The organism is Streptomyces sp. NBC_00019, from assembly GCF_045041015.1.
In the GTDB taxonomy this organism is placed as follows: domain Bacteria; phylum Actinomycetota; class Actinomycetes; order Streptomycetales; family Streptomycetaceae; genus Streptomyces.
The window spans coordinates 5849839-6303046 of the sequence record NZ_CP108302.1 but is presented as its reverse complement, the minus strand read 5'-3'; the positions used below and the strand labels follow the sequence as shown (position 1 = coordinate 6303046).

Annotated in this window: 424 protein-coding genes, 4 tRNA genes, 3 rRNA genes, 16 pseudogenes and 1 riboswitch (2 of these 448 running past the window's edge); of the genes and pseudogenes, 181 read left to right on the top strand and 266 right to left on the bottom strand. The window is 69.3% G+C overall.

Annotation, left to right across the window (positions count from 1 at the left end):
* From OHU89_RS29865 to OHU89_RS29850, 4 genes are all read right to left on the bottom strand, one after another.
* Positions 1–2486: the 5' portion of a DUF6531 domain-containing protein gene (locus OHU89_RS29865; RefSeq protein ID WP_405647379.1), read on the bottom strand. It extends 2116 nt beyond the left edge of the window; 2486 of the gene's 4602 nt are visible here — the first part of the coding sequence; it begins with the start codon at positions 2484–2486; its stop codon lies beyond the left edge, outside the window.
* 98 nt (positions 2487–2584) lie between these two features.
* A complete protein-coding gene (locus tag OHU89_RS29860; protein ID WP_405654700.1) occupies positions 2585–3748 on the bottom strand; it encodes an acyltransferase family protein in 1164 nt (387 codons plus the stop codon).
* A 221-nt stretch (positions 3749–3969) separates the two neighbouring features.
* Positions 3970–4599 (bottom strand): hypothetical protein, encoded by a 630-nt coding sequence (locus OHU89_RS29855; RefSeq protein WP_405647377.1) that lies wholly within the window; start codon positions 4597–4599, stop codon positions 3970–3972.
* A 23-nt stretch (positions 4600–4622) separates the two neighbouring features.
* Positions 4623–4838: a hypothetical protein gene (locus OHU89_RS29850; protein WP_266888965.1), complete on the bottom strand. Its 216-nt coding sequence runs from the start codon at positions 4836–4838 to the stop codon at positions 4623–4625.
* A gap of 156 nt (positions 4839–4994) precedes the next feature.
* On the opposite strand from OHU89_RS29850, the gene OHU89_RS29845 reads away from it, so the two are divergent.
* Complete coding sequence (locus OHU89_RS29845; RefSeq protein ID WP_405647375.1) at positions 4995–5966, top strand: hypothetical protein; 972 nt, start codon at positions 4995–4997, stop codon at positions 5964–5966.
* A 45-nt stretch (positions 5967–6011) separates the two neighbouring features.
* The gene (locus OHU89_RS29840; RefSeq protein ID WP_266888967.1) at positions 6012–6389 is read left to right on the top strand and encodes a phage holin family protein; all 378 of its coding nucleotides are present in this window, start codon (positions 6012–6014) and stop codon (positions 6387–6389) included.
* An 86-nt stretch (positions 6390–6475) separates the two neighbouring features.
* On the opposite strand, the gene tuf is transcribed toward OHU89_RS29840, so the two are convergent.
* From tuf to rpsL, 4 genes are all read right to left on the bottom strand, one after another.
* Positions 6476–7669, bottom strand: coding sequence for an elongation factor Tu (tuf, locus tag OHU89_RS29835; protein ID WP_046262552.1), 1194 nt, complete (start codon positions 7667–7669; stop codon positions 6476–6478).
* 143 nt (positions 7670–7812) lie between these two features.
* Entirely contained in the window at positions 7813–9942 is a 2130-nt protein-coding gene (fusA, locus tag OHU89_RS29830; protein WP_266888968.1) for an elongation factor G, read from the bottom strand.
* A 39-nt stretch (positions 9943–9981) separates the two neighbouring features.
* Entirely contained in the window at positions 9982–10452 is a 471-nt protein-coding gene (gene rpsG, locus OHU89_RS29825; protein WP_003992340.1) for a 30S ribosomal protein S7, read from the bottom strand.
* 3 nt (positions 10453–10455) lie between these two features.
* Positions 10456–10827, bottom strand: coding sequence for a 30S ribosomal protein S12 (gene rpsL / locus OHU89_RS29820; RefSeq protein ID WP_003948652.1), 372 nt, complete (start codon positions 10825–10827; stop codon positions 10456–10458).
* A 414-nt stretch (positions 10828–11241) separates the two neighbouring features.
* On the opposite strand from rpsL, the gene OHU89_RS29815 reads away from it, so the two are divergent.
* From OHU89_RS29815 to OHU89_RS29790, 6 genes are all read left to right on the top strand, one after another.
* Complete coding sequence (locus OHU89_RS29815) at positions 11242–11997, top strand: Crp/Fnr family transcriptional regulator (protein WP_405647372.1); 756 nt, start codon at positions 11242–11244, stop codon at positions 11995–11997.
* A gap of 304 nt (positions 11998–12301) precedes the next feature.
* The gene (locus OHU89_RS29810; protein ID WP_405647370.1) at positions 12302–13150 is read left to right on the top strand and encodes a hypothetical protein; all 849 of its coding nucleotides are present in this window, start codon (positions 12302–12304) and stop codon (positions 13148–13150) included.
* Positions 13147–15402: a hypothetical protein gene (locus tag OHU89_RS29805; RefSeq protein ID WP_405647368.1), complete on the top strand. Its 2256-nt coding sequence runs from the start codon at positions 13147–13149 to the stop codon at positions 15400–15402. The genes OHU89_RS29810 and OHU89_RS29805 overlap by 4 nt, the downstream gene beginning before the upstream one ends.
* Positions 15403–15439: 37 nt before the next feature.
* A complete protein-coding gene (locus OHU89_RS29800; protein WP_405647366.1) occupies positions 15440–17188 on the top strand; it encodes a hypothetical protein in 1749 nt (582 codons plus the stop codon).
* Entirely contained in the window at positions 17185–17727 is a 543-nt protein-coding gene (locus OHU89_RS29795) for a Pycsar system effector family protein (RefSeq protein WP_405647363.1), read from the top strand. The genes OHU89_RS29800 and OHU89_RS29795 overlap by 4 nt, the downstream gene beginning before the upstream one ends.
* Positions 17728–17767: 40 nt before the next feature.
* Positions 17768–18937 carry a M48 family metalloprotease gene (locus OHU89_RS29790; protein WP_405647360.1) on the top strand — a complete coding sequence of 390 codons (1170 nt, stop codon included), beginning with the start codon at positions 17768–17770 and terminating at the stop codon, positions 18935–18937.
* 90 nt (positions 18938–19027) lie between these two features.
* On the opposite strand, the gene OHU89_RS29785 is transcribed toward OHU89_RS29790, so the two are convergent.
* From OHU89_RS29785 to OHU89_RS29730, 12 genes are all read right to left on the bottom strand, one after another.
* Positions 19028–19558 carry a DUF1707 and DUF4190 domain-containing protein gene (locus OHU89_RS29785; protein ID WP_405647357.1) on the bottom strand — a complete coding sequence of 177 codons (531 nt, stop codon included), beginning with the start codon at positions 19556–19558 and terminating at the stop codon, positions 19028–19030.
* A 147-nt stretch (positions 19559–19705) separates the two neighbouring features.
* The gene (locus OHU89_RS29780) at positions 19706–23605 is read right to left on the bottom strand and encodes a DNA-directed RNA polymerase subunit beta' (RefSeq protein ID WP_365409134.1); all 3900 of its coding nucleotides are present in this window, start codon (positions 23603–23605) and stop codon (positions 19706–19708) included.
* 94 nt (positions 23606–23699) lie between these two features.
* Entirely contained in the window at positions 23700–27185 is a 3486-nt protein-coding gene (gene rpoB / locus OHU89_RS29775; RefSeq protein ID WP_266888978.1) for a DNA-directed RNA polymerase subunit beta, read from the bottom strand.
* Positions 27186–27809: 624 nt separating this feature from the next.
* Positions 27810–28193, bottom strand: a complete 384-nt coding sequence (rplL, locus tag OHU89_RS29770; protein WP_365409131.1) for a 50S ribosomal protein L7/L12 — start codon at positions 28191–28193, stop codon at positions 27810–27812.
* Between the two features lie 110 nt (positions 28194–28303).
* Entirely contained in the window at positions 28304–28834 is a 531-nt protein-coding gene (gene rplJ / locus OHU89_RS29765) for a 50S ribosomal protein L10 (protein WP_361481110.1), read from the bottom strand.
* 286 nt (positions 28835–29120) lie between these two features.
* Positions 29121–30062 carry a hypothetical protein gene (locus OHU89_RS29760; RefSeq protein WP_405647352.1) on the bottom strand — a complete coding sequence of 314 codons (942 nt, stop codon included), beginning with the start codon at positions 30060–30062 and terminating at the stop codon, positions 29121–29123.
* A 93-nt stretch (positions 30063–30155) separates the two neighbouring features.
* Positions 30156–31073, bottom strand: coding sequence for a hypothetical protein (locus tag OHU89_RS29755; protein WP_405647349.1), 918 nt, complete (start codon positions 31071–31073; stop codon positions 30156–30158).
* A gap of 144 nt (positions 31074–31217) precedes the next feature.
* Positions 31218–31943, bottom strand: a complete 726-nt coding sequence (gene rplA / locus OHU89_RS29750) for a 50S ribosomal protein L1 (protein WP_266823267.1) — start codon at positions 31941–31943, stop codon at positions 31218–31220.
* Positions 31944–32028: 85 nt separating this feature from the next.
* Entirely contained in the window at positions 32029–32463 is a 435-nt protein-coding gene (gene rplK, locus OHU89_RS29745; RefSeq protein WP_020132675.1) for a 50S ribosomal protein L11, read from the bottom strand.
* A 169-nt stretch (positions 32464–32632) separates the two neighbouring features.
* A complete protein-coding gene (nusG, locus tag OHU89_RS29740; RefSeq protein WP_405647347.1) occupies positions 32633–33502 on the bottom strand; it encodes a transcription termination/antitermination protein NusG in 870 nt (289 codons plus the stop codon).
* Between the two features lie 81 nt (positions 33503–33583).
* Complete coding sequence (secE, locus tag OHU89_RS29735) at positions 33584–33868, bottom strand: preprotein translocase subunit SecE (RefSeq protein ID WP_046262539.1); 285 nt, start codon at positions 33866–33868, stop codon at positions 33584–33586.
* A 106-nt stretch (positions 33869–33974) separates the two neighbouring features.
* Positions 33975–34047, bottom strand: a tRNA-Trp gene (locus OHU89_RS29730).
* A 273-nt stretch (positions 34048–34320) separates the two neighbouring features.
* Between OHU89_RS29730 and OHU89_RS29725 the strand changes: the two genes are divergently transcribed.
* Together OHU89_RS29725 and OHU89_RS29720 are read left to right on the top strand one after the other, a co-directional pair.
* The gene (locus OHU89_RS29725; protein ID WP_405647343.1) at positions 34321–35547 is read left to right on the top strand and encodes a pyridoxal phosphate-dependent aminotransferase; all 1227 of its coding nucleotides are present in this window, start codon (positions 34321–34323) and stop codon (positions 35545–35547) included.
* Between the two features lie 112 nt (positions 35548–35659).
* Positions 35660–36700, top strand: a complete 1041-nt coding sequence (locus OHU89_RS29720; RefSeq protein ID WP_405647341.1) for an adenosine deaminase — start codon at positions 35660–35662, stop codon at positions 36698–36700.
* Here the strand turns inward: OHU89_RS29720 and OHU89_RS29715 are convergent.
* The 9 genes and pseudogenes from OHU89_RS29715 to OHU89_RS29675 form a co-directional block, all read right to left on the bottom strand.
* Positions 36645–37352, bottom strand: coding sequence for a hypothetical protein (locus tag OHU89_RS29715; RefSeq protein ID WP_405647339.1), 708 nt, complete (start codon positions 37350–37352; stop codon positions 36645–36647). The genes OHU89_RS29720 and OHU89_RS29715 overlap by 56 nt on opposite strands.
* 76 nt (positions 37353–37428) lie before the next feature.
* Positions 37429–38502 (bottom strand): annotated as a pseudogene (locus OHU89_RS29710) (UDP-N-acetylmuramate dehydrogenase); the annotation flags it as partial.
* Positions 38503–39125: 623 nt separating this feature from the next.
* On the bottom strand, positions 39126–40577 hold the full coding sequence (locus OHU89_RS29705) for a DHA2 family efflux MFS transporter permease subunit (protein ID WP_405647338.1): 1452 nt from the start codon (positions 40575–40577) through the stop codon (positions 39126–39128).
* An 82-nt stretch (positions 40578–40659) separates the two neighbouring features.
* Positions 40660–41229 (bottom strand): TetR/AcrR family transcriptional regulator, encoded by a 570-nt coding sequence (locus OHU89_RS29700; protein ID WP_405647336.1) that lies wholly within the window; start codon positions 41227–41229, stop codon positions 40660–40662.
* A 104-nt stretch (positions 41230–41333) separates the two neighbouring features.
* Positions 41334–41762 carry a MaoC family dehydratase gene (locus OHU89_RS29695; protein WP_405654698.1) on the bottom strand — a complete coding sequence of 143 codons (429 nt, stop codon included), beginning with the start codon at positions 41760–41762 and terminating at the stop codon, positions 41334–41336.
* 5 nt (positions 41763–41767) lie between these two features.
* Positions 41768–42220 carry a MaoC family dehydratase N-terminal domain-containing protein gene (locus OHU89_RS29690; protein ID WP_405647333.1) on the bottom strand — a complete coding sequence of 151 codons (453 nt, stop codon included), beginning with the start codon at positions 42218–42220 and terminating at the stop codon, positions 41768–41770.
* A gap of 105 nt (positions 42221–42325) precedes the next feature.
* Positions 42326–42490 (bottom strand): 50S ribosomal protein L33, encoded by a 165-nt coding sequence (gene rpmG / locus OHU89_RS29685; RefSeq protein WP_003948671.1) that lies wholly within the window; start codon positions 42488–42490, stop codon positions 42326–42328.
* Positions 42491–42578: 88 nt separating this feature from the next.
* Positions 42579–42651: transfer RNA gene (locus OHU89_RS29680), tRNA-Met, on the bottom strand.
* A gap of 46 nt (positions 42652–42697) precedes the next feature.
* A tRNA-Thr gene (locus OHU89_RS29675) sits at positions 42698–42770 on the bottom strand.
* A 293-nt stretch (positions 42771–43063) separates the two neighbouring features.
* Here OHU89_RS29675 and OHU89_RS29670 point away from each other — a divergent pair.
* The 3 genes from OHU89_RS29670 (at position 43064) to OHU89_RS29660 (ending at position 45503) form a co-directional block, all read left to right on the top strand.
* Complete coding sequence (locus tag OHU89_RS29670) at positions 43064–44320, top strand: amidohydrolase family protein (RefSeq protein ID WP_405647330.1); 1257 nt, start codon at positions 43064–43066, stop codon at positions 44318–44320.
* Between the two features lie 140 nt (positions 44321–44460).
* Positions 44461–45120 (top strand): NAD(P)H-binding protein, encoded by a 660-nt coding sequence (locus OHU89_RS29665; RefSeq protein WP_405647327.1) that lies wholly within the window; start codon positions 44461–44463, stop codon positions 45118–45120.
* A 17-nt stretch (positions 45121–45137) separates the two neighbouring features.
* Positions 45138–45503, top strand: a complete 366-nt coding sequence (locus OHU89_RS29660) for a nuclear transport factor 2 family protein (RefSeq protein WP_405647324.1) — start codon at positions 45138–45140, stop codon at positions 45501–45503.
* Positions 45504–45538: 35 nt separating this feature from the next.
* On the opposite strand, the gene OHU89_RS29655 is transcribed toward OHU89_RS29660, so the two are convergent.
* Entirely contained in the window at positions 45539–45751 is a 213-nt protein-coding gene (locus tag OHU89_RS29655) for a hypothetical protein (protein WP_405647321.1), read from the bottom strand.
* 130 nt (positions 45752–45881) lie between these two features.
* On the opposite strand from OHU89_RS29655, the gene OHU89_RS29650 reads away from it, so the two are divergent.
* Positions 45882–46655: a class I SAM-dependent methyltransferase gene (locus tag OHU89_RS29650; RefSeq protein ID WP_405647319.1), complete on the top strand. Its 774-nt coding sequence runs from the start codon at positions 45882–45884 to the stop codon at positions 46653–46655.
* 401 nt (positions 46656–47056) lie between these two features.
* Positions 47057–47317, top strand: coding sequence for a hypothetical protein (locus OHU89_RS29645; protein WP_405647316.1), 261 nt, complete (start codon positions 47057–47059; stop codon positions 47315–47317).
* Between the two features lie 197 nt (positions 47318–47514).
* Here OHU89_RS29645 and OHU89_RS29640 read toward each other — a convergent pair whose 3' ends face one another.
* Together OHU89_RS29640 and OHU89_RS29635 are read right to left on the bottom strand one after the other, a co-directional pair.
* Entirely contained in the window at positions 47515–47739 is a 225-nt protein-coding gene (locus tag OHU89_RS29640) for a hypothetical protein (protein ID WP_405647314.1), read from the bottom strand.
* Between the two features lie 44 nt (positions 47740–47783).
* On the bottom strand, positions 47784–48017 hold the full coding sequence (locus OHU89_RS29635; protein WP_405647313.1) for a hypothetical protein: 234 nt from the start codon (positions 48015–48017) through the stop codon (positions 47784–47786).
* Between the two features lie 1361 nt (positions 48018–49378).
* On the opposite strand from OHU89_RS29635, the gene OHU89_RS29630 reads away from it, so the two are divergent.
* Entirely contained in the window at positions 49379–49837 is a 459-nt protein-coding gene (locus OHU89_RS29630; RefSeq protein WP_405647310.1) for a GntR family transcriptional regulator, read from the top strand.
* Between the two features lies 1 nt (position 49838).
* Entirely contained in the window at positions 49839–50405 is a 567-nt protein-coding gene (locus tag OHU89_RS29625) for an HD domain-containing protein (RefSeq protein WP_405647308.1), read from the top strand.
* On the opposite strand, the gene OHU89_RS29620 is transcribed toward OHU89_RS29625, so the two are convergent.
* On the bottom strand, positions 50393–50866 hold the full coding sequence (locus tag OHU89_RS29620) for an NUDIX domain-containing protein (protein ID WP_405647305.1): 474 nt from the start codon (positions 50864–50866) through the stop codon (positions 50393–50395). The two genes, OHU89_RS29625 and OHU89_RS29620, sit on opposite strands and share 13 nt — an antisense overlap.
* Positions 50867–50869: 3 nt before the next feature.
* Positions 50870–51583, bottom strand: a complete 714-nt coding sequence (locus tag OHU89_RS29615; protein WP_405647303.1) for an XRE family transcriptional regulator — start codon at positions 51581–51583, stop codon at positions 50870–50872.
* A 746-nt stretch (positions 51584–52329) separates the two neighbouring features.
* Between OHU89_RS29615 and OHU89_RS29610 the strand changes: the two genes are divergently transcribed.
* The 16 genes from OHU89_RS29610 to OHU89_RS29535 all read left to right on the top strand — a co-directional run bounded on the left by OHU89_RS29610 (position 52330) and on the right by OHU89_RS29535 (position 63864).
* Positions 52330–53127 carry a DUF4097 family beta strand repeat-containing protein gene (locus OHU89_RS29610; RefSeq protein ID WP_405647301.1) on the top strand — a complete coding sequence of 266 codons (798 nt, stop codon included), beginning with the start codon at positions 52330–52332 and terminating at the stop codon, positions 53125–53127.
* Positions 53128–53226: 99 nt separating this feature from the next.
* Positions 53227–53457, top strand: coding sequence for a hypothetical protein (locus OHU89_RS29605; RefSeq protein ID WP_405647299.1), 231 nt, complete (start codon positions 53227–53229; stop codon positions 53455–53457).
* Between the two features lie 5 nt (positions 53458–53462).
* On the top strand, positions 53463–53912 hold the full coding sequence (locus OHU89_RS29600) for a transcriptional regulator (protein ID WP_405647297.1): 450 nt from the start codon (positions 53463–53465) through the stop codon (positions 53910–53912).
* Between the two features lie 98 nt (positions 53913–54010).
* Positions 54011–54301: a hypothetical protein gene (locus tag OHU89_RS29595; protein WP_405647295.1), complete on the top strand. Its 291-nt coding sequence runs from the start codon at positions 54011–54013 to the stop codon at positions 54299–54301.
* A complete protein-coding gene (locus tag OHU89_RS29590) occupies positions 54298–55173 on the top strand; it encodes a protein spdB (protein WP_405647293.1) in 876 nt (291 codons plus the stop codon). Before OHU89_RS29595 ends, OHU89_RS29590 begins: the two co-directional genes overlap by 4 nt.
* Positions 55173–55580 (top strand): RRQRL motif-containing zinc-binding protein, encoded by a 408-nt coding sequence (locus OHU89_RS29585; RefSeq protein WP_405647291.1) that lies wholly within the window; start codon positions 55173–55175, stop codon positions 55578–55580. The genes OHU89_RS29590 and OHU89_RS29585 overlap by 1 nt, the downstream gene beginning before the upstream one ends.
* A gap of 2 nt (positions 55581–55582) precedes the next feature.
* Complete coding sequence (locus tag OHU89_RS29580) at positions 55583–55900, top strand: hypothetical protein (protein ID WP_405647290.1); 318 nt, start codon at positions 55583–55585, stop codon at positions 55898–55900.
* 2 nt (positions 55901–55902) lie between these two features.
* Positions 55903–56073 carry a pRL2-8 gene (locus OHU89_RS29575; RefSeq protein ID WP_405647288.1) on the top strand — a complete coding sequence of 57 codons (171 nt, stop codon included), beginning with the start codon at positions 55903–55905 and terminating at the stop codon, positions 56071–56073.
* On the top strand, positions 56070–56375 hold the full coding sequence (locus OHU89_RS29570; protein WP_405647286.1) for a hypothetical protein: 306 nt from the start codon (positions 56070–56072) through the stop codon (positions 56373–56375). The genes OHU89_RS29575 and OHU89_RS29570 overlap by 4 nt, the downstream gene beginning before the upstream one ends.
* A gap of 97 nt (positions 56376–56472) precedes the next feature.
* Positions 56473–58596 (top strand): FtsK/SpoIIIE domain-containing protein, encoded by a 2124-nt coding sequence (locus OHU89_RS29565; RefSeq protein ID WP_405647284.1) that lies wholly within the window; start codon positions 56473–56475, stop codon positions 58594–58596.
* A gap of 204 nt (positions 58597–58800) precedes the next feature.
* A complete protein-coding gene (locus tag OHU89_RS29560) occupies positions 58801–59277 on the top strand; it encodes a hypothetical protein (RefSeq protein WP_405647282.1) in 477 nt (158 codons plus the stop codon).
* A gap of 95 nt (positions 59278–59372) precedes the next feature.
* Entirely contained in the window at positions 59373–60284 is a 912-nt protein-coding gene (locus tag OHU89_RS29555; protein WP_405647280.1) for a bifunctional DNA primase/polymerase, read from the top strand.
* On the top strand, positions 60281–60685 hold the full coding sequence (locus OHU89_RS29550) for a hypothetical protein (protein WP_405647277.1): 405 nt from the start codon (positions 60281–60283) through the stop codon (positions 60683–60685). The genes OHU89_RS29555 and OHU89_RS29550 overlap by 4 nt, the downstream gene beginning before the upstream one ends.
* On the top strand, positions 60682–62121 hold the full coding sequence (locus OHU89_RS29545) for a phage/plasmid primase, P4 family (RefSeq protein WP_405647275.1): 1440 nt from the start codon (positions 60682–60684) through the stop codon (positions 62119–62121). Before OHU89_RS29550 ends, OHU89_RS29545 begins: the two co-directional genes overlap by 4 nt.
* Positions 62122–62199: 78 nt before the next feature.
* Positions 62200–62388, top strand: coding sequence for a helix-turn-helix transcriptional regulator (locus OHU89_RS29540; protein WP_405647272.1), 189 nt, complete (start codon positions 62200–62202; stop codon positions 62386–62388).
* A 63-nt stretch (positions 62389–62451) separates the two neighbouring features.
* Positions 62452–63864: a tyrosine-type recombinase/integrase gene (locus OHU89_RS29535; protein WP_405647270.1), complete on the top strand. Its 1413-nt coding sequence runs from the start codon at positions 62452–62454 to the stop codon at positions 63862–63864.
* A 134-nt stretch (positions 63865–63998) separates the two neighbouring features.
* Here the strand turns inward: OHU89_RS29535 and OHU89_RS29530 are convergent.
* A tRNA-Tyr gene (locus OHU89_RS29530) sits at positions 63999–64080 on the bottom strand.
* A 224-nt stretch (positions 64081–64304) separates the two neighbouring features.
* Between OHU89_RS29530 and OHU89_RS29525 the strand changes: the two genes are divergently transcribed.
* Positions 64305–64793, top strand: a complete 489-nt coding sequence (locus tag OHU89_RS29525; protein WP_266888997.1) for a YajQ family cyclic di-GMP-binding protein — start codon at positions 64305–64307, stop codon at positions 64791–64793.
* Positions 64794–64911: 118 nt separating this feature from the next.
* On the opposite strand, the gene OHU89_RS29520 is transcribed toward OHU89_RS29525, so the two are convergent.
* Positions 64912–65178 carry a GlsB/YeaQ/YmgE family stress response membrane protein gene (locus OHU89_RS29520; protein ID WP_046262857.1) on the bottom strand — a complete coding sequence of 89 codons (267 nt, stop codon included), beginning with the start codon at positions 65176–65178 and terminating at the stop codon, positions 64912–64914.
* A 190-nt stretch (positions 65179–65368) separates the two neighbouring features.
* Between OHU89_RS29520 and OHU89_RS29515 the strand changes: the two genes are divergently transcribed.
* Positions 65369–66619: an APC family permease gene (locus tag OHU89_RS29515; protein WP_405647268.1), complete on the top strand. Its 1251-nt coding sequence runs from the start codon at positions 65369–65371 to the stop codon at positions 66617–66619.
* Positions 66620–66694: 75 nt separating this feature from the next.
* On the opposite strand, the gene OHU89_RS29510 is transcribed toward OHU89_RS29515, so the two are convergent.
* From OHU89_RS29510 to OHU89_RS29450, 13 genes are all read right to left on the bottom strand, one after another.
* On the bottom strand, positions 66695–66859 hold the full coding sequence (locus OHU89_RS29510) for a hypothetical protein (protein WP_405647265.1): 165 nt from the start codon (positions 66857–66859) through the stop codon (positions 66695–66697).
* A 91-nt stretch (positions 66860–66950) separates the two neighbouring features.
* Positions 66951–67346: a YccF domain-containing protein gene (locus tag OHU89_RS29505; protein ID WP_266823342.1), complete on the bottom strand. Its 396-nt coding sequence runs from the start codon at positions 67344–67346 to the stop codon at positions 66951–66953.
* Positions 67343–68206 (bottom strand): zinc metalloprotease HtpX, encoded by an 864-nt coding sequence (gene htpX / locus OHU89_RS29500; RefSeq protein WP_365412124.1) that lies wholly within the window; start codon positions 68204–68206, stop codon positions 67343–67345. Before htpX ends, OHU89_RS29505 begins: the two co-directional genes overlap by 4 nt.
* Positions 68207–68391: 185 nt before the next feature.
* Entirely contained in the window at positions 68392–69924 is a 1533-nt protein-coding gene (locus OHU89_RS29495; RefSeq protein ID WP_405647263.1) for an NADH-quinone oxidoreductase subunit N, read from the bottom strand.
* Complete coding sequence (locus OHU89_RS29490) at positions 69921–71495, bottom strand: NADH-quinone oxidoreductase subunit M (protein WP_405647262.1); 1575 nt, start codon at positions 71493–71495, stop codon at positions 69921–69923. The genes OHU89_RS29495 and OHU89_RS29490 overlap by 4 nt, the downstream gene beginning before the upstream one ends.
* Before the next feature lie 6 nt (positions 71496–71501).
* Entirely contained in the window at positions 71502–73496 is a 1995-nt protein-coding gene (locus OHU89_RS29485; RefSeq protein ID WP_405647260.1) for an NADH-quinone oxidoreductase subunit L, read from the bottom strand.
* Positions 73493–73876, bottom strand: a complete 384-nt coding sequence (nuoK, locus tag OHU89_RS29480) for an NADH-quinone oxidoreductase subunit NuoK (RefSeq protein ID WP_046262863.1) — start codon at positions 73874–73876, stop codon at positions 73493–73495. Before nuoK (OHU89_RS29480) ends, OHU89_RS29485 begins: the two co-directional genes overlap by 4 nt.
* Complete coding sequence (locus OHU89_RS29475) at positions 73876–74676, bottom strand: NADH-quinone oxidoreductase subunit J (protein ID WP_405647258.1); 801 nt, start codon at positions 74674–74676, stop codon at positions 73876–73878. The genes nuoK (OHU89_RS29480) and OHU89_RS29475 overlap by 1 nt, the downstream gene beginning before the upstream one ends.
* A complete protein-coding gene (locus OHU89_RS29470) occupies positions 74673–75290 on the bottom strand; it encodes a NuoI/complex I 23 kDa subunit family protein (protein WP_405647256.1) in 618 nt (205 codons plus the stop codon). The genes OHU89_RS29475 and OHU89_RS29470 overlap by 4 nt, the downstream gene beginning before the upstream one ends.
* Complete coding sequence (locus OHU89_RS29465) at positions 75290–76258, bottom strand: NADH-quinone oxidoreductase subunit H (protein WP_405647254.1); 969 nt, start codon at positions 76256–76258, stop codon at positions 75290–75292. The genes OHU89_RS29470 and OHU89_RS29465 overlap by 1 nt, the downstream gene beginning before the upstream one ends.
* Positions 76255–77820, bottom strand: a complete 1566-nt coding sequence (locus OHU89_RS29460; protein ID WP_405647252.1) for an NADH-quinone oxidoreductase subunit C — start codon at positions 77818–77820, stop codon at positions 76255–76257. Before OHU89_RS29460 ends, OHU89_RS29465 begins: the two co-directional genes overlap by 4 nt.
* Positions 77817–78539: an NADH-quinone oxidoreductase subunit B gene (locus tag OHU89_RS29455; protein WP_405647250.1), complete on the bottom strand. Its 723-nt coding sequence runs from the start codon at positions 78537–78539 to the stop codon at positions 77817–77819. Before OHU89_RS29455 ends, OHU89_RS29460 begins: the two co-directional genes overlap by 4 nt.
* Complete coding sequence (locus OHU89_RS29450; protein WP_266889009.1) at positions 78530–78937, bottom strand: NADH-quinone oxidoreductase subunit A; 408 nt, start codon at positions 78935–78937, stop codon at positions 78530–78532. The genes OHU89_RS29455 and OHU89_RS29450 overlap by 10 nt, the downstream gene beginning before the upstream one ends.
* Positions 78938–79141: 204 nt before the next feature.
* On the opposite strand from OHU89_RS29450, the gene OHU89_RS29445 reads away from it, so the two are divergent.
* The 5 genes from OHU89_RS29445 to OHU89_RS29425 all read left to right on the top strand — a co-directional run bounded on the left by OHU89_RS29445 (position 79142) and on the right by OHU89_RS29425 (position 86220).
* The gene (locus tag OHU89_RS29445; RefSeq protein WP_266889010.1) at positions 79142–80347 is read left to right on the top strand and encodes a sensor histidine kinase; all 1206 of its coding nucleotides are present in this window, start codon (positions 79142–79144) and stop codon (positions 80345–80347) included.
* Between the two features lie 149 nt (positions 80348–80496).
* Positions 80497–81843, top strand: coding sequence for a sensor histidine kinase (locus OHU89_RS29440; protein ID WP_266889011.1), 1347 nt, complete (start codon positions 80497–80499; stop codon positions 81841–81843).
* Positions 81844–82304: 461 nt separating this feature from the next.
* Positions 82305–82964, top strand: coding sequence for a response regulator transcription factor (locus OHU89_RS29435; RefSeq protein WP_323185212.1), 660 nt, complete (start codon positions 82305–82307; stop codon positions 82962–82964).
* A 255-nt stretch (positions 82965–83219) separates the two neighbouring features.
* Positions 83220–85148: a 2-oxoacid:acceptor oxidoreductase subunit alpha gene (locus OHU89_RS29430; RefSeq protein ID WP_405647247.1), complete on the top strand. Its 1929-nt coding sequence runs from the start codon at positions 83220–83222 to the stop codon at positions 85146–85148.
* The gene (locus OHU89_RS29425; RefSeq protein WP_405647245.1) at positions 85141–86220 is read left to right on the top strand and encodes a 2-oxoacid:ferredoxin oxidoreductase subunit beta; all 1080 of its coding nucleotides are present in this window, start codon (positions 85141–85143) and stop codon (positions 86218–86220) included. Before OHU89_RS29430 ends, OHU89_RS29425 begins: the two co-directional genes overlap by 8 nt.
* A gap of 55 nt (positions 86221–86275) precedes the next feature.
* Here the strand turns inward: OHU89_RS29425 and OHU89_RS29420 are convergent, their stop codons facing one another.
* From OHU89_RS29420 to OHU89_RS29410, 3 genes are all read right to left on the bottom strand, one after another.
* Positions 86276–86464: a hypothetical protein gene (locus OHU89_RS29420; protein WP_405647243.1), complete on the bottom strand. Its 189-nt coding sequence runs from the start codon at positions 86462–86464 to the stop codon at positions 86276–86278.
* A gap of 156 nt (positions 86465–86620) precedes the next feature.
* Positions 86621–87166, bottom strand: coding sequence for a DUF6082 family protein (locus OHU89_RS29415; RefSeq protein WP_405647241.1), 546 nt, complete (start codon positions 87164–87166; stop codon positions 86621–86623).
* 204 nt (positions 87167–87370) lie between these two features.
* On the bottom strand, positions 87371–87769 hold the full coding sequence (locus OHU89_RS29410) for a winged helix-turn-helix transcriptional regulator (RefSeq protein WP_405647239.1): 399 nt from the start codon (positions 87767–87769) through the stop codon (positions 87371–87373).
* Positions 87770–87860: 91 nt separating this feature from the next.
* Here OHU89_RS29410 and OHU89_RS29405 point away from each other — a divergent pair, with 91 nt between their 5' ends.
* Together OHU89_RS29405 and rarD are read left to right on the top strand one after the other, a co-directional pair.
* Positions 87861–88715: an SDR family oxidoreductase gene (locus tag OHU89_RS29405; RefSeq protein WP_405647236.1), complete on the top strand. Its 855-nt coding sequence runs from the start codon at positions 87861–87863 to the stop codon at positions 88713–88715.
* Between the two features lie 129 nt (positions 88716–88844).
* Entirely contained in the window at positions 88845–89846 is a 1002-nt protein-coding gene (rarD, locus tag OHU89_RS29400) for an EamA family transporter RarD (RefSeq protein WP_323187201.1), read from the top strand.
* Between the two features lie 80 nt (positions 89847–89926).
* On the opposite strand, the pseudogene OHU89_RS29395 reads toward rarD, so the two are convergent.
* Positions 89927–91006, bottom strand: a pseudogene (locus tag OHU89_RS29395) (MFS transporter); the annotation flags it as partial.
* A gap of 165 nt (positions 91007–91171) precedes the next feature.
* On the opposite strand from OHU89_RS29395, the gene OHU89_RS29390 reads away from it, so the two are divergent.
* The 3 genes from OHU89_RS29390 (at position 91172) to OHU89_RS29380 (ending at position 93233) form a co-directional block, all read left to right on the top strand.
* Positions 91172–91606, top strand: coding sequence for a helix-turn-helix domain-containing protein (locus OHU89_RS29390; RefSeq protein WP_266889025.1), 435 nt, complete (start codon positions 91172–91174; stop codon positions 91604–91606).
* Between the two features lie 49 nt (positions 91607–91655).
* On the top strand, positions 91656–92108 hold the full coding sequence (locus OHU89_RS29385; protein WP_405647234.1) for a VOC family protein: 453 nt from the start codon (positions 91656–91658) through the stop codon (positions 92106–92108).
* A 174-nt stretch (positions 92109–92282) separates the two neighbouring features.
* Positions 92283–93233 carry a M28 family metallopeptidase gene (locus OHU89_RS29380; RefSeq protein ID WP_405647232.1) on the top strand — a complete coding sequence of 317 codons (951 nt, stop codon included), beginning with the start codon at positions 92283–92285 and terminating at the stop codon, positions 93231–93233.
* Here the strand turns inward: OHU89_RS29380 and OHU89_RS29375 are convergent.
* A complete protein-coding gene (locus OHU89_RS29375) occupies positions 93230–95110 on the bottom strand; it encodes a hypothetical protein (RefSeq protein WP_405647230.1) in 1881 nt (626 codons plus the stop codon). The two genes, OHU89_RS29380 and OHU89_RS29375, sit on opposite strands and share 4 nt — an antisense overlap.
* A 218-nt stretch (positions 95111–95328) precedes the next feature.
* Between OHU89_RS29375 and OHU89_RS29370 the strand changes: the two genes are divergently transcribed.
* Both OHU89_RS29370 and OHU89_RS29365 read left to right on the top strand, forming a co-directional pair.
* Positions 95329–95826, top strand: coding sequence for a DUF6668 family protein (locus tag OHU89_RS29370; protein WP_405647228.1), 498 nt, complete (start codon positions 95329–95331; stop codon positions 95824–95826).
* A gap of 83 nt (positions 95827–95909) precedes the next feature.
* Positions 95910–96494, top strand: a complete 585-nt coding sequence (locus OHU89_RS29365) for a flavodoxin family protein (protein WP_405647226.1) — start codon at positions 95910–95912, stop codon at positions 96492–96494.
* 7 nt (positions 96495–96501) lie between these two features.
* Here OHU89_RS29365 and OHU89_RS29360 read toward each other — a convergent pair whose 3' ends face one another.
* The 5 genes from OHU89_RS29360 to OHU89_RS29340 form a co-directional block, all read right to left on the bottom strand.
* Positions 96502–97371, bottom strand: a complete 870-nt coding sequence (locus tag OHU89_RS29360; protein WP_405647224.1) for an ABC transporter permease — start codon at positions 97369–97371, stop codon at positions 96502–96504.
* On the bottom strand, positions 97358–98350 hold the full coding sequence (locus OHU89_RS29355; protein WP_266889033.1) for an ABC transporter ATP-binding protein: 993 nt from the start codon (positions 98348–98350) through the stop codon (positions 97358–97360). Before OHU89_RS29355 ends, OHU89_RS29360 begins: the two co-directional genes overlap by 14 nt.
* Positions 98351–98383: 33 nt before the next feature.
* Positions 98384–99622, bottom strand: a complete 1239-nt coding sequence (locus OHU89_RS29350; protein WP_405647221.1) for a LolA family protein — start codon at positions 99620–99622, stop codon at positions 98384–98386.
* A 249-nt stretch (positions 99623–99871) separates the two neighbouring features.
* Positions 99872–100873 (bottom strand): CHRD domain-containing protein, encoded by a 1002-nt coding sequence (locus OHU89_RS29345; RefSeq protein ID WP_405647220.1) that lies wholly within the window; start codon positions 100871–100873, stop codon positions 99872–99874.
* Positions 100874–101007: 134 nt separating this feature from the next.
* Positions 101008–102018: a polyprenyl synthetase family protein gene (locus OHU89_RS29340; protein ID WP_405647218.1), complete on the bottom strand. Its 1011-nt coding sequence runs from the start codon at positions 102016–102018 to the stop codon at positions 101008–101010.
* Between the two features lie 33 nt (positions 102019–102051).
* Between OHU89_RS29340 and OHU89_RS29335 the strand changes: the two are divergent.
* A pseudogene (locus OHU89_RS29335) lies at positions 102052–102645 on the top strand (hypothetical protein); the annotation flags it as partial.
* An 86-nt stretch (positions 102646–102731) separates the two neighbouring features.
* Here the strand turns inward: OHU89_RS29335 and OHU89_RS29330 are convergent.
* Positions 102732–103688, bottom strand: a pseudogene (locus tag OHU89_RS29330) (RNA-guided endonuclease InsQ/TnpB family protein); the annotation flags it as partial.
* Here OHU89_RS29330 and OHU89_RS29325 point away from each other — a divergent pair.
* Both OHU89_RS29325 and OHU89_RS29320 read left to right on the top strand, forming a co-directional pair.
* Positions 103685–104220 (top strand): annotated as a pseudogene (locus OHU89_RS29325) (CocE/NonD family hydrolase C-terminal non-catalytic domain-containing protein); the annotation flags it as partial. The pseudogenes OHU89_RS29330 and OHU89_RS29325 sit on opposite strands and share 4 nt — an antisense overlap.
* A gap of 263 nt (positions 104221–104483) precedes the next feature.
* Positions 104484–104644, top strand: a riboswitch (cyclic di-AMP (ydaO/yuaA leader).
* Between the two features lies 1 nt (position 104645).
* On the top strand, positions 104646–105128 hold the full coding sequence (locus OHU89_RS29320) for a transglycosylase SLT domain-containing protein (RefSeq protein WP_266889039.1): 483 nt from the start codon (positions 104646–104648) through the stop codon (positions 105126–105128).
* Between the two features lie 6 nt (positions 105129–105134).
* On the opposite strand, the gene OHU89_RS29315 is transcribed toward OHU89_RS29320, so the two are convergent.
* From OHU89_RS29315 to OHU89_RS29300, 4 genes and pseudogenes are all read right to left on the bottom strand, one after another.
* Positions 105135–105971 (bottom strand): HAD family hydrolase, encoded by an 837-nt coding sequence (locus tag OHU89_RS29315; RefSeq protein WP_405647215.1) that lies wholly within the window; start codon positions 105969–105971, stop codon positions 105135–105137.
* Positions 105972–106174: 203 nt separating this feature from the next.
* Positions 106175–107026, bottom strand: a complete 852-nt coding sequence (locus OHU89_RS29310) for a carbohydrate ABC transporter permease (protein ID WP_405654696.1) — start codon at positions 107024–107026, stop codon at positions 106175–106177.
* Positions 107023–107253 (bottom strand): annotated as a pseudogene (locus OHU89_RS29305) (sugar ABC transporter permease); the annotation flags it as partial. The pseudogene OHU89_RS29305 and the gene OHU89_RS29310, both read right to left, overlap by 4 nt.
* Before the next feature lie 52 nt (positions 107254–107305).
* Positions 107306–107623, bottom strand: a pseudogene (locus OHU89_RS29300) (sugar ABC transporter substrate-binding protein); the annotation flags it as partial.
* A gap of 14 nt (positions 107624–107637) precedes the next feature.
* On the opposite strand from OHU89_RS29300, the gene OHU89_RS29295 reads away from it, so the two are divergent.
* The 4 genes from OHU89_RS29295 to OHU89_RS29280 all read left to right on the top strand — a co-directional run bounded on the left by OHU89_RS29295 (position 107638) and on the right by OHU89_RS29280 (position 112612).
* On the top strand, positions 107638–109569 hold the full coding sequence (locus OHU89_RS29295; protein WP_405654694.1) for a beta-galactosidase: 1932 nt from the start codon (positions 107638–107640) through the stop codon (positions 109567–109569).
* 43 nt (positions 109570–109612) lie between these two features.
* Positions 109613–110761, top strand: coding sequence for an arabinogalactan endo-beta-1,4-galactanase (locus OHU89_RS29290; RefSeq protein ID WP_405647213.1), 1149 nt, complete (start codon positions 109613–109615; stop codon positions 110759–110761).
* Between the two features lie 111 nt (positions 110762–110872).
* Complete coding sequence (locus OHU89_RS29285) at positions 110873–112003, top strand: arabinogalactan endo-beta-1,4-galactanase (RefSeq protein ID WP_405647211.1); 1131 nt, start codon at positions 110873–110875, stop codon at positions 112001–112003.
* 12 nt (positions 112004–112015) lie between these two features.
* Entirely contained in the window at positions 112016–112612 is a 597-nt protein-coding gene (locus OHU89_RS29280) for a hypothetical protein (RefSeq protein WP_405647209.1), read from the top strand.
* Here OHU89_RS29280 and OHU89_RS29275 read toward each other — a convergent pair.
* The gene (locus OHU89_RS29275; protein WP_405647207.1) at positions 112609–113796 is read right to left on the bottom strand and encodes an FAD-dependent oxidoreductase; all 1188 of its coding nucleotides are present in this window, start codon (positions 113794–113796) and stop codon (positions 112609–112611) included. The two genes, OHU89_RS29280 and OHU89_RS29275, sit on opposite strands and share 4 nt — an antisense overlap.
* Positions 113797–113839: 43 nt before the next feature.
* Positions 113840–115075: an ATP-grasp domain-containing protein gene (locus OHU89_RS29270; RefSeq protein WP_405647205.1), complete on the bottom strand. Its 1236-nt coding sequence runs from the start codon at positions 115073–115075 to the stop codon at positions 113840–113842.
* Positions 115076–115300: 225 nt separating this feature from the next.
* On the opposite strand from OHU89_RS29270, the gene fahA reads away from it, so the two are divergent.
* Both fahA and OHU89_RS29260 read left to right on the top strand, forming a co-directional pair.
* Positions 115301–116518: a fumarylacetoacetase gene (gene fahA, locus OHU89_RS29265; RefSeq protein ID WP_405647202.1), complete on the top strand. Its 1218-nt coding sequence runs from the start codon at positions 115301–115303 to the stop codon at positions 116516–116518.
* 157 nt (positions 116519–116675) lie between these two features.
* Positions 116676–117617, top strand: a complete 942-nt coding sequence (locus OHU89_RS29260) for a M56 family metallopeptidase (RefSeq protein WP_405647200.1) — start codon at positions 116676–116678, stop codon at positions 117615–117617.
* Between the two features lie 38 nt (positions 117618–117655).
* Here OHU89_RS29260 and OHU89_RS29255 read toward each other — a convergent pair whose 3' ends face one another.
* The 3 genes and pseudogenes from OHU89_RS29255 to recQ all read right to left on the bottom strand — a co-directional run bounded on the left by OHU89_RS29255 (position 117656) and on the right by recQ (position 120892).
* Positions 117656–117802, bottom strand: a complete 147-nt coding sequence (locus tag OHU89_RS29255; RefSeq protein ID WP_405655114.1) for a hypothetical protein — start codon at positions 117800–117802, stop codon at positions 117656–117658.
* Positions 117803–118407: 605 nt separating this feature from the next.
* Positions 118408–118488 (bottom strand): annotated as a pseudogene (locus OHU89_RS29250) (helix-turn-helix domain-containing protein); the annotation flags it as partial.
* 400 nt (positions 118489–118888) lie between these two features.
* Positions 118889–120892 carry a DNA helicase RecQ gene (gene recQ / locus OHU89_RS29245; RefSeq protein ID WP_405654692.1) on the bottom strand — a complete coding sequence of 668 codons (2004 nt, stop codon included), beginning with the start codon at positions 120890–120892 and terminating at the stop codon, positions 118889–118891.
* A gap of 243 nt (positions 120893–121135) precedes the next feature.
* On the opposite strand from recQ, the gene OHU89_RS29240 reads away from it, so the two are divergent.
* Positions 121136–121726: a hypothetical protein gene (locus OHU89_RS29240; RefSeq protein ID WP_405647199.1), complete on the top strand. Its 591-nt coding sequence runs from the start codon at positions 121136–121138 to the stop codon at positions 121724–121726.
* 77 nt (positions 121727–121803) lie between these two features.
* Here the strand turns inward: OHU89_RS29240 and nuoN are convergent, their stop codons facing one another.
* Genes nuoN through OHU89_RS29170 form a run of 14 tightly spaced genes read right to left on the bottom strand, consistent with a single transcriptional unit; the run spans position 121804 to position 137761 of the window.
* Positions 121804–123453 carry an NADH-quinone oxidoreductase subunit NuoN gene (gene nuoN, locus OHU89_RS29235; RefSeq protein ID WP_405647197.1) on the bottom strand — a complete coding sequence of 550 codons (1650 nt, stop codon included), beginning with the start codon at positions 123451–123453 and terminating at the stop codon, positions 121804–121806.
* Positions 123450–125021, bottom strand: coding sequence for an NADH-quinone oxidoreductase subunit M (locus tag OHU89_RS29230; RefSeq protein WP_405647194.1), 1572 nt, complete (start codon positions 125019–125021; stop codon positions 123450–123452). The genes nuoN and OHU89_RS29230 overlap by 4 nt, the downstream gene beginning before the upstream one ends.
* A gap of 5 nt (positions 125022–125026) precedes the next feature.
* Complete coding sequence (gene nuoL / locus OHU89_RS29225; RefSeq protein WP_405647192.1) at positions 125027–126940, bottom strand: NADH-quinone oxidoreductase subunit L; 1914 nt, start codon at positions 126938–126940, stop codon at positions 125027–125029.
* A gap of 14 nt (positions 126941–126954) precedes the next feature.
* Entirely contained in the window at positions 126955–127254 is a 300-nt protein-coding gene (nuoK, locus tag OHU89_RS29220) for an NADH-quinone oxidoreductase subunit NuoK (protein ID WP_003974374.1), read from the bottom strand.
* The gene (locus OHU89_RS29215; RefSeq protein ID WP_365394053.1) at positions 127251–128108 is read right to left on the bottom strand and encodes an NADH-quinone oxidoreductase subunit J; all 858 of its coding nucleotides are present in this window, start codon (positions 128106–128108) and stop codon (positions 127251–127253) included. Before OHU89_RS29215 ends, nuoK (OHU89_RS29220) begins: the two co-directional genes overlap by 4 nt.
* Complete coding sequence (gene nuoI, locus OHU89_RS29210; protein ID WP_405647191.1) at positions 128105–128707, bottom strand: NADH-quinone oxidoreductase subunit NuoI; 603 nt, start codon at positions 128705–128707, stop codon at positions 128105–128107. Before nuoI ends, OHU89_RS29215 begins: the two co-directional genes overlap by 4 nt.
* Positions 128700–130055 (bottom strand): NADH-quinone oxidoreductase subunit NuoH, encoded by a 1356-nt coding sequence (gene nuoH / locus OHU89_RS29205; protein WP_405647188.1) that lies wholly within the window; start codon positions 130053–130055, stop codon positions 128700–128702. The genes nuoI and nuoH overlap by 8 nt, the downstream gene beginning before the upstream one ends.
* On the bottom strand, positions 130052–132556 hold the full coding sequence (locus OHU89_RS29200; RefSeq protein ID WP_405647186.1) for an NADH-quinone oxidoreductase subunit G: 2505 nt from the start codon (positions 132554–132556) through the stop codon (positions 130052–130054). The genes nuoH and OHU89_RS29200 overlap by 4 nt, the downstream gene beginning before the upstream one ends.
* Complete coding sequence (gene nuoF, locus OHU89_RS29195; protein ID WP_046261002.1) at positions 132553–133902, bottom strand: NADH-quinone oxidoreductase subunit NuoF; 1350 nt, start codon at positions 133900–133902, stop codon at positions 132553–132555. Before nuoF ends, OHU89_RS29200 begins: the two co-directional genes overlap by 4 nt.
* Positions 133902–134774: an NADH-quinone oxidoreductase subunit NuoE gene (gene nuoE, locus OHU89_RS29190; RefSeq protein ID WP_405647184.1), complete on the bottom strand. Its 873-nt coding sequence runs from the start codon at positions 134772–134774 to the stop codon at positions 133902–133904. Before nuoE ends, nuoF begins: the two co-directional genes overlap by 1 nt.
* Entirely contained in the window at positions 134771–136093 is a 1323-nt protein-coding gene (locus OHU89_RS29185; protein WP_266889067.1) for an NADH-quinone oxidoreductase subunit D, read from the bottom strand. Before OHU89_RS29185 ends, nuoE begins: the two co-directional genes overlap by 4 nt.
* Complete coding sequence (locus OHU89_RS29180; protein WP_266889068.1) at positions 136090–136836, bottom strand: NADH-quinone oxidoreductase subunit C; 747 nt, start codon at positions 136834–136836, stop codon at positions 136090–136092. Before OHU89_RS29180 ends, OHU89_RS29185 begins: the two co-directional genes overlap by 4 nt.
* Entirely contained in the window at positions 136833–137387 is a 555-nt protein-coding gene (locus OHU89_RS29175; protein WP_266889069.1) for an NADH-quinone oxidoreductase subunit B family protein, read from the bottom strand. Before OHU89_RS29175 ends, OHU89_RS29180 begins: the two co-directional genes overlap by 4 nt.
* Before the next feature lie 14 nt (positions 137388–137401).
* The gene (locus OHU89_RS29170; protein ID WP_046261007.1) at positions 137402–137761 is read right to left on the bottom strand and encodes an NADH-quinone oxidoreductase subunit A; all 360 of its coding nucleotides are present in this window, start codon (positions 137759–137761) and stop codon (positions 137402–137404) included.
* Between the two features lie 714 nt (positions 137762–138475).
* On the opposite strand from OHU89_RS29170, the gene OHU89_RS29165 reads away from it, so the two are divergent.
* The gene (locus OHU89_RS29165) at positions 138476–139303 is read left to right on the top strand and encodes a C40 family peptidase (protein WP_405647180.1); all 828 of its coding nucleotides are present in this window, start codon (positions 138476–138478) and stop codon (positions 139301–139303) included.
* Positions 139304–139385: 82 nt separating this feature from the next.
* Here the strand turns inward: OHU89_RS29165 and OHU89_RS29160 are convergent, their stop codons facing one another.
* Positions 139386–141188, bottom strand: coding sequence for an FAD-dependent oxidoreductase (locus OHU89_RS29160; protein ID WP_405647178.1), 1803 nt, complete (start codon positions 141186–141188; stop codon positions 139386–139388).
* An 83-nt stretch (positions 141189–141271) separates the two neighbouring features.
* Between OHU89_RS29160 and def the strand changes: the two genes are divergently transcribed.
* Positions 141272–141898 carry a peptide deformylase gene (gene def, locus OHU89_RS29155; RefSeq protein WP_405647177.1) on the top strand — a complete coding sequence of 209 codons (627 nt, stop codon included), beginning with the start codon at positions 141272–141274 and terminating at the stop codon, positions 141896–141898.
* 1 nt (position 141899) lies between these two features.
* On the opposite strand, the gene OHU89_RS29150 is transcribed toward def, so the two are convergent.
* Positions 141900–143198: a geranylgeranyl reductase family protein gene (locus tag OHU89_RS29150; protein WP_046261010.1), complete on the bottom strand. Its 1299-nt coding sequence runs from the start codon at positions 143196–143198 to the stop codon at positions 141900–141902.
* Between the two features lie 97 nt (positions 143199–143295).
* On the opposite strand from OHU89_RS29150, the gene OHU89_RS29145 reads away from it, so the two are divergent.
* Together OHU89_RS29145 and OHU89_RS29140 are read left to right on the top strand one after the other, a co-directional pair.
* Positions 143296–143802 carry a GNAT family N-acetyltransferase gene (locus tag OHU89_RS29145; RefSeq protein WP_266889073.1) on the top strand — a complete coding sequence of 169 codons (507 nt, stop codon included), beginning with the start codon at positions 143296–143298 and terminating at the stop codon, positions 143800–143802.
* Positions 143803–143922: 120 nt separating this feature from the next.
* Positions 143923–144237: a PASTA domain-containing protein gene (locus OHU89_RS29140; RefSeq protein ID WP_266889074.1), complete on the top strand. Its 315-nt coding sequence runs from the start codon at positions 143923–143925 to the stop codon at positions 144235–144237.
* Positions 144238–144241: 4 nt separating this feature from the next.
* On the opposite strand, the gene OHU89_RS29135 is transcribed toward OHU89_RS29140, so the two are convergent.
* Genes OHU89_RS29135 through OHU89_RS29120 form a run of 4 tightly spaced genes read right to left on the bottom strand, consistent with a single transcriptional unit; the run spans position 144242 to position 148928 of the window.
* The gene (locus OHU89_RS29135) at positions 144242–144937 is read right to left on the bottom strand and encodes a demethylmenaquinone methyltransferase (protein ID WP_405647175.1); all 696 of its coding nucleotides are present in this window, start codon (positions 144935–144937) and stop codon (positions 144242–144244) included.
* Positions 144938–144983: 46 nt separating this feature from the next.
* Positions 144984–146252 (bottom strand): acyltransferase, encoded by a 1269-nt coding sequence (locus tag OHU89_RS29130; RefSeq protein ID WP_405647173.1) that lies wholly within the window; start codon positions 146250–146252, stop codon positions 144984–144986.
* A complete protein-coding gene (locus OHU89_RS29125; RefSeq protein WP_405647171.1) occupies positions 146252–148519 on the bottom strand; it encodes a bifunctional polysaccharide deacetylase/glycosyltransferase family 2 protein in 2268 nt (755 codons plus the stop codon). Before OHU89_RS29125 ends, OHU89_RS29130 begins: the two co-directional genes overlap by 1 nt.
* A 19-nt stretch (positions 148520–148538) precedes the next feature.
* The gene (locus OHU89_RS29120; RefSeq protein WP_405647169.1) at positions 148539–148928 is read right to left on the bottom strand and encodes a hypothetical protein; all 390 of its coding nucleotides are present in this window, start codon (positions 148926–148928) and stop codon (positions 148539–148541) included.
* Between the two features lie 307 nt (positions 148929–149235).
* Between OHU89_RS29120 and OHU89_RS29115 the strand changes: the two genes are divergently transcribed.
* Positions 149236–150240 (top strand): hydrolase, encoded by a 1005-nt coding sequence (locus tag OHU89_RS29115; protein ID WP_405647167.1) that lies wholly within the window; start codon positions 149236–149238, stop codon positions 150238–150240.
* Between the two features lie 93 nt (positions 150241–150333).
* On the opposite strand, the gene OHU89_RS29110 is transcribed toward OHU89_RS29115, so the two are convergent.
* The 4 genes from OHU89_RS29110 to OHU89_RS29095 form a co-directional block, all read right to left on the bottom strand.
* Positions 150334–150780 carry an imidazolonepropionase-like domain-containing protein gene (locus tag OHU89_RS29110; RefSeq protein ID WP_405647165.1) on the bottom strand — a complete coding sequence of 149 codons (447 nt, stop codon included), beginning with the start codon at positions 150778–150780 and terminating at the stop codon, positions 150334–150336.
* Positions 150781–150787: 7 nt separating this feature from the next.
* The gene (gene mqnC, locus OHU89_RS29105) at positions 150788–151987 is read right to left on the bottom strand and encodes a cyclic dehypoxanthinyl futalosine synthase (RefSeq protein WP_405647163.1); all 1200 of its coding nucleotides are present in this window, start codon (positions 151985–151987) and stop codon (positions 150788–150790) included.
* A gap of 140 nt (positions 151988–152127) precedes the next feature.
* A complete protein-coding gene (locus OHU89_RS29100; protein ID WP_405647161.1) occupies positions 152128–152859 on the bottom strand; it encodes a prepilin peptidase in 732 nt (243 codons plus the stop codon).
* Complete coding sequence (locus tag OHU89_RS29095; protein WP_267015153.1) at positions 152856–155843, bottom strand: BTAD domain-containing putative transcriptional regulator; 2988 nt, start codon at positions 155841–155843, stop codon at positions 152856–152858. The genes OHU89_RS29100 and OHU89_RS29095 overlap by 4 nt, the downstream gene beginning before the upstream one ends.
* A 317-nt stretch (positions 155844–156160) precedes the next feature.
* On the opposite strand from OHU89_RS29095, the gene OHU89_RS29090 reads away from it, so the two are divergent.
* The 3 genes from OHU89_RS29090 (at position 156161) to OHU89_RS29080 (ending at position 159106) form a co-directional block, all read left to right on the top strand.
* Positions 156161–156823 (top strand): hypothetical protein, encoded by a 663-nt coding sequence (locus tag OHU89_RS29090; protein ID WP_405647159.1) that lies wholly within the window; start codon positions 156161–156163, stop codon positions 156821–156823.
* Positions 156811–157878, top strand: a complete 1068-nt coding sequence (locus OHU89_RS29085; protein ID WP_405647157.1) for a hypothetical protein — start codon at positions 156811–156813, stop codon at positions 157876–157878. Before OHU89_RS29090 ends, OHU89_RS29085 begins: the two co-directional genes overlap by 13 nt.
* Before the next feature lie 202 nt (positions 157879–158080).
* Entirely contained in the window at positions 158081–159106 is a 1026-nt protein-coding gene (locus OHU89_RS29080) for a hypothetical protein (protein WP_405647155.1), read from the top strand.
* Here OHU89_RS29080 and OHU89_RS29075 read toward each other — a convergent pair.
* From OHU89_RS29075 to OHU89_RS29050, 6 genes are all read right to left on the bottom strand, one after another.
* Positions 159069–159614 (bottom strand): barstar family protein, encoded by a 546-nt coding sequence (locus tag OHU89_RS29075; RefSeq protein WP_405647153.1) that lies wholly within the window; start codon positions 159612–159614, stop codon positions 159069–159071. The genes OHU89_RS29080 and OHU89_RS29075 overlap by 38 nt on opposite strands.
* A complete protein-coding gene (locus OHU89_RS29070; RefSeq protein WP_405647151.1) occupies positions 159611–160480 on the bottom strand; it encodes an SUKH-3 domain-containing protein in 870 nt (289 codons plus the stop codon). Before OHU89_RS29070 ends, OHU89_RS29075 begins: the two co-directional genes overlap by 4 nt.
* A 197-nt stretch (positions 160481–160677) precedes the next feature.
* The gene (locus OHU89_RS29065) at positions 160678–161148 is read right to left on the bottom strand and encodes a hypothetical protein (protein WP_405647149.1); all 471 of its coding nucleotides are present in this window, start codon (positions 161146–161148) and stop codon (positions 160678–160680) included.
* A gap of 27 nt (positions 161149–161175) precedes the next feature.
* Entirely contained in the window at positions 161176–164676 is a 3501-nt protein-coding gene (locus OHU89_RS29060) for an RHS repeat-associated core domain-containing protein (protein WP_405647147.1), read from the bottom strand.
* A 30-nt stretch (positions 164677–164706) separates the two neighbouring features.
* Positions 164707–165576, bottom strand: a complete 870-nt coding sequence (locus OHU89_RS29055) for a hypothetical protein (RefSeq protein ID WP_405647146.1) — start codon at positions 165574–165576, stop codon at positions 164707–164709.
* Positions 165577–165609: 33 nt separating this feature from the next.
* Positions 165610–166017, bottom strand: a complete 408-nt coding sequence (locus tag OHU89_RS29050; protein ID WP_405647145.1) for an ATP-binding protein — start codon at positions 166015–166017, stop codon at positions 165610–165612.
* A 230-nt stretch (positions 166018–166247) separates the two neighbouring features.
* On the opposite strand from OHU89_RS29050, the gene OHU89_RS29045 reads away from it, so the two are divergent.
* From OHU89_RS29045 to OHU89_RS29030, 4 genes and pseudogenes are all read left to right on the top strand, one after another.
* Entirely contained in the window at positions 166248–167093 is an 846-nt protein-coding gene (locus OHU89_RS29045) for a helix-turn-helix transcriptional regulator (RefSeq protein ID WP_405647144.1), read from the top strand.
* Between the two features lie 8 nt (positions 167094–167101).
* Positions 167102–167296 (top strand): DUF397 domain-containing protein, encoded by a 195-nt coding sequence (locus OHU89_RS29040; protein ID WP_405647142.1) that lies wholly within the window; start codon positions 167102–167104, stop codon positions 167294–167296.
* On the top strand, positions 167293–167568 hold the full coding sequence (locus OHU89_RS29035) for a hypothetical protein (RefSeq protein WP_405647140.1): 276 nt from the start codon (positions 167293–167295) through the stop codon (positions 167566–167568). Before OHU89_RS29040 ends, OHU89_RS29035 begins: the two co-directional genes overlap by 4 nt.
* 32 nt (positions 167569–167600) lie before the next feature.
* Positions 167601–167756 (top strand): annotated as a pseudogene (locus OHU89_RS29030) (DUF397 domain-containing protein); the annotation flags it as partial.
* A gap of 16 nt (positions 167757–167772) precedes the next feature.
* Here OHU89_RS29030 and OHU89_RS29025 read toward each other — a convergent pair.
* From OHU89_RS29025 to OHU89_RS29000, 6 genes are all read right to left on the bottom strand, one after another.
* A complete protein-coding gene (locus OHU89_RS29025) occupies positions 167773–168018 on the bottom strand; it encodes a contact-dependent growth inhibition system immunity protein (protein ID WP_405647138.1) in 246 nt (81 codons plus the stop codon).
* Positions 168019–168086: 68 nt separating this feature from the next.
* The gene (locus OHU89_RS29020) at positions 168087–168578 is read right to left on the bottom strand and encodes a hypothetical protein (RefSeq protein WP_405647136.1); all 492 of its coding nucleotides are present in this window, start codon (positions 168576–168578) and stop codon (positions 168087–168089) included.
* A gap of 47 nt (positions 168579–168625) precedes the next feature.
* Entirely contained in the window at positions 168626–173155 is a 4530-nt protein-coding gene (locus tag OHU89_RS29015; protein ID WP_405647134.1) for a DUF6531 domain-containing protein, read from the bottom strand.
* Between the two features lie 84 nt (positions 173156–173239).
* Positions 173240–173722, bottom strand: coding sequence for a hypothetical protein (locus OHU89_RS29010; protein WP_405647132.1), 483 nt, complete (start codon positions 173720–173722; stop codon positions 173240–173242).
* A gap of 22 nt (positions 173723–173744) precedes the next feature.
* A complete protein-coding gene (locus OHU89_RS29005; RefSeq protein WP_405647130.1) occupies positions 173745–174215 on the bottom strand; it encodes a contact-dependent growth inhibition system immunity protein in 471 nt (156 codons plus the stop codon).
* A gap of 208 nt (positions 174216–174423) precedes the next feature.
* Positions 174424–175071: a hypothetical protein gene (locus tag OHU89_RS29000; protein ID WP_405647129.1), complete on the bottom strand. Its 648-nt coding sequence runs from the start codon at positions 175069–175071 to the stop codon at positions 174424–174426.
* Positions 175072–175166: 95 nt separating this feature from the next.
* Between OHU89_RS29000 and OHU89_RS28995 the strand changes: the two genes are divergently transcribed.
* Complete coding sequence (locus tag OHU89_RS28995) at positions 175167–175499, top strand: hypothetical protein (protein WP_405647127.1); 333 nt, start codon at positions 175167–175169, stop codon at positions 175497–175499.
* A gap of 48 nt (positions 175500–175547) precedes the next feature.
* Here OHU89_RS28995 and OHU89_RS28990 read toward each other — a convergent pair whose 3' ends face one another.
* Entirely contained in the window at positions 175548–177245 is a 1698-nt protein-coding gene (locus OHU89_RS28990) for a sigma factor (protein ID WP_405647125.1), read from the bottom strand.
* Positions 177246–177435: 190 nt separating this feature from the next.
* On the opposite strand from OHU89_RS28990, the gene OHU89_RS28985 reads away from it, so the two are divergent.
* Entirely contained in the window at positions 177436–177849 is a 414-nt protein-coding gene (locus OHU89_RS28985) for an SsgA family sporulation/cell division regulator (RefSeq protein ID WP_405647123.1), read from the top strand.
* Positions 177850–178013: 164 nt separating this feature from the next.
* On the opposite strand, the gene OHU89_RS28980 is transcribed toward OHU89_RS28985, so the two are convergent.
* From OHU89_RS28980 to OHU89_RS28935, 10 genes are all read right to left on the bottom strand, one after another.
* The gene (locus tag OHU89_RS28980) at positions 178014–178322 is read right to left on the bottom strand and encodes a hypothetical protein (RefSeq protein WP_405647121.1); all 309 of its coding nucleotides are present in this window, start codon (positions 178320–178322) and stop codon (positions 178014–178016) included.
* 156 nt (positions 178323–178478) lie between these two features.
* The gene (locus OHU89_RS28975; RefSeq protein ID WP_266889095.1) at positions 178479–178955 is read right to left on the bottom strand and encodes a TadE/TadG family type IV pilus assembly protein; all 477 of its coding nucleotides are present in this window, start codon (positions 178953–178955) and stop codon (positions 178479–178481) included.
* Positions 178952–179371, bottom strand: a complete 420-nt coding sequence (locus tag OHU89_RS28970) for a TadE/TadG family type IV pilus assembly protein (RefSeq protein ID WP_405647119.1) — start codon at positions 179369–179371, stop codon at positions 178952–178954. Before OHU89_RS28970 ends, OHU89_RS28975 begins: the two co-directional genes overlap by 4 nt.
* Positions 179372–179809: a TadE family protein gene (locus OHU89_RS28965; RefSeq protein ID WP_365394019.1), complete on the bottom strand. Its 438-nt coding sequence runs from the start codon at positions 179807–179809 to the stop codon at positions 179372–179374.
* Between the two features lie 41 nt (positions 179810–179850).
* Entirely contained in the window at positions 179851–180102 is a 252-nt protein-coding gene (locus OHU89_RS28960; RefSeq protein ID WP_046263660.1) for a hypothetical protein, read from the bottom strand.
* A gap of 42 nt (positions 180103–180144) precedes the next feature.
* Entirely contained in the window at positions 180145–181068 is a 924-nt protein-coding gene (locus OHU89_RS28955; protein WP_405647116.1) for a type II secretion system F family protein, read from the bottom strand.
* Positions 181065–182015 carry a type II secretion system F family protein gene (locus OHU89_RS28950; protein ID WP_266899388.1) on the bottom strand — a complete coding sequence of 317 codons (951 nt, stop codon included), beginning with the start codon at positions 182013–182015 and terminating at the stop codon, positions 181065–181067. Before OHU89_RS28950 ends, OHU89_RS28955 begins: the two co-directional genes overlap by 4 nt.
* 44 nt (positions 182016–182059) lie before the next feature.
* Positions 182060–183367, bottom strand: coding sequence for a CpaF family protein (locus OHU89_RS28945; protein WP_405647114.1), 1308 nt, complete (start codon positions 183365–183367; stop codon positions 182060–182062).
* Positions 183364–184233: a hypothetical protein gene (locus tag OHU89_RS28940; protein ID WP_266889100.1), complete on the bottom strand. Its 870-nt coding sequence runs from the start codon at positions 184231–184233 to the stop codon at positions 183364–183366. The genes OHU89_RS28945 and OHU89_RS28940 overlap by 4 nt, the downstream gene beginning before the upstream one ends.
* A 17-nt stretch (positions 184234–184250) precedes the next feature.
* Positions 184251–184973: a hypothetical protein gene (locus OHU89_RS28935; protein WP_405647112.1), complete on the bottom strand. Its 723-nt coding sequence runs from the start codon at positions 184971–184973 to the stop codon at positions 184251–184253.
* Between the two features lie 414 nt (positions 184974–185387).
* Between OHU89_RS28935 and OHU89_RS28930 the strand changes: the two genes are divergently transcribed.
* The 4 genes from OHU89_RS28930 (at position 185388) to OHU89_RS28915 (ending at position 192325) form a co-directional block, all read left to right on the top strand.
* Positions 185388–186116 carry a hypothetical protein gene (locus OHU89_RS28930; protein ID WP_405647110.1) on the top strand — a complete coding sequence of 243 codons (729 nt, stop codon included), beginning with the start codon at positions 185388–185390 and terminating at the stop codon, positions 186114–186116.
* A 75-nt stretch (positions 186117–186191) separates the two neighbouring features.
* Positions 186192–187070: a hypothetical protein gene (locus OHU89_RS28925; RefSeq protein WP_405647108.1), complete on the top strand. Its 879-nt coding sequence runs from the start codon at positions 186192–186194 to the stop codon at positions 187068–187070.
* A 361-nt stretch (positions 187071–187431) separates the two neighbouring features.
* Positions 187432–189528 (top strand): hypothetical protein, encoded by a 2097-nt coding sequence (locus tag OHU89_RS28920; RefSeq protein ID WP_405647106.1) that lies wholly within the window; start codon positions 187432–187434, stop codon positions 189526–189528.
* A gap of 406 nt (positions 189529–189934) precedes the next feature.
* Positions 189935–192325: a lamin tail domain-containing protein gene (locus OHU89_RS28915; protein WP_405654690.1), complete on the top strand. Its 2391-nt coding sequence runs from the start codon at positions 189935–189937 to the stop codon at positions 192323–192325.
* Positions 192326–192447: 122 nt separating this feature from the next.
* On the opposite strand, the gene OHU89_RS28910 is transcribed toward OHU89_RS28915, so the two are convergent.
* From OHU89_RS28910 to OHU89_RS28900, 3 genes are all read right to left on the bottom strand, one after another.
* The gene (locus tag OHU89_RS28910) at positions 192448–192840 is read right to left on the bottom strand and encodes a hypothetical protein (RefSeq protein ID WP_405647104.1); all 393 of its coding nucleotides are present in this window, start codon (positions 192838–192840) and stop codon (positions 192448–192450) included.
* Positions 192837–193118, bottom strand: coding sequence for an Arc family DNA-binding protein (locus OHU89_RS28905; RefSeq protein ID WP_405647102.1), 282 nt, complete (start codon positions 193116–193118; stop codon positions 192837–192839). The genes OHU89_RS28910 and OHU89_RS28905 overlap by 4 nt, the downstream gene beginning before the upstream one ends.
* Before the next feature lie 285 nt (positions 193119–193403).
* The gene (locus OHU89_RS28900; RefSeq protein WP_405654688.1) at positions 193404–193943 is read right to left on the bottom strand and encodes a Uma2 family endonuclease; all 540 of its coding nucleotides are present in this window, start codon (positions 193941–193943) and stop codon (positions 193404–193406) included.
* Between the two features lie 111 nt (positions 193944–194054).
* Here OHU89_RS28900 and OHU89_RS28895 point away from each other — a divergent pair, with 111 nt between their 5' ends.
* Complete coding sequence (locus OHU89_RS28895) at positions 194055–194345, top strand: helix-turn-helix domain-containing protein (protein ID WP_405647100.1); 291 nt, start codon at positions 194055–194057, stop codon at positions 194343–194345.
* Positions 194346–194352: 7 nt separating this feature from the next.
* On the opposite strand, the gene OHU89_RS28890 is transcribed toward OHU89_RS28895, so the two are convergent.
* Positions 194353–194637 carry a GntR family transcriptional regulator gene (locus OHU89_RS28890; protein WP_405647097.1) on the bottom strand — a complete coding sequence of 95 codons (285 nt, stop codon included), beginning with the start codon at positions 194635–194637 and terminating at the stop codon, positions 194353–194355.
* A gap of 428 nt (positions 194638–195065) precedes the next feature.
* Here OHU89_RS28890 and OHU89_RS28885 point away from each other — a divergent pair, with 428 nt between their 5' ends.
* From OHU89_RS28885 to OHU89_RS28835, 11 genes and pseudogenes are all read left to right on the top strand, one after another.
* Positions 195066–195410: a hypothetical protein gene (locus tag OHU89_RS28885; protein ID WP_405647096.1), complete on the top strand. Its 345-nt coding sequence runs from the start codon at positions 195066–195068 to the stop codon at positions 195408–195410.
* A 225-nt stretch (positions 195411–195635) separates the two neighbouring features.
* Positions 195636–196313, top strand: a complete 678-nt coding sequence (locus OHU89_RS28880; protein WP_405647094.1) for a hypothetical protein — start codon at positions 195636–195638, stop codon at positions 196311–196313.
* Positions 196310–197389: a hypothetical protein gene (locus OHU89_RS28875; protein ID WP_405647093.1), complete on the top strand. Its 1080-nt coding sequence runs from the start codon at positions 196310–196312 to the stop codon at positions 197387–197389. The genes OHU89_RS28880 and OHU89_RS28875 overlap by 4 nt, the downstream gene beginning before the upstream one ends.
* Before the next feature lie 56 nt (positions 197390–197445).
* Positions 197446–197751 carry a hypothetical protein gene (locus OHU89_RS28870; protein ID WP_405647091.1) on the top strand — a complete coding sequence of 102 codons (306 nt, stop codon included), beginning with the start codon at positions 197446–197448 and terminating at the stop codon, positions 197749–197751.
* Entirely contained in the window at positions 197748–198635 is an 888-nt protein-coding gene (locus OHU89_RS28865) for a putative T7SS-secreted protein (RefSeq protein ID WP_405647089.1), read from the top strand. Before OHU89_RS28870 ends, OHU89_RS28865 begins: the two co-directional genes overlap by 4 nt.
* A gap of 41 nt (positions 198636–198676) precedes the next feature.
* Positions 198677–199774: pseudogene (locus OHU89_RS28860) on the top strand (IS701 family transposase); the annotation flags it as partial.
* 402 nt (positions 199775–200176) lie between these two features.
* The gene (locus OHU89_RS28855; RefSeq protein WP_405647087.1) at positions 200177–200551 is read left to right on the top strand and encodes a hypothetical protein; all 375 of its coding nucleotides are present in this window, start codon (positions 200177–200179) and stop codon (positions 200549–200551) included.
* A 46-nt stretch (positions 200552–200597) separates the two neighbouring features.
* Positions 200598–201254, top strand: a complete 657-nt coding sequence (locus tag OHU89_RS28850) for a hypothetical protein (RefSeq protein WP_405647085.1) — start codon at positions 200598–200600, stop codon at positions 201252–201254.
* A complete protein-coding gene (locus OHU89_RS28845; RefSeq protein WP_405647083.1) occupies positions 201251–201892 on the top strand; it encodes a hypothetical protein in 642 nt (213 codons plus the stop codon). The genes OHU89_RS28850 and OHU89_RS28845 overlap by 4 nt, the downstream gene beginning before the upstream one ends.
* 438 nt (positions 201893–202330) lie before the next feature.
* Positions 202331–203305 carry a hypothetical protein gene (locus OHU89_RS28840; protein ID WP_405647081.1) on the top strand — a complete coding sequence of 325 codons (975 nt, stop codon included), beginning with the start codon at positions 202331–202333 and terminating at the stop codon, positions 203303–203305.
* Between the two features lie 25 nt (positions 203306–203330).
* Positions 203331–203909, top strand: coding sequence for a hypothetical protein (locus OHU89_RS28835; RefSeq protein ID WP_405647079.1), 579 nt, complete (start codon positions 203331–203333; stop codon positions 203907–203909).
* A gap of 25 nt (positions 203910–203934) precedes the next feature.
* On the opposite strand, the gene OHU89_RS28830 is transcribed toward OHU89_RS28835, so the two are convergent.
* From OHU89_RS28830 to OHU89_RS28805, 6 genes are all read right to left on the bottom strand, one after another.
* A complete protein-coding gene (locus OHU89_RS28830; protein WP_405647077.1) occupies positions 203935–204450 on the bottom strand; it encodes a hypothetical protein in 516 nt (171 codons plus the stop codon).
* Positions 204451–204497: 47 nt separating this feature from the next.
* Positions 204498–205109 carry a hypothetical protein gene (locus OHU89_RS28825; RefSeq protein WP_405647075.1) on the bottom strand — a complete coding sequence of 204 codons (612 nt, stop codon included), beginning with the start codon at positions 205107–205109 and terminating at the stop codon, positions 204498–204500.
* A complete protein-coding gene (locus OHU89_RS28820; RefSeq protein WP_405647073.1) occupies positions 205106–205756 on the bottom strand; it encodes a hypothetical protein in 651 nt (216 codons plus the stop codon). The genes OHU89_RS28825 and OHU89_RS28820 overlap by 4 nt, the downstream gene beginning before the upstream one ends.
* Before the next feature lie 45 nt (positions 205757–205801).
* Entirely contained in the window at positions 205802–207196 is a 1395-nt protein-coding gene (locus tag OHU89_RS28815; protein WP_405647071.1) for a hypothetical protein, read from the bottom strand.
* A gap of 3 nt (positions 207197–207199) precedes the next feature.
* Entirely contained in the window at positions 207200–207514 is a 315-nt protein-coding gene (locus OHU89_RS28810) for a hypothetical protein (RefSeq protein ID WP_046261397.1), read from the bottom strand.
* Between the two features lie 127 nt (positions 207515–207641).
* Complete coding sequence (locus tag OHU89_RS28805; protein WP_095046767.1) at positions 207642–207941, bottom strand: WXG100 family type VII secretion target; 300 nt, start codon at positions 207939–207941, stop codon at positions 207642–207644.
* 307 nt (positions 207942–208248) lie between these two features.
* Here OHU89_RS28805 and OHU89_RS28800 point away from each other — a divergent pair, with 307 nt between their 5' ends.
* Positions 208249–212850: an FtsK/SpoIIIE domain-containing protein gene (locus OHU89_RS28800; RefSeq protein WP_405647068.1), complete on the top strand. Its 4602-nt coding sequence runs from the start codon at positions 208249–208251 to the stop codon at positions 212848–212850.
* 74 nt (positions 212851–212924) lie between these two features.
* Here OHU89_RS28800 and OHU89_RS28795 read toward each other — a convergent pair whose 3' ends face one another.
* The 3 genes from OHU89_RS28795 to OHU89_RS28785 form a co-directional block, all read right to left on the bottom strand.
* A complete protein-coding gene (locus OHU89_RS28795) occupies positions 212925–215216 on the bottom strand; it encodes a protein kinase domain-containing protein (protein WP_405647066.1) in 2292 nt (763 codons plus the stop codon).
* Positions 215217–215393: 177 nt separating this feature from the next.
* The gene (locus tag OHU89_RS28790) at positions 215394–215822 is read right to left on the bottom strand and encodes a hypothetical protein (RefSeq protein ID WP_405647064.1); all 429 of its coding nucleotides are present in this window, start codon (positions 215820–215822) and stop codon (positions 215394–215396) included.
* A gap of 84 nt (positions 215823–215906) precedes the next feature.
* Positions 215907–216755, bottom strand: a complete 849-nt coding sequence (locus tag OHU89_RS28785; protein ID WP_405647062.1) for a menaquinone biosynthetic enzyme MqnA/MqnD family protein — start codon at positions 216753–216755, stop codon at positions 215907–215909.
* 285 nt (positions 216756–217040) lie between these two features.
* On the opposite strand from OHU89_RS28785, the gene OHU89_RS28780 reads away from it, so the two are divergent.
* Positions 217041–217244, top strand: a complete 204-nt coding sequence (locus OHU89_RS28780) for a cold-shock protein (RefSeq protein ID WP_003992177.1) — start codon at positions 217041–217043, stop codon at positions 217242–217244.
* 102 nt (positions 217245–217346) lie between these two features.
* On the opposite strand, the gene OHU89_RS28775 is transcribed toward OHU89_RS28780, so the two are convergent.
* Positions 217347–217916 carry a helix-turn-helix domain-containing protein gene (locus OHU89_RS28775; RefSeq protein ID WP_405647060.1) on the bottom strand — a complete coding sequence of 190 codons (570 nt, stop codon included), beginning with the start codon at positions 217914–217916 and terminating at the stop codon, positions 217347–217349.
* 68 nt (positions 217917–217984) lie between these two features.
* Between OHU89_RS28775 and OHU89_RS28770 the strand changes: the two genes are divergently transcribed.
* The 4 genes from OHU89_RS28770 to OHU89_RS28755 all read left to right on the top strand — a co-directional run bounded on the left by OHU89_RS28770 (position 217985) and on the right by OHU89_RS28755 (position 219973).
* Positions 217985–218674: an AzlC family ABC transporter permease gene (locus tag OHU89_RS28770; protein ID WP_405647058.1), complete on the top strand. Its 690-nt coding sequence runs from the start codon at positions 217985–217987 to the stop codon at positions 218672–218674.
* Positions 218671–219021, top strand: coding sequence for an AzlD domain-containing protein (locus OHU89_RS28765; RefSeq protein ID WP_266889133.1), 351 nt, complete (start codon positions 218671–218673; stop codon positions 219019–219021). The genes OHU89_RS28770 and OHU89_RS28765 overlap by 4 nt, the downstream gene beginning before the upstream one ends.
* 21 nt (positions 219022–219042) lie before the next feature.
* Entirely contained in the window at positions 219043–219261 is a 219-nt protein-coding gene (locus OHU89_RS28760; protein ID WP_405647056.1) for a hypothetical protein, read from the top strand.
* A gap of 67 nt (positions 219262–219328) precedes the next feature.
* Positions 219329–219973: a class I SAM-dependent DNA methyltransferase gene (locus OHU89_RS28755; protein WP_405647054.1), complete on the top strand. Its 645-nt coding sequence runs from the start codon at positions 219329–219331 to the stop codon at positions 219971–219973.
* Here the strand turns inward: OHU89_RS28755 and kstD are convergent.
* The gene (kstD, locus tag OHU89_RS28750; RefSeq protein ID WP_405647052.1) at positions 219970–221724 is read right to left on the bottom strand and encodes a 3-oxosteroid 1-dehydrogenase; all 1755 of its coding nucleotides are present in this window, start codon (positions 221722–221724) and stop codon (positions 219970–219972) included. The two genes, OHU89_RS28755 and kstD, sit on opposite strands and share 4 nt — an antisense overlap.
* 74 nt (positions 221725–221798) lie before the next feature.
* Positions 221799–222362, bottom strand: a complete 564-nt coding sequence (locus OHU89_RS28745) for a DUF6817 domain-containing protein (protein ID WP_405647051.1) — start codon at positions 222360–222362, stop codon at positions 221799–221801.
* A gap of 153 nt (positions 222363–222515) precedes the next feature.
* On the opposite strand from OHU89_RS28745, the pseudogene OHU89_RS28740 reads away from it, so the two are divergent.
* A pseudogene (locus OHU89_RS28740) lies at positions 222516–223060 on the top strand (LysR family transcriptional regulator).
* A gap of 76 nt (positions 223061–223136) precedes the next feature.
* Here the strand turns inward: OHU89_RS28740 and OHU89_RS28735 are convergent.
* Complete coding sequence (locus tag OHU89_RS28735; RefSeq protein ID WP_405647049.1) at positions 223137–224510, bottom strand: FG-GAP and VCBS repeat-containing protein; 1374 nt, start codon at positions 224508–224510, stop codon at positions 223137–223139.
* A gap of 21 nt (positions 224511–224531) precedes the next feature.
* Positions 224532–224993, bottom strand: a complete 462-nt coding sequence (locus tag OHU89_RS28730) for an ATP-binding protein (RefSeq protein WP_405647047.1) — start codon at positions 224991–224993, stop codon at positions 224532–224534.
* Positions 224994–225110: 117 nt separating this feature from the next.
* Here OHU89_RS28730 and OHU89_RS28725 point away from each other — a divergent pair, with 117 nt between their 5' ends.
* Positions 225111–225965 carry a helix-turn-helix transcriptional regulator gene (locus OHU89_RS28725; protein WP_267015181.1) on the top strand — a complete coding sequence of 285 codons (855 nt, stop codon included), beginning with the start codon at positions 225111–225113 and terminating at the stop codon, positions 225963–225965.
* Positions 225962–226147, top strand: coding sequence for a DUF397 domain-containing protein (locus OHU89_RS28720; protein WP_405647045.1), 186 nt, complete (start codon positions 225962–225964; stop codon positions 226145–226147). The genes OHU89_RS28725 and OHU89_RS28720 overlap by 4 nt, the downstream gene beginning before the upstream one ends.
* Here OHU89_RS28720 and OHU89_RS28715 read toward each other — a convergent pair.
* The 3 genes from OHU89_RS28715 to OHU89_RS28705 all read right to left on the bottom strand — a co-directional run bounded on the left by OHU89_RS28715 (position 226127) and on the right by OHU89_RS28705 (position 233026).
* Positions 226127–229480, bottom strand: coding sequence for a HEAT repeat domain-containing protein (locus tag OHU89_RS28715; RefSeq protein ID WP_405647043.1), 3354 nt, complete (start codon positions 229478–229480; stop codon positions 226127–226129). The genes OHU89_RS28720 and OHU89_RS28715 overlap by 21 nt on opposite strands.
* A gap of 40 nt (positions 229481–229520) precedes the next feature.
* Complete coding sequence (locus OHU89_RS28710) at positions 229521–231440, bottom strand: AMP-dependent synthetase/ligase (protein WP_405647041.1); 1920 nt, start codon at positions 231438–231440, stop codon at positions 229521–229523.
* A 314-nt stretch (positions 231441–231754) separates the two neighbouring features.
* Positions 231755–233026, bottom strand: coding sequence for an acetyl-CoA C-acetyltransferase (locus OHU89_RS28705; RefSeq protein ID WP_405647039.1), 1272 nt, complete (start codon positions 233024–233026; stop codon positions 231755–231757).
* 98 nt (positions 233027–233124) lie between these two features.
* Between OHU89_RS28705 and OHU89_RS28700 the strand changes: the two genes are divergently transcribed.
* Entirely contained in the window at positions 233125–234393 is a 1269-nt protein-coding gene (locus tag OHU89_RS28700) for a 3-oxoacyl-ACP reductase (RefSeq protein WP_405647038.1), read from the top strand.
* The gene (locus tag OHU89_RS28695; protein ID WP_405647036.1) at positions 234393–235235 is read left to right on the top strand and encodes a MaoC family dehydratase; all 843 of its coding nucleotides are present in this window, start codon (positions 234393–234395) and stop codon (positions 235233–235235) included. The genes OHU89_RS28700 and OHU89_RS28695 overlap by 1 nt, the downstream gene beginning before the upstream one ends.
* Here the strand turns inward: OHU89_RS28695 and OHU89_RS28690 are convergent.
* From OHU89_RS28690 to OHU89_RS28660, 7 genes and pseudogenes are all read right to left on the bottom strand, one after another.
* A complete protein-coding gene (locus OHU89_RS28690) occupies positions 235217–235867 on the bottom strand; it encodes a TetR/AcrR family transcriptional regulator (RefSeq protein ID WP_365393972.1) in 651 nt (216 codons plus the stop codon). The genes OHU89_RS28695 and OHU89_RS28690 overlap by 19 nt on opposite strands.
* Positions 235868–235877: 10 nt before the next feature.
* Complete coding sequence (locus OHU89_RS28685) at positions 235878–236177, bottom strand: DUF4229 domain-containing protein (RefSeq protein WP_405647034.1); 300 nt, start codon at positions 236175–236177, stop codon at positions 235878–235880.
* 86 nt (positions 236178–236263) lie between these two features.
* Positions 236264–236785 carry a GNAT family N-acetyltransferase gene (locus OHU89_RS28680; protein ID WP_405647032.1) on the bottom strand — a complete coding sequence of 174 codons (522 nt, stop codon included), beginning with the start codon at positions 236783–236785 and terminating at the stop codon, positions 236264–236266.
* Between the two features lie 27 nt (positions 236786–236812).
* Positions 236813–237460: pseudogene (locus OHU89_RS28675) on the bottom strand (UdgX family uracil-DNA binding protein).
* Between the two features lie 156 nt (positions 237461–237616).
* On the bottom strand, positions 237617–238780 hold the full coding sequence (gene mqnE, locus OHU89_RS28670) for an aminofutalosine synthase MqnE (protein ID WP_266889153.1): 1164 nt from the start codon (positions 238778–238780) through the stop codon (positions 237617–237619).
* A 38-nt stretch (positions 238781–238818) separates the two neighbouring features.
* Positions 238819–239274, bottom strand: coding sequence for an Lrp/AsnC family transcriptional regulator (locus OHU89_RS28665; protein ID WP_266889154.1), 456 nt, complete (start codon positions 239272–239274; stop codon positions 238819–238821).
* A gap of 79 nt (positions 239275–239353) precedes the next feature.
* The gene (locus OHU89_RS28660; RefSeq protein WP_405647029.1) at positions 239354–240043 is read right to left on the bottom strand and encodes a UbiX family flavin prenyltransferase; all 690 of its coding nucleotides are present in this window, start codon (positions 240041–240043) and stop codon (positions 239354–239356) included.
* Between the two features lie 81 nt (positions 240044–240124).
* Between OHU89_RS28660 and OHU89_RS28655 the strand changes: the two genes are divergently transcribed.
* Positions 240125–240727 carry a rhomboid family intramembrane serine protease gene (locus tag OHU89_RS28655; RefSeq protein ID WP_405647027.1) on the top strand — a complete coding sequence of 201 codons (603 nt, stop codon included), beginning with the start codon at positions 240125–240127 and terminating at the stop codon, positions 240725–240727.
* Positions 240728–240796: 69 nt separating this feature from the next.
* On the opposite strand, the gene OHU89_RS28650 is transcribed toward OHU89_RS28655, so the two are convergent.
* From OHU89_RS28650 to OHU89_RS28640, 3 genes are all read right to left on the bottom strand, one after another.
* Entirely contained in the window at positions 240797–241060 is a 264-nt protein-coding gene (locus OHU89_RS28650; RefSeq protein ID WP_405647025.1) for a hypothetical protein, read from the bottom strand.
* A gap of 121 nt (positions 241061–241181) precedes the next feature.
* Entirely contained in the window at positions 241182–242084 is a 903-nt protein-coding gene (gene mqnP / locus OHU89_RS28645; RefSeq protein ID WP_405647022.1) for a menaquinone biosynthesis prenyltransferase MqnP, read from the bottom strand.
* An 84-nt stretch (positions 242085–242168) separates the two neighbouring features.
* Positions 242169–242336 carry an Arc family DNA-binding protein gene (locus OHU89_RS28640; protein ID WP_405647019.1) on the bottom strand — a complete coding sequence of 56 codons (168 nt, stop codon included), beginning with the start codon at positions 242334–242336 and terminating at the stop codon, positions 242169–242171.
* A gap of 20 nt (positions 242337–242356) precedes the next feature.
* Here OHU89_RS28640 and OHU89_RS28635 point away from each other — a divergent pair, with 20 nt between their 5' ends.
* The gene (locus tag OHU89_RS28635) at positions 242357–243559 is read left to right on the top strand and encodes an RNA-guided endonuclease InsQ/TnpB family protein (RefSeq protein WP_405647017.1); all 1203 of its coding nucleotides are present in this window, start codon (positions 242357–242359) and stop codon (positions 243557–243559) included.
* 35 nt (positions 243560–243594) lie between these two features.
* Here the strand turns inward: OHU89_RS28635 and OHU89_RS28630 are convergent, their stop codons facing one another.
* Positions 243595–245052, bottom strand: coding sequence for a menaquinone biosynthesis decarboxylase (locus tag OHU89_RS28630; RefSeq protein WP_405647015.1), 1458 nt, complete (start codon positions 245050–245052; stop codon positions 243595–243597).
* A gap of 87 nt (positions 245053–245139) precedes the next feature.
* Between OHU89_RS28630 and OHU89_RS28625 the strand changes: the two genes are divergently transcribed.
* A complete protein-coding gene (locus tag OHU89_RS28625) occupies positions 245140–245460 on the top strand; it encodes a PLD nuclease N-terminal domain-containing protein (RefSeq protein ID WP_266889159.1) in 321 nt (106 codons plus the stop codon).
* Positions 245460–246359, top strand: coding sequence for a LysR family transcriptional regulator (locus OHU89_RS28620; protein WP_405647012.1), 900 nt, complete (start codon positions 245460–245462; stop codon positions 246357–246359). The genes OHU89_RS28625 and OHU89_RS28620 overlap by 1 nt, the downstream gene beginning before the upstream one ends.
* On the opposite strand, the gene OHU89_RS28615 is transcribed toward OHU89_RS28620, so the two are convergent.
* On the bottom strand, positions 246313–247245 hold the full coding sequence (locus OHU89_RS28615) for a DMT family transporter (RefSeq protein WP_405647010.1): 933 nt from the start codon (positions 247243–247245) through the stop codon (positions 246313–246315). The two genes, OHU89_RS28620 and OHU89_RS28615, sit on opposite strands and share 47 nt — an antisense overlap.
* A gap of 169 nt (positions 247246–247414) precedes the next feature.
* Here OHU89_RS28615 and OHU89_RS28610 point away from each other — a divergent pair, with 169 nt between their 5' ends.
* Positions 247415–248812 (top strand): purine-cytosine permease family protein, encoded by a 1398-nt coding sequence (locus tag OHU89_RS28610; RefSeq protein WP_405647008.1) that lies wholly within the window; start codon positions 247415–247417, stop codon positions 248810–248812.
* On the opposite strand, the gene OHU89_RS28605 is transcribed toward OHU89_RS28610, so the two are convergent.
* Positions 248794–249420: a hypothetical protein gene (locus OHU89_RS28605; protein ID WP_405647007.1), complete on the bottom strand. Its 627-nt coding sequence runs from the start codon at positions 249418–249420 to the stop codon at positions 248794–248796. The genes OHU89_RS28610 and OHU89_RS28605 overlap by 19 nt on opposite strands.
* 41 nt (positions 249421–249461) lie before the next feature.
* The gene (locus OHU89_RS28600; protein WP_405647005.1) at positions 249462–249803 is read right to left on the bottom strand and encodes an ArsR/SmtB family transcription factor; all 342 of its coding nucleotides are present in this window, start codon (positions 249801–249803) and stop codon (positions 249462–249464) included.
* Positions 249804–249898: 95 nt separating this feature from the next.
* On the opposite strand from OHU89_RS28600, the gene OHU89_RS28595 reads away from it, so the two are divergent.
* On the top strand, positions 249899–250873 hold the full coding sequence (locus tag OHU89_RS28595; RefSeq protein WP_405647003.1) for a zinc-binding alcohol dehydrogenase family protein: 975 nt from the start codon (positions 249899–249901) through the stop codon (positions 250871–250873).
* A gap of 208 nt (positions 250874–251081) precedes the next feature.
* Here OHU89_RS28595 and OHU89_RS28590 read toward each other — a convergent pair whose 3' ends face one another.
* On the bottom strand, positions 251082–252368 hold the full coding sequence (locus tag OHU89_RS28590; RefSeq protein WP_405647001.1) for an RNA-guided endonuclease InsQ/TnpB family protein: 1287 nt from the start codon (positions 252366–252368) through the stop codon (positions 251082–251084).
* Here OHU89_RS28590 and OHU89_RS28585 point away from each other — a divergent pair.
* Both OHU89_RS28585 and argG read left to right on the top strand, forming a co-directional pair.
* Positions 252322–252549, top strand: a complete 228-nt coding sequence (locus tag OHU89_RS28585; RefSeq protein WP_405646999.1) for an Arc family DNA-binding protein — start codon at positions 252322–252324, stop codon at positions 252547–252549. The genes OHU89_RS28590 and OHU89_RS28585 overlap by 47 nt on opposite strands.
* A gap of 223 nt (positions 252550–252772) precedes the next feature.
* The gene (gene argG / locus OHU89_RS28580) at positions 252773–254227 is read left to right on the top strand and encodes an argininosuccinate synthase (protein WP_266889170.1); all 1455 of its coding nucleotides are present in this window, start codon (positions 252773–252775) and stop codon (positions 254225–254227) included.
* Positions 254228–254409: 182 nt separating this feature from the next.
* Here argG and OHU89_RS28575 read toward each other — a convergent pair whose 3' ends face one another.
* The gene (locus OHU89_RS28575) at positions 254410–255177 is read right to left on the bottom strand and encodes a CDP-alcohol phosphatidyltransferase family protein (protein WP_405646997.1); all 768 of its coding nucleotides are present in this window, start codon (positions 255175–255177) and stop codon (positions 254410–254412) included.
* 133 nt (positions 255178–255310) lie between these two features.
* On the opposite strand from OHU89_RS28575, the gene OHU89_RS28570 reads away from it, so the two are divergent.
* Positions 255311–256222 (top strand): transglutaminase-like domain-containing protein, encoded by a 912-nt coding sequence (locus OHU89_RS28570; protein ID WP_405646995.1) that lies wholly within the window; start codon positions 255311–255313, stop codon positions 256220–256222.
* On the opposite strand, the gene OHU89_RS28565 is transcribed toward OHU89_RS28570, so the two are convergent.
* Entirely contained in the window at positions 256219–257535 is a 1317-nt protein-coding gene (locus OHU89_RS28565) for a PucR family transcriptional regulator (protein ID WP_405646993.1), read from the bottom strand. The genes OHU89_RS28570 and OHU89_RS28565 overlap by 4 nt on opposite strands.
* Before the next feature lie 112 nt (positions 257536–257647).
* Here OHU89_RS28565 and OHU89_RS28560 point away from each other — a divergent pair, with 112 nt between their 5' ends.
* Both OHU89_RS28560 and OHU89_RS28555 read left to right on the top strand, forming a co-directional pair.
* Complete coding sequence (locus OHU89_RS28560) at positions 257648–258097, top strand: nucleoside deaminase (RefSeq protein WP_405646992.1); 450 nt, start codon at positions 257648–257650, stop codon at positions 258095–258097.
* Positions 258078–259058: an isopenicillin N synthase family dioxygenase gene (locus OHU89_RS28555; protein ID WP_405646989.1), complete on the top strand. Its 981-nt coding sequence runs from the start codon at positions 258078–258080 to the stop codon at positions 259056–259058. The genes OHU89_RS28560 and OHU89_RS28555 overlap by 20 nt, the downstream gene beginning before the upstream one ends.
* Here the strand turns inward: OHU89_RS28555 and OHU89_RS28550 are convergent.
* From OHU89_RS28550 to hemL, 10 genes are all read right to left on the bottom strand, one after another.
* Complete coding sequence (locus OHU89_RS28550; protein ID WP_405646987.1) at positions 259055–259462, bottom strand: hypothetical protein; 408 nt, start codon at positions 259460–259462, stop codon at positions 259055–259057. The two genes, OHU89_RS28555 and OHU89_RS28550, sit on opposite strands and share 4 nt — an antisense overlap.
* A gap of 39 nt (positions 259463–259501) precedes the next feature.
* The gene (locus OHU89_RS28545; protein ID WP_405646985.1) at positions 259502–260452 is read right to left on the bottom strand and encodes a CU044_5270 family protein; all 951 of its coding nucleotides are present in this window, start codon (positions 260450–260452) and stop codon (positions 259502–259504) included.
* Positions 260449–261054: an RNA polymerase sigma factor gene (locus OHU89_RS28540; RefSeq protein WP_405646983.1), complete on the bottom strand. Its 606-nt coding sequence runs from the start codon at positions 261052–261054 to the stop codon at positions 260449–260451. The genes OHU89_RS28545 and OHU89_RS28540 overlap by 4 nt, the downstream gene beginning before the upstream one ends.
* A gap of 102 nt (positions 261055–261156) precedes the next feature.
* Positions 261157–262257, bottom strand: coding sequence for a c-type cytochrome biogenesis protein CcsB (gene ccsB, locus OHU89_RS28535; protein WP_405646981.1), 1101 nt, complete (start codon positions 262255–262257; stop codon positions 261157–261159).
* Positions 262254–264074, bottom strand: coding sequence for a cytochrome c biogenesis protein ResB (locus OHU89_RS28530; protein WP_405646979.1), 1821 nt, complete (start codon positions 264072–264074; stop codon positions 262254–262256). Before OHU89_RS28530 ends, ccsB begins: the two co-directional genes overlap by 4 nt.
* A gap of 3 nt (positions 264075–264077) precedes the next feature.
* On the bottom strand, positions 264078–264848 hold the full coding sequence (locus OHU89_RS28525; RefSeq protein WP_405646977.1) for a cytochrome c biogenesis CcdA family protein: 771 nt from the start codon (positions 264846–264848) through the stop codon (positions 264078–264080).
* 1 nt (position 264849) lies between these two features.
* Entirely contained in the window at positions 264850–265452 is a 603-nt protein-coding gene (locus OHU89_RS28520; protein WP_405646975.1) for a TlpA family protein disulfide reductase, read from the bottom strand.
* A 66-nt stretch (positions 265453–265518) separates the two neighbouring features.
* Positions 265519–266799 (bottom strand): hypothetical protein, encoded by a 1281-nt coding sequence (locus OHU89_RS28515; protein ID WP_405646973.1) that lies wholly within the window; start codon positions 266797–266799, stop codon positions 265519–265521.
* 131 nt (positions 266800–266930) lie between these two features.
* Complete coding sequence (locus tag OHU89_RS28510; RefSeq protein WP_266899394.1) at positions 266931–267578, bottom strand: histidine phosphatase family protein; 648 nt, start codon at positions 267576–267578, stop codon at positions 266931–266933.
* Between the two features lie 38 nt (positions 267579–267616).
* Complete coding sequence (gene hemL, locus OHU89_RS28505; protein ID WP_405646970.1) at positions 267617–268933, bottom strand: glutamate-1-semialdehyde 2,1-aminomutase; 1317 nt, start codon at positions 268931–268933, stop codon at positions 267617–267619.
* 483 nt (positions 268934–269416) lie between these two features.
* On the opposite strand from hemL, the gene OHU89_RS28500 reads away from it, so the two are divergent.
* Entirely contained in the window at positions 269417–269854 is a 438-nt protein-coding gene (locus tag OHU89_RS28500; RefSeq protein ID WP_003974483.1) for a hypothetical protein, read from the top strand.
* Between the two features lie 67 nt (positions 269855–269921).
* Here OHU89_RS28500 and OHU89_RS28495 read toward each other — a convergent pair.
* Positions 269922–270611 (bottom strand): annotated as a pseudogene (locus tag OHU89_RS28495) (tyrosine-type recombinase/integrase); the annotation flags it as partial.
* Between the two features lie 83 nt (positions 270612–270694).
* Between OHU89_RS28495 and OHU89_RS28490 the strand changes: the two are divergent.
* Both OHU89_RS28490 and OHU89_RS28485 read left to right on the top strand, forming a co-directional pair.
* The gene (locus OHU89_RS28490; RefSeq protein ID WP_405646968.1) at positions 270695–271792 is read left to right on the top strand and encodes a glycosyltransferase family 4 protein; all 1098 of its coding nucleotides are present in this window, start codon (positions 270695–270697) and stop codon (positions 271790–271792) included.
* Between the two features lie 92 nt (positions 271793–271884).
* Complete coding sequence (locus OHU89_RS28485) at positions 271885–272937, top strand: serine hydrolase domain-containing protein (protein WP_405646966.1); 1053 nt, start codon at positions 271885–271887, stop codon at positions 272935–272937.
* 12 nt (positions 272938–272949) lie between these two features.
* On the opposite strand, the pseudogene OHU89_RS28480 reads toward OHU89_RS28485, so the two are convergent.
* Positions 272950–273547 (bottom strand): annotated as a pseudogene (locus OHU89_RS28480) (YdcF family protein).
* A gap of 204 nt (positions 273548–273751) precedes the next feature.
* Positions 273752–274747, bottom strand: a complete 996-nt coding sequence (locus OHU89_RS28475; protein WP_322724147.1) for an AsnC family transcriptional regulator — start codon at positions 274745–274747, stop codon at positions 273752–273754.
* Between the two features lie 125 nt (positions 274748–274872).
* On the opposite strand from OHU89_RS28475, the gene OHU89_RS28470 reads away from it, so the two are divergent.
* From OHU89_RS28470 to fxsT, 7 genes are all read left to right on the top strand, one after another.
* Positions 274873–275091, top strand: a complete 219-nt coding sequence (locus OHU89_RS28470; protein WP_306500877.1) for a hypothetical protein — start codon at positions 274873–274875, stop codon at positions 275089–275091.
* 124 nt (positions 275092–275215) lie between these two features.
* Entirely contained in the window at positions 275216–276535 is a 1320-nt protein-coding gene (locus OHU89_RS28465; RefSeq protein ID WP_405646963.1) for a glycine cleavage T C-terminal barrel domain-containing protein, read from the top strand.
* A 161-nt stretch (positions 276536–276696) separates the two neighbouring features.
* Positions 276697–278343: an MFS transporter gene (locus tag OHU89_RS28460; RefSeq protein ID WP_405646961.1), complete on the top strand. Its 1647-nt coding sequence runs from the start codon at positions 276697–276699 to the stop codon at positions 278341–278343.
* Positions 278344–279312: 969 nt separating this feature from the next.
* A complete protein-coding gene (locus OHU89_RS28455) occupies positions 279313–280269 on the top strand; it encodes an effector-associated domain 2-containing protein (protein ID WP_405646959.1) in 957 nt (318 codons plus the stop codon).
* Entirely contained in the window at positions 280266–281816 is a 1551-nt protein-coding gene (locus OHU89_RS28450) for an effector-associated domain 2-containing protein (RefSeq protein WP_405646957.1), read from the top strand. The genes OHU89_RS28455 and OHU89_RS28450 overlap by 4 nt, the downstream gene beginning before the upstream one ends.
* Positions 281817–281947: 131 nt before the next feature.
* The gene (locus tag OHU89_RS28445; RefSeq protein WP_405646955.1) at positions 281948–283063 is read left to right on the top strand and encodes an AAA family ATPase; all 1116 of its coding nucleotides are present in this window, start codon (positions 281948–281950) and stop codon (positions 283061–283063) included.
* Positions 283064–283137: 74 nt separating this feature from the next.
* Entirely contained in the window at positions 283138–287658 is a 4521-nt protein-coding gene (gene fxsT / locus OHU89_RS28440) for an FxSxx-COOH system tetratricopeptide repeat protein (protein ID WP_405646953.1), read from the top strand.
* On the opposite strand, the gene OHU89_RS28435 is transcribed toward fxsT, so the two are convergent.
* Positions 287655–289517, bottom strand: coding sequence for an aKG-HExxH-type peptide beta-hydroxylase (locus tag OHU89_RS28435; RefSeq protein ID WP_405646951.1), 1863 nt, complete (start codon positions 289515–289517; stop codon positions 287655–287657). The two genes, fxsT and OHU89_RS28435, sit on opposite strands and share 4 nt — an antisense overlap.
* Before the next feature lie 355 nt (positions 289518–289872).
* On the opposite strand from OHU89_RS28435, the gene OHU89_RS28430 reads away from it, so the two are divergent.
* A complete protein-coding gene (locus OHU89_RS28430) occupies positions 289873–290205 on the top strand; it encodes a CU044_2847 family protein (protein ID WP_405646949.1) in 333 nt (110 codons plus the stop codon).
* Positions 290206–290365: 160 nt separating this feature from the next.
* On the opposite strand, the gene OHU89_RS28425 is transcribed toward OHU89_RS28430, so the two are convergent.
* From OHU89_RS28425 to OHU89_RS28415, 3 genes are all read right to left on the bottom strand, one after another.
* Positions 290366–290731, bottom strand: coding sequence for an SCO4225 family membrane protein (locus tag OHU89_RS28425; RefSeq protein ID WP_266889191.1), 366 nt, complete (start codon positions 290729–290731; stop codon positions 290366–290368).
* Between the two features lie 66 nt (positions 290732–290797).
* Positions 290798–291160: an SCO4225 family membrane protein gene (locus tag OHU89_RS28420; protein WP_405646946.1), complete on the bottom strand. Its 363-nt coding sequence runs from the start codon at positions 291158–291160 to the stop codon at positions 290798–290800.
* 122 nt (positions 291161–291282) lie between these two features.
* Positions 291283–291954 (bottom strand): hypothetical protein, encoded by a 672-nt coding sequence (locus tag OHU89_RS28415; protein ID WP_405646944.1) that lies wholly within the window; start codon positions 291952–291954, stop codon positions 291283–291285.
* Positions 291955–292282: 328 nt separating this feature from the next.
* Here OHU89_RS28415 and OHU89_RS28410 point away from each other — a divergent pair, with 328 nt between their 5' ends.
* The gene (locus tag OHU89_RS28410) at positions 292283–292909 is read left to right on the top strand and encodes a hypothetical protein (protein WP_405646942.1); all 627 of its coding nucleotides are present in this window, start codon (positions 292283–292285) and stop codon (positions 292907–292909) included.
* Here the strand turns inward: OHU89_RS28410 and OHU89_RS28405 are convergent.
* The 6 genes from OHU89_RS28405 to OHU89_RS28380 form a co-directional block, all read right to left on the bottom strand.
* Positions 292899–293300: a hypothetical protein gene (locus OHU89_RS28405; protein ID WP_405646940.1), complete on the bottom strand. Its 402-nt coding sequence runs from the start codon at positions 293298–293300 to the stop codon at positions 292899–292901. The genes OHU89_RS28410 and OHU89_RS28405 overlap by 11 nt on opposite strands.
* Positions 293301–293371: 71 nt before the next feature.
* Positions 293372–294634, bottom strand: coding sequence for an ArgE/DapE family deacylase (locus OHU89_RS28400; RefSeq protein ID WP_405646938.1), 1263 nt, complete (start codon positions 294632–294634; stop codon positions 293372–293374).
* A 71-nt stretch (positions 294635–294705) separates the two neighbouring features.
* Entirely contained in the window at positions 294706–296118 is a 1413-nt protein-coding gene (locus tag OHU89_RS28395; protein ID WP_405646936.1) for an ATP-binding protein, read from the bottom strand.
* The gene (locus tag OHU89_RS28390) at positions 296119–296835 is read right to left on the bottom strand and encodes a response regulator transcription factor (RefSeq protein ID WP_365393939.1); all 717 of its coding nucleotides are present in this window, start codon (positions 296833–296835) and stop codon (positions 296119–296121) included. It abuts the gene before it with no gap.
* A gap of 156 nt (positions 296836–296991) precedes the next feature.
* The gene (locus tag OHU89_RS28385; protein ID WP_405646934.1) at positions 296992–297621 is read right to left on the bottom strand and encodes a CE1759 family FMN reductase; all 630 of its coding nucleotides are present in this window, start codon (positions 297619–297621) and stop codon (positions 296992–296994) included.
* Positions 297618–298706, bottom strand: a complete 1089-nt coding sequence (locus OHU89_RS28380) for an LLM class flavin-dependent oxidoreductase (protein ID WP_266889200.1) — start codon at positions 298704–298706, stop codon at positions 297618–297620. Before OHU89_RS28380 ends, OHU89_RS28385 begins: the two co-directional genes overlap by 4 nt.
* 109 nt (positions 298707–298815) lie before the next feature.
* Between OHU89_RS28380 and OHU89_RS28375 the strand changes: the two genes are divergently transcribed.
* A complete protein-coding gene (locus OHU89_RS28375) occupies positions 298816–300246 on the top strand; it encodes an MFS transporter (protein WP_405646932.1) in 1431 nt (476 codons plus the stop codon).
* A 79-nt stretch (positions 300247–300325) separates the two neighbouring features.
* On the opposite strand, the gene OHU89_RS28370 is transcribed toward OHU89_RS28375, so the two are convergent.
* On the bottom strand, positions 300326–301222 hold the full coding sequence (locus OHU89_RS28370) for an NADP-dependent oxidoreductase (protein WP_405646930.1): 897 nt from the start codon (positions 301220–301222) through the stop codon (positions 300326–300328).
* 140 nt (positions 301223–301362) lie between these two features.
* Between OHU89_RS28370 and OHU89_RS28365 the strand changes: the two genes are divergently transcribed.
* Positions 301363–301761 carry a winged helix-turn-helix transcriptional regulator gene (locus OHU89_RS28365; protein WP_405646928.1) on the top strand — a complete coding sequence of 133 codons (399 nt, stop codon included), beginning with the start codon at positions 301363–301365 and terminating at the stop codon, positions 301759–301761.
* Positions 301762–301821: 60 nt separating this feature from the next.
* On the opposite strand, the gene OHU89_RS28360 is transcribed toward OHU89_RS28365, so the two are convergent.
* Entirely contained in the window at positions 301822–302307 is a 486-nt protein-coding gene (locus tag OHU89_RS28360; RefSeq protein WP_266889204.1) for a MarR family winged helix-turn-helix transcriptional regulator, read from the bottom strand.
* Between the two features lie 70 nt (positions 302308–302377).
* On the bottom strand, positions 302378–302854 hold the full coding sequence (locus tag OHU89_RS28355; RefSeq protein ID WP_405646926.1) for a hypothetical protein: 477 nt from the start codon (positions 302852–302854) through the stop codon (positions 302378–302380).
* Between the two features lie 131 nt (positions 302855–302985).
* On the opposite strand from OHU89_RS28355, the gene OHU89_RS28350 reads away from it, so the two are divergent.
* Positions 302986–303321: a YnfA family protein gene (locus OHU89_RS28350; RefSeq protein ID WP_266899396.1), complete on the top strand. Its 336-nt coding sequence runs from the start codon at positions 302986–302988 to the stop codon at positions 303319–303321.
* Positions 303322–303351: 30 nt separating this feature from the next.
* Here the strand turns inward: OHU89_RS28350 and OHU89_RS28345 are convergent, their stop codons facing one another.
* Positions 303352–303786 carry an ester cyclase gene (locus OHU89_RS28345; RefSeq protein WP_405646923.1) on the bottom strand — a complete coding sequence of 145 codons (435 nt, stop codon included), beginning with the start codon at positions 303784–303786 and terminating at the stop codon, positions 303352–303354.
* 332 nt (positions 303787–304118) lie between these two features.
* Here OHU89_RS28345 and OHU89_RS28340 point away from each other — a divergent pair, with 332 nt between their 5' ends.
* The 4 genes from OHU89_RS28340 (at position 304119) to OHU89_RS28325 (ending at position 307363) form a co-directional block, all read left to right on the top strand.
* Entirely contained in the window at positions 304119–304895 is a 777-nt protein-coding gene (locus tag OHU89_RS28340) for an SDR family NAD(P)-dependent oxidoreductase (protein WP_046262138.1), read from the top strand.
* Positions 304896–305084, top strand: coding sequence for a hypothetical protein (locus tag OHU89_RS28335; protein ID WP_405646921.1), 189 nt, complete (start codon positions 304896–304898; stop codon positions 305082–305084).
* A 42-nt stretch (positions 305085–305126) separates the two neighbouring features.
* Positions 305127–306392: a GNAT family N-acetyltransferase gene (locus OHU89_RS28330; protein WP_405646919.1), complete on the top strand. Its 1266-nt coding sequence runs from the start codon at positions 305127–305129 to the stop codon at positions 306390–306392.
* 176 nt (positions 306393–306568) lie between these two features.
* Entirely contained in the window at positions 306569–307363 is a 795-nt protein-coding gene (locus OHU89_RS28325; protein WP_405646917.1) for an LAGLIDADG family homing endonuclease, read from the top strand.
* Between the two features lie 43 nt (positions 307364–307406).
* On the opposite strand, the gene OHU89_RS28320 is transcribed toward OHU89_RS28325, so the two are convergent.
* Positions 307407–308600: an RtcB family protein gene (locus OHU89_RS28320; RefSeq protein WP_405646915.1), complete on the bottom strand. Its 1194-nt coding sequence runs from the start codon at positions 308598–308600 to the stop codon at positions 307407–307409.
* Positions 308601–308784: 184 nt separating this feature from the next.
* On the opposite strand from OHU89_RS28320, the gene OHU89_RS28315 reads away from it, so the two are divergent.
* From OHU89_RS28315 to OHU89_RS28305, 3 genes are all read left to right on the top strand, one after another.
* Positions 308785–309618 carry a DUF3558 domain-containing protein gene (locus tag OHU89_RS28315; protein WP_405646913.1) on the top strand — a complete coding sequence of 278 codons (834 nt, stop codon included), beginning with the start codon at positions 308785–308787 and terminating at the stop codon, positions 309616–309618.
* A 109-nt stretch (positions 309619–309727) separates the two neighbouring features.
* Positions 309728–310618 carry a DUF3558 family protein gene (locus OHU89_RS28310; protein WP_405646911.1) on the top strand — a complete coding sequence of 297 codons (891 nt, stop codon included), beginning with the start codon at positions 309728–309730 and terminating at the stop codon, positions 310616–310618.
* 92 nt (positions 310619–310710) lie between these two features.
* On the top strand, positions 310711–311967 hold the full coding sequence (locus tag OHU89_RS28305; protein ID WP_266889211.1) for a DUF2637 domain-containing protein: 1257 nt from the start codon (positions 310711–310713) through the stop codon (positions 311965–311967).
* Positions 311968–312036: 69 nt separating this feature from the next.
* Here the strand turns inward: OHU89_RS28305 and lysS are convergent, their stop codons facing one another.
* Positions 312037–313779 carry a lysine--tRNA ligase gene (gene lysS, locus OHU89_RS28300; RefSeq protein ID WP_405646910.1) on the bottom strand — a complete coding sequence of 581 codons (1743 nt, stop codon included), beginning with the start codon at positions 313777–313779 and terminating at the stop codon, positions 312037–312039.
* 356 nt (positions 313780–314135) lie between these two features.
* Here lysS and argS point away from each other — a divergent pair, with 356 nt between their 5' ends.
* The 3 genes from argS (at position 314136) to OHU89_RS28285 (ending at position 319815) form a co-directional block, all read left to right on the top strand.
* Entirely contained in the window at positions 314136–315902 is a 1767-nt protein-coding gene (gene argS / locus OHU89_RS28295; protein WP_405654686.1) for an arginine--tRNA ligase, read from the top strand.
* A gap of 497 nt (positions 315903–316399) precedes the next feature.
* On the top strand, positions 316400–318373 hold the full coding sequence (locus OHU89_RS28290) for a choice-of-anchor P family protein (RefSeq protein ID WP_405646908.1): 1974 nt from the start codon (positions 316400–316402) through the stop codon (positions 318371–318373).
* A gap of 17 nt (positions 318374–318390) precedes the next feature.
* A complete protein-coding gene (locus tag OHU89_RS28285; protein ID WP_405646906.1) occupies positions 318391–319815 on the top strand; it encodes a choice-of-anchor P family protein in 1425 nt (474 codons plus the stop codon).
* Positions 319816–319822: 7 nt separating this feature from the next.
* Here OHU89_RS28285 and OHU89_RS28280 read toward each other — a convergent pair whose 3' ends face one another.
* A complete protein-coding gene (locus tag OHU89_RS28280; protein WP_405646904.1) occupies positions 319823–320245 on the bottom strand; it encodes an ATP-binding protein in 423 nt (140 codons plus the stop codon).
* Positions 320246–320358: 113 nt separating this feature from the next.
* Between OHU89_RS28280 and OHU89_RS28275 the strand changes: the two genes are divergently transcribed.
* Positions 320359–321186, top strand: a complete 828-nt coding sequence (locus OHU89_RS28275) for a Scr1 family TA system antitoxin-like transcriptional regulator (RefSeq protein ID WP_405646902.1) — start codon at positions 320359–320361, stop codon at positions 321184–321186.
* Positions 321183–321413, top strand: coding sequence for a DUF397 domain-containing protein (locus OHU89_RS28270; RefSeq protein ID WP_405646900.1), 231 nt, complete (start codon positions 321183–321185; stop codon positions 321411–321413). Before OHU89_RS28275 ends, OHU89_RS28270 begins: the two co-directional genes overlap by 4 nt.
* On the opposite strand, the gene OHU89_RS28265 is transcribed toward OHU89_RS28270, so the two are convergent.
* Both OHU89_RS28265 and OHU89_RS28260 read right to left on the bottom strand, forming a co-directional pair.
* A complete protein-coding gene (locus tag OHU89_RS28265) occupies positions 321410–322381 on the bottom strand; it encodes a hypothetical protein (RefSeq protein WP_405646899.1) in 972 nt (323 codons plus the stop codon). The two genes, OHU89_RS28270 and OHU89_RS28265, sit on opposite strands and share 4 nt — an antisense overlap.
* A complete protein-coding gene (locus OHU89_RS28260) occupies positions 322381–322989 on the bottom strand; it encodes an RNA polymerase sigma factor (protein ID WP_266889226.1) in 609 nt (202 codons plus the stop codon). The genes OHU89_RS28265 and OHU89_RS28260 overlap by 1 nt, the downstream gene beginning before the upstream one ends.
* Positions 322990–323284: 295 nt before the next feature.
* Between OHU89_RS28260 and OHU89_RS28255 the strand changes: the two are divergent.
* A pseudogene (locus OHU89_RS28255) lies at positions 323285–323699 on the top strand (DUF4253 domain-containing protein).
* On the opposite strand, the gene OHU89_RS28250 reads toward OHU89_RS28255, so the two are convergent.
* The 4 genes from OHU89_RS28250 to hemB form a co-directional block, all read right to left on the bottom strand.
* A complete protein-coding gene (locus OHU89_RS28250; protein WP_405646896.1) occupies positions 323669–324511 on the bottom strand; it encodes an arylamine N-acetyltransferase in 843 nt (280 codons plus the stop codon). The pseudogene OHU89_RS28255 and the gene OHU89_RS28250 sit on opposite strands and share 31 nt — an antisense overlap.
* Before the next feature lie 108 nt (positions 324512–324619).
* Positions 324620–325819, bottom strand: a complete 1200-nt coding sequence (locus OHU89_RS28245) for a PLP-dependent aminotransferase family protein (protein WP_405646894.1) — start codon at positions 325817–325819, stop codon at positions 324620–324622.
* 56 nt (positions 325820–325875) lie between these two features.
* The gene (locus OHU89_RS28240; protein ID WP_405646891.1) at positions 325876–326679 is read right to left on the bottom strand and encodes an SAM-dependent methyltransferase; all 804 of its coding nucleotides are present in this window, start codon (positions 326677–326679) and stop codon (positions 325876–325878) included.
* A 364-nt stretch (positions 326680–327043) separates the two neighbouring features.
* Positions 327044–328042 (bottom strand): porphobilinogen synthase, encoded by a 999-nt coding sequence (hemB, locus tag OHU89_RS28235; protein WP_405646889.1) that lies wholly within the window; start codon positions 328040–328042, stop codon positions 327044–327046.
* Between the two features lie 180 nt (positions 328043–328222).
* Here hemB and OHU89_RS28230 point away from each other — a divergent pair, with 180 nt between their 5' ends.
* Positions 328223–329596, top strand: coding sequence for an FAD-binding oxidoreductase (locus OHU89_RS28230; protein ID WP_405646887.1), 1374 nt, complete (start codon positions 328223–328225; stop codon positions 329594–329596).
* 42 nt (positions 329597–329638) lie between these two features.
* Here the strand turns inward: OHU89_RS28230 and OHU89_RS28225 are convergent, their stop codons facing one another.
* The 5 genes from OHU89_RS28225 to OHU89_RS28205 form a co-directional block, all read right to left on the bottom strand.
* The gene (locus tag OHU89_RS28225; protein WP_405646885.1) at positions 329639–331348 is read right to left on the bottom strand and encodes a uroporphyrinogen-III synthase; all 1710 of its coding nucleotides are present in this window, start codon (positions 331346–331348) and stop codon (positions 329639–329641) included.
* Positions 331345–332304, bottom strand: coding sequence for a hydroxymethylbilane synthase (gene hemC, locus OHU89_RS28220; protein ID WP_405646883.1), 960 nt, complete (start codon positions 332302–332304; stop codon positions 331345–331347). Before hemC ends, OHU89_RS28225 begins: the two co-directional genes overlap by 4 nt.
* Positions 332301–334028, bottom strand: coding sequence for a glutamyl-tRNA reductase (locus OHU89_RS28215; RefSeq protein WP_405646881.1), 1728 nt, complete (start codon positions 334026–334028; stop codon positions 332301–332303). Before OHU89_RS28215 ends, hemC begins: the two co-directional genes overlap by 4 nt.
* Entirely contained in the window at positions 334025–334789 is a 765-nt protein-coding gene (locus OHU89_RS28210; RefSeq protein ID WP_266889236.1) for a redox-sensing transcriptional repressor Rex, read from the bottom strand. Before OHU89_RS28210 ends, OHU89_RS28215 begins: the two co-directional genes overlap by 4 nt.
* Positions 334790–335024: 235 nt before the next feature.
* Complete coding sequence (locus OHU89_RS28205; RefSeq protein ID WP_405646879.1) at positions 335025–335312, bottom strand: glutaredoxin family protein; 288 nt, start codon at positions 335310–335312, stop codon at positions 335025–335027.
* 117 nt (positions 335313–335429) lie between these two features.
* On the opposite strand from OHU89_RS28205, the gene OHU89_RS28200 reads away from it, so the two are divergent.
* The 3 genes from OHU89_RS28200 (at position 335430) to OHU89_RS28190 (ending at position 338918) form a co-directional block, all read left to right on the top strand.
* Positions 335430–336356 (top strand): HAD family phosphatase, encoded by a 927-nt coding sequence (locus OHU89_RS28200; RefSeq protein ID WP_266889238.1) that lies wholly within the window; start codon positions 335430–335432, stop codon positions 336354–336356.
* Positions 336357–336672: 316 nt separating this feature from the next.
* Entirely contained in the window at positions 336673–337446 is a 774-nt protein-coding gene (locus OHU89_RS28195; protein ID WP_046262116.1) for an ECF subfamily RNA polymerase sigma factor, BldN family, read from the top strand.
* Between the two features lie 233 nt (positions 337447–337679).
* Positions 337680–338918 (top strand): DUF5667 domain-containing protein, encoded by a 1239-nt coding sequence (locus OHU89_RS28190; protein ID WP_405646876.1) that lies wholly within the window; start codon positions 337680–337682, stop codon positions 338916–338918.
* 60 nt (positions 338919–338978) lie between these two features.
* On the opposite strand, the gene OHU89_RS28185 is transcribed toward OHU89_RS28190, so the two are convergent.
* The 12 genes from OHU89_RS28185 to OHU89_RS28130 form a co-directional block, all read right to left on the bottom strand.
* Complete coding sequence (locus OHU89_RS28185; protein ID WP_405646874.1) at positions 338979–340031, bottom strand: lysophospholipid acyltransferase family protein; 1053 nt, start codon at positions 340029–340031, stop codon at positions 338979–338981.
* Positions 340032–340045: 14 nt separating this feature from the next.
* Positions 340046–341107 (bottom strand): NAD-dependent epimerase/dehydratase family protein, encoded by a 1062-nt coding sequence (locus OHU89_RS28180; protein WP_405646872.1) that lies wholly within the window; start codon positions 341105–341107, stop codon positions 340046–340048.
* 258 nt (positions 341108–341365) lie between these two features.
* A complete protein-coding gene (locus tag OHU89_RS28175) occupies positions 341366–341464 on the bottom strand; it encodes a 30S ribosomal protein bS22 (protein WP_003948845.1) in 99 nt (32 codons plus the stop codon).
* Between the two features lie 156 nt (positions 341465–341620).
* A complete protein-coding gene (locus OHU89_RS28170; RefSeq protein WP_004984898.1) occupies positions 341621–341833 on the bottom strand; it encodes a helix-turn-helix domain-containing protein in 213 nt (70 codons plus the stop codon).
* A gap of 129 nt (positions 341834–341962) precedes the next feature.
* The gene (locus OHU89_RS28165) at positions 341963–342778 is read right to left on the bottom strand and encodes a phosphatase (protein ID WP_266889242.1); all 816 of its coding nucleotides are present in this window, start codon (positions 342776–342778) and stop codon (positions 341963–341965) included.
* Between the two features lie 82 nt (positions 342779–342860).
* Positions 342861–344033 carry an acetoin utilization protein AcuC gene (locus OHU89_RS28160; RefSeq protein ID WP_405646868.1) on the bottom strand — a complete coding sequence of 391 codons (1173 nt, stop codon included), beginning with the start codon at positions 344031–344033 and terminating at the stop codon, positions 342861–342863.
* Positions 343984–345198 (bottom strand): MFS transporter, encoded by a 1215-nt coding sequence (locus OHU89_RS28155; RefSeq protein WP_405646866.1) that lies wholly within the window; start codon positions 345196–345198, stop codon positions 343984–343986. The genes OHU89_RS28160 and OHU89_RS28155 overlap by 50 nt, the downstream gene beginning before the upstream one ends.
* A gap of 91 nt (positions 345199–345289) precedes the next feature.
* The gene (locus OHU89_RS28150; protein WP_405646865.1) at positions 345290–345982 is read right to left on the bottom strand and encodes a VC0807 family protein; all 693 of its coding nucleotides are present in this window, start codon (positions 345980–345982) and stop codon (positions 345290–345292) included.
* A gap of 81 nt (positions 345983–346063) precedes the next feature.
* Positions 346064–346708, bottom strand: coding sequence for an HAD family hydrolase (locus OHU89_RS28145; RefSeq protein WP_405646863.1), 645 nt, complete (start codon positions 346706–346708; stop codon positions 346064–346066).
* A gap of 60 nt (positions 346709–346768) precedes the next feature.
* Positions 346769–346885: ribosomal RNA gene (gene rrf / locus OHU89_RS28140) — 5S ribosomal RNA — on the bottom strand.
* Positions 346886–346981: 96 nt separating this feature from the next.
* Positions 346982–350105 (bottom strand): 23S ribosomal RNA (locus tag OHU89_RS28135).
* Between the two features lie 310 nt (positions 350106–350415).
* Positions 350416–351941, bottom strand: a 16S ribosomal RNA gene (locus OHU89_RS28130).
* Together the 16S, 23S and 5S rRNA genes form the textbook arrangement of a ribosomal RNA operon.
* Positions 351942–352784: 843 nt before the next feature.
* Between OHU89_RS28130 and trpS the strand changes: the two genes are divergently transcribed.
* On the top strand, positions 352785–353804 hold the full coding sequence (gene trpS / locus OHU89_RS28125) for a tryptophan--tRNA ligase (protein WP_405646861.1): 1020 nt from the start codon (positions 352785–352787) through the stop codon (positions 353802–353804).
* 58 nt (positions 353805–353862) lie between these two features.
* Here trpS and proC read toward each other — a convergent pair whose 3' ends face one another.
* The 3 genes from proC to OHU89_RS28110 all read right to left on the bottom strand — a co-directional run bounded on the left by proC (position 353863) and on the right by OHU89_RS28110 (position 356372).
* Positions 353863–354675 (bottom strand): pyrroline-5-carboxylate reductase, encoded by an 813-nt coding sequence (gene proC, locus OHU89_RS28120; RefSeq protein ID WP_266889249.1) that lies wholly within the window; start codon positions 354673–354675, stop codon positions 353863–353865.
* A gap of 99 nt (positions 354676–354774) precedes the next feature.
* On the bottom strand, positions 354775–355563 hold the full coding sequence (locus tag OHU89_RS28115) for an ABC transporter permease (protein ID WP_405646859.1): 789 nt from the start codon (positions 355561–355563) through the stop codon (positions 354775–354777).
* A complete protein-coding gene (locus OHU89_RS28110; protein ID WP_405646858.1) occupies positions 355560–356372 on the bottom strand; it encodes an ABC transporter ATP-binding protein in 813 nt (270 codons plus the stop codon). Before OHU89_RS28110 ends, OHU89_RS28115 begins: the two co-directional genes overlap by 4 nt.
* A gap of 281 nt (positions 356373–356653) precedes the next feature.
* Here OHU89_RS28110 and OHU89_RS28105 point away from each other — a divergent pair, with 281 nt between their 5' ends.
* Positions 356654–358105, top strand: coding sequence for a SulP family inorganic anion transporter (locus OHU89_RS28105; protein ID WP_405646856.1), 1452 nt, complete (start codon positions 356654–356656; stop codon positions 358103–358105).
* A 28-nt stretch (positions 358106–358133) separates the two neighbouring features.
* Here the strand turns inward: OHU89_RS28105 and OHU89_RS28100 are convergent, their stop codons facing one another.
* The 6 genes from OHU89_RS28100 to OHU89_RS28075 all read right to left on the bottom strand — a co-directional run bounded on the left by OHU89_RS28100 (position 358134) and on the right by OHU89_RS28075 (position 360996).
* Positions 358134–358895 carry a class I SAM-dependent methyltransferase gene (locus OHU89_RS28100; protein WP_405646854.1) on the bottom strand — a complete coding sequence of 254 codons (762 nt, stop codon included), beginning with the start codon at positions 358893–358895 and terminating at the stop codon, positions 358134–358136.
* Between the two features lie 63 nt (positions 358896–358958).
* On the bottom strand, positions 358959–359465 hold the full coding sequence (locus OHU89_RS28095) for an EamA/RhaT family transporter (RefSeq protein WP_405646852.1): 507 nt from the start codon (positions 359463–359465) through the stop codon (positions 358959–358961).
* Positions 359466–359521: 56 nt separating this feature from the next.
* Positions 359522–359842 carry a hypothetical protein gene (locus OHU89_RS28090; RefSeq protein ID WP_405646850.1) on the bottom strand — a complete coding sequence of 107 codons (321 nt, stop codon included), beginning with the start codon at positions 359840–359842 and terminating at the stop codon, positions 359522–359524.
* Positions 359843–359939: 97 nt separating this feature from the next.
* Positions 359940–360215: an SH3 domain-containing protein gene (locus tag OHU89_RS28085; RefSeq protein ID WP_405654684.1), complete on the bottom strand. Its 276-nt coding sequence runs from the start codon at positions 360213–360215 to the stop codon at positions 359940–359942.
* A gap of 89 nt (positions 360216–360304) precedes the next feature.
* Positions 360305–360586, bottom strand: coding sequence for a peptidase (locus OHU89_RS28080; protein ID WP_405654682.1), 282 nt, complete (start codon positions 360584–360586; stop codon positions 360305–360307).
* 86 nt (positions 360587–360672) lie between these two features.
* Positions 360673–360996, bottom strand: a complete 324-nt coding sequence (locus OHU89_RS28075) for an SH3 domain-containing protein (RefSeq protein WP_405646848.1) — start codon at positions 360994–360996, stop codon at positions 360673–360675.
* 179 nt (positions 360997–361175) lie between these two features.
* Here OHU89_RS28075 and OHU89_RS28070 point away from each other — a divergent pair, with 179 nt between their 5' ends.
* A complete protein-coding gene (locus OHU89_RS28070) occupies positions 361176–363269 on the top strand; it encodes a serine/threonine-protein kinase (RefSeq protein ID WP_405646846.1) in 2094 nt (697 codons plus the stop codon).
* A gap of 52 nt (positions 363270–363321) precedes the next feature.
* Here the strand turns inward: OHU89_RS28070 and ilvD are convergent, their stop codons facing one another.
* From ilvD to OHU89_RS28050, 4 genes are all read right to left on the bottom strand, one after another.
* A complete protein-coding gene (gene ilvD, locus OHU89_RS28065; protein WP_405646843.1) occupies positions 363322–365175 on the bottom strand; it encodes a dihydroxy-acid dehydratase in 1854 nt (617 codons plus the stop codon).
* Positions 365176–365285: 110 nt separating this feature from the next.
* Positions 365286–365891: a TetR family transcriptional regulator gene (locus tag OHU89_RS28060; protein ID WP_266889261.1), complete on the bottom strand. Its 606-nt coding sequence runs from the start codon at positions 365889–365891 to the stop codon at positions 365286–365288.
* Entirely contained in the window at positions 365888–366712 is an 825-nt protein-coding gene (locus OHU89_RS28055; protein WP_266889262.1) for a sugar phosphate isomerase/epimerase, read from the bottom strand. The genes OHU89_RS28060 and OHU89_RS28055 overlap by 4 nt, the downstream gene beginning before the upstream one ends.
* A gap of 102 nt (positions 366713–366814) precedes the next feature.
* On the bottom strand, positions 366815–367756 hold the full coding sequence (locus OHU89_RS28050) for a Ppx/GppA phosphatase family protein (RefSeq protein ID WP_266889263.1): 942 nt from the start codon (positions 367754–367756) through the stop codon (positions 366815–366817).
* A 71-nt stretch (positions 367757–367827) separates the two neighbouring features.
* Between OHU89_RS28050 and OHU89_RS28045 the strand changes: the two genes are divergently transcribed.
* Positions 367828–368679 (top strand): hypothetical protein, encoded by an 852-nt coding sequence (locus OHU89_RS28045; RefSeq protein ID WP_405646839.1) that lies wholly within the window; start codon positions 367828–367830, stop codon positions 368677–368679.
* 8 nt (positions 368680–368687) lie between these two features.
* Here the strand turns inward: OHU89_RS28045 and OHU89_RS28040 are convergent, their stop codons facing one another.
* Complete coding sequence (locus OHU89_RS28040) at positions 368688–370370, bottom strand: BACON domain-containing protein (protein WP_405646837.1); 1683 nt, start codon at positions 370368–370370, stop codon at positions 368688–368690.
* 198 nt (positions 370371–370568) lie between these two features.
* On the opposite strand from OHU89_RS28040, the gene radA reads away from it, so the two are divergent.
* Both radA and disA read left to right on the top strand, forming a co-directional pair.
* Positions 370569–371978, top strand: a complete 1410-nt coding sequence (gene radA, locus OHU89_RS28035; RefSeq protein WP_266889267.1) for a DNA repair protein RadA — start codon at positions 370569–370571, stop codon at positions 371976–371978.
* Between the two features lie 81 nt (positions 371979–372059).
* On the top strand, positions 372060–373184 hold the full coding sequence (gene disA, locus OHU89_RS28030) for a DNA integrity scanning diadenylate cyclase DisA (RefSeq protein ID WP_046263317.1): 1125 nt from the start codon (positions 372060–372062) through the stop codon (positions 373182–373184).
* Positions 373185–373285: 101 nt separating this feature from the next.
* On the opposite strand, the gene OHU89_RS28025 is transcribed toward disA, so the two are convergent.
* Positions 373286–374113, bottom strand: a complete 828-nt coding sequence (locus OHU89_RS28025) for a hypothetical protein (RefSeq protein ID WP_405646835.1) — start codon at positions 374111–374113, stop codon at positions 373286–373288.
* A gap of 355 nt (positions 374114–374468) precedes the next feature.
* On the opposite strand from OHU89_RS28025, the gene OHU89_RS28020 reads away from it, so the two are divergent.
* From OHU89_RS28020 to cseC, 5 genes are all read left to right on the top strand, one after another.
* The gene (locus OHU89_RS28020; protein ID WP_405646832.1) at positions 374469–375404 is read left to right on the top strand and encodes an A/G-specific adenine glycosylase; all 936 of its coding nucleotides are present in this window, start codon (positions 374469–374471) and stop codon (positions 375402–375404) included.
* Between the two features lie 236 nt (positions 375405–375640).
* Positions 375641–376183 (top strand): SigE family RNA polymerase sigma factor, encoded by a 543-nt coding sequence (locus tag OHU89_RS28015; RefSeq protein WP_046263315.1) that lies wholly within the window; start codon positions 375641–375643, stop codon positions 376181–376183.
* Positions 376168–376887, top strand: a complete 720-nt coding sequence (locus tag OHU89_RS28010; RefSeq protein ID WP_405646829.1) for a hypothetical protein — start codon at positions 376168–376170, stop codon at positions 376885–376887. Before OHU89_RS28015 ends, OHU89_RS28010 begins: the two co-directional genes overlap by 16 nt.
* Positions 376888–376999: 112 nt before the next feature.
* On the top strand, positions 377000–377704 hold the full coding sequence (gene cseB / locus OHU89_RS28005; RefSeq protein WP_046263313.1) for a two-component system response regulator CseB: 705 nt from the start codon (positions 377000–377002) through the stop codon (positions 377702–377704).
* 11 nt (positions 377705–377715) lie between these two features.
* The gene (gene cseC / locus OHU89_RS28000; protein WP_405646827.1) at positions 377716–379059 is read left to right on the top strand and encodes a two-component system sensor histidine kinase CseC; all 1344 of its coding nucleotides are present in this window, start codon (positions 377716–377718) and stop codon (positions 379057–379059) included.
* Positions 379060–379424: 365 nt separating this feature from the next.
* Here cseC and OHU89_RS27995 read toward each other — a convergent pair whose 3' ends face one another.
* Positions 379425–380999 (bottom strand): MDR family MFS transporter, encoded by a 1575-nt coding sequence (locus OHU89_RS27995; protein WP_266889273.1) that lies wholly within the window; start codon positions 380997–380999, stop codon positions 379425–379427.
* Positions 381000–381129: 130 nt separating this feature from the next.
* On the opposite strand from OHU89_RS27995, the gene OHU89_RS27990 reads away from it, so the two are divergent.
* On the top strand, positions 381130–381729 hold the full coding sequence (locus tag OHU89_RS27990; RefSeq protein ID WP_266889274.1) for a TetR/AcrR family transcriptional regulator: 600 nt from the start codon (positions 381130–381132) through the stop codon (positions 381727–381729).
* A gap of 6 nt (positions 381730–381735) precedes the next feature.
* Here the strand turns inward: OHU89_RS27990 and OHU89_RS27985 are convergent, their stop codons facing one another.
* Entirely contained in the window at positions 381736–382290 is a 555-nt protein-coding gene (locus OHU89_RS27985) for a M23 family metallopeptidase (RefSeq protein ID WP_365404512.1), read from the bottom strand.
* Positions 382291–382740: 450 nt separating this feature from the next.
* On the opposite strand from OHU89_RS27985, the gene OHU89_RS27980 reads away from it, so the two are divergent.
* Together OHU89_RS27980 and OHU89_RS27975 are read left to right on the top strand one after the other, a co-directional pair.
* A complete protein-coding gene (locus tag OHU89_RS27980) occupies positions 382741–383337 on the top strand; it encodes an HAD family acid phosphatase (protein ID WP_405646824.1) in 597 nt (198 codons plus the stop codon).
* Positions 383338–383398: 61 nt separating this feature from the next.
* The gene (locus tag OHU89_RS27975) at positions 383399–386440 is read left to right on the top strand and encodes an NACHT domain-containing protein (protein WP_405654680.1); all 3042 of its coding nucleotides are present in this window, start codon (positions 383399–383401) and stop codon (positions 386438–386440) included.
* 92 nt (positions 386441–386532) lie between these two features.
* On the opposite strand, the gene OHU89_RS27970 is transcribed toward OHU89_RS27975, so the two are convergent.
* Positions 386533–389061: an ATP-dependent Clp protease ATP-binding subunit gene (locus OHU89_RS27970; protein ID WP_266889277.1), complete on the bottom strand. Its 2529-nt coding sequence runs from the start codon at positions 389059–389061 to the stop codon at positions 386533–386535.
* Positions 389062–389491: 430 nt separating this feature from the next.
* Between OHU89_RS27970 and OHU89_RS27965 the strand changes: the two genes are divergently transcribed.
* Positions 389492–390217 (top strand): SCO3374 family protein, encoded by a 726-nt coding sequence (locus OHU89_RS27965; protein ID WP_405646820.1) that lies wholly within the window; start codon positions 389492–389494, stop codon positions 390215–390217.
* Positions 390218–390226: 9 nt separating this feature from the next.
* Here OHU89_RS27965 and OHU89_RS27960 read toward each other — a convergent pair whose 3' ends face one another.
* The 10 genes from OHU89_RS27960 to OHU89_RS27915 form a co-directional block, all read right to left on the bottom strand.
* Positions 390227–390562, bottom strand: coding sequence for an Lsr2 family protein (locus OHU89_RS27960; protein ID WP_266889279.1), 336 nt, complete (start codon positions 390560–390562; stop codon positions 390227–390229).
* A gap of 225 nt (positions 390563–390787) precedes the next feature.
* The gene (locus OHU89_RS27955) at positions 390788–391336 is read right to left on the bottom strand and encodes an amino-acid N-acetyltransferase (protein ID WP_046263302.1); all 549 of its coding nucleotides are present in this window, start codon (positions 391334–391336) and stop codon (positions 390788–390790) included.
* A 9-nt stretch (positions 391337–391345) separates the two neighbouring features.
* On the bottom strand, positions 391346–391789 hold the full coding sequence (locus tag OHU89_RS27950) for a BlaI/MecI/CopY family transcriptional regulator (protein ID WP_266889280.1): 444 nt from the start codon (positions 391787–391789) through the stop codon (positions 391346–391348).
* A gap of 135 nt (positions 391790–391924) precedes the next feature.
* The gene (locus OHU89_RS27945) at positions 391925–392104 is read right to left on the bottom strand and encodes a hypothetical protein (RefSeq protein ID WP_405646817.1); all 180 of its coding nucleotides are present in this window, start codon (positions 392102–392104) and stop codon (positions 391925–391927) included.
* Positions 392105–392180: 76 nt separating this feature from the next.
* Positions 392181–392825 (bottom strand): hypothetical protein, encoded by a 645-nt coding sequence (locus OHU89_RS27940; RefSeq protein WP_405654678.1) that lies wholly within the window; start codon positions 392823–392825, stop codon positions 392181–392183.
* Between the two features lie 122 nt (positions 392826–392947).
* On the bottom strand, positions 392948–393745 hold the full coding sequence (locus OHU89_RS27935; protein ID WP_046260399.1) for a type III pantothenate kinase: 798 nt from the start codon (positions 393743–393745) through the stop codon (positions 392948–392950).
* A gap of 5 nt (positions 393746–393750) precedes the next feature.
* The gene (nadC, locus tag OHU89_RS27930; protein ID WP_267015246.1) at positions 393751–394728 is read right to left on the bottom strand and encodes a carboxylating nicotinate-nucleotide diphosphorylase; all 978 of its coding nucleotides are present in this window, start codon (positions 394726–394728) and stop codon (positions 393751–393753) included.
* A 5-nt stretch (positions 394729–394733) separates the two neighbouring features.
* Positions 394734–396449 (bottom strand): L-aspartate oxidase, encoded by a 1716-nt coding sequence (locus tag OHU89_RS27925; RefSeq protein ID WP_405646814.1) that lies wholly within the window; start codon positions 396447–396449, stop codon positions 394734–394736.
* Entirely contained in the window at positions 396446–397447 is a 1002-nt protein-coding gene (panC, locus tag OHU89_RS27920) for a pantoate--beta-alanine ligase (RefSeq protein WP_405646812.1), read from the bottom strand. Before panC ends, OHU89_RS27925 begins: the two co-directional genes overlap by 4 nt.
* On the bottom strand, positions 397444–398373 hold the full coding sequence (locus OHU89_RS27915; RefSeq protein ID WP_405646810.1) for a Rossmann-like and DUF2520 domain-containing protein: 930 nt from the start codon (positions 398371–398373) through the stop codon (positions 397444–397446). The genes panC and OHU89_RS27915 overlap by 4 nt, the downstream gene beginning before the upstream one ends.
* 172 nt (positions 398374–398545) lie before the next feature.
* Here OHU89_RS27915 and OHU89_RS27910 point away from each other — a divergent pair, with 172 nt between their 5' ends.
* Positions 398546–399712, top strand: coding sequence for a threonine aldolase family protein (locus OHU89_RS27910; protein WP_405646808.1), 1167 nt, complete (start codon positions 398546–398548; stop codon positions 399710–399712).
* Here OHU89_RS27910 and OHU89_RS27905 read toward each other — a convergent pair.
* Positions 399702–399917, bottom strand: coding sequence for a hypothetical protein (locus tag OHU89_RS27905; protein WP_405646806.1), 216 nt, complete (start codon positions 399915–399917; stop codon positions 399702–399704). The genes OHU89_RS27910 and OHU89_RS27905 overlap by 11 nt on opposite strands.
* A gap of 154 nt (positions 399918–400071) precedes the next feature.
* Here OHU89_RS27905 and OHU89_RS27900 point away from each other — a divergent pair, with 154 nt between their 5' ends.
* On the top strand, positions 400072–401175 hold the full coding sequence (locus tag OHU89_RS27900; RefSeq protein ID WP_405646804.1) for a DUF5937 family protein: 1104 nt from the start codon (positions 400072–400074) through the stop codon (positions 401173–401175).
* A 4-nt stretch (positions 401176–401179) separates the two neighbouring features.
* Here the strand turns inward: OHU89_RS27900 and OHU89_RS27895 are convergent, their stop codons facing one another.
* The 3 genes from OHU89_RS27895 to OHU89_RS27885 form a co-directional block, all read right to left on the bottom strand.
* On the bottom strand, positions 401180–401812 hold the full coding sequence (locus OHU89_RS27895; RefSeq protein ID WP_405646802.1) for an AAA family ATPase: 633 nt from the start codon (positions 401810–401812) through the stop codon (positions 401180–401182).
* A gap of 49 nt (positions 401813–401861) precedes the next feature.
* Positions 401862–402533 carry a response regulator gene (locus tag OHU89_RS27890; protein WP_405646800.1) on the bottom strand — a complete coding sequence of 224 codons (672 nt, stop codon included), beginning with the start codon at positions 402531–402533 and terminating at the stop codon, positions 401862–401864.
* A 93-nt stretch (positions 402534–402626) separates the two neighbouring features.
* Positions 402627–403826, bottom strand: a complete 1200-nt coding sequence (locus OHU89_RS27885) for a sensor histidine kinase (RefSeq protein WP_405646798.1) — start codon at positions 403824–403826, stop codon at positions 402627–402629.
* A 118-nt stretch (positions 403827–403944) separates the two neighbouring features.
* On the opposite strand from OHU89_RS27885, the gene OHU89_RS27880 reads away from it, so the two are divergent.
* Positions 403945–404982 (top strand): SAM-dependent methyltransferase, encoded by a 1038-nt coding sequence (locus tag OHU89_RS27880; protein WP_405646795.1) that lies wholly within the window; start codon positions 403945–403947, stop codon positions 404980–404982.
* On the opposite strand, the gene OHU89_RS27875 is transcribed toward OHU89_RS27880, so the two are convergent.
* Positions 404947–406098 carry an NADH-quinone oxidoreductase subunit D gene (locus OHU89_RS27875; RefSeq protein WP_405646793.1) on the bottom strand — a complete coding sequence of 384 codons (1152 nt, stop codon included), beginning with the start codon at positions 406096–406098 and terminating at the stop codon, positions 404947–404949. The two genes, OHU89_RS27880 and OHU89_RS27875, sit on opposite strands and share 36 nt — an antisense overlap.
* Positions 406099–406129: 31 nt before the next feature.
* Here OHU89_RS27875 and OHU89_RS27870 point away from each other — a divergent pair, with 31 nt between their 5' ends.
* Positions 406130–406633, top strand: a complete 504-nt coding sequence (locus OHU89_RS27870) for a PH domain-containing protein (RefSeq protein ID WP_405646791.1) — start codon at positions 406130–406132, stop codon at positions 406631–406633.
* Entirely contained in the window at positions 406630–407964 is a 1335-nt protein-coding gene (locus OHU89_RS27865) for a PH domain-containing protein (RefSeq protein WP_405646789.1), read from the top strand. The genes OHU89_RS27870 and OHU89_RS27865 overlap by 4 nt, the downstream gene beginning before the upstream one ends.
* 92 nt (positions 407965–408056) lie before the next feature.
* On the opposite strand, the gene OHU89_RS27860 is transcribed toward OHU89_RS27865, so the two are convergent.
* Positions 408057–409388, bottom strand: a complete 1332-nt coding sequence (locus OHU89_RS27860) for a hypothetical protein (protein WP_405646787.1) — start codon at positions 409386–409388, stop codon at positions 408057–408059.
* 161 nt (positions 409389–409549) lie between these two features.
* A complete protein-coding gene (locus OHU89_RS27855) occupies positions 409550–410677 on the bottom strand; it encodes an alpha/beta hydrolase (protein WP_405646784.1) in 1128 nt (375 codons plus the stop codon).
* 232 nt (positions 410678–410909) lie between these two features.
* Between OHU89_RS27855 and OHU89_RS27850 the strand changes: the two genes are divergently transcribed.
* The 6 genes from OHU89_RS27850 to OHU89_RS27825 all read left to right on the top strand — a co-directional run bounded on the left by OHU89_RS27850 (position 410910) and on the right by OHU89_RS27825 (position 416101).
* Complete coding sequence (locus tag OHU89_RS27850) at positions 410910–412721, top strand: phosphatidylglycerol lysyltransferase domain-containing protein (RefSeq protein WP_405646782.1); 1812 nt, start codon at positions 410910–410912, stop codon at positions 412719–412721.
* 81 nt (positions 412722–412802) lie between these two features.
* Positions 412803–413843 carry a dihydropteroate synthase gene (folP, locus tag OHU89_RS27845; protein ID WP_405646780.1) on the top strand — a complete coding sequence of 347 codons (1041 nt, stop codon included), beginning with the start codon at positions 412803–412805 and terminating at the stop codon, positions 413841–413843.
* Positions 413840–414343, top strand: a complete 504-nt coding sequence (locus tag OHU89_RS27840; RefSeq protein WP_405646778.1) for a nuclear transport factor 2 family protein — start codon at positions 413840–413842, stop codon at positions 414341–414343. The genes folP and OHU89_RS27840 overlap by 4 nt, the downstream gene beginning before the upstream one ends.
* A gap of 247 nt (positions 414344–414590) precedes the next feature.
* Positions 414591–414950 (top strand): dihydroneopterin aldolase, encoded by a 360-nt coding sequence (folB, locus tag OHU89_RS27835; protein WP_266823871.1) that lies wholly within the window; start codon positions 414591–414593, stop codon positions 414948–414950.
* Positions 414947–415558, top strand: coding sequence for a 2-amino-4-hydroxy-6-hydroxymethyldihydropteridine diphosphokinase (gene folK, locus OHU89_RS27830; RefSeq protein WP_405646776.1), 612 nt, complete (start codon positions 414947–414949; stop codon positions 415556–415558). The genes folB and folK overlap by 4 nt, the downstream gene beginning before the upstream one ends.
* A gap of 57 nt (positions 415559–415615) precedes the next feature.
* Positions 415616–416101, top strand: a complete 486-nt coding sequence (locus OHU89_RS27825) for a DUF3180 domain-containing protein (protein WP_266823875.1) — start codon at positions 415616–415618, stop codon at positions 416099–416101.
* Positions 416102–416173: 72 nt separating this feature from the next.
* On the opposite strand, the gene folE is transcribed toward OHU89_RS27825, so the two are convergent.
* The 6 genes from folE to dacB all read right to left on the bottom strand — a co-directional run bounded on the left by folE (position 416174) and on the right by dacB (position 423789).
* Positions 416174–416779 carry a GTP cyclohydrolase I FolE gene (gene folE, locus OHU89_RS27820; protein WP_405646774.1) on the bottom strand — a complete coding sequence of 202 codons (606 nt, stop codon included), beginning with the start codon at positions 416777–416779 and terminating at the stop codon, positions 416174–416176.
* Between the two features lie 120 nt (positions 416780–416899).
* Positions 416900–418939 (bottom strand): ATP-dependent zinc metalloprotease FtsH, encoded by a 2040-nt coding sequence (ftsH, locus tag OHU89_RS27815; protein ID WP_405646772.1) that lies wholly within the window; start codon positions 418937–418939, stop codon positions 416900–416902.
* Positions 418940–419122: 183 nt separating this feature from the next.
* A complete protein-coding gene (gene hpt, locus OHU89_RS27810) occupies positions 419123–419683 on the bottom strand; it encodes a hypoxanthine phosphoribosyltransferase (protein WP_046260375.1) in 561 nt (186 codons plus the stop codon).
* Between the two features lie 51 nt (positions 419684–419734).
* Positions 419735–420760 carry a tRNA lysidine(34) synthetase TilS gene (gene tilS, locus OHU89_RS27805; protein ID WP_405646770.1) on the bottom strand — a complete coding sequence of 342 codons (1026 nt, stop codon included), beginning with the start codon at positions 420758–420760 and terminating at the stop codon, positions 419735–419737.
* Positions 420761–420952: 192 nt separating this feature from the next.
* Positions 420953–422077: a zinc-dependent metalloprotease gene (locus tag OHU89_RS27800; protein ID WP_405646769.1), complete on the bottom strand. Its 1125-nt coding sequence runs from the start codon at positions 422075–422077 to the stop codon at positions 420953–420955.
* A gap of 131 nt (positions 422078–422208) precedes the next feature.
* A complete protein-coding gene (gene dacB, locus OHU89_RS27795; protein ID WP_405646767.1) occupies positions 422209–423789 on the bottom strand; it encodes a D-alanyl-D-alanine carboxypeptidase/D-alanyl-D-alanine-endopeptidase in 1581 nt (526 codons plus the stop codon).
* Positions 423790–423868: 79 nt separating this feature from the next.
* Between dacB and OHU89_RS27790 the strand changes: the two genes are divergently transcribed.
* Both OHU89_RS27790 and OHU89_RS27785 read left to right on the top strand, forming a co-directional pair.
* Positions 423869–424360, top strand: a complete 492-nt coding sequence (locus tag OHU89_RS27790) for an inorganic diphosphatase (RefSeq protein ID WP_046260371.1) — start codon at positions 423869–423871, stop codon at positions 424358–424360.
* Between the two features lie 100 nt (positions 424361–424460).
* A complete protein-coding gene (locus OHU89_RS27785; RefSeq protein ID WP_405646764.1) occupies positions 424461–426125 on the top strand; it encodes a threonine/serine exporter ThrE family protein in 1665 nt (554 codons plus the stop codon).
* Between the two features lie 38 nt (positions 426126–426163).
* Here OHU89_RS27785 and OHU89_RS27780 read toward each other — a convergent pair whose 3' ends face one another.
* Positions 426164–427099 carry a DedA family protein gene (locus tag OHU89_RS27780; protein WP_405646762.1) on the bottom strand — a complete coding sequence of 312 codons (936 nt, stop codon included), beginning with the start codon at positions 427097–427099 and terminating at the stop codon, positions 426164–426166.
* A gap of 133 nt (positions 427100–427232) precedes the next feature.
* Here OHU89_RS27780 and OHU89_RS27775 point away from each other — a divergent pair, with 133 nt between their 5' ends.
* Positions 427233–427598 (top strand): YbjQ family protein, encoded by a 366-nt coding sequence (locus OHU89_RS27775; protein WP_266889314.1) that lies wholly within the window; start codon positions 427233–427235, stop codon positions 427596–427598.
* 24 nt (positions 427599–427622) lie between these two features.
* On the opposite strand, the gene OHU89_RS27770 is transcribed toward OHU89_RS27775, so the two are convergent.
* Positions 427623–428384: a MerR family transcriptional regulator gene (locus OHU89_RS27770; protein WP_405646760.1), complete on the bottom strand. Its 762-nt coding sequence runs from the start codon at positions 428382–428384 to the stop codon at positions 427623–427625.
* 133 nt (positions 428385–428517) lie between these two features.
* Here OHU89_RS27770 and OHU89_RS27765 point away from each other — a divergent pair.
* Both OHU89_RS27765 and OHU89_RS27760 read left to right on the top strand, forming a co-directional pair.
* Positions 428518–429781: pseudogene (locus tag OHU89_RS27765) on the top strand (ion channel protein).
* A 24-nt stretch (positions 429782–429805) separates the two neighbouring features.
* Positions 429806–431206: a glutamate decarboxylase gene (locus OHU89_RS27760; RefSeq protein WP_405646758.1), complete on the top strand. Its 1401-nt coding sequence runs from the start codon at positions 429806–429808 to the stop codon at positions 431204–431206.
* Between the two features lie 5 nt (positions 431207–431211).
* Here OHU89_RS27760 and OHU89_RS27755 read toward each other — a convergent pair whose 3' ends face one another.
* The 5 genes from OHU89_RS27755 to OHU89_RS27735 all read right to left on the bottom strand — a co-directional run bounded on the left by OHU89_RS27755 (position 431212) and on the right by OHU89_RS27735 (position 435482).
* Complete coding sequence (locus OHU89_RS27755) at positions 431212–432372, bottom strand: WD40/YVTN/BNR-like repeat-containing protein (protein WP_405646756.1); 1161 nt, start codon at positions 432370–432372, stop codon at positions 431212–431214.
* A 113-nt stretch (positions 432373–432485) separates the two neighbouring features.
* Entirely contained in the window at positions 432486–433247 is a 762-nt protein-coding gene (locus tag OHU89_RS27750) for an ABC transporter permease (RefSeq protein ID WP_266889320.1), read from the bottom strand.
* The gene (locus OHU89_RS27745; RefSeq protein ID WP_405646754.1) at positions 433244–434212 is read right to left on the bottom strand and encodes an ATP-binding cassette domain-containing protein; all 969 of its coding nucleotides are present in this window, start codon (positions 434210–434212) and stop codon (positions 433244–433246) included. Before OHU89_RS27745 ends, OHU89_RS27750 begins: the two co-directional genes overlap by 4 nt.
* A 73-nt stretch (positions 434213–434285) precedes the next feature.
* Entirely contained in the window at positions 434286–434927 is a 642-nt protein-coding gene (locus OHU89_RS27740; RefSeq protein ID WP_405646752.1) for a PadR family transcriptional regulator, read from the bottom strand.
* Positions 434928–434945: 18 nt separating this feature from the next.
* Positions 434946–435482, bottom strand: a complete 537-nt coding sequence (locus OHU89_RS27735; protein WP_267015260.1) for a DinB family protein — start codon at positions 435480–435482, stop codon at positions 434946–434948.
* Between the two features lie 217 nt (positions 435483–435699).
* Here OHU89_RS27735 and OHU89_RS27730 point away from each other — a divergent pair, with 217 nt between their 5' ends.
* Positions 435700–436281 carry a hypothetical protein gene (locus tag OHU89_RS27730; protein WP_405646749.1) on the top strand — a complete coding sequence of 194 codons (582 nt, stop codon included), beginning with the start codon at positions 435700–435702 and terminating at the stop codon, positions 436279–436281.
* A gap of 245 nt (positions 436282–436526) precedes the next feature.
* On the opposite strand, the gene OHU89_RS27725 is transcribed toward OHU89_RS27730, so the two are convergent.
* Together OHU89_RS27725 and OHU89_RS27720 are read right to left on the bottom strand one after the other, a co-directional pair.
* A complete protein-coding gene (locus OHU89_RS27725; RefSeq protein ID WP_405646747.1) occupies positions 436527–437987 on the bottom strand; it encodes an aldehyde dehydrogenase family protein in 1461 nt (486 codons plus the stop codon).
* A 142-nt stretch (positions 437988–438129) separates the two neighbouring features.
* Complete coding sequence (locus OHU89_RS27720; RefSeq protein ID WP_266899414.1) at positions 438130–438954, bottom strand: helix-turn-helix transcriptional regulator; 825 nt, start codon at positions 438952–438954, stop codon at positions 438130–438132.
* Positions 438955–439287: 333 nt separating this feature from the next.
* Between OHU89_RS27720 and OHU89_RS27715 the strand changes: the two genes are divergently transcribed.
* Positions 439288–439785, top strand: a complete 498-nt coding sequence (locus tag OHU89_RS27715) for an ATP-binding protein (RefSeq protein ID WP_405646746.1) — start codon at positions 439288–439290, stop codon at positions 439783–439785.
* Between the two features lie 106 nt (positions 439786–439891).
* Here the strand turns inward: OHU89_RS27715 and OHU89_RS27710 are convergent, their stop codons facing one another.
* The 5 genes from OHU89_RS27710 to rpmG (OHU89_RS27690) all read right to left on the bottom strand — a co-directional run bounded on the left by OHU89_RS27710 (position 439892) and on the right by rpmG (OHU89_RS27690) (position 442303).
* A complete protein-coding gene (locus OHU89_RS27710) occupies positions 439892–440146 on the bottom strand; it encodes a DUF397 domain-containing protein (RefSeq protein ID WP_266823915.1) in 255 nt (84 codons plus the stop codon).
* A gap of 315 nt (positions 440147–440461) precedes the next feature.
* Entirely contained in the window at positions 440462–440695 is a 234-nt protein-coding gene (gene rpsR / locus OHU89_RS27705; protein WP_046260355.1) for a 30S ribosomal protein S18, read from the bottom strand.
* Between the two features lie 5 nt (positions 440696–440700).
* Positions 440701–441882 (bottom strand): CobW family GTP-binding protein, encoded by a 1182-nt coding sequence (locus OHU89_RS27700; RefSeq protein ID WP_405646743.1) that lies wholly within the window; start codon positions 441880–441882, stop codon positions 440701–440703.
* The gene (locus tag OHU89_RS27695) at positions 441882–442130 is read right to left on the bottom strand and encodes a type B 50S ribosomal protein L31 (protein WP_405646741.1); all 249 of its coding nucleotides are present in this window, start codon (positions 442128–442130) and stop codon (positions 441882–441884) included. The genes OHU89_RS27700 and OHU89_RS27695 overlap by 1 nt, the downstream gene beginning before the upstream one ends.
* A gap of 8 nt (positions 442131–442138) precedes the next feature.
* The gene (gene rpmG, locus OHU89_RS27690; RefSeq protein ID WP_307027713.1) at positions 442139–442303 is read right to left on the bottom strand and encodes a 50S ribosomal protein L33; all 165 of its coding nucleotides are present in this window, start codon (positions 442301–442303) and stop codon (positions 442139–442141) included.
* A gap of 62 nt (positions 442304–442365) precedes the next feature.
* Between rpmG (OHU89_RS27690) and rpmB the strand changes: the two genes are divergently transcribed.
* The 4 genes from rpmB (at position 442366) to OHU89_RS27670 (ending at position 444104) form a co-directional block, all read left to right on the top strand.
* The gene (gene rpmB / locus OHU89_RS27685) at positions 442366–442602 is read left to right on the top strand and encodes a 50S ribosomal protein L28 (protein WP_046260351.1); all 237 of its coding nucleotides are present in this window, start codon (positions 442366–442368) and stop codon (positions 442600–442602) included.
* Positions 442603–442615: 13 nt separating this feature from the next.
* The gene (rpsN, locus tag OHU89_RS27680; RefSeq protein ID WP_405646739.1) at positions 442616–442921 is read left to right on the top strand and encodes a 30S ribosomal protein S14; all 306 of its coding nucleotides are present in this window, start codon (positions 442616–442618) and stop codon (positions 442919–442921) included.
* 44 nt (positions 442922–442965) lie between these two features.
* Positions 442966–443499, top strand: coding sequence for a hypothetical protein (locus OHU89_RS27675; protein ID WP_405646738.1), 534 nt, complete (start codon positions 442966–442968; stop codon positions 443497–443499).
* 80 nt (positions 443500–443579) lie between these two features.
* Positions 443580–444104 carry a DUF4232 domain-containing protein gene (locus OHU89_RS27670; RefSeq protein ID WP_405646736.1) on the top strand — a complete coding sequence of 175 codons (525 nt, stop codon included), beginning with the start codon at positions 443580–443582 and terminating at the stop codon, positions 444102–444104.
* Positions 444105–444107: 3 nt separating this feature from the next.
* Here the strand turns inward: OHU89_RS27670 and OHU89_RS27665 are convergent, their stop codons facing one another.
* Positions 444108–445217 carry a DUF2786 domain-containing protein gene (locus OHU89_RS27665; RefSeq protein WP_405646735.1) on the bottom strand — a complete coding sequence of 370 codons (1110 nt, stop codon included), beginning with the start codon at positions 445215–445217 and terminating at the stop codon, positions 444108–444110.
* 65 nt (positions 445218–445282) lie between these two features.
* Between OHU89_RS27665 and OHU89_RS27660 the strand changes: the two genes are divergently transcribed.
* The 3 genes from OHU89_RS27660 to OHU89_RS27650 all read left to right on the top strand — a co-directional run bounded on the left by OHU89_RS27660 (position 445283) and on the right by OHU89_RS27650 (position 448474).
* Positions 445283–445909 (top strand): LysE family translocator, encoded by a 627-nt coding sequence (locus OHU89_RS27660; protein WP_405646733.1) that lies wholly within the window; start codon positions 445283–445285, stop codon positions 445907–445909.
* Positions 445910–445984: 75 nt separating this feature from the next.
* Positions 445985–446710: a Clp protease N-terminal domain-containing protein gene (locus tag OHU89_RS27655; RefSeq protein ID WP_405646731.1), complete on the top strand. Its 726-nt coding sequence runs from the start codon at positions 445985–445987 to the stop codon at positions 446708–446710.
* Positions 446711–446785: 75 nt separating this feature from the next.
* Positions 446786–448474, top strand: a complete 1689-nt coding sequence (locus OHU89_RS27650) for a bifunctional 3'-5' exonuclease/DNA polymerase (protein ID WP_405646729.1) — start codon at positions 446786–446788, stop codon at positions 448472–448474.
* 27 nt (positions 448475–448501) lie between these two features.
* On the opposite strand, the gene OHU89_RS27645 is transcribed toward OHU89_RS27650, so the two are convergent.
* From OHU89_RS27645 to OHU89_RS27635, 3 genes are all read right to left on the bottom strand, one after another.
* Positions 448502–451570: a BTAD domain-containing putative transcriptional regulator gene (locus OHU89_RS27645; protein WP_405654676.1), complete on the bottom strand. Its 3069-nt coding sequence runs from the start codon at positions 451568–451570 to the stop codon at positions 448502–448504.
* A gap of 439 nt (positions 451571–452009) precedes the next feature.
* Positions 452010–452906 (bottom strand): glycosyltransferase family 2 protein, encoded by an 897-nt coding sequence (locus OHU89_RS27640; protein ID WP_405646727.1) that lies wholly within the window; start codon positions 452904–452906, stop codon positions 452010–452012.
* Positions 452907–452969: 63 nt separating this feature from the next.
* Positions 452970–453208: the 3' portion of a DUF3052 domain-containing protein gene (locus OHU89_RS27635; protein WP_405646725.1), read on the bottom strand. The gene runs 199 nt beyond the window's last position; the window shows 239 of its 438 coding nt (coding positions 200–438); its start codon lies beyond the right edge, outside the window; its stop codon occupies positions 452970–452972.

Below are 453208 nucleotides of genomic sequence, written 5' to 3'. Positions count from 1 at the left end.
TCCCACTCCCAGCTCTCCCGGCTGCCGTCGGCGGTGATACGCCACGCCGGCGCTCCCTCGACGGTCCAGCCCATGTGCTCCACGCCGCCCGCGGCGTTGACGACCCTCATGATGCGGCCGAACGCATCGCGCTCGGCGGTGGTCGTGTGACCGAGGGCATCGGTCTCCCCGACCGAGAGCCCCGCCGCGTTGCACTCGGTGCGGGTCACGTGGCCGAGGGCGTCGGTCACGGCCGTGGGGCGCCCCTGCTCGTCGTAGCTGTAGTGGCGTGGGTTACCCGCCGGGTCGACGATCCTCAGGCGGTTGCCCCGTTCGTCGAACGTCTGCTGCCAGACGGCTCCATCGGCCTCGATCACCCGGGTCGGCAGATCGAGTTCGTCGTACTCCGCCGTGGTCCGGTGTCCGTCGGGACGGACGATGGTGACGAGGTTGCCGCGTGCGTCGTACTCGAACGTGGTGGTGCGGCCCAACGCATCAGTGCGGGAGGCCAGTTGGTTGTGCCGATTCCATTCGGTACGGATCGTGCGGCCCAGCGCGTCGATGAATTCTGTGCGCTGGAGCAGGTCGTTGTAACGGTGGAGCGTGCTGTGACCGAGCGAGTTGGTGTACCGCGTCTCGCGAGCGTCCGTGTCGTACGTGATGCTGCAGCTGAGGAAGCCGTCGGCTCCTTCGCCTCGTATGCAACGGTCGTGCTCGTCGTAGGCGTAGCGGTACCAGGACCCGTTGCGATCCGTCCACGAGGTGATGCGTTCCCGGTCGTCGTAGGTCAGCCGGTACGGCAGATCGCTTGAGTTGTAGATCTCCGAGAGATTGCCGTCGGGGCTGTAGCCGAAGCGGACGAGAGTGACGCCCTCGGGGCCCGCGTCGGGATCGCGCAGGCGCAGTCGCGTGATGCGCTCGCCTTCGGTGTCGACGTGTACGTGATATCCGCCGGAGTGGCGTACGCCGGTGGGGGCGCCGTGCGCATCCCGGTCGATCACGATGTGGTGGCCGTTGCGGTCGGACAGAGCGACGAGAGGCAGCGTGAAGGCCTCCGCGCCGACGGGCTGCTCCTGCGGTGCCGCGAAGTGTCGCGTCCACCCCGTGACGGGATCCGTGATCCGCAGCGGTGCGCCCGGCCCGCCGTCCCAGTCGAGGGGGCGGCGCGGCCCCTCGAGAGGCATGACCGAGGTGCCCGGTGCCGGGACGGAGTAGACGAGCACCATCCCGTCCTCCGCGGCGAAGAGAACCCCCTCACCGTCGAGTTCCAGGCGTTCGTCCAACGTCGACGCCCAAGAGGGGCCGAACCATTGTCCCGAGGCGTAGGTCGACACATGGGTACGCCGCAGAATCAACGGAAGCAGGCCGGGCAGCTCGACATCGGTGTGCTCCATGAGCATCTCGCCGGAGACCATGTCGATGGGATCGCCGTTCTTGCAACGGCCCTCCGTGGGCTTGCTCTTGGACAGAGCGTCGTCGGCCTCCCGGCGCAGACCGTTCCTGAGCCCCTTGCCCATACCCTTGAGCCCGGCTTTGCCCAGCGACTTCGCGCCCTTGGCGAGCCGACCGAGTGTGGTGATGCCCTTGCCGCCCGGTATGCAGTCCAGCGCGGCGAAGGCGACGTCCATCAAGCCGGCTTGGCCCTTGGAGTATTTGTAGAGCGTGTCGGCGAGCACCACGAGCGCCGCGATCAGCAGGATCGCGCCCAGGATCGGGCCACCGATGATCATCGCGACGATGCCGACGACCGCGACGACGACTTTGCAGACGGTGACGATGTTGTCCCAGTTGTCGGTGAACCAGTCCCCGACCTCTTCCCACCAGGACCGGTTCTGGATCCCGGCGTCGGAAGCCTCGTCGATCTTCGTCTTGGCCTCGCGGGCGGCGTCCTCACGCATCTTGCGGGCATCGGCGGCCATCTTCTTCGCCGCGTCCAGGGCGTCCTGGGCATCGTTGACGTCCGACTGGGCGCTGGTCTGCGCGGACTTGGCGTGCTGGGCATCCCTGGTGGCGGCCCGGACCTTGGTCTCGTCCGGCTTGTCGGCACTCGACTTGCTGCCGGTGGGATCGTCCTTGTACTTGTCGGCTTCCTTGTTCGCCCGGGTCACCCACGAATCAGCCGAGGAAAGACGGGAGTTGGCGGAGGACAGATTCGCCTGCGCCTCACGCGCCTTGGCGAGAGCCTTGTCGGCGAGAGCCTGGGCACGCTCCAGCTTCGGCCAGAAATCCGCGAGCGCGTTCCCGCACAACTCATAGGACTTCTTCAGCTTCTTCAGATTCTTCGGAACCCCGCCGAACTCGTCCTTGAAGACCTCCGCCGACTTGCCCGCCCATTCCAGCAGGCTGTCCTCGTCCGACATCCCCTTCACAAGACGCAGCGCATCGGAGACATCATCGGCAAAGTCATGCAGCGTCCTGGCCAGACTCCGAACCCGGTCCGGATCACCCGGCGTCGGATCCTTGTCCAGGTCGAGGACATGCCAGTCCGCCGGCCGATGCCCCGCCATACCGCAACCCCCGTCACCTGCGCACCGTCAACAACCGTATGCACACGTGAACTTACCCGGTACGGCCGTTCGAGAAGAAGCCCAGCCGGTGAACGGACTCAGCCCGCCTGCCCCGCATTCCGCAACCGCGCGAACGACGTGTCCAACCCCCGCTTCAACACCCCCGCCACCGGCCGCTCCACCAACCGATGGACCACCCAACTCAGCAGCACAAACCCGCCGATCACCACCACGACCAGCACCCGGGCGTCCATGACATCCCGCAGCCGATTGATCACCGTCGTCCCGGCGACGTAGTGCATGAGATAGAGCGGATACGTCACCGCCCCCGCCGTCACCAGCCACTTCCCCCGCACCCGATCAGCCGCCCCGAGCGCGATCGCGACCATCACCAGCAGGAACGCGGTGAAGATCAGCACACTCCCCCGCCACCCGGAGACGTGCTCGACCTCGTCGATCCGCTGCCCCAGCTCCGACTGCCCCATCAGCCAGGCCATTCCGAGGATGCCCCACAGCAGCAGGTCCTGGCCGAAGCGGTGCATGAGGTACAGGGCCAGGCCCGCGATGAAGTACCAGGCGCCCTCCGGGTTGGCGAGCAGCTGGAGCAGGGGGAGGCCGGCGACCGGCGTCAGCATCGCCGCGGCGCCCCACACACAGCAGAAGACGACGACCTTGCGGTACGTCAGACCGGTCGCGACCACGACCAGGAAGAGCAGGTAGAAGCGGAGCTCGGACCAGAGCGTCCAGTACACGCGGTCGACGTTCTCCACGCCCGAACCGGCTTGCAGCATCGTGAAGTTGAGCAGGACCTCGCGCCACGGCTGACGCGGCCACACACCGGGCAGGGCCGCCAGGACGCCCGTGGTGAAGACGATGGCGAACCAGTACGCCGGGTAGAGCCGGATCACGCGCGAGACGAAGAACTGCCTCGGGGTGCGCCCCCAGCACGACATGCAGATCACGAAGCCGCTGATCACGAAGAAGATCTCGACGCCGATCCAGCCGTAGGAGGCGAACCGGAACACCGTCGGCATGATCTCCGACACCGGCCGGCCCCAGATCGCGTTGCCCGGCTGGTTCACGCGGTACGTACCGGCGTAGTGGTGCACGACCACCATCAGGGCGGCGACGAGGCGGAGACCGTCGATGGCGTGGAGGCGGCGGCCGGGACGTTTCCGGGCCCTGGGGGCGGGTCTCTGCGGCGCCTCGGTCACGACGAGCGGCGGGAGCGGCTGCTGCACCCCGCGCACCGCCGTACGCATCGGAATCGTCGGTCGGCTGTCCGCGCCGCGCATCCGCACTCTGCCCATCGTCGTCGGGGAACCCGCCCCGGGGGCGGCCGAAGGACGGCTCACGCTACGGCGTCACAACCGCCCCACAGCGCACAGACAAGAACATTCCTCCCCACCCGGACACGGAGTTGCCCGAACCCTCGCCGACGCGCCTCACGGCGTTGGTCCGGCCTTCACGGAACCCCCATCGGTCACACGCCCCCGAGGAGCAGCTCCTCGATCGCCTCGTCGTACACCCGGAACCCGGACTTCAGGTACGCCGGCGTGGCGGAGCGCGGGGCGAGGATCTGCGGCAGATGCGCGACCCGCCACATCCGGAAGACCTGTACCGGGGCGGTGCCGCCCGTCGCGTCCGCGAGGTCGCACGCGGTCGCGAGCACGTCGACGATCCGTGCCGCGCTCTGCCCGGCCTCCGTCTCGGTCTCCGTCTCCGCCCGGACGGCGACGCCGATCAAGGCTTCCAGGAACTCCGTCAGCTGCAGATCCGCCGCCATACGGCACATACGCCGGACGACGGGCGGCTCGCCGAGCCGGTCCAGGAACTCCGGGTCGGCCGCGAGGTTCCCCGAGTACAGCGCCAGATGCGCCGCGGCCACCTCGTAGTCCCGGAACCAGCCCAGCTCATCGGCGATGGCCATGGCCTCGTCGTCGAATCGGCAGACCGACCGGATCCCGTCCATGAGCCGCTCGAAGTCGTCTCGCCGCCGCGCCAGGAACTCCCCCGGCGAGACTCCGGCGAGCTCCCATGTACCCGTGGCGTTCACCGCCCCGGCCACCACGACTCCGCCGAGCGGCCCGAAGACCCATCGTGCGCGTTCCATGCGGCCACCCTAGACAGGCAGGCTCACGGTTCCCCCACCCCCGAGGCCCCCTCCACGACCTGCCCCACGACGTCCAGGATCCCCCGGCCGAACGCCGTGGGAGCGATGAGCACCCCGAACACCAGCACAAGGGCCACGGTCAGTCTCTCGTCGGCCCGGCTCCGGGCCTGGGTGCGCCGACGCAGCCGCAGGACGATGACGACGGCCAGCAGAACCGCCACGTTGATCGTCAGGATCATCGAGCGAGTCCTTTCCTCTCCCCTCCGGGCAGCCCGGCCCGGATCCACAGGCATGAGCGACTTGTACGGTACGCACCCCGCCTCGGGTCCGACTCGACCGGCGACCACCGACAACTCCCCTGCTCCCGGGCGCTGTTCGGCCCTAACCTCAGCCTCATGACCCGCACCACCCCGCCCCGCCCCCTCGACGTGACGGCCGCCTTCCCCGAGCTGGCCCCCCTGGCCCGTACGACCGTCCGCCTGCACCCCCGCGCCGGTACGCCCGCCACCACCGACAGCTCCATCGGCGGCCCCCTGCTCTGGCCGGCGGACGAGCCCTGGCCCACCTGCCCCGAACACGACGGCCCCGCCCACCTCGGCCACGTCCCCGACGACCTCCGCCTGCGCCGCCGCATCCTCGCCGAGGCCCACAGCCGGCCACGTGCCGAGGGCGCCGACTTCCTCACCCTTGAGGAGCGGACCGTCGTCGACCGGACCACGACCCCGCACCGGATCCCGCAGGACGGCCCCGTCCCCCTGATCCCCGTCGCCCAGCTCTACGCCCACGAGGTCCCCGGACTCCCCCGCCCGCCCGGCACGGACCTCCTGCAACTCCTGTGGTGCCCCTTCGACCACGAGGGCTGGATGCCCCGCCCGGAACTGCGCTGGCGGACGACCGCCGATGTCATCGACCCCCTGGCCGAAGGAGCGGCCCCGCACCCGTCGGTGATCGGCAAGGACCACTACCTCCCCGAGCCCTGCGTCCTGCACCCGGAACCCGTCACCGAATACCCGGCCCCGCACGAGCTGCCCGAGGAGCTGGCGGACCGGGTCGAGGAGTGGGCGGAGGAGCACGGCGCGGTCTACCAGTACGACCTCGCCGTCGCCCCGGGCTGCAAGGTCGGCGGTCACGCCCCCTGGAGCTACACCGACCCCTTCCCGATGGCCTGCGAGGAGTGCGGCTCGGCAGTGCGCCCCCTGCTCACCATCGACGGCTGGGAGTGCGACGGCGGCAGCCGCGGCTGGTTCCCGCTCGGCGACACGGGCTCGGCCCGGCCCACCCACCTGAACATCGGCCGGGACCACGCCCTCCAGCTCTACGTCTGCGAGATGTCGTACGACCATCCACCGCTGCGCAACATCCAGTGATCCAGCCCTTGTCACCGGCCGCGGGGCACCCGGAAGATCACGCCCATGTACAAGCGAAGACGCATACTCGGCACCTATCTCGGCGTGGGCCTCGCCGCCGCCCTGCTCCCCGGGATCTCTCCGGTCGCCGACGGCCCGTTCTGGCAGACGATGCTGGCGAGCATCGTCTTCCTCATCGTCAACCAGCTGATCCACACCTATCCCAGCGCCATCCGCACCGCGCCCCCGGTCATGCTGCTGATCCTCGCCGCGATCGGCATCGTCCAGGACACCCTCGTATGGCTGCTCGTCTCCTGGCTCAGCGGGCAGATGGACTCCGGCCTTCATGTCGACGGTTTCCTGACCGCCCTGCTCGGCGGGGTCATCACCCGCGCCGTCACCCTCGCCGCCATGGCCCTCGGCCCGCAGCCCGAGCCCGCGTAGGGGAACGCGAAGGGGCCCGCACGACCGAAGTCGTACGGGCCCCTTCAGGAGCTCTATGAGCTACCAGGCGTTCAAGCCAACAAGACTTACTTGTTGATCTTGGTGACCTGGCCGGCGCCCACGGTCCGGCCACCCTCACGGATGGCGAACTTCAGGCCCTCTTCCATGGCGACGGGCTGGATCAGCGAGACAACCATCTCGGTGTTGTCGCCCGGCATGACCATCTCGGTGCCCTCGGGGAGGGTCACCACGCCAGTCACGTCCGTCGTGCGGAAGTAGAACTGGGGACGGTAGTTGTTGAAGAACGGCGTGTGACGGCCACCCTCGTCCTTGGACAGGATGTACGCCTGGGCCTCGAACTCCGTGTGCGGGGTGACCGAGCCGGGCTTGATGATGACCTGGCCGCGCTCGACGTCCTCGCGCTTGATGCCACGAAGCAGCAGACCGACGTTCTCACCGGCCTGGCCCTCGTCGAGCAGCTTGCGGAACATCTCGATGCCGGTGACCGTGGTGGTGGTCTTCTCCTGCTTGATGCCGATGATGTCAACGGTCTCGTTGACCTTCAGGACACCACGCTCGATACGGCCGGTGACGACCGTACCGCGACCGGTGATCGTGAAGACGTCCTCGACGGGCATGAGGAACGGCTTGTCGACGTCACGCTCGGGGGTCGGGATCGACTCGTCGACGGCGGCCATCAGGTCCAGGACCGTCTGGCCCCACTCCTTGTCGCCCTCGAGAGCCTTGAGCGCCGAGACCTTGACGACCGGCAGGTCGTCGCCCGGGAACTCGTACTCGGAGAGGAGCTCACGGACCTCGAGCTCGACGAGCTCCAGGATCTCCTCGTCGTCCACCATGTCGGCCTTGTTCAGGGCGACGACGATGTACGGAACGCCGACCTGGCGGGCCAGGAGCACGTGCTCCTTGGTCTGCGGCATCGGGCCGTCGGTCGCGGCGACAACGAGGATGGCGCCGTCCATCTGCGCCGCACCCGTGATCATGTTCTTGATGTAGTCCGCGTGACCGGGGCAGTCGACGTGGGCGTAGTGACGCGTCTCCGTCTGGTACTCGACGTGCGCGATGGAGATCGTGATACCGCGCTGGCGCTCCTCAGGAGCCTTGTCGATCTGGTCGAAGGCCGAGGCCTCGTTCAGGTCCGGGTACGCGTCGTGCAGCACCTTGGTAATGGCGGCCGTGAGGGTCGTCTTACCGTGGTCGATGTGACCGATGGTGCCGATGTTGACGTGCGGCTTAGTCCGCTCGAACTTCGCCTTCGCCACTGGGTCCTCCTGTGGAGTGGTTCTGGTACGCCTTGCTCATCGGCGCCAGGGTGATCTTTGCTGGGATGCCGCCCGCCGGGATTTCCGTTTCCGGGTGAATCCCGGCGGTCGGTGTCAAGCCTAAAGCGTGTGAACGGGGTGTGTTACTCGCCCTTGGCCTTCGCGATGATCTCCTCGGCGACGTTCCGGGGAACCTCGGCGTAGGAGTCGAACTGCATCGAGTAGCTTGCGCGACCCGAGGTCTTGCTGCGGAGGTCTCCGACGTAGCCGAACATCTCCGAAAGGGGCACGAGGCCCTTCACGACGCGGGCGCCGCTGCGCTCCTCCATGGCCTGGATCTGGCCACGGCGGGAGTTGAGGTCGCCGATGACATCGCCCATCGACTCCTCGGGCGTGGTGACCTCGACGGCCATCATCGGCTCGAGCAGCACGGGGCTGGCCTTGCGCGCGGCCTCCTTGAAGGCCTGCGAACCGGCGATCTTGAACGCCAGTTCGGAGGAGTCGACCTCGTGGTAGGCACCGTCGAGAAGCGTGACGCGGACGCCCGTCATCTCGTAGCCCGCGAGGATGCCGAACTGCATGGCCTCCTGCGCACCGGCGTCCACCGACGGGATGTACTCCCGCGGGATACGGCCACCGGTGACCTTGTTCACGAACTCGTACGCCGGACCGTCGGTCTCGGTGATGGGCTCGATCGCGATCTGCACCTTGGCGAACTGACCGGTACCACCGGTCTGCTTCTTGTGGGTGTAGTCCACGCGCTCGACGACCTTGCGGATCGTCTCACGGTACGCGACCTGCGGCTTGCCGACGTTGGCCTCGACCTTGAACTCACGGCGCATACGGTCGACCAGCACCTCGAGGTGCAGCTCGCCCATACCACCGATGATGGTCTGGCCGGTCTCCTCGTCCGAGTGAACCTGGAAGGAGGGGTCCTCCTCCGCGAGACGCTGGATGGCGACACCCAGCTTCTCCTGGTCACCCTTGGACTTGGGCTCGATGGCGACCTGGATGACCGGCGCCGGGAAGTCCATGGACTCCAGGATGACCGGGTTCTTGTCGTCCGAAAGCGTCTCACCGGTGGTGGTCTGCTTCAGGCCCATCACGGCGACGATGTCGCCGGCGCCCACCGACTCGATCTCCTCACGCTTGTTCGCGTGCATACGGTAGATCTTGCCGATGCGCTCCTTCTTGCCCTTGACGGAGTTCAGCACAGCGGTGCCGGACTCCAGGCGGCCCGAGTAAACCCGGACGAAGGTGAGCTTGCCGAGGTGCGGGTCGCTCATGATCTTGAACGCGAGGGCGGACAGCGGCTCGTCGTCGGACGGCTTGCGCTTGACGACGACCTCGGGGTCCTTCACGTCGTGGCCCTCGATGGCCTCGACGTCAAGCGGGGTCGGCAGGTAGCGCACGACCGCGTCGAGCAGGGGCTGGACGCCCTTGTTCTTGAACGCGGTGCCACAGAACACCGGGGTGACCGTGATGCCGTCGGACTTGCCGGACGCGATGGTGACACGACGGATCGCGGCGTACAGCTGCTCCTCGGTGGGCTCCTGGCCCTCCAGGAACAGCTCCATGATCTCGTCGTCGTTCTCCGCGACGGTCTCGACCAGCTTGCCGCGGTACTCCTCGGCAGCCTCGACGTGCGTGGCGGGGATGTCGACGACGTCGTACATCTCGCCCTTCGCCGCCTCGGCCGACCACACGAGCGCCTTCATGCGGACCAGGTCCACAACGCCCTTGAAGTCCATCTCGGCACCGATCGGCAGCTGCATGATGATCGGAACGGCACCGAGCCGGTCCTTGATCATGTCCACGCAGCGGTGGAACTCGGCGCCGGTACGGTCCAGCTTGTTCACGAAGCAGATGCGCGGCACGCCGTAACGGTCGGCCTGACGCCACACCGTCTCGGACTGCGGCTCGACACCGGCGACACCGTCGAACACCGTGACGGCACCGTCGAGGACGCGGAGCGAACGCTCCACCTCGACCGTGAAGTCGACGTGCCCCGGGGTGTCGATGATGTTGATCGTGTAGTCGTTGTCCTCGAGCGGCCAGTGACAGGTGGTGGCAGCAGAGGTGATCGTGATGCCACGCTCCTGCTCCTGCTCCATCCAGTCCATGGTGGCAGCGCCGTCGTGGACCTCACCGATCTTGTAGCTGACGCCGGTGTAGAAGAGGATCCGCTCGGTGGTGGTCGTCTTGCCCGCGTCGATGTGGGCCATGATCCCGATGTTTCGGACCCTGGCCAGGTCAAGTGAAGTGGTAGCCATAAGGCTTTCGTCTTCTCTCGGTCTCGATGTGGGTAGCGACTACCAGCGGTAGTGCGCGAAGGCCTTGTTGGACTCGGCCATCTTGTGGGTGTCCTCGCGCTTCTTCACAGCGGCACCGAGGCCGTTGGAGGCGTCGAGAAGCTCGTTGAGCAGACGCTCGGTCATGGTCTTCTCGCGACGGGCGCGGGAGTAACCGACCAGCCAGCGCAGCGCGAGCGTGTTGGCACGACCGGGCTTGACCTCGATCGGAACCTGGTACGTCGCACCACCGACACGGCGGGACTTGACCTCGAGGGTCGGCTTGATGTTCTCAAGCGCGCGCTTCAGCGTGATGATCGGGTCGTTGCCCGTCTTCTCACGCAGACCCTCCATGGCGCCGTAGACGATGCGCTCGGCGGTGGAGCGCTTGCCGTTCAGCAGCACCTTGTTGATGAGGGACGTGACAAGAGGAGAACCGTAGACCGGGTCGATGATGACCGGGCGCTTCGGGGCGGGGCCCTTACGAGGCATTTTCTACTTCTCCTTCTTGGCGCCGTAGCGGCTGCGGGCCTGCTTGCGGTTCTTCACACCCTGGGTGTCAAGGGAACCGCGGATGATCTTGTAGCGAACACCCGGCAGGTCCTTCACACGGCCACCACGCACGAGCACGATGGAGTGCTCCTGCAGGTTGTGTCCCTCACCCGGAATGTAAGCGGTGACCTCGATCCCGCTGGTCAGACGCACACGCGCGACCTTACGCAGGGCCGAGTTCGGCTTCTTCGGGGTGGTCGTGAACACACGCGTGCAGACGCCGCGACGCTGGGGCGAACCCTCGAGTGCGGGCGTCTTGTTCTTCTCGACCTTGTCCTGCCGGCCCTTCCGGACCAGCTGCTGGATCGTAGGCACTACTTCTCCGGTTTCTGTGTGCCGAATGGTGAAGCTAACCTGGAACAACTCCGACCCACGCGGTCGGGTGTGTCGGATCCCGCAGACTTCCACCCGAAGGCGAGAAGGGCGCGGATTCACGGTGGCCGATGGAGGCTCGCGATGCGGTTGATGGCACGCACGAGAGCCAGGGCACACCCCAGGCACAAGGTCTGAGCGTACCTACCTCAAGGACTTCGGTCAAAACAAATGGAGCGGGCCCCGACACGCCGGGCTTTTGACTGTCAAGGGGTGCGGCCGGCGCCAGTGGCCGATTCGCGCTCTTCCGCCCCACTCGATCTTGGGCGTTCAGTACGTTGACCCGTCCGCTGCACGGGATCGGCGGCAGGTTCCGATTCGGGTACGGGATTCGCCGGGGGATTCGGGGGATGAGGCATGACGACGTGGACGCCGGCGTACTCGCCGGACGACGGGGGACTGGACGACCGGGTGCCGTTCCTGGCGCGGCTGGAGAACGAGGACCGCTCGACGCTGCTGGCGCTCGGCCGCAACCTGGACTTCCCGCCGCGCACGGTCCTGCTCCGCCAGGAGGAGCCGTCCGCGCACGTCCTGTTCCTCGTCCACGGCTGGACCAAGGTCACCGCGTCCGCCGCCAGCGGCTACGAGGCCCTGCTCGCCCTGCGCGGCCCCGGTGACGTCGTCGGCGAGTCGGCGGCGCTCACGGGCCGACCGCGAGGAGCGACGGTGACCGCGTTGGAGCAGGTCAGGGCGGTGGCCGTCGACCGGGAGCGCTTCCGGGGCTTCCTGCACCGCTCCCCCGCGGCCTCCTTCGCCCTGCTCGGCCTCACCGTGGACCGCACCCGCGCGGCCGACCGGCGCCGGCTGGAGTTCGCGTCGATGAGCGTGCGGGAGCGCTTCGCCGTCCTGCTCCTGGACCTGGCCCGCACCCACGGCCGCCGCACCCCGGAGGGCATCGAACTCGCCGTCCCCCTGAGCAAGCAGGAACTGGCGGGCTCGGTGGGCGCGTCGCGGGAAATGGTCCAGCGCCTCCTGAAGGAACTCCGCGACAAGAACGTGGTCGCCACGGGCAGGCGCGCGATGCTGATCATGCGCCCGGACGTACTGCGCCGAATAGCGGCGACAGGCCCGGCGACGGGAATCCCCTCCCCACAACAGCCACGCGAGGACTGATCCCCGGGCTCACGCGCCCCTGAAGGCGGCGCAGCCCGCCTTCAGAGGCGCAGGAGCGCGGGCCTGAGGCGGCGCAGCCCGCCTTCAGGGGCGCAGGGCTGTGTCGATATGCGGCTCCGCCGCGTGGGCGCGACCAGCCACGACTCACCCGCACACGGCAACGAGACACGAGGCGGCACCCCCTACCCCGCCGCCCCTTCTGTGCACACGGTCACATTTCAACTGCGTCATCCGCCCTCCAGGTCCCACCCCTCCCTCCCGCACGCTTCTCGTCTGCACGCCCCACCCCCCTCGAGAGGCGACCATGAGCGACCCCGTGACCCGGACGATCCTGCTGGTGGACATCGAGAGGTACAGCGACCGGGACGACGTCGAGCAGGCCTATCTGCGGCGCATGCTCTACGACATCACCGACCGCACCCTGCAGCGTGCCGGCATCGACGAGACCCTCCGGCTACGAGCCGACCGCGGAGACTCGGTCATGGAGCTCATCGACGCGAACGCCCCGGTCACAGCCCTGCTGCGAGCGCTGCTCAGCGAGGTCCCGGCCCAGCTGAGGGCGGTCAACCGGATGGCCTCCCGCTCGGCCCAGATCCGGCTGCGAGCCGTCGTCGCCACCGGCTACGTCGCCGTCGACGCGCACGACGGCTGGGTCGGCTCCGACCTGAACCACGCCTGCCGTCTGCTGGACGCCGACATCCTGCGCGCCGCTCTGCGCGAGCGCGCCGACGACTTCGCGCTGTGCGTCTCGGACCCGCTGTACGGCGGAGTCGTACGGCACGACCACCCGGGAATCCCCTCCGACGGCTTCCACGAGGTCACCGTGGACAGCAAGAACGGCCCGCTGACGGCGTGGCTGCACGGACCGGTGCCCGGGGCGGCGACCGGCCAGGACCACCGTGAGAAGGGGGAGGCGCCGGGCGGATCGGGGGACCGCCCGGCGCCGCGGGTGCCCGAACAGGGCGGCCCCCACGAGGACGGCCCGGCGCCGGACGGAAGCAGGGGAGCCCCGGCGCCGGGCTCCGCCGTGAACGTGCACGGGGGCACGTTCAACGGCGGTGTCTTCGGCGGCACCCAGCACGGCGGCATCAGCGGCGGCAACTTCCACGGCAACGTCACCTTGGGCGGCGCCGAGCGGGGTGAGGGCGCGTGAGCACCCCGGAGGCGCCGGCCCCCGAACGCCCGGGCGCCGCGAACGCCGTACCGCAGCAACCCGGCGGCGACACCGAGACCGCGGACGGCGCACGGCCCGGGGCGGAGGGTGAGCCGGAGGAGCGGGACCAGCCGCAGAACGCCTGGTCGGCCCGGCGCGACCTGGTCGACCACAGCCCGCGGATCATGAACGTGGGCGCGCGGGCCGCCTTCAACGGCGGATTGCACGGCGGCACCCAGCACGGCGGCATCAGCGGCGGGAACTTCTCCGGCGACGTCTACCTGGGCAGCAGGACGGAGGTCTTCCAGCTCAACTTCCCGTCCTTCGCCTCCCCCGCGTCCCCCGCGTCCCCCGCGTCGGGAGAGGTCCCGAGCGCCACGCTGGATGAGCTCGCCACGCACTTCGCCGCCGACGAGGAGCTCATGGCCCGCCTGGCGGAGCGGTTACGGCAGGAGCGGGTCCTGGTGCTGTCCGGCGGCCGCTTCACCGGCAGACGCACGGCGGCCCTGATGCTGCTGCACCGGCTCGGCGTCACCCCCGTACGCGTACTGGACCGCGACACGCGACCGGGCGAACTGGCCGACAAGTTCCCCGGCGACAAGGCGGCGGACGAAGCCGGAGACAATTCCGAGGAGCCGCCCCGCGCCTGCGGCTACGTCCTCCTCGACCTCACCACCCGCCGCGACAACCCGCTGCGCGAGCACCATCTCCTGACCGTCCGCGACCGGCTCGCCGCGCAGGACGCCTATCTGGTCGTCACCGTCGGACCCACCACCCCCGTCGAGGACGTCACCCCCGAGGAGTGGCCGCCCCCGGCGGCGGCCGACGTCCTCGCCGCCCATCTGCGCACCCTCACCGACCCGGGGACCGCCGCCGGCCTGCTCGCCCGCACGCAGGTCACCGACTTCCTGGGCCGCAGCCACCAGCCCCGCGAGGTGGCCCGCTTCGCCGAGCTGCTCGCCCGGTACGCGGCCGGGGAGGCGGACGAGCGGACGGTGGCCGACTTCTCGGGGGTGGCGCTGGAGAACCAGGTGCAGGAGTGGTTCGCGGAGGACGAGACCTCCCTGCACCTGCGCGACAAGGCCTTCCTCCTCGCCCTCGCCGCGTTCGACGGCGGCCCCTACCCGCTCACCGCCGAACTGAGCGACCTCCTCTACCGGTTCCTCCAGGAGACCGAGAACCCGGCCCGCGTCCCCGAGGTCCCCGTCTTCGGCACCCACGTCCGCAAACGTCTCCAAGTCGCCCGCGCGAAGGCCTATTTGGCGGAGGAACACACGGAATGGGGGCCGGTGACACAGAAGAAGGCCGAGTTCCTGGACGAACGGGCCTCCGGAGTACTGCTCCGCGAGGTCTGGACGGGCCACCCCTCCGCCCGCCCGGCGCTGATCCGCTGGCTGCGCCGCCTCGCCGACGACGGCCGCCCCCTGGTACGCACCCGCGCCGCGTCCACCGCGGCCGTCCTGGCCCGGACCGACCTGCCGTCGGCGATGGCACTGGTCATCCAGCCCTGGGGCATGTCCAAGTGGTTCAAGCACCGGCTCGTGGCCGTCAACGCGCTCACCCTCGCCCACTTCATCGCCACCCCCAACATCCCCCGCATCCTCGACGCCTGGTGCTCGGGCGACGACCCGCGGCTGCGCTGGGTGGCGGTCCGGGCGTACGGGCTGCTCGGACCGGAACGCCCGGAGCAGGCCCTCGCCGCGCTGCGCGGTGCCGTACGACGGCTCTACGCCGACGCGCCCGACAGCACCGACGACGAACTGGTCGTGGAACTCGCCCAGTCCGTCGGCCTGTTGCTGCTGTCCTCGGCGAGCGACCAGGTCCTCGCCGAACTGCGCGCCCACATCGACGACGACCGGGCGGTACGCGACCTCACCCTCGGCGGCTTCGTGTCGGCCTGCGCCCGCAAGGAGGACGACGAGCCCTACGGCACCCCCCTGGTCCTCAGCTGGTACGCCCGAGCCGCCGGCGAGAGCGGCCCGGCGGCCCAGGGCGTGCCGTTCCTGTGGCGGACCGCGCTCGCCGACCCGCGCACCACCCGGGACGCCCTCGACGTGCTCCGCGGCTGGGTCCTGATCGCCGACCGGTCCACCGCCGTGGAGTGGGCGCTCGCCGCCCTCCTCCCCGCCCTCGTCACCACGTCCACCGAGCACCAGCGCCTGAGCCACCTGCTCCGCACCATGTCCGGCGAGGACGGCAACCCACCGCCCCCGGTCGCGGCCCGCCTGCTGACCACGCTGCCCAACCGCTGACCCGCACCGGACCGGTACCTCCGAGGAGACACGCCGCATGCCCACCTTCCGCCAGCCCGAGTGGCAGCAGAACGCCGACCGGCACACCGAGCTGATCGACCCGGTCCTGACCGTGCGTCAGCTGTCGCGCTTCGAGTTCAACCTCAAGTCGTACGTCCGTATCGACCACGCCCTGGTCTTCGCCACGGCGAAGGGCGGCTACGAGGCCTATCTGCCCCCGCGCAGGCCGACCCGCGGCGAGATTGCCACCAACCGGTACACGGCCGTGTACGAGGTGGACATGGGCGTGCATCCGCACACCGCCGAACTGCCGTTGCCCAGCGACAACGACGCGTTCGAGTTCACGGCCCAGGTCGATCTGTCCTGGCAGGTGCTGGACCCGGCCCGCTTCGTGGCCTCCGGCCACCGGGACGTACCGGGGCTGCTCCTCGGTGAACTCCAGCAGGCGGCCCGTCCGGTGACCCGCCGCTTCGCGATCGCCGACAGCGCGGCCGCCGAGCGGGAGATGCTGGACGCGATGAGCCTGCTGGGCCCGCTGGGTGCCCCGGCGGGCCTCCAGGTCACCTGGACCGTCCGGCTCCGCCGCGACCAGGAGAACATCGACCACCAGCGCCGGCTCCAGGCCATCGACCACTCCGCCGAGGAACAGATCCGGGTGGCGCAGCGCGGCAGGGACATCGACGTCGAGGCGGACCGCCGGGGCCGCCAACAGGACGCGCTCCAGCTGGACCGGGCCATGGCCTACGGCGTCCAGCAGCAGGAACTCCTGCTCCAGCAGCAGCGCTGGCAGCACGAACAGGCGATGCTGCAGGGCCGCCAGATGGTGGAGCTGCAGCAGATCGAGGCCGAGAAGATCGCCTTCTACCAGTGGCACCTCCAGCAGGGCGGCGTCCACGCCTGGGCCCTCCACCTCGCCCAGCACCCCGAGGACTCCCGCCTGGTCATGCAGAGCATGCGCGACGACCAACTCCGCATGATCCAGGCCCAGATGGACCTGGTGAAACAACTCCTCAGCAGCGAGGCCGCGGAGAACTGGGAACTGGAGGGCCCGAAACAGCTCGCCCTGCGCACGGTCCACGACATCCTCAACCAACGCATGCCGGGCGTGGCACAACAGGAACTGCCGGAGGGTGACGGGTATCCAGGGACGCCGGGGGCTGTCCCTGGACAAGGGATGCCGGGAACTGTCGAGGGTCAGGTGGTACCGGGACAGCCGTACGCCGGGCCCGTCGGCGTGCCGGGCCAGCCGTACCCGGGGACTGAGGCGGCGGAGCCCGGTGCGCCCTCAGGCCAGACAGGGCCGTTCCCCGAGCCCGGCCGGCCCGTCTCCGGGCCGATGGCACCGACCGTCCCTCTCCCTCCCGGACCGCCATCCCCATACCCCGGATCACCCATGCCCGCCCCCACTCCCCCGCCCGGCGCCCCCTACAGCCCGCCCGGCCCGTACAGCACCCAGGGCGCCGCCTGGCAGCCCCCGACGCCCCACGCGCCGCCCCCGGGCGCGCAGACCCCCTATCCCGGCGCGCCCACCCCCTACCCGAGCCCCCAGCCCCCGCCACCGGCCACCCCGGGCACCCCGCCCTGGCAACCCCCGCAGGCACCGGCATCCGGCCCCACTCCCCCACCCGCCCCGACACCGACAGCCACCGCGCCCTGGCAACCCCCGGCCGGCTACGGCCGTACACCCACCCTGCCCGCCACGGACGTACCGGACAGCGCCCCCTCCACCGATGCCGACACCGGCACCGGCACTCGGCCCAACGGCCCGGAGGCAAGCGGCACATGACAACGCTCGACCCGACACCGCCACCGGCGCCCGCACCCGCACCCCCCGACGCCCTAGTCCCCCTCTGCGAGCGCCTCCTCGCCGACCTGCGCACGGAGGTCGCCCGGGCCGACACCAAGGCGTCCGTGCTGGTCGCCGCCCTCGGTATGACGGCCGGTGTCCTCAGCGGACTGCTGGTCGGCCGGGACTGGACCCCGGCCGCGCTGTCCGCCGTGGGCACCGTGCTGTGGTGGACGGGAGCGGCCGCGCTCGTCCTGTCGCTCTTCGCCCTGCTGCTGGCGGTCCTGCCCCGCTACCGCTCCCCGCACTGGTCCCCCGGCCGCCCGCTGTCCTACTTCGGCGACATCCAAGAGGCCGTCCGTCAGGGGCAGTTGGAGACGGCACTGACGGAGACCCGCCGCGCCCCCGTCGCCGCACTGACCCTCGCGCTCACCGAGATGAGCCGCATCGCCGTACGCAAACACCAGTGGATCCGAACCGGCCTGATCGCCTTCTGCGTCGGCACGGTCCTGCTCCCCACCTCACTGCTGCTCGGCTGACACCCGGCCGACCGGCCACCGCTCCCGTGAAGGACCCGACATGACCCAGCCGCCCCAATACCCCGACCAGCCGCCGCCCCGGTACCCCGAGCCGTCACCGCCGTATCCCCACCAACAGATCCCGCCGCAGTACCCCCACCAGACCCCTCCCCAAGCCCCACCGCAGTACCCCCAGACCTCCGCCCCCATACCTCCGCAGTACACCCAGCCCGCAACGCCCCCCAACACCCCACCCGCACCCACCGACCCGGCCCACCCCCACCACATCAGCACGGACCCCCGCCGGATCCACCTCTCCAACCAGCAGCGCCGCACCGACGCCACAGCCGTCGGCAATCTCCTGCTCCACCTGCCGAACTTCCTGTGCAGTCTCTTCGTCGTCGGTCTGGTCTCCGCGCTCTTCGGCGACTTGGCGCTCGTCGTGGTCCTGCTCTGGATCGCCAGCGGCGCACTCGTCTTCCACCGCCCCACCGAAAGCGCCCTCGCGCGCCATCTGCTCCGTCTGCGCTACCCCACGCCGCAAGAACGAGCCAAACTCGAACCGGTCTGGCGCGAGGTGACGGCACGCGCCGGCGTCGAGGGCCGTACCTACGAACTGTGGGTCGAGGACAGCGACAGCCTGAACGCGGTCGCCGCCGCCGGCCACATCGTCGGCGTCACCCGCTTCGCCATGAACCAGCTCCCCAACGGCGAACTCGCCGCCGTCATGGCCCATGAGCTGGGCCACCACGTCGGCGGCCACGCGTGGTCGGGTCTCCTCGGCTACTGGTACGCCCTGCCGGGCCGTATCGCCTGGCGCGTACTCAAGGCGGTCTCCACGGTCGCCTTCCACGTCTCGAAGGCCTTCGGCTGCTTCGGCGTGGCCTTCGTCGTCCTGCTCGTCGGCGGTCTGGCCTTCGCGACGGTCAGCACCCTGTACGGGCTCCCGCTGCTGATCCTCGGTGTGCCGTACGCCCTCGCCGCCGTCGGCCGCCGTTCCGAACTCCGCGCGGACGAGCACGCGGCCGCCCTCGGCTTCGCCCCGATGCTGGCCGCCGTCCTCGACAAACTGCACCGGCAGGAGCAGTACGACCAGGCCGAGGTCACCGCCCGCAACGGCGGCGTCCCCGTCGAGGAGGGCGCCCTGAGCCGGCTCCTGTCCTCGCACCCGGACCACCACACCCGGCTGCACCATCTGCAGCGGTACCTCCAGCCGCAGCAGCCGTACTGAGCCCGGAGGCCCGGACACGCCCGAGGGCGGCCGCTCCGAGAGGAGACCGCCCTACGGAACACGTCCGTGCGGAACCCGTCCGCGCAGCGTTCACCCGCTCCCGATGGCCACCGCGAGCATCAGCGTCAGGATCACGGTCCAGGCCGCGACCGACATCCACCCCAGGACCAGCCCGATCAGCGCCAGCCCGTCGCCGCCCTCCCCCGTGCGCTGGATCTCCGAGCGCGCCGCCTGTCCGAGCACTACCGCCGGAATCCCGGTGAACCCGAAGGTCGGCAGACACAGCACACCGCACACGGCGGCCCCCACGGCCTTCCCGTTGGTCCGCGGCCGGGGCAGGGCCACGAACGTCCGCGGCACGGCCATGGGCTGCGTCAAGGGCCCCTGAGGCAGATCCCCGACGAGCAGGGCCAGCTCCCCGACGGTCCGGGCCGTGTACGCCCGGGCGACCCGCTTGTCGAATTCCGCCTTCTCCAGCCGTCCCTCCCCGTACCCCGCCCTGAGCACGTCCACGGCCCGCTCCCGGTCGGCGTGGGAGGCGAGCATGGGCGACGGAACGGAATAGGGCTGCCAGGGCTGTGGGACGCCGCCCTGCCCGGGCTGCCACGAAGGATTCGACACGGAGTACCTCCCCAACCCCCCGAGCTCACTCCATGATGCGCCGAACCGGCATTCCGGGACAGACGGCGTAGCCATTCCGGACATGCCGAAGGGCGGCCACCCCGTACGAAACGGGGTGACCGCCCTTCAGTGCTTCAGAGCCGACGCCTACTGGTTGTACGGACCGTAGTCGTAGTCCTCCAGCGGAACGGCCTGGCCGGAGCCGGTGCCGAACGGCGAGTAGTCGATGTCGTCGTAACCGACGGCCGAGTACATCGCGGCCTTGGCCTCCTCGGTCGGCTCCACCCGGATGTTGCGGTAGCGGGACAGACCCGTACCGGCCGGGATGAGCTTACCGATGATGACGTTCTCCTTGAGGCCGATGAGGCTGTCGGACTTGGCGTTGATCGCCGCGTCCGTCAGAACTCGGGTCGTCTCCTGGAAGGAGGCGGCCGACAGCCAGGATTCCGTCGCCAGCGAGGCCTTGGTGATACCCATCAGCTGCGGACGACCGGAGGCCGGGTGACCGCCCTCCTGGACCACACGACGGTTCTCGGTCTCGAACTTCGAACGCTCGACCAGCTCACCGGGCAGCAGCTCGGCGTCGCCGGACTCGATGATCGTCACACGGCGGAGCATCTGCCGGATGATGATCTCGATGTGCTTGTCGTGGATCGACACACCCTGCGAGTTGTAGACCTTCTGGACCTCGCCGACCAGGTGGACCTGGACGGCACGCTGACCCAGGATGCGCAGCACGTCGTGCGGGTTGGTGGCACCCACGGTGAGCTTCTGGCCCACCTCGACGTGCTCGCCCTCGCTGACCAGAAGACGGGCACGCTTCGAGATCGGGAACGCCGTCTCGTCGCTGCCGTCGTCCGGGGTGACGACGATCTTCTTGGTCTTCTCGGTCTCCTCGATCCGCACACGGCCCTGGGCCTCGGAGATCGGGGCGACACCCTTCGGCGTACGAGCCTCGAAGAGCTCGACGACACGGGGCAGACCCTGGGTGATGTCGTCACCGGCCACACCACCGGTGTGGAAGGTACGCATCGTCAGCTGGGTACCGGGCTCACCGATGGACTGGGCGGCGATGATGCCGACCGCCTCACCGATGTCGACCAGCTTGCCGGTGGCCAGCGAACGGCCGTAGCACATCGCGCAGGTGCCGACCTGGGACTCGCACGTAAGGATCGAGCGGGTCTTGACCTCCTCGACACCGTGGTGCACGAGCTGGTCGATCAGCACGTCGCCGAGGTCCACGTTGGCCGGCGCGATCACCTTGCCGTCGATGACGACGTCCTCGGCGAGCATGCGGGCGTAGACGCTGGTCTCGACGTCGTCCGCCTTGATCAGCACACCGGCGGCGTTCTTCGAGGCGATCCGCAGCTTCAGACCGCGCTCGGTGCCACAGTCCTCCTCGCGGATGATGACGTCCTGCGAGACGTCCACCAGACGACGGGTCAGGTAACCCGAGTCGGCGGTACGCAGGGCGGTGTCCGCCAGACCCTTACGGGCACCGTGCGTGGAGATGAAGTACTCCAGCACGGACAGGCCCTCACGGAAGGACGCCTTGATGGGACGAGGAATCGTCTCGTTCTTGGCGTTCGACACCAGACCACGCATACCGGCGATCTGCCGCATCTGCATCATGTTTCCTCGGGCACCCGAGTCAACCATCATGAAGATGGGGTTCGTCTTGGGGAAGTTCGCGTTCATCGCCTCGGCAACCTCGTTGGTCGCCTTGGTCCAGATCGCGATGAGCTCCTGAGTGCGCTCTTCCTTGGTGATCAGACCGCGCTCGTACTGCTTCTGGACCTTCTCGTCCTGTGCCTCGTAGCCCTTGACGATCTCCTTCTTCGCCTCGGGAACGACGACGTCGGAGATGGCCACGGTGACACCGGAACGGGTCGCCCAGAAGAAGCCGGACGCCTTCAGGTTGTCGAGCGTCGCCGCCACGATGACCTTGGGGTAGCGCTCGGCCAGGTCGTTGACGATCTCGGAGAGCTGCTTCTTGCCCACCGAGTAGTCGACGAACGGGTAGTCCTCGGGCAGCAGCTCGTTGAAGAGCGCGCGGCCCAGGGTGGTGTTCAGACGGAACGAGTCACCGTTCTGCCACTCCGGCTCACCCTCCTCGCGCACCGGCGGGGTCCAGCCGCGCGGCGGGATGGTGCCCACCGGGAAGCGGATGTCGACCTGCGACTGGAGCGCGAGCTCGCCGGCGTCGAACGCCATGATCGCCTCGGCCGTGGAGCCGAAGGACCGGCCCTCGCCCTTGGTGTCACGCAGCTCGCCGTCGGTGGTGAGGAAGAACAGACCGAGGACCATGTCCTGGGTCGGCATCGTCACCGGACGGCCGTCGGCGGGCTTGAGGATGTTGTTCGAGGACAGCATCAGGATGCGGGCCTCGGCCTGCGCCTCCGCGGAGAGCGGCAGGTGGACGGCCATCTGGTCACCGTCGAAGTCCGCGTTGAACGCGGTGCAGACGAGCGGGTGGATCTGGATGGCCTTGCCCTCGACCAGCTGCGGCTCGAAGGCCTGGATGCCGAGGCGGTGCAGGGTGGGAGCACGGTTCAGCAGAACCGGGTGCTCGGCGATGACCTCTTCGAGGACGTCGTACACGACCGTGCGGCCGCGCTCCACCATGCGCTTGGCGCTCTTGATGTTCTGCGCGTGGTTCAGGTCGACCAGGCGCTTCATCACGAACGGCTTGAAGAGCTCCAGCGCCATCGCCTTCGGCAGACCGCACTGGTGCAGCTTCAGCTGCGGACCGACGACGATCACGGAACGCGCGGAGTAGTCCACACGCTTGCCGAGCAGGTTCTGGCGGAATCGACCCTGCTTGCCCTTCAGCATGTCGCTGAGGGACTTCAGCGGGCGGTTACCGGGACCGGTGACCGGACGGCCACGACGACCGTTGTCGAACAGCGCGTCAACGGCCTCCTGAAGCATGCGCTTCTCGTTGTTCACGATGATCTCGGGAGCGCCGAGGTCGAGAAGCCGCTTCAGACGGTTGTTGCGGTTGATCACACGGCGGTACAGGTCGTTCAGGTCGGAGGTCGCGAAGCGGCCACCGTCCAGCTGCACCATCGGGCGAAGGTCCGGCGGGATGACCGGGACGCAGTCGAGGACCATGCCCTTGGGGCTGTTGGAGGTCTGCAGGAACGCAGACACGACCTTCAGCCGCTTCAGCGCACGGGTCTTCTTCTGGCCCTTGCCGGTGCGGATGATCTCGCGGAGGCGCTCGGCCTCCTCGTCGAGGTCGAAGGTCTCCAGGCGCTTCTGCAGCGCCGCGGCACCCATCGAACCGTCGAAGTACGTGCCGAAGCGGTCGCGCAGCTCGCGGTAGAGCAGCTCGTCGCCCTCGAGGTCCTGGACCTTGAGGTTCTTGAACCGGGTCCACACCTCGTCGAGACGGTCGATCTCGCGCTGCGAACGGTCACGCAGCTGCTTCATCTCACGCTCGGCACCCTCGCGCACCTTGCGGCGCACATCGGCCTTGGCACCCTCGGCCTCGAGCTCGGCCAGGTCGGTCTCGAGCTTCTTGGCGCGGGCCTCGAGGTCGGCGTCGCGACGGTTCTCGACCTGCTGACGCTCCACGGAGACGTGCGCCTCCAGGGAGGGCAGGTCGCGGGTGCGGCGCTCCTCGTCGACGTACGTGATCATGTACGCCGCGAAGTAGATGACCTTCTCGAGGTCCTTCGGGGCCAGGTCGAGCAGGTAGCCCAGACGCGACGGGACACCCTTGAAGTACCAGATGTGCGTGACGGGCGCGGCGAGCTCGATGTGGCCCATCCGCTCACGACGCACCTTGGCGCGAGTGACCTCGACGCCGCAGCGCTCACAGATGATGCCCTTGAACCGGACACGCTTGTACTTGCCGCAGTAGCACTCCCAGTCCCGGGTCGGACCGAAGATCTTCTCGCAGAAGAGTCCGTCCTTTTCGGGCTTGAGCGTGCGGTAGTTGATCGTCTCGGGCTTCTTGACCTCGCCGTGGCTCCACTGACGGATGTCGTCAGCGGTGGCCAGACCGATCCGGAGCTCGTCGAAGAAGTTGACGTCGAGCACTATGCGTCAATCCCTCTCAGGGTTGTAAGTCATGGGGTCTGATACGGGGGTCCTGGGGCCGGAGGCCTTCATGGTGAAGGCCTCCGAACTCCCGTCAGACCTCTTCGACGCTGCTCGGCTCGCGCCGGGACAGGTCGATGCCAAGCTCCTCCGCAGCGCGGAAGACATCCTCGTCGGTGTCGCGCATCTCGATGGACATGCCGTCCGAGGACAGCACCTCCACGTTGAGGCACAGGGACTGCATCTCCTTGATGAGCACCTTGAAGGACTCGGGGATGCCGGGCTCGGGGATGTTCTCGCCCTTGACGATGGCCTCGTAGACCTTCACGCGGCCGGTGACGTCGTCGGACTTGATGGTCAGCAGCTCCTGGAGGGCGTACGCGGCGCCATAAGCCTCCAGCGCCCACACCTCCATCTCACCGAAGCGCTGGCCACCGAACTGGGCCTTACCACCCAGCGGCTGCTGGGTGATCATCGAGTACGGACCGGTCGAACGGGCGTGCAGCTTGTCGTCGACCAGGTGGTGGAGCTTGAGGATGTACATGTAACCGATGGAGATCGGGTCCGGGAACGGCTCACCGGAGCGGCCGTCGAACATCCTCGCCTTGCCGGTCGGCTGCACCATGCGCTCGCCGTCGCGGTTCGGGATGGTGTGGTTCAGCAGACCCGCGAGCTCGTCCTCACGCGCACCGTCGAACACCGGGGTGGCGACGTTGGTGCCCGGCGCGACCTGGTCGGCGCCGATGACCTGCAGGCGCTGCGCCCAGTCCTCACCGAGACCGGAGACGTCCCAGCCGCGGCTGGCGAGCCAGCCGAGGTGGATCTCCAGAACCTGTCCCGGGTTCATTCGGGACGGCACACCCAGCGGGTTGAGGATGATGTCGACCGGAGTTCCGTCCTCGAGGAACGGCATGTCCTCGATGGGAAGGATCTTCGAGATAACACCCTTGTTGCCGTGACGGCCGGCGAGCTTGTCACCGTCGGTGATCTTGCGCTTCTGCGCCACGTACACGCGCACCAGCTGGTTCACACCGGGGGGAAGCTCGTCGCCCTCCTCGCGGTCGAAGACGCGGACGCCGATGACCTTGCCGATCTCGCCGTGCGGGACCTTCAGCGAGGTGTCACGGACCTCACGGGCCTTCTCACCGAAGATCGCGCGCAGCAGGCGCTCCTCCGGGGTCAGCTCGGTCTCGCCCTTGGGCGTGACCTTGCCGACGAGGATGTCGCCGGCGACGACCTCGGCACCGATACGGATGATGCCGCGCTCGTCGAGGTCGGCGAGGACCTCCTCGGAGACGTTCGGGATGTCCCGGGTGATCTCCTCGGGGCCGAGCTTGGTGTCACGGGCGTCGACCTCGTGCTCCTCGATGTGGATCGAGGAGAGGACGTCGTCCTGCACGAGGCGCTGCGACAGGATGATCGCGTCCTCGTAGTTGTGACCCTCCCACGGCATGAACGCCACGAGCAGGTTCTTGCCCAGGGCCATCTCGCCGTTCTCGGTGGCCGGACCATCGGCGAGCACCTGACCCGTGATGATGCGGTCGCCCTCGTTGACGATGACCTTCTGGTTGACCGAGGTGCCCTGGTTGGAGCGGGCGAACTTGGCCAGGCGGTACGTGATGTACGTGCCGTCGTCGTTGGCGGTGGTGATGTAGTCCGCGGAGACCTCCTGGACCACACCGTCCTTCTCGGCCTTGACCACGTCACCGGCGTCGACCGCGGAGCGGTACTCCATGCCGGTGCCGACGAGCGGGGCCTCGCTCTTGATGAGCGGCACGGCCTGACGCATCATGTTCGCGCCCATGAGGGCACGGTTGGCGTCGTCGTGCTCGAGGAACGGGATCATGGCCGTCGCGACCGACACCATCTGGCGCGGCGAGACGTCCATGTAGTCCACGTCGTCACCGGGGACGTAGTCGACCTCGCCGCCACGACGGCGGACCAGGACGCGGTTCTCGGTGAAACGCATGTTGTCGTCGAGCGTGGCGTTGGCCTGCGCGATGACGAATCGGTCCTCTTCGTCGGCCGTGAGGTAGTCGACCTCGTCGGTGACGACGTCGCCGTCGACCTTGCGGTACGGCGTCTCCACGAAACCGAACGCGTTGACGCGGCCGTAGGAGGCGAGCGAACCGATCAGACCGATGTTCGGGCCTTCGGGCGTCTCGATCGGGCACATACGGCCGTAGTGAGACGGGTGCACGTCACGGACCTCGAAGCCGGCCCGCTCACGGGACAGACCACCGGGACCCAGCGCCGAGAGACGACGCTTGTGGGTGAGACCCGACAGCGGGTTGTTCTGGTCCATGAACTGCGACAGCTGGCTGGTGCCGAAGAACTCCTTGATGGAGGCGACGACCGGCCGGATGTTGATCAGGGTCTGCGGCGTGATCGCCTCGACGTCCTGGGTCGTCATGCGCTCACGCACGACGCGCTCCATACGAGCCAGACCCGTACGGACCTGGTTCTGGATGAGCTCGCCGACGCTGCGCAGACGACGGTTACCGAAGTGGTCGATGTCGTCGGTCTCGACGACGATGCTCGTACCCCGGTCTCCGACCGTCTCGGTCTCGCCCGCGTGCAGCTTCACCAGGTACTTGATCGTCGAGATGATGTCCTCGACGGTCAGGATGCCGGCGTCGAGCGGAGCGTCCGCGCCCAGCTTCTTGTTGACCTTGTAACGGCCGACCTTGGCGAGGTCGTAGCGCTTCGGGTTGAAGTACAGGTTCTCCAGAAGCGTCTGCGCGGCCTCGCGCGTGGGCGGCTCGCCCGGACGCAGCTTGCGGTAGATGTCGAGCAGCGCGTCGTCCTGGCCCTGGGTGTGGTCCTTCTCCAGGGTGGCGCGCATGGACTCGTACTCGCCGAACTCCTCGAGGATCTGCTCGGTGGTCCAACCGAGAGCCTTGAGGAGGACGGTCACGGACTGCTTGCGCTTGCGGTCGATGCGCACACCGACCATGTCGCGCTTGTCGATCTCCATCTCCAGCCAGGCACCCCGGGACGGGATGATCTTGGCCGAGAAGATGTCCTTGTCGGACGTCTTGTCGATGGAGGAGTCGAAGTAGACACCCGGCGAACGGACCAGCTGCGACACCACGACACGCTCGGTGCCGTTGATGACGAAGGTGCCCTTGTGGGTCATGAGCGGGAAATCGCCCATGAAGACCGTCTGGGACTTGATCTCGCCGGTCTCGTTGTTGGTGAACTCTGCCGTCACGAAGAGCGGGGCCGCGTACGTGAAGTCGCGGTCCTTGCACTCATCGATGCTGTTCTTCGGCGGCTCGAAGCGGTGGTCGCGGAACGTCAGCGACATCGACCCGGAGAAGTCCTCGATCGGAGAGATCTCCTCGAAGATCTCCTCCAGACCGGACTTGGTGGGGACGTCCTGACCTGACTCCAGAGCCTCCTCGACCCGACTCTGCCAGGCGGTGTTCCCGAGCAGCCAGTCAAAGCTCTCGGTCTGCAGCGCGAGCAGGTTGGGAACCTCAAGAGGCTCCTTGATCTTTGCAAAAGAGATGCGCAGCGGGGCAGTGCTGGCGCCATTGTTCGTATTCGCGTTCGAGGCAGTGCGCGAGGCGGCCAAGAGGGGGTCCTTCCGAGGGCTCGGACTCACTACGCGCGTACCGGTCCCACTCCTGCACACGAAGACAGGTACCCCCTGATCTGGCCTTATTCGGCCAGGTCAGAGAAGTTCTGATCATCGATGCTGAGGCGAGGGCAGACCCCTGGTGACGGGCAGGGGACAGCTAACAGGCAGCGCAAAGGGTCAGTGTAGCCACATGGCGCACTGATGTCCAGCCCCGATTTTCTGTGACCCTCGTTGTCCTCAACGCCTTCGGCACGCTCGCCCTCAACGCACGTTGATACTGCCCTCTTCGTCGCCGATCCATGCCTCGGATTCGGACCGTTCTGGCGACGCGTCCTGAGAATTGCGCGCCGCGTGCGGTTCGTCAAGGCCTGTCTTGCCCAAACCGGGTGCTGCGCTCGTCACTTGCGGTCTGCCTCCGGCCTGCCACCAGGGGCGCTCAAGGGGCACGACGAAGATCACCATACTCCCCACGACCACGGTCGCAAGGCAGCCGCCACGACGCCCTCGGGAACGCCGAAGAGCGACCACCCGGATGGATGATCGCTCTTCGGTGCGTCAGCGTTACAGCCCTCTTACGAGGCCCGTAGCTCGCGCGAGTCCGTGCGGACCCGTGAGGTGTTACTTGACCTCGACGGACGCGCCGGCGCCCTTGAGCGCCTCGGCGGCCTTCTCAGCGGCCTCCTTGGCGACCTTCTCGACGACGGGCTTCGGGGCGCCGTCCACGAGGTCCTTGGCTTCCTTCAGGCCCAGGGAGGTCAGCTCACGCACGACCTTGATGACCTGGATCTTCTTGTCACCGGCGCCGGTGAGGATGACGTCGAACTCGTCCTGCTCCTCCGGGGCGTCGGCAACGGCGGCGGGGCCGGCCGGGGCAGCGGCGACCGCGGCGGCAGCGGTGACGTCGAACTTCTCCTCGAACGCCTTCACGAACTCGGAGAGCTCGATGAGGGTGAGGGACTCGAACTGCTCGAGCAGCTCTTCCTGGGACAGCTTCGTCGCCATGTGGGCGATCCTTCCACTAATTCGGCTGGTGCCGGATGTACATGTGAGGCGGGCGTACGTTCGGCCCGCTGCGACCGTCGCCTCAGGCGGCGGTCAATGCGCGAGCCGAATTACTCGGCACCGCCCTGCTCGGCCTTCTTGGCACGAAGCGCTTCCGCGGTGCGGACGAACTTCGAGGGGAGCGCCTGGAAGAGCGAGGCAGCCTGGGACTGCTTGCCCTTGAACGCACCAGCCAGCTTGCTGAGCAGAACCTCGCGGGACTCGAGGTCCGCGAGCTTCTTGATCTCATCGGCGGACAGCGCCTTACCGTCAAGGACACCGCCCTTGATGATGAGGTTCGGGTTGTCCTTGGCGAAGTCACGAAGACCCTTCGCCGACGTCACCGGGTCACCGGAGATGAAGGCAACCGCCGTCGGACCGTTGAACAGGTCGTCGAGCGTGGAGATCCCGGCCTCGTTGGCCGCGATCTTGGTCAGCGTGTTCTTCACCACGGCGTACTGGGCGTCGTCACCGAGCGAACGACGCAGCGTCTTGAGCTGCGCCACGGTGAGACCCCGGTACTCGGTCAGCACAGCGGCGTTCGAGCTACGGAACTGGTCCGCGAGCTCGGCTACCGCGGCAGCCTTGTCGGGCCTTGCCATAAGCGTGGCCTCCTTCCGGGTGATGAGGACCGCTCAGAAGGGGCTACAGAAAACGAAACGCCCCGGCGCAGGCGCACGGGGCGTAGCTCGACCGGGAATCGCACGCTGTCTTGCAGCGAACGCCGGGAGCACATCCACAGTCACCTGCGCGGGTCGTCCGCGATTTTCAGCGGATCCTTCGGCCACCGAACCCTCTTGCGAGAGCACGGCAACGACCAGCGGTCTTTGGCTTCTGTAGGAGAGTACGTGACCCCGTCGCCGTCAAGCAAATCGGGTCCTACGGTGCTCAGCTCCCGCTGAGATCGCCGCTCTCCGCGAGCTCCTTGAACATCTCCATCAGGTCGAAGGTCTCGTCGGCCGGCGGCAGCTCGACCTCGGCCTTCGCACCGTAGTCGGAGAGCTTCATGCTCATCTCGACGGTGCCCTCCGGGCTGCTGATGCCGACGTCCATGCGGACCGGGAGGTCGTCCTCGTTGACCCAGACCTCGGTGTCGTAGCCCTTGATGCCGGCCTTCTTCATGCCGGCCAGGAGCTCCTTGCGCTCCTTGGGCTCCAGGACGTCCAGCGACTTGTTGGTCGCCATCATCTCCTCGACGGTGAGGGTGCCCTTGTAGTGCTCGGTGTCGGCCCCGTCGATCTTCTCGCTGCCCACGTGCTTGAGGTTGGGCGAGTCCAGGAGCATCGCCAGCTGCTGGGCGGGGTCCTGGTTCATGTCCTCCAGGCCGCCAGTCAGCTCCTTGGTGAGCTCCTTGTCCCCGGACTTCTCGGCCTGCTCGGCCACGGCCCCGAGGTCGAGCTTCATCCAGCGCTTGCCGTCCATCTCCTTGGCGGCGGCCGCGCCCGCGTCGACGTACACGACGTCGTTCTGCCAGATGATGCGGGCGTTCTTGGGCATGTCCGCGTCCGCGGCGAGCCCGGAGCCCTTCATCGTCATGTCCATGAGGGTCGGGTCCCAGCCCATGATCCCGCTCATGGTCATCCTGCCGCCGTCCGCGCCCGGCACCGACATGGTCATGTTGACCCGGGCAGACTTAGCCTCGGCCGTCTTCTTGTACGCCGCGGTGATGACCTGCGTGACGGAACGTTTCTTGCCCGTCTTCGCGCCCGTGTCGGTGGCGTCGTTCTTCTCTCCCCCGCCGCTGCAGGCCACGGCGCCCGCCAGCAGCATGGCCGCCGCGGCGGCCCCCGCACCTCTACGGCGTACCGAGCCGCGTATGGACATGCTCATGAGTCCCCCCTGGACCGAGTGATGCCTGTGGAAAGTTCGACCAGGACCATATCCCCCGTAGGACTCCCCCGTCCCCCGGGTTTCCGGCCCCTCTCAGGACGTGGTGCCGGCGACGGTGCCGCCCTGCTTCTCCAGCAGTTCCTTGAAGTCCTGGGTGTCGCTCGCCGCGGGCTCCTCGGCGGAGATCTTCACGCCGTAGTCGCTGTAGTAGGCGGTCTGGGTCAGGTCTCCGGTGGCCATCCGGCCCTTCTCGACCTTCTTGACCAGCAGATCCTGGTCGTCGACCCAGATGTCGACCTGCTCCGTGGTCACGCCCGCCTGCTCGAGCTGCTTCTTGAGGTCGGCGAGCTGGCTCGCGCTGAGGCTGGAGTTCTTGCCGGCGAGGTCGGCGACGTCGACGGTGCCCGAGTAGTGCGTGGTCTCCTGGCCGCGGACCTTCTCCGCGCCGACCTTCTTCACGTCCCCCGAGGCCAGCAGCAGCTTCAACGACTGGTTGGGCGTGGTGTTCTGCATCTGGTCCCTGAGGTAGGCACCGGAGCTGCCACCGAGGTCCGCGAGGTCGTCGTAGTCGTACCGGATCCAGTGCTTACCGCCGGCCTGCTCGGCGAACTTGTCGCCCATCTTCGCGTAGTAGGCGTCGGGCAGATAGCGGGCCTCCATCGACGTGGTGCCCAGCTGGCGCATGGTGTCGGCCATGGTGCCGCCGGTGTACTCGATGGTCATGGTGCCGGTGATGCCGTCATCCCAGCCGAGGGCTCCATCGGCGGTCATGGACATCATCGTGCCCATGGTGGTCGTGGACTCGACCCTGGCGGAGTCGGCTGCGTCGGTCGACTTCTCGGCGGAGCGCAGGGCCGCTACGGGGCTGAGGTTGCTCGTGTCCTTGCCGGACGCCTTGTCGTCCTTGCCGGAGCTTGCCGAGTCACCCGAGGACGTACAGGCAGCCAGGCCGGTCAGCGCGGTCGCTGTCGCGATCGCCAAGGCCGTCCGGCGCATGGTCGTGCTCTTCATTCGTCCCACCCCAATGCGGTTGCTGTGTCCGCACGTTAGCGCGGAGCACTGACACACGTACCCGGAAAAGAGACGGGCCCCGCACCTCGAAAGGTTGCGGGGCCCGCGTCAAGAACGCGTATCGCGACGCGACTGCCGTCAGGATCAGACGGCGGCCGGGTCCTCCTCGACGAGGAGGTTGCGGGTGCGGTTCGGGTCGACCGGGATGCCGGGACCAATGGTGGTGGAGACCGCGGCCTTCTTGATGTAACGACCCTTGGCGGCGGACGGCTTCAGACGGAGGATCTCCTCCAGCGCGGCGCCGTAGTTCTCCACCAGCTTCTCGTCCTCGAAGGACGTCTTGCCGATGATGAAGTGCAGGTTCGAGTGCTTGTCGACGCGGAACTCGATCTTGCCGCCCTTGATCTCGGTGACGGCCTTGGTCACGTCCGGGGTCACGGTGCCGGTCTTCGGGTTCGGCATCAGACCACGCGGACCGAGCACGCGGCCGAGGCGGCCGACCTTGCCCATGAGGTCCGGGGTGGCGACGACGGCGTCGAAGTCCAGGCGGCCCTTCGAAACCTCGTCGATGAGCTCGTCGGCGCCGACGATGTCGGCGCCCGCGGCACGCGCGGCCTCGGCACGGTCGCCGGTCGCGAAGACCAGGACCCGGGCGGTCTTACCGGTGCCGTGCGGAAGGTTCACGGTGCCACGGACCATCTGGTCGGCCTTACGCGGGTCGACACCCAGACGGAAGGCGACCTCGACGGTGCCGTCGAACTTGGTCGTGGAGGTCTCCTTGGCGAGACGGACGGCCTCGAGCGGGGCGTAGAGCTTTTCCCGGTCGATCTTGGCGTCCGCAGCGCGGAGGGACTTGCTGCGCTTGCTCACTACTGCTCCAGTGTGTCTTGAGGAGTCGTGGTATGGGCCGAGCAGGCCCTGCCACGGTGCTACGAAGGTGCTACGAGGCTGGGGTTCAGCCCTCGACCGTGATGCCCATGGAGCGGGCGGTGCCGGCGATGATCTTCGACGCGGCGTCCAGGTCGTTGGCGTTCAGGTCGGGAAGCTTGGTCGTGGCGATCTCGCGGACCTGCGCCTCGGTGATCTTGGCGACCTTGGTCTTGTGCGGCTCGCCAGAGCCCTTCTCGACACCCGCGGCCTTGAGGATCATCTTCGCGGCCGGCGGCGTCTTGGTGATGAAGGTGAAGGAGCGGTCCTCGTAGACCGTGATCTCCACCGGGATCACCCAGCCACGCTGCGACTCGGTCGCGGCGTTGTAGGCCTTGCAGAACTCCATGATGTTGACGCCGTGCTGGCCGAGCGCGGGGCCGACCGGCGGCGCGGGGTTGGCCGCACCGGCGTTGATCTGGAGCTTGATGAGCCCCGTGACCTTCTTCTTCTTGGGAGGCATTGCTCTCTCCGGGTCCTAGTGAGAGTTTTCAGCCGTCCGGTCCGGATGATCCGGATGGAGGCATACCGCACAACGATAACGGGTATCTCTGCGCGGCCAAAAACCGAGCAGGTCAGACCGGCTGCGAAAGCCTGTCTGACCTGATCGGAGGCTTGTGCTCCAGACGAAGCTAGTTCTTCTGGATCTGGTCGAAGGAGAGCTCGACCGGCGTCTCGCGGCCGAAGATCTCGACGAGACCCTTGACCTTCTTCGAGTCGGCGTTGATCTCGTTGATCGTGGCCTGCAGCGTGGCGAACGGGCCGTCGGTGACGGTGACCGAGTCGCCGACCTCGAAGTCCAGCACCTGGACCTCGACCTTGCGCTGCGGAGCCGGCTTGCCCTCGGCCTCGGCGGCCTCGCGGGCGGCCTTCTCCTCGGCCTCCGGGGCGAGCATCTTGACGATCTCGTCCAGGGTCAGCGGGTACGGGTCGTAGGCGTTGCCCACGAAGCCGGTGACGCCGGGGGTGTTGCGGACGACGCCCCAGGACTCGTTCGTCAGGTCCATGCGCACCAGCACGTAGCCGGGGAGCTTGTTCTGACGGATCGTCTTGCGGTCGCCGTTCTTGATCTGGACGACCTCTTCTTGGGGCACCTCGGCCGCGAAGATGTAGTCCTCGACGTTCAGCGAGACGGCGCGCTGCTCCAGGTTGGTCTTCACGCGGTTCTCGTACCCGGCGTAGGTGTGGATGACGTACCACTCGCCGGGGAGGGTGCGCAGTTCCTCGCGCAGGGCGACGACGGGGTCGACCGGCTCGGCCGGCTCTTCCTCGACGTCCTCTTCCTCGTCCTCGACGGCCTCGACGTCGCCGCCGGACTCGGCCTCGGCGTCTTCGTCGGACTCGTCCTCGACGTGGAGAGCGGCTTCCTCGGCGGGCTCGCCCGCCTCGGCGTCGGCAGCCTCGACCTCGTCCAGGTCCTCGTCCGCGCCCTCGAGGATGTCGAGCTCGTCTTCCACGGACTCGTCCGGCTCGATGGCGTCGTTCAGGTTCTGGTCAGACACGGTGGCTGCTTCTTCCTGGATACATAGGGGTGGAACATGCGAAAGGGGCGCCGGTAACCGCGGCGCCCTTCGCAACGTTGCTCAGCCGAAAACGTACTTGGCGGCGTGGTCGAGTCCATAGTCAATCACGGTGACCAGGCCGATCATGACGATCACGAAGACGATCACCACGGTCGTGTAGGTGGTCAGCTGGCTCCGCGAAGGCCAGACGACCTTGCGAAGCTCCGCGACGATCTGCCGGTAGAAGAGGGCAAGACGCTTCAGCGGGCCCTTCTTGGCACGCTTACCGCCCTTGCGGGTCTTCTTCGACTCTGACGCCTCATCCTGGGCATCAGGCGTGTCGATGGAGCCCACGGCGTCCGCCATTCGTCCTCACCTGTTCCCGGGTCGTGGCCGTGCCGCGCCCGGTCTGAGCCGCACGGCGGTGCATTACCTGTACGTACATGCGTACACATCCTGGCGGTGTGTGTAGCAGGGCCGGAGGGACTTGAACCCCCAACCGCCGGTTTTGGAGACCGGTGCTCTACCAATTGAGCTACGACCCTTTGTGGTTCTCCCCAAACGTACCGCATCCGCCCGGGTGCTCGGTGTGCACCGGATGAGTGCGGCCGTTGTGAGGCCAACGAGGTGAGAGTGTACGTGTTCCGGAGGCCCCCGTCGAACAGAAAGCGCCCGTAGGGGCTTTGGCGACGGAAGATCGTCAGCACGGCGGCCGAAGATCACCCAGGCCACCGCGCGAAACCGGACGGTTGTTCAGCACGTGTTCAGTCTGTGAAACCCGTGTGCCACTGGCGTTTCCGGTCTGGAACGATGGGCCCATGAGCGCTGCAACCCCTCCCACCGCGCGCCGGGTCTCCGCCCGAGTCGGCGCGATCTCCGAGTCCGCCACCCTCGCCGTGGACGCCAAGGCCAAGGCCCTCAAGGCCGCCGGGCGTCCGGTGATCGGCTTCGGCGCCGGTGAGCCCGACTTCCCGACCCCGGACTACATCGTCCAGGCCGCCATCGAGGCCTGCTCGAACCCGAAGTACCACCGCTACACGCCGGCCGGCGGCCTGCCCGAGCTGAAGGCCGCGATCGCCGCGAAGACGCTGCGCGACTCCGGCTACGAGGTCGACGCCTCCCAGGTCCTGGTGACCAACGGCGGCAAGCAGGCCATCTACGAAGCCTTCGCCGCGATCCTCGACCCGGGCGACGAGGTCATCGTCCCGGCCCCGTACTGGACGACGTATCCGGAGTCGATCCGCCTCGCGGGCGGTGTCCCGGTCGAGGTCGTCGCGGACGAGACGACCGGCTACCGCGTCTCCGTGGAGCAGCTGGAGGCGGCCCGTACGGAGAACACGAAGGTCCTGCTCTTCGTCTCCCCCTCCAACCCGACCGGCGCCGTCTACACCCGCGCGCAGGTCGAGGAGATCGGCCGCTGGGCCGCCGAGAAGGGCCTGTGGGTCCTGACCGACGAGATCTACGAGCACCTGGTCTACGGCGACGCGGAGTTCCACTCCCTGCCGGTGGTCGTGCCGGAGCTGGCCGACAAGACGATCGTGGTCAACGGTGTCGCGAAGACGTACGCGATGACCGGTTGGCGCGTGGGCTGGGTCATCGGCCCGAAGGACGTGGTCAAGGCCGCGACGAACCTCCAGTCGCACGCCACGTCGAACGTCTCCAACGTCGCCCAGGTGGCGGCCCTGGCCGCGGTCTCCGGCGACCTGTCGGCCGTCGAGAAGATGAAGGAGGCCTTCGACCGGCGGCGCAAGACGATCGTGCGGATGCTCAACGAGATCGACGGCGTGCTCTGCCCGGAGCCCGAGGGCGCCTTCTACGCCTACCCGTCGGTCAAGGGTCTGCTCGGCAAGGAGATCCGCGGCAAGCGCCCGCAGGACACGGTCGAGCTGGCCGCGCTGATCCTGGAGGAGTCCGAGGTCGCGGTCGTTCCGGGCGAGGCCTTCGGTACGCCGGGCTATCTGCGGCTGTCGTACGCCCTGGGTGACGAGGATCTCGTCGAGGGTGTCTCGCGGATCCAGAAGCTGCTGGCGGAGGCGCAGGACTGAGCCCGCCGTGAAAAGGCACCCCCTCACGTGAGGGGGTGCTTTTTTGTGCGAGCAAGACCACTAAAGGGGAAAGCGGTACCGGGACACCGGTGACGTACGGCAGGATCCTCGAATGGAGCGTGTACGTGATGTCTCTGAGCTGCCGAAAGCCCATCTGCACCTGCACTTCACCGGGTCGATGCGCCCGGCGACGGTTCTGGAACTGGCCGACAAGTACGGAGTACGGCTGCCCGAGGCGCTGACCGAAGCACTGACCAGCGGGGAACCGCCGAAGCTGCGGGCGACGGACGAGCGGGGCTGGTTCCGTTTCCAGCGGCTGTACGACGCGGCCCGCTCGTGTCTGCGCGAGCCCGAGGACATCCGGCGGCTGGTGCGGGAGGCCGCGGAGGAGGATGTGCGCGACGGCTCGGGGTGGCTGGAGATCCAGGTCGACCCGACGTCGTACGCGCCCCGGCTCGGCGGGCTGATCCCGGCGCTGGAGATCATCCTGGACGCGGTGGAGACGACCTCGCGCGAGACCGGGCTCGGGATGCGGGTGCTGGTCGCCGCGAACCGGATGAAGCATCCGCTGGACGCCCGCACGCTGGCCCGGCTGGCGGTGCGGTACGCGGACAAGGGCGTGGTCGGCTTCGGCCTCTCGAACGACGAACGCCGGGGCATGGCACGGGACTTCGACCGGGCCTTCAACATCGCGCGCGAGGGCGGGCTGCTGTCGGCGCCGCACGGTGGCGAGCTGGCCGGACCGTCGTCGGTACGGGACTGTCTCGACGACCTGGACGCGAACCGGATCGGGCACGGGGTGCGCGCGGCGGACGACCCGCGGCTGCTGAAGCGGCTCGCCGACCGGGGCGTGACGTGCGAGGTCTGCCCCGCCTCCAACGTGGCGCTGGGCGTCTACGAGAAGCCCGAGGACGTGCCACTGCGGACGCTGTTCGAGGCGGGGGTTCCGATGGCGCTCGGCGCCGACGACCCGCTGCTCTTCGGGTCGCGGCTGGCCGCCCAGTACGAGATCGCACGGCAGCACCACGGCTTCACGGACCAGGAGTTGGCGGAGCTGGCCCGGCAGTCGGTCCGGGCCTCCGCGGCGCCCGAGGGCGTCAAGGCGACGATGCTGGCCGGGGTGGACGAGTGGCTGGCTCGCCCGGCCGCCTGAAGTGGGCGTAGGGCGGATACGGCTTGTGGCAGATCAGCACCTCGACGGGATGCCCTCCGCCGGGTGGATCGACCAGCTCGGGCAGGGCCGCCATCAGCGACATGTGTCCCTTGGCCGACCTCTTCTCGCGCGGCCCCCAGCCGGCCGCGAAGGCGAAGTCCGTGGCGGCCTGGGCGAAGACGTCCCTGCTGCCGAAGAGGAAGAACGTCCGGGCGTGGGTGGCGTGCCGCAGGTCCTCGCGGAAGTCCGTACGCCCACTCCGCGCCCGCCAGGACTCCGCGTCCCGCGCGGTGCGTGCCTCGTCGGTGCGGGCGGTCAGCGCGACGCCGTTCTTGAGCTTGCGGCGCAGTTCGGGCCAGTCCCCGGCGCGCAGTCCGAGGCTGTGGTGGGCCATCACGAGGTCGACCAGCTCCCCTTGGCCCTCGTCCGGCGGCACTCCGTCGCGCAGCGGCACGTGGACGATCGTGTGCCGGGAGTAGGCGGCGAAGGAGAACAGCCCGGAGAGTCGGTTCAGCCCGTCATGGTCGCCCAGCAGCAGGCCGATCGGGTCGGGGGCGCGCAGTGACGTGTGGCGCAGGGGCTGCCGGGGCTGGACGACACGGTGCTCCTGCGGCCCGGTCCTGGGCCTGAACTGGCGCAGCCTCAGCTGCATACGGGGTCCCTCATGGGCCCAGGGTCGGGGGTGGGCGGGGTGCTCCGCAACGGAGATTCCCGGAGGGGCGGACCGACTACAGGTTGACGCCGACCGTCACCGGCTCGTTGACCAGCGTGATGCCGAAGGTCTTGTGGACGCCGGCGACGACCTCGCGGGCCAGGGTGAGGAGGTCCTCCGTGGTGGCCTCGCCGCGGTTGGTGAGGGCGAGGGTGTGCTTCGTGGAGATGCGGGCGGGGCCGCTGCCGTAGCCCTTGGTGAAGCCCGCCTTGTCGATGAGCCAGGCCGCGGAGGTCTTGGTGTGACCCTCCCCGGCCGGGTAGGCGGGCGGCTCGGCGGTGTCGCCGAGGTGGGTCTTCACGCGCGCGTGGAACGCGGTGAACTGCTCGTCGGTGAGGATCGGGTTGGTGAAGAAGGAGCCCGCCGACCAGGTGTCGTGGTCCTCCGGGTCCAGCACCATGCCCTTGCCCGCGCGCAGCTTCAGTACGGTCTCGCGGGCGGCGGTGAGGGGGACGCGGTCGCCGGGTTCCACGCCGAGGGCGCGGGCGGTCTCGGCGTACTTGATCGGCGCCGAGAGGCCGTCGGCGTCCTCCAGCTCGAAGGCGACGCGCAGGACGACGTATCGCTCGGGGTCGGCCTTGAAGCGGCTGTGGCGGTAGGAGAAGCCGCAGCCGGCGTTGCTGACGGTGACCGCTTCGCGGGTCCGGCGGTCGTAGGCGATCACCTCGGTGATCGTGGCGGAGACCTCCTGGCCGTAGGCACCGACGTTCTGGATCGGGGTCGCGCCCGCGGATCCGGGGATGCCGGCGAGGCACTCGATGCCGGCGAGTCCTGCCTCCACGGTGCGGGCGACGGCGTCGGTCCAGACCTCGCCGGCGGCGAGTTCGAGGCGGGTGCCGGTGAGCTCGAAGCCCTTGGTCGCGATGACCAGGGCGGTGCCGTCGAAGCCCTTGTCGCCGATGACGAGGTTCGATCCGCCGCCGATGAGCAGGAGCGGCGTACCGCTCTCGTCGGCCTCGCGCACGGCCGCGATCACCTCGGCGTCGGTGGTCGCCGTGATCAGCCGAGCGGCGGGCCCGCCCAGGCGGAAGGTGGTCAGCGGGGCGAGGGGGGCGTGGTGTCGTTCCTGCACGGGCTCAAGAGTACGAGACGCCTCTGACGGCGAGTGGTCGGATGCCTGCGGCGGCCCGTGCGGGTTCGGTGGGGGCGTGCGTCGCGCACTACTCGCCGTCGTGGGGTCGGTGCCGCACCGGGGGGTGTCCGTCCTCGGTCGGGCGGTGCTGTGTGCTGGGGCTGTGCCGTTGGTCGGTCGCCCGACGCTGCGGGCGGACACCCCCGGTACGTCCCCTTCTCGCCGTTGCGCCGGTGCGGGTGGTGCCCCGCCTGGGGTCGCAGGAAGCGGCTCTACGGCGGTCCGTGCGGCGCGGGCCGACCGGTCCGGTGCAGAGGGCGGGGCTCACCATCTTGCAGCCCGTCCAACGTTCGAGGACGAGGGCCTGCCATCCCGATCCCCCACCCACCCGTAGGCGGCTCCGCCTCCCAACGCCAGCCGGCATCTTTCAGCCCGTCCGGCGTTTGAGGACGAGGCCCATTAAGGGCCGACGGGGGTCTGGGGGCGCAGCCCGCAGGAACCGGGGTCGAAGGGGCAGCGCCCCTGGAGGATGGGACGGGTAAGGGCGGCGGGGGCGAAAGACGTCCCAGGCGCGCCACCGCGATGGGGCACACGCGAGACGGCCCCGCCCCGCAGGGCAGAGCCGTCTCGTGGTGTCGAGGTCAGCCGGCGACGCTCTCCAGGACCGGCGCCCGCTCCTCCGTCGCCGTACCCACCGCAACCCGCACGGACCGCCTCGACGGGATCAGCAGAGCCGCGACACCCGCGAGCCCCACCACCGCCGCCCCCGTCACCAGCGCGGGTCGCAGGCCGTCCACGAAGGTCTGGCCCGTCTCGTAGCCACCCTGGGCGGAGAAGATCGACCCCATGATCGCGATACCGAGGGCCCCACCGACCTCGCGAAGAGCGTTGTTCGCACCGGACGCGACACCCTGTTCGGACCCACGCACGCTGGACATGACCAGGTTGGAGGCGGGAGCGAAGAAGAGAGCCATGCCGATGCCGCTGATGATCAGGCCGGGCAGCTGGATCGAGTAGGAGGCGTCCACCGTGATGACGTATGCCAGGTAGGCGAGGCCCGCCGCCTGGAGGAAGAGGCCGGTGGCGACGACCGGCCGGCCGCCTATGCGGTCGGAGAGGATGCCCGCGATCGGCGCGACCAGCATCGGCATACCGGTCCAGGGCAGCATCCGCAGCCCCGCCTCGGTGGGCGAGTACCCGAGAACACCCTGCATGTACTGACTGAGCAGGAAGATCGACCCGAACATGCCGAGGAACATCAGAAGGCTGGCCGCGTTGATGCCGGCGAAGGCCCGGGAGCGGAACAGCCGCATCGGCAGCATGGGGTTCTTGGCACGGGCGCTGTAGAGGACGAAGCCGACGAGGAGCGCCGCACCGGCGAACAGGGACGTCAGGACCAGGTTGTCCGTCCAGCCGTCCGCGGGGCCGCGCACCAGGCCGTAGACGATGCCGAAGAGGCCGCCGCTGGCGAGAAGGGTGCCGGGGATGTCGAGGGGCGCGCCGGTGCCGTAGGACTCCGCGAGGCGCAGACGGGCGAGGGGCAGCAGGGCCACGCCCAGCGGAACGTTCAGCCAGAAGATCCACTGCCAGGAGATGTGTTCGGTCAGGCTGCCGCCGATGAGAGGGCCGGAGGCCACCGCCAGTCCGTTGACGGCGCCCCAGATGCCGTACGCCATCCCGCGCTTCGCCGCCGGCACGGCCGCCGTCAGGAGGGTGAGGGTCAGCGGCATCATGACGGCCGCGCCCACACCCTGGACCGCGCGGGCCACGATGAGGCTGTCGATGCCGGGGGCCAGCGCCGCAGCGGCGGACGCCCCGGTGAAGACCGTCAGTCCGGCGAGGAAGAGCCGACGCCGGCCGAAGCGGTCGCCCAGGGCCGCGCCGAACATCAGCAGAACGGCGAAGGTGAGGGTGTAGGCGCTCACCGTCCACTCCAGGTCGTGCAGTCCGCCGCCGAGGTCCTCGCGGATGGAGGGCAGGGCGGTGGTGACGACGAGGTTGTCGAGGGCCGCCATGAACCCGGCGACGCTGGTGATGACGAGAGCCCAGACGGCTCCCCCACGTGGTGTCTTCTGTACGGCTGACTGTGACATCGCTCCCCCAGAGCTTTCTGGATAGTTATTGATTACTAACTTTCGCGCTCAAGAAAAAAGGCGTCGATGACGCCCGTACCGCTCAGTGCTCCAGCCGGCCCTTGATCCGCGCCGACGGATAGAGCCCTTCCCACACCCGGTGCCCGGGCGGAAACCCCATGGCGACCAGACAGTTGACGAGCATGCCGTACGCCAGGAAAGTCGTCGTGTCGTCGATGTCGGCACCCAGCGGCGGGTGGACCGTGTCCCACAGCCGCATCCAGCCGTCGCGCACCACCGTGCCGAACTCGGGGTCGCCCTCCTGCTCGGCGGCCGCCACCGCGACGTACGTCTGCATCTGCATCATCAGCAGCTCCGGCTGCTCCGCGATGACCTTGGTGTACGCGTTCGCCATGGAATGCAGGGCCTCTTCGCCCTCCAGGCCCTCGGCCGCCTCGGCGAACGTCTGGATCGTGTCCTCCATGCACCGCTGGGCGGCCGCCAGGAAGATCGCCTTCTTGCCGGGGAAGAGCCGGAAGAGGTACGGCTGCGAGACCCCGACCCGCTTGGCGATCACCTCGGTCGACGTGCCGTGGTAACCACCGCGGGCGAACTCGATCGTCGCCGCGCGGATCACGCTCTCGCGCCTCTCCTCTGCGCTCATCCTGACCATGTCCAGTAAGTTAGTACTCAATTACTAACTACGTCAAGAGGGTGCGCCGGAGAACGAGTAAGGGGCGCCCCGCCATGGAGAGCGCCCCTTACTTCACCCGCAGGTCAGGCCAGTCGTACGACCGCCCGGGACATCCCCAGCACCTTCTGCCCGGCGCTGGTCGCCGTGAGGTCCACGCGGACCGTGTTGTCGTCGAGCTTGGCCGCGACCTTGCCGCTGACCTCGATGACGGCACCCTGGTCGTCGTTGGGGACGACGACGGGCTTGGTGAAGCGGACGCCGTACTCGGCGACGGCGGCCGGGTCGCCGACCCAGTCCGTCACCACGCGGATCGCCTCGGCCATGGTGAACATGCCGTGCGCGATGACGTCCGGCAGCCCGACCTCCTTGGCGAACTTCTCGTTCCAGTGGATCGGATTGAAGTCACCGGAGGCGCCCGCGTACTGGACGAGAGTGGCGCGACTCACGGGAAAGGCCTGGGCGGGCAGTTCGGTGCCGACCTCAATGTCGTCGTATGCGATCTTCGCCGTCATCTTCGTCACGCCCCCTCTGCCGCGCGCGCGACCAGCTTCGTCCAGGCCGTCACGACGTGCTCGCCGGCCTCGTCGTGAACCTCGCCACGGATGTCCACGATGTCGTTGCCCGCCATGGACTTGATCGCCTCGATGATCGAGGTGACCGACAGACGGTCACCGGCGCGGACCGGGCGGGTGTAGGCGAACTTCTGGTCGCCGTGCACGACGCGGCTGTAGTCCAGACCCAGTTGCGGGTCCGCCACGACCTGTCCGGCGGCCTTGAACGTGATAGCGAACACAAAAGTCGGCGGGGCGATCACATCGGGGTGGCCGAACGCCTTGGCGGCGTCCGGGTCGGTGTACGCCGGGTTGGCGTCCCCCACGGCCTCCGCGAACTCGCGGATCTTCTCCCGGCCCACCTCATAGGGGTCGGTGGGCGGGTAGCTCCGCCCCACGAAGGACTGGTCGAGCGCCATGGGCTCGGCACCTCCTGGTGTCGATAACGAACGTTCGCTGAAGTGACGAAACGACGCGAGGCCGCCCCCTGGAGTACAGGGGACGGCCTCGCGTACGAGCCTGATTTATCGCGTTTCGCGGTGCGCGGTGTGCGCGTTGCAACGCGGGCAGTGCTTCTTCATCTCCAGTCGGTCCGGGTTGTTACGCCGGTTCTTCTTGGTGATGTAGTTCCGCTCCTTGCACTCCACGCAGGCCAGCGTGATCTTCGGGCGGACGTCGGTGGCAGCCACAGGAGTGCTCCTTGACGAACGGATGGGACGATTAACGCATGAAAGAGTAGCCGATCGAAGGACCGACCCCGCAATCGGCTACTGTCAGTAGCGGTGACCGGACTTGAACCGGTGACACAGCGATTATGAGCCGCTTGCTCTACCGACTGAGCTACACCGCTGTGATGCGATCGGCTCCCACCTTGCGGCGGGAACCTCTCACACCAGAGCCCCAATACGGAATCGAACCGTAGACCTTCTCCTTACCATGGAGACGCTCTACCGACTGAGCTATTGGGGCGAGCGATGAAGACATTACACGCTCGGCCGCCGTTCACCCAAATCCGTTTCCGGCCCTCGTCCATGGCCCGTCCGCGGCCCGTCCGGAGGGCTGTCCGGCCGCCTGTCGGGCGGCTTGTCCAGGGGCCCTCCCACCGGCCCCTGAGGCCTCTCCCGTACGACGAACCACACCGGTACGACTATTGCGCTCCTCCCCGCCGCGAGCGGATCACCGCCCTAGGCTCGACTCACTCTGCGTGATCTTGCGTCCCCGTCCGCAGCCCCGAGCCACGAGCCTTGAGCCCCTGGAGCGCGATGCCCGACAGCCAGCCGCAGCCGCCCCACTCCTCGTCCCCGTCGGACCCGGCCGACACCACCTCACTCCTGCTGTGCGGGGCACGGCTGACCGACGGCCGGACCGTGGACGTACGGCTGGGCGGCGGACGCATCGAGGCGGTCGGCACGGCGGGCAGCCTGGCGGCGGACGGCACGCGCGCGTGCGGTGCGCAGGTGGACCTCAGCGGCTATCTGCTGCTCCCGGCTCCGGTCGAGCCGCACACCCATGGCGACACGGCCCTGTCGGCCGACGAGGGCGGCCCGGTCTCCTACGACCCCCAGGACGTCCAGCGCCGGGTCACCGAGGCGGCCCTGCTGCAGCTGGGACACGGGGCGACCGCGCTGCGGGCACACGTGCGCGTGGGCGACGTCCAGGGGCTGGGCGCGCTGGCCGCCGTACTGCAGGCGCGGCGTTCGCTGCGCGGGCTCACCGAGCTGACCGCGGTGGCGATGCCGCGGGTGCTGACCGGGGTGGCCGGGGCGGAGGGGCTCGCGATGCTGCGGGACGCGGTGAAGATGGGCGCCTCGGTGGTGGGCGGCTGCCCGGACCTCGATCCCGATCCGACGGGGTATGTGCAGGCGGTGCTGGATGTCGCCTCCGAGCAGGGCTGTCCCGTCGATCTGCACACCGACGGCACCGAGCCGGCCCGCCTCGCCCGCCTCGCGGCGATGGCCGGCGGACTGCGTCCCGGGGTGACCATCGGCCCGTGCGGCTTCCTGGGCCGGCTGCCCTCCGAGATCGCCTCCCGCACCGCCGACCAGCTCGCCGCGGCCGGGGTGACCGTGGTGTGCCTGCCGCAGGGCGGCTGCGGGGGCGTGGAGCGGCGCGGTACGGCACCGGTACGGCTGCTGCGGGCGGCCGGGGTACGGGTGGCGGCCGGCAGCGGCGCGCTGCGGGACGTGTCGAACCCGGTGGGCCGCGGGGACCCGCTGGAGGCGGCCTATCTGCTGGCCTCGCGCTACGGCCTGCGTCCCGAGGACGCCTACGACGCGGTGAGCACCTCCGCCCGGGCCGTGCTGGGGCTGCCCGAGGTGCGCGTGGAGGCGGGCTTTCCGGCCGAGTTGCTGGCGGTGCGCGGGGATCGGCTCGCGGGGGCGCTGTCGCTGGCGTACAGCCGGATCGTCGTGCATCGAGGGCGCGTGGTGGCGCGGACGAGCGCGGTGCGGGAGTTCTGCGACTCGGCGGTGGCGGTGGAGTTGGGGCTGCCGCGGCAGGGGCGGGGGGAGTTGCCGTAGGCGGGGGCGGGTTGGGTGGGGGCGGGTGCTGCCCGAACCCACCCAGGGGCGCGAGGAACTGCGCGACCAGCCACCACGGCACCTCACTCGCCCAACAACCGAACCCGGCAATCACAACCGTTCCGGCGTACGGTCGAGGCATGCGCATTGTCATCGCTGGTGGTCATGGTCAGATCGCGCTGCGGCTGGAGCGGCTGCTCGCCGCGCGCGGGAACAACGAGGTCGCGGGAATCATCCGAAAGGCCGAGCAGGGCGACGACCTGCGGGAGGCCGGTGCGGAACCGGTGCTCCTGGATCTGGAGTCGGCCTCGGTCGAGGAGGTCGCGGCCCATCTGCAGGGCGCGGACGCGGCGGTCTTCGCGGCGGGCGCGGGCCCGGGCAGCGGCGTGGCCCGCAAGGACACGGTGGACAAGGGTGCGGCGGTGCTGTTCGCGGACGCGGCGGTCCGGGCCGGCGTACGGCGTCATGTGGTCGTGTCGTCGATGGGCGCCGACGCGAAGCACGAGGGCGACGACGTCTTCGACGTCTATCAGCGCGCCAAGGGCGAGGCCGACGACCACGTCCGCGGGCTCGACGCCCTGGACTGGACGATCCTGCGCCCCGGTGCGCTGACGAACGACGCCGGTACGGGCCTCGTGCGCCTCGAGGCGCGCACGGGTCGCGGCCCGGTCACGCGCGACGATGTGGCCGCCGTGGTGGCGGAGTTGCTGGAAACCCCGGCGACGGCCGGTCTGACCCTGGAGCTGGTCGGCGGGTCGACGCCGGTGTCGGTGGCGGTGAAGGCCGTGGCCGGGAACTGAGGGTGGCCGCGGAGGGGGTGCCGGCTACGCAGGAGGAGCTGCTGCGGCGGATGTACGAGGTCTTCTCGACCGACGGGCGCGACGCCTTCGTACCGCACTGTCTGGCCCCGGACGTCGACTGGCCGAACGTCCTGGACGGGGTCCGGTTGCACGGGCGTGCGGCGGTACGGGCTTACTGGGCACGGCAGTTCGCGGCCGGGCATCCCCTCGTACGGCTGGAAGGGCTGCGGCTCGACAGGGACGGCGCGTCGGTCGTCGCGAACGTGCGGCAGGGGATGCGGGACGCGGGCGGGGATCACTGGGCGGACGGGACGGTCGAGCACGTGTACCGGTTCGACGGGGACGGGCTGGTGGCTCGTATGGATGTGCGAGCAGGGTCGTAAGAACCGTCCCTCAGAAGAGTCGTGGGAACCGGTCGTCAGAACAGGGACATCTGGCCCGGGATGTCGGGGATCACGTAGCCGTCCAACGACGGTTGGGCGGCGCCCAGTTGGGCTTGGCGGCGGGAGCCCGGGCAGGAGGTGAGCGCGCCGTTCTCGCGGGCGCCGGGCGGGTCGTGTCGCGCGAAGCGACCGGCGACGACGGCGATCTCGCGGCGGCATTCGGGGCAGTTCCTACGGCGGCTGGACATGTGATCAGTGTGCCCCGCGCGGGCTGGTGTTGTGCGTGCCAGACGGGTGGCAGCCGGGGTCCTCGGCGGTGAGGGCGACGACGTCGGATCCGGCCGCCTGCCTGGGCCACCTGACAACATACGGAGACCCATGGACGAGGACCACGGCACGGATTTCGACGGACTCGCCGAGGCGTACGAACGTATGGCCACGGCTTTACCGCTGCGCGAGTACGTCGAGGCCCACACCTTGTTCGGGCTGCTGGGCGACGTCGAGGGCAAGGCCGTCCTGGACCTGGGCTGCGGCAGCGGCCTCTACGCGCGCCGACTGCGCGAGCTCGGCGCCTCGGCCGTGACCGGGATCGACAGCACCGAGGGCATGCTCGACTTCGCCCGGCGCCGCGCAGCCGCCGCGGGACTCGACATCACGTACCTGGAGCGTGCGGCCACGGACCCGCCCGCCGCGGGCGATCCCGAGCTCGACGGCCGCTTCGACCTGGTGTTCTCGGTCTATGTGCTCTGCTACGCGCCCACCCGCGAGGCCCTGACCGGCTTCTGCCGCACCGCGCGCCGGTCCCTGCGTCCGGAGGGCGGCCGGTTCGTCTTCGCCACGCTCAACCCCGACCTCGCCGTCGAGCCCGGCTGGTACACGCACTACGGCATCGACTTCACCATCGCCCCGGCCACCCGGGACGGCGAAGAGGCCCCGGCGGTGATGAGGGTGCCCGGCTTCGACGAGTTCCCTCTCCTCCCCTACCGGTGGTCGCGGCGGACGTACGAGGAGGCACTCCGGGAGGCGGGGTTCCGCAGCGTCGACTGGGTGTGGCCACGGGTCTCGGACGAGGGGGTCGCGGTGCATGGCGAGGGGCACTGGGCCAACTACCTTGAGGTTCCTCATGCGTTGTACGTCGAGTGCGCGACGTGAGGCGGGGCGCCCAGGACCGTCGGGCTTACCCCGTTCCCCGCCGAACTGCCGGGTGGTTTACCCCGCAGGGTGGCCCTGCCGTCCACGACGTGATCTCGCGGACCTATCGGCTCGGCATGAAATGGATACCCGGACGGAAGTAGCTCGCCAGACGTAAGGCCCTCCGCAACGGCCTGCGTTCGTCTCAATTTCCGTCTTGTTCGGCCCCGTTCACGACCGTTCAGGCGAGACCCGAAGCCGCCCGAGCGCCGTCAGCCGATCGCTCTTGAACGCAGGTGAACGCCCCTCCACTCAACCGAAGTCCCTACCAACACAGTTGGAAAGCGTTCGCCCCCGGTGCCTGACGATCCCTGAGTACGCGATCCTTGGGCATGGCCCCTGAACCCAGCGCTGCTCCGTCGATGACCACTCACGTGAGTGCGGTAACCGATGGGGTCACCCGAGTCTTCACGTGGGAGGAAGGCGCGCGCATCGAGGTCCGCAACCTGGGCGGAGAGATCGCCATCGAGGCGAACGCTGCCGGGCTGAAGACCCTGGCCGGCCACCTCCCCAGACTCGCCCGGGACGGCACACCGGATGGCGCTCATCTCCGCTTGGAGGAGAACAACGGACTCGAAGAAGGCTCAGTAGCCCTGGCCTTGGAGAGGTGCGACGACGAATGACTCGGGCCAGATCGTGGGGGGCACCACAGGGAACAGTGGGAACCCCTTGATCGTCCACCAGGCGCCTGCGACCCCCCGTCGCAGGTCAGGCCCGAAACAAGCCCCTAGATGCGCTGAGCTTCCCAAGCTGAGGGCGTGGCGAATCGCTACGCACCGAACGGCCGCACAGCTCTCCCAGGCGCCTTGCCTTCAACGTGTCAGCTGCTCGACTCCGGCCCCCAGCGCTCGGGCCCCACTCCGCGCCAGTCGATCCACGGCGACTCCGCCACCTCCGCCGGGTCGATCTCCAGCCCGGCTCGACGAAGGAACTCCGCGACATCGACCACATTGTGGGCCAACCCGAGAATCTCGCCGTCCACGCGCACCCGCCGACCACCTGTGGACGACGGCGGATGCACGGTTACGCGAATCGGTCCGGACACGCCTTCAGGATCATCCGGGACATGCGGCCCCGCACCCCAGCGTGTCATTGAGGGAGCCGCTCACTCGCGTTCCTGTCTGGCCACCCCAGACTGCGCAGCTCCCACCACGCTGCGGGACCTGGACGCCGATCCTGCCAATAGGGATGGAAGAACAGCTGAGTCGACAGCCGGTACAGACGCCGGCGCAACTCGGTACGACCGGGCCGCTCCGCGAGCTGCTGGTAGGTGGCGCTCCACTCCTGCTGCGCCTGGGCGAGATCGTCAGGGAACGGTCGCATGACCAAATTCAATCATGTGTTCGATTTTCTAGGCCACCGAAGCCACTCGCGTCTCACCCGGCAGGTACGACCGGCGCCGGCCGAAGGGCCATCAATGCGTCGGGCTCAGGAGGTTGTCCCTCGATGACGAGACCCTCGACGCCGAACGCAGCACCACACCCACGAAGTTGGTCCGCGCCTGGTCCGGGAATCCTGATCAGCCGCGGGATCCACGCGTCGCAGCGTGAGACAAGTCACCCTGTTTCGATTCGGCTCGAAGATCGTCCCGGAACATGAAGAGACCCCCTCCTCGCTGCGTTTCCGCAGTTCGGAGGGGGTCTACCTTCATGTGGCGGCGCCAGGATTCGAACCTGGGAAGGCTGAGCCGGCAGATTTACAGCGGGCCGATGATCCGTCCCGCGAGCAGGGCTTTCCTAAGCACCGGTCGCCCCCGGGGGACGCCTGGGGGAAACCGCCTCCTCTGCGGCCCGTCCGCCGCACCTACGGAGGAGCAGAGACGGGGCACCCCAAGGCGCACTCCATCAGTTCACCCCAAACAACCGGAACAGACCACGCGCCGACCCCAATCGAGTATCTTGCGACGCATTGTGACTATTTGACCCTTAATGTCCCCACCTCACTCCTACGAGTGGGCAGCCGCTTACGCATAGTCCGTTCGGGCCATTCAAGATTGGACTCTAATGGGGTGTTGCACTCTGCCTGCCTTCTACAGACTCAGAGTCACTTCGGCGCACAGCACGCGGTCCTCCCGGGAGCCCACGAACGCTGGGCCCGATAGGAGGTCCCGATGGCTGACCCTGAGGGGTGCGACCGGAAGGACCCCCGCGAACCCGCCAGGAAGGCAGTGAAAGCTGCACGTCAATGGGGGCCACTGGTGATCCAGGCACTTAGGGTGCTGTGGGATCTGCTGGCCGCCTGACCTGGCAACGGCCCCGCCCATAGGGGGGCGGGGCCGTCGCGGGTGGCTGGAGGCTCCGCCTGGCGCTCGCGACGGCGGGCGGAGTTCTCCGCAACGGCATCATTCATCAGCAGACACCATCCTGGCCATGCCGCAGAAGGGTCATATCTACCGGCCTCTTCACCGGCGAGCATGTACCCCAATCGGGTGAAGGCCTCCGCATGGTTATACGGGTTGCTGCAAAGTGACACGGTGCGCCTTCCGCGCAATCCGCGCACCTCGCCAACGGACTCCCTTCACCGCCTGCGACCTGCCGTTTCTCCGGAACACGTCACGGTCGGGCCGCCTGGGGAAACAGCCTCGCCCTTCCCACCGCTTTACGGCCTGAGGCAAGACCTATGGCACCACCAGCCGACGTGCCACGATTGAGCAGAAGCGCAAGGATCAATCAAGGGGAGGCCACGTGCCGCAGGCCAGTCCGCGAGATACGTACTTGCAGGTCGCGGAAGTGGTGAAGGCCCAGATCAAGTCGAACCCGCAGATGACGCACCTTCCACCCGCCGCTGACCTCATGCGCGACCACGATGTCTCACGTGGGGTGGCACTTCGCGCGTTCAAGGTGTTGCAGAAAGACGGTATCGCCGAGCCGGTACGTGGTGGCCGGTGGCGTGTCGTACGTGAAGGTGAGCCCGTTGATCAACGGGCGTTGGACGAGCGCATCGCCGACCTCATCCCCGCGGAGGGTTTCGAGGTAGGGGCAGCCTTCCTAAGCGCGTCGGACCTGATGGGCAGGTTCGGAGTCTCCCGACCCACCGTGACCAAGGCACTGGACAGGTTGGAGGCCGCCGGCGTGCTGGCGAGTGCAGGACAGGGCAAGGTGCGGACGGTCCGCGCCGTGCCGAATCGAGAGGAGCGTTCCTAGCTTGTCGGAGCTGACGGAGTGGGCCTACCCCCTCGCTGAATCCCTGCTCGCCGAGCCGCTGCCGAGGCGGTGGCAGCACTCATTGGGCGTCGCCGAACGGGCGCGGACCGTCGCGCTGGTCCTCGGGGAGGATGCCGAGTTGCTGGAGGCTGCGGCCGTCCTGCATGACATCGGCTACTCGCCGGATCTCGCAAAGACGGGGTTTCACCCGCTCGATGGTGCCCGGTACCTCCGTGACGTGGCGCAGGCTAACGAACGCGTCGTGAACCTGGTGGCTCACCATTCTTGTGCGTGGATGGAAGCAGAGGCCCGGGGCCTGCGTGAGGAGCTGGAGGGCGAGTTCCCGCGCGAGAGCGCGCACCTGAACGATGCTCTTTGCTACTGCGACATGAACACGACGCCGGACGGTACGCCGACGAACCCTGTGGACCGCGTCAACGAGATCGCCGGACGCTACGGGCCGGACAGTCTGATCGGAACGTTCATCCGCCGCGCTGAGCCTGAGATTCTCGCGTGCACCTCACGCGTGCTCGAACGGGTCGCCGCCGCCAAGCTTCAGCCGATGTAGGGAGTCGGCCGCTTCCGGTCCATGGCGTGCTCAATCCGGAGCCGCATCGTGGGGTGGACGTCCAGCTTCGCCAGGTCCGCTGGGTCAACCCAGCGGACCTGTGTTGTCTCGCTGCTCGTACGCATCTCACCGCCGACCGGCCGCGCGCGGAAGCAGATACTGAACTGCTGCCGGATCTCGCCGTCGTCGTACTGCATCACGTGACCAGGGTCGGTGTAGATCCCGGACATGTCGACGACTTCGGCCTTGATACCAGTCTCTTCCCAGACTTCGCGCACCACGGTGTCGCTGATGGACTCCCCCACGTCGTGCCCGCCGCCGGGCAGTGCCCAGCGCCCATTGTCGGACCGCTGGATCATCAGCACATGTCCCGCGTCGTTCTGCACAAACGCGACGACGGAAGGCACGACCGAGTTGGCCGGCGGGGCGTCGGGATCGTGCAGGTAGTCGATGCGTCCCATGCCTCATGCTCCTGTGATGTCGTTTTCAGTCACCGGCCTCGCACCTTCCCAGGTCTGGTGAACGCTGTTGGCGAAGGTGTCGAAAAGCCCGCTCCCGGGGAGCCGCCGCAGGTGAAATACCGGAGCCATGTAGGCACCGATGCCGTACACATGCGTGTTGACGAGCATCTCGTCATCCGCACGGTAGATCGAGTTGTAGAGCACGGTGTCGTGCAGGCGGAACGCGATCTCAGGGTGGCTGGTGAACAGAGGACGGTAGTTGCCCAGAGCGTTGCGGATCTTTCCGTCCATGATGCGGTGGCCTTCGTCGATACCGCGTTGGCTGACGGCCTCGCACGCAGGATCGCCCATCAGGACACGGATCGCGAAGCTCTTTGACTTCGCCTTGAGGACCGACAGGAAGCGTGGGTCTTCCGCAAGACCGATGCCCGCGTAGACGAGTATGTCGATGCGCTCCTCGGCGCGTTCGCACATCTCTCGCCACAGGTCGGTCGGTACGACGTGCCGATGCGGGTAGACCGTGACGATCTCCGCTTTGCTCAGGTCAGTTGCGGACTCCTGAGTTCGGGAGTCATTCCACAGCAGCGTCACGTCGACTTGGAGTGCTGCTGCCGTTGCGTACTGGTGGCGCCGGTACGGCACCTTGCCTTGCGTGACCCAGCGCTCGATGGTCTTGGGGATCACCCCGATCTCACTGGCCAAGTCCTGGATCGTCATGCCGCGAGCTAACAGGGCAGCCCTCAACCGTTCGTTGGACACCGTCACCCCCGCGTGGACTTCTAGGGACTTCTTGACGATAGCCAGATGGTTCAGAGCTGTCCATGTACGGGGTGACCAACTCCCCTGACCTGGGGCGATTCTGATTGTGCGCCAAGAAGTCCCGGCGCAAAACCAAGAGGTTCCGTCGCCGTACTTGACGGACCCCTGTGCAGTACCTGTAAAACAGGTACTGCATCTGCTGAGCGCAACACCTCAGCGAAAGCGGCTCAGGCCGCATGTGCTTGAAAACTGAACAGCGATCGTGCGGGGCTGACGCGAGAGCGGCGGTCACGGCAGGTGCCTAGGGCGAGGGTCCGGGGGCAAACCGCCGCGATGGACGAAGCTCTCCCCCTACGCGCCTGGCAGGCGCCACCCGATCTCGGGTGTGGGGAAGTGCAGCGGGGCCCCAACGCATGTGGCGGCAAGAGTGAGACCGCCCCCGCGACGACCGGGTGAAGTCGTCGGCGGCACGCCATCCTGCATCGATTCGTGCAGGCCGCCTGCTGGCGTCAGAGCAGTGACGATGACGCACCCGATTACCGGCTCGGGACCGGTGCTCCGTGGCAACGGCGCACCGGCGAAGCCCGGTCCTACCTCTGGCTTCACGGCGCACCGCGCTGCGGCCTGCGGGGCGGTCGCCTCTCGCCAAGGACCTGCGACCGCCCCGGTACTTCGCACGTCCCGTCGACTTCCTGGAGTTCGCCATGACCGAACGCACGATCCCCGTGGACACCTTCGGCCCGATCGCCCTGGACCTGACGATGAACACCGGCACGATTCGCGTCGTCGTCGACCCGATGCTGAAGCAAGCGCACATGGTGCTGAAGACGGACGCCACGTCGGGCCCGTCGGCGGACGCGATCCGCGACACCGCCGTCAGCCTCCGCGGGCACAACCTGAAGGTCCGCGTCCCCGACGTCGCCGGCACCACGATCAGCGTGGGCGGCAACACCATGACGTTCTCCGGCGGCAGCGGCGTGCAGATCATCAACGGCAACGTGCACGTCACCGGCCACGGTGACGGCAAGGTCTTCATCAACGGCCGTGAGGTCACCGCCACCGGCCCGACCGGCGACGTGGTGACGCCGATCACCGCCGAAATCCACCTACCCGCCGGGTCCATGACGCTGATCAGCACGCGCACCGCACAGACCATCGTCACGGGTGAGTTGGCGCGGCTGGAGTACGACGGCACCTCCGGCGCCCTGACCGCTGAGCGCGTTGGCGACCTGGACGCCACGGTCACCAGCGGCAGCGTCATCATCGGCGACGTGACCGGCTCGCTGGACGTGAACCTCACCTCCGGAAACCTCGGCATCGGCGCCTACAGCGGCACCGACGCGCGACTGAACGTCACCTCCGGCAACGTCCGGATGGCCGCGACCCCGCAGGCCACCGGCCGTCTCACGGTCGGCGCCACCTCGGGCAACGTGCGCGTCACCGGTGCAGCGCACCTGAACGTCCGCCGCCGGGTGACCAGCGGCTACGTCCAGACCAGCTAGCCCCCGCCCCGCACCTCTCGCCTCTTCCCGGGGTGGTCGTCTCTCGCCAAGGACCGCGACCGCCCCGCCGTCATGCCCTTCGACAGCAGGAGTAGATCCGTGAATCAGCACGACCTCGACTACATCGCCCACCGCATCGCCTCCGCCGCCGCCCAGTACGCCCCCGCCCACCGGCCGACCGCCGCTCAGGTGGCCGACGCCGCCTCGGTCCTGCGGGACATGCTCCAGGCGGCCCAGACCCACGGCGTGACGTTCGCGCACCTCGACAGCGTCGCCGACTTCCCGCGCCTGGCCATCCAGCTCGTGCAGTCCCGCGACGAGAACCGGTGACCGCCATGACCGCCGGAACCTTCGCCGCCGTGTTCGTGGCCCTGTACGTCGCCCACAGCGTGGGCGACCACTGGGTGCAGACGTCTCACCAGTCCGCGCACAAGGGCCGCCCCGGCTGGGTCGGCCGTCTCGCCGACGCCCGGCACGTCGCCACCCTCACCGCCACCAAGCTGATCGTCCTGCTCCCGGTTGTCTGGCTGCTGGACCTGCACGTGTCCGTGCCCGGCGTCGTCGCCGGTCTCGGCATCGACGCGGTCACGCACTGGTGGGCCGACCGCCGCACCACCCTGGCATGGCTGGCCAAAGTGACCGGCAAGGGCGAGTTCTACCACCTCGGTTCCCCGCGCGCCGACCGCGACGACAACCCGCACATCGGCACCGGCGCCTACGCCCTTGACCAGTCCTTCCACCACCTGTGGCTGCTCATCGCCGCGCTCATCACCGCCACCGTCTGACCCCCGGTTCTTCACGGGGCGGCCGCCTCTCGCCAAAGACCGCGACCGCCCCGGTCCCTTCACCAAATTCCTGACAGGAGAGATCCACCATGCGTTCCATGCGTACCTTCGTCGCTGGTCACGAGGCCTACGACGAGACGGAGTTCGCGGAACTGGCGCTCGGCATCGACATCGAGCTGTTCCGTGGCCCTCTGGAGTTCGAGACGAACCACGAGCGTGCAGCCCGCGAGGACGCGGCCCGCGACGTCCTGCAGGACCTGCGCGAGCAGGCCTGGAACGGCGACGAGATCGCCGCCTGGGACTCCCTGTACGCCGACGCCCTCACCCGCACCGTGCCGTTCCTGCGCGCCGCTCGCGACCTCCAGGCGGGAACGGGGGCGGCGGCATGAGCACCAAGTCCACCAAGACCGTGCTGCCCGCCGTCGCGATGACGGCGGTGTCCATGGTGCTCACCCTGGCCGTGGTCATCATGTGGCTCGGCACCGCCGTGCCCTGGCTGGTCGCCGTGGTCGTCGGTCTGGGCATCGACGGCGGATGGCTGGCCACCCTCGCCTACGAACGCCGCCTCGCCGCCCAGGGCGACCACAACCGCGTGGTCACCGCCGTGGGCTGGTTCTTCGGGCTGGTCGCCTCTGGCGTCCTGGTCGCGCACGCACTGACCGCTGAGACATCCGCCGGCGCGTGGCTGGCCGTGGCCTGGCTGCCGATCGCAGCCAAGGCCCTGTGGTTGGTGCACGGGCTGTGGGAGCGCACCGCACTGACCCCGATGGCCCTGGACACGATCCGGGGCATCCAGCAGGAAGCCCGCGACGAAGCCGCCGTGGCCCGCGCCCGACTCCGGTCGGAGGCCACCAGCGAGGAGACCCGGCTGACCGCCGTGACGGCGGCCGGCGCCCGCGTCGCACGGGTGCAGGCCAAGACTGCCAAGACCCTTGCGGGGGCGTGGTCGACGCTGGAGGAGGCGCGGCAGGGCGAGGACACATCCAGGGCACTGACCAGCGTGACGAGCCGCGTCACACCCGGCGTCACACCCTGGGAGCTCCCCGTCTGGGGCCCCACAGAGCCGGTAACCGCGCTCACCCTGGAAGCGGCACCCGCGCTCAGTGACGCGGCCCTTGACGCGCTGGTCGAGGAGATCCGCACCAGTGAAACGCCTGCCCTGTCCTACCGCGAGATGGCCAAGCGTTTCCGCGCGGCCGGGCACTCGGCATCGGAAGTCCGCCTGCGGGCGGCGTGGAACCGCGTGACGGCGGTGGCCTGATGGCCACCGCCTACAGCAAGTGCTACGACCCGACCGGCGCCCGCTACGGGATACCGACCTACCCATGGCGCTACGCCCCGGACGGACTCGCCACCCGCCGGCAGTTACGGGCCAAGGGGCTGCGTCCGGGCGGTCAGCCGGTCTGCGCTCAGCTGATGCTGCGCCACCGCGGCCGCAAGTCCGGCGCCATGGTCGCCTACCTCTACCGCGAGGACCTCGCCAAGCCCGTCCGCCCGATGACGTCGCGCAAGTGGGGCGCCCTCGCGCTGGCGATGCTCGCCCGCCGCACCTGCCCCATCTGCCAGGTCACCTACAGCTACTGCATGCCGACCTCGCTCGGCTGCTGCGTGCTGTGCGCCTATCCCGACACCACATCCGCCAACTGCGGTTCCCCGAGGAGGGGTTGACCATGGGCAAGCCCAACACGCGCCGCCTGGACAAAGAGATCGAGCACACGCGGCGGAAGATCGAAGCGGTCCACAACGATGAGTGGTGGCCGCTGACCGCCGCCGAACGCCGCCAGGTGACCGGCGCCCTGGTGGGCGGCTCGTACCGGGCGGCGCGCGGCAAGGGCACCGACCGCGCCGAACGGCGGCTGGAGTCGGCCAGGCAGTCGGTGCTGACCCGGCTCACCGCCGAACTGACTGCGTTGCAGAGCGAGCGGCAGCGCATCGTGACCGAGGCCGCCACCGCCAAGGCCGCGAAAAAGTCCTCGGGGTGGTGGTGACCATGGCCGTACGCGAGACGCCTCCGGGTGAGTGCCCGCAGTGCTGGCAGCACGCCAACGACCGCAGCATTCACCGCCGCCTGCGGGCGCGTGAGGACTGCAAGCCGTGCGTGGACCACATGGTCAACGGCTGCCCCTACCTCGTGCCCAAGCAGAAGGCGGGCCGTCGGTGAGCGGGGACGGCCGGTGCCCCGCCGCGCACCCGCAAGATCCCACGCCCTGTGTCGGGCCGGTCGTCGTGACCGTGCTGGACGCGGTCAACGAGGGGGCCGATGGGTGCGAGCACCACGGCGCCCGCCTGCTGGCCAGTCTCGAACCCGGATGGGTCTACGCCCTGCCCGACGCCCCGCACGGTGCCGCGATCCGCGTGTTCAAGGCCGCGGATGGCATCCGCCCGTTCTGCTGGATCGACGGCCCGCGCACCGCTCCGTCGCAGCTCAGCCGCGCCGAGAACCGCGCCCGCCACAACCGCTGACCCGCACCGGGGTGGCCCTCGTCTGCCAGGACCCGGCCACCCCGGCTACTCCCTCTCAACTCCCGCCCCGAGTGGGGCAGTCAGGAGCAGTTCCAGCATGTCTGAGAACGTCGTTCACCTCTACAAGGACCCCACCCCCGAACCCGAGGGCCACGGCACACCCCCGATCCCGCTGACCATGGTCGCCGACGCACCGGTCGTGCCGCTGTGGGTGCGCTCCGGCCGTGCCATACGCCGACTGGCCACTGACGAGCGCACCACGACCGTCGCACGCGCGGTGGCCCGGCACAGTCTCTACACGGTCAACGGGGGCCGGATCGTGGCCCGCCGGACCTGGGACAGCCGTACCGGTGCCCGCCACGAACGCATGATGCGCGCCGCCGAAGCTGCCGGGAACTACGAGTTGGCTGAGGAGTGGGAAGAGCGCTTGCAGCGCTTCCGCGACGCTCGCCACCGCCGCCGGATGGACCTGCTCCACTCGCCCCTGGACGCGGCCAAGGGAGTTGCTGTCGGCACCGGGATGAGCATCGGGGTGCTGGTCGGGCTCGGCATCGTGATGGCGCTGAACACGAAGGACGTCGGTGACGTCATCACGCCGTTGAGGGCGACCATCGAGTTCATCGCCACGCTGATCCGGATCGTGCAGATCATCTGGCCCACCGCGGTCGTCGTCGGCCCGCTGCTGGCGCTGCTGGCGATGTGGACGGTCGGCAGCAAGCAGCAAGCCGCACCCCAGTGGGCCCTGCCCGCCAACGTGCGCTCCGGTGAGGGCGAGCCGATCACCCCGTCCATCGTCGTCAAAGCCCTGCGCGACCTCGGAGTGCCCGCACTGCGCAACGCCATCAAGGAAATGGGCGACGCCGGCGCCTCCATGCTCGGACCGATCCGGATCGCCGGATGCGGCGTGGAAGTCGACGTCACCCTGCCCTCGGGGGTGTCGACGAACGAGGTGCAGCAGCGCCGCCGCAAGCTCGCAGAGAACCTCACCCGGCACGAACACGAAGTGTTCATCACCATCCCCGAGGCCGCCCGCACGGTGCGGCTGTGGGTCGCTGACTCCGGCGCCCTGGACGAGCCGATCGGCCCGTCTCCGCTGGTCACCGACGAGACGATGACCGCCAACTACAAGACGGGTAAGGCCCCGTGGGGTCAGGATCTGCGCGGGGATGGCGCCGAGCTGAGCGTGTATCAGCGTCACCTGCTGGTCACTGGACGCTCCAACCAGGGCAAGACCGCCTCCCTGCGCTCGCTGGCCCTGTGGCTGGCCCTGGACCGGTCGGTGCAGTTCTGGGTGGGCGACCTGAAGGGCATCGGCGACTGGAAGATGTTCGACGGCATCGCCGACGTCCTGATCCAGGGCCCGACCGATGACCACGTCATCCAGGTAACCGAGATGGCGGAAGCGGCCGTGGACGAGATGAACCGCCGCATGGAGGTGCGCCGCACCAACCCGGACGCAGTCTTCCAGCCGCTCATCGTCATCGTGGATGAGGCGCAGGTGGCGTTCATGTGCCCGGTCAAGGACGACGACAAGCGCCCCTACGGCGGCTCGTCGTCCACCTCGAGGTACTTCATGGCGTCCCGCAAGCTGCACAACCAGGGGCGTGCGGTCGATGTGCTGCTGTGGCAGGGCACCCAGGACCCCACCGACCAGAACCTGCCCAAGCTGGTCCGCGAAGGCGCGCACACCCGCGCCTCCCTCGTGGTCGGCACCGAATCGCAGTCCCGCATGGCCCTGGGGGACAAGGCCGTCGACGACGGCGCCGCCCCGCACCTGCTCCGGCAGGGTCTGGACAAGGGCACCCTGGTCGTCGCCTCCGATGGCATCGACATGCCCAAGGGCCAGTCGTCCATCACGGTGCGCACGCACTTCATCGGCGACGACGACGCCGAGGCGATTGCCACCCGCGCCAAGGCCCTGCGCAACGGGGTCGCCACCGTGCACGTCATCGAGCGGAGCGAGGAGCGTGATGCGCTCGCCGACATCCTCACCGTGCTCGGCACCGATGCCCGGGTACGCACCCAAGACGTCCTCAAGCGGCTCGCCGCGCTGAACGAGGACGCCTACGGCGACTGGTCGTTCCTGGACCTCAAGCGCGTCCTGGACGACGCCGGCGCCGACCCCTACAAGTCCGATGGCCGCATGGTCGTCGCCCGCGACCGCGTCACCGCCGCCCTCGCCAACCGCGACGACGAGGGTTCCGCTTCCGCCTCCGAGTGACAGGGAGGCAACCCCTCTCGGGTCAGGGAGGCAGGGAGAACTCCCTGAACGCCTCCCTGACCCGCCTCCCTGGCCCTGACCTGCACGAATGATCGTTCAGGGAGGCAGGGAGGCGCGCAGGTCAGACCCCTTGAAACCCCCTCCACAGCGCCCCCTCAAGGGGGTGTCCCTGCCTCCCTGACTCATGTTCGGAAGGGATTCCGCATGCACCCCGACACCACCCCTCAACCGGCTCCCACAGACGCCGGGTTGAGTGCGGCGCAGGCTGAGACCGAGGCGCGCCGGATCATCGACGACGTCTACCGGCCCACCGCCTACCGCGACACCACTCCGCTCCCCGCCCGCGGCGATGCCCCGCCCGTCGTGCAGCCCGGACGGGCCCCGATGAGTCAGGGCGCCACCGACGCAAGCGTGCTCATGCTCGCGGGCGGCACCGCCACCGCCATGGTCGGCGGTACCGCGGCGGTGCTCATGTACGTGTCCCAGTTCGCCGACCCGATCGTGTGCGGTCTCGTCTTCGGCGCCCCCACCGCGCTCGTGCTCGCCCTTGCTCGGCTCGCGCAGCGCGCACGGCCCGCCCCGGAGGTCCACCAGCACTACACCGGGACCGTCCACCAGGACCAGCGCAACGTCCACACCACGACCCGGGGCGTGTGGGCCAAGACCAACAACCGCCAGTGAACTGCTCTGAGAAACAGATGGGGCGGTCGCCTCTCGCCAAAGACCGCGACCGCCCCGGTTCTCCGTCCCTTCGACAGAAACAGGAGACCTCCAGCATGACACCTGACGCCCGTTCCGTGCTGCTCCGCGCAGCGCTGGACGCCGCCGCACGCGGCTGGCACGTCTTCCCTCTCCGCCCCCACACCAAGCGGCCCGCCCTGCACGGCGAAGCATCCTGCCCCCGCACCGGCCCGTGCGCCGGCGGCCACCTGAAGTGGGAACAGCGCGCCACCACCGACCCCGACCACATCCGCGCCGCATGGACCCGCGGCCCGTTCAATGTCGGCATCGCCACCGGCCCCTCACAGCTGGTCGTCATCGATCTCGACAAGCCCAAGACCACAAGCCTCAAGGGCAGTTCGGACGCGCCTGACGGCGCGACAATCTTCGGGGCGCTCTGCGAGCGCGCCGGGCACGCCGTCCCCGACACCTACCGGGTGCGGACCGCGAGCGGCGGGACCCACCTGTACTTCACCGCCCCGGACGGTGTCCGGCTGACCAATACCGCAGGAACCATCGGCGAGTTGGTCGACACCCGCGCGTGGGGCGGCTACGTCGTCGCGGCGGGCAGCATCACGGACGCCGGAGCGTACGAAGCCCTGAGCGACTCTGTGACGGTCCCGCTGCCCGAATGGCTACAAACCATCCTGAAACCTGCTCCCGCGCGCCCTACGGGGCCACTGAGGCTCCCTGCGGTCGACGGGAGCCGGGCGGCCCTGTCCGCGCTGGAAGCCGAGTGCGCCGTCGTGTCCACGGCGCCGGACAAGCAGCGCAACACCACGCTCAACCGGTGCGCCTTCAAGGTGGGGCGCTTCGTCGCGTGGGGCGACATCCCCCGGCACGTGGTGGAAGAGGCCTTCCAAGGGGCGGGGCAAGCGCGGGGACTCACCGCTGCCGAGTGCCGCGCCACGATCCGCAGCGCCCTGGACAGCTCCATCCGCACCGCCCGATCCCGGGAGGCGGCATGAACACCCCCGCTCCTCTCCCTTGGAAGGCCAACCGTCCGCGAGCAGTAGGGCCAGTCGCCGAACTCGCCCCGCCCGCACGGCGCGTGGGCGACCCGAAGGGCGTCGCCGAAGGCGTCCGAACTGCCCTTCGCCCTGACAGTCAGCCCAGCGACGCCGGCAACCCGACACCGGACCGGCCCGGCATCCGCATCTACGCCCCGCCCGTCTACCGCCACCACTACGACGGCGCCCGCTGGACCAAGCGCTACAGCGACACCCCCACCGCCGCCTACGCCTGCCCCTGCGGACAGACCGACACCGCCACCGGCCGCGACAACGTGGCCGACCTGGTCGCCGACTACGACTACCACCGCACCACCTGCCCGCACCTGAACCCCCAGGAAGGGAGGCGAGCCGCATGACCGACCACCTCGAAGAACTGCCCGCACCCTCCAACCCGCTGGCCGTCGCCCGCCGCCTCCTGCCCGACTGGCAGACCGAGGACGGACGCCTGGTGTGCCGACGCTGGCGCGCCTCCTGGATGCACTGGACCGGCACCTCATGGCGCGAGCTGGACGAAGCCCAGATGCGCGCGAGCATGTACACCCGTCTGGAGCACGCGGTCTACACGACCTTGGGCAAGGACAACAAGCCCGAGGTGCACGACTGGGCCCCCACGAAGCAGAAGATCAGCAACCTTCTCGACGCGCTCGGGGCCATCACCCTGCTGCCCACCGAAACCGACGCCCCCACCTGGATCGAGGGCGGGGACGCGGCGGACGACGGGCCGATCGTGGCGTGTGAGAACGGGCTGTTGCGCATCCGGGACCGCGCGCTGCTGCCGCACGGGCCCGGGTTCTTCAACCTCGTCTCCGTTCCCTTCGCCTACGACCCGACCGCGACCGCGCCGACGTGGGAAGGCTTCCTGGCGCAGATCTGGCCCGAGGACCCCGATGCCGTCGCCGCTCTTCAGGAGTGGTTCGGCTACGTCCTGTCGGGTCGGACCGACCAGCAGAAGATCCTGCTCATCGTCGGCCCGTCCCGCTCCGGCAAGGGCACCATCGCCCGCGTGCTCAAAGAGCTGGTCGGAAAGGAGAACCTCGCCGGGCCCACCCTCGCCGGACTCGGCACCAACTTCGGACTGTCCACCCTGATCGGCAAGCCGCTCGCGGTCATCTCCGACGCCCGACTGTCCGGCAACGACAACAGCCAGGTCGTAGAGCGGCTGTTGACGATCTCCGGTGAGGACACCATCGACATCGACCGCAAGTACCGCGCGGTGTGGACCGGCAAGCTGCCCACCCGGCTGGTGATCCTCTCCAACGAACTGCCGCACTTCGGCGACTCATCCGGCGTCATCGCCCGCCGCTTCGTCCTGCTCAACATGCGGGTGTCCTGGCTCGGCAAGGAAGACCCCACCCTCTTCGACCGGCTCACCACGGAGATGCCCGGCATCCTCAACTGGGCCCTGGAAGGACTCGCCCGCCTCCAGCGCACCGGACGGATCACCGAACCGTCCTCCAGCCGCGAAGCGGTCACCACCATGCAGGACACCGCCTCCCCCACGTCCGCGTTCATCCGGGAACGCTGCACCACCGGCCCCACGTGCAGCGTGCCCGTGGACGCCCTGTGGACGGTCTGGCGCGAGTGGGCCGAGGACAACGGCGTACGCCCCGGCACCAAGCAGGTGTTCGGCCGCAACCTGCTCTCCGTGGTCCCCCAGCTCAACCGCTCCCGCCCCCGCGACGCGTACGGCCAGCAGGTGCTCACCTACACCGGGATCACGCTGAACGTGTCCGAACCACATTTGCCTGAGTCGCGACTCATCGCGTCTCAAAGCCCCTCTGAGTGCCGCTGAGTGCCGCTGAGTCGCTACTCAGAGGAATGTGAATCCAACTTCCCTGTCCTTCCCGACACTTCCCCGAGGAGCCAAGGAATGGCCCGCCCCGACATGCTCAAGCTTCCCGAAGTGCTCACCGAGATCAAGATGAGCCGCGCTGCCTTCTACCGCATGCGCGCCCGCGGCCAAGCTCCCCGCATCCGCAAGCTCCCCAACGGCCAAGTACGCGTCAGCCGCACCGACCTTGACGCCTGGTGGGAGCGCTGCGGAGAACGCGTCGCCTGACGAGTCCACCTTCACCTCAAGCCCGCCCCGTTCGGGGCGGGCTCTTTTACTGCTCGGAGAGCCATGCCCGTCACCTATGACGTCCGGATCTACAGCATCGAAACCCGCCGCGACCGCCCCAAGCCTTACCGCGTCCGGTGGCTGGTAGGCCCCCAGAAGCATTCCAAGAGCTACACAGTCAAAGCCCAGGCTGACGGCCGTCGCTCGGAGCTGATGACCGCCCTGCGCAAGGGCGAGCAGTTCGACGTGGAAACGGGCCTGCCTGCCTCCGAACTCCGCGCGCTGAACGGCTCCGTGACCTGGTACGAGCACACGCGCGCGTACATCGACCGCAGGTGGGACAAGCTCCCCGCCAAGTCGCGCCGCAACGACGCCGACGCCCTGGCCACCATCACCCCCGCACTCGTGAAGACAACCGTCGGGCAACCCTCTCCCCGCGTACTCCGCACCGCCCTGTACGGCTGGGCATACAACAAGAGCCGCTGGTCCCAGGAACACCCCAGCGACGTCACGAACGCGCTCCGCTGGCTGGAGAAGAACTCCCTCCCCATAGCCGCTCTGGAAGACCCCGCCACGCTCCGACTGGCGCTGGACGCCCTCTCGACACTGCTCAACGGCTCCCCCGCCGGCGCGCGCACGGCACGGCGAAAAAGGGCGTGCCTCAGCGACGTCTTGGGGCTCGCGGTCGAACGGCGTTACTTCAGCGTTCCGGTCAACCCGCTGTCCACCGTGAAGTGGTCGGCGCCGAAGTCGACCGAAGAGGTCGACCCCGCGAGCGTCGCCAACCCTCGCCAGGTGCGTGCTCTGCTTGAGGGCGTACGAGGGCAGGGCGAACGGGGCGCTCACCTTGAAGCGTTCTTCGGGTGCCTGTACTACGCCGCCATGCGCCCCGCCGAAGCGGTTGGACTGACCGCGTCCCAGTGCCACTTGCCGAAGAGAGGATGGGGCAAGCTCATCCTTCGCGGCGGCATCGTCCACGCCGGCCGCGACTGGACGGACGACGGCCGGGCCCACCAAGACCGCCACCTCAAGGCACGCGCGCAACGAGACTCGCGCGTGGTGCCCATCCCTCCCCATTTCGTCGCCATGCTCCGCTGGCACATCGAGCGCTACGGTACGGCTCCGGACGGCCGCCTGTTCCGCACGAACCGTGGCGGTGTGATTCAAGACACGGGATACGGCGAAGTGTGGGCAAGCGCACGAGGCAACGCGTTGACGCCGGAACAAGCGGCATCGCCGCTCGCACGGCGGCCGTACGACCTCCGGTGCGCCGGAGTCTCGTTCTGGCTCTACAGCGGAGTCGACCCGATGGAAGTCGCTCGACGAGCCGGACACTCAGTCGCCGTGCTGCTGCGCGTCTACGCCAAGGTTCTGGCGCAAGCTCAAGAGCGGGCGAACCTTCAGATTGAGGCTGGCCTGCGGGAATGGGACGGGAACGGCCAGTCCCCCGGGGGACGCCTGGGGGACACGCGCTGATCAGGCTTGGGTCACACCCGAGACCAGGTGAGACAAGCCACGCATTTCGACCCTCGTTCGCATGGCGCCGTTCGAATACGAAGAGACCCCCTCCATACTGCGTTTCCGCAGTTCGGAGGGGGTCTACCTTCATGTGGCGGCGCCAGGATTCGAACCTGGGAAGGCTGAGCCGGCAGATTTACAGTCTGCTCCCTTTGGCCGCTCGGGCACACCGCCGGGGTTTGCTGCCCTTCGAACCGTCTTTCGGCGGTGCTCCGTGGCAACGACGTAAACAATACCCGATGTGGAGGGGTGCTTCGCCACCCGATTGATCAGCGCTCCGGGGGCCTGGGGTGACTAGGCTTGTCCGGATGCGGCCCGGGGACTGTACCGGGCTCGGCGGCTGCCCCACTACGCCGATACGCACCCGATACGCCCCCCGATACAAGGAGCCACAGGACATGGCCGACTCCAGTTTCGACATCGTCTCGAAGGTCGAGCGGCAGGAGGTCGACAACGCCCTCAACCAGACCGCCAAGGAGATCTCCCAGCGCTACGACTTCAAGGGCGTGGGCGCCTCGATCTCGTGGTCCGGCGAAAAGATCCTCATGGAGGCGAACTCCGAGGACCGGGTGAACGCTGTCCTCGACGTCTTCCAGTCCAAGCTGATCAAGCGCGGGATCTCGCTGAAGGCGCTGGACGCCGGTGAGCCGCAGCTGTCCGGCAAGGAGTACAAGATCTTCGCGTCGATCGAGGAGGGCATCTCCCAGGAGAACGCGAAGAAGGTGGCGAAGATCATCCGTGACGAGGGTCCGAAGGGTGTGAAGGCCCAGGTCCAGGGCGACGAGCTGCGTGTCAGCTCGAAGAGCCGTGACGACCTGCAGACCATCATCTCCCTGCTGAAGGGCAAGGACCTCGACTTCGCCGTCCAGTTCGTGAACTACCGGTGAGCAACGCCTGATTCGGTCGCGCAAGGAAGCGCGCGGAAGTACGCGGCACTACGAGGAAGGGTGGGCACCTGGCCGGTGCCCACCCTTCTCGCCTGCTGGCTGCGGTTCGGGGGTGTGCTCAGTTGCGCGAGTTGCCGAACAGGATGCGGTAGCCGATCAGGAGGACGAGTGAGCCTCCGATCGCGGCCGCCCAGGTGGTGCCGTCGTAGAAGTTCTTGGTGACCGGGTGGTCCAGCCAGCGGGCCGATATCCAGCCGCCGATGAACGCACCCGTGATGCCGATGAGGGTCGTACCGATGAAGCCGCCCGGGTCGCGGCCCGGCAGCAGGAACTTGGCGATGGCCCCGGCCAGAAGTCCCAGGATGATCCAACCGATGATGCTCATGCCCTGAATCTGCCCTTTCGCGCTGTGCCCGCACTGTCCCGGCCCTGTGATTCTCGTCCCGGCCGACTGTGCGCTCACGGGTTGTGCGTGGTGCGTTCATCGCCTGGCGGCGGCACTTGTTCGTGCCGGGTTACTCAAGAGGACGTCACGGATGCACCCGGTGGTTGCACTGATCAGTAGGGTGCGGCGCATGACACCCTCTGGTTCCCCCTCCGAGCTGCGACGCACCCTGGGCGTGGGAGACGCCGTGGTCATCGGGCTCGGCTCCATGGTCGGGGCCGGCATCTTCGCCGCCCTGGCACCCGCGGCCCGCGCGGCCGGGTCCGGGCTGCTGCTCGGGCTCGCGGTCGCCGCCGTGGTCGCCTACTGCAACGCCACCTCGTCGGCACGGCTGGCCGCTCTCTATCCCGCCTCCGGCGGCACGTATGTGTACGGGCGCGAGCGGCTCGGTCCGTTCTGGGGTTATCTGGCGGGCTGGTCGTTCGTGGTCGGGAAGACGGCCTCCTGTGCGGCGATGGCGCTCACCGTGGGCGCGTACGTCTGGCCGGAGCAGGCGCACGCCGTGGCGGTCGCGGCCGTAGTGGCGCTGACCGCGGTGAACTACGGCGGGGTCCAGAAGTCCGCCTGGCTGACGCGGGGAATCGTGGCAGTCGTACTCGCTGTCCTCGCCTCCGTGGTGGTCGTGTGTCTGGGATCCGGGACGTCCGAGGCCGGGCGGCTGGGCAGCGGGGCCTCAGGTGGCCTGGGCGGGGTGCTTCAGGCCGCCGGTCTATTGTTCTTCGCGTTCGCCGGGTACGCCCGGATCGCGACCCTCGGGGAAGAGGTACGGGATCCCGCGCGCACCATCCCGCGTGCGATCCCGCTGGCTCTGGGCATCGCATTGGGCGTGTACGCGTGTGTGGCGGTGGCCGTCCTTTCTGTGCTTGGAGCGGAGGAGCTGGGTCAGGCGGGCGCGCCGCTGGCCGATGCGGTGCGGGCAGCAGGCGTGCCGGGGTTGGTGCCGGTTGTGCGGGTGGGTGCTGCCGTGGCTGCGCTGGGCTCGTTGCTCGCCCTGATCCTGGGTGTCTCTCGGACGACACTGGCCATGGCCCGTGACCGTCATCTGCCCGGCGCGCTGGCGGCCGTGCATCCGCGATTCCAGGTGCCGCACCGGGCGGAGCTGGCCGTGGGCGCGGTGGTCGCGGTTCTTGCCGCCACGGTGGATGTGCGGGGCGCGATCGGGTTCTCCTCCTTCGGTGTGCTGGCGTACTACGCGGTGGCCAACGCCTCGGCCTGGACGCTCGGTTCCGCTCCGACGGCGCGGGTAGTGCCGGCGGTGGGGCTGCTCGGGTGTGTGGTGCTGGCGTTCGCGCTGCCGGGGGTTTCGGTCGCCGTGGGCGCGGGTGTGCTGGTGGTGGGTGTGGTGGCGTACGGCGTACGGCGGTGGATGGCGGCGCGGTGAAGCGGCGTACGCCGACGGATGAGGCGGTGGCCCTCGCCGAGGCAGCACTTGGCGCCCGCCTACGCCAAGTCCCCGTCAGGCCGCGTGTATACGGATGCCGGAACCCGCGAGCTGCTGGACGGACATGTCCGCACGGCGAAGGCCGGTGCCGTCATGGGACTCGGGGGAAGTGCGGGCCCACGGGCGGGTGCTACGAATCCCGGCATTCCCCTGTGCCCGCAACTGCTCGTTCGCGGTCATGAGTTCATGATGCGGGCCGGCACTGACAATCGGGCGGGCCTGTGGACAACTGTCGGGCTGTGGAAAACCCTGTGCCGTACCGGCGCTCCGCCTACCAGCGCGAGGAGAACGGCTGGTCGGTCGACACGATCTCGCGACCCAGCGGAAGCAGCGAGACCGGGATCAGCTTGAAGTTGGCGATGCCGAACGGGATGCCGATGATCGTGACGCACAGAGCGATGCCGGTGACGATGTGGGCCAGGGCCAGCCACCAGCCCGCGAGGACCAGCCACAGGACGTTGCCGACGCAGGAGGGGGCGCCGGCGTCACGGCGTTCGACCGTCGTGTACCCGAAGGGCCACAGGGCGTAGACGCCGATTCGGAAAGCAGCAATGCCGAATGGGATGCCGATGATCGTGATGCACAGCAGCACACCGGCGAGCAGATAGCCGAGGAACAGCCAGAAGCCGCTCAGGACGAGCCATATGACGTTCAGGATGGTTTTCACTGGTGGCGACCTGCCATCTTTTCGAGGCGAGCAATGCGGTCCGCCATCGGCGGGTGCGTGGAGAACATCTTCGAGAATCCCTGGCCCGGGCGGAAGGGGTTCGCGATCATCATGTGGCTCGCGGTCTCGATACGCGGCTCCGGGGGCAGCGGAAGCTGCTTGGTGCCCATCTCGAGCTTGTGCAGCGCGCTGGCCAGGGCCAGGGGGTCGCCGGTCAGCTGGGCGCCGGACGCGTCGGCCTCGTACTCCCGGGAGCGGCTGACGGCCAGTTGGATGAGGGTCGCGGCGAGCGGGCCCAGGATCATGATGAGCAGCATGCCGAGGATGCCGGGGCCGTCGTCGTCGTTGGAGCGGCCGATGGGAATCAGCCAGGCGAAGTTGACCAGGAACATGATCACGGAGGCGAGGGCTCCGGCGACGGACGAGATCAGGATGTCGCGGTTGTAGACATGGCTGAGCTCGTGGCCGATCACGCCGCGCAGTTCGCGCTCGTCGAGGATGCGCAGGATGCCTTCTGTGCAGCAGACGGCGGCGTTGCGCGGATTGCGGCCCGTCGCGAAGGCGTTCGGGGCCTCCGTCGGGGAGATGTACAGGCGCGGCATGGGTTGGCGGGCCTGGGTGGAGAGTTCGCGGACCATGCGGTAGAGCGCAGGGGCCTCGAACTCGCTGACCGGGCGGGCGCGCATCGCGCGTAGCGCCAACTTGTCGCTGTTCCAGTACGCGTACGCGTTGGTCCCCAGGGCGATCAGGACCGCGACCACGAGCCCCATACGGCCGAAAAAGCTGCCGATGACGATGATGAGTGCGGACAGTCCCCCGAGGAGTACTGCGGTCCTGAGCCCGTTGTGCCGGCGGTGCACGGTACGCCCTCCAAATCGTGCAGCAGGGGAACCCTTTGCTTGCTGAACAGCGGTCCTTCTGGTGTCACCACCAGTGGACCCTCCTGTTCTGGTCAACGCCAGGCGAGAGCAGCTAGTTCCCTTGTGCGTGCGGAGGCGGGCGTGGGCCGTCCGGGTGAGGGCTCGGAAGTTGTCCGGCCGTGGGCTCAGAAGAGTCCGGTGTTGGTGAAGCGCAGGATCAGCTGGGGCGCGCCCGACAGGGCGATTCCGAGAACGCCGGTGAGGGCGATCGCCGCGGTGAGCGGGGCCGGGATCCGGTGCCGTACGGGTTCGCCTTCGGGAGCGCGGAACAGCAGGGCCGTCCACTGGAGGTAGTAGAACAGCGCGATCACGACGTTGGCGGCCATGACCACGGCGAGCCAGCCGAGGCCCGCGTCGACGGCCGCGGAGAAGACGGTGACCTTCGCGAAGAGGCCGATGATGCCCGGCGGCAGTCCGGCGAGGCAGAGCAGGAAGAAGGCCAGGAGGAGGGCGGCCAGGGGGTTCGAGGCGTACAGGCCGCGGTAGTCGGTGAGACGGTTGAGGGCTCTCGTACGGCCCACCAGGGCGGCCACCGCGAAGGCGCCGAGGTTCACGGCGGCGTACATGAGGGCGTAGGCGACGGTGGACCCGATGGAGCGCTCGGCGTCGTCGGAGTACGCGGCGGCGGCGATCGGCACGAGGAGGTAGCCGGCCTGGCCGACGGAGGACCAGGCGAGCAGCCGTACGGCGCTGTACGCACGCGTGGGCTGCTGTCGGAGGGCGCCGACATTGCCCACGGTCATCGTGAGAGCGGCCAGTGCCGCAAGTGCCGGGCCCCAGACGTCGGCGTACGACGGGAGGGCGACGACCGTGACGAGGATCAGGCCTGAGAAGCCGACCGCCTTGCCGACGACCGACAAGTAGGCGGCGATCGGGAGCGGCGCCCCTACGTAGGTGTCCGGGACCCAGAAGTGGAAGGGGACGGCGGCCGTCTTGAAGGCGAAGCCGACGAGGGTGAGGACGACGCCGGCCTGGGCGAGGGTGTGGAGTTGGCTGTCGACGTTCTGGATGCGGTCGGCGATCTGGGTGAGGTAGAGGGTGCCTGTGGAGGCGTACACGAAGCTGATGCCCATGAGGCTGACCGCGGTCGCGGTGACCGAGGACAGGAAGAACTTCAGAGCCGCTTCGGAGGACTTGCGGTCGCCGTGGCGCAGGCCGACGAGGGCGAAGGCCGGCAGGGAGGCGACCTCCAGGGCGACGATCAGGGTCGCCAGGTCCCGCGAGGCGGGCAGGAGGGCGGCGCCGGCGGCGGAGGAGAGCAGCAGGAACCAGTACTCCCCTTCGGGGAGTCCCTTGTCGGCGTCCTTGAGGGCGGTGACGGACAGGAGGGCTGTCAGCAACGCTCCCCCGAGCACCAGGAGCTGGAGGACGAGGGTGAAACGGTCCGCGGTGTAGCTGCAGACGTCGGGGGTGCCGGTCAGGCAGAAGGTGGCGCGGTCGCCGTCCAGGAGGGGCAGCAGCATCGCCGTGGAGGCAGCCAGACCCGCGACGGACAGCCAGCCGAGCAGCGCCTTCTTGTGGTCGCCTACGAAGAGGTCCGCGACGAGCACGACGAGGCCGACCACCGCCGCGATGGTGGGCGGTGCGATGGCGAGCCAGTCGACGGACTGGACGAGGTTCGCGGCCATCGGCTGGGCCATGGAGGCCAGGGAGCTCATCGGGTGCCTCCTGCGAGGAGCTGCTGTACGGCCGGGTCGGTCAGGCCGAGGAGGGCCTTCGGCCACAGGCCGGCCACGACGGTGAGGACGACGAGCGGTGTCCAGGCCGCGAACTCGTACGTGTGGACGTCGGCGAGCTTTGGGGCGTCCTGCGGCACGGCGCCCATGCAGACGCGGCGGACCACGACGAGGAGGTAGGCGGCTGTGAGGAGGGTGCCGAAGGCCGCGATCGCCATGAACGTGAGGAACGCCGGGCGGCTGAGGCCGTCTGCGGGGTCGAACGCGCCGAACAGCGCCAGCATCTCGCCCCAGAACCCGGCGAGGCCCGGCAGTCCGAGGGAGGCGACCGCGGCGAACGCGAGCAGGCCGCCGAGGCGCGGAGCCTTGCCGTACAGGGCGGCGCCGGTCTGTTCGGCGAGGGTGTCGAGGTCGGTGCTGCCCGTACGGTCCTTCAGCGCGCCGACCAGGAAGAACAGGAGGCCGGTGATGAGGCCGTGGGCGATGTTGGCGAACAGGGCGCCGTTCACACCGGTCGGGGTCATCGTGGCGATGCCGAGCAGGACGAAGCCCATGTGACCGACGGACGAGTAGGCGATGAGGCGCTTGAGGTCGCCCTTCGCGCCCTGCTTGGCGAGGGCGAGGCAGGCCAGGGATCCGTAGATGATGCCGACGACGCCGAAGGCGGCGAGGTAGGGCGCGAAGTCGCGGAAGCCGTCCGGCGCGATGGGGAGGAGGATCCGGACGAACCCGTACGTACCCATCTTCAGCATGACGCCGGCCAACAGGACCGAGCCGACGGTCGGCGCGGCGGTGTGGGCGTCGGGCAGCCAGCTGTGCAGCGGCCACATCGGGGTCTTCACCGCGAGCCCGATCCCGATCGCCAGAACCGCGATGACCTGCACAGATGAGGTGAGGAACCGGCCGTTGTCAGTGGCGAGTGCCACCATGTCGAATGTGCCCGCCTTGATCCCGATCAGGAGCAGGCCGAGCAGCATGACGACCGAACCGAGCAGCGTGTAGAGGATGAACCGCCAGGCGGCCTGGGTCCTGCCCTCACCGCCCCAGCGGGCGATGAGGAAGTACATCGGGATGAGGACCATCTCGAACGCGAGGAAGAACAGCAGCAGATCGAGGACGGCGAAGGTCGTGAGAGTGCCGGACTCGAGGACGAGCAACAGCGCGACGAATGCCTTCGGGGTCGGGCCCGCAGGCATCTTGAAGTACGAGTAGAGCGCGCAGAGGAAGGTCAGCAGCGCGGTCAGGACCAGAAGGGGGAGGGAAATGCCGTCGATGCCGAGGTGGATCCGCACGTCGAGTGCCGGGATCCAGCTGATGTCCGTCGTGGCCTGCATCTTCGACGGGTGGTCGTGGTCGAAGCCGAGCGCGAGGACGATCGCGGCGATGAGAACCACGCCGGTCACGGTCACGCCGTGCCGCAGCACCGCCTGCTCGGGCGACTTCCCCTTCAGTCCCGGCGGGGCCGGCAGGAGAGCGGCGACAGCGCCGAGGAGCGGGCCGACGACGACGAACGCCAGAAGGAACTGCATCACGGACTCGTTGATATCGATCACGCCTGCTCACGCTCCCGTGGCGACGAGGACGGCGGCGACCACCAGGACGACGGTGCCGGCGAGCAGCGCGCTCACATAGGTCTGCACATTTCCGGTCTGGGCACGCCGTACGGCCGTGCCCAGCAGTCGGGGTAGAGCGCCCGCGCCACGTACGTAGGTCTCGACGACCTCGCGGTCGAGGAATCGGACGAGGGTGGCGCCGGCCTGGACCGGGCGGACGAAGAGGGCCGAGTACACGGCGTCGAGGTGGAAGCCGACGGCCGCGTGCCGGTGCAGCGGGCCGAGCAGCAGTCGGCCCGGGTCAGCCGGGTCGGGTGCGTGGGCCACGTCTCCGTACACGGGCTCGTGGCTGGCGATGGCCTCGGCCTCGACGAGTCCGGCGTCGCCCTCCGGGTGGGCCGCGACCGCACCCATCGGGACGCGGGCGGCGAGCGCGGTGGTGTGCCGCCAGGCGGCGTAGGTGACGATGCCGCCGACCAGGGCGACGCCGGTGCCGACGACGGACGTGGTGAGGGTCGGGGCGAGGTCGTTGCCGTCGAACCAGTCCGGGAGCGCTCGGTAGGCGAGTCCGCCGACGGCGAGGGACGGGATCGCGAGAACCCACAGGACTGTGGTCATGGTGAGCGGCTGGCGGCCGTGGTCGGGAGCCTCTACACCCTGGCCGCGGAAGGCCAGCAGCCACAGGCGGGTCGCGTACGCCGCGGTGAGCAGCGCGGTGACCAGGCCGGCGACGAGGACGACCCAGCCGGCGGCGCCGGGGGCGTGCTCGGTGTGGCCGGTGGCGACGTGCTCGGCGGCGCCGAGGACGGACTCCTTGGAGAAGAAGCCGCTGAAGGGCGGGATCGCGGCGAGCGCGAGGAGCGCCACGGTCATCGTCCAGAAGGCGTCCGGCACGCGGTCGCGGAGGTGGCCCATGCGGGACATGGCGGCCAGCGAGTTGGTGCCGGCAGCGTGGATGATCACCCCGGCCGCGAGGAACAGCAGCGCCTTGAAGGCGCCGTGCGACAGGAGGTGGAAGACGGCGGCACCACGGTCGCCGACAGCGAGAGCGCCGGTCATGTAGCCGAGCTGGCCGATCGTCGAGTAGGCGAGGACGCGCTTGATGTCGTCCTGGGCGAGTGCGGCGAGCGCCGAGCCCGCCATCGTGACGGCGGCCATCACGGCGAGGACCACCATCGCGGCCTGCGAGGCCTCGAAGACCGGGAGGAGACGGGCGACGAAGTAGACACCGGCGGCGACCATGGTCGCGGCGTGGATGAGCGCGGAGACGGGCGTCGGGCCCGCCATCGCGTCCGGGAGCCAGGTGTGCAGCGGGAACTGCGCCGACTTGCCGGCCACGCCCGCCAGGAGCAGCAGGGCGATCAGGGTCGGGTGGTCGAGCCCGCCGTGCGCGACGGCGCCGAGGACCTTCGTGATGCGGAAGGAGCCGGCGTCGGTGGCGAGCGCGAACAGTCCGATCAGGAACGGGACATCGCCGAGCTTGGTGACCAGGAAGGCCTTGATGGAGGCGGCTCGGGCCTCCGGGGTCTCCCAGTAGTGGCCGACCAGGAAGTACGAGCAGATGCCCATGATCTCCCAGCCCACCAGCAGCACCATCAGGTCGCCGGAGTAGACGACGAGGAGCATCGCGGCGGTGAAGAGGGAGACGAGGGCGGCGTAGGAGGGGTAGCGCGGGTCGTCGCGCAGGTAGCCCGTCGAGTAGATCTGCACGCAGGTGGCGACGAGCCCGACGAGTACGGCGACCAGGGCGGCGAAGCCGTCGATGTGCAGGGCGAGTTCGATGGGGACCGAGCCGGTGGGCGTGAGCTCGGTGGCGGCGTTCAGGGCCTCGTCGCCGCCCTGGCGTACGGCGACCACAGCGGCCAGTACGAGGGAGGTGAGCGTCGGCAGGACGGCGAGCGGGCGGACGAAGCCGGGTGCCGTGCGGCCCAGGAGCAGGCCGACGGCTGCGCCCAGGAACGGAAGGAGGGGGACGAGGACGGCGAGGGTGGTGGTGGTCACGCGGTGGCCTCAGCCTTCTCGGCCGCGGGGGCGTCGGAGTCGTCGGCGTGGTCGGGCTCGTGGCCCTCGGCGGTGTCGCGGAGTCTGTCGATGTCCGAGGTTCCGCGGTTGCGGTGGACGGCGAGGACGATCGCCAGACCGATGCCGATCTCGGCGGCGGCGATGGCGATGGTGAACAGGGTCAGCGCCTGACCGGAGTGGAGGGTCTCCTCGGCGGTCCTGCTGAGCCAGACGTCGAAGGCGACCAGGTTGAGGTTGACGGCGTTGAGCATCAGCTCGACCGACATCAGGACCAGGATCGCGTTGCGGCGCGCGAGGACGCCGTACAGGCCGGTGCAGAACAGGAGGGCGGAGAGTACGGCGGGATAGGCGAGGTGCATCAGCGGGCGCCTTCCTGCTCGGCCGGGGTGCCGGGCTCGGCCGGGGTGGTGCGCTCGGCGGGGGCGCTGGGCTCGACCGGTTCGGTTCGCTCGACCGACCTGTTTCGCCCGATCGGGTGATTACGGGAATTCGGGGCGGATGGGGAACTACCGGTCGCGGGCCGGGAGTTCACAGGGGGAGAGCTCGACTCCGCGTTCGCCTTGCGGGACAGGACGATCGCGCCGACCAGTGCGGCGAGGAGAAGGACGGAGAGGGCCTCGAAGGGGAGGACCCAGTTCTGGAAGAGGCTCGCTCCGGTGGCCTCGGTGGAGCCGGCGGCGGGGCCGTCCAGGTCGATCCAGGTCGCGCGGAAAGCGTCGACGACGACCCACACCAGGGCGGCGGCCGAGGCGACGGCGACCGTGAGGGCTGCCCAGCGGTTGCCGGAGTCGGCGTCCGGGGAGCGGCCGATGGGTGCCCTGGTGAGCATCAGACCGAAGAGGAGGAGAACGACGACGGAACCCACGTAGATGAGGACCTGCACCCAGGCGATGAACTCCGCGGTGAGCAGGAGGTACTCGACGGCGAGACCGCCGAGGGTCACCACCAGCCACAGGGCGGCGTGCACCAGCTGCCGGGTGGTGACGGTGACGATGGCGGCGCCGAAGGTGACCAGGCCGACGAGGAGGAAGGCGATCTCGACGCCGGTCGGCGAGAGGAAGCCGTGGGTTTCGGTGGCGGCGGCGATGACGGTGTCGTGAGCCTGGGTCAGCGTGGCGTGCGCAGTGGTGGCCGTGGCGGTGGCTGCGGCGAAGGTCATGACGCACCTCCCTCGGGTGCCGTCGGCCCGGTCGACTGCCCGGACCGGGGCTCGGTCGGTTCGGCCTGGGCCGCTGCCAGTTTCTCGGCGGTCTTGCGGGCGGCCGCGATCTCCTTCGGCTCCTCGGCCGCGGGGTCGAGGGCCGGCGGGGCCGGGACGGTCCACATCCACTCGCGGAGCTTGTCGCGTTCGTGGGTGAGTTCGCGGATGTCGGTCTCGGCGTACTCGAACTCCGGGGACCAGAACAGGGCGTCGAAAGGACAGACCTCGATGCAGATACCGCAGTACATGCACAGGGAGAAGTCGATGGCGAAGCGGTCGAGGACGTTGCGGCTGCGCTCACGGCCGCCGGGGGCGGCCGCCGGCACCGTCTCCTTGTGGGAGTCGATGTAGATGCACCAGTCCGGGCACTCCCGGGCGCACAGCATGCAGACCGTGCAGTTCTCCTCGAACAGGCCGATGACACCGCGGGTGCGGGGCGGGAGGTCGGGCTGAACGTCGGGGTACTGCTCGGTGACGGTCTTCTTCGTCATCGTCCGGAGGGTGACGGCCAGGCCCTTGGCGAGGCCGGCGCCGGGAAACCGGGACCGGGTGGGCGGGAGCGACTCAGCCATCAGGAGATCACCACCTTGACGATGCCGGTGAGGGCGATCTGAGCGAGGGAGAGGGGGATGAGGAGGGTCCAGGCGAGCTTCTGGAGCTGGTCCTCGCGCAGGCGGGGATAGGTCACACGCAGCCAGATGACGAGGAAGGCGAGGATCGCGGCCTTCAGCAGGGTCCAGACCCAGCCGAGGCCGTCGGCACCCCAAGGGCCGTGCCAGCCGCCCAGGAAGAGGACCGTGGTCAGGCCGCACAGGACGACGATGCCGGCGTACTCGGCGAGCAGGAACAGAGCGAAGCGGAGACCGGTGTACTCGGTGTACGCGCCGAAGATGATCTCCGAGTCGGCGACCGGCATGTCGAAGGGCGGGCGCTGGAGTTCGGCGAGGCCGGCGACGAAGAAGACGATCGCGCCGACGATCTGCCAGGGCAGCCACCACCACTCGAAGGCGTCGACGATGCCGGGGAGGGAGACCGTGCCGGCCGCCATCGCGACGGAGGCGGCGGTCAGGAGCATCGGGAGTTCGTAGGCGAGGAGTTGGGCGGCGGTGCGGAGACCGCCGAGGAGGGAGAACTTGTTGGCGCTGGCCCAGCCGGCCATGAGTGAACCGAGGACGCCCACGCCCATGACGGCCAGGACGAAGAAGACACCGGCGTCGATGACCTCGCCGACGGCACCCTCGCCGGGGCCGATGGGGATGGCGAGGAGGACCAGGAGGTAGGGCAGGAGGGCGACTGCGGGGGCGAGTTGGAAGATACGGCGGTCCGCGCCCGCGGGTACGACGTCTTCCTTCTGCACGAACTTCACGCCGTCCGCGACGAGTTGGGCCCAGCCGTGGAAGCCGCCGGCGTACATGGGGCCGAGGCGGCCCTGCATGTGAGCCATGACCTTGTGTTCGGTCTGGCCGACGATCAGGGGGAAGGTGAGGAAGACGACGAAGACGATCAGGAGTCGCAGGGCGACGTCGAGAGCGTCGTTCACTGCGGGCCTCCTGCGGGGTTCTCGGGAGTTGCGGGGTCTTCGGGCGCTTCAGGGTCTTCGGGCTTTACGGAGGTTCCCGGGGGTTCTTCGGGGGTGGGGGCGGAGTCGGCCTCGGGGGCTGGAGCGGGAACGGGGGTGGGGGCCACGGTGGGCGGGGCCTCCGGCTCAGCCATCGACTCCGGGCGGGGCTTCGGCTCCGGTTCCGGCTCCGGCTCCGGCTCCGGGCGCGGTTTGGCCTCGGGCTTTCGGTCGGTTGGCGGCTCGTCGAAGGCCGGGCGGGCGTGGTGCCAAGGGGCGTCGGGGCTGCGGGGTGGCGTGGCGGGCTTCGGGGGTGTGGCCTCGGCGTTCGAGGTGTCCTCGGTCGGGGCGGGCGATGACGGGGCGTCGGGCGTGGCCAGTTGGCTCGCCGATCCGTCTGAGGCGCTGCGGGACCGGCGTGGGCCGGAGGGGGCGGTGCCCGGTCCGGGGTGCTGGGACGCTGAACCCTCGCTCGCGCTTCGCGCACGACGGGGTCCGGCTGGCGTGCCGGTGCCCGACGGAGCGTCGTCGGTGTCCGGGGCAGGGGGCTCGGGGGTGGCGGCGGTCTGGCCGGCGGATCCCTCCGCAGCGGTACGAGCGCGGCGCGGCCCGGCCGCCGTACCCGAAGGCGCGGGTGTCTCCGTCTGGCTTGCCGAGCCCTCAGCTGCCGTTGCCCCGCCCTGGCTCGCCGGGTCCTCCGCCGCCGTACCAGCGCCAGGTGGCCCAGTCGTCGGCGCACCCGACGACGAGGGTGTCTCCGTCTGGCTCGCTGAGCCCTCCGCCGCAGTGCGGGAACGGCTCGGCGCGGCAGCCGGAGGCGCGGCCCCCTCCGCCTGACTCGCCGAACCCGCTGCCGCGGTGCGAGCTCGACGTACCGGACGTTCGCCGGCCGCTCGGGCGGGACGTTCTCCCGCTGCCCCGGTTCCCGCCGCTCGGGCTCCGGCGGCTCGGGCGGGGCGGGTCGGGGCTGGGGGGAGTTGGCCTTTCAGGGGGCCCCATTCGTTCGGGTCGGGGACGCCTGGGGGGAGCATCTGGCGGCGTTTGGGGCCGCCGTGTTCGGACTCGCCCGGTTCCTTGGCGCCGGGCCAGGCCTTGGCGACCCGGGCTGCCAGGACGAAGTCCTTGCGCAGGGGGTGGCCCTCGAAGTTCTCGGGGAGGAGGAGGTGGTCCAGGGCGGGGTGGCCCTCGAAGACGACGCCGAACATTTCGTGCGTCTCGCGTTCGTGCCAGGCCGCGCCCGCGAACACGTCCACGGCGCTGGGCAGGGTCGGGGACTCGTGCGGGACGGTGGTGCGCAGCAGCAGGCGGCGTACCGGCGACAGCGCCGCGACGTGTACGGCGACGCGGAAGCCCGTGCCCGGCTCGTCGACCGCGCTCAGCCAGTCGAAGTAGGTGCAACCCAGTTCGTCGCGTGCCGTCTCCAGCGCCGTGATCCAGGACGCCGGCGGCACGTCCACGGTCAGGACCTCGTACGACTCCTCGGCCGTGGCCTCCGCGCCGAAGAGTTCCTCGGCGGGGGCGGGCAGCCAGCCGACCGCGGTCATCGTTCCTCCCGGGAGGCCGGACCGTCGGACGAATCGGAAGCCGAGCCCGAGGCGGGGCCGGACGTCGCGCCCGGGGCCGGATCAGAAGCCGTACCTGAAGCGGAGCCCGAATCCGACCCAGCCGCCGTCCCCGAGGCCGCCCCCGGCCCCCGTACCAACCCGCTCTGCAGCGCAGCCGTCGACGCCCGCCCCCCGGTCACCCCGTACCGCTCCCCCAGCGACTCGCGGGCGATCTTCTCCTGGAGTTTGAGGATTCCCTGGAGCAGGGCCTCGGGGCGGGGTGGGCAGCCGGGGACGTAGACGTCGACCGGGATGATCTGGTCGACGCCCTTCGTCACGGAGTACGAGTCCCAGTAAGGGCCGCCGCAGTTGGAGCAGGCGCCGAAGGAGATGACGTACTTGGGCTCCGGCATCTGCTCGTAGAGGCGTTTGACCGCCGGGGCCATCTTGTCGGTGACCGTGCCGGAGACGACCATGAGGTCCGCCTGGCGGGGGCCCGGGGCGAAGGGGATCACGCCGAGGCGGATGAAGTCGTGGCGGGCCATCGACGCGGCGATGAACTCGATCGCACAGCAGGCGAGGCCGAAGTTGAAGACCCAGAGCGAGTAGCGGCGGCCCCAGTTGAGGACCACCTTCATCGGCTCGGGGGCGAGGCGGGCCAGGGCGCCCAGCCGTTTCGGCTCGGGGAGCAGCACCGGTTCCGAGGGGGTCACGTCCATGTCAGGACGCCCTTCTTGTATGCGTACAGCAGACCCACGGCCAGGAAGCCGAGGAAGATGAACATCTCTACGAGCGTGGCCGCGCCATAGCCGGGGGCGGCGAAGACCGTGGCCCACGGGAACAGGAAGATCGAGTCGACGGCGAAGATGACGTAGAGGAAGGCGTAGACGTAGTAGCGGACCTGGGTGTGGGCCCAGCCCTCGCCGACGGGGTCGACGCCGCATTCGTACGTCAGGAGCTTCTCGGGGGTCGGGACGACGGGGCGCAGCAGGCGGCCCGCGCCGAAGGCCACGGCGACGAACAGCACGCCGACGACGGCGAGCAGTCCGACGACCGAGTACGACTGGAAGTAGTCCGACGCAACGACGACGGTCGACCCGACGGTCTGTTCCGGCACGTCCGACCCCTCGCTCCCTGTGAACACACCGAAGATCGCTGGACACCCGCTGTTCGACGATCTGTACGCACGGGAGTCTAGGGCCTGCTAAAGAGACCGTAAGCAGCCCGTCACGGCTGAACCTGCCGGGGTGGGGTTTTCCCCAGGGGATCGCGGCGGCCCGCCTCATGGCGCCGCGGCGCGTCGCGCGGCACGCTAGCCCATATGACCGAACGCCCCAGATACTCCCCGGAACGGAAAGCCGAGGCCACCGCGCCGCTTCCGCCCGTCCGGTTCGCCTACGACGCGCACACCTGGAAGGAGATCACGCATCTCCTCGTCAACCTTCCGGTGGCGTTGCTCGGGTTCGTCTATGTGACGACAGTGCTGTTCACCGGCTTCATGCTGACGGTGACCGTGATCGGGTTCCCCGTGCTCGCGGCCGGGCTGATGGGCGCGCGGAAGCTGGGTGCGATGGAGCGGGCGCGGGCCCGGAAGCTGCTCGGGGTGCGCATCGACGAGCCGAGTCCGCTGCCGTTGAAGACCAGTAACTCGGGCTTCTTCCAGCAGCTGTGGATGATGCTGAAGGACCCGGTGGGCTGGCGCACGATCCTGTACGACTTCATCCGGCTGCCCTGGGGCATCCTCACCTTCACCATCACGCTGACCTCGCTGTTCGTGCTGTGGCCGGTGCTGCCGTTCATCGCGCGGGGCCTCGCCAACGCCGACCGGGCGATGGTGCGCGGACTGCTGTCTCCCTCCGACGAGTTGGAGCGGCGGATCGCCGAACTGGAGTCGGACCGGGGGGTCGTGGTGGACGCGGCCGCGTCCGATCTGCGGCGCATCGAGCGCGATCTGCACGACGGGGCACAGGCCCGGCTGGTCAATCTGGCGATGGGGCTGGGTCTGGCGAAGGAGAAGCTGCTGGAGGATCCCGAGTACGCGGCGGCGATGGTCTCGGAGGCGCACGGCGAGGTGAAGCTCGCGCTCCAGGAGCTGCGGGACCTGGCGCGGGGCATCCATCCCGCCGTACTCACCGACCGCGGGCTCGATGCCGCCTTGTCCTCCGTCGCCTCGCGCTGCACGGTGCCGGTGAAGGTGACGGCCGATCTGAACGCCAGACCGGCCGCGGCCATCGAGGGCATCGCCTACTTCACGGTGTCCGAGCTGCTGCAGAACGTCAGCAAGCACAGCGGGGCGAGGACCGCGTCCGTCGACGTGTGGCGCACGGAGGACCGGCTGCTCATCCAGGTGTGGGACGACGGCCGCGGCGGCGCCCGCCTCGACGGCGGCACCGGTATGCAGGGCCTCGCGGAACGTCTCAACGCCGTCGACGGCCTGTTCGTCATCGACTCCCCGCCGGGCGGTCCTACGACGGTGACGGCGGAGCTGCCGTGGCGGGACCGGTCGTTCGACACCGGCCGCAGGTGACGCAGGTCAGGCCAGGGTAGGGAAAACCCCCCTCCCAAGACGCCGACGGACTCCATGGTCCGCCGACCTGCGGCCCAGCAGGGTGGAGGTACTACAGCGACACGACACTCCAGGCACCCCGGGCGGGGGACGAGAGAAGGACGACGCCGATGGCCACGGACTACGGACAGAGCTACGGGTTCCTCGACGAGGGGACGCGGCGGCGCCGGCTGCCGACGGGGCTGCGGGCGCCGTTCGAGGGGCGCGCCTGGCGGGAGTTCGGATATGTGCTGCTGGGCCTGCCGATCAGCATCGTGCTGTTCACGTACGCCGTCACGATGGTGGCGGTCGGCGCCGGGCTGCTGGTGACGTTCCTCGGGATTCCGGTCATGGCGGCGGGGCTGGCCGGGTGCCGGGGGTTCGGGGCGCTGGAGCGGGCGCGGGCGCGGGGGTTGCTGGAGCTCGATGTCGCCGATCCGGAGCCGCTCCGGATGCGGGGGAACGGGTTTCTGGCGTGGATGGGGGCCGTGCTGAAGAGCGGCACGTCCTGGCGGACGCTGCTGTACTCGGTGATCCATCTGCCGTGGGCGGTGTTCTCGTTCGTCGTCGCCGTGAACTTCTGGGCGTACGGGTGGGCGCTGCTGACGTATCCGCTGTGGTTCTGGCTCTTTCCGGTGTACGGCGGTCAGGACGGGCTTCAGCTGTACGGCGACGAGACCCACCACATCTATCTCGACAACCCGTTCGAGATCGGGGTGACCGCGCTGGTGGGGCTGCTGTTCACGCTGGCCACGCCGTGGATCGTGCGGGCGCTGACGATGGTGGACCGGGTGATGGTGCACGGGCTGCTCGGGCCGTCCCGGCTGGCCACGCGGGTGGTGGAGCTGGAGTCCGACCGGGGGGTCGTGGTGGATACGGCGGCGGCGGATCTGCGGCGCATCGAGCGCGATCTGCACGACGGGGCGCAGGCTCGGCTCGTCGCGCTGGCGATGGATCTGGGGCTGGCGAAGGAGAAGCTCACGGAGGACCCGGAGGCCGCGGCCCGGATGGTGGACGAGGCGCACGGTGAGGTGAAGACGGCGCTGCAGGAGCTGCGGGATCTGGCGCGCGGGATTCATCCGGCGGTGCTGACGGATCGCGGGCTGGATGCGGCGTTGTCATCGGTGGCGTCGCGGTGCACGGTGCCGGTGCAGGTGGAGGTGGATCTTCCGGCGCGGCCTGCGCCGGCGATCGAGGGGATCGCGTACTTCACGGTGTCGGAGCTGCTGCAGAACATCAGCAAGCATTCGCGGGCGACGTGGGCGGCCGTGGATGTGTGGCGGGTCGAGAACCGGTTGATGCTGCAGGTCGTGGACAACGGGGTGGGGGGTGCCGATACGGCTGCGGGGTCCGGGCTGGGTGGGCTGGCGGAGCGGCTGGGTGCGGTGGACGGGATTCTGGTGGTGGATTCGCCGGTGGGCGGGCCTACGCGGGTCACGGCGGAGTTGCCTTGGCGGGGGGAGCGGGCGTTGGGGTGAGCGGGCGCCCAGGTGAGGGCGGCGGGGAGCTATTTCGCCCCCGCCGCCCTCACCCGTTCCCGTCCCCAGGGGCGCTGCCCCTTCGACCCCGTCCATGGGGGCTGCGCCCCCAGACCCCCGACGGCCCTTGACGGGCCTCGTCCTCGAACGCCGGACGGGCTGAAAGACACGGACCCGCCCGTGAGCGGGTCGACGGCGTCGGGGAGGTACGCGGCGCCCTTCTCTCCTCCGGTCCCGCCCCCGTCTCGATCGCCCGCATGGGCCTTTCCCCTCGATATCGGCACCGGATGATCGACAACAGGCCTAACAGGAGGCCGAAACCCGCCGTGCCATGCACGTATTCCCATTGATTCCTGTCGCCCCGGCGCACCGGGATGGGAATGCTGGAATGCTGGGCTTCGCCCGTCGGGGAGTCGGGCGCGGAGGCGGGCTGTGGGGGGCCGAGGATCGTGGAGGACAGGGTGCGGGTGGTCATCGCCGAGGATTCGGTTCTGCTCAGGGAAGGGCTGACCCGGCTGCTGACCGACCGTGGGCACGACGTCGTCGCCGGCGTCGGCGACGGGGAGGCACTGGTCAAGACCATTACCGAGCTGGACGCACAGGGGGAGCTGCCCGACGTCGTCGTCGCCGATGTGCGGATGCCGCCGACGCACACCGACGAAGGGGTGCGGGCCGCCGTACAGCTGCGGAAGGCCCATCCCGGACTCGGGGTCCTGGTGCTGTCGCAGTACGTGGAGGAGCGGTACGCGACGGAACTGCTCGCCGGTTCCAGTCACGGCGTCGGCTATCTCCTCAAGGACCGGGTAGCCGAGGTTCGTGAGTTCGTGGACGCGGTTGTACGGGTCGCCCAGGGCGGTACGGCGCTGGACCCGGAGGTCGTCGCGCAGCTGCTGGGCCGCAGCCGCAAGCAGGACGTGCTCGCGGGCCTCACCCCGCGGGAGCGGGAGGTGCTGGGGCTGATGGCCGAGGGACGGACGAACTCGGCGATCGCGCGGCAGCTCGTGGTGAGCGACGGCGCCGTCGAGAAGCATGTCAGCAACATCTTTCTGAAGCTGGGCCTCTCCCCGAGTGACGGGGATCACCGACGTGTTCTCGCGGTCCTCACCTATCTGAACTCCTGATGCCCTGACACCGTGTCAGCCATATGGGTGACACCCGATAAGGGGGTCCAGAACCGAACGTCAGCGGGGAGCGTCTTGTAGGGAAGCGCCGGGGGGCGAGTAAATCATGACAAGTCAGGGCGGCGGACCGTCTCAAAATCGTGTCCATCATGCGAATGGCCACAGGAAGGCGACCCTTACGGACGTAGGGTTGATCCTGGGTGGGCCTGCGGGAGGGCCTGTCCCGGACAGCTGCCTCGAAGGAGGTCCAGTTCAGTGACCAGCCAGGTCAGTAGCCCAGCGGAGCAGGCCGACGAAGCCGTCGTGGGAGAGCAGCGCAAACCGGCAGGGACCAAGGACGTCCGCCGGCTGGACCGGGTGATCATTCGCTTCGCGGGCGACTCGGGTGACGGTATGCAGCTCACCGGTGACCGCTTCACCTCCGAGACAGCGACCTTCGGCAACGACCTCTCCACACTGCCGAACTTCCCCGCCGAGATCCGGGCACCCGCCGGAACCCTGCCGGGTGTGTCGAGCTTCCAACTGCACTTCGCCGATCACGACATCCTGACCCCGGGCGACGCACCGAACGTACTGGTCGCGATGAACCCGGCCGCCCTCAAAGCCAACATCGGCGACCTGCCACGCGGCGCCGAAATCATCGTCAACACCGACGAGTTCACCAAACGGGCCATGCAGAAGGTCGGATACGCGGCCTCACCGCTGGAAGACGGCTCCCTGGACGGCTACAGCCTCCACCCCGTCCCCCTGACCATGCTGACCGTCGAGGCCCTCAAGGAATTCGACCTCAGCCGCAAAGAAGCCGAACGCAGCAAGAACATGTTCGCGCTCGGCCTCCTGTCGTGGATGTACCACCGCCCCACCGCCGGCACCGAACGCTTCCTGAAGACCAAGTTCGCCAAGAAACCCGAGATCATGAAGGCGAACCTGGCCGCTTTCCACGCCGGCTGGAACTTCGGCGAGACCACCGAGGACTTCGCCGTCTCCTACGAGGTCGCACCCGCCGCCACCGCGTTCCCCACCGGCACCTACCGCAACATCTCCGGGAACCTGGCCCTGTCCTACGGACTGGTCACAGCATCCCGCCAGGCGGACCTGCCCCTGTTTCTGGGCTCCTACCCGATCACACCGGCGTCCGACATCCTGCACGAGCTGAGCAAGCACAAGAACTTCGGCGTCCGCACGTTCCAGGCCGAGGACGAGATCGCCGGCATCGGCGCCGCACTGGGCGCGGCCTTCGGCGGCAGCCTCGCCGTGACCACCACATCCGGTCCGGGTGTGGCCCTGAAGTCGGAGACCATCGGTCTGGCGGTGTCGCTGGAGCTGCCGCTGCTGGTCATCGACATCCAGCGCGGCGGACCTTCCACGGGCCTGCCGACCAAGACCGAGCAGGCCGACCTGCTCCAGGCGATGTTCGGCCGCAACGGCGAGGCGCCGGTCCCTGTGATCGCGCCGAAGACGCCGGCGGACTGTTTCGACGCGGCGGTGGAGGCGGCACGGATCGCACTGACGTACCGCACGCCGGTGATGCTGCTGTCCGACGGCTATCTGGCCAACGGCTCGGAGCCCTGGCGGATCCCGGACGTCGACGAACTGCCCGACCTGACCGTGCAGTTCGCCCAGGGACCGAACCACACCCTGGAGGACGGCAGCGAGGTCTTCTGGCCGTACAAGCGTGACCCGCAGACCCTGGCCCGCCCGTGGGCGATCCCGGGCACGCCGGGCCTGGAGCACCGCATCGGCGGGATCGAGAAGCAGGACGGCACCGGCAACATCTCCTACGACCCCGCCAACCACGACTTCATGGTCCGCACCCGCCAAGCCAAGATCGACGGCATCGACGTACCGGACCTGGAGGTCGACGACCCGCACGAGGCCCGCACGCTGGTGCTGGGCTGGGGATCGACCTACGGACCGATCACAGCGGCGGTACGGCGACTGCGAGCGGCCGGGGAGTCCATCGCGCAGGCGCATCTGCGCCACCTCAACCCGTTCCCGCGGAATCTCGGCACGGTCGTGAAGCGTTACGACAAGGTGGTGATCCCCGAGATGAACCTCGGGCAGCTCGCCACGCTGATCCGGGCGAAGTACCTGGTCGACGCCCACTCGTACAACCAGGTGAACGGCATGCCGTTCAAGGCCGAGCAGCTCGCCACGGCTCTCAAGGAGGCCATCGATGGCTGAGACGTCCACGGAAGGCGCGGGCACGATCGAGGCACTCTCGCTCGTCCCCAAGGCCGAGGGCCGGCAGTCCATGAAGGACTTCAAGTCCGATCAGGAAGTGCGCTGGTGCCCCGGCTGCGGTGACTACGCGATCCTGGCCGCCGTCCAGGGCTTCATGCCGGAACTGGGCCTGGCCAAGGAGAACATCGTCTTCGTCTCGGGCATCGGCTGCTCCTCCCGCTTCCCGTACTACATGGACACCTACGGCATGCACTCGATCCACGGCCGTGCGCCCGCGATCGCGACGGGGCTGGCGACCTCGCGGCGTGATCTGTCGGTGTGGGTGGTCACCGGTGACGGCGACGCCCTGTCCATCGGCGGCAACCACCTCATCCACGCGCTGCGCCGCAATGTGAACCTGAAGATCCTGCTGTTCAACAACCGGATCTACGGCCTGACCAAGGGCCAGTACAGCCCGACGTCGGAGGTCGGCAAGATCACGAAGTCGACGCCGATGGGGTCGCTGGACGCGCCGTTCAACCCGGTGTCGCTGGCGATCGGCGCGGAGGCGTCGTTCGTGGCGCGGACGGTGGACTCCGACCGCAAGCACCTGACCGAGGTCCTCCGCCAGGCGGCGGCCCATCCGGGCACGGCACTCGTCGAGATCTACCAGAACTGCAACATCTTCAACGACGGCGCTTTCGAGGTCCTCAAGGACAGGCAGCAGGCCGAGGAGGCGGTGATCCGGTTGGAGCACGGACAGCCGATCCGCTTCGGTGCGGACGGCTCGCGCGGCGTGGTCCGGGACGTGGCGACGGGTGACCTGAAGGTCGTCACGGTCACGCCGGAGAACGAATCCCAGGTCCTGGTCCACGACGCCCACTCCACGTCCCCGACCACCGCCTTCGCCCTCTCCCGCCTCGCCGACCCGGACACCCTCCATCACACCCCGATCGGTGTCCTCCGCTCCGTCGAACGCCCCGTCTACGACACGCAGATGGCCGACCAGCTGGATGCGGCGATCGAGCAGAACGGCAAGGGAGATCTGGCGGCGCTCCTCGCCGGCGGCGACACCTGGACGGTCGTCGGCTGACGGTCGGCGAACATGCGGAGGGCCCGGATGCGGTACGGCATCCGGGCCCTCGGCGTCAGGCGTCGGGAATGTCTCTCTTGGCGCGGAGGAGGGTGTCTCGCGTGATGACGACGATGCGTTCGTAGTCGGCGCGGGCGGCGTCCGCCGGCAGTTGCGCATCCAGTTCTTCGGTGCGATCCGTACCGATGACCGCGAAGTTGCCGTCACTCAGCTCGAAGAGATCCGGGCACGTCTCGCCCGACATAGATCCTCGTTGGCGGGGCGAGTCGCCGAGGCGGCGAGTGATGTGAACGGACCGGAACGCTTTGTTTGGCACTGACCTCTTCCTTACCAGGCCCAGCTCTGGGCCCCTCAGCCCCAAACGAAATGACGCTACCTCAAACACGGCTGATTCGTACGGTCACCCGGACGGGTCGGTATCCGGTGTTCCGACGACCCACCACTCCTCCGCGCCCTCGGCGAGTTCGTCCAGCATGAAGTCCACAGCTCGCCCCACCCGAGCCTCCAACGAATCCCGTGGCAGGCTCTTGCGATGATCGCCGGTCATCTCCCAGTACTGCTGGAAAACGCCGTTGACGCACCACACCCGCAGGTGACCGATCAGTTCGTTCCAGTCAATGGCACCGAGTTGATGGTTGAGCATGATGGCGCTGTATTGGGCGTTGACGAAGAGCACCTGCCGGCGTCTGGCCTCCGACAGGCCCTGCAGCGTACTCATCGCCTCCGCCAGCGCGGGGTCGGCGAGGGCACGCCCGGTCTGCTCCGCCATGATGCGATGCAGCTGGATCCGGTTGGCGTTGCGGATCTCCTCGGTCAGGGACGTGAGCTGCCGAAGCAGACTCTTCAGGAGTTCGTCCTGAGGCCCGTCCCCTACTGCAGAACCGATCCTGCGCTCATCCGGATTCTCTGTGGCCAAGGCGAACCCCCGAGTCAGGCGTCCGGGCACCGGTCGATGTCTCGTGGGCGGCACGAGGACCGACGCGCGGGTGGGCACAACGCCCGCCCCCAGCATGCCGGGCGGCTCAAGTCGGCGTGGGAGGCGGAAAGGGGGCGCATGGAAGGACGTACCGCTCGTGTCGACCAACGCCCTGTCATGTATGTGCCCGGCGAGCGCCGTCGGCATACGTTCGGCAGGCCCCGAGCGATTGCGTCATTCCTGCTCAGAGGCCCGTTTCCGCGCGTCGTACCCCTCCCGCGCCTCCTGCACCGCCCCCATCCGCGTCTCCGTCCACAGCGCGAGCCCCCGTACCTGCTCCGCGGCCTCGCGGCCCAGGTCGGTGAGGGAGTAGTCGACGCGCGGGGGGATGACCGGCTTGGCGTCGCGGTGGACGAAGCCGTCACGCTCCAGTGTCTGGAGGGTCTGGGTGAGCATCTTCTCGCTGACGCCGCGGCCGAAGCCGCCGATCTCGCGGCGGAGCTCGCTGAAGCGGTACGAGCGGTCCTGGAGGGCGATCAGGACCAGGACGCCCCAGCGGCTGGTGACGTGCTCCAGGACCAGGCGGTGCGGGCACATCGCCTCGGCACTCGCCTCCACGCTACTTACTGCCATGCCAGTACCTTACTTCAAAGTGGGTACTTTCCAAGAGTTAGCGCACCTCCTAGGGTTAGCGTCACCGCACCCCACAAGGAGATCGCACATCATGAGCATCGTCGTCACCGGAGCCACCGGACACCTGGGCCGCCACGTCATCGAGCAGCTGCTGGAGAAGGTGCCGGCCGACCAGGTCACCGCCGTCGTCCGCAGCGCCGAGAAGGGCGCCGACTTCGCGGCGAAGGGTGTGAAGCTCGCGATCGCGGACTACAACGCTCCCGAGACCTTCGGCAGTCTCTTCGCCTCCGGCGACAAGGTTCTGCTGATCTCCGGCAACGAGTTCGACAAGGGCCGGGTCAACCAGCACAAGGTCGTCATCGACGCCGCCAAGGCCGCCGGCGTGGCCCTGCTCGCGTACACCAGCGCCCCCGGCTCCCTCACCGCCGCGCTCGCCGACGACCACCGCGGCACCGAGGAGGCGCTCCTCGCCTCCGGCCTGCCCTACGCGCTGCTGCGCAACGGCTGGTACCACGAGAACTACACCGAGAACCTCGCCCCCGTCCTCCAGTACAGCGCCGTCACCCAGGCCGCCGGCGAGGGCCGGGTCTCCTCCGCCTCGCGCGCCGACTACGCGGCCGCCGCGGTCGCCGTGCTGACCGGCGAGGGCCACGAGAACCAGACGTACGAGCTGGGCGGCGACGAGGCGTGGAGCTTCGCCGAGTACGCGGCCGAGCTCAGCAGCCAGACCGGCAAGGAGATCGCCTACAACTCCGTCTCGACGGAGGAGTACACCGGCATCCTGGCCGGCGCCGGGCTGCCCGCGCCGCTCGCCGCGATCCTCGCGGGCGTGGACGCCTCCATAGCCAAGGGCGAGCTCGTCGTCTCCTCGGGTGACCTCTCCCGGCTGGCCGGCCGTCCGACCAACCCGCTGTCCGAGGCGATCGCGGTCGCGCTCAAGGGCTGATCGCTCCCCCCAAGGGCCCTTGAGCCTCCGACCCCCGCCTGTCATGACCGTATAGCGATACGGGCATGACAGGCGGGGGCGCTCGGCGTTACCTTCGTGCAGGCGAGGTCGACGTGAGAGGGAGGGCCCGTGAGCGGGAAGCCGAAGGGTGAGCGGCACATAGGACTGCTGAACGGCTTCGCCGCGTACGGGATGTGGGGGCTGTTCCCGCTCTACTTCCCCCTGCTGAAGCCCGCCGGATCGGCCGAGGTGCTCGCCCACCGGATGGCCTGGTCCTTCCTCGTCGTCACCCTGGCGCTGGTCGTCGTACGACGCTGGAAGTGGGCCGGCGAGCTGCTGCGGCAGCCGCGCAAGCTCGCGCTCATCTCGGTCGCCGCGGCCACCATCGCCGTCAACTGGGGCGTCTACATCTGGGCCGTGAACAACGAGCGGGTCGTCGAGGCCTCCCTCGGCTACTTCATCAACCCCCTGGTCACCATCGCGATGGGCGTGCTGCTCCTGAAGGAGCGGCTGCGGCCCGTGCAGTGGGCGGCGGTCGCCGTCGGGGCCGGCGCCGTGGTCGTGCTCACCGTCGGGTACGGGCGTCCGCCGTGGATCTCACTCGTTCTCGCCTTCTCCTTCGCCACGTACGGCCTGGTGAAGAAGAAGGTCAACCTCGGCGGACTCGAATCGCTGGCCGCCGAGACCGCGATCCAGTTCCTGCCCGCGCTCGGCTATCTGCTGTGGCTGACCGCGCACGGCGACGCCACCATCGCCACCGAGGGCCCCGGGCACGCCGCCCTGCTCGTCGGGACCGGCCTGGTCACCGCGCTCCCCCTGGTCTGCTTCGGCGCGGCGGCCATCCGCGTGCCCCTCTCCACCCTCGGGCTGCTCCAGTACCTCGCGCCGGTCTTCCAGTTCCTGCTCGGCATCACCTACTTCCACGAGGCCATGCCGCCGGAGCGCTGGGCGGGCTTCTCGCTGGTCTGGCTGGCGCTGTCGCTGCTCACCTGGGACGCGCTGCGCACGGCCCGCAGGCTCAGGGCGGAGACCAGCAGGCCCAGCACCACCATCGCGACGGGCACCACGAGCGCCGTACGGAACGCGGAGAGCGTCTCCTCGGGCCCCGACCCGGTGGAAGCCAAGCCGTAGACGGCCGTCACCGCCGAGATCCCGACCGCCGAGCCGAACTGGGTGGACGTGGTCAGCAGCCCGCCGGCCAGCCCCTGCTCGGCATCGCCCACCCCTTCGGTCGCCGCGATCGTCAGCGGCCCGTACGCCAGCGCGAAGGCGGTGCCCGCGACGAACAGCGTCGGCAGCATCGCCAGATACGGCCAGTCCATGCCGACCGGCAGGAACAGCCCGTACGCCACCACCGCCAGCACGAAGCCGACGACGATCACGCGCGCGTGCCCGAAACGCGCGACCAGCCGCGGGGTGAGGGTGGGCGCCAGCACGGCGTCGCATCCCATGATCACCAGGGCGATCGCGGTCTGGAGCGCCGACCAGCCGCGCAGTTCCTGCAGGTACAGCGTCACGACGAACTGGAAGCCGAAGAAGGCCCCTACGAAGAGCAGCATGCCGACGTTGGCGCGGGCCACCGGCCCCTCGCGCAGGATGCCGAGCCGGACGAGGGGGTTCGCGCAGCGGCGTTCGACGGCCACGAAGAGCACCGCGAGCAGGAGCGCCGCGAGGGCCGATGCCGCCGTCAACGGCCAGCCGTGCAGGCCGTGCTCCAGTCGTACGACGGTGTAGGCGGCCAGCAGCATGGCGCCGGCGACGGTGATCGTGCCGGGCAGGTCGAAGCTCCCGCGCCCGGGCCGCGGGGCCTCCTGGTGCGGAATCACCCGTACCGCCGCCACCAGCAGCGCGCCCGCCATCAGTACCGGGGCGAAGAACACCCAGCGCCAGTCGAGCGAGGTGAGCAGACCGCCGATCACCAGGCCCAGCGAGAAGCCGCCGGCGCCGGTACCGGCGTAGACGAGGAGGGCCTTGTCGCGCTGCGGGCCCGCCGGGTACGAGGTCGTGATCAGGGACAGTGCGGCCGGCGTCATGAACGCGGAGGCCACCCCGGTGACGAAACGGGCGACGATCAGCATCCAGCCCTCGGTCGCGAACCCGCCGAGGCCGGAGAAGGCGAGGAAGACCGCCAGCCAGAGCAGGAACATCCGGCGGCGGCCGAGCAGGTCGGCGGCGCGGCCGCCGAGCAGGGTGAAGCCGGCGTAGCCGAGGACATAGGCGCTCATCACCCACGCCGCGCTGTCCGTCGCGAGCCCGAGGTCGGATCTGATCGACGGGATCGCGATCGCCATCATCGCGATGTCGGCGCCCTCCAGGAAGACCGTTCCGCAGAGAACGAGTAACAGCGCCCACGCACGCGTGCCCATGGCAGTGCTCCGTAACTAGGAAGACGGTTACCCGAATGAGGGTCGGTTCCCTCTTGTAACCACCCCCAGCCTCCGGCAGCATCGACAGACATGGAAGAAGGCACTTCGAAGTCACCTGGTTACTGCGAGAGCACCGTGGACTACGGCGACGCCGACCCCTTCCAATGGGACACCCGGGAGGACTGCCAGGTAAGGCAGATCCTCGATCGGGTCGCCGACAAGTGGTCGCTTCTTGTCATCGCCCTGCTGGAGAACCGGCGGCTCCGCTTCACCCAACTGCGCCGGGAGATCGACGGCGTCAGCCAGCGCATGCTGACCGTGACACTGCGGCAGCTGGAGCGGGACGGGCTGGTGAAACGGACCGTGCATCCGGTGGTGCCGCCGCGGGTGGAGTACGAACTGACGCCGCTGGGCGGGACGTTGCACGCCACGATCCAGTCGTTGGTCACGTGGACGGAGGTGCATCAGGGGGAGATCGCGGCGGCTCGCGAGGCGTATGACCAGCGCGATGCGGAGGCGGTCTAGCGGGCCGTGATGCCGGGGTTTGTCAGTGGGCGGCGCTATAAGTGAATGCATGACTCCTGTGCACTGGAAGCTCGTCATCGATGCCGGAAACCCCCAAGCGCAGGCCGACTTCTGGGCCGCCGCGCTGCAGTACGAGGTCGAGGACAACGACGCCTTGATCCAGCGTCTGCTGGAGCTCGGCGCCCTCCCCCGCGAGGCCACCGTCGAGTTCCACGCCCGACTCGCCTTCCGCGACCTGGTCGCCGTACGGCATCCCGACGATCCGTACGACAAGGACAGCGGCACCGGCCTCGGCCGGCGGCTGCTGTTCCAGCGGGTCCCGGAGGAGAAGACGGCCAAGAACCGGCTCCATCTCGACCTGCACCCGGGCGAGGGGAAGCGGGCGTCCGAGGTGGAGCGGCTCACGGGGCTCGGCGCGAGCGTGCTGCGGGAGGTGAAGGAGGCCGGGGGCGAGTGGGTGGTGATGGCGGATCCGGAGGGGAACGAGTTCTGTGTGCAGTGAGCTCCGAGTGGGGGCGTCGGATCCCTGCACGGCCGATCACGTCGACGGGTTCCGGAATCCGAACTTCGTGTCCTGATACCGCTCTTGACGGAGAGTTAGTCACAGCTTCACCATCCAGGCACCCCATTCGCTGTGGAATCCCTGTGATTCCCGAGGAATTCGGAGCCCCCCACCATGAAGCTCTCCGTTTCCGGGCGTGCGTCGACGGCTGGTCTCGTCACGGTCGTCATGCTGTTGACCGGCGGATCCATAGCCGGCGCGGCGCCCGCGTCCGAGGTGACCGCTGCCGCCGCGCCCGACATCCCCGTGGCCAACGTCAAGGCCCACCTCACCCAACTCCAGTCCATCGCCACCGCCAACGGCGGCAACCGGGCGCACGGCCGCGCCGGTTACAAGGCCTCGCTCGACTATGTGAAGGCCAAACTGGACGCCGCCGGATACACCACGACCATCCAGCAGTTCACGTCCTCCAGCCGCGTCGGCTACAACCTGATCGCCGACTGGCCGGGCGGCGACACCAACCAGGTCGTCATGGCCGGCTCGCACCTGGACAGCGTCACGTCCGGGGCGGGCATCAACGACAACGGGTCCGGTTCGGCGGCGGTCCTGGAGACCGCGCTGGCCGTGTCGAGAGCCGGGTACCAGCCCACCAAGCATCTGCGGTTCGCCTGGTGGGGCGCGGAGGAGCTGGGGCTGGTGGGCTCCCGCTACTACGTCAACAACCTGTCCTCGACGAACCGGGCGAAGATCAGCGGGTATCTGAACTTCGACATGATCGGCTCGCCCAACCCCGGCTACTTCGTCTACGACGACGACCCGGCGATCGAGAAGACCTTCAAGGACTACTTCACCGGCCTCGGCGTCCCCACCGAGATCGAGACCGAGGGCGACGGCCGCTCGGACCATGCGCCGTTCAAGAGCGCGGGGGTGCCGGTGGGCGGGCTGTTCACGGGCGCGAGCCGTACGAAGACGGCGGCGCAGGTGGCCAAGTGGGGCGGGACGTCCGGGCAGGCGTTCGACCGGTGCTACCACTCGTCCTGCGACACGACGTCGAACATCAGCGACACGGCCCTGGACCGGAACAGTGACGCGGCGGCGTACGCCGTGTGGGAGCTGTCCTCCTAGGGGTTGAGCTTGCGGGCGCGCTCGGCGAGACGGCCCATCCGGGTCCGGGCCGACTCGAGTTGCTCGATGTCCTCGGCGGCCGCGCCGCCCTCCATGGTCAGCTCGGTCCACAGGCCGATCAGGTCGACTCCCATGCGCAGGCCCTGCTCGGGGTCGCGTACGGCACGCCAGGCGGTCGCCGCGCTCTGGATGTTGCCGTACGCGGCCTCCGTGTCCCTCCCGTGGTGGCGGGTGCGGGCCAGGTCCAGGGAGAGTCCGAAGGCACGGGTCGGGTCGCCGGCCAAGTAGGCGATGTACGCGGTGAGTTCGAGCAGCCGCAGCACCTCGGGGTGCTCCGGGCCGAGCGCGTGGGAGGCCTCGCCGACCGTCTGCTCGGCGAGCTGCGCGGCCTCCGTCACCCGGCCCGCCTTCACGGCCTCGTTGATCCGCGCCATCGGCCCTGCGAGGAACACGGTCCCGCCACCGTCGTACGCCGTCGCCGGATCGTCCCCGAGCACGGCCTCGGCCACGGCATCGAAGCCGCGGGGCGGGGTGGGCTTGGGGTCGGGTTCGTCGATCGTGGCGGCGGTGAAGCCGAGGATGGGCTTGCGGGCGGGGGTGGGGGTAGGGGTGGGCGCGGGGCCGGAGGCGGGTGCGAGGCCGGACGCGGGCGCGAGGCCGGAGGTGGGTGCGGGACCGGGCGCCGGTGCGGGACCGGAAGTAGGTGCGAGGCCGGAGGTGGGTGCTGCCCCGGGCGTCGGGGCGGGACCGGAGGTCGACGCGGGTCCGGCGCTGGGCTCAGGGCGGGTGGTCGGTGTGGGGTGTGGGGCGGTTTCCGGCCTGGCGTCAGTCGGCGGTGCGTCTGCCGGGGGTACGTCCGTCACCGGCGCGTCCATCACGGGCGGCGGCCCGAACTGGCCCGTCGGGGGTGCGACCGTACCGGGCGCCGCGTCCGCCACCCACTCGGGCACGGCCCGCAGCCGGAACGTCGGCACGGCGTCCCGGGGCTCCTGACCCTCCGGGTCCTGCAGGGCTCGGAGGGGGAAGGTCGGGGGCTCGGGGGTCTGGCGGAAGAGATGGGTGGGCTTGTCCCGAGGAGGCTGGTCGGCGGGCTCGGCAGAGCCGACCGGACCGGCGGTGGGCGGCGCGGCGGACGGGGTGGAGGCTCCACCCGACTCGGCGGCTCCCGGCACGAAGTCGGCGGGCGTGGACGGCAGCGCAGGCTGAGCGGACTCGGCAGCCCCCGGTGCAAAGGCGCGAGGCGGCATGGTCGGCGGAGTCGGTCGCGACACCTCACCCGCCTCCACCGAATACGGCGCCTGACCCTGCCCCCGCGAGTAAGGCGCCCCGCCCGGCTCTCCCCGCCGAAGAGCGTCCCGCGGCTCCCCGGAGTGCTCCCGCGAGGGCGACACCTGACCCGATTCCCCCGCGTACGACACCTGACCAGGCTCCCCCGCATACGACACCCGGCCCGAGCCCTCCGGCCCGAACGCCTCCCCCGGCTCCCCAGTGCCCGGCACCGCGTACGACGCCTGACCCTGGTTCCCCGGCTCCCGCACCGACAGCGGCCCTCCGCCCGGCACCCCCGGCGGAGTCATCGGTGCCAGCTCCGCCGTGAACTGGCTCGAGCCGTCCGCGTCGATGCGCAGGGCGAGCACGTAGCCGATGCGGTTGTCGTGGACCGTGGCGTGGACGGGGTGGCCGGTGGCGAGGGCGATGCGGTGGAGGTGGTTGAGGACGGTCTGGTGGATCTCCTCGCCGGGGATCGGCGTCACCGGTACGCCGCCCACCGACGCGCCGGCGAGGAGATCCACCAGGACGTCGATCGGTGCCGCCGCGAGCACGGCCGGCTGTGCGGTGCCCTGCTGGTCCCGCTTCTCACGGCTGAGTCGCGACATCGTTCCCTCACTCGGATCCGTCGGGGAGTGGGTGGACGGCGTGTCCGAACTCCATGGTGCCTCCATCGGCCGCCACCCTCCCGCTCCCCCGGCATCAAGAGCCGGTCGTACACGTACTGTTGAGTAGTCTCTCCGCTCGCTCACGGTTCTCACGTCACCGTGGCGTCACAGGCTCGTCCCAGCCCGGCGGAGGGACGGCCCCGGAAAGGAGACCGTACGTGCAGCAGGCACAGGGACCGGAGATCTGGATCCGTGGTCCGGTGACCGTACCGGAGGGACCTGCGGGGCCCGCGGCCGCCCATGCCACCGCCCGGCGTTTCTCCTTCGTCGGCACCCATGGCGGCGCCGGTGTCTCCACGCTCGCCGCCGTCTACGGCGGCCACGACTGCGGACGCGACTGGCCCGGCCCCGACGCTCCCCCGTCCGTGCTGCTCGTCGCCCGCACCCATGCGAGCGGACTGGCCGCCGTCCTGCACGCCCTGGACGCCTTCCGGCGCGGAGCGGCCCCGCACGGCCTCGACCTCGACGCCGTGGTGCTCGTCGCGGACGCCCCCGGTCGGCTGCCGAAGCCGCTGGCCCAGCACGTCAAGGTGATCGAGTCGCTGATCGACGTCTACCGCGTGCCGTGGGTGCCCGACTGGCGCCTCGGCGATCTCGGCGGCCATCCCCCGCGCGAGACCGCGCCCCTGGCCCGCCTCACCGGCCGGTCGCGCTGACTGCCCTCAGACACGACACCCCCTCGACAGATACTTGCATGCGCATATAATCGGCGTACGACGTCCATCACCTGGGGGATTCCATGACGCGCCGTTTCCTGTTCGTGCTCGGCAGCAGCCGCGACGACGGCAACACCGAGCTGCTGGCACGCACGGCGGCCGAGCAGCTGGCCGACGACGTCGAGCAACAGTGGATCGACCTCAACGACCACCCTCTGCCCGACTTCGAGGACCTGCGCCACGACAGCGACCATGCGCGACCGACCGAGGGGAACGTCGGGCTGCTGTTCGACGCCACCCTCGCGGCGACGGACATCGTGATCGCGTCCCCGCTGTACTGGTACTCGCTCTCCGGACAGGCCAAGCGCTACCTCGACTACTGGTCGGGCTGGCTGCGCACCCCCGGCGCCGACTTCAAGGGCACGCTCGCGGGCCGCACCCTGTGGGGTGTCACCGCGCTCGCGCACGAGGAGTTCGAGGTCGCCGACCCGCTGATCGGGACCCTGAACCACTCGGCCGCGTACATGCAGATGCGGTTCGGCGGAGTACTGCTCGGCAACGGCAGCAAGCCGGGCGACGTACGCAACGACACGGAGGCGCTGGCCCGCGCGAAGACGTTCTTCGCCCAGGAGGCACCGCTCGCGCGTTTCCCGTACGACACCCCGTGACCGGCGCTCAGGCCGTGATGTCCTTCGCCGTGAACCTCGCCCATGCCGCCGAGCCGAACACCGCCGCGTACAGGGCCTGGAGGCCGAGGTTCTTCACCAGGTCGTCCCAGTAGACGGGTTCGCGCATGAGGTCGGCGAAGGACAGCCAGTAGTGGGAGAAGAAGTACGGCTGGAGCGCGTGCAGTTGGGGGATCTGGTCGAGGATCTGGACCGTGATGAGCAGGCCCACGGTCGTCGCCATCGCGGCGATGCCGCTGCCGGTCAGCGTCGACACGAACAGGCCGAGGGCCGCCACGCCGGTCAGTGACGCGGCGACGACCAGGGCGATCAGGAAGGCCCGGCCGAGGCCTTCGCCGAAGCTGATCTGAGTGCCGGAGATGGTGGTCAGATCCCCCAGTGGGAAGAGCAGGGCGCCGACCGTGAGCGCCGAGGTCGCGACCACCAGGGTGGCCACGAGGCAGAAGGTCATCACCGTCGCGTACTTGGTGAGGAGGAGGCGGGTGCGGCCGGCCGGGGCGACCAGGAGGTAACGCAGGGTGCCGGCGTTCGACTCACCGGCTATCGCGTCGCCCGCGATGACGCCGATGGCCATGGGGAGGAAGAAGGGGAGGGTGGCGGCGAGTGCGGCGAAGACCAGGAACAGGCCGTTGTTGGTGATCTGCGAGACGAAGGCGGGGCCGCCGCCACCGCCTCCTCGGGGGCCGCCGCCGTCACCCGTCTCGATCTTCACGGCGATGCCGACGAGGATCGGTACGGCCGCGAGGACACCGAGGAGGGCGAGGGTGCGCCAGCGGCGGAAGGTGGTGATCAGCTCACTGCGGAACAACCCGAAGGTCCACAACGGACTCGGCTTGACCAGGACCTCAGCCCGCGACATCGAAGCCCTCTCCCGTCAGCGCCACGAAGGCGTCCTCCAGCGAGGCCCGTTCCACTCCGAAGGCCCGTACGCGCACGCCCGCTCCCACCAACGCGGCGTTGATGTCGGCCAGTTCGCCGTCCGGGGGATCTGCGGTCACCCGGTCCTCGGCCACCACCACATCCGCGACGCCCTGTTCCTTCAGCACCCGCGCCGCGTCCCCCGTGTCCGGAGTCGTCACCACCAGCCTTCCCCGCGCCCCCGCCGCCAGGTCGGCCACCGGGCCCTGTGTGATCAGGCGGCCCTGGGCCATCACGGCCGCGTGGGTGCAGACCTGCTCGATCTCGTCCAGCAGATGCGAGGACAGAAAGACGGTCGTGCCGTCGGAGGCCAACTCCCGGACCAGGGAGCGGATCTCACGCATCCCCTGCGGGTCGAGGCCGTTGGTCGGCTCGTCGAGGACGAGGAGCTTGCGGGGTTGGAGGAGGGCCGCCGCGAGGCCCAGGCGCTGTTTCATGCCCAGCGAGTACGCCTTGGCCTTCTTGCCGGCCGCGGCCGCCAGACCCACCCGGTCCAGTGCCGTCGCGACGCGTGCGCGCCGGGTGCGGGGGTCGGCGGTCGGGTCGGCGGCGTCGTAGCGGATGAGGTTGTCGCGGCCGGAGAGGAAGCCGTAGAGGGCCGGGCCCTCGATGAGCGCGCCCACGTGCGGCAGTACGGCGCGCGAGGAGCGCGGCATGGGGCGGTCCAGCACCCGTGCCGAGCCGGAGGTCGGTTCGATGAGGCCCATCAGCATGCGGATGGTGGTGGTCTTGCCCGAGCCGTTCGGGCCGAGGAAGCCGAAGACGCTGCCTGCCGGGACGGTCAGGTCGAGACCGTCGACGGCGAGCTGCCCGCCGCGGTAGCGCTTGGTGAGCGCGCGGGTGTGGATGACGGTGTCACCCACGTCCGCGCTGTCGCCGTCGCCCTCCGGTTGCGGCTCCGTGGCGGGCGGCTGGTCCATCGGCTCCCTCGATCCGTCGTGCGCGTGTGGTGGTTACTTGGCCTCGTTGGCCGCCTTCACCAGCGCGTCCTTGGTCACCGCACCGACGTAGACCTTGCCGTCGTCGGTGATCAGGGCGTTGATCAGCCGGGTCTTGAACACCGTGCCCTCGCCGAACTTGCCGCTCGCCTTGTCGCCGAGCGAGTCGAGGAAGCCGCCGAAGGCGCCGCCGGCCTCGGAGCCGGACGGGATGCCCTGGCCGCCGGTGTCGAAGGTGGCGATGGAGGTCCAGCCCTCGCCGATGACGTTGAGCCCGTCGGGGCCGCCCTTGGCGAAGCCCTCGTCGTCGGCGGAGCCGCCGAAGTGGCCGGAGCCGCCGGAGTGGCGCTCGGGTGCCTCGGCGGCGTCCTCCTCGGTGACCTTCGCGCCCTTGGGAGGCGTGAAGTCGAAGGTGGACGCGGCCGGCTTGGCGTAGCTGATCTGGGTGAAGCCGGCGTCGACGACCGCCGCGCCGCCGCTCGCCGGGGTCAGCGTGAACTTCAGCGGCAGCCCGGTCTTCGCGTCCACGGCCACGGTGACCTGGCCGACGGTGGACCCGGAGTCCTTGGGCTTGATGACGAGCCGGTAGGCGTCGCGGCCCGCGACGTGCGCGGTGCCCTCGACGGTCACGGAGGTCGTGTCGTCGACCGCCTTGAGGGCGTCCTCGGTGAGGTCCTTGGGCGTGGCCGGGACCTCTTCCCGCTTGCTCTTGCCGTCGCTGTCGTCGGCGGTGGCGTGGAAGACCTCGTTGGACCCGCTGTCGTAGCCCCACACGTCCTTGCCGTTGTGGATGAGGCTGTACTCGGCGGCGTTCTCCAGGAGCGAGAGCTTCTGCTTGTCCTCGCCGTCGGCCGCGACCCGCAGGGTGTGGGTGCCGGTGGCGAGTGCGGTGAGCTTGGACGTCGGATCGGCGGACGAACCGTCGCCCGAGCCCGATCCCGAACCGCCGCCGCCGCCGGTCAGGCTGTTCTCCAGCCCGCCGAAGTCCGGCAGCCCCAGATCCGTGGTGATCTTCACGGTGCCGGACAGCTGCTCCACGTCCGACGCGGCGATCTTCTCGATGAGTTGCTGTGCGCTGATCTTCGGCAGGTCGGGGTCGCCGGAATCGGCGAGCGCCGGGACCAGCCCGATGGTCGCCGCGGCCACTCCCACGACCGCGACCGGGACGACGTACCGCGCGGCCCTGCGCCGTCCGGCGCGCAGGTCGTCGGTCTCGTCCGCCGTCGTGCTGTCGTCGGATCCGTACGGTGCCATGTGTGCCCTACCTCCGTGATCGGCGGCGGCTTCCAACTGCTCCACTCGTCCACCCCGTAGCCGCCATTCTCACCCGAATCGGTGAGGAGTGGTGTTTTCCCGTGGTCCCCATCTGACCAAATCCGTCAGGGCGATACGTCAACCCTCGGGCTCAACTCCACGTACACCTGCGGTATGACACACGGAGGCGGCGCCTCCCCCGACCCGTAGGGGTCGCGAGGAAAGACGCCGCTCGTGTACGTCGGTGGATCAGCCGCGCAGGAACACGTAGTCCGCCTGGTACGGCACCCCGACGATCGCACCGGGTGTGCAGGAGCCGGTCGGGGCGACGCCGCCGACGGTGTTCAGGCGCAGGATCTCGGTGGTGTCGGCGAGCAGGCCGTGGTGCTTGCCCGACTGGGTGGCCTTCAGATCGAGCTCGGGGATGTTCCCGGCGCCGTTCGGCGTGCGGGAGATGACCGAGCCGGTGACCGCGCTGCCGTCCCGCGCGATCCATTGCGGGGTACCGGAGTTGGGCTCGACGAAGGAGTGCGCGATGTGGCCGGCGAGCACGGCGCTGACGTCCCGCTGGGCGAAGGCGTACCCGCCGCCCTCGGCCGGCTTGCACTCGTAGATCTGCTGGCCCTTGACGACGGACGCCTGGAAGTTGTGCAGCGCGTCCCGGAAGCCGAAGCCCGCGACGGTGACCTGGTGGAGCTGGCCGCGGACGGCTCCGCCGGGGAACTCGGCGGTGTGCAGGTTGGCATAGAAGGAACCGGGGTCGGTCTTCAGGGCGTCGAGCAGCGCGCCGTCCTTCACCTTCACGGTGCCGGTGACGCTGTGTCCCTTGGCCTTGTCGAGCAGCTTGGTGAAGTCGACCCTGACGCCGCCGTTGGTGCCCTTGGCGCCCTGGTGGATGTGGAGCAGGGTGGGCTTTCCGGTGCCGCGCCAGGTCACGGCTACGGACACCTTGTCGCCCTTGACCTTGATGAACTCCAGTGCGGCGCCGTCCTTGTCGTTCACGGCGGGGCCGCCCTGGACGGGCACCTCGTTGGCACCCCGGAGGCTCGCGGCGAGGATCGTGCCGCCGCTGTCGCCGAGGGCGCCGCTTCGACTGACGATGCTCTCGGCGCCCGAGTGGCCCGCGTGGTCGGCGCGGTCACCTCCGGCGGCGAAGGCGGGAATCACCGAGGCGGCGACACCACCGGCGGCGGCCACTGCGACGGCGGTGACGACGAGGCTCTTACGGCGCTTGGAGAACGTCGCGTTCATGCCCATGATTCTTTTGTCTCCCCGTATTGCAGCTGACGCCCCCTGCGTCAGCTTCTGGGCATGAATACGAAGTCGATCTTAGATTGGACTCAGTCCAGATTGGTGACGTACGTCACATTGCGACCCGGGGTCTGTCAGCCCGCCCGGTGCACCACCGCGTCGCACATCTCCATGAGCGCGGCCTTCACATCGCCCTCCGGCAGCGGAGCGAGCGCGGCCCGGGCCTCCTCCGCGAACCGCACGGTGTCCCGCCGCGCCTGCTCCAGCGCGGGATGCGCCCGCAGCGCGACCAACGCCTCGGCGTGCCGCGCGTCGTCGGTCAGGTCGGAGTCCAGCAGCTCGCACAGCGCGATGTCGTCCGCGAGGCCCAGCCGCGCCGCCCGCTCCCGCAGTCGCAGCACCGGCATGGTCGGGATGCCCTCGCGCAGATCCGTCCCCGGCGTCTTCCCGGACTCGCGGGAGTCCGAGGCGATGTCCAGGACGTCGTCCGCGAGCTGGAAGGCGACGCCCAGCCGCTCGCCGTACTGCGTCAGCACGTCGACCACCGTCTCGTCGGCGCCCGACATCATCGCGCCGAACCGGCAGGACACCGCGACCAGCGAGCCGGTCTTGCCGCCGAGCACGTCCAGGTAGTGCTCGACCGGATCGCGGCCGTCCTGCGGCCCCGCGGTCTCCAGGATCTGGCCCGTGACCAACCGCTCGAACGCCTCGGCCTGCACCCGGACCGCCTCCGGACCGAGGTCGGCCAGGATGTGGGAGGCGCGGGCGAAGAGGAAGTCGCCGGTGAGGACCGCGACCGAGTTTCCCCACCGGGTGTTCGCGCTGTCGACCCCGCGCCGCACGGACGCCTCGTCCATCACGTCGTCGTGGTACAGCGTCGCCAGGTGGGTCAGCTCCACCACCACGGCCGACGGCACGACTCCGGGGGCGTAGGGGTCGCCGAACTGGGCAGTGAGCATCACGAGCAGCGGACGGAAGCGCTTCCCGCCCGCCCGTACGAGGTGCTGCGCGGCCTCCGTGATGAAGGGGACCTCGCTCTTGGTGGCTTCGAGCAAACCCTCCTCGACGGCCGCCAATCCGGCCTGGACATCGGCTTCCAGAGCCTGGTCCCGCACGCTCAGCCCGAACGGCCCGACGACGGTCACGAGGGGTCTCCTGTCTGCTGGTGTCTACTGGCGATTACACGGTTTGTCGATAGGTCGCTGCCATCACTCAAGTCAGCGTATCCGGTCACGTTTCGATCACCACTGCCGCCCACCCGTGCAGCACGGGCGGTATCGGATCACGACCGGTATGTTTTTGATCACCTGAAAAGAACGGATATCTTCCGACTTGCACGGAAGTAGTAGAGCGTGTCTCGAACAACCGTTGACGTAGATCCCGGCAGCCACCCCCCGCCCGAGGACGACACCGCCTTCTTCGGCCAGCCCGAAGGCCTGCTCACCCTCTCCGGTCTGGAGGTCTGGGAGCGCTTCTCGTTCCTGGGCATGCAGGCCATCCTCGTCCTCTACTTCGCCGACACCGTGGCCAACGAGGGCATGGGCATGTCGGCCGGAACCGCCGCGTCCGTCTCCGCGGCCTACGGCACCCTCGTGTACCTCGTCTCGGTCGCCGGCGGCTGGCTCGCCGACCGGATGCTCGGCTCGTACCGCGCGGTCCTGTGGGGCGGCATCCTGATCGCCTGCGGCCACTACTCCATGGCCGTACCGACCTCGACCATGACCTGGGTGGGCCTGGGACTCATCAGCGCGGGCACCGGCCTGCTCAAGCCCAAACATGTGTGACTGTGTGTGTGACAACGACGTGCACTACGTGACTCCGCCCACGCGGTAACCGTGCGGGCTTCCTGCGTCGCTGACTAAGCAGCGTCACAGAGGGCCAGACCGGCCCTGTGCAGGACGTTCGAAGCACCCACCACGTCGGCGTTCTCGGTGAAGCCGCAGGAGAGGCATTCGAACTTCGCTTGGGTGACGCGGTTCCCCCTCGCGACGTGCCCGCATCCTCCAGCGGAGAGTGGGCAAGTGCGGGAGGTGTTGCGAGCATCCACCGGGATCACCAGGCGACCGGCGCTTTCAGCCTTGTTCGCCAGGATTCCGAGGAACTGTCCCCAACCCGCGTCGAGGATACTGCGGTTGAGCCCGGCCTTGGCGGCAGCGCCGTTCGGGAGGAACGCGCCGTCGTTGTCGGGGTCAGGCTTGGGTGCAGGCGCCCTGGTCATGCCCGCTGTGTTCAGTCGCTCGTGTGCGATCGTGTCGTGGTCACGGATCAGCGCGCGGGCGGCCATGTGGTGGAAGTCGAGTCGCTGGCGCCGGATCTTGGCATGCAGCTTGGCGACCTTCCGAGCAGCGGCGCGGTGCTTTTTCGTGCGCTGCCGGGTCCGCCTTGGAAACGTCGCCAGGTGCCGCTGGGCTTCGGCCAACTCCTCGGCCGCAGCATCGAGGAACTTCGGGTTCGGCTCATGCCCGCCATCCGAGGTGGTGAAGAAGTGCACGGTGCCCATATCGATGCCGACGACCGCACCGGTCGGTGGCAGCAGTTCGGCGGGGACGTCTGCGCACGCCAGGATGACGTACCAGCGCTTGCCCTCGCGCTTGATGCTGATCGTCTTCACGCGTCCCTGCACGGGCCTGTGCTGGTGCACCCGGATGTGGCCGACGCCTTGGAGGCGTACGCGGGTCCGGGCATCGTGTGGGGTGGAGTCCCAGCGGCAGCCGTCCCCATCCTTCGGGAAGACCACTGTGTCGAAGTGTCCGCCGCCCTTAAACCTGGGGTACCCGGGCGTGAGACCCGCCTTTACCCGGCGAAAGAACGCTGAACGGCATCGGGCACGCCTTCCCGCCCGGGCACCGCATCCGGCTCGCCGTCTCCTCCGCGTACTGGCCGTGGATCTGGCCGCAGGCCGACTCCGCGGCGGGGTTCGCGCTGGAACCGGCGACGAGCCCGAGCAGTCCGAGCCGCTCGGCGTCAACTTCCCCGCCACGCTGGACGAACCGCGCCCCGAGCGACTGGTCGTACGCGATGTCGCCAAGGGTGAGTGGCGTCTGGAGGTCGACCCCCGGTACGGCGGCACGCGCGTGTACCCGGATGGTCTGGAGTTCACCGAGGATGCGCTGGAGACGTACACGATCGACGAAACGGACCCGCTGTCGGCGCGCACCCGCTCGGACTGGTCGATCCGGCTGCACCGGCCGGAGCTCGCGTGGGACACGACGGTCCGTACGCGCTCGGAGATCAGCTGTGACGGGGTGGGATTCTTTCTGGCCGCCAACGAGGTGGTCTGCGCGGAGGGCGGAGAGGTGGTTTTCCACCGGACGCGGGAGAAGAGGATTCCGAGAACAGCCGGTTGAGGTTAATTGCCCGATTTGCGGCCGCATTTCATCTCAGTGACTTGAGTCACTTCCACCTGTGGGCGAGCTGTGTGATCCCGTCCGCCGATCCACCTTGCCCGAACGCCAGTTGGCGATTGGCACCCGCAAAGGATCAAGCACCCCATACGCCTCAGACCGAGGTCAATGGGCCCGTTGTGTGAATCCGGTACTTGTTCCGGACATGTGCTCTCGCATACGTTCCCGGCCGGGCGGAACGCCGAATCCTGCCGCCGCCCGGAGACCGCTCACCTACGAGAACTCACGGCAGGAGCGGGGGAACCAGGTAAGTCGCCGGACATAACGGACCGGCTTGGGGTGAAGTCGTGTCGCCGTACGGCGGCCCGGCCGGGCATCTCCCGCCCGAACCCGACAGCTCACCTCGCAGGCGCCGGAGAGGAACTGTCATGCCTGCTGCCGCTCAGCACCGTCGCACCAGAACGTCCCGCCTCGCCCGCAAGCTCGCCGTCGCCGGTACCGGCATCGCCGTGCTCGCACTCCCGGTCATCGGCGCGACCAGCGCCTCCGCGGCCACCCCGACCGTGACCACGGCGACCTCGCTGGGCTACGCCAACACCCTCGACGGCTGGATCCAGGCGTCGCTCCAGGTCATGGCCCAGAACGGCATCCCCGGGTCGTACGACAGCATCTACCGCAACATCCTCCGCGAGTCGTCCGGCAACCCCTACGCCATCAACAACTGGGACTCCAACGCGGCCGCCGGCACCCCCTCCAAGGGCCTGCTCCAGGTCATCGACCCCACCTTCCAGGCGTACCACGTGTCCGGCACCTCGTGGGACCCCTACGACCCGGTCGCCAACATCACCGCGGCCTGCAACTACGCGGCGCAGCGGTACGGGTCGATCGACAACGTGTGGGGCGCGTACTAGGCCGAGTCACCGCCGGGCCCCGTTCCCGAGCAGGTTCCCCTGGAACAGCCTCTCCAGGACGACCGCGATGCCGTCGTCCTCGTTCGAGAGGGTGATCTCGTCGGCCATCGCCTTGAGTTCGGGGTGGGCGTTGGCCATGGCTACGCCGTGGGCCGCCCAGTCGAACATGGGGATGTCGTTGGGCATGTCGCCGAAGGCGATGGTCTGTTCGGGGCCGAGGCCGAGGTGGTCGGCGGCGAGGGCGAGGCCCGTCGCCTTGGTGATGCCGCATGGCTGGAGTTCGACGGTGCCGGGGCCCGACATCGTCACCGTCGCGAGGGAACCGACGACTCCGCGGGCCGTCGCCGCCAACTCGTCGTCGGACAGGGCGGGGTGGCGGAGGAGAACCTTGCTGATGGGCTCGCACCACAGGTCGTCGCGGCGGTCGACCCGTACGGCCGGGAGGGTGGGGTGCGGCATCAGATACCCCGGTTCGATGAGCGTGAGACCGTCGACGCCGTCCTGGTCGACGGCGGCGTAGACCTGACCGAGCTCGGCCTCGATCTTGCCGAGCGCGGTCTCGGCCAACTCCCGGTCCAGGGTCACCGACCACAGCAGACGGTCCGCGCCGGCGTCGTACACCTGCGCGCCCTGCCCGCACACCGCGAGCCCCGTGCTGCCCAGGTCGTCGAGGAGCGGCCGCACTCTCGGGGCCGGCCGGCCGGTCACCACCAGATGCCGGGCCCCTGCCTCCGCCACCCGCGCGAGCGCGGCGAGCGAACGGTCGGAGAGCGTGTCGTCGCCCCGGAGCAGGGTTCCGTCCAGGTCAGTGGCGACGAGTGAATATGCGGTGGGTGCGGCCATGATCAGAGAATACGGATGGAAACCCCCATCGACTCGACGCGAACCGGACGGCTGCACCCTTCACATCCGTTGACGTCGGCTCCGGTTCGACGCTCAAGTGGAATCTCGTACCACCAGTTCCGTCCGAGCATCCCGTACTCAGCCTGCGGGCATGGCGGTTGACGACGTACCCGGTGGTTCGCGGCACCCGTTCGGGTGGGCCGTCAGGATTTGATCGAGCCGCTCAGCAGGTCCAGCGACCAGAAGCGCTGGATCACCAGGAAGAGCGCGATCAGCGGGAGGACCGCCAGCAGACAGCCGGTGATGACCAGGGTGTAGAGGGCGGGCTGTGAGGCACCTTGGGCGAGGAGCGTGTAGAGGCCGAGGGTGATCGGGAACTTCTCGTCGTCGGCCAACATGACGTACGGCAGCAGGAAGTTGTTCCAGATGCCGACGAACTGGAAGAGGAACACCGTGATCAGGCCCGGGATCATCATCGGCACCGCGACCCGGGAGAAGATCCGCCACTCGCTCGCCCCGTCCATGCGGGCCGCCTCCATCAGCTCGGCGGGCACCGACGCGGCCGCGTAGATACGGACCAGATAGACGCCGTACGGGGAGAGGATCGACGGCAGCAGCATCGACCAGTACGAGTCGGCGAGGCCCAGTTCGGAGAGCAGCAGGTACTGGGGTACGGCGAGGACGATGCCCGGGACCAGGACGCCGGCCAGGATCATCTTGAAGATCGCCTCCCGGCCGCGGAAGGCGAACCGGCCGAGCGCGTACCCGCCGGCGGCGGAGACCGCGGCGGAGAGCAGGGCGCCGAGGCCCGCGTAGAAGGCGGAGTTGAGCATCCAGCGCCAGTAGATGCCGTCGCGGTACGTGGTGAGCTCGCTGATGTTGTCGAGGAAGCCAGTGCCGGGGGCGAAGGTGAAGGTGGAGAAGAGCTCGGCCCGGTTCTTGGTCGCCGCGATGACCACCCAGGCGATGGGGACCAGGCAGTACAGGGCGCCGAGGAGCAGGACGAGGGTGGGGAGCCAGGCGGTGCGCCGGATGCGCGCCACGGGAGTTGTCATCGCTGGTCCTCCCTGGTGTAGCGGTCGGCGACGCGCAACAGCGCGAAGGAGACGACGAACGTGGCCAGGGCCAGCACGACGGCGGTGGCGGAGGCGCCGTAGATGTCGGACTGGCGGAAGGCACTGTCGTAGATGGCCATCAACGGGCTCCAGTCGGTGGGCAGTCCGTTGGTCAGGGGCCGTAGGGCCATCGGCTCGGTGAAGACCTGGAGGGTGGCGATCTGCGAACTCGGCGGCGGCCTCGGCGTGTTCGGAGTCGGTGGAGACGCCCGTGGAGGAGCCGCCCCAGCTGCCGGTGACGTCGTCGCCCGTCTTCCACTGCGGCAGCGGGGCCATGCGCCACTTGCCCTTGGTGTCGGGGGCGGAGGAGACCAGCACGCCGGGTGCCCACACGGCGGAGACCCAGCCGATGTGGGTGCCCTTGTTGAGGGCGTTGTTCCAGGCCGGGGTGTACATCGGCTGGTTGTCGATGACGCCCTCCTGGACCAGGCCGCCCCAGAACTCGGTGACCTGCCGGGTGGCGGCGTCGTCGATGCCCACGGTCCACTGACCGCCGCTGTCGACGGTCCACCACTTGGCTCCGGCCTGCTGGGACAACCCGGCGAACAGTCCTGGGTCGTTGGCGGAGAAGGGACGTACGGCTGATGCGGGAGGCCGGTGTCACGCTGGTCTCGCTCGGCGTCTTCGCCTGGGCGCGGATGGAACCCCGGCGCGGGGCGTACGACTTCGCGTGGCTGGACCGGATCATCGGCATGCTGCACGAGGCCGGGATCGGCGTGGCCCTGGCCACCCCGACCGTCGTACCGCCCGCGTGGTTCTACCGCGCGCATCCCGAGGCGCTGCCGGTGACACGGGAGGGGGTGCGGCTGGCGTTCGGGTCACGTGGGGCGATCTGCCACTCCAACCCCCACTATCGAGCGGCCGCGGAGGAGATCGCCTCGCGGCTGGGCGAGCGGTACGGGCGTCATCCGGCGGTCGCGCTGTGGCACGTCCACAACGAGTACGGCGCCCCGGTGATGAGCTGTTTCTGCGACACCTGCGCGGTGGCCTTCCGGCACTGGCTGATGGACCGCTACGGCACCCTCGGCGCCCTCAACCAGGCCTGGGGCACCGCCTTCTGGGGCCAGCAGTACGGCGACTGGGACGAGATCGGGGTGCCCCGGGCCACGCCCACCGTCACCAACCCCGCCCAGCAACTGGACTTCCGGCGCTTCGCCGACGCCCAGGCACGCGCCAACTTCACCGCCGAGCGGGACATCCTGCACCGTCTCTCCCCCGGCGTCCCGGTCACCACCAACTTCATGGTCGCTCCGAGCCAGTGCTCCTCGGTCGACTACTGGGCCTGGGCCCGCGAGGTCGACCTCGTCACCAACGACCACTATCTGATCACCGACGGCCGCCGCACCCACGTCAACCTCGCCCTCGCCGCCGACCTGACCCGCTCGCTGGCCGGTGACAACCCGTGGCTGCTCCTCGAACACTGCACCTCGGCCGTCAACTGGCAGCCCCACAACCCGGCCAAGGCGCCCGGACAGATGGCCCGCAACTCCCTCTCCCATGTGGCGCGCGGCTCCGAGGGCGCCATGTTCTTCCAGTGGCGGCAGTCCCGATGGGGCGCCGAGAAGTTCCACTCGGCGATGCTCCCGCACGGCGGGACGGCGACGCGGGTCTGGCGGGAGGTCGTCGAACTCGGCTCCCGGGTCGGCGAGTTGGCCGACCTGCGTGGCACCCGCACCCGCGCCGACGTGGCCATGGTCTGGTCGTGGGAGTCCTGGTGGGCGCAGAACCTGGAGTGGCGGCCGAGCGCGGACCTGGACGCGCGGGAGCGGCTGGACGCGTTCTACGAGGCCTTGTACGACCGGCACCTGACGGTGGACTTCTTTCCGCCGGAGGGGGTGGCCGGGCTCGATCCCGCGCGGTATCCGCTGCTCGTCGTGCCTCAGCTGTACTCGGTGCGTACGGGCATCGCCGCGGATCTCGACCGGTATGTCTCGCGCGGCGGCACCCTGCTCGTCTCGTTCTTCTCCGGCATCGCCGACGAGCACGACGCGGTGCACCCCGGGGCGCATCCCGGCGCGCTGCGGGACGTACTCGGGCTGACCGTCGAGGAGTTCGACCCCCTGCTGCCGGGCGAGCGGATCACCGTACGAACGCTGCGAGGGGAGGCGTACGAGGCCGACCTGTGGTCCGAGTACGTCGTCCCCGGCGAGGGCTGCGAGACGGTCGCCGTCTTCGCCGACGGTCGTACGACGGGACGGCCGGCGCTCACCCGGCGCGCGCTCGGCGACGGTGTGGCCTGGTACCTGGCGACCCGGCTGACCGGCGACGGGCTGGCGGCGGTCGTCGACCTGGCCCTCACGGACGCCGGCGTCACGCCCACCGCTCTGCCCCGGGACGTCGAACTCGTCTTACGCGAGGGCGCGTCGGGGACGTACCGCTTCGCCGTCAACCACACCGGCGGCGAGGTGAAGGTCGTCCTGCCGGACGGCGGTCAGGCCGCAGTGCCGGCGGGCGCGGTCGAGGTGTTCCGCGAGCCGCGCTGATTTCTTGATCACTTCGACTTCATCACTTTGAAAGGAACCGAACATGCGCAGACGCAGTGTTCTCACCGCTGCGGGAGCCGCCGCACTGGCCGTTCCCGTGCTGGGGGCGGCACCCGCGGCCGCCTCCACGGGCGGTCGCCGTGGGCTGGACATCCGGGCCATGGACATCTCCTCGCTGCCCAAGAACGAGGACCACGGCGCGGTGTACCGCACGGCCGACGGCCGCCGCGAGGACCCGATCCGCCTCCTCGCCCACGCGGGGATCACCCACGCCCGTCTGAAGGTCTGGGTGAACCCGGTCGACGGCTACAACAACAAGGCTCGTGTCCTCCCGCTCGCCCGCCGGCTGAGACGGGCCGGCATCGGCATCTGGGTCGACTTCCACTACTCCGACACGTGGGCCGACCCGGCGCACCAGACGAAGCCGGCCGCGTGGGCGGACCTGGACATCACGGGTCTGACGCGGGCCGTCTACGACCACACGGCCGACGTTCTCGGCGCCCTGAAGCGGCAGGGCACCCCGGCCGACCTCGTCCAGGTCGGCAACGAGATCAACGGCGGCATGCTCTGGCCCCAGGGCAAGAACTGGGGCAGCGACAGCGGGGGTTGGGGGAATCTGGCCGCCCTGCTGAAGTCCGGTCTGAGCGCCGCCCGCGACACTTCGCCGCGTATCCGCACGATGCTGCACATCGCCTCGGGCGGCGACAACGGCACGTCCCGCTGGTGGTTCGACACCGCGGTGTCCTACGGCCTCGACTTCGACATCATCGCCCAGTCGTACTACCCGTTCTGGCACGGCACCCTGGAGACCGCCGCCGCCAACTTCGTGGATCTCACCGCCCGTTACGGCAAGCCGGTCGTGATCGCCGAGACCGCCTACCCGTTCACGCTGGGCAGCGAGGACGACATCAACGACATCCTCAACAGCCCCTCGCAGCTGACCCCCGGCTTCCCCGCCACCCCCGAGGGCCAGGCCGCCTGGCTGCGCGCGGTCGCCGACCTCGCCGCCGCCGTCCCCGGCGGACAGGGCCTCGGCTACTGCTACTGGGAAGGCGTGTGGACCTACCGCGCGGGCAGCGGCTGGAACCCGCAGGACCCGGGATCGGGCAACGCCTGGGAGAACCTGGCGCTGTTCGACTTCGAGGACAAGGCGCTGCCGGGGCTGCGGACGCTGGGCCGCTACCGGTCGTAACTCCCCTTTGTTCGTGTTCCGTCGGCGGTCGCCGGGCCGCCGACGGGCTCTTCAGCACACGCGCGTACGTCGCTCGACTCTCCGACCATCCTCTTGGAAGAAAGCACCCGCATGCGTCGTCGTACGATCCTCAAGGCCGCCGCCGTCTCCGCGGCCACCCCCGTGGCCCTGGGCGCCGCCGCCACCCCGGCCGCCGCCGCGACCACCCTCTCGGTCCGCGGTATCGACATCTCCTCCCTGCCCAAGGCCGAGGCCTATGGCGGGCTCTACTACAACTCCGCCGGCACCAGAGTCGACCCGGTCGCCCTGCTCGCCACGGCCGGTATCTCGCACGCCCGCCTGAAGGTGTGGGTGAACCCGGCGGACGGCTACAACAACAAGGCCCGCATCCTGCCGCTGGCCAGGCGTCTGAGCGCGCAGGGCATCAAGCTGATCATCGACTTCCACTACTCGGACACCTGGGCCGACCCCGGCACCCAGACCAAGCCCGCCGCCTGGTCGTCGTACTCCGTCTCCCAGCTCTCCACGGCCGTCTACAACCACACCGCCGACGTCCTCGGCGCCCTGGTCTCCCAGGGCACCCCCGCCGACCTGGTCCAGATCGGCAACGAACTCAACGGCGGCATGCTCTGGCCGGACGGCAACTGGGAGCATCTGGACAACCTGGCGACCTTCCTCAAGTCCGGCACCAACGCCGCCCGCGCGACGACCCCCGGCGTCCGCACGATCCTGCACCTGGCCAACGGCGGTACCCAGAGCCTCTACCAGTGGTTCTTCGACAACATGCGCTCGCGGGGCGTGAGTTGGAACGTGATCGGCCTGTCCTTCTACCCGTACTGGCACGGCACGCTCTCCGCGCTCTCCGCCAACCTCGCCTTCGTCACCAACCGCTACGCCACCCCGGCGATCGTCGTCGAGACCGCCTACCCCTGGACCCTCGCCAACAAGGACTCCACCGGCAACATCGTCAACTCCGGCAGCCAGCTCACCTCCGGCTACCCGGCCACGCCCGCCGGTCAGGACGCGTGGATCAGGGCGATCGCCGACACGGTGGCCGCGGCACCCGACAACAGGGGCCTGGGGTACGTGTACTGGGAGGGCCTCTGGACGGCGGTCACCGGCAACGGCTGGGACCCGGCCAACCCGAGCTCCGGCAACGCCTGGGAGAACCAGGCCCTGTTCGACTACAACAGCAGGGCGCTGAGCGGGTTCTACACGGTGGGGTCGTACCGGCGTGGGTGAGATGCTCGCGGGGTGACGGATCTCCCGGAGACCTTTCTGAACCATCTGCGAACGGCCGCGGTCGGCGTGCTGGAGCGCATACCCGAGCAGCTGAAGCCCGAGATCTACACCCTGGCCTTCAACATCTGGCGCGTCGACTACGACTACCGGCATCCGTACGTGGACATCGGCTACAACACCGAGAGCCAGTACCGGCTGGAGCGACGGCCGGAGGACCCCGGCGAGGCCCGCTGGAACTACGCCTGCTGGATCCTGGAGGGTTTCGAGAAGCTCGGAAACGTCCCCGAGGATCCGGCCGGCCGGCCGGTGTACGAGGCGGAGGTCAAGCAGCTCGGCGCCTGGTTCGACTCCGAGGACGAGGAGGATGAGGGCGAGATCGACGCCAAGTCCGATCTCCTCCGGCTCCACTTCTACGACGCCGTCATCGACCTCGCCCGCCATCTGCACGCCGACGGGGTGATCGAGAAGACCTTCGGCCGTCCGATCCCCGTGGTCGTGTTCGACATGGACTGCCCCGGCTGGGAGCTCCACGCGACCGAGTACGCCAACCCGCCCGGGCTGATCAAGGAGTTCATGGCGTGGCAGCAGGCCCAGCTGCCCGGCTCCTAACCGTGCGCCGCCGCCAGATGCCTCGCCAGCCTCGGTGAGGCGAACTCCGTACCGCACACGAACCGCATCACCGGCCCGTACGACGAAGCCGCCGGAAGTCCGGTGAAGTAGAGCCCCGGCACCGACGACACATATCCCACGCCCAGTTTCGGCGCGCCCCGGCTCACCGCCAGTGCCGTACGGAGTTCATGGCCGAGGAAGTCCATCGCGGCGAGGTCGACGCGGTAGCCGGTCGCGGCGATGACGTGGTCGGCCGACAGACGTTCCGTGGCGCCGGTGTGGGTGAGGACCGTCAGCGTGGGACGGCCGTCGGCGGCGTCCGCGCTCAGGACGCGGCGGACCTCGCTGACCCTCACCCGGCCCTGGAAGCGGTCGCGCAGCCACCAGGCGCCGAGCGGGCCGAGGACACGGCGGACCAGGTAGTGGCGGGCCTGGGCCGGGAGGTGGCGGTAGGGGTGGGGGTAGTAGGTGAGCGCCCACAGCGACCAGGCACGGCCGAAGGGCGACTCCGGGCGGAGCCGGGGCTGGCGCCACGGGGGCTCGCCGAAGGCGACCCGGCCCCGGGAGACGACCCTGACCCGGGCGCCCGCCTCCGCCGCGAGGGCCGCCGTCTCCAGCGCGGACTGGCCGGCGCCGACGACGATCAGCTCCTTGCCGGCGTAACGGCTCAGGTCGTGGTGCTGGGAGCTGTGGGAGACCGGGCCCGTGGGGGCGGGTCCGTCACCCGTGGTCAGCTCGGGCGGCAGATGGGCCAGTCCCGCGAGTCCGGTGGCCACGACGACCGCGCGGGCGGTGAACGACTCTCCCGAGTCCAGCTTGAGTTCGAAGCCCTGGGAACCCCGGTCCACCGACACGACCCGCACCCGCTCCAGCTCGGGCACCAGCTTCTGCTGGAACCACTCGCCGTACGCGATGAAGGTCTCCACCGGGACGATGTCCTCGTCGGTCACCAGCCGCGGTATGCCCGCCGCGTCGCAGTAGTCGACGAGGGTGTGGCCCCGCTGGGGCGCGTCGAGGTCGGAGGCCGCCGGGGTCGACTTGAGGAGCATGCCGGCGGGCATGTGGTCGCGCCAGCTGACCATGGGCTCGCCGAAGACCCGGACGGGGATGCCGCGGGCCCTGAGATGGGCGGCGGTGGACAGGCCGTAGGGCCCGGCACCGATGACTGCTACCGGTCGGATCACGAAGTCCCTCCCCAGGAACGTCTCCACTTCGTGGAGCCATCTGCTACTTCGAGGCGCCGTGGCGGTTGGTCCGCCACAGCTGGTACAGATGCTTCGCGCCCGGCCGCACGAAGCGCGCGAGCATCGTGAGGAACGGCAGCGGGTCGTCGCCCGCGAGCCAGGCCAGCTCGGTCCCGCTCGCCCGGTCCGGCGCGTGCGGCGTCGTATAGCCGCTGCGGCGGTAGGCGAGGAGGGCGGCCAGGTCGATGTTCTCCACGATGTACCGGTGGCCGGCCCGCTGCTCCCCCTCCGGGACGCGGCGGCCGGTCAGGTCCAGATGCAGGGCGCGGACGACGTCCACCCCCGACTCGTTCTCGAAGAGCCGGAACTGGGCACCCATGCGCGGGTTGAAGTCGAGGAGTTTGTACAGCCCGTCGCGCCGGTCGAAGCGCAGGTCGAGGTCGATGATGCCGGTGAAGCCGATCTCCTTGATGAAACGCGCGGCGAGGTCCGCGAGTTCCGGATTGTCGACGACGTACGCGTTCGCGGTCATCCCCGCGTGCGGCGGCCAGGAACGGACCTTGACCCCGGTGAACAAGGCCAGCGGCGTGGAGTCCGCGTCGAAGTAGGCGTGCACGATCCAGTCCTCCGCCTGCTCCCTGGGCAGATACTCCTGGAGGATCACCCCGGGCCGCTCGCCCCAGTCGCGGGCGAGGGTGAGCAGGCGCTGGCGGGTGGCGATCCGGGTCGTGCCGTTCACGGCCGGCCGGGTGCGCCGCACGAACGCCTCGCGGTTCTTGGCCACCACCGGGAAGAGCGCCTTGTCGGCGAACGCGACGATGTCGTCGTAGGACCGCGGGAAGGCCGCCGTCGGGCTGGGGATGCCGTGTTCCACGCACAGCTCGTGCAGGCCCTGCTTGCTGGCGAGGCGGCGCGGCAGTCCGCGGTCGACGCGCGGGACGAGGAAACGGGTCCCGAGTTCGTCGCGGTGCTCGGCGATGAGCACCGCGGCCTCCTCGTCCGTGGGGACGAGGACCGTCGGGCGGCCGATGGCGCGACCGATCCGCAGCAGCCCCTCGACGAGCCGTCCGGGCTCCTCCGTCCCCGTCGTCGGCCAGACGAAGGCCTTCCTCAGATAGCGGGAGGCGGCCGCGGGCGTACAACGGTCCTCCGTGATCGCGTACATCGGGACGCCGAGGCGGCCCAGACTGCGGATCGCGCCGACCCCGCCGTGGTGCAGCGGATAGTCGCCGAACTTCACGATCAGGCCCGGCACCTCACGGTCGGCCTCAAAAGGCACACGTCTGTCTGCGCTCCTGGCCACGGGTCCCCCAGGTGTCCCGTCCACGGACCGGCCCCACCCCGCCCGTTGTCCCCAAAGGACGCTAAGCCGGAATTGAAGCCTCCAACATCCCCTTACCAGAACATTGCGGACTCTTTAGACCCTCCCAAGACAGGCGACTCGGCCGTAACGTGTGGCGCGACCACATGGCACACGCAGCGATTGAGAGCGAGGCAGCACCCCATGCCCCCCTTCGATCTCCCCGAGGGCGACCCCTTCGGCCCGCACAACCTTCCGTACGGCGTCTTTTCCGTGGGAGAGTCGGCCGACCGAACCGTCGGCGTCCGGCTCGGCGACCACGTACTCGACGCCGGCGCGGCGGCCCACGCACTGGGTTCGCCGTACGCCACCCTGCTCGCCCGGCCGTCCCTGAACCCGCTGCTGGCGGCGGGCCGCACCGCGTGGTCGGACGTACGGCGGGCCCTGACGGCATGGGTGACGGTGCCCTCGCACCAGTCGGCCGTCCAGGAGTTCCTGCACCCGCTCTCGTCGGTGACCCTGCACCTGCCCTTCGAGGTCGCGGACTACGTCGACTTCTACGCCTCCGAGAACCACGCCCGCAACGTCGGCCACATCTTCCGCCCCGACGCCGCGGACTCCCTGACCCCCAACTGGAAACACCTGCCGATCGGTTACCACGGCCGCTCGGGCACGGTCGTGGTGTCCGGGACGGATGTCGTACGACCGTCCGGCCAGCGCAAAGCCCCCTCGGACACGGCACCCGTCTTCGGCCCCTCGGTCCGCCTGGACATCGAGGCGGAGGTCGGCTTCGTCGTCGGCGTGCCCTCGGCCATGGGCTCGCCGGTGACGCTGGGCGACTTCCGGGAGCACGTCTTCGGGCTGTGCCTCCTCAACGACTGGTCCGCACGCGACATCCAGGCCTGGGAGTACGTCCCCCTCGGCCCGTTCCTCGGCAAGTCCTTCGCCACGTCGGTGTCGGCGTGGATCACCCCGCTGGACGCGCTGGAGGAGGCGCGGGTGACGCCACCGGAGCGGACGCACGAACTGCTGCCGTACCTCGACGACTCGGCCTCCGGGGACGGCCCGGGCGGCTACGACCTCCGTATCTCCGTGTCGATCAACGGGCACCTGGTCTCCGAGCCCCCCTTCTCCACCATGTACTGGACCGCCGCCCAGCAACTGGCCCACATGACGGTGAACGGCGCCTCGCTGCGGACCGGCGACCTCTACGGCTCCGGAACCGTCAGCGGACCCTCCGAGCACGAACGCGGATCCCTGCTGGAACTGACCTGGAACGGCCGCGACGCCCTCGAACTCCCCGACGGCAAACGGACCTTCCTGGAGGACGGGGACGTGGTGACACTGTCGGCGTGGGCACCCGGGCCGGACGGTGTGCGAGTGGGTCTGGGTGAGGTGGTGGGACAGGTGGTGTCGCGGTGACGTGGTCGACGGTGAGTTGAAGTACGGGCCAGGGGTCGTCCCGAGGTCTGCCGTGCACCGCCCGCCGCCGTCATACTGGCGGCGGGCGACACAGCGGACGAACGCGTCGGCCCACCCGTAGCCGCCTCTTCCACCGACCGGATCCGGAGCCCGTGGGATGACGTTCTGCCTGCTCCTGCTGAGCGCCGTCGCGCTGGCCGCCGCCGTGCCGGCCCCCCGTGCGCTGACCCGGGCCGCCTGGCCCGAACGGGAACCCGTGGTGGGGCTCTGGGTGTGGCAGTGTCTGGTCGCCACCGTCCTGATGTGCTGTCTGACGGCCCTGGTGCTCGGCGCCGCCGCCGTCTTCCACACGGTCCGCGACCATGTCTTCGCCCCCGCGCCACCGGCGGTGACCGCGGCCTACGGCCTGTCCGCCGCCCCCGTCTGGGCGGCCCTGCTGACCCTCCTGCTGGCCTGCGGGGCAGCCTGGACGACCGCGATGCTGGCCCGCGAGCTCGTGGAGGCGCGCCGCCACCGCGGCCTGACCAGGGCACATCTGCGCGAACGCGCCCCCGAACTGCCCGGCGACCTGGAGAAGGCCGCGCGCGGCCCCCTGTTGGTCCTGGAGGACGAATACCCCGACGCCTGGTGGATGCCGGGCAGCCCGCCCCAGCTCGTGGTGACGACCGGTGCCCTGCACCGCCTGACCGACCACCAGCTGGACGCCGTCCTCACCCATGAGCGCGACCACGCCCGCTCCCACCACGACTGGCTGCTCCACCTCTCGACCGCCCTCGCCACCGGCTTCCCCCGGGTACCCTTGTTCGCCCACTTCTGCGACGAGACCCACCGCCTGGTCGAACTGGCCGCCGACGACACGGCCTCCCGCCGCTGCGGCCACCTGACCACCGCCCTGGCCCTGATCGAGCTGAACCAGCACCGAGGCGTCCTGTCCTGCTCCTCCAGCCACCGCCTGCTGGGCGAGCGGGTCGACCGGCTGCTGGAGCCCCAGCCACGCCTGCTGCGCAGACACCGGGCACTGACGGCGACAGTGGCGGCCCTGGTCCCCCTGCTGCCCCTGCTGATCGCCTTCGGACCGGGGCTGACGGCACTGGCCTAACCTGGCAGATCTTGCTCAACGACAGCCGTTCACGCAGGTCAGCCGCGCGCCTGACACTCCGGCAGGTGGCGCAACAATGATTTTCCTACCTCTTCGCGGCGGTCCTGGGCGTGGCCACGGGCACGCTCGAACAGGCCATCGTCTTCATCACCTTCGCTGCCGCCCTCTCCCGTCTCGGTCTCCACCCGACACTCGGTGCACTGCCCGCCTGCGTGAGGAGGTGGTGCTCACGATGGGCGGCTGGCTCGCGGTCGGCATCGGCGTCTCTTGACATCCTCCCCCTCTTAGAAGGGGGGATTCCAGCCCATGCAGGCTGGGGTTCACGGACGCTCTTGGACCGCGTGGGCGGTGTCGTCCCTCCGGCACCGGCTGTTCGCCGGGGGCGGGGGATACCGCCCTGTCCTGCCGCGAAGCGCACCCAGCCGCAGCCGGGCACCTTGACCCGCGCCCAGCGCCGGTTCAGTTTGCCCACGACCACCGATCGGCCCATGACCTGCCTGCCGGTCTTCGCGTTCAGCTTCGGCGTACCATCCGGACGGTACTCGGGGACGCGATCTGTACCAATGACCCGGAAACCCTCATGCACGTGCTTCCGGCGCCACGTCGGCTCACCGAACCCGGACGTGAACCGGGCGCTCTTGGCCTTCGCGAAGTCCTTGAGCGCCTGCTGCTGCACATCCGCATTCCCGGCACCCAGCCACTCGTTCTCCCGCCGGGCCTCGGTGAGCTGACGACACTGCTCGGCTAACGCTGGCGCCGCCTTCCGGCCCGGCTGCCAGTGCGCGTGCTGCTCGACGGCCAGGTTCCACACGTACCGGGCATGCGCGCAGTGCAGCAGCATCCGCTGCTCCTGTTCGCCCGTCGGGTACATCCGAAACCGTGCCATGCCGCGAACCTAGACCGCACGTTCCCCGGCCGTGCACGCTATCGATCACCATCACCCATCCGAGTGATCACATCCCACCGACCACCCACCACCTGTCCGTGGCAGCCCTCAACATCACCGGACGACGCCGAACCGCCCTGGCGGCGATCCGGCCTGGCAGATCAGGTCCGGCGCCGCGACCGCACTTTCCGCAGCCGCCGACGTCGCCGTCCCCGCCCTGACCGACCCCACCGCCGACGTCCGCAAGGCGACGGTCCCAACCCTGACCCGGCACGCGCACACCGAGGACGGCCACCTGACCCGACCGGAGTCGGCGCCGGAACCCGTCCGGCCGTGAGCCCCACCCATGCCCAGCTCCGGTCCACGCCCAGCCCCCCGCCCATGCCTACGTCCAGTCGGGCTCCGGCTCCTCGTCCATCTCGGGCCAGTGGTCCGCACCCGGTTCCACGTCGCCCTCCGGGCTCGGCGCCCCCTCGGCCGCAGGGCTGTCGCCGAGCCCGGCCAGGACCGCCAGCACGCCCTCCCCGTATGTCACCAGCTTCTTCTCGCCGACGCCGCCGACCGTCCCGAGCTGTGCCACCGACGTCGGCCACACGGTCACGATCTCCCTGAGCGTGGCGTCGTGGAAGATGACGTACGCCGGGACGCCCTGCTCCCGCGCCTGCTCGCCCCGCCACGCCCGCAGCGCCTCGAAGGCCGGCATCAGCGACTCGGGCAGTTCCACCGCGGCGGCCTTCGCCTTGCGCTCGCCCCGCCCGGAGGAGGACCCGGCGGTCTTCGCGGAGGCCGGCTTCTTCGGTTCCTTGCGCAGCGGTACGTCGCGCTCCCGTCGCAGCACCGAGCCGCTCGCCTCGGTCAGCACCAGCGTGCCGTACTCCCCCTCGACCGCGAGCAGTCCCTGTGCCAGCAACTGACGGACGACACCGCGCCATTCGCCCTCGGAGAGGTCCTCGCCGATGCCGAACACGGACAGCTGGTCGTGGTCGAACTGGATGACCTTGCCGGTGCGCTTGCCGAGCAGGATGTCGACGATCTGCACCGCGCCGAACTTCTGACCGCGCTCGCGCTGCAGCCGCACGACCGTCGACAGCACCTTCTGCGCGGCGACCGTGCCGTCCATGGTCTCCGGCGGGGTGAGGCAGGTGTCGCAGTTGCCGCAGCCCGACGGGTCCGGCTCCTGGCCGAAGTAGTTCAGCAACTGCCCGCGCCGGCACTGGGCCGTCTCGCACAGCGCCAGCATCGCGTCCAGGTGGGAGGCGGCCCGGCGGCGGAACCCCTCGTCGCCCTCGCCGGACTGGATCAGCTTGCGCTGTTGTATGACGTCGTTGAGTCCATAGGCCATCCAGGCCGTCGACGGCAGTCCGTCGCGTCCCGCGCGGCCGGTCTCCTGGTAGTAGCCCTCGACCGACTTGGGCAGGTCGAGGTGCGCGACGAAGCGGACGTCCGGCTTGTCGATGCCCATGCCGAAGGCGATGGTCGCGCACACGACCAGGCCCTCCTCGCGCAGGAACCGCGACTGGTGCGCCGCGCGGGTGCCCGCGTCGAGCCCCGCGTGGTAGGGGACGGCCTCGATGCCGTTCTTGCTCAGGAACTCCGCCGTCTTGTCCACCGAGTTGCGCGAGAGGCAGTACACGATGCCCGCGTCGCCCTCGTGCTCCTGGCGCAGGAAGCTCAGCAGCTGCTTCTTCGGGTCGGCCTTGGGCACGATCCGGTACTGGATGTTGGGCCGGTCGAAGCTCGCCACGAAGTGCCGGGCCGTCGGCATGTTCAGCCGCTGGGTGATCTCCTGGTGGGTCGCGTCCGTGGCCGTCGCGGTCAGCGCGATCCGGGGGACGTCCGGCCAGCGCTCGCCGAGCAGGGAGAGGGACAGATAGTCGGGGCGGAAGTCGTGGCCCCACTGGGACACGCAGTGCGCCTCGTCGATCGCGAAGACCGAGATCTTGCCGCGCGAGAGGAGGTCCAGCGTGGAGTCGAGCCGCAGCCGCTCCGGTGCCAGATAGAGCAGGTCCAGCTCGCCCGCCAGGAACTCCGCCTCCACCACCCGCCGCTCGTCGAAGTCCTGCGTGGAGTTCATGAACCCGGCGTTCACGCCGAGCGCCCGCAGCGCGTCCACCTGGTCCTGCATCAGCGCGATGAGCGGCGAGACCACGATGCCCGTACCGGGTCTGACCAGGGACGGGATCTGGTAGCACAGCGACTTGCCGCCACCGGTCGGCATGAGGACCACGGCGTCGCCGCCCGCGACCACATGCTCGATGACCGCGCCCTGCTCGCCGCGGAAGGCCTCGTACCCGAAGACCCGGTGCAGCGTGGCCAGCGCCTCACTCTCGGCCGTATCTGCCACCTCGGTCACCCTTGGCATCTCGCTGATCCCACCCATCCCGCGCATAGCCCTGTCCCCCGTACGTAGTCCCTCGACCACTGCGTCCACGATAGGGGTCCGCACCGACAACGCCGGAGTTATCCACAGGTTCGCCCCGTCACTCTCCGCGCTCATGCGAATGGCCTCCGTCACATGACGCCCTCGTGGTCACCGGGACATGCTGCTCAGGCGGGCCAGGGGAGGCCCGTCTCTCTCCGGACGGCGCGCCTCACAGGAGCATGCGCGTCTTCCGCTTCAAGGAGCCCCATCATGTCCTCTCGGCCCCTCAAGGCCGCCATCACCATGGCGATAGCCGGCGCTCTCTCCCTGACCGCCGCCCCCGCGCAGGCGGTGCCCGAGCCCGACCCGTTCGTCTGGGTGGACCTGGTCCCGACGTACACGAACACCGCCCCATCCGCCTACGAGCCGCTCGCCCCGCCGGACGGCTGGGCCCGCACCGACACCTGTGTGCCCGGGATGGGCTACCGGTACGTCAACGCGGAGTACCTCGCCGACGGTGTCGTCGATGCCGGCAAGCCGGAGGTCCTGCTGTACGAAGGCGGGGCCGACACCAGCGACCGCGATCTGGTCGCGGTGGGGTGGGCCGTCAAGAACACGGGACAGGCCGCGCCGGAGCTGTTCGGCGAGACGTTCCGCAGCACCGAGGTGCCCGGCTACTACACGCTTCACGCGTGGATCTACGAGGACAATCCCGACGGATTCTTCGAACCCTTCAACCCCGCCGTGACGTGCGCCTCCGCGTCGACACCGGCGACCACGACCACGACCACGACCACGACCACGACGGCCAACGTGCCCGACTGGGTGTCCAGCCTCGACAACCTCGACTGGACTGCCTGAGCGCAACGCGGCGGCCCCGGATCCCACGAAGGGAACCGGGGCCGCCGTAAAAGCACCGCGGGCACAGGCGCCGCAGGTCAGCGCACGAACACTCCCGCCTGGTTCGCCAGGTCCAGGAAGTACTGCGGCGCCACACCGAGCACGAGCGTGACCGCCACGCCGATCCCGATCGCCGCCATCGTCAGCGGCGACGGCACGGCGACCGTCGGGCCCTCGGGCCGCGGCTCGCTGAAGAACATCAGCACGATGACGCGGATGTAGAAGAACGCCGCGATCGCCGACGAGATCACGCCGACCACTACCAGCGGCGCCGCGCCGCCTTCCGCCGCCGCCTTGAACACGGCGAACTTCCCGGCGAACCCGGAGGTCAGCGGAATGCCGGCGAAGGCCAGCAGGAACACCGCGAACACGGCGGCCACGAGGGGCGAACGGCGTCCGAGACCGGCCCACTTGGACAGGTGCGTCGCCTCACCACCGGCATCGCGTACCAGCGTCACCACGGCGAACGCGCCGATCGTGACGAAGGAGTACGCCGCCAGGTAGAAGAGGACGGACGAGACGCCGTCCGGTGTGGTCGCGATGACGCCCGCGAGGATGAAGCCCGCGTGCGCGATGGACGAGTACGCCAGGAGTCGCTTGATGTCGGTCTGGGTGATCGCGACGATCGCACCGCCGAGCATGGTGACGATCGCGACGCCCCACATGACCGGCCGCCAGTCCCAGCGCAGGCCCGGCAGCACGACGTAGAGGATCCGCAGCAGCGCGCCGAACGCGGCCACCTTGGTCGCCGCCGCCATGAACCCGGTCACCGGCGTCGGCGCGCCCTGGTACACATCCGGTGTCCACATGTGGAACGGGACCGCGCCGACCTTGAACAGCAGGCCCATCACGATCATCGCGGCGCCGATGAGCAGCAGCGCGTCGTTGCCCATGGTGTCCGCGAGGGCCGGGTCGACGTTCGCGACCGTGCCGTCGACGACCTGTGCGATCGTCGCGTACGACACCGAGCCCGCGTACCCGTACAGCAGTGCGATGCCGAACAGGGTGAACGCGGAGGCGAAGGCGCCGAGCAGGAAGTACTTGACCGCGGCCTCCTGCGACATGAGCCGCTTGCGGCGGGCCAGGGCGCACATCAGGTACAGCGGCAGCGAGAAGACTTCCAGCGCGATGAACAGCGTCAGCAGATCGTTGGCCGCCGGGAAGATCAGCATGCCGGCGACGGCGAACAGCAGCAGCGGGAACACTTCGGTGGTGGTGAAACCGGCCTTGACCGCGGCCTTCTCGCTGTCGCTGCCGGGCACGGAGGCGGCCTGTGCGGCGAAGGAGTCGACCTGTTTTCCGTGCTCCACCGGGTCCAGGCGCCGTTCGGCGAAGGTGAAGAGGCCGACCAGGCCCGCCAGCAGGATCGTGCCCTGAAGGAAGAGCGCCGGCCCGTCGACGGCGATCGCGCCCATCGCCACGATGCCTGCCTTGGTGGTGGCGTATCCGCCCTCCGCGAGCGCGACGACCGCGGCGAAGGCCGAGATCAGCGCTACTGCGGAGACGAACACCTGGGCGTAGTACCGCTGCTTGCGCGGTACCGCCGCCTCGATCAGCACTCCGATGATCGCCGCACCGACGACGATCAACGTGGGTGACAATTGTCCGTATTCGATCTTCGGCGTATCGATCTTCGAGATCGGATCGGCCGCGGTTGTCCACAGGCTGTGGACGGCTGTTGCGCTCACTTGGCCGCCTCCACCTCGGGCTGGGGGTCCTTCTTCTGTACGTCGGACATGGTCGCCTTGACCGCCGGGTTGACGATGTCCGTGACGGGCTTCGGGTAGACGCCCAGGAAGATCAGCAGTACGACCAGCGGCGCGACCACCACCAGTTCACGCACCCTGAGGTCGGGCATCGCCGCGACCTCGGGTTTCACCGGGCCCGTCATCGTCCGCTGGTAGAGGACGAGGGTGTAGAGCGCGGCGAGCACGATGCCGAAGGTGGCGATGATCCCGATCACCGGGTAGCGCGCGAACGTGCCGACCAGGACCAGGAACTCACTCACGAACGGTGCGAGACCCGGCAGCGACAGCGTCGCCAGACCGCCGATCAGGAACGTGCCGGCGAGCACCGGGGCGACCTTCTGCACCCCGCCGTAGTCGGCGATGAGCCGCGACCCGCGCCGCGAGATCAGGAACCCGGCGACCAGCATCAACGCGGCCGTGGAAATACCGTGGTTGACCATGTAGAGCGTCGCGCCGGACTGACCCTGGCTGGTCATCGCGAAGATGCCCATGATGATGAAGCCGAAGTGCGAGATCGACGCGTACGCCACCAGCCGCTTGATGTCCCGCTGGCCGACCGCGAGCAGCGCCCCGTAGATGATGCTGATCACCGCCAGGACGAGGATCGCGGGCGTCGCCCACTTGCTGGCCTCCGGGAAGAGCTGGAGGCAGAAGCGGAGCATCGCGAAGGTGCCGACCTTGTCGACGACCGCCGTGATGAGGACGGCGACCGGGGCGGTGGCCTCCCCCATCGCGTTGGGCAGCCAGGTGTGCAGCGGCCACAGCGGCGCCTTCACCGCGAAGGCGAAGAAGAAGCCGAGGAACAGCCAGCGTTCGGTGTTGGTCGCCATGTCGAGCGAGCCGTTGGCCCGCGCCTCGGCGATCTCCTGGAGGCTGAAGTTCCCGGCGACCACGTACAGGCCGATCACCGCGGCCAGCATGATCAGGCCGCCGACCAGGTTGTAGAGGAGGAACTTCACTGCGGCGTACGACCGTTGTGTCGACGCCGTCTCCTCGCCGTGCTCGTGGGCACGGTCCCCGAAGCCGCCGATGAGGAAGTACATCGGGATCAACATGGCTTCGAAGAAGATGTAGAAGAGGAAGACGTCGGTGGCCTCGAAGGAGAGGATCACCATCGCCTCGACGGCCAGGATCAGGGCGAAGAAGCCCTGCGTCGGCCGCCACCTGGTGTTGCCGGTCTCCAGCGGGTCGGCGTCGTGCCATCCCGCGAGGATGATGAACGGGATCAGCAGCGCGGTCAGCGCGACGAGCGCCACCCCGATGCCGTCCACGCCCAGCTCGTACCTGACCCCGAACTCCTTGATCCAGGAGTGGGATTCGGTGAGCTGGTAGCGGTCGCCGTCCGGGTCGAAGCGGACCAGGACGATCGCGGCGAGCACGAGTGTGGCGAGCGAGACGAGCAGCGCGAGCCATTTGGCCGCGGTGCGTTGCGCGGCCGGTACGGCGGCCGTGGCGATCGCGCCGATCGCCGGGAGCGCCGCCGTCGCTGTCAGCAGAGGAAAGGACATCGGTATCAGACCGCCCTCATCAGCAGGGTCGCGGCGATCAGCACTGCCGCACCGCCGAACATCGAGACCGCGTACGACCGCGCGTAGCCGTTCTGCAGTTTGCGGAGCCGTCCGGAGAGACCGCCCATGGAGGCCGCCGTACCGTTGACCACGCCGTCGACCAGGGTGTGGTCGACGTACACCAGGGACCGGGTGAGGTGCTCGCCGCCGCGGACCAGGACGACGTGGTTGAAGTCGTCCTGGAGCAGGTCGCGTCGGGCGGCCCGGGTGAGCATGGATCCGCGCGGGGCGACGACCGGGACCGGGCGGCGGCCGTACTGGAGGTAGGCGAAGGTGACGCCGATGACCATCACGGCGACCGTGGCGCCGGTGACCGTGGCCGCGCTGATCGGCGCGTCGCCGTGGTCGTGTCCGGTGATGGGCTCGAGCCAGTGCAGGAAGCGGTCGCCGATGCTGAAGAAGCCGCCCGCGAAGACCGACCCGAAGGCCAGCACGATCATGGGGATCGTCATGGACCTGGGCGACTCGTGCGGGTGCGGCTCGTGGCCTTCGGCGTCCGGCTGCCAGCGCTTCTCGCCGAAGAACGTCATCAGCATCACGCGCGTCATGTAGTACGCCGTGATGGCCGCGCCCAGCAGCGCGCAGCCGCCGAGGATCCAGCCCTCGGTGCCGCCCTTGGCGAAGGCCGCCTCGATGATCTTGTCCTTGGAGAAGAAGCCGGACAAACCCGGGAAGCCGATGATCGCGAGGTAGCCGAGGCCGAAGGTGATGAAGGTGACCGGCATGTACTTCCGGAGGCCGCCGTACTTCCTCATGTCGACCTCGTCGTTCATGCCGTGCATGACCGATCCGGCGCCGAGGAACAGTCCGGCCTTGAAGAAGCCGTGCGTCACCAGGTGCATGATCGCGAAGACGTAGCCGATGGGGCCGAGGCCCGCGGCCAGCACCATGTAGCCGATCTGCGACATGGTCGAGCCGGCCAGCGCCTTCTTGATGTCGTCCTTCGCGCAACCGACGATCGCACCGAACAGGAGCGTGACGGCACCGACGATGGTGACGACGAGCTGGGCGTCCGGAGCGAGGTTGAAGATGTTGGCGGAGCGGACGATCAGGTAGACGCCCGCGGTCACCATGGTCGCGGCGTGGATGAGGGCCGAGACCGGGGTCGGGCCCTCCATCGCGTCCCCGAGCCAGGACTGCAGCGGCACCTGGGCGGACTTGCCGCAGGCGGCGAGCAGCAGCATCAGGGCGATGCCGGTGAGGGTGGCCTCGCCGGCGCCGCTGACCGCGCCCGGCTCCTCGTGCGTGCCGAGGACCGGCCCGAAGGCGAAGGTCCCGAACGTCGTGAACATCAGCATGATCGCGATCGACAGGCCCATGTCGCCGACGCGGTTGACCAGGAAGGCCTTCTTCGCGGCGGTCGCGGCGCTGGGCTTGTGCTGCCAGAAGCCGATCAGCAGGTAGGAGGCGAGACCGACGCCCTCCCAGCCGACGTACAGCAGAAGGTAGTTGTCGGCGAGGACGAGCAGCAGCATCGCCGCGAGGAACAGGTTCAGATAGCCGAAGAAGCGGCGGCGCCGCTCGTCGTGCTCCATGTACCCGACGGAGTACAGGTGGATCAGCGAGCCGACGCCGGTGATCAGCAGCACGAACGTCATCGACAGCTGGTCGAGGCGGAAGGCGATGTCCGCCTGGAAGCCCTCGACCGGGACCCAGCTGAACAGGTGGCTCGTCAGGGTCCGGTGTTCGGCGTCCTTGCCGAGCAGGTCGGCGAAGAGCACGGCGCCGATCACGAAGGAGGCGGCCGCGAGGGCCGTGCCGATCCAGTGGCCGACGGCGTCGAGCCGCCGGCCACCGCACAGCAGTACGGCCGCTCCGAGCAGAGGCGCCGCCACCAGCAGCGCAATCAGGTTCTCCACGATTCAGCGACCCCTCAGAGCTTCATCAGGCTGGCGTCGTCGACCGAGGCCGAGTGGCGGGAGCGGAACAGGGACACGATGATCGCGAGCCCGACCACGACCTCCGCGGCGGCGACGACCATCGTGAAGAAGGCGATGATCTGGCCGTCGAGGTTGCCGTGCATCCGGGAGAAGGCGACGAACGCCAGGTTGCAGGCGTTGAGCATGAGCTCGATGCACATGAACACGACGATCGCGTTGCGCCTGATCAGTACGCCGGTGGCGCCGATCGTGAACAACAGCGCCGCGAGGTAGAGATAGTTGACGGGGTTCACTTCGACGCCTCCTCGGCCCGCTTGAGGTTCGCCGGTGCCGTGTCGGTCCGCTCCAGGCGCTCCTCGGCGCGCTGTTCCAGTGCGCGCAGATCGTTGAGCGCCTCGGTCGAGACGTCACGGATCTGGCCGCGCTCGCGCAGCGTCTTGTTGACGGTGAGCTCGGAGGGGGTGCCGTCGGGCAGCAGGCCCGCGATGTCCACGGCGTTGTGCCGGGCGTAGACACCGGGCGCGGGCAGCGGCGGAAGGTGCTTGCCCTCGCGGACGCGCTCTTCGGCCAGCTCCCGCTGGGTCTTGGCGCGCTCGGTGCGCTCGCGGTGGGTGAGCAGCATGGCGCCGACGGTGGCCGTGATCAGCAGGGCGCCGGTGATCTCGAAGGCGAACACGTACTTGGTGAAGATGAGGGTCGCGAGACCCTCCACGTTGCCGTTGGCGTTGGCCTGCGCCATCCCGTTGAACTCCGTCAGGGAGGCGTTGCCGATGCCGGCGACCAGCAGGATGCCGAAGCCGAGGCCGCAGAGAAGGGCCAGCCAGCGCTGGCCCTTGATGGTCTCCTTCAGGGAGTCCGCGGCCGTGACGCCGACGAGCATCACCACGAAGAGGAACAGCATCATGATCGCGCCGGTGTAGACGATGATCTGTACGACGCCCAGGAAGTAGGCGCCGTTGGCGAGGTAGAACACCGCCAGGATGATCATGGTGCCGGCGAGACAGAGCGCGCTGTGCACGGCCTTCTTCATGAAGACGGTGCACAGGGCGCCGATCACGGCGACGGTGCCGAGCACCCAGAACTGGAAGGCCTCGCCGGTGGAGGTGCCAGCAGAAAGAGTGGCTGTGGCGGCGAGCTGCATGCTCATGCGCCCACCTCCTCTTCTTCAGGCTTCTCGCCCCTGGAGACGGCGACCTGCTGCACCGTGCCGGGCGCGGCTTCCGTCACCAGGCCCCGGTAGTAGTCCTGCTCGTCCGTCCCCGGGAAGATCGAGTGGGGCGAGTCGACCATGCCCTCCTCGAGCCCGGCGAGCAGCTGCTCCTTGGTGTAGATGAGGTTGGCGCGGCTGGAGTCGGCGAGCTCGAACTCGTTGGTCATCGTCAACGCGCGCGTGGGGCACGCCTCGATGCACAGGCCGCACAGGATGCAGCGGGCGTAGTTGATCTGGTAGACGCTCCCGTACCGCTCGCCCGGCGAGTAGCGCTCCTCCTCCGTGTTGTCCGCGCCCTCGACGTAGATCGCGTCGGCGGGGCAGGCCCAGGCGCACAGCTCGCAGCCGACGCACTTCTCCAGGCCGTCCGGATGGCGGTTGAGCTGGTGCCGTCCGTGGAAACGGGGAGCGGTGGTCTTCTGCTGCTCCGGGTACTGCTCGGTCAGCCGCTTCTTGAACATGGCCTTGAAGGTCACGCCGAAGCCGGCTACCGGATTCTGGAAACCGGGATCGGTCTCCTTGGGCTCCTCAGCCATCGGACGCCTCCTTTCCATCCAGAGATCCGTCACTCTGAGTATCGGGCCCACCACTGACAATCAGCTCCCGCTCCCGGCGCGGACGGCGCCTCGGCACGGGTGGCAACTCCTGTCCGGGCAGCGGCGGTACGGGGAATCCGCCGGCCATCGGGTCGAAGGCGACGGGCGGGGCGGGCTCCTCCTTCGGCTTCCCGCGGAACATGTCCGCGACGAAGGACAGCAGCAGGAGCAGCAGGACGCCGCCGCCGACGTAGAGGGCGATGTCGGCGAAGTCGTAGTTCTCGTTGCGCAGGGTCCGCACGGTCGCGACGAGCATCAGCCACACCACGGAGACCGGGATGAGGACCTTCCAGCCGAGCTTCATCAGCTGGTCGTAGCGGACACGAGGGAGCGTGCCGCGCAGCCAGATGAAGAAGAACAGCAGCAGCTGGACCTTGATGACGAACCAGAGCATCGGCCACCAGCCGTGGTTCGCGCCCTCCCAGAAGGTACTGATGGGCCAGGGGGCCCGCCAGCCGCCGAGGAAGAGCGTCACGGACACGGCCGAGACCGTCACCATGTTCACGTACTCGGCGAGCATGAACAGCGCGAACTTGATGGACGTGTACTCGGTGTTGAAGCCGCCGACCAGGTCGCCCTCGGACTCCGGCATGTCGAACGGGGCGCGGTTGGTCTCGCCGATCATCGTGACGATGTAGATGATGAAGGAGACCGGCAGCAGGATGACGTACCAGCGGTCCTGTTGCGCCTCGACGATCGCCGAGGTCGACATCGACCCGGAGTAGAGGAACACCGAGGCGAACGCGGCGCCCATGGCGATCTCGTACGAGATCATCTGCGCGCAGGAGCGCAGTCCGCCGAGCAGCGGATAGGTGGATCCGGAACTCCAACCCGCAAGCACGATGCCGTAGATGCCGACCGAGGCGACCGCGAGGACGTAGAGCATCGCGATCGGCAGGTCGGTGAGCTGCATCGTGGTGCGCTGGCCGAAGATCGAGACCTCGTTGCCGGCCGGGCCGAAGGGGATCACCGCGATCGCCATGAAGGCCGGGACGGCCGCGATGATCGGTGCGAGGACGTAGACCACCTTGTCCGCGCGTTTGACGATGAGGTCTTCCTTCAGCATCAGCTTGACGCCGTCGGCGAGCGACTGGAGCATGCCCCAGGGTCCGTGCCGGTTGGGGCCGATGCGCAGCTGCATCCAGGCGACGACCTTGCGCTCCCACACGATGGAGAACAGCACGGTCACCATCAGGAAGGCGAAGCAGAACACCGCCTTGAGGACGACCAGCCACCAGGGGTCGGTGCCGAACAGCGAGAGGTCTTCAGCGGCGAGGTACGGGCTCATGCCTCCACCTCCTTGGGGGCTTCGGCGGCGAGCGTCGCCGGGCCGATGCGGACGAGTGAGCCGGGCACCGCACCGGCGTCGGAGGCGACTCCCCCGCCCGCGGAGTTCAGGGGGAGCCAGACCACGCGGTCGGGCATCTCGGTGATCTGCAGCGGGAGTTCGACGGCACCGGCGGGGCCGGTCACGGCGAGCACGTCGCCGTCCTTCACCCCGGCCTCGGCGGCGGTCGCGGCCGACACACGCGCGTGGGCCGCGTGCCGGGTCCCGGCGAGCGCCTCGTCACCCTCCTGGAGGCGGCCCTGGTCGAGCAGCAGCCGGTGCCCGGCCAGTACGGCCTCTCCGGCGGCCGGCCGCGGCAACTGGGCGGCGGTCTCGAGCGGTTCGGTGGCCCGGGGTCCGTCCCAGGCGCCGAGCCGGTCGATCTCGCCGCGCACGGTCCGCAGGTCCGGCAGACCCAGGTGGACGTCCATGGCGTCGGCCAGCATCTGCAGCACGCGCGCGTCGGTGGGCGCGAGACGGCGGGTCATCTGCTCGGGCTTGAGCGCGGCCTCGAAGAAGCGCACCCGGCCTTCCCAGTTGAGGAAGGTGCCGGCCTTCTCGGCGACCGCGGCGACCGGCAGGACCACGTCCGCGTGCTCGGTGACCTCGCTGGGCCGCAGCTCCAGCGAGACCAGGAAGCCGACCTCGTGAAGTGCTTCACGTGCGCGTGCCGGGTCCGGGAGGTCTGCGACTTCGACGCCGGCGACGACCAGCGCCTGGAGTTCTCCGGTGGCGGCGGCCTCGACGATCTGGCCGGTGTCGCGGCCGTAGCGGTGCGGGAGTTCGGCGACGCCCCAGGCCGCGGCGACCTCCTCACGCGCGCGTGGGTCGGTCGCCGGACGTCCGCCCGGCAGCAGCGACGGCAGCGCGCCCGCCTCGACGGCGCCGCGCTCTCCCGCCCTGCGCGGGATCCACACCAGCTGCGCGCCGGTCGCGGACGCGGCCCGTACGGCGGCGGTCAGTCCGCCCCGCACTGCGGCCAGCCGTTCACCGACGACGAGTACCGCGCCCTGGGAGCGCAGCGCCTCGGCGGCCTGAGCTCCGTCGCCCTCCAGGCCGACCTCGCCCGCGAGCGCGTCCAGCCATTCGGTCTCGGTGCCGGGAGCGGCGGGGAGCAGCGTGCCGCCGGCCTTCTCCAGACCGCGCGTGGCGTGCGTGGCCAGTGCGAACACCTTCTGCCCGTGCTTGCGCCAGGCCTTGCGCAGCCTCAGGAAGACGCCGGGCGCCTCCTCCTCGGCCTCGAACCCGACCAGCAGGACGGCGGGCGCCTTCTCCAGTGCGGTGTAGGTGACGCCCGTACCGTCGAGGTCACGGCCGCGTCCGGCGATCCGCGCGGCGAGGAAGTCGGTCTCCTCACCGCTGTGCACGCGCGCGCGGAAGTCGATGTCGTTGGTGTCGAGCGCCACGCGCGCGAACTTGCTGTACGCGTAGGCGTCCTCGATGGTGAGCCGGCCACCGGTGAGGATGCCGGTCCGGGAGCGGGCCGCGGCAAGTCCCTGAGCAGCCGCCTCCAGGGCCTCGGGCCAGGACGCGGGCTCGAGAACACCGTCGGCGTTGCGCACCAGGGGCGTCTCCAGGCGGTCGCGCTGCTGCGCGTACCGGAATCCGAACCGCCCCTTGTCGCAGATCCACTCCTCGTTGACCTCGGGGTCGTTGGCCGCGAGCTTGCGCATGACCTTGCCGCGCCGGTGGTCGGTGCGCGTGGCGCAGCCGCCGGAGCAGTGCTCGCAGACGCTCGGGGAGGACACCAGGTCGAAGGGGCGCGAGCGGAAGCGGTAGGCCGCCGAGGTGAGCGCGCCGACCGGGCAGATCTGGATGGTGTTGCCGGAGAAGTACGACTCGAAGGGGTCGCCCTCGCCGATGCCGACCTGCTGCAGCGCGCCCCGCTCGACCAGTTCGATCATCGGGTCGCCCGCGACCTGGTTGGAGAAGCGGGTGCAGCGGGCGCACAGCACGCACCGCTCGCGGTCGAGGAGTACCTGTGTGGAGATCGGCACGGGCTTCTCGTACGTCCGCTTTTTGCCTTCGAAGCGTGACTCGGCCTGGCCGTGCGACATGGCCTGGTTCTGCAGGGGGCACTCGCCGCCCTTGTCGCAGACCGGGCAGTCCAGCGGGTGGTTGATGAGGAGGAGCTCCATCACACCGTGCTGGGCCTTCTCCGCGGCCGGCGAGGTGAGGTGGGTCTTCACCACCATTCCGTCGGTGCAGGTGATGGTGCAGGACGCCATCGGCTTGCGCTGGCCCTCGACGTCGACGATGCACTGGCGGCAGGCGCCGGCCGGGTCGAGGAGGGGGTGGTCGCAGAAGCGGGGGATCTCGATGCCGAGTTGTTCGGCGGCGCGGATGACCAGGGTGCCCTTGGGCACGCTGATCTCCACGCCGTCGATGGTCAGCGAGACGAGATCTTCCGGCGGGACCGCCGCCTCTCCCCCACCGGAGGGAGCGCTCGTGGTCACCGTCATGCGTTCACCTCCGTGCGGGAGTCGGCCCAGACCGTCGACTTGGCCGGGTCGAAGGGGCAGCCGCGGCCCGTGATGTGCTGCTCGTACTCCTCGCGGAAGTACTTGAGCGAGGAGAAGATCGGCGAGGCGGCACCGTCACCGAGGGCGCAGAACGACTTGCCGTTGATGTTGTCGGCGATGTCGTTGAGCTTGTCGAGGTCGGACATGACGCCCTTGCCGGCCTCGATGTCGCGCAGCAATTGCACGAGCCAGTAGGTGCCTTCGCGGCAGGGTGTGCACTTGCCGCAGGACTCGTGGGCGTAGAACTCGGTCCAGCGGGTGACGGCGCGGACGACGCAGGTCGTCTCGTCGAAGCACTGGAGGGCTTTGGTGCCGAGCATTGAACCCGCGGCGCCCACTCCCTCGTAGTCGAGGGGGACGTCGAGGTGCTCGTCGGTGAACATCGGCGTCGAGGAGCCGCCCGGCGTCCAGAACTTCAGCCGGTGCCCGGGCCGCATTCCGCCGCTCATCTCCAGGAGTTGGCGGAGCGTGATGCCGAGCGGGGCCTCGTACTGGCCGGGGCTGGTGACATGGCCGCTGAGCGAGTAGAGCGTGAAGCCCGGGGACTTCTCGCTGCCCATCGACCTGAACCAGTCTTTTCCTTTTTGCAGGATCGCGGGAACCGACGCGATCGACTCCACGTTGTTCACCACAGTCGGGCACGCATAGAGGCCCGCGACGGCAGGGAAAGGGGGACGGAGCCGCGGTTGACCGCGGCGGCCTTCGAGCGAGTCGAGCAGTGCGGTCTCCTCACCGCAGATGTACGCGCCTGCGCCCGCGTGCACGGTGAGTTCCAGGTCGAGCCCGCTGCCCAGGATGTTCTCGCCGAGGAAGCCCGCCTCATGAGCCTCGCGCACGGCCTCGTGCAACCGCCGCAGGACTGGGACGACTTCACCGCGCAGATAGATGAAGGCATGCGACGACCTGATGGCATAACACGCGATGACAATGCCCTCGATGAGGCTGTGCGGGTTCGCGAACAGGAGCGGGATGTCCTTACAGGTTCCCGGTTCCGATTCGTCGGCGTTGACAACTAGATAGTGCGGCTTTCCATCACCCTGGGGAATGAACTGCCATTTCATTCCCGTGGGGAATCCCGCGCCGCCGCGGCCGCGCAGACCGGAGTCCTTGACGTACGCGATCAGGTCGTCCGGTGACATGGCGAGCGCCTTGCGGAGCCCCTCGTATCCTTCGTGCCTTCGGTAGACGTCCAGAGACCAGGACTTGTCCTCGTCCCAGAAGGCCGACAGCACGGGTGCGAGCAGCTTCTCGGGGCTGGTGTCTTTCAATTCGGGTGCCAAGGTCATCACTCCCCCTCCTCGGCGGTAGGCCCTGCCGGGTGGGCCGGGTCGGAGGCCGACGTGTCCTGAGGCGCGTCGTGCGAGCTCAGGTGCTGTGTCGGTGACGGGTCGTGTACGGCCCTGTCCCGCGGCTCGTCGTGCGGGCCGCCGTCGCGGGGGTGGACCACGCGCGCGGGTGCGGTCTCTCCTCTGGCCAGGCGGAGGCCCATCAGCGACGCGGGTCCCGCACCGCCGCTTGCCTCGACGGCCCCTGGCCGCTCGTCGGGGAAGCCGGCGAGGATCCGCGCGGTCTCCTTGAAGGTGCACAGCGGCGCCCCGCGCGTGGGCTCGACCGTCCGGCCCGCGCGCAGGTCGTCGACGAGGTGTTTGGCGCTGGACGGGGTCTGGTTGTCGAAGAACTCCCAGTTGACCATCACGACGGGCGCGAAGTCGCAGGCCGCGTTGCACTCGATGTGCTCCAGCGTGACCTTGCCGTCCTCGGTGGTCTCGCCGTTGCCGACGCCGAGGTGCTCCTGGAGCTCCTCGAAGATCGCGTCACCGCCCATCACCGCGCACAGGGTGTTGGTGCAGACGCCCACCTGGTAGTCACCGCTCGGCCTGCGCCGGTACATGGTGTAGAAGGTGGCGACCGCGGTGACCTCGGCGGTGGTCAGGCCCAGTACGTCCGCGCAGAACCGCATCCCGGTGCGCGTGACATGGCCCTCCTCCGACTGCACGAGATGCAGCAGCGGAAGGAGCGCGGACCGGGAGTCGGGGTAGCGGGCGATGACCTCGCGCGCGTCCGCCTCCAGCCGGGCTCGAACGTCGTCCGGGTAGACGGGCGCGGGCAGTTCGGGCATGCCCAGGCTGACGCCCTGCTCGGAAGAAGAGGTGGTCACCGGTCGACGCCTCCCATCACGGGGTCGATGGACGCGACGGCGACGATGACGTCGGCGACCTGGCCGCCCTCGCACATCGCCGCCATGGCCTGAAGGTTGGTGAAGGACGGGTCCCGGAAGTGGACCCGGAAGGGGCGGGTACCGCCGTCGGACACGGCGTGCACCCCGAGTTCGCCCTTGGGCGACTCGACGGCCGCGTACGCCTGTCCCGGCGGGACGCGGAAGCCCTCGGTCACCAGCTTGAAGTGGTGGATCAGGGCCTCCATGGAGGTGCCCATGATCTTCTTGATGTGGTCGAGGGAGTTGCCGAGCCCGTCGGGGCCCAGGGCGAGCTGGGCGGGCCAGGCGATCTTCTTGTCGGCGACCATGACCGGGCCGGGCTGGAGCCGGTCCAGGCACTGCTCGACGATCCTGAGGGACTGGCGCATCTCCTCGAGGCGGATCAGGAAGCGGCCGTAGGAGTCACAGGTGTCGGCGGTCGGGACGTCGAAGTCGTAGGTCTCGTAATCGCAGTACGGCTGCGCCTTGCGCAGGTCGAACGGCAGCCCGGTGGAGCGCAGGATCGGGCCGGTGGCGCCGAGGGCCATGCAGCCGGCCAGGTCGAGATAGCCGATGTCCTGCATACGGGCCTTGAAGATGGGGTTCCCGGTGGCGAGCTTGTCGTACTCCGGGAGGTTCTTCTTCATCTTCTTCACGAACTCGCGGATGTGATCCACCGCGCCGGGCGGCAGGTCCTGCGCGAGTCCGCCCGGGCGGATGAACGCGTGGTTCATCCGAAGGCCCGTGATGAGCTCGTAGATGTCGAGAATCATTTCACGATCACGGAATCCGTAGATCATGATCGTGGTGGCGCCGAGTTCCATACCGCCGGTGGCGATGCACACCAGGTGCGAGGAGAGCCGGTTCAGCTCCATCAGGAGCACCCGGATGATCTTGGCTCGCTCGGTGATCTGGTCCTCGACGCCGAGGAGTTTCTCGACGGCGAGGCAGTAGGCGGTCTCGTTGAAGAAGGACGTCAGGTAGTCCATGCGCGTCACGAACGTGGTGCCCTGCGTCCACGTGCGGTACTCGAGGTTCTTCTCGATGCCGGTGTGGAGGTAGCCGATGCCGCAGCGGGCCTCGGTGACCGTCTCGCCGTCGATCTCCAGGATCAGGCGGAGCACTCCGTGTGTGGACGGGTGCTGCGGGCCCATGTTGACGACGATGCGCTCGTCGTCCGCGCGGGCCGCGGACTGGACCACCTCGTCCCAGTCGCCACCGGTGACCGTGTAGACGGTGCCCTCGGTGGTCTCCCGGGCGGATGCTGACTGCGTGCTCACGAGTACGACCTCCGCTGGTCCGGAGCCGGGATCTGGGCGCCCTTGTACTCGACGGGGATGCCGCCGAGGGGGTAGTCCTTGCGCTGCGGGTGGCCCTGCCAGTCGTCCGGCATCATGATCCGCGTCAGGGCCGGGTGACCGTCGAAGACGATCCCGAAGAAGTCGTAGGTCTCGCGCTCGTGCCAGTCGTTGGTCGGATACACGGAGACCAGGGACGGGATCTTCGGATCGGCGTCCGGGGCGCTGACCTCGAGGCGGATCAGCCGGTTGTGGGTGAGCGAGCGCAGGTGGTAGACGGCGTGCAGCTCGCGGCCCTTGTCGTGCGGGTAGTGCACCCCGCTGACGCCGGTACAGAGCTCGAAGCGCAGGGCCGGGTCGTCGCGCAGGGTGCGGGCGACGCGCAGCAGGTGCTCGCGCTCGATGTGGAAGGTGAGCTCGTCGCGGTCGACGACCGTCTTCTCGATCGCGTTGTCGGGCAGGAGTCCCTGCTCCTCCAGTGCTCCCTCGAGTTCGTCGGCGACCTCGTCGAACCAGCCGCCGTAGGGGCGGGCCGCGGGTCCCGGCAGGCGGACCGAGCGCACCAGGCCGCCGTAGCCGGAGGTGTCGCCGCCGTTGTTGGCGCCGAACATGCCGCGCTGGACGCGGATCTCCTCGCCGCCCTCGCCGCGCTGGCCGGGGAGGTTGGAGGCGCTGAGGTCCTTCTCGGGGTTCGCGCCGTCGCCGGCACCGTTCGCGTCGCTCACCGCAGCAGCCCCTTCATCTCGATGGTGGGCAGGGCCTTGAGCGCCGCTTCCTCCGCCTCGCGGGCCGCCTCCTCGGCGTTCACGCCGAGCTTGGAGCCCTGGATCTTCTGGTGGAGCTTGAGGATGGCGTCCAGCAGCATCTCGGGCCGTGGCGGGCAGCCCGGGAGGTAGATGTCGACGGGGAGGATGTGGTCGACGCCCTGGACGACCGCGTAATTGTTGAACATCCCGCCCGAGGAGGCGCAGACCCCCATGGAGATGACCCACTTCGGGTTCGCCATCTGGTCGTAGACCTGCCTGACCACCGGGGCCATCTTCTGGCTGACCCGGCCGGCGACGATCATGAGGTCGGCCTGGCGGGGTGAGCCGCGGAAGACCTCCATGCCGAAGCGGGCCAGGTCGTAGCGTCCGGCGCCGGTGGTCATCATCTCGATGGCACAGCAGGCGAGGCCGAAGGTGGCCGGGAAGACGGACGCCTTGCGCACCCAGCCCGCGGCCTGCTCGACGGTGGTCAGCAGGAAGCCGCTCGGCAGCTTTTCTTCGAGTCCCATGAGTTAGAGGCCCCTCAGTCCCATTCCAGGCCGCCGCGCCGCCACACGTACGCGTACGCAACGAAGACGGTGAGCACGAAGAGCAGCATCTCCACGAGCCCGAAAACACCCAGGGCGTCGAAGGTGACGGCCCAGGGGTAGAGGAAGACGATCTCGATGTCGAAGACGATGAAGAGCATCGCCGTCAGGTAGTACTTGATGGGGAAGCGCCCGCCGCCGGCCGGCGTGGGGGTTGGCTCGACCCCGCACTCGTAGGCGTCGAGCCTGGCCCGGTTGTAACGCTTCGGACCGATCAGCGTGGCCATGACCACGGAGAAGATCGCAAAGCCTGCCCCGAGGGCTCCCAGTACGAGGATGGGCGCATACGCGTTCACCGCTCCTCGCTCCTCTCAGTCGGCACTGACTGCTGGCGATGGCGTTGAGTTCGCTTCCGCCCCACCCGTCCCGCAAGTCCCGCCCGTCCCGGCGAAGATCGCGAACATGTGAAGCAGGTCACAAGCCCAACTGACCCGCATCTTATGCCCGCCGGTCTGTGATCTGCGACACGGGGTATTGCACAAGCTTTGTGATCTCCACCACCTGACGAAGGATCATGAAGTCGGATGAGCGGTGATCTTCGTACGTGAAGCGTCCGAGCGATCACCAGAGGTGACATTTTGCCTCGTCGGCGCAGCTGGGAGCAGGCGTCTCCATATCAAGAGAGTTCCCTTGCATGCAAATTGGTGCTGGACTTCACTGCTTGATAGTGCGCCGCGTTCACACATCAGGAGGAGTCGCGGGGTGCGATGTGGACGCGTGCACACATTCACGAGCGGGTGAGGGCGGGATGCGTGCGCGTGACGCACCCGCCGCTGTAACCGTTGCGTGACCTCCGCCACATCAATGAGAGACCTCTGAGAACCGGGCTTGGCCACCTGTCCCAACCGGTGGTAGGTGCGGGGCAATTCGGACGTAAACACGAAAGTACGTGATCAAGGCCTTGTTGGGTCGCGTCCGCAATGTCCGTTACGGCGTCAATAAGGAGCGGCGGACCAGGAATTCGAGGCGCCCATTGAACAACTGTGGCGCAGCACACGTTTCTTGAAGGTATGGAGGAGCCCCTGATACCGCTTGGTCTCATGTCCCACACCGCTCACATACGAAGCCACCGGAAGCCCCGCCGCAGCGCGACGACATCCATCGCGATGCGCGCCGGAGTTGCCGGTGGCGTCCTCAGCATGGCAGCGGCGGGCGCGTCGGCTTCGGCGAGCGCCGCCGAGCCGGTGACGCAGACCCTCGAACTGCCCACCCTCACGGCCGACCTGGCCGTCCAGGTCGCCGAGTCCGCGGACGCCACGCAGCAGGCGGCCGCGAACTACGAGCTCCAGGCCGAGCGCGACGCGGCCGCCGCCGCTGCCGCCAAGGAGGCCAAGAAGGACCTCGCCGAGGCGAAGAAGAAGGCTGAGGCCAAGAAGAAGGCCGAGGAGGCCCGCAAGGCCGCCGCGGAGGCCGCCGCCTCGCGTTCCTCGGAGCGGACCACCCTTTCCGCCACCACGACCACGACCGCCTCGGCGCCCGCCAGCGGCAGCGTCGCGACCGTCATCGCCTTCCTCAAGGCACAGGTGGGCGACGCCTACGTCATGGGCGCCACCGGGCCCAACGCGTGGGACTGCTCCAGCCTGGTCCAGGCCGCGTTCAAGCAGGTCGGCGTCGAGCTGCCGCGGGTCTCGCAGGACCAGTCGATGCAGGGCACCGACATCCCGCTGTCGCAGATCCAGGTCGGCGACATCCTCTACTGGGGCGGCAAGGGTTCCGCCTACCACGTGGGCGTCTACATCGGTGACGGCCAGTACCTGGACGCGGCCAACCCCTCCAAGGGTGTCGTCATCCAGGACCTGTCCGGATACCCGGCGTCCGGCGCGGTGCGCGTACTCTGACGAGCACGCACACGCGTCACGAACGTCGGAAGGGCCGCAGCCGCTCGGGGGCAGCGGCCCTTCCGCCCTGTCCGGGTCCCGCCTAGCCGAGGTCGAAGGTGTTGGGCAGCCCCAGCCGGTGGCGTACCTCGTCGATCCGTTTCAGCGGCTCCATCTCCGGGGGCCGGTACAGCTCCTGGATCTCACACCGCTCGACGTCCGAATTGTCCGCGTCCAGCAGTGCGTTGACGGCCAGTCGCGCGGACTCGTTGGCGCCTTCCATGGTCGCCAGGTCGACGTCGGTGCGGACGTAGTCGCCCGCGAGGAAGAAGTTCGGCACCTTTGTGCGGGCCGTGGGGCGGTTGTAGAGCGTGCCCGTGGGGTGGATGAGGAGTTGCTCGCGGTTTCGCGGCTCAGGGCCGCCCAGGCCCGTCACAGCCGGGTCCATGAACCAGCCGAGCCGGTCGGTGTCCACGAGTGTCGTCTTGCCGGCGTCGTTGAGGCCGTCCTTCAACTGGGCCCAGAGTTCGGCGACGACCTCGTCCTTCGTGCACTCCTTGGCCGTCTTGCCGTACAGGATGCCGGGTTTGTCCCACTCGGAGATGATCGCCGAGAGACAGTCGTGGGTCTGTCCGTCGCCGTAGTCGCGCGGGAAGTCCCGTCCGGGCCAGAACTGCGCCTGGCCGACGGCCGTCACCGACCAGGGTGAGTCGAGGCAGTTGATGTGGCCGTGCACGACCGGCTTGGGCGTGCGGAGGTAGAACATCACGCCGGTCATCCAGTCCGCCCGCAGCGCGTCGCACCGGGAGAGCTGCGGATCCGCCGCGCGCAGGGCCGGGCCCCACGTCACGCGCGCGTGCTCGACGGGCAGCGCGCAGACGTAGTGGTCGGCGGTGACGGTGCGGTCGTCGCCGCCGTCGCGGTCCGAGACGCGGACACCGGTCACCCGGCCGCCGGCGTACAGGACGTCGTGAACCTGCGTGCCGAGGACGAACTCGACGCCGAGGGAGCGCAGATGCCGCTCCCAGGGGTCGATCCAGGCCTCGCTGGTGGGGGCGTTGAGGACCCGGTCGATGTCGGCGTCGCCGTCCATGCCGCGGCCTAGGAGGCCCCACAGGAGCAGCGCCTCGATGATGACGCGGCCGACGGTGCGGGTGGAGGCGACCTCCGCGCGGGTGGCGACCAGGTTGCGGGTCTGGCCGATGCCCAGCAGCGTCTGGTACTCGGCGCTCATCTCCTCCGCGCGGATGAAGTCCCACCACGCGACCTTCTCCCACTGGTCCTCGCGGCGGGCGTCGCAGCTGGTGAGGTGGACCAGGACGCGGTCGGCGAAGTAGGCGGCCTCGTGGGCGGGGAGGCGGGTGCCGAGGTCCAGGACGGAGAGGATCTGGTCACGGATCCAGGACGGGGTGAGGTCGCCGGGGGCGGGCGGGGTGGTGGCGCGGCGCAGGGGGAAGTGCAGGTCTGGACGGCCGCCCGAGCGGGCGAAGAGGGCCTCCGTGCCGCTGACGAGGTTGTCGTGGACGCCGTTCGCGTTGCCGGCGAAGGGGATGCGGCGCATCGTGTCCGGCAGGTTCCGGTAGAAGCCGGGGAAGAAGCGGAAGCCGTGCTCGGCGGGGAGGTCCGCGCGGCCGCCGGCCGCCGTGCCCGGGACGGGCATCGAGCGGGCCTTGCCGCCGAGGGCGTCGTAGTACTCGTAGACGGTGACGGCGTAGCCGCGTTCGGCGAGTTCGTGCGCGGCGCTGAGGCCGGAGACACCACCGCCGAGGACGGCCACCTTCCTGCCGGAAGCCGCCTTCGCGCTCCCGGCGGGCCATAACGCGAGCGCGCCGGCCACTCCCCCCGTACCGGCCAGGAACCGTCTGCGGGTGTGGCCGTCGGGCTGCTCCATGTGTTCTGTTGTCATGGGCAACGGAGGGTAGGGAGAGGCCCCGGAGGCCGGAACCCCGATGACCCACCGCCCACAGCATCCACACAACAGGGAGAAACATGCCCAGCGTGTTCGTTCAAGGCAGGCCGGCCGACTCCTACCCCCGCCTCGCGCCCGAGGCCCGGCGCGGACAGGTACGGCGCATCACCGAGGTCGGCGAAGGGGTCCTGCACAAGCCGTGCCGGGACGTGACCGAGTTCGGGCCCGATCTCGCCGCGCTCATCGACGACATGTTCCTGACGATGTACATCGCGGAGGGGGCCGGGCTCGCGGCGAACCAGGTCGGGGTGGATCTGCGGCTGTTCGTGTACGACTGCCCGGACGACGACGGGGCCCGGCACGTCGGGCACATCGTCAACCCGGTGCTGGAGCAGCTCGATCCCGCCGGCCGCAGGCTCCTCGACGACCACGAGGGCTGCCTCTCCGTACCGGGCGCCGTGATGGACGTACCGCGTCCGGACCGGGCCGTCGTGCGCGGGCTCGACAAGGACGGTGAGCCGATCACGATCGAGGGGACCGGCTACTTCGCCCGCTGCCTCGCCCATGAGACCGACCACGTCGACGGACGCGTCTACCTGGACCGGCTCTCCCAGCGCGAACGCAAGGACGCGCTACGACAGGTGGCGGACCGGCGCGAGGAGGTCTTCGCACGCCGGGCCGCCAACATCGAGGCGCTGAGCCACTAGTTCAGGCCTTCGGGGCCACCTTGCTCAGCCCGTTGATGATGCGGTCCATCGCGTCGCCGCCCGTCGGGTCGGTGAGGTTGGCCAGCATCTTCAGGGTGAACTTCATGAGCAGGGGGTGGGTGAGGCCGCGCTGGGCCGCGATCTTCATGACCTTCGGATTGCCGATGAGCTTCACGAAGGCGCGGCCCAGCGTGTAGTAGCCGCCGTAGGTGTCCTTGAGGACCTGCGGGTAGCGCTGGAGCGCGATCTCACGCTGAGCCGGTGTGGCCCGGGCGTGGGCCTGGACGATGACGTCGGCGGCGATGTTGCCGGACTCCATGGCGTAGGCGATGCCCTCGCCGTTGAAGGGGTTCACCATGCCGCCGGCGTCGCCGACCAGGAGCAGGCCCTTGGTGTAGTGGGGCTGGCGGTTGAAGGCCATCGGCAGGGCGGCGCCGCGGATCGGGCCCGTCATGTTCTCCGGCGTGTAGCCCCACTCCTCCGGCATCGACGCGCACCAGGCCTTCAGCACCTCGCGCCAGTCGAGCTCCTTGAAGGAGTCGGAGGTGTTGAGCACGCCGAGGCCCACGTTCGAGGTGCCGTCGCCCATGCCGAAGATCCAGCCGTAGCCCGGCAGCAGCCGGGGCTCGGGCCCCCGTCGGTCCCACAGCTCCAGCCAGGACTCCAGGTAGTCGTCCTCGTGGCGCGGCGATTCGAAGTACGTGCGGACGGCCACGCCCATCGGACGGTCCTCGCGGCGGTGCAGGCCCATCGCCAGGGACAGCCGGGTGGAGTTGCCGTCGGCCGCGACCACGAGCGGCGCGTGGAAGGTGACCTCCCGCTTCTCGCCGGTGTCGCCGAGCTTGGCGTGCACGCCGGTGATACGACCGGTGCGGTCGTCGATGATCGGGGCGCCGACGTTGCAGCGCTCATAGAGGCGTGCGCCCGCCTTCTGCGCCTGGCGGGCGAGTTGCTCGTCGAAGTCGTCGCGCTTGCGGACGAGGCCGTAGTCCGGGAAGGACGCGAGATCCGGCCAGTCCAACTGGAGGCGGACGCCGCCGCCGATGATGCGCAGGCCCTTGTTGCGCAGCCAGCCCGCTTCCTCGGAGATGTCGATACCCATGGCCACCAGCTGTTTGGTGGCTCGCGGGGTGAGGCCGTCGCCGCAGACCTTCTCGCGCGGGAACGCCGTCTTCTCCAGGAGAAGCACGTCGAGTCCGGCCTTGGCGAGGTAGTACGCGGTCGTGGAGCCGGCCGGCCCCGCGCCGACGACGATGACATCGGCGGTGTTTTCGGAGAGGGGCTCAGTCACGACGGTCACGGCGGGATCTCCCCAAGTTCGCAATGTGCGTGCCGACCGGCACTGGACATGGGCAGTCTATTCAGCACGATTGATCACCCGGCTGAAGGGCTGCCCCGTGAACCGAGCTCTCCCTGTAGTAAGGCTGCGCGTCCCCACCGACGAGGACGCCGTCGCCTGGCACCGGATCTTCGACGACCGGGACGTCATGGAGTTCCACGGAGGCAGGTCGGCGGAGCTGTACGTCTACGAGGAACTCACCGCCCGCCAGCGCCGGCACGACGCCGAGCGGGGGTTCTGTCTGTGGACCATGGTCGACGAGAACGGGCAGGTCATCGGGTTCACCGGCGCCCAGCCGTGGCCGCAGGACTGGGGACCCAAGGGTGAGATCGAGATCGGCTGGCGGCTCGGGCGCGCGCACTGGGGCAAGGGGTACGCCACCGCGGCCGCCCAGATGACGCTGGAACGGCTGCGGGCGGCGGGCGTCACCAACGTCGTGGCGCTGGTCAGACCCGGCAACGAACGGTCCATCGCGGTCACCCGGCGGCTCGGGATGGTGGCGGCGGAGACGTTCCCGCATCCGCGGCTGCCGGAGAACGCGCTGTGCTTCCGCCTTGATCTGTGACGCAGAGTGATAATCGGCTACAGAAAAATACTCAGCGCTTCCAGGTAGCGCCCCAGTGCGGTTACCCTGCCAATACCGCTGGGGGTGACATCTGTGCGAATAACACCCAAAACGCCCGAAGTGCGCGTCCCTCGTCTGGTCGGTCTGATGGCCGTCGACGCGCGCGAGACGGCCAAGGCACAGGGCCTGTTCATCAATGCGCCGGACCGGCAGGACTTCCACCTCGCCGTCGTCGACTACGTCGTACGCCAGTACCCGCAGCCCGGCGCCGAGGTGCCGCGGGAGTCGATGGTCTACGTGTGGTTGGACTTCGGTCCGGGCGAGGGCGGCGGAGGCATGCGCGAGCCGCGTGTGCCGAACCCGTCGGGCGGCGGGCTGCAGCGCGAGCTGGACGAACCCGGCGACCCCTGCACCGTCGGGATCGGCCCGCCCTGAACCCTCAGCTCGCCTTGAACCCGCGGTGCAGGGCCACGACCCCGCCCGTCAGGTTCCGCCACGCCACCTTCGACCAGCCCGCCTTCTGCAGGCGCTCGGCCAGCGCGGGCTGGTCGGGCCAGGCGCGGATGGACTCGGCGAGGTAGACGTACGCGTCGGGGTTGGAGGACACCGCGCGGGCCACCGGCGGCAGGGCACGCATCAGGTACTCGGTGTAGACCGTGCGGAAGGGCCCCCAGGTCGGGTGCGAGAACTCGCAGATCACGACCCGGCCGCCGGGCTTGGTCACCCGGTACATCTCACGCAGCCCGGCGTCGAAGTCCTGCACGTTGCGCAGCCCGAAGGAGATCGTGACCGCGTCGAAGGTGTCGTCCTTGAAGGGCAGCTTCGTCGCGTCGCCCGCCGTCAGCGGCAGCCACGGATGGTTCTTCTTGCCGACCTTGAGCATGCCCAGCGAGAAGTCGCAGGGGACGACGTAGGCGCCGGTCTGTGCGAAGGGCAGGGACGAGGTGGCCGTGCCGGCCGCCAGGTCAAGGATCTTCTGCGCGGGCCGGGCGTCGACCGCCTTGGCGACCTCCTTGCGCCACGCCCGGTCCTGGCCGAGCGACAGCACGTCGTTCGTCAGGTCGTACCGTTCCGCCACGTCGTCGAACATCGAGGCGACTTCGTGCGGCTGCTTGTTCAGGGAAGCGCGGGTCACGGGCCCATTCTTGCAGCCGCCCCCGAGGAAGCGGCCCAGGCCCCGCTCACGGCAGCAGCTTCGGCTTCTTCCTGGCCGCCACGTCCTCCACCCAGCCGCAGGCCAGGACGAACACCGCGATCAGCACCCACCCGATCCCGAACATGAACCACTGGCTCTCCAGCGGCAGGTACTTCTCGAAGGCCGGCACGTTCCAGAACTGGTCGATCAGCGGTACGGCGAGGATCAGGGCGATCTCATGCCAGAGGTAGATCGTCACCGCGCGCGCGTTGAAGACCGTCACGACCCGGTCGAGCCGCCTGAAGCGGGTGAGCCACGCGAAGTCGATCGCGAAGTACGCCTTGGCCCACATCAGCAGCATCACGAACCCGGCCGACCAGAAGGCCTGCGCGAGCGGGATCTCGTCGAGGTCGTACGTGCCGACCTCGCCCTGGTGGGAGAAGGCGTACCAGCCGCCGTAGCCGATCGCGACGAAGGACAGGACGACCACGAGCGCCGGTTTCATCCTCCGCAGCACGCCGTCGCGGTGCGCGAAGCCGAGGATCCAGCAGAAGAGATACGTCGAGAAGTCCCACATCTCGTTGCCGAGCCGTCCCTCCGGCCCGGACCACGCGAAGTTGAGGACCAGGATCGGCGCCAGGGACAGGACGAGCACCGGAACCGGCGCCGGCCGGAACACCTTCAGCAGAAGCGGGGACAGCAGCACGAACCACAGATACGTCCGCAGATACCAGAGGATCTCCCAGGCCTGTACGCCCCACTGGTTCCCCGGCGGATCGCCGAACGGCACGATCCAGTAGACGATCTCCCAGTGCGGCATCCAGTCGTGGATCAGCATCGCGAGGACCACGAAGAAGCCCCAGAACCAGAACGGGGGCAGCAGTCGGCGGAGCCTGCTCCTCACGACCTTCGGCGCGGGCCGCTCCAGCGACTTCGCCATCAGGGTGCCGGCCAGGCCGAACATGATCCCCATGGAGGGGAAGACCATCCCGCACCAGGCCCACCCGAAGGTGTGATAGGTGACGACCCGGATGAGGGCGACGGCCCGGAGGATGTCGAAGTAGCGGTCGCGACCGGCGGGCTTCGGCGGCGGCTTCTCCTCCACCGCCACCGGCTGCCCGTAGTCCACGTACTGCTGCTGCGGATACGTCTGTTGCGGATACGTCGGCTGTACATATTGCGGTTGTGCATATTGCGGTTGTGCATACTGCGGCTGCTCATTGCCGCCGTACCCCTGCCCGTTCCCGTTCCCGTCCCCGTCCCCGTCCCCGTAGCCGTACCCCTGCTGCTGGTACCCCTGCTGCTCCCAGCTCATCAGCTCGCCCCCGTCGGCGTCCCGACCTCGCCGGTCCGCTTCAGCTTCTGCCAGCGCAGCCGGCCGCCCGTGAGGGCCGTGATGCAGGAGTGGATGAGGACGAGGTACATCATCTGCCGGTAGGCCAGCTGCTGGAGCGGCATCATCAGCAGGTAGCGGTACTTCTCCTTGTCCAGCCGGAAGGCGTACGCGGCACAGACCAGCTGCACCGCCAGCACCGCGAGCCAGGCCAGCAGTGCCGCCTGGAAGTCGATGAAGATCATCGAGTACGCGGTGAAGACGTCGATCAGCGGGGCGAAGACCGGCGTGACGATCTGGAAGATCACCACCAGCGGCATCCCGACCCGGCCGAAGCGGCCCGAAGGACCCTTGTCGGTCAGGGACTTGCGGTGCTTCCACAGCGCCTGCATGGTGCCGTACGACCAGCGGTAGCGCTGCGACCACAGCTGCTTCAGCGAACCCGGCGCCTCCGTCCAGGCCTTGGCGTGCTCCTGGTAGACGACCCGCCGGCCCGCGCGGTGCATGGCGATGGTGATGTCGGTGTCCTCGGCGAGCGTGTCCTCGCTCATACCGCCGACCTCGAGCACCGCCTCGCGGCGGAACGCGCCGATCGCGCCGGGGATCGTCGGCATGCAGCGCAGCAGGTCGTACATACGGCGGTCGAGGTTGAAGCCCATCACGTACTCGATGTGCTGCCAGGCGCCGATGATCGTGTCGCGGTTGCCGACCTTGGCGTTGCCGGCGACCGCGCCGACCTCGGGGTCGGCGAAGGGCTGCACCAGCTGCTGCACGGCGTCCGGCTCGAAGACGGTGTCGCCGTCCATCATGATGACGATGTCGTAACTGGCGTTGCGCACCCCGTTGTTGAGGGCGGCCGGCTTGCCCGCGTTCTCCTGCCGGATGACCCGCACGTTCGTCATGCCCAGCTCGTGGGCCGCGTTGCGCGAGATCTCGGACGTACCGTCCGTCGAACCGTCGTCGACGACGATGATCTCGATCGGATGGGTGCTCTGCGCCAGCGACCTGAGCGTGTTGGCGATGCACTCCTTCTCGTTGTACGCCGGGACGATCACGCTCACCGGCCGGGTGACCGTCGGCCCCCAGCTGAAGCGGCGTTTGTTGCGTTGTTTGTAGTGGCGGCGGGCGAGGATCAGCATCATCCCGAACCGCCCCATGACGGCGACGCCGACGACCATGAGGCCGACCGACAGCGTGGGTACGGCGTACTCGGCGACGGCGACGGCCGCGAGCAAGGCCTTGCCCTCGTAGAGGGTCGCTCCGGCGGCCTCGCGGTGGGCGGCCTGGAGGTTGCCGGCACCCGTGCCTGCGCCGGGCTGCTGGCCGTTCGTGGCCGCCGGTCCACCGGCCTGCTGGCCGTTCGCCGACTGCTCCTGCTCGATGACCCCGCTGATGGTGGTGAAGGTGTACCCCTTCGCCTTCATCTTCTCGATGTACTCGGGCAGCGCCTTGATCGTCTGCGAGCGCTCACCACCGGCGTCGTGGAAGAGCACGGACGCCCCGTCGCTGTCGTCCGGCGTCGCCCACTTGACGATCTTCGAGACGCCCGGCTTCTTCCAGTCGTCGCTGTCGGTGTCGACGAAGACGCTGGTGTAGCCGTCCTCGCCGAGCTTCTCGTAGACGGGCCAGCTGTAGTTGTCGATGGCGTCCGTCTCCGAGGAGTACGGCGCCCGGAACAGCGTGGTGGTGATGCCCGCCGCGCCCGCGAGGGCCAACTGGGTCTGCTGCATCTCGCGGTTGACCCGGGCGTCGCTCTGGTAGGAGAGGTCGACGTGGGTGAAGGTGTGGATGCCCACCTCGTTGCCCTGCTCGACCATGTCCTTCACGATGCCCGGGTAGCGCGAGACCATCGAGCCGACCACGAAGAACGTGGCGGGGACGTCGTACTTCTCCAGGATCTCCAGCACCTGTGGCGTGTACGTCGGGGTGGGGCCGTCGTCGAAGGTCAGCGCGATCGTCTTGTCCGGGACGGAGACGCTCGTCGCCGAGCCGCCGCGGAAGCTGACGATCGGGCCGCCGTCGAGGATCTTGTCCGGCACCTTGCTGGAGCTGGCCCCGTCGCGGACCCGCTCGTCGCCGCCGACCTCGGCGCGCAGATAGCCGTCGAGCAGCATCACGCTGGTCAGCGCGAGCAGGAGCAGGCCGGCGAGGAGGACCCGCGGCTTCTGGAGCGCCGCGGCCTTGCCCGCCGCCCGCCCCAGGCGTGAGGGGGCGCGGCGGCGGCCGCGGGAGGGAGTCGTCGTAGTCATAAGGGTGGCTGCGCTCCGGTCAGTTGGCGGTCGCGGAGGCGGACGGCGTGGGCACGCCCGACGGCAGCGCGGGCGGAGAGCCGCTGGGCCTCACGCTGTTGCCGATGCCGCCCTGTGGCTGGGTGCCGGGTCCGTTGCCGTTCTGGGCGCCCGGACCTCCCTGGCCCTGGCCGCCCCCGAAGGGCAGCAGCGAGGACGGGTTCGAGGTGCCGATGCCCATGAAGGCGAGGCCCAGGACGACGGCGTACCCCACACACAGGACACCGACGAGAAGACCGATCCGGCGCAGCATCTTGGAGCGGCGTCCGGAGTTGTCAACGAACACGGGTCCGTCGGCGGACTCGTTGCCACGGCGTTTGCGGCGGCGACCACGTTCGGCGCGGTTTTCGATGGCAGGCTCGGAATGCATTCCCCGGACGTTAGAGAGTCTTTATGTGTCCGAAACTCAGGAATTCATGTGAGGCGCGTATGAGAAACGTCTTAACCTGTCCCTTCTCTGAGAGTTCGCTGGAACGCCTGCGCAACTCCCAGGGAAGGGAAAGGGGTTGATTGCCCGCTTCGGATGACCGAATAGCCTGTTTTATTCGCGCGTGCCCATGCACCCTCTGTGTAAATCCTGTCCTCATGAAGCTCAGCCTCGTGTGAGACATTTCCACTCGCCCAACACAGTTTGTTTCCATCCTGAGACAGAAATCACGAGAGCGGGTGCATGCCGAATGCGGCGTTTCCTGAGGCCGGCGGCAGGGCTGAGTTGCCTGTTTGCCCTGGCCACGGCGGGTTGTTCCGCGGACACCGACACCACCTCGGAAGCGACGCCGGCCCAGTCCGCCGAGGCTTCCGAAGAGACCTCGGCGAGCACGTCGTACGCCCCCTACGTCAGCGCCACGGAAGCCTCCGCCAACGACTCGGCCGGCGCTCCGACGACGTACAACCTGGCTTTCGTGATCGCGGACGGCAGCGACTGCACCCCCACGTGGAACGACTCGCACGCCATCGGCGACTCCTCGGTGGCCTCCCGGATCTCGCGGCTCAAGGAGGACGGCGCGAGTGTGCGGGTCTCCTTCGGCGGGGCGTCGGGCAAGGAGCTGGCGGAGAGTTGCGACAGTGCGACGGCGCTCGCGCAGGCCTACGGCGAGGCCCTCGACGCGGCCGGCTCCACCCAGGCCGACTTCGACATCGAGGGTGACGCGCTGACGGACTCCGCGTCGGTGGAGCTGCGGTCGGAGGCGATCGCGCTCCTGCAGAAGTCGCGCAGCGACCTCACCGTGTCCTTCACGCTGCCCGTGATGCCGTCGGGGCTCGACGACGACAGCATCGCGTTGCTGGAGTCCGCCAACAACAGTGCCGTACAGGTCTCCACGATCAACCTCATGACCATGAACTACGGCGAGTCGTACGACGAGGACATGGGCGACTACGCGATCACCTCGGCGAAGGCCGCGCATACGCAGCTGACGGATGTCTTCGGGACGTCGGACGCCGTTGCGTGGCGGGCGATCGCGCTGACGTCGATGATCGGGGTCAACGACGTCGACAACGAGACGTTCACGCTGTCGGACGCGGCCCAAGTGCGTTCCTTCGCCGAGGAGAAGGAGATCGGGTGGGTGTCGATGTGGTCGACGTTCCGGGATCAGCAGTGTGACGACGAGGGTGACGAGCTCACCAACTGCAGCGGGGTGGAGCAGAGTTCGGGTGCTTTCGCGGAGGCGTTCGCGGAGTAGTGGGTCTCGGCTGCGGGTCGGTGGGGGCTGGTCGCGCCCACGCGGCGGAGCCGCAAATCGATACAGCCCCGCGCCCCTTTCGGGGCGCTCCGGCTAACGGCGTCTGTGGACCAACCTGCCCGCGCACACCGTCGCGATGCACTCGCCGCTCTCGTCGAAGACGGCCAGATCCGCACGGCCCACTTCCCTGATCCCTGTGGACTGCACGCCGGGGAGCACGACCACGTCGTTCCGCTCGGCCGCCGCGCGGAGTTCAGGCGTGTCGGCGTACTCCTCCAGGACCGCCACCGCACCCGACTTCAGCACGGCGTGGATGCGTTCACGTGGGCTCGGGGCGTCCGGGAGCGGGCCCTCGTGGATGCGGGCAGGGCCCAGGACGCCGGGCCACCTGCGGACCCGGGCGCCGGGGAACCGCTCGCGCAGCTCTTCCAGCGTCCCCACGGCGCCGACCCGGTCCCGCCCCACCAGGACGGCACCGCCCTTGATCGGGTCCGAGGACCAGGTGTACCGGACCTCGTCGGCGGCGTGAATCGTCTCCATCTGTGGGCTAGTTGGACGCGAGGATCTTCAGCTCGGGATGTGCCGTGCCACCCTCGATCGCCGTCGACGAGATGTGGGACACGATCCGCGCGTCGACGGGGTCGTTCGCCGGGTCGTCGTGGACGACGAGGTGTTCGTACGTGGTGGAGCGCTGGGCCGGGACCCGTCCCGCCGTACGGATCATGTCGATCATTTCCTGGAGGTTGGAGCGGTGCTTGGCACCGGCCGCCGAGACGACGTTCTCCTCCAGCATGATCGAGCCGAGGTCGTCCGCGCCGTAGTGCAGGGTCAGCTGCCCCGCGTCCTGGCCGGTGGTCAGCCAGGAGCCCTGGATGTGGGCGATGTTGTCCATGAAGAGCCGGGAGATCGCGATCATCCGCAGGTACTCGAAGATCGTGGCCTGTGTGCGGCCCTTCAGGTGGTTGTTCATCGGCTGGTAGAGGTACGGAATGAAGGCCCGGAAACCACCGGTGCGGTCCTGTACGTCACGGATCATCCGCAGGTGCTCGATGCGCTCGGCGTTGGTCTCGCCGGTGCCCATGAGCATCGTCGACGTCGACTCGACGCCCATCCTGTGGGCGGTCTCCATGATCTCCAGCCAGCGCTCACCGGACTCCTTGAGGGGCGCGATGGCCTTGCGGGGGCGCTCGGGCAGCAGCTCGGCACCGGCGCCGGCGAAGGAGTCGAGACCGGCGGCGTGGATGCGCCGGATCGCCTCCTCCGCGCTCACCTTCGAGATCCGCGCCATGTGCTCGACCTCGGAGGCGCCCAGCGAGTGGATCACCAGCTGCGGGAAGGCCTGCTTGATCGCGGAGAAGTGCTCCTCGTAGTACTCGACGCCGTAGTCCGGGTGGTGGCCGCCCTGGAACATGATCTGCGTACCGCCCAGCTCGACGGTCTCCGCGCAGCGGCGCAGGATGTCCTCGAGGTCGCGCGTCCAGCCCTTGTCCTTGGCCTTCGGCGGGGCGTAGAACGCGCAGAACTTGCACGCCGTCACGCAGACATTGGTGTAGTTGATGTTCCGCTCGATGATGTACGTCGCGATGTGCTCGGTCCCGGCGTACCGACGGCGTCGTACCACGTCGGCGGCCGCGCCCAGCGCGTGCAGCGGGGCGTCGCGGTAGAGGTCGAGCGCCTCCTCCGGAGTGATCCGCCCACCGGATGCGGCGCGGTCGAGGACGGACTGAAGGTCGGCCTTCTCGGTCACCGGAGCGTCCCTTTCGTCAAGGAATCAAAAGGCGTGCGCGAAGCGCTCTGAACAAGGGTGGTGGTGGGAGACGGGTGGGCGGAACCATCCGTAATGGACGGACTGCGCCAGCCTACGCCAGCGGTTTTGCGAGGCACACGTCAGGCCGCGTACGCGCCGATCAGCAGTCCGACGAACGCCCCCATGATCAGGAACGGTCCGAAGGGGATCGCCGTCTTGCGCCCCGCCTTCCGCGCGACGACCAGCGCACCGCCGTACAGCGCCCCCAACAGGAACCCGGCGAAGGTCCCCAGCATGACCGTCGGCCAGCCGTACCAGCCCAGCACCGCCCCCATCCCGAGCGCGAGCTTCACATCGCCGAAGCCCATGCCGGCGGGGTTGATCAGGAACAGCACGAAGTAGCCGCCGCCGAGCGCGAGGGCGCCCAGGAGTGCTGTCAGCCAGTCCCCGGTGTGCTCGGGCACGAACGCCATCACGCCCAGCAGTGCGAGGGCGGCGCCCGCGAGCGGCAGGGTCAGGACGTCGGGCAGCCGCTGCACCCGCAGGTCGACCACGGCCAGCAGTACGCCGACGGGGGCGAGCAGCAGCCAGACGGCGATCTCGGGCCGGGTGCCGGTCGCGGCGGCGAGGGCGGCGCAGACGAGGGCGGTGAGGGTGGAGAGAAGGGCCACGGGCGGGCCGTAGGACTGTTCGCGCTGTTCGCACTGCTTGCAGCGCGCCCATCCGATCCACCCCCCGAGGGCGTGCTCACCCGGGCAGGTGGTCCGCCACTCCTCCCCCGACGGGACGGAGAACCGATAGGCGGCCCTCGGCAGAAACGCACCCGCCGCCGCGCCCCACAGCGCGGCGGCGATCACGAGGAAGGTGGTCATCCCACGGCCGCGACGCCGTTGCGCCACGTCGGCAGGAGCTCGTCGAGCAGTGCCTCGGTGCGCGGCGGCAGGCCGCGGGCCCCGCTGCGGTTGATGAGGTCGGCGGCGAGGGCCTGGAGCCGGTCGGTGTCGCCGGTGGCGTGGGTGGCGCGGAGCAGTTCGTGCCAGAGGCGCTCGTCGCCGGGCGCGGAGTTGAGGGCGGCGCCGAGGGCCTCGATGGCCTTCTCCGCACGGTCCTTGACCAGGTGGAACTCGGACAGCGCGAGGCCGATGTCCGCGACGAGGAGCGGGAGTTGGGCGTCGATGATCTCGTGGGTGAGCCAGCGGTAGCGCCCCTCGGGCCGGTCGGCGAGGAGCGGGCCGCGGACGAGGACGAGCGCGTCGGTGAGCAGCCGGCCGCGCACGGCACGACTGTCGACGCCGCGGCCCTGCGTGGCCTCGTGGTAGAGGGAGCGCAGTACGTCGAGGTCGGAGACGACGGTCTTGGCGAGCGTGAGCCGTCCGGTGCTGTCGGTCTTGAGGCGCGGCGAGCCGTCGGGGTCGGTGCCGAGCCAGGCCCGGAGCCGGTCGAGGAGGGCCTCGCGTACGTCGTCCGTGACGCCGCGCGGCCAGAGCGCGGAGGACAGCACGCGCGGGTGCACGCCCTCGCGGTGCAGGAGCAGCAGGGCGAGCGCCTCGTGAAGCAGGGCGCTGCGGTCGCCGTCGGGGGTGTCGAGGCCGATGATCTCGTACGGCCCGACGAGCCGCGCGTACACCGCCGGCCGTCCCTGCTCGCTGACGTCGACGAGGAACGGGGGTGCGGTGGCCGGTCCCTGCGGTTCGCGCTCCGGGTCGGACTCGACGAACAGTTCGACGACCGCGCGCTGCAGGGGTACGGGCAGGAGCTGGGCGTCGAGTTCGAGGCCGAGCAGCGGTGCGAGCAGCTTGCCCTCGCCGGTGATCTCCATCTCCCAGGCGGCGCCGGGCAGATCACCGCTCTCGGTGCCGACGAGGTAGCCGATGCCGAGCCGGCCGGCGTCCGCGGCGAGTTCGGCGAGCTTCATCGCGTCGTCGGCGGAGGGCTCGGCGGCGAGGAGGACGAGGTGCGGGGCCCAACGGGTGTGCTGGGCGGGGCCGGTGCGCCCGGTGAGGACCGAGTCGTGGCCGGCGGCCCCCAGCGCACCGCGCCGCTGGCGGGTCTCGGCCTCCATGGTCTCGACGAGGTCGTCGATCCCTTCGAGGTGCCGCAGCCGGTTGGGCGCGAGGGGCGTGAGGTCCTCGCCGAAGCCGACGAGGGTGATGGTCATGCGGTCCGACCAGCCGTTGGTGGCCAGTTCGGCGGCGACGGAGGCGAAGACGGCGGCACGGTCGGCCTCGCTGCCGCTCAGCGACACGATGCCGGGCACCGACTCCAGGTTGAGCAGCAGCCGGGAGTCGTCCAAGGTGCCGAGGCTGACGAGGCCGGGGTAGGGGGCGGCGGCGTCGACGTCCTCGTACCGCTCGGCGTCGGTGCGCGCGAGCATCCAGAACGTCTGGTCCTGGCCGAGCTGCCAGGGGGCCGGCGGGTTTCCGGACGGCTGGGCGAGCTGGAGGTGAAGGTCGCCGTTGTTGCTGAGCCAGGTCGCGTAGACGGTGGGCAGAGGGCGCGACTCGGCGCCGAGGGAGGCGGCGAGCCCGCGCAGGGAGCGGTCCAGCAGTCGTACGCCTTCGGGGTCGGCGCCCACGAGCAGGGCGTCCTGCGCGTCGGCGGCGTCCCCGGTCGGCGTGGGCGGCTCCATGCCGCGCCGGCCGCCCACGGCACCGAAGGCCGACTGCCACAGGGCCTGCCGGCGGCGACGCCCGAGGGCGCCGAGGAGACCTGCGGCGAGGAGGGGCGCGCCGACGAGGGCCTGCGGGAGGCCGAAGGCGTCGGAGGCGGCGTTCGTGGAGGTGGCGTGCTGCTGGTGCTGCTCCTGGTGGCCGGTCTGCTGGTCGTTCTGCTGGTCGGGGGCGGGGCGCTGCTCCGGGAGGGAGACATGGCCGGCGCCACCGCCTTGCTGTGCGCCGCCGCCCTGGGCGTGGTCGCCGCTCCGGCCGTAGTCGTGGATCTGCTGCTGGGCGGCGGAGCCTCCGGATGCCTCGGGCATCTCGACGAGATCCCCGCCCCGGGCGTCGCCCGGCATCTCCATGATCCAGCCAGGCCGGATGAGGCTGGCCTCGGACAGCTTGGAACCGTCCGGCTGCACCCGGTCCTTGTTGAGGTCGAAGATCTCCTTGTACCGGCGCCCGTCACCGAGGTGCCGTTCGGCGATCTCCCAGAGGGAGTCGTGGTGGCGGCCCTCGGGCGGCTGGATCCGGTAGTACTTCGTGTCGTCGGCCTTGGACGCGCTGCCCCCGGCATCGGCGTGCGCGGCGGCGCCGGCGGCCTGCTCGGCGAGGGCGGCGGCGGTACTGGCGGCCTGCTCCTGCTGCTGGGCGAAGAGGCCGCCGCCGGGGGTCTGCTGGGCGGCGGCGACGGTCCCACGCTGGTTCTCGTCGAAGCTGTGCCCGAGCTGGGACAGCCCCGGGGTGAGGCTGGCGGCGGTGGCGCCGACGAGGAGCAGGGCGGCGACGAGCTGGCGGGCGAGGAGCTGGCTCGGACCGCCGCCGGGAACGCGCCCGGGTACACCGACGCCGGAGACGGCGGCCTTTATCTCGACGAGCACGCAGGCGGTGAACTGGGCCCAGGCGAGCCAGACGATGACGGTCAGGATGTGCAGGAAGGTGCCGGTGGTGATCGGCTTCTGCAGCCAGTCGAGGCTGGGCACCCCGTTGGGCAACGGCCACCCGACGGCGACAGCCAGCGCCCCCGGCACTCCCACCACGAGAACGAGCAGCGCGACGAACGCGAAGAACGCCTTGACGAAGTCCCCGAACGAACGCCGCCGGATCCGCACGGCCTGCGGGGTCCGGTTCCTCGGGGTGCTCGGGCTGCCCGTCGAGCTTCCCGTCGAGCTTGACGAGCTGGAAGTGCGGCGTCGCGGCATGGCGGGTGTCCTGGGTGGTGTGTGGAGGGAGTGGGTGTAGGTGTCCTGGGGGGTGTACTGAGCCTACAGAGATCTTATGTACGGCGTCGAAGGTCGGGCAGGGCCCTGTGGACAACCTCTCGGATCACTTCCTCACGACCTGCCGGACATGCCCGAGTTGACGCCCCTTTGACCTCTCACCGAGTGCGCCGTTCGCAATCGCCACGCCACACCCTCACGCTCTCTACACAATCCCCCGCAGGTAGTTAAAGGCCCCTTACCTACCCCTGATAGCTTCGTTCCCCGTTGCACACGCCGACCTCCGGGGGAGATCCATCGTGGCCCGCCGCGCCCTGCCCGTCACCGCCGCCGCGTTCGCCATGACGGCGACCCTTCTGCTCACCGCGTGCGGTGGGGGTGACGGGGGGTCTCCGGATGACATCAAGGGGGCGGACAGGGAGTCGGGGGGTCCGTCGGCTTCGGCGTCGGCATCGCCCGTCGCCGACAGACCGGACGTGAGTCTCCCCGAGGACCTGGACCTGGTCTTCGACTTCGAGAGGCCGTCGGACGCGGACAACGCGGCCGCACTCGCGGACGCGGAGAACTACCTCCGCGCGCTGAACCACGGCATCACGCAGCAGGACCCCTCCGACCCCGCCTATCAGTACTACTCCGCCGGGGACGCGGCCCGGTACGCGAACACGCAGATCAAGGAGTACGTGAAGGGCGGCTGGACGCTCACCGGCAAGGACCGTTACTACCGGGCCGAGACCAGCGCGGCCGGCGACTCGAAGTCGGTGAAGCTCGTGCGCGTCGCCTTCTGCGAGGACGCCTCGAAGGTCTACGGCAAGGAAGTGAAGAGCGGGAAGGTCCTCCACACCGAGGAAAGCCCGGACGATTTCCTCAAGTTCAGCCTCGTCATGGCGTCCGCGAAGGGCTCGCCGGTGTGGCGTGCCCAGCAGATCACCGTCAAGGAGAAGGCGACGGAATGCCAGGAGTGATCTCTCCCCGGCGCGCGACGTGGGTTCTGGCCCTCACCACTGGAGCCCTCGTCTGGACCGCGGGCACCGCGTACGCCGGCAAGCCCGTGCCCGGCGGCCACGACACCACGCAGGGCGGCGCCGACGGTAAGACCCTGCTGGCCTCCGCCGGCCAGTCCCGGATCAAGGTCACCCAGGTCAGCGGTCCCACCGGCGGCAAGCGCGGTGCCGTCTCGTCCGTCGACGTCAACTGGAAGCCGCCGGCCTGCTGGTACGAGCCGGTCTTCACCCCCGCGGCACTGAAGGACTTCTCGGAGACCAACGGGGTCGGAGACGTCGGCATCCACGAGTACTGGGCCGGCAAGGGACTCTGGACGGACCACTACCGGGACGAGAAACCCACGACCAACATCTTCGAGAACGGTGCGAGCGTCGAGGGCTACAAGAACTACAACCTCGGCCAGGACGGCTACTTCTGGCGCAGCGTCGCACCGGACATCTCCGACCCGGACTCCTGGGACTGCACCCGCATCATGTTCTGGCAGCCGGCGGGCGAGATACCGAAGATCGCCCACGCGCCCACCCCGAAGACGCTCGCCGAGTACGCCTACAACAAGGTCGAGGTCCCGGACACCGAGATCGAGCTGAAGCCCACCACCAAGTCCACGGTGAACCTGCCCACTTGGGTCTGGCTGGACAAAGCCACCTTCCAGGACGTCAAGGTCCGCGCCGAGCTCCCGAACACGGGGCTGTGGGCGGAGACCACGGCCAAGCCCGTCGCCCTCCACCTCGACCCGGGCACGGAGGACGCGCAGACCTATCCCGCCTCCGGCGACTGCGAGATCAACGCCGACGGCAGCATCGGCACCCCGTACGAGAAGGGCGCCGACGGGACCCCGCCCTGCGGCATCCGCTACCTGAAGGCCACGAACGGCACGCCGTACCGCCTGTCCGCCTCGGTGACCTGGCAGATCACCTGGCAGGGCGCGAACGGTACCGGCGGTGATCTGCCCGACGGAACCTTCGAAACGACGCAGGACATGAACGTCCAGGAGATCCAGTCGATCAACCGCTGAGCCGCGGGAGACCAAGAAGGAGCACCGGGGCCGCGCGACCGCAGGGCGGCGAGTACAGGAACGGCCGACCCTCCGCTCCGACGCATGTGTCAACCACGGCGAACTGCCCAGGATCACACTTCCGAGCAGCTTCCAGCCCGCTACTCCAACATCAGCACGGCGCATCACCCACCTGAATAGCTACAAGAGAAAAGAGAGCCCGATGACGCCCCCCGCGCACCCCCTCCGCTTCCGGCCCAGCCGCCTCGTCGTGCCCCTGGTCGGCGTGGCCGCGGCGGTCAGCCTCACCGCATGCGGTGGCGGCGCGGAATCCGACGGTGCGAACGGTGAGGCGTCCGCGAGCGCCGCACCCCAGGGCGTGGTGACAGAGAAGGCCGCTGCCGCGGTGATGGACAACTACGAGAAGGTCAACAACAAGGCCAACGCGGCCCTGGACGAGAAGCTCCTGGGCACGGTCGAGGGCGGCCAGGTCCACGCGATGGACAAGGCCAACTACACCCTCGTCCCGACCTTCTCGGCGAAGGACCGAAAGGCCTACGCCAAGCCCTTCTCCTACCAGGACCGCCGATACGTGATCCCGGAGAAGGGGACCGGCGACTGGTTCGCGGTCCAAGCCAGGTCCAGCAAGGACGAGAAGAGTTCGGTGCTGCTGGTCTTCGACCAGGTGGACGGGACGTACAAGATGGTGCTGTCCCTGTGGGCCGACAGCGGAGAACCGTTCCCGAAGCTCGCCGTCGGCCAGGGCGGCCTGGCCCAGGCCGTCGACTCCGACGCGAAGGTCGGCAAGCTCGCCCCGTCCGCCGTGGCCACCGCCTACGAGGACCTGCTCGCAACCGGCGGCACGAAGGAGGGCAAGAACCTCGCCTCCACGGGGCCGGTCCAGGAAGCCCTCAAGACCTACAAGAACAGCAACACCAAGGGTGCGGCCGACGGCGCCGCCACCCTGAAGTTCTTCACCAAGACCCCGGCCGGCCCCAGCGTCTACGCGCTGCGCACCGCGGACGGCGGCGTCCTCGCCCTGTTCCCGGCCGCGCACACCCAGGAAACCCTGCTGAAGCCCGCCTACCGGTCCAACGCCGCACTCGTGCCGAGCGACGCGCAGTCCGCCCTCGGTGCCACGCGGGGTGCTGTGATCACCGACGAGTTCCAGGGCCAGGGCGTGGCCGAACTGACCCCGAAGGCTGCCCGGATCACGACGATCGACTTCCAGCACGCCGATTCCCGCTGAGCCGCGCTTGAGCGGTCACGGGCCAGTCGTCCCCGGCGAGGGTCGCCACCAGGCGACCTCGCCCATCGACACCTCCACGTCCATCCTTCCAGTCCGGGTCCGGCACCCCGTCGGCGTCGAGCTGGAGATTGGCCCGCCAGGCGGCCTGGCAGAGGACCGAGACGAAGACACCCAGAAAGTCGACGTCGAGCAGGCTGTCGGCGTGATCGATCAGCACGGCGACGTCCTGCCGGTCGTGCCGGTCGTGCCGGTCGTGCAGACAGTCCACGAGCGCGTCCCAGTTGTGGCCGAAGTAGCCGGGAAAGCCCAACTCGCGGGCGAACACCGAGAACAGGCTCTTCAGCTCCCGCAACTCCCGCCCGTCGAGCCGAAAGACGCGCCCAGCTCGTTCCAGAAGCCTGGCGGTCTCGGCGTCGCCCCAAGGGTCGTTGCGCGAGGTGAAGACGGCCCACGGCGGCCGACGCCGTGTGAGCGACGGCCCCAGGAGGGGGCCTGCGCCTCCCGTCACCTGACTCGCCGTGTGAGCCGCTGCACGGCCTCGTCGGGTGTGGGCGCCAGCAGCGCAACGGAGTCCATGCCGACGTAGACCGCGCCGTCCTCCGCGATCCCCAGGTACTGGTTCCGCCGGTCCACCATGCCGACCGGATAGAGGTACGTGCCGACCTGCTCGCTGAGGTCGTCGAAGATCTCGTCGTCCCACAGGGCCAGGAGCGGCTCCAGTCGGAACTCTCCCCACGGCATGGAGTCCCACGGCTCCCGGAACGGGACGCCCACACCACCGAACTCGGCGAGGAACCGCCGCGCGGCCTCGTGGATCTCGAACTCGCCGTGCAGGTGCAGCACGCTCTCCCAGGTCGCGGTGGGCACGGAACGACCCGGACTCCAGCCGGCCGCGCGCAGTACCCGGTCGGTCTCATCCGGCCAGCGCCGCCCCGCGTCGTCGCCTGCCCTCACCGTCCCGACACGATCCCAGAACGCCGATGCGCCCACCGGAGTCTCCGGAACCCACAGCCCGGCCATCGTGGCCTGCGACCGTACGAGCGCGTCGAGCCCCTGGTCGGCGGAGTCGCCCAGTTGCTCCAGGCCCTCCCTGGCGAGGTACAGGACCCCGTCCTCCCCCATGCCCAGGAAGCTATTCCCGTTGTCGGCGCGGCCGACGGGACACACCGGCGTTCCAGCCTTCTCACTCAGCCTGGCGAACGTCTCCTCGGCGGTGAGCGGGTCGAAGTGGACCGCCGATCGCGTCGTACGCGAGTCCACGGGCAAGCCGTAGATCACCAACCCCCCGAACTCGGCAAGGAATTGACGGGCAGCCTCGTGGACCACGAAGGCGCCACGCTCACGCAGGATCCACTCCCACGTCTCCGTCGCCACGGAACGCCCTGGTTGCCATCCCGCTTTGCGCAGCACTCGTTCGGTCTCGGCCGACCGACGCCACCTCCGGCCGTGTCCCGACGGACGGATGACTTGCCTCACCACCTCAGCGCTCTTTCCCGGGCCGATGTAGCCGACGCCGAGGAGGAGCCTCGCCACGCGTTCCGCCGGTGAACTGCGGAAGGTCTCTTCAGTGGTCACCGCTCACGACGACCGCGTACGGCATTCCAGGCGTCCTCGGCCGCATACGTGATGGTCAGTCGCCAGGTCTTCAGTTTGTCCTGCACCTTTGACGTGATCTTCCGCCACTTGAACCAGGTCGGCAGTTGCCGGAACGGCACGTGGTCCAGGGTGTCGTCGATGGCGTTCTCGGCGATGCCGTGGTGCCCCTCCGCACGCAGCGCGGCGTACAGCTCCGGTGTCAGGGTGCCGTTGAGACGGGCCGCGGTGCCGGCTGCGGTGTAGGCGAAGCCTCGCTGACCACGGTCCGGCAACCCCATCGCCTTGATGATGCGCGGCGAGGCCGCTTCCAGGGAACAGTTGAAGGCCAGTCCGATCACCGCCGTGCCGAGGTGCTCCTCACCGCGCTCGTAGGCCGCGTCCCAGTCCGCGGGGTTGTCGAGACCCAGCAGACCCTCGCCGCTTTCCCAGTTCCACTCGGACGGCATGACTGGTCGTCTTCCTTCTTTCGTCCCTCACCCGTCGCACGGAGGCGGGAGCACCTTCTGCTTCTTCTTGTTGTTGATCATCTTGAGCCTCACCAGCTTGGCCAGGACGTTTTCCTTGACGGCGCTGGAGGGGTACGAGGCCTGGACGTGGCCATGGTAGATCTCCTTGACGATCTTGCCGTTCTCGTCAGTGAAGTACTTGTGCCGGTCGAGCACCACGATCTCGTTGTTGACGTGGTCCACGCCGACGCGCCGGAAATCGTCCGCGGCGGCGGTGTCGCCGCGTGTGATGGACCGGTCCAGTGCGGCCTGACCGTTCGAGGGAGCGCGGCCGATCTCGCCCTTGGCCGACGCGGAGGAGCTCGAACCGTGCTTGTCGTACTCCGAGTCGTCGTAGATCCGGACCGGCTCGTCGCCCTCCAGGCCGAGCGGGTCGCTCCAGCGCAGCGGGTTGTCGACGTAGGCGTGGTGGTTCGGGGCGGGCTCCAGGCCCAGGGGGTCCGGGGAGAGGTAGCTCGCGTTGTCCGGGTCGTAGTAGCGGGAGAGGTTGTAGTGCAGGCCCGTCTCCGGGTCGCGGTACTGGCCCGGGAAGGACAGCGGGCACAGGTCGCCATCGTCGCCGCCCGGCAGCGGCCGTCCCCACAGGGTCGTCGCCGACCGCCAGGCGATCTCCCCGTCCTCGCCGATCAGCTCGCTCGGCGTGCCGACGAGGTCGGTGACGATCGCGTAGAACCGCCGGTTGACCGAGGCCTGGTCGTCGTCGGCGCGCCATCGGCTGCGCACCTGCGCGGCCGCCCGGTGCGTACCCGGCTCCCAGTCCCAGGTGTCCGTCTCCACCACCCCGTCCCGCAGCGTCTGCTGCTCGGCGAGGTTGGCCGCGTCCCAGGTGAAGAAGGTCTCGTCGGTGACGGAACCGTCCTCGTGCACCCGCGCCTTGGAGGTGCGGCGGCCCAGCACGTCGTAGCGGTAACGCCATACGCCATTCTCCGGCGTCGTGGCCTCGGTGAGGTGGTCGTCCGCGTCCCAGACGTAGGTCCAGACGCGCCGCAGCCCGGACAACGTGCGCCGGATCACCCGGGTCACGCGGCCCTGCGCGTCGTGCTCGTACGAGGTACGGCCCGCCGAGGTGACCTTGGTGCCGGAATGCCGCGCCGGTCCCTGGGCGTCGTCGCCGCCCGGCGCCGGGTGCTCGGCGACGGTGAGGTTGCCGAGGTCGTCGTAGGCGTAGGACTCGGTCCAGGTGTCCGCCGACACCCGGGTGACGCGGCCCACGCGGTCGAGGTCGAAGCGGCGGGTGCCGGAGAGACGGTCGGCGATCGCGGTCAGATGTCCGTCCGCTCGGTAGGCGTAAGCGCGGGCCTGGCGGACCGCGGGGCCGCCCGATGCGCTGCCGTCGCCGCTGCCGACCCCGGCGGTCGCCGCCTGGACCACCTGCTCCACCAGACGGTGGCCGGAGTCCCACGCCTGCGTCAGGGTGGCCGCCCCGCCCAGGGCCCGGGTGGTCTCCCGGCCGGCCGCGTCGTGCGCGAAGGTCAGTTCACCGGCCGCGGTGACGAGCGAGACGGGCAGACCCACGGAGTCGTACGACCACTGCGACACCGCACCCGAGGGTGTGGTCCGGCGGATGCGCCGCCCCAGCAGGTCGTAGCCACTGGTGACGGTCCGGCCGTCCACCGCCTCCGCGACGACCCGGCCCGCCCCGTCATACGCGTACGTGACCCGGCTGTCGGCGTTCACGGCCTCGGTCATCCGGCCGGATACGTCGTACCGCAGCTCGGTGACCGTGCCGCTGTCGGTCTGCGCCGTCACGACCCGGCCCGCGATGTCGCGGGTGAGCCGCACCGACTGGCCGGTGCCGTTGCTGCGCTTGATCGCGCGCCCGGCCGGGTCGTAGGCGTAGGTGAGCGTGCGGCCGTCGAAGTCCGTCTCGGAGAGCAGGTTGCCCGCGGCGTCGTAGTCGTAACGCCACTGGAAGCCCCGCGGGTTGGTCACGGCGGTGAGGCGCAGCTCGGCGTCGTGGGTGAAGACGTAGCGGGTGCCGTCCGGGTCGGTCCGGGCGCGTGGCAGGTCGAACGCGCCGTACTCGAAGACGGTGGCGGCCGGACCGCCCGGCTCCCTGTGTTCGGTGAGGTTGCCCTCCGCGTCGTAGGACCAGGACTCCCGGCCGCCGTCCGCGCGCTCGAGCCACAGCAGCAGGCCCTCGGGGTTCCAGCTCTGGCGGACGGTGCCGCCGACGGGGTCGTCGATGCGCACGACACGGCCGTACGCGTCCCGGTGCACGGTCACAACGCTGCCGCGCGGATCGACGACCCGCACCGGCATCCCGGTCCCGTCGGTGTCGTACCGGAAAGTGTTGCCGAGCGCGTCGGTCTCCGCGATCCGGTGCCCGCGCTCGTCGTACGCGTACGAGGTCACCGCGCCCAGCGGATCGGTGCTGGTGAGCAGGTTGCCCCGGTCGTCGTAGGCGCATTCCCAGCGCGACCCGTCGGGCTGGGTGACGGCGACGGGGCGGGCGTCGGCGTCGTACTCCACCTCGATGCGGGTGCCGTCGGGCCGGTCCATGCGCACCGGCTCGCCATGCGTGCCGAGGGTGAAGCGGGTCGTACGGCCCAGCTCGTCGGTGCGGGAGAGCATCCGCCCGTAGCGGTCCCACTCGGTGGAGGTGCGGTGGCCCAGGGGGTCGGTCTCGGCGGTGAGCTGGAGGAGTTCGTTGTAGTGGTACGTCGTCGTATGGCCGAGCGCGTCGGTGTACCGCGTCTCGCGGCTCTCCGTGTCGTACGTGATCGAGGAGGCGAGGCTGCCGTCCGAGCCCGTACCGCCGGTGCAGCGGTCCAGGGCGTCGTATTCGAATCGGTAGGAGTAGGCGTTGCGGTCGGTCCACGACGTGATGCGCCCGCGGGCGTCGTACGTGAGCTTCCGGGGCAGCCCGCTGGAGTTGTGGATCTCGGCGAGGTTGCCGTCGGAGTCGTAGCCGAACCGCTTGAGCGTCGTGCCGTCGGGGCCGTCCTCCGGATTGTGGAGACGGAGTGCGGTGACGCGTCCGCTGTCGTTGTCGGTGTCGACGTACACATGACGGCCCGCCGAGTCCCGTACGGCGACCGGTGTGCCGTCGTCGTCGCGGTCGAAGTCGACGCGGAGGCCGTTGCGGTCGGTGATGGCGGCGAGGGGGAGGGTGAAGGCCTCGTCGGCGGCCGTGGGACGCCGACGCGAGGCGAAGTGGCGAGTGATACCGCTGCCCTGGTCGGTGATTCGCACCGGCGCACCGGGAGCGCCGTCCCAGTCCAGCAGCAGGCGCGGGCCCTCCAGCGGCAGGACGGCGGTGCCCGGTGTGGGCACCGGGTAGAAGAGGAGCATGCCGTCCTCGGTGGCGAAGACGGCGCCCTCATCGTCCAGTTCGAGGCGTTCGTCCAGGGTGGAGGCCCAGGACTGCCCGAAGGAACGGCCGTACGGGTAGGTCGACAGGTGCGTGCGACGCAGGACGGTCGGGAGCAGGCCCGGCAGGTCGACGTCGGTCTCCTGCATGAGCATCTCGCCGGAAGATCCTGACAGTCAGCCCACTCAGTCGCGGAACAGGTCCTCCGCCTGGGTCGCGTGGACCGCACGCTGTGCCCAGACCTCGATCTGGTCCAGGTCGGAGCACGCTTCTACCCGGTTGCGGACGGAATCCGGGACCGTGATCCCGCGCCACTCAAGGATGCGCAGAATCATCTCGGCACGACCCTCGTTCCGGCCCTGTTCCCGCACCTGCTCGGCGACCTCGTGCCGGAAGAAGTAGTGAACCGGCATCATCAGCTCCTTCCAGATCTGCTTGGCCTGGGCATCAACCAGGCAGGACTCGACGAACTGCGCGAGCATCCCCGCGCTGTCGGTATCAGTGGTCTCCAATGCCGCAGCCAGCGGTCTCAGTATGGCAGCGGCTCCGGGCCCCTTACCATGCGTCATCGCCGAGAAGGCCGCGAGGAACGGGTCCCGCCGCGCCTCCTCCTCGTCCGTGATGAGCGGCACGTTCTCCGGGCTCAGTACGAGCGGCCGTACGGTGAGCGAATGCCATCCAGGGAACCCCAGCCGGATCGGCCGGGCCGCCCAACGGGCCGTGGACCTGCTCTGGGTGAGCACGATCAGTACCGGTTCCCAGCGGTACTTCGCGTACAGATAGCTGAGGTAGTAGGCCCAGCTGCTCCGCTTGTCGTCGTCCCGCGCCCCCTGCGACTCGATGACCAGCAGGTACGCCCCCTCATCCGTCTCCGCCCGTAACAGCGTGTCCACACGCCGCTCCACCGGTTCGATCTCCGTCAGATCCGCGTTCAGCACCTCGAATTCACGCGGCTCGGGGATCGGGATGTGCAGCACATGCTGAAGGGTGCGCGTGAAGCTTGCCGGGTCCTTCTGGCAGATCCGGTGCAGCCCCTCATGCGGCGAACCGACCATCAGTTCTCCTTTCCATACGACGTGATCAACGAGCTACGCCGCGGCAAGGTCACACCACACGTACTTGCCCCGATTGCCGTTCCGCGCGAGCGGCTGCCAGCCCCAGAGATCGGCGTGGGCCCGGACGAGGGCGAGCCCACGCCCCTCCTCCATCTCGACGAGCCGTTCCCACTCACCTGGCGGCTCGGGCGGTTCGGGGCTCGCGTCCCACGCCCCGATCCGCAGCACGCCGGCCGACCAACGCACCCGCAGCGCGGCAGGGCCTTTCGTATGCCGTACGGCGTTGGAGACCAGCTCCGTGGCGAGCAGCTCGGCGGTGTCGACGAGGCGGATCAGGCCGTGCATGGTGAGGATGAGGCGGAGGGTGCGGCGGCAGATGGGGACGGCTCGGGGGTCGTTGGGGATGTGGAGGGAGTACCCCCAGGGTTCGTTTTCTGGCATGGCTGAACTCCGTTCGGGGGCAGGGAGGTTGGCGGGCAGGGATCGGTGGCAGTGCCGCATCCGGAATGGCGGGACGGAGTGGTGCGCTTTCGGGACCTAGGGTTCCGCAGCGTGTGCGTGACGTCACCGACGGTAGATATAAATCTATAGATTTAGCAACCTGATCGCGTAATCTGACGCCGAACGAGTCACCCCCGCAAGCGTGTTGGACCTAGGAGCAGCCGAGAGCCTTGAGGCGAGAACCAACGGCGCGCCAGACACGTCTGGCCACTGAACTGCGCAGACTTCGCGAGGCGGCCGACCTCACCGCCCGCGAGGCGGCAACCCTGCTCGGAGTGAGCCCGGCCCAGATCACCCACATCGAGTCCGGACTCGCGGGCGTGAGCGAGAAACGGCTGCGCCTCCTGGCCGCCAACTACTCCTGCACAGACGCAGAGTTGCTCGACGTACTGGTCACCATGGCGACCGATCGGACGCGAGGCTGGTGGGAGGAGTACCGAGGATCGCTGCCCACCGCATTCCTGGACCTGGCCGAGCTGGAGCACCACGCCAGGTTCCTGCACGAGGTCCAGTTCCTGTTCATCCCGGGCCCACTTCAGACTGAGGCCTACGCCCGCGCCGTCTACGCCTATCGAGTTCCCGAACTACCCACTGAAGACATGGAGTTGCGCGTCGAGCACCGCATGCGCCGCAAGGTCATCTTCGAGCGCCCGGCCCCCACACCGTACGAGGCCGTCATCCACGAGGCGGCGCTCCGCATCATGGTCAGCGACCGGGCCACATCCCGAGCCCAGCTCTCCCGTCTCCTGGAACACAGCGATGCGGATCACATGACCGTTCGCGTCATCCCGTTCGCCCTGGAGGGCTTCGCCGGTGCTGCGAGCGCCATGACCTACGCCGGCGGCGCCGTGCCCCGGCTGGACACCGTCGTACGCGATGCGCCCCATGGCGCAGCCTTCGTAGACTCCGCAGCCCAGCTCGACGCCTTTCGAACGCTCTTCCGTAAAGTGGAGGCCGCGTCACTCGACCCCGCCCGGTCGTGCGACTTCATCCACAAGCTGACGAAAGAGCTGTGAGGCACGCGATGGACACCCCCGACAACTGGCGGAAGTCGTCCTACTCAGGCCCTGGCGACGGCGACTCCTGCGTGGAAATCGCAGACCACCGCACCCTTATAGCGATACGCGATTCCAAGGACCCGGCGCAGGGCACCCTCGCCTTCCCATCCACCGCCTTCGCCACGTTCATCGAGGCCCTCAAGTCGTCCGACCAGCGATGACTTACTTCTTCCGGCTCACTCGCGTACCTGACGCTCCTTGCCCCTCCCTCCTCTACAAAGCCGAAGTCGACGGCTCGTACGAAGTGTTCCTCGTCCTCGACGAACAGTCCCGCTCGATCCGCCCCTCGGACTCGAACGGCAACGCCATCCTCTCGGGCACCTCGGAGGAACAAGACGCGATCAGGGGTTTCACTCTGCTCGCCGCCCATCTGGCTGCCGAGTGGGAGAAGCTTGGCCGTCCGCCGCAGGAGATCCGTAAGGTCTTCGGGTGAGGCAGGCTGACGAAAGGGTTGCGAGGCACTCGATGGACACCCCCGGCATCTGGCGGAAGTCGTCCTACTCGGGCGGCGGGGAGGGCAACGACTGCGTAGCCATGGCGAACCTGCACACCCACATAGCGATACGCGACTCCAAGAACCCGACCCACGGCACCCTCGCCTTCCCACCCACCGCCTTCGCCGCGTTCCTCAAGCGCTTCAGCCGCCGGCCGCCTGGCGCGGAGCACCATCCCGGAGGATCTCCACCGCGACCGGAAGCAGCCAGGGCAGGCCGACGTCCTGACCGATCAGCCGCGCGAGCTCATGCGGCTGCAGCTCGCCGATCGGGCGGCGGCGCAGCTCGTGCACGTTCTTGACCATGGACGTCGTGTCTTCCGGCGGGTCCGGCCAGCGCTGCCCCTCGAGCTGTTCGAGGGACCGGCTGCGGTCGGCGGGCTCGGGCATTGACGGGAGCCTTTCCGGTCGGGCACGTCGGGAACCAGCGCGCTGCCGACTTTCCTTTCAGAACCAGGTCATCGCTCAGACGCCCCGAAGGACCGCACGAAGTCGTCGACGATGCCTCGGGAGAACGGATCGGTGGCAGGCTCCTCGGGCGTCACCAGGCTGACGGCGTAATACTCGGACAGCAGAAGTGCCGTGCCCTCGACGGCCTCCGCGGCTTCGGCGGAGGAAGTCCGCACGTCCGAGACCTTCGCCGCATGCAGCGGTTGCTCGTGCCGACGGTAGAAAACGGCGTACGGCCCTTGCCCCGAGGAATCGAGCGCGTAGCCGTTGTTCTCCCAGAAGTCCTCCATCTGTTGGCCGGAGGAGAACGTGACGATCCCGGAGTAGTCGTCGTCCGCCGCCTCCGGAAGGCGCCAGTCCGTCGCAGCACCGGGCGACAGCGGTTCCCCGTAAAGAAAGAGGCACGGCCAGCGCTGCTGCCCGCGCCGGACGAACCGGCGCATCGCTTCCGGGAAGGACGCGTCCACGATGAAGTCGGTCGAGTGTCCGGTGAGATCCATGGGTGTTCCTTGCGATGGTGAGGTGGTGGCCACTGCGTACGCGCAGTTCAAGCCTTCCAGCCGGACGTCGGTCCCGCGTACCTGATCGCGTCGCGGGGAATGGCCACATCGGTGTTGGAGAACCAGATGTGGTCACGACCACCCCGCAGACGTCCCGAGAACAACTTCTTCTCGGCCTCGAACTCGATCATGTACTCGCTCTTCTCCTTGGTGAGACCAAGGTAGGACTTGAAGCCGCCGGGCTTCTTCGCAATGTCGGCCGGGCTCATCGGGGAGACATACACCGCCGCCGTGTTCTTGCCCTGGGTGGTCCTGGGGACCTTCAGGGTGATGCCGTCCTTCCCTCCGCCGCCCATGATCTTGTTGAAGCCGTTCTTGTCCGTGTAATGCCGGATGACGGTCTTGCACGAAGGAGCAAGACCGAGCGGGTCGATCCAGACGAGCGGGTTGACCACGTAGTTGTGGTGGTGGGGGGCCGGTTCCAGGCCGAGCGGGTCGGGGCTGTGGTAGCGCGCCGTGCCCGGGTCGTAGTACCGGTGGTGGTTGTAGTGGAGCCCCGTTTCCGCATCGAAGTACTGTCCTGGAAAGCGCAGGGGACAGTCCGCGGAACCCGCGGACCGGCTCTGCAGCGGCAGGCCCCACAGAGTGCGGCGAGAACGCCAGGCCGTGCTGCCCGTCTCGTCGACGAGTTCGGTGGGTGTGCCGACGACATCGGTGACGATGGAGTAGAACTGCTCGTCGATCCAGGCCTCGTCCCACCGTTCCCCGACGCGCGTGCGCTGCACGACGGGACGATCCCCACCAGGTTCCCAGTCCCACGTGGTGACACGGTTTTCGCCCTCGCCGGAGGTGGTCCAGCGCCTCTCTTCCGCCAGGCGGGTGCCGTCCCACACGAATTCGGTGCGCTCGTCCACTGTTTCGCCGTCCGGCGAGAGCAGTTCCTTGGCGATGCGCCGGCCCAGCGGATCGTAGAGATAGCGCCAACGGCGCCCGTCGGGCGTGGTCACGGTACGCAGACGGTCCTCCGCGTCCCAGGTGAACAGCCAAGTACGCGACCCACCCGACAGGAGAGCCCGAGTGTGGCGTACCACTCGCCCCTGGGAGTCGTGCTCGTACCGCGACGCTCCGGCGGTCCGCACCAGAGTTCCGCTGTACGTCATCTGCCCCTGGACGCCGGTGTCGTGGCGTCCGACCGTGGCGTCCGGCTCGGAGAACACCAGGTTCCCCACGGAGTCGTAGGCGTACCTCTCCAGCCGGTCCTCAGTGTTGACGGCGGTGACCCGACCTGTCGCGTCGAGCTCGTACGTCGCCGTACCCGTGACGGAATCGGCGATGACCAGCGGCAGGCCGTCGGAGCGGTAGGTGTAACGCCGGTCGATGGCGTCGACCGCCGCTCCCGATGCCCGTACGGTCTGTGTGGTCAGGCGGTGGCCGACCGCACTCCACTCCTGCAGCAGGGAGGCCCCTGCCGGGAGGGAACGCCGAACCTCGTGTCCTGCGTTGTCGTGAGCGAATCCCACGGTCTTTCCGGAGCCCCGGAGTTCAACCGGCTGATGGTCGGCGTCGTAGAGCCACTCGCTCAGCACCCCCCCAGGGGTCCGACGTCGCACTCGGCGGCCGACACCGTCGTAACTGTTGGTCAGCACACGGCCGTTGCAGGACTCGGTCAGTACGCGGCCCTGGGCGTCGTACGTGAAGAGCAGCTCGGCATCCTGGTTGGCTGCCCTGACCAGGCCCCCGCCCTGGTCGTAGGAGAAGTGCGTGACGTTGCCGTCCGAGTCGCTCTGCTCGATCACCCGGTCGAGGAGATCGTGGTGATACCGGATGCTCTGGCCCACGCCATTGGTCCGCTCCACGATCCGCGACGCGGCGTCGTAGCGATACGTGATGGTCCGGCCGTTGAAGTCCGTCTCCCGGATGACACTCCCCAGCGGGTCGTGCTCGTACGCCCACGTCTGACCTTGAGCGTTGCGGACGCGCACCGGTCGGAGTTCTGTGTCGTACGCGAACTCGATACGGGTGCCGTCCGGTGCGATCCGGGCGGCAGTACGGTCGAACGGGGCGGGTTCGAACCGGGTGACCTCACCGCACACGTCGGTGTGCGCGAGGAGATTTCCTTCGGCGTCGTAGACCCAGTGCTCGGCGGCACCGTCGCAGAACTCTCTCCTTGCCGGGCGTCCCTCGATGGTCCAGCCGACCACCGTGGTTCCGCCGTCGGGCTCGACGACCTCACGGACGCGGCCGAACGCGTCGTAGGCGAACCGGGTAGTCGCGCCGAGGGGAGAGACCACGGTCACGGGGAGACCCGCCGCGTTGCTGCGCACCCGGCTCTCGTTGCCGAGCGCGTCCGTGACCGAAGCGACAGCGCCTCGCTCGTCGTACGAGTAAGCGGTGGTGGAACCGACCGGATCCGTGATCGCCACGACGTTTCCGCGGTCGTCGTACTCGTACTGCCAGTGCGCCCCGTCCTGTGCCGTGGCCGTGGCCAGCTCGCCGCGAGCGTCGTAGGTGTAGTGGGCACTGCTGCCGTCGGGGTGAACGACCCGGACGGTATTGCCCGCTTCGTCATACGTGTAGACCGTGGTCCGGCTGAGCGGATCGGTCAGGCTGACGAGGTTGTCGTAGCGGTCCCAGGCACGAGTCGTGGTGTGTCCGAGCGGATCCGTCTCGGCTACGAGTTGATACGCGTCGTTGAAGCGGTACGTGGTCTTGTGCCCGAGGGAGTTCGTGGCGACGGAGGTCCGGTTCTCCGTGTCGTAGACGTAGGTGTAGTCGAGGATGCCGTCGGTTCCGGTGGTACGGACGCAGCGGCCCTCCGCGTCGTAGGCGTAGCGGTACCACGTCCCGTTACGGTCGTCCCACCCGGTGATGCGGCGCTCTTCGTCGTAGGAGAGTTTCAGTGGCAGCCCGGACGAGTTGTAGATCTCTGTGAGGTTGCCGCAGGAGTCGTATCCATAACGCACGAGGGTGGGCTGCTCAGGGTCGCTGCGCAAAGCCAACGTGGTGATCCGACCGTCCTCCACGGTCACCCCGATGCGGTAGCCACCCGTGTGCACGATCTCCTGCGGCATTCCGTCGGGCCCATAAGCCACCTCGATCGCGTTGCCGTTACGGTCGAGGAGAACGGCCACGGGGAGCTCCGCCGACGACCTGCCGGGCAGCGGCCGGAACCGGAGGACCAGGCCGGAATCCGGCTGGCGCACGGTCATGGTGCCGGCTTCGGGGCCGTCCCACTCCAGCGGCCACCGGGGGCCCTCCACCGGTTGCACGGGGATGCCCTTTTCCGGCACCGGATAGGTGAGGATCATGCCGTCGGCCGTGGTGAACCGGACACCGTCAGGATCGAGAATGAGTCGCTGGTCCAGCGTGGACGCCCAGCTGGGCCCGAACCAGCGGCCGGAACGGAGACCGGAGCGGTGATGACGTTCCAGCTCCAGCGGGAAGACCCCGTCGAGCGTCATGTCGGTCTCGGACATCACCATCTGGCCGGTGGCCATGTCGATCGGGTCGCCACAGGTGAACAGCTTCTTCATCTGCCGACTGAGCGATCGGGTGCCCTTGCCGAGTCCCTTCACGCCGAGGGCCATGCCCTTGAGGCCGGTCTTGCCGAAGGCCTTGAGTCCCTTGGCAAGGCCGCCGAGCGTGGTCAGGCCCTTCATGCCGGGTATGCAGTCCAGCGCGGCCAGGCCCACATCCCATAGGGACGCCTGGCCTTTTGAGTATTTGTAGAGCGTGTCCGCGAGCACGACGAGCGCGGCGATGAGGACGATCGCGCCCAAGATCGGACCGCCGATGATCATCGCGACGATACCGACGACCGCGACGACGACCTTGCAGACGGTGACGATGTTGTCCCAGTTGTCGGTGAACCAATCCCCGACCTCTTCCCACCAGGACCGGTTCTGGATCCCGGCGTCGGAGGCCTCGTCGATCTTCGTCTTGGCCTCGCGGGCGGCGTCCTCACGCATCTTGCGGGCGTCGGCGGCCATCTTCTTCGCCGCGTCCAGGGCATCCTGTGCACTGTCGACGTCCGACTGGGCGCTGCTCTGCGCGGACTTGGCGTGCTGGGCGTCCCGGGTGGCGGCCCTGACCTTGGACTCGTCGGGCTTGTCCGCGTCGGACTTGCTGCCGGTGGGATCGTCTTTGTACTTGTCGGCTTCCTTGCTCGCCCGGGTCACCCACGAATCGGCCGAGGAAAGACGGGATTTGGCCGAGGACAGATTCGCCTGCGCCTCACGCGCCTTGGCGAGAGCCTTGTCGGCGAGAGCCTGGGCACGCTCCAGCTTCGGCCAGAAATCCGCGAGCGCGTTCCCGCACAACTCGTAGGACTTCTTCAGCTTCTTCAGGTTCTTCGGGACCCCGCCGAACTCGTCCTTGAAGACTTCCGCCGACTTGCCGGCCCACTGCAGCAGGGTGTCCTCATCCGACATGCCCTTGACGAGGCGGAGCGCGTCGGAGACGTCGTCGGCGAAGTCATGCAGCGTCCTGGCCAGACTCCGGACCCGGTCCGGATCACCCGGCGTCGGATCCTTGTCCAGGTCGAGGACATGCCAATCCGCCGGCCGATGCCCCGCCATAGTGCGACCCCCGTCACCTGCGCATCACGAACAACAGCTATGTGCACACGCGAACTTACAGGGCACTCCCGTTCGACGTGAAGCTCAGCCGGACCGAGAGCCCCGCACGGCCCGCCACGCCTCGCCGACCGCCTCCACCGGGCGGAGCCACCAGCGCAGCAACGTCTCCCGCACCGTGACGTACACCCGCCGCCGCTTCAACCACGGCGGCAGGTCCCGGAACGGCACGAACGACAGCGTGTCGTCGATCGCGTGATCGGCGGCTCCGCCGAGGCCCTCCGCGCGGAGAGCGGCGTACAGCTCCGGAGTCAGTCGGCCGTCGAGCCGGGCCAGGTGGGCGGTAGCCGTGAAGGGGAAGTCCCGCCCCGGGCCGGGCAGCAGCTCCAGTGCCCGCATGATCCGCGGTGACACCACCTCCGGCGGGCAGTTGAGGGCGAGGCCGATCACCGCCGCGCCGAGGTACCGGTCGGCACGATCGAGCGCGGCGTCCACCTCGGCGGGGTCGTCCATGCCGAGCAGGCCCTTGCCGGTCTCCCAGTTCCAGTCGGGTGTTATCGCAACCACCACTTGTCGGATTTGTTCTGCATCTTCACATCTCTTCGGGACGGGTGGAGAGAAAGGCTTCCAATTCACGCTTCACGTAGCGTGAAAGGTCGGTCAGCCCGGTTACGGTCTCCCGCAACTCACGTGCCGAAGCCGGGATGTCCACCCACGCTTCCGGCCTTCTGGTGACGACCGCATAGAGCAGATCCTCGTCGTACCAGCCGCCGGCAGCCTGACAGGGGGCGGTGTCCCGGAGGAACTCCACAGCCAGTGGAAGCAGCCAGGGCAGGCCAATGTCCTGGCCGATCAAGCGAGCGAGCTCATGCGGTTCGAGCAGGCCGACCGGACGGCGGCGCAGCTCATGAATGTTCATGACCACGGCGGTCGTGTCCGTGGGCGGGTCCGGCCAGCTATGCCCGTCGAGCTGTTCCAGGGAGCGGCTGCGGTCGATCGTCTGAGGCACGAGCGGGATCTTTTCATGCACTTGCTCACCGCCCCACTCACCAGTGATGGCCATGGTCCGACGGTCACCCACGCCTTCATCCTGGCCACAGCCTGCGCAAGCTACCGGGTCGCTCGGGGTCGGCACCCAGCAGTGCAGCCACCTTCTGAACGGCGGATACGACGAGACGGGTGCGCGGCTCAGCCCCAGGGAAGCACCGCCCACAGCGGGCCGAACACGTCGTACGCCAACCCCTTCTCGGGAACCCGCGCCACCGCCGCTGTCAGCCGCTGAACCGGAACGTCGACGTGATCGCGTCGAAGATGTCGAAGAAGGAGTCGGCCAGGTCCAGCACCTGGCTGCTCCCCGCCACCAGCGCGACCTTGCCCTGCTGCCCCGGCACGGGAATGTACGTCTGCATCAGTACGGCCCGGATGGTCCGGTTGAGCGCGTCGTCGGGTACGACGATGTCCTCGATGCCGTACGTCCGTGCCGCCGGCCCGACCCCCGGGATGTCGACGGTCGTCACCTTCCGCCAGGAGTCGCCCTCCTTCTTGGCTTGCTTGACGGCAAGCTGGCCGGCGATGACGGAGGGGTCGTTCGACAGGGGCTCGCCCCGCTCGTTGCGACCGCCGATCATCGACACCGTCACCGAGCCCGTGATCGGCGTATCGCCGCCGAAGCTCTCCGCCATGCAGCCGCAGTACAGCGCGCCCGACTTCCACGCGTCCGCCGCGGCCTTGCGGAGGAAGTCCATGTAGGTGTCGCGGTACTGGGCGAGCTCCGGGTGCTGCTGGACGCGTTCGTTCACCATGCGGCGGATCGAGTCGTCCCGGGACTCCGGTCGTACGTCGAACTCCCACCACGACTCGGGGACCTTGATACGGAAACCCCCGCGCTCGACCGTGAGCGCCTCCATGTAGCGGGCCATGTTGCCGACCGACCTTCCCCGTTTGCTCGTTCGCTCTCGCCGGAATCTTTCCGTTGTACCGTGCACGTCAGACTACGAGATCGGGGGAGTCCGGAATGGGCCAGGGCGGCAAGAGCGACCTCTCCATCCCGCTGAGCCAGCTGGAGGACTACGGCCGCCAGCTGCGGTCGATCAAGACGCGGCTCAACCACACCAAGAAGCTCTTCGAGCAGTACAGGGACGACATCGGCGACGGCAGCGTCAACAACTCCCTCGACGACTTCGAGTCCAACTGGGAGGACGGGCGCGAGGACATCACACAGCAGTTGGACGCGCTCGCGAAGATGTCGGACGCCGTCGTCCGCGAGTTCAAGAAGCTCGACGACAAGCTCGCGAAGCAGGCCGACGAGGGGATGAAGACCGAGGAGAAGGACTCCAAGAGCAGCTAGGACCATCACGGCCTGACGATCCGCGGGGCGGAGTCAGGCCGTTGGCCGCTAGCCGCCCGGCGTGGGGCCCGCGCAGTCGCCCCCGGGGGATACGGGGGCGGGGCCCGGGTCGGTCGTGGCGGGCGGGTCCGTGGGACCGGGGGTGGTCGGCACCGGGTCCTGGGCCGGCGGGGTGGCCGGGTCCTCGACGGGCGGGGTGGTCGGGGTCGGGTCGGCCGGTATGGGGCTCGGGTCCTCAACGGGCTGGGGATCCGTGGGAGTCGAGGGTTCCGGGTCCGGCGCGGGGTCGGGTGTCGGCGCGCTCGGGGTCTCGGGTTCGGGGGTGTTGTCGGCGGGGGCGCCGGGCGCGTCGGGGGTGCCCTCGGTGGGAGCTTCCGGTGCCTGAGGGGGCTCTTGGACGGGCTCTTCGACGGGCGGTGCCGGCGTGGTGGGGGGCTGCTCGGTGGGCGGTGCCGACGTCTTCGGAGGTTCCTCGGCGGGAGGCTCCGGTGTCTTGGGGGAGTCCTCGGCAGGGGGTGCCGGAGCCTCCGGGGCCTCGTCCGCCCCTCCGGTCGTCGGCGGCGCCGGATCCGTGTCCCCCGGCGTCGTGCCACCAGGCTCCTCCGGCGGCGCGGTCTCGGTGGGCGACGGCGTAGCGGCCACCGGCCCCTCCTCCGCCTCCGTCACACCGGTTACGCCCCCGCTCGCGCCCTCGGCCCGAACCCGCACACCGCGTTGGACGTCGGCCGCCCCCTCCGCCGTATCGCCGCTCTCCACCGCGTCACCCGTCGCCGGCGCCTCCGCCACCGGAATCTGCGCCACCGGCGCCTCGGCAACGGGCGCCCGCTGAGCCGGAATCGAACCGGACTCGACGGGCCCGAGGGCGAGGAACACCGCGGCGGCACCCACCACCACGGCCCCCGCGGCGGCCGCGGCCTTGGAACCCCCGACCGAGTTGTGCCGCATTCCGTCCAGCAGCCCGCCACCGGACCCGCCGAAGGCAGTCGCCGTACCCGCGAACCCCAGCAGGAACTTGCCGGTCCCGCCCACCGCGAACACCAGCAGCGCGGGCCCGACCAGTGCCGGCAGCCGGCTGTTGGCGCTCATCAGCGCCGCCAGCCGCGCCCGGCAGTCGTCGCACGCGTCCACATGCCCGAGCAGCCGCTCGGACTGCCGGGCGGTGGCGGAACCCCGTACATAGGCAGGCATACGAGCCCAGTGCACCTGGCACGCGGGATCGTCGGGCGCACCGGTCTGCGTCCGCAGAAACGCCAGCCGCATCCCTTCCCGCGCCCGATGCAGCAGTACGGCGGTGGCGCCCTCCTTGGTCCCGAGCTGCGGCCCGATCGCCGCGAGCGGCTGCCCCTCCGCCTCGGCCAACCACAGGGCCTTGACCCACCGTTCGGGCAACTGCCCCAGCACCCGCACCACCATGTCGACGGAGGACACGTGCTCGGCCGGATCGTCCCCGTGCCGCCCGGCCTCGGCCTGCTCGCCGGCCTGCGGATCCTGCGGAGTCTCCCGTACGGCACTCCCCGCGGCGCTCGCCAGATGCCGCACGGTCGTCATCAGATACGCCGGCACGTTGTCGATCCCGTGCCCCGCGGCCAGCCGCCGCCACACCCGGAAGTGCGCCTCGGCGACGAGGTCTTCGGCGGTGTGGGCGTTCCGGGTCAGGGAGCGGGCGTACGCGACGAGACGCGGCTGCTGCTCCTCGTAGATCCGGGCGTATTCGGCGGTGGAAACGGCGGTGGAAACGTCGGACATGGCGAAACGCTCCAGGGGCCTGCTCTAGTGCGGGGGAAGGATTTGTAAGCCTAGATGGCAAAAGTTTCAAACAAAGTTTCAGCCATCGTAGAAAGTGACGCACGTCACTCCCCTCACGGCGTAATCAGAGACCCCTCCAGTCGCTCGTACACACGTATCGGCCCAACCAGCCCCACATCGGAGCCCGTCCATGTACTTCGCCCTGGAACAACCCACCGGCGCGCGTCTGCTCACCGAGGACGACGAGGAGTTGGCGGTCCCCGTGACCCTCCGCTACGCCTCGGACGACCCCCTGGCCGTCCACTTCGTCTTCCCGCCCTGGATATCCCTCGACGGCGACGAGGTCACCTGGACCTTCGCTCGCAGCCTGCTGGAAGAGGGCCTCGGCTGCCCGGCCGGAGTCGGCAACGTCCACGTCCAGCCGTACGGCCCGTCCCGCACCGCCGTGGAGTTCCGTGCCCGGGAGGGCGTCGCGCTGGTCATCTTCGAGACGACGGCACTGCACCGGTTCCTGCTCCGCTCGTACGCCGTCATGGAACCGGGCGGCGAGCCCCTGGAGCCGGACCTCGAGCGTGGGTTGGCGTCTTTGCTCGGCGGGGTGTGAGTCAGGTTCACGGGATGGTCGACTGGCCGTGGCGGCGCGGCTCAACGGAGCGCTGACACCGGAGCTGTACGCCGTGCCGCGGGCAGCGGGTCTGCACGGCACCGCACGCCATCAGGGACACGCTGACGTTCGTAGGCGGACGTCGATCCTGAGCAGCGCTCTCGTCACGCTCCTTCGCCCTCCTCCCCGAACGTGACCGGGACGTAACTCTTCACGTGATCGGCGAGAAACGAGGGGGCTTCTTCCGGAAGCGTCAAGGGGGCGCCGGCGACGTATTCGGGGAGACGTTTCGAAGGGTGGTAGTCCACGACCTCGTACTCGACGTCTTCCAGCTCACTTCCGAGATCCACGGGGAGCCGATACGGAATGACCTCAGCCGGAGATCGAACGACGCCCCTCCGCGCGAGGGCCGGCAGGTCTTCCTTCCCCAAGCGGAACCAGGGACCCGTTCGCTTCACGACCATCCGCACCATGCGGGAGCCTCCGACCAGGGGTTCCGCATCAGACGGTAACCGACGACTTCCTCGCACCGGCCTGGGACGAGCGGGGCCGGGGCGCCGCAGATCTGGCAGTCACTGATGTCCGGCGTGATCATGAGCCTGTCGGTTCGCGGGGGCGGGTGGACGGCGTCAGCCGACCTGGTTCTCCGCCACCGCCTGCCCGTGGACGACCACGTCGCCGTTGTAGAACATGCCGACGAACACCGGCGAGTACGTCAACTGCACCTCGACCTCGACCTGGTCGACGTCCGCCGCCACGCAGTGGGTGGCGGCGATGTCCGCGCCGGACATGTCCATCTCGCGGGCGAAGGCCTTGACGCGGGCGTCGCAGTTCTCGTAGTTGATCGGCGCTTCGCCGCCCTCGTTCTCGTAGAGGGCGTCGGTGTCGATGTCCTGGGCGGCGTAACGGGCCGCCTGTTCGGCGATGTCCGCCGCGCGCTCCCGCTTGGAGATGGAGAGGCCGCCGTCGATCACGAAGGCCGAGAGTGAGATGAAGACGAGGGCGAAGATGATGACCGCGCCGGCGCCGGAGCCGCGGTCGTCCAGGTGGGCGCGGCGGGACTCCAGCCATGCGCGGACACCGGCAGGAACGCTCAACTTCCTCATCCCGCCTTCCTCTTGAACGGGTCGAGCGGGGCCGTGAAGGAACCCGACATCGTGGTCTTGATGTCCAGGCCGACGATGGCCAGACCCCTCACCCGGCAGCTGACCTCGACCGTGAAGAGCTCGGCGTCCTCGAAGCCGGCGCTGGTCTTGTCCACCGTCACCGGGCCGACGCAGACGTCCGTCAGATCGGCCTCGGCCGCCTTCCGCGCCTCCGCCATGGCGTTGCCGACGTCCCACTGGAGCGAGCCCGCGCGGGCGGCGTCGCGGGCGGCGCCGTCGATGGCGCCGCGCCCCTCCACCATCTGCCCGAAGGCGACCAGGACGAGGATGAACAGGATCATCACCGGGGCCAGGATCACGACCTCGATGGCGGACAGGCCCCGGTCGTCATCCAGGCGGCGCTTGAAAGAGGACATCTAGTTGCCGTCCTCCGTCACGAACCGCTCCACCGGGCCGACCGACTGCGCGTGCACGGTGAGATCCAGGCCGGGGAAGACCGACGGGACCCGTGCCGTGATCTCCACACCCACCGTGTTCTGTTCCGGCTGGAGCATCGCCACGTCCGGTGACAGCACCAGGCTCGGGCCCAGCTGGCTGATGTAGTCGTCCACCACGTCCCGCGCCTTGCCCCGCCACGCACCCGGCTCGTCGTGCGCCGTGGCACGCGCCTTGCGGGCGCCGGCCTGGGCGGCCGCCTGGGCCACGTGGTCGGCGAAGAAGTACAGCGCGAACTGCACGGTGGCGAAGATCATGAAGAACAGGACGGGGGTGAGCAGCACGAACTCGATCGCGGTCATGCCGGATTCGCCGCCCGTCGCGGCGGCTTCCCGTCGCCGGCGTACCCATGCCCGCATGCGCTGCACCAGACCCCCGTACCTTCTTCGATTCCGCTGCTTCAGCAGGTGCCGCTCTGGTTGGCGCCGTTGATGCAGTTCTCGACCTTCTCGGCGCCACCCTCCAGGGCACGGTTGATGATCGCGGCGACCACGCCGACGATCGCCACGACGACCGCGGAGATGATGACCCACTCGACGGCGGAGGCACCGCGGTCGAGCTCGCCGGAGCGGGCACGCTGCACGCGGCCCTGGAGGAAGGTGACGAGGAAGTCCACCGCCGGGATCCCCGTGCTGAAGTTCCGCTCGTTCATGGTCAGTTGTCCTTTCAGAGGCTTTCGAGGGTTGAGGCGGCGTCAGACTTGGAAGACCCGCATGGCGGCCGGGTAGATCAGGAACACCAGGAAGCCGGCGCACAGCAGCAGCTGAGCGACGAGCATCGACTGTGACTTCTCGCCCGCGCTGCCCTCGATCTCGGCCATCTCGCGGTGTCGCATGGTCTCGGCGCGGGAGGCGAGCGACTCACGGACCTTCGCGCCGTCGTCCGCCACCAGGGCGAGGGAGGCCGAGAGGTCCTTCAGCTCCTCCACGCCCAGTTCCTCACCGAGCTGGCCCAGCGCCTGCCACTGGCTGATGCCGGTGATACGGGCGTCGGCGAGGGCGTTGCGGATGCGCTGGGTGGCCCAGCCGTCCGACACCTCGGCCGCCGCCATCAGCGCCTCCGGCAGACCGCGGCCGCCGGCGAGGCTCATCGACACCAGGTCCAGATAGGCGCCGATCACCCGACGCAGGTCGCGCCGCTTGTCGGCGGCGTCCCGGCGTACCTCCAGGTCGGGGAGGAAGAAGAAGACGGCCGCGAACAGCAGCGCCAGCCAGACCGGGATGATCGGGCTGTCGGCGATGGCCAGCGTCCACACGATCGCGAACATCAGCGGGCCGAAGAACAGCCCCGCCGTGGCCAGCAGCACCTTCGTCGCCAGGAACTTCTCCCAGCTGCGGTCCAGGACCGCGAGGTCCGCCCGCAGCGAGCGCTGCTCCCAGCCCTGCTGCAGATAGAACTCGGCGACACGCTGGCCGACTTCGGCCCGCACCGAGCCGAGACGGCCCGAGTCGGAGGCGGTGCGCGCGGACTCGTACGCCGAGCCCCGGGCCCGCATCGCGTCGATCCGCGCGACCTGCGAGACCGCGCTGCGCTTCGACGGCATGAGGGCGCGGACCAGGACGTAGATGCCGAGGCCGATGATCGCGCCGACGGCGACCGGCATGGTGACGTCACTCATCGGCGTACCCCCTCTTCCTGCGACGGCTGGACCGGCTGCTGCTGGGACGGCGTACGGGGACGGACGAACTGGACCGACGCATCGTCCTTGATCAGGAAGCGTTCGGGCGTCTCGATCGTCGACAGCTTGCGCAGCCACCAGAAGCCGAGGGCGAACAGCCCGCAGACGATGGCGAGGACGACCTGGCCGATCGCCGTGCCGTACGGCTCCACGAACTCCCGGTTGAACACGGACAGTCCGAGGACGAAGGCGACCGACACCGCGACGACGATCTGCACCGAGCGTCGGGTGGAGGCCCGTTGCGCCATCACGCGATTGCGCATGTCGACCTCCTCGCGCGCCGACTTGGCGAGCGCGCCGAGCACCTGGCGCAGACCGGGGCCGCGGAGGCGGGCGTTGAGGATGAGGGCCGCGACGATGATGTCGGCGGAGGCGTCGTTGATCTCGTCGGCGAGGTGCTGGAGCGCGTCGGGCAGCGGCGTGCGGGCACGCAGCCGGTCGACGAGCGCGTCCAGGTGCGGGCGCAGCACGGGCGCCGAGGCGCGCGCGGACGCCGGGATGGCCTGCTCCAGGCCGACCGCACCCGCGATGGTGTCGCGCAGCGACTCCGTCCAGCCGGCCAGCGCCTCCACACGCTTCATCGCGGCGCGTTCCTCACCGGCACCGCCGAACAGCCGGTCCCAGAAGAAGACGAGCACACCGGCCGCGATACCGGCCACCGCCCACTGCGTGAGCAGCAGGACGACGATGCCGACGATGGCGGCGAGCGAACCGCGCTGCCCGGCGAACCGGATCAGCTCGCTCGCCCGCTCGGCGGCCTTCTGCTTCTCGTGGTCCGGCTTGGCCGGCAGCCCTCGTACGGCGATGGCGAACAGCGCGATGCCACCGCCGACGGCGACACCGGACGCGATCGAGAACAGGACCTCGGTGGAGAACAGCCCGCCCATGGAACCGAGCGAGTCGAGTGCGGCAAGAGTCTGAGTCGTCATGGTCACCCCCACGCTCCGGTGGGCCGGTAGCCCTGTGCGATCAGGTCTTCCACGCACGCGATGGGCGCGTGCGGCACGATCCGGCCGTCGTGCGCCTCGGCGAACACCTCGCTGGACAGCACCCGGCCGTCCACGCCGTTGACCTCACGGACGGAGGTGACCGAGCGCTGGAGGCGGCCGCCCGACTGGAAGTTGTTGCGCCGCTGGATGAAGACGACGAAGTTCACGGCGCCCGCGATCAGCATCTGGCTGGCCTCGATGGGCAGCCGTTCGGAGGCCTGCAACGCGTACGTGGAAATACGGTTGAAGACCTCGCTGGAGCTGTTGGCGTGGATCGTGGACAGCGAGCCGTCGTTGCCCTGCGACATCGCGTTGAGCATGGTCACGATCTCGTCGCCGAGGACCTCACCGACGATGACGCGAGAGGGGTTCATACGCAGCGAACGGCGGACGAGTTCCGCCATCGGGATCATGCCCTGGCCCTCGGAGTTGGGCAGGCGTTCCTCGAAGGCGACCACGTTGGGGTGGAGGTCGGCGAAGGTGTCGAGCCCGAGCTCCAGGGCGCGTTCGACGGTGATCAGACGCTCGTGCGGCGGGATCTCATTGGCGAGGGCCCTCAGCAGCGTGGTCTTTCCGGCGTTGGTCGCGCCCGCGATCATGATGTTCTTGCGGGCCCGGACCGCGCAGGCGAGGAAGTGCGCGACCTCCGGGCTCAGCGTGCCGTTGCCGACGAGGTCGGAGATGAAGACCTTGCCCATACGGGCGCGACGGATGGAGAGCGCCGGGCGCCTGGTGACGTCCATGACGGCCGACAGACGCGAACCGTCCGGGAGCCGGAGGTCGAGCTGGGGGTTGGCGGAGTCGAAGGGTCGGGACGACAGACCCGAGTAGGCGCCGAGCACCTGGATGAGCTCGATGAGCTCCTCGTCGGACTCGGCGACGGGGTCGCCCGTGACCTCACTGCCGTCGGAGTAGCCGACGAAGACCTGGTCGTAGCCGTTGATGTCGATGTTCTCGACGTCCGGGTTGTCGAGCAGCGGCTGGAGCCGTCCGACGCCGAAGAGCGCGGCGTGCACCGCGGCGGCGTACTGCTCCTCGGTCTCCGCGTCGAGAGGGGTCCGCCCGGCGTTGATCTCGGTGCGGGCGTGGTCCTCCAGGATCTGGGCTATGACCGCGCGGGCGTAGTGCCGCTCGTCCTCGGGGGACATCGGGGTGACGCCGGACACCTGGTCCTGGCGCCGCTGCTCCGAGATCCGGTCGCCGGCGTCCTGCCGGAACCGCTTGACCAGTTGATGGTCGACAGCGGTCATCGGCCGGCTCCGGCATGGCCGTTCATCTCGCCGTGCATCTGACCGTGCTGGGCCTGGGTGGGTACGGTCCAGGCGGCGCCGTACTGCTGGTAGAGGTCCGCGGTGACCTTGCGGGCCGAGCGGATGAGCAGCGACTTGTCGAGCCGCCCGCGCTTACGGCCGGCCAACTGGTCGGCGCCGGCGGGGTCGTCGGCGATGGTGCCGACGACGCGGGCGCCGGTCTGGGCGTGCACGAGCATGTCGTTGACCTGGCCCGCGATCTTCGCCGCGCTGTTGGTGTCGGCGATCAGCACGACCCCGATCATCGGCGTGCCCAGGCTCGCGGCACCGCGCGCCCCGCCGTGCAGCTTGTTGCCGAGGGCGGCGGCACGGTCGCGCACGCGGGCGATGGCCTCCGGCTCGGTACGGCTGATCAGCAGCACGAGGGCGGCGTGCGGGAACAGGTCCACGGCGGGGGTGTCCCCGGCGATCCGGCCGCAGTCGGCGATGACGTCGGCGGCGGCGTGCGGGGACTCGGCGAGCGAGGCGAAGGAGTGCCCGAGGGTCGGCCACAGTCCGGCGAGACCGGCGGCCTGCTCGGCGTTCCCGAGTCCGACGAGCACCTCGAGCCCGCCGCTCAACGGCTGCACGTGGTCCCAGAGTTGGTCGGGGACGAGTCCACGGCGCGCGGTGGCGGCGATGGACAGCATGCCGGTGTTCGGGTTGAGCGGCCCGCCGTGCGCGGCGGCACTGCGGTAGACGAGGTCGCCGCCCGCCGGGTCGGTCTCGGCGAGCAGCACCCGCCGCGGCCAGACCGCCGCGAGGGCGACGGCCGCGGTGGTGACGCCGGGGGAACCCTTGTCGGCGGCGAGAGCGATGAGCGCCATGGGTCGGGAGCCGCCTTCTAGTTGCTGCTGGGGACGAGGACGAGGACGACTTCGTTGTTGGCGGCGGCCTGGGCGAGGGCGGCGGCTTCGTCGGAGCCGACGGCCAGGGTGTAGGCCGAGTTGGTGCTGCCGACGAGTTCATCGTCACCCTTGTCGCCCGGTGTGGCGGTCACGACCGCCTTGCCGACGAGCAGGGAGTTGTCGCTGCCGGACGTCGAGGCGGAGCTGTTGCCGGTGGCGGAGCCGCCTTCGGTGACGCGGTAGGCGGCGACGGTGTCCCCGACCTTGATGCCGGTCGGGAACTGACCCGCCTTGAGGGAGAGACCGACGAGGGTCTTGCCGTCGGAGGCGGCGACCTTGTCACCGAACATCTCCCCGACGGCGACGGCGCCCGCCGGGATGGTGCTGACGGCCTTCAGCTTCTTCAGGTCGTCCAGCAGTGACCACTTGATGTAGTGGATGCTGCTGTCCTCGGCGACCATGACGGAGGTCACGTTGCTGTTGGTGACCGATCCGCCCGCCTGGATCTCCTCCGTGACCTTGACGACCTCGATCCGGTCCCCGGCCTGGAGCACGAGCATCGTCGCCCCCAGCGCACCGACCAGAATCAGCAGCACCGCCAGCGCCGCCAGCGCCGGTTTGCGCTCGCGAGGCGGCGTGGGAAGCCGGTCACCGACCGACGGCTGAGCAGGAGCGGCGGAACGACCCTGACCCGCCCCCGTACGCTCTTGGATCTTCACGCAACCGCTCCCCGTACACCCAAGAAAATTGTCTGCCAAATTCTCTGCAAATTAGGACACTTCACCCGCCGCTGCTCGATCTGCGCGGATAGCCATCGCTGGGGTGAGTGTCAAGCCATGGCACCGTATCAGCCACACATAAGCCCCTCAAGGCGCGTCCGGAGTCATGCACCTCACCCTGCTCCTCGTTATTCATCTGCAACTTCAGGCGCGTGTTGCCCAGTTGCGCGGGAGCCGGAGCAGGGCCCGTGAGCTGTGCGGAAGCGAATCAATGACAGGCATCTCATCCTGCACGCGCGGGGGCTTTCGTCACGGTCCGCCCATGAGGCCTGCACGATTCGCTCACGAGGGCGTGAAACCGGCATGCCATGCTCTGTGCTCGATTCACGGACACGTCACTGAGGAGTCCCTCCGATGAAGCGAGCCGCGCTGGCCGCCACCGCCGTCCTGTCCCTGGTGTCCCTCACCACGCTCACGGCGTGCGGCGGAGGTGGCGGCGGCTCGGACGCGAAGGCGACCGCCGGGCCGACGGCGACGGCCTCGCAGGCGAAGCCCGCGGTGGACCCGGTGAAGGAGCTGACGAAGCTGTTCGTCACGAAGGCGGAAGTCGCCGACTACAACGTCGAAGAACCCGCCAAGGGCGATGCCATGGCCGAGACCCAGGAGGACATGCGCGTCGACAAGCCGGCCTGTGCCCCGCTGGCGTACGCGACCAACTATCTTCCCCTCGGCGAACCGGAGGCCTCGGCGGTCCGCCTCGCCAGCGACGGAACCTTCACGTACCACTACATCACCCTCGCCACCTACGCCGAGGGCAAGGCCGAAGCCGCGATGAAGGGCCTCGCCGAGGCGGTCTCCTCCTGTACGGCGGGCTACACCGCCAAGTCCGACAAGGCCAGCACCCCCTACACCTCGGTGAAGAAGGAGACACCCTTCTCGGACGCGGCCGCCGACGAGTCGATCGCCACCGCCTCCACCGTCAGCTACAAGGGCACGCAGACCATGCGCACCCAGACCTTCCGCTTCGGCGACACGATCGTCAACTACTTCTCGATCGACAGCAGCGGCTTCATGAAGGGCCGGTCCAGCTCGGCCAAGGTCCCCACCGACCTGGTCAAGGCCCAGAACGCAAAGCTCCACTGACCCCACTTCACCCCACCGGGTGATCCAACGCCATACGCGGGATCACGGTGGACACGTCCCCCTACCGTCCACCACATGGTCAGCTCATCCCACGAGGCGATGCATCGCATCTTCCAGGAGGATCCGGGCGTCTTCGCCCGGACCTTCCGGCGTCTCGACCTCCCCTTCCCCGACCCCGTCGCCGTGTCCCTGATGCCCACGGACCTCACCGAGATCCAGCCCACGGAACGGCGCGTGGACACCCTCCTGAGGATCGACACGGCGTCGGGCGAGAGTCATCTCCTGATCGTCGAGGCGCAGGGGAAGAAGGATCCCCGCAAGCGCAGCAGCTGGGCCTACTACGTCGCGCACCTGCGCGAGAAGTACGGCATTCCGCCCGTCCTCCTCGTGACGTGCCAGGACAGGAGCACGGCCGAGTGGGCCGCGAAGCCCTACACCATCGGCCCCGCGTACTGGCCCACGCTCACTTTCCGCGCCCTGGTCCTCGGTCCGCACAACGTTCCCCTCATCACGGACCCGTCCGCCGCCGCCCGGGACATCCCGCTCGCGACACTCAGCGCCATCACGCACGCCAAGGACCCGAACGCCCCTGCCATACTGAAAGCCCTGGCTGTCGCCCTGAAGACCATCGACGAGGAGACCGCGAGGATCTTCGCCGAGCTCACCGAACTCGGCCTCGGTAAAGCCCTGGCCGCCGAGACCTGGAGGCATCTGATGGCAGTCGACCTCTCCTTCTTCCGCTCCGAGACCTCCCAGCGTCTGCGCGCGGAGGGCCGTGCCGAGGGCCGTGCCGAGGACATCCTCCTGATCCTCACCGCACGCGGCTTGGACATCCCGGAGCCCGTACACGAGCGAATCACCACCTGCACGGACCTGGACACCCTCCGCACCTGGCTCACCCGCGCCGTGACGGCCGACGCCGCCGAGGATCTGTTCGCGGAAGCAGGGGACTGATTACGTGCGCGGCAGTACAACCGAACGCCGGGACATTCAAGGGGAGTTGCCCGGCTGACCGGCAGGGCCGACGTACCGGCTCCGCTCAAGGGTGATCATCGCGCTCGCGCTCATCGCCCTCGCCGCGGTGCTCGGCAAAACGGCGTCGGCCCCAGCGCCTCCGAATCCCTCGGCGAACGGGACGAGCCCGAGAACGAGACCCAGGACTTCCCCGCACCGCGCGACGCGACTTCCGCATCGTGTTCACGGACGGCTCCTGGTACCGGCTCACCTCCCTCGACGGCGAACAGCTGTTCACCCGCCTCTCGCCGCCGCAGGACACCGTTTCGCACTAGCGAAGTCCCCCAGTAGAGTGCCGCGCGTGACTGCAGGCGGGGAACGGGGGCACGCGGCGATGACGGCGGCAGCGAAGAAGAACGGTGCGATCAGAGCTCGGCTCCTCACCCTTCTCGCCCTGCTCATCACGGCATTCGCGACCGCCACGCCCGCCGCCCGGGCCGCCACCTCCACGGACACCCAGGCCGCCTACCTCGCCGCCCAGCTCCGCACCAGCCCGGTCTACGTCACCGACCAACTCCCCCGCGAGATACCGAAGTCCACCGCCCCGGACTTCGCGAAACTCGCCCAGCGCACCGGCGTACCGACCTACGTCCTCGTCCTCCCGGCGCAGACCACCACCGGCGTGGACCTGCTCGACGCGGTCCACGACCGCCTCGGCAAGGACGGCGTGTACGTACTGATCGACGAGTCGACGGTCACGGAGGCCAAGGCGTACGGGGTACGGGCCCCGGCGGAGGACGCGGCGACCGTCGCCTTCTACGAACTCCCCTATGACGCGGGCCCGTTGCGCAGCTTCGAACGCTTCGCCGACGCCATCGCGCAGGGCGACGAGAAGGCCGCGGCCCGCGCGGAGGCGGCACGCGAGAAGTACGGCGACGGCGACGAACCGGCCGACCTGTACATCGGCCCGTCCGACCGCGAGAACCAGTCGACCCTCACGGGGGCAGCGGTCACGGGCGTACCCCTGCTGATGCTGCTGCTGGTTCCTTATGTACGGCGATGGTGGCGCCGCCGCCCCGGAGCGGCCCCCCGCAAGCAGGCCAAGCAGGCCAAGGGCAAGTCGAAGTCCTCCGGAATCTGGATCCTCGCCGCACTCGCCCTGGCCACCGCCGTGGCGATCACCCTCACCGCCCCCCTCGTCTTCGACCAGACCACGTCGAGCGCCTCACCCCCGCCCAGGGCGATCGACCTCAACGCCCGCCTCGACCGCGTCGCGAAGGGCCTGGCCGAGGACCCGGTGTACGCGGACCCGGAGAGCCCCCGGGCACTGGACACGGCCCAGCTCGCCAAACTCCACAGCCGTATCGAGAAGTTCAGCTCCTCCAAGGGCGGCGGCCCGGTCTTCGTCGCGCTCGTCCCGCAGATGTACGAGGACGAGTCCCAGGGCGACGAGGAGGCGTTCACTTCGGCGGTCCGCGACAAGCTCGGCGGCAAGGACGGCGTCTACATCGTCGCCGACCCGTTGGACGGCTACATCGACGTCTTCAACCACGGCCTGGGGCTGGACACTTACAGCGCCTTCTTCGACCTCCCGGAGTCCATCTCGTACGGGGACTCGAAGTCGGACGAGGCCGACGACCACCTCCTGGGCGAACGTCTCGACGACCTGATGGTCATCCTCGGCAAGACGGCCCGCACGGACGAGCCGACCACCCCCGGCGACCCGTACCCGGTCACGGACCCGATCGCCGAGGACGAGCTGCGCCCGCTCTACTACGGCGAGTTCTGGACGGGCCTGTTCCTGGGTGTCCTCGCCGCGCTCCTGTTCTTCGGCCTCGCGGCGGCCGCCCTGGGCATCGTCCGCGCGCTGCTGCGGCGCCGCAAGCCGGAGCCGCTCCCGACCTCGGCACTGCCCCAAGTCTCCCCGGCAGAACCGTCGTTGCCGTATCTGCGCGGCACGGCGAAGACCGAACTCCGCGCCATGACGACCGCCTTCGGCACCGGCGAGACGGCGGACGCCCGGTCCCTCGACCGCTACGAAGCGACGATGGTGCTGGTCGATGAGGCCTCCGCAGCGGGCGGCTCGGCCGAGGACCTCGACGCCCTCCGCCCCGCCGCCCTCGTCGTGATCATCGTCCTCGCCCGGGCCACCCGCGCCGCCCTGGCCCACGACGACACCACCCGCTGCTGCGGCGTGAACCCCCTGCACGGCCCGGCGAAGTCCAGCCGCCACGTACGGCTGTCGACCGAGGGCAACCGCCGCAAGATGCTCCCGCTCTGCGACCGCTGCCTCAACGACACGGCCCCGAACGACTACCCCGCCCTGCTGCTGACGCTGCCGGGCCCCGACGACGAGTCCGACCGCATCCCGTACTACGAGGACGACCTGCTCTCCGCCATCCCCGAAGGCTTCACCAAGCTCGGCCGCAAGGTGCGGGAGTGGGCAATCGTCCACTGACGCGAGACGTGCCGCCCCGCGGGCGCGCTGTCGGCGGCAAGGGTGACGAGGGCGACTTCACTCGCACCAGCGGCTGTCGTCCCGAGCCCGAAACCGACCACCGCTCACAGCAACCTCCATGTCACAGGCACCCCTCACCCACCTGTTCCCAGGATTTAACCTACGCCCTCTTGGCGCCCCCACTTCTACGCGCGTAACTTGAGCCGACTCCCCACGGTCCCCCACGCCCCCGCCACAAGTGCCGCCGACCGAAGGCGCGTTGCCGCACCCGCCGTCCGACGTCCGATCCGAGGAGACCGCCAGCGTGTCCAGCCCCGATGGAAGACCCCACGAGGAAAGCAGCTCTCGCGGGGAAAGCAGCCCGCACGCGGCAAGAGGCCCCCGTGCCCGCCGCGCCGCCTACCCGCTGATAGCCGTGGGCGCGGTGGGCGCGCTCGCCCTGACCGCCCTCCCCGCCTGGACCGCCGTCGCCGCCCCGTCGGCCACCGCGGTGATCTCGGAGGTGTACGGCGGCGGAGGCAACTCGGGAGCCACCCTGACCCGGGACTTCGTCGAGCTCGCCAACGCGGGCTCCGAGGTCTTCGACCTGTCGGCCTACAGCGTGCAGTACCTGCCGGGCACCGCCTCCGCGAGCTCGCAGTGGCAGGTCACCGCCCTCAGCGGTTCGCTCGCCGCCGGTGGCCACTACCTGGTCGGCGAAGGCACCGGCAGCGGCGGTACGACGGCCCTGCCGACCCCCGACGCCGCCAGCTCCATCGCGATGAGCGCCACCACCGGCACCATCGCCCTCGTCTCCGGCACCACCGCGCTGACCTGCAAGACCGCCGCGGACTGCACGGCCGACAGCCGGATCCTCGACGTCGTGGGCTACGGCACCGCTGTCGTCCGCGAGGGCAGCGGCCCCGCGACCGGCGCCTCCAACACGGCCTCGGTCGCCCGCGCCGACTCCCTGGCCGACACGGACGACAACGCGACCGACCTGACCGCGGGGACGCCGACGCCGGTCAACTCGGCCGGCCAGACCCCGGATTCGGGCGGCGGCGAAGGCGGTGGCGGTGGCGGTACGACGGACCCGGGCACCGTCCGCGTCCACGACATCCAGGGCACCACCCGCCTCTCGCCGTACGCCGGCAAGGCGGTCACCCGCGTCCCCGGCATCGTGACCGGCGTCCGCACGAGCGGCTCGAAGGGCTACTGGATCCAGGACCCGGAGGCGGACGCCGACGCCCGTACCAGCGAGGGCGTCTTCGTCTACACGGGTTCGACCACCCCCACGGTGGCGGTCGGCGACTCGGTCCTGGTCACCGGCCGGGTCACCGAGTACCACCCGAGCAGCACCAGCCAGTCGGTCACGGAGATCACGGGCCCGACGGCGACGGTCGTCTCGGCCGGCAACGCCCTCCCGGAGCCGGTGAAGCTGGACGGGACGACGGTCCCGGACGCGTACACGCCCGACGCGGACGGAGGCAGCATCGAAGCGCTGGCTCTCGAACCGGGGTCGTACGCCCTGGACTTCTACGAGTCCCTCGAAGGCATGCGTACGACGGTCACGGACGCGCGCGTGGTCGGCGCGAGGGACGCGTACGACGAGCTGTGGGTGACGGTGAAGCCCGACGAGCACCCGACGAAGCGCGGCGGCACCCTCTACTCCTCCTACGCCGAGCCCAACACGGGCCGGGTGAAGGTGGCGTCGCTGGACACGACGGGCCCCGTGGCGAACGTCGGCGACGAGCTGTCCGGCACGACGACCGGCCCGCTCGACTACTCCACCTACGGCGGCTACATCCTCCAGGCCACGCAGCTCGGCACGCTGGCCTCCGAGGGGCTGAAGCAGGAGGTGACCCGCCGCCAGAAGGGCGACGAGCTGGCGGTGGCGACGTACAACGTGGAGAACCTGGACGCGTTGGACGCCCAGGAGAAGTTCGACCGCCTCGCACAGGGCGTCGCGGTGAACCTCAACTCCCCTGACATCGTGGCCCTGGAGGAGATCCAGGACGACAACGGTGCGACGAACGACGGCACGTTGACGTCCGAGGCGACGCTGACGAAGTTCACCACCGCGATCCGCGCGGCCGGCGGCCCCCGCTACTCCTGGCGTTACATCGCCCCCGAGAACAACCAGGACGGCGGCGAGCCCGGCGGCAACATCCGCCAGGTGTTCCTCTTCAACCCCAAGCGGGTCTCCTTCACGGACCGCGCGGGCGGCGACGCGACGACGGCGACGAGCGTGGTGAAGACCCGCAAGGGCGCGCACCTCACGTACTCCCCCGGCCGCATCAACCCGACGAGCGACGCGTGGGACAGCAGCCGCAAGCCGCTGGTGGGCGAGTTCGTCTTCCACGGCGAACCGGTCTTCGTCATCGCCAACCACTTCACCTCCAAGGGCGGCGACCAGCCCCTCCACGGCCGCTACCAGCAGCCCGCCCGCAGCTCGGAAACCCAGCGCGCGGCACAGGCGGCGGAGGTGAACACCTTCGTCAAGTCCCTGCTGGCGGCCGACAAGGACGCCAAGGCGGTGGTCCTGGGCGACCTGAACGACTTCGAGTTCTCCCGGACGGTGACGACGCTGACGTCCGGGGGCGTCCTTCGCCCCCTGATCACGACCCTCCCGCCCGCGGAGCGCTACACCTACGTCTACGACGGCAACTCCCAGACCCTGGACCACACGCTGACGACCCCCGCGGTCACCCACTTCGACTACGACGTGGTCCACATCAACGCGGAGTTCGCGGACCAGGCGAGCGATCACGATCCGCAGATCGTGCGCATCGATGTGAGCCGGTGCCGGAGGCACTGACACCAGGCGTCTGAGGCCGTGAGGTCTACGAACGAACCGCCCCGTCCTCGGACGGAATCTCACCGTCCGGAGACGGGGCGGCACGCAGCCACAGCCGGAGTCCGGCCATTCAACGACTCAGGTCAACGATTCAGGTCCATGACGCCAACGCCAAGCCCTGCGTAAACATCCGGCGTCACAGTGGCGATCAGGGCGCCCTCCGGCAGCATCAGATTCGGACGCGCGGCGTGCACGGCAGCCGCGATGTCGAAAGCAACGCCACCACGATGCAACTCAGCGACAGTCACCGCCATCGCATAGTCGTCATCGATGACCCGGAGCACGTCGACCAGCACGCCCACATGGGCGACCACCCCGGCGCGTTCACGCTCAGCCTCAAGGAGGCAGAGCACCGGAACCCACAGCCGCACGTCATCGCTGGCCGCCGCAGCGTGGATGAGGCCGGAGACCTGCTTGTCGCCCCCCATCGCCAGCAGCGTCGGCGCATCGAGGACAAAGTGTTCGACGTGGTTCAACGTGAGTGCTCCACGTCCGCGAGAGCAGCCCGGTGGGCGGCGGTGGCTTCCCTCATCCTCCGCCGCATCTCGGCGGATTCCTCGTCCGACACGTAGTGCCCGAACCGCTCGGCAAGCAACGTGCGAACGCGTTCGGCCCGCGCCTCGATCTGCTCAGGTGTCAGCGTCTCAGCAGCTATTTCCTGCATAAGGGCACGGAGACTGGTCCCCCGTGCCTCCGCTACGGCGGCGAGCTGGTCGCGGACTTCGGCGGGTACACGGATCATCACGTCAGCCATGCAGGCAGTATACGTCCCGTATACGCTCTCCCGCTGCCGGTCGCTCACACCGACCCACACGCCAGCTCGCACGGCGAAAGCGACAGGCTCCCCCCCAGCATCCGCCCGAACAATCTCGTAGGTCACCGCTTGGGCGTCCCATCAGAGTTCAGCCCGAACCGGGCAGCCACCTCGGCGAGAGACACCCAACGTCGGCTGCTGGCCTTGCTGTCCTCTGCGGCAGCAAGGCCCCGGGCATCGTCGAGCTGTTCAGACGTGGAAGCCCGACCAGCCCCGCCCTGCGAGTCACTCGCCATCGCCACCACGCGTGGGGAACGTGCTGGTGTCGATCTTCACGCGCTCTCCGGTGGCCAGCGTGAACCCGACCGGCTGCCCGTACGGGGTCTCGACGACCCGCCCGTACCCGGAGGCGTGCGGCTCCGACATCACCGTGACCGTCTTCCTGAACGGGTCGGCGATCATGTAGAAGTCGATCCCGTAGCGTCCGTACTTCCGGACGTTCCGGACGTAGTCCTTCTCGTCCTCCGGCTCGGACGGGACCTCGACCACCGCCAGCACATCCAGGCAGGAGTAGCTGTTCTTCCGGCGCTCGGCGTCGAAGTCGACGATCGTCAGGTCGGGCGCCGCGTCGTTCTCGCCGGGGAAAGTGATGAGTACGTCGCCGAAGACACGCTCCCGGGCGATGCCCGCGGCCTTCACCGCGTCTTTCACATCGGAGACGGTCCAGTCCTGTTCCGGGCTCTGCGGCGTCATGATCACCCTGCCGTCGAAGACCTCGACCTTGTATCCCTCAGGGATGCCGCCCTGCTCGATCAGGTCACTCATGATGGACACGGAAGCTCACCTCCTACGGGCATTATGACTGGCGAAGCACGACAGAGGTCGCGTGTCGAAGTCTCACGAGCACGACGCTCACGGCAGGCACAAGGAGGGCTGATGGGCGGCGGGTACCACACCAGCTGGAAGGCCCCGCCCGACCACCGCAAGGACCCCGCGTACCGAGCTTCGGGACGCCGTATGGACTTCACCCAGGCGGTCCACGACAGGCGTTCCACCCTCGGCTGGACCACCGCGGAGCTGGCCCGTCGGGCCGATCTGCCGGAAGCCGACATCGAGGCCATCGAGGAAAGCGACGTCGACCCGACCCTCGAACTGATCGAGCGCCTGGCCACCGCCCTGGAAGCGGGCACCAGCCCCGAGTTCCGCTTCGAGGACCTTGCGGCCTGAGCGGGCACTACTCCTCGTCGACGCCGGGTTCTTCGGGTTCGGGGTAGGCGACGAAGGTGCCCTTGGCGGGGAGGGTGACCACGAGGCCGCGTTCGCGGAGCTCGCGAGTTGCCCGGCGGGCGGTCAGGTGCGCGACTCCGTACTCAGCCGCAAGATCCCGCTCACCCGGCAGCCGCGCCCCAGGCTGAAGCTCCCCCTTGGCGATCCGCTCGGCGATGTGATCGGCCATCTGCATATAGACGTACGCGATCTTGTTCGGGTCGATCGGCGACTGACCTGGATCTGGCGTCATATCGAACAATGTACGACAGTAGCCAGTTACACGTACGGGTGGAGTGTGCCCAACCGCTATACACCTCCCATGTGTACCCAGTAGCGTGCCTGCACAGAAACAGACCCCGGCGACGGAGGGAAGCCGTCCCGGGGCACGGCCAACGCTACTGAGGAGCGTCGACATGCTGGACCTTACCGTCCGGGCCCTCGCCTGGATCCTGACCCTCTGCACCCCGCACCCCCAGGGCCGTCACCGCCTCGGCACCCCGCCACCCCTGCGCTTCACCCCCGCCCCGCCGCCCCGCCGCCCCGCCGCGTCACGGAGCACGTCGAAACCGCCGAACACCGCCGCCAACGCGAACGCCGCCGAGCCGCCTACCTGGCCACCTTCGGCATCGATACCGGACCCACCCACATCCACGGCATCCGCGTCCCGGCGGCAACCCGATGACCCGCCCCGCCCTGCGCATGTGCGCCCGCTGCGAGCGCACCACCGAGGAACCGGTCCTGGTCCACGAGGTCCACGCCCCGACGGGCCCCGGCTTCAATGTGTACGCGTGTCCGGACTGCGCGGCGCACTACCCGCCCCCGACGGACGTACTCGACATCATCGACAGCAGGACCCGCCACCGCTCCCGCCTCACCCTGCGCGTCTACAAACTCGACACCGACGGCACGGTGACGGAGGACCGGGGCAAGGTGGAGATCCTGGCCGGCGGACGGGCGGAGCCACTGCCGCGCACGTCGGCGTATCCATCGTGCGCGTGCCCGAGATGCAGAACCCGGCGATAGCAAAGCGAAACGCATCGACACCCCGACGCCCTCGGACGCCCCTCCTTCAACGCGTCCGAGGGCGTCGCCCGTTCGGGCACGATCAGGACACAGGTCACATCCACAAGCGCCCCCATACGACCGGAATTGCCCCCGTTCACAGGCAAGTTCGCTCTGGCGAAACCCGGAACCCCACCGATACCGTCAGACCTCTTGACTGAACTTATTTCTCACGGGGAGTTCACTGTGAAGCGCCGCTCTTTGCCCGTTGCTGCCGCGCTGGCGGCGACGGCGGCACTGCTGTTGACGGCCTGCGGTAGCGGGGACGACGAAGCCAGCGACAACGACAAGATCGCCGGCGCCGGCCAGGGATCGGAGTCACCGAAGGCCTCGGCGTCGGCCTCGGGAGCACCGGCGGAGGACAAGCCGGACGGGGTGGATGTGTCGCTGCCCAAGGACATGGATCTGACCATGGTCTTCGACTGGGACAAGCCGAAGGACAAGAACGAGGCGGAGGCGATGGAGGATGCCGCGAACTTCCTCCGCGCCATCTATCGGGGCATCGACGAACGCACGACCAAGGACGCCGCCGTCGTCGCGTACGCCACAGGTGACGGGCTTCACTACGCGGAGACCCAGATCAACGCCTGGATCAAGGGCGGCTGGACGGCCACCGGCACGGAGCGCCACTACGACGTCAGCACGCGGTCCACCACGAACGGCCAGGCCGTGGAGGTGGCGTTCTGCGTGGACTCGAGCAAGTTCTATGGCAAAGAGATCAAGACGGGGAAGGTCCTGAAGACCGAGCCCAGTCTCGCGGACTTCGATCATTTCAAGATCATCATGTCCAAGGCGCCCACGGCCGACAGCTTGTGGCAAGCATCGAAGGTGTACGTCCAGACCAAGGCGGCGAAGTGCCAGTGAGCGGATTGCGACGCAAGCGGCTCGGTACCGCGGCCCTGTTCCTGGCTCTCGGCGCCCTCGTCCTCACGGAACCGGCCTACGCGGCAGGGCCTACAGGCAAGGACCAGGGCGCTGCCACGGAGGAGTCGGGCGGCGGCGACGGCAAAACCATCTACGCCGCCGCAAAGATCCAGTACTCCGGCTCCGTCGCCAAGGGCGGTGGCGCAGGCAACGTAACGTCCTCCGACGTCAACTGGACGCCCCCGCCCTGCTGGTACGCCCCCTACCTCGGCGCCAAGGACTTCAAGAAGAAGATGTCCGAAAACATCGAGAGCCAGATGAACACCCCCGGCATGGGCGGCCACGCAGGCGCGGCGCTCAATGATCTGCAGCGCCACTACGAGGACGACTACGGCTGGACCGACACCCCCGGCTACAAGGACTACAACGTCGACAAGGACGGCAAGGGGATGTTCTGGGCCGCGGTCGAGAACCCCGACGAGCCGGACATCCTCAAGCGGGGGTCGTGCAACGACATCCCGTTCTGGGTCGACAACGGCGAGGCCCCGCCGCCCCGGTACGAAGAGGCCATCACTCCGGAGATACTCGCCGCCCTCGCGTACCAGCACATGGAGCTCCCCGACACCGAGGTCACGCTCGCACCCGAGGCCATCACCAAGGTGAACCTGCCGACATGGGCCTGGCTCGACAAGGCCGTCTTCGACGAGGTCCAGGCGACGGCGGCCCTCAACGTCCCCGGCTTCAACGTCCAGGCCACGACCACCGCGAAGCCGGTGTCCCTGAAGCTGGAGCCGGGCACCAAGGACGCCCAGACCTACCCGGCCTCCGGTGAGTGCGCCATCAACGCCGACGATTCCATCGGCGAGCCCTACGCCAAGGGCAAGGCCGACGAGACCCCGCCCTGCGGCCTCAAGTACCTCCGCTCCTCCGGCGACGGCACCTACAAACTCCGCGCGACCATCACCTGGGACATCGCCTGGACCGGCACGGGCGGCGCCGGCGGCGACCTCCCCAACGGCACGTTCGGCAACGAACAGGCAGTCACCGTCCAGGAGATCCAGGCCGTGAACCGCTAGGCGGTGGACCGCAGGCCACCCCAGAGTCAAGGCACAGGAAGAGCTTAGGGACAGCAATGGCAAGCGACTCCGACCTCATCGTCAATGTCGATCTCCTCGTCAATTCAGAATCTCGACTCAAGGGAATCAAGAAGGAACTCGAGAATCTCGACAACCGCAAAGACGACATGCGCCCCTATTGGGGAAGTGGAAAAATAGCGGACACCATGGGCGACTTCGTTGACAATTGGGACAAGTATCGCGAAAAGATGCTTGAGGGTGTCGAAAACGTTGGCAAGCTTGTCACATCCACAATTGATGGATTCACTGGAATTGATTCCGACCTCGCCAAGGAACTCAGGAAGGCCGGGAGGAAAAGGTGAGTGCCTCCTCGACGACGCGCCCCCGGGACTGGCAGCCGCTCGCCGATTCCGATCCGATTCCGGGAGATCCAGAAGAGATTCGCGACGAGGTAAAGCACATGAGGAACGTTGCTTCCTCTCTCCGGGACCAGGCCCGAGACCTTCGCGCGATCAAAGATGACAATGAACTCAAGGGAAAGTATGCAGCCAAGCTGCGCGAAGAGTCCGAAGGACTAGAAAAGCACCTACGGGAAGTGGCTAGCCGTTACGAGCGAGTTCATGGCCACTTGTCCAATTGGGCCGATGACCTTGAACTCCATCAAGGCGAGGCCGACAAGATTCTAGCTAAAGCAAAGAAAGAGCAGGAGGAGGTTGAAGCAGAAAAGAAGAAACAAGCTTCCAGTGACGGAAGAGACAAATCCCCAGCGCCTGACGACCCCTTCGAGAGCTACCGCAAGCAGCTAGAGAGCCTGAAGGGCGACCGCGATAATCGCGCTGATTACTACGCAGGAAAAATTGGCGACGAAATCGATGACATTATCAAGGACTCATGGTGGGAAGGTGTTGTTGATTATGTGAAGGTCGCCATCGACGTTCTGAGCTGGGCCGCCACGATTATTGGCATAGTCGCCCTTTTCATCACCCCTGTGGGTTGGGTCGCCATGATCGCCACAGTGGCAACCGGCCTGGTAATGGCTGGCCATCTCCTACTTGCCGTGACCGGGGATGGATCGTGGATGGACGTGGCCATGGACGCGTTCTCACTCGTCACCATGGGCTTGGGGACCAAAGCCCTGAAGGGCCTGAAGGGTGTCCAGGCTCTCACTCGAAAAGCCTCAACAAAGGCGGCAGGGAAAGCCGCTAGGGCCAGTACTACAGCCGTGACTCGTGTCCGTGTCCGGTAGCCGTGTGATGCGTTGACCTGTCCGTGAGTACGGAGCGGGCGGTGCAGGTGTGGGCGGGCTGGTTCGATGACTTCTTCGCCTCTTTGGCGGGTGTCTTCGGGCGGGTCGAGCCGCGTCGGATGGCGATGGCCTATGTGAAGGCGCTGGTGGCGCCGGTCGAGCGCAAGAACGGGTGGCAGATCGCCGAGCATGTCGGGCACTCGAGTCCGGACCGGGTCCAGTGGTTCCTGGCCCGCTCGACTTGGTGCGCGGATCAACTCCGTGACGCCCTGCGGTCGTTCGTCGTCCAGTTCCTGGCCCGGCCGGACGGGGTGCTGGTACTGGATGAGACGGCGTTCCTGAAGAAGGGCCGGATGTCGGCCGGGGTGGCCCCGCAGTACGCCGGGATCACCGGCCAGATCGAGAACTGCCAGGTCGCGGTGTTCTGCGCGTACGCCACCGACACTGGACGCGCGTTGATCGACCGCGAGTTGTACCTGCCCGCCGCCTGGTGCGCCGACGCCGGCCGCTGCCGCACCCAGCACATTCCCCGAGCGCGCGCGAAGGCAGTGGTGACCAAACCGGAACTGGGCCGGCGCATGGTCGAGCGGTGCCGCCGGGCCAAAGTGCCCTTCGGCTGGGTAGCCGCCGACAGCGCCTACGGCCAGGACCGCAAGCTCCGTGGCGCACTGGAGCGCCGCCGCATCCCCTATGTCATGGCCGTCCCGGTGGACGAGACGGTGTCCACCCACGGCACCGGGCCTCTGCGCGTGGACAAGCTGGCCGCCGGTATCCCGCTGATCTTCGAACGCCGCTCCTGCGGCGTGGGAGCCAAGGGTCTGCGCTCCTACGACTGGGCACTGGCCGACGTCACCTGGCCCGGCGGCGCCGAAGGCGGCCCCCGACGCGGCCATGTCCACCTGCTGCTGGTGCGACGCTCGATCACCGACCCCACACAGATCGCCTACTTCGCCGTGCACGCCAAAGCCGGCACCCCGATCGGCGAGATCGTCCGCGTGATGGGCCTGCGCTGGGGAATCGAGGACTGCTTCGAGACCGCGAAGTCCGACTGCGGCCTGGACCACTATGAGGTCCGCACCTGGGACGCCTGGCACCGCCACATCACCCTTTCCATGGCCGCCCTCGCCTTCCTCACGATCACTGACACCCGCAGCCGCCACCTCCAGGAACCCGACGGACACCACCTGTTGCCCGCACCGGCCGACCCTGCCCAGGCGCCCGAAAAGGGGGCCCGTCGGGCCGCGTTGAAAAGCTGATCCGCTACACCGCCGAGGAGATCCGCCGCCTGCTCAACCGGCTCGTCTGGGCCACCACACCGCCACCACCGGCGATCGTGATCATCCAGTCACGCTGGCGCCGAACCCACCAAGCACGCGCACAACGCTGCCACTACGCCACCCGCGACAAGCGAGATCGCGAGTCACGGCTGTAGTACCAGCAAAGGGGCTGAAAACAATAACAAAATCAACGACGCCATCAGAAAGGCTGACAGGCAAGCACGCAAAAGAACAACCAGCAAGCGTAAAAGGAGGGGGGCGGAAATGGCTCGGTATGCTGCACAGAAGCAGAAAAACGCAGCACGAAATGAGGCTCGCGCCGCTGAACGCAGCAGGGAGCTACCCAACACCAATAAGCGCGATCTAGCCTCTTCTGGTGGCGACAAGGAATTTGCTCGGCACTACAGAGATATCCAACAAATGCGGGCCAGTAACCCTAATTCGCCCGAGGTCCTCAAGGCGAGCCAAGCCGCAGAGATTTACCGGGATCGGTTCCGTATGGCTTTCGGGGCAGGCCTCGGCGCCGACTTGACGGACAAAATGTTGGGAACCAGTGACATTTGGGAGGGAAAGCCCTACGTCGAAGGATACAATGAAACGAAGGAACAGTTTGTAGTGCAGCAGGGAACCGGCTGGTGACAGCCTGCATGCGGAAGCACTTTCTTTTGAATAGCTGAGGAGCACCGTGGAACCAGGCCGTCCTGATGCCACAGAAAAAGAAAAGTCTGAGAATTTCAAACAGGGCGCGGCGGTCGGATACTCCTTGATTCTTCCGCCGAACTGGAAGCGAATCCCACTTCGCCGCAAAAGCGACCGGGAAGCGGCAGTACGTGACATTGTCGAAAAAGCATGCGGTAACCTGCCGAAGAATTTTCCACGCGACTTGGTCACCCGGTATCGCCTGGAGATTGAGCGGCGCCTCAGTGTAGGAGTAAAGAACGCCCGAAAGAGCGGTGGGCTGGACTTCTACCTGCCGATGATGGAACTAGGAGGAACCCCGATCGCGGCTTCGTTCGTGGTGGGAGAAGTAACCTCCGAAGTAGATCCTGGGAAATTTATAGCGGCAATGGCTTCTGGATCTGGGTATAAGCCAGCAGAGGTGGGTGAAGCTCCAGCCATGCGACGTGAAGTGGTCGTGGGTGCCGAGCCCGAGGAAGAAGTCGAGCTGGCTTCGAGGCGAGTAGACTACGTGGCGGCTATTCCGGGCAACCGAGCAAGGTGGCTGACTATTTCCTTCTCGACCATGGGCGGTGGCGACCCTAGCGACGAACTGTCCGACGCCACGGTTTCTCTGTTTGAAGCAATCGTCAGCACTTTCCACTGGAGCACTGAAGCTGAATGAGCTGGCTGGACATTGAGTACGACCTGGACGTTTGGCTGGAGATCCCTCCAAAGTGGACGATCGGGGCAGTGGAGCCCTGGGAAGACGACGATAAACGTGCGCCGCAGGACTGGGCTTCCGAAACTGCCGAGCTTTGGTGGGACGAATCCGACGAAGATGCCGGACAGGGGGAGATCGAGCTTCTGACCAGTACTTTGCTGGCCTGCCTTGAACGATACCCAAAGATGTTCCCAGGGTTCGAAATCCTTTTGTACCTTCCTACTCCTTCAAGCATCCCACTTCCGGTTTTTGTCACACATTTCCCATCGGAAGGTGAGAAGGATTACGAGTTGAGGCGGGTGACGCTTGCAGAAGGGGAGGGAGCTATCGAGAAGCCGATCGTCGAAGACTTCACGGCAGATTCGCTCGGAAATGGACTACGCGTACTTCGATACTCGATCAATGACGAAAACAACACTGTCATCTCAAGCCTTCGGTATGCATGGCGCAATGAGGAGCACGGGCAAGACGTGGTCATCATTACAGGTTCGCCTGCGCCGGCACACGTATTGACCGCATTGGACGCGATTGACGAGTTGGCACATTCTGTCAACCTTCGCCACAATGACTATGTCCCAACCGTCTCAGACGGCGACTGATTCATAAAGTTTTTATTTGAAGGTGAAAGTATGCCTTGGATCCCTCCGGGAAACATCCCAGACAGCGCCTATAGATATTTGATGTGCGTCGGTGGATCACTCTGTCTGCTTGGTAGCGCCTGGCTTCTGACCACCACTCCACTAGGTCGCTTCACCGTGATGGGCGTTCTACTGGCCGTAGCAGGAATTGGCATCCTGCGAAACTGGTGGTTGAACCGCTAGTGCCCCTTCACCGCTTTCCGCTGGATCTGCGCTGCCTTCGCAGCTGGACGGGCCCCTATGGGCGCCTGATGCTCTCGGTCACTACTCCTCGGCCAACAGCATCGACCTGGTCCTCAAGGGACACTGCGGCGACCCAGCTCTCCTCGAAGCTTCCTGCGATGCCATCGACGACTTCGCCAGGAGCATCTGTCTCAACCCGACCCCGGAGTAATCCGCATGAACGTCGTCTGGCAACCCGACGCGGACGAGATACTCCTCGCCCGAGTCCCTGCCACCTTCGCCACAGGCGCCGCCATGCGTGTCAGAGGCAAGCGTTGGTTCCGCGATACCGAGCGGAATGACATTCAGCGCGAGCTTGACGGCTGGCCCGAGGGGCCCGACCACAAGGCTCGTTCCACTGGCGGCGCAGTGGGTTTGGGCGCTGTCAGAGGTGCGGCGCTCGCCCTGGGGGTCGCCTTCTTGGCCGTTCTCTCCTCCGCAGGTGGAAACATCTCTGGCCCTTCGTCCTCGTCGGATCCGAGAAGCTCCGCCGACCCGGCCGACGAGTGCGCTGACTTCCCGGTGATGTGGGCCGCGCCCGGCACCGTCGCCCGTACGCTGCCCTGGCAGTTGGATCCGGCTCGCCGGAATCAGAAGCAGTACCGTACGCACCTGATCGTCACCGATCGTCGGCTGCTCGTCGTGGACACCCCGTTCCATGAGTGGGACACGACGATCGTCGACGACAAAGTCCTTTGGGAGACCCCGAGATCGACCGTTCAGTCCATCGAACGGCGAGACTTCAAAGACGGGGGCGACCTCAAGGTTCTCTTCACGGACGGTTCGTGGTGCAGGCTGCACACGCGCCTGCGCGAACCTCTCCTGCGATACCTTCTCGACCGCCTCGACTTCGTACCGCAGGTGTCCCTCACCCCGGCCCAGCAGAAAGCCGTCGAGACCTTCGTCGCCGGTCAGGCCCCGGAATCCGCCCCTCTCATCGTCACCCGGAGCAAGTGCGGTTGCTATCACGTCGACCGCCTCGCGCCCAGCACCACCAGCTCGTTCTCCGGGGTCTCGGGCGAGTCCATGGTGATGGACGCGGAGGGCGTCGAAGTCGGCTTCGAGCAGCTTCACTTGGAGGATTTCTCACCCGAGACGCTGCGCAAGCTACGTTTCCACAGGCCTCCGTCAGGTCTGCCATCGCCGAACTGATCCACATCCAAGGAGACACAGCCTTATGGCAGGGTCCACCAAGCCGCGACGCCGTAAAGCATCCGCGCCCGCGCTGCGCTACGAACGGCGGTCCGGTAAACCGGGCTCCGCCGGCAAGGCTGAGAAGAAGGGTGAATGGGCTTTCGGCTGCCTGATGTTCCTCGGCTTTGCGGCGATCATCGTCCTGTTGGCCGTCCTTGACCGGCTCTGGGGCGACGGCACATGGCAGTGGGCGGCCGAGTCCTGGCCTGGCGGCGCGTACGGCTTCGCGGCCTGCGTCGGCGTGGTCGGGCCGTGTGTGCTGGCCCTTTCGTTGTTCTGCCTGAGCCGGATGCGGTGGAGGTCCTGGCGGGAGCATCCGGGGCGCACCATGCTCAGCACCGGGGCGGCCATCGTCTGCCTGGCGGCGCTCGTGCCCTACGTGGCCCTCGTCTCCAATGCCCAGGACACCGGGAAGTGGGGCAGGGGGCGTGACACACCGCCCAGTTGGGTGTTCCGCAACTTTCCCTGGCTCTGGTCCGTCGGTCTGCTCGGCACTGTCGCGGCGATGGCAGCGCTCGCCGGCGCCCTGGTCATGTACAACCGCCGACAGCGAACGCCGTAGGCCGTCGTCTCCTTGCGCGGCCGTGCTACCCCTGCCGAGCCGCCCGGCTCTTCCCCTTCCCCTTCTTACGCAGCTTCCGCAGCCGCTCCCGCTCACGAGCCTGGCGCCGCTCGGCGCGCACGCTGCCGACCCGATACACCGCGTAGCCCACAAGCGCCGCAGTGCCCAGGCAGGTGACGAGCGCGCTGCCCGTCCCCGGGATGTACTCGCAACCGTCACGGTACGAAGGGCAGTTCCTGCCGGGCAGGGAAGCGATGATGTACAACACCGCGCCGAATGCCGCGCCGACGCACACCGTGAGGCCGGCCATGCGCCCCGCACGCGCCGGCAGCGACTCACCTCGGGGTCGCTCCAAGAACCGCCAGGCGCCGAGTGAGCCGAAGACCACGAGCAGGCCGCAAGCCACGCCGAACCCCCATGATCCGCCGGGCCAGTTGAGCACCGTCGGAGCCGAGGTCCGTACGAACCACTTCCAAGCGCCCATGGTCACGACGAACACGAATCCGAGGGCGATCAGGGCCAGCGCCACTCCAGCGAACATGAACCCGTCCCGGACGCGGAACTCCGCCTCCGGCCGACTCACCCCGCTCACTTCCAGTGCAGCGTCCCCGCGACCGTGTCGAACAGCTCCACCATCTGGTCCGCGAGCTGGTCGATGGGCGTGGAGAAGTTCAGCAGCAGCCAGCGTGTGGTGGTCGGGATCGGCACGTAGTACGTGAGGGTGGTGGTCGGCAGGGTGTTGCCCAACTGCCGTGCGGGGTCGGCCACTTCGCGACGGCGTTGGCGTACCGCCTTGCCGGCGACGGCCAGGTCCACCACGCCGATCTCGCCGTTGTCGGCGCGGCTCCGGTCGGCCAGGTGCTCGGCCAGTGCCTCGGCGTCCGAGGTCTCCGGCCACTCGTCGGGGCCCGGAACGCTGATGAGCAGTGAGGACGCGAGGGGAACGGGGCCGACGGCCATCGTGGAGAGGTAGAGCTCCGTGCCGCCGACCTGGTAGGCGTCCTTCGCCTTGCGCTGGAGGTCCTCCATGAACTGCTTCTTCAGCAGCGGGGCGTTGTCCTGGCCACGGAACGTCAGCTCGGCGAGGGCGATGATGCCCCGGTCGCGCTCCTCCGGGTCGAGGGAGAGCTGGAACCAGCCGTCCGGGACGACGACGTTGTAGTCCGTGGGTGCCGAGGAGAACTGGTCGGCCGTCCTCATGCCGTACCCCCCTCGGTGGGACCCGTCGGCAGCGGGGTGATCCGCATCGTCCGGACCGCCTCGTCGGCCAGCTCGGCGATCTGCTCGGTGACGGCGATCTTCTCCCAGGTCACCGTGACGACGATGAGGCTCTGCATATCGGGCGGGAAGACGGCGTACTTGATGAACTCGGTCAGCTTCCGGCCGAAGCCGAGCATGCGCTTGGCCTGGAGCATGGCCTGGATGCGTACGGCGGGTCCGGCGGCCAGTTCGAGGTGGGTGATCTCGGGGGTGCCAGTGACCTGTGCGTTTCCCCACTCCAGAAGCAGCGGGATGACCTCGTCCGCGCCGGGACGCGGCACGCCCTCGTCGCCGTAGGAGTCGACCATGAGGTTGGCCAGGGCCTCCCCCGCCTCGGAGTAGTACGCCGCCGCGAGGGTGGGCACGTCGTCGTTGAGGTCGACGGCCCGCTCGACCATGTCATCGAAGACCGCGCTCTTCTCGATCTCCAGGCCGAGCGGGTTGAGCCGGTTCACGACCTCCGTGGCCAGCGCCTTGGCCTCGGCCTTGGTGCCTTCGCGCAGCGTCAGATCGATCCAGCCCGGCTGGAACTCAAAGGTGCACTCGAAAGTCTCGTCCAGCGGAGCCGGATCGTCCGGTGCGGTCATGCTCGGTCCTTTCGTGCGGGTGTGGACGCTCCGTCGAGCAGGGGCTCAGCCACCGATACCGACCATCTTCTGAAGGTTTCCGTCCAGGCTCAGCCCGCCCAGGGTAATACCGGCCCCGACGATGGACAGACGGCTGGCCGACTTGGAGATCTGGTTGATGGCATTGGCATCGAATTGGCTGCCCAGGGCCGCGGTTCCCATTTTGATCGATTTCAGGTCGGACGCGACACCGGGATCGGCCATGGAGAATGACTTGGGGAGTCCCTTGAGCGCGCTTCCCCCACCACGCAGGCCCAATTCATTCTTGGCCGCGGCCCAGTTTCCACCGCCGGGCTTCAGCGTCTTCAGGTTCTTCGCCCACGCAGCCTTCGAGAAAGGCTCCGTGAAGGGCTCCTTGAGCGACTTCAGGATGTCGCCCTTTCCGAGCTTCAAGTCCTTCCCGGCGGCCCGCCGCAGATTCTTGTTGGCCCGGCTGACCTGACGTGCGGTGCGCGCGACTCCGGCCTTGCCGAGCCGTCCCAGCGTCCCCTTCGCGAACTTGCCCGCGATCTTGGAGAAGCCCTTTCCGACACCCATCATCAGGAATCCGAGGGCCGCCATTCCGACATCCATCCAGTCGGCGTTGCCCTGGGCGACCTGGACGAGCGTGGCGATGAAGTTGATGAGTGTCGCGATCATGGCGATGGCGCCCAGCACACCGGCCAGGGCCTGCCCGATCACCGGGATCCAGCCGACGATCAGCGAGAGGATTCCACATACGGTGGCGACCCAGGAGGTGATCTCCGCGATGCTGTCGGTCAGGGTCTCCCAGAACCCGTCCTTCAGGGAGTCATGGTTGATGACCGCGTCCAGGGACTCACGTGCGCGCTTGGCGGCGGCGTCACGGATCCTCTTGGCCTCGTTGATCTTCTCCCGTGCGGCCTCGATCTCGTCACCGGCCGCGTCCCGCTTCGCCTCCAGGTCCTTGCGGTCCTTGTCGACGTCCTCTTTCTTGCGGTCCTTGCCGGACAGACCGTCGATGCTCTTCTGCGACGCGCTCTTGCGGTCGTCGGCGTCCTTCGCGTCCTTGAGGGCCGCGTCGGCTATCTCCTGGGCCCGGTTGAGGTCGGAGGCGTAGTTCTTCGCGCTGGCGGTCAGCTTGTCCTGGTATCCACCGCCCACTTCGTCGACCCGGCTGCCGATCGCCGTGGCGGCGGTGTCGTACCTCTTGAAAACCGCCTCGAGCTTCTTGACGTTGCCCGAGGCCTTTTCGCGGAACTCCTTGCCGGCCTTGCTGTCCCAGGCGTCGACCTCGGCGACGGCCTTCAGATTGCGGATCTGCCGTTCGACCTCGTCCGCCGTCTTGCGCAGCGTCTTGCCCAGGGAGGCCATGCGGTCGGCGTCTCCGGGTATGGGGTCACTGTCCGCGACCGGGTGCCAGTCGCGTGGGCGTCCAGCCATCGGTCAGTTCCCCTTCTTCGGATCCTGGGCATCACGAAGTGCCTGGGCCAACTGATGGTCGATGTCCTCGTACGCCTGCCCCGCGGCCTTGGCTATCTGGGCCAGCACGTCGATCTCCTCCGTCAGCCTCTTCCGGCTGAGCTTCCAGTTGTCGGCGAAGTCCCCGAACTTGTCGGCGAGATCGCCGTTCCCGAAGTCGTCCTCGTACTTGCCGCCCAGATCCTCCAGGCCGTCGAACGCCTTCTTGATATTGCCGAGCCCTTTGCCCATTTCCTTGATCACTTCAAGGTCGAGCCGCTGATCGCTCTCGCCCGCCACGGCGCCCCCATCATGTCGATCCGCCGGCCCGAGCCGGCACCCCGTTGAAAACAGCCCGGCGACAGACAGCCCGGTGCGACGGGAGCTTCATGTCCCGTCGCACCGGGGTGTGTCGCCCGTGGCAGGCTCAGCCCTTGGCGCTCTTCGCCAGCTGGTCGTCCAGGTCCTCGTACGCCTTCTTCGCGTTGGTGAGGAACTTGGACAGACCCTCCAGACCCTTGACGGTCTTCGCAGCGCCCTTGGTGAAGTCCTTGATGGACTCGTCGTAGGCGCCGGAGGCCTTCGTGGTGGTGAAGCCGTTGGCGACGAGCTCCTCGACACCCTTTTCGATGGACTTCAACATGTCTTCCATGTCGCCCATCGCCTTGATGAGGTCGTTGGCCTTCTTCTCCATCTCGGAATAAGTAAGGTCTGTGTCCTTGGCCATGACGGCTCTCCCTCCCGTTGCGGTCGCCGCAGGGCCATCCCCGTGGCTTGACTGATGCGGGCCGCGCGGTCACCACCGGCCGTCCGCATGAGCAAAGATCTTACGGGTGGGGCTGTTGGGATGACAGGGACGTCCGGCAACGGAAGCGTGAACCACTGCACATCCCGGGAGCGTCCCAGTCCTGTGAAGCCCGTGTGCAGCCCGTTGCGCAGGGGAAAGGTGCGCCGGTTAAGGTCACTCCCACTGTGTTCACTCACCTTGTGTTCAGCGTTGCGGGGGCGGCCTCAGCCCAGCGAGGAGGACGAACGTGCGCCTGAGTCTGACCGTCGTCGACCCGATCGGCGGGGCCAGCGCCGACGTGGTGCTCGACGCCGATCCGGAGTCGTCGGTCGGTGACATCACTCGGGAGCTGGCGCGGCACGTCGGTCTCGACGGTGGCGCGCAGATCATCCCCATCGGCGGACACATCGGCGGGCACGCGAACCCCGGGGGCGCACCACAGGCCTACGTCGACGGCTACCCCCTCGACCCCGACGCGAACATCGTCGGTTCCGCGCTGCGCGAGGGCGCCGTCGTCAGCCTGCACGATCCGGCCGGCTGTCTCCTCGGTGAGCCGACCGGCATCGTCGAGTTCCGGGTGGCCGGCGGCCCCGCCGCGGGCGCCGTGCACCGGCTCGGCGTGGGACGGTACGACATCGGCAGCGGTCCGGCCGCGCCCATCCGTATCGACGATCCCGAACTCGCCGCGCGCGCGGCCACCTTGTCCATCGCCATCGACGGCAAGTGCGATGTCACCCTGCACGGCGTCGACAAGAAGGACGCGTCCAAGAAGAAGGACGATGACGACGACGGCGACCGGCCCCGTCTCGACGGCGAGGACTTCGACGGCGGCTCCTGGCCCCTCGGCTCCCAACTCGCCCTCGGCAACACCCTCCTGGAGATCGACGGCTACAGCCCGCCGAACGCGGCCCTGAAGTGGTCGGAGGACGGCGCGGGGCTCGACTACAACCGGCCTCCGCGACTGCGCCCGGCGGAGCGCAAGACACAGTTCCGGCTGCCCTCTCCCCCCAGGGACTACGAGGCACGGCCGCTGCCCTGGCTGATGGCCCTGTTCCCGCTGGTCGGCGCCGTCGTCTCGGTCATGATCTTCGGTCGCTGGTACTACATGATCATGGCGCTGATGAGCCCCCTGATGCTCTTCGGCAACTACTTCATGGACAAGAAGCACGGGCGCAAGTCCCATGCGAAGCAGGTCAAGGAGTACAAGGAGACCAAGGAGCGGATCGAGAAGGACGCCGAGGACGCGCTGCGCCTGGAGCGGCTCGACCGGCGCAAGGCCATCCCCGACCCGGCCGCCGTCCTCGCCTTCGGCACCGGTCCCCGTACCCGGCTGTGGGAGCGGCGGCGCACCGACGCCGACCATCTGCTCCTGCGCGTCGGCACCGGCCGGGTCCGCTCCGAGGTCGTCCTCGACGACCCCGAGCAGGACGAGCACAAGCGTCAGGTCACCTGGAAGATCCAGGACTCGCCCGTCGCCCTGCCGCTGCGGGACCTCGGGGTCGTCGGTATCGCCGGCCCCGGTGACTCCGCCCAGGCGCTCGGGCGGTGGGTCGTCGCCCAGACCGCCGTGCTGCACAGCCCGATGGACGTGCAGTTCTATGTGCTCACCGAGAACGAGGCGCACCCGCGCTGGGACTGGGTGCGCTGGCTGCCGCACGCCCGCCCGGCGAGCGGCCAGGACGTCAACGTCCTGATCGGGACGGACGCCGAGACCGTCGGCGCACGCGTCGGCGAGCTGACCCAGCTGCTCGACGCCCGGCAGAAGGCCCTCAAGGAGAACAACAACAGCGGCGGCGGTCCCGCCTTCTCCGACCCCGACATCGTCGTCGTATGGGACGGGTCCCGGCGGCTGCGGTCGATGCCGGGTGTCGTACGGCTGCTGCGCGAAGGTCCGTCCGTGGCCATCTACGCGATCTGTCTGGACGAGGAGGAGCGGTTCCTGCCCGGCGAGTGCCAGGCGTACGTCGTCGCCGAACCGCGGCGCATCGAGGAGACCGCCGCCGCGTCGGCGATGGGCGTGCCGCAGGCCTCGGCCGGCGGCTTCCCCTCCTTCCAGGCCTGGCACCACGGCGCCCAGCAGGACCGGCAGGACACCGAGCAGGCCCTCGAACTGCGCCTGCGGGTCGAGCAGACCGGCTCCCGCCGCAGGACCGACGTCCGGCCCGACTTCGTCTCCGCCGGCTGGTGCGCGCGGCTGTCCCGGTCGCTGTCGCCGCTGCGGGACATCAGCGGCGAGACCGAGGACTCCGCGCTCCCGTCCTCCAGCCGGCTCCTCGACGTGCTCCAGCTGGAACCGCCGACGCGCGACGACATCGCCGCGCGCTGGCGCATGGGCGGGCAGTCCACCATGGCGGTCATCGGAGAGTCCTACGACGGTCCCTTCGGCATCGACCTCCGGCGCGACGGCCCGCACGGACTCATCGCCGGTACGACCGGTTCGGGCAAGTCGGAGCTGCTGCAGACGATCGTGGCCGCGCTCGCCGTCGCCAACACCCCCGAGAACATGACGTTCGTCCTCGTCGACTACAAGGGCGGATCCGCCTTCAAGGACTGCGTCAAGCTCCCGCACACCGTCGGCATGGTCACCGACCTCGACGCCCACCTCGTCGAGCGCGCCCTGGAGTCGCTGGGCGCGGAGCTGAAGCGGCGCGAGCACATCCTCGCCGCCGCCGACGCCAAGGACATCGAGGACTACCAGGACCTGGTGCGCCGGGACCCGTCCCACGCGCATGTGCCCCGACTGCTCATCGTCATCGACGAGTTCGCGTCCATGGTCCGTGACCTGCCCGACTTCGTCACCGGCCTCGTCAACATCGCCCAGCGAGGCCGTTCCCTCGGCATCCACCTCCTGCTCGCCACCCAGCGGCCCAGCGGTGTCGTGTCACCCGAGATCCGCGCCAACACCAACCTGCGGATCGCGCTGCGCGTGACCGACGCCGGTGAGTCGACCGACGTCATCGACGCGCCCGAAGCCGGTCACATCGCCAAGAGCACCCCCGGTCGCGCGTACGTCCGGCTCGGCCACGCCTCCCTCGTCCCCTTCCAGTCCGGCCGCGTCGGTGGCCGCCGCCCGGGTGCCGCCGATCCCACCGCGCTCGCGCCGTGGGCCGGTCAGCTCGCCTGGCAGGACCTGGGCCGGGCCGGGCTCAGCAAGCCCAAGTCCGAGGCCCGCGAGGACGACGAGATCACCGACCTCAAGGTGCTGGTGGACGCCGTACGGGAGGCCAACCAGGCGCTGGGCATCCCGGCCCAGCACTCCCCGTGGCTGCCCGCCCTGGACGAGATGCTGCTGCTGGACGAGATTCCCGCGGTGCAGGGCCGGGGGACGCTGCCCGCGGCGCCGTACGGCATCGAGGACCTGCCGTCCGACCAGGCCCGCCGCCCGGTCGTCGTCGACTTCTCCACCTTCGGGCACCTGCTCGTCGCCGGCGCCCCGCGCAGCGGCCGCTCGCAGGTGCTGCGCACGATCGCCGGTTCACTGGCCCGGACGCTGTCCAGCGCCGATGTCCACCTGTACGGCATCGACTGCGGCAACGGCGCCCTGAACGCGCTGACCAGCCTGCCGCACTGCGGTGCGGTGGTCAGCCGTAACCAGCAGGAGCGCGTCATCCGGCTCTTCAGCCGGCTGACCGGTGAACTCAACCGACGCCAGGAGCTGTTGGCGGAGAAGGGCTACGCCGACATCGGCGAGCAGCGTTCCTTCGCCGCCGAGGACGAGCGGCTGCCGCACATCGTGGTGCTGCTCGACCGCTGGGAGGGCTGGCTGCCCACCCTCGGCGAGTACAACCACGGTGACCTCACCGACCAGGTGATGGCGCTGATGCGGGAGGGCGCGAGCGTCGGCCTGCATCTGGTGATCACCGGTGACCGCCAGCTGCTGACGGGGCGGATCTCCTCCCTGACCGAGGACAAGTACGGTCTGCGTCTGGCGGACCGCGGCGACTTCTCGATGCTGGACATCAACGCCCGCAAGATCCCCGAGGAGATCCCGCCCGGCCGCGGGTACGCCAGCGAGACGGCCACGGAGACCCAGTTCGCGCTGCTGGCCGAGGACACCACCGGTCAGGGCCAGGCCGCGGCGCTCGTCGCGATCGGCGAGACCGCTGCCGCGCGGGATGCCGAACTGCCGCGCTCCCGCCGCCCGTTCCGCGTGGACGTGCTGCCCAGCCGGATCTCCTTCGCCGACGCCTGGGCGATGCGCGACCCGGCGACCAGCGCCTCGCCGCTCTGGTCCCTGGTGGGTGTCGGCGGCGACGAGCTCACCGCCTTCGGCCCCGATCTCTCCCAGGGTGTCCCGGCGTTCGTGATCGGCGGCCCCGCGAAGTCCGGCCGCAGCACGGTGCTGCTGAACATCGCGCGGGCCTACCTCGCCCAGGGCGTACGGCTGATCCTCGCCGCACCCCGCCCGTCCCCGCTGCGTGAACTGGAGGGACAGGAAGGTGTCCTGAAGGTCTTCACGGGCCGGGACATCGACGAGGACGAGATGGAGGAGCTCATCGGCTCGGCCAGTCCCGAGCAGCCGATCGTCACCCTGGTCGACGACGCGGAGGTGCACGACGACTGCGACGCCGAGGACATCTTCAAGCGCATCGTCGAGCGCGGCGTCGAGGAGGGCCTCGCCGTCGTCATCGCCGGTGACGAGGAGGAGATCTGTGACGGCTTCTCCGGCTGGCAGGTCGACATGAAGAAGGCCCGCCGCGGCATCCTGCTGTCCCCGCAGGACAGTTCCGCGGGCGAGCTGATCGGCATCCGCACGAACCGGAGCATGGTCGGCGGCCAGATCACGCCGGGCAAGGGCATGCTGCACCTGGGCACCGGGGAGCACATGACCGTCACGACGCCGATGTAGAGGTAGCGGACCGGAAACCGGAAACGCGAAAAGGGCCGCGGGATGCATCCCCATCTCGCGGCCCTTTCGGTTCCTCAGACAGCCGCCAGCGCGTAGAACTCCGGCCCGTTCGACACCAGCAGCCGGTTGCCGGCGAGGGCGACCTGCCACGGCTCGCCCCAGTTGTCGCTGTCGGTGTAGGTCCAGCGGAGCTTGCCGGTCCTGGCCTGGAGGGCGACGAGACCGCCGTCCAGGGAACCGGCGGCCCCGTACAGGGAGTTGCCGGCCTTCACGAACATCTTTGGGCCCGAGATCTCCAGTTCGTCGCAGAGCCAGATCCGCTTGCGCGTCCTGACGTCGACCGCCCAGACGCCACCGTCGTAGTCGCTGACGTAGAGCACCCCGCCGATGACGGTCGGGTTCTTGAAACCGCGGCGGCCGTTGGGCGACAGCGTCCAGCTCACCTCACCGGTGTCCGCGTCGACGGCCCTCAGCGTCGCGCCCGGCAGGAAGACCAGACCGTTCGCGATGGTGGGCCGCCAGCTCCAGTCGTCGCCGATCTTCTTGGTCCACAGCTGAGCACCGGTGGCGGTGGACCGCACGGTGAGGTTGTTGTTGGAGTCGGCGTAGACCAGGTACTTGCCCAGGACGGAGCCCTGGACGTCGTAGTCCTTGGTGCCCCAGTCCCGTTTCTGCAGCCACACCTTCGTACCGGTGGTGTGGTTGATGGCGGCGATGGCGGTGCGGTACTTGGTGGCGCTCCGGGAGTCGCTGTAGTCGGTCGCCGTGACGTAGACGTTCTTGTCGTCGATGGCGATGGTGTCCTCGACGGTGATCTTCTTGCCGAGCCGGCTGCGCCAGGCCTCGTCGCCGGTTTTCACGTCGTAGGCGACGAGTACGCCGTCGTAGTCGCCGTCGGCCAGGAACACCTTGCCGCCGTGGAAGAGGAGCGGGGCGCCCGGGCGGCAGATGCCGGGCTTGGTCCAACGGGCCTTGCCGGTCTTCACGTCGTACGCCACGAGCGGGTCACCGCTGACCAGCAGCAGCCCGTCATGGGTGAGCAGCGGTACGGCCGAGGACGTGCTGTCCTCGGCGACCTTCTTGCGCCACAGCGGCTGCGGTGCCACTCCGGCCGGCGGAGTCGTGAAGCTCTCCTCGACGGGCTGGGCGGACCCTCCCCCGCCCGCCGCGTCCGTCCCGGTGCCGGAGGTCTCCCCGGCCGAGCCCAGCCACCACGCGGCACCGCCGCCGACCGCGACGACGGCTGCCGCCCCGCCGAGCGCGAGGGTGAGGGCGCGGCGGCGGGACGGGGAGGAGGAGGCCGGGGCGGCGCCCAGCGGTACTGTGCCCGGCTGCGGGCCGGGCGGATATCCGTAGCCCGGCGCGGGTGTGCCGCCGGGAGGAGTGCCGTAGCCGGGCGCGGCCGGGTATCCGTAGCCCGGCGTGGGCGCACCCGCCGTCGTCGGCGCCGGTCCGAACCCGGCCGCGGCCGGCGCCTCGAGGTCCAGGATCCCCGCCGCGTGCGTGGCGATCGTCGAGGCCACCGAGGACGGGAGCCAGTCGCTGAGTACGCCCTCGACACCCTGCGGAGCGAGCGCCGCCACGATCTCGGCGGGGGCCGGCCGCTGTGCCGGATCCTTCTGCAGACAGGCGCGGATCAGGCCGAGCAGGGACGGCGGTACGTCCCTGAGGTCCGGCTCGCCATGGACGACCTGATAGAGCAGTGCCGCGTGCGAGACGGCACCGTCGCCGAAAGCCCCGCGGCCGGTCGCCGCGAAGGCCAGTACCGCGCCCAGCGAGAAGATGTCGCCCGCGGGCCCCACGTCCTTGCCCAGCGCCTGCTCCGGCGGCATGTATCCGGGGGAGCCGACCACGACTCCCGTCTGCGTCATACGGCTTCCGTCCACCGCACGCGCGATGCCGAAGTCGATGACGCGCGGGCCGTCGGCCGCGAGCAGGACGTTCGAGGGCTTGAGGTCGCGGTGGATCAGACCCGCCGCGTGGATCTCCTGAAGGGCCGCGGCGAGCCCCGCGGCCAGCGCGCGCACGGTCCGCTCGGGCAGCGCTCCGTGCGCGGCGACCACGTCCGTGAGGTCCGGGCCGAGCACGTACGACGTCGCCAGCCACGGCAGTGGCGCCTCGGGGTCGGCGTCCACGACGGGAGCGGTGTAGCGGCCGGAGACGGCCTTCGCTATCTCGACCTCATAGCGGAACCGGCTCCGGAAGTCGGCGTCCGCCGCCAGATCCGGGCGGACGACCTTCACGGCGACGGTACGGCCACCGGGCGAACGGGCGAGGTAGACCCGCCCCATGCCACCGGCCCCGAGCCGCCGCAGCATGCGGTAACTCCCCAGCTCCCGCGGGTCGTCCGGCTGCAGTGTCTCCATGGTGGGCCTTCCCCGTCGTACCGCGTGCGAGTGGGCGATGGTGTTCGCTATCGCAGACACAGTAGTAATGGCCGGTACGGGTGAGGGTGACGGGGCGGGGTGGGGAACGCCCGAGGGCAGTGGAAAACGGCCGGGCCCCGGCATCACGCCCGGGCCCGTCCTTACGCAACCCGCGCCCTAGTAGTACGAGTTGTACGCCTTACCGCTGTAACACGTCGACTGCGGGCTCGTCCCATGCACGTCCTCCACCTGGACACGCGCACTGACGATGCCGTCGTCGTGCGTGGCGGTGGTCGTCCAGGTCTTGTTGGAGCCGTTGCCGTCGTGGAGTTCGCGCCACTTGTAGGTGTAGCGGTTGCCCTCGCCGGTGGTGATGTCGAGCCGGATGCGGACCCAGTTGCTGTCCGCCTCGGTGTCGGCCAGGATCAGCGCGACATCCATGCTCTTCTTGCTGTTCCAGTCCCACTGCATGCCACCGCTGGCTCCGCCGTCCGATGTGGAGCAGCTCTTCAGCAGTGCGGCGGCCGAAGCCGAGGGCGCCCCCGCGACGCCGAGTGCGGCGGCGGTGGCTGTGGCGGCCAGGAGCGCGACGATGTGACGGCGCACGTGTTCCTCCCCGTGGTAGATCGGTCAGCGGGGACTGTATCCCAACTGACGTTCGACATACGGTTTTTGGCCACCACCGGCGATCTACGGCTGAAGCAGTTCCACCTTCACGTCCGCGGGGAAACCCGTCGTCGGCCCCACCCGTCGCGCGAACTCCGCGACCGCCTCCAACTGCGGCCCCCCGAAACGGAAGTCGAGGGTGGTGAAGTACCGCTCCAGGACCTGCTCGTCGAACTCCTCCCAGCGCGCCGCCTGTTCGGCGACCTTGCCGACCTCGTCCAGGGACAGGTTCCGGGAGGCGAGGAAGGCCTCGTGGACCTTGCGGGTGATCACCGGTTCGCGTTCCAGGTAGTCCCTGCGCGCCGCCCAGACCGCGAAGACGAACGGCAGGCCCGTCCACTCCTTCCAGAGCGCGCCGAGGTCATGGACCTCGAGGCCGTACTTCGGCCCGTCGAGCAGGTTCGCCCGCAGTGCCGCGTCGCCGATCAGGACCGCCGCCTCGGCCTCCTGCATCATCAGGCTGAGGTCGGGCGGGCAGGTGTAGTAGTCGGGGCGTACGCCGTAGCGGTCGGCCAGAAGGAGCTGGGCGAGGCGGACCGACGTACGGGAGGTCGACCCGAGGGCCACCCTCGCGCCGTCCAGCTCGTCCAGCGGGACCTGCGAGACGATCACACAGGACATCACCGGGCCGTCGCAGCCGACGGCGATGTCGGGGAACGCGACGAGGTCGTCGGCGTTGCGCAGGAACTCGACCAGGGTGATGGGACCGATGTCGAGATCTCCCCGCACCAGCTTCTCGCTGAGCTTCTCCGGGGTGTCCTTCGTCAGCTCGAAGTCGAGGAGCGTGCCCGTTCTCGCGAGCCCCCAGTAAAGGGGCAGGCAGTTCAGGAACTGGATGTGGCCGACGCGCGGCCGGGTGCGTGAATTGTCCACATCGTGAGGCTAGACCCTGTTGACTGAAGTACGATGGGCACCCCCACCGTCAACCCGACACGAGCGAGATCAAACGTCCGGGTGACGTGATCTTGGCCTCTATTGCTTTCGGCTGCCTGCATGCTAGGCTCGCCGCAAGTTGCAGTTTGGTTTCCCTTGCAGTACAGAGCCTGCGGAGCATGTGACCGCGGGCTCTAGTCGTTTTCAGACGTATGCAGTTGTGCAGCACCGTTTCACACTTGCAGGTTCTGGAGCAGGGCAACCCTTTGGGCCCAAGGAGGGCTTATGGCTACCGGAACCGTGAAGTGGTTCAACGCCGAAAAGGGCTTTGGCTTTATCGCCCAGGAGGGCGGCGGCCCGGACGTCTTCGTCCACTACTCCGCCATCAACGCGAGCGGTTTCCGTTCGCTGGAGGAGAACCAGCAGGTCTCCTTCGACGTGACCCAGGGCCCGAAGGGCCCGCAGGCGGAGAACGTCACCCCCGTCTGAGACTCCTGAGTCTCTGATCCGGACCTGAGTGCAGTACCCAAGGAGCCCCGTGCCGCAAGGCAGCGGGGCTCCTGCCTTTTCCCGTACGGCGCTCGCACGGCGCTACATGTGCTGCATGACCAGCACGAACGTCGTCCCGGGCAGCAGCGCCTCGTAGGAGTGCGCCACATCCCCGCGGTAGGCCATGTAGTCCCCGGGCTCCAGCTCGACCTCCTCGCCCCTCGGCCCCGCCTTGACCCGCCCCGTACTCACGATCAGGTGTTCGACCGAACCGGGGATGTGCGGCTCCGAATCACGGGCCGCGCCGGGCTCCGCGGTGATCCGGTAGATGTCCCGCCGCGCCCCGGGCGGGCTGGAGGACAGCAGCGCGCCCACGTAGTTCGCCTGCTCGGACGCCACCGACGGCCCCTGCCCCGCCCGGATGACCTGCACCGACGGCACCGGCGGCTCCACCAGAGCACTGAACGGCACCCCCAGCGCCACCGCCAGCGCCCACAGCGTCTCCACGCTCGGGTTCCCGCTGCCCCCCTCCAGCTGCGACAACGTCGACTTCGCGATCCCGGCCCGCTTGGCGAGCTCGGACAGCGAGAGCCCGATACGGGTGCGCTCCCGCCGCAGCGAGGCGGCGATCCACTCCAGGGGCAGTCGGGCGGGCGGCTGGCTGTCGGACATGCTGTTCGCTCCATCGGTACGATCGTTCGCCTTGACGAACGCGGCATCTACTGTCCACTGTAGAGAACATGCGTACGGCAGAGCGAACACCACGCTTCCCCTTCGCCCCGGATCTGATCCGGGACGCCTCCCTCGTCTGGCTCGCCAGCGGCATCGTCGGCGTCTCCTTCGGCGCGATCGCCGTCGCCGGCGGGCTGCCGGTGTGGGTTCCGGTGGTGATGTCCCTCGTCGTCTACGCGGGCTCCGCCCAGTTCAGCGCGGTCGGCGTGCTGCTCGCGGGCGGCGGTCCGCTCGCCGCGGCGGCCACCGGCCTGCTCCTGAACACCCGCACGGCGGCCTTCAGCCTCGCCGTGGCGGACACCCTCGGCAAGGGCCGTCTGGCACGGCTCGTCGGGGCGCACCTCGTCACCGACGAGACGGTCGCCTTCGCCCTCGCCCAGAGCGATCCGGTACGACGCCGTACGGCGTTCTGGGTCTCGGGGCTCGGCCTGTTCGCCGTGTGGAACATCGGCGTCCTGGCCGGCGCCCTCGCCGGCGACGCCCTCGGCGACACGGCCCGCTACGGTCTGGACGCGGCCTTCCCCGCCGTCCTCGTCGCCCTGGTGCTGCCCGCGCTGCGGGACGACGCGGCCGTACGACGATCCGCGGTGCTCGGCGCCTGCGTGGCGCTGGCCCTGGCTCCCGTCGCCCCGGCGGGCGTCCCCGTGCTGCTGGCCCTGGCAGGACTGCTCGCCTTCGGACGGAGGCGGTCGGCATGAGCGCGACGGTCGCGATGATCCTGGCGCTGGCGGTCGGGACGTACGCCTTCCGGCTGGTCGGCCCGGCCCTGCACGGACGCGTCGAACTCCCCGCCCGCGTGCAGGAGCTGCTCTCCGCCGGTGCCATCGTGCTGCTGACCGCCCTGCTCGCGACGGGGGCGCTGACCGAGGGCGGCGGCTTCGCCGGGTGGGCGCGGCCGATCGGGGTGCTGGTCGGGGGTGTGCTGGCCATGGGGGTCCCCCCGCTCGAGCGAAGCCGAGAGTGGGGGAGGAAGGCGCCGTTCGTCGTGGTGGTGCTGGGGGCGGCGGGAACCGCGGCGGTGCTGCGGGCGTTCGGAATGGCGTAGCGGATCTCAGGGGGACGATCAGTGCGGAAGCATGAACACGAAGAGGGCAGCGGGTCCACGGCCGAGAGCCGCTGGGCGCTCTGTATATCCGTCGGGCTCTCGCTCGGCACGGCTCTCGGCCTGCTGCTGGGGATGGACGTCTTCGACGACCTCGGACTCGGGCTGGCCCTGGGGATCGGGCTGGGTACGGCCGTGGGGGCGGGTGTCGGCGTGGGGCTGACGCGGCGGCAGAGCGAATAGGCATTCACCGGGCAACAGGCCTCCGCCGAGAAGCCGTTGTCAGTGGGGGTGGCTAGGGTCACGGAGCATGACCGACTCCGATTTCCTGACCAGTACCCGGACGTTCTACGACACCATCGCGGAGGACTACGCCGAGCGGTTCCGTGACGAGTTGACGGTGACGCCGATCGAGCGGGGGCTGATCGACGCCTTCGCCGAACTCGTGGGGAAGGGCGCCGCGGTGGCCGACCTCGGGTGTGGGCCGGGGCGGGTGACCGCGTATCTGGACTCCCTCGGGTTGTCGGTCTTCGGGCTCGACCTGTCGGCGTCGATGCTGGCGATCGCCCGGCGGGAGAATCCGGGACTGCGGTTCGAGCAGGGGTCGATGCTGGAGCTGGACGTGGCCGACGGGTCGCTCGCGGGGGTCGTGTCCTGGTACTCGTCCATCCACACCCCTGTGGACAAACTTCCCTCCCTCTTCGCCGAGTTCAGGCGGGTCCTGGCCCCGGGCGGCCATCTGCTCGTCGCCTTCCAGGTCGGCGACGAACCGAAGCGGCACGACCGGCCCTTCGGCCATGACGTGATCCTCGACTTCCAGCGGCGGCGGCCGGAGGCGATCGTGGACCTGCTGGAGGCGGCCGGGTTCGCGATGGTCTCGCGGACGGTGCGCGAACCCGGCCACGAGTGGGAGTCCACGAAGCAGGCGTTCCTGATCGCCCGCAGGCCTGCCTAGAGATCCCTGGCCGCGATGTAGCCGAAGGTCATCGCCGGGCCGATCGTCGAGCCGGCGCCGGCGTAACTGCGGCCCATGACCGCGGCGCTGGCGTTCCCGGCGGCGTACAGGCCGGAGATGACCGAGCCGTCCTCCCTCAGCACCCGCGCCCGGGCGTCCGTGCGCAGACCGCCCTTGGTGCCGAGGTCGCCGGGGACGATACGGAAGGCGTAGTAGGGAGGCAGCCAGAGGGGGGCGAGGCAGGAGTTGGGGAGGACGGAGGGGTCCGTGTAGTAGTGGTCGTAGACGCTGTCGCCGCGGTGGAAGTCGGTGTCCGTGCCTTGCCGGGCGAGGGAGTTGAAGCGGTCGACGCTCGTGCGCAGCGCCGTCGGCGGGACACCGATGGCGGTGGCGAGGGCATCGAGACTCCAGGCCTTCTTGGCGGCGCCCGAGCTGTACCAGTCGTCGGGGAGGACGAAGGTCGGCGCGACGTCCTTGAAGAGGTACCGGTTGCGGTAGTTCTGGTCGGTGATCAGCCAGGCCGGGATGTCGGGGTCGGCGGGGTTGCGCTCGTACATCGTGTGGACGACGTCGCTGTAGGGACCGGCCTCGTTGACGAAGCGACGGCCGGCGGCGTTGACGAGGAGAGTGCCCGGGAGGGTGCGTTCGGCGAGACAGAAGTACGGCTGGCCCGGGAGCGGAATGGCGGGCCCCCACCAGGCGTCGTCCATGAGCGCGACGCCCGCACCGACGCGCTGTCCCGCCCGTATCCCGTCCCCGGTGTTCTCCTTCGCGCCGACGGTCCAGTCGATGCCGATGGGCTGCTGCTGGTACTGGGTGCGCATGGCGAGGTTGTGCTCGAACCCGCCGGAACCGACGATGACGCCTCGGCGCGCTCGGTAGAGACCGCCGGGGACCACCGCCCCGGCCACGGTGCCGTTCTCGACGAAGAGGTCGGTGAGCGGGGTGTTCAGCCTGACCGGCACGCCCGCGTCCAGCAGTCCCTTGCGCAGTCCGGCGGCGAGCGACTGCCCCATGGTGAGGGGCGTCTGCCCGAGAGTGAGCGCCTTGGTGCCGCGGGCCAGACACTCGGTGGCGACGGCTAGGCCCTTGACGCTCACGGCGGAGAGGGCGAGCCACTTGTAGTCGGCGCTGGAGACGACCATGCCGTCCGGGACGGCCATGTACGGCGGGTTCAGGTGGGCGAGTTCGGCACCGAGGATGTTGCCGTCGAGGTAGTCGGGCTCGATGGAACGCCCGTTGGGCAGACCGCCCGGCAGCTCCGGGTAGTAGTCGCTGTACCCCTCCATCCAGCGGAACCGCAGCGGGCTGTTGGCCATGACGAAGGAGATCATGGCGGGACCGTTGGCGAGGAAGGCCTGCTGCCGGGCCGCGGGGATCTCGGGCCCGACGACCGCGGCGAGATAGGCTGCGGCCTTCGCGGGGGTGTCCGGTACACCGGCGGCGAGGATCACGGAGTTGTTGGGGATCCAGATCCCGGCACCGGAACGGGCCGCGGACCCGCCGAAGGTGGGCGCCTTCTCCAGGACGACACAGCTCAGCCCCCGTTTGGCGGCGGTGAGGGCGGCGGTCATGCCGGCGGCACCGGAGCCGATGACGACGACGTCGTACGTCCCGAGGAGGGGAAGGTCGGCGGCGCGGGCACTCTGCTGCACCCCGGTCGCCACCGCCAGTCCGGCGGCCGCGGTGGTACCGAGGAGCTGCCTTCGGGTGGGTCTCGGTCCTGCGGGGTCCGCGCTGGTGGTCGTCATGGTCGCTCCCGCCCGATATCGGCTCTTCTGAGGGTGTGTCAGAAATGGGAATGTGACGCGGGGACCATGTGAAGTCAAGGGCCGTGCAAGGGGGTTGGGCCGGGGAGTACGGAGAGACAGTCCGCGTACGCCGGTCGGCTCAGGAGCATGCGGAAGCGGGTGAAGAGGCCGAGCAGGTCGGGGCCGTGGCTGTCCCGGAAGGCGGGGTCCTCGGCGGCGAGATCGATTTCGTTGGCGGCGGTGAGCTCGGCGAAGTCCTGGCGGAGGGCGGGGCCGGGCAGGTATGCGCGCCCGGTGAAACGGTCGTGGAACGGTGAGCCGGGATCCGCGAGTGTCGGATACGTGGCCTTGCGGTCGCAGCTCGCGTAGAAGTACACGATCGCCTCCGCCTCCTCGCCGATCGTCGCCACGAGATCGGAACGCCGGTCGAGCGGGAGCAGCACCTGCGCGAAGCCGTCGGTGCCGTAGAAGGCGTGGCACAGGCCCGCGAGTTGGAGGGCGGGGCGGGCGTTCCAGGTGGCGAGGCGGGTGCGTACGCGATGGAGGTGGGTGAGGAGCGTACCGCCGGGGTGCGGCGTGCTCTCGGCGCCCAACTCCCGCAGGAACGAGTCGGCTTGGGCCATCGAGTCGTAGGCCATGGGATGTCCCTTCAGCCGGGTGGGTCGGCACCCGCTCCGTCCCGGGGTGGAGCGGGTTGCCGCCCGTTGGGCCCTGGGCTGATCGTGGTACACCTGCTGAGGCCAGTCAATCCTTGGGATTTGTCGCTGGACCCAAGTGTTAGCTTGGGTTTCATGACCCTCGACGACCTGCGGGTGTTCGTGGCGGTGTGCCGGGCCGGGAGCCTGAGCGCGGTGGCCCGGGAGCTGGGGTGTACGCAGTCCGCGGTGAGTCAGCATGTGAAGCGTCTGGAGCGGGAGACGGGGGTCGCGCTGCTGGAGCGGCAGCCGCGGGGCGTCTCACCGACACGGGCGGGGAGGCGGCCGCCGACCTCACGGACGTACGCCTGATCGGACTGCCACCGAACTCCGCCTCCGCCGCCCATCTGGACGCGGCCTGCGCCGAGTTGGGGCTGCGGTTCGCCTACGACACCAGCGTCGCCGACTGGGACACGGCCTTGCTGCTGGCCGAGCTGGGGGTGGGGCGGGCGGTCGTGCCGGTGCTGCCGGGGCTGGCGGCGACCGGTTCGGGTGAGCTGAGGCTGATCCCGTTGCCGGATCTGCGTCCGCTGCCGGTGGGGTGGGCCGTACGGCGGTGGGATGCGCTGAGTCCCCCGGCGCGAGCGTTCGCGGACACGGTGGTGGAGTGGCGGGGGCGGCGGGTGAGCGGGGGTTCGTGAAGCGGTCAGGGCGAGATGGCGATGGTGCTGCCCTCCGGGAGAGAGCAGCACCACGATCAGCCGTTCCTACCGGTCATCACTGCGGGAACGCGGCCACCACGTTCAGCTCCTTGGCGCCGGTACCCGTGATACCGGCTGCCGTCCCCGGAAGCAGCACACCACCGTTGTAGTAGTCGCTGGACACCAGAAGGTCCTTGTCGCCGTCGCGGTCGATGTCGCGCAGGCGGACGAGCTGGCCGAAGCAACCGAACTCGGTCGGGGTGCCGGGGACACCGGCGGTGGCCCGGGTGAACCACTGCGAGTTCTTGCCGGTGAGACCGGACGTGCCGCCGCGCAGGACGTGGACGCCGCCCGCGGTCGCCTTGGAGCTGACGGTCTCCTCCCAGACGCCGACCGCGAGGTCCGGGTAGCCGTCGCCGTTGGTGTCTCCGGCGGAGATGCTGTCGCCGAAGCCGTCGCCCTTGGTCGCGGCCGTCGCTACACCTGAAGTCGCCTGTGAAATACGGTACTTCGTCGTCGGGCCCGTGCTGCCGCCGCGCCAGACGACCACCGAACCGGCGTAGTTGTTGTACCGGGTGTCGCTGACCGCGAGGTCCCCGTAGCCGTCCTTGTTGAAGTCGGCGACGACGCCGGTGGGGCTGTAGTCGGGCTTGGAGCTGTTGACGACCGTCTGCTTGCCCGGCTTGATCGTGGAGCCGCCGCGCAGGAACCACACGTCCTGGGTCATCTTGTCGTTGTGGTAGCCCTGGCCGAGGACGAAGAGGTCCGTGGCCTTGTCCTTGGTGACCTTGCCGGCGACCAGGCCGGTGGGTTCGAGGAGATCGTCGGCGACGTGCTTGGTCACCGAGCCGGTGCTGCCGGACTTGGCGAACCCGCCGCGGTAGATGTAGACGGTGTCGACGCCATTGGTGACCGCCAGGTCGGCCTTGCCGTCGCCGTTGAAGTCGCCGGTCTCGATCTGGTCGCCGAAGCCGTAGTGGGCGTGGGCGGTGACCTTGAGGCGGACGGCGCCGGTGCCGGAGAGGCCGGTCTTCGCGCCCCACAGAATGGTGACCGCGCCCGCGCCGGTCTTGGTACCGATCTTCTCCGAGGAGTCGGCTACGGCCAGGTCGGCGTACCCGTCACGGTTGAAGTCGGCGGCGGCGAGGTCGTCGCCGAACGAGTCGGCGTAGTCGCCGGCGTCCCCGGGCGTTCCGGGGACGCCCGCGGTGGCCTGCGTGAACGTCTTGCTGGTGGTGCCGGGGCCGGTGGCGGTCCCGTACGTGACGGTGAACTCGCCACCGAGGCTCGCCGAGGCGTAGTCGCGGTAACCGTCACCGTTGAAGTCGTCGGCGTACTTCGCCGGGGTGGCGGCGGTGGCGGTGCCCACGGAGAGAGTGAGCAGCCCGCCGGTCAGGGACACGGCGGTGGCCGTGGCGAGCGCCAGCCGAAGGTTGGTGCGCGTGAACATGCGTCTCCTGCGTGATCTAAGTCAGTGGGAAGGAGACTCACGATGGCCGCTGATGGTTGTGCCCTTGTGTGACTCGGGTTCCTTGAGGGGGAGTTCCGCCCAGACCGTCTTGCCCACAACCCGTTCCGTGACGCCCCAGGTCCGGCTGAGCAGCGTCACGAGGAGCAGGCCTCGGCCTCCCTCGGCGTCCGGGTCGGTGACGTAGCGGAGTGGGCGGTCGGCTCGGGGGTCGCTGACTTCGATACGGAGCGTGGGCTCGGACTCGGGGTGGAGGAGTCCGAGGCGGAGCTCGAAGTCACGGCCGGGGATTCTGGCGTGGGTGACGGCGTTGGCGGCGAGTTCGGCGACGACCTGCTGTGCGGTGGCGTTCACGTCGCTGTCGTAGGGGTGGCCCCAGGCGTCGAGTTGCTGCGCGGTGAGACGGCGGGCGAGGCGGGCGCCGCGGGGAGTGGCGCTGAGGCGGGTGGAGATTTCGGCGTTCACATCACTGAGCGTGGTGGATTGTCCCTACCCTGACCAGGTACGACCCGGCGACGCTGGGTAGCTGTACGGGTGCGGTGAGTTGCGTGTACGGGTTGTCGGGTGGGAGGGGTGAGGCATGTGAGCGAGCGGAGGCCTGAGACGCCTGCGGAGGCGGAGGGGACGACAGGGTTGTTCGTCGCGCTGGGCAAGATGCTCAGGTTCTTGCGCGAGCGGAAAGGGCTGACGCAGACGGAGTTCGGGGAACTGGTGGGGTACGGCCCGGACGCGATCTCGGCGATGGAGCGGGGAGTGCGGAGGCTTCGACCCGAGGTCCTGATCAAGGCGGAGGAGCTGCTGGATGCCGGGGGCCTGTTCAAGGAGGTGATCCCGGAGGTCGAGGAGGCGTTGGCGAAGGCTCGGACTCGGCATCCGGAGTGGTATCGCAATTACGCCGGGTTGGAGGCGGAGGCGGTTGAGCTGCACTTCTATGCCAACCACGCGGTGCACGGGCTGCTTCAGACCGAGGATCACGCACGAGCCGTGTTCAGCAAACGGCGACCGTTCCTCGACGAGGAGACGATCGAGAGGCGGGTCACGGATCGGCTCTCCCGGCAGCAGGTCTTCGAGCGTTGGCCTGCGCCGATCGTGAGTTACATCCTCGAAGAGGTCGTACTGGACCGGCCGATCGGCGGGCGGCGCGTGCACGCGGATCAGCTTCGGCGCATGCTCCAAGTTGGACAGATGCAGAACGTCGAGATCCAGGTGATGCCCACCAGGGTGGAGGAACACCCCAGCCTGGGCAGCGCGTTCAACCTCCTGGCGCCCAAGGGGCACGGACAGGTGGCGTACACGGAAGCCCAGGGGTATCCCCGGTTGATCACCGAACTGGAAGAGGTCCGGAGGATCGCAGACCGCTATGGGATCATGCGGGCGATGGCACTCTCTCCCTCGGAGTCCCGCAAGTTGATCGAGAGCAAGCTGGAGGAGCTATGAACACCGAGCAGCTCACTTGGTTCAAGTCCAGCTACAGCGACGGCGAGGGAGGCGACTGCCTGGAGGTCGCCCTCACTCCCTCCTCCGTCCACCTCCGCGACTCCAAGCACCCCACCGGCCCGCACCTCACCCTCTCCCCCACCACCTGGTCCGCCTTCCTCTCAGGGGAGTTGCTCGGCTAGGGGCGCCAACGCCTCGGCCGCCGCCAAGGCGCGGGCGGCCTCCTCCCGTACGCTCTCGTCCTCGTCCTCCTCCGCGCGGGCCCGCAGCAACGGCATCGTCGCCGGGTCCGCGGGCCAGCCGAAGGCGAGGACCCAGAGCGCGGCGGTACGACCGTCGTGGTGCGGGTCGGTCACCGCAACGCCGCGAGCCAGCTCCGCCGCGGCCGCTTCCGGCTCGTGCAGGGCGCACCACCGCAGCGCGGAGACCCGGGCGCGGACCTCCGGATCGGTGAGCGCCCGGTCCCGGAGCAGGGCGGGGGAAGCCGGTTCCTCGATCCAGTACGTGGCGACCATGTCCAGGGCCGCGCAGCGCACCCGGACCTCGTCGTCCAGCACGGCGCGTTGCCGGAGGAAGTCCCTGGTGTCCGGGGACTCGCCCCACTGCCTGGCGAGGATCTGGAGCGCGGAGTGGCGTACGTGGGCGCTGGGGTCGTGCAGACAGCGGTCCACCACCACCTCCCGAGTTCCGGGAAGGTCGCCGCGGTGCCCGCCGAGCAGCCGTACGGCGACGGCACGGATCGATTCGTCAGGGTCGTCATCGAGGAGGCCCATGACCCGGGTCCAGGTGGCGGGGTCGTCGGCCCGGTCGCGTACGAGTTGCTGGAGACCCTGTCGGCGCAGCTGGACGTCGGCGTCCTCGGCCCGGTCCGGGTCGTCCGTGAACGACTCGTCCGGCTCGCTGGGCTCGATGGCCACGCTCTTGTCCCCCGCGTGGTGGCGCAGCAGCAGGGCCGCCGTTCTGCGCACGGCCCGGCTGGGGTCGTCGGCGGCACGTTCCCGGACCAGTTCCCATGTGCTGTCCGAACTGCCGCGGTTCACCAGCCTGCGCAGGGCGAAGTCACGGACCTGGGGGTCGGGATCGCCCACGGCGCGCTCGCGGAGCAGGGGTTCGACGGCCGTCGACTCGGCGAAGTGACCCGTCACGCTGCGCAACGCCAGCACCCGGAACTCCGGGGCGGGGTCGGCCACGGCCCGGTCGAAGGCCAGCCGCCGGGTGCCTGCCCGGCCGGGCCACAGTCGGCACAGCACTTGCAGGGCCCGGCTCCGTACCTCCTCGGCGCTGTCGTTCACCAGGCGGTCGGCGACCAGCTCCCAGAGCCCTTTGGTGCGGTCGCCGTGCTGCCCGAGCAGGTACAAGGCGGCCCGGCGGCAGCCCGCGCTGCGGTCGGCGGTGACCCGTTCCCGCAGCAGCTCCCAGGTGTCGGGCTCGCCGGCCCAGCGCGCGGCCAGCAGTTCCATGGCCTCGGCACGGGCGATCGCCGAGCGGTAGTGGACGACGACGACGCGGGTCAGCTCCCGGGTCTGGTGCAGGGAGTAGGCGAGCGCGGAGGAGGCCGCCACGCTCCAGGTGAACTGGGCCCGCAGATGGAACCAGCGCAGCAGCGGACGCCGGCCGCTCCAGTGGGCGCCGAAGCTGCCCAGGACCGGGTGCACGGTACGGAGTTCCACGGGAAAGCGGCCTTTGGGAGCGCCCTCGGAGAAGAGGGCGATCAGCTCGCCCACCACCTCCCTGCTCTGCCGCGCCAGCACTCCGATCTTGCGCACCTCGCCCAGGGCGCGCAGCGCGAGGACCAGCTGACCGGTGTCGCCGGGATCGACACGGCGGCGGTGCAGGGCGAGGAAGCGGTCGATGGCGGCACCGGCCTCGCGTTCGCCGATCTGCCCGACGAGCAGGAGCAGCACCTCGCGCCAGGCGGGCTCGGCGGCCCTCCGTACGAAGATCTGGTCGACCAACTCGTCCTGGTTCCACTCGCGTTCACGGGTGTAGCGGCGTTCGATGTCCTCCGCCGCCAGATACTCCAGGAACGCCCGGTGCACGAATCCGTACACGCCGCCGCCGTAGTGGCTCAGGATGAAGTTCCGTTCCCTGAACTGCCGGACCATCGTGCGGGCCGCCGAGACGGCCTGGGCGAGGGGCAGTTCGTACTCCTCGCGCAGGGACTCCGCGAACGTCGACAGGAGTTCGTCGCTGTGGATGTGGTTGCCGCCCAGGCCGCCCCGGCCCTCCTGCATGCGGCGGGCCACCAGTCTGAGCAGTTCGTGCCGGTCCTCGTCCCCGAGGTAGGAGAGAGCCTCCGCGTCGGCCGGAGCCCGCAGATGCTTGGCGTGCTCGTCCCAGTGGGCGACCAGGACCGCGACCGCGTGCCGGTACACCCCGTGCCGGTCACGCGGGAGTTCCCGGCGGCGGCCGATGATGGCGAGGATCGTCAACAGCAGGGGGTTGCCCGCGAGTTCGCCGACGGGGCGGGAGTGAGTGACGGCCTCCGTGAGGCGGCGGGTGAGGCGGTCGGCGCGCTCGGGGTCGTGCGGGCAGGCGACCTCGTACCACTGAGTGGCGAACTGGCGGATCTGCGGCCGGCTCAGGTCCTGGATCATGTAGTGCCCGAAACCGGCGTTCTCCAGGACGCCTCGCCGGTAGCCGATCACCCTTGAGGTGACCACGACCCGGCAGCCGGTGGACCGGTACCGGCCCGCGAAGTCCGCTATCCGATGGCCGACCTGCTCGCGCGCGGCCGGGTCGAAGAGTTCGTCGAGGCCGTCGAAGAGAACGATCGCGCGTCCCTCGGCCAGGAGCCGCTCGGTGAGCGCGCGGGGCGGCGCCATGCCCTTCACCGTGTGCAGATGGTCCAGGAAGTCCTCGAAGGTGCGCTCCCGCCACTGGCCCGCCGCGTACTCCCGCAGTTCCACAACCAGGGGCACCCGTCCCCCGAGCGGGTCGAGCCCGTCCAGGGGGGCGCCACCAGCCAGGGCCAGCGCGAGACGTCGTACCAGCGTCGACTTCCCGGCGCCCGGGTCGCCGAGCAGCACGACACGGTCCGCGTCCGGTGCCGCCAGCACCTGGAGCACATCGCGCAGCGGCCGCTCCATGTAGGCCTGCCGGATCCGCTCCAGGGTGTCCGGCTCCAGCGGCAGCTCGCCGGGCCAGTCCCCGCTGTCCACCAGCCGGTTGAGGATGTCCCGCGGCAGTTCGACCGGTGGCGGGTCCTCCCGGACCTTCGGCGGCACGAACACCTCGTTCAGCTCGACCGGCGGGTGCTCCCCCTCCTCCATGGGGATCAGCACCTCCAGGTCGAGGCGCCCGTAGCACTCGTGGACGCGCCGCGCGTACCGCCGTAAGGCCTCGTCGTCCTCCTCGGCCGAGGCTCCGGCCGGCTCGGTCGGCGCCTGCTGCACGTACTGGTTCTCGATGTACGTCGCACTGCTGCCGTCCCCGGTCACCACGGCCCTGGCATCACCTGCCGCCCCGACCGCCCGCTCCCCGTCCGCCGCGACCCGCTCCGATTCCCGCCCCATGCCAGGACGGTAGCGGTCCTGGGACAGTGGTGAGGGGTGGTCAGCGGGCGTACAACCCCTCGATCTCCGCGGTGAAGTCCCCCATCACCGTCTCCCGCCTCAGTTTCATCGACGGGGTCAAGTGGCCGTCCGTCTCCGTGAAGTCCCTCGGCAGTACCGTGAAGCGGCGGATCGACTCCGGTCTCGACACCAGCTTGTTCGCCTCGTCCACCGCGCGTTGGAGGATGGACCGCAACTCCTCGTCGTCGGCGAGGAGTTCCGCCGGGACGGGGTGTTTGCCGTTCATGCGGCGCCAGTGGGTGATGCCCTCCATGTCGAGGGTGATCAGGGCGGCGACGTAGGGGCGGCGGTCGCCGACGACCATGCACTGGGAGACCAGGGGGTGTTGGCGGAGCCAGTTCTCCAGGGGGGCCGGGGCGACCGTCTTGCCGCCCGCCGTGATCAGCAGTTCCTTCTTGCGGCCGGTGATGGTGAGGTAGCCCTCGTCGTCCAGGCTGCCGATGTCGCCGGTCGGGAACCAGCCGTCGGACGACGCCGGGGTGACGCCGCCCGCGTTCGGGTCCCAGTAGCCCCGGAATATCTGGCCGCCGGCCAGCAGGATCTCGCCGTCCGCCGCTATGCGGACCCGGGTGCCGGGCAAGGGCCAACCCACGGTTCCCAAGCGGGACTTCAGGGGTGGAGTCACTGTGGCCGCGCCGGTGGACTCGGTCAGGCCGTACCCCTCGTAGATCTCCATGCCCGCGCCCGCGAAGAACGCGTGGAGGCTGCGGCCCAGCGGTGAGCCGCCGCTGATGATGTGGCGGACCCGGCCGCCCATGGCGTTGCGGATCCGGCGGTAGACGAGGGGGTCGTAGAAGGTGCGGGCCGCCTTGAGCGCGGTGCCCGGGCCGCTGCCGGTACCCGCCTGGCGGGCCTCCGTCGCCTCGCCGTAGCGGACGGCCACGTTCACCGCGCGGTCGAAGGCCGAGACCCTGCCGCCGATCTCCGCCTTGGCCCGGGCACTGTTGAAGACCTTCTCCAGCATGTACGGGATGACCAGGAGGAAGGTGGGCTTGAAGCTGGCCAGGTCCCCCAGCAGATCCTCCGACTTCAGGCTCGGCGCGTGGCCCAGCCGGACCCGGGCCCGGATGCAGGCGATCGCCACCATGCGGCCGAAGACGTGGGACATGGGGAGGAAGAGGAGGGTCGCCAGCTCCTCGTCCGAGCGGGACCTGAACACCGGGTGGAGGATCTCGATCGCGTTGTCGACCTCCGCCAGGAAGTTGCCGTGCGAGATCGCGCAGCCCTTGGGGCGGCCGGTCGTGCCCGAGGTGTAGACGACCGTGGCCAGGGTGTCGGGGCCCAGCATGCCCCGGCGTACGTCGATCTCCGCTTCGGAGACCGGTTGGCCGAGCTCCGCCAGCCGCTCCACATGGCCCTTCTCCACGACCCACAGATGGCGCAGGTCGGGCAGGCGGTTGAGTTCGGGGCCGAGGGCCGAAGCCTGGGCGACGGTCTCCGTCACCAGTGCCACAGCGCCCGAGTCCTGGAGGATCCAGCGGGTCTGGAAGACCGAGGAGGTCGGGTAGACGGGGACCGTCACCAGGCCTGCCGCCCACGCGGCGAAGTCCAGCAGGGTCCACTCGTAGATCGTGCGGGCCATGACGGCGATACGGTCGCCCGGCTGGAGTCCCTCCGCCACCAGGCCCCTGGCCAGCGCCAGTACCTGGGCCGCGAACTCGGTCGTCGTCACATCCGACCAACTGCCCTCCTCCGCACGGCGGCTGAGCACCCGGTCCTCGGGAGCGGCGGCCGCGTTGTCGAAGGGCAGGTCGGCCAGCGAGCCGTGTGTCACGGGCGGCACGACCGGCGGTACCGACACCTCCCGGACCTCGCCGTCCAGTCGCTTGATCTCCGGCTCCACGAGCACGGGCGCGCCGTCGTAGTCGGTCGCGGAGACATAAGGGAGGGACGACGACATGGGGCAGCTCCTGAGGCGCGCAGCTGGATACCGCTCTGCTGCATAGGTACGCGCCGTGCGTACCTGGGCGTTCACCGGTGGTGGGCGGGTATGGGGGGTTACCGGCAGTTAGATCGGCGATCTTAGGAGGTGCAGGTGGCGAGTTCGTGTGGGTTCGGGGATGCTCCGGGGCCGGGTCTGTGCAACCTCTCCCGCAATATGAACCTTTGTCAGCTAAGGGCGGTTGAGCAGGTCGGCCGGCCACCGCTCACGCCAGGTCGGCCGCCCGTCACGGCCGTTCCAACACGACCGTCACGGCCGTTCCGACACCACCGTCACGGCCGTTCCAGCACCGCCGTCACCCCCTGCCCACCCGCCGCACACACCGAGATCAGGCCCCGGCCCGGCCCCCCGCGCTCCGCGAGCGACTTCGCCAGCGTCGCGACGATCCGCGCCCCGGTCGCCGCGAAGGGATGCCCCGTGGCCAGGGACGAGCCCGTCACATTGAGCCGCTCCCGGTCCACCGGGTCCAGCCCCGCCTTCTCCCACGCCTCCAGCGTGGCCAGCACCTGTGACGCGAAGGCCTCGTGGACTTCCACGAGGTCGAAGTCGGCCATGCCCAGACCGGCCCGTTCCAGCATGCGCGGCACCGCGTAGGCCGGTGCCATCAGCAGGCCGTCCTCGCCCTTCACGAAGTCGACGGCCGCCGTCTCGTACGTCGACAGGTACGCCAGCGGCTCCAGTCCGCGCGCCGCCGCCCACTCCTCCGAGGCCAGCAGCACGACCGCCGCTCCGTCGGTGAGCGGGGTCGAGTTCCCGGCGGTCATGGTCGGGTCGGGTGCGTCGAGACCGAACACCGGCTTCAGCGCGGCCAGTTTCTCCGCCGTCGAGTCCGGGCGCAGGTTCTGGTCGCGGTCCAGGCCCCGGAACGGCACCACCAGGTCCTGGAAGAAGCCGCGTTCGTACGCCGCCGCCAGCCGCTGGTGACTCGTCGCCGCCAGTTCGTCCTGGGCCTCGCGCGCGACACCCCAGGTGCGGGCAGTCACCGCCGCGTGCTCGCCCATCGACAGGCCGGTGCGGGGTTCGGCGTTGCGCGGGATGTCGGGGACCAGATGGCCCGGGCGGATGCGGGCCAGTGCCTTGAGCCGGCCGCCCGGCGACTTCGCCCTGCGCGCCGCCAGCAGGATCCGGCGCAGGCCGTCGTTCACGCCCAGCGGTGCGTCGCTCGCGGTGTCCGCGCCGCCCGCGATCGCCGACTCGGTCTGGCCGAGCGCGATCTTGTTGGCGGCGGCGATGACGGCCTGGAGGCCGGTGCCGCAGGCCTGCTGGATGTCGTACGCCGGGGTCGTCGGGGCCAGCTCGGAGCCGAGGACCGTCTCGCGGGCCAGGTTGAAGTCACGGCTGTGCTTGAGGACCGCGCCAGCGACGAACTCGCCCACCGCGCCCGGCTCCTGGAGGCCGTGGCGCTCCACCAGTCCGTCCACGACCGTCGTCAGCATCTCCTGGTTCGAGGCGGTGGCGTACGGGCCGTCCGAGCGGGCGAAGGGCACGCGGGTGCCGCCGATGATCGCGACCCGCCGGGCCACGGGCACCTGAAGGGGGCTCATCTCGACCTGCTCCTCATGCGTGACGTAGGCTTACCTGCGGTAACCTTACTCCAGAGTAAGAAGACTGATAAGAGGTGGGACCGAGTGGGGAGACGGCAATGGCCGACCGTTATCTGAGCTTCACCGGCACCGCGCCCGGCCGCTTCCTGACCCGCAGACTCGGGCTGCCGCAGCCCTCGGCGCTGCGCCGCTGGTCGCCGGAGCAGCCCGGGCTCGCAGGGGGCGAGGTCCTCCACCTCACCGCGGGCAAGCCCGCCCCCGCACCTGCCGGCAGCCCCTCCGCCGTCGTCCTCGACGCCACCGGCGTACGGGACGTCGACGGCCTCGCCGACGTCCACGCGGCCCTCCACCCCGTGGTGCGGTCGGTCGCCGCGAGCGGCCGCATCGTCGTGCTCGGTGCGCCCCTCGACCCCGCCGACCATCACCAGGCCGCCGTCCAGCAGGCTCTGGAGGGCTTCACGCGCTCGCTCGGCAAGGAGATCGGGCGGGGCAGGACCGTGAACCTCGTACGGCTCACCGACCGGGACGCCGCCGAGTCCACCCTGCGCTTCCTCCTCTCCCCCAAGTCCGCCTACGTCAGCGGTCAGGTCATCGAGGTGACGGGGACGGCTCCGGAGGTGACCGTCGACCGGGACCAGCCCCTCGCCGACCGCACCGCCCTCATCACCGGCGCCGCCCGCGGCATCGGCGCGGCGGTCGCCGAGACGCTGGCCAGGGACGGGGCCCAGGTCGTCGTACTGGACGTACCGCAGGCCGAGGAGGACGCGCGGAAGCTCGCGGAGAGGCTCGGGGGCAGGTCCCTGGCGCTCGACATCACCGCCGCCGACGCGGGTGAGCGGATCGCCGCCGAACTCCCCGACGGACTCGATGTGTTGATCCACAACGCCGGGATCACCCGGGACCGCCGCCTGGTCAACATGCCTGCGGACCGCTGGAGTTCGGTCCTCGACGTGAACCTCGCGAGTGTGCTGCGTACGACGGACGCGCTGCTGGCCGCCGGGACTTTCAAGCCCAACGGCCGGATCGTCGCCACCGCCTCCATCGCCGGGCTCGCCGGGAACGCGGGGCAGACCAACTACGGCGCAAGCAAGGCGGGAATCGTCGGTCTGGTGCGGTCGCTCGCCCCCCGCGCCCTCGCCGAGCACGGGGTGACCGTGAACGCCGTCGCGCCCGGATTCATCGAGACGAAGATGACCGCCGCCGTGCCGCTCCTCATCCGGGAGGCGGGCCGCCGGATGAACTCCCTCGCCCAGGGCGGGCTGCCCGTCGATGTCGCCGAGACGACCGCGTGGCTCGCGCATCCGGCGTCGGGTGCGGTGAACGGGCAGGTCGTACGGGTCTGCGGCCAGAGTCTGTTGGGGGCGTAGTGACCGTCGTCCTCACCCGGTCCCCCGCGCTCGCGCCCCTGTTCGCCCGCGGTGCCCTGCTCTCCGCCGTCAAGCGGCCCCGCCCAGACGCCGAGTTCCCGCGCACCCGGCTGCTCCTGCCCGCGCTGCGGGTGGACCTGGCACGGCTGGCGGCGTACGAGCGGGTGTGCGGGTTCGCCACCGGCGACGACGCGCTGCCGGTGACGTATCCGCATGTGCTCGGCTTTCCGCTGGCCATGCGGCTGATGAGCGCGCGGGACTTCCCGCTGCCGCTGCTCGGTCTCGTCCACACGTCGATCGCGATCACCCAGCACCGGGCCCTCGCCGCCACCGCGGAACACGAACTCACCGTGTACGTCGACGGGTTGGCGCCGCATCGGCGCGGCACGGAGGCGGGGGTCGTCACCGAGGTGCGGGTCGGCGACGATGTCGTATGGGGGTCGCGGAGTACATATCTGGCGCGGCACGGCTCGACGTCCGGCGGAGGTGCCGCCCCTGCCGAGAAGGGTGCTTCGCTCCCCTCGGTCGCCGAGTGGCGGCTCGCCGGGGATGTCGGCCGGCGTTACGCCTCCGCGTCCGGTGACCGCAATCCCATCCACCTCCACCCGCTCACCGCCCGCCTCTTCGGCTTCCCGCGGGCCATCGCGCACGGCATGTGGACGGTGGCCCGGTGCCTCGCCGCGCACGGTGTGCCCCAAGCGGCGTTGGTGCGGGCGGAGTTCAGGGCGCCGGTGCTGCTGCCGGGGGCGGTGACCTACGCGGCGGAGGGCGAGCGGTTCGAGCTGCGGGGTGGTGGAGACCGGCTCCACGTCACCGGAAGCGTCTATCCGCTGACGCCCTGACGGGCCCAGGGCCGGCCCTCCATCAGGTTCCCCAGCCCGGCCCACGCGAAGTTCATCAGCGTCGCCGCCGCCTGTTTGGCGGTGACGCCGGGGGTGGTGTTGGCCCACGCGGCGAGGGACTCGGCGGCGCCGACGAGGGCCTCGGCGAGCCCGGCGACCTCGCGTTCGGGCAGGTCGGGATCGCGGTGGGCCTCCCGCGCGGCGACGACGATCAGCTGCGTCACGAACGCGACGATCTCCTCGCGCATCGCGGCGACCTCGGCGGCGAAGGGTTCGCCGTGCGTACGGGCCTGGAGGTGCAGCACGGACCAGGCGTCCGGCTTCTGCCCGGTGTGCGTGAAGAACGCCAGCAGCCCGTCCCAGAGTTGGCGGTCCGCGGGCTGGTCGGTACGGACCCCGGAGCGCACCGCCTCGGTCAGCGCGAGCGCCTCCCGGCGGATGCAGGCGGTGAAGAGGTCTTCCTTGGAGTTCAGGTACAGGTAGACCAACGGCTTGGAGACACCCGCGAGTTCGGCGATCTCATCCATCGAGGCGGCCATGTACCCACGCCGCCCGAAGGTCTCCACGGCAGCGTCCAGCATCTGCTGTTCACGGACCGCGCGCGGCATCCGCTTGGTCTTCACTGCACCCATAGGGGCAAGACTAAGTCGTCTGTCCCTGCGCACGCGCCGTGTCGTCGGCTACGTCCTCCTGGTTGCGGTTGGCTTCCAGGTTCGCCTTGGCGCGGTCGACCTTCTCGACGATCTGGACGGAGGCCCGGTCGCGCTCCTTGCGGAGGGCCACGAAGCTGATGGGCGCGGAGATCACCAGGGAGAGCAGGACGATCCACATGCCGTTGGAGTCGCCGAGGCCGCGCGGGGCGACACCGGCGTAGACGAGGCCCCAGACGACCACGAGGCAGCCCACGAAGATCCCGAGGCGCATCAGTGTGTAGCGGAGCATCTCAATCCACTCTTCCGTTCCGACTGAAAGTTCCCAAAGGGTGCCTTCCAGTGAAGCACGCCCGGTACCCGATCTTGCAGGGGGTGTCAGGTCAGCGGGAGCCACATCATGATGTCGTCCCGGTAGTCGTCCGCGGACACCCGCAGCCCGCCCGGCACCCGGCCGACCTCCTTGTAACCGGCGGACGCGTAGAACCGTTCGAGACCGAGGCCGCCCCGGCAGGTCAGCTTCAGCGCCTCCAGGCCGAACCCACGGGCATGCGTCTCGACCTCCGCCAGCAGGGACCGGCCGTGGCCGCCGCCCTGGACGGCCGGGTCGATCATGACCGTGTAGAGCCAGGCGTAGTGGTTCTGCAGGCGGTGCGTGTTGAAGCCGAAGAAGGCGGTCGCCCGCAGCCGGCCCTCCGGGTCGAACCCGGCCAGAAGACGGTGGCGTCCCGCCGCGGTCGACTCGGCGTAACGCTCCACGTCCGGACGTACGTCGTCATACGTCGTCGTACCGATGAATCCGACCGCCCCACCCGTGTTGTTCACGGCCACCCACAGGTGGGTCAGCTCGTCGAGGAGGTCGGGGGTGAGGCCGGGGTCCAGGCGGTACGTGAGCTCCATGGGCCACGAGTCTAAAACGGCGCCCGATCACCCCAGAGCGCGGGCCGCCACCCGCAGATCGGAGACGAGCCCCTGGTAGGCGGCCTCACGGTCCTCGGACCGCAGGACGGAGGAGGGGTGCACGGTGGCGACCAGTCGCTCCTCGCGGCCGTGGATCTCCCGCTCCAGAACGGCCCCGCGCTCCTGCGTGACCCGGAACGACGAACCGAGCAGCGCCTTGCCCGCGGTGGCGCCGAGAGCCACGATCAACTCCGGTTCCACAAGGCTCAGTTCGGCTTCCAGCCACGGGCCGCAGGCGGTCATCTCACGGAGCGTGGGGGCCTTGTGGATACGCCGCTTGCGGGGCTCGGTCCGCGTGAACTTGAAGTGCTTCACGGCGTTGGTGACCTACGCGTCCGCCGGGTCGATACCGGCCTCCGCGAGGGCCCGGTCCAGGAGTTTCCCGGCGGGGCCGACGAAGGGCCTGCCCTGGAGATCCTCCTGGTCGCCGGGTTGTTCGCCCACGAGCATGACTCGGGCATCCGCGGTGCCCTCGCCGAAGACGACCTGGGTGGCGTCCCGGTGCAGGGGGCAGCCTTGGCAGTCGGCTGCCGCCCGGCGCAGGGCGCTGAGCATCGCCTTCTCCGGGTTCTCAGGGAGGAAGGGCTCGGCGGTGTATTTGTCCTCGGACACCATGAGGGCCGGGTACCCGTCGGGGGACGATCGGACTCATGCCGAATGCGGCCGCGCCCCTGGGGTGGGAACAGTCGAAGCTCGATCAGCTGTACCGACTCAGGGGCGCGGGGAACTGCGCGACCAGCCCCCGCGCACCCGCAGTCGAATACGGCGCCCTCACACCCGCATCGGCTGCGGCGACTCCCTGCGCGCCGGGTCCGCACCCTCGTACTCCCGGATGATCTCGTAGCGCGTGTTCCGCTCCACCGGCCGGAACCCGGCGTCCCGGATCAGGTCCAGGAGATCCTCACGCGTCAGCTTGTTCGGCGTGCCGTAGTTGTCCGCGTCGTGGGTGATCTTGTACTCGACGACCGAACCGTCCATGTCGTCCGCACCGTGCTGGAGGGCCAGCTGGGCGGTCTGGACGCCGTGCATGACCCAGAAGACCTTGACGTGCGGGACGTTGTCGAAGAGCAGACGGGAGACCGCGAAGGTCTTCAGGGCCTCCGCGCCGGTCGCCATCTGCGTGCGTGCCTGGAGGCGGTTGCGGACCTTGCCGTCCTTCACGTCGACGAAGTCGTGCTGGTAGCGCAGCGGGATGAAGACCTGGAAGCCGCCGGTCTCGTCCTGGAGCTCACGCAGACGCAGGACGTGGTCCACCCGGTGCTTCGGCTCCTCGATGTGGCCGTAGAGCATGGTGGACGGGGTCTTGAGCCCCTTCTCGTGCGCCAGGCGGTGGATGCGCGACCAGTCCTCCCAGTGTGTCCGGTGGTCCACGATGTGCTGGCGGACCTCCCAGTCGAAGATCTCCGCGCCACCGCCGGTGAGGGACTCCAGACCGGCGTCGATGAGCTCGTCCAGGATCTCCGACGCCGACAGCCCGCTGATCGTCTCGAAGTGGTGGATCTCGGTCGCCGTGAAGGCCTTCAGCGAGACGTTCGGCAGCGCGGCCTTCAGCTCCCGCAGGGACCGCGGGTAGTAGCGCCACGGCAGGTTCGGGTGCAGGCCGTTGACGATGTGGAGCTCGGTGAGGTTCTCGCCCTCCATCGCCTTGGCGAGCTTCACCGCCTCCTCGATGCGCATCGTGTACGCGTCCTTCTCGCCCGGCTTGCGCTGGAAGGAGCAGTAGGCGCAGGACGCCGTGCACACGTTGGTCATGTTGAGATGGCGGTTGACGTTGAAGTGGACGACGTCGCCGTTCTTCCGCGTCCGCACCTCGTGCGCGAGTCCGCCCAGCCAGGCCAGGTCGTCCGACTCGTAGAGCGCGATGCCGTCCTCGCGGGTCAGGCGAACGCCCGCCCGTACCTTCTCCTCCAGCTCGCGCCTGAGCCCGACGTCCATGCCACAACCTTTCTACGACGACCTGTCCAACCGTACGTCTACGCCTCTTCGGGAAGCTCTCCGACCCGGTTCTCCCACTTCGTGGAGAGCACGATGGTGGTACGGGTCCGCGAGACACCCTGCGTGCCGCTGAGCCGCCGGATGGTCTTCTCCAGGCCGTCGACATCGGCGGCCCGCACCTTGAGCATGTACGAGTCGTCGCCGGCGATGAACCAGCAGTCCTCGATCTCACCGAGGTCCTTGAGCCGCCGGGCCACGTCCTCGTGGTCGACGGCGTCGGAGAGGGAGATGCCGATCAGCGCGGTGACGCCGAGGCCGAGCGAGGCGGAGTCGACGGTGGCGCGGTAACCGGTGATGACGCCGGCCGCCTCCAGCCGGTTGATGCGGTCGGTGACGCTGGGTCCCGACAGACCGACGAGGCGCCCCAACTCCGCGTAGGAGGCCCGGCCGTTCTCCCTCAGGGCCTGGATGAGCTGCCTGTCCACCGCGTCCATGCGATCGAAGCCTTCCACTGAAGAGTTCCCGAAGTGATGAGAGGTACTACTGACCTGCTGCGACTTGCTCAGACGGCGTTCACGTCGTGTGGGTTCCGCCGCCGAGTTCGCCCTTCCAGCGGCGGTAGAGCCGGTGCTCGACGCCCGCCGCGTCGAGGACCCGTCCGGCGACGAAGTCCACCAGGTCCTGAATGTGCGTCGCCCCCGCGTAGAAGGCGGGCGAGGCAGGCACCACGGTGGCGCCCGCGTCGTCCAGGCTCACCAGGTGCCGGAGCGTCTGACCGTTCAACGGGGTCTCCCGAACGGCTACCACCAGCTTGCGCCCCTCCTTGAGGGTCACGCTCGCCGCACGCTGCAGCAGGTCCTTGGAGAGCCCGAGGGCGACACCGGCGACACAGGCGGTCGAGGCGGGCACGATCAGCATCCCTTTGACGGGATACGACCCCGAGGACGGCCCCGCGGCCAGGTCCCCGGCGGCCCAGTACCGCACCCGCTCGATGTCAGCGCCGATGGCAAAGCTGCCCGGCTTGCCATCGGCCCCCCTGGCCAGCCATTCCCGCAGGTCGTCCTGCCAGTGCGCGTCCCTGAAGGAGATCCCCGTCTCGTCCAGCAGCGTGAGCCGCGAGGCCCGGCTGACGACCAGGTCGACGCTCTCGCCGGCATCGAGGAGCGCGCGCAGCACGGACGCGGCATACGGGGTGCCGGAAGCGCCGGACACCCCTACGATCCAAGGCGTACGCCGTGTCTCTCCTGGCTTGACTGGGTTCACGCCCCCGAGCCTATCCGGCGTCGCAGGGTGGGAACCGGCCAAGGGGGTCCGGCCGTTCTCCGGAGGGGAATGGGGGTTGCCATGTCCGGTACCGGGCTGGAGCAGTCGCGAGGCGACCGAGCGCGGACCGCGGCCAAGCTGATGCTGGGCTGGGTCGCGCTGCTGTGGCTGCTGGAAGTGGTGGACGTGGTGAGCGGCCACGCGCTGGACGACTTCGGCATCGTGCCGCGCGAACCCTCGGAACTGATCGACGTGGTCCCGGCCTCGTTCATCCACTTCGGCTGGGCCCACGTGGCGGCGAACACCGTCCCGCTGCTGGTCATGGGCTTCCTCGCGGCCCTCGGCGGCATCCGCCGCTTCCTCGCGGTCTGCGCGCTGGTCATCGTGGCCGACGGGCTGGGCGTCTGGCTCATAGCCCCCGACCGCACCAACACCGCCGGCGCCTCGGGCCTGATCTTCGGCCTCTTCGGCTTCCTGCTGGTCAGCGGTTTCGTGGAGCGACGGCTGCTCGGCGTCCTGGCCGGTCTGCTGGTCGGAGCCGTGTGGGGCAGCTCGATCCTGATGGGCCTCGCGCCCACCCAGACGGGCGTCAGCTGGCAGGGACACCTGCTGGGTCTGGTCGCGGGGGTGGCGGCGGCGTTCGTGTTCCGCCGCCGGGTGGGAAGCGGAGTGGTTCAGACCTGAGGGCGGCCTTCCGGTCGATCGGGAGGCGAGCGGTGGGGATCACCAGCTTGCCGAGCGGCGAGTCGACGGTCAGATCGGGGCCGTACGGGATGGTGTCGCGGCCTCGGTCATGGTGACGGCATGGCCCTTGAGGGGGTCGAGGATCACGTAGTCGACGCTGCCTCGCGAGGCGTACCAGCGGGGCTTGACCTCGTAGTCGAAGAGGCGGCTGCCTTGGGAGACGACCTCGACGAGCCCAGGGAGCCAGGCGCTCTCGTTCTCCGGTGACTCGGTCGGGTGGCCGATCCACGTCAGCCGGCCGCCCGACCAGAACCCCGCACGAGCGGGGAGCACTTGAGCGTGAACGGATTCATGGGAATCGCCCTCGGCTCACCCCCGCTGCGGCGGGGACACGCTCCAGCAGCGTAGCGAGGCAACGCCAACGGACCCCGCGGACCGGGGTCGCCCGAGCGGGCTAAACCGTGAGCCCCCGCACCAACAGGTCGAGGAGCGCGCACACGAAGAGGCTGATGCCGATGAACCCGTTGGTCGAGAAGAACGCCCTGTTCAGGCGGGACAGATCATGTGGGCGGACGATGTTGTGCTCGTACACGAACGCCGCCGCGACGATCATCAGGCCCACCCAGAAGAAACCACCCGCGTCCGTGGCCACCGCGTACCAGACCAGGAGCCCCATCGTCAGGGCGTGGCACACCCGGGCGCCCCAGATCGCCGCTGGGATGCCGAAGCGGGCCGGGACGGACATGACGCCGACCTCGCGGTCCGTCTCGACGTCCTGGCAGGCGTAGATCAGGTCGAAGCCGCCGATCCAGATGCCGACGGCGAGGCCGAGGATGACCGCGTCCCAGGACCACTCGCCGGTGATGGCCAGCCAGCCGCCGACCGGGCCCATGGCCTGGGCGAGGCCCAGGATGGCCTGGGGGAAGTTCGTGAAGCGTTTGCCGTAGGGGTAGACCACCATCGGGATGACCGCGACGGGGGCCAGGGCCAGGCAGAGGGGGTTCAGCAACGCCGCCGAGCCCAGGAAGATCACTACCGCGACCAGCGCGCCCGCCCAGGCGTGCTTCACGGACATCGCGCCAGTCACCAGCTCACGATGCGCCGTCCGAGGGTTACGGGCATCGATCTCGCGGTCGATGATCCGGTTCACCGCCATCGCGAACGTCCGCAGACCCACCATGCAGATCGTCACCAGCAGCAGCCGCCCCCAGTGGATGTTCTTGTCCCACTGGAACATCGCGGTGAGCGCGGCGATATACGCGAAGGGCAGCGCGAAGACCGAGTGCTCGATCATCACCAGGCGCAGGAAGGCCTTCGTGCGTCCCGGCTGCGGGATCGCGGCAGATGCGGAACTCACTGAGAACCTCCGAGAATGCCCCGGCCTTCAGACCGGAGAGGAATCAGACCCCTGCGTCGCAGGGCGTGGAAAGGTGAATTGCTGTCATGGCGACTCGCCATCTGACGGGGTAGCACGGCGCTCGTCGTCCAAGCGGTACACGATCTCTGAGTTGAGGGACCGGCGGGCGGACTTGGCCTGGGCAACCAGCCAAGCGTGAAGGTCAACGGGAAGCCTGAGCGTGATACGCACTTCATCAGTCACGCTCCGCATGCTAGTGGTAGCGTGGTGTCATGACGACACCACGAGCGGTGGAAGGCGCCGGGCACGCCCGGTACGTCTACCGGCTGCGCGTTTCGTCGACCGCCCGCTCGGCGCTTCTGACCGAGTGGGACCGCTGCCGGTGGATCTGGAACGAGTGCGTCGCCCGCTCCAAGAAAGCCCACCGCGACGGGGAGAAGTGCGGCCCAGCCCGGTTGGACAAGATGCTGACCGAGGCCCGAGGCGCCGCATCGTGGTTGGCCGAGGGCAACTCGGTGCCACAGCAGCAGCTCATCCGCGACTTTGGCAAATCCCGGGCCAAGGCGCTGAAAGACATCAAGGATCGCCTGCCGCAACAACAGCGGGCCGGTATGCCGAAGCACAAGAGGAAGCGCGAGGCCGACCCCACCCTCAACCACACACGGCGCGGATTCCGCCTGAAGGACGGGCGCCTGCACCTCGCGGGCGGCATCATCCTGACCGTCGTACGGTCGCGGGACTTGCCCGCCGACCCATCGAGCGTGCGTGTATACCGGGACAGTCTCGGGCACTGGTACGCCTCGTTCGTCGTTCCCGCGGAAGTCCAACTGCTCCCTGCCACCGGCGCAGTGATTGGCGTGGACTGGGGCGTGCGCGAGACGGCGACCACGACCAGTGACGCCCACGACCTCCCGCACGCCGAGCATGGCAGGAAGGCCAAGTCGAGGCTGACCCGGTACGACCGGATGATGGCCCGCCGCAAGCCCACCAAGGGACAGTCGGCTTCGAAGGGCTATCGGGCGGCGAAGAAACTGCGGGCCAAGACGTACGAGAAGATCGCCCGCCGGCGGCAGGACGCCGCCCGTAAGTGGGCCAAACGCGTCGTGACCGACCACGACGCTATCGCTGTGGAGGACTTCCGGCCGAAGTTCCTCGCCAAGTCCACCATGGCACGCAAGGCCGCCGACGCGGCGATCGGCACTACCAAGAAGGCCCTGCTGGAGATGGGCCGTAAGCACAGGCGGGACGTCCGTCTGGTGCACCCTGCCCACACCACCATGGATTGCGCGTCGTGCGGAGCGAGAACCAAGCACGCACTTCCTCTTTCGGAACGTACCTACACCTGCACCGCGTGCGGAGCCGTATCCCCCAGGGACAAGAACTCCGCCCGTGTGATGCTCGTCCGGGCTGGTCTGAACCCGGCTGGTGTCGAGGGCATAGGACCTCCTGGAGCGCCGCTCCAGGAGGCGGCCTGAGCCAGGAATCCCCTCCCGTTCAGGGAGGGAAGCAGTCAAAGTCCGTATTCCTTCCAGCGTCGGTCGACCGTCGCCGCCGTCTCCGGGTCGGACAACACCATGTCGGGCCAGCCTCCGTCACGGGTGTAGCCCTCCTCGGGCCACTTCTTCGTCGCGTCGATCCCCGCCTTGCCGCCCCAGAACTGCTGGTAGGAGGCGTGGTCGAGATGGTCGACGGGACCCTCGACGACCGAGAGGTCGCGCGCGTAGTCCGTGTTGCCGAGCGCGCGCCACGCGACCTCGTGGAGGTCGTGGACGTCGCAGTCGGAGTCGACCACCACGATCAGCTTGGTGAGGGACATCATGTGGGCACCCCAGATCGCGTGCATCACCTTCTGGGCGTGTTTGGGGTACTTCTTGTCGATCGAGACGATCGCGCAGTTGTGGAAGCCGCCCGCCTCGGGCAGGTGGTAGTCCACGATGTCCGGGACGATGATCTTCAGCAGGGGGAGGAAGAAGCGCTCCGTCGCCTTGCCCAGCGGGCCGTCCTCCGTCGGGGGCCTGCCCACCACGATCGACTGCAGCAGCGGCCGCTTCCGCATCGTCACGCAGTCGATCTTCAGCGCCGGGAACGGCTCCTGCGGGGTGTAGAACCCCGTGTGGTCGCCGAAGGGGCCCTCGGGCAGCATCTCCCCCGGCTCCAGCCAGCCCTCGATCACGACCTCCGCCTGCGCCGGCACCTGGAGCGGCACCGTCTTGCAGTCGACCATCTCGATCCGCTTGCCCGCGAGGAAGCCGGCGAAGAGGTACTCGTCGATGTCGCCGGGGAGCGGCGCGGTGGAGGCGTACGACACGGCCGGCGGGCAGCCGAAGGCGATCGCGACCGGAAGGCGCTCGCCCCGCCTCGCCGCGACCTGGTAGTGGTTGCGGCTGTCCTTGTGGATCTGCCAGTGCATGCCGATCGTGCGCTTGTCGTGGCGCTGGAGCCGGTACAGACCGAGGTTGCGGATCCCGGACTCGGGGTCCTTGGTGTGGGTCAGGCCGAGGTTGAAGAAGGAGCCGCCGTCCTGCGGCCAGGTGAAGAGGGCGGGGAGCTGGTCGAGGTCGACGTCGTCGCCGGTGAGGACGACCTCCTGCACCGGCGCGTCCCCGGACTTCACCTTCTTCGGCGGTACATGCGTCATCGCGCCGAGCTTCCCGAAGGCCTCGCGCACCCCCACGAAGCCGTGCGGCAGCTCGGGCCGCAGCAGGCCGCCGATCTTCTCCGAGATCTCGGAGTACGACTTCAGGCCCAGCGCCTTCAGCAGCCGGCGGTCGGTCCCGAAGACGTTCATCGCGAGGGGCATCGCGGAGCCCTTCACGTTCTCGAAGAGCAGCGCCGGCCCCCCGGACTTCTGCACCCGGTCGACGATCTCCCCGACCTCCAAGTACGGATCCACCTCGGCCTTGATGCGCTTGAGGTCGCCCTCGCGCTCCAGGGCCCTGAGCAGCGAGCGAAGATCGTCGTAAGCCATGGGGTCAAGTATCCCCGAGCGGCTACCCTGGGCCTGAACCCGGGGGCCGTACCCCCGGCCCGTCGACCGTTTCGCTGGAGAGGACCCATGCTCCGGGTGCTGATGTTCCTCGTCCCACTGGCGCTGAGCGTGTACACGTTCATCGACTGCATCAGCACGAAGGAGGAGGACGTCCGCCACATGCCCAAGCCGCTGTGGGCCATCCTCGTGCTGCTGTTCCCGCTCGTCGGCTCGATCTCGTGGCTGATCGCGGGCAAGAAGCGCAGCCCGGCGGCCGAGGGCTGGTCCGGCGTGCGGGAGCGTGGCGGGCGCGGCCAGTGGGTCGCCCCCGACGACAACCCCGACTTCCTGAAGTCCCTCAACGAGGAGAAGAAGGAGCGCGGCGAGGACGGCCCCAAGGACAGCTGATGGAGCTGCGGCTGCTCGTCACCTTCGAGAAGGTCGCGACCGTCCTGAGCTTCACCCGGGCCGCGGCCGAGCTGAGTTACGCGCAGTCCAGCGTGACCAGCCAGATCCGCGCCCTGGAGGACTCCCTGGGCACCCCGCTCTTCGACCGGCTCGGCAGCCGCATCCGGCTGACGGAGGCCGGTGAGCGGCTGCTGCCGTACGCCCGGCAGATCATCGAGCTGAGCGAGGAGGCCCGCGCGGCGGTCGTCGACGCGGAGGAACCCTCGGGCACGCTCGCCGTCGGCACGATGGAGTCGCTGACCTCCTACCGGCTGCCGCCGCTCCTGGAGCTCTTCCACCACCGCCATCCGAAGGTCCGGCTCTCCCTGCGCACGACGCTGGGCGACGAGACCCGGCAGGCGCTGCGGCAGGGCACGTACGACGTGGGCTTCCTGATGGAGCCGGAGACCGAGCACGCGGGGCTGGAGAGCAGGGTGCTCGCGCCGGAGCCGCTGGTCCTGGTCGCCGCGCCCGGCCATCCCCTCGCCATGAGGACCCCCGCGCTCAAGACCGAGGACCTCACCGAGGTCCAGCTCGTCGGCACCGAACCCGGCTGCCCCTACCGCGACCTCTTCGAGTCCGAGCTCGTGCACCGCACCGGATCCCCGCCGCCTTTCATGGAGTTCGGCACGATCGAGGCGACCAAGCGGGGTGTGGCGGGCGGTCTCGGCGTCGCACTGCTGCCCCGGGTGACGGTGGGCGCGGAGCTGGCGTCCGGGGCGTTGGTCGAGCTGCCGTGGGAACCGCCGTTCCAGCTGTACACGCAGGTGGCGTGGCGGGCGGGGAAGCGCCTGCCACGCCATCTGACACTGTTCATCGAGGCTGCGGTGCGACTGGTGCGGGAGCAGACGTCGTCGTGACGACCCGGGGGTTCCGGGCCAGCGTCACCTTGAGGCTCGCCAGCACGATCAGCGGGACGCCCAGCGCCTGCACGAGGCCGATGTGGTGGCCGTACACCGCCCAGTCCATGACCATCGCGACCGCCGGGTAGACGAAGGCGAGTACGGCGATCTTCGAGACCGGCAGCTGAGCGTAGGCGGCGTACATCAGGACGTACATGACGCCCGTGTGGATGAACCCGAGCCCGACCAGCCAGCCCCAGTCCGCGCCCGTGCCGGCCATCGCGCCGAAGTCGGCGAAGGGGAGCAGCAGCGGGATGCCGACGAGGACTTGGACGAGGGCGATGAGGTGGGGGCGGACGCCGGTGATGCGCTTGGTGACCAGGGTGGACAGCCCGTAGAGGAGGGCGGCGAGCAACGCCTGTCCGACGCCGAGGAGATAGGTGCCGCCGCTGGTGAAGTCCCCTGGCGTCACGCCCGACACGAGGGTCAGACCCGCGAAGGCCAGGGCGATCCAGCCGACCTTGGCGGCCGTCAGCCGCTCACGGAAGAGCAGGGCGCCCAGCAGCACGACGTAGAACGGCTGGGTGTGGTAGACCACCGTCGCGACGGAGATCGACGTGTTCTCGTACGACTGGAAGAGGAACACCCAGTTGAAGACGATGAACACCCCTCCCAGGACGGCGAGTCCGAGGGTGCGCGGGGTGAAGCCGTGGTCGCGGAGCCAGCCGCGGGCGATGACGTAGCCGCCGAGCGCGAGGGCGCCGAACAGGACGCGGAAGAAGACGACGTTGAACGGCGAGGCGCCCGACTCGACGACGAAGACGCCGAGGGTGCCGGAGAGCACCATCGCGGTCGTCAGCTGGGCGATGCCCTTGGTCTCTGTGCCCTTGCTCTGTGAGGTCATGTCCCTGACGCTACGAGCGGGCATCCGTGCTGGTCCACGCGCCAGTGGGGCGTCCTGCCGATGCCCCCATCGGTCCCGTCGATGCGTGCAGGTTGTACGCCGGTGAGGCTCCCGAAGCGGACAGTGCGCCTCTGGGCCGCGACCGTCGGGAACCGGACACTTGGCTCGCATGACGACTGCTCCGGCCGGCTCCGCCACGGCCATCGCCCCCGCATACGGTGACAAGGTCATCGCCGTCGAGACGGCCGGCTCGGAACCGATCCCGGACTCCGAGCGCCACGGCAGCCCGCTCCAGCTGCTGTGGACGTGGGCCTCTCCGAACATCGAGTTCGCGACCGTCTACATCGGCGTGATCTCGGTCCTCTTCTTCGGCCTGAGCTTCTGGCAGGCGACCGCGGCCCTGCTCCTGGGCACGGCGCTGGGGGCGCTGACGCAGGGGATCCTGTCGTTGGACGGTCCGCGGTTCGGTGTTCCGCAGATGGCGATAGGCCGCTTCTCCTTCGGTTATCGGGGGAATCTGCTGCCGTCGGGGGTCAACGCCCTTGTCGCGGGCGTCGGTTGGTTCGCGGTGAACAGTGTGAGCGCGGCCTTCGCCCTGAACACGCTGACGGATCTGCGGCCGCTCCCCTCGCTGTTGATCGTGGTCGCGGCCGAGGTCGTGATCGGTTTCATCGGCCACAACTTCGTCCACGCCTTCGAGAAGTACGCCTTCCCGGCCCTGGCGGTGGTCTTCCTGCTGGCCGGGGTGTGGACCTTCAAGGAGGCCGACCTGGGCGGCTCCGGCGCGGGCGGCGGCATCGGCGGCTTCCTGCTGGCGTTCAGCACGGCCTGGGGTTACGCGGCGGGCTGGAACCCGGGCGCCTCGGACTACTCCCGTTATCTCCCGCGCACGGCGAACCGCTTCCGGACGGTCCTGTATCCGGCGGTCGGTCTCTTCGTGTCGATCGCGATCGTGTCGGTGATCGGCGCGGCCTCGGCGACGCTCGTCGCCCCCGAGGGCGCCACCCCCACGGCCGCCTTCACCGGCCATCTCCCGAGCTGGCTCAGCCACTTGGTGCTGCTGGCGATCATCCTGGGCGCGGTCTCCGCGAACGCCCTGAACGTCTACTCCTCGGCCATGTCGATCACCTCGCTGGGTCTGAAGCTCCCGCCGTGGCTCGGCCGCAGCGCCATCGTCGTGCTGTGCGGTCTCGCCGGCACGGCGGCGGCGTGGGCGTCGCTTTCGGACGCGGGGCACGCCTACGAGGCGTTCCTGCTGGTGATCGCGTACTGGGTGGGGCCGTGGCTCGGGGTGGTGCTGGTCGAGCGGTGGCGGCAGGCGCGGATGCCGGACGAGGTGCTGGCCGCGAGGATCACCGACCGCACCTTCGCCAACTGGCCCGGTATCGCCGCCCTGTTGACCGGCATCGTGGTGTCCGTGCCGCTCTTCTCCAACCAGGAGAAGTACGTCGGCTGGGTGCCGGAGCAGTGGCCGTCGTTCGGTGACATCACGTGCCTGGTCGGGTTCGCGGTGAGCGCGGGGCTGTACGCGGTACTGCGGCGGGCGGATCAGCCTGCGTCGGCGTGAATCTGCCCTACGTGCTCCACCTTGATGTACCGGGGGCCGAACTCCTTCTCCACGAGGGGTTCGGCCTTCTTCGGGTCGTCGACGCCCACATGCACGAACCCCCGCTCGTCGACGCCGACTTCACGCAGCTGGAAGGTGCCGTCCCAGCGGTTCATGTCCTCGCTGATCCGGTCGGCGAGGGCGTCGAGGGTCTTGCGGTCGACGTCTGCGGAGTGCAGCCGTAGCTTCACGCCCTTCTCGGCGGCGTCGCAGACGGCTGTGTCGAAGGCGCCGGAGGGGATGCGCCAGATGTCGGCGGCGTTCTTGTCCTCGTCGACACCCATGCCGGTGTAGACGGCGGAGTGCTCGCCCGCGGCCAGCTTGTCGATGCGGGCGAGGGTGCGGTCCAGCGGGGTCACCTCGGGGTCGGCGTCCGGGGGCGCCGGGCGGGTGCCGACGCACCGGTCCTCGGCGGGGGCGCTCGCCTTCCTGACCGAGGCGCTTTCCCGCGGGGCGTCCAGCAGGCCGCCGTCGGTGTGCCCGGTCTCCAGCTCGTCGATGTACAGGGCTGCCCCCACCACCACACCGGCAGTGGCGACGGCCGCCGCGATCCACCTGAGGTTCGTCATGCCACTGTGACGCCGGAGCGGGTCAAACGGTTCACAGCGGGTCAGGAAACGACATCCTCGCGCAGAACCAGCGCCAGCAGCCCCGGGAACCGGGCGTCGAACTCCTCCCGCCGCAGCCGGTTGACCCGCTTGGGCCCCTCGTCGCGCTGCTCCACGAGCCCGGCCGCGCGCAGCACCGCGAAGTGATGGCTCTTGGCCGCCTTGCCGACGGGCACGTCGAAGGTGCCGCAGCTGCGCGACCAGTCTGCGGAGGCGGCCAACTCCCGTACCAGTTGCACGCGTACGGGGTCGGCGAGCGCCGCGAGCGCGGTGAGGACGGGCACGTCGTCGGGGTGGGTGTGCTCGGGGGCGGCGCGATGACCGGTGCCGGTGCGCTGTACCACGCGGGCCTCCCTCACGGGTTGCGGAGTGTTCGATGAAAACCATACAGTCGCGAGTGTTCGCTTTTCATTGAACACCCACTGGGGCGAGGTCTGACATGCGCGCGGTAGAGATCCAGGAGTACGGCGGTCCCGAGGTCCTCAAGGCCGTCGAGGCGGAGGTCCCCGGGCCCGGCCCGGGGCAGGTGAGCATCGACGTGGCGTACGCGGGGATCAACTTCGCCGACCTCAAGGCGCGGGAGTCGGGCTACCGGGTGCCGGGGCTGCCGTTCGTCCCGGGACTGGAGGTCTCCGGGCGGGTCCGGGCGGTCGGCGAGGGCGTGAGCGACCTGACCGTCGGCCAGGAGGTGACGGCCCTGACGGCGGGCGGCGGCTACGCGGCCGTGGCCGTCGCGGACGCGGCGACCGTCTTCCCGCTCCCGGCCGGCATCGACCTGCGCACGGCCGCGACGCTCCCGACGGTCGTGCCGACGGCGTACGCGCTCATCCACGCGGTGGGCCGGCTCCAGCCCGGCGAGACGGTCCTGGTGCAGGGCGCGGCGGGCGGTATCGGCACGGTGGTGGGCCAACTGGCGAAGGCGGCCGGTGGCAGGGTGCTCGGCGTGGTGTCCAGCGCGGCGAAGGCGGCGTACGCGCGGGAGTACGGCTACGACGAGGTCTTCGTCGGCGACTTCGAGGCGCCGGTGCGGGAGGCCACCGGCGGGCGCGGGGTCGACCTCGCCCTGGACCCGGTCGGCGGCGACACCTTCCGCTCCTCCCTGGCCGCGCTCGCGGTCTACGGGCGCCTGGTCTCCTTCGGCAACGCGAGCGGGGCGGCGGCGTGGAGCGTGGGGCAGCCGGAGCTGTACCCGTCGGGTGTCTCGGTCGGCGGCTTCTCCATCCTCACCCTCGCCCAGACCGCGCCCGACGAGCTGCGGGCACTCACCGAGCGGGCCTTCGCGAAGGTCGCCGACGGGACCGTCACGCTCCCCGTCACCGCCGAGTTCGGCCTGGCCGAGGCGGCGGAGGCGCACCGGCTGATGGGGACGCGGTCGAGCACGGGCAAGCTGCTGCTGAAGGTGGACGGTCGGTAAGGCACTGCTAGTAGGGCACTTCGCCGCACCAGGTCTCCGCCCAGGCGGATGCGCCGTACTTGTTGGCCGCGCGCACGGTGACGCAGATCTGGTCGCCCGAGAACGGGCCGTTGATCGTGTAGCTGGTGTTGCCGGTGGAGTAGACGGTGTCGACGTCCTTCGCGGTGAAGTTGCTGCCCTTGTTGGTGTATTGACATCCTCCCCCTTATCAAAAGAGGGGGATTCCAGCCCAGGTGGGTTGAGGTTCACGGACGCTCGAACGGCCGATGGCCGTTGTCATCCCTCCGGCACCGGCTGTTCGCCGGGGGCGGGGAAACCCACCCTGTCCTGCCGCGACATTGGTTGCTGCGTTCTCATCGGCGTTGCAGGTGAACCCGCAGGACACGCAGACGAAGTCGGCTTGGCTCTTGCGCGACTTCTTCTCGATCCATCCGCAGGCGGAGCACCGCAGGGAGGTGAAGGGCGCGGGGACGTCCTCGACGCGGCCGGGAGCCTTGTGCCCGGTGCGCTGCCGGAGCAGGCCCCATCCCTGGGCGAGGATCGCCCGGTTGAGCCCGGCCTTCTGCGCGACCTTCTTACCGGGCTGCTCAGCCGTCCCCTTCGCGGAGGCGGTCATGTTCTTGATGTTCAGCTTCTCGAAGCGCACGAGATCGCAGGTACGGGCGAGCATCGTTGAGATCTTCTCGCACCAGTCCTTGCGCCGAGCGGCTTCGCGAGCCTTGAGCTTGGCGACCTTGGCATACTCGGCCGTCTTGCGTTCGCTGCCCTTGGGGGCGCGGGCGGCACGTCGCTGATGCTTGCGGATCTGTGCGCGTTCTTTAGTCGTGAGCTGCGGGCAGTTCAGTTTCCGGCCGTCGGACAGGGCCGCGGTGATCTTCACGCCCCGGTCGATGCCGATGACCTCGCCCACGTCGGGCGCCTCGATCGACTCGGGGATGATGGCGAAGGCGATGTGCCACTGGCCGTGGCGGAAAGTGACGCGGAACGTCTTCGCGGTCGGCAGTTCGGCACGGGTAAGGCGGAAGCGTACCCAGCCGCAGCCAGGCACCTTCACCTGAGCCCACCGGCGATTGAGCTTCTGTACCACCACCGACCGGCCCATCACCTGCTTGCCCTTGGCGTTCACCTTCGGGGAGCCGTCCGGCTCGAACTCCGGCACGCGGTCGGTGCCGATGACCCGAAAACCCTCGTGCTTGAACTTCCTGCGCCAGGTCGGCTCGCCGAAGCCGGACGCGAACTTGGCGTTCTTGGCCTTGGCGAAGTCCTTCAGCGCCTGCTGCTGCACATCCGCGTTCCCGGCCCCGAGCCATTCGTTGTCCCGCCGGGCTTCGGTGAGCTGGCGACACTGCCCCGCGAAACCGGGCGCGGACCTGCGGCCCGGTTGCCAGTGTGCGTGCTGCTCGACCGCCAGGTTCCACACGTACCGAGCGTGCGCGCAATGTTCGAGCATGACACTCGCCTGCCCGCTCGTCGGGTACATACGGAGCCTCGCCATGGGTTCACTATGGGTCTATAATGGGTGCATGGTCAACTTCAATCTTCGACTCCCCGACGACTTGCACGAAGCCATCAAGGCTGCGGCCGAGCGTGAAGGGCGCTCTCGGCACGGACAGATTCTGTGGTACTTGCGACGTGCGGTTGAAAATGGTGAACGCCGTTCCGCCCAAGAGGCGTAACGGCTGCCCTACCGCGCTTCGCGGGGGTCCGCATTCACGCCCGACCCGAAGGCCGAGGCCCCCGCAAGGAAACAAGGCGAGTGTCGCCCGGCGACGACTGTCCGGCATCGATGGCGGAAGGGCGACTGTGTCTGCGAACGGGCGACCCTGACCGCCGGAGAGTGACGGGCGCCACTCATCATGGGGGTTTGCATGACCATGCGTTCCGATGCATAATCTTCCTATGTCCAAGGTCCTCACCTCCCTGCCCGCCGGCGAGCGCGTCGGCATCGCCTTCTCGGGCGGCCTCGACACCTCCGTCGCGGTCGCGTGGATGCGTGACAAGGGCGCCGTCCCGTGCACCTACACCGCCGACATCGGCCAGTACGACGAGCCCGACATCGCCTCGGTGCCCGGCCGCGCCCAGACCTACGGCGCCGAGATCGCGCGCCTGGTCGACTGCCGCGCCGCGCTGGTCGAGGAGGGCCTGGCCGCACTCACCTGCGGCGCGTTCCACATCCGCTCCGGCGGTCGGGCGTACTTCAACACCACCCCCCTCGGCCGTGCCGTCACCGGCACGCTGCTGGTCCGGGCGATGCTCGAGGACGACGTCCAGATCTGGGGCGACGGCTCGACGTACAAGGGCAACGACATCGAGCGGTTCTACCGCTACGGTCTGCTCGCCAACCCGCACCTGCGGATCTACAAGCCCTGGCTGGACGCGGCGTTCGTGACCGAGCTCGGCGGCCGCAAGGAGATGTCCGAGTGGCTGGTCGCCCACCAGCTGCCGTACCGGGACTCCACGGAGAAGGCGTACTCCACCGACGCCAACATCTGGGGCGCCACCCACGAGGCCAAGACCCTGGAGCACCTGGACACCGGCCTCGAGACCGTCGAGCCGATCATGGGCGTCAAGTTCTGGGACCCCTCGGTCGAGATCGCCACCGAGGACGTGACGATCGGCTTCGAGCAGGGCCGCCCGGTCACGATCAACGGCAAGGAGTTCGCCTCCGCCGTGGACCTGGTCCTGGAGGCCAACGCCATCGGCGGCCGCCACGGCCTGGGCATGTCCGACCAGATCGAGAACCGGATCATCGAGGCCAAGAGCCGCGGCATCTACGAGGCGCCGGGTATGGCCCTTCTGCACGCCGCGTACGAGCGCCTCGTCAACGCGATCCACAACGAGGACACCCTCGCCCAGTACCACAACGAGGGCCGTCGCCTCGGCCGGCTCATGTACGAGGGCCGCTGGCTGGACCCGCAGGCGCTGATGATCCGCGAGTCGCTCCAGCGCTGGGTCGGCGCGGCGGTCACGGGCGAGGTCACCCTGCGCCTGCGCCGGGGCGAGGACTACTCGATCCTCGACACCACGGGCCCGGCGTTCAGCTACCACCCCGACAAGCTCTCCATGGAGCGCACCGAGGACTCGGCCTTCGGCCCCGTCGACCGCATCGGCCAGCTGACCATGCGCAACCTCGACATCGCCGACTCCCGCGCCAAGCTGGAGCAGTACGCGGTCCTCGGCCTCATCGGCACCGGCAGCCCCACCATCGGCGCCTCCCAGGCGGCGGCGACGGGCCTCATCGGCACCATGCCGGAACTCTCGGAAGGCGGCGCCGAGGTCATCGCCTCGCGCGGCGAGGTCTCCGAGGAGGACGCGCTGCTGGACAGGGCGGCGATGGAGCTGGGCACGGACTGACCAAGGCAACAAACGTAGGGAAAAGGCCGGTCGGAACATCCGACCGGCCTTTCTTGTTTCCGCCGGGTCCTGCAGCGCCCCGTTAGGGGCGCGGGGCTGTGTTGGATTTGCGGCTGCCGCCGCGCGGGCGCGACAAGCCACGACGGCGCAGCAGTCAGCCAACCACCGATGACGGCAGACGCTCAGCGCAATCGCGACGACGACAAGATCGACAACAGATGCGCCGGCACCATCACCCACGTGATGACAGCCAACGCACCCAGCACCCACCGAGTCGGCTCGATACCGCCGGTGACCTCATCCGCGACCGCGGCAACCAGCAGAACCAGCGACGCCTCGATTCCATTCGTCACCCGGTGAATCTTGAACGCGGCGGCAAGTCGCCGTACCGTCGCCACCCCCTCCGACCGCGGCCGTGTCGCCTCATCGTCCACGACACCCAGCCCCCGCCGCGCCCGGGCCACATCGACCAGATCGGTGGACGCCTTCAGCAGTACGACCCCCAACGCGGTGGCGACACCGACGGACAGCCACCCCCCGACCCCGGACTCGGCAGCCCGATACCCCGCTCCCGCCATCAGCGCCGCGTCGGCCAAGTAGGCACCCAGCCGGTCGACGTAGATCCCGCCCGCACTGTTCTGCCCCTTCCAGCGCGCGACTTCCCCGTCCACGCAGTCGAAGAGCAGGAACAACTGCATGCACACCACCGCCAGTACGGCACCGGTGAGCCCCGGAATCATCAGCGCGGCCCCCGAGGCGACCCCGAACACGACCATGGTCCAGGTCAGTTGGTCCGGCGTGACCCGCGTCCGCACCAGCTGCCGGGTGAACCGCAGCGACACGCGCCGCATGTACAGCCGCCCCGCCCAGTGCTCACCGTTGCGGCTGGCCAGCTTGGCCTGCGGCTGGACCACCTCCCGCAGCTCCTCCAGAACCGGGGCAGCGACCATGACCGTTCTTCCTTCTCCAGGGGCCCAACTGCCGCTGGAGCGGCGGTGGTCGGCACAGGCTACTTGACCTGTTGCGGAAGTTTCCCGACGGGGCCTCTGGACATTTTGTGCCGAATTTTGACACCGTCGAGCCATGCCCGAGACCAAGGAAGCCCTCGCCTTCTACGCCGCCCAGAGCACGTACTCCGACCCGGGCGCACTCGCCGGCGTCTACACCGATCTGCCGCACGACCCGGCCGAACTCGCCCGCATCTCCCGGGACTTGCTCATCCACCGCGTCGAGGGCGACCTCTTCGGCCACACCCACCCGACCGACCGCCTCCACAACGACGCCGAGTCCCGGTACATCGACGACACCCTGAACATCCTCGTCGAGCGCAACGCTGCCCCACTGTCCGTGCGACGCGAGCTCGGCGACCGTTTCGTCGGCATCTGCCGGGACTTCACGCTGCTGCACTGCTCGTTCCTGCGCCACGCGGGCATCCCGGCCCGGGTCCGGATCGGCTTCGCCGACTACTGGGGGTCGAGCTTCCACGGCGACCACGTCGTCACCGAGTACTGGGACGACGAACGCGGCTGGCTGCTCGCCGACGCCCAGCTCGCCGACCCCTTCGTCAGCGACCACTGGAAGGTGAACTTCGACCCGATGGACGTCCCCCGCGACCGCTTCCTCGTCGCGGGCGAGGCTTGGCGGGCGATCCGCGAGAAGGGTGCCGACGAGAGGACGTTCGGCCTCCATGGCCCGCAGGAGGGACCGTTCTGGGGCGAGCGGTACGTGGCCGGCAGCATCCGCCTGGACCTCGCCGCCCTCAACAAGGTCGAGACCCTGCTGTGGGACGTCTGGGGAGAGGACGAGGGCGAACCGGGAACACCACTGCCGGAGCCGGCGCGGAAGTTCTACGACGGGGTGGCCCCGGTCGTCTCCGGCGAGATCTCCTTCGAAGCGGCGCGAAAGCTGTTCACCGAGGACGACGTTCTACGCACCCCACAAACGGTGACCTCCTACGCCCCCTTCAACGGCCCGAGCGAAGTAGTCCTGCGCTAGGCCAACCCACGCAGGGGCGCGGGGAACTGCGCGACCAGCCACGACGGCACAGCAGCCAACCGACTACCTCCCACCTCGCCCGCCCCACCGGAACGCCCCCGAACAACCCGATACGCACAAGCCGCCGCCAACAGCTCCCCCAACAGATCCGGATCCCCGATCTCCAGCCCCAACAGAGACTCGATCCGCTCCAACCGCTGGTAAAGGGACTGCCGCCCGATATGCAGAAGGGCAGCCGTCCGGGTGGGCGAGCACCCGTTCCGCAGATGAACCTCCAACGTCCGCACCAGATCACTCGCATGCGCCGCCTCCCACTCCAGCAACGGCCCCAACGCATGCTGCACCAACCGCGCAAGCCGATCACGGTTCGCGTCGACGCCGCCCCGGGTCAGCTCCCGCTCCAGCGCGAGGGCCCGGGACGACGTCACCAGCGGCCCCTCGGGCGCCCCCGGCTCGGCGGCCGGGACGGTCAGGGCCAGCTCCAAGGTCGTACGGGCCGCCCGCAACGTGTCGCTCCACCGCAGCCAGCCGCTCCCGACGGCGACGGCATGCCCGACGGCCACGGTCAGGCCGGGTTCCGCGGCGGAGCGGAACGCGTCCTGGACCCCTCGTACGGGGTCACCGGACCGGGTCCCGGGCAACGCCAGCAGCGCCAGCACATCCCCCGGAAACGCCGCCCGCAGGACACTCGCCCCGCCCAGCACCCGTACCGCCCGGTCCACCACCCCCGTCTCCCGGGTCCCGTGCACGGACACCCCGATCAGTCGCGCCCCCGGCCCCGGATGGAACCCCGCGAGCGCCGCCCGCGCCTCCACCTCGGGCTGGTTCAGTGCCGCCCGGTCGGCGAGGTCGGCCAGCAGGGCCGCCGTGTGGTCGTCGCCCCAGGGCCGTACGACCGACCGACCGGACAGCCCTCGTGCCACGATCGCCCGATTGGCGGCCTCCGTGATCCGTACGAAGGGCACGACGCGGTGCATGGCCAGCAGCGGCAGCTCCAGGCGGCGGGCCTCGTCGACCACCTCGGCCGGCATGGCGGGCAGGGACCGGCCGACCTCCACCGCGAGCCCGGCCGCACCGCGCGCGGCCAGCTCCCGGACGTACCGGCGGCGGACCTCCTCGTCGGGGTCGGTGAGCCCGAAACCGTTGGTCAGCAGCAGTTCGCCGCCGTCGAGGAAGTTGGCGCCCTCGTAGACCTCGCTGGAGTGCACCCAGCGGACAGGGCGGTCCAGGGCGCCCTCCCCGGCCAGTAGCTCGGGCTCGGTGGCGCGGACGGGGTCGAGGGTGAGGACTTCGCGGAGGGTGAGGGCGGGCACGGGGTACCTCCAGGGCGCTGACAGTCCCGCTGACAGAACGTCCGGCTGTGGGATGCGGGGAGAGTACTTTCCGCACGTTGCCCTCGTGTTTCGGCCACAGGAGAGTGAAGGCATGGACCCCACGGACCCGCACACCCAGCTCGCCACCGCCGTCGCGGAGGCCCGCGCCGGTCTCGCCGAGGGCGGCATCCCGATCGGCGCCGCGCTCTACGGAGCCGACGGCGCCCTGCTGGGCCGCGGCCACAACCGGCGCGTCCAGGACGACGACCCCTCCATGCACGCGGAGACGGCGGCGTTCCGGGCGGCGGGGCGGCAGCGGTCGTACCGCGGTACGACGATGGTGACGACCCTCTCGCCCTGCTGGTACTGCTCCGGCCTGGTCCGGCAGTTCGGCATCTCCCGGGTGGTGATCGGCGAGGCGACCACCTTCCACGGCGGCCACGACTGGCTCGCCGAACACGGCGTGGAGATCGTCCTCCTGGACGACCCGGAGTGCGTCGAGCTGATGCGCGACTTCATCAAGAACAACCCGGCACTGTGGAATGAGGACATCGGTGACTGAGCAGCCGCGCATCCCCACGATCGACCTGAGGCCCTGGGTGGACGGTGACACGGACACCCGGGCCGCCATCGCCCGTACCGTCGACGAGGCCCTCCAGACCGCCGGGTTCCTGCTGGTCACCGGCCACGGTGTGGATCCGGAGCTGCGCGCCGCCATCCGGGAGGCCGCGCGGAACTTCTTCCGGATGGCCGTCGACGTCAAGGAGCCCTACACCGCGAAGGTCGGCGGGCGTGGGTGGCTCGGTCCGGGTGCGGAGGCCAACGGCTACTCGGAGGGGACGGAGACCCCGCCGGACCTGAAGGAGTCGCTGACCTTCGCGACGCACGAGCCCTTCGAGGATCCCGAGATCAACGCGGAGTGGTACGCGCCCAACGTCTGGCCGGCGGAGGTGCCGGAACTCCGGACCCTGTGCGCGGAGTACCTGGCACGGATGGGTGAGCTGGAGAACCGGCTCCTCGACCTGCTCGGTGTGGCCCTCGGGCTCGAACACGACTTCTTCTCCCGGCACATGGACCACCCCACGTACGGCTTCAACATCAACTGGTACCCCGGGACCGAGGTCATCGGCGAACCCCAGCCCGGTCAGTTCCGCATCGGCCCGCACACCGACTTCGGCACGGTGACGATCCTCGACCGGCAGGCGGGGAAGGGCGGGCTCCAGGTCTGGACGGACGAGGGCGGCTGGGAGGATGCACCCTTCGACCCGGACGCCTTCACCATCAACATCGGTGACCTGATGGCCCGTTGGACCGGCGACCGCTGGCGCTCGGGACGCCACCGGGTACTGCCCCCGCCGGCGGACGCGCCCGCCGAGGAGCTCATGTCCCTCGTCTACTTCGGTGAGTGCACACCCGGGACGCTGGTGGAGTCGGTGCCGGCGCCGGTGGGACGGGTGGCGTACGAGGCCGTGGACTCCCACGTGTACCTGCGGGAGAAGCTGGACTCGATCACGGTCGACTAAGGCTCGACCTGTTCGACCTGCTCAATCAGCTTCTCGAAGCGGGTCCGCCAGCGCGGCTCGGACTCCCCCTCACCCTGGAACTCGTGGGTGAGGCGGAGGACCGAGCCGTCGTCACCGTCGCGCTCCAGGTGGAACCTGATCCGGCCACCGCCCTCCACCGTGTACTCGGCGACCCGCTCCACGTCCCAGGCGGTGACCTGCCCGGCCCCCAGCCCGCGCAGCGCGACGGCGCCGCCGAGCCGGGGTTCGAGCACCTCGGCTTCCGTAAACCAGCCCGCGAGCCCGCCCGCCGTGGCCAGCGCCGGCCAGACCGCCTCCATGGGCCTCGGGAGTCGCACGAGGAAGTGCAGAATGTGCGTGTTCCCGTGGGTCTGGCTGGTGCCCTGCTCGATGGAACCGCTCATGACACCAGCCTGGCCCGTGGGGCGAGGTTCCGCACATGGTCAGGGGCGCTGGTCCTTCTTGTCGACGATGGCGCGCTCCAGGACCGCGGTGATGGCCACGACCGATCCGGCCTTGATCACGCCGTTGCAGCCCACGTCGAGCTTGCTCTTGACGTCCTTGAGCTGCACGAGCCGGGTGCCGATGGGAAGCCAGGTCTTGCTGTCGAAGATCAGCTCCTGTCGGTAGGTCCCTTTCCCGTGGACGAACCCGACGGCGGTGCCGTGCCGCCCGGCGGCGTCCACGGAGTCCTTCACCAGGACGACCCCGGGGATCTTGGCAACCGCCCGGTAGAGCGCGGCGCCGACCTTGGGGGGCAGGATGCTCTCCAGGGCCAGCCCGGTCGCTGTTTTGAAGGCGTAGTACGCCGGGCTGTATCCCTTGCTGGTGTTCTGCTCGTACAGCCACGCGAACATCTTGTCGGGGTCGGTGGGCAGATCCTCCCAACCGCGGTAGAAATCCTCGGAGTCCCGGGCGGGGTGGACCGGCAGGGTGCCGACCCCGGGGCTCCGCAGCAGCCCGTCACGCCGGCCGTCGACGGACGTCCAGATCTCCCTGCTCTGCAGCGGCCCAGCCGTCGCGACCTTGCAGGTGCGCTCGGAGATCCCCCACGCCTCCTTGGACTTGATGTAGGTGAACTGGTCGTCGCGCACCTTGGGCACGTCCTGGTGCTCGGCGACGAGGGCCGCGTCCTCCAGAAGCTGAGTGACACCCGGGGAGCCCTTCGCGGCGGGTGGGACGGAGGAGTCTCCGTCGGACGACGGTACGGCGAGCGTGAGGGTCACGGCGCTGACCGCCGCGACGGCTCCCGCGACCAGGGCGGGGCGCAGCCAGGGTCGGCGTACCCGTGTCTCGTTGTCCTGCTGTGTCTCCTGCCGGATCTCGGTCATCAGATGCTCCTTGAGCAGTCGGTGACGGCCCGGCGGAAGGTCCTTCTCGGGAAGCTGGTTCATCGGTTTCCCTCCCTCAGGGGCCTGACCGCGGTGGTGCGGTCATCTCTCATCTGTCCGACCGTTTGGGAGAGTTCCATGTGTTTCGCGAGTTTTGTTCTCGCGCGCGAGAGCCGGGACCGTACGGTCCCCACCGGCACCCCGAGCGCCTCGGCGGCGGCCGCGTAGTCGAGGCCCGCCCACACGCACAGCGCCAGCACCTCCCGCTCGGCCCGCCGCAGCCGCGCCAACGCGGTCCGGACGACGGCCAGTTGCGCGGTGTCGTCAAGGCGCCCCGCGACCTCGTCGGCGAAGTCCCGGACCGCCTCGTCACGCGGCACCCGGGCGACGGCGGCGGCATGACGACGGGCCGAGCGGCGGGTGTTGCGCGTGACGTTGGTGGCGATGCCCAGCAGCCAGGGCCGCAGCGAGCCGCCCTCCTCGTCGATCTTCGCCCGCAGCCGCCACGCGTCGAGGAAGGTCAGCGAGACGACGTCCTCGGCCGTCGTCCACTCCCCGGTGAGCCGGTAGGCGTGGTTGTAGACGGAGCGTGCGTACGCGTCGAAGAGGTCGCCGAAGGCGTCGTGGTCCCCCGCGCGAATCCGTTTCCGCAGATTCGTATCCACGCCCCTCTGCCTGTCCGCACGACGAAGACCGGTTCCCGTGACCGAGGTATGACTCAGGTCACAGGGAACCGGCCTTCACCGTAAGGCGGTTACGCCCTCCGCCTACACACCCGCGTAGGAGTGCTTGCCGGAGACGAAGATGTTGACGCCGTAGTAGTTGAACAGCCAGCAGCCGAACGCCAGGAGAGCGAGATACGCGGCCTTGCGGCCCTTCCAGCCGGCCGTGGCGCGGGCGTGCAGGTAGCAGGCGTAGGCGACCCAGGTGATGAACGCCCAGGTCTCCTTGGGGTCCCACCCCCAGTAGCGGCCCCACGCGTCGCCCGCCCAGATCGCGCCCGCGATGATCGTGAACGTCCACAGCGGGAAGACGGCCGCGTTCACGCGGTAGGAGAACTTGTCGAGGGACGACGAGGCGGGCAGCCGCTCCAGGAAGGAGGTGGCGAAGCTGCCGGGCTCGCCGCCGTTCGCCAGCTTGTTCTCGTACGAGTCCTTGAACAGGTAGAGGATCGTGCTGACCGCGCCCACGTAGAAGACCGCGCCGCACAGGATCGCCGTGGAGACGTGGATGTACAGCCAGTACGAGTGGAGGGCGGGAACCAACTGGTCGCTGGCGGTGTACAAGACAGTGACGGCGATGCCGAGATCGAGGAGGACCGACGTGATCAGGAACAGCCCGAGCCAGCGCACGTTCTTCCTCAGCGCGAGCAGCGTGAGGTACACACCGACGGCCACCGTGGAGAAGGTGATGTTGAACTCGTACATGTTGCCCCACGGCGCCCGCTCCACCGAGGCCGCGCGGGCGATGACCCCGGCGAGCTCGATGAGAAAGGCGAGCACGGTGAGGGACACGGCGATACGCCCGTAGAGGTCCCCCTGCTCGTCCCCACCGTGCGCCCCGGGACCGTCCGGCACATCCCGCTGACCGGCCGCGGCCCGCACCACGACCTTCGGCCGTTCCAGTACGGCGGTGGAGCCGCCCTTCTTCACCGTCACGGCTGGCGCCTTCGCCTTGCCGGCCGTCCCCTCGGTGAGCGCGGCGGCGGTACGACCGATCTTGCTGCGGCTACCGAAGATCCATTCGGTGATGTAGGCGAAGAAGGCCAGGGTGTAGACGGCCATCGCGGAGTAGATCAGCGTGTTGCTGAGATTCGCGAGGTTTTCGTTGGTGGCGGCGGCCAACTCGGTTGTGGCGGCGAGAGTCACTTCTCGGCCCCTTCGGCAGGTACGACTTGGGGGTTGGGGGTGGTGGTTTTCTCGGTGCTCGGCTCCGCGACGGGGTCGGCGACCGGGGACTTGGCGGCGCTCTCGGGATCGGCGGCCTTCGGCGCGCTCCGCGTCCCGTCGGCACCCGTGTCGTCCTCGCTGTCGGGTGCGCCCGGCGCCTGGTCGTAAAGAATCCCCGCGAGGTCGCCCAGTTCCTCCGGCACCTTCGCGGACTCGCTGCGGCCCAGGCCGGCCATCTCGACGACCGTCACACCGTCGGCGCCCCTGACCGCCCGCACCCACACCCGGCGGCGGGAGATGAACAGGGAGCCGGCGAGGCCGAAGATCGCGACGATCGAGCCGGTCAGGGCCCAGTCGCTGGCGGGCTGGCGGGTGACCTGGAAGTTGGCCCACTCCGCCGTGGAGTCGTAGGTGATCGAACCGGCGCCGTTCGGGAGCTTCATGGTCTCGCCCGGCTTGAGGTTCTCCCGCTGCTGCTTGCCCTTGGAGTCCTTGAACTCCTTCAGATGGGACTTGTCGAGCTGGTAGACGCTCTGCGGGATGCCCGCGTCGACCCCGAGGTCGCCGTAGTAGCCCGCGAGGTTCAGCACCGGGTTGTTGAGCGCCGGGAAGGTGGAGGCCGTCTCGCTGCCGGCCGTGTACGTCGGCAGGAAGAAGGCCTCGAAGCCGAGCTGCTCCCGCACACCCTTGGCGTTGCGGTAGCCGTCCATGACCTTGACGACACCCGAGGAGGTGATGTTGTTGTCGAGCGGCAGCAGCGGTACGGCGTCGCGGTAGACGACATTGCCCTTGCCGTCGCGGACCGTGATCACGGGGGCGTAGCCGTGGGCGGTGAGGTAGACCTTGGAGTCGCCGATCTCCAGGGGCTTGTTGACCTTGACGACCGTCCGCTTGCCCTTGCCGTAGGCGCCCACGCTGTAGGTGAGGTCGGCCTGGAAAGTGCGCGCGGTGCCCCGGTTGGGGCCGGCCTTCTCGTAGCTGCCCTGGAAGTCGTTGAGGGTGAAGCTGAACGGGTCCAGCTCGTCCTGGTCGAAGAGGGTGCCGGACTTGAAGTCGTCGTACTGAAGGAGGGTGTTGGAGAACCCGTCGCCCTCGACGACCAGCTTGTTGCCCTCCATCTTGAACAGCTGGCCCCAGGCGAAGGCGATCAGCATCACGATGAGCGCGATGTGGAAGGCGAGGTTGCCGACCTCGCGCAGATAGCCCTTCTCGGCGGCGACGTTGTCACCGGCGAGGTGGGCGCGGAAGCGGCGCTTCCTCAGCAGGGCGAGCGCGGCCTCGCGGACCTGCTCGGGCCCGGCCTCGGTGCGCCAGGTGGTGTAGGCGGGCAGCCGGGTCAGCCGCTTCGGGGCGCCCGGCGGGCGGCCGCGCAGCTGGCCCACGAACTGCCAGGTGCGGGGCACGATGCAGCCGATGAGGGAGACGAACAGCAGGATGTAGATCGAGGAGAACCACACCGAGCTGTAGACGTGGAAGAGACCGAGCTTGTCGTAGACGTCCCCGAGGGTGGGGTTGGCGTTACGGAAGTCGGCGACCTTCGTCTCGTCGGTGCCGGTCTGCGGGATCAGCGAGCCGGGGATCGCGCCCAGCGACAGCAGCAGGAGCAGCAGCAGCGCGACGCGCATGGAGGTCAGCTGCCGCCAGAACCAGCGGAGCCAGCCGATGACGCCCAGCGAGGGCAGGTTGGGGGCGTCCTCCACGGGGGCGGTGGAGAGCTGGGAGCCAGCCGCGCTCAGGTCCTCGTCGCCGGTGGCCGGGGTGGAGTCGGTGGGCGCGTTGGTTGTCGTCTTGCTCATCGATCAGATCCCCACAGTGAAGCCGTTGGACCAGACTTGCATCTCCTGCACGATGCGGTCCCACGCGCCCGACAGCAGCAGCACACCGGTCAGGATCATCATCGTGCCGCCGATGCGCATCACCCAGACGTAGTGGCGCTTGACCCAGGCGAAGGCGCCGAGTGCCTTGCGGAAGGCTACGGCAGCCAGCACAAAGGGGAGACCGAGGCCGAGGCAGTAGGCGACGGTGAGTATGGCGCCGCGGCCCGCGCTGCCCTCGTTGGCCGCGAGGATCGTCACCGAGGAGAGCGTGGGGCCGAGACAAGGTGTCCAGCCGATGCCGAACAGCGCGCCCAGCAGGGGGGCGCCGGCGAGCCCGGTGGCGGGCTTGGTGTGGAAGCGGAACTCGCGCTGGGTGAGCCAGGGCATCAGGCCCATGTAGAAGACGCCCATGAGGACCATCAGGACGCCGAGGATCTTCGTCAGAACGTCCTTGTTCTCCTGGAGCGTCTCGCCCCAGTAGCCGAACAGCGCCCCGCCGGAGACGAACACCACGCTGAAGCCGAGCACGAAGAGGGAGGCACCGGCGACCATCCGCCCGCGTCGGGCGTCCGCCAGATCGGTGCCGCTGACCCCGGTCACGTACGAGAGATAGCCGGGCACGAGTGGCAGAACGCACGGGGAGAAGAAGGAGACGAGGCCGCCGAGCACGGCGATGGGCAGCGCCAGCAGCAGGGCACCGTGCAGCACCGTGCCGTTGGTCGTGGCCTCGGCGAGCGTGAACGTCGCGCTCACGTCACTTCTCCGCGAGGACGGGCTTGATCATCCCGGTCAGCGTTTCCTCGCTGAGCGCCATCAGCGCCCGCGCCGCGATCTTGCCGCTCCGGTCGATGACGAGCGTGGAGGGGATCAGCTGCGGGTTGAGCGTGCCCTTCTTGAACCGGAGCATCTGCTTGCCCGTCGGGTCGTACAGGCTCGGGAAGGTGACCCCGAACTCCTTCTCGAAGTTGATCGCCGAGGTGGTGTTGGTGTCCCGGGTGTTGATGCCGACGAACTGGACGCCCTGGCCCTTGAGCTTCTCGGACACGGCCTGGAGGTTCTTCGCCTCCGCCCGGCAGGGGGTGCACCAGGAGCCCCACACATTGACGACGAGGACCTTGCCCTTGTAGTCGGCGGTGGAGAGCTGCTCGCCGTCGATGGTCTTGCCGGACAGCACCGGGGCGGCGTCCCGCTTGCCCTGGGAGGCCGTGTCGACACCGTCGTTTCCGGTGATGAAGTTGGTGTCACCGCTGCCGCCCACCTTGCCGCCGGAACTGCACGCGGTGAGGGTCAGCGCGGCTGCGGCGGCCGTGGCGGTGAACAGGACGGCTCGACGGTTGGTGCGGGTCAGGGCACTCATGTGAAAAGTTTCGCATGCCCGTTCTGGGGATCTTGCGCACCCCCCTTGCGGGCGGAAATCCGCATTTCAGGCGGCGTTCGCGGAGCTCCCCGCGGTGCTCTGCGAGCTGTCCTTCATGAACGCGTTCCAGCCACCGGCTGGTTCCTGACCGACGTCCAGCGTCCGCAGCTGGGCCAGCACCTCCGGCTTCTGTACGTCCATCCAGTCGACGAACTGCCGGAAGGAGACCAGCCGTACGTCCTCGCCCTTCTCCTTCTCCGCCGCGATGTGCTTCAGGGCTTCCTCGACGGCGTCCATGTAGATGCCGCCGTTCCACTGCTCGAAGTGGTTGCCGACGAAGAACGGGGCGCGGTTGGTCTCGTAGGCACGCTGGAAGCCGGCTATGTAGGCCCCGGCGGACTGCTCTCGCCAGGCCGGGTAGTTGTGGGCGGGCGCGTTGGTGGAGTTGATCGACTGGTTGGCGAGCATGTTGTAGTCCATCGAGAGGACCTCGAAGCTGTGCCCGGGGAACGGGATCGCCTGGAGCGGCAGGTCCCACAGCCCGTCCTTCTTCTCCGGCCAGACCTGGCGGCCGCCGGGCGAGGAGGCGTCGTAGCGCCAGCCGAGCTCCTTGGCGGTGGGCAGCAGGTTGTCCTGGCCGAGGAGGCAGGGCGTACGACCGCCGACGAGCTCCTTGTCGTAGTCGAACGGCAGGGCGGGCAGATCGGTCCACCCCGTGTTGGTCCGCCACTCCTTCACGAAGGCCTTGGCCTGGTCGATCTCGCTGCGCCACTGCTGGGGCGTCCAGTTGCCGACGGTGCCGGAGCCGGCGCAGAAGTGGCCGTTGAAGTGGGTGCCTATCTCGTGCCCTTCGAGCCAGGCGCGCCGGACGTTGGTCAGGGTGGCCTTGACGTGGTCGTCGGTGAGATAGCCGATGTCGGAGGCGCCGACCGGGTTGTTGGGCGGGTCGTAGAGCCGCTTCTTCGACTCGGGCAGCAGATAGAGCCCGGAGAGGAAGAAGGTCATGTGGACGCCGTGCTCCTTGGCGAGGTCCAGGAAGCGCGGGAAGAGTCCGTTGCCGACCTCGCCGGCGCCGTCCCAGGAGAAGACGACGAACTGCGGCGGCTTCTGGCCCGGCTCCAGCGGTTCCGGCTTGGCCGGCTGGTGGGGCTGCTTGCCCGTGTACGACGTGGAGCCGTCACCGAGGGGGCGGGCGCGGTGCGCCTGGGCACTGGGCTTGCTGCCGGTGGAACCTCCGGCATGGCTCGGCCCCTCTGACGAGGTGAGGGTGCCGCAGCCCGCGAGCCCGAGGGCGGCCGCACCACCCACACCGAGTCCGAGTGCTCCCCTACGGGTGAGAGTGCGCATTGCATCCCCGTTCGTCACGTCCTGCGAAGTGGTCACCCATTCAGAGGACGCGACGAACGAGAAGGTTCCCCTCGATCACAGCGATTCAGCAACAAATGTCACGAACACGTCTTGAGCATCACGCCTTTCGGCTATGCACCGAAGGCTTTGTCCTTGCCCTTCACCGGCTTGGCACCGGCACGCAGATGCGCGGGCACCAGATCGATCGCGGGCTCGCTGTACCCCACGGACACGATCTTGTCGCCCTGATACGTGAACGTCGTCAGCGAAGCGAGCGTGCACTGCCGCCGCCTCGGGTCGTGCCACAACCGCCGCTTCTCGACGTACGACCGCACGATCCAGATCGGCAGCTGATGACTGACCAGCACCGCCTCATGCCCGCGCGCGGCATCCTTCGCGGCGTCCAGCGCCCCCATCATGCGGACGACCTGGTCGACGTAGGCCTCACCCCACGACGGCTTGAACGGGTTGACGAGGTGCTTCCAGTTCTCGGGCCGCTTCAGGGCCCCGTCGCCGACGCCGAAGGTCTTGCCCTGGAAGACGTTGTCGGCCTCGATGAGCCGCCCGTCGGTCGCGAGGTCGAGGCCGTGCGCCTTGGCGATCGGCGTGGCCGTCTCCTGCGCGCGCTCCAGCGGGGAGGAGCAGACGTACGTGACGTCCCGCGGGGCCAGGTGCTCGGCGACCCGGTCGGCCATCTGCCGCCCCAGCTCGGACAGGTGATAGCCGGCGAGACGGCCGTAGAGGACCCCGTCGGGGTTGGCCACCTCACCGTGCCGCATGAGGTGTACGACGGTGATGTCGGGGTTGGTCGAGGTGCTCACGCGGTCGCCTCCGCTGCCGCTCGGGCCGCCGCCGGGAGGGCGTCGGCGATGCGCTGGACCGCCTGGTCGTCGTGGGCCGTGGAGACGAACCAGGACTCGAAGGAGGACGGCGGCAGATAGACGCCGTCGGCCAGCAGCGAGTGGAAGAAGGCGGTGAAGCGGAAGGACTCCTGCTTCTTGGCGTCCTCGTAGTCCCGCACCTCACGGTCCGTGAAGAAGACGGAGAACATGTTGGAGGCGTTCTGCACCCGGTGGGCGACGCCTTCCTTGGTGAGCGCCTCGGTGACGAGCGACTGGATCCGCGCGGACACGGCGTCGACCTTGTCGTACGCGGCGTCGTCGAGCAGCCGCAGCTGGGCGAGGCCCGCGGCGGTGGCGACCGGGTTCCCGGAGAGGGTGCCGGCCTGGTAGACGGGCCCGGCGGGCGCGAGGTGCGCCATGACGTCGGCGCGACCGCCGAAGGCCGCGGCCGGGAAGCCGCCGCCCATGACCTTGCCGAAGGTCATGAGGTCGGGCCTGACCCCGTCGATGCCGTACCAGCCGGCGCGGCTCGTCCGGAAGCCGGTCATGACCTCGTCGGAGATGTAGAGGGCGCCGTTCTTCGAGCACGCGTCCTTGAGGCCCTGGTTGAAGCCGGGCCGCGGCGGTACGACGCCCATGTTGCCGGGCGAGGCCTCCGTGATCACACAGGCGATCTCGCCGGGGTGCCGGTGGAAGGCCTCCTGCACGGCCTCGAGGTCGTTGTACGGCAGGACGATGGTGTCGCCGGCCTGGGCGCCGGTGACGCCTGGCGTGTCGGGAAGGGCGAAGGTGGCGACACCGGACCCGGCCGCGGCGAGGAGCGAGTCGACGTGACCGTGGTAACACCCGGCGAACTTGATGACCTTGGTCCGCCGGGTGAATCCGCGGGCGAGCCGGATGGCCGACATGGTGGCCTCGGTGCCGCTGGAGACCAGCCGCACCTGCTCCAGCGGCTCGATCCGGGCGACCATCTCCTCGGCGAGCGCGACCTCGCCTTCGCCGGGCGTACCGAACGACGTGCCGCGCGAGACGGCGTCCTGGACCGCGGCGATGACCTCGGGGTGTGCGTGCCCGAGGATCATGGGCCCCCAGGAGCAGACGAGGTCGACGTACTCACGCCCGTCGGCGTCGGTCAGATACGGGCCGGTACCGGACACCATGAACCGGGGCGTTCCGCCCACGGCGCGGAAGGCGCGCACGGGGGAGTTCACGCCGCCTGGTGTGACGGTGGCCGCACGGTCGAACAGTGCCTGTGAGGCAGGCGCATCATATGAATAGGGCGTTTCGCTCATGACCTGCGACTTCTCCGACTTCTCGGACTCCGGTTGCCGACTTTCCTCCTCAGGGTAGGCCAGCGGCCCTGACCGACAGCGGTCTGTGGTCCGACGGCATCTGCGAAACTGAGAGCTGATAGACACAGCTCGTGCGGCCCCTGGTGTTCGGGTGCTGCGAAGATCCTGCGGACAGGTGTTTCAACGCACGTTTCGGCGGGCGGCCGTGGGGGAGGTCACTGACACGATGATCGGGTTGCGCGGCGGGGGCCACGCCTCCTAGAAAAGCAGTCGGGTGGAGATATGCATCGCGGTGGCGGACTGGGCGAGGGGACTGATGACCTGGGTCCTCGACGTGCCCGGCGGGGAAGGCACCGGCGCGACGCGGAGGAAGCCGCAGAATCACGTCAAGGAGATGCGGTACCGAGTGAGTCGGAGCGGGACGACCGACGTATCGAACGTCGGATCGAGCAGCTGGGGGCGGGGAGCAGGAATGGTGGTCGGGTGGGGGTGACGTACAAGTACTTCGGCGCGCCGGACGGCGCGACCGCGGCCCGCGTCCCGATCTCGATGCGCCCCGAGGAGCTCGGCGGCGACGAGCTCGGGATGAACGGCATGTTCACCAAGATCAAGCCGGAGACCATGGCGGCGATGGTCCTCACCGGCATAGAGGGCGTCCCGCTGCACAAGGTCCCGCCGCTGGAACTGGTCGTCCTGCACCCCGACTACGCGGTCGTGAAGCTCCCCATGACGGTCGTCGACCCGCTGCGCGGCATCGGCGAGGAAGCGGTGGGCGCGGCGGCGTTCATCTGGTCGACGGTCCCGGACCGTGGCGGTCCGCGGGACGCGTTCAACGTGTACCAACTGCTGCACGAATGGCAGGACTTCAGCCATCGGTTGCATGAGGCGGGGCATCAGCCTTATTGCCTTGTTTGGCCGTGACCTGGGGTTTCGTGGGATTCGGGCGGGGTCTTCGGGCCTCGCCTTTTTCATGTCCCCAGAGGGGCCGTCAGGCGGCCAGGGCACATTGAGGGCACATTGGTTTTGCTGGGGGCACTGATGTGCCCTGGGCGGCGGGTGGGTCGCCGTTGTCTTCCGCCTCGGCTTCCGTGAGGGCGTCGTCGATCGCCTTGCGGGTGCGGGTCTCGCTGGACGGCAGCAGGTGCGTGTACGTCCGCAGCGTGAAGCCCGGGTCCGAGTGACCGAGATATTCGGAGAGCGCCTTGATGCTCTCCCCCGCGTCCAGGAGCACGGAGGCGTAGGCGTGCCGGAGGGCGTGCATGCCGTCTTCCGGAGCCGCCTGGAGGTACCTCGCACCGCGCTCGCGCGGAGGGATCACGCCGGCGGCGGCCAGGGCGAGCTTCCAGCCACCCATGTTGAAGACGCTGCGGTTGTAGGCCCGGCTCTTCTCGTCCACGAAGAGGAGGCGGAAGGTCTTCGGTTCGCCGTCCGGTTTGGCCCATGGCAGCGTGACGGCGACGGGTGGGAACTCCTTCATGTGGGCCTTGAGGGTGGCGGCAAGTTGGGCCGGCAGGGGCACTGACCGGATCTTGTTGCCCTTGGGCAGGGCGAAGACAGGCTTCGTACCGACCAGCCGCACCTGGCGATTGACGTGGATCCAGCCGCCCTTGAAGTCGATGTCCTCGACTGCGAAGCCGAACACCTCGCCCTGGCGCAGGCCGCAGCCGAAGGCGAGCTCTACCAACTGCACGGCCTCAAGTACACCGCGACCGCAGGCATCGACATCTCGCGCCTCTACGAAGAGCTAGCCGGAGGTACCACGTGAGCCCTCTGGTCGCGCCCGCCCTCGACATGCCGTTCGGCAGCGCGGGCGGAAGTGTCGAGCTCTTCCTCGACCTCTACACCGGCGAGCACCCGCTGATCCCAGCTCGTGCCTTCATGCTCGCCCCACAGACTCCTCCGCCTCGACTGCCTGCGGGGCTGGAACTGATGGCTGTGGCCGGCAGATGCCTCTCCGGACCGCCCTTCACGACGTACGTCAACGCGTTGCGCCGGGCCCTGGCGCAACGCATCGACCCGTCCAGCGTCGACGTCCTCCACCTCCAGCACCTCGCCTTCGGCGGAACCCCGGCCGTGATCCGCACATTGCCCGCCCACCCCCGCATCGCGCTTGTCCACGGCACCGACCTGCTGTTCGCCGAAGCCCACCGCGACCAACTCCGAGTCCTGCAGGAAACCGTACGCCTCGCCGATACCATCGTCGTCCCGACCGGCGCCATGGCCGACCGACTGCTCCAGCTCGCCCCCACCACCGACCGCCGGAAGATCACGAAGATCCCCTGGGGAATCCCCGACCACCTGCTCACCACCCCACCACGGCGCCCCGTCCGCCGATCAACCGGACACCTCCGGCTGCTTTACGCAGGACGCCTCACCTCCGAGAAGGGCATTGAGACACTCCTGCGCGCCATGCCCGTAGCCCGGGCCGTCGAACTGAGCATCGCGGCACCCCGCCACCAGTTCCACGGGCTGACCCCGCTCCTCCGTCTCCTTAAGGTCCACGTCCGCTACCTCGGCTGGCTCAGCCGTCCACAACTGTGGAGAACCTTCGCCGATCACGACGCCCTCCTCATGCCCTCGACCACCCTCGAAGCCATGGGTCTGGTCGCACTCGAAGCCCAAGCGTGCGGACTGCCGGTCGTCTACCAGCCCATCCCGGGCCTGAGCGACACCCTCGCCACAACCGGCCTGGCCACCGACTTCACCAACCCGGCCGCACTCGCCCAGGACCTCAACCGGCTCCACAGCACCCCCGGCCTGCTGCCCGCCCTCCAGGCCGCAGGCCGCACCAACGCCGCCCGCTACCCCCTCACCGCCACAGCAGCGGCCTTGAACGACCTCGGCAAACAGCTCGCCTGACGACCCACGCCGCAACGGGATCCGCGCCCGGCTCATCACTACGCTGAGCACCGGGGCACCCCACGGCACGGCCCACGATCGATCGGGAGACCATGGCGCTCGACCTCGACACCGACCGCATCCAGCAACTCCTCCACGACGGCGTCCGCGACAAGGTCTACCCCGGCGCCGTCTGGGCTATCGGCGACAGCCTCGGAATCACGGCCAGCGGCACCGTGGGCGTGCTGGATCCCGAGCGCCCCGGCGAACCGATGCGACGCGACACCGTCTTCGACATCGCCAGCCTGACCAAGATCCTCGCCGTGTGGTCGACCATCGGCTGCCTCGTCGAGGATGGCAAGCTCCAACTCGACACGCAGCTTGGAGACTTCTGGCCCGAGGTGAGCGGCCATCCGCTGGCCAAGGTGACTGCACGGCACCTACTGACGCACACCGCCGGCGTCCCCCTCCGGGCCAACCTCCGGAACCTCTACGGCTCCGATCCCCAGGACATCCGCGACGGCGTCCTCCGTGAAGCACTGCACCGGCCACCCGGCGAGGCCGTGGAGTACACCGACCGCGCCGCACTCATCCTCGGCTACCTCGCCGAATACCTCTCCGGTCGGAGCCACGACGCGCTGGCAGACAGCCGCGTGTGGCAACCCCTGGGCATGACACAGACCCGCTTCGGGCCACTACCCGACGGTGCAGCGGCCAGGTGCGCGCCAACCGAGCTCGATGACGACACGGGAACTCATCTCAAGGGATCCGCGCACGACTTCTCCGCCCGCTTGCTCGGCGGGGTATGCGGCATCGCGGGCGCGTTCTCCATGCTCGAAGACCTCATCACGTTCCTGCGCTACCTGCTCGCTCCGGCCCAGGTGAGCGAGTCACCCGGATTCGGCGCGGGATGGATCAAGGAATCCTTGCAGATCCACACGGGTGAACTGAGCCCGCCCCGTGGCCTCTTCTGGCACCCGGCCCCAGGCACCGCGCCCAAAACCGACGACATCTGGGTCCACTACGGCTTCACCGGCACGGGTCTGTGGATCTCCCCCGGAAAGGACCGATGGGCGACTCTGCTCACCAACAAGCTTTACTACACCCGTGACCGCGAGCCGCTCACCCTCGCCCGCAACACATTCCGCGCTCTCTCCTTCGCCTGAGCCGAGCCGGTTTCAGGCTTGGATGAGGCGACTCTCGAAGCCGGCGCGGACAAGGCGCTCGTAAGCGCTATGGACATCGCTCGGGTACGTCCTGCTCGACAGCGAAGCCGATCTTCGGGTACTCGATCACCCGTTGCAGGTCCCCGACGAGCATGTCGATGACGAGTTCCTCGTCGCCGATGGACTTGATGTAGTCGTCCAACTCCAACGACTCGGAGGCGCATACGACTTCGGCCTCGGGCCACAGCTTTCGGCAGGTCGCGTACGAGCGGCGTTCCATGTACGGCTTGGAGATCAGCAGCAGCGACTCCACCTCCACACCTGACTCGGCCAGCAGTTCTCGGGAGAGTGTGATGTTCTGGCCGGTGTTCTCCGCCTTCGACTCGACCAGGATCGTCTCGTCCGGCACACCCAGGCCCAGCGCATGCTCGCGGTAGTGGATGGCCTCGCCGCGCGGGAAGCGGGCGAGGGTCGTGGGGCTGTTGCCGCCGCTGAACACCACGACGGGGAAGAGGCCGGCGCGGTAGAGGTCGGCGGCCGTGGTGGCCACGCCCAGGCCGTGGCTGCCCAGGCCGATCGCCGCCGAGCAGGGGCGCAGCTCGTGTCCCATCTGGTGGTAGTTCCAGATCAACGTCACATCGTGGCGCTGCTCGTCGGTGATCTGTCGCTGCTGGTGCTCCCGCACTGGCCCTCCCTGGTCCTGCCTCACCCTTGCCGGCCCTTCGACCTCGATACTGCCCGCAGTTCCGCCGAACGCCGGTGAGCGGCCGTTGGTCCGGCGTGGCCGTGCCCGGTGAGCGGGAACAGTCGGCTCCTACACGGGCGTCGGATGTACGAGGCGGCCGTGGTAGATGAGTGAGGCGGCCTGTTTCAGACGGCGGACGCGGATGCTGACCTCGTAGGCGTCGATGCCGTCGATGGCGGCGACGTGGGTGGTGAGGTAGCGGTAGAAGTCCTCGGCGTCGCGGCAGATGACGCTGACCATCAGGTTGTGCCGGCCGCTGATGGCGCCGGCGAAGGCGACCTCGGCGTGCCGGGCGAGTTCCTCGCCCGCCTGTTTGAGGCGGGCGGGGGCGACGCGCAGCCAGAGGGTGGCATTGAGGGTGTGGCCCAGGCGCTCGGGCAATAGTTCTACGTCGTAGAAGAGCGTGCCGGAAGTCTCCAGGGCTTCCAGGCGACGGGCGACGCGCGCGTTGGACCAGCCGGTGAGCTCGGCGAGGCGGGTGTGGGTGGTGCGGCCGTCCTCGGCGAGGGCGTCCAGCAGCGGGGTGTCCTCGTCCGTAGGGGGCCGCGGCGGCCCCGCGGGGGTGGGTGGCCGGTCGCCGGTGAGCCGGCGCACCTGGTCGGGGGTGAGGCCGGCGCCGTAGCCGGTCCATTCACTGGTGCCGGTCTCGCCGAAGGGGTGCAGCAGCAGGTCGATGCTGACGTCGAGGACGGAGGCCGAGCGCGGCAACTGGCGCAGCAGGACGTCGTCGCGGTGAGCCTCGACGGGGGAGCGGATCATGCAGATGATTTCCGAGCCGCCGGAGGCGAGGTTGGCGTAGGCGATGTCCGGCCGCTTGGCCAGGGAGTCCGCCAGGGGCCCGACCCGATCGGGGCGGGAACGAATGCGGGCCACCCAATGGGCCTGCCCGTACACCGCAGGGTTGACCAGGCCGATCACCCGCATCACCCCGCTGCGGCGCAGAGCGTGGTAGCGGCGGGCAGCGGTCTGCTCCGACACGCCCGTCACCTCGCCGATGCGCCGGAACGGGGCGCGGGGTGCGCATTGGAGTGCGTGGAGGATTTTTCTGTCCACATCGTCGTTCACAGGGGGAGTCTGCCATCTAGCGGGACCATGGTGGAGGCTTTTGTTCATCTCGGGTTGCAAAGTTCATGTTTGGAGGCGGCGAGGCGGATGCTGGGGTGTGTCCTTAAGGAAAGGACGTGACTCCCATGAGCACGCGGTTGGCACCGGCGGTGGTCTGCCTCGGCACGTTCGTCCTGCTGATGCACCTGACCACGGCGGGTGTGGGACGACCCCACCAGGCGGCGTCGCGCACCGGTGCCTCCCGCATCCAGCGGGTTGTCGGTGACGTGGCTCCGGTGCCGGCGGCTGTGCTCACGGGCGTCTGCCGGTCGGCTGTCCGGCGGGGTGTCGCTGCCGCTCCCTGACAGGCCCGGAGTGTCCTCCTCGCATCCCCCGGGTGCTCCGGGCCATGAAGCGGCGCTGTGCCGACGAGCCGACCGCACCACGACACACGAGCAGCGCCTGATCATCAGAGAGGCATCCGTCCCCGTGCACTTCACCGTCGACGCCTTCCGCTCGACACCCCCGTTCGACATCCTCGCCAAGCTCTTCGGGCAGCCGGAGCACACCGACTGGCTCGACGAGAGTCTGTCGTGGAAGCAGACCTGCTACATCGGTGACTGGTCGTTCCTGCCGCAGAGCCGCTTCCGCGGCCCCGACGTGCTCAAGTTGTTCTCGGGGATCTCGGTCAACTCCTTCCGAACGTTCCCGGCGGGCGCCTCCAAGCACGTCGTGCAGACCAACACGCACGGCCATGTCATGAGCGAGGGCATCCTGACCCGGCTGGACGAGGAGGACTACGTCTTCCACGGGCCGGGCGGCGACTGGGCCCGGTACAACCTGGAGCAGGGCGACTTCAAGGCCACCGCCGAGGACGAGGACTGGTTCGTGTACCAGGTCTCCGGCCCCGCCTCGATCCCGCTGCTGCTGGAACTGACCGGAGACGATCGGCTGCTGGACACCCCGTACATGCATGCGCTGCCCACCACCCTCGCCGGGCACCGCGTCTGGGCTCTGCGCCAGGGCATGGCCGGCGAGGTCGGGTTCGAGCTGCAGGGCCCGCGCGAGATCGGCGGCGCCGTGTACGACGCGGTCGTTCAGGCCGGGCAGAAGTACGGCATCCGGCGCTTGGGCAACCGGGCCGCGCCCCTCAACCACCTGGAGAACGCGGTTCCCACCCGGAACCTGGACTACCTGCCTGCCCTGTACGAGCCCGAGCAGGCCGACTTCCTGGCCCACCTGCTCAGCTCGCCCTGGCACATCCCGCGGGCGTTCATCGCCGGCAGCTTCCAGGGCGAGTCGCTGCGCGACTACTACCGCGACCCGGTCGAGCTCGGCTGGACCCGGCAGATCAGCTTCGACCACACCTTCCTCGGCGATGCCGTCCTCAAGGAGCGGCTGGCCGAGCCCGCGCGGGTGCTGCGCACCCTGGTGTGGAACAGCGACGACGTCCTTGACGTGCACCGCTCACTGTACGGCGACGGCCCGCACCCCACCTTCATGGACATGCCCCGCGACCTGCGCGGCCACCTGTGGATGGACCGAGTGGAGCGCGACGGCGTCCACGTCGGCTCGGCCACCTCGCGCGGCTACAGCTACTACTCCCGCAAGATGCTCTCCCTGGCCGTACTGAACGTCGCCGACGCCGAGATCGGCACGCAGGTCGACGTCGTCTGGGGCAATCCCGGCGACCCGGTCAAGCGCATCCGGGCCACCGTCGCCAAGGCCCCCTTCAAACGCGTCCGTTCGCGCGCCGAGCTCCACGCCCACCTGGCCGCGTACCGGGCCGGGTCCGGACCGGCCGCGTAAGCCGCGGAGAACCCCACCCACCGACACCTGCGGGACGCCACCGGCAACATCCCGCAGGTCAGGGCTGCCCGCCCCCGGCACGGCAGCCCCCGTGAAACCAACCCCTGCCCCACCCAACCGACCGCGGCACACCACGCCGCACGGGAGAAAGCGGAATTTCCGTGAACGCCACCACAACGGCGATCAGGCCGACCGACCGGCGAGCGGCCACCATCGTCATGGCCTGCCTCGGCGTGTTCGTCGCCTACCTGCCGATCACCACGGTCGCCGTCAGTCTGCCCGCGATCCAGCGGGCACTGCACACCTCGACCGCCCAACTCTCCTGGGTCCAGGACGCGTTCGTCCTGCCCATGGCCGCGTTCATCATGACCGCTGGCGTCTTCGGTGACGTCCACGGCCGCAAGAAGGTCTTCCAGGCGGGCCTGTTCTTCTGCGCCGCCGGGGCGGCGGTCGCCCTGTGCGCGCAGAACATCCAGATGCTGTGGGCCGGTCAGGCCCTGGCCGGTCTGGGCTCGGCCGCGCTGCTGCCCACCACGCTGGCGCTGATCAGCCACGCGGTGCCCGACTTCCGCGAGCGCGGGAAGTTCATCGGCATGTGGGCCATGGCCATGCTCGCGGCCCTGGCCGTCGGCCCGGTCATCGCCGGCGTCATCCTCGACCACTTCTCCTGGCGCTGGATCTACCTGCTGTCCGTCCCCCTCGCGCTGGTCGCGATGGCCGTCGCCGCCCCGCTGCTCACCGACTCGCGCGCCCCGCACGGACGCAAGCTCGACTGGCCCGGCCAGATCACCGCGGCCGTCGCCGTCACCGCCCTGGTCTACGGCGTGATCGAGGGCGGCGCCGACTCCTTCACCGCCACCAAGGTGATCGCCGCCCTGGCGCTGGGCGTCGTCGCACTGATCGCGTTCGTCGTGGCGGAGAAGCGCAGCGACAGCCCGATGCTGGACCTGGCGGTGTTCCGCAGCGCGGCCTTCACCGCCACCGCCCTGGTCGCCCTGATCACCTTCCTCGGGCTGATCGGCTTCTTCTTCGTCCTCAGCCTGTACTTCGGCATGGTGCAGCAGCTCGGCACGCTGGAGGCGGGCGCGCGGCTGCTGCTGGTCCCGGTCGCCGCGATCGTGGCCGGAGCCCCGGCCGGACGGCTCATGCACCGCGTCCCGACGCGCTGGATGATCAGCGTCGGTCTGCTCCTGATCGCCGGGTCCCTGCTGGCCATGACCAACCTCGACACCGACACCTCCTACGGCTCGATCGCCTGGCGACTGATCGTGCTGGGCGTCGGCCTGGGCCTGGTCACCACGCCGATGACGGCCACCGCCGTCGCCGCCGTGCCGCACCATCTGGCGGGCATGGCCTCGGCCGCCAACAACGCCTTCCGCCAGGTCGGCGGCGCGCTCGGCCCGGCCGTCCTCGGCGCCCTGCTGTCCACCCGCGCCGTGGACTCCCTGCCCGGCCATCTCTCCGACGCCGGCGTGACCGGCACCCAGGCCCACACCATCGTCGCCACGGCGAAGGAGGGCGGCCTGGGCGCGGTCGCCGGGATGAACCTCGGCTCCACGGCCAACCAGGTCTACGGCGCCCTGGGTGACTCCCTCCTCGACGGCATGCGCCTGTGCCTCATCGTGGCAGCCGTCCTGGCCCTGATAGCCGCGGCTTGCGCGGTCGTCCTGCTGCGCCGCCCCAAGCAGCAGACCAGCACCGGCGCGGCGCGGACCGCCGACGTGGCACAGCACGGCAACCCGGACGCCTCCGCCGAGAACGCCCAGGCCGCCGGCACCGCCCAGCCCTTGGGACACCGCCGCAGCTGACCGGGCGGCAAGGGGAGGGGCATCGCCCGCGCCGGTCACACGAGTCGCGGACGGTGCCCCTCCCCTGCGGTGGGTCCGGCAGCCACGTGCCGGCAGAACCGAGGGCAGGACGATGCACATCACCAAGCAGCTGATGGGATACGCCGGATCAGCGTCTCCGGAGCCGCCCGCGCTGTCACCTCCTGGCTGCTGAAACGAATCCAGCCGTGAGTCCGGCCGGTCGAACGCGAGCCCTGCAGAACAGAGCCACACGGCACGGTCAAGTACCACCCGGCAAGGATTCGATCCCACTCCTAAAGCGGGTGTCGTAGGCGGATCCTCCGCCGAGGCACTTGAGGAAGGCCAGCGCCGGAGGCTTCGGCGCCTCCACCGGGTCAGCTCAGCCGCTCCGGCTCCCCAGCCCAGCCCACGAGTGAGCGCCCAGGGCACATCCAGGGCACATGAGCCCGGGAAACGGCGTCGACCAGTGAGAACTACCGAGAGTCGTTTCCGCAGGTCAGTCCACATGTCACCAAGAAACCCCAGGTCAGCACCCCACCCCTCCCATTCGCTGCACGAATGGCAGGACTTCAGCCACCGCCTCCACGAGGCGGGGCATCAGCCGTACTGCCTGGTCTGGCCCTGATCGGGGGCTGCTTCCTGAGGTGCGGGCGGGACTTTCGAGTCCCGCCCTTTTCATGTCCCCGGCGGGCGGTCGGGCGGCCAGGGCGTGCATGGAAGGCACCTGGGCCCGGCCGGGGAATCGACGTCGATCATGTCGCGGATCCGGTCTCACAGGACGGCAGCGCGTGCCGATGATTCACCGGTGCCGCATCCGGTAAAGCTCCGGGATACGCACAGCCCGTGTGCCGGGCGCGTGCGCTTCGTACGCTGGTTCATTCATGGAGATGTCCGTCGGCGGCTCCATGCGGGGGAGGGGACCTGTCAGTGGCCAAGGGGGATACCGCTGAGGCGGCGGCCTTAGGAAGAGTGCGCGTCCTGTCGGCGCGTGGAGTCGTGCAGGGCGCCGGCATTCTGGTGATGCCCGGTGTGGTGTTGACCTGCGCGCATGTCGTGGCGTCGGCCGTCGGGCAGGAGCAGGGGCGTCCGGGTGCGGTGCCCACGGGTGCTGTTCTGGTCGACGTGCCGGGGTGCCCGGGTGGCGCGGTCGGCGAGGCCGGTGTCGTGCCGGACGCCTGGTTTCCTGGGCCGCTCGCCGGCGGGGCCGGGGGCGACCTCGCCGTACTGCATACGGCATGGGCACCTCCCGACGGGGCTGCCGTGGCGCGGTCCGGGCCGTGCGGGGAACCGGACCGGCGTGAGGTGCAGGTGTACGGCTTCCCGGCCGGCGTGCCCGAGGGACTGTGGTCCAGAGCCAGGCTGGTGGGACGCGGGGGTCCCCACCGGGACTGGATCCAGTTGGAGGGGATCGGCGCCGCGGGCGCTCGCATCAGCCGCGGGTTCAGCGGTGCCGGTGTGTGGGACCCGGTCGCACGTCAGATCGTCGGAATGATCACCGCGGCCTACACCGACCCGCAGACCAAGGCAGCCTGGATGCTGCCGTTGGAGGCCGCGGCACGCATGTGGCCGGGACTGACCGCGGCACTGGAGCCTCCACTCCTACCCCGAGGGCCGTCGTCACCGCCCTCGGACAGGGACCAGTTCGCCCTCGCCGACGCGCTCCTGAACGTGCCACTGATCGAGGACGACGACGGAGCCACGCTGCGCGGCCTGTTGCCGCCCCGCATCCGGCGTGCCGTCCGTACCCATACCCGGCCCCGCCTGCAGCTCTTCTTCCTCGTCCAGGCCTGCGTCCAACACCCGGACGGCAGGCGGGCGCTGATCGAGTCCGTGCGGCTGCTCGACGACGAGTCCCGACCCGCCAGGGTCGTCCTGGAACTCGTCGAGAAGCTCTGGCCGACTGTCCCGGGGGGCGGATCAACGTGACGCACACTCAGGATCCATGGGGACCGCCCAAGATTCTGCTCGACGCACTTGACGCCGTTCCGTGCTTCGAGGAACCGGCGCTGCTGCACGAATGCGCGCGCCAGGTGGGCCGGGTGCTGGGGATCAGGATCGCGCTGCCCGAGACCAGCCGCCGCCGGGTTGCGCTGCTGTTCCTGCTGCGCGCGGTGATGCCGTATCCCGACGGCCTCCAAGTGGTGGGTGGCGTGGTCTCGTTGCTGGAGGGAGAGACCCGCGAGATGGCCCGCCTACGAACCGCCATCGCCCTTGCCGAGGTACCGCTCTTCCCCGCGAGCACCTGGGAACAGCTGATGAACCTCCTCGGCGGCCTGGAGGTGCTCGACATCGCCGAGGTGTTCCGCGAGGCACTGGACGACCGGCCCGACCCCCTGCCGGCGCACTGTGCGGAACCATGGTCGGCGGTGCTGCATGCCGCGACCCTCAACGCCCGCCCCGGTCGGCCACTGCCCTGCGTCCTCCTCGTCGAGCACCTCGCGCGGTACGCGAAGGGGCATCAGCAGCAGGAGTTGCGGGAGTGGGCGGCGGAGCATCGGGGGAGGCCGGAGGCGTATGCCGGCCGAGCGGTGGAGGCCGTCGGCGGGGAGAGCGTTCCTCAGCCTGGCCGGCACTCCGAGGAAGCCACCCCGCCGCGAGGTTCTGTGTCCCCCGTGCCGTTGCCCGAAATCGGTGAGGAGACCATCTGGGCTCCCTCCACGTGGCTGCTGATCCGGCTGCGTCCGCTGTTCTACTCCGAGCACAAGGGGATGCGGCAGCTGACCTACTGGTACCAGAACGGCAGCAGTTCACACTCGTTTCCGGTGAAGGGCGGTGACGTGCAGGTCGACGTGGCCGACCTGCCCGAGCACGTGAAGTCGCTGGTACAGGAGGCCGAGACCGGCTGGGCGTATGCGTGCAAGGAGGACCTCGCCCTGGAGTTCGTCCTCCCGAGAGATTTGATGGATCTGCCGGTCGAGACCTGGGCAAAGGAGGCGTTCGGGAACGCGGAGGCCACTCTCGGCAAGGACCACCCCGTGGTGCTGCGCAGTCTCGAAAGGGTGGAGGGCCGGGCAACGCATGGACGCTGGGCCAGGCGGTGGGACGCTCTGAAGCCCGGCTGTCGCGGACCGGTCCACTGGTTCCCCGACGAACACCCCGACCGTCTGCTCTCGGCCCCGCATCCGGTCATGGTCGTCCTGAGCGAGCCGCCCGGCGGCCAAAGAGGCGCTGGTCCAGGGGCCGATGAGCTGGATGCGTCGCTCCGGGCAGGCGTGCCGATCGTGGTGTGGGATCGCCGTGGGGGCATCGATCCCACTTTCCGCAGCGAATTGCTGGAACTTACCTCGTGCAAGGGCATCCACCGGTTACCTGACGAAGTCAGGTCGTTGCGTATAGCGGCCGAGGGCGGGGATGCTGCTGTGGGCGGCGCTTCTCCGCTCGGTCGCCACGCGGCATTGCTCTGGGACGACCCTTACCGCATTCCGGGCGGGCGGGGAGAGGCGGCGGAGTCTTCCGCGCAGGGGGGAGAGTAGACGAGATGCTTCCCGAGGACAGTGAAGCCGGAAGGACGCGTCCGGCAGAGGATACGCAGGGCTCACACACGCAGGACGGCACGGAGGCTCCGGAATCGGAAGGCGTCGCCGGGCCCGACGGCGACGCTCCGGTGCGGAACGGAACGGACGGCCGGTGGTGGCTCTATCGCGGCACGGGGCAGCCTCAATATGACGCCGATCTCAGCGAGTTGCTGCCGCCGCCTCCGCCGTGGCGCCATTTCACCGGCGGCCCCGTCGTGGCTCCTCCCCCGCCGGACGACGAGGAGATCGAGCGTCGGTTGGGACGGGTCAGCGCGTTATCCGGCGGCTCCGACCAGGTCCGGCGTGAAGTGGACATGGTGAACGCGGCTCTGCTGCTGCGTCGGCCGCTCCTGGTGACGGGGAGGCCCGGCACCGGGAAATCATCACTCGCGTACCGGATCAGCAGGGAACTTCGACTGGGTCGGGTGCTGCGCTGGCACATCACCAGCCGGACCACGCTCCGTGGCGGACTGTACGAGTACGACGCGATCGGACGGGTCCAGGATTCCGCGGCCTTGCAGAGCCTGAACCGGACGGACGGTGCCGGCGGTGAAGCGGGCCGGCCGGTGGCAGCCGAGGAACGTCTTCCCGGCATCGGCGACTATCTCCAACTGGGGCCGCTGGGCACTGCGTTGCTGCCGTACGAGCTGCCCCGGGTACTGCTGGTCGACGAACTGGACAAGAGTGACCAGGACCTCGCGAACGACCTGCTGAGTGTGTTCGAGGAGGGACAGTTCCAGATTCCCGAACTGATGCGGGCCCGGCGGCTGCATCGCAGCGTGACCGTCATGACCGACGACTCGGGCCGAAGCGCCGAGATCGTCGACGGCATCGTCAAGTGCCGGGCGTTCCCCATCGTGGTGATCACCTCCAACGGGGAGCGAGAGTTCCCGCCGGCCTTCCTGCGTCGCTGCCTGCGGCTGCGGATGCCGGATCCTGACCGGCCGCAGCTCGTCAACATGGTCCTGGCCCACTTGGCGGCGACCGAAGACGCATCGTCAGGATCCGCGCGGGCGGAGGAACTGATCGACGATTTCCTGCGCAACAGCCGGGAGCGGGGTGGACTGGCCATAGACCAGCTGCTGAACGCCGCTTTCGTCGCGACCTCGGGGCGTTTCTCCGGCAACGAGGAGGCACTGGAACGCCTGGTGGACTCGTTGTGGCACCGGCTCGACGGAGCGGGGGCGGAATCGAGGACCGGATGACGGCGGCGTCCAATGAACCCCCGCCCCCCTCCGCACCGCGGGAGGAGGAGCACAGTCGTGGCCCGGACCAGAACATGCCCACTTCGACCGAGCTGGCTGACGCCCTCTACCTGGCGGCCTGGCAGGACTTCATGGTGCCGAGGTTCGACGCACCGGGCCGTGACGCTCTGGAACGCCGCGAACGGCTACGCCGGGCCCGACGCCGTCGCGCCGAGCGGGCGACATCCGAGAATCGGAGCGATCCTCGCACCGGACAAGAACCCGCTGACGAGCAGAGCGGCCGAGGAGCCGTCGCCCGTGCGGCAGCCGGGGAGGATCAACCGGCAGATCTCCGCCCGGCGCCCGACCCGCCTCCGCCGTGGCAGCCACCTCCATCGCGCCCGCAGCACACACCCGCCTCCGGTCCGTGGACCGATCCCGGACAGGCCGAGTGGCCCGCCTCGCCACCGCTGGCCGATGCCCTGGCGCTCGGGAGGTCCCTGCGTCCGCTGCGCCTGACCCGGAGTTCGCTCCACGAGGTCGTACTGGACGAGGAGGCGACCGCCGAACAAGCGGCGACGGCAGGGATATGGACACCGGTGTGCCGGTCGGTGCCGGAACGCCGACTGGACCTTCTGCTGGTGGTGGACGCGAGCGATTCCATGGTCCTGTGGCCGCACGTCACACGGCAGATCGCCGCACTGATGGAGCAGACGGCGGCGTTCCGGACCGTGCGGCTGATCCGCTGGGACCCGGACACCGACGCGGGAACCGGCTTCCCGGCGAGCGAAGTCCGTTCGACCGACCAACAGTTGCTGCTGATCATCACGGACGGCGGCCACAGAGCCTGGCGCACCGGCAACGCCGCCGCGACCCTGCACCGGCTGGCCCGGCACTCCCCGGTCGCCGTGCTGAGCCTCCTCCCACAGCAGTTGTGGGACCTCACGCTGCCCACGATCACCCGCACCCGGTTACGAGCCTCGTCGCCCGCCGCCCCCAACCGGACGTACGACGCCGACTGGAAGCACCCGCACACGGACCCACCGGACCCGCGTTCGCACGCCGCCGACGAAATCGGCCGGGAGAGTGCCGCGATACCGGTGCCCGTCATCGAACTGCGGCCCGGCGCGCTGAGCCGCTGGGCCCATCTGGTGGCCGCCGCGGACGGCGAGTGGCACGCCCTGGCGACCCTGTGGACCGCCCCCGAGGGAGACCTGCGCTCCGCCGTGCTCGGCCCCACCACCGGCGAACTGGCCACCCTCGTGGCCGAACCGTACAGCGACCAGCCGGACGGCACCCTCGCCACCGAGTCCCCCGGAACACTGCGGGCGAAAAGGGCCGCAGCCGTCGTACGACGCTTCAGGGCCACGGCCTCCCCTGCCGCCTACGAACTCGCCAAGCGTCTCGCGGCGGCACCCCTCAATCTCCCCGTCATGCGGCTGCTCCAGCAGTCCCTGCCGGCGGCGGAGTGCTGGAACCTTGCCGAGATCATGATCCTGGGGCTCGTCCGCCACATGGACGAACCCGCCGACGCCGAGGACGTGCACCGCGTGTCGTTCGACTACGTCGAAGGGGTGAGGGAGGAACTTCTCGCGCTCGGCTCCCGGGCGGAAACACTCCGCGCTCTGCGTCAGGTCCAGCGACATCTCGGCCCGCGGCTGGAAGCATTGTGGGGTGAGCCCGCACGGGCGCTCGTGGCGACCGACGGCGATCACACCGATCCACCGATGACGGAGCAGACCCGTCCGTTTGTCAAGCACCTGTACACGGCGCTGTGCTCGGTGTCAGGCCCCTATCTCGAGCGCGCCAATTGCTTGGGACGGCTGCTGGAGCACAGCGCGCCCGGACGCGGCTGGCAGCTCGCCGACGGCACCCCACCCGCACCTGGACACACAGTCCAGCCACAGTATCCATCTCTGGAAATGCGGTCAAAGTTGAATATAGTCCCCAAAGACAGGTTGCATGGCACCCCTCCGCCTCAGGCACCAGAGGCTACGAACACCCGGCACCCAGAGGGGACTTCAACATCAGCGTCGGCGCCCACCCCTGATTCGCCCACTCCCCCCTCTCCGCGACAAGGAGGCATACCCGTGTCTGCCGGCCCCACCACTGCCTCCGGTCCGCGCCATCCGCATACCTCTCCGCGCATTTGGGGCAATGTTCCACAAAGGAACCGGAATTTCACGGGCCGAGAGACCTTACTCGAACGCTTGAACGATCGCCTCCGGAGCGGTGTCGCCGCGGTCCTACCCGAAGCCCTGCACGGCATGGGCGGTGTAGGAAAGTCTCAAATCGCCGTCGAGTACGTTTACCGCCACAATCGCGAATATCGGCTCGTTTGGTGGATCCCATCCGAGCAGGAAAGTCAGATCATCCAGTCCCTGGTCGAGTTGGGCGAGCAGATGGGCCTACAGGCGGGCCCCGAGATCAGCGCGGTACCGGCCGTACTGGACGCCCTGCGTCGCGGGGAACCGTACGACGAATGGCTACTGGTGTTCGATAACGCGGAAGACCCCAGAACTGTACGCAAGTACTTCCCAAGCGACGGACCAGGCAGCATCGTAGTGACGTCTCGCAACTCCCAATGGTCCAACGACCTCAGTTCCCTGGAGGTCGACGTCTTCGCTCGCGCGGAAAGCGTGGCCTTGCTGCGCCGCCGTAGCCCGGACCTCCCCGACGAGGCAGTCGACCATCTGGCGGCCGCCCTCGGCGACCTGCCCCTGGCCGTCGAGCAGGCCGCCGTCTGGCTGGCCGAGACGGGCATGCCTGTGCAGCAGTACCTCGAGGTGTACGAGCGCAACTTCACCGAGTTGATGCAGTCCGCGCCTCCCAGCGACTACAACCGGTCGGTCGCGGCCGCGTGGAACGTGTCTCTGGGGCGGTTGCGGGAGACCCGCCCGGACGCCCTGCAGCTGCTCCAGGTCTGCGCCTTCTTCGCTCCGGAGCCCATCGACTGGGACCTCTTCTCGGCAGTGCGCGGCATCTCCGTCCCGCCGGAGTTGCAGTCCGCACTGGAAGATCCGGTCAAACTGGGCCGAGCGGTGCGCGAGATCGGGCGCTATGCCCTGGCCCGGATCGACCACCGGCAGAACACGCTGCTCATGCACCGATTGGTGCAGCGGGTACTGGTCGAGCAGATGAACCCCCAGGAGCAGGCGATGATGCGGCACGCCGCACATCAGTTGCTGTCCCACGCGGATCCGCGGAATCCGGAGCGGCCCGTGTCCTGGCCGCGGTACTCGTCCCTGCTCAGCCATCTACGTGCCTCCAGGGCCGTGAAATGCGAGGACGGCTGGACCCGCCAGCTCGTCCTGAACGAGGTGCGATTCCTGCGTGCGCGCGGCGACCACGCGGCAGCACTGGAGCTGGGAGAACAAGCCGCAGCGATCTGGCGCGCGGCCCTGGGTGAGGACCACGAGGACGTCCTGGCCGTCGACCAGCAGATCGCCGAGACGCTGCGCGAGCAGGGCACCGACCTCGGCCGCGCCTACACCATGCAGTCCGGACTCGTGGAGCGCTATCGCAGGGTTGTCGGCGAGGAACACGAGGACTCGCTGCGGGCACAGAGCTACATGGCCATCCACCACCGCAACCGAGGGCACTTCGAAGAGGCCCGGGAGATGGACCAACGCGTCTATGACGCGAGCACGCGAGAGTTCGGTGAAGAAGACCCCGCCACTCTTCTCGCCGCGCACAACTACGCCGTGAGTCTGCGTCTGGCAGGCGACTCGGAGCAAGCCCTCGAACTCGACTACAACACTTGGCAGAGCCGGATCGAGATCCTGGGCGAGGACCACAGGCAGACGTTGGGAACACGCGAGGCCTATCTGCTCGACCTTCAGGAGGTCGGCCGCTACGCGGAGGCGAACGACGGGTACGCGACGCTGGCCCAAGAGGCCACCGGAAGGCTCGGCGATCAGCACCCGTTCGTGGCTCTGGTGATCCGCAACTGGTGCGTCACGCTGCGCAAGATGGGCGACCACCAGCGAGCCTATGAACTGTCGAGCACGTACCTGAAATTGATCGCCGACACCCTCGGTACCGACAGCCGCTACTACCTGCTCATCGCCGTCAGTCACGCCAATGACCTGAGGCAGGTCGGCAAGCTCCGGGAGTCCCGCGCCCTGACCGAGCAGGTGCTGGCGATGAGCCGGGAAAGGTACGGCCGGGAGCACCCTCACAGTTATGCCATCGCGATGAACCTCGCGGTGACACTACGGCTGCTGGGACAGCTCGAAGACGCGCTCGCACTGAACGAGGAATCGGTCGAGGGCCTGACTCGCGTGCTCGGTCAGGAACATCCGCGCACCGTGCTCGCCCGGATGAATCTGGCCAGCGACTACTTCGCCCTCGGTCGCTTCGAGGAGGCGCACGACCTCGACAAGGCCGTGGCAGAGGAGTCCGAGCGGCTGCGTGAGAACCATCCGGCGAACCTGGCCGTCCGCCTCAATCTGAGCTACGACCTGAAGGCGCTGCGAAGGACCGAGGAAAGCGAACGCCTGTACGTCGCGACCCTGGACCGGTACTCAGCCGTGCTGGGTCCCTCCCACCCCGCGACGCTCAACGCCGAGAAGAGGCTTCGAGCCAACGGGGACACCGACCTGCTGTCACTCTAGGCGCTGTTTCCGCCCAGCCACCGGGCGAGCTCGTCGGGGGCGGGACAGCCGCCCCCGGCCGCCGCCAGAGCCCGGAGTACGCCGACCACCGCCTCCGGGCGGTCCAGCAGCAGGGCGGCATCCGCTCTCCGGGCGGGGTCGGGAAGCGCCAGCACCGCGCCGATCCATGCCTCGGGGTCCCAAGGATCCTGCGCGGTCCACTCGGCGTACCCGAGCGCGGCTTGTTCGGCGTCGCCCGCGACCGCGGCGTACCCGGCCCGGAGCGCCGGCTCCCCGGCCTTGTCCGCCCGCCGACGCCGACGGGCGAAGGCGGTCGGCGCGGACAGGCGGAGCCTGGCCAGCGGTCCGAACGTGTCGAGCCGGATCAGATCGGGGCGTGGACGCAGGGTGGAAGGCGGCAGTGCGGGAGCAGCGGCTCCGGCCGCCCAGGCTCTGGCGAATCGATCCGCCACAGAGGTGGGGATCTCAAGGTGTCGTGCTCTCCAGACCGCCCGCCGCAGTGCGCAGTAGTGATGGGCCAGTGCGGCTGGTGCGGCGGCCACTTCATCGTCCTGCCAAGCGGCCACCAGGTGTGCGATCTCGCCGGCGAACAGCCGGCCCTGCTCGGTGAGGTCTTCGTCGGTGAGGAGCGCGGCCACCGCCTCCCGGAGCTGTTCCCTGAGTACGGCGAACTCGAGGTCAGCTCGCCGGGCCTCTGTTCCGGTCACATGCCTGCGGTGCGTCAGCCAGAAGCGCCCGACCCCTGCGAACGCGAAGACCCCGTGAAGAAGTCCTCCGACGGGCCGTGGGTCACTGCGCCACGGCGCGTAGTGGAGCCGCCGCCCGGTCGACACCCCGTCGGAGTCCACGGGAGTCCGGACCAGCTCCACCAGGCTGAGCAGTGCGTTGAGCTGCTGATGGCGGGTCTCATGAACGAGGATCGCCGCGGTCTGGGTCTCGTCGTGGGGCAGGGACAGGGTGATCACGCCGAAAGCGTCCAGCGAGGACGCGCTGGCTACCAGGCCCCGCTCCGCCTTGCTGAGCGACCGTGGCACGAGAGCCCGTACCAACGCTCTGAGCGTGGCGGCCTCCGCCGGGGACTCCCGGTCCAGCAGAGCGTACGCACCGGCAAGACGGGTCTCCCATACCTGTAATCGACCGTCGTCCGAGCGGTCGGGAGACCTGGGGTACCGCGTGAAGTCCCGGTATGGGCTCACCGTGTCGAGCCACGGCCCGAGTTCCGTCACGCCGTCTTCGTCGCGGAGCATTCGCAGGGGAAGCCACCCCGGCAGCCGAGCGGGCCGGATGCGGGGCAGCACTGACTTTCCGAGTTCCCCGTTCACGACGGCACCCGCCGCGTCCACCCGGATCTCCGCCTCGCTCCAGCGGCGCCGCGCCACCGGACCCGCCATCCCCGCACCCGGCAGCCAGACCATGCCGCGGTGTGCGGGCACCCGCAGTGCACAGGGAACCCCGGCGCGCAGCGCCGCCGCCGCGGCCAGCGCGTGAAACTGGCCGAGGTCCGCCCACAGCGGGGCGGCGGAAGGAGTCCCGGCGACGGATCCGCTCAGGCGCCTGAGCAGACGCAGGGCCCATGCCATGACGGTGGGATCGGCGAGCACGCTCTCCAGCGCCTCGGGAGCCCGCTCCTCGACCGTGCACAGCAGCTGCCACGCCGTCTGCCCCGACACACCGCCGGGGTGCCGGGTGCTCCTGGCCGTCTCGTCCACGCGGTCCAGCAGGGCACGCAACACCAGCAGGAGCTGACTGCGTTGAGCGGAACGCAGCAGCAGGAGATCGGCTTCACTCGCGCCACCCGCCGCTATGGACCGGAGCGAGTCACCGGACAGCCGGTGGACATCGAGCTTCGCAGCGGTCACGGCCCGCACTGATCCGGACGCCTGCTGCGGACGAACCTCATCCCCTCGCTGTCGCTGTCGCCCGTCAGCGTCCCGAAAGCCAGGGTCGCCATGACGTTCACCCGGCTCAACGCGCGTCGCAGTGCAGGATCGTCACTGGAGTGCAGCTCCGCCAAAGAGATCCCAGACAGATCGAGAAGGTCGGAACAGATGTCCTTCGCAGGGTCTGCCATACCGTGGTTCCCCCTGACATGGTGATTCGGCGGCTCCGGGTGCGATTCCATGGTGGCTGCTTCACCTCTGGAGCGGAAGTGGGCCGCAGGTCATACAGCCTGGACCTGCCGGACGCGCGAGGCCGAGTTCGCGAGGGGACGACATGACGCAATTCCTGCGGTTTCCGGCGGAAGACGGCGAGGGTTTCCTGGTCGTAGAGGTAACAGAGGACGAGCCAGGAGTCATCGAGGTCTCCCGGCTCGGAAACGCCGTAGCCGATGCCACCACGTCCTTCGAGGAAGGCATCGATCGCATCAGGAACGCGGCCACATCCGCTCTGCGACGCCTGCGTGACATGCCCAGTCGCCCGGACGAGGTCAGCTTGGAGTTCGGCATACGCTTCAACGCCGAGTTCGGTGCCGTCATCGCCAAGTCCCAGGGCGAGGCCCAGCTCAACGTGACGATGACGTGGCGGGCGGACGGCATCGGCGAGTAGCTTCGCGCTGAACCCGATGGCGGACATCGGAGGCAGCGGGTGCATGGAACCCCGGGGCCACACTGCGGACGCATTCGACGTCTACCAACTGCCGTACGAGTGGCAGGACTTCAGCCACCACCTCCACGCTCCACGAGGCGGCCGCCGCCCTCGGCGACGGTCAGGCCGCCGGGTGCGGCTCCCGCCCCGTCAGCCTGCGGGCGAGCAGGCCGAGCAGTACGGCGTTGAACAGCCCGCACAGGACGGTCCCCGCGGAGAAGAGCAACGGGGTCAGCCAGGCGAGCGGGGAGTCCCCGTCGGGCGCCAGCGCCATCAGGGGCATGCTGACGATCATGCTGAGCGGAGCCGTGGTCATGAGCGGCCAGATCCCGGCGAACCCGGGGTCCGGCGACAGGTACACGGCCCACAGGAAGAACCCCATCGACGCCGCGACCACCGCGAGGTAGCCCCGCGCGAGCCAGTTGTCCACGGCGGGCGCCAACAGGGCCCGGATCCTCGGGAATCGGGGGCGTGCGGAACGGGCCATGTCGGTGCCTTTCGCTTCGAGGTGACATTCGAGGTGACATTCGAGGTGAAGGGGAGAGGGGGAGCTTCACGCGTGCCGGGCGTCGGCACGGACGTCCCGGACGTGATGGGCGAGCGCACCGACCACGGCGGCGTTCACCAGAGCGCACGCGAGCAGCCAGGCACCCATGCCGACCGAGGCGGCCACGACAGCCGCCCCACCACTGCCCTCGGCGCTACCGGGCCCGAAGGGCACGATCGCACCCAGCATCGACAGAGGCTCCGTGAGCAGCATCGGAGCCATCGCGTACGCACTGTCCGGAAAGAGGAACGCCACCGGCACGGAAGCGGCGAAGACCGCCAGATACCCCCGGCCGCCCCAGTTGTCCGTGGCGAGCGCGAGCAGCCTCCGCAACCGCACAAGGCGGCCCGACCCCGAGACGTTCGACATCGCGGATCCCTTCGGTTCGTCCGTTGTCGCTGTGTGTTCCCACGGTGTCCCGACGCCCCGCGCCGAGGCATGAGTACGGGTGCTCATCTCCGTCTGGGTTTCCGCCCACGTCCCCCACCCCCTCAGCCCCGCGCGGGCCCGAGCACAGGCGGCACCTGACCGCCCCCGGCAGGCCCCGTGTCGCCGTCCTCCCAGTCGGGGTCGTAGGCGCAGGGCAGGCCGGCGCTGCCGGTGAAGTACTCGCGGTCCGGGTCCCAGTGGAAGGACATCCGCTCGTCAGGGTCGTCCTGTTGGACGCGCAGCTCCCAGTCCTGGCCCTGCCCGCCCTCGCGGTAGGACGTGACCTCCCAGCCGTCGTCCGCGAGTTGCCGGTGCAGGCGCCGCAGGCCGGGTGCGGCCTGGCTCGCGGGTACGTGGTCCAGGGCCCACCCGTGGCTCATCCGGTAGGCGCCGTCGACGGCCTTGTCGTCCATCCCCAGCAGACCGCCGTCCCAGCAGAAGTCGGTCCCGTACCCGTTCTCCGGACCGACCCCGGTGTCCGCGCCGCCCGGTTCCACGGTCCGCGCGAACCCCAGGACGTCGTACGCCTCCCGCGACCGTTCAAAGGCACGGCTCGCCATCTCCTCGGGTGCGACGCGAGGAAAGTCCGTCGAGCCCCGGGAGTCCCAGGCGACCAGGACGAACGGCAGGAGCACGACGGCGAGCAGCACGCCGACCAGCGCGAGGCAGCCACAGCCGACGGCCTGCGGTGCCGACAAAGACCCGGACTCGGCCGGTGCGGTCTCTTGGGACATGCGGGGACCGTATGGCGGCGAGGGGATACGGCGGATGGGCGTGAGCACCTGGGGGAGGGTGCGTACACGTACTCAGTTCGGTGGGCCGATCGGTGATCGACAGTTTCGTGACAGTGCGAAGCGAACTCCTGTTCCCCTGCGCGGGGTGTGCGTACGGTGATCACCGCGGCGCTAGTGGATCTTGACCGGATCCGCATCCGCTGCCGCACAGCCAGCAGGCGACCGGGGGACACCGTCGCCGCTCACGGGGGATCAGGGGGAGCAGTTCGCCATGCCGTGGAACCGGCCTCACGGCGGCCGCACAACGAGCCGTCCTGTCATTGCATGCGTGGCCTTCGCGGGACTCACCGCGGCGGTCCTGATCGGCTGGGGCGGCTTGGACACCGTCCCCGGCTGCGGGTACGTCAGCGACGCCCACCCCTCCCGGACCGCGCAGGACTGGGTCACGTACGCCGATCATGTCGTCGTCGCCACGCCCGAGCGGGAGCGGGACACCGGGCGGCGCGACTTCGCCTCGGGCCCGTTCCGGTACCGGACCGACCGCATGGTGACCTTCCGCACCGACAAGGTCCTGTGGACCTCGGCCGACCGGCCCGACCGCCCCGTGGACAAGGGCTTCGACATGGTCGCCCCCGGCTGGCGGGTGTACCGGCAGAGCGGCACCCGCATCAAACAGACCGCCCCCGACGCTCCCCGCCTGGAGACCGGCCACACCTACCTCCTCGCCCTGCGCTGGAGCTCGCAGGGCTGGACGGTTCTGGGTGAGGGCGCCGCCGTCCCCTTCGACGACGGGGTCTCCGGTCAGGGCGAGTGGTGCGGGCGGGTCCTGTCGAAGGAGGACGTCGCCCGCGGTGAACTCTTCTCCCGCAAGGACGACGGCAGTCTCGAGGAGACGATCCTCGGCCAGGACGAACAGGCGGTACGGCGTGAGCTGGACCGTGCGGTCAGGAAGTGAGCGCCGCTCGTCCGCTCGGGGTGAGATGCCCGTGGCGCCAGGCCGACAGGGCGAAGACGGACGGGAGTTGGAGGGTGAACAGCGCGAAGATCAGCATGAGGAAGGCGGAGTCGGCGGGCGGACCGTCGTAGGCCACGGCCTCGGCGGCGGTGACCAGCAGCAGGACGAGCGTGTACAGACCGGTGTCGATGCCGGCCGTGCTCCAGCGCGACAGCGGGGGCAGCAGCAGTCTCGCCTCGACCAGTACGACGATCGTGACCAGCGGGAAGGCGAGCCGGTCCGGGGTGAGGAGTTCGGGGCTCCAGAGGAAGTTGCCGACCTCCCCCACGGCCAGCGAGACGAGCGTGACGATCGCCGCGTACGACAGGGCACTGCGCCAGGATGTGAACATGGACGGCTCCTTCCCCCGCGGGCCGAGCCGGCCCACTCAAGAAGATCGTCCAACGGGCCCGCCGGTTCCCGTCACTTCGTCCCCACTGTCCGCAGCACCGTCAGCGCCAGCGTCCGCGCCACCGCCACCACCTCCCGCACGGACACCCGCTCCCGCGCACTGTGGGCGACCTGGATGTCCCCCGGCCCGAACTGCAGCGTCGGGATCCCGGCCCCGGCGTACAAGCGCAGATCGCTCCCGTACGACGCCCCGCGCTCCCTGAGCGGCCCGCCCCCGGCGTCCGCGTGCGCGCCGCGGATCACGCCGGGCAGCGGATGCCCCTCCGGCAGCCGGCCGCTCGCGAACTGCCCACCGGGCCAGGTCACGCTGACCGGATGGTCGGCCAACCAGGCGTCCCCGGCACACACTTCGGCCACACACCGCTCGAACGCGGCCCGCGCAGCCGCCGGCTCCTCCCCCAGCCGCACCCCCAACCGCCCCTCCGCGACCAGCAGATCGGGCACACTGCTCGCCCAGTCCCCGGAGCGCAGGGTCCCCACCGACAGGGCGTACGGGATCGGATACTCGGCCATCAGCGGATGCGGCTCCCGGTTCCGCTCGGCCTCCAGCCGCCCCAGCGCCCGGTGCAGCGGCAGATAGGCGTCGATCGCGCTGACCCCCTCGTCGCGTGAACTGCCGTGCGCGGACTTCCCGTTGACGGTGAGCCGGAACGTCAGCGCGCCCGCGTTGGCGGTGACCAGGGTGCCGCCGGTCGGTTCGGCGATGACACAGACGTCCCCGCCGTACCCTCGCCGCAACGTCCCGAACGCACCGAGTCCCCCGTCCTCCTCCCCCACGACGAAGTGCACGGCGACCCGCCCCCGCAGCCGCGCCCCGCTGGCCCGCACCGCCTCCAACGCGACCAGCTCCGCCACCAGCCCGGCCTTCATGTCACAGGCCCCGCGCCCGTGCACGACATCCCCGACGACCCTGGGCACAAAGGGATCCCCCTCCCAGGCACCGAGATCCCCGGGCGGTACGACGTCCACATGCCCCTGAAGGATCAGCGTGGGCCCGTCCCCGCCCTCCCCGGCCCGCCCGACGAGCCCCCACGCCTCGTCCCGGGCCGCCTCCGCACCGGGAAAGTCCGGGTGGGCACGCAACGCGTCCAGATCCATGGCCCACAGATCGACATCGAGCCCGAGCCGCTCCAGCCGCCCGGCGAGGTGATGCTGCAACTCCGACTCGGCGGCACTCCCGGTAACGCTGGGAATGGCGACGAGCTCGGCGAGCATCCGCCCGACGGAGGCTTCGTCGATGCGGTCCAGCGCGGCGGCTTCCCCGGCACCCAGCATGTACGCCCTCCCCATCCTCGACGGAGCGATACCTGCTCACCGTAGACGGCCGACAAGCCGGTGATCGGACCTCAGCCCCCACCCACCGTGAACCCGATCGCCGAGCCGCCGCCGTCCCTCCGCAGCGCGAACGGGGCTCCGCCGTGGGCCAGGGCCACCTCGCGGACGATCGACAGGCCCAGGCCCGACCCGGGAAGGGAGCGGGCGTCGGCGGCTCGGTAGAAGCGGTCGAAGATGCGGATCAGGTCCGCTTCGGCGATTCCGGGGCCCCGGTCCAGGATCTCCACCCGGACGGTGCCCGGGCGGGCGGGGCCGGTCACCCTGATCTCGATCGGGGCGCGGCCCGCGCGGTCGAACTTCGCCGCGTTCTCCACGAGGTTCGACACCGCGCGCGTCAGCATGCCCGGCCGGCCGTCGGTCGTCGTGTCCCCGCTCACCCGGACCACGACCTCGCGCCCGGTGCGGCGCCGCGCGAGCCCCGCCACGTCCTCCACGATGTCGGCGAGGTCCACCCGCTGCGGCGGCTCGGTGTCGGACTGACCGGCCGCGAGATCGACCAACTCGTTGACCAGGTCGGTCAGTTCGCGGGCCTCCTGGCCCAGGTCCGCGACCAGTTCGGCGCGGGTCTCGGGCGGCAGTTCGTCGATCCGCCGCAGCAGCGAGATGTTGGTACGCAGGGAGGTCAGCGGCGTCCGCAGCTCGTGCCCCGCGTCCTGGACGAGGCGCCGCTGGTCCTCCTCCGACTGCGCCAGCCGGCCCAGCATGCGGTCGAAGGCCCGACCGAGGCGGCCCACCTCGTCGTACCCCGTCACCGGCACCTGGATACCGAGGCGGCGGGTGCGGGCGACGTCCTCCGCGGCCGAGGTGAGGATCACCAGGCGGCGGGTGATGCGCCGGGCCAGCCACCAGCCGAACAGCCCGGCCCCGACCACCACGGCCGCCATCAGGATCAGGGTGCGTTGCTGAAGCGCCCGCAGCAGGTCCTCGGTGTCGCTGAACTCCTGCGCGACCTGCACCGCGCCCCGGCCGTCACCGAGGGAGACGGTCGCGACCCGGTAGACGTCGCTGCCGACGTCGACGTCCTTGTGCTCGGCCAGCCGCCCCGCCGGCGTGGCCGCCGCGACGAGACGGTCGGCGTCGATGACGGGCAGCCCGGGGCTGCCGGGGTCGACGACCGAGCCGTCCGGCCCCAGCACCTGCACATCGGTACGGGCCGGGCGGACCAGGTCGTGTCCGGGCTCCGACGAGGAGAAGTCCTCCGGCGTCATCCTGCGCTCCCGCACCTCGTCCCGCAGGTCCTGCACGACCTCGTCGAACACGGACTGCTGGTCCACCCGGACCAGACGGGCGGCGGCGCCGTACGACAGGATCCCGACGAGGACGGTGACGGCGGCCGTGACCGCCGCGAAGGACACCGCGAAGGTGGTCGCGAGCGAGACCAGCCCGGGCCGGCGTCTGCGCAGCAGCCGCGCGAGGCGGCCCACTCAGTCCTCCCGCAGCACGTAACCCACGCCCCGCACCGTGTGGATCAGCTGCGGGGCGCCCGGCTCGTCGAGCTTGCGGCGCAGATAGCCGACGTAGACGGCGAGGTTCTTGGAGCCCGGCCCGAAGTCGTACCCCCAGATCCGGTCGTAGATCGTGGAGTGGTCGAGGACGATCCCGCTGTTGCGCACCAGCAGTTCCAGCAGCTCGAACTCGGTACGGGTCAGCTCCAGCTCCCGCCCGTCCCGCCAGGCCCGCCGCGCCTGCGGGTCCATCTTCAGCCCGGCCGCCTCCAGGTACCGCTCGGGCACCGGCTGCTTGGGCGCCTCGACGGGGGCGACCCCGCCCGCCCCGCCGGTGCGGCGCAGCAGGGCGCGCAGCCGGGCGAAGACCTCCTCGACGTCGAAGGGCTTCAGGACGTAGTCGTCGGCGCCCGCGTCCAGGCCGGCGATCCGGTCCTGGGTCTCCACGAGCGCCGTCAGCATCAGGATCGGCGTCCGGTCGCCCTCGGCGCGCAGCACCCGGCAGACCTGGAGCCCGTCGATGCCCGGCATCATCACATCCAGCACGAGCACGTCGGGCGGGGTGCGGTGGGCCTGCGCCAGCGCCTCGACACCGTCGGCGACCGCGGTGACCCGGTAACCCTCCAGGGTCAGGGCGCGCTCCAGGGCGTGACGGATGGCGCGGTCGTCTTCGGCGAGCAGCACGGTCTGAGGCACGCCCCCATACTGCCAAGGCCGTCGCCGGTTCAGCCGGGTGAGCGGGCCGACGATCAGCCTTTTTACCGGGCTCTCACCGTCACAGAGGCAACCGGAGGGCGTACGCCCTCCGGTCTTCGCACCACCGAGCGCCCGAGCGCCCGAACGTCCGAGCCCTCAGACCGCCGGTGCGCCCGTCGGTGACAGCGCCGCCAGCTGCTCGGCGAACGGGACCACCTCGAAGGGGTCCCTGGCCTTGGCCGACGTGACCGATGTGACCGGCTCGGCCTCCGGACGGCCCTCGGGCAGCAGCGCCGCCAGCTCCCCCGCCGCCCGCTCGATCCGCCCGTCCAGCCCCTCCGCGCCCCAGTCCTCCGAGGCCGCGTACACCCCGGTCGGCACGACGACGGCCCGCAGATGGGAGAAGAGCGGCCGCAGCGCGTGGTCCAGCACCAGGGAGTGCCGCGCGCTGCCGCCGGTCGCCGCGACCAGCACCGGCTTCCCGGCCAGCGCGTCCTTGTCGAGGACGTCGAAGAACGACTTGAAGAGTCCGCTGTACGACGCCGAGAACACCGGCGTGACGACGATCAGGGCGTCCGCCCCGGCCACGGCGTCCTGCGCGGCGGCGAGAGCACGCCCGGGAAACCCGCTGGTGAGGTGGTGGGCGATCTCCACGGCGAGGTCGCGGACCTCGACGACCTGTACCTCGGCCGGCGCGAGTTGCTTCACGGCCGCCGCCAGCCGGTCGGCCAGCAGTCGCGTGGAGGACGGCACGCTCAGTCCCGCAGAGACGACGACGAGCTTCATACGACGGTCTCCTTCTTCACTTCGGCGAGCAGCGACGCGTGGGTGGGCGCCTCGGGGACATCCTTCGCGCGGCCCTTCGCGAACTCCTCGCGCAGCACTGGAACGACCTCCTCGCCCAGCATGTCGATCTGCTCCAGGACGGTCTTCAGCGGCAGCCCGGCGTGGTCCACCAGGAACAGCTGGCGCTGGTAGTCGCCGGCGTACTCGCGGAAGCTCAGCGTCTTCTCGATGACCTGCTCCGGGGAGCCCACGGTCAGCGGGGTCTGGTCGGTGAAGTCCTCCAGGGAGGGCCCGTGTCCGTAGACCGGCGCGACGTCGAAGTAGGGCCGGAACTCGCGGATCGCGTCCTGGGAGTTCTTCCGCATGAAGATCTGCCCGCCGAGTCCGACGATCGCCTGCTCGGGCGTGCCGTGGCCGTAGTGCGCGTACCGGCTCCGGTACAGCTCGACCATCCGCTTGGTGTGGTCGGCCGGCCAGAAGATGTTGTTGTGGAAGAAGCCGTCACCGTAGTACGCGGCCTGCTCGGCGATCTCGGGCGAGCGGATGGAGCCGTGCCAGACGAAGGGCGGTACGCCGTCCAGGGGGCGGGGCGTGGAGGTGAAGCCCTGGAGCGCCGTACGGAACTTCCCCTCCCAGTTCACGACGTCCTCGCGCCACAGGCGGCGCAGCAGGGCGTAGTTCTCGATGGCGAGGTTGATGCCCTCGCGGATGTCCTGTCCGAACCACGGGTAGACCGGGCCGGTGTTGCCGCGGCCCATCATCAGGTCCACCCGGCCGTCGGCCAGGTGCTGGAGCATCGCGAAGTCCTCGGCGATCTTCACCGGGTCGTTCGTGGTGATGAGGGTGGTGGAGGTCGAGAGGATGAGCCTCTCGGTCTGCGCGGCGACGTAACCGAGCATCGTGGTCGGTGACGAGGGCACGAACGGCGGGTTGTGGTGCTCACCGGTCGCGAAGACGTCGAGCCCGACCTCCTCGGCCTTCAGCGCGATGGCGACCATGGCCTTGATGCGCTCGCGTTCGGTCGGCGTCCGGCCGGTGGTGGGGTCCGGCGTGACATCGCCGACGCTGAAGATCCCGAACTGCATGGTCGCTCACCCTCCAGGTTGTTGACCGTTCAACTATACCGCTGAACGGCCACCCCCGCCCCGTTATTCCACTTGACCCGCCAACCCTCCCCGCCTCATATTCATCTGCGTGACACAGATATTGCATGACGCAGATGAAGGCCGCGAGAAACCGCCCCTCCCCGCCCGCACCCGCTGGGCGATCCTCGCCGTGATCCTCGCCGCGGACGTCCTCGACCTCCTCGACGCCACGATCACCAACATCGCCGCCCCGACGATCACCGCGGACCTCGGCGGCGGCCCCGGCCTCGTCCAGTGGCTCGGCGCCTCCTACGCACTCGCCCTCGGCGTACTGCTCGTCCCCGGCGGACGGCTCGGCGACAGATACGGCCGCCGCCGGCTCTTCCTGCTCGGGCTCGCCGGATTCGTGGTGGCCTCACTGGCCTGCGGGCTCGCTCCCGACCCGACGACGCTGGTCGTCGCCCGGCTCGCCCAGGGCGCCTTCGGGGCCCTCGTCATCCCGCAGGGCTTCGGCATCCTCGGCGCCACCTGGCCCCGCGACCAGATCGGCAAGGCGTTCAGCCTGTTCGGGCCCGCGATGGGACTGTCCGCGGTCGGCGGCCCGATCCTCGCCGGGTTCCTCGTCGACGCCGACGTCCTGGGCCTCGGCTGGCGCCCCATGTTCCTGATCAACCTGCTGCTCGGCGGCGCCGCCCTGCTCGCCGCCGCCCGCCTGCTGCCGCGCGACTCAGGCGACCGGGCCGTTTCCGTCGACGTCCGCGGGGCCGTGCTGCTCACCGGCGCACTGCTCGGCCTGCTGGGCGGGCTGATCGACGGCTCGGCGAGAGGCTGGACCAGTCGGCCACTGATCCTCCTGGCCATCGGCCTCGCCCTCTTCGCCGCCTTCTCCCACCGCCAGCGCACCGCCCCCCACCCACTCATCGAACCGACCCTGCTCCACAACCGCGGCTTCGCCGCGGGCCTGGCCCTCGGCATCGTCGCCTTCGCCGCGACCGCCGGCCTCCTCTACGTCCTCTCCCTCTTCCTCCAACAGGGCCTCGGCCGCTCCCCCACCGGCACCGCGCTCGCCCTGATCCCCCTGACCATCGGCATCGTCATCGCCTCGATCGCCTGCCACGGCCTGATCCACACCCACGGCCGCCGCCTCATCCACGCCGGCCTACTGACCCTCATCGCAGGCTGCGCCTACCTGACCCTGTTGATCCACAACTCCGGCACCCACACCGGAACTTGGCCCCTCGTCCCACCCCTGCTGATCCTCGGCATCGGCATGGGCACCTGCTTCGGCACGGTCTACGACATCACGATCGGCGACATCGCCCCGGCGGAGGCAGGTAGCGCGAGCGGCTCGCTCAACGCCGTACAGCAACTGGCCAACGCGATCGGAGCGGCGGCCGTGACCACGGTCTACTTCAGAACAACCGGCAACACCACCCACGCCACCACGGTCAGCCTCATCACGGTCACCGCAGCACTCACCCTGTGCCTGCCGCTTGTGGGCCTACTACCGCGAAGGGCGCAGGAAGACCAACACCACTGAACCCGGCCAGGGGCGCGGGGAACTGCGCGACAAGCCACGACGAACCCGCACCCGCCACACAACCGCCCCGACCACCCCACTAGGCGCCCGGCACCAACACCAACCGCCCCCGCACCCCACCCTCGGCGAGCCGCACATGCGCCTTCACCGCCTCCTCCAACGGAAACGTCTCCGCCACCCGCAACGTCAGCACCCCCTCCTCGACCAGCCCGACCAACTCACCGAGCCGCGCCCCATCCGCACCAACCTCGACGGCAGTCGTCCGCACCCCCCGCACCGACGCCGGCTGAGCCTGCGGAATGACCCCGACGTACACACCCCCGTCCCGCACCCACTCCAACGCCGCCTCCCCGAGCACCGCCGTATCCAGTACGACATCGAAGGCCCCCGCCTCGACCACACCGGACGTGAAGTCCACGGCGCCCAGGGACCGTACGAGCTCCTCGTCCCCCTCCCGCGCAAGCCCGGTCACCGAAATCCCCCGCCGGGAGGCGAGCTGGATGACGAACCCCCCGACCGCACCCGCCGCCCCGGTCACCAGCAGGGACTGCCCCTCCGTCAACTCCGCCAGATCCAGGGCCTGTACGGCGGTCAGGGCGTTCAGCGGCAACGTCGCCGCGTGTACGACGTCGACCGTCCTCGGCGCCCGCGCCACCGCGTCCGTGTCCAGGACGACGTACTCCGCGTGTGTGCCCAGCGGCGCGACCATGCCGTAGTCGAGCCCGACCACCTGATCCCCCACGCTCCACGCACTCGCGACCCCCACGGCGTCCACCGTCCCGGCGACATCCCAGCCGAGCCCGATCTGCTTGCCCGCGCCCCCGAAGACGCCCTGCCGCACCCCCGCGTCCACCGGGTTCAGCGTGGCCGCCGCCACCTTGATCCGTATCTGTCGCGCGGCGGGCTCGGGCACCTCGGTCTCCACGACCTCCACGGCCTCGGGCCCACCGAACGCGTTCACCACAACAGCACGCATGCCAAGTCTCCTGGTTTTATTGGCGTTTGCGGGGATTCCCCATTGCGCGGGGCCCCCTTCCCTGCCAACAACCCTAGGAAGAGTTACTATCTATCAGTAAGTAGTTACCTGGAAGTGCGTAAGCACCCCGGAGGTGAGCCATGCCGACCATGACCGCGGCCCAGCGGCGCGAGCAGGCCCGTGTCGAGTACGACGCGTTCATCCGCGGCTGCCCGACCAACCAGCTCCTGGACCGCCTCAGCGACAAGTGGGTCAGCCTCGTCGTCTCGGCCCTCTCCACCGGCCCGATGCGCTACAGCGACCTCACCCGCAAGATCGCCGGCGTCAGCCCCAAGATGCTCACGCAGACCCTGCGCTCACTGGAACGCGACGGCATCCTCGTCCGCACGGTCACCCCGTCCGTCCCGGTCCGCGTCGACTACGAACTCACGCCGCTCGGCCACAGCCTGGCCGTACTCCTGACCGCGGTGAAGGACTGGGCGGAGACCCACATCGAAGAGGTCCACCAGGCCCGCGAGCGCTACGACACCACGGACTGACGGACCGACCGACCGACCGGCCGACCGGTCAACTGACCAACTGGGCGTCCGTCCGGCCGCCTAGACGTCGCCGGAGCGCAACCGCTCGACCTGCTCGGCGCTGAACCGCGTCGTACGCCTCATGTGCTCGATGATCAGGGCGAGTTGGGCATCACCGAGGTCGTCGAAGAGGGCGTTGTACCCGCCCCCCAGCCGGTCCCACACCCGCGTCAGCTCCGCCAGCTTCTCCGGCACGGTGGCCACCAGCACCCGCCGCCGGTCCGCCACGTCCCGCTCCCGCACCGCGTACCCGGCCCGCTCCAGCCGGTCCACCAGCCGCGTGGCCGACCCGGTGGTCAGCCCCGTCAGCTCGGCGACCCGCCCGGTGGTCACGGGCCCCCCTTCCAGGGCCAGCAGATTCAGGCACTGCAGATCGGTCGGATGCAACCCCAGATGATCGGCGAAGGCCTGATTGAAGAGAGCGTAAGAGGCCATGTACCGCCGAGAAACGGTCCCCAGCTCCTCGAGCAACCGCTCCCGCGCCGCCCCACCCTCCACCTGCACCATGCGGAGATCGTACGACGCGGCCGACGGACAGGGAGAGAGGCCGATCGTCCCTCCAGCCGCCCACCCGCGGTCAGAAGTAGTACGTGTCGCCCGTGTCCAGGACCAGGACCCGCTGGCGGTCGTTCAGGTGGTTCCGGTCCACCACGCCGCCGCTCCACACCGTGTCGATCTCCAGCAGGGCCTCGGACGGCTCGCCCCTCAGGCGTAGCCGCAAACCGATCTGGTCGCCCAGCCCGTCCGCGTCCAGCGCGCCGACCCGGCACAGCACCACCCTCACACCCGACCGTGCGCACCCGTCCGGCAGCAGCTGTCGGTTCGCCAGCGGTTCCGACCAGCGCAGCCGAACCGTCGCGTCGGGCACCGCCGACGGCCCGTGATTCCGCGGCGTGAACCGCACGTCGACCTGGCCCGCGGCCATGGAGACGGCACCGTGATAGGCCAGATCGGCCTCGGGCCCACCCGGAAAGGCCCCCGCCCCCGCGATAGCCCCCGGCGCCACCCCGCAAACCGCCAGCACGGCCGCGACGCACACAGCAACAACCCGCATACCGGCACTCCTCACTCCAGCGTGGTCATACCGTCGGATGTATCCCACGCGGAGCGGGCGACAGGCGCCCTCCAACAGGTGACTGGACCCGTATGGCCAGGTGACGTGGACCATATGGCAGGCTGCGCGGCATGCTCGTCCTGCGCTCGGCCGCGCTCTTCGTCGTCGCGGCCCTCTTCGAGATCGGCGGTGCGTGGCTGGTCTGGCAGGGCGTACGGGAGCACCGCGGCTGGCTGTGGATGGCCGGCGGCGTGCTGGCCCTCGGCGCCTACGGTTTCGTCGCCACCTTCCAGCCCGACGCCCACTTCGGCCGCATCCTCGCCGCGTACGGCGGGATCTTCGTCGCCGGTTCGATCCTGTGGGGCGCCGTCGCGGACGGCTACCGACCCGACCGCTGGGACGTCACGGGCGCGCTGGTCTGCCTCGCGGGCATGGCAGTGATCATGTGGGCGCCGCGGGGAAACTGAACGCCGGGCGCCTCACCCGGCGCCTTCGGGTCACCCGGCCCCTTCGGGCAGCAGACCCAGCTGCCCCAGGAACTCCATCTGGTCGAAGTAGAGCCGGTAACTGACGATCCGGCCGTCCCGCACGGTCGCGCAGTCGACCCCGCGGATCCTGATCTCCTTCTGCGTCGCGGGGAGGGACTCCCCGGAGGGCAGCAGGATCGGACCGGTGTTCCGCCCGCTGAAGACCCCTTCGTCGATGGCCGTGTCGTCGACCTCATAGGCGTACAGCGTCTCGAACGTCGCATCCGGCACCGCGTCCGTCATCTGCCGCCAGTACTCGACGATGTTGTCCCGACCGTGGATCTCGCCCTCGTCCGGCGTGTACGCGACCGCGTCCTCCGCGTACAGCTCCCCGATCGCCTTCACGTCCGGGTGCGTGGTCAGCGCCTCGGTGAGCCGATCCATGACCTCTCGCGCTTCACCCATGATCCACCTCCACTACCAGAGGACCACCCACCTCGATTTTCCCACGCACCGCCCAAACCGGACCGCCGACCGAAACCGGCCCCCCGACCGACACGCGACCACAAGCCGAGCCCGAACCACAAGCTGGCACCTGACCCCTGCCCGAAACCGGACCACCAGCCGAAACCGACCCTGCCCGAGACCGCACCCCCGGCCGAGACCAAACCGCTGACCGAGACCGGCCCCCCAGCCCCCGCCCGGCACCGGACCGCTGGCTGAGACCAGAAACCCCTCCCCGCTCCACCCGCCTATCCTGGCGGCAGCCATTCGTACGCACGCCCGAGGAGCAGCCCATGGCCACCGCCGCACCGTCCGCCGCCTCCCGCATCGCCGTCGTCACCGGTGCGAGCAGCGGAATCGGCGCCGCCACGGCCCGACAGCTCGCCGCCGCGGGCTACCGCGTCGTCCTGACCGCCCGCCGCAAGGACCGCATCGAGGCCCTGGAGGCGGAGATCAACGCGTCCGGCGCCCAGGCGACGGCGTACCAGCTGGACGTCACCGACCGCGCCGCGGTCGACGAGTTCGCGTCGGCCTTCCGGACGATCGGCGTCCTGGTCAACAACGCCGGCGGCGCGCTCGGCGCCGACCCGGTCGCGACCGGCGACCCGGCCGACTGGCGTTCGATGTACGAGACGAACGTCCTCGGCACCCTGAACGTCACCCAGGCCCTCCTCCCCAAGCTGGTCGCGAGCGGCGACGGCACGGTGGTCGTCGTCTCCTCCACCGCCGGCCACGGCACCTACGAGGGCGGCGCCGGTTACGTCGCCGCCAAGCACGGCGCCCACGTCCTCGCCGAGACCCTCCGTCTGGAGATCGTCGGCCAGCCGGTCCGCGTCATCGAGATCGCGCCCGGCATGGTGAAGACGGACGAGTTCGCCGTGACCCGCTTCGGCGGCGACAAGGAGAAGGCGGAGAAGGTCTACGAGGGTGTCGCCGAGCCCCTGACGGCCGACGACGTCGCGGAGACGATCACCTGGGCCGTCACCCGCCCCCACCACGTCAACGTCGACCTCCTCGTCCTGCGCCCCCGCGCGCAGGCGTCGAACACGAAGGTCCACAGGGAGCTGTAGATGCCCGACGGCCACGACGACCCAGGCGACCACGCCGACCACGGCGACCTCGATGACGAGTCGGACCGCCGACACCTCGCGCTGGAGAAGAAGCGCGAACGCTTCGTCTGGTACTACCTCGCGTACTTCCTCTTCGGCATCCACATCGTGGCCTTCGTGATGATCTACGCGGTGACGCACGCGAAGTAAGTCCAGGTCAGGACGGGCGGCGACCGCATATGGTCGCTGCCCGTGGACAGACACGTACGCTTCGACGCCCTGCACAACGTCCGCGATCTCGGCGGCTACCAGGCCGCCGACGGCCGCAGGATCCGCCCGCGAAGGCTCTACCGCGCCGACTCCCTGGGCAAGTTGACCCGTGACACCCCGGACTGGTCCCGCTTCCTCTCCCTGGGCATCCGCACGGTGATCGACCTGCGCTACGACTGGGAGATCGACGCCAGGGGCCGCATCCCGCGAGACGACTCCTTCACCTACCACCACCTCAGCATCGAGCACCGCCCCTACGACCAGGCGGCGTTGGGCTCCGACATCGAGCCCGGCCCCTACCTCGCCGAACGCTTCATGGAAGTCGCCGAGGACGGCACGAAGGAAATCCGCCAGGCCCTGGAACTGGTAGCGGAATCAGCGCAGTCCGACACCCCCCTGGCCTTCCACTGCGCATCCGGCAAGGACCGCACGGGCGAACTGGCAGCCCTGATCCTCTCCTTGCTCGGCGTCGACGAGCGAACGATCATCGAGGACTTCAGCCTCACGGAACTGGCGACCTCGGCCCTGCTGGCGGACTGGCGGGATCGGAACGAGGGCAGATCCCCGACCTGGCCGGGCTTCGCCCGCGCCCCCGAGTCGGTGATGCGCCTGTTCCTGCAGTCCCTGAACACGCGCTACGGCTCGGTGGAGGGCTACGTCACGAAGGCCCTGGGCCTGGACGCCGAAGCCCTCTCCTCAAAGCTCCGCGAAAACCTCCTGGAACCGGCCCCCACGACCTGGCACCCCCTCACCTACCGAAAAGCGGAGCCCGCGGACGCAAAAACCCTGGTCCACCTCCGCGACTCCCTCTCCCTCTGGATGCTGGCCAGAGGAATCGACCAGTGGAAGCCCCAGGAAAAGACCGAGGCCCACTTCCTCACCCGCATGCAAGAGGGCGAAGTCTGGCTGGCCCACACGGGCGACACCCTGGCCGGCGCCTACGAACTCTGGTGGACCGACGAAGCAGCCTGGGGCCCCCGCCCCTCCGACGCCGGCTACATCCACCGCCTGATGACAACCCCCCACACGGCCCCACCCAACACCGGTCGCCAACTCCTGACCCACGCGGAATCCCGCATCACACAGTCAGCCCGCCCCTACGCCCGCCTGGACTGCCTCTCCACCAACCCCCGCCTCCGCACGTACTACGAATCCGCGGGCTACACAGTCGTAGGCGAACAGCCCACAAAGGACGGCGGGTTGGGCAGCCCGTACGCGGTGACCCTGCTGGAGAAGCGCCTCGGTTAACTCACAGGGGTGAACCTCATCGATCACCCAAACGACCCCTGAACAGGCGATCTAGGCTCGCACCACAACATCAAATCGACGGCCCTCGCCCGGGCGGCAACCCGGTCGAGGGCCTGACCAGCAAGGAAGGAATCAGCTTCCTCATGGCTGAATGCGAGCCTAACGCTCACCGGTTCATGGACCTCACGGTCCCGGAGTACGCGTACATGTTCGGCTTCTTGCAGGCGGATGGTCATCTCCAGCAAGGGGTCGGCCAGAAGGGAAAGTTGACAGTCGAGCTCAACGCCCGCGACATCGCTCTCCTACGCACGTTCCAGAAGCTGACGCCCTACTACAGCAGCGTCACGGAACGCACCCGGTCCACGAACTTCGCCGAGACACACAGCTCAGCCACCTGGAGCCTGTGTTCCCTAGAAGCCAGGACCAAGGTCAATGAACTCGGCCTGCCGTACGGCCGCAAGTCGAAGACGATCGCGCCGCCTCACAGCGACTTCTCCCGACGCGACTACCTCCGCGGGCTCATCGACGCTGACGGCTCAGTCGGTTTCACCGGGAAAGGGTTCCCTTTCGTCTCCCTCACCACAGCCAGCACGGACATCGCAACCCACCTGTGCGAGTACGCCAGGGAGGTGACTGGCGCCGTGCGAATCGTCAAGCGCAACACCCGGGACGACATCTACAACGTCTTCTACGCGATGGAGAACGCCCAACGCCTGGCAGCTGACCTGTACTACCCCGGCTGTCTCTCTCTGGAACGCAAGCGCACGGCGGCGGTCTCCCTTGCCGCCTGGGCACGTCCCCACGGCATGCGAACCGAGTACACCCAGCGCCGATGGACCGAGCAGGAAGACCGGATCCTGCTTGAACTCAACAGCCCGAAAGCAGCCGCCGAGGAACTCGGCAGGACCGCCCAGAGCTGCAACCTCCGCCTCTGGCGCCTCCGTACAGGCCAGGCCCCCCGGCCTAGCTGACAGTGGCCATGTAAGGGGCCCGGCTTCGGCCGGGCCCCTCGCGTCAGCCCTTCACGCAGACGACCTGCTTCAGCTTCGCCACGACTTCCACAAGGTCCCGCTGCTGGTCGATGACCTGCTCGATCGGCTTGTACGCACCCGGGATCTCATCCACGACGCCGGAGTCCTTACGGCACTCCACGCCCCGTGTCTGCTCCTCCAGGTCCTTCGTCGTGAAGCGACGCTTGGCCGCGTTGCGGCTCATGCGCCGACCGGCGCCATGCGACGCCGAGTTGAAGGACTTTTCGTTGCCGAGACCCTTCACGATGTACGAACCGGTGCCCATTGAGCCCGGGATGATGCCGTACTCTCCGGCCCTGGCGCTGATCGCCCCCTTACGGGTGACAAGTAGGTCCATGCCTTCGTAGCGCTCGACATTCACGTAGTTGTGATGGCAGCTGATCTCCGGTTCGAAGGTGACCTTCGCCTTCTTGAACTCACGGCGGATCACATCCTTGGAAAGCGCCATCATGAGGGCGCGGTTGTACTTCGCATACTCCTGCGCCCAGAACAGGTCATGCCGGTACGCCGCCATCTGAGGGGTGTCCGCGACGAACACCGCAAGATCCCTGTCGACCAGGCCCTGATTGTGCGGCAGCTTCTGAGCCACCCCGATGTGGTGCTCAGCCAGCTCCTTGCCGATATTCCGAGATCCGGAGTGCAACATAACCCAGACCGAATTATCCGAATCGAGGCAAAGTTCCCAGAAATGATTCCCTTGGCCAAGGGTTCCCATTTGCGTAACTGCCCGCCCCCTGCGGAACTTCACCACCTCGGCAACCTGATCGAACCGCCCCCAAAACTCATCCCACCCCGCAGCGGCAAGCCCATGGAACCGCCCAGGCTCAACGGCAGAGTCATGCATCCCCCGCCCCACCGGAATAGCCTCCTCGATCTTCGACCGCAGCCGAGACAGATCCCCCGGCAGATCATTGGCGGTCAGGGACGTCTTGACGGCCGACATCCCGCACCCGATGTCCACCCCCACCGCCGCAGGACAAACAGCCCCCTGCATGGCGATGACCGACCCGACGGTCGCGCCCTTCCCGTAATGCACGTCCGGCATCACGGCCAGTCCCTTGATCCACGGCAGTGTCGCGACGTTGCGCAGCTGCTGGAGCGCCACGTCCTCGACCGACGCCGGGTCGGTCCACATGCGGATCGGTACCTTCGCGCCCGGCAGTTCCACGTACGACATATCGTCCTCATTCCCCCGGAATTTTGTAAAAGTCTCAAATCGCAAAACCGGCGCCAAGATCAACGAATGGGACAACGGACCGGCGTCCACGGCTGTGCGTGCGATACACATGGTGCCCAGGGGTCACCCCTGCCCGGCAAGCGAATAAGCAGCGGGAACACGCACACAGCGAGAGGAGCCGACCGTGCAGCGGAAGGCCTATGTACCCGGCGTCGCGGCGCTCCTCGTGGCATTGCTGGCCGGCTGCACCAGCGGCTCGGACGACGGCGGCACCACGGACGACGCCAACCCCGGCGACGCCGGCACCGCGTCGGCCGCCGCCGAACCCGGCCGCTACCGCACTCTCCCGGAGCCCTGCGGCGCGGCCGGCCAGAGCACGCTCGACGCGCTCCTGCCCGGCATCCAGCAGATCACGGACGAGGATCAGCGCGAGAAGGCGTACGAGGGTGAGCCGTCGGTCACGTTCGACACGGACCGCAAGGTCGGCTGCCGTTGGAAGGTGGAGTCGACGGACGCGACGGACCGGCTGCTCGTGGATCTGGAGCGGGTGGTGTCGTACGACACCGTGAGCGACGACAGTGAGGCGGAGGGGGTGTTCGCGGAGAAGCAGGAGGCGGCCGACCTTCCGGAGCCCGTGATCTCCGAGTCGAGCACGTCCGACGCGAGCACCGAGAGCGCCTCCCCGAGTTCGTCCCCTTCTTCGTCTTCTTCGTCTTCTTCGTCTTCTTCGTCTTCTTCGTCTTCCTCCAGCACCTCTCCGAGCGCCACTCCCACCGATCTGCAGCCCCGTCTGCTCGACGATCTCGGCGACGAGGCGTTCCTGGACGACGCGCTCAGCAGCTCGGGTTCGACGGCTCAGCAGCGCACGGTGACTGTGGCGTTCCGCACGTCGAATGTGATCGTGACGATCGTGTACGAGGAGCAGCCGGCGACGGTCGGCGTGGTGCCGGACAGTGAGGAAATGCAGGACAGGGCAAGGGAGCTGGCCTCTCAGCTGGCGGACGCGCTGGCGGGTTGAGGGGTGTTCGGGCGCCTCGGCAAAGCAGGTGAACCAGAGCCGCACAGCTGGCTCACCGCGTACCGTGGCCCCTCGGACCCGAGCCGACCGCAGGAGCACGAGCAGCGTCATGAGTGAAGGAACCATGCAGCGAGCAGCACAGCGAGACCAGGGTGACAAGCGAGTGAGGCGCCTGAGCCGGGTACTTCTCGGCGCGGCGGCAGTCCCGGTGATGCTGGTGGCGGCCGGCTGTTCCTCGGACTCCGGCTCGGACGACGCCGGTGGCAAGGAATCCGGTGCCAGTGCCTCCGCGTCCGTGAGCGCGTCGCCGACGGTGCAGGCGGCGACGTATGCCTCGCTTCCCGACCCGTGCGACACCCTGTCCAAGGGCACGTTGGGCGATCTCGTGCCGAAGGCGCCGAAGTCCGGCAAGCAGGGCAAGTCGGATGATGTGGCGACGCGGGGCAGTTGCTCCTGGTCGAGCCTGGACAACAACGGTGTCAAGGGCTCCCAGTTCCGCTGGCTGAACGTCTCGTTGCTCCGTTTCGACTCGGACGTCACGCGTGGCGAGGGCGACAAGCTGGCGCAGGAGTACTTCGACAAGCAGGTCCAGGACGCGCAGTCGGTGGACGGCGCGAAGAACGCCAAGACGGCGCCGGTGACCGGTACGGGCGAGGCGGCGACGCTGGTGACGTACGACCTGAAGAAGAAGGAAGGCTCCTTCAAGCAGCAGACGCTGGTCACGCGCGTCGAGAACGTCGTGGTCACCGTGGACTACAACGGGGCGGGTCTTGCGGGCGAGAAGACGCCGAGTGCGGACAGCCTCGCCAAGCTGGTGAAGAAGGCGGCCAAGGAGGCGGTGGCCGCGGTGACGAAGGCGAACTCTGGTGGCGGCACGGGTACGGGGGGCGCGGCGAGCCCGTCTCCGTCCGAGTCGGCGTCCAAGTCCGCCTCCAAGTCCCCCTCGACGTCTACGTCGAAGTCCGCATCTCCGTCCAAGTCGACTGCGAAGAAGAGCTGAACAAGGGCTGACGGTCCCTACCGGCCACCCGTGCGCCGCACACATGTGCCACTCTGTTGCGCGCAACAACACGCAAGGGGAGGGGATTACGGGTGGCCGCACCAGTGCAGTTGACCCGGACGCACCGCGTTCTCATCGGCGTCGTCGTGTTCGGCGCCGTGATCATCGCCGGTATCGGCTTCGCGGGGTCGTACGCGGCCGTCCGTGAACTCGCGCTCCAAAAGGGCTTCGGGAACTTCAGTTACGTCTTCCCGATCGGCATCGACGCGGGCATCTGTGTCCTGCTGGCCCTGGATCTCCTCCTGACGTGGATCCGCATCCCGTTCCCGCTGCTGCGTCAGACGGCGTGGCTCCTGACGGCGGCGACGATCGCCTTCAACGGCGCGGCCGCCTGGCCGGATCCGCTCGGCGTCGGCATGCACGCGGTGATCCCGATCCTGTTCGTGGTCTCGGTCGAGGCCGCCCGGCACGCGATCGGCCGTATCGCCGACATCACGGCCGACAAGCACATGGAGGGTGTCCGCCTCACGCGCTGGCTGCTCTCCCCGCTGCCGACGTTCCTGCTGTGGCGGCGCATGAAGCTCTGGGAGCTGCGCTCCTACGAGCAGGTGATCAAGCTGGAGCAGGAGCGCCTGGTCTACCAGGCGAGGCTGAGGTCGCGCTTCGGCCGTGCCTGGCGGCGGAAGGCTCCGGTGGAGTCCCTGATGCCGCTGAGGCTCGCGCGTTACGGGGTCCCGCTGGCGGAGACGGCTCCGGCGGGCCTGGCGGCGGCGGGCATCGAGCCCGCGCTGCTCCCCCCGGCCCCGGTACCGATGCCGGCACCGCAGGTCGAGGCTCCGGTGCAGCAGCGGGCTGTGGAGGCCGCGCCCGTCCCGCAGCAGGCGGTGGCTCCTGCCGAGGAGCAGTACGAGCAGGTGCCGGAGGAGAGCCCCTGGTTCGCTCCGCCCCAGCAGATCGAGTACCAGGGCGACTACGACCCGGCGTACGACCCGGACCAGTACGCCCAGTGGTACGCGGAGCAGGAGCAGGCCGAGCAGTACCAGCAACAGCAGCGGCCGGTCCACGAGGAGTCCTCTTCGGAGGAGACCGGCAGCTTCCCCATCCCGGTGGGCCCCAGCCGCACGCGGGAACTCGGTGAGGGCGGCGGCAGTCCCGAGCCGGACGAGGAGTCGTACTACCAGGTCTTCAAGAAGTCGATAAGCGGCAGCGGCTACCCGACCCCGCGTGAGTTCAGCGAGAACGTCGAGGCCGAGTTCAGCCTCATGCTCCCGCCGGACGAGTCCAAGCGCATGGTCAACCGCTTCACGAACCGCTACAACGCGGAACTGGAAGAGGACCACATCGCGTAACCACGAGCGCGTACGACGATGGGGGCGCCCGGTGAACCACCGGGCGCCCCCATCGTCGTAGAACGGCCTTTACGCGCCGAGCAGGGTCCGCACCCGCTCCTGGCCCACGGCCAGCAGCAGCGTGGGCAGTCGCGGACCGGTGTCACGGCCCACCAGCAGGTGGTAGAGCAGCGCGAAGAAGGTCCGCTGTGCGGTCTTGATCTCCGCCGGCAGCTCCTTGGGCGTCGCGTCCGCGGAGAACCCGGCCTGCACCTTGGGCACGCCGTAGACGAGGTGGGTCAGCCCGTCGAGCGACCAGTGCTCGGCGAGGCCGTCGGCCAGCAGCCGCAGGGACTCCGTGGAAGCCTCGTCGAGGGACTTCAGGAGTTCGACGTCCGGCTCGTCCCGCACGATGGTCCGCTGGTCGGCGGGTACGTGCGTGTTGATCCAGGCCTCGGCCTTGTCGTACCGCGGCCGGGCCTCGTCCAGCGAGCCCAGCGGGTTCGAGGGGTCGAGCTCGGACAGGATCCGCAGCGCCTGGTCCGCGTGCCCGGCGGTGATGTCCGCGACGGACGCGAGGGTCCGGTACGGCAGCGGCCGCGCGGTGCGGGGCAGCTCGCCGCCGGCCGTGCGCACCGCACGCGCGTGTGCGGCGATGTCGGCGGGGAGGGCGGAGCCGTCCGCGACCTTGGCGTCCAGCTTGTCCCACTCGTCGTAGAGCCGCTGGATCTCCTGGTCGAAGGCGATCTTGAAGGACTGGTTGGGGCGGCGCCGGGCGTAGAGCCAGCGCAGCAGCTGCGGCTCCATGATCTGGAGCGCGTCCCCGGGCGTGGGCACGCCGCCCTTGGACGACGACATCTTCGCCATCCCGGAGATCCCCACGAAGGCGTACATGGGCCCGATCGGCTGCTTCCCGCCGAAGATCCCGACGATCTGCCCGCCGACCTGGAAGGAGGATCCCGGAGACGAGTGGTCGACACCGCTCGGCTCGAAGACGACACCCTCGTACGCCCACCGCATCGGCCAGTCGACCTTCCAGACCAGCTTGCCGCGGTTGAACTCGTTGAGCCGCACGGTCTCGGAGAAGCCGCAGACGTCGCAGGTGTACGTCAGCTCGGTGCTGTCGTCGTCGTACGCCGTGACGGTCGTCAGGTCCTTCTCGCAGTTGCCGCAGTACGGCTTGTACGGGAAGTACCCGGCGCTGCCGGAGGAGCCGTCGTCCTCGTCCGCGGCGCCGGACCCCTCCGCGGCCTCCAGCTCGGCCTCGTCGAGGGGCTTCTGCTGCTGCTTCTTCGGGGGCGCCTTCTTGGTCCGGTACTGGTCGAGGATCGCGTCGATGTCACCGCGGTGCTTCATGGCGTGCAGGATCTGCTCGCGGTACACGCCGGAGGTGTACTGCGAGGTCTGGCTGATCCCGTCGAATTCCACACCCAGCTCGCCGAGCGCCTCGACCATGGCGGCCTTGAAGTGCTCGGCCCAGTTCGGGTACGCGGATCCCTTCGGCGCGGGCACGGAGGTCAGCGGCTTGCCGATGTGCTCGGCCCAGGATTCGTCGACGCCCGCGATGCCGGCCGGCACCTTGCGGTAACGGTCGTAGTCGTCCCAGGAGATGAGGTGCCGGACCTGGAGCCCCCGGCGCCGGATCTCGTCGGCGACCAGGTGCGGGGTCATGACCTCGCGCAGGTTCCCGAGGTGAATGGGCCCGGAGGGTGACAGTCCGGACGCGACGACGACCGGTTTGCCCGGGGCCCGACGCTCCGACTCCTCGATGACCTCATCCGCGAAACGGGAGACCCAGTCGGTGGTCTCGGTGCTCTGAGCCACGGGGCACATCCTTCTTTCTCTCCTGAAGCAGCCGGTACGGTCTACGGCTGGCGCTGCCATTCTCCCAGTTCGTTCGGCAAGCGCGAAAACGCCTTTTCCTGGACGCGCCCCCAAGGCGGCGCAGCCGCCTCGTAGGGGCGCGGGGCTGTATCGATATGCGGCTCCGCCGCGTGGGCGCGACAAGCCCCCGATAGGCGGCGCAGCCGCCTTTAGGGGCGCGGGGAACTGCGCGACAAGCCCCCACCGGCCGGCACCCGGCAAAGCACCGCCCACCCCCCGGGCTCATAGCCGCAAAATCCGCTTTACCCCCCATGGGATACTGGCCACGTCTGAAACAACCCCACGAGGAGAACGGCTCCCACCCCATGACCTCGGTCACGTCGCTCACCGACCAAGTCCACCAGCGCCTCACCGACGCCCTCACTTCCGCTCTCCCGGAAACCGACGGAGTCGACCCGCTGCTGCGACGTAGCGACAGGGCCGACTACCAGGCCAACGGGATCCTCGCCCTCGCGAAGAAGGCCAAGGCGAACCCCCGCGAGCTGGCCACGCAGGTCGTCGCACAGGTCGAGTCCGGCGACGTGATCAAGGACATCGAGGTCTCCGGCCCCGGCTTCCTCAACATCACGATCTCCGACAAGGCGATCATCGAGAACCTCGCCGAGCGCTACACCGACCCCGCCCGCCTGGGCGTCCCGCCGAAGAAGAACCCCGGCATCACCGTCGTCGACTACGCCCAGCCCAACGTCGCCAAGGAAATGCACGTCGGCCACCTCCGCTCCGCGGTCATCGGCGACGCCCTCCGCGGCATGCTCGACTTCACCGGCGAGCAGACGATCGGCCGCCACCACATCGGCGACTGGGGCACCCAGTTCGGCATGCTCATCCAGTACCTGGTCGAGAACCCCGGCGAGCTGGCCCCGCCCGAGGACGTCGACGGCGAGCAGGCCATGTCGAACCTGAACCGGGTCTACAAGGCGTCGCGCGCGGTCTTCGACGCGGACGAGGAGTTCAAGGAGCGTGCCCGCAAGCGGGTCGTGGCCCTCCAGTCCGGCGACAAGGAGACCCTCGAACTGTGGCAGCAGTTCGTCGACGAGTCGAAGGTCTACTTCTACTCCGTCTTCGAGAAGCTGGACATGGAGATCCGCGACGAGGAGATCGTCGGCGAGTCCGCGTACAACGAGGGCATGCCCGAGACCGCCCGCCTCCTGGAGGAGATGGGCGTCGCGGTCCGCTCCGAGGGCGCGCTGGTGGTGTTCTTCGACGAGATCCGCGGCAAGGACGACCAGCCGGTCCCGCTGATCGTGCAGAAGGCGGACGGCGGCTTCGGCTACGCGGCCTCCGACCTGACCGCGATCCGCGACCGTGTCGTGGGCCTGGACGCGACGACGCTGCTGTACGTCGTGGACGTACGCCAGTCGCTGCACTTCAAGATGGTCTTCGAGACGGCCCGCCGCGCCGGCTGGCTCGGCGACGACGTCACCGCGCACAACATGGGCTACGGCACGGTGCTGGGCGCGGACGGCAAGCCGTTCAAGACGCGTGAGGGCGAGACGGTCAAGCTGGAGGACCTCCTCGACGAGGCCGTCGAGCGGGCCACCGCCGTCGTGCGCGAGAAGGCCGAGAAGGTGGGCCTGACCGAGGAGGAGATCGTCGAGAACGGCCGGTACGTCGGGATCGGCGCCGTGAAGTACGCGGACCTGTCGACGTCGCCGAGCCGTGACTACAAGTTCGACCTGGACCAGATGGTCTCGCTGAACGGCGACACGTCGGTCTACCTCCAGTACGCGTACGCCCGGATCAAGTCGATCCTGCGCAAGGCCGACGACAAGCGGCCGACCGCCCACCCGGAGCTGGAACTCGCCCCGGCGGAGCGGGCGTTGGGCCTGCACCTGGACGCGTTCGGCGACCTGCTCGCGGAGGCCACGGCGGAGTACGCACCGCACAAGCTGACGGCGTACCTCTACCAGCTGGCGTCGCTCTTCACGACGTTCTACGACCAGTGCCCGGTCATCAAGCCGGAGCCGCCGAAGGACATCGCGGAGAACCGCCTGTTCCTCTGCGACCTGACCGCCCGCACCCTGCACCAGGGCATGGCCCTGCTGGGCATCAGGACGCCCGAGAAGCTCTGAGCGTCCTCGAAGAAACAGCCGTTCCGGGCCCGGCCCCCATGGAGGGACCGGGCCCGGAATGTCTCCTACCGCAGTCCTCATCCGGACAAGTCCCGCCGTACCCCGTCATGTGAAGACCTCGTGCACCCGCACCCCACCAGCCCCCGCACGCCCCGAACAGGACCCGGCGCTTCACCAACCCCCCACACCACGCTTCGCACACATCAAGTCGGCGCTCCCAATCACCTCTCGCCTTTACTCGGCCGTAACGGCGTCCTGTTCGGCCACCCCTGTCGTTGACCGATGTACAACAACCCCGTCACGCTCCCCCTGGTCACTCCGAGTCGCATCGGCCCGGATGAGCCGGTGCCGCAACCACGGGGGAAGTCATCAAAAATCACCGCAGATCATCACGTTCGGTACGCGGGGCGCTGCTGGCGTTCACCGCCGCCACCACACTCACCGTCACCGCCCTGGGCAACCCAGCTCAAGCCTCAGAGGCGTCGGACACGGCCCAAGTGACCTACAAGGGCCACACGTTCTCCGTCCCCGCGACGTGGGACGTCATCGATCTCGCCAAGAACCCGGACACCTGCGTCCGCTACGACCGCCACGCCGTGTACCTCGGCAAGCCGGCGGCGGATGCCCAACAGAGCTGCCCGGCCGATGTGCTGGGCCGTACGGAGGCGCTCGTACTGGAGCCGGACAAGGGCTCCTCCGCGGAACAGGTCTCGGAGAACAGCACCTCGCGCACGTACTGGGCGACGACCGACGGCATCGCCGTCACCGCGTCCTACGGCGAGAACCGGGACGAGATCAAGAAGATCCTCGCCAGTGCCGGCCTCCCGGCCGACAAGGCGACCCCGGCCGCGACGCCGGCGGCCAGGGCAGTGGCACAGCCGTCGATCCAGGCCGTCCCCGCGGACGCCACGTCCTACCAGGGCGAGGGTTTCGACCGCTGCGCCGCACCGCCGACCGCCACGATGAACGCCTGGAAGGCGGCCTCGCCGTACGGCGCCATCGGCTTCTACATCGGCGGGGTCAACGCGGGCTGCAAGGACCAGGCCAGTGCCGAGTGGGTGCAGACGCAGTACGACAACGGCTGGCGCTTCATCCCGATCTACGTCGGCCCGCAGGCCGAGGCGGGCTCGGGCAGCTGCACGGGCGACTGTGTGGCGATCACCGACCCGGTACCGGAAGGTGCGGCATCGGCCCGGGACGCGGTCGCGCAGGCGCAGGGCTACGGCCTCCCGGCGGGCTCGGTCCTCTACTACAACATGGAGCACTACAACTCCGGCCGCGAGAAGGTCCTGGCCTTCCTCCAGTCCTGGACCAACACGATCCACGAGCTGGGCTACCGCTCGGGCGCCTACGGCAGCGCGTCCTCGCTCGCCACGGACCTGGTGGCGGCGAACGCCGACGGCTACACCCAGCCGGACGTCATCAACTTCGCCCGCTGGGACGAGGTGCCGACGACCGAGGACCGCGCGATCCCGGCCGACATGTGGGCGAACCACCAGCGGGTCAAGCAGTACGACGGCCCGACCGAGGACGACCCCAACGAGGAGACCTACGGCGGTATCACCCTCGACCTCGACAACGACTTCCTCGACGTCGGTGAGGGTTCGACCCAGCCCCCGGTCCAGAAGGACACGACCCTGGCCTACACCGGTCCGGCCACCGTCTCCAACGGCTCCCCGGCGGCCCTCTCCGCGACCCTGGCGGAGAAGGACGGCGGCGCCCCGGTCGCCGACCGCGAGGTCACCCTCGCCCTCGGCCCGACGGACGCCCTGCAGACCTGCGCGGCGAACACCGACGCCCAGGGCAAGGCGACCTGCACGATCGACAAGGTGGCTCAGCCACTCACCGGCTCAGCCACCGTGCCACTCAAGGCGACCTTCGCCGGTGACGAGGCCTACAAGGCCTCCGAGGCCACGGCCGAGCTCAAGCTCCAGTACGTCACCGGCCGCGCCTACGGCCTCTCCGCCCAGATCCCGGTCCTGGCCCTGCCGATCGGCATCGCCCCCACCCCGGACACCGGCGTGGTCCGCGCGGCGGACGCCAAGACGGTCGCCCCGCCCTGCGCGGCGCCCATCAACCTGCTGGTCCTGTCCGCCGACACCCTCTGCGCGAAGGTGGAGACGAAGATCGGCCCGAGCGGCTCCACCTCGACCGCGACGGTGGAGGACGCCAGGATCGGCCTGCCCGGCCTGCCCGTGGTGGCCCTCTCCGGCGTGACGGCGACCTCGACCAGCAGCTGCACGGCCACCACCGGCGGCACGGACCTGTCGCTGACGGTCGCGGGCACACCGGTCGAGATCGGTGACGTACCGAACTATTCGATCGACCTGGGCCCGGCCGCCAAGCTCGTGCTCAACGAGCAGGTCAGGACGGCGAACGGCCTGACGGTCAACGCGGCCCATCTGACGGCGGCGGGCGGCGTGGACGTGGTCATCGCGTCGAGCGCCACGGACGCCTACAACTGCGCGTGAATCGGGGGAAGTTCAGAATGCGCATCAAAAGACGCGGAACATTGCTCACGGGCCTGCTCACGACACTGGCCCTCGCCCTGACGGCCCCGGCGACGGGCACAGCGAGCGCGGCCGACGAGCCCGGCACGCTCGCCAAGCCCGCCTTCCTGGCCCCCTTCGAGTGCGACTCGGTCTGGACCTACTCGACCTACCCGGACCACGGAAACGTCCTGGACTTCGTCAAGGCGGAGGGCGCCAGCGCCGGCGCCCCCGTGCTCGCCTCGGCCGCGGGCACCGCCACCCGCCACAACCAGCCCGACGGCGGCGGCCAGTACATCCGGATCAACCACGCCGACGGCTGGACCACCGAGTACATGCACCTCGCCACCTACGAGGTCGCGGACGGCGCCCAGGTCGCCCAGGGCACCGTGATCGGCACGGTCGGCAGCACCGGCAACACCACCGGCCCGCACCTGCACTACGAGCAGGAACTGAACGGCGTGCACCAGGACATCGAGCTGGAGGGCGACGTCCTCTCGCCCTACCCGCCCGAGTACGGCGAGAAGTTCATCACCAGCACCAACGGCTGCGACGGCGACCCGGGCGACCCCGATCCCCCCGTCCTGAAGGACACGGCCCTGGCCTACGACGGTCCCGCCACGGTCTCCAACGGCTCCCCGGCGCCCCTGTCGGCGAAGCTCACGGAGAAGGAGGGCGGCGCCCCGGTGGCCGACCGGGAGGTCACCCTCACCCTGGGCACGGACCAGACCTGCAAGGCGAAGACCGACGCGGCGGGCAAGGCGGCCTGCACCATCGCGGCAGTGGCTCAGCCACTGACCGACTCAGCCACCGTGCCACTCAAGGCGACCTTCGCGGGCGACGAGGCGTACAAGCCCTCGGAGGACACGGCCGAGCTGAAACTCCAGCACGTCACGGGCCGGGCGTACGGTCTCTCCGCCAAGGTCCCCGTCCTGGTTCTGCCGATAGTGATCGCACCGACCCCGGACACGGGCGAGGTCCGCACGGCCGACGCCAGGACGGTGGCCCCCGCCTGCACACAGAACATCAGCGCGGTGGTCCTGACGGCCGACGCCCTGTGCGCGAACGTCACGACGACGACCGGCCCGAGCACCTCGACGGCCAAGTCCACGCTGACCAAGCTCAGTCTGGGCCTGCCCGGCCTCCCGGTCGTCGAGGCGACCGGCATCACCGCCACCTCGACGAGCACCTGCACGGCGAGCACCGGCACCACGGATCTCAAGCTCACCATCGCGGGTACGCCGGTCACCGTCCCGGACATCCCCGACTATGCGATCGACCTCGGCGCCGGAGCCAAGATCGTCGTGAACGAGCAGACGCGCACGGCGACCGGCCTCACGGTCAACGCCCTCCACATCAGCGGCCTCGGCGGCGCGGACGTGGTGGTCGCGTCGAGCACGAGCGCAGCACACAACTGCGCATAGCCAGAAGCTAGTTGCCCGGACAGACCCCGGCAGGGTGGACGAACTCGCACCACACCACCTTGCCGGGGTCCCGCTGTCCCACCCCCCACTTGTCGGCGAGCGCGGCGACGAGCAACAACCCACGCCCGCCCTCGTCGGCCTCCTCCACGACACACGGCTCACCACCCCCGCTGTCATGCACCTCCACCCGCAGTACGGCCCCGTCGTACCGCACCCGCAGCAGAAACCCCCGCCCCGGCGGCGCCCCGTGCACGAGCGCGTTGGTCGCCAACTCGCTCACACACAGCGACACATCATCGGCCCGCTCCCACGCCGAGATCCCCCAGTGGACGAGGGACCACCGCGCAAACCGCCTGGCGGCGCCCACGGACCGGCGGTCGCGCCGATAGAACTGGTCGCGCTGGAAGGCGAGTTGGCTTTGCTCATTCACGGTACGAATGTCGCGCAGAGTCACTAGCGTGGATCAGCGAGTGAACCCGTACGAAATTTTTGTACGGGCTCTCACCCGGTGACGTACGTGGGACCTGGGGGATTGAGACCAGCATGAGCGCGAAGAAGCCACCGCGGCCGAAGAACCTGACCTCGATGAAGATGCTGGGCAAGCAACTGGCCGCGGCCCGCCGCGCCGCGGGCCACACCCAGAGTGCCCTGGCCGCGCTGGTCAAGGTCGACGAGGAGACGATCGCCTCGATCGAGCAGGGCAGAAGGTCTCTGAAACCGGACCTGGCCGCCCTGTTGGACGAGATCCTCCAGACCAAGGGGATGCTGTCGGTCGGGGTGGCGAACCTGCCGGAGATCGACCAGTTCCCGATGTGGGCGGAGCTGTACATGGAGCATGAGCGGGAGGCGATCGCGCTGTCCCTCTATGCCAACCAGGTGCTGCCGGGCCTGCTTCAGACGCGGGCGTACGCGGAGACCGTGCTCCGGGAGCGCGTTCCGGCGTACGGCGAAGACGAGATCCAGACGAAGACGGCGGCGCGCGTTGAGCGCCAGGAGATCCTTCAGCGCGCGAACCCGCCGACCCTCAGCTTCGTCGTCTGGGAGCCGGTGCTGCACCTGGGCATCGGAGGGCCAGAGGTACAAGCGGAACAACTCCACCGCCTGCGGGTGTGTGCAGAACTGCCGTGCATGTCCCTCCAGTTCCTGCCGATGGCCAGCCCCTCGCATGCCGGGCTGGACGGCCCCTTCGTCCTCCTGGAAACCCCGGACCACCAGCACCTCGCCTACATCGAGGGGCAGCGCGGCAGCCAGTGGGTTTCCGACGCAGATGAGGTGTCCAGGCTCTCCCTCAAGTATGCGATGCTGCGAGCACAGGCCCTGTCGCCACTGGAATCGAAGGGCCTGCTCGACCGTCTGCTAGGAGAGCAATGAGCACCGAAGCGCTTCAGTGGTTCAAGTCGACCTACAGCGGCAGCGAGGGCGGCGAATGCCTCGAAGTCGCCTACGACTGGCGCGAGTCCAGCCACAGCAGTGACGAGTGCGTCGAGATCGCCACCTGCCCCCACACCATCCACATCCGCGACTCCAAGACCCCCACCGGCCCGACCCTCCAGGTCGCCGCCACCGCCTGGACCGCGTTCATCGCGACGACCGCCTAGACCCGAACTCCCGCCCCGGCCCTGCTCGTTCCCCTCGGCCGCCGTCCGAGTACATACACCCGGGAGTACGGCGCGGTCTCCTCGGACCTGTTCCGCAGCGCCTCGATGTCCGTGCCGGGCGGCCACCGGGTGCCCGCGTCGGACCACTGGATGCCGTTGAGCCCGGGGTCGCTCGGGTTCACGCCGGTGAGGTCCGCGTCGGTGAAGTCGTCCAGCGTGCCGTCGAGCAGCGCGGCGACGAGACCGTCCGCCGTCGGGAGGTGGAGACGGTGGCCGGCTTCGAGGGCGAGGCTCCTGGCGAGCGCGCGGGCGGCGGAGTCGATGGCACGGACGCGGTCGGGGTCCCGGGCGCGGGCGGCGGAGTCGAGGGTGTCGGTGAGGGCGTGGGCGCTGTCGCCGGGGTGGCGGGCCGCTTTGAGGTCGTGTTCGAAGGTGCGGGCGAAGACCGCGGCGAGGTTGAGGGCGGCGGCGAGGGTCAGGACGGGCGGCTCCGCCAGCGCGAACCTGCGGGCGCGGGCGTAGTCCCGGGCGAGATCGGCGAAGCGCTGGGCGTACGGGGCGGGGAAGCCCTCGCCGGTCCCCAGTCGCTTCTCCTCCCGGACGAGGTCGTCAAGCAGTTCCAGGGCCCGGACCAGGAGTTCGCCGCTGACGCAGGCGGCGATCGCGGGATCCTTGCGCGCGGCCAGCCGCTGTTCCACCGGGAGGGCGCGCAGGGCCTCGGGGACATCGGCCTCCGACATCCACGCCCGGTCCGCGGAGTCCGTCGTAGCGGAGTCCGGCGGGTCCTCGGCATGGAGGATGCTCGCCAGTCCGCCCTCGACGTCCAGCACCAGCCCCAGACCTCGGACCACGTCCTCATGTCCGCCGGCCTGCTCGCGCACCTCACTCAGCCCGGCGTCGGGGTCGAGGAACCGGGAGAGGCCCAGGCGGAACTCCTCGTGCTCACGGGAGAGCCACTCGTCGGCCATCAGTCCTCCTCCCGCCGTGCGAGGTGCTGGGCGACGGCCTTGCGCGCCTTGAACAAGTTCGACCGTACCGCCGCGCCCTCGATCCCGATCAGCTTGGCGATCTCGGCCGGTTTCCACCCGTCCAGCATGAGGGCCAGCACCTGCCGTTGGCGTGCGGGCAGGCCTCGTAACACCCGGACGATCTCCTGTTCCTGTAACCAGGACTCGGTCGCCTCGGGGCGGCGCAGCAGGGTCGTGGACTCGGGTACTTCCTCGACGGGTTCCTCCACGCGCGTGGCGTGGCGGACGAACTCCCGGTAGGCGACCGTGTAGGCCCAGCTCTTGTGCGACCTGATCTCGTGCCATGACCGGTAGGCCTTGACCATCGTGTCCTGCACGAACTCCCCGGCCCGGTCCACCGGAGCGCCCTGGTAGACGAGATACGCGGTCAGCCTGGGGACGTAGGCGCGGTAGAAGTGGCTGAACGCCTCTTCGTCCTCGGGAGACAGGCCGTACGACGGTTGGGTGACTCCTTCGGCCGGAGCGCCTTTCTCGGGGACGCCCTCCGCGGCGCCGCCGACCGGCAGCGGCTCCCTGGAGTCGTCCTCTCGCGGGCCCGGCTCCGTCACGCCGTCTCCCTCCCGTCCGGGGCGCACTGGCAACGCGCCGCCCGTTCGCGCTCCCGACGCTCGGCCCACCGTAGCCTCAACTCCTCGCGGATCAGGGTGACTACGTGAATTCCCAGCCCCGCCAGTGCGGTGACGACCGACGCCGTGCCCGGGTCCATCCGGTGCTCCCGTCCTCCGGGGCCGCGCCGACCGCGAGCCCCTTCGTGTGTAAGAGCCGCCCCACCCGCCCCGCGTGAACCGCACCCCGCAAGATCTTCAGGGGCCGTTGTCAGTGGCTGCCCCTACAGTCGTCGGCATGGCAACGCTCCCCAACCCGCTGCCGAGGCTGGCCTCCCTCGGCCTCGGCCTTCCGCCGGGCAAGCTGATCGACACGACGGACGAGGGTCCGTGGCACGAGCCGCTGCTCTGGCTGGCCGACGGCGCTCGGCTGGATGGGCGCGGTGAACCACGGCGACGACACGGCCCGTCTCAGTGCGGTGCTCCGCTCCTGGGAGGACCGCTTCGGTATACGGGTCGTAGCGCTCGGCTTCGACCACCTGCGGGTCTCCGTGGCGGCCCCGCCCACGACACTCGCCGAGGCGCAGGCGCTGGCCGCCGAACACTTCGCGTTCTGCCCGGACAACCTCTGGCAGGGCAGCGACACCGTCCTGGAGGCCTACGCCGAACGCCAGTTGCTCGATCAGCCGGTCTGGTCCTTCTGGTGGGACTGAGGGACGTCGATCCCGAACTCCTCGTCCAGCAGCCGTGGAACCTCCTCCTCGGAGATCTCCCGCTTGCTGACCGTGCCGTCGGGGGAGGTCACGGTCAACTCCCTGCCGGAGAGGAGCACATGCTGGTCCCCGCGCATCCGCTGCACATAGAGCCGCTGGGTGAACGGTGAGCGCGGGTTCGTCGCGACGAACCAGTTGAACACCTCGAAGTCGGGCCTCTCGCTGGGGTCCAGGGTGAAGGCGTACTGCCGCCGCCAGCCGCCCTCCCACGCCGGCCCCTGCTCGAAGGCCTCCAGCACCCACAGGTCCAGCGGCCCCCGGTGCGTCACCCGCACCAGCCGGTGTCGTCGCCCCGCACCCTCGAACTCCTCACCTGCCACCAGCGGCACCGGCTCCAGCAGCGCGCCGACCGCCCCGAACCCGACGTCGGCGAGGTACGGACGCGTCTCCCCCGCCACCTCCACCAGCAGCGTCATATGGGTGCGCGGGCGGCTCTCCAGCCCGTCCGCGCCCACCTGCACCCGCGCCGACAGCCGGGTCACCCCGAAGCCGAGCGCCTCAAGGGCGTGCAGCAGCAAGGTGTTCTGTTCGTAGCAGTAGCCCCCGCGCCGACCCCGGACCAGCTTGTCCAGCAGATCACCGAGTTCGAGCGAGGGAGCCGTGCCGTTCACGGCGTCGAGGTTCTCGAAGGGGATCGCCCGCGAGTGCGCGAGATGCACAGCCCGCAGGGTCGCCGCATCGGCGACCCGCTCCCCTTCCCACCCGATCCGGCCGAGATACGCGTCGAGGTCGAACTCCACTGTGTCGGACATGCCTCAACCCTAGGCACACCGCCACACGTCGTCCGCAGCCTTCAGCCCCAACCGCACCACTCCTTGAGACCTAGGACCTCCAGCCAAACCCCGCGCGCAACGAGGCACTCAAAGCCGAAGCCCGGCCCCCATCCTCCGCAGCCCTTCCCCGATCCGCTCCGGCGTCTCCGTCACGAAGCACAGCCGCAGCGTCGCCCGGTCGGCCTGTCCCGCGTGGAAGGGCGCCCCCGGCACATAGGCCACGTCATGCCGTACGACCTGGGGCAGCAGGGCGGTCGTGTCGTAGTCCGAAGGCAGCCGCGCCCAGAGGAACATGCCGCCCTCGGGCCGGTTCCAGGACGCCCCCTCCGGCAGCGCCTCGGCCAGCCCGGCCAGCATCGCGTCCCGCCGCTCCCCGTACACGGCCGCGACCCGAGCCACGTGCGCGTCGAGATCCCGCTCCTCCAGATACCGGGCCGCGGCAAGCTGGTTGACGGTCGGCGTGTGCAGATCGGCGGCCTGCTTGGCGACGACGCAGGCCCGCCGCAGCTCACTCGGCGCCCGCAGCCACCCCAGCCGCAGACCGGGAGCCATCACCTTGGAGAAGGACCCGAGCAGGACGGTCCGGTCCTCGGCCTCCGGATACGAGGCGATCCAGGGCAGCCGCTCCCCCTCGAACCGCAGCTCCCCGTACGGATCGTCCTCGACGATCCACACCCCGTACCGCCCCGCCACCTCGGCCACACCGGCCCGCCGCTCGGCCGACATGGTCCGCCCGCTGGGGTTCTGGAAAGTGGGGACGGTGTAGAACAACTTGGGCCGCTCCCGCACCACGAGCTCGGCCAGGGCATCCACATCCGGCCCCTGCGCGTCCCCCGGCACGGCGACGACCCGCGCCCCCGCCAGTCCGAAGACCTGAAGTGCCGCCAGATAGCAGGGATCCTCGACGAGGACGGTGTCACCGGGCTCGACGAGCGCGGCGGCGACCAGCGACAGCCCCTGCTGCGACCCGGTGGTGACAAGAAGCTCCTCGCCGCCGGTGGCCAGCCCCCGCACCGCCGTCCGCCGCGCCAGCAACTCCCGCAGCCGCGGCTCCCCTTCGGTCGTCGAGTACTGAAGAGCCTGCCCCGGCACCTCCTCCAGTACATGCCGGAACGCCGCCGCGACGCCCTCCCGGTCGAACAACTCGGGCGCGGGCAGCCCACCGGCGAAGTTGACGACCTCGGGCCGCGCGGTGACGGCAAGGATCTCCCGTACCGCCGACCCGCCGGTCGACCGGACGCGCGAGGCGAGCGAAGGCAGGGCGGCGAAGGTGCTCGTAAGGGTCATGCCGAGCACCCTAGAGATATAGATGCCGCCTACAAACAGCTTTCCAGGATCCGGGATCAGCCCTTACGCCCGACTCCCGCGTACACATTGATGTCCGCGTCGGTCACATCACCGATCTCGGCAGGCGCGGCCCCGTCCGGCCGCCACCGGTGAACAGGCACGACACCGGGCTCCACGACCTCCAGCCCGCTCTCGGCGAAGAACCGCTCGACCTCCCCCTTGGACCGCAGCACGAAGGAGAACCCGCGCGCGGTGTACGTCTCCTGCACGGCCCGCATGTTCGCCGCGTTGAGGTCCAGCGTGAGATGGCTGAGCACCACACGGCTCCCCGGGGGCAGCGCGTCGACGAGCTCCTTCACCACCGGATAGGCGACCTCGTCCTCGATGAAGTGCAACACGGCCACCAGGAACAACGCGACGGGCCGAGCCAGGTCCAGCGTCTCGGCGGCCCGCTCGAGAATGCGCGCGGGCTCCTCGAAGCCGGCGTCGAGATATGCGGTACGCCCCTCGGCTCGGCCGCTCAGCAGCTCCCGCGCATGCGCGAGCACGACGGGGTCGTTGTCGACGTACACGACCCGCGACTCGGGATGGATCCGCTGGGCGATCTGATGCACGTTCTCCGCGGTCGGTAACCCGGTCCCCACATCGAGGAACTGCCGTATTCCGTCCCGCTCCGCCAGCTCGGTGACGGCCCGCCGCATGAAGTCGCGGTTGTGCCGCACATCCAGATACCCGCGTGGATTGGCGGCGAGCGCCGCGGCGGCGGCCTCACGGTCTGCGGGGTAGTTGTCGGTGCCGCCGAGGAAGACGTCGTAGACGCGCGCGGGATGCGCCTTGGTGGTGTCGATCTCCATGCTCATGACGAACAAGCTAGCCCGCGACGGCCGTCGAGACGGCGGACTCCCGTTTCCCGCGTCCCGCACCACACCACCGGGACGCGACATCCCCGCAGTTCGGAGACCGTCCCGCACCCGGCCCGTCCCAGAACGCGAGGCACCTTATGGTCACCACACCCACCCAGGCACCAGGCTGAGACCCCTCCTCACAGACAACCGACAGAGAGGCCCCTGCCGATGCCCGTGTCAGCGAACGCGCACACCCGCGCACCCCGCCTCCTGGCAGCCCTGACGGTCGTACTCGCCACCCTCACCCTGACCGCGTGCGAGGACGGCGAGGGCCTCCGCGACGAAGGCCCGTCGACATCGACGACACAGACAACGACGACTAGCGAACCGCCAACATCCGCGCAGCCTCAACAGCCCAATAGGTGAGGATGTTCTGCGCCCCGGCGCGCTTGATCCCGGTCAGCGTCTCCAGAATGGCCCGCTCCCGGTCGATCCACCCCTTCTCGGCGGCGGCCTCGACCATCGAGTACTCACCGGAGATCTGATAGGCGGCAAGGGGCACATCCACCGCGTCGGCGACCCGCGCCAGGATGTCGAGATAGGGCCCGGCAGGCTTCACCATCACCATGTCGGCCCCTTCCTCCAGATCGAGGGCCAACTCCCGCAAGGACTCCCGCGCGTTGGCGGGGTCCTGCTGATAGGTCTTCCGGTCCCCCTTCAACGAGGACCCGACGGCCTCCCGGAAGGGCCCGTAGAAGGCGGACGCGTACTTCGCGGTGTACGCGAGGATGGCCACATCCTCACGCCCGATCTGGTCAAGGGCGTCGCGCACGACCCCGATCTGCCCGTCCATCATCCCGCTGGGCCCGACGACATGCGCCCCGGCATCGGCCTGCACCTGAGCCATCTCGGCGTACCGCTCCAGGGTGGCGTCGTTGTCGACCCGGCCCTGGTCGTCCAACACCCCGCAGTGGCCGTGATCCGTGGTCTCGTCGAGACACAGATCGGACATCACGAGCAGCTCGTCCCCGACCTCGGCCCGCACATCCCGCAGCGCGACCTGAAGGATCCCGTCCGGATCGGTCCCCGGCGTCCCCAGAGCGTCCTTCTTGGAGTCCTCGGGCACCCCGAACAGCATGATCCCGGAGATCCCGGCCTCGACAGCCTCGGCGGCGGCCTTCTTCAGACTGTCCCGGGTGTGCTGCACAACCCCCGGCATTGCCTCGATCGGCACCGGCTCACTCACGCCCTCCCGCACAAAGGCGGGAAGGATGAAGTCAGCGGGATGCAGCCTCGTCTCGGCGACCATCCGCCGCATGACGGGAGAGGTCCGCAGCCGCCGCGGCCGGCTGCCGGGAAAGGATCCGTACGTCGTCATGCCCCTACGCTACGCCCGCCCCACACCCCCCTTTGCCGACGCGACGTCGGCCCGAAGGCCCGTGAACCGGCAGCGCGAACCGCGACGGACCGCCACAGGCGGCCAGCCCGCATGCGCCACACAAACGACGGGTCCAAGCTGAAGGAACAGGCCCCTCCACCGACACAGGAGGAGGACACCATGCCCACTCCGGACCTGTTCGCCCTCTCAGACATCAAGGGCCCCGTCCTGCGCCCCACCGACGAGGCCTACGCCACCGAGGTGACCGGCTTCAACCTGGCCGCCCCGCACACCCCGGACGTGGTCATAGGAGCGACCGGCACCGACGACATCGTCACCGCACTCCGCTGGGCCTCGGCCACCCACACCCCCGTCGCCGTCCAGGCCACCGGCCACGGCGCCAACTTCCCGATAGACACAGGCCTGTTGATCAACACGTCCCGCATGACGGACGTACACATAGATCCCGAAACCCGCACGGCGACGATCGCCGCGGGCGCGAAGTGGCGTCACGTCATCGACGCCGCCGCCCCCCACGGCCTGGCCACCCTCAACGGCTCCTCCACGGACGTGGGCGCCGTCGGCTACACCCTCGGCGGCGGCCTCCCCGTCCTGGGCCGGGCCTACGGCTACGCCTCCGACCTCGTCCGCTCGTTCAAGGTGGTCACCCCGGACGGCACGCTCCACGAAACGACCGCGACCCAGGAACCCGACCTCTTCTGGGCCCTGCGCGGCGGCAAGGGCAACATCGGCATCGTCACGGAGATGGTCACCGAACTCCCCGCCCTGTCCCGCATCCTCGGCGGCGGCATCTACTGCGCGGGCGAGGACGCCGAACCCCTCCTGCGCGCGTGGGCGGAGTGGACCCCCACGGTCCCCGACGAGATGTGCACGGGCTTCACGCTGCTGCGCCTGCCCCCGCTCCCGGAGATCCCGGAGCCCCTGCGCGGCCGCTTCTGGTCCCGCGTGGCGGTCGCCTGGACCGGCACGGAAGACGAAGGCCAGGAACTCCTGACCCCGCTGCGCAACGCGGCCCCCGTGGTCTTCGACACGGTGACGGAGATGGACTACACGGCGGTCGACATGATCTACCAGGACCCCCACGACCCCCTCCCCGCGAGAGAGTCCTGCGGCTGCCTGGGCGAACTGACCCCCGACGCCGTGACCGCACTCCTCGACGAGGCGGGCCCGAGCGCACAGGACTACGCCCTGCTCCTGGTGGAACTCCGCCACATGGGCGGCGCCCTCTCCCGCCCCGCGACAACCGAGGACGCGATCTGCGCGAGGAACGCCGCCTACCTCCTGGAGGCGGTGGGCGTCCTGGCCGGCCCAGAGGCAGCCGCGGCCGTGGAAACGGCCACGACGGCCCTGTACGAGGCGATGAGCCCGTACGCCACCGGCTGCACGATGCCCAACCTCCACGGCCGTCCCGGCGACGCGAAGGACCGCGCCCGGGCCTGGACCCCGGAGATCTACGACCGTCTGCGCCGCACGAAGGAGACGTACGACCCACAGAACCTGCTCCGCTACGGCCACACGGTGACGGCGGCCTGACAAGAACGCCAGACCGCCGCACCCACACCCACACCCACAAGGTCAGGTGGTGCTACGCCTCCGCCGGGCCCCGGGCCGACGCTCGCTCGGCCGGGTGACCGGATCCCCGGCCTCGACCGCGGCCGCCCGCCGCTTCAGCCCGAAGTCGGCCAGCGCCTCCGCCAGCTTGTGCACGGACGGCTCGGGAGCCATCACGTCCACCCGAAGCCCATGCTCCTCGGCGGTCTTCGCGGTAGCGGGACCGATACACGCGATGACGGTCACGTTGTGCGGCTTCCCGGCGATACCCACCAGGTTCCGCACGGTGGAGGACGACGTGAAGAGAACGGCGTCGAAGCCACCCCCCTTGATCGCCTCACGGGTCTCGGCCGGCGGCGGCGACGCCCGCACGGTCCGATAGGCCGTGACGTCGTCGACCTCCCACCCGAGCTCGATGAGCCCCGCGACCAGCGTCTCGGTGGCGATGTCGGCCCGCGGCAGGAACACCCGGTCGATCGGATCGAAAACGGGGTCGTACGGCGGCCAGTCCTCGAGCAGCCCGGCAGCGGACTGCTCCCCGGAGGGCACCAGATCCGGCTTCACGCCGAAGGCGACGAGCGCCTTGGCGGTCTGCTCGCCCACCGCGGCGACCTTGATCCCGGCGAAAGCACGCGCATCGAGCCCGTACTCCTCGAACTTCTCCCGCACGGCCTTGACGGCGTTCACCGAGGTGAAAGCGATCCACTCGTAGCGGCCCGTGACGAGCCCCTTGACCGCCCGCTCCATCTGCTGAGGCGTCCGCGGCGGCTCGACGGCGATCGTCGGCACCTCGTGCGGCACGGCCCCGTAGGACCGCAGCTGGTCGGAGAGCGAAGCCGCCTGCTCCTTCGTACGCGGCACGAGCACCCGCCACCCGAAGAGCGGCTTGGACTCGAACCACGACAGCTGCTCGCGCTGAGCAGCGGCGGACCGCTCACCGACCACGGCTATCACCGGCCGCCCGCCATCCGGCGAGGGCAGCACCTTGGTCTGCTTGAGCAGCTGGGCGATGGTCCCCAGAGTCGCGGTCCACGTCCGCTGACGAGTGGTCGTACCAGCGACCGTGACCGTCAGCGGAGTGTCGGGCTTGCGCCCGGCGGCGACGAGCTCACCGGCGGCGGCGCCCACGGAGTCCAGGGTCGTCGAGACGACCACGGTCCCGTCGGACGCCCCGACCTCGGTCCAGCACCGGTCGGAAGCGGTCCGCGCATCCACGAACCGCACATCGGCGCCCTGGGCGTCCCGCAGCGGAACACCCGCGTACGCGGGCACGCCGACCGCGGCGGCGACACCGGGAACGACCTCGAAAGGCACCCCGGCGGCGGCGCACGCCAGCATCTCCTCGGCGGCGTACGCGTCGAGCCCGGGGTCCCCGGACACCGCACGTACGACCCGCCTGCCGCCCCGCGCGGCCTCCATGACAAGATGTGCGGCATCCCGCACGGCGGGGGCGGCAGCGGTTGTTGACGAACCGTCAACAACCGTTAGTTGAGGCGCGCCTGTGCCCGGATGCGGATCCGATGAGGGATCCGAATCCGTGTCCACGACGGCGACGCCTGGGCGAGCGTGGACGCGCACGACGTCGAGCACTTCATGCTCGGCGACGAGAACGTCCGCGTTCCCCAGCGCCTCGACGGCGCGCAGAGTAAGTAGTCCCGGATCCCCGGGTCCGGCACCCAGGAAGGTGACGTGCCCGTGTTCAGGTCCGGCGGCAGGAAGGGTGGTGGGGCTCACTGTGCTCGCTCCCCCATCAGACCGGCCGCGCCCTGGGCAAGCATCTCGGCAGCGAGTTCACGGCCGAGCGCCATTGCTTGGTCGTACATCTCGGGCACGGGACCGGTGGTGGACAACTGCACCATCCGCGAGCCGTCGGTCGTGCCGACGACGCCACGCAGGCGCATTTCCTTGACAATCTGCCCGTCGGCCAGCAGGTCGGCCAGCGCGCCCACAGGTGCGCTGCAACCGGCCTCCAGGGCGGCGAGCAGTGACCGCTCGGCAGTCACGGCGGCCCGCGTGAACGGGTCGTCGAGCTCGCCGAGCGCGGCGATCAGGTCCGCGTTGTCCGCGGTGCATTCGATCGCCAGTGCTCCCTGGCCGGGAGCGGGCAAAACCGTGTCGACTGAAAGAAAGTCAGTCACTTCGTCGATGCGCCCGATGCGATGCAGCCCGGCCGCGGCCAGCACCACCGCATCCAGCTCACCGTCGTGCACGTACCGGATCCGGGTGTCGACGTTCCCCCGGATCGCAACGGTCTCGATGTCCAGCCCATGGGCGCGTGCGTACGCGTTGAGCTGGGCCATCCGCCGGGGCGACCCGGTACCGATGCGCGCCCCGCGGGGCAGGTCGGTGAACTTCAGCGCGTCCCGGGCGACGATGACGTCACGCGGGTCCTCGCGCAGGGGGATCGCGGCGAGCGCGAGCTCGTCGGGCTGCCCGGTGGGCAGGTCCTTCAGCGAGTGCACCGCGAAGTCGACCTCCCCCTTGAGCAGGGCCTCCCGCAGCGCGGTCACGAACACGCCCGTGCCGCCGATCTGCGCGAGCTGTTCCCGCGACACATCGCCGTACGTGGTGATCTCGACGAGCTCCACAGGCCGTCCGGTCACCTGGCTCACGGCGTCCGCCACCTGCCCGGACTGGGCCATGGCGAGTCTGCTTCGCCTTGTCCCGAGCCTCAGTGCCTTCTCAGTCATGCCGGCCCTCGGTTCTTGCTGTTCTTCTCGGTGCTGTCCTCGGCGCGGGACACGGCATCCACCGTCTCCTGGTCGAGGTCGAACAGGGTCCGCAGCGCGTCCGCGTACCCGGCACCGCCGGGCTCGGCAGCGAGCTGCTTGACCCGTACGGTCGGCGCGTGAAGCAACTTGTCGACCACACGCTTCACGGTCTGGGTGATCTCGCTGCGGTGCTTGTCGTCGAGCCCTGGCAGCCGCCCCTCGAGCCGGGCGATCTCCCCGGCGACCACATCGGCGGCCATGGTGCGCAGCGCGACCACGGTGGGCGTGATGTGCGCGGCGCGCAGCGCGGCACCGAACGCCGCGACCTCATCGGCGACGATCCGCCGCACCTGGTCCACATCGGCCGCCATCGGGGCGTCGGCCGAAGCGTCGGCGAGCGACTCGATGTCGACGAGCCGCACCCCGGGAATCCGGTGCACGGCGGCGTCGATGTCCCGGGGCATGGCGAGATCGAGCAGAAACAGCCCGGGCGCGGGCTGCGGAGCAACCGGCTCAGGCCTACGACGCTCAGGAATCCGCCCGACGGTGGCGGCAGCGGCGGCGAGCGCCGCGATGGCGTCGGCCTCGGCGGCCGCGCTGGGGACTCGGACGATGCCGTTGTCGACCCAGGCAGCGTGCTGCTCGAGCTCGGTGGTGGCCATCCCGGCGACGGCGGCTTCCCCGAGCACGGAGAACCCGGCGGTGGCCTGGACGGCGTTGAGATCAAGCGGACAGTTCTCGTCGTCCGCGGAGCCCGCGGCAGCCGGTCCGGTCAGGCTGCGGGCATTCGTGCCGCCCAGGGCGGCTCCCGACCCGAAGCGGGACGGCACCCCGCCGACGCCGGCGGGCGAACCCACCACCGGGCCCGCGGCAACGGCCTCGGCAACCTCCGAGGCCGTGAGCACCAGCCCGGTCGCACCCGTACAGGACACCACGACATCGGCACGTGTCAGCTCGCCCGGCACCGCATCCATCGGTACCGCGCGGGCCACCACGTCCAGGTCATCGGCGTCGTTCAAGATCTCGGCCAGCCGCTCGGCCCGGTCCGACGTCCGGTTGGCGATCACGATCTCGCCGATCCCGACCCGCGCAAGCGTCGCCGCGGCGAGCGAGGACATGGACCCGGCACCGATGACGAGCGCCTTCTTGCCCGAGGCCCACGGGTCCACGGCCGTACCGGAAGCCAGCTGCTCCAGCCCGAACGTGACCAGCGACTGCCCGGCCCGGTCGATCCCGGTCTCGGAGTGCGCCCGCTTACCGACCCGCAGGGCCTGCTGGAACAGATCGTTCAACAGCCGCCCGGCGGTGTGCAGATCCTGCGCCTTGGCAAGGGAGTCCTTGATCTGTCCGAGGATCTGCCCCTCCCCGACGACCATGGAATCAAGCCCGCAGGCCACCGAGAACAGGTGATGGACGGCCCGGTCCTCGTAGTGCACGTACAGATAGGGCGTGAGCTCCTCGAGCCCCACCCCGCTGTGCTGGGCGAGCAGCGTGGACAGCTCGGCGACACCGGCGTGGAACTTGTCGACGTCGGCGTACAGCTCGATCCGGTTGCACGTGGCCAGGACCGCCGCCTCGGCAGCCGGCTCCGCGGCGACCGCGTCCTGCAACAGCTTGACCTGGGCGTCAGCACTCAGTGCCGCCCGCTCCAGCACGCTGACCGGAGCGCTGCGGTGGCTCAGCCCCACGACGAGGAGACTCATGCCGGCATCACGGCGGGTACGTCCCCGTCGGGCCCTTTGTCGGCGGAGTCACCACGACCGGCGGCGACCGCACCGGCAGCGTCGGCTGCGGCGGCCTCCTCTCCGGCCTTGCGCTGCTCGTGGAAGGCGAGGATCTGGAGCTCGATGGAGAGGTCGACCTTGCGCACGTCGACGCCGTCCGGGACGGTCAGCACGGTCGGCGCGAAGTTCAGGATGGACGTGACCCCGGCGGCCACGAGTCGGTCGCAGACCGGCTGGGCGGCACCGGCGGGGGTGGCGATGACGCCGATGGAGACCCCGTTGTCCTCGATGATCTTTTCCAGGTCATCGCTGTGCTGGACCGGAATACCCGCCACCGGCTTTCCGGCCATGCCCGGATCGGCGTCGATGAGGGCGGCGACCCGGAAGCCGCGGGAGGCGAAGCCGCCGTAGTTGGCGAGAGCGGCGCCGAGGTTACCGATACCGACGATCACAACCGGCCAGTCCTGGGTCAGGCCCAGTTCGCGGGAGATCTGGTAGACGAGATACTCGACGTCGTAGCCCACACCACGCGTCCCGTAGGACCCGAGGTAAGAGAAGTCCTTGCGCAGTTTCGCGGAGTTGACGCCCGCCGCGGCCGCGAGCTCCTCGGAGGAGACCGTGGGGACCGAGCGCTCCGACAGTGCGGTCAGCGCGCGGAGGTACAGCGGAAGCCGGGCGACGGTGGCCTCGGGAATCCCTCGGCTACGGGTCGCCGGTCGGTGAGTTCGGCCAGTTGCCACGGTGCTCCTGCGGGTAGAGCGGGGCTGCAGGCGGTCACACGTACCCAGACCGCCCCGTCGAAAGCAGGCTATGTCTTTGTGAACGCGTGCACAAAGATGGTGTCCGATTTGCCCGGCCAACGTGACCGGGGTCACGCGCGTCTCCCTCGGGGGCAAAACGGCACACTCTCCTCAACAATCCCGCCCCCAGGACCAAGTCGCCATCGATCCTAAGCGAAGGGTCGAGCGAGTTGGACTACTCGGTCAGTGCCGTCCTCAAGCGTTTCTCGTCCACGCGCCAGAACGTGTGCTGGTCCCCGTCGACCAGGACGACCGGGATCTGTTCCCAGTACTGGTCGTGGAGTTGGGGGTCCTGGGAGATGTCCTTCTGCTCCCAGGGAACCCCGAGATCCCCGCACACCCGCTCGATGACGGTCTGTGCGTCATCACACAGATGACACCCCGGCTTGCGGATGAGGGTGACGAGCCGGTCCTCGGGGGCCTTGGCCGGCTTGCGGCGGAAGATGGGACTCATGTCGGCCATTCTCGCGCGGCCGGCGAGGGACCGGGATCCCTTGTTTAACGGCACAGTCGCGGAGAGTTCACACCCTTCGAACCTCTCGGCTCCGGAAGCTCCGAACAAACTGGCTATGCTCACGTCATGGCCGCTCTCGGATGGCTCACTCCCCGTAGGCGTTCCGCCACGGCGCGGAGCGTGTTGGCAGGCGAGGCCTCGGCGGAGGCCGCGCGCAAGTCGTCACAGGAGGTCGAGGAGACCTCCGCCCCAGGTGAGGAACCGGAGTTCCCGGTACTCGGCGACGACAAGGCAGCCGCCTTCTTCGACCTCGACAACACCGTCATGCAGGGTGCGTCGCTGTTCCACTTCGGCCGGGGCCTGTACAAGCGGAAGTTCTTCGAGACCCGCGACCTCGCCCGGTTCGCCTGGCAGCAGGCGTGGTTCAGGCTGGCGGGCATCGAGGACCCCGAACACATGCAGGAGGCCCGCGACTCGGCCCTGTCGATCGTGCAGGGCCACCGCGTCTCCGAGCTGATGTCCATCGGCGAGGAGATCTACGACGAGTACATGGCCGAACGCATCTGGCCCGGCACCCGAGCCCTCGCCCAGGCCCACTTGGACGCGGGCCAGAAGGTGTGGCTCGTCACAGCGGCCCCCGTGGAGATCGCCGGCGTGATCGCCCGTCGCCTCGGCCTGACCGGCGCCCTGGGCACGGTCGCGGAGTCGGTGGACGGCGTCTATACGGGCAAGCTCGTGGGCGAACCCCTGCACGGCCCCGCGAAGGCGGAAGCGGTCCGAGCGCTGGCATCGGCGGAGGGCCTGGACCTCAACCGCTGCGCCGCCTACAGCGACAGCCACAACGACATCCCCATGCTCTCCCTGGTGGGCCACCCCTACGCGATCAACCCGGACGCCAAGCTCCGCAGGCACGCGAGGAACCTCGACTGGCGCCTGAGGGACTACCGAACGGGCCGCAAGGCGGCAAAGGTGGGCATCCCGGCAGCAGCAGGCGTAGGAGCAGTTGCGGGCGGCACAGCAGCGGCCATCGCATTGCACCGCCGCCGCCGGTAACGAGCCTCCTCGCGCCCGAATCACCTTCAATACCCCCCACCCCCTGCATCCAGTCCTCTTGTCGGCACACGGCCACAACACGCCCCGACCATGACCGGAACTCGATCTCATCTGATCAACAACCGGTCACTCTGCGGCACTTGAACGGGCGTCATTCGGTTACAGAAGCGACGTAATCGATGATTTGAGCAACTGGGTGTAGCAGTGCCTGCACGAAGCGTTATTCTCCTCAGACGCAAACCGGTACCCCTCCGTCGCTACGACGGGTGAACGGTCCCGCACTGCACGTGATGGAAGCTCTGCCTCTGGGAGTCCCGTGTACCCACACGTCGGGGTTGACGCCTCGGGCCTGGCTACGCTGCGCGCAACGGTCCAAGACCTGTTGCGCGGCTTCGTCCCCACCGCGTACGCCGTCCCCGCCCTCGCCGTAGCCACGGCGCCGATCGGCCCGTGCTACGCACTGGCCGACGGCTCCGCGGCCGTCGGCAGACGAGGGCGTTCGACCGGCACCACCACCGCGCGCCGCCCGGCCGCGGACAGCGACAGCGCCCGCATGATGGATCTCGTCGAGCGCGCCCAGGCCGGCGAGGCCGATGCCTTCGGACGCCTCTACGACCAGTACAGCGACACCGTGTATCGGTACATCTACTACCGGGTGGGAGGGAAGGCGACCGCCGAGGACCTCACCAGCGAGACGTTCCTGCGCGCGCTGCGCAGGATCGGCACCTTCACCTGGCAGGGCCGCGACTTCGGCGCCTGGCTGGTGACCATCGCCCGCAACCTGGTCGCCGACCACTTCAAGTCGAGCCGCTTCCGTCTCGAGGTGACGACCGGCGAGATGCTCGACGCCAACGAGGTCGAGCGGTCCCCGGAGGACTCCGTCCTGGAGTCCCTCTCCAACGCCGCCCTACTCGACGCCGTACGCCGCCTCAATCCACAGCAGCAGGAGTGTGTGACGCTCCGCTTCCTCCAGGGCCTCTCGGTCGCCGAGACCGCCCGGGTGATGGGCAAGAACGAGGGCGCCATCAAGACCCTGCAGTACCGGGCCGTCCGCACCCTCGCCCGGCTCCTCCCGGACGACGCCCGCTGAGAGAACACGCCCCGTAGCATCCAACTCGCTCTCAGTGAGAGTCCGTTGACTTCCCGATCCGATCATCCGCAGTCCGTAACCCAAGTGCCGCGTTGCTCGTTGTGCGGGATGCAGGCTCCCTGTGGTCACTCCCTGGCCGACTTCGATCACTCGATCGAGTGGAAGAGGTCAGGGCGTGCAACCCTCAGGACCCCCTGGGGAGTCGACCGTCATGACGAGAGGAGGTGCCGCCAGTGATCGCGAACGTATCGGCACACCGGCGGGCGAACGCCTTCGCCCAGGCCCTGGAGGAGCAGTCCGACCAGGGCCCGGCGGCCGAGCAGTCCGAAGGACCGGCGCCGGCCTCGGCAGCTGCGGAACAGACCGAGCAGGGCCGCATGCTGGCCCTTACGGAATGTCTCGACGAGCTGCCCAGGCCGAAGCTGGACCCCGCGGTCAAGGTCGTCCAGCGGGCCCAGCTGGTGGCCGCGTTCGAGGCCATGCTCCAGGCAGGCGCCGTCGGAGGCGAGGCAGCGGATCCTTCGGTGCCCGAACAGCGCTCCCATCGGGCGCGGGGTTCGCACCGGGCATCCCCGCTGGGCAAACTGCGACCGCGTTCCCGACTGACCAAGGGCCTCGCGGCCGGCGGACTCAGCGTCGGGGTCGCCGCGGGTGCCTTCGGCGGAGTCGCAGCTGCCAGCTCGGACGCCCTCCCGGGCGACTCGCTGTACGGCCTGAAGCGCGGCATCGAGGACTTCAAGCTCAACTATCTGTCCGACGGGGACGACGAGCGCGGCCAGGGCTATCTCGACCAGGCCTCCACGCGTCTCAACGAGGCCCGTCGGCTGATGGACCGCGACCGCGGCGGCCACCTCGACCACGAGTCCGTGGGCGAGATCCGTCGCGCCCTGTCCGGCGTGCAGCACGACGCCTCCGAGGGCCACCGGCTGCTCCATGAGGCGTATGAGCGCGACCCGGGCTCCCTGGGCCCCATCCAGGCCCTCGACACCTTCTCACGCTCGCACCGCGAGGTCTGGGGGGCGCTGCGCGACCGGCTGCCGGTCCAGCTCGGCGATGTCAGTCAGCAGGTGTCGTCGGTGTTCGAGGCCATAGACGAAGAAGTGGCCCCGCTGCAGTCCCTGCTGCCCCAGCCTCCGGCCACGGGCGGCGGCCCGGGTCAGCGGCAGGGCGGTTCCGGCTCGGCGTCCACCGGCACGTCCGGCTCCGGCCGCTCGGCCGCACCCAGCAGTGGCAACGGCACCTCGGACAACAGCGGCTCGAGCGGCAGCAAGAGCCCCAGCAATTCGTCCACGTCCGACGAGAGCGACGGCCTCCTCGGCGGCAACACCGGCGGCCTGCTCGACCCGACCCAGGACAGCACCAGCACGGCCTCCCCGTCCACGAGCACCCCGTCCCAACCGGACGTCACGCTCCCGCCCCTCCTCCCGGGCCTCCTGCCCGGCCTGGGCATCGACGGCGAGGACGCGAGCTAGTTCTTCCGGTACGACGGTGGGGGCGCCCTTCTCCCGAAGGGCGCCCCCACCGTCGTACCCCTAGAAAAAGACCGACCGCCGCTGCACCAGCAGCTTGTAGAGCGTGTGCTGGATCTGTTCTCTGACCTGGTCCGTCAGGTTGAACATCAGCATCGGGTCCTCGGCCGCCTCCGGCGGATAGCCGTCCGTGAGGATCGGCTCGCCGAACTGGATCGTCCACTTGGTCGGAAGCGGGATCCCGCCCAGCGGGCCCAGCCATGGGAAGGTCGGCGTGATCGGGAAGTACGGGAAGCCGAGAAGGCGGGCCAAGGTCTTCGCGTTGCCGATCATCGGATAGATCTCCTCCGCGCCGACGATCGAGCACGGGATGATCGGGGCCCCGTTGCGCAGCGCCGTGGAGACGAAGCCGCCGCGGCCGAAGCGCTGGAGCTTGTACCGCTCGCTGAAGGGCTTGCCGATGCCCTTGAAGCCCTCCGGCATCACCCCGACCAACTCACCCTGGCCGAGCAGCCGTTGGGCGTCCTCCGCGCAGGCCAGGGTGTGGCCGAGCTTGCGGGCGAGCTCGTTGACCACCGGCAGCATGAAGACCAGGTCCGCGGCGAGCAACCTGAGATGCCGTCCCGCGGGATGGTTGTCGTGGACGGCGACCTGCATCATCAGACCGTCCAGCGGGAGCGTCCCGGAGTGGTTGGCGACGATCAGCGCGCCACCCTCCGCCGGGATGTTCTCGATGCCCTTCACCTCGACCCGGAAGTACTTCTCGTACACCGGCCGCAGCAGGGACATCAGGACCTGGTCGGTCAACTCCTCGTCGTAACCGAAGTCATCGATGTCGTAGTCACCGGTGAGCCGGCGCCGCAGGAAGGAGAGCCCGCCCGCGATCCGCTGCTCGATACCGCCGTCGTTCTGCGCCTTCTGCGGCGGCTGTTCCTCACGCGTCACAGGGACATCATCCTGCGCCGGCGCCCTGCTGGGCAGGGGCTGGACCTCTCGGACCACCGCGGGCTCGGCCCCCTTGCGCCTGCTCCCCGTGCTCCGGCGCCGCGACGGCCGCTGTACGGCAGCCCCACGGGACCGGTCGTCGTCGAACGGAATGACCTTGGCGTCCGCCATCGTTGATGCGCTCCTCAGTTGGCGCTCTGCGTCGTGGGGTGGCCGCCGCCCAGGGCAGGCAGCGCGGCGATCCGGTCGACGGCCCCCGCGATGGCCTCCGGCGGCACCAGTCCGGGTCCGCGGCCGCGCGCGAAGTCCGCGAACGTCTCCGCCGTCGTGTACTTCGGCTGGAATCCGAGCGTCTCGCGCATCTGGTTCGTCGCCACGACCCGGCCATGCGTGAGCAGCCGGATCTGCTCGGGCGAGAAGTCCGTCATCCCGAGCGTACGCACCAGCGAGCCGGCCCAGGTGACCGCCGGCAGCAACAGCGGCACGGTGGGCCGCCCCAGCCTGCGCGAGCACTGCGACAGCAGCAGCACCCCGTCACCGGCGATGTTGAACGTCCCGCTGTTGAGCGTGCCCCGCTCCGGCTCGTGCGAGGCGATGCGCAGCACCTCGATCACATCGTCCTCGTGCACGAACTGCAGCCGCGGGTCGTATCCGAGAACGGTGGGCAACACGGGCAGCGAGAAGTACGAGGCGAGGGGCGTATCGGCGCTGGGCCCCAGGATGTTGGCGAACCGCAGCACACACACGGCCACATCGGGCCGCCGCCGCGCGAAGCCCCGCACATACCCCTCGACCTCGACGGTGTCCTTGGCGAAGCCGCCGCTGGGCAGCGACTTGGGAGGAGTCGTCTCGGTGAAGACGGCGGGATCGCGAGGGGCGGACCCATAGACATTGGTACTGGATTTGACGACGAGCCTTTTGACCGTCGGCGACTTCTGGCAGGCGCCGAGGAGCTGCATGGTGCCGATGACGTTGGTCTCCTTGACCGTGGTCCGGCTGCCACTGCCCAGCGCCATGGCCGTCACATCCAGGTGTACGACCGTGTCGGCGCCCGTCTCCGCGAGCACCCGCGCGATGGTGGACTGCCGGATGTCGGCCTGGATGAAATCGGCGCCGCCCAGATGATGTTCCGGCGGCACGGCGTCGACGGCGATCACCCGGTCCACCTGCGGGTCACGCTGGATCCGTCGTACGAACCGGCCCCCCAGCTGACGGGCCACTCCGGTCACGAGCACGACCTTGCCCAAGATTCAGCGCCTCTCTTCCAGCACTCGTCCCCCGCGTACCCTGCCGTGTTCCCCGTGTGCGGCCAACCTAGCGGGTCGATGTTGCGCTGTGATGACCGCCCAATGCACGAAGTGACGACTTCCACAGACGTACGACGAGACCAAGCCAGCCGGTGTCAGACGTACGCACAGATCCCGGCATCGGATTCCGGGTATGCGTGTGGCCCCCCACCGGGTGTGGTGGGGGGCCACAAATCACGCTGCTTGCGCGGCGTCGTCTTACTTCTTGTTACGACGCTGAACGCGCGTGCGCTTGAGCAGCTTGCGGTGCTTCTTCTTAGCCATCCGCTTGCGCCGCTTCTTGATAACAGAGCCCACGACTACCCTCGCTCACTTCTCATCACTCGGCGTTTGGGCGCCATGGGCCCATACGACCTACGAGGGGCTAGCCTACCCGCCTGAGCGCTGAGCTCGTAATCGAGGGGGAAAGGGGGATCCCTGTCTTGCCCTGAGGATCCCCCCGTCCCACAGCCGTCAGGCGGTTTCCACCCCCACATAGCTCTCGCGAAGGTACTCGTGAACCGCTTGCTCGGGGACGCGGAAGGACCGCCCCACCCGAATCGCGGGCAGATGACCGCTGTGCACCAACCGGTACACGGTCATCTTCGACACTCGCATCACCGAGGCGACTTCCGCCACGGTAAGGAACTGAACCTCGTTCAGAGGCCTCTCGCCAGCTGCAGCCATGACACACCTGAACCTTCCGCACTCGACGGTCACCGGCTTCCCCTTCCGGTGACTCTTCGTCGTTGCGTGCTCACTCCCCAATGTAGGGGCGTGTGATGCGAGTGGGGAAGAGGTGCACCCATCGGCGGCCTACTGTGACAGACACGCTCGATTGAGTACGTAGCGGGTAAGCGGTCGGTAGTAATCAGACCGCACAGCGTCATCAAGTGGAACGACGACGGACACGACCCCCTCGGCCTCCCCCACGAAGAGCGCGGGGTCATCGGTATCGGCGAGCCCAATGGCCTCAAACCCCAGCTGACCTGCCCCGCAGACCCACCCGTGATCCCCGATGACAAGCTCGGGAAGGACGCCGCCCTCGTCCGCGGCAGCGGCCAGGACAGTCCGAACCGGGAGGGGCGAGTGCGTGTGTGCGCCGGTCGCACGACCGGAGCTCGGCACCCCCGGTTCTCGCACGAACGCGACTCCTCGTACGTAGTCAAGGTTGTACGTGCGTAGACCGAACCGGGTCGTTATGTCGACACAGCGACCATGCGCAGGGGTGAGGACGGTACACCCCGCCGCCGACAACGCGTCCGCCAAGGCGGCGTAGAACCCGAGCAGTCGGTGCGGATGCCCGGTCCCGAGGAGCACGGTGCCGCCACGCTGGGCAACTGCCCCGATCCGCTCGGCGAAGGCATCCAGAGCGACCAGAGTCCGCTCAGGATCGATCACATCATGGCCTTGCGTCTGCCTCGGATCGCCAGAAACCCCGCATTTATCGGCCATCAAACCGATCAAATCCCGCTGCCCCCAAGTCCACTCGGGATCGATCCCGATCAGCACTCTTGGATCACGAGCAGCGAAAAGCCGATAACTCCGCAGGCTCTCCTCCCGAGAGGTAGCCACAGGCCCAGCCAGACGAGCAGCCAACAAATGGGCGCGCAGTGCGCCGGTGCTCAACACGGGAGTGATGGTGACGGACGGAAGCAAGGCACGGGAGGCGAACGAAGAAACACCGCACAGTTGGCGTAACGATGCCTCCGCCCTAGGCCAGCAGCCCCCGCAGCGGAAACACGGCCCGCCGAGCGGCCAGCACCGCCTGGTCCAACCGGTCCGCAGGGTCGTACCCCGCCTCCCAGTCGGCCCAGCTCACCGGCCACCGGCCGTCGGTCATCCGCATGGGCGCCAACTGCCGGGTACGCGCGAACACTTCCTGCCGCCAGCTTTCGGGGATCACACTCTCCGGCTCCACGGCCCGCCCCGCGGCGATCCCCACCAGATGCGTCCAGGACCGCGGCACCACATCGACCACCGCGTACCCGCCCCCGCCCAGCGCCACCCACCGCCCGTCGGCGTACTCGTGCGCCAGGTCGTGACACGCCACCTGCACAGCCCGCTGCGCATCCAGCGAAACAGCGAGATGGGCGAGCGGATCCTCGAAGTGCGTATCGGCCCCGTGCTGGGTCACCAGCACCTGCGGCCGGAAATCGGCGATCAGCTCCGGTACGACCGCATGAAACGCCCGCAGCCACCCCGCGTCCCCGGTCCCCGCCGGCAGCGCCACATTCACCGCGCTGCCCTCCGCCGAGTCCGCCCCCGTCTCCTCCGGCCACCCGGTCTGCGGAAACAGGGTCCGAGGATGCTCGTGCAAGGAGATGGTCAGAACCCGCGGATCCTCCCAGAACGCCGCCTGCACCCCGTCCCCGTGATGCACATCGACATCGATGTAGGCGACCCGCTCGGCCCCCAGCTCCAACAACCGCGCGATCGCCAGCGACGCGTCGTTGTAGATACAGAACCCCGACGCACCCCCCGGCATCGCATGGTGCAACCCGCCCGCGAAGTTCACCGCGTGCAGCGCGTCCCCACGCCACACCGCCTCGGCAGCCCCCACCGACTGCCCGGCGATCAGGGCGGACACCTCGTGCATCCCCGCGAAGGCCGGATCATCCATGGTCCCCAGCCCATACGCCCCATCAGCCGCCCCGGGCTCCACCGACGCCGCCTTCACGGCCTCGATGTAGTCCTCCCGGTGCACCAGCCGCAACGTCGACTCCCCAGCAGGCTTCGCCGATACGACGTCCACCTCCCGGTCCAGCCCGAAGGCGCTCACCAACCCCCGGGTCAGAGCCAACCGGACCGGATCCATCGGATGGTCCGGACCGAAGTCATAGCCCGTTACTGCCTCGTCCCACATCAGCTGTGCGCGGCCGCTCATGCCCGCCACCGTATCGGTCCGGTTGAGCGGCGAACGACCGGGCGTACACAAGCGTCACCAGCACCAACACCATCGGCACAAGCATCGCCCAGCGATAACTCCACGCATCGCCCAACGCCCCCACCAAGGGCGAACCGATCAGAAACCCGACATAGTTGAAGACGTTGAGCCGAGCGACAGCCGCGTCGGAAGCCCCGGGGAACAGCCGCCCGGCGGCCGCGAAGGTCTGCGGCACCAGCACACACAAGCCCAGCCCCAGCAACGTGAATCCCAGCATCCCCACCCAGGCCCCGGGCGCCGCAGCCACCACCGCGAACCCGAGCGCGGCCACCACCGCCCCCGCCCGCACCACTGTCACGGCTCCGAACCGCCGCACCCCGAAGTCCCCGAGGCCCCGCCCGATCAAGGTGGTGACCATGTAGACGTTGTACGGCACGGTCGCCATCTGCTCACTGCTCCCCAGCACGTCCTGGAGGTACTTCGCACTCCAGTTGGAGACGGTCGAGTCCCCGATGTACGCGAAGGTCATCACCAGACACAACGGCAACAGCAGCTTGAACGCGACGGTCCCGCCCTCACCGCCGGCCTTGTCCTCCACCGGCTCGGCGCCCCCGTCGACGTACCACCGACTCCCCACGAGCGCGGCCGGCAGCAGCACCAGCACGACCGGCAGATACGACACGAACAACGCGAGATCCCAGTGCGCCCCCACCCAGGCCAGGGACGCCCCCACCATCCCGCCCAGACTGAACACCGCGTGGAAGCTGAGCATGATGCTCCGCCCGTACGCCCGCTGGAGACTGACCCCGAGCATGTTCATGGACGCGTCGAGCACACCCACCGCGAGCCCAAACGCGCCCAGCGCGATCCCCAGCTCGAGCGTCGACTCACCCGCCCCGACCCCGAGCAGTGCCAGCAGTACGACGGGCTGGGCCCAGCGCAGCAGTCGGCTGGGCGGTATCCGCTTCACCAGCTTCTCGGTCGACACACTCCCCACCCCGGCGAGGATGGGCACGGCGGCCAGAAAGGCCGGCAGCAACGCGTCGGAGACCCCGTACCGGTCCTGGATCGCGGGAATCCGGGTCACCAGCAGGGCAAAAGCCACCCCTTGGGCGAAAAAGCTGAACGCCAACGAGGCCCTACCGCGCCGCAGCACATCTGTCATGGCGGCGAGCGTAGGGCCCCGGGCTACCCGTGGGTAGATCCAGCCAAAGATGAATTTCACTCAGCTTTGTTCCGGGAGGGCTCACAAGGCCTCAGGCGGCGACCGCAACCTCCGCCTTCACGGCCTCCTCGGCGACCCTCACCTCGGCGATGAGCAGCCGCGCCATGGGCTCGGCGGCGACCACCCGACTCACCACGAAGGCCAGCGCCATCGAACCGGCCAGGATGACGGACCCGAGCCAGACCATGGTGTCCACAGGCAGGGTGTAGGCCCCGCCGACCCGCACCACACACTCCGCCAGCAGTACAACGCCCCACACCACCGAGAACACCCGCTCGCCCCGAAGAAAGGCACCCGAGCCCTCCGCGGTCCCCTCGGCCAACCGCCGCCAGGCGGCCTCCCTGGCCGAGTCCCCCCGCACCAGGAAGGGCTTGAACCCCGCCGTCATTATCGGCCGCCCCAGCACCACCGACACCAGGATCCCGACCCCGATGATGCTGCTGACCCCGCTGTCCTTGGCAAGCATCAGCCGCGGATCCCCGGAAAGGAGACCGAGCAGCAGCGACACGGCATTCACGACGAGGATGAGAGCAGCCAGCCCATTGACCGTCCGCTCCCTCACCACACTCCACACGGTCCGCCCGGCCGGCACCGCACTGCTCCAGGCAAGCGCCGCGAAGGTGCTCATCCCGAAGGCGTCCTTGAAGAGGTAGTACGACCCGACAGGCACCGCCACGTCCACGATCAGCGGGCCGAAGGTGTTCTGCTTGCTCGTCTTCGTCATGCCCTCAGCTTCCCGCCCGGCCTGGGTCCCCCAGTAGAAACGATCGTCCGGAGCTCCGCATGACAAATGTCAGACCTCGGATCAGACCAGCAGGTCCACCAACTCCCCCATGTCGGAGAAGAGTTGAGTGGCACCAGCCAGCCTGTCGGCAGGCGTCATCGCGGTGAACCCGTACACGTCCATCCCGGCCGCGACAGCCGCCCGCACCCCCAACGGACTGTCCTCGACCACCACACACCGCTCCGGCGCGACCCCCATCCGCCCGGCGGCGTACAGAAACAGATCCGGCGCCGGCTTCCCCCGCCCCACATCCTGCGAACTGAAGATCCGCGCATCCTCGAACCACCGGTCGAGGCCGGTCGTCCGATGCCCCACCCGAATCCGCTCATGGCTCCCGGACGACGCCACGCAGTACGACACCCCATCCGCAGCCAGCTTCTCCAGCACCCCCACAGCACCGGCCACAGGCTTCAGCTCCCGCTCGAACGCGGCGAACACCCGCCCATGAAAGACATCGTCGAAGTCCTCGGGCAACCGCTCCCCGGTCCGCTCCTCGATCAGGTCATGGATCCGATGCATCGCGGACCCCATGTAGTCACGGATGGAGTCCTCGTACGACGTCGGATGCCCGAGCTCGGTGAGGTAGCCCGCCAGCAGCCGGTTGGAGATCGGCTCACTGTCGACCAGGACGCCGTCGTTGTCGAAGATAACCAGGTCATAGCGCATGCCATTTACCCTAAACGCAAAAAGGCCCACGCCTGATGGCGTGGGCCTTTTCTAAAGTTTGTTCGGCGGTGTCCTACTCTCCCACAGGGTCCCCCCTGCAGTACCATCGGCGCTGTAAGGCTTAGCTTCCGGGTTCGGAATGTAACCGGGCGTTTCCCTCACGCTATGACCACCGAAACACTATGAAACTGTCGAACTATGCCGCACCACACCCGGTTTACGGGTATGGGGCTGTTCGTGGTTTCAGAACCAACACAGTGGACGCGAGCAACTGAGGACAAGCCCTCGGCCTATTAGTACCGGTCACCTCCGCACGTTACCGTGCTTCCAGATCCGGCCTATCAACCCAGTCGTCTACTGGGAGCCTTAACCCCTCAAGGGGGTGGGAATACTCATCTCGAAGCAGGCTTCCCGCTTAGATGCTTTCAGCGGTTATCCCTCCCGAACGTAGCCAACCAGCCATGCCCTTGGCAGAACAACTGGCACACCAGAGGTTCGTCCGTCCCGGTCCTCTCGTACTAGGGACAGCCCTTCTCAATATTCCTGCGCGCGCAGCGGATAGGGACCGAACTGTCTCACGACGTTCTAAACCCAGCTCGCGTACCGCTTTAATGGGCGAACAGCCCAACCCTTGGGACCGACTCCAGCCCCAGGATGCGACGAGCCGACATCGAGGTGCCAAACCATCCCGTCGATATGGACTCTTGGGGAAGATCAGCCTGTTATCCCCGGGGTACCTTTTATCCGTTGAGCGACGGCGCTTCCACAAGCCACCGCCGGATCACTAGTCCCGACTTTCGTCCCTGCTCGACCCGTCGGTCTCACAGTCAAGCTCCCTTGTGCACTTACACTCAACACCTGATTGCCAACCAGGCTGAGGGAACCTTTGGGCGCCTCCGTTACTCTTTAGGAGGCAACCGCCCCAGTTAAACTACCCATCAGACACTGTCCCTGATCCGGATCACGGACCCAGGTTAGACATCCAGCACGACCAGACTGGTATTTCAACGACGACTCCCCCTGAACTGGCGTCCAGAGTTCACAGTCTCCCAGCTATCCTACACAAGCCGAACCGAACACCAATATCAAACTGTAGTAAAGGTCCCGGGGTCTTTCCGTCCTGCTGCGCGAAACGAGCATCTTTACTCGTAGTGCAATTTCACCGGGCCTATGGTTGAGACAGTCGAGAAGTCGTTACGCCATTCGTGCAGGTCGGAACTTACCCGACAAGGAATTTCGCTACCTTAGGATGGTTATAGTTACCACCGCCGTTTACTGGCGCTTAAGTTCTCAGCTTCGCCCGACCGAAGTCGGACTAACCGGTCCCCTTAACGTTCCAGCACCGGGCAGGCGTCAGTCCGTATACATCGCCTTACGGCTTCGCACGGACCTGTGTTTTTAGTAAACAGTCGCTTCTCGCTGGTCTCTGCGGCCACCCCCAGCTCACCGAGTAAATCGGATCACCAGTGATGGCCCCCCTTCTCCCGAAGTTACGGGGGCATTTTGCCGAGTTCCTTAACCATAGTTCACCCGAACGCCTCGGTATTCTCTACCTGACCACCTGAGTCGGTTTAGGGTACGGGCCGCCATGAAACTCGCTAGAGGCTTTTCTCGACAGCATAGGATCATCCACTTCACCACAATCGGCTCGGCATCAGGTCTCAGCCCTAGTGAGTGGCGGATTTGCCTACCACTCGGCCTACACCCTTACCCCGGGACAACCACCGCCCGGGCTGGACTACCTTCCTGCGTCACCCCATCACTCACCTACTACCACCTTGGTTCGGCGGCTCCACCACTTTCCTTTCCCCGAAGGGTCCGGAACGGCTTCACGGCCTTAGCATTAATGGGTTCGATGTTTGACGCTTCACAGCGGGTACCGGAATATCAACCGGTTATCCATCGACTACGCCTGTCGGCCTCGCCTTAGGTCCCGACTTACCCTGGGCAGATCAGCTTGACCCAGGAACCCTTAGTCAATCGGCGCACACGTTTCTCACGTGTGTATCGCTACTCATGCCTGCATTCTCACTCGTGAACCGTCCACCACTAGCTTCCGCTGCGGCTTCACCCGGCACACGACGCTCCCCTACCCATCACGATCCCCGTTGGGGGTATATATCGCAATGACACGACTTCGGCGGTACGCTTGAGCCCCGCTACATTGTCGGCGCGGAATCACTAGACCAGTGAGCTATTACGCACTCTTTCAAGGGTGGCTGCTTCTAAGCCAACCTCCTGGTTGTCTCTGCGACTCCACATCCTTTCCCACTTAGCGTACGCTTAGGGGCCTTAGTCGATGCTCTGGGCTGTTTCCCTCTCGACCATGGAGCTTATCCCCCACAGTCTCACTGCCGTGCTCTCACTTACCGGCATTCGGAGTTTGGCTAAGGTCAGTAACCCGGTAGGGCCCATCGCCTATCCAGTGCTCTACCTCCGGCAAGAAACACACGACGCTGCACCTAAATGCATTTCGGGGAGAACCAGCTATCACGGAGTTTGATTGGCCTTTCACCCCTAACCACAGGTCATCCCCCAGGTTTTCAACCCTGGTGGGTTCGGTCCTCCACGAAGTCTTACCTCCGCTTCAACCTGCCCATGGCTAGATCACTCCGCTTCGGGTCTTGAGCGCGCTACTATACCGCCCTATTCGGACTCGCTTTCGCTACGGCTTCCCCACACGGGTTAACCTCGCAACACACCGCAAACTCGCAGGCTCATTCTTCAAAAGGCACGCAGTCACGACGCATTGAGTAAACTCAATGCGCGACGCTCCCACGGCTTGTAGGCACACGGTTTCAGGTACTATTTCACTCCGCTCCCGCGGTACTTTTCACCATTCCCTCACGGTACTATCCGCTATCGGTCACCAGGGAATATTTAGGCTTAGCGGGTGGTCCCGCCAGATTCACACGGGATTTCTCGGGCCCCGTGCTACTTGGGTGTCTCTCAAACGAGCCGTACAGATTTCAGCTACGGGGGTCTTACCCTCTACGCCGGACCTTTCGCATGTCCTTCGCCTATCCATACGGTTTCTGACTCGTCTCACAGCCGGCAGACTGTGAAAGAGAGATCCCACAACCCCGAATGCGCAACCCCTGCCGGGTCTCACACGCATACGGTTTGGCCTCATCCGGTTTCGCTCGCCACTACTCCCGGAATCACGGTTGTTTTCTCTTCCTGCGGGTACTGAGATGTTTCACTTCCCCGCGTTCCCTCCACATACCCTATGTGTTCAGGTATGGGTGACAGCCCATGACGACTGCCGGGTTTCCCCATTCGGAAACCCCCGGATCAAAGCCTGGTTGACGGCTCCCCGGGGACTATCGTGGCCTCCCACGTCCTTCATCGGTTCCTGGTGCCAAGGCATCCACCGTGCGCCCTTAAAAACTTGGCCACAGATGCTCGCGTCCACTGTGCAGTTCTCAAACAACGACCAGCCACCCATCACCCCGAACCATCCGGTTCGAGTGCACTGGGGCCGGCACTGAAGGCAGCCGATACGGCCATACCCTCAGACACCCAACAGCGTGCCCGGCACCCTCGCCACTCGTGATCAGCTTTCCACGCTCCGAAGAGCAGTACTTGCAGCCCGAGATGACTGAGAGTGCCGAATAATCAACGTTCCACCCATGAGCAACCAGCATCAGACATTCGCCGATGTACTGGCCTCTGACCGAGCGAACCCGGTAAGAAGTGCTCCTTAGAAAGGAGGTGATCCAGCCGCACCTTCCGGTACGGCTACCTTGTTACGACTTCGTCCCAATCGCCAGTCCCACCTTCGACAGCTCCCTCCCACAAGGGGTTGGGCCACCGGCTTCGGGTGTTACCGACTTTCGTGACGTGACGGGCGGTGTGTACAAGGCCCGGGAACGTATTCACCGCAGCAATGCTGATCTGCGATTACTAGCAACTCCGACTTCATGGGGTCGAGTTGCAGACCCCAATCCGAACTGAGACAGGCTTTTTGAGATTCGCTCCACCTCACGGTATCGCAGCTCATTGTACCTGCCATTGTAGCACGTGTGCAGCCCAAGACATAAGGGGCATGATGACTTGACGTCGTCCCCACCTTCCTCCGAGTTGACCCCGGCGGTCTCCTGTGAGTCCCCATCACCCCGAAGGGCATGCTGGCAACACAGGACAAGGGTTGCGCTCGTTGCGGGACTTAACCCAACATCTCACGACACGAGCTGACGACAGCCATGCACCACCTGTACACCGACCACAAGGGGGGCACCATCTCTGATGCTTTCCGGCGTATGTCAAGCCTTGGTAAGGTTCTTCGCGTTGCGTCGAATTAAGCCACATGCTCCGCTGCTTGTGCGGGCCCCCGTCAATTCCTTTGAGTTTTAGCCTTGCGGCCGTACTCCCCAGGCGGGGAACTTAATGCGTTAGCTGCGGCACCGACGACGTGGAATGTCGCCAACACCTAGTTCCCACCGTTTACGGCGTGGACTACCAGGGTATCTAATCCTGTTCGCTCCCCACGCTTTCGCTCCTCAGCGTCAGTAATGGCCCAGAGATCCGCCTTCGCCACCGGTGTTCCTCCTGATATCTGCGCATTTCACCGCTACACCAGGAATTCCGATCTCCCCTACCACACTCTAGCTAGCCCGTATCGAATGCAGACCCGGGGTTAAGCCCCGGGCTTTCACACCCGACGTGACAAGCCGCCTACGAGCTCTTTACGCCCAATAATTCCGGACAACGCTTGCGCCCTACGTATTACCGCGGCTGCTGGCACGTAGTTAGCCGGCGCTTCTTCTGCAGGTACCGTCACTTTCGCTTCTTCCCTGCTGAAAGAGGTTTACAACCCGAAGGCCGTCATCCCTCACGCGGCGTCGCTGCATCAGGCTTTCGCCCATTGTGCAATATTCCCCACTGCTGCCTCCCGTAGGAGTCTGGGCCGTGTCTCAGTCCCAGTGTGGCCGGTCGCCCTCTCAGGCCGGCTACCCGTCGTCGCCTTGGTGAGCCATTACCTCACCAACAAGCTGATAGGCCGCGGGCTCATCCTTCACCGCCGGAGCTTTCAACCACCACAGATGCCTGCGGTAGTGGTATCCGGTATTAGACCCCGTTTCCAGGGCTTGTCCCAGAGTGAAGGGCAGATTGCCCACGTGTTACTCACCCGTTCGCCACTAATCCCCACCGAAGTGGTTCATCGTTCGACTTGCATGTGTTAAGCACGCCGCCAGCGTTCGTCCTGAGCCAGGATCAAACTCTCCGTGAATGTTTACCCGTAATCGGGTGCACACATCACGAGAGCGGAACCACCGGCGGAATAAGCCGATGGTTCACAGCGTCCTCGCTGTGTATTTCTTCAAAGGAACCTCATCTACGACCATGACGGCCGGAGACGGGGTATCAACTAATCTGGCGTTGATTTTTGGCACGCTGTTGAGTTCTCAAGGAACGGACGCTTCCTTTGTACTCACCCTCTCGGGCTTTCCTCCGGGCTTTTCCCTTCGGTCTTGCGTTTCCGACTCTATCAGATCGTTTCCGGTTCCGATTTCCTCGGTGCTTTCCAGGTTTCCGCTTCCGCGTTTCCCTTTCCGGCGGTTCCGACTCTATCAGATCCTTTCGGGCCTGACTCCCAGTCAGAGGGGTTTGCCTTCCCGGCTGTTGGGCCGTTCCGACGAGTGAGACTTTAGCGGACTCCGTGGCCCCGCGCTAATCGGGACTGCGTCCTTTCGAACGCGGATTCCTCATTTCGCAAATACGCATGCCAATAGAAAAGACAGCAGCCGGATCGACTGGAGTCGACTAGAGGTTGGTACTTGCGGAATGGCTGTCCGGGGACCGACCGGAGTCGGCGCTCACGTCGGACAACTCGGAGAACAGTACGTATCGGCGCGGGGAGTGTCAACTCACGCCCGGACGGGACCCTGGCGGCGTACTCTGGTCCGCATGACGACGCGTACGTACACCCAGCAGTGGTGGGCCGCCTGACGGCGGCCGGTCCTACGTATGCACTCAACGGCCGCCGCTTCGGCGGCCGTTCTCGTATCTCCCTCCAGAGCTCCTGAGGGCCGGCCGTCGGGGACGGCGGTCTCGACCAGGAGGTGGAGAAGAGATGACGCGAGTCTTCAGTGGGGTCAAGCCGACCGGGCATCTGACGCTGGGGAACTACCTGGGGGCCATGCGGCGGTGGGCAGCCGTCGATCAGCACCAGGCCGACGCCCTGTTCTGTGTCGTCGATCTGCACGCGCTGACCGTGGAGCACGATCCGGCGCGGGTGCGGCGGCTCAGTAGGCAGGCGGCGACGTTGCTGTTGGCGACGGGGCTGGATCCGCAGCTGTGCACCGTGTTCGTACAGAGTCATGTGGACGAGCACGCGCGACTGTCGTATCTGCTGGAGTGCGTGGCCACGGACGGCGAGATGCGGCGGATGATCCAGTACAAGGAGAAGGCCGCGCGTGAGCGGGAGCGGGGCGGGAGTGTGCGGCTTTCGCTGCTGACGTATCCCGTGCTGATGGCGGCGGACATCCTGGCGTACGGGGCCGACGAGGTGCCGGTGGGCGATGACCAGGCTCAGCATGTGGAGCTGGCGCGGGACGTCGCGGTGCGGTTCAACCAGCGGTACGGGCACACGTTCGTGGTGCCCCGGGCCACGCCTCCGAAGGTGGCCGCGCGGGTGATGAACCTGCAGGAGCCGCTCTCGAAGATGGGGAAGAGCGATGACACCGGACCCGGGATCGTCTATCTGCTCGACGAGCCCGACGTGGTGCGGAAGAAGGTCATGCGGGCCGTGACCGACAGCGGGCGGGAGGTCGTCTACGACCGGGAGGCTCGGCCGGGTCTCGCCAATCTGCTGGAGATCCTCGCGGCGTGCACGGGTGGGAACCCGGAGGCGCTGAGCGGTGTATATGAGTCGTATGGCGCCTTGAAGAAGGACACCGCGGAGGCCGTGGTCGAGGTCCTCAGGCCCGTGCAGGAGAGGCACAAGGAGTTGTGCGCGGATCCTGGCTATATGGAGGGGGTGCTGCGGGATGGTGCGCAGAAGGCTCGGGCTATGGCCCGGCCGACCGTCGATGCGGCGTATCGGGCGATCGGGCTGCTGCCGGCGGCCGCTGATATCGCCGTGACCGTCTAGGACAGCGTGTGGCGGGCCGCCGCCCCCTGAGATGGATGGAGCAGGGGGCGGCGAGTGGTCAGCTGTTGTTGCCTGAGGCCAGCTCGCGGCTGCGGTCGCGGGCGGCTTCGAGGGCGGCGATGAGGGCGGCTCGTACGCCGTGGTTCTCGAGTTCGCGGATGGCGTTGATCGTGGTGCCCGCGGGGGAGGTGACGTTCTCGCGGAGCTTGACAGGGTGTTCGCCGCTGTCGCGGAGCATCGTGGCGGCGCCGATCGCGGACTGGACGATGAGGTCGTGGGCCTTGTCGCGGGGCAGGCCGAGCAGGATGCCGGCGTCCGTCATGGCTTCGACCAGGTAGAAGAAGTACGCCGGGCCGGAGCCGGAGAGGGCGGTGCAGGCGTCCTGCTGGGACTCGGGGACGCGGAGCGTCTTGCCGACGGCGCCGAAGATCTCCTCGGCGTGGGCGAGGTGCTCGGCGGTGGCGTGGGTGCCTGCGGAGATGACGGACATGGCCTCGTCGACGAGGGCGGGGGTGTTCGTCATGACGCGGACGACCGGGGTGCCTGCCGCGAGGCGCTCCTCGAAGAAGGAGGTGGGGATGCCTGCCGCGCCGCTGATGATCAGACGGCCGGCGGGGACGTGGGGGGCGAGTTCGTCCAGGAGGGTGCCCATGTCCTGTGGCTTGACCGTGAGGATCAGGGTGTCGGCGGTCTTGGCGGCCTCGGCGTTGGTGACCGGGTTGACTCCGTAGCGCGCGCGGAGCTCTTCGGCCCGTTCCTGGCGGCGGGCTGTGACCAGGAGGTCGGCCGGAGCCCAGCCGCCTCGGATCATTCCGCTGAGCAGGGCTTCGCCGATCTTGCCGGTGCCGAGGACTGCGACTTTCTGGGTCATGGCTGCGGGTGCCCTCCGGGGGTTGCGTCGTCCGGGGTTCATCCTCGCACCGGGGATGGGTGTGCGGCTCGGCTGTCCGGTTGGCGGGACGTGCGCGGGCTATGCGGTGCGGCGTCGCAGAGTCGCCGCTCCCAGGGCGAGGACGAGCAGTGCGCAGCCGGCCACGATCAGGGCGTCGCGGACGAAGGTGGCGGTCATGTCGGTGTGCTTGAGGACCTCGTTCATGCCGTCGACGGCGTAGGACATCGGGAGGACGTCGGAGATGGTCTCCAGGACGGGGTGCATGTTGTCGCGGGGGGTGAACAGGCCGCAGAGGAGGAGCTGGGGGAAGATCACGGCCGGCATGAACTGGACGGCCTGGAATTCGGAGGCGGCGAAGGCCGAGACGAAGAGGCCGAGTGCGGTGCCGAGGAGTGCGTCGAGCAGGGCGACCAGGAGAAGCAGCCAGGGGCTGCCGGTGACGTCCAGGCCGAGGAACCAGACGGCGAGGCCGGTGGCGAGGGCGGACTGGATGATCGCGAGGGTGCCGAAGGCGAGGGCGTAGCCGGCGATGAGGTCGCCTTTGCCCAGGGGCATGGCGAGGAGGCGTTCGAGGGTGCCGGAGGTGCGTTCGCGCAGGGTGGCGATGGAGGTGACCAGGAACATCGTGATCAGCGGGAAGATCCCGAGGAGGGAGGCGCCGATGCTGTCGAAGGTGCGCGGGCTGCCGTCGAAGACGTAGCGCAGCAGGAACAGCATCACGCAGGGGATCAGGATCATCAGCGCGATGGTGCGGGGGTCGTGGCGGAGCTGGCGCAGTACCCGGGCTGCGGTGGCGAGGGTGCGGGAGACGCTGAGGGCGCTGGTGGGGGCCGGGGTGGCGGTCGTGGTGGCGGTCGTCGTGCTCATCGGGTCGTCTCCTTCTTGCGTCCGGCTGCCACGGCCTCGTCGACGAGGTGCAGGAATGCGGCTTCGACGGTCTCGGCGCGGGTGCGGATGCGCAGGGCGTCCGGGGTGTCGTCGGCGAGGATCTCGCCTTCGCGCATGAGGAGGAGGCGGTGGCAGCGCTCGGCCTCGTCCATGACGTGGGAGGAGATGAGCAGGGTCGCTCCGCGCTGGGTGGCGATGTCGTGGAAGAGGTTCCACAGGTCGCGGCGGAGGACGGGGTCGAGGCCGACGGTCGGTTCGTCCAGGACGAGCAGTTCCGGTGTGCCGAGGAGTGCCACGGCCAGTGAGACGCGGCTGCGTTGGCCGCCGGAGAGGTTTCCTGCGAGGGCGTCGGCGTGGCTGGTGAGGTCGACGTCCTCGATGACGCGGGTGACGTCGGAGTGGCGGCCGTCAGCGGCGGCGTGGCCGGGGGCGAGGATCGCGGCGAAGTAGTCGAGGTTCTGGCGGACGGTCAGGTCGTCGTAGACGGAGGGGGCTTGGGTGACGTAACCGATGCGGGTGCGCAGGGTGGGGTGGCCGGCGGGGCGGCCGAGGACGTCAAGGGTGCCGGTGACCTTGGCCTGGGTGCCGACGATGGAGCGCATGAGGGTGGATTTGCCGCATCCGGAGGGGCCGAGCAGGCCGGTGATCTGGCCGCGCGGGACGGTGAAGTCGAGGCCGCGCAGGACGGTGCGGGGGCCTCGGACGACGGTGAGGCCTTCGGCTCGGACGGCGGGGCTCTCGGTGGTCTGCGTGCCGGTGTCGGGTGGGCCGGAGGAGTAATTCATCATGTGATGAATACTGCTCTCGTGGACGGGTGCCGTCAAGCCGTGGTGTTCGGCGGCCCGGCGCGCGGCGGCGTGATCGGAAGTGCGCGGTCCGGTTCGTGTGCTCCCGGATCCCTCTGATGGCCTCGGGAAGCGGCTGCGCGATCAACTCCCCTTCTCGACAATGGATTTCAGTGCGAGGTCATATGCCGCGCGCCCAGGTTCGCCGTGCCCTCCCCCGGCACGGCGCCCACGCATCTCCCCGTATCCCGTGACCGTCGTCGATCGTCGGAGGTGCTCCTGTCATGCGCTGTGGTGTTCGCAAGGCCGATCTGTTCGCGTCCCTCGTCGTGTTTCTCGTGGCGCTGCCCCTCTGTGTGGGAGTCGCCATAGCCTCTGGTGTGCCCGCCGAGCTGGGGCTGGTGACCGGGATCGTCGGCGGGCTGGTCGCCGGGGTGCTGCCCGGCAGCAGCCTTCAGGTGAGCGGTCCGGCGGCGGGGCTGACGGTGCTCGTCCACGAGGCTGTGCTGCGGTACGGGGTCGGGGCGCTCGGGGTGCTGGTGTTCGGCGCCGGGCTGGTGCAGTTGGGACTCGGGGTGCTGCGGCTGGGGCGGTGGTTCCGGGCCGTGTCGGTGGCCGTGGTCCAGGGGATGCTCGCGGGCATCGGTCTCGTCCTGATCGCGGGTCAGGTCTACGCGATGGGCGACGCGAACGCGCCCGCCGACGGCCTGGGCAAGCTCGCCGGACTGGTGTCGCTGCCCGGTCTGCTGGACCCGGTGGCGTTGTCAGTGGGGGGTGCCACCATTGCCGTACTGCTGCTGTGGCCGCGATGGAAGCGCGGGGCTCGCCTGGTGCCCGCACCGCTGGTCGCGGTCGGCCTCGCGGCGGCGGTGACCGGGGTGTTCGGCCTGGGGGTGCGGCGGGTCGAGGTGAAGGGCCTGCTGGATGTTGTGCGGCTGCCGGAGGCTGCGGATCTCGGGCGGCTCACGGAAGTGGGCGTGCTGGGGACCGTGATCGCCTTCGCGCTGATCGCGTCCGCCGAGTCGTTGTTCAGCGCGGCGGCGGTGGACCGGCTGCACGACGGACCGCGCACCGACTACGACCGTGAGCTGATCGCCCAGGGCGCGGGCAACGCGGTGTGCGGGGTGCTGGGCGCCCTGCCGATGACCGCGGTGATCGTGCGGAGTGCGGCTGGGGGTACCCCCTTTGGGGGAGTGCAGGCGGGAGCACGGACCAAGGCGTCCCGGGTGCTGCACGGGATGTGGCTGCTGCTCTTCACGGTCGTCGTGCCCGGGGTGCTCGGGGTGATTCCGGTGGCGGCGCTGGCCGCGCTGCTGGTGCACGCCGGGTGCAAGCTCGTGCCGGTTCGGGAGGTGCGGGTGCTGTGGCGCGGGCATCGCGGGGAGGTGGTCGTGCTGGTGGTGACGGCGGCGGCGATCGTCGTCGGCAATCTCTTCGAGGGGGTGTTGGTGGGGTTGGCGCTGGCGGTGGCGAAGACCGCGTGGGACGCCAGCCATGTGCATGTGGAGACCGAGGACGGAGGCGAGGCGGGGATCGTCGTACGGGTGCTGGGGCATGCGACGTTCCTGCGGCTGCCGAAGCTGCTGGACGCGTTGGAGGCGCTGCCGCGGGACCGGGAGGTGCGGCTGGAGCTGGGCGGGCTGCGGCATCTGGACCATGCGTGCGCGGCGGCCCTGGAGGGGTGGGCCGCCGGGCGGGGCCAGTCGTTGGCGGCGAGCGGGAGGGCGACGCCGTGAGGGGGCCCTCGGCAGGGCTCGGTGGGGCTCAGGCCGTGGCGAGCAGCAGGATGACGTCGTAGACCTCTTCGACGATGCCGTCCGGGAAGGCCCGCATCAAGTGGGCGCGCTCCTCGGTGAGGAAGGCGGCGCTCTCCTCCTCGCCGCCCACCAGGAAGGTCGAGTGGCTGGCGATGTTGGCGATGTGGGTGTCGACGGAGATGCGGCGGCGCCAGCGGACCTCGCGGCGGGTGAAGTCGAGGCGTTCGGCGGGGTCGACGGCACGGGCGTTGACGTTGCGCTTCTCCTCGTAGATGTTCACCTCGAAGTGGCGTCCGATGCGTTCGGCGGCCTCCGCGAGCCAGGGCACGTCGAGGGCGTCGGTGTTCCACCACAGGGCGAGCGCGCCGCCCGGGCGCAGGACGCGGACGGCCTCCGGGATCGCGCGGTTCGGGTCGGTCCAGTGCCAGGCCTGGGCGTAGGTGAGGAAGTCGGCGGAGTCGTCGGCGAGGGGCAGGGTGTTGCCGTTGCCGCGGACGATCGGGATGTCGGGGTGGGACCGGCGGAACTGGGCGGCCATTCCGTCGCCGGGTTCGACCGCGAGCACGTCGGCGCCGCGGGCGCGCAGGAGGGCGGTCGCTATGCCGGTGCCGGCGCCGATGTCCACGACGCGGGAGCCGGTGAGGGGACGGCCGGCGAGGTCCTCGACGGCGTCGAAGAGGGCGGGCGGGTAGGAGGGGCGGTTCTCCGCGTACTGGGCTGCGGCCGCGTTGAAGGAGTGGGCGCGGGCGGTGTGCGAGGGAGCCGTCATACGGCCATGGTGGCCGGGTTCGGCGAAGAGAGCGGTGATTTTTCGGTGTGAAGCGGGGTCCGGCTAGGAGCGGCGGCGCTTCTTCGACGGGTTGCCGGTGCGGCGGGTGGTGCGCTTCTCGTGCTGCTTGCGGGCGGTGTCGTACTCCTCGCGGTGGAGCTTCTCGCCCGGGGCCTCGAAGAGGGAGCGGAAGAAGTAGGCGAGGAGCGAGCCGACGAAGCCGATGGCCAGCAGGCCGCGGAGGGAGGCCTGGCGGTCGGGGTCCGCGCGCTTGGTGAAGCCCTCCCAGGTGTGGCGGAAGGCGAGGGCGCTGCAGATCGCGAACATCACGACCATGAGGAGGGTGACGAAGCTGCCGATGTCCGCGATCTGAAGGCCCTGGAAGGCGAAGCGGAGAACGAGGCAGGAGCCGACGACGGCGGCGAGGGAGCCGATGGCGGCGCCGATGCGGCGGGCCGGGTAGCCGTTGTCGTGGTCGACCCAGGTCGTGCCGAAGAAGCGGATGGGTTCGGGGCGGGGGCCGGGTGCGGAGCCCGCGGGGGTTTCCTGGGTGCCGTTGTCGTCGCTCACGCGTCGATTATGGCTCCGGGTGGCCGCGGGCTCCGAGGGGGTTCAGCAGCCCTTGGTCACGAACCCGAACCCGAGCAGCGCCCGGTCACGTAGCCGTCGGCGCCCGTCCTCACGTAGGTGTCCGAGACATAGACGCCATCGGAGGTTTTGTCCCAGATGTTCGAGGTGCCGAGCGGTCCGGTGATCGTCTCGCCCGGCGTCTGACAGGTGATCGAGATGGTCGTGCCCGGCTTGTAGGTCTTGATGATTTGGTAGCTGGTTCCCGGGCCACTACGGGCGTTCACGTTCGAGGTGCCGACCACCGGATAGCCCGCGGCGGCGGCCTCGGAGGCGGCACCGAGGACGGTGAGGAAAGCTGCGGCAGTGCTGGTGAGCACGAGGGATCCTCGCTTCAACAATGTCACGTGGGGGTCCTTTCGAGGAGGACGGTCTGCGGGTCAGCGCTGGCCTGTCCTCTCCATTGGGGTGTGGGGGTCAGGAGCAGCGGGCCGCTACGTAGCCATCGCTACCGGTGTGGACGTAGGCGTCCGACACGTATTCGCCGTTGTCGATGTTGTCCCAGATGTTCGACGTGCCGTACGGACCCGTCACCGTCTCGCCCGGCCTCTGGCAGTAGATCGGAACCTTGGCGCCCTCGGAGAGGACACGGACGATGGTGTAGTTGGTGCCCGGACCGCTACGGACATTCAGGCGATAGCCCGGGGCTGTGTCGTAGTAGACCGCGGCCTCGGCGTGTGCGGCGCCGACCATGAGGAAGGCGCCGGCGAGGCCGGCGAGCATGACGGATCTGCGCTTCAGGGATGACATGGGGGGCCTCGGGGTGGGAGTGGGGGGTGGGTTCAGCTGCAACGGGGGCGGATATAGCCGTCGCTGCCGGTGTGCACGTACGTGTCGGAGATGTACTCGCCGTTGTCGATGTTGTCCCAGATGTTCGACGTGCCGTACGGGCCGGTGACGGTCGTGCCTGGGCTCTGGCACCAGATCGGGACCTTGGCGCCCTCGAGCAGGACCCGCACGATGGTGTAGTTGGTGCCCGGACCGCTGCGGACGTTCACCCGATAGCCCGGCGCCACGTCGTAGTAGCGCAGGGTCGCCGACTCGGCCAGGGGCGACATAGCCATGAGGAAGGCGCCGGTGGCACCCGCGAGCAGGACGGAGCGGCGTCTCAGAGATGTCACTGGTGTTCCTCGAGTGGTGGTGTTGAGGATCAGGCGCAGCGCGAGGCCACGTAGCCGTCGCTGCCGGTGTTCACGTAGGCGTCCGAGACGTACTGGCCGTCGTCGATGTTGTCCCAGATGTTCGACGTGCCGTACGGGCCGGTGATGCTCTGGCCCGGGGTCTGGCACCAGATCGGGACCTTGGCCCCCTCGGCCAGCACACGGACGACCCGGTACGAAGTGCTGGGCCCGCTGCGCACGTTGAGCCGGACCCCCGGCGCGACCGAGTAGTAGCGCAGGGTTGCAGCGGCAGCCGTGGTGACGGCCTCGCTCTCGACGCTGCCGTCTGCCTCTTCGACACGGTCAACAGACATGAAGGCCTCCCCCGTTGGACCCCATGACTCCCATGGGGTCCGTTGATTCCCTGAATCACGCCATGAAACACATGTGCGCAACTCGCGCACGGAGACTAGCAAGCCGCCTCTGACTCGTACGAGTCATCGACTAGGCTCCGTGCGTCGCGCGCGCGGACGAACAGCACGGGGGTGGTTCCATGGCGCCGCAGCACAACACCGGAGCGGGCGCGGAAGCGGAACTTCCCGAGTACGCCGGCCACTACCGTCTTGAGTCCCGCCTCGGTTCCGGCGGAATGGGCGTTGTTCATCGCGCACAGAGCGCCTCCGGAATGACGCTGGCGGTGAAGGTCGTACATGCCGAATTCGCCAAGGACCCTGAGTTCAGGGGTCGGTTCCGGCAGGAGGTCGCCGCGGCTCGGCGGGTGAGTGGTGCCTTTACCGCGCCCGTCGTCGATGCCGATCCGGAGGCCGAACGGCCCTGGATGGCCACGCTGTTCATTCCCGGGTCGACCCTCGCCGACGAGGTGAAGCGGAACGGGCCCATGCCTCCTGCCCAGTTGCGCCGTCTCATGGCCGGACTGGCCGAGGCGCTGCGCGACATTCACAGGGTCGGCGTGGTGCACCGGGATCTCAAGCCGAGCAATGTGCTGCTCGCCGAGGACGGGCCGAAGGTCATCGACTTCGGCATTTCTCGGCCAAAGGACAGCGAATTGCGCACCGAGACGGGGAAGTTGATCGGCACTCCGCCGTTCATGGCGCCCGAGCAGTTCCGCAGGCCGCGGGAGGTCGGGCCGGCCGCCGACATCTTCGCTCTGGGTTCCGTGCTGGTGCACGCGGCCACAGGCCGGGGGCCGTTCGACTCCGACAGTCCGTACGTCGTCGCCTACCAGGTCGTACACGACGAGCCCGATCTGACCGGCGTACCGGGGAATCTCGCCCCGCTCATCGATCGGTGCCTTGCCAAGGAGCCCGAAGACCGGCCCACTCCCGATGAGTTGATGCGGGAACTGCGGTCGGTGGCCGCTTCGTACGACACTCAGGCGTTCATACCGGCGCAGCGGACCGGCGACGAGCCCAGACCGGAACCGCGTGCCGACGGGCCCGTGCGACGGCCCGCCGCGCGTTTCCGCAAGCGGTCGGCCGTGCTGGTCGGAGCGGTCGGACTGGTCGCGGGAGGCGTTTTCGCCTCGATGCAGCTGCTCCCCGACGACAGTCGCCCGACGTCAAGCGCCAGCCCCACGACCTCGTCGCCCGGTTCCGGCACGTGGGAGGCAAGTCCGGTGTCAGCGGACGCCGGCGCACCCCAGTGTTCCTACGGCGACGGAAAGTTGCTCTGCGCCCAGCCCGGCGAGGTCTACGCCCTCTCACCCTCCGACGGCACCCTGCTGTGGCACCGCTCCGTCGCCAAGGCGCGCAGGATCGATCCCCCTGTCCTGTCAGGTGGACTCGTGCAGGTCACCACGGACGAGGAAAAACGAGTGGAGGCGCTCGATCCCGACTCGGGAAAGACGCGCTGGGAGCGGGACCTCCCCACGCACACCAGCATGGGGTACGCCGACGGCACGCTCCTGCTCGGCCATGCCGACGGACGCCTCACCGGCGTGGACTCCGCATCGGGGGACACCAGGTGGAGCCGTCGGATGTCGGGCCAGAAGTCCCCGTATCTCGCCTCGTTCGCGGGTGATCCGTTGATGTACGCGACGACCATGTCCGGCGACGGGTCGGGCACGCGGGTCTCCGCGGTGGATCCGGGCACGGGTGACGTGCGCTGGGCGGCACGCTTGGAGGGAGGACTCCAGCCCGTGGGCTCCGGCGACGGGTCCGTCTACTTCCTCTCCCTCGACACGGTGTACTACGACACGGACGCGGTGGTCCGCTATACCCCGGAGTCCAAGAAGTACCGCCGGGTGGCACTGCCCGTCGCACGCGAGGGCGTCCACGCCGGTGTGCACGGAGACCGTGTCTACCTCCTGGCCGCCGGTGGTTCGCTGGAGGCGTTCGACCTGGGCACGGGGAAGCGGCTGTGGCAGCTCGAGACAGCCGTGCCCCGCGGATCGACACCGGTCGCCGACGGTGACCACGTGTACGTCACCGCCCCCGACGGGCGACTGCTCGCCGTGTCCGCCGACCGGGGGACCCTGATCGGGCAGACGCCCCCGCGACTCGGCGCGAACGCGGACCGGGTGCCACCCGCACTGCCCGACCCGATCATCGCCGACACCCACATCTACGCCTCCGCCCCCGACGGCACCGTCTTCTCCGTGACCGCCCGCACCCCCTCGGCCTGGTGACACGAAAAGGGCCGCCTCCGAAGAGGCGGCCCTCGCGGCAGAACCCTGAGGCTCAGCCCAGCTTCGAGACGTCCCGCACCGCGCCCTTGTCCGCGCTCGTGGCCATCGCCGCGTAGGCCCGCAGCGCCGCCGACACCTTGCGCTCGCGGTTCTTCGGGGCGTAGACCCCGCCCAGTGCCGCCTCGCGGCGGGCCAGTTCGGTGTCGTCGACGAGGAGTTCGATGGTGCGGTTCGGGATGTCGATGCGGATGCGGTCGCCGTCCTCGACGAGCGCGATCGTGCCGCCGGCCGCCGCCTCGGGGGACGCGTGGCCGATCGACAGACCGGAGGTGCCGCCGGAGAAGCGGCCGTCGGTGACCAGGGCGCAGAGTTTTCCGAGGCCGCGGCCCTTGAGGTAGGAGGTCGGGTAGAGCATCTCCTGCATGCCGGGGCCGCCCTTGGGGCCCTCGTAGCGGATGACGACGACGTCGCCTTCCTTGACCTGCTGGGTCAGGATCTTCTGGACGGCCTCTTCCTGGGACTCGCAGACGACCGCCGGGCCCTCGAAGGTCCAGATGGACTCGTCGACGCCGGCCGTCTTCACGACGCAGCCGTCGACCGCCAGGTTGCCCTTGAGGACGGCCAGGCCGCCGTCCTTGGAGTACGCGTGCTCGGCGCTGCGGATGCAGCCGCCCTCCGCGTCCTCGTCCAGCGTGTCCCAGCGCTCCGACTGGGAGAACGCCTCGGCGGACCGGACGCAGCCCGGGGCCGCGTGCCACAGTTCCAGCGCCTCGGCGGAGGGGGAGCCGCCGCGGACGTCCCACGTCTTCAGCCAGTCCGCCAGGGACGGGCTGTGGACCGAGTGGACGTCCTCCCGCAGCAGGCCCGCGCGGTGCAGCTCGCCCAGCAGGGCCGGGATGCCGCCGGCGCGGTGCACGTCCTCCATGTAGTACGTGCGGTTCTTCGCGACGTTCGGGGCCACCTTCGCCAGGCACGGCACCCGGCGGGAGACCTCGTTGATCTCCTCCAGGCCGAAGGGGACCTCCGCCTCTTGGGCCGCCGCCAGCAGGTGCAGGATCGTGTTGGTCGAGCCGCCCATCGCGATGTCGAGGGCCATGGCGTTCTCGAAGGCGGCGATGGTGGCGATGTTGCGGGGCAGGACGGTGTCGTCGTCCTGCTCGTAGTAGCGCCGGGTGATGTCCATCACCATGCGCCCTGCGTCCTCGTACAGCGCCTTGCGGGCGGTGTGCGTGGCCAGGACCGAGCCGTTGCCGGGGAGGGAGAGGCCGATGGCCTCCGTCAGGCAGTTCATCGAGTTGGCCGTGAACATGCCGGAACAGCTGCCGCAGGTCGGGCAGGCGTTCTCCTCGATACGGAGGATGTCCTCGTCCGAGATCTTCTCGTTCACGGCCTCGGACATCGCGTCGACCAGGTCGAGCGTACGGACCGAGCCGTCGACCAGCGTGGCGCGGCCGGACTCCATCGGGCCGCCGGAGACGAAGACCGTGGGGATGTTCAGACGCAGGGCCGCGTTCAGCATGCCCGGCGTGATCTTGTCGCAGTTGGAGATGCAGATCAGGGCGTCGGCGCAGTGGGCCTCGACCATGTACTCGACCGAGTCCGCGATGAGGTCGCGGGAGGGCAGGGAGTACAGCATGCCGCCGTGGCCCATCGCGATGCCGTCGTCCACCGCGATGGTGTTGAACTCGCGCGGGATGCCGCCGGCCTCGACGATCGCCTCGCTGACGATCCGGCCGACCGGCTGGAGGTGGGTGTGACCCGGCACGAACTCGGTGAAGCTGTTGGCGACCGCGATGATCGGCTTGCGGCCGATGTCCGCACCCGGTACACCGGAGGCGCGCATAAGGGCGCGTGCGCCCGCCATGTTGCGGCCGTGGGTGACTGTGCGGGACCTCAGCTCGGGCATCGTCGCTCGCTCCTTCAGACAGGTAGGGCTGCTATCGAGCCTACGCCGGTCATCCAGGGGGCGGACACCATGTCCGCAATACGGGACGACCGTCTCACCTCACAAGGCGCTCACGGGTTCGTCAGATGCCCCTGCACCACCGGCGCCACCCGCGCGATGATCTGTTCCACGTCCGCCGAGGCGACCGGCTCGATCCTGATCACGTACCGCATCATCGCGACCCCCACCAGCTGCGCGGCCGCCAGCTCGGTGCGCAGCTCCGCGTCCGGGGCGTCGAGCTCCCCGGCGATCCGACGCATCAGTTGCGTGGAGATGAGGCGGCGGAAGACCGCGGCCGCGGCCTCGTTGTTCACCGCCGACCGGACGATCGCGAGCAGCGGCTTGCGGGTCACCGGGTTCTCCCAGAGACCGAAGATCATGCGGGTCATGCGCTCGCCGACATCGTCGAGCGGGCCCTCGAGGACCGTGTCCCGCACCTTCAGGGCCGGCGAGAAGGCGACCTCGACGGCCGCCTCGAAGACCTGTTCCTTGGTGCCGAAGTAGTGGTGGACCAGGGCCGGGTCGACGCCCGCCGCCTTGGCGATGCCGCGCACCGAGGTCTTCTCGTAGCCCCGCTCGGAGAACTCCTCGCGGGCCGCGGTCAGGATGCGGTCGCGGGTGTCGGCCGATTCCGTACCGGGCGGGCGGCCCCGTTTCCGCGAGGTGACGCCGGTCATGGCCGCGGCACCTTCACCGCGGAGGCCAGATGCAGCCGCGTGAAGGCCAGGGCCTCCGCCAGGTCGGCCTCACGTTCGGCGCTGGACATCGCCCGCCGGGTGTTGACCTCGATGACGACATGGCCGTCGAAGCCGGTCAGGGCGAGACGTTCCAACAGCTCGGCGCAGGGCTGGGTGCCGCGGCCGGGGACGAGGTGCTCGTCCTTGGCCGAGCCCCGGCCGTCGGCGAGGTGGACGTGGCCGAGGCGGTCCCCCATGCGGTCGACCAGTTGCATCGCGTCGGAACGGGAGGTGGCCGAGTGACTGAGATCGATCGTGAAGTGACGGTAGTCCTCCTTCGTCACGTCCCAGTCGGGGGCGTACGCCAGCATCTCGCGGTCGCGGTAGCGCCAGGGGTACATGTTCTCGACGGCGAAGCGGACGTCCGTCTCGTTCGCCATGCGCCAGATACCGCTCACGAAGTCGCGGGCGTACTGACGCTGCCAGCGGAACGGCGGGTGGACGACGACCGTGGACGCCCCGAGCTTCTCGGCGGCCGCCTGGGCGCGCTGGAGCTTGACCCAGGGGTCGGTGGACCACACGCGCTGGGTGATGAGCAGGCAAGGGGCGTGTACGGCGAGGATCGGGATCTGGTGGTAGTCGGAGAGGCGGCGCAGGGCTTCGATGTCCTGGCTCACCGGGTCGGTCCACACCATGACCTCGACACCGTCGTATCCGAGGCGCGCGGCGATCTCGAAGGCCGTCGCCGTGGACTCCGGGTACACGGAGGCCGTGGAGAGCGCGACCTTCGCATCCGGGATCCGTACGACTGGTTCTGCCACGGGGGTCAGCCTAAGGGTTGCGGTGGGTGGGGTGCGGGGCACCTATTCGCCGTTGTGGCGATCGCCATAGACGAGTGTGGGGGTACGGGTTCCCCGCGCCCCTCAGGTGCCCACAGCGGATCCCATGTGATCAAGTCGCCGCAGAATGACGCCTTCCCGCAAAGCCCACGGACAGACCTCCAGGTTCTCCACGCCGAACAGGTCCATCGCGCCCTCTGCCACCATCGCGCCCGCGAGCAGCTGTCCCGCACGGCCTTCCGAGACGCCGGGCAGCTCGGAGCGCTGCGCCACCGTCATCCCCGCCAGCTGTGGCACCCACGCCTCCAGGGACTCCCGCTTCAGCTCGCGCTGGACATACAGGCCGTCGGTGGAGCGGGCGGCGCCGGCGAGGCGGGCCAGCTGCTTGAAGGTCTTGGACGTGGCGACGACGTGGTCGGGGGCGCCGAAGCGGGCGAACTCGCCGACGGTGCGGGCGATCTGGGCGCGGACATGGCGTCGTAGCGCCCTTATGGCCTCGGGGTCCGGAGGGTCGCCGGGCAGCCAGCCCGCCGTCAGTCGGCCCGCGCCCAGCGGCAGCGAGACCGCCGCGTCGGGCTCCTCGTCGATGCCGTACGCGATCTCCAGGGAGCCGCCGCCGATGTCGAGGACCAGCAGCTTTCCGGCGGACCAGCCGAACCAGCGGCGGACGGCGAGGAAGGTGAGGCGGGCCTCCTCGGCGCCGGTGAGGACCTGGAGCTCGACGCCGGTCTCGGCGTGCACGCGCGCGAGGACGTCGTCGGCGTTGCTGGCCTCGCGCACCGCGGAGGTGGCGAACGGGAGCAGGTCCTCGACGCCCTTGTCCTCGGCGGCCTGAAGGGCTTCCTTGACGACACCGATGAGCTTGTCGACACCCTCGGGGCCGATCGCGCCGCCCTCGTCGAGGAGTTGGGCAAGGCGCAGTTCCACCTTGTGCGAGTGCGCGGGCAGCGGGCGCGCGCCGGGGTGGGCATCCACCACCAGCAGATGCACCGTGTTCGATCCCACGTCGAGGACACCGAGTCTCATGTACGGAACGCTACTGCCACCCGTGCGGTCGGCCGTATCCGGAGTCTTGCCAAGCGTCTTACCCTGGACGCGTGCCAAAGACGAAAAAGGCGAAGGCCGACAAATCCTCCAGCGGTTCTTCGCAGGCGAAGTCGCCGGTGAAGTCACCGAAGAAGTCGAAGCAGGCCCTGTCAGCCGACGAGAAGGGGCTCGATTTCGCGCGCGCGTGGGTGGAGTTCCCTGATCCGGCGGACGACGAGCAGATCTTCCGGTGCGATCTGACATGGCTGACCTCTCGCTGGAACTGCATCTTCGGCAGCGGTTGCCAGGGCATCCAGCCGGGCCGCGCGGCCGACGGGTGCTGCACTCTGGGTGCCCACTTCTCCGACGAGGACGACGAGAAGCGGGTCGCCGGGCATGTGGCCAGGCTCACTCCGGAGATCTGGCAGTTCCACGACGAGGGCACGGAGGGCGGCTGGATCTCGGAGGACGAGGACGGCGACCGCCAGACCCGCCCCTACAAGGGCTCGTGCATCTTCCAGAACCGGCCCGGGTTCGCCGGCGGCGCGGGCTGCTCGCTGCACATCCTGGCGCTCAAGGAGGGCCGGGAGCCGCTGGAGACCAAGCCGGACGTCTGCTGGCAGCTGCCGGTGCGACGGACCTACGAGTGGATCGACCGGCCCGACGACACCCGGGTGCTCCAGGTGTCGATCGGTGAGTACGACCGCCGCGGCTGGGGTCCGGGCGGCCACGATCTGCACTGGTGGTGCACATCGGCGACCTCGGCGCACGGCGCGGGCGACCCGGTGTACGTCTCCTACCGGCCGGAGCTGACCGAGCTGATGGGCAAGGCGGGCTACGACCGGCTGGCCGAGCTGTGCGAGGAGCGGCTGGCCTCCCAGCTGCCGCTGCTGGCGCCGCATCCGGCCGACCCTGTGGGCTAGGTCCACGGCTACGACGTGGACGGGCTCGGGTCGCCGCTGCCACTGGGCGGGGGCGCCGAGCTCGCCGGGTCGGACGGGGTGGGATCCGTCGGCGTCGGGTCCGGTTCGGACGTCGAGGGCGGCGGATCGCTGGGGGCCGGGTCCGTGGGGGCCGAGGTCGTGGGGGTCGGGCCCGGGTCCTGGGTGGACGGGGGCGGGTCGACGGGGGTGCCGGGGTCGGTCGGGGTGGGCGCGGTGCCGTAGCCCTCGATGGAGACGACGGCGCCGGCGGGTGAGACGGCCACGCGCGCGCTCCAGTAGCCGGAGGGCTCGCGCAGATGGTCGACGTACACCTTGATCGTCAACGACTCGCCGGGTTCGAGGGTTCCCGAGGACTGGCTGAGGTAGAGCCAGGCGGCGCCGGTGCTCGCGGACCAGCGGACCGGGGCGTCGCCGGTGGCGGTGAGGGTGATCAGTGTGGTGTCGCCGCTGTTGCCGGCCGCGACCTCCAGCTGTCCGGCGCCCTTCTTGCCGGCGCCCGTGACGCTGATGACCTTGACCGACACGTCGGGTTTGTCGCCCTTGGTGAAGCGGTCGGCGGGGCGGGTGCTGGCGTTTCCGGCGTTCTCGTAGCCGCCCGCGGCCTCGCCGTCCAGGCTGTCGGCGCCGTGCGCCTCACTGGCGCTGGCCGAGCGCCCCTCGGCGCCCTCGGCGGTGGGGGTGCCCCGATAAGCGGCCCACAGGGCGAGCACGGGGGCTGCCACGACGGTGGCGACGACGGTCGTCGTGACGGCACGCGCGCGGAGGCGGTCGCGGCGGGCCGCGCGGTCCTTGGGGTCCATCGGGAAGCCGCGCCGGTCGAAGCGGGGCACGGACGCACGGGAGAAGTGCGCCATGGCGACGTGCAGCGTCGCGCGCGGGGCCTGCAGGACGGGCAGCTCGGAGGGGGTGATCATCGCCCCGGGCCAGCGGCCGGCGACCGCGCGCTCGGCGGTACGGCGGCAGCGCGGGCAGTCGTCGACATGCCGTACGAGCTCGCGGCGCAGGGCCGTGCCGATCACCAGCTGGTGGTCGCCGGTGAGGCGGGCGACGCTCGGGCAGGTGCCGGTCTCCACGACGGCGAGGGCCGCGCGCGTGCGCTCGACCTCACAGGCGGCGGAGGCGAGCAGTTCACGGGCGGCGGCCAGGTCCATGCCGAGGACGGCGGCGACCTCGTGGGCGGCGAGGTGGTGGCGTACGGCGAGTTCGAGCGCCTCGCGCTGCTCCGGGGTGGTGCCGGCGGCCTCCGGCCAGGCCAGCAGGGCGAGTTCGCGCCGGCGCTCCTCCTGGGCCTCCTGGGAGACGGGCGGGACCGCCTGCTTCTCGGCGTGGTGCCGGCCCGCCGCGTGGGTGGCCTGACGTTTCTGCTTGGCCTCGGCGAGCTTGCGCAGACACGCCCAGCGGGCCAGTGCGTACAGCCAGGCCCGGCGGTCCCCGGCCGCCTCCGGACCGCGGCGGCGCTCGGCGAGCGCGAGGACGTCGCCTAGAGCGGCGGTTGCCGCGTCGTGGTCGCACAGCACGGACAGGCAGTAGGTGAACAGGCCGTCCAGATACGGTTCGTAGCGCGCCGGCGTACGCTGCGCCAGCGTGCGCGCCGCACCGCGGTCACGCGCCTCCCGTTGCGCCCGGTGCGCGCCGGTGGTGCGGGTCGAGGTCTCCGGACTGCTGCTCATCACCCGTGGACCGTAGGGCGCGGGCGATGGCCCCTTCTGCCCCCTTGAGCACTTTTACTCCGTGCGGGTGAAACGATCCCTCATAAGGGGACAGGAACCCCTGATTCCGTGGCCTGTTCCTGACGTCGGTGGCCGGATGGCATCGGGCGCTCACGGCCTCCGACGGGCTTTGTCAGTGTCGCCCGTTACGGTTCGTGCATGGCTGCCCGTACGAAGACCGCCAAGGACCGACCCGCCTACCGCTGCACGGAGTGCGGCTGGCAGACGGCGAAGTGGCTCGGCCGCTGCCCCGAATGCCAGGCGTGGGGCACCGTCGAGGAGTACGGCGCGCCCGCGGTGCGTACGACGGCACCGGGCCGTGTCACCACCTCCGCCGTGCCCATCGGCCAGGTCGACGGCCGCACGGCCACCGCCCGCTCCACCGGCGTACCCGAACTGGACCGGGTGCTCGGCGGCGGACTCGTACCCGGCGCGGTCGTCCTGCTCGCGGGCGAGCCCGGCGTGGGAAAGTCGACCCTCCTCCTCGACGTGGCGGCCAAGTCGGCGAGCGACGAGCACCGCACGCTGTACGTCACGGGTGAGGAGTCGGCCAGCCAGGTCCGGCTGCGCGCCGACCGCATCAAGGCCATCGACGACCATCTGTACCTCGCCGCGGAGACCGACCTGTCCGCGGTCCTGGGCCACTTGGACGCGGTGAAGCCGTCCCTGCTGATCCTCGACTCCGTACAGACGATCGCGTCCCCCGAGATCGACGGCGCCCCCGGCGGCATGGCCCAGGTGCGGGAGGTGGCGGGCGCGCTCATCCGCGCCTCCAAGGACCGCGGCATGTCCACCCTCCTCGTCGGCCATGTCACCAAGGACGGCGCCATCGCGGGCCCGCGCCTGCTGGAGCACCTCGTGGACGTGGTGCTCTCCTTCGAGGGCGACCGGCACGCACGCCTGCGTCTGGTCCGCGGCGTCAAGAACCGGTACGGCGCGACGGACGAGGTCGGCTGCTTCGAACTGCACGATGAGGGCATTACCGGCCTTACCGACCCGAGCGGACTTTTCCTGACCCGTCGTGACGAACCGGTCCCCGGTACCTGTCTGACGGTCACCCTGGAGGGCCGACGCCCGCTGGTCGCCGAGGTCCAGGCCCTCACCGTCGACTCACAGATCCCCTCACCCCGCCGTACGACCTCCGGCCTGGAGACCTCCCGCGTCTCGATGATGCTCGCCGTTCTGGAGCAGCGAGGCAGAATCAGTGCACTCGGCAAGAGAGACATCTACTCCGCGACGGTCGGCGGAGTGAAGCTGTCGGAGCCGGCCGCGGACCTCGCCATCGCCCTCGCGCTGGCGTCGGCGGCGAGCGACACCCCACTGCCCAAGAACCTCGTCGCGATCGGCGAAGTGGGCCTTGCGGGCGAGGTCAGACGGGTCACGGGGGTCCAGCGCCGGCTCGCCGAGGCACACCGTCTGGGCTTCACCCACGCCCTCGTACCGGGCGACCCGGGCAAGATCCCTGTCGGCATGAAGGTCCTGGAAGTCGCCGACATAGGAGAGGCCCTGAGGGTCCTTCCGCGGTCGCGTCGGCGAGACGCCCCACGGGACGAGGAGGAGCGCCGGTAGACTTTGCCCTGGTCTCGCCCGTCCGTACGAACCGAAGGTGCGAAACGGGAGCGTCCCAGAACCTGCGACCGGAGGAGTGCAGTGGCAGCCAACGACCGGGCAGCAGCTCCCGGAAAGTCCGGTGGGAGCTCCGGTGCCGATGGCCTGATGCGCGCCTCACTGAGCGCCGTGGCACCCGGCACGGCCCTGCGCGACGGCCTCGAGCGGATTCTCCGCGGCAACACGGGCGGACTCATCGTGCTCGGTTTCGACAAGACCGTCGAGCCGATGTGCACGGGCGGTTTCGTCCTGGATGTCGAGTTCACGGCCACGCGTCTGCGTGAGCTGTGCAAACTCGACGGCGGCATCGTGCTCTCCACGGACGGATCGAAGATCCTGCGGGCGGGTGTGCAACTGGTACCCGACCCGACGATCCCCACGGAGGAGACGGGCACGCGCCACCGCACGGCGGACCGTGTCTCCAAGCAGGTCGACTTCCCGGTGGTGTCGGTCTCCCAGTCCATGCGGCTGATCGCCCTCTACGTCGACGGCCAGCGCCGCGTCCTGGAGGACTCGGCGGCGATCCTGTCCCGAGCGAACCAGGCCCTGGCGACCCTTGAGCGCTACAAGCTCCGCCTGGACGAGGTCGCGGGAACGTTGTCAGCGCTGGAGATCGAGGACCTCGTGACGGTCCGGGACGTGTCGGCGGTCGCCCAGCGCCTCGAGATGGTCCGCCGCATCGCGACGGAGATCGCCGAGTACGTGCTCGAACTCGGCACCGACGGACGTCTCCTCGCCCTCCAGCTCGACGAGTTGATCGCCGGCGTGGAGCCCGAGCGCGAGCTGGTGGTCCGGGACTACGTCCCCGAGCCCACGGCCAAGCGCTCCCGCACGGTCGACGAGGCCCTGTACGAGCTCAACGCCCTCACCCACGCCGAGCTCCTCGAACTGTCGACGGTGGCACGGGCCTTGGGCTACACCGGCTCTCCGGAGGCGCTGGACTCCGCGGTCTCCCCGCGAGGCTTCCGTCTGCTGGCGAAGGTGCCGAGGCTGCCGGGCGCGATCATCGACCGTCTGGTGGAACACTTCGGCGGCCTGCAGAAGCTGCTGGCCGCGAGCGTGGACGACCTGCAGACGGTGGACGGGGTCGGCGAGGCGCGGGCGAGGAGCGTGCGCGAAGGGCTGTCGCGGCTGGCGGAGAGCTCGATCCTGGAGCGGTACGTCTAGCCACCCAAGGGGCGGGGCTGTATTGATTTGCGGCTCCGCCACGTGGGCGCGAGCAACCACAGCGCCGCCGCAGCCGACCGACAACCCCGCGCACCCCTACGTCAGTCGCTCTCCAACACGAACGACGTCTGCACCTTCGCGTACCCCGGCGCGGTCAACTCCACGAGATACGTCCCCGCACCCGCAGACCCCGCCGGCGGCGTCGCACACTGCGGAGCACTCGGCTTCCGGTCCCACTTGACGGTGTACGTGATGCTGCTCCCCGCGGGCACCCGGAACACCAGGCTCGCCGCGGTCTTCGGGCAGTCCGCGGAGGACCAGTACTCGTCGTCCTCGGCAGCCTCGGTAATCGTCAACACCGCGCTCTTCGGCCCGAGATCGACCTTGCAGTCACCGCCGGAGGAGTTCGCCGCGGTCAGCAGCAGCGCCGGCGTCTCGCCCGGCCCGTACCCGTTGCGGAAGCTGCTCACGGTCAACTTCACGGACCCGGCCGCGCAGTTGGGAACCCCGGACCCCGCCGGAAGGGTGTCGTCCTGCCCGACCCCGCTGCCCGCGCCGCCGCCACCGGCCGCACCTTCGGACCCACCGGAGCCGGACCCCGTACCGGAAGTCGAGGAACCCTCACCGGATCCGTCGCCCGACCCCGACCCCGAATCCGTTCCCCCGGAGTCCCCGCCCGGCGTCGACTCGTCGCGCCCGCCCGGCGCTTGACTGATCGCCGGCCCGGAGCTCGTCGGCCCGGGAGTGATCGAGGGCGCGGGATTCTTGCCGTTGGACCCGTCGGCACCGTTCTTGCCCCCACCGCCGCCCGAGGAGACGACCCAGGCGATCAGCAACGCCAACAGGGCCAGCACAGACAGCAGTACGGCCCTCCGCCGCCAGTAGATGGTGGAGGGAAGCGGCCCGACCGGATTGCGCAGAGATCCCACGGCGCAAACTGTACGAGAGATCGGCGCCTTCGCCGCCCCTACCCGCCGCCGGGGACCACAACTTTTCCGGATCATCATTCCGGAGAGGGCGGCTCACGCGGCCGACCTCACGAGCTCGGGCGCATCATGATCGCGGGGCGTGACCGTTTCAGCCAGTCGCCTACCCTCTGTGACATCACCGCTCTCCCCGCATGACACTCCTACGTGGGTACGGCACACCGCCGAAACGCACCACTTCCGCTCGTCAGGCGCCGTCTCTCTCCAGCACTGCCCCCACGCGCCCCTCCCCGCCGTACCCCCTGAGGGGTGGCGCGTCCCACGCGCCCCCTACCCCGCATGGCAGGATCGGAAGGCCATGACTGCGCCCACGAAGCCCCCGCACAGCAACCCCTCCGACACCCCCTCCGAGTCCCCCGGCGGAGAGCACCTGCACACCCCTGTCATCGACTGGTTCGACGAGCACGCCCGCGACCTGCCGTGGCGGCGACCGGAGGCCGGGCCGTGGGGGGTGATGGTCAGCGAGTTCATGTTGCAGCAGACGCCGGTCAGCCGCGTCCTGCCGGTGTACGAGCAGTGGCTGGCCCGCTGGCCGCGCCCCGCCGACCTCGCCGGGGAGGCCCCCGGTGAGGCCGTGCGCGCGTGGGGCCGGCTCGGCTATCCGCGCCGCGCCCTGCGCCTGCACGGGGCGGCCGTCGCGATAACCGAACGGCACGGCGGCGACGTACCCACCGACCACTCCCAGCTCCTCGCGCTGCCCGGCATCGGGGAGTACACGGCCGCGGCGGTCGCCTCCTTCGCTTACGGCCAGCGCCACGCGGTTCTCGACACCAATGTCCGCCGCGTCTTCGCGCGGGCCGTCACCGGTGTGCAGTACCCGCCGAACGCCACCACCGCCGCCGAACGCAAGCTGGCCCGCGCCCTGTTGCCCGAGGAGGAGCGGACGGCCGCCCGCTGGGCCGCCGCCTCCATGGAGCTCGGCGCACTGGTGTGCACCGCCAGGAACGAGTCCTGCCACCACTGTCCGATCGCCGCCCAGTGCGCCTGGCGGCTCGCGGGCAAGCCGGAGCACGACGGTCCGCCGCGGCGCGGACAGACGTACGCCGGTACCGACCGCCAGGTCCGCGGCAAGCTCCTCGCCGTCCTGCGCGAGGCCCACGCGCCCGTGCCGCAGACCGCGCTCGACCGGGTGTGGCACGAGCCGGTGCAGCGCGCGCGGGCGCTCGACGGACTCGTCGCGGACGGGCTTGTCGAGCCCCTGTCCGGTGGTTTGTATCGGCTGCCGTTGACGTAACAGCGCCGCCCCACACCGCCAAATCACCCTGAACCGGCGCTATTCGGTGCGCCGGTTTACCCCTTTCCTACTTCCGTTACACAACCGACGGACAGCCGAGCGCTGGCCGCGCGCTGTCCCGCACAGCTCCGTGACAACCGCTCCGTAGCTTCATTGGCGTACCGCAGGAGAGCGGCACACAGGCAATGGAGAACCGGCAGCGGGCGGGTCGGAAACGGGGATGGAGGCGGTCGATCATGGCGCAGGGCGAGGTGCTCGAGTTCGAGGAGTACGTCCGCACCCGGCAGGACGCGTTGCTGCGCAGCGCCCGTCGCCTGGTCCCGGACCCGGTCGATGCCCAGGACCTCCTGCAGACGGCGCTGGCACGGACGTACCACCGCTGGGACGGCATCGCGGACAAGCGGCTCGCGGACGCCTACCTGCGCCGGGTCATGATCAACACCCGCACCGAATGGTGGCGGGCCCGCAAGCTGGAGGAGGTGCCGACCGAGCAGCTCCCGGACGCCTCGGTCGACGACGCCACCGAGCAGCACGCGGACCGCGCCCTGCTGATGGACATCATGAAGGTGCTCGCCCCGAAGCAGCGCAGCGTGGTCGTGCTGCGACACTGGGAGCAGATGTCCACGGAGGAGACGGCCGCCGCCCTCGGCATGTCGGCCGGAACGGTCAAGAGCACGCTGCACCGGGCCCTCGCCAGGCTCCGCGAGGAGCTGGAGAGCCGCGATCTGGACGCACGCGCGCTGGAGCGTGAGGAGCGGGAGCGTTGCACGGCGGCCTGACCGACGCGGACCCCTCACCGGGCCGGGGCACTTTGCAGGCGGCGTTCACGGCGATGGCCGTGCTCGCCGCCCTCGCCCTTTTCGTCTCCGCCTGCGCCACCGGCGGCACCGGCACCCGCGACGAGGGGCCGGCTTTCGTCGAGTCCTCGTCGAGCACCGACATGGCGGCGGGGGGCGCCGCCTCGGCCTCGCCTTCCAGCGCCCCTGCCTCCGCGCCCTCTGCCTTCGCGTCCGAATCCGGCTCCGATTCCGACCCGCTGAGCCATACGGCAGCGGTCAAGTTGGTCAAGAGCGATCCGCTGGTCTCGGCGGAGGTCAAGGACGACCTCAAGCCGTGCGTCGCGGACGAGTACCCGCTCGACGTGGCCTCCGGCGATCTGACCGGAGGTTCGTCGGACGACGTCGTGGTCAACGTGCTGACCTGCGGCGACGGCGTCGGTGTCGGCTCGTACGTGTACCACGAGGAGGGCGGCGCCTACGAGAATGTGTTCAGCGCCGAGGAGTCCCCGGTCTACGCGGAGATAGACAGCAGCGGCAACCTGGTGGTGAGCAGGCAGTTGTACGAGAAGGGCGACCCGGTGTCGAGCCCGTCCGGCGAGGACGTGATCACCTACCGGTGGTCTTCGTCGGGTCACTTCGTCAAAGTGCGGTACGCGCACAATGAGCTCGGCGACCTCGGACCCACCCCGTCTCCCTCGGAGTGAACCGATCGGGGCCTACGATCCGATCACCTGTCAACGGCACCACGACTCCCCATAGACAGCGACACCCAGACAGCGACACCCAGACAGCGACACGAGGACAGAGAGCAGCGGGATGGCAGACCAGACCCACGTTCTGTTCGTCGAGGACGACGACGTCATCCGCGAGGCCACCCAACTCGCCCTGGAGCGGGACGGCTTCGCGGTCACCGCCATGCCCGACGGACTGTCGGGCCTGGAGGCGTTCCGCGCCGACCGCCCCGACATCGCCCTGCTGGACGTCATGGTCCCGGGCCTGGACGGCGTCAGCCTGTGCCGGCGCATCCGGGACGAGTCGACGGTGCCGGTGATCATGCTGTCGGCGCGCGCGGACTCCATCGACGTGGTGCTGGGCCTGGAGGCGGGCGCCGACGACTACGTCACCAAGCCGTTCGACGGTGCCGTGCTGGTCGCCCGTATCCGCGCGGTGCTGCGCCGTTTCGGGCACGCGGGCGGCGGTGACCGGTCCGAGGAGAGCGGCGCGGCGGCCGACGGCGGGGTGCTGACCTTCGGCGAACTGGAGATCGACACCGAGGGCATGGAGGTACGCCGGGCCGGGGAGCCGGTGGCCCTCACCCCGACCGAGATGCGACTGCTCCTGGAGTTCTCCTCCGCGCCGGGCACGGTCCTGTCGCGGGACAAGCTCCTGGAGCGGGTGTGGGACTACGGCTGGGGCGGTGACACCCGCGTCGTCGACGTCCATGTGCAGCGACTGCGTACGAAGATCGGCCAGGACCGGATCGAGACGGTCCGCGGTTTCGGCTACAAGTTGAAGGCCTGAGCGGGGCGGACATGCGGGGGAATCTTCGGCGCCTGGTCCCGGCGCGGCTGGAGCGTACGGGCATCCGTACGGGACTGAGGTGGAAGCTCAGCGCGGCCATCGCGCTGGTCGGCGCGCTGGTCGCGATCGCCCTGAGCCTGGTCGTGCACAACGCCGCCCGGGTCTCGATGCTGGACAACGCCCGCGACCTCGCCGACGAACGCATCCAGATCGCCCAGAACAACTACGAGAAGACCGGTCTGGCGAACTTCCCGCACGTCGAGAAGAACGACTCGTCGCTGCCGATGCCGCTGCGGCACAAGGTCGAGCAGGGACGCCGGGCGACCTATGTGACGGACGGGCCGGGCGGGGCGCCGGACATCTGGGCGGCCGTACCGGCCAAGGACGGCAATGTGCTGTCCCTGCACACCGGGTTCACCGACCGCAGCACCGACATCCTCAAGGACCTGGACCAGGCCCTGGTGATCGGCTCCATCGCGGTCGTCCTCGGCGGCAGCGCGCTCGGCGTGCTCATCGGGGGCCGACTGTCGAGCCGGCTGCGCAAGGCCGCGGCCGCCGCCAACGAGGTCGCGAGCGGTGAGACCAACGTGCGGGTGCGGGACGCGATCGGCGGGGTCGTACGGGACGAGACGGACGACCTCGCGAGCGCCGTGGACGCCATGCGGGAAGCGCTGGAGCAGCGCCTGGAGGCGGAGCGGCGGGTCACCGCGGACATCGCCCACGAGCTGCGGACCCCGGTGACCGGCCTGCTCACGGCGGCCGAGCTCCTCCCCCCTGGCCGGCCGACCGAGCTGGTCCTGGACCGGGCGAAGGCCATGCGCACCCTCGTCGAGGACGTCCTGGAGGTGGCCCGGCTGGACAGCGCGTCCGAGCGGGCGGAGCTTCAGGACATCCTGCTGGGCGAGTTCGTCGCCCGGCGGGTGACGGCGAAGGACCCGGAGATCGACGTCCGGGTGGTGCACGAGTCGATGGTCACGACGGACCCGCGGCGCCTGGAGCGGGTGCTGTTCAACCTGCTCGCCAACGCCGCCCGGCACGGCAGACCGCCCATCCAGGTCACCGTCGAGGGCCGGGTCATCCGGGTCCGCGACCACGGCCCCGGGTTCCCCGAGGACCTCCTCGCCGACGGACCGAGCCGCTTCCGCACCGGCAGCACCGACCGCGCGGGCCACGGCCACGGCCTCGGCCTGACCATCGCCGCCGGCCAGGCCCGAGTCCTCGGCGCCCGCCTCACCTTCCGCAACATCCGCCCCCCAGGCGCCCCCGAGGGAGTCCCGGCAGAGGGCGCGGTAGCCGTCCTGTGGCTACCGGAACACGCACCGACAAACACGGGAAGCTACCCGATGATGCCGTAGGTCCGGACCGCGGCCCGCCCGACGTTCGAGGCCACCAGCCCGCCCGGCGTTCGAGAACAAGGGCTGACCACCCCAACACCGGCCCGTGTCTCCCAGCCCGCCGGGCGTCCGAGAACAGGGCCTGGCCATCCCGATCCCCCACCCACCCGCGCCGCTCAGGGCCGGCCCGCATCCTCCAGCCCGTCCGGCGTTTGAGGACGAGGCCCGTCAAGGGCCGTCGGGGGTCTGGGCGCGCAGCCCCCAGGGAGCGGGGTCGAAGGGGCAGCGCCCCTGGGGATGGGGCGGGTAGGGGCGGCGGGGGCGAGGAAAAGGCGAAGACCCCCCGGGGCGGACACCAGCCGGGGGGCCTTCAGCTCAGGTTCGGATCAGACGGCCTCGACGACCTGCATCGGCGCCGCCGCCTCCTCCGCCTCGTCCTTCGGCCCCGCCCCCTTCAGCGGAACCTCCTTCACGAACACCGCAGCGACCAACGCCAGCACCGCCACCACAGCCCCCAGCAGGAACGCCGAGTGCGTACCGGACGACACCGCATGCTGATACGCCTCACGCGCCGCATCCGGCAGCTTCGCCAGACTCGCCGCATCCAGCTGCGCGGACGACTCGGTCACCTTCGCCCCGATCGCCCCACCCCGCTCGGCCATGACGTCCTGGACCCGGCTGTTGAACAGCGCGCCCATGATCGCGACACCGAAGGAGGAGCCGAGCGTACGGAAGAGAGTCGTGGACGAGGACGCGACGCCCATGTCCTTCATCTCGACGCTGTTCTGCGCGACCAGCATGGTGATCTGCATCAGACAGCCCATACCGAGCCCGACGACGGCCATGTACACCCCGGACGTGAACCGCGAGGTGTCCGTGTCCATCAGCGACAGCAGGTACAGCCCGACGACCATCAGCACACTGCCGACGACCGGGAACACCTTGTACCGCCCGGTGTTCGTGGTCACCCGCCCCGCCACCATCGATGTCACGAGCATCGCACCGAGCATCGGAAGGAGCAGCAGCCCGGAGTTGGTCGCGGACGCACCCTGCACGGACTGCTGGTACAGCGGCAGGAACAGCGTCGCACCGAACATCACGAACCCGGTGACGAAGCCGATGAGGGACATCAGCGTGAAGTTGCGGCTGCGGAAGATGTGCAGCGGCACCACCGGCTCGGCAGCCTTGGTCTGCCAGAACACGAACCCGATCAGCGCGGCGACACCGATACCGATGAGCTCCATGATCCGCGCGGAGGACCAGGCGTACTCCGTACCGCCCCACGTGGTGACCAGCACGATCGCGGTGATGCCCACGGTCAGCAGCCCGGCACCGAGGTAGTCGATGCGCGCCTTGGCCCGCTTCTTCGGCAGATGCAGCACGGCACTGATCGCGGCGAGCGCGACGACACCGAGCGGCAGGTTGATGTAGAAGGCCCAGCGCCAGCCCCAGTGGTCGGTGATGGTGCCGCCGACCAGCGGTCCGCCGATCATGGCGAGCGCCATGACGCCGGCCATCATGCCCTGGTACTTGCCCCGCTCCCGCGGCGGAATGAGGTCACCGATGATCGCCATGACACCGACCATCAGACCACCGGCGCCAAGGCCCTGAACGGCCCGGAACCCGATGAGCTGTCCCATGTCCTGGGCCATGCCGCTGAGCGCCGACCCGATCAGGAAGAGCACGATCGACGACATGAAGACGCCCTTGCGCCCGTACATGTCACCGATCTTCCCCCACAGCGGGGTGGAGGCCGCGGTCGCCAGCGTGTACGCCGTCACGACCCATGACAGATGCTCGAGCCCGCCCAGCTCACCGACGATCGTCGGCATCGCGGTGCCCACGATCATGTTGTCGAGCATCGCCAGCATCATCGTGATCATCAGAGCGAGCAGGACGACCCGCACGCTCTTCGGTTGCTTGCCGTCTTCCGGCTCGGCCGTCGTCTGTGTGTCCGCCATGATTCCCACTCCCCCAGCTACTTACTTGCCGCCCGGCAAGTTGACTACACTGGGGAACGTAGACCCGTAACTAGCCGGGCGTCAAGTAAGTTTTACTCAAAGCCAATGGCTTCACGGAGCTTCACGGAGAATGGGCGGCACCATGGACGGCACCAAGCAGCGGCGCCGCGGGGACACCCGCCAGCGCATCCAGGACGTGGCGCTCGATCTCTTCGCCGAGCAGGGCTACGAGAAGACCTCTCTGCGCGAGATCGCCGAGAGCCTGGAGGTCACCAAGGCAGCGCTCTACTACCACTTCAAGACCAAGGAGGAGATCCTGGTCAGCATCTTCGACGATCTGACCCAGCCGATCCTCGACCTGATCGAGTGGGGCAGGCAGCAGCCGCACACCCTGGAGACGAAGCAGGAGATCGTACGGCGCTACAGCGGCATCCTCGCCAACGCCACCCCCCTGTTCCGCTTCATGCAGGAGAACCAGGCGACCGTACGGGAACTGCGGGTCGGCGAGACCTTCAAGGAGCGCATGCAGGGGCTGCGCGACATCATGATCGACCCGGAGGCGGACCTGGTCGACCAGGTCCGCTACACCAGCGCGATCTTCACCCTGCACGCCGGGATGTTCTTCCTCCAGGACCTCGCGGGCGACCCCGAGGAGAAGCGCAGGGCGGTCCTGGAGGTGGCGTCGGACCTGGTGACCCAGGCCCACGAAGGCACCCGCAAGAAGCCTTAGACGGCCTTAGACGGTCACGCCCTTGGTGCGCAGGAAGGCGACGGGGTCGATCGCCGAGCCATAGTTGGCGGTCGTACGGATCTCGAAGTGCAGGTGCGGGCCGCTGGAGTTGCCCGTGTTGCCGGACAGGGCGATGCGCTGACCGGTCTTGACGACCTGGCCGACCTTCACGTCGATGCGCGAGAGGTGGGCGTACTGCGAGTAGGTCTTGTTGGCGTGCTTGATGACGATGGCATTGCCGTACGCCGATCCGTCACCGGCACCGTTGCCGCCGGCCTTGACGACGGTCCCGCCGTGCGCGGCGAAGACCTGGGTTCCGCTGGCCACGGCGAAGTCCTGCCCGCTGTGGGTGGACTGCCACAGGGCACCGGACTGCGCGAAGCTCGCGCTGAGCTTGTACTTCTTCACCGGGTCGACCCAGGAGACGGTCTTGCCGGTCTCCGCGGCCGCCGCGACCCCGGTCCCCAGCACGGCCGAGACCCCCAGACCGACGGCCACCACGGCGGCGCGCGTGCGGAGCTTGGACGTACGGGAAGAACGGGACGAAACGCGCTGGGACATCGGAACCTCATGGGGACGGGGACAGAAAAGCCACCCGGCACACAAGCCGCCGCCGGATGGGGCATCCCTTGGTAACCCCGAGGCCCCGGAAGCCCCAAACCGCCGACCTACGACGGAAGCTAGTACTTCACCCCAAAACTTCCCGCTCCTTGACAGAGCACGTATCTGGAATGAATCCACCCATGACGGCATAACTCGCCTAGGAGTTCCGGGGCGAAAGTCCCTTTTGCCCAATTCGAGCTTTCCACTATTCGCCCTAGTAACGGACAAATCGCCTGTGCGTCATGTCACCGGCCACCGAGGTCCTCGCACCCCCGGCCCCGAAATCATGTGACGCACACCTCTTGGCACTTACCCCCCAGTAACCTTACGGTTCCCCTCGCGCCACCCACGCCAACGAACATGCACCCGACAACGGCAGCGTTACTGACGTGAGAGGACCCCCCACAGATGACGAACCGACGCCCCTTGGTGCGCCGTATGGCCGTCACCGCCGTCTCCACGGCGGCCCTCGTGTCACTGGCCGCCCCGGCCGAGGCCGCGACCACCGAAGACGTCGACTACACCACCTGGCAGCAGGACTGCCGGATGGTCATGGACCAGGCGCTGCCGTACCTGAAGCAGCGGATCGCCGCCGCCAAGCCGGGCGAGAAGCAGGCCATCGTCCTCGACATCGACAACACCACCCTGGAGACCGACTTCGGCTTCAGCTACCCCCAGCCGGCCAACGAGCCGGTCCGGGACGTGGCGGAGTACGCCCAGGACCACGGCGTATCCCTCTTCTTCGTGACGGCCCGCCCCGGCATCATCTACTCGTTCACCGACTACAACCTCGATCACGTCGGCTACGACGTCTCCGGCCTCTACGTCCGCAGCTTCATCGACCTCTTCAAGGACGTCGCCGCCTACAAGACCGCCCAGCGCGTCGCCATCGAGAACAAGGGCTACACGATCATCGCGAACATCGGCAACAGCGCCACCGACCTGTCGGGCGGCCACGCCGAGAAGACGTACAAGCTCCCGGACTACGACGGTCAGCTGTCCTGAGTCTTCCCGCTCAACTCCGGGTAGCCTCACCCTCGTTCGCGTGATCACGGGGGTGGGGCGGATGGATCCGGCGGTACTCGGCAGCAAGCTCGCGTCCGGCCTGGTGGCCTCCCTCGTACGGAAACTCTTCGTGGCGGACGCCCCGGGAGCGGGCCTCGTCGACAAGCCGGTACGCCTGACCGCCCTCGTCTCCTTCCGCGGCGAGAAGCGGACGCTGGGCGAGAAGGAGGTCCGCGCCCTGGCCCGCCGGCTGGTCGGCGCGGCGACGGACTCCCCCGGCGAACCCCCGTTCCCCGCCGACGAGGAACCAGCGGTCACCGACGCCGTGACCGCCCGCCTTCTCGCCCTCGGCGACCTGGACATGGACGACGTCCAAGCCGTACGCCTGGGCCACCGCGAACTCGCCCGACACCTCCGCACCCAGGCGCCCCCACCCCTCGGCCTCTCCACCGACGCCGGCCATTTCCTCGACTCCGCCACCGAGTGGGCCTGCCTCCACATCCTGGACTTCTTCACACGCCGGTCCACGTTCGTGGCACGGACACTGGTGGAGCAGACCCGCGTCCAGTCGGAACTGATCGCCCGGCTCGACGAGTTGATCACGCGCATCCCACGCCCCGACGCCCGCGACGCCGCGTTCGAACGCCGCTACCTCCCGTACGTGGCCGAGCAGCACAACCACATCACCATCTACGGCATCGACCTGCGCGACTCCCCCGACCGCTGGCCGCTCGAAGTGGCCTACCTCAGCCTCGAAGCCACCGGCGACGAGGACCGCGCGGCCTCCGGAGCGCGGGCCGAGAGCGCGTTCAGCGTTCATCTTCCCGCCGAGGAAGCCCTCCTGGTCCACGACCGCGTCCTGCTACGTGGAGACGCGGGCTCGGGCAAGACGACCCTGGTGCAGTGGCTCGCCGTGACCGCCGCCCGCAACGGTGACCGCATCCCGTACGTCCTCCCGCTGCGCACCCTGATCCGCGCGGGCACACTCCCGTCACCGAACCGGCTCCTGGCCGCGGTGAGCTGCCCGCTGACACCCCCGGACGGCTGGGCCGAGCGGGTACTGGCCACCCGACGCGCGCTGGTCCTCGTAGACGGCCTCGACGAGATTCCCGCCGCGGACCGGCACCGCACCCGGGCCTGGCTCCTCGGCCTGATCCACGCCTACCCGGGCAACCAGTGGCTGTTGACCTCGCGCCCCACGGCCGTACGCTCCGACTGGCTCACCGCAGAGGACTTCCGCGAGCTCGTCCTCGCGCCGATGCGCCCGGCCGAGGTCACGACCTTCGTCCGCCGCTGGCACGAAGCCGCACAGGCCCGCGACTACCTCGGGCCGCTGTTGGACGCGCTGCGCACCAAACGGGACCTGGCCCGGCTCGCCACCAACCCGCTGATGTGCGGCCTGATCTGCGCCCTCCACCGCGAACGCCGCGGCTATCTGCCCATCAACCGCCCGGAGTTGTACGACGCCGCCCTGTCGATGCTGCTGGCCCGCCGGGACCGGGAGCGAGGGATGGGGACTCCCGACGGCATCGACCTCAGTCAGGGAGCCCGTTCCGAACTGCTGCGGCGCATCGCCTACGCGCTGATCCTGAGCGGTCGGACGGAGATGGAACAGGACGCGGCACAGGCCGTCGTGGAACGCGCGTTGCCCAGCATCGCGATGCCTCCCGAGCAGCAGGACGCCAGGGAGATCTTCCGCCACCTCCTGCTGCGGAGCGGCCTGCTGCGCGAACCGGCGCCGAAGATCGTGGACTTCGTGCACCGGACCTTCCAGGACTATCTGGGAGCCCTGGCCGCCGTCGAGGAGGGCCACATCGACGTGCTGGTCAGTCACGCCCACGAGCCGCAGTGGGAGGACGTGATCCGCATGGCCGTGGCGCACGCCCGGCCGCACGAGCGGGTCGACCTCCTGCGCAAGCTGCTGGCCCTCGGCCGCACCCGCACCGATCTGCTGGCCCTGGCCTGCCTGGAGGACGCGACGTCCCTGCTCCCACAGGTGCGGGCGGAGGTCGAGGAGCGGGCGGCCCTGCTGATACCGCCGCAGTCCAAGGCGGAGGCGCAGGTCCTCGCCCAGGCCGGCCCACTGATCCTGGAGCTGTTGCCCGGGCCGGAAAGGCTGACCGCGGCAGAGGCGGCCGCGGTGACGCGCACAGCGGCACTGGTGGGCACCGAGGGGGCGCTGCCCGTCCTGAAAGAGTTCCGTAACCACCCCGATCTGGCGGTGCGCGCGCAACTCGTCGGGGCCTGGAGCCAGTTCGACGCCGACGAATACGCCGACGAGGTCCTTACGCACGTGGCCGCCGCCGACCTCTTCATCACGGTGCGGGAGGAGGCCCAGCTGCGCGCGCTGCCCCGGCTCGGCCCCCGGCCCAGGGTCCGTTTCAACGGGACCCACGACCCGGTACCGCTCCTCGCGGCGCTGAGCAAGAAGACCCTCAGCCACCTGGTGATCTACGAAAACACCCTGCTGAGCGATCTGACGCCGCTGCGTTCCGCGCCCGGTCTGACCTACCTGCACCTGCACCGCTGTCCCGGGATCGGAGACCTGTCACCGCTCGCCGACACTCAGCTCACCGAGCTTCACATGTGCTGGACCGGTCGCGGCGCCCAGTTCACCGGCCTGGACCGATGCCACGGGCTCCGCCACCTGGGGCTCGACGGAGAACTCTCCTGGGGCGTCCCCCTGTCCAGGTTCCTCCCCACCACGGCTCCGCTCGAGTTCCTGTTCCTGTCCCACGGGGCGGTGGAAAGCCGAGGACTCGAGGACATCGGCCAGTGGCCCACGCTGCGGACCCTCAACCTGGGGCCGAGCCCCGGCCGTCTGTGGCGACGGGACTGGGAAGCGATCGCACGGCTGCCGCGGCTCACCCACCTGACCCTGCACAACTCGGTGCTGGACCTCCTTGACGACACTCCGCAGATGCCGGGCGTCGAGGTACTGCGGGTGACACATCTGAACGGCTGGGAGGAACTGTCCAGGCTGGCTCTGTGCTGCCCCCGCGTCCGTGAGGTGACCCTGGCCCCCGCCACGGACCGGACCATCGAGGTCGATCGGTACCGGGACGTCTTCCCGAACGCGGAGGTCACGGTCGAGTCCCTCTGACAAGGCGCCCGGGGTGACGGCCCCCGCCACGCATGCCGAAGGGGCCGGCACCTCCACGGCACCGGCCCCCTCTTCGCGCAATCCCCGAAGGGCTACGCGTCCTTGCTCAGATTCGGCCCAGCCCCACCGGCCGCCTGCTCAATAGGCGGAACATCCGGCAGCGCCGACTTCTCTTCACCACGGAACGTGAAGGTCTGGGTCTCGCCCTCGCCCTCCGTGTCCACGACCACGATGTGACCGGGACGCAGCTCACCGAAGAGGATCTTCTCGGAGAGCGTGTCCTCGATCTCGCGCTGGATGGTGCGACGCAGCGGCCGCGCACCCAGCACCGGGTCGTAACCCTTCTTGGACAGCAGCTCCTTGGCGGACTGGGAGAGCTCGATGCCCATGTCCCGGTCCTTGAGGCGCTCGTCCACCTTGCCGACCATCAGGTCGACGATCTTGAGGATGTCCTCCTGCGTCAGCTGCGGGAAGACGACCACGTCGTCGACACGGTTGAGGAACTCGGGGCGGAAGTGCTGCTTGAGCTCGTCCGAGACCTTGTTCTTCATGCGCTCGTAGTTGGACTTCTTGTCACCGGAGGCCGCGAAGCCCAGGTTGAAGCCCTTGGAGATGTCCCGGGTGCCGAGGTTGGTCGTCATGATGATGACCGTGTTCTTGAAGTCCACGACCCGGCCCTGGGAGTCGGTCAGACGACCGTCCTCCAGGATCTGCAGCAGCGAGTTGAAGATGTCCGGGTGGGCCTTCTCGACCTCGTCGAAGAGGACGACGGAGAACGGCTTGCGGCGGACCTTCTCGGTCAGCTGGCCGCCCTCTTCGTAGCCCACGTAGCCGGGAGGCGAACCGAAGAGACGCGAGACCGTGTGCTTCTCGCTGAACTCCGACATGTCGAGGGAGATCAGCGCGTCCTCGTCACCGAAGAGGAACTCGGCGAGCGCCTTGGACAGCTCGGTCTTACCGACACCGGACGGACCGGCGAAGATGAACGAACCACCGGGACGCTTCGGGTCCTTGAGGCCCGCACGCGTACGACGGATCGCCTTCGACAGCGCCTTGACGGCGTCGACCTGGCCGATGACCCGCTTGTGGAGCTCGTCCTCCATACGCAGCAGACGCGAGGACTCCTCCTCGGTCAGCTTGAAGACCGGGATGCCGGTGGCGGTCGCGAGGACCTCGGCGATCAGCTCGCCGTCGACCTCGGCGACGACGTCCATGTCGCCGGCCTTCCACTCCTTCTCCCGCTTGGCCTTCGCGGCGAGGAGCTGCTTCTCCTTGTCGCGCAGGGAGGCGGCCTTCTCGAAGTCCTGCGAGTCGATCGCGGACTCCTTGTCCCGGCGGACACCGGCGATCTTCTCGTCGAACTCGCGGAGGTCCGGCGGCGCGGTCATCCGGCGGATGCGCATCCGGGAGCCCGCCTCGTCGATCAGGTCGATCGCCTTGTCGGGGAGGAAGCGGTCCGAGATGTACCGGTCGGCCAGCGTGGCGGCCTGGACCAGCGCCTCGTCCGTGATGGAGACGCGGTGGTGGGCCTCGTACCGGTCACGCAGACCCTTGAGGATCTCGATCGTGTGCGGGAGCGAGGGCTCGGCGACCTGGATGGGCTGGAAGCGGCGCTCGAGGGCCGCGTCCTTCTCCAGGTGCTTGCGGTACTCGTCCAGCGTGGTGGCACCGATGGTCTGCAGCTCGCCGCGGGCCAGCATCGGCTTCAGGATCGAAGCCGCGTCGATGGCGCCCTCGGCGGCACCCGCACCGACCAGCGTGTGCAGCTCGTCGATGAACAGGATGATGTCGCCGCGGGTGCGGATCTCCTTGAGCACCTTCTTCAGGCGCTCCTCGAAGTCACCGCGGTAGCGGGAGCCGGCGACCAGCGCACCGAGGTCGAGGGTGTAGAGGTGCTTGTCCTTGAGGGTCTCGGGCACCTCGCCCTTGACGATGGCCTGGGCGAGGCCCTCGACGACGGCGGTCTTGCCGACGCCGGGCTCACCGATCAGGACCGGGTTGTTCTTGGTGCGGCGGGACAGCACCTGCATGACCCGCTCGATCTCCTTCTCGCGCCCGATGACCGGGTCGAGCTTGGACTCACGAGCGGCCTGGGTGAGGTTCCGGCCGAACTGGTCGAGGACCAGGGACGTCGAGGGGGTGCCCTCGGCAGGCCCGCCGCTGGCGCCGGCGGTCTCCTTGCCCTGGTAACCGGAGAGCAGCTGGATGACCTGCTGCCGCACCCGGTTGAGATCAGCGCCCAGCTTGACGAGGACCTGGGCGGCGACGCCCTCGCCCTCGCGGATCAGGCCGAGCAGGATGTGCTCCGTGCCGATGTAGTTGTGGCCCAGCTGAAGAGCCTCCCGGAGCGACAGCTCCAGGACCTTCTTGGCACGGGGGGTGAAGGGGATGTGGCCGGACGGGGCCTGCTGCCCCTGCCCGATGATCTCCTCCACCTGCTGGCGGACCGCCTCGAGCGAAATCCCGAGGCTCTCAAGGGCCTTGGCGGCGACACCCTCACCCTCGTGGATCAGGCCCAGGAGGATGTGCTCGGTGCCGATGTAGTTGTGGTTGAGCATCCGGGCTTCTTCCTGAGCCAGGACGACAACCCGCCGCGCGCGGTCGGTGAACCTCTCGAACATCGTTAATCGCTCCTCAGAGCGGTCAGGCAGTGGGGGGAACTTCCCCTCCCTGTCCTTCCGCAGCTTAGTCCCGCAAGCGGGGACCGCTCATTCCAACTGCCGACACCGTCGATGGCCTCCTGACCCCGAACGCCGACATCTGCTCCAACCCGATGGTGCGAGACGATGTTCCCGCAGGCCAGGCAGTTACCCCTACCTCCAGTACGCCGATGGCGAACGTGAGACGTCCTGTTCTGCGTGTCGCCCCCTCCCACTAGGGATGTCTTACCCGCTGGGACTGACACTCCATGCCGAGCGCACCGGTTCCCTCCGCTACGGGCGAACAACCTTGCGCCGCGCCACACCCCCGAACGCCCCTTCTTTCGGAACTCTGCGCTACTTCGGGAACACCCAGCGTAACTCGGGCGTCCTTCCGGAGGTTTCACTTGGCATGGTTGGCACAGTCCCCCCGGTCACCACGGTCCCCTTCCCCCGTCGGCCGCTCGAGTCGAGCGATCAGGTCCGCCGGTGGTACGAGAACGAACTGGGATGGCCGACGGTGCCCGGGGCCCCGGGATCCCCGCTGCGACTTTCCGTGGGCCCGCGCTTCGACGTCCTGGACGTGCCGCTCGATGCGGGCCGGGCCGGCCTGCGCCATCTGGCACCTGGCTCCCCGGTGGCCGTGCAGGGCGACCGGATGCGGCTGCTGCTGGCCGCGGGCAGCGCGGACGAGGTGCCGGGGGTGCTGGACTGGCTGGAGTGGGGCGCGCTGCCGCTCGATCTGGCGGCGATCGGCGAGGGCGGCGTGATGGACGCACCGCTGCCTCCCGGACCGGGGGCGCCCGCCGAAGTCGTACGGCCTCTTCCCGGGCAGGGATCCGCCGAATTCGTACGACGTCCTCTCGCACCGGGGTCCGGCGCCGCTCGGTGTCTTCCCGAGCCGGGCCCTACCGGACCGCGACCGCTTCCCGCCGGCCGCTCCGGTGCCTTGCAGGGGGCCGCCGTGTGGCTGCGGCCCCCCGTGCCGGGGTGCGAGGTCGAGACCTCGCTGCCGACGCTGTCGGCCTTGGGGGGCGGTGGGGGCGCCCCCGATCTCGTAAGGCTGCTGGCCACGGTGGCGACGTGCTGCCACCGTCTGCGGCTGCGCGCGTGCGCTCAGCCGCCCGCCTGTTCATAGGCGTCGCGCTCAGGCGTTGGCCTTCTCGTAGGCCTCACGGATGGACGCGGGAACACGGCCGCGGTCATTGACCTCGAGACCGTTCTCCTTCGCCCACGCGCGGATCTGCGCGGTGTCCTGGCTGCCGCCGGAAGTGGCGCGCGCCTTTCCGCGGCCTCCCGCAGCGCGGCCTCCGGTACGACGGCCGCCCTTCACGTAAGCGTCGAGAAGGCCACGGAGCTTGTCCGCATTGGCAGTCGTGAGATCGATCTCGTACGTCTTGCCGTCCAACGCGAACGTCACGGTCTCGTCCGCCTCGCCGCCGTCGAGGTCGTCGACAAGAAGGACCTGAACCTTCTGTGCCACCGGATTTCCTTTCATCGATAACTTGAGGGACTGGGGTCTGCGGCGTCCGCCGTTTCGCCGCCCCCTGTTATATGCAGTACTGCAGTACGTCGGAAAGCAAACCGCTTTTGCTGGGAAAACACAAACCCCTGGGAGAGACGGACTGGCCACCTCCGGTCCGGAAACATGCGCGTTTCGGACATAGGGAACCTGGGCAGGGCCGTCCCATGGAATAGGGCATGACGATCACAGATGCAGAAGCATCCGACTGTTGCCCAAGGTGTTCGGTTTCACTCGTTCGAGACCGAGGAACTCCGCGACACCCTCGTCATAGGAACGCAGCAGCTCCGCGTAGACATCGGTGTCGACCGGAGTCTCGCCGATCTCGACGAAGCCGTGCTTGCCGAAGAAGTCCACTTCGAAGGTCAGACAGAAAACCCGGCGAACACCGAGCCAGCGCGCGGTGTGCAGCAACTTCTCGAGCAACTGATGGCCGACACCGGCGCCCTTCAGTCCGAGCTTCACGGCGAGAGTGCGCACTTCAGCGAGGTCTTCCCACATGACGTGCAGTGCGCCGCAGCCGACCACCTCGCCGTTGTCATCGCGTTCGGCGACCCAGAACTCCTGGATGTCCTCGTAAAGCGTCACGGTGGCTTTGTCGAGCAGGATGCGGGCGCGGACGTACTCGTCGAGGAGACTGCGTACGGCCGGGACATCGCTGGTGCGGGCCCGCCGGACCGTGATGGCTTTTGCGCTGACTTCGGGACTCCGCGCGGACGAGCTCTCTGCTGACATGTGCGGACGCTATCGCCCGTCGCCCTCCGGTGCCGAGCCGGGGTTCTCACGGCCGGTTTCGGCAGCGGTATCCCGGGGGGCTTCGACGGTTTCCGGTCCTTGGACGATGTGCACGGCGTCCCGCAGCGACTGTCGCTGTTCCTCGCTCATCATGCCGAAGAACGCGACGAGAGCGGCGGCGGGGTTGTCACTCTGCGACCAGGCGTCGTTCATCAGCGCCGCGGCGTAGGCGGCCCGGGTGGAGACGGCTTCATATCGATAGGCACGTCCTTCGGCCTCCCGTCGCACCCAACCCTTCTGATGGAGATTGTCCAAAACGGTCATCACCGTGGTGTAGGCGATGGACCGTTCCTGTTGAAGGTCTTCCAGGACTTCTCGAACGGTCACCGGGCGGTTCCACTTCCACACCCGCGTCATGACCGAGTCTTCGAGTTCTCCCAATGGGCGAGGCACAGCTCAGCACAATAGTGGGAGAAACCGTCATTGGCCTGCCGGACGTGCGGTTAACCGTCAAACAGCAACAAAAAGGGCGTACGACTCGGAAATCGAGAGAGTCGTACGCCGGTGAGGGTGCGGAGGCCGGGAGGCTCAGGCTTCGCTGCGCGCGGAGGACTGCCTGGTGCCCTCCACGCGCGCGAGGGCGGCGTCGACGGCCGCGTCCTCCTTGGCCTTGTTGGCCCCGCCCTGGGTCTTCACGATCACCCTGATCACGCCGATGAAGAACACGGCCATGACGACCGGGGGCACGAGCGCGGAGACGTAGTCCATGCGTCCAGGGTAGCCACGGGCCGGACGCGGGCGGGGCCGGGGGTGCGTGCGGACCCGGGGACGGCCCGGGCGCGGCTCAGCCCGCGGCGAGCTGCTGCGGCGGGTTCGAGGGTGGCGGGGCCGGCTTGCGGCGGGGGAAGACCTCGCCGGGGGTGGGGATGGGGCGCGCGGGGGCCGGCTTGGGGGTGGCCGGTTTCTCCATGGGCTTCTTCTCCGGCTGCTCGGGCTTCTCGGCGGAATCCGCGGCAAGGTCCTCGTCGGCGCCCGGGAAGCGGTCCGAAAGACCCCCGGGAAGCGCCAGGAGGCGGGTACAGGAGGCCGGAACGGCCGGGGTGGTCCGCCGGGCCGTCCTGCGCGCGAGACGGGCGCGTACGTCCTGCTCGGCGAGGACCAGACAGCGATCGAGCAGGGCCGCCGCGACGGGGTTGCCGCGCAGGACTCTCAGGGCGGCGAGGTCGTCGACCTCCGGGCGGTACCCGGCGCTCAGCGCCTCCTCCAGGAGGGCGAGGTAGCCGGCGGCGGTACCGGGCAGGGCGGCGCGGTACCGGGCGAGGTCGGCCACCAGGAAGGCACGCAGCCGGGCGCCCTCGCGCATCGCCTCGTCGAGGGAGTCGGCTAGGCGGAGACAGTCCTGAACGTCCTCGGCCGAGGCGGTTCGGGGGTGAAGGGCAAGAGCGAGAGCGCGGCGGAGCACACGCAGCTCCTCCACACCGAACGCCATGCCGCCGCGGGATCCGTATGGCGTGGGCATGCGGCGACAGTACGCGCTAATCAGACAAACTCGACATAGGGCGAGCGGGTGTGGCGCGCGGCGCCACCCGGCCGGACGCGCTGCCCGCCCCGTCACATGCGCGACACGTTCCGCTCGTACACCAGGCGCAGCCCCACCAGCGTCAGCCACGGCTCGTGCTCGTCGATCACCGAGGACTCGCCCAGCACCATCGGGGCCAGGCCGCCCGTGGCGATGACCGTCACGTCGTCCGGGTTCTCCGCGAGCTCGCGGGCCATGCGCTCGACGACCCCGTCGACCTGCCCGGCGAACCCGTAGATGATCCCGGACTGCATCGCCTCGACGGTGTTCTTGCCGATCACGCTCCGCGGCCGGGCCACCTCGATCTTCCGCAGCTGCGCGCCCCGCACCCCGAGCGCTTCCACGGAGATCTCGATGCCGGGCGCGATGACCCCGCCGACGTACTCCCCGCGCGCGGACACCGCGTCGAACGTCGTCGCCGTACCGAAGTCGACGACGATCGCCGGACCGCCGTACAGCTCGACCGCCGCGACCGCGTTGATGATGCGGTCCGCGCCAACCTCCTTGGGGTTGTCGGTCAGGATCGGCACGCCCGTCTTGACGCCCGGCTCCACCAGCACCGCGGGCACGTCGCCGTAGTACCGCCGCGTCACCTCGCGCAGCTCGTGCAGCACCGAGGGCACCGTCGCGCAGATCGCGATGCCGTCGATGCCGTCGCCCAGTTCCTCGCCGAGCAGCGGGTGCATGCCCATGAGGCCCTGCAGCAGGACGGCCAGCTCGTCGGCCGTGCGGCGCGCGTCCGTGGAGATGCGCCAGTGCTCGACGATCTCCTCGCCGTCGAACAGGCCGAGGACGGTGTGCGTGTTTCCTACGTCGATCGTGAGCAGCATCGCGACTACTCCGCCTCACGCAGGTCGAGGCCGATGTCCAGGATCGGCGAGGAGTGGGTGAGTGCGCCCACCGCCAGGTAGTCGACGCCGGTGTCGGCATACACGCGCGCGTTGTCCAGCGTCAGCCGGCCCGACGCCTCCAGCGCCGCCCGGCCGTGCACCAGCGCCACGGCTTCCTCGCACTCCCCCGGCGTGAAGTTGTCCAGCAGGATCAGGTCCGCGCCCGCGTCCACGACCTCGCGCAGCTGGAGCAGGGTGTCGACCTCGACCTCGATCGGCACGTCCGGGAAGGTCTCGCGGACGGCCTTGAAGGCCTGCGCGACGCCGCCGGCGGCGACCACGTGGTTGTCCTTGACGAGCGCCGCGTCGGAGAGCGACATGCGGTGGTTGACCCCGCCGCCGCACCGCACCGCGAACTTCTCCAGCGACCTGAGGCCGGGCGTCGTCTTCCGCGTGTCACGCACGCGTGCCTTGGTGCCCTCCAGCGCGTCCGCCCACGCACGCGTGGCGGTCGCGATGCCGGACAGCCGGCACAGCAGGTTCAGCGCGCTGCGCTCGGCGGTGAGCAGGTCACGCGTGCGCGTGGTGACCGACAGGAGCTTCTGCCCGGCCTCCACCCGGTCGCCGTCCTCGACGTGCCGTTCGACCTCGAACTCGTCCTCGCAGACCACCGAGACGACCGCCTCGGCGACCCGGAGGCCGGCCACGACGCCCGCCTCGCGCGCGACGAAGTCGGCGGTGGCGACGGCGTCCTCGGGGATGGTCGCGACCGTCGTCACGTCCACGCCGTGGTCGAGGTCCTCCTGAATGGCCACGTTGGCGATGTCCTCGACCTCCACGGGGTCGAGCCCCGCGTCGGCCAGGAGCTGGGCGAGCGCGGGGTCGAGCCCGCACTCCAGGTACTCCTCGCCGCCGTCTGCGCCACAGGCGCAGCCGTCGCCGCAGCCGCCGGTCTCAGCGAGGGGAAGGTCGGGGGTGCTCACGTCTGTCACTGCTCCTGAAGGGGCTGCCGGGTCGGGGGGAAGTCTGCGGTATCGGTGGTGTGTACGGCGAGTGTGCGGTCCGGATTCAGCCGTACGACGATGTGACGGCGCCATGCGGTGTCGTCGCGGTCGGGCCGGTCCTCGCGCCAGTGGCAGCCGCGCGTCTCGTCACGCACGCGTGCGGCTGCGACCAGGACGCGGGCCACGCACAGGAGGTTGGTGGCCTCCCAGGTGTCGACGCCGGGCTCGGCCGTCTTGCCGTTCTCGGTGAGGGCGTCGCGGGCGTCGGTGTGCAGTTGCTGGAGCTGTTCGGCGGCCTTCTCCAGGGAGTCCGCCGAGCGCAGGACTCCGGCGCCGTTCGTCATGGCCCGCTGGATCGCGAACCTGGCCTCGGGCGACTGCAGGGGGTGCGCGGGCGTCTCGGGGCGCTCGACCGGCGCGGGCACGCGCGCGTGGAGGCCGTTGGCCGCGTGGACGGCGGCGATGTCCTCCACGATGCGCTCGGCGTAGACGAGGCCCTCCAGGAGGGAGTTGGAGGCGAGGCGGTTCGCGCCGTGCACGCCGGTGCAGGCGACCTCGCCGCACGCGTACAGGCCCGGGACGGTCGTGCGGCCCTGGGAGTCGGTGCGCACGCCGCCGGAGGCGTAGTGGGCGGCCGGGGCTATCGGGATGGGCTCGGTGACCGGGTCGATGCCGTGGGCGCGGCAGGCGGCGAGGATCGTCGGGAAACGGTGCGCCCACATGGCGGCGCCGAAGTGCCGGGCGTCGAGGAACATGTGCTCGACGTCCTGTTCCTGCATGCGGCGCATGATGCCCTTGGCGACGATGTCCCGGGGCGCGAGCTCGGCCAGCTCGTGCTGCCCGACCATGAAGCGCACGCCGCCGGCGTCGACCAGGTGGGCGCCCTCGCCGCGTACCGCCTCGGAGACGAGGGGCTGCTGGCCCTCGGCGTCCGGGCCGAGGAAGAGCACGGTGGGGTGGAACTGGACGAACTCCAGGTCGCTCACTTCCGCGCCCGCGCGCAGGGCTAGTGCCACACCGTCGCCCGTGGACACGGACGGGTTGGTGGTCGCGGAGAAGACCTGGCCCATGCCGCCGGTCGCGAGGACGACCGCGGGGGCGTGCACGGCGCCCACGCCGTCGTGCTGGCCCTCGCCCATGACGTGCAGCGAGACGCCCGCCGTACGGCCGTCGGCGTCCGTCAGGAGGTCCAGGACGAGCGCGTTCTCGATCGTGCGCAGTCCACGCGCGCGTACCGCCTCGACGAGCGCCCGCGAGATCTCCGCGCCGGTCGCGTCGCCCCCGGCGTGCGCGATGCGGCGGCGGTGGTGGCCGCCCTCGCGGGTGAGCTCCAGGCCGCCTTCCTCGGACTCGTCGAAGTGCGCGCCGGTCTCGATGAGACGGTGCACGGCGTCCGGGCCCTCGGTGACGAGGATCCGGACCGCGTCCTCGTCGCACAGGCCCGCGCCCGCGACCAGGGTGTCGTCGAGATGCTGTTCGGGGGTGTCGCCCTCGCCGAGCGCCGCGGCGATGCCGCCCTGCGCCCAGCGGGTGGAGCCGTCGTCGAGGCGGGCCTTGGTGACGACGACCGTCCGCAGGCCGGCGGCCTCGCAGCGCAGGGCCGCGGTGAGGCCCGCGACTCCGGAGCCCACGACCACGACGTCCGCGTCGATCGACCATCCGGGCGCGGGCGCGTGCAGACGTATGCCTGTGCTGGTCACGAGGCGGCTCCGAGGGTTCCGAAGGTGAGGGGGAGGTTGTCGATCAGCCGGGTGGTGCCGACCCGGGCGGCGACGGCGAGGACGGCCTCGCCGGCGAAGTCGTCGTCGACCTCCGAGAAGTCGGAGGGATCGACGAGCGCGAGGTAGTCCAGGGCGATGGGCGGGTCGAGGCGGGCGGCCTCGTCGAGGACCAGGCGCGCTGCCGCGCGGACGGCCGAGGGGGCGCCCGGCAGCGCCTTCGCGACGGCGTGCGCGTCGGCGGCCGCGCGGGACTCCCCTATGGCGCTCAGCGCCTCGGCACGCGCGTGCGTGGCGGGCACTTCGCGTGCCCTCGCGCGCAGCGCCTCCTGTGCCGCGTGCCGGTCACGGCCCGCGAACAGCGCCTGGGACAGCGCGAGCGCGGTGCGTCGCTCCTTGGCGGAGAGATAGCGGTTACGGCTGGACAGAGCCAGGCCGTCGTCCTCGCGGACGGTCGGTACGCCGACGATCTCGACGCCGAAGTTCAGGTCCCGCACCATGCGCCGGATCAGGGCGAGCTGCTGGGCGTCCTTCTGGCCGTACAGGGCGACGTCGGGCCGGGTGAGGTGCAGCAGCTTGGCGACGACGGTGAGCATGCCGTCGAAGTGCCCCGGGCGTGAGGAGCCCTCCAAGCGCTCTCCCATGGGGCCCGCGCTGACGCGGACCTGGGGCTCGCCGCCGGGGTAGACCTCGTCGGCGGAGGGCGCGAACACGGCGTCCGCGCCCGCCTGTTCGGCGATCTTGATGTCGGCGTCGAGGGTGCGCGGGTAGCGGTCGAGGTCCTCGCCCTCGCCGAACTGCAGGGGGTTCACGAAGACGGTGACGACCACCTCGCCCTCGGGGCCGGCGATCTCGCGCGCGGTGCGGATCAGGGTGGCGTGACCCTCGTGCAGGGCGCCCATGGTCATCACGACGGCACGGCGGCCGTGGCGTGCGCGCGCGTGGAGCTCGGCGGCGGTGCGCAGCAGGGTGGTGGTCATCCGGCATCTCCCTTGGTGCCGTCGGTCCCGTTGGCGAGTACCCCGAGAAGGTCCTCGGCGAGCTCGGGCTTCAGCAGCCCGTGGGCGAGCGCCCGGTCGGCGGTCGCGCGGGCCATCGCCAGGTAGCCGGCGACGGTCTGCGGGGCGTGCTTGCGCAGCTCGGCGACGTGCGCCGCGACGGTGCTGGCGTCCCCGCGCGCGACGGGGCCGGTCAGGGCCGCGTCGCCGGAGCGCAGGGCGTTGTCGAGGGCGGCGCCGAGCAGCGGGCCGAGCATCCGGTCCGGGGCCTCGACGCCCGCCTCGCGCAGCAGCTCCATGGACTGGGCCACCAGGGTGACGAGGTGGTTGGCACCGAGCGCGAGGGCCGCGTGGTAGAGCGGGCGCCGCTCCTCGGCGATCCACTCGGGCTCGCCGCCCATCTCGATGACGAGGGCCTCGGCGGCCAGTCGCAGCTGGTCGGGCGCGGTGACCCCGAAGGAGCAGCCGGCGAGGCGCTGGACGTCGACCGGGGTGCCGGTGAAGGTCATCGCGGGGTGCAGGGCCAGCGGCAGCGCGCCCGCGCGAAGGGCGGGGTCGAGGACCTTCGTGCCGTACCGCCCGGAGGTGTGCACCAGCAACTGTCCCGGCCGTACGGACCCGGTCTCGACGAGGCCCTCCACGAGGCCGGGCAGGGTGTCGTCGGGGACCGTCAGCAGTACCAGGTCGGCGCGCTCCAGGACCTCGGCGGGCGGCACGAGCGGCACGTCCGGGAGCAGCTGCGCGGCCCGCCTGCGGGAGGCGTCGGAGACCCCGGAGACGGCCACCGGGCGGTGCCCGGCGAGCTGGAGGGAAGCGGCCAGCGCGGGCCCCACCCGCCCGGCGCCGACGACACCGACGGTGAGCCGCGCGGGGCGGTCCTTGGGATCTGGCAGTTGGCTTGTACTCACGCGACGGCGGCCTTCCCGTTCCAGTCCGCTCCGGGTACCGGACGATTTCTCGTCATGTTAACGCGATTGGTTCGAGGGGCGTTCGGTTGTCTACAGGCTGTGGGTTGCCGCGGGCCGCACCCGCACGAAAAGGGTGGTGCCCCGGGAAGGGGCGCGCGGGATGATCCAGGGCATGAGCGATGCTGCGGAGCAGGTTGAAGAGCAGTCGGCGGAGGAGCAGTTGCGGGAGCGGCGCCGGGACGCCCTGCGAGCGGCGCGGCGTGTCCTGTGGCGCGGAGGACTCAGCGGCACGATCCGGCAGCGGCTCGCGTCGCTCGCGGAGGCCGCGCCCGAGGTGTACGACGTGGACGAGTCCGCGGACATCTACGGGAACGGGGTCGTGACGGCCCTGGAGGAGCGTGTCGCGACCTTGCTGGGCAAGGAGGCCGCCGCGTTCTTCCCCACGGGCACGATGGCCCAGCAGGTCGCCCTGCGCTGCTGGGCGGGCCGCACCGGCAACCAGATGGTCGCCCTGCACGCCCTGGCCCACCCCGAAGTCCACGAGCGGCATGCCTTCGCCCAGGTCAGCGGGTTGCGCCCGGTGCGCCTGACCAGCGAGTCCCGGCTGCCCACCGCCGACGAGGTGCGCGACTTCGAGGAGCCCTATGGCGCGCTGATGCTCGAGTTGCCCCTCAGGGACGCCGGATTCCTCCTGCCGACCTGGGAGGAGCTCACCGGGATCGTGGAGGCGGCGCGCGAGCGGGACGCGGTGGTGCACTTCGACGGCGCGCGCCTGTGGGAGACCACCGTCCACTTCGGCCGCCCCCTGGACGAGATCGCGGGCCTGGCGGACAGCGTCTACGTGTCGTTCTACAAGTCCCTCGACGGTTTCGCCGGCGCGGCGCTCGCCGGCCCGAAGACGCTGGTGGAGGAGGCGAAGACCTGGCGCCACCGGTACGGCGGGATGGCCTTCCAGCAGTTCCCCACCGCGCTGTCGGCGCTCGTCGGCCTGGAGCGGGAGCTGCCCAGGTTGCCGGAGTACGTCCGCCACGCGCGCGTGGTGGCGGCCGCGCTGCGGGAGGGGTTCGCCGAGGCGGGTGTGGCATGGGCGCGCGTGCACCCCGAGGAGCCGCACACCCACCAGTTCCAGGTCTGGCTGCCGTACGACGCCGATGTGCTGCTGGAGGCGGCGGTACGGCAGGCGGAGGAGACGGGGACGTATCTGTTCACCGGCTACTGGGACCGCGGCGGGCCGGGTCTGGCCCTCGCCGAGGTCACCGTCGGCGCCGCGGGCCTGGAGTGGACGGCCGAAGACGTGAAGGCCGCGGTGGCGGACTTCGTGGCCCGGCTCAGCGGCTAGGTCGCGGCCGCCGGTGCAGCCAACGGCCCAGGGCCTGCCGTATCCGCCCGTGGGCCGGCCGCTCGGCGACCACCGCCCGGAACCGCCGGTGATCGCGCAGTTCGCGCACGACCTGCCAGTCGTGCGTACCGGGCGCTGGCGGGGCGGGCTGCCCCAGGCGCTGGGCACGGTAGGTGTCGAGGAGGTACTGCTGGGTGAGGCTCATGGCGTATCGCCTTCTCGGGTCGCTGTCCGATGGGTCGGGCTCCGCGGCTGCCCCGTGATCCCAGGTTGCGCCGGTACGGCGGTGAAGTCGCGCCGATTGACGGCGGCCGTCAATCGGGGGCGGCGTTGTCAGTGGCGGGGTGCACCATGAGGTCATGAGCGTGCGCATCGACATCGCGGGGCTGCGGCCGGAGAGGGTCGCCGTCGTACCCTCGCCCCTGGCCGAGCTCGGCATGGCGCTGCACGCACTGGCCGAGCCGGGCCACCATCCGGGGCTGCAGGGCTGGGTGACGGGCGTGCTGGCCCGCCTCGACCCGCACCTGGCCGACCGGATGTGCGACGCGGACTTCCTGTGGACGACGACATTCGCGGACCTGTTCCTGCCGTACGCGGGCATCCCAGGCGGCTCCGCCCTCCCGGGAGCCACACTCGCCGAGGAACTGGACCTGCTGGACAAGCTCACGGACGAGCAGTTCGTCAACGCGGCGCTGGAGTTCAGCTGTGCGACCTGCTACGACGTAGGGAGCGGTTGGCTCGTCGACGCCGAACAGGGCCGGCGTGCCCTGGAGCTGGCCGCCGCGCGGGGGCCGCGGCAGGAGCGGTTCACCGAGCTGCTGCTGACCGACCCGCCGAAGATCCGGGCCTGGCTGCGCCAGTTCCTCCAGGACTGCGACGAGGCGTTCTTCGCGGAGACCTGGTCCCGGCTGCGCCACCAACTCGCGGCGGACGCCCGCCACAAGACCGACCTCGTGCGCCGCAAGGGCCTCGCCGAGGCGCTGGCCGCCGCGTCCCCGGCGATCACCCTCGACGAGGGCGCCGCCGAGATCACGGTCGACAAGCTGAGCGTGGGCCGTACGACCACGGGGGACGGCCCTCTCATCCTCGTACCGACCAGTCTCGGCTGGCCCCACCTGGCGGTCCTGTACCGGCCCGGCTGGCAGCCCGTGGTGCACTACCCGGTCGGCTCCCCCGAACTCGCGGCGCCGCCCTCCGTCGAGCAGCTCGCCCTGCGCATGACCGCCCTGTCCCACCCCGTCCGGATGCGGATCTGCCGCCACCTGGCCCGCAGCGCCTGGACCACGAGCGAGCTGGCGCAGGCGCACGGGATGACGGCCCCCGAGATATCCCGGCATCTGAGCGTCCTGAAGAAGGCGGGCCTGATCACCACGCGCCGTCGCGGCCGGTACGTCCAGCACCAGCTGGACATCGCGGTCGTGGCCCGGCTGGGCAGCGACTTCCTGGAGGGGATCCTCAGGTAGCCGGTCAGTCGAACCGGATGTGCTTCACCCCGACCCGTACCTGCCTCAGCCGCGTCCGCAGCGCGCCCTCGTTGTTCGGCCGCAGCCTCAGCCCGGCCAGGACGGCGATGCGGTCGGCCGTCTTCGGCACGGTCGATTCGTCCGTCCACAGATGCTCGGCGAACTCGGGCTCCCGCAGCCGCTCGAGACAGTGGTCGAGCTGCTGCACGGCCCAGGTCTCGCGTCCCAGACCGGCGTTCTTCCCGCCGACGTACTGAAGGAGGTGCCCGAAACCGCGCTCACGCAGCCGCTTGACGACGGTCTCGCGCTGCGCGAGGAGTGTGAAATGACGTACGTCGTGGCCGAGTTCGCCCAGCCGGCCCACGGTCTCCGCGAAATAGCCGGAGTCCGTGACCGTCATGGGGACGATCACCGCGCCGTCGTGCTTGGTGAGGGCGAGGTCGAGCACCTCGACGACACCCTGCCGCCAGGCCTTCAAGTCCTGGAAGTCCCCGCGCAGTTCGGGTGGCAGCATGCGGCGCAGACCGAAGCCGGCGTGCTCGGGATCGCAGACGACACTGCCGGGCAGCCGCCGCTGGATCTCGTACGCCGTCTGTGTCTTCCCGCCCCCGAAGGGGCCGTTGATCCAGAGGAGCATGCGCAGACCCTAGTGGGCGCCGGTTACGCGGGAGTCACGCTCCCGCCGCTCAGCCGTGCCCGCCGGCCCGCACCAGCCCCGTCTCGTAGGCCAGGACCACCACCTGCACCCGGTCCCGGAGGCCGAGCTTGGTGAGGATGCGGCCCACGTGGGTCTTCACCGTCGCCTCGGACAGGACGAGCCGGGCCGCGATCTCGCCGTTGGACAGACCCTGGGCGACCAGGATCATGACCTCGCGCTCGCGGTCGGTGAGCCGCTCCAGCTCCTTGTGCCGGGGCTCCTTGCCGGTGCTCGGCAGCATCGGCGCGAACCGGTCCAGGAGGCGGCGCGTGGTCGAGGGGGCCACCACCGCGTCACCGCTGTGCACCGAGCGGATGGCGGTGAGGAGCTCGCCGGGCGGCACGTCCTTGAGCATGAAGCCGGACGCGCCCGCCTTCAGCCCGGAGAAGGCGTACTCGTCGAGGTCGAAGGTGGTCAGGATCAGCACCTTCGGCGGGTTGTCCTCCTGGCAGATGCGGCGGGTGGTCTCCACGCCGTCGAGCTTCGGCATCCGGACGTCCATCAGGACCACGTCGACGGTGCTCGCGCGCAGCACCTCGAGGGCCTCGACTCCGTCGCCCGCCTCGGCGACGACCTCCATGTCCGGCTGGGCGGCAAGCACCATCCGGAACCCGGTGCGCAGCAGCACCTGGTCGTCGACGAGCATCACGCGGATCGTCATCGGGGTCCTCTTCCATCTCTTTCAGGCTCTTGTGGCTCTGCTGATTGCGGTGGCGGGGTTGTTACAGGTGTCAACACAGGGCGTGCGTCGGCGTCAATGCACCGGTTTGAGCGGGAGCAGCGCACTGATACGGAACCCTCCGCCGGGACGGGGCCCCGCGTCCAGAGTGCCGCCGACCATCCCGACCCGCTCGCGCATGCCGATCAGGCCGTGGCCCTGTCCGTCGGTGCCGCCCTCTTCGTACAGCTCGTGCGGGGCGCCCTTGCCGTCGTCCTCGACGAGCAGGCCGAGCCCGTCGTCGAAGTACACCAGGCGCACGCTGGCGCCCGCGTTCGGCCCGCCGTGCTTGCGGGTGTTGGTGAGCGCCTCCTGCACGATGCGGTACGCAGTGAGCTCGACGCCGCTCGGCAGCGGGCGTGGTGTGCCCTCCACCTTGAAGTCGACCGGCAGGCCGGAGGTGCGGCACTGCTCGACGAGGTCGTCGATCTGCTCGACGTCGGGCTGCGGGACGTACTCGCCGACCTCCTGGTGCTCGCCGGTGCGCAGCACGCCCAGCAGGCGGCGCATCTCGGCCAGCGCCTGACGGCCGGTGGAGGAGATCGTCTCCAGGGCCTTCTTCGCCTGGTCGGGCGCGGCGTCGAGGACATAGGCGGCGCCGTCGGCCTGCACCACCATCACCGAGACGTTGTGCGCGACCACATCGTGGAGCTCGCGCGCGATCCGGGCGCGTTCGGCGGCCACCGCGACCTTCGCCTGCGCCTCGCGCTCCTTCTCGAGCCGGCTCGCGCGCTCCTCGAGCTGCGCGAAATAGGCGCGCCGGGTGCGGATCGAGTCGCCGAGCACCCAGGCGAGGGCGAACGGCACCGTCAGGAAGATCGCCTTCGCGGCATTGCCCAGCGCGCTCCCGTCCAGCTGCCAGCGCATCTGCGCCATCGGCGCCGCACACAGCCCCACGGCCAGTGCGAGCCGGGAGGCCCATCGGGCGCCCGTCGCGGCCACCGTGTAGACGATCACCAGCATCGCGAAGTCGGCGGCCATCGTCTGGACGTTCAGCAGCAGCTGCGTCACACCGATCCCGACCGACAGCAGCAGCATCTTCTCCGGCATGCGCCGGCGCAGCGCGATCACCAGGCACAGCAGAAGCGTGATCGGAACGATCAGTGCCGGAGCCTCGTTGCCCCGCTCCGCCGAACTGGCGGTTCCGCTCAGCAGCGAGATCCCGAACAGGAAGGCGGCCCAGAAGGAGTCGACCCCTGTCGGGTGTCTGCGGAGGAAGTCATAGAGGCGCTGCACGTAACCCAGCGTAGGGAAGCGTGAAGCGTGCAGGGGTCAACCGGAGGACCGATCCATGCCCGGCCCGCGTACTCCCCAAGGTGGAGGCCCCGTTCCTCTGTACGCCTAATCTGGCGGCGTGACGGACGACACGGCGGGTGAATGGCGTGGCTGGCGGGCGGCCGCGGAGAGCGCCCTGTACGGACCCGGGGGCTTCTATCACCGGTCCGAGGGGCCGGCCGGTCACTTCCGTACGTCGGTGCACGCGTCGCCGCTGTTCGCCGAGGCCGTGGCACGGCTGCTGGGCCGGGTCGACGAGGCCCTGGGCCGGCCAGCGACGCTCGACTTCGTCGACATGGCCGCCGGCCGCGGCGAGCTGATCACCGGGGTGCTCGCCGCGCTGCCCGCCGACCTGGCCACCCGTACGCGCGCGTACGCCGTCGAAATCGCCGCCCGCCCGGCTGGCCTCGACCACCGGATCGAGTGGCTGACCGAGCCCCCGCGCGGGATCACCGGGCTGCTGTTCGCCAACGAGTGGCTGGACAACGTGCCCGTGGAGATCGCCGAGACGGACTCCGCGGGCGTGGCCCGACGGGTGCTCGTACGGCCCGACGGGACCGAGCGGCTCGGGGAGCCGTTCTCCGGCGCGGAGGCGCAGTGGCTCGCGCGGTGGTGGCCGCTGCCGGCCGAGGAGGGGCTGCGGGCGGAGGTGGGGCTGCCCCGGGACGAGGCGTGGGCCGCCGCGGTCGCGACGGTCGAACGGGGGTTCGCGGTCGCGGTCGACTACGCGCACGAGGTCGGCGCGCGCCCCCTCTTCGGGACGCTCACCGGTTTCCGCGCGGGACGCGAGACGGCGCCCGTACCGGACGGGTCGTGCGACGTCACGGCGCACGTCGCGCTGGACGCGTGCGCGCTGCCCGGGGGGCGCGTACTGACACAACGCGCCGCCCTGCGCGCCTTGGGGGTCACAGGCGCACGCCCCCCGCTCGCACTGGCCTCGACACAGCCCGCGGCCTACGTACGCGCCCTCGCGAGCGCCGGCGAGGCCGCCGAACTCACCGCACCCGGCGGCCTCGGCGACTTCGGCTGGCTGCTCCAGCCGGTCGCGGTCCCGGACACACCGGACACACCTCTCGGGGCCCTACTTGTCGATGTCCCCGACCACGAAGAACAGTGACCCCAGGATCGCGACCATGTCCGCGACCAGCGTGCCCGGGAGCAGCTCCGCGAGGGCCTGGATGTTGTTGTACGAGGCCGAGCGGAGCTTGAGGCGGTACGGGGTCTTCTCGCCCTTGCTGACGAGGTAGTAGCCGTTGATGCCGAGCGGGTTCTCGGTCCACGCGTACGTGTGGCCCTCGGGCGCCTTCAGGACCTTCGGGAGCCGCTGGTTGATCGGGCCGGGCGCGAGCTCGGCCAGGCGGTCGAGGCAGGCGTCGGCGAGGTCGAGGGCGTTGTGGGTCTGCTCCAGGAGGACCTCGAAGCGGGAGAGACAGTCGCCCTCCTCGCGGGTCACCACCCTCAGGGTGTCCTTGAGCTCCTCGTACGCGAGGTACGGCTCGTCCCGGCGCAGATCGAAGTCGACCCCGCAGGCGCGCGCGATCGGCCCGCTCACGCCGTACGCGTGCACGGCCTCCGGCGTGAGCACGCCCACGCCCCGCGTGCGCCCCCGGAAGATCTCGTTGCCGAGCACCAGGTCGTCGTACACGTCCATCCGCGAGCGCACAGCGGCGACTGCGGCACGCGCGCGCGTGGCCCAGCCGGCCGGCAGGTCCTCCTTGAGGCCGCCGACGCGGTTGAACATGTAGTGCATGCGTCCGCCGGAGACCTCCTCCATGACGTTCTGGAGCACCTCGCGCTCCCGGAACGCGTAGAAGACCGGCGTGATGCCGCCGAGTTCCAGCGGGTAGGAGCCCAGGAACATCAGGTGGTTGAGCACCCGGTTGAGCTCCGCGAGCAAGGTGCGCGTCCACACCGCGCGCGGGGGGACCTCCATGCCCAGCATGCGCTCCACGGCGAGGACCACGCCCAGCTCGTTGGAGAAGGCCGACAGCCAGTCGTGGCGGTTGGCGAGCATGATGATCTGGCGGTAGTCGCGCGCCTCGAAGAGCTTCTCCGCGCCCCGGTGCATATAGCCGATCACCGGCTCGGCGTGCTGGATCCGCTCACCGTCCAGGACGAGCCTGAGGCGCAGCACACCGTGCGTCGACGGGTGCTGGGGCCCGATGTTGAGCACCATGTCGGTGCTCTCCGCGGCGCCGCCGATACCGACCGTGGTCTCCGTCGTGGGAGTCATGGACACAGTCTGTCCTACGTACGCTGACCTCATGGAGACCGGGAACGGGCAGGGCACGGGGACGGCCGAGGGCGAGCCGGTGTGGATCGGCCTCCCTCCGGGGCTGCTGCGGATGCGACGGTTGTTGCTGGTGGTGTGGCTGGGGCTGCTGACCGTGGCGGTCGGTGTGCTGCTGAACCTGTTCGCGGGCCCCGCCTGGGCCGCGTTCGCGCTGCTGCCGCTCGCCCTCATGGCATGGGGCTGGGTGATGCTGGGCCGCAACTGGGCCTCCTGGCGGTACGCCGAGCGCGCCGACGACCTGCTGATCAGCCGGGGTGTGCTGTGGCGCGAGGAGACCGTCGTGCCGTACGGCCGGATGCAGCTGGTCGAGGTCACCTCCGGGCCCGTGGAACGGCACTTCGGGCTGTCCAGCGTGCAGTTGCACACGGCGGCCGCGGCGACCGACGCGACCATCCCGGGCCTGGAGCCGGCCGAGGCGGAACGGCTGCGCGACCGGCTCACCGAGCTCGGCCAGGCACGATCGGCGGGCCTGTGACGACACCGGGCATCGACGACGACGTACGGCAGAAGCCGCCCGTGACCGAGCGGCGGCTGCACCCCGTGACACCGCTCAGGCGGGCGTGGGCGCCCGTCGCGGTGCTCATCGGGTGGGCGGTGCACGACCCCGACCAGGCGCAGCGCCAGCTGACCCGGCTGACGCCCACCGTCCTGCTGATCGTCCTCGCCGCGTTCGTCCCCGCCGCCGGCCTCTACGGCTTCCTCACCTGGTGGTACACGCACTTCGCGGTGACCGAGGCCGAACTGCGCATCCGTACCGGCCTGGTGTTCCGGCGCACCGCGCACATTCGGCTGGAACGCATCCAGGCGATCGACGTCACCCAGCCGCTCCTCGCGCGCGTGGCGGGCGTCGCGAAGCTCAAACTCGACGTCATAGGCACCGACAAGAAGGACGAACTGGCCTTCCTGGGGGAACGCGAGGCGCGGGTGCTCCGCGCGGAACTCCTCGCCCGCGCCGCCGGGTTCGCACCCGAGACGGCGCACGAAGTCGGCGAGGCTCCGGCACGCGAGCTGCTGCGCACGCCCGCGCGCGACCTCGCGATCGCCCTCGTCCTGACGGGCGCCACCTGGGCCACACTGGCCGCCGCCCTCGTCGTACCGCCCGTGCTGTGGTTCGCCACCCACAGCCTGTGGACGGTCCTCGCGACCGGCGTACCGCTGCTCGGCGCGGCGGGCGCGAGCAGCGTGGGGCGGTTCGTCGGCGAGTACGACTGGACCGTGGGCGAGTCGCCCGACGGGCTGCGGATCGACCACGGGCTCCTGGACCGCACCCACGAGACGGTGCCGCCGGGGCGTGTGCAGACCGTACGGATAGTGGAGCCGCTGCTGTGGCGGCGGCGCGGCTGGGTGCGGGTCGAGCTGGACGTGGCCGGGTCGTCCAACTCCGTGCTGGTGCCCGTTGCCCCGCGCGAGGTCGCCGAGGCGATCGTCGCGCGCGTGCTGCCCGGCGTGGTCGTACCGCCCCTGTCGGCGCTGTCCCGGCCGCCGCGGCGCGCCGGGCGTTGCATGCCCGTGTGGTGGCGGGGCTACGGACTCGCCGTCACCGACGCGGTGTTCGCGGCCCGGCAAGGCCTGCTGCGCCGCAGCCTCGCCCTGGTACCGCACGCGAAGGTCCAGAGCGTACGGCTCGCCCAGGGGCCCTGGCAGCGTCTCTGGCGGCTCGCCGACATCCACGTGGACACCGGGGCCAACAAGACCGTCACAGCGCGTCTGCGGGACGTGGAGGAGGCCGCGGAGCTGCTGCGGGCGCAGGCGGAGAGGTCACGGACGGGACGGCAGGACGCCCGGCCCGACCGGTGGATGGCCTGACCGGACCGCTGGGCGCCCGACCGGGCCGCGACGGAGAAACGAGAACCGCGCGGCCCCCTCGGGAGTCCGCGCGGCTCTGGTCGACGCGTCGTTCAGGAAGCCGCGCTCCGCAGCCCCTGCACATCGATCTGCTCGGTCTCGTCGTGCGCCGTCAGGTCGATGACCTGGCCGATGCCCCGGGACTCCTCGTCCGCCGGCTTGAACTCCGCCTCGGACTCGGCCTTGTGGAGGGCGAGCGCCTCCTGGCCGACCACGTCGGCGAGGTCCTCGTTCTGCACGGACTCCAGCTCGGCGGACGCCTTCTGCATGCCGAAGAAGTCGAAGCCGCCCTCGACGGCGGCACGCCGCACGGGCGCGGCCGGCACGACGGCCACCGCGGTCGGTGCGACGAAGTGCCCGGAGGGCTGCTGCGCGGGCTGGGCCGACTTGGCCGGCGTGGTGGTGACGGCGGCCGCGCGCGTATGCCCGTCGACCGCCACGGGCTGCCCCTGCGCCTCGTCCTCCTGCGTGGCCTCCGCTCCGGAGTCACCGGAGGTGACCACCTGCGCGGCGACGGGACCGACCTGCGCCGGAACGTCCTTCGCGGGGCCCTCGCCCTTCGGACCGCCGTCGCCGTCCGGGGAGCCGTCGTCCTTGGGGGAGCCGTCGTCCTTGGACGAACTGTCCTTGGCCGAGCTGTCCTTCGTCGAGCCCTCCTTGGCCGAGGCCTCGGGAGCGTCGTCCTTCGTGGCACCCTCGCCGCCGTCGAACCGCGACAGCGCCGCCTTCGCCCGCAGGAACAGCTGGGAGCCCTCCGGCGAGAAGATCGCGGGCGCCTCCGGCTCGTCGTCGACGGCCTCGGTTCTCTCAGCGGCCTCGGCGCTCTCCACCGCCTCGTCCTCGGTCTCCACCGCTTCGTCCTCGGCCGGGGCAGCCACAGCCTCGGCCTCCTCGACGGCGACCGGCACCGGCGGCAGCGCGCGCGCCGGTGCCGCCTCTATCTCGAGCAGCCGGCGGCCCTCCAGGGCGCTCGCCCGCTCGGTCTCCGCCGTGGCGTACCGGCGCAGCAGGGCCGCGTGCTCGTTGCGCAGGCCCGCCAGTTCCGTGCGCTTGGACCGCAGCCGCTGCTCCAGCTTGCCGCGCAGTTCGCGCGACTCCTCGAGGTCGGTCTCCAGTTCGGCGACCCGTTCCTCGAATCGCCACTCGTCGCCCGCACGCGCGCGTATGAGGTCGGCGACCTGCTTACCGGCCTGCGTGTCCCAGCGGCGCATGACGGCCGCACCGACGACCGCCGTCGCCGCGGCGGCCGCGGCGACGACACGCAGCACGGCCGGCTGCGAGAACGCCCAGGGGCCGAATGCGCAGACGACGGAGACGCCTGCGATCGCCGACGGGGGAAGCAGCCTGTGCAAGGGCGGGGAATGGCGGTGACGTCCACGTGGCATGGCCAGAAACTTACCGCGCGTAGGCGAATCGTGGTGCCCCGGCCCGTAAAAACACAGCCATCCCGCAGCCTTCACACGACATCAGGAATCAGACCCGCCACCGAATTCGACAACAGCGACACGATCCACCGACTCCACCGACTCCACCGCAAGATCATTTGTCACCGATCGCTCAACCGCCCGCTGATCCACTGCAGCGTCGCCGGAATCTCCCGCCGCCAGGTGTTGAAGTTGTGCCCGCCGCTTTCGAGGATGATCGACGAGATACGCGTCCGGTTCGTCGCCTTCACGCGGTCTATGAACTTCAGCGTGTCCTTGTAGTTCGCCTCACCGATCTTGCTGCTGCTGACGAGCAGTGAAGTGTCGGGCGCGGGCATGTGCTTGAGGTACCAGAACAGGTTCGCGCGATCGCGCAGCCCCTTGTCGCCCTGGAAGAGATCGCCGGTGGTGGGGTCGCTCGGCGCGTTGTAGTACGGCGAGAGGCCCGCGCCCGCGGCGTACACCTCGGGGTGGTGCATGGCGAGCTTCAGTGCGCAATAGCCGCCCGTGGAGTCGCCGATGACGCCCCAGCTGCCCGGCTTCCTTCCCACCCTGTAGTGCGCGAGAACGGCGTCGGGCAGGTCCTTGGCGAAGAACGACTCCGCCTGGGGTCCGTCCGGAATGTCGACGCACTCCGTGTCCCGTGGCGGCGCCACCGTCGGCCGCATCATCACCAGGATCATCGGCTGCATACGGCCGTCCTTGGCGAGGTCCAAGGCCGTGCTCGGGTAGTGGAGTTTGTCGACCAGCGCCTGCGCGGTGCCCGGATATCCGGTGAGAACCACAGCGGCGGGAAACGTCCGCGCGCGGTACTGCGGCTGGAAGTACTCCGGCGGCAGGTAGACGAAGGCGGACGTGGCGATGTGCGTCGTACGGCCGACAATGGAGACCTTCTGGATCTGGCCGCCGTTCTGCGGTCGCGCGCTGCCCGCCTCCCTGACCCGCCGAATGTCCGTCACCTGGAGCGGGCCGCCCGAGCCGCCGTTCGCCGTGTGGTCGACGACCACCCCCTGCTCGTCCTCCTGCCCGAACAGGTCGGCCCAGCTGGCGTAGAACCCGAAAGCCTGGTTGGCGGCGAGCCCGACCGCCGCGAAGAGCGCCAGCTGGGTCGCGAGCAGCAGACCCACCCGCCCGCCGACGGCCCGCCAGCTCCGCCGCGACAGCCGTGGCCACAGCCACACCGTGCCGACGAACAGCAGCACCGCCGACCCGACCGCCAGCACCAGCACGTTGTTCCCCGTGAGACCCATGGTTGGTTTCCTGCCTGCGCTTTCTCCCCGTGCCGGCGCACCCCGCGGATCTTCGCGAAGGCTTGTCCGGCCCTTTTCCCGGCCTTTGAACCGGCTTTGAGGAAGCGAGTGAACCTCTCCCTCGAAGACACCGTCCTAGAGGGCGCAATGTCGCCGGACGCCCGATGCGGGCCCGGATCCAAGGTCTCTCGCAGAACTACGGGATGCGATGTCTGTCAGGACAGATGTGGAAATGTCGGGCGGGGTTCCGCACCGATCACAGTGGGCACGGCACACACTGCGTGGCCCGCGCCCCGAAGCCGTCCCCGTCCTGGTCGCCAGAGCCTGCGCGATCGTGGGCCTGCTGGACATCGCCGCGGGCGTCTTCCCGCGCTTCCGGCACAGCCGTATGCACACCATGGCCGAGGTACTCCCGGGCGCGCTCGGCCCGTTCGCCGCGGCGCTCTCCATGAGCACAGGCGTGCTGCTGCTTCTGCTCGCCCACGGCCTCAGGCGCCGCAAGCGGCGGGCCTGGCGGGCCGCCGTGGCCCTGCTGCCGGCCGGCGCGGTCGCACAGTTCACGTACCGCCACTCCCTGGTGGGCGCGCTCATCTCGCTCGCCCTGCTCGCGCCGCTGCTGATCCACCGCGACCAGTTCAGGGCGCTGCCCGACCCGCGCAGCCGGTGGCGCGCGCTCGCCAACTTCGTCCTCATGGGCGCCGGTTCGCTCGCACTCGGGCTGGTCATCGTCAGCGTCCACCCGAAGACGCTCGTCGGCGACCCGAGCCTGGCCGACCGCATCACCCACGTCCTGTACGGCCTGTTCGGCTTCGAGGGCCCCGTCGACTACCAGGGCAACACCTCCTGGACGGTCGCCTTCTCCCTCGGCGCCCTGGGCCTGCTCACGGCGATCACGACGATCTACCTGGCCTTCCGCCCCGAACACCCCGCCGCGCAGCTCACAGAGGACGACGAGGTCCGTCTCAGGGCCCTCCTGGACAAGCACGGCGGCCGCGACTCCCTCGGCCACTTCGCGCTGCGCCGCGACAAGGCCGTCGTCTTCTCCCCCAGCGGCAAGGCCGCGGTGACCTACCGCGTCGTCTCCGGCGTGATGCTCGCCAGCGGCGACCCCATCGGCGACGTCGAGGCCTGGCCGGGCGCCATCGAGCGCTTCATGGACGAGGCGAAGGTCCACTCCTGGACGCCCGCCGTCATGGGCTGCTCGGAGACCGGCGGCGAGGTCTGGACCCGCGAGACCGGCCTGGACGCCCTGGAACTGGGCGACGAGGCGGTGGTGGACGTCGCGGATTTCTCCCTCGCCGGGCGCGCGATGCGCAACGTGCGCCAGATGGTCAAGCGCATCGAGCGCGCCGGTTACGAGACTCGCGTACGGCGCGTCCGTGACCTCGGCGACGCCGAACTCGAGCGCATCCGCCGCGCCGCCGACGACTGGCGCGGCACCGACACCGAGCGCGGCTTCTCCATGGCGCTGGGCCGCATCGGCGACCCCACCGACGGGGACTGCCTGATCGCCACCGCCCACAAGGCGGACGCCGTGCCGGGCGAGTACGGCGACCTGAAGGCGATCCTGCACTTCGTCCCCTGGGGCACCGACGGTGTCTCCCTGGACCTGATGCGCCGCGACCGCTCCGCCGACCCCGGCATGAACGAACTCCTCATCGTGGCCGCGCTCCAGGCGGCTCCGAAGTTCGACATCGCGCGCGTGTCGCTGAACTTCGCCATGTTCCGCGCCGCCCTCGCACGCGGCGAGAAGATCGGCGCGGGTCCGGTGCTGCGCGCCTGGCGCGGGCTGCTGGTCTTCCTCTCCCGCTGGTTCCAGATCGAGTCCCTGTACAAGTTCAACGCGAAGTTCCAGCCCCGCTGGGAGCCCCGCTTCGTCGTCTACCGCGCATCCGGCGACCTTCCCCGCATCGGCTTCGCCGCCATGCAGGCCGAGGGCTTCGTCAACCTCGCCCTCCCTCTGCCGCGCTTCCTGCGCCGCCGCCGGACCACCGCACGCGCGTGTGCCCACGCCGTCACGGAAAGAGACGTCCGCGCGGCGTGACCTCGGGTGGCCCGGGATGCGGAGGGGGACCCCGCTCTCCGGGCCGGGCTTGCGGCTCCTCCCTGGGCCTAGGCTGAACGTATGAGCAAGCAGAGCGGACGCGGGCGCGTCGTCGGGCTGCCGGAATGGGACCGCTGCGCGGTCATGGGAGTCGTCAACGTCACCCCCGACTCCTTCTCCGACGGCGGCCGCTGGTTCGACACGACGGCCGCCGTCAAGCACGGCCTCGCCCTGGTCGAGGAGGGCGCCGACCTCGTCGACGTCGGCGGTGAGTCCACCCGCCCCGGCGCCACCCGCGTCGACGAGGCCGAGGAGCTCAAGCGCGTCATCCCCGTGGTCCGCGGCCTCGCCTCCGAGGGCGTCACCATCTCCGTGGACACCATGCGCGCCTCGGTCGCCGCACAGGCCCTCGCCGCCGGTGCCTCCCTCGTCAACGACGTCAGCGGCGGCCTCGCCGACCCCGCGATGATTCCCGTCGTCGCCGACTCCGGCGCCCCCTTCGTGGTCATGCACTGGCGCGGCTTCCTGGAGGGCGGCAACGTCAAGGGCGTCTACGCCGACGTCGTCGCGGAAGTGGTCGACGAACTCCACGCGCGCGTGGAGGCAGTCCTCGCCGGCGGCATCGCCCCCGACCGCGTCGTCGTCGACCCCGGCCTCGGCTTCTCCAAGGACGCCGAGCACGACCTCGTCCTCCTCGCCCACCTCGACCGCCTGCTCACCCTCGGCCACCCCCTCCTCGTCGCCGCCTCCCGCAAGCGCTTCCTCGGCCGCGTCCTCGCCGGCCCGGAGAGCGCCCCGCCCCCCGCCCGCGAGCGCGACGCCGCGACCGCCGCCGTCTCCGCCCTCGCGGCGCAGGCCGGCGCATGGGCGGTGCGCGTGCACGAGGTGCGCGCGACGGCGGACGCGGTACGGGTCGCACGCGCCGTGGAGGGAGCGCGCGCACCGGACCGTGCACCGGAGACAGCTCACGCGAGCGAGGCGCTCACGACCGACCACGTGCCCGGCGCGGCCACCACGGGCCAAGCGCCCACGACCGACCCCACACCCCGCGCGGACAGCACAAGCGGGGCACAGACAGCGACGCGCACGCCGGGCACCCACTCCCCCGAAGGCGACCAGTGAGCGCCCCCCACACCGACGTCGAGCAGGTGGAAGCCGCCAACACCACCTACTACGAGGCGATGGAGCGCGGCGACTTCGAAGAGCTGTCCTCCCTCTGGCTCACCCCGGCCGACCTCGGCGTCGACGAGGAGTACCACGACCCGGCCGACACCGGCGTGGTCTCCTGCGTGCACCCCGGCTGGCCCGTGCTCACCGGCCGCGGCGAGGTCCTCAGGTCGTACGCGCTGATCATGGCGAACACCGACTACATCCAGTTCTTCCTCACCGACGTACACGTCTCCGTCACCGGCGACACCGCCCTCGTCAACTGCACCGAGAACATCCTCAGCGGCGGCCCCGCCCCCGAGGGCGGCGCGGAACTCGGCCCGCTCGTCGGCCAGCTGGTGGTCGCGACCAACGTGTTCCGCCGCACCCCGTCCGGCTGGAAACTCTGGTCCCACCACGCCTCTCCCGTTCTGGCCGAAAACGACGGGGACGAACCGGACGACACACCCTCCTGAGCGGGTAGGCGCCCCACAGGGACCAAGAAGTGGTTGGAATCACGGACCCCGGGGTAGGGGCGGCTATCAACCCGTGAGCCACCGGGTTCCCCAGGGGAAACACCCGATGAAACCTCTGGCACCGGCTCGGGCCCGCGCCCCCGTGGCCCGGCCCTGTCAGTGCCCGCAGGTAGATTCGTTCGAGGCCGGTGTGGCGTCCGCACACGACATGAACCGGCCGTTACCGACGATTGCAGGAGTGATTCGCGTGGATCGTGTCGCGCTGCGCGGCCTGAAGGCCCGCGGGCACCACGGTGTGTTCCCCAGGGAGCGCGAGGAGGGCCAGACCTTCATCGTGGACCTCGTCCTGGGACTGGACACCCGGCCGGCCGCCGCCGACGACGACCTGTCGAAGACCGCGCACTACGGAATCGTGGCGGAGGAGGTCGTGGCCGTCGTCGAGGGCGAGCCCGTCAACCTCATCGAAACGCTCGCCGAGCGCATCGCGCAGGCCTGTCTGAAGCACGAAGAGGTCCAGGAGGTCGAGGTCTGCGTCCACAAACCGGACGCACCGATCACGGTCCCCTTCGACGACGTGACGATCACCATCACCCGGAGCCGAGTATGACTGCCTCGTTCACCGAGGGTCACAGCGACCCGACCGTACAGCCGGTGCCCGCCTCCGTCGTACAGCAGGTCGACGCCGCCGACACCACCCTCCACAACCCGAAGCGGGCCGTGATCTCCCTCGGCGCCAACCTCGGCAACCGCCTGGAGACCCTCCAAGGGGCCATCGACGCCCTCGAGGACACCCCGGGCGTCCGCGTGAAGGCGGTCTCCCCGGTCTACGAGACGGAGCCGTGGGGCGTCGAGCCCGGCAGCCAGCCCGCGTACTTCAACGCGGTCGTCGTGGTGAAGACGACGCTGCCCCCGTCCTCGCTCCTGGAGCGGGCCCACGCGGTCGAGGAGGCCTTCCACCGCGTACGGGACGAGCGTTGGGGCGCCCGCACACTCGACGTCGACATCGTGGCGTACGCCGACGTCGTCTCCGACGACCCGACGCTCACGCTCCCCCACCCGCGCGCCCATGAACGAGCCTTCGTCCTGGCGCCGTGGAACGACGTGGAACCGCAGGCACAGCTCCCCGGCCACGGCCCGGTGTCCGGCCTGTTGGCCACCGTCACCCGAATCGGCATCGAAGCCCGCCCGGACCTGGAACTCCGGCTGCCCGAATAGTCGTTAAGGTCAAAGCAACCACTGTTCGTGGGATCCCGGGGGAGCTGAAGGGGCACCGTGAGAGAGCTGCGCATCAGGCTGCTGGCCGGCGTCTTCGTCATCGCCGCAATCCTGTCCTGGGCGGGCGCCCGCCTGTGGAACTCGATCGGGACCCTGCCCAGCGTCCCCCTGGCCGCCCCCATCGTCCTCGCCCTGATCGCCGTGGTCCTGGTCGCCACGGCGCTCTCGATCCGGTCCCGCCTCAAGGCGCAGCGCGAACGCCGCCCCGAGGCCAAGGGCGTCGACCCCCTGATGGCGGCCCGCGCGGTCGTCTTCGGCCAGGCCAGCGCCCTCGTAGCCGCCCTGGTCGCCGGCATGTACGGCGGCACGGGTGTCTTCCTCCTGGAATCCCTCGACATCCCCGCCCGCCGCGACCAGGCCATCTACGCCGGCTTCTCGGTCCTGGCGGGCATCGCGGTCATAGTGGCCGCCATCTTCCTGGAGCGGGTCTGCAAGCTCCCGGAGGACGACGACCGGAACACGGGGGCGGCGTCGGCGGCATAGCGCCGAACAAGCCACGCGGCGCCGCGCTCCAGCGCACAGACGCCCTGCCCGGTGACGCCCTGCCCAGTGCCGTCAGCGGGCCATGATGAGGCTCATCGCCTCGTTGCGTGTCGCCGCGTCCCGCAGCTGCCCCCGTACCGCCGACGTTATGGTCTTCGCGCCCGGCTTGCGGATGCCGCGCATCGACATGCACATGTGCTCGCACTCGACGACGACGATCACACCGCGCGGCTCCAGGATCTCCATCAGGGAGTCCGCTATCTGCGTGGTGAGTCGTTCCTGCACCTGCGGCCGACGAGCGTAGACATCCACGAGACGCGCCAGCTTGGACAGGCCGGTGATCTTGCCAGTGGTGGCCGGAATGTAGCCGACGTGAGCAACACCCCGGAAGGGCACCAGGTGATGCTCACACGTCGAGTACACCTCGATGTCCTTCACGAGCACCATCTCGTCGTGCCCCAGGTCGAACGTCGTCGTCAGCACGTCCTCGGCCTTCTGCCACAGCCCCGCGAATATCTCCTGATACGCCCGAGCCACCCGCCCCGGCGTCTCCCTGAGCCCCTCCCGGTCAGGGTCCTCCCCCACCGCGATCAACAGCTCGCGCACCGCGTTCTCGGCGCGCTTCTCGTCGAACTCGCCGATCGAGCCCTCGCCGTCCAGCGTCACGGGGTCGGTCATCTCTGCCTCGTTCCTGGGTGTGCCTGCCGACGCGGCCGAAAAGCGCCGCGCCCCCCAGGCTAGATCCTGGGGGGCGCGGCATCCATTCCGGGCCCGGTGAGGTCACCGGGGCCCGGGGTGTCAGTTCTCCGGGCGGTCCTCGGTGACCGGCTCAGCCGCCGGGGCGGAGTCCGCCACAGTGGACTTGGCGGTGGTGATCGCCGGAGTCACACCGTTGGCGCCGTTCGTCAGTGCGAGCTCCTTGGGGGAGAGCACCGGCGGACGGGTGGACGGCGTGCGGCGGGAGGAGCCGGTCCAGGCCGGCCGCGGGGGACGCTTGACGATGGGAGCGAAGACCTCGGCGATCTGCTCCTTGTTCAGCGTCTCCTTCTCCAGCAGCTGGAGCACGAGCGCGTCGAGGACGTCGCGGTTCTCGACCAGGATCTCCCAGGCCTCGTTGTGCGCCGTCTCGATGAGCTTCTTGACCTCCTCGTCGACCAGCGCGGCGACCTCTTCCGAGTAGTCACGCGGGTGCGACATCTCCCGGCCGAGGAACGGCTCGGTGTTGTCGCCACCGAACTTGATGGCGCCGAGACGCTCGGTCATGCCGTACTGCGTGACCATCGCGCGGGCCGTTGCCGTGGCCTTCTCGATGTCGTTCGCGGCGCCCGTGGTCGGGTCGTGGAAGACCAGTTCCTCGGCCGCCCGGCCGCCCAGCATGTAGGCGAGCTGGTCGAGCATCTCGTTGCGCGTGGTCGAGTACTTGTCCTCGTCCGGGAGCACCATCGTGTAACCCAGGGCACGGCCGCGGGACAGGATGGTGATCTTGTGGACGGGGTCGGAGTTCGGGGAAGCCGCCGCGACCAGGGCGTGTCCGCCCTCGTGGTACGCGGTGATCTTCTTTTCCTTGTCCGACATGATCCGGGTCCGCTTCTGCGGGCCCGCCACGACGCGGTCGATGGCCTCGTCCAGCGAGTGGTTGTCGATCAGCTTCTTGTCGCTGCGCGCCGTCAGGAGCGCCGCTTCGTTCAGCACGTTCGACAGGTCCGCGCCGGTGAAGCCCGGAGTCCGGCGGGCGACCGCCGACAGGTCGACGTCCGGTGCGACCGGCTTGCCCTTCTGGTGAACCTTGAGGATCTCCAGACGGCCCTGCATGTCCGGGCGGTCGACCGCGATCTGACGGTCGAAGCGGCCGGGGCGCAGGAGAGCCGGGTCGAGGATGTCGGGCCGGTTCGTGGCGGCGATCAGGATGACGCCGCCCTTCACGTCGAAGCCGTCCATCTCGACGAGCAGCTGGTTCAGGGTCTGCTCGCGCTCGTCGTGACCACCGCCGAGGCCGGCGCCACGATGGCGGCCGACCGCGTCGATCTCGTCGACGAAGACGATCGCCGGGGCGTTCGCCTTGGCCTGCTCGAAGAGGTCACGGACTCGGGAGGCACCGACACCGACGAACATCTCGACGAAGTCGGAACCGGAGATCGAGTAGAACGGCACGCCGGCCTCGCCCGCGACAGCACGCGCGAGCAGGGTCTTACCGGTGCCGGGCGGGCCGTACAGCAGTACGCCCTTGGGAATCTTGGCGCCGACGGCCTGGAACTTCGCCGGCTCCTGGAGGAACTCCTTGATCTCGTGGAGCTCCTCGACGGCCTCGTCGGATCCGGCGACGTCGGCGAACGTCGTCTTGGGGGTGTCCTTGGTGATGAGCTTCGCCTTGGACTTCCCGAAGTTCATGACCCGGGAGCCGCCGCCCTGCATCTGATTCATCAGGAACAGGAAGACGACCACGATGAGGACGAAGGGGAGCAGGGAGAGCAGGATCCCGACGAAGGCGTTCTGCTTCGTCGGCGAGACGGTGTACCCGTCGGGGATCTGCTTCTGCTGGAACTTGCCCTGCAGGGTGTTGGCGATGTCCACACCCTGGTCGCCGATATAGCTCGCCTGGATCTTGGAGCTGCCCTCGACCTTTTCGCCGTCCTTGAGCTGGACCTTGATGGTCGACTCGTCGCCGGTGGTCAGCTTGGCTGATTCGACCTTGTTCTCATTGATCGCCTGGACGACCTGGCCAGTGTCCACCGTCTTGTAGCCGCCGGACGAGCCGACAACCTGCATCAACACGACCACGGCAAGGACGGCCAGCACGATCCACATGACCGGCCCACGGAAGTATCGCTTCACGTCCATCCATACGGAGCGGTGTCGCCCCGTCCCTCCTGCCATAGTGAGTTTGATAAGACAGTTCTTCTGACGGTACCCCAGCATTGTCGCCCGAAGACGCACAGGACGGCTGACGAACCCGTCTGCATGCTCCAACGGCGCGATGCCCGCCAGGGTTCCCGATCTTCTTACGGGGCTGGGCCCTTCGGGTCAGCCGCCGTAGACGTGGGGCGCGAGCGTACCGACGAACGGCAGGTTGCGGTACTTCTCGGCGTAGTCGAGGCCGTAGCCCACGACGAACTCGTTGGGGATGTCGAAGCCGACCCACTCGACGTCGATGGCGACCTTGGCGGCGTCCGGCTTGCGCAGCAGGGTGCACACCTTGAGCGTCTCCGGCTCGCGCGAGCCGAGGTTGGACAGCAGCCACGACAGAGTCAGGCCCGAGTCGATGATGTCCTCGACGATCAGGACGTGCTTGCCCTTGATGTCGGTGTCGAGGTCCTTGAGGATCCGGACGACACCGGAGGACTGGGTGCCCGCGCCGTACGACGACACGGCCATCCAGTCCATGGTGACGGGGGTGGACAGCGCCCGCGCGAGGTCGGCCATGACCATCACCGCGCCCTTCAGGACGCCGACGATGAGCAGGTCCTTGCCCGCGTACTCCGCGTCGATCTTCGCGGCCAGCTCTACGAGCTTGGCGTCGATCTCTTCCTTGGTGATGAGCACCTCTTTGAGGTCGGTGCCCATGTCTTTCGCGTCCACCCGCATCACTTTCGGTCGTCCCACCAGCTGTCCGGCCCCGCTGAGGGGCGTAAGGATTCAGCCTTGCCGAATCACCAGTCTGCCACCCTGACGCTGGGCGACGACCTTGCCGGGGAGATTGATGGCTCCCTGGCCGCGCCAGCCGGTGATCAGCCGGTCGACTTCCTCGATGTGGCGGGCGAAGAGCGAGCCTGCGGGAGCGCCGGCCTCGATGGCGGCGCGGCGCAGGATGCGGCGGCGCACGGCGGGCGGCAGGGCGTAGAGCTTGGCGCACTCGAGGAGGCCGGCGGCGTCGCGGACGGCGGTCTCGGCCTGGCTGGCCCAGGCGTCGAGGGCGTCGGCGTCGTCGCGGGAGAGCTGGGCCGTGCGGGCGAGTGCCTCTACGACGCCTTTGCCGAGGGCCTTCTCCAGGGCGGGCAGGCCCTCGTGGCGCAGGCGGGAACGTGTGTACGCGGGGTCCGCGTTGTGAGGGTCGTCCCAGACGGGGAGCGACTGGACCAGACAGGCCTTGCGGGCGGTCTGCCGGTCGAGCTGGAGGAAGGGGCGGCGGTAACGGCCGTCGGCCCCCGAGACCGCGGCCATTCCGGACAGGGAGCGGATGCCGGAGCCGCGGGCGAGACCGAGCAGGACGGTCTCGGCCTGGTCGTCGCGCGTGTGGCCGAGCAGGACGGCACAGGCCCCGTGGCGTGCGGAGGCGGCGTCGAGGGCGGCGTAGCGGGCGTCGCGGGCGGCTGCTTCGGGTCCGCCTTCGCGGCCGACGGTCACGGCGATGGACTCGACGGGGTCGAGACCTAGTTCGCGCAGGCGCAGGGCGACTTCGTCGGCGCGCAGATCGGAACCGGGCTGGAGGCCGTGGTCGACGGTGACGCCACCCGCGCGGATGCCGAGTTTGGGAGCCTCGAACGCGAGAGCGGAGGCGAGGGCCATGGAGTCGGCGCCGCCGGAGCACGCCACGAGCACGAGCGGCGACGACGGGCGCTCATGCGCGGTTTCCTCGGCGGAGGTCTGATGGTCGTTGAGGATGTCGTGGAGGACGCGGCGGACCGCCAGGCGTATCGCCGCGACCGCAGGATGGGGACCCATGTCCGGTTCCCTTCATGAAGTTTTCGGGGGTGAGACCCGAGTTCGGTCACTCAGAGTGTGTAGATGGTGACAGAACCGGGCCGTTCCCCGAGCATTGCACGCCTACCCAGGCCTCACGGTCCCTCGGACGGGTGATTGAAGGGGCGTTCGCCTGCCGTCGGCCGGTTTTCTTTCACGACCCTTCCGCGAGGCTCACGACTCGGTCTTGCGGTGCACCCTCGCGATCCAGTCCGCCGGTTTGGCGATCTCCGTCTTCGTCGGGAGGGTGTTGGGGGAGGTCCACACACGGTTGAAGCCGTCCATGCCGACCTCGTTGACGACAGCGCGTACGAAGCGTTCGCCGTCGCGGTACTGCCTGAGTTTGGCATCCAGACCGAGCAGCTTGCGCAGGGCCATGTCCAGGCGGGAGGCGCCCTTGGCACGACGCTGCTGGAACTTCTCGCGGATCTCCTGGACGGTCGGTACGACTTCTGGACCCACTCCGTCCATCACGAAGTCGGCGTGACCCTCCAGGAGGGACATCACGGCGGTGAGGCGACCGAGGATCTCCCGCTGGGCGGGCGTCTGCACGATCTCCACCAACGACCGTCCGCCGTCGTCCTCCTCGCCCTCGGGGCGCCCGCCGGCAAGCGACTGGGCGGCTTCCCGGATGCGTTCCAGGACGGTCATGGGGTCGACCTCGGTCTCCCCCAAGAACGACTGGATTTCGCCCTCCAGATGGTCCCGCAGCCAGGGCACGGCGGTGAACTGCGTGCGGTGCGTCTCCTCGTGCAGGGTCACCCACAGGCGGAAGTCGTGGGGCTGTACGTCGAGTTCGCGCTCCACGTGCACGATGTTCGGCGCGACCAGCAGGAGGCGGCCGCCGCCGTTGGCGCCGGCCGGGAGTTCACGGGTGGCCGGGGCGAAGGTCTCGTACTGGCCGAGGACACGGGAGGCCAGGAAGGACAGCAGCATCCCGAGTTCGACGCCGGTCACCTTGCCGCCGACGGCGCCGAGGACCGCGCCGCCCGGAGTGCTGCCGCGCCGTTCCTGCATCTTGTCCAGCAGTGGCTTCAGGAGTTCCCGGAAGCCGGCGACGTTCGCCTTGACCCAGCCCGGGCGGTCCACGACGAGGAGCGGGGTGTCATGGGTCTCCTCGGTACCCATTCGAGTGAAGCCGCGGACGTGTTCCTCCGAGGCCCTGGCGTGCTTGCGCAGCTCGGCGACGACGGCCCTGGCCTCGTCGCGGCTCACCTCCGGGCCCGGCCTCACGAGCCGGGTCGCGGTCGCCACCGCGAGATTCCAGTCGACCATCTCGGCACCACCGATGCTCGTCATGCGTCAACCGTACGTGAGCGTTCCCACTTGGGGCAGGCCACAGAGGTCGGTTGCGGCTGGCGGGCGCTGTGAGGCCGTCCGGGACGGGTGTGCCGACGGAGACGGCGGTACGGCGGTGGCGGCGCCCTCGGTCAACGGCAACCGCACGCCGCCAGCGCCGTGGCCGTGCGGTCCAGCGCAGACTGTGCCGCGTCCTTGCTCGTCGTGTTCGACGCGAGGAAGGCGAACGCCAGCAGGCGGCCGTCCTGGTCGACCACGGTTCCCGCCAGCGTGTTCACGCCGGTCAGCGTGCCCGTCTTGGCTCGCACGACGCCGGCCGCGCCGTCCGTGTAACGGGTGCTCAGGGTGCCGGTGAAGCCTGCGATCGGAAGGCCGGTGAGGACGGGGCGGAGCTCGGGGTGGGCCGGGTCGCCCGCCTTCACCAGGAGCGCTGTCAGCAGGTCCGCCGTCAGCCTGTCCTCGCGGTTCAGGCCGCTGCCGTCCTTGAAGGAGACGCCGGACACCGGGAGTTCGAGCTTCTTCAGCTGCGCCCGGATCGCCTCGCCACCGCCCTCGAAGTCGGCGCGTACCTTCGCCGCCACGGCCGTCTGGCGGGCCAGGGCCTCCGCGATGTCGTTGTCGCTGTTGGTCAGCATGCGCTCGACCAGGGCGGACAGGGGCGGGGAGGAAACCTCGGCAAGCGTCTTCGCGCGGCTCGTCGCCTTGGAGGGGCCGGGGGACGTGGTCCTGATCCCGGCCTCCTCCAGGAAGCCGGCGAACTTGCGGGCCGCGTCCTGCGCGGGGTTCTCCGCCCGGACCGCCGTGCCGCTGGTGCTGTCGTCCGTGCGGCCCTCGTCGGCCATCAGGGCGCTGACCGGGGCGAGGTTGTCGTTGTCGGCGCCGATCGGGTGGATCCCGGAGCCTGCGTACAGGGTCGTGTCGTACGAGAGCGTGACCTTCCGTACGTCGTCCTTCTTCAGCGCCTCGGCGGTCCTGGTGGCCAGGTCGCGCAGGCTCGCCGCGCCGTCGGCGTCCTCGCGGGCCGTCAGGGTGGGGTCGCCGCCGCCGACGAGGACGAGTTCCCTGGTGTCGGGTTCCAGGTCCGCGCGCGTGGTGAGGCGGTGGTCGGCGCCCATCGAGGACAGGGCGGCCACCGCGGTGGCGATCTTCGTCGTGGAGGCGGGGGTGAGGGCGGTGCCCACACCGGTGCCGTAGAGCTGCTTGCCGGTGGCGATGTCGACGACCTCGGCCGCACGGCTGCTGCCGAGCGCCGCGTCCTTCAGGAGCGGGCCCAGCACATCCGCGAGGGCCGGTCCGTTCGGCGCCGACTTCACCGTGCTGCCGGCGCCGCCGAGGCCGGTGAGGACGGAGGCGGCGCTGGGGGCGGGCTCGGGCGCCCTTTCCGTCGTACCAGAATCGCGATCGTGATCTGCGCCACCCGTGTGCTCCTGGGCGGCGGCCCGGTCCCGCTCGGCCGTACGCTGGCCGGAGGAGTCCCAGGGGCCGGCGGCCGTCACCACGACGGCGGCCAGTGCCAGTCCCGCGGTGGCGGCTCCGGCCGTGTAATGCCAGGTCGGCACCTTTGTGACCTGCACCGACATGGTTCGGCCGAGTTGCGTGACCCGTGGTTTCGCGGCGGTCGCGGCCTGTGCCAGACGGGGTCGAACGGCGTTCGCGACCCGCGCCACATGCGGTCTCGCGGCCCGCCAAAGCCTCAGTTCAGGCACGACCACCAGCCCCTTTCGCGATCACACACCTGCGTGAGGGACACTTAATCACCAGAACTATGTGTTGATCATGGAGGAGCCACCGGTGGAGTTCGACGTCACGATCGAGATTCCGAAGGGTTCGCGGAACAAGTACGAGGTGGACCACGAGACCGGTCGGATCCGCCTGGACCGTCGACTCTTCACCTCGACCGCCTACCCGACCGACTACGGATTCGTCGAGAACACCCTCGGCGAGGACGGCGACCCGCTGGACGCGCTGGTCATTCTTGACGAGCCGACGTTCCCGGGCTGCCTCATCAAGTGCCGCGCGATCGGCATGTTCCGGATGACGGACGAGGCCGGCGGCGACGACAAGCTGCTGTGCGTGCCGGCGACGGATCCGCGCCAGGAGCACCTGCGTGACATCCACCACGTCTCCGAGTTCGACCGCCTGGAGATCCAGCACTTCTTCGAGGTCTACAAGGACCTGGAGCCCGGCAAGTCCGTAGAGGGCGCCAACTGGGTCGGCCGGGTCGACGCCGAGGTCGAGATCGAGCGGTCGTACAAGCGCTTCAAGGAGTCCGGCGGCCACTGAGCCTCCTGATGTCCAGCGGGCCGCACGCACACGCGTGCGGCCCGCTGTGTGTCTGTGCGCATACTGGTGCGAACCGGAGGTGCGTACACAGGAGCTGTGAGTGACCGAAGCGGAGGACCGCAAGCCGCAGTCGGACGAGGCGAGGGGTGTCTACGACCCCGAGATCACGTCCGAGTTCGCGATCCCCCAGGGGCTCGCCGTGCCCAGAGGCGGCACGGAACCGGAGACGACGAGCGAGTTCGCCGTCCCCGACGGTCTGGACGCCCCGCAGGTGCCCTCGGCCGAGCCCGAGGGGTCGGCGTTCAACACGCCGCGCACCTACAGCGCCAAGCAGGCGCCCGCGTTCACCCCGGCGACCGGCATACCGGTGGTGAGTCTGACCAAGGACCTGCCCTGGCAGGACCGGATGCGCACGATGCTGCGGATGCCGGTGGCCGAGCGGCCCGCTCCGGAGTCGGCGCCCAAGGCCGAGGAAGAGGGGCCGGCCGTCCCGCGCGTGCTCGACATGACGCTGCGTATCGGCGAGCTGCTGCTCGCGGGCGGTGAGGGCGCGGAGGACGTGGAGGCGGCGATGTTCGCCGTCTGCCGGTCGTACGGCCTCGACCGCTGCGAGCCGAACGTCACCTTCACCCTGCTGTCGATCTCGTACCAGCCGTCGCTGGTCGACGATCCGGTCACCGCGTCCCGGACGGTACGGCGGCGCGGCACCGACTACACGCGACTCGCGGCCGTCTTCCACCTGGTGGACGACCTCAGCGACCCCGAGACAACGATCTCCCTTGAGGAGTCCTACCGGCGGCTCGCCGAGATCCGCCGCAACCGGCACCCCTACCCGGGCTGGGTGCTGACCGGGGCGAGCGGGCTGCTCGCCGGTGCGGCCTCGGTGCTCGTCGGCGGTGATCTGATCGTGTTCGTCGCGGCCGCGCTGGGCGCGATGCTCGGCGACCGGCTGGCGTGGCTGTGCGCGGGGCGTGGGCTGCCGGAGTTCTACCAGTTCACGGTGGCCGCGATGCCGCCGGCCGCCATAGGGATCGCGCTGACGCTGGCCGACATCGATGTGAAGGCCTCCGCGGTCATCACCGGTGGGCTGTTCGCGCTGCTGCCGGGGCGGGCGCTGGTGGCAGGCGTGCAGGACGGGCTGACCGGCTTCTACATCACCGCGTCGGCGCGGCTGCTGGAGGTGATGTACTTCTTCGTCGGCATCGTCGTGGGGGTGCTGATCATCCTCTACTTCGGGGTGAAGCTGGGCGCCGAGCTGAACCCCGACGTCGGCCTGATCATCGAGGAGCGGCCACTGTGGCAGATCGGGGCGGCGATGCTGCTGTCGCTGACGTTCGCGGTGCTGCTGCAGCAGGAGCGCTCGACCGTGCTGGCGGTGACGCTGAACGGTGGGGTCGCGTGGTCGGTGTACGGCGCGATGCGCTACGTCGGCGAGATCTCCCCGGTCGCCTCCACGGCGGTGGCGGCGGGGCTGGTGGGGTTGTTCGGGCAGATGCTGTCGCGGTATCGGTTCGCTTCGGCGTTGCCCTATACGACGGCCGCGATCGGGCCTCTTCTGCCGGGTTCCGCCACGTACTTCGGGCTGTTGTCCATCGCGCAGAACGATGTGGACAAGGGGTTGGTGTCGCTGGCCACGGCGGCGTCACTCGCCATGGCCATCGCCATCGGGGTCAACCTCGGGTCGGAGATCTCGCGGCTGTTTCTGCGCGTTCCGGGTGGATCCGCTTCGGGGCGCAGGGCGGCGAAGCGGACGCGTGGGTTCTGAGCGCCCGGTAGCCGGGTGTGCGCCTCTGGAGGGGCGCTTCAGTAGCCCTGGTTGGGCGGGTACTGCTGGTTCTGCCGGCCGCCGTACTGCTGCTGGTCGCCGTATCCCTGGGGGTACTGCTGGGCGTACGGCTGCTGCTGTTGCTGGGGCTGCGGGGCGTAGTACTGGTCGTAGCCGTACTGCTGTTGGCCCTGCTGGCCTTGGTGGCCCTGCTGCCCGTAGCCCTGGTCGTTCTGGTTGCCGTACTGCTGCTGGTGCTGCTCGTCGTCCGACGGGATGCGGCGGAGCTGGGTCGTCGCGTCGTCCATGGGCGGGGGCTGGTAGGCCTGGGGGGCCGGGGCCTCGGCTGCCGCCTTCTTCTTCTTGGAGCGCTCGCGGAGGTACTCGATGATGATCGGGACGACCGAGACGAAGACGATGAGGACAAGGATCGCCTCGACGTTCTTGTGGATGACGTCGATCTGACCGAGCCAGTAACCCGCGAGGGTGACGCCGGTGCCCCAGGCGACACCACCGATGACGTTGTACGTGAGGAACGTGCGGTACTTCATACGGCCGGCGCCCGCCACGATGGGGGCGAAGGTGCGCACGATCGGCACGAAGCGGGCCAGGACGATCGCCTTGGGGCCGTACTTCTCCATGAACTCGTGGGCCTTGTCCAGGTTCTCCTGCTTGAAGAGCTTGGAGTTGGGGCGGTTGAAGAGCTTCGGCCCGAAGAACTTTCCGATCATGTAGCCGACCTGGTCACCGACGACGGCCGCCACCACGATCAGGAAGCAGACCAGCCACAGCGGCTGGCTGATGTACTCGCCCTGGGCCACGAAGAGACCCGCCGTGAACAGCAGCGAGTCGCCGGGCAGGAACGCGAACAGACCCGACTCGGCGAAGACGATCAGCAGAATGCCTGGCAGGCTGAACGTCTCGATCAGATAGTTCGGACTGAGCCACTCGGGGGCGAGCGCGAGCGTGGTCACGGGTCTGTGGCTCCTGGTACTGGGAGACGGGCTGGGGCTGGCTGCCCAAAAGTATCAACGCAGCCGTCACAACCCAGGTTCCATGCGGTCTCCCAGGATGCACTGTGCGCCCGCCGGGACAAAGCTGTGGGGCATGGGTATCGAAGACTACGGCGGCGGTCAGGGACCCCAGCCGGACGTGCTGGTCGTGACCACGAACGACGCACCCGGCTACCGGGTGCAGGAGGTACTTGGTGAGGTGTTCGGGTTGACTGTCCGGTCCCGGCATCTCGGGAGCCAGATCGGGGCGGGGCTGAAGTCGATGGTCGGCGGTGAGCTCAAGGGGCTCACCAAGACGCTCGTGCAGACCCGCAACCAGGCCATGGAACGGCTCGTCGAGCAGGCACGCTCGCGTGGTGCGAACGGGGTGCTGATGTTCCGCTTCGACGTGACCGAGGCGGCGGACGTCGGCACCGAGGTGTGCGCGTACGGGACGGCTGTGATCCTGACCCGGGAGTAGCCCCCTTCCTCCCGGGCCGGGACCTCAGGAGCTGTGCCGGGCCGCGTTCGCGTCGATCGCGGCCCTCAGGTGCTCGGCGAGACCGGGGCGCATGGAGTCGTAGAACGCCTTGAAGCGCTCGTCGGACACGTACATCTCGCCCAGGGACCGGTGCATGTCGTACGGGCACTCGTAGAACCAGCCGCAGATGTGCTGCCGGTGCTCCTCGGCCATGTCCATGGCCGCCTCGGACGCCGGCGGGTCACCGGCTGCCATCAGGCCGCTGTAGCGCTCGCTCCAGTCGGCCACTTCGGCCTGCATGCGTTTCCAGTCGTCCTTGGTGTAGCCCGCGGCGCGGCGCTGTGACTCGGCGTACGCCTCCGTGCCGCCCCAGCGCTCCTCCGCCTCCTCGGCGTGCTGCTCCGGGTCCTTGTCGCCGAAGACCTCGAACCGCTCCTCGGGTGTGAGGTTGATGCCCATCTTCCGTGCCTCCATGGCCTGCTCCACGGCCGCCGCCATCTTCCGCAGCTTCTCGATCCGGGCGGTCAGCAGCTCGTGCTGGCGGCGCAGGTGGGCGCGCGGGTCCGCGGCCGGATCGTCGAGCAGGGCGGCGACCTCGTCGAGCGGGAAGCCGAGCTCCCGGTAGAACAGGATCTGCTGCAGCCGGTCGAGGTCGGCGTCGCTGTAGCGCCGGTGGCCCGCGTGGCTGCGCTCGCTGGGTGCGAGCAGTCCGATGTCGTCGTAGTGGTGCAGCGTGCGCACCGTCACTCCGGCGAAACCGGCGACCTGTCCCACGGAATAGCTCACTTCGTCCGCTCCCTTCTCGGTACGTCCTCCACGCTGAGGCCTCACGCCACGTGAGGTGCAAGCCCGTTCCGCTGCGGGTCCCGTGTCGGGCCCTTCGGATGTCGCGCCGGTTTTGTCCGTTTATCGTGAGCCCGTGGCCCAGGACACCGCGCAGCAGGCAACGGCAGCCCCGGCTCGCGCCCTGTTGCCCTTGATCCTCCCCGCTCTCGTCGTGGGCGTGGGCGCGAGTCTGCTCCTTCTCGGAGTGAGCGCCGCGGCCGAGGCGCTCCAGCACGTGCTGTGGCGGAACCTGCCCGACGCCCTGGGGGTCGGCCGGTACTCCGTGCTGTGGACGATGGTCATGCTCACCGCCACCGGTGTGGTGGTCGGCCTCGTGGTGTGGAAGGTGCCGGGGCACGCCGGCCCCGACCCGGCCACCATGGGCCTGGACGCTCCCGTCCTGCCGCCCGCCGTGCTTGCCCGGGCTGCTGCTGGCGACCGCGCTGATGCTCGCGGGCGGACCCAGCCTCGGACCCGAGAACCCGATCATCGCCGTGAACGTCGCGCTCGCCTTCTGGCTGGGCCGCCGGCTGCTCCCCCGGGTGCCGGGCGGACTGTGGGCGGCGCTGGCGGAGGCGGCGACGATCGGCGCGCTGTTCGGCACCCCGGTGGCGGCGGCGCTCCTCATCTCCGAGGCGCTGGCGGGGCGGCAGCTCAAGGGGGCGCTGTGGGACAACGTCTTCGCGCCGCTCGCCGCCGCCGCCGCGGGCGCCGTGACGACCGCCCTGGTGGCCCATCCGACCTTCGATCTGCATCTGCCCGCGCTCGGGCGGCCCGGCTGGGGCGATCTGCTGGCGGTGCTGGTGATCGCGTCCGCCGCCGCGCTGCTCGGCATGTGCGCCGCGTACGCCTTCCCGTACGTCCACGGCGCGTTCGCGCGGCCGAGGCATCCGATGGTGGCACTACCGGTGGGCGGGCACACCCCGCAACTCGGAGTCACTGGGCGGCCATCCGGCGCGCCGAGAGGTTGGACGAGGTCGGGGAGCTGGCACCGGATCCCGACAACGGGTCGGCGGGCTCCGGTGCCAGCTCCTCGCGATCACCCGGCAGGGCTGGGTGAGCGTCTCTGACCGGCCTGGCAAACCTGAGCGTTCCTCAGGGGCGGACCGGTCGCCTTCGTGCCCTGGTATTGACCGGCAAGAGCCGTCAGCCCGCGTGACACGTCCCTCCGGACACTGGTCGGCAAGGTCTCGCGACCCCACCAAGGAGGGTGCCCGACGTCGCCTGGGCGCCGGGCGTGTACGTGACACTCTGCCACAACTCGAATACATTCCGCTAATCCGACTGCCCCGGCTTGGCTGCTGGTGACCGGCCGCCCCCAGATGCAACTGCGCGCAGACGGAACCCCGGTCCGCTGAATCCCACCCCTGAGGAGTCGATCGATGCCGCTGCACCAAGGCCCCGAAACGCCCGACGAGCGCCATCTGTCCGTCAACCCCTTCTTCGGCGAGGCGAACCCGGTCGCCGGTATGACCGAGGCCCCGCCCAAGCACCGGCTCCCGGATGCTCCCCTGCCGCCCTCGACCGCGTACCAGCTCGTCCACGACGAACTGATGCTGGACGGCAACTCCCGGCTCAACCTCGCCACCTTCGTCACCACCTGGATGGAGCCGCAGGCCGGGGTCCTGATGGCCGAGTGCCGGGACAAGAACATGATCGACAAGGATGAGTACCCGCGCACCGCCGAACTGGAGCGGCGCTGTGTGGCGATGCTCGCCGACCTGTGGAACGCCCCCGATCCATCGGCCGCCGTGGGCTGTTCGACGACCGGCTCCAGCGAGGCGTGCATGCTCGCCGGGATGGCGTTCAAACGGCGGTGGAGCAAGCGGAACCCCACGCCCGATGCCCGGCCCAATCTCGTCATGGGGATCAACGTCCAGGTCTGCTGGGACAAGTTCTGCAACTTCTGGGAGGTGGAGCCCCGCCTCGTCCCCATGGAGGGCGACCGCTTCCACCTCGACCCGCAGGCCGCCGCCGCACTGTGCGACGAGAACACCATCGGGGTCGTCGGCATCCTCGGCTCCACCTTCGACGGCTCCTACGAGCCGATCGCCGAGCTCTGCGCCGTGCTCGACGAACTCCAGGAACGGACCGGCCTCGACATCCCCGTGCACGTCGACGGCGCGTCCGGCGCCATGGTCGCTCCCTTCCTCGACCCGGAACTGGCCTGGGACTTCCGGCTGCCGAGGGTCGCCTCCATCAACACCTCGGGGCACAAGTACGGGCTCGTCTACCCGGGCGTCGGCTGGGCACTGTGGCGCGACAAGGAGGCCCTGCCCGAGGAACTCATCTTCCGCGTCAACTACCTGGGCGGCGACATGCCGACCTTCGCCCTCAACTTCTCCCGGCCCGGCGCCCAGGTCGTCGCGCAGTACTACACCTTTCTGCGGCTGGGCCGCGAGGGCTACCGGGCCGTGCAGCAGTCCACTCGGGACGTGGCCCTGCGCCTCGCCGAACGGGTGGAGGCGCTCGGCGACTTCCGGCTGCTGACCCGGGGCGACCAGCTGCCGGTCTTCGCCTTCACCACCGGCCACGACGTGACGGCGTACGACGTCTTCGACGTGTCCCGGCGGCTGCGGGAGAGCGGCTGGCTGGTCCCGGCGTACACCTTCCCGCCGAGCCGGGAGGACCTGTCCGTGCTGCGGGTGGTGTGCCGCAACGGCTTCTCGGCCGATCTCGCCGAGCTGTTCGTGGAGGACCTGAGCCGGCTGCTGCCGGAGCTGCGCCGCCAGTCGCATCCGCTGACCCGGGACAAGGAGGCGGCGACCGGGTTCCACCACTGAGCCGGTCAGGTTCCGTCGCCCAGGTCGAAGGTCGTCCAGTGGACCCCGTCGGCGGATATGCGGTACCTCCCGGCGCCGAAGCTGTCGCCCCACAGATAGCCGAGCGGGGTCGTGGTCACCCAGCCCTGCGGTCCCCGGCCTCCGGAGCGGCTGAAGGAACGGCCGTCATCGGTACTGCGCCAGACGCCGTCCTCACCGTGGATCGTGAGGCTGCCGTCGCCGGCGGCGATCGGGGCGCCGAGGATCGAGCGGGGCTCGGCTCCCTTGCGGTGCTTCCAGACCTGCTCCCAGGTGTGGCCGCCGTCGGTGCTGCGGCCGATCGCGAGCAGGCCGTTCTTCACGTCGTCCTCGTCGGGCAGCTGGCCGTGGTGGGTGGCGTAGAGCACGGAGCCGTCGGTCACCACGGTCATGCTCCAGCCCTTCGGCCCGGCGGGCATCGCGGACGTACGCCAGCTCTTGCCCCGGTCCTCGCTCACGGCGAGTGCGGGGTTGCCGGAGCGCGGGTCGAGCCCGTAGGTGTAGAGCCGAGCGCCGATGTGGCCCGCCGGGATCACGACCCCCTTCAGCGGAGGCTGGTGGGCCAGAATCCGGTACTCCCCCGTGGCGGGCATCACCGCCACCAGACGGGACCGGGCGCATCCGTTGCCCTCCTCGTCGGGCCGTGAGCAGTTCTCGACCAGGGCCCCGCCCTCGGGGACCGTCGTCGTGGTGCCCGTCGGCTCGGTGGTCGCCTCTCGCCAGCTGCCCCCCGCGTCGCCGGTGAACCAAGTGCGCTCCGGCGGCGGCCACTTGCCCTCGGTGATCAGCGCGCGGCCGGGTCCGAGGACGACGAGTCCGGCGGTGATGCCGAGGTCACCCGTCACGTCCGGAAGCGGCGAGGTCCCCAGCCTCCAGGCCCTGGCGCCCTTCTCCAGCACGGCGACCCTCTGCACGCACCGGGTCTTCCCGCACTCCGCGAGCAGCGCGAACCCGCTGCCGTCCGCGGCGAACCCGACATCGACCGCGCCTCCGGGCAGTCCGGTCCCCGACGGGATACGGGCGGGCACCGCTGCCTGAGAAGAGGAGACCCGCCCGCCCGAGTCCGTCCGGGTACACGCCGCCATGACGGCCAGCAAGCCCAGCACGACGGCCACCACGACCGCCGCCCTTCCCCTGACCCACTCCATGCCGTCCCCCGATCCCGGTCCGCGATGCACCGACATCTCTGGTACACCGCTCGCCGCGCCGGGGTTCCCACTTCCTCACGACGACTTTCCGGGCGGCCCGCCGACCGCCCGGACTACTTGCTCAGCGCCCCGAACCGCCGTACCGCCAACGGAAAGAACACCGCCACCAGCGCCACCGGCCACACCACGGCCGCCCACACATGCCCCGGCTCACCGCCCGGCCCGCCGAACAACTCCCGTACCGCCGTGGCCGTCTGGGACATCGGGTTCCACTCCACGACCGTGCCCAGCCAGCCCGGCATGGACTGGGGCGTGGCGAAGGCGTTGGACAGGAAGCCCACCGGCCAGACCAGGATCTGCACGGCCTGCACCATCTCCGGCTTGCCCGCGACCATCGCCAGGTGGATGCCGATCCAGAGCATGGCGAAGCGGAACAGCAGCAGGAGACCGACGGCGCCGAGGAAGCCGGACACTCCGCCGTGCGCACGCCAGCCGAGCGCGCAGGCGACGCCGATCATCACCGCCAGGCCCAGCGCCGACTGGAGCATGTCGGCCACCGAACGCCCCACCAGCACCGCCCCGTTGGCCATGGGCATCGCGCGGAACCGGTCGATGACGCCCTTGTTGAGGTCCTGGGTGACGGAGAGCATCGTGCCCTCCAGGCCGAAGGCCATGGTGAGCGCGAGCATGCCGGGGACCAGGTAGTCGACGTAGTCACCGCTCACGCCCCGGCCGCCGCCGACCAGATACGCGAACATCAGCAGCAGCATCACGGGGAAGACCAGTCCGACCAGGACCTGCACCGGCTGCCGTGCCCAGTGGGCGAGTTCACGCCGGGTCATGGTCCAGGAATCGGTCAGCGCGTACGTACTCATGCGGCCTCCTTCGCTCGTCGGTCCCCGTCCGTGAGGTGCAGGAACACCTCGTCCAGCGTCGGCCGCCGCAGCGCCACGTCCTCCGCCTCGATCCCGGCCTCCTCCAAAGCCCGTACGACCCCGGAGAGCGCCGCCATCCGGTCGGTGACCGGGGCGCTGAGCAGCCGGCGGTCGGGGTCGACCGAGACGCCCGCCCCACGCAGTGGCAACAGGGCGACCGCCGCGCCCAGTTGGCCCTCGTCGCGCAGTACGACGTCGATGCGGTCGCCGCCCGTGAGGGCCTTCAGTTCGTCCGGCGTACCGTCGGCGATCACCCGGCCGGCATCCACGACCGAGATGCGGTCGGCGAGCTGGTCGGCCTCGTCCAGGTACTGCGTGGTCAGCAGGACCGTCGTACCGCCGCCGACGAGGGTGCGGACCGCGGACCACACCTCGGCCCGGCCGCGCGGGTCGAGGCCGGTGGTGGGTTCGTCCAGGAAGAGCACCTCCGGCTCGGTGATCAGGGAGGCCGCGAGGTCCAGGCGGCGGCGCATGCCTCCGCTGTAGGCGCGGACCGCTTTGCGGCCGGTGCCGGCCAGGTCGAAGCGCTCCAGGAGCTCGTCGGCACGCGCGCGTGCCCGGCGGGCGCCCAGGTGGTAGAGACGGCCGAACATCTCCAGGTTCTGCCGGCCGCCGAGTTCCTCGTCGAGCGCCGCGTGCTGGCCGAGCAGGCCGATGCGGAAGCGCACCTCGTGCGCCTGCCGTACGACGTCGTGGCCGGCCACCTCGATACGGCCCGCGTCCGGCCGGAGCAGGGTGGCCAGGATGCGGACCAGGGTCGTCTTGCCCGCGCCGTTCGGCCCGAGCACTCCGTGCACCGTGCCTCGCCCGACCTCAAGGTCGAGGCCGTCCAGTGCGTTCTTTGCGGTGGTGCCGCCGCCGTACTTCTTGCGTGCCCCTTCGACGGTGATCGCCGCGTCGGCCACTGAGACTCCTTCGCTAGTCAAACTTGACTACCAGCTCGAAGCTAATACCCCGACATCGATTAGTCAAACTTGATTAGCGAGCATCCTCCGGATGCCGCTCCCCCGTCGCGTACGGGTTCTCCTGGTCCTCGGCGAGCACCGCGACGAACCGCTCGCCCTCCTCCGCGAAGGTGTAGGCGCCGCCCTCGATCCGGGAGATCAGCCCCTGGGTCCACTCGGCCTCCGCGTCGGCCGTGTGCACCCAGAGGTTCATGATCTCGCCGATGTGGCCGAGCTGCCCCGGGCCCTCTTCCGGGATGTAGTGCTCGGTGACGGCCGAGCGCCACTCCTCGATCCTCCGGGTGCGCTCCTTGAGGAGGGCCACCGCCTCGGCGCGCGGGAGGTCGACCATGCAGCCGATGGCCGCCGACTTCATGTCCATCTTCTGGTCGTACGAGGTAAGCGCCTCGCGCACCAGACCGAGGTACTCCTCGGTGCCGGTCTCGGTGATCTCGTACTCCGTGCGCGGTGGTCCGCCCGCGGTGGACGGTGCGATCTCGTGCGCGTACAGCAGTCCCTGCTTGGCCATCTGCTTCAGGGCGTGGTAGATCGAGCCGGGCTTGGCGTTGGACCACTCGTGTGCGCCCCAGTACTCCAGGTCGTTGCGCACCTGGTAGCCGTGGGCCCGCCCGTGCTGGCGCACCGCGGCCAGCACGAGGAGACGGATCGTTGACATGCCGTCCAGGTTATGACTTCAGCTCCGCGCCAGTCCCACCAGCTCGAAGGCCGTCTTCCCGTCGAGGGACTCGCGGATGATGTCGGCGTGGCCCGCGTGGCGGGCAGTCTCGCGGATCAGGTGCAGAACCAGCCAGCGCATGGAGACCGACTCGTCCGGCGGGAACCAGGGGTCGTTCGGGAGCGCGAAGGTGTCGTCGAGGCTGGGCACCGCGCGGACGAACGCCTCCGTCTCGTCGGCGACCTTCTCCCAGTACGCCAGCTGCTGCTCCACGGTCTCGCCGTCGACCAGCAGGAAACACTCATGCCAGTTCGACTCGTCCCGCTTCACCGCCGGCACCTCGCCCTTGGCCCGTGCGACCCAGCCCTGTTCGACCTCGGCGACGTGCTTGAGCAGGCCCGCCAGGGACAGTTCGCTCGCGCTGGGGCTGCCGGACGCCTGTGCGTCGGTCAGTCCGAGCAGGGCCCGGCGGATGCCGCCGCGCTGTTCGGCGAGGAAGGAGAGCAGTGCGCCGCGCTCGTCGCCGTGGGCCTCGGCTCGCACGTGAGTGACCATGACCGGCCGCCTTTCGTCTTTCGTCGGGGTCAGCTGGATCTGCCTGACACCTACGAAGTTACGGACCCTTGCGGTCAGGTTCTGTCCTCAATGGAGAAGGCGTCGTCCGTGCGGCGCTCGGTAAGGATCTGCCGAGAGCCTCTCCGCTCGTGCCCGCGGTGCCTGTCCGTCCGAGGAGGATCGTCGCGGCGGACGGCCACGGTCAGGGGAGGGTGCGGTGGGCAAGGGGTCGAAGAAGAGGCGGCGCCCGCGCAAGAAGACGCCGCACCAGGGGGTGGTGGCGGGGCCTGCCCGCCCTGCGCGTCCGCGCTCTCCGCGGACCGGGAGGCTCTCCGCGGGCTTCTTCGTCGTGGTCCTCGGGCTGCTGCCGTTCCTCGGGGGCGGCTACATGCTCGCGGGGGCTCTCGGCCTCGTGGGGCAACGGGCCGTGTTCACCGCGACGAGCTGTGCGGTGGTCAGAACCGGCAAGAACCCTTACGTCGCGTGTGGGGGGAATCTGATCGTCGCGCGCCGGCCGTTGCGGTATGCCTCCGTGGACACGCGGCTGCCGTTGGGGAGGCCTACGGCCGTCCGGGTGCTCCCCGCCGGTCCGCTGGAAACGGTCGGTCCCGCCGCGGTCTCCGGCTGGTCGACCGTCACCCTGGGGGGTCTCACCGTGTTGACCGGCGGTGCGCTCGCGGTGTTCCGCGGGCGGTTGAGGTCGCCGGTCCGCGACACCGTGTTCCGGGTGGTCGGTGTGCCGGGCGGTCTGACGCTGGGTGGGCTCTTCGTGTACGTCGTCGTCCGGGTCGCTGCCTGACGCCGGGGCGGGCTGTTTTCGCCCCCGCCGCCCTTACCCGTTCCCATCCCCAGGGGCTGCCGCCCCTTCGACCCCGTCCCAGGGGGCTCCGCCCCCTGGACCCCCATCGGCCCGAAGGGCCTCGTCCTCAAACGCCGGACGGGCTGAAAGACGCAGTGGGCGGGGGAGGCGGGACGGCCAACCCACGTTCAGCGGACGTCTGCCCTCCCCGAACCGCCGAAGCCGGCGGTTCGGGGGTTGCTCCGTCAGAACGGGAACCTGCTCCGTCCGTGCTGCACCGAGATCCACTTCAGCGTGGTGAAAGCGTCCAGCATCGTCTCGCCGTTGAGGCGGCCGACGCCGGAGCTCTTCTCGCCGCCGAAGGGGACGATGGGCTCGTCGTGGACGGTGCCGTCGTTGACGTGGAACATGCCGGTGTCGATGCGCTTGGCGAAGTTGACGCCGCGCTCGATGTTCGCGGTGTGGACGGCGCCGCTGAGGCCGTACGGGGTGTCGTTGACGACGCGGACCGCCTCCTCCTCGCCGTCGACCGGGATGAGGAAGGCGACCGGGCCGAAGACCTCCTGGTGGAGGAGGGCGGAGCCGGCCGGGATGTCGGTGAGGACCGACGGCGAGACCAGGTTGTCGGTGGTCTCACCGCGCACCAGGGCCGTCGCGCCCTCGGCTATCGCCTGCTCGACGGTGCTCGCGAGGGCGTCCGCCTGGGAGGAGTTGATGACCGGGCCGATCACCGTCTCCGGGTCGCGCGGGTCGCCCACCTTGAGGCCCTTGACCTTCGCGACGAACTTCTCGGTGAACTCGTCGGCGATCGAGCGGTCCACGATCACACGGTTGGCGGCCATGCAGACCTGGCCCTGATGGACGTACCGGCTGAAGACCGCGGCGTCGACGGCGTAGTCGATGTCGGCGTCGTCGAGCACCACGATGGCGCTGTTGCCGCCGAGTTCGAGGACCGAACGCTTGAAGTGCGAGGCGGTGACGGTGGCGACGTGGCGGCCGACCTTGTCGGAGCCGGTGAAGGAGATGACCTTCGGGACGGGGTGCTCGATGAAGGCGTCGCCGATCTCCGCGATGTCGGTGACGACGACGTTGAGGAGTCCCTTGGGCAGGCCCGCGTCCTCGAAGATCTTCGCGACCAGGGTGCCGCCGGTGATCGGGGTGTTCTGGTGCGGCTTCAGTACGATGCCGTTGCCGAGCGCCAGCGCCGGGGCCACCGACTTGATCGACAGCAGGAACGGGAAGTTGAAGGGGCTGATCACGCCCACCACGCCCACCGGCACCCGGTAGACGCGGTTCTCCTTGCCGTCGATCGGCGACGGGATGATGCGGCCCTCGGGGCGCAGCGACAGGTGGATCGCCTCGCGCAGGAACTCCTTGGCGAGGTGGAGCTCGAAGCCGGCCTTGACGCGTGTGCCGCCGAGCTCGGCGATGATCACATCGGTGATCTCCTGCTCGCGCTCGTTGATCAGGCCGAGCGCCTTCTCGAAGACCTCGCGGCGGGCGTAGGGGTTGGTGTCGGCCCACTGCTTCTGGGCGCGGGCCGCCGCCTGGTACGCCTCGTCGACCTCGTCGACCGTGGCTATGGTGATCGACGCCAGCTTCTCGCCGTCGTACGGATTGAAGTCGATGATGTCCCAGGATCCGGTGCCCGGGCGCCACTCACCGTCGATGTACTGCTGGGCCAGATCAGTGAAGTACGACGACATGAGATCCCCAAATCGCTAGCAGACGCACGCGACGCGCGATCGACGTCACGGTCTGATCACGCGTCATCGTACTTGTGCGACAAGTGAGTTGGGGACGCAGAGCGATGTTCTGGGGAAAACCCTAGGAGAGTTGGCGAAGATCTCAGGAGAGTTGGAGGAGACCTCGTAGAAGGTCCCGGCTCTCGTCCGGTCCTGGGCTGTCCTGCTGGAGCTCCTTGAGTGCCTTCTCGTACTGGGTGACGTCCTCGCGCTTGTCCAGATACAGGGCGCTGGTGAGCTGCTCCAGATAGACCACGTCCGAGAGGTCGGACTCGGGAAAGCTGAGGAGGGTGAAGGCGCCGGACTCGCCGGAGTGACCGCCGAAGCCGAACGGCATGACCTGCAGCCGCACATTCGGACGCGTGGAGACCTCGATCAGATGCTGAAGCTGACCCCGCATCACCTCGCGGTCGCCGTAGGGCCGGCGCAGCGCCGCCTCGTCCAGGACGATGTGGAACTCGGGGCCGCCCACTTCGGCGAGGTACTTCTGCCGCTCCAGGCGCAGCGCCACCCGCTTCTCCACGTCGGCCTCGCTCGCACCCTTCATGCCGCGCCGCACGACCGCGCGGGCGTAGGCCTCGGTCTGCAGCAGGCCGTGCACGAACTGCACCTCGTACACCCGGATCAGGGTGGCCGCGCCCTCCAGACCGACATAGGTGGGGAACCAGCTCGGCAGGACGTCGGAGTAACTGTGCCACCAGCCCGCGACGTTGGCCTCGCGAGCGAGGGAGAGAAGTGAGGCGCGCTCCTGCTCGTCCGTGATGCCGTACAACGTCAGCAGATCCTCGACGTCCCTCGTCTTGAAGCTCACCCGGCCCAACTCCATCCGGCTGATCTTCGACTCCGAGGCGCGGATGGAGTAGCCCGCGGCCTCGCGGGTGATTCCGCGCGCCTCACGCAGTCGCCTGAGTTGCGAGCCGAGCAGCATCCGCCGCACCACCGATCCGGGCTCTCCCGCGCTCACGTTCGCCAGCCTCCCCAGCCGTCTTCAGGAGCCGAAGTCTGCCACTAAAACACTTCGAGCTGTACTCGTCCGATTACAGAGATGGAAAGAAGCCAAAGATTCCACACAGCAGGAGGGGAGGAGAAGGCAAGAGAAGTAAGGAAGTTGGCGGAAAAAATGCCCAACAAGCGGTACGGGAACGTCCAATTCGGTCACGTGCACGTGCATCTGCACCTTGCATCTGCACTCCTCATCCGAAACCATGGTCCCGCGCAACCGCTGCATCGCAACGACCGCGAACTTCCGGGAGTGCCTCGCATGGGGACGAATGGATCGACCATGCTCGAGCCGTTACGGCAGGGCCTTCCGCCGCTGGATCCCGCGGCCGTGTCCAACGCCGCCTCCTGCGCTCTGCCCGCCCGCTACGAAGCGGTGCGCGAGGCACGGCAGTTCACCCGCAGAACGCTCGACCAGTGGGACATAGGAGACCGCTTCGACGACGTCTGTCTGGTGGTCTCCGAACTGGTCACCAACGCCCTGCGACACGGCCTGCCGACGAGCAACGGACACGGACCCGAACACATTCCGCCCGTACGACTCCATCTGATGCGCTGGACGGAGCGACTGGTGTGCGCGGTGCGCGATCCCAGCCACGACAGCCCGGTCGCGCGCGACACGGACGACTTCTCGGCGGAGTCCGGGCGGGGCCTGTTCCTCGTCGACTCCTTCGCGGACGGCTGGGGTTGGCATCCGCTCGCGGGCACGCTCAACGGCAAGGTCGTCTGGGCACTGTTCCGCCTGCAGTCCGCCGAGTGAGATACCGCGGCGTTTTTCGACGCCATGGTTCTACGCGCGTCACGGGGCGTGAAGCATCGATCGCCCTGAGTCCTTCTCGCTCCGACGGGTCGCCGACCCCCGAACGTCAGCCCACTACAAGGTGGTCGAACTCGCCGTCCTTCACCCCGAGCAGCATCGCCTCTATCTCGGCGCGCGTGTAGACGAGCGCCGGACCGTCGGGGAACCGGGAGTTGCGTACGGCCACGCCTCCGTCGGGGAGCCGCGCGAACTCGACGCAGGAACCCTGCGAGTTGCTGTGCCGGCTCTTCTGCCAGGCCACCCCGTTCAGCTCCGTGGCTGCCATGCCGTTGTACACGTCGTTGTACACGTCGTGGTCCACAGGTCGCTCCCCGGTGGTGCGGTGGCCTTGGGGCCATTGATGCAGTGGTCAACGGTCCGGATCATAGCTCTGTTCACGTGCAGATGCATGAGCAGATGCACGTGCACGCGGGGTGGTCCTGTGGTTACAGATGTGACGTACGGGGCGCCGGTTACGTTCCCCCGGCACCTCGGCATCTGGGCCGAACCCCCTCGTGTATGAGGAATAGACGCGTACCGCGCCTGTTGTGTTCCAAGCTTCACCCAATCGTGCGGAGGCAAAGTTCGGCCCCGGCGTGAACCGTGTCCACGCCGGGGCCTCGGAAGGGGCGGGCGATCAGCGGTTGCCGTACGGCAACAGTGCCATCTCCCGGGCGTTCTTGATGGCGCGGGCCAGCCGGCGCTGCTGCTGGGACGTGACGCGGGTGACCCGGCGGCTGCGGATCTTGCCGCGGTCGGAGATGAACTTCCGCAGCAGATCGGTGTCCTTGTAGTCGATGTATGTGATCTTCGCCTGGTCCAGCGGGTTGGGCCGGTTCTTGGCGGGCTTGCGCTCGGGCTTGCGGGGCATGCGGGTCAGACCTCCAGGAGGGTGTCGAAGGCGGGCGGCAGCCGCTTCCAGGCGTCGCGGCCCGCGGCGTACTCGGTGTCGGTGAGCAGGCAGTGCTCCAGCAGCCGTTCGAGGCCGTCGCGGTCGAGGGCGGGCGACGTGAACACCAGGTGCTGGCAGCAGTCGCCGTGCTCGGGGTGCCAGTCCATCGCCGCGGCGGCCCGGCGCACCGGCGGGACCATCTCCCAGGCCGCGTCCGGCAGGGAGGCGAGCCAGGGGCCCACGCTCTCCACGCACAGGGCTCCGCCGGCCGCGTCCCAGTGCAACAGCACATCCGGCTTGTCGGCGAGCCAGAACCGGCCACGGCTGCGGGCGGCCGCACAGGTGATGTCCTCCAGCGCCTCGTACAGCCGCTCCGGGTGGAAGGGGCGGCACCGGTGCCAGACCAGCGTGGAGACACCGTGGGCGTCCGCCTCGGTGGGCAGGAGGGCACAGGCCGGGTGCTGGGCGGCGGCCGCGGCCTCCACGTCGAAGCCGGCGAGGGCGGCCGCCGCCAACGGCGAGCGTGCGGATGCCTGCGCATCGGCTCGCGCACCGGGCTCTACGCCCGCCGGGTCGGCGTGGCCGATCGGGACCTGGCGGGCCGTCGGATGCAGTTGCGCGAGCAGCTCGCGGTCCTCGTCGTCGGCCGCCTCCGAGTCGGCCACGGCGAGGACGGGGGCGTACTCCAGCTGGCGGGCGAAGGTGTCGGCGACCGTGCGCTGGTCGGTGGCGGCAGCGGCGAGGCCGCGGTCGGCGAGGTCGTCGCCGTTGCCCAGGTACGGCAGGACCAGCGCCGGGTCGACGGCGGTGATGACGCCGGTGACGGTGAGCCCGCCGGACGCGACGACCTCGGCCATGGCCTTGGGCTCCACCGAGTCCCACAGCTCGACGACCGCGAGCCGCGTGAGACCGTCGTCGGCCAGCCGGCGCAGCTCCGGCACCAGGTCCTCGCGCAGCGCACAGCACGCGCAGTCGTTGACCAGGGGCGCCTCCCCCGCGGCGAGGATCCCGGAGGCGTCACGGATGGTCCGTACGACCGTGCCCGCCGCGGCCGTCGCCAGGTCGTGGTGGAGGACGACGCTGCCCGGCACGTCGGCGAGCAGCCGCTCGACGGCTGCCTTGCGGGCGTCGGCGTGCAGCCCGCCGACGATCACGACGGAGAGCATCAGCCGTTCTTTCCGTACCGGCGCTCGAAGCGCTCCACGCGTCCGGCGGTGTCCAGCACGCGCGCGGTGCCGGTGTAGAAGGGGTGGCTGACGTTCGAGATCTCGACGTCGACGACCGGGTAGGTGTGGCCGTCCTCCCACTCGATGGTCTTCTCGCTCGTCATCGTCGAGCGGGTCAGGAAGGTGTAGTTCGCGGCACGGTCCCGGAAGACGACCGCGCCGTAGGAGGGGTGGATTCCGTTGCGCATGGGGGTGGTCAGCGCTCCTCTCGGAAGTCGACGTGGCGGCGGACGAGCGGGTCGTACTTGCGGAGCGTCATACGGTCCGGGTCGTTGCGGCGGTTCTTGCGGGTGACGTAGGTGAAGCCGGTCCCCGCCGTGGACCGGAGCTTGATGACCGGGCGGAGTTCGTTGCGAGCCATGCTGCTATCTTACTGAAAATGAATTCCATTTACACAACCGCTTCGAGAGAGGTGCATCACCCGTGTCCGCCCACTGCATGCTGACCGGCGCCCAGCCCGGCTTCGGCAACCGCATCTCCCACTCCCACCGGCGCACTTCGCGCCGCTTCGACCCCAACATCCAGTCCAAGCGCTACTGGCTGCCCAGCGAGGGCCGGAACGTCCGGCTGCGGCTGAGCACGAAGGGCATCAAGACCGTCGACACGATCGGTATCGAGGCAGCCGTGGCGCGGATCCGCGCGCGCGGGGTGCGGGTCTGAGGGAGAAAGCGGCATGGCGAAGAAGAGCAAGATCGCGAAGAACGAGAAGCGGCAGGAGATCGTCGCCCGGTACGCCGGGCGCCGCGCCGAGCTGAAGGAGATCATCCGGCGCCCGTCCTCCACGGATGCCGAACGGATCGCCGCCCAGCGGGAGTTGAACCGGCAGCCGCGGGACGCCAGCGCCACGCGCGTACGCAACCGGGACCAGGTGGACGGGCGGCCGCGCGGCTACTACCGCGCCTTCGGCCTCTCTCGCGTCGGCCTCCGGGTGCAGGCGCACGCCGGGTACCTTCCGGGGGTCCGCAAGTCCTCCTGGTAGCTTGCTGCGGTCGTTGCGTCGACCGCTACAGCTAGGAGCCTCCAGTGACTTCCGCGATCTTCTCGCGCACCACGTCACACCGGCGGATGCGGGTCGCGGCGGCCGCCGTGACCCTGGCGGGCGTACTCGCGCTGACCGCGTGCAGCGGGGACGGTGGCTCCGACGACGACTCGTCGCCGAGCACCGGTGCGTCGTCGACGGCGACCGCGGACACGGGGGGCGGGACCGGCGGATCGGCTTCCTCGTCGGCTTCCGCCTCCGCCTCGGACGAGCTCGCGGGCAGCTGGCTCGCCACCACGAAGGACAAGGCCGTGGTGCTGATGGTCAACGGCACGGAGGCCGGGCTCTTCGCGACCGGCGGGACCATCTGCAGCGGGACCGCGGGCGAGGAGGACGGCATGCAGATGATCCGCCTCAAGTGCACGGACGGCAGCAGGGACCGACAGACCGGAATGGTCGACTCCGTGAGCAAGACCGGCCTCAAGGTGACGTGGGAGGGCGGTCTGGGCACGGAGACGTACACGAAGTCGGAGGGCGGCCAGCTGCCGTCCGGGCTGCCGACGGCGAGCCTGGGCTGACCCTCCTCACGGACTCCCGGCTTCGTGCGTGATGATCCATGCACGCGTTCACACAGCACCTGAGCACTCAAGGACCCCTCATGCGCGCCCTCCCCCTCGCCGCCACCGTCCTCACCGCGGCCCTGACGCTGACCGCCTGCTCCGACGACGGGGACACCAAGGACAAGGCCGCCACGAGCAGCCCCAAGGGCGTCACCGCCTGTGCGGTCGGCGCGATGACGGTGCAGGTCGGGCCCGCCAACGCCGCCCCCGCCGTCGGGGACACCGGCAACGTGCCCGTCACGATCACCAACGACAGCGGCGCCAAGTGCACCCTCGACGGCCTGCCCTCCGTCACCCTCGGTACGGTCGCCGTCGAGCCGGACCCGTCCGCCAAGGCCACGAAGACGACCCTCACGAAGGGCGCCGCGACCTCCTTCACGCTCACCTACGTCATGGGCGAGGCCGGCGGCGGCAAGAGCCTCGCCGTGTCGGAGGGGAAGTTCAGCCTGCCCGGCTCCTCCGAGACGTACGACTTCAAGTGGTCGTACGGCGATGTCGCGGTGAAGAGCGACGGCAAGACCCCGGACGCCTCGGTGAGCGGGTTCCAGGTGTCCGGCGACTAGGCCCTAGCCGAGCCGCCGCCGCGACCTCACCTGCGCGCGGTCCGCCGCCTCCGAGCCCTCGACCCAGCCCGCCTCGTCGTTGACACCGCGCAGCCGGGTCGTGGTCGTCTCGGGGAACATCCGGTCGAGGCGGCCGGTGACCGCGACCTCGCGGGTGGCGAGCACCGGGAGCAGGTCGTCGCTCACCTGGGTCTCGGCCGCGGCACGCAGGCGGACTCCCACGCGGTGGGCGTAGGCCGCGAGGAAGGACTGCCGGAAGGTCTTGGTCCGCTTCCGGCCGCCCGCCCGCTGGGCCGCCTCCGCCCTGGTCATCGCCGTCGTGGCCTGGACGAGCAGGGAGGTGTAGAGCAGTTCCACGACCTCCAGATCGGGTTCGAAGCCGACGACCGTGGAGAAGGCGAGCGGTTCGTTCCACACCGCCCGGCAGTGGTTCGCCGTCGCCACCGCGTCCAGCAGCACCGCCTTGGCCTGCTCGTACGGCGGTTCGACCCCGATCCGGCAGGCGCCGGGGGTGTCGTGCGTGGGCGCCTGCGCGTCCAGGAGCGCCTCGTCGACACTGTGCCGGGTCATCAGCTCCTGCGCCTTGGCGCTGAGCGCCTCCGCCTCCTCCGGGTAGTCCGTCCCCTCCGCCTTCGCGAGCAGTGCGCGGATGCGGGTGAGCATGCGGGACTCCGGGTGCGCTGCACGGCCGGCCGGCTCGTCGAGGGACTCCAGGGAGGGAAGGCGGAGCAGCAGACGGTACAGCTCCAGGACCGCGGTGGCGCGGGAGAAACGGTCCTGTGGCGGGGCCTCGGCCGTCACCTCCTCGAGCTGGGCCCGCCAGCGGGGGCCGCGCGCACGGTCGTCGGGCGCCTGCGCGTGGATCAGCGCCGATGCCAGGCGTACGTGTACGTCGTCCAGCTCCCGTCGCACGATCCGTACGACGTCGGCGGGCTGCCAGCCCCGCCGCCAGGCCGCCGCCACGAACTCCCGGCCCCGGCGGTCGAGTTCGGCGTCGGCCGTCCTGTCGGCGGCGAGGAGGGAGGCGGCCGTGTCGAGGGCGGAGTCGGCGTCCGTGTAGAGGGCTGCCTCGAAGGCGCGGTCGACGGTGCCGGGGGCGCTGCTGCTGGTCACGGGGCGATCGTCTCACTCCCCGAAAATCGGGTGCCGCCGCCCGTGCGGGCTTCGAGCATGGCCGCATGGTGGACATGTCTCTCTACGCGGCCTTCCTCGTGGCCGCTTTCGCGCTCTGTGTGACTCCCGGCCCCGACATGATGTTCATCGTGGCGATGGGCGGACGCGGCGGCCCCGCGGCGGGGGTGATGGCGGCGTTCGGGGTGGCCTGTGCGATGTTCGTGCACACGGTGGCCGCGGCGCTCGGACTGTCGGCGCTGTTCCTGGCCCTGCCGACGCTGTACCACGTGCTGCGCTGGGCGGGCGCGGCCTATCTGCTGTACCTCGCGGTGAAGGCGTTCCGGGACCGTTCGCCGATCGGCGAGGGGGCCGTGGCCGGGCCGGGGATGCGGCGGGCCTTCTGGCAGGGGGCCGTGACCAACCTCCTCAACCCCAAGGTGATCCTCTTCAACGTGGCGTTCCTGCCCCAGTTCGTGGCGCCCGAGATGGGGCACGTGTGGGAGCAGTTCCTGGTCCTCGGGCTCACGATCACGGTCATGGGCTTCGCGGTGGACGGCTCGATCGGGCTGCTCTCCGGGAAGCTCTCCGCGCTGCTGCGGCGCAGTCGCAGGGTGGCGCGGGGGCTCAACATCTTCAGCGGGACGGTGTTCACGGGGCTGGCGGTGCGATTGGTGGCCGCGTCGCCGAAGTAGGGGCACGCACGCGTGAAGGCCTTGAGGTGTCAACCGCGGGTTGACACCCCGTGCCTGTCAACCTACGGTTGACACATGACGACGAACCCCAACATCACGTCATCCGTACGCCTCGACGACCTCATCGCGGCCATCAAGAAGGTCCACGACCAGCCGCTCGACCAGCTCGAGGACGCGGTGATCGCAGCCGACCACCTCGGTGACGTGGCCGACCATCTGATCGGCCACTTCGTGGACCAGGCCCGACGCTCGGGCGCCTCCTGGACGGACATCGGCAGGAGCATGGGCGTCACACGGCAGGCCGCGCAGAAGCGGTTCGTGCCGAAGGAGGGCGCTGAGCCCAGCGCCAACCAGGACTTCAGCCGCTTCACGACCCGTGCCCGCAACACGGTGATGGCCGCGCACAACAAGGCCGTCGCCGCCCGCAACGCCGAGGGCCGCCCCGAACACCTGGTCCTCGGCCTGCTGGCCGAACCGGACGCCCTGGCCGCCAAGGCGATCACCGCACAGGGCGTCCTCCTCGACGTCGTACGCCAGGCCGCCACCGCCGCACTACCACCGGCCGTCGAGGAGGCCCCGGAGCTCGTCCCCTACGGCTCCGACGCCAAGAAGGTCCTGGAACTCACGTTCCGTGAGGCCCTCCGCCTGGGCCACAACTACGTCGGCACCGAACACATCCTCCTGGCCCTGCTGGAGTTCGAGAACGGCGAGGGCGTGCTGTCGGGCCTGGGCATCACGAAGGAAGCGGCGGAGGAGAACGTGACGACGGCGCTGGCGAAGATCCAGGAAGAGAGGGCCTGACCCCCTGGGTCGGGGGCACGCCGCCCGGCGGCGGGCGAAGGGCCGTTGTCAGACCCTCCTGCGAGACTCGCCACCATGACCGACCGCTGGGCTCTCGCTCCGGCCGAGGACGGTGGCGTGGAGCTCGCCCCCCTCGGGACCGACGGGCTGCCCGCCGGACCGGTGCGACGGGAGGGGCATCTCGCGGGGGCCGTGCGGGGGCGGCCCGAGGTGGCGCGGTGGGTGTGGCGGTCCACGGCCGAGGTGTATCCGCGACTGCTCGCCGCGGGGGTGCGGGTCGAGCGGTGCTACGACATCGAGGACGCCGAGACCCTGCTGCTGGGCCACGCGGGGCGCTACGGCGAGCCGCGCTCGGCCGCCGCCGCCCTGGCCCGACTGCGTGGCGGCCCCGTACCGCCCGACCCGCCGCTGCGGTCGGCCGAACCCGGCTCGCAGTCCTCGCTCTTCGAGCCGCAGGCCGTCCATCTGCCGCTCGCCGACCTCCTGGAGGTGTACGCCGACCAGCAGCGCCGCCAGGACGCCACCGCCCATCCCGACCGGATGCGGCTGCTGATCACCGCCGAGTCGGCCGGGATGCTGGTGGCCGCCGAGATGAACCGCGCGGGGCTGCCGTGGAGCGCCGACGTCCACCGCCAGGTGCTGCACGAGATGCTCGGCGAGCGATACGCCGGCGGCGGTGAGCCCCGTCGCCTCGCCGAACTCGCCGACGAGGTGTCCGCGGCCTTCGGGCGCCGGGTCCGGCCCGATCTGCCCGCCGATGTCGTCAAGGCGTTCGCGCAGGCCGGCATCAAGGTGAACTCCACCCGCCGCTGGGAGCTCGAGTCGATCGACCACCCGGCCGTGAAGCCCCTGATCGAGTACAAGAAGCTGTACCGGATCTGGGTCGCCCACGGCTGGTCCTGGCTCCAGGACTGGGTGCGCGAGGGGCGGTTCCGGCCGGAGTTCCTGTGCCACGGCACGGTCACCGGCCGCTGGGTCACCAACGGCGGGGGCGCGCTGCAGATCCCCAAGGTCATCCGCCGGGCCGTCGTCGCCGACCCGGGCTGGCGGCTCGTCGTCGCCGACGCCGACCAGATGGAGCCGCGGGTGCTGGCGGCGATCTCCCGTGACCCCGGGCTGATGGAGGTGGCGGGCCGGGAGACCGACCTCTACCAGTCCGTCTCCGACCGCGCCTTCTCCGGCGACCGCGACCAGGCCAAGCTCGCCGTCCTCGGCGCGGTCTACGGCCAGACCTCCGGCGACGGCCTCAAGAACCTCGCCGCGCTCAGACGCCGCTTCCCCAAGGCGGTGGCGTACGTCGACGACGCGGCCCGCGCGGGCGAGGAGGGACGGCTCGTGCGGACCTGGCTGGGGCGGACCTGCCCACCGGCGGCGGGCGCGGGCGATGCCGCCGAGGAGGCCGGCATCCCGCAGGAGGACGCCTCCGAGACCCCCACCGACGACGGCTGGGTACCGGGGTACGCCTCCCGCAACGCCCGCGCCCGAGGCCGCTTCGCCCGTAACTTCGTCGTCCAGGGCAGCGCCGCCGACTGGACCCTGCTGCTGCTCGCCGCGCTGCGCCAGACCTGTGCGGACATGGCAGCCGAGCTGGTGTTCTTCCAGCACGACGAGGTGATGGTCCACTGTCCCGAGGAGGAGACGGAGACGGTCGTGGCGGCGATCCGGGAGGCGGCGGAGTTGGCGGCGCGGCTGACGTTCGGGCAGACGCCGGTGCGGTTCCCGTTCTCGACGTCGGTGGTGGAGTGCTATGCCGACGCCAAGTGACCGGTCCGCTGCACGGACGCCGAGTGATCAGCCGCCGCCGAGCAGGGCGTGCAGCTCGTCCACGACCGCCTTCTTGTCCGTCCCGTCCAGCGCGGCGAGGGCCGTACACCACTGTGCGCACGCCTCCTCGACGCGCCCCTGCTCCCGCAGCACCAGCCCGTACTGGTGGCGGGCGAGACCGCCCACATAGCCGTCGGCGCGGGCGTCCGCACGGCTCAGCAGCTCGGCGCACTCGCTCTCGGCCCGGTCCATGAGGCCCAGCAGCCGCAGCGCGCGCACCAGACCGAGCCGGGACTGGGACTCACCGTGCCAGTCGCCGTGGCCGCCGAGGATGCGCCGGCTCTCCTCGAAGTGCGGTACGGCGGCGGCCGGTTCGCCCAGGGAGAGATGGGCGTAGCCGATGTTGCAGTGCGCGGAGTGCTGCACGATGACGTTGCCGATCTCGGCGCCGATGGCGAGCGAGCGCCGGTGCTGCTCGATGGCGGCGCGGGGGTCGGTGTGCTCGTACAGGTTGCCGAGGTGGCCGTAGGTCACGGCCTCGCCCCAGGGGTCGTCCAACTGCCGTGACAGCTCCAGGCTCTGGCGTAGCGCCTCCCCGGACTCCTCGTACCGGCCGAGGTTCTCCAGCAGCAGGCCCCGGTTGCCGAGGCAGCGCCGGATCCTGGAGAGCACGCCGAGTCGCCGCCAGAGTGCGAGGGAGTCGTCGGTGCGGGCGAGGGACTCGCCGTGCCGGCCGGTGAGGAAGTACAGCCCGGCGAGGTCGATCAGCGCGTACGCCTCGGCGACCTCGTCCCCGAACCGTCGCGCCAGCCGGAGCGCGGCCTGTCCGAGCACCTCCATCTCGGAGACGCGGCCGCCTCGTTGGAGGTAGGGGAAGAAGAGCCGCAGGAGGGTGGCGGCATGGGCGGCGGTGCGGTCGTCGGGGGCGTCCGCGTACCGCTCGACCAGGGCGACGATGTTCTCCAGCTCCGACGTGGCCCAGGCGAAGGCCTCTTCGGAGGTGGCGAACGCCGGCACGGACAGCACGTGCGCCGTGTGCTCGGGCGGCTGCGCGGCGGTCGGGCGGCGGCGGTCGTCCTGGTCGAGGCCGGGCTCGACGATCGCGGTGAGGGTGCGTTCGACGACGGCCGTGTACCAGCGCACCGCGGTGCGGGCGACGTCCGGGGCGTGCCGGGTGTCCGCCAGTTCGCGGGCGAAGTCGCGGACCAGGTCGTGGGGGGCGTAGCGGCCGTACGCCGTCTCGTCCAGGAGCGCCACGTCGACGAGGCGGTCGAGCGCGGCCTCGGCACGGCTCGTCTCGGTGCCGAGGAGCCGGGCGATGAGGGGTGCGCCGTACGTGGGCAGGTCGAGGGCGCCGAGCCGGCGCAGCGCGAGGGCGGCGTCGCGGTCGGTGCGGCGGCCGGAGGCGGCGAGCGCGTCGTGGGCGACGGCCAGGGAACGGCGTACGGACAGGTCGTCGTACTCCAGGTGCCGCAACCTGTCCTCCGTGGCGGCCAGCTGGTCGGCCAGCACATCGGGGGTGAGGGCGCGGCGCGCGGCCAGGCGGGCGGCGACGATGCGCAGGGCGAGCGGGAGGCGGCCGGTGAGTTCGACCAGGGGATGGGCGGCGTGGATGCGGTCGGCGTCCTCGCCGCTGCCGGTGCCGTCGTCGCCGTCCCGGCCGGACACCGTCCGCAGCAGCGCCGCGCTGTCCTCCGCCGACAGCGGGGCGAGCGGGAAACGGCGGGCGCCGTCGAGGGCCGTCAGCGGGGAGCGGCTGGTGACGATCACCGCGCAGCCGGTGCCGGCCGGCAGCAACTGCCGTACCTGCGCTGCGGTCGCGGCGTCGTCCAGCACCATGAGCGTGCGCGTCGGCGCGAGCAGGGAACGCAGCAACGCGGCTGCCGCGTCCGGGTGTTCGGGGATGGCACGGGGGTCGGCGCCCAGGTCGCGCAGGAGTGCGGTGAGCGCCTGGGACGGCGTGAGGGGGGTCATGCCGGGGGTGGCGCCGTGCAGGTTGACGTACAGCTGGCCGTCGGGGAAGCGTTCCCGCAGGCCATGGGCGACATGCAGGGCGAGTGCGCTCTTGCCCACACCGGCCATGCCGCTGATGACGGCGACGGCGGCGGCGGGGGCGTCGGACAGGGTCCGGCGTACGGCGTCGAGGACGGTTGCGCGACCGGTGAAGTGCGCTGGTGGCGGAGGGAGTTGGGCAGGGCGGGGCGGGCCTGTGGGCATCCCCCCGGGCTCGGCGCCGTCCGCTCCGGGCCCGGTCCCCGCGTCCTCGGCCCCGTCGGCCGCACCGACGACCGACGCACCCTCGCCTCCGCCTCCGCCACTCCCCTCGCTCCTCCCGGCGGACGCCCCCGTCGCCTCCCGCAACACCTCGACATGCGCCTTCCGCACCCCCGCCCCCGGCTCCACGCCGAGCTCCTCGACCAGCCGCGTCCGCAGATCCCGGTGGACGGCCAGCGCCTCCGCCTGCCGCCCCGTCCGGTGGAGGGCCAGCATCAGCTGACGGTGGAAGGCCTCGCGCAGCGGATGTTCGGCGGCCAGGGACGTCAGTTCCAGGACCAGACCGTCGAGCCGGTCACCGACGGCGAGCTCGGCGTCGTAGCGCCACTCCAGAAGCAGCAGCCGCGCCTCGCGCAGCCGCTGCACGAAGGCGTATCCGCCCAGCTCGGCCGGGAGGCCGCTGAGCGGCGAGCCGCGCCACAGCGCGAGCCCCTCGGTGCACGCGCGCACCGTCCGTGCCCAGTCCCGCCCGGCGTGCGCGGCGCGCGCCTCGGCGACGTGGGTGTCGAAGACATGGACGTCCAGCTCGCCCTGCTCGACCCGGAGCAGATAGCCGGGCGGTACGGCCCGCAGCCGCTCGGGGTCGTCGAGCAGCCGTCGCAGCCGGGTGACGTGGTTGTGCAGCGAGGCGTGGGCGGAGGCGGGCGGCGCCCCGCCCCACAGCGCGTCCTTGAGGGAGTCGACCGAGACGGTACGGCCCGCCTCGAGAAGCAGCGCGGCCAGCAGCGTCCGCACCTTGGGGCTGCCCACCACTCGGGTCGCGCCGGCGTCGTAGAGAACCGGCGGCCCCAGCAGTCCGAACCGCAGCTCGCACGGCTTCACACCGAACCACTGCCTTCCCACGCGCCGCACCCGGCCGCGCTCCGCACTCGAAAACCCACCGCTTCTGGCGGGATTCCGCCCTCTGTACAGCGGTTTCCCGCCACGTATCGCCGACCGGCGATCCGGCCGGAATCCGCCACCGTACCGGCCGTCCGAGGCCGCCGCCCGGCGACTTCACGCCAATCGGCCGACGACCCCAAAGCGGACCGCTGGCCACATGTTAGCGATCTGTTGGCGCCGCCTGATGTGATCACTTCATCGGATCTGGCCCGAGGGTGCGCGCGTACGACGCGTTGCTCGGGGGAGTGTCGCCGTCGTGGCCGGATCCGGGGACGCGAGAGGGCCCCGGTCGCCGGAGGTGAGCGACCGGGGCCCTCGTCCCTTCTTCTCGATCCTCTCGGAAGGCCCTCTCAGCGGGCAGGCCCCGGCACGGCCCGGCTCAGATGACGGGCGGCCGTCCCAGCCGTGTGAGCAGCCAGACCGTGCGCCAGCGCATGGGCCGCCGCTCCCCTGCCGACTCCCGTATCCCTTCCGCGAACCCGCCGAACCAGGCGCGCAGCCCGGCCGCCGACCGGTTCCGTACGAGCGTGAGCAGCACCCAGACCCCGAGATGGACCGGGATGAGCGCGAGCGGCAGCCGACGCCGGGCCAGCCAGACGCGGTTGCGGGCGTTCACGCGGTAGTAGACGGCGTGCCGGGCGGGCGAGGTCTTCGGGTGCTGGAGCAGCAGTTCGGGCGCGTACAGGATCCGCCAGCCCGCGTCGGCGGCCCGCCATGCCAGGTCGGTCTCCTCGTGCGCGAAGAAGAACTGGGCCGGCCAGTCGCCGATCTCGTCGAGCATCGCCATGCGAAAGCCGTGCCCGCCGCCGAGGAAGCCGGTCACATATCCGCCCCGCAGCGGATCGGAGGCACCGACCCGGGGCACGTGCCGCTGCTGGGTCTCCCCGTGCTCGTCGGCGATCCGGAAGCCCACGACGCCGAGTTGCCCGTCGGCGGTGAACAACTCCCGTACCCGCCGCAGCACATCGGCGTCGACGAGCAGCCCGTCGTCGTCCAGCTCGACGACGACGTCGACGTCCCCGAACTCCCGCAGCCGCGCGAGCCCGACATTGCGCCCGCCGGGACAGCCGAGGTTCTCCTCCAGCTCCACGACGGTGACTTCACCGGGCAGCGACAGCCGCTCGGCGAACTCCGGCAGCCGGCAGCCGTTCCCGACGATCACGATCCGCGCGGGCGCCACGTCCTGCTTGGCCACGGACTCCAGCAGCGCGTCGACCTCCTCCGGCCGGTTCCCCATGGTCACGACGGCGACGGCGACGCGTAGCGCCTCCCCCATGCCCTCACCTCATCCCGGCTCGCAAGTACCGCCGCGATGCTAGCCGTTCACGGTAAGGACGTCTCATGTACGCGGGTTCGCAGCGTGATCCGTACGCCGGTTCTCCTTCCGGCGTACGAACTTCAGCCCAGACCAGTCCTCCCCCAGCGCCGCCACCTTCACGTCGACGACACCGAGCGGGAGGAAGATCTCCCGCAGATCGTCCTCACCGATGTCACTGACATGCCCGGCCGCCTTCCGGGGCCAGGCGATCCACAGCATGGCGTCGTCGGCGAGGCCGTCCACGAGCCGGGCCGCCTCGG

Bases quoted from the DNA above. Each gene is read 5' to 3' on its own strand.
- OHU89_RS28770 (WP_405647058.1), top strand. From the start codon at position 217,985: ATGCGTACGGCAGAGCGAACACCACGCTTCCCCTTCGCCCCGGATCTG.
- OHU89_RS28370 (WP_405646930.1), bottom strand. From the start codon at position 301,222: ATGCGTGCTGTTGTGGTGAACGCGTTCGGTGGGCCCGAGGCCGTGGAG.
- OHU89_RS28825 (WP_405647075.1), bottom strand. From the start codon at position 205,109: ATGAGGACGGCCGACCAGTTCTCCTCGGCACCCACGGACTACAACGTC.
- OHU89_RS28975 (WP_266889095.1), bottom strand. From the start codon at position 178,955: ATGAGGAAGTTGAGCGTTCCTGCCGGTGTCCGCGCATGGCTGGAGTCC.
- panC (WP_405646812.1), bottom strand. From the start codon at position 397,447: ATGACCACCACCCTGCTGCGCACCGCCGCCGAGCTCCACGCGCGCGCA.
- OHU89_RS29590 (WP_405647293.1), top strand. From the start codon at position 54,298: ATGAGCACCAAGTCCACCAAGACCGTGCTGCCCGCCGTCGCGATGACG.
- mqnE (WP_266889153.1), bottom strand. From the start codon at position 238,780: ATGGACGTCGGGCTCAGGCGCGAGCTGGAGGAGAAGGTACGGGCGGGC.
- OHU89_RS28775 (WP_405647060.1), bottom strand. From the start codon at position 217,916: ATGTCCGACAGCCAGCCGCCCGCCCGACTGCCCCTGGAGTGGATCGCC.
- OHU89_RS28720 (WP_405647045.1), top strand. From the start codon at position 225,962: ATGAACACCGAGCAGCTCACTTGGTTCAAGTCCAGCTACAGCGACGGC.
- OHU89_RS28715 (WP_405647043.1), bottom strand. From the start codon at position 229,480: ATGGGGCGGGAATCGGAGCGGGTCGCGGCGGACGGGGAGCGGGCGGTC.
- recQ (WP_405654692.1), bottom strand. From the start codon at position 120,892: ATGCGCGGGATGGGTGGGATCAGCGAGATGCCAAGGGTGACCGAGGTG.
- OHU89_RS28380 (WP_266889200.1), bottom strand. From the start codon at position 298,706: ATGCAGTTCGGGATCTTCAGCGTCGGCGATGTCACGCCGGACCCCACC.
- OHU89_RS28075 (WP_405646848.1), bottom strand. From the start codon at position 360,996: ATGTCTGTTGACCGTGTCGAAGAGGCAGACGGCAGCGTCGAGAGCGAG.
- OHU89_RS28115 (WP_405646859.1), bottom strand. From the start codon at position 355,563: ATGAGCACGACGACCGCCACCACGACCGCCACCCCGGCCCCCACCAGC.
- OHU89_RS28630 (WP_405647015.1), bottom strand. From the start codon at position 245,052: ATGGCTTACGACGATCTTCGCTCGCTGCTCAGGGCCCTGGAGCGCGAG.
- OHU89_RS29355 (WP_266889033.1), bottom strand. From the start codon at position 98,350: ATGGACCAGCCGCCCGCCACGGAGCCGCAACCGGAGGGCGACGGCGAC.
- OHU89_RS28415 (WP_405646944.1), bottom strand. From the start codon at position 291,954: ATGTCCCAAGAGACCGCACCGGCCGAGTCCGGGTCTTTGTCGGCACCG.
- OHU89_RS28605 (WP_405647007.1), bottom strand. From the start codon at position 249,420: ATGACGAACCTCAGGTGGATCGCGGCGGCCGTCGCCACTGCCGGTGTG.
- OHU89_RS28945 (WP_405647114.1), bottom strand. From the start codon at position 183,367: ATGACCGCTGTCGACCATCAACTGGTCAAGCGGTTCCGGCAGGACGCC.
- OHU89_RS29520 (WP_046262857.1), bottom strand. From the start codon at position 65,178: ATGAGCATCATCGGTTGGATCATCCTGGGACTTCTGGCCGGGGCCATC.
- OHU89_RS29020 (WP_405647136.1), bottom strand. From the start codon at position 168,578: ATGGATCTCACCGGACACTCGACCGACTTCATCGTGGACGCGTCCTTC.
- OHU89_RS29470 (WP_405647256.1), bottom strand. From the start codon at position 75,290: ATGGCTGAGTCGCTCCCGCCCACCCGGTCCCGGTTTCCCGGCGCCGGC.
- OHU89_RS28585 (WP_405646999.1), top strand. From the start codon at position 252,322: ATGACACTCGCCTGCCCGCTCGTCGGGTACATACGGAGCCTCGCCATG.
- OHU89_RS29600 (WP_405647297.1), top strand. From the start codon at position 53,463: ATGACCGCCGGAACCTTCGCCGCCGTGTTCGTGGCCCTGTACGTCGCC.
- OHU89_RS28230 (WP_405646887.1), top strand. From the start codon at position 328,223: ATGCCCACTCCGGACCTGTTCGCCCTCTCAGACATCAAGGGCCCCGTC.
- OHU89_RS28425 (WP_266889191.1), bottom strand. From the start codon at position 290,731: ATGGCCCGTTCCGCACGCCCCCGATTCCCGAGGATCCGGGCCCTGTTG.
- OHU89_RS29610 (WP_405647301.1), top strand. From the start codon at position 52,330: ATGACCGAACGCACGATCCCCGTGGACACCTTCGGCCCGATCGCCCTG.
- OHU89_RS29410 (WP_405647239.1), bottom strand. From the start codon at position 87,769: ATGGCAGTAAGTAGCGTGGAGGCGAGTGCCGAGGCGATGTGCCCGCAC.
- OHU89_RS29620 (WP_405647305.1), bottom strand. From the start codon at position 50,866: ATGGGACGCATCGACTACCTGCACGATCCCGACGCCCCGCCGGCCAAC.
- OHU89_RS27945 (WP_405646817.1), bottom strand. From the start codon at position 392,104: ATGGACTACGTCTCCGCGCTCGTGCCCCCGGTCGTCATGGCCGTGTTC.
- OHU89_RS29540 (WP_405647272.1), top strand. From the start codon at position 62,200: ATGGCCCGCCCCGACATGCTCAAGCTTCCCGAAGTGCTCACCGAGATC.
- OHU89_RS29405 (WP_405647236.1), top strand. From the start codon at position 87,861: ATGAGCATCGTCGTCACCGGAGCCACCGGACACCTGGGCCGCCACGTC.
- OHU89_RS29095 (WP_267015153.1), bottom strand. From the start codon at position 155,843: ATGCCGCGACGCCGCACTTCCAGCTCGTCAAGCTCGACGGGAAGCTCG.
- OHU89_RS29260 (WP_405647200.1), top strand. From the start codon at position 116,676: ATGACGTTCTGCCTGCTCCTGCTGAGCGCCGTCGCGCTGGCCGCCGCC.
- OHU89_RS28595 (WP_405647003.1), top strand. From the start codon at position 249,899: ATGCGCGCGGTAGAGATCCAGGAGTACGGCGGTCCCGAGGTCCTCAAG.
- OHU89_RS29290 (WP_405647213.1), top strand. From the start codon at position 109,613: ATGCGCAGACGCAGTGTTCTCACCGCTGCGGGAGCCGCCGCACTGGCC.
- OHU89_RS29345 (WP_405647220.1), bottom strand. From the start codon at position 100,873: ATGAACGCGACGTTCTCCAAGCGCCGTAAGAGCCTCGTCGTCACCGCC.
- OHU89_RS28145 (WP_405646863.1), bottom strand. From the start codon at position 346,708: ATGCGCTATGACCTGGTTATCTTCGACAACGACGGCGTCCTGGTCGAC.
- OHU89_RS28555 (WP_405646989.1), top strand. From the start codon at position 258,078: ATGAGGACATCGGTGACTGAGCAGCCGCGCATCCCCACGATCGACCTG.
- OHU89_RS29565 (WP_405647284.1), top strand. From the start codon at position 56,473: ATGTCTGAGAACGTCGTTCACCTCTACAAGGACCCCACCCCCGAACCC.
- OHU89_RS28430 (WP_405646949.1), top strand. From the start codon at position 289,873: ATGACGCAATTCCTGCGGTTTCCGGCGGAAGACGGCGAGGGTTTCCTG.
- OHU89_RS27900 (WP_405646804.1), top strand. From the start codon at position 400,072: ATGAGCGTGCGCATCGACATCGCGGGGCTGCGGCCGGAGAGGGTCGCC.
- OHU89_RS28040 (WP_405646837.1), bottom strand. From the start codon at position 370,370: ATGAGCAGCAGTCCGGAGACCTCGACCCGCACCACCGGCGCGCACCGG.
- OHU89_RS29310 (WP_405654696.1), bottom strand. From the start codon at position 107,026: ATGACAACTCCCGTGGCGCGCATCCGGCGCACCGCCTGGCTCCCCACC.
- OHU89_RS28985 (WP_405647123.1), top strand. From the start codon at position 177,436: ATGTACTTCGCCCTGGAACAACCCACCGGCGCGCGTCTGCTCACCGAG.
- OHU89_RS28655 (WP_405647027.1), top strand. From the start codon at position 240,125: ATGTCCGGTACCGGGCTGGAGCAGTCGCGAGGCGACCGAGCGCGGACC.
- rpsR (WP_046260355.1), bottom strand. From the start codon at position 440,695: ATGCCCCGCAAGCCCGAGCGCAAGCCCGCCAAGAACCGGCCCAACCCG.
- OHU89_RS28830 (WP_405647077.1), bottom strand. From the start codon at position 204,450: ATGTTCGCTGGAGTGGCGCTGGCCCTGATCGCCCTCGGATTCGTGTTC.
- OHU89_RS27750 (WP_266889320.1), bottom strand. From the start codon at position 433,247: ATGAGTACGTACGCGCTGACCGATTCCTGGACCATGACCCGGCGTGAA.
- nuoI (WP_405647191.1), bottom strand. From the start codon at position 128,707: ATGGCTGAGGAGCCCAAGGAGACCGATCCCGGTTTCCAGAATCCGGTA.
- OHU89_RS29700 (WP_405647336.1), bottom strand. From the start codon at position 41,229: ATGGTCAGGATGAGCGCAGAGGAGAGGCGCGAGAGCGTGATCCGCGCG.
- OHU89_RS28215 (WP_405646881.1), bottom strand. From the start codon at position 334,028: ATGAGTCTCCTCGTCGTGGGGCTGAGCCACCGCAGCGCTCCGGTCAGC.
- OHU89_RS29575 (WP_405647288.1), top strand. From the start codon at position 55,903: ATGGCCGTACGCGAGACGCCTCCGGGTGAGTGCCCGCAGTGCTGGCAG.
- OHU89_RS28070 (WP_405646846.1), top strand. From the start codon at position 361,176: ATGGCGCCGCAGCACAACACCGGAGCGGGCGCGGAAGCGGAACTTCCC.
- OHU89_RS29115 (WP_405647167.1), top strand. From the start codon at position 149,236: ATGCGGCGTTTCCTGAGGCCGGCGGCAGGGCTGAGTTGCCTGTTTGCC.
- cseC (WP_405646827.1), top strand. From the start codon at position 377,716: ATGCGGGGGAATCTTCGGCGCCTGGTCCCGGCGCGGCTGGAGCGTACG.
- OHU89_RS28185 (WP_405646874.1), bottom strand. From the start codon at position 340,031: ATGGCGGACGCCAAGGTCATTCCGTTCGACGACGACCGGTCCCGTGGG.
- OHU89_RS29160 (WP_405647178.1), bottom strand. From the start codon at position 141,188: ATGACAACAGAACACATGGAGCAGCCCGACGGCCACACCCGCAGACGG.
- ilvD (WP_405646843.1), bottom strand. From the start codon at position 365,175: ATGCCCGAGCTGAGGTCCCGCACAGTCACCCACGGCCGCAACATGGCG.
- OHU89_RS28570 (WP_405646995.1), top strand. From the start codon at position 255,311: ATGCCCGAGACCAAGGAAGCCCTCGCCTTCTACGCCGCCCAGAGCACG.
- OHU89_RS27695 (WP_405646741.1), bottom strand. From the start codon at position 442,130: ATGCGCAACGGAATCCACCCCTCCTACGGCGCGGTCGTCTTCCGGGAC.
- OHU89_RS29550 (WP_405647277.1), top strand. From the start codon at position 60,281: ATGAACACCCCCGCTCCTCTCCCTTGGAAGGCCAACCGTCCGCGAGCA.
- nuoF (WP_046261002.1), bottom strand. From the start codon at position 133,902: ATGACCTTGGCACCCGAATTGAAAGACACCAGCCCCGAGAAGCTGCTC.
- OHU89_RS29035 (WP_405647140.1), top strand. From the start codon at position 167,293: ATGACTTACTTCTTCCGGCTCACTCGCGTACCTGACGCTCCTTGCCCC.
- OHU89_RS27650 (WP_405646729.1), top strand. From the start codon at position 446,786: ATGACCGACCGCTGGGCTCTCGCTCCGGCCGAGGACGGTGGCGTGGAG.
- rpsG (WP_003992340.1), bottom strand. From the start codon at position 10,452: ATGCCTCGTAAGGGCCCCGCCCCGAAGCGCCCGGTCATCATCGACCCG.
- OHU89_RS28310 (WP_405646911.1), top strand. From the start codon at position 309,728: ATGAGTGAAGGAACCATGCAGCGAGCAGCACAGCGAGACCAGGGTGAC.
- cseB (WP_046263313.1), top strand. From the start codon at position 377,000: ATGGCAGACCAGACCCACGTTCTGTTCGTCGAGGACGACGACGTCATC.
- rplJ (WP_361481110.1), bottom strand. From the start codon at position 28,834: ATGGCAAGGCCCGACAAGGCTGCCGCGGTAGCCGAGCTCGCGGACCAG.
- OHU89_RS27725 (WP_405646747.1), bottom strand. From the start codon at position 437,987: ATGTCGTCGTACTTCACTGATCTGGCCCAGCAGTACATCGACGGTGAG.
- OHU89_RS27670 (WP_405646736.1), top strand. From the start codon at position 443,580: ATGCGCGCCCTCCCCCTCGCCGCCACCGTCCTCACCGCGGCCCTGACG.
- OHU89_RS27975 (WP_405654680.1), top strand. From the start codon at position 383,399: ATGGATCCGGCGGTACTCGGCAGCAAGCTCGCGTCCGGCCTGGTGGCC.
- OHU89_RS27855 (WP_405646784.1), bottom strand. From the start codon at position 410,677: ATGGGTCTCACGGGGAACAACGTGCTGGTGCTGGCGGTCGGGTCGGCG.
- OHU89_RS29215 (WP_365394053.1), bottom strand. From the start codon at position 128,108: ATGAGCATGCAGCTCGCCGCCACAGCCACTCTTTCTGCTGGCACCTCC.
- OHU89_RS28365 (WP_405646928.1), top strand. From the start codon at position 301,363: ATGCCGACCATGACCGCGGCCCAGCGGCGCGAGCAGGCCCGTGTCGAG.
- OHU89_RS28615 (WP_405647010.1), bottom strand. From the start codon at position 247,245: ATGACCTCACAGAGCAAGGGCACAGAGACCAAGGGCATCGCCCAGCTG.
- OHU89_RS28510 (WP_266899394.1), bottom strand. From the start codon at position 267,578: ATGCGGCACGGTGAGGTGGCCAACCCCGACGGGGTCCTCTACGGCCGT.
- OHU89_RS28855 (WP_405647087.1), top strand. From the start codon at position 200,177: ATGGCTCGGTATGCTGCACAGAAGCAGAAAAACGCAGCACGAAATGAG.
- OHU89_RS29515 (WP_405647268.1), top strand. From the start codon at position 65,369: ATGACACCCTCTGGTTCCCCCTCCGAGCTGCGACGCACCCTGGGCGTG.
- OHU89_RS29715 (WP_405647339.1), bottom strand. From the start codon at position 37,352: ATGCAGCTGAGGCTGCGCCAGTTCAGGCCCAGGACCGGGCCGCAGGAG.
- OHU89_RS29850 (WP_266888965.1), bottom strand. From the start codon at position 4,838: ATGATCCTGACGATCAACGTGGCGGTTCTGCTGGCCGTCGTCATCGTC.
- OHU89_RS29040 (WP_405647142.1), top strand. From the start codon at position 167,102: ATGGACACCCCCGACAACTGGCGGAAGTCGTCCTACTCAGGCCCTGGC.
- hemB (WP_405646889.1), bottom strand. From the start codon at position 328,042: ATGACGACGTACGGATCCTTTCCCGGCAGCCGGCCGCGGCGGCTGCGG.
- OHU89_RS28485 (WP_405646966.1), top strand. From the start codon at position 271,885: ATGGCGCTCGACCTCGACACCGACCGCATCCAGCAACTCCTCCACGAC.
- OHU89_RS28085 (WP_405654684.1), bottom strand. From the start codon at position 360,215: ATGGTCGGCGCCGCACACGCCGAGGCCGCGGTCTACTACGACACAGCC.
- OHU89_RS28560 (WP_405646992.1), top strand. From the start codon at position 257,648: ATGGACCCCACGGACCCGCACACCCAGCTCGCCACCGCCGTCGCGGAG.
- OHU89_RS27760 (WP_405646758.1), top strand. From the start codon at position 429,806: ATGCCGCTGCACCAAGGCCCCGAAACGCCCGACGAGCGCCATCTGTCC.
- OHU89_RS28940 (WP_266889100.1), bottom strand. From the start codon at position 184,233: ATGGCGCTCATCGCTCTCGCCGCCGACAAGGGTTCCCCCGGCGTCACC.
- OHU89_RS29860 (WP_405654700.1), bottom strand. From the start codon at position 3,748: ATGCGTACGGCGGTGCGCGGGGTGCAGCAGCCGCTCCCGCCGCTCGTC.
- OHU89_RS29475 (WP_405647258.1), bottom strand. From the start codon at position 74,676: ATGACCTTCGCCGCAGCCACCGCCACGGCCACCACTGCGCACGCCACG.
- OHU89_RS28270 (WP_405646900.1), top strand. From the start codon at position 321,183: ATGAGCACCGAAGCGCTTCAGTGGTTCAAGTCGACCTACAGCGGCAGC.
- OHU89_RS29065 (WP_405647149.1), bottom strand. From the start codon at position 161,148: ATGCCGTCCGAGTGGAACTGGGAAAGCGGCGAGGGTCTGCTGGGTCTC.
- OHU89_RS28200 (WP_266889238.1), top strand. From the start codon at position 335,430: ATGGCCGCTCTCGGATGGCTCACTCCCCGTAGGCGTTCCGCCACGGCG.
- OHU89_RS29845 (WP_405647375.1), top strand. From the start codon at position 4,995: ATGACCCGCACCACCCCGCCCCGCCCCCTCGACGTGACGGCCGCCTTC.
- argS (WP_405654686.1), top strand. From the start codon at position 314,136: ATGACCTCGGTCACGTCGCTCACCGACCAAGTCCACCAGCGCCTCACC.
- OHU89_RS28805 (WP_095046767.1), bottom strand. From the start codon at position 207,941: ATGGCCAAGGACACAGACCTTACTTATTCCGAGATGGAGAAGAAGGCC.
- OHU89_RS28550 (WP_405646987.1), bottom strand. From the start codon at position 259,462: ATGAGCGGTTCCATCGAGCAGGGCACCAGCCAGACCCACGGGAACACG.
- OHU89_RS28205 (WP_405646879.1), bottom strand. From the start codon at position 335,312: ATGGCCGACATGAGTCCCATCTTCCGCCGCAAGCCGGCCAAGGCCCCC.
- OHU89_RS29510 (WP_405647265.1), bottom strand. From the start codon at position 66,859: ATGACCGCGAACGAGCAGTTGCGGGCACAGGGGAATGCCGGGATTCGT.
- OHU89_RS29100 (WP_405647161.1), bottom strand. From the start codon at position 152,859: ATGACCACCTTCCTCGTGATCGCCGCCGCGCTGTGGGGCGCGGCGGCG.
- OHU89_RS28520 (WP_405646975.1), bottom strand. From the start codon at position 265,452: ATGAGTGCCCTGACCCGCACCAACCGTCGAGCCGTCCTGTTCACCGCC.
- OHU89_RS29015 (WP_405647134.1), bottom strand. From the start codon at position 173,155: ATGGCGGGGCATCGGCCGGCGGATTGGCATGTCCTCGACCTGGACAAG.
- OHU89_RS28635 (WP_405647017.1), top strand. From the start codon at position 242,357: ATGACGACACCACGAGCGGTGGAAGGCGCCGGGCACGCCCGGTACGTC.
- OHU89_RS28515 (WP_405646973.1), bottom strand. From the start codon at position 266,799: ATGCGCACTCTCACCCGTAGGGGAGCACTCGGACTCGGTGTGGGTGGT.
- OHU89_RS28320 (WP_405646915.1), bottom strand. From the start codon at position 308,600: ATGTCGTACGTGGAACTGCCGGGCGCGAAGGTACCGATCCGCATGTGG.
- OHU89_RS29375 (WP_405647230.1), bottom strand. From the start codon at position 95,110: ATGTCGCGACTCAGCCGTGAGAAGCGGGACCAGCAGGGCACCGCACAG.
- OHU89_RS29315 (WP_405647215.1), bottom strand. From the start codon at position 105,971: ATGGCCGCACCCACCGCATATTCACTCGTCGCCACTGACCTGGACGGA.
- kstD (WP_405647052.1), bottom strand. From the start codon at position 221,724: ATGACGACCACCAGCGCGGACCCCGCAGGACCGAGACCCACCCGAAGG.
- OHU89_RS29445 (WP_266889010.1), top strand. From the start codon at position 79,142: ATGACCGAACGCCCCAGATACTCCCCGGAACGGAAAGCCGAGGCCACC.
- OHU89_RS27990 (WP_266889274.1), top strand. From the start codon at position 381,130: ATGGGCGGCACCATGGACGGCACCAAGCAGCGGCGCCGCGGGGACACC.
- OHU89_RS27955 (WP_046263302.1), bottom strand. From the start codon at position 391,336: ATGTCAGCAGAGAGCTCGTCCGCGCGGAGTCCCGAAGTCAGCGCAAAA.
- OHU89_RS28820 (WP_405647073.1), bottom strand. From the start codon at position 205,756: ATGACCGCACCGGACGATCCGGCTCCGCTGGACGAGACTTTCGAGTGC.
- OHU89_RS29060 (WP_405647147.1), bottom strand. From the start codon at position 164,676: ATGCTCATGCAGGAGACCGACGTCGACCTGCCGGGCCTGCTCCCGACC.
- OHU89_RS29130 (WP_405647173.1), bottom strand. From the start codon at position 146,252: ATGAGCTGGGAGCAGCAGGGGTACCAGCAGCAGGGGTACGGCTACGGG.
- OHU89_RS29025 (WP_405647138.1), bottom strand. From the start codon at position 168,018: ATGCCCGAGCCCGCCGACCGCAGCCGGTCCCTCGAACAGCTCGAGGGG.
- OHU89_RS29165 (WP_405647180.1), top strand. From the start codon at position 138,476: ATGGAGGAGCCCCTGATACCGCTTGGTCTCATGTCCCACACCGCTCAC.
- OHU89_RS28250 (WP_405646896.1), bottom strand. From the start codon at position 324,511: ATGTCCGACACAGTGGAGTTCGACCTCGACGCGTATCTCGGCCGGATC.
- OHU89_RS28610 (WP_405647008.1), top strand. From the start codon at position 247,415: ATGACGACTGCTCCGGCCGGCTCCGCCACGGCCATCGCCCCCGCATAC.
- OHU89_RS28890 (WP_405647097.1), bottom strand. From the start codon at position 194,637: ATGACGCCAGATCCAGGTCAGTCGCCGATCGACCCGAACAAGATCGCG.
- OHU89_RS29650 (WP_405647319.1), top strand. From the start codon at position 45,882: ATGGACGAGGACCACGGCACGGATTTCGACGGACTCGCCGAGGCGTAC.
- OHU89_RS27775 (WP_266889314.1), top strand. From the start codon at position 427,233: ATGGGTATCGAAGACTACGGCGGCGGTCAGGGACCCCAGCCGGACGTG.
- OHU89_RS27755 (WP_405646756.1), bottom strand. From the start codon at position 432,372: ATGGAGTGGGTCAGGGGAAGGGCGGCGGTCGTGGTGGCCGTCGTGCTG.
- OHU89_RS29285 (WP_405647211.1), top strand. From the start codon at position 110,873: ATGCGTCGTCGTACGATCCTCAAGGCCGCCGCCGTCTCCGCGGCCACC.
- tilS (WP_405646770.1), bottom strand. From the start codon at position 420,760: ATGGGTCCCCATCCTGCGGTCGCGGCGATACGCCTGGCGGTCCGCCGC.
- OHU89_RS28340 (WP_046262138.1), top strand. From the start codon at position 304,119: ATGGCCACCGCCGCACCGTCCGCCGCCTCCCGCATCGCCGTCGTCACC.
- OHU89_RS28780 (WP_003992177.1), top strand. From the start codon at position 217,041: ATGGCTACCGGAACCGTGAAGTGGTTCAACGCCGAAAAGGGCTTTGGC.
- OHU89_RS28100 (WP_405646854.1), bottom strand. From the start codon at position 358,895: ATGACGGCTCCCTCGCACACCGCCCGCGCCCACTCCTTCAACGCGGCC.
- OHU89_RS29635 (WP_405647313.1), bottom strand. From the start codon at position 48,017: ATGCGACCGTTCCCTGACGATCTCGCCCAGGCGCAGCAGGAGTGGAGC.
- OHU89_RS28680 (WP_405647032.1), bottom strand. From the start codon at position 236,785: ATGGAGCTCACGTACCGCCTGGACCCCGGCCTCACCCCCGACCTCCTC.
- OHU89_RS29790 (WP_405647360.1), top strand. From the start codon at position 17,768: ATGACCCAGCCGCCCCAATACCCCGACCAGCCGCCGCCCCGGTACCCC.
- OHU89_RS27895 (WP_405646802.1), bottom strand. From the start codon at position 401,812: ATGCTCCTCTGGATCAACGGCCCCTTCGGGGGCGGGAAGACACAGACG.
- OHU89_RS29125 (WP_405647171.1), bottom strand. From the start codon at position 148,519: ATGACTACGACGACTCCCTCCCGCGGCCGCCGCCGCGCCCCCTCACGC.
- OHU89_RS29120 (WP_405647169.1), bottom strand. From the start codon at position 148,928: ATGCATTCCGAGCCTGCCATCGAAAACCGCGCCGAACGTGGTCGCCGC.
- rplK (WP_020132675.1), bottom strand. From the start codon at position 32,463: ATGCCTCCCAAGAAGAAGAAGGTCACGGGGCTCATCAAGCTCCAGATC.
- OHU89_RS29440 (WP_266889011.1), top strand. From the start codon at position 80,497: ATGGCCACGGACTACGGACAGAGCTACGGGTTCCTCGACGAGGGGACG.
- lysS (WP_405646910.1), bottom strand. From the start codon at position 313,779: ATGTGCCCCGTGGCTCAGAGCACCGAGACCACCGACTGGGTCTCCCGT.
- OHU89_RS29585 (WP_405647291.1), top strand. From the start codon at position 55,173: ATGGCCACCGCCTACAGCAAGTGCTACGACCCGACCGGCGCCCGCTAC.
- OHU89_RS28795 (WP_405647066.1), bottom strand. From the start codon at position 215,216: ATGGAGACACTGCAGCCGGACGACCCGCGGGAGCTGGGGAGTTACCGC.
- OHU89_RS28400 (WP_405646938.1), bottom strand. From the start codon at position 294,634: ATGCTGGGTGCCGGGGAAGCCGCCGCGCTGGACCGCATCGACGAAGCC.
- OHU89_RS29320 (WP_266889039.1), top strand. From the start codon at position 104,646: ATGCCTGCTGCCGCTCAGCACCGTCGCACCAGAACGTCCCGCCTCGCC.
- OHU89_RS28990 (WP_405647125.1), bottom strand. From the start codon at position 177,245: ATGTCCGACGTTTCCACCGCCGTTTCCACCGCCGAATACGCCCGGATC.
- OHU89_RS29495 (WP_405647263.1), bottom strand. From the start codon at position 69,924: ATGAGCTCCCTGGCCTCCATGGCCCAGCCGATGGCCGCGAACCTCGTC.
- OHU89_RS28885 (WP_405647096.1), top strand. From the start codon at position 195,066: ATGACCCGCCCCGCCCTGCGCATGTGCGCCCGCTGCGAGCGCACCACC.
- OHU89_RS29380 (WP_405647232.1), top strand. From the start codon at position 92,283: ATGAAGCTCTCCGTTTCCGGGCGTGCGTCGACGGCTGGTCTCGTCACG.
- OHU89_RS28545 (WP_405646985.1), bottom strand. From the start codon at position 260,452: ATGAACCAGCTTCCCGAGAAGGACCTTCCGCCGGGCCGTCACCGACTG.
- OHU89_RS29420 (WP_405647243.1), bottom strand. From the start codon at position 86,464: ATGTCGGGCGAGACGTGCCCGGATCTCTTCGAGCTGAGTGACGGCAAC.
- OHU89_RS28325 (WP_405646917.1), top strand. From the start codon at position 306,569: ATGGACCTCACGGTCCCGGAGTACGCGTACATGTTCGGCTTCTTGCAG.
- OHU89_RS29390 (WP_266889025.1), top strand. From the start codon at position 91,172: ATGGAAGAAGGCACTTCGAAGTCACCTGGTTACTGCGAGAGCACCGTG.
- folP (WP_405646780.1), top strand. From the start codon at position 412,803: ATGAGCAAGCAGAGCGGACGCGGGCGCGTCGTCGGGCTGCCGGAATGG.
- OHU89_RS28385 (WP_405646934.1), bottom strand. From the start codon at position 297,621: ATGAAGCTCGTCGTCGTCTCTGCGGGACTGAGCGTGCCGTCCTCCACG.
- rplL (WP_365409131.1), bottom strand. From the start codon at position 28,193: ATGGCGACGAAGCTGTCCCAGGAAGAGCTGCTCGAGCAGTTCGAGTCC.
- secE (WP_046262539.1), bottom strand. From the start codon at position 33,868: ATGGCGGACGCCGTGGGCTCCATCGACACGCCTGATGCCCAGGATGAG.
- OHU89_RS29460 (WP_405647252.1), bottom strand. From the start codon at position 77,820: ATGACCGCGGTCGGCTGGCTGCCCGCCCCCGCCGAGGAACTCTTCGGC.
- def (WP_405647177.1), top strand. From the start codon at position 141,272: ATGCCCAGCGTGTTCGTTCAAGGCAGGCCGGCCGACTCCTACCCCCGC.
- OHU89_RS28995 (WP_405647127.1), top strand. From the start codon at position 175,167: ATGGGCCAGGGCGGCAAGAGCGACCTCTCCATCCCGCTGAGCCAGCTG.
- OHU89_RS27700 (WP_405646743.1), bottom strand. From the start codon at position 441,882: ATGCTCTCCGTCGTGATCGTCGGCGGGCTGCACGCCGACGCCCGCAAG.
- OHU89_RS28765 (WP_266889133.1), top strand. From the start codon at position 218,671: ATGAGCGCGACGGTCGCGATGATCCTGGCGCTGGCGGTCGGGACGTAC.
- ftsH (WP_405646772.1), bottom strand. From the start codon at position 418,939: ATGGACGTGAAGCGATACTTCCGTGGGCCGGTCATGTGGATCGTGCTG.
- OHU89_RS29695 (WP_405654698.1), bottom strand. From the start codon at position 41,762: ATGACGGCGAAGATCGCATACGACGACATTGAGGTCGGCACCGAACTG.
- OHU89_RS27890 (WP_405646800.1), bottom strand. From the start codon at position 402,533: ATGACGATCCGCGTGATGCTCGTCGACGACCAGGTGCTGCTGCGCACC.
- OHU89_RS28275 (WP_405646902.1), top strand. From the start codon at position 320,359: ATGAGCGCGAAGAAGCCACCGCGGCCGAAGAACCTGACCTCGATGAAG.
- OHU89_RS28835 (WP_405647079.1), top strand. From the start codon at position 203,331: ATGGCAGGGTCCACCAAGCCGCGACGCCGTAAAGCATCCGCGCCCGCG.
- OHU89_RS28955 (WP_405647116.1), bottom strand. From the start codon at position 181,068: ATGAGTGACGTCACCATGCCGGTCGCCGTCGGCGCGATCATCGGCCTC.
- OHU89_RS29535 (WP_405647270.1), top strand. From the start codon at position 62,452: ATGCCCGTCACCTATGACGTCCGGATCTACAGCATCGAAACCCGCCGC.
- OHU89_RS29760 (WP_405647352.1), bottom strand. From the start codon at position 30,062: ATGAGCATGTCCATACGCGGCTCGGTACGCCGTAGAGGTGCGGGGGCC.
- OHU89_RS28900 (WP_405654688.1), bottom strand. From the start codon at position 193,943: ATGAGTGACCTGATCGAGCAGGGCGGCATCCCTGAGGGATACAAGGTC.
- OHU89_RS29560 (WP_405647282.1), top strand. From the start codon at position 58,801: ATGCACCCCGACACCACCCCTCAACCGGCTCCCACAGACGCCGGGTTG.
- OHU89_RS29580 (WP_405647290.1), top strand. From the start codon at position 55,583: ATGGGCAAGCCCAACACGCGCCGCCTGGACAAAGAGATCGAGCACACG.
- OHU89_RS28285 (WP_405646906.1), top strand. From the start codon at position 318,391: ATGCGCATCAAAAGACGCGGAACATTGCTCACGGGCCTGCTCACGACA.
- rpsN (WP_405646739.1), top strand. From the start codon at position 442,616: ATGGCGAAGAAGAGCAAGATCGCGAAGAACGAGAAGCGGCAGGAGATC.
- OHU89_RS29795 (WP_405647363.1), top strand. From the start codon at position 17,185: ATGACAACGCTCGACCCGACACCGCCACCGGCGCCCGCACCCGCACCC.
- OHU89_RS29360 (WP_405647224.1), bottom strand. From the start codon at position 97,371: ATGTCGCGGGCTGAGGTCCTGGTCAAGCCGAGTCCGTTGTGGACCTTC.
- OHU89_RS29840 (WP_266888967.1), top strand. From the start codon at position 6,012: ATGTACAAGCGAAGACGCATACTCGGCACCTATCTCGGCGTGGGCCTC.
- OHU89_RS28735 (WP_405647049.1), bottom strand. From the start codon at position 224,510: ATGTTCACGCGCACCAACCTTCGGCTGGCGCTCGCCACGGCCACCGCC.
- OHU89_RS29545 (WP_405647275.1), top strand. From the start codon at position 60,682: ATGACCGACCACCTCGAAGAACTGCCCGCACCCTCCAACCCGCTGGCC.
- OHU89_RS28710 (WP_405647041.1), bottom strand. From the start codon at position 231,440: ATGTCGTCGTCCCTCCCTTATGTCTCCGCGACCGACTACGACGGCGCG.
- OHU89_RS29055 (WP_405647146.1), bottom strand. From the start codon at position 165,576: ATGGTCGGTTCGCCGCATGAGGGGCTGCACCGGATCTGCCAGAAGGAC.
- rpmG (WP_307027713.1), bottom strand. From the start codon at position 442,303: ATGGCTCGCAACGAACTCCGCCCGGTCATCAAGCTCCGGTCCACGGCG.
- OHU89_RS28405 (WP_405646940.1), bottom strand. From the start codon at position 293,300: ATGTTCACATCCTGGCGCAGTGCCCTGTCGTACGCGGCGATCGTCACG.
- OHU89_RS29705 (WP_405647338.1), bottom strand. From the start codon at position 40,577: ATGTCACAGTCAGCCGTACAGAAGACACCACGTGGGGGAGCCGTCTGG.
- OHU89_RS28745 (WP_405647051.1), bottom strand. From the start codon at position 222,362: ATGGCCTACGACTCGATGGCCCAAGCCGACTCGTTCCTGCGGGAGTTG.
- hemC (WP_405646883.1), bottom strand. From the start codon at position 332,304: ATGACTGAGAAGGCACTGAGGCTCGGGACAAGGCGAAGCAGACTCGCC.
- OHU89_RS27980 (WP_405646824.1), top strand. From the start codon at position 382,741: ATGACGAACCGACGCCCCTTGGTGCGCCGTATGGCCGTCACCGCCGTC.
- OHU89_RS27910 (WP_405646808.1), top strand. From the start codon at position 398,546: ATGAGCGATGCTGCGGAGCAGGTTGAAGAGCAGTCGGCGGAGGAGCAG.
- OHU89_RS28840 (WP_405647081.1), top strand. From the start codon at position 202,331: ATGAACGTCGTCTGGCAACCCGACGCGGACGAGATACTCCTCGCCCGA.
- OHU89_RS29670 (WP_405647330.1), top strand. From the start codon at position 43,064: ATGCCCGACAGCCAGCCGCAGCCGCCCCACTCCTCGTCCCCGTCGGAC.
- OHU89_RS27970 (WP_266889277.1), bottom strand. From the start codon at position 389,061: ATGTTCGAGAGGTTCACCGACCGCGCGCGGCGGGTTGTCGTCCTGGCT.
- OHU89_RS28015 (WP_046263315.1), top strand. From the start codon at position 375,641: ATGGCGCAGGGCGAGGTGCTCGAGTTCGAGGAGTACGTCCGCACCCGG.
- OHU89_RS29050 (WP_405647145.1), bottom strand. From the start codon at position 166,017: ATGCCAGAAAACGAACCCTGGGGGTACTCCCTCCACATCCCCAACGAC.
- OHU89_RS27640 (WP_405646727.1), bottom strand. From the start codon at position 452,906: ATGGGGGAGGCGCTACGCGTCGCCGTCGCCGTCGTGACCATGGGGAAC.
- OHU89_RS29800 (WP_405647366.1), top strand. From the start codon at position 15,440: ATGCCCACCTTCCGCCAGCCCGAGTGGCAGCAGAACGCCGACCGGCAC.
- OHU89_RS29080 (WP_405647155.1), top strand. From the start codon at position 158,081: ATGACGCCCCCCGCGCACCCCCTCCGCTTCCGGCCCAGCCGCCTCGTC.
- OHU89_RS29365 (WP_405647226.1), top strand. From the start codon at position 95,910: ATGACGCGCCGTTTCCTGTTCGTGCTCGGCAGCAGCCGCGACGACGGC.
- folE (WP_405646774.1), bottom strand. From the start codon at position 416,779: ATGACCGACCCCGTGACGCTGGACGGCGAGGGCTCGATCGGCGAGTTC.
- OHU89_RS27935 (WP_046260399.1), bottom strand. From the start codon at position 393,745: ATGCTGCTCACGATCGACGTAGGAAACACGCACACCGTCCTCGGCCTG.
- OHU89_RS27940 (WP_405654678.1), bottom strand. From the start codon at position 392,825: ATGGCGTTCGGTGTGGAGGAGCTGCGTGTGCTCCGCCGCGCTCTCGCT.
- folK (WP_405646776.1), top strand. From the start codon at position 414,947: ATGACTGCCTCGTTCACCGAGGGTCACAGCGACCCGACCGTACAGCCG.
- OHU89_RS28925 (WP_405647108.1), top strand. From the start codon at position 186,192: ATGGTCAGCTCATCCCACGAGGCGATGCATCGCATCTTCCAGGAGGAT.
- OHU89_RS27905 (WP_405646806.1), bottom strand. From the start codon at position 399,917: ATGAGCCTCACCCAGCAGTACCTCCTCGACACCTACCGTGCCCAGCGC.
- hemL (WP_405646970.1), bottom strand. From the start codon at position 268,933: ATGAGCGAAACGCCCTATTCATATGATGCGCCTGCCTCACAGGCACTG.
- proC (WP_266889249.1), bottom strand. From the start codon at position 354,675: ATGACCCAGAAAGTCGCAGTCCTCGGCACCGGCAAGATCGGCGAAGCC.
- OHU89_RS28245 (WP_405646894.1), bottom strand. From the start codon at position 325,819: ATGACCCTTACGAGCACCTTCGCCGCCCTGCCTTCGCTCGCCTCGCGC.
- OHU89_RS27740 (WP_405646752.1), bottom strand. From the start codon at position 434,927: ATGTCAACGATCCGTCTCCTCGTGCTGGCCGCGGTGCGCCAGCACGGG.
- OHU89_RS27985 (WP_365404512.1), bottom strand. From the start codon at position 382,290: ATGTCCCAGCGCGTTTCGTCCCGTTCTTCCCGTACGTCCAAGCTCCGC.
- OHU89_RS29230 (WP_405647194.1), bottom strand. From the start codon at position 125,021: ATGTCCTTTCCTCTGCTGACAGCGACGGCGGCGCTCCCGGCGATCGGC.
- OHU89_RS28350 (WP_266899396.1), top strand. From the start codon at position 302,986: ATGCTCGTCCTGCGCTCGGCCGCGCTCTTCGTCGTCGCGGCCCTCTTC.
- OHU89_RS28155 (WP_405646866.1), bottom strand. From the start codon at position 345,198: ATGACAGATGTGCTGCGGCGCGGTAGGGCCTCGTTGGCGTTCAGCTTT.
- OHU89_RS27735 (WP_267015260.1), bottom strand. From the start codon at position 435,482: ATGGTCACTCACGTGCGAGCCGAGGCCCACGGCGACGAGCGCGGCGCA.
- OHU89_RS29385 (WP_405647234.1), top strand. From the start codon at position 91,656: ATGACTCCTGTGCACTGGAAGCTCGTCATCGATGCCGGAAACCCCCAA.
- OHU89_RS28620 (WP_405647012.1), top strand. From the start codon at position 245,460: ATGGAGCTGCGGCTGCTCGTCACCTTCGAGAAGGTCGCGACCGTCCTG.
- OHU89_RS29525 (WP_266888997.1), top strand. From the start codon at position 64,305: ATGGCCGACTCCAGTTTCGACATCGTCTCGAAGGTCGAGCGGCAGGAG.
- OHU89_RS28700 (WP_405647038.1), top strand. From the start codon at position 233,125: ATGGCCGACCGTTATCTGAGCTTCACCGGCACCGCGCCCGGCCGCTTC.
- OHU89_RS28170 (WP_004984898.1), bottom strand. From the start codon at position 341,833: ATGGCTGCAGCTGGCGAGAGGCCTCTGAACGAGGTTCAGTTCCTTACC.
- OHU89_RS28080 (WP_405654682.1), bottom strand. From the start codon at position 360,586: ATGGCTATGTCGCCCCTGGCCGAGTCGGCGACCCTGCGCTACTACGAC.
- OHU89_RS28895 (WP_405647100.1), top strand. From the start codon at position 194,055: ATGGGCGGCGGGTACCACACCAGCTGGAAGGCCCCGCCCGACCACCGC.
- OHU89_RS28470 (WP_306500877.1), top strand. From the start codon at position 274,873: ATGAGCACGCGGTTGGCACCGGCGGTGGTCTGCCTCGGCACGTTCGTC.
- OHU89_RS28110 (WP_405646858.1), bottom strand. From the start codon at position 356,372: ATGATGAATTACTCCTCCGGCCCACCCGACACCGGCACGCAGACCACC.
- OHU89_RS28575 (WP_405646997.1), bottom strand. From the start codon at position 255,177: ATGGTCGCTGCCCCGGTTCTGGAGGAGCTGCGGGAGGTGGTCCAGCCG.
- OHU89_RS27870 (WP_405646791.1), top strand. From the start codon at position 406,130: ATGGAGACCGGGAACGGGCAGGGCACGGGGACGGCCGAGGGCGAGCCG.
- OHU89_RS28970 (WP_405647119.1), bottom strand. From the start codon at position 179,371: ATGTCCTCTTTCAAGCGCCGCCTGGATGACGACCGGGGCCTGTCCGCC.
- OHU89_RS28690 (WP_365393972.1), bottom strand. From the start codon at position 235,867: ATGGGTGCAGTGAAGACCAAGCGGATGCCGCGCGCGGTCCGTGAACAG.
- OHU89_RS28625 (WP_266889159.1), top strand. From the start codon at position 245,140: ATGCTCCGGGTGCTGATGTTCCTCGTCCCACTGGCGCTGAGCGTGTAC.
- OHU89_RS28845 (WP_405647083.1), top strand. From the start codon at position 201,251: ATGAGCTGGCTGGACATTGAGTACGACCTGGACGTTTGGCTGGAGATC.
- nuoH (WP_405647188.1), bottom strand. From the start codon at position 130,055: ATGAGCCCGTACCTCGCCGCTGAAGACCTCTCGCTGTTCGGCACCGAC.
- OHU89_RS28240 (WP_405646891.1), bottom strand. From the start codon at position 326,679: ATGAGCATGGAGATCGACACCACCAAGGCGCATCCCGCGCGCGTCTAC.
- OHU89_RS28590 (WP_405647001.1), bottom strand. From the start codon at position 252,368: ATGGCGAGGCTCCGTATGTACCCGACGAGCGGGCAGGCGAGTGTCATG.
- OHU89_RS29645 (WP_405647316.1), top strand. From the start codon at position 47,057: ATGACCACTCACGTGAGTGCGGTAACCGATGGGGTCACCCGAGTCTTC.
- OHU89_RS28345 (WP_405646923.1), bottom strand. From the start codon at position 303,786: ATGGGTGAAGCGCGAGAGGTCATGGATCGGCTCACCGAGGCGCTGACC.
- OHU89_RS27850 (WP_405646782.1), top strand. From the start codon at position 410,910: ATGTCGGGCGGGGTTCCGCACCGATCACAGTGGGCACGGCACACACTG.
- OHU89_RS28640 (WP_405647019.1), bottom strand. From the start codon at position 242,336: ATGCGGAGCGTGACTGATGAAGTGCGTATCACGCTCAGGCTTCCCGTT.
- OHU89_RS28685 (WP_405647034.1), bottom strand. From the start codon at position 236,177: ATGCTCCGCTACACACTGATGCGCCTCGGGATCTTCGTGGGCTGCCTC.
- OHU89_RS28105 (WP_405646856.1), top strand. From the start codon at position 356,654: ATGCGCTGTGGTGTTCGCAAGGCCGATCTGTTCGCGTCCCTCGTCGTG.
- OHU89_RS28060 (WP_266889261.1), bottom strand. From the start codon at position 365,891: ATGACCGGCGTCACCTCGCGGAAACGGGGCCGCCCGCCCGGTACGGAA.
- OHU89_RS28020 (WP_405646832.1), top strand. From the start codon at position 374,469: ATGACTGCGCCCACGAAGCCCCCGCACAGCAACCCCTCCGACACCCCC.
- OHU89_RS29690 (WP_405647333.1), bottom strand. From the start codon at position 42,220: ATGGCGCTCGACCAGTCCTTCGTGGGGCGGAGCTACCCGCCCACCGAC.
- OHU89_RS28530 (WP_405646979.1), bottom strand. From the start codon at position 264,074: ATGAGCAAGACGACAACCAACGCGCCCACCGACTCCACCCCGGCCACC.
- OHU89_RS29595 (WP_405647295.1), top strand. From the start codon at position 54,011: ATGCGTACCTTCGTCGCTGGTCACGAGGCCTACGACGAGACGGAGTTC.
- OHU89_RS27800 (WP_405646769.1), bottom strand. From the start codon at position 422,077: ATGACGAGCATCGGTGGTGCCGAGATGGTCGACTGGAATCTCGCGGTG.
- OHU89_RS28355 (WP_405646926.1), bottom strand. From the start codon at position 302,854: ATGCGGGTTGTTGCTGTGTGCGTCGCGGCCGTGCTGGCGGTTTGCGGG.
- fusA (WP_266888968.1), bottom strand. From the start codon at position 9,942: ATGGCTACCACTTCACTTGACCTGGCCAGGGTCCGAAACATCGGGATC.
- OHU89_RS28150 (WP_405646865.1), bottom strand. From the start codon at position 345,982: ATGACGAAGACGAGCAAGCAGAACACCTTCGGCCCGCTGATCGTGGAC.
- radA (WP_266889267.1), top strand. From the start codon at position 370,569: ATGGCTGCCCGTACGAAGACCGCCAAGGACCGACCCGCCTACCGCTGC.
- hpt (WP_046260375.1), bottom strand. From the start codon at position 419,683: ATGCGGGTGGACGCGAAAGACATGGGCACCGACCTCAAAGAGGTGCTC.
- OHU89_RS27860 (WP_405646787.1), bottom strand. From the start codon at position 409,388: ATGCCACGTGGACGTCACCGCCATTCCCCGCCCTTGCACAGGCTGCTT.
- OHU89_RS29615 (WP_405647303.1), bottom strand. From the start codon at position 51,583: ATGACGATCCAGGACTTGGCCAGTGAGATCGGGGTGATCCCCAAGACC.
- OHU89_RS28160 (WP_405646868.1), bottom strand. From the start codon at position 344,033: ATGAGCGGCCGCGCACAGCTGATGTGGGACGAGGCAGTAACGGGCTAT.
- OHU89_RS29005 (WP_405647130.1), bottom strand. From the start codon at position 174,215: ATGGCCATCACTGGTGAGTGGGGCGGTGAGCAAGTGCATGAAAAGATC.
- OHU89_RS29655 (WP_405647321.1), bottom strand. From the start codon at position 45,751: ATGTCCAGCCGCCGTAGGAACTGCCCCGAATGCCGCCGCGAGATCGCC.
- OHU89_RS29000 (WP_405647129.1), bottom strand. From the start codon at position 175,071: ATGGCCCGCTACATGGAGGCGCTCACGGTCGAGCGCGGGGGTTTCCGT.
- OHU89_RS28420 (WP_405646946.1), bottom strand. From the start codon at position 291,160: ATGTCGAACGTCTCGGGGTCGGGCCGCCTTGTGCGGTTGCGGAGGCTG.
- OHU89_RS27660 (WP_405646733.1), top strand. From the start codon at position 445,283: ATGGTGGACATGTCTCTCTACGCGGCCTTCCTCGTGGCCGCTTTCGCG.
- OHU89_RS29085 (WP_405647157.1), top strand. From the start codon at position 156,811: ATGCCAGGAGTGATCTCTCCCCGGCGCGCGACGTGGGTTCTGGCCCTC.
- OHU89_RS27720 (WP_266899414.1), bottom strand. From the start codon at position 438,954: ATGCTGCTCGGCTCGCAACTCAGGCGACTGCGTGAGGCGCGCGGAATC.
- OHU89_RS29725 (WP_405647343.1), top strand. From the start codon at position 34,321: ATGAGCGCTGCAACCCCTCCCACCGCGCGCCGGGTCTCCGCCCGAGTC.
- OHU89_RS28930 (WP_405647110.1), top strand. From the start codon at position 185,388: ATGAAGCGAGCCGCGCTGGCCGCCACCGCCGTCCTGTCCCTGGTGTCC.
- OHU89_RS28705 (WP_405647039.1), bottom strand. From the start codon at position 233,026: ATGAGCCCCCTTCAGGTGCCCGTGGCCCGGCGGGTCGCGATCATCGGC.
- OHU89_RS29350 (WP_405647221.1), bottom strand. From the start codon at position 99,622: ATGGCACCGTACGGATCCGACGACAGCACGACGGCGGACGAGACCGAC.
- OHU89_RS29810 (WP_405647370.1), top strand. From the start codon at position 12,302: ATGAGCGACCCCGTGACCCGGACGATCCTGCTGGTGGACATCGAGAGG.
- nuoK (WP_046262863.1), bottom strand. From the start codon at position 73,876: ATGCACCTCGCCTATCCCGCCGTACTCTCCGCCCTCCTGTTCTGCACC.
- OHU89_RS28050 (WP_266889263.1), bottom strand. From the start codon at position 367,756: ATGAGACTCGGTGTCCTCGACGTGGGATCGAACACGGTGCATCTGCTG.
- OHU89_RS29425 (WP_405647245.1), top strand. From the start codon at position 85,141: ATGGCTGAGACGTCCACGGAAGGCGCGGGCACGATCGAGGCACTCTCG.
- fahA (WP_405647202.1), top strand. From the start codon at position 115,301: ATGCCCCCCTTCGATCTCCCCGAGGGCGACCCCTTCGGCCCGCACAAC.
- fxsT (WP_405646953.1), top strand. From the start codon at position 283,138: ATGCCCACTTCGACCGAGCTGGCTGACGCCCTCTACCTGGCGGCCTGG.
- OHU89_RS29855 (WP_405647377.1), bottom strand. From the start codon at position 4,599: ATGGAACGCGCACGATGGGTCTTCGGGCCGCTCGGCGGAGTCGTGGTG.
- OHU89_RS29175 (WP_266889069.1), bottom strand. From the start codon at position 137,387: ATGGGACTCGAAGAAAAGCTGCCGAGCGGCTTCCTGCTGACCACCGTC.
- OHU89_RS28960 (WP_046263660.1), bottom strand. From the start codon at position 180,102: ATGAACGAGCGGAACTTCAGCACGGGGATCCCGGCGGTGGACTTCCTC.
- trpS (WP_405646861.1), top strand. From the start codon at position 352,785: ATGACGCGAGTCTTCAGTGGGGTCAAGCCGACCGGGCATCTGACGCTG.
- OHU89_RS29200 (WP_405647186.1), bottom strand. From the start codon at position 132,556: ATGACGGTGACCACGAGCGCTCCCTCCGGTGGGGGAGAGGCGGCGGTC.
- OHU89_RS28965 (WP_365394019.1), bottom strand. From the start codon at position 179,809: ATGCGGGCATGGGTACGCCGGCGACGGGAAGCCGCCGCGACGGGCGGC.
- OHU89_RS29110 (WP_405647165.1), bottom strand. From the start codon at position 150,780: ATGGAGACGATTCACGCCGCCGACGAGGTCCGGTACACCTGGTCCTCG.
- OHU89_RS28755 (WP_405647054.1), top strand. From the start codon at position 219,329: ATGACCGACTCCGATTTCCTGACCAGTACCCGGACGTTCTACGACACC.
- OHU89_RS28950 (WP_266899388.1), bottom strand. From the start codon at position 182,015: ATGGGCGGGCTGTTCTCCACCGAGGTCCTGTTCTCGATCGCGTCCGGT.
- OHU89_RS28980 (WP_405647121.1), bottom strand. From the start codon at position 178,322: ATGGTGCGGATGGTCGTGAAGCGAACGGGTCCCTGGTTCCGCTTGGGG.
- OHU89_RS28905 (WP_405647102.1), bottom strand. From the start codon at position 193,118: ATGGCTGACGTGATGATCCGTGTACCCGCCGAAGTCCGCGACCAGCTC.
- OHU89_RS28870 (WP_405647091.1), top strand. From the start codon at position 197,446: ATGGCAAGCGACTCCGACCTCATCGTCAATGTCGATCTCCTCGTCAAT.
- OHU89_RS27995 (WP_266889273.1), bottom strand. From the start codon at position 380,999: ATGGCGGACACACAGACGACGGCCGAGCCGGAAGACGGCAAGCAACCG.
- OHU89_RS28360 (WP_266889204.1), bottom strand. From the start codon at position 302,307: ATGGTGCAGGTGGAGGGTGGGGCGGCGCGGGAGCGGTTGCTCGAGGAG.
- argG (WP_266889170.1), top strand. From the start codon at position 252,773: ATGTCCAAGGTCCTCACCTCCCTGCCCGCCGGCGAGCGCGTCGGCATC.
- OHU89_RS29555 (WP_405647280.1), top strand. From the start codon at position 59,373: ATGACACCTGACGCCCGTTCCGTGCTGCTCCGCGCAGCGCTGGACGCC.
- OHU89_RS29665 (WP_405647327.1), top strand. From the start codon at position 44,461: ATGCGCATTGTCATCGCTGGTGGTCATGGTCAGATCGCGCTGCGGCTG.
- OHU89_RS29720 (WP_405647341.1), top strand. From the start codon at position 35,660: ATGGAGCGTGTACGTGATGTCTCTGAGCTGCCGAAAGCCCATCTGCAC.
- OHU89_RS28335 (WP_405646921.1), top strand. From the start codon at position 304,896: ATGCCCGACGGCCACGACGACCCAGGCGACCACGCCGACCACGGCGAC.
- OHU89_RS29755 (WP_405647349.1), bottom strand. From the start codon at position 31,073: ATGAAGAGCACGACCATGCGCCGGACGGCCTTGGCGATCGCGACAGCG.
- OHU89_RS28815 (WP_405647071.1), bottom strand. From the start codon at position 207,196: ATGGCTGGACGCCCACGCGACTGGCACCCGGTCGCGGACAGTGACCCC.
- OHU89_RS27655 (WP_405646731.1), top strand. From the start codon at position 445,985: ATGACGACGAACCCCAACATCACGTCATCCGTACGCCTCGACGACCTC.
- OHU89_RS29240 (WP_405647199.1), top strand. From the start codon at position 121,136: ATGTCCTCTCGGCCCCTCAAGGCCGCCATCACCATGGCGATAGCCGGC.
- OHU89_RS28265 (WP_405646899.1), bottom strand. From the start codon at position 322,381: ATGGCCGACGAGTGGCTCTCCCGTGAGCACGAGGAGTTCCGCCTGGGC.
- OHU89_RS27875 (WP_405646793.1), bottom strand. From the start codon at position 406,098: ATGACTCCCACGACGGAGACCACGGTCGGTATCGGCGGCGCCGCGGAG.
- OHU89_RS27715 (WP_405646746.1), top strand. From the start codon at position 439,288: ATGGGGACGAATGGATCGACCATGCTCGAGCCGTTACGGCAGGGCCTT.
- OHU89_RS29455 (WP_405647250.1), bottom strand. From the start codon at position 78,539: ATGGACGTGACCCCCTCGGAACCGGTGCTGCTCCCCGAGCCGAAACGG.
- OHU89_RS27965 (WP_405646820.1), top strand. From the start codon at position 389,492: ATGGTTGGCACAGTCCCCCCGGTCACCACGGTCCCCTTCCCCCGTCGG.
- OHU89_RS28665 (WP_266889154.1), bottom strand. From the start codon at position 239,274: ATGGACGCGGTGGACAGGCAGCTCATCCAGGCCCTGAGGGAGAACGGC.
- OHU89_RS29815 (WP_405647372.1), top strand. From the start codon at position 11,242: ATGACGACGTGGACGCCGGCGTACTCGCCGGACGACGGGGGACTGGAC.